The sequence below is a fragment of the Pseudomonadota bacterium genome, assembly GCA_039024915.1.
In the GTDB taxonomy this organism is placed as follows: Bacteria; Pseudomonadota; Alphaproteobacteria; order Rhizobiales; family MH13; genus MH13.
In genome coordinates this window covers 1-450,075 of record JBCCPK010000004.1, presented here as the reverse complement: position 1 = coordinate 450,075, position 450,075 = coordinate 1, and the positions used below count along the sequence as shown (strand labels likewise).

Sequence of the window (450,075 nt, the reverse complement as noted above, 5' to 3'; positions counted from 1 at the left end):
GCCGTGTCTCAGTCCCAGTGTGGCTGATCATCCTCGCAAACCAGCTATGGATCGTCGCCTTGGTGAGCCGTTACCTCACCAACTAGCTAATCCAACGCGGGCCCATCTCTAGGCGATAAATCTTTCCCCTCTCGGGCACATACGGTATTAGCAGTCATTTCTAACTGTTATTCCGTACCTAAAGGTAGGTTCCCACGCGTTACTCACCCGTCTGCCACTCACTCCGAAGAGTGCGTTCGACTTGCATGTGTTAAGCCTGCCGCCAGCGTTCGTTCTGAGCCAGGATCAAACTCTCAAGTTAAATGAGACTTTGAACCGACTTTAATCACGCTTGACGAGGACACACACTTGTTTGTGCAGGCACCGAAGTGCCGCTCAATACGATGATGTTTTGTGAAAAACATCATCCAAGGTGTGTCTTCTAAAAAACGTGTCAGTCGAAACTCACGACCAGCCTTTTGGGCCAGTCCGCAAGATCATCGCCGACCACGTTTCTCTTTCTTTATTCAATTTTCAAACAGCGCTCATCACTGCCAGGTGATGAGACAGAGGCGAGTGCACCCGCCGCCTACAGCAAGCAAATGGTGACTAGCTTCTGAGAAACAAGAGAGCGCAAACAGCTGTCGCCAGCGGCACCCCGCTCTCGGTGTGGCGGGTTATAGGGCGCTGACTTCTCTTCTGTCAACGCACCAAAGACAAAAAAATGAAGCTTTCTGACAGATGGCTGCAGGGTCCCCGAGAGTACGGTCCAAAAGCCCCGGAAAAGCTGCGCTTTGAGCGCACGGTCAAACAGGCAGGAACCAAAACTTTTTTCCACAGCGCCAAGGCGATGCGTGGCGCGTTAAGGTCGGGCAACACCATGGAGGGGGAATCGTGATGCGTGTTGGATTTATCGGCTTGGGCAAGATGGGTGCGCCGATGGCGCAAAACCTTGCCGCGGCTGGCTACGACGTCCGCGGATTTGATGCCGCAACAGCCGCCCCGGCCTCCGTCAAGGACAGTCAATCCATCAAACAGGCTCTACAAGACTGCTCCTTTGTCCTGACCATGTTGCCCGACGGCCAAACGCTAAGCGCAGTGATCAGCGAAGCGCTTGCTCATTTGGCAAACGACACGATCGTCATTGATTGCTCCACAGTCGATGTGGCCACCACTCGACGTACCGCCCAGTTGCTGACTGCCGCGGGTCATCACCCGCTTGATGCGCCGGTATCGGGCGGCACCGCAGGGGCTGTTGCCGGCACACTGACGTTCATGGTGGGAGGCGAGGACAGCACTGTATGCAAGGCCACGCCGCTGCTCGAGGCGATGGGCTCGCGCGTGTTTCACTGTGGCGGAAGCGGCTCGGGACAGGCGGCCAAGATCTGCAACAATATGATCCTTGGGATTTCGATGATCGCGACCTGCGAGGCCTTTACTCTCGCCGACGCCCTCGGCCTCGACCGAAAAGCCCTGTTTGATGTTGTCTCCGCTTCATCTGGCCAAAGCTGGTCCATGACCACCTATTGTCCGGTGCCAGGCATCGGGCCAAACACCCCCGCAGATAATGACTACCGGCCTGGCTTTGCCACAAATCTGATGCTCAAGGACCTTGGTCTCAGCCAGCAAGCGGCTCGCAGCGCGGGCGCCACAACCCCCTTGGGTGCGCACGCGCAGGAGCTTTACGCCCAGTTCTCAGAGACGACCGAGACGGATATGGATTTCTCGGCAATCCTGATGATGCTGGCGAAAGGCGCAAAGCCCACCGGTGGACGCTAAATTCCGTCGTAAAAATCAGGCGCGACAGGCCCTAAAAGGGTTTGACCACCATGAGCCAGGTCGCGATCACCAAAGGCACCGTGCTGATCAGGCCCCAGACCATCCAGTGGCGCGAGAGCGTGCGGTAGGCCTCGCCCACATCATCACCGTGGAAGGCCTTGGCGAGCCGCGCCTGCCTGATTTGGATGGGAACGATGATCAACAGCCAGATGAGGCCCGCGGCGACGAACAGGATCTGGCTCCACAGCATCCAGCCTTCAAACAACGGAAACCCCGCCGCAACCGCCATGTAGTAGCCACCGCCCATGATCAGGATGACACCCCAGAACGTCATGGACCAGTCGGTGTAGGTCACCAGCTTCTGCGCGAAAGCCAAAACCGCCGGGCTTCCGTCCCGATCGGCATAGAATTTCCAGATCGCCGTCACGGTGATGTTGCCCATCAACATGGCGACGCCTGTCACGTGCAGAAACTTCGCGATGTCATACAGCATGGTCGAGACTTACCATGCCTCTCCCATTCGGCAACGAATCGAAAGAACGATATCGAAACAACGATGCCGCGTCGGGACTGTGGTCGCCCTACTTCAGATCATCCGGAAGCAGCGCGTTGGGCATATTTTGAAAGCACACGGGTCGCAGCCAGCGTCGGATCGCCAGCGTACCCACCGATGTTGCGCCAAAGTTGGTCGATGCCGGGTACGGCCCGCCGTGCACCATCGCATCGGCAACTTCCACACCGGTCGGAAAGCCGTTCGCCAAAATGCGCCCCGCTTTGCGCGTCAGAACCGGCAGCAAGCCCCGCGCGATTGTCTCGTCGGCCTCCTCAACATGAAGCGAACAGGTCAGCTGCCCGTCCAGCATCTGTGCGATAGCCGCCATCTCCTGGGCGTCCGAGGCGCGCACGATCAGTCCCAGCGGACCGAAGACCTCTTCCGACAGACCGCGGTGCGTCAGGAACGAGCGTGCGGAAACATCGAATAGATCGGCGGCGGCGGCCCGCTCGGACGGCTCCTTGGAAACCAGTGTGGATACACCCTTCGCCGACGCAACCGTTTGGCGGCCCTTCGCATAAGCGCTTGCAATGCCCTGCGTCAGCATCGTCTGCTGTTCTGCCGACCCCAAGGCTGCCTTGCAGGCCTGGGCGAACGCGTCAGCCTGAGGACCATCGATCACAATCGCAATGCCGGGGTTGGTGCAAAACTGCCCGGCTCCCATGGTCAATGACGCCGCCCAGCCCTGTGCAATCGCTTCACCACGGGCTGCAAGCGCAGCGGGCAGAATAAACAGCGGATTGATCGAACCCAGCTCGCCAAAAAACGGAATGGGGATCGGCCGCGACGCGCACAGATCAAATAGTGCCCGGCCACCGGCGAGCGAACCGGTAAAGCCCACCGCCTGGATCAACGGGTGTTGGACCAGCGCCGCACCCACCTGTCTGCTTCCGCCCTGAACAAGACTGAAGACGCCAGGGTGCAGACCATTGGCAGCGATAGCGGCCTCTATCGCCCGCGCCACAAGTTCGCACGTTCCAGGGTGCGCTTCGTGCCCCTTGACCACAACAGGGCAGCCCGCCGCGAGGGCGGAGGCCGTGTCGCCACCCGCCACCGAAAAAGCGAGTGGGAAATTGGACGCGCCAAAGACCGCAACCGGCCCCGTTGGCACCTGCATCATACGCAGATCGGGACGCGGAAGTGGCGCCCTGTCCGGCAGGGCCTCATCGTGCCGCCGGTCAAGATAGTCGCCCTGCTCGATATGATCGGCAAACAGCCGCAACTGCCCCACCGTACGGCCGCGCTCCCCAATCAGCCGTGCTTCCGGCAGACCGGTTTCCTTCATGCCCATCGCGGTGATTTCATCGCCAAGCGCATCGATCTCCGCCCCGATCGTGCGCAGGAATTCGGCCCGGTCCGCCCGGCTCAGAGCGCTGTAGGACGAAAAGGCTGCGTGGGCGGCCTCAACCGCCTGCGCAACGAGTGTGGCAGTCCCCGCTGCAAAGCTGTCTGCAGGACCTTCCACCGGCATATTCTCGAAATGGGTGTCGCTGCCCGTCCAAGCGCCAGCGATCAAATGTTTGCCCTGCAGCATCTCGTCATTCCCCGTCTTTTCGATTCTTCACGATCTGGTTGACCTTGCCCTTAACCCAGGTGGAGCGATTGCCAAACCCGGCGTCGCTTGGCTGTGCTGCTGCCCAGCTGCCTAAAGAGATCGGTCCAAAATGCAACCGCGTTGAGGACGGATGGGAAGGCTTGAATACGTATTCGTCGCGGTTTAGCATCGCCCCAACGCATAAAGAAAAACAACCGGGAGGATGCAATGCGCAGACGCACTTTTCTTATGGCTACGGCGCTTTCAACCACCATGCTTGCGACCCCGCTCGCAGCCATGGACGAGCTGCCCTACGGCCTTGTCGAGGGAAAACCGTTCGAGGGAACGACCCTCAATGTCCTCAGCGTGGTTACGCCTCAGTTTGAGGGGCTGATGCTACGCGATGACGAATTCACGGAATTGACCGGCATTGAAGTCGAATGGACCTTCATTCCGTTCGGTGGGCTGCAAGAGAAAATCAACGCTGAGGGTCTGGCGGCGACCGGTACCTTCGACGTCGTCAACTACCTAGACAGCTGGGGTCCGCCCAACAATCACTGGCTGCGTCCGATCGATGATCTGATGGAGCGCGATGGTATTTCGATGGACCGCTATCCGGCGGCCTTCGCGCGCTCCGCTCAGTTTGAAGGCCAAACGATGGGCTTCCCGCTGCGCGCGCATCCGCAAGTTCTGTTTTATCGTGCAGACTTGATCGACGAGCCGCCTACCTCGTGGGAAGAGATGGCCGAAATCGCCGAAAATTGGGAGCATGAGGACGTCGCACCTCTGGCGCTGTACTACAATAATGACGGCAATCGCCAGAACCTGTTCATCTGGCTCAACTATCTGTGGGCGTCGGGATCAGAAGTATTCAACGAGGACGGAACGGCCGGTTGGACAACCGACGCAGCCATCAAGGCAACCGAGGATTACATCGCCCTTCTGACCGAGAATGGAGCGGCTAACCCGTCCTCGCTCGCCTTTGTGGAGCAGGATGCTCGGCAGTCCTTCATGCAGGGCAACTCGGCTATGATACCGGGCTGGTGGTGGTTCTACTCCGGCTTCCAGAACCCGGAGATTTCAACCTTGTCACCGGAGCAGGTCAGTTTTGTCGGTATGCCCAGCTATATGGGTGAAACCTACAGCTACGCGATCTCCATGCCGTTCTCGATCTCGCAATACTCAGAGAACCAGGATGCGGCGTGGGAGTTCCTGAAATGGTTGTCCAACCCGGATATGGACAAAGCGAACGCCATCGAGCGGGAAGTGGCCGGGCAGCCGATCGTCAACAATGTGGTGACCCACATCTCATCGCTCGCCGATCCGGACGTGAACGCTGCTAACGACAACATTCAACAGGCAGCCCTCGCCTCGCTCGAGAACTCCGACATCATGCCGCAAATTCCGGAGTGGCCGGAAGTAGGTGACATTTTGTCGGCAGCCATCGCTGAAGCCGCAGCCGGTGGCGATACCCGCCAGCTGATGATGGATGCAGCCGAACAGGCCAACCGCGTGCTGCGCCGCGCTGGTCGCATCGAATAGGCAATGAGTTGCCAGCCGGGCGGACCGTCGCCCGGCTGGCACCTTTTCAAATCAGGCGATTACCACTCGTTCGGGCGGAGCACGATGCGTGACCAGACCCTGAAATACGCCCTTGTCTTTCCGGCCGTACTGGTTGTCTTCGCGACCGCCATCTGGCCGCTGATCGAAAGCCTGCGCCTGGCTTTCTCTGTAGGCCGGCTGAACCGTCCCGGCTCGCTTGACCAGTACCTTGGCTGGGAGAACTTCACCTGGGCATTCACCCAGGAACCCGCCTTCTGGAACTCGGTCTGGGTGACGGGCCTTTACACATTCTGGACGGTTGGTCTGACAACACTGCTGGCGCTCGGCCTTGCCCTGTTGCTCGCGCCTGGGGGCCGCTTGCGGTCAGGCGTTCAAACGCTTCTGATCTTGCCGTTCGCGATGAGCCCTGCGCTCATCGGGGTGTCCTTCCGCTTCATGTTCAACCCCGAATTTGGGCTGTTCGACGCCTTCTTCGGCGTCCTCATTCCGCCGCTGGCGGACGTCAGCTGGCTGGCGGACCCAACGCTGGCGTTTGCAGTCGCAGTTATGGCGGACGTCTGGGGCTGGATTCCGTTCCTGACGCTTGTCCTGATCGGTGGGCTCGCCTCCGTCCCCAAAGACACGATCGAAGCCGCGCAGGTCGATGGCGCGTCCGGCTGGCGTGTCTTCAAGGATGTGACCTTGCCACAACTGCTTCCAGTGCTGGCAGTCGTGATCATCTTAAAGGCGATATTCTCGCTGAAAACTTTCGATCAGATCTACATGCTGACCAATGGCGGGCCGGGCACCGCGACCCAGACGCTGAGCCACTACATATACTTCAACGGCATGAAATATGGGCAAATCGGGTACGCCGCATCGGTCGCTTGGCTGATGGTCATACCGATGGTGTTCCTCACGTACCTGTACGCCAAGTTCGTCTTCAAGAAAGCCTAAGATCCATGGCTGTCACGACCCCACAAACCGTTGAAGCGCACCCCGCCCAGCAAGCCCGTGGCATGACCGGACGGCAGAAAAAGCGCCTGGTCAATGCACTGCAGATCGTTCTGATTCTGATCGCCACAGTCATCATGCTGGTGCCGATCATCTGGATCTTTATGGCGGCCTTCAAAAACCATCTCGACGTCTTTCAGTTGAAGCTGTTCTTCACGCCGACATTTGAGAACTTCCCGGCCGTTTTTGAAGCGCCTTACAGCCTCGGCGAGAAACTCTGGAACTCCACGATCGTTGCCCTTGTGACAGTGGTGTTCGCTATCCCGATTGCGACCATGGCGGCCTATTCGTTCAGCCGGTTCACGCTGCGCGGCGAAACGGTGATGCTCGTGACGATCCTCGCCACCCAATTTGTGCCCGCTGTGGTCATCATCCTGCCGTTCTTCGTGATGTTTCGCGATGTCGGCCTGCTTGACACCCAGCTTGGGCTTATCCTTGTCAATCTTGCCATCGTCATGCCGTTTGCGATCTGGATGATCAAAGGCTTCATTGACGGCATTCCGATCGACACCGAAGAGGCGGCGATGGTCGACGGGTCCTCGCGAATTCAGGTCATCAAAAACATCGTCTTGCCCATGGCCGCGCCGGGCCTTCTGACGGCTGGCATCTTCTGCTTTATCATCGCGTGGAACGAATTCTTGTTCGCGCTGATCCTGACCAACAAGGATGCGGTGACACTGCCCATCGGCCTCGCGCTGTTCCGGGCTGAAGAAGGCGACTTGTGGAACCTTCTGAGCGCAGCGGGCATCATCATCATGCTTCCGATGTTTGTGCTGGCCCTGCTGATCCGCAAATACTTCGTCCAGGGCATGACGATGGGGGCGGTGCGATGATCCGTCCGGCAACCGCGCAGGACGCGCAGCAGATCCGCGATATTTACGCCCACTACGTTCGCACCACCGCCGCCTCGTTCGAAGAGGAGGAACCCACCACCGGTGAGATGGCCTCGAGGATTGAGACGACCTCCCGCGACTATCCCTACCTGGTCGATGAAGACGGGGGCCAGCTCCGTGGCTACTGTTATGCGGGGCTGTACCGGACCCGCAGCGCCTATCGCTTCACGGCAGAGACCACGGTCTATGTGCATGAAGATGCACGGGGCGGTGGGGTTGGCCACGCGCTGTATGCCAGCCTCATTGAAGCGCTGAAGCACAAGAAGCTACACATGCTGATCGGGGCCATAACTCTGCCCAACCCTGCGAGCGAAACGCTGCACCGTTCCTTCGGTTTTGAACTGAGCGGACGGCTTCGGGAAGTCGGATTTAAATTCAATCGCTGGCACGACGTCGCGCTGTGGCAGCGGAAGCTGGTGAACTGATGGCGGAAGTTGTTCTTAAGAGTCTCACCAAGCGCTGGGGAGACTTCGTTGGCGTTAACGACCAGTCGCTCCACATCCAGGATCGGGAATTTCTCGTTCTGCTGGGCCCATCAGGCTGCGGCAAGACAACGACGATGCGGATGATTGCAGGTCTCGAAGAACCGACCAACGGAGAGATCTGGATTGGCGATCGGATGGTCAATGATGACCTGCCCAAGGACCGCGACGTCGCCATGGTTTTTCAAAACTATGGCCTCTACCCGCACATGACGATCTTCGACAACATCGCTTATCCGCTGCGGGTGCGCGGAACGCCAGGCGGGGAAATCGAGCCGCGGGTCAAACGCGCCGCAGAACAGGTCGAGCTATCCCAGTTCCTCGATCGCAGACCGAAGGCGCTCTCCGGCGGGCAGAGGCAGCGGGTTGCTTTGGCTCGGGCCATCGTACGGACGCCACAAGTCTTTCTGATGGACGAGCCGCTTTCCAATCTCGATGCGAAACTGCGGGTCTCGATGCGCGCCGAGCTGAAGCATTTGAGCCGAGAATTGAAGATTACGACCGTCTACGTCACCCATGACCAGATCGAGGCGATGACACTGGCGGATCGCGTAGCGGTGATGAAGGACGGCGTCATCCAGCAGCTCGGTACGCCCGATGATATCTACAACGATCCCGAGAACCTGTTCGTGGCCGGTTTCATCGGCTCGCCCGCGATGAACCTGATCAACGGGTCTGTGCAGGATGGCATGTTTGTGACGACAGGCGGGACCCGGCTGGTGCAAGTCGAGGGCGGCGACCGAAACTCGGTGGTCCTTGGTGTTCGGGCCGACGACATGCAGGTGCGAGAACCTGGTGAGGGCGAGATCGATGTGCCGATCTATGCATTCGAGAACACCGGCGAGAGCACCCTTCTGACCGTCCAGTGGGGCCAGCAGCGCGTCATCGCACGCGGCGACCGGCATCTTCGCAAGGAGCAGGATGACATGATCTCGGTCACGCTTAGCACCGATCACCTCTACCTGTTCGACCCTGAAACCGGCCAACGGATACGCCCGTCCTAGGCCCGTCTCCACCGCATACGACCCGGCACTCCGAAGCAGCACCAGCGATGCGCGAACCGTTGATCCTCCTGCCCGGCATGATGTGCGACGGCCGGCTGTTTGACGATCAGATCGCGCGGTTTTCGTCGGAGCGTATGGTGTCGACCGGTGCGCTTGTCGGTTCAGACAGTTTCGAGGGTCTCGCCGAAGCGATCCTTGAGACCGCGCCGCAGCGCTTCGCACTGGCCGGGCTGTCCATGGGCGGCATCTGCGCGATGGAAATCGTCCGGCAGGCCCCCGAGCGGGTCACGCGGCTTGCGCTTCTCGACACCAACGCGCTTGCCGACCCACCTCATCTCGCGCCTGTTCGGCAGGAACAAACCCGGCGCGCCCTCTCCGGTGATCTTATCCCTGTGATGCGCGATGAAATGAAGCCCAACTACCTCGCCAACGGCCCAAGAAAGTCAGCGATCCTCGATCTGTGCATGGACATGGCCACCGCATTGGGAGCGGACGTGTTCGCATCGCAATCCCGCGCGATTGCCGCCCGGCCCGATCAGCGTGAAACCCTCAAGCGCGTCAGCGTTCCCACACTGATCCTGTGCGGTCGCCATGATCGGCTCTGCCCATTGGAACGCCACACCCTGATGCATGAGCTGATTCCACACGCGACACTGACGGTCATCGAAGACGCGGGCCATCTGCCAACTCTGGAACAACCAAACGCGACAACCGAGGCCCTTGCCCAATGGCTGAACACATGATGTCCGACACGCTGCTCGCGCAGCTTCGCAGCGTTGATACGCCGACGGTTTGCAACGCCATCGAGGTGGCACAGGGACAACGCGGCTTCGATCGTTTCACGCGCGGCACCATGCACCACTGCAAGCCGGGCGACCCGCCAATGGTGGGCTATGCTCGGACAGCCACCATCGCCGGCCTGGCGCCTCCAACCGAACCCGCCGACGTGATCCGGGCGCGCCGGATGGAGTATTTCCATTCCATGGCCGCCGGACCCAGACCGTCGGTCGCTGTCGTCGCGGATGAAGACTTCCCCAACTGCATTGCCGGCTGGTGGGGGGAGGTCCATGTCGCCGTGCACAAAGGCCTTGGCCTTTCCGGTGCGGTCACAAACGGCGTCATGCGCGATCTCGACGTGATGGATGAGGGCTTTCCGGTTCTCGCCGGCTCGATCGGCGTAAGCCACGGCTTCGTCCATGTCCGCACGATTGGCGAACCGGTCACGATTTTGGGCCTCAAGGTCGCACAGGGCGACCTCGTGCACGCTGATCGGCACGGCGCGCTGGTCATCCCGCCTGACGTCCTGCCTAACCTTGAAGCCGCGATCACCACCGTCATCGCCAACGAGGCGATCGTCCTCGAACCGGCGCGGGCGCCAGGTTTTTCCATTCAATCGCTTGAAGAGGCTTGGGCCCGGTTCGAAGCCGCGCGCACCTGATGCAGCCTACCCCCAGAATGCGTCCAGCGCCGCTTCGATGTTGGCTTGCCGATTGGTGAGGATCGAGGTCCCCGCGTGAACGTACCCCGTCCCGCCAAGCATATCGGGCAGACCCGCATCGCCGCTGTAGCCATCGAGGAGCCGTTCATACGGCACGGTGTTTTGTCCCGAATAGGTGCCGCTGTAGAAGTACCCGTGAATGATGCCCGCCAGCAGCCGCGCCTGGCGGTCCGGTCTGCCTTTGATGCCGCGCTGGGTGAAAAGATCGCGGTAAATCTGACCGTAGCGGGTGTTCAGAACCGACTTGGCTTTGAGTGCCGCCATGTAGCGGGTGTAAAGCCTCATGTTCTCGTCAAGAGCCAACTGCCGGGTATGCGGCGGCGCATCGCCTCCAATCCAGAATCCCAGATTGGCAGGCAGAGGCAAGAGCCCGCGTTCGCCAAGGCTGTGCAGCGCCTTCGGGTTGATCGCACCTTGCCGCACCCCCGCCTCGCAATACAGAACCATTTGCACGTCTAGCATCGTCAAGGGGACGCCTTCGTCGCCATAGCGCGACCGCATCCGATCATTGGCATCGTGCACAAGACCGGCAATCCGGCCCTCATTGGCGCGCAGAAAAGCTTCCTTCCCTAAGCCTTTCCACTCCCAAGCGCCGCCGGGATCGAACAAATCACCGGTTCCCGATGACCGGCCATCGCCCGACCGGCCGCCGCCAACATCGTCATCACCCCCATCATCATCGCCTGAGATCTTGTCCCAGACCGAGCCAGCAGCGTCGCGCGCTGCCCCACCAAGCTTCTTGATCGAGTCGAACACGCCTTCAGCACCCATCGCATCTGCGCCGTCTTGGTTATGCGTGGCCACGGCAGCGTCAGATGCAATCGGGGTCGCGCCCAAGGTCTTGTCTGGGAATTGCACCATCGGCATCGATTCCCCGCCATAAAAGCCGCGTGACTGCAGGAAGCTCTCTGTTTCTTCAAGGTCTGCGGAAGTCGCCACATCGAACAGGCTTATCCGCATACCGTAGGGCATATCGCCGGTCAGCGCGTTGGCGAACCGTCCCTGAAACGCCTTTGGCACATGGGTGATCATGCCCCCATCATCGCCAATCGTCTGGGTTCCCTCGGGCACGAACAGTTGCGCGACCATGGAGGTCGGGACGCGCAAAAAGCTAAAACCGCCGCGCTCGCGATCGAGCGCCAGGATGGGGTTGAACCCGGCTTTCCCCATCGCGTCATGGCGCGTGCGCCGCAACGGGGTTCCAACGTCGCCGACAACGAGCCAATCGATGACGGGTGGCGTCTCTTCGGTCATTTTCTTGACGATCGCCGTCATCAGACGAGCGGCCACCGCGCGCCGGGTGATGGCGTTGCCGAGTTGGCCGACGAACAGCGGAACCAAATTGCAGCAAAAAGCTGGATCGCGTCCCTTGGAGCGCAACATGAAAAGCGCCGGAAAACTTGGGAAAATCGGCCCAAGCATCGTTTTCAGTTCAAGGTCACCCCTCGCCTGGACGCGCCACAGATCTTCGATTTCTTTGGGCCACTCCCGTCGATCGATGGAGACGGTACGGCCGTTGAAAAAGATGGCTGTCAGGGGCTGCGCAGGGTGTGTTTCATCCTCCGCAAACACGAGCTCATAATCCTGGTCGAAGGAGGCTTTCAGCTCACGTTCCAACGCGGTTGCTGTCAGGCGCGTGATCCCATTGAGCACCCAGACATCCTGTGTGATGTCGGCAAAGACGGTCGCTGCCAGCCGGAGCGTTGCCGCGTCATCGGCGTGCGCGTTAAGCCACTGCATGTGCCAGGTCGCAATATCAACGTCCTGATCGGTTGCCTTGTAGGCCTTGATGGCGAGTTCGGGATCGGTCTGCTCGACGTTGGCTTCAACAACCGAGCGACCCCGCGCACCAAACGGTCCGGTAATGGAGTCCGAATCCTCAAAGTGATCGAGAATCTCCTGGATCGCTGCCTTGTCGGAGCCCGCGCCGCTCAACCGGCTTTCCAGATGCACCGCGATTGCCGAAAACTTGATGCCCTCATTGGCCACCGTATAGGCACGGCCATCCTGCAGCGTTGCAGCGCGCGTCTTGTGGTTCTTCAAAAGCCTGTCGTCGGCGCTGAAGGCGTGGTGGAGACCGACAAGCTTGCCATTTCGCGCGATCACCGGAGCGCCGGATGATCCTGAGCGCGTATCGGCTGCATAAAGCAGCAGATCGCCATCGACGTTCAGAACTTCGGTGTCATCCACCGAGGCTTTCTTAAAGTCCCCTTCTGGATGGTGGATGATAAAGATCGGATCATAGGGCCGCGCAATGAAAGACCCGCGGGACATCGGGATCCGGCCATAGCCCGCCGCTGCCTCGTCCTCGATCCAGACAAAGGTGTAGTCGAGCCCGCCTTGCGCAAGACTGAACTGAAACAGACGCGCTGGGTTGAGACGCATCGTTCGGCGTGCATCGCGCAGCACCGATGCCATCTGAAAAAGCTCGCCGGGGCTGCGCTCAAATTCGAAATCGATTTGCGCCGTTGCGGCCACTTCCTCCGAATTGATGACGTGCTGATTGGTCACGAGCAAGTTTGGCCCTACCAGAAAGCCGGTGCCGGACCAACGGCCCTGGCGACCGCGGAAATTGGTGCCCTCGCAGGTGATTTTGCAAACCGCTCGCCGATAGGTCGACAGAAGGGCCAAGAGGCTCGCATCGATAACGTTGAACTCTTCAACATCGGCTTCAAAGCCACTCGACGCGCGCCATCCCTCCTGCATGCCCTTGAAATTGTGGATGCTTCCGGTGCCTTCGAGCTGGTTGAAGGCGCGGCTTTCCTGCCACGTCCGAATGAAAGGGACCGACCCGCCTTCCATCACTTCCTCCAATCGGCCTTATAGCCGCGGGTGTCGATGTGGACGAACCGGCTCGAATCGTACTGTCCGACACCGCCGGTGAACTTGCTGCGGATACCGCGCACTTCCTGGGCAATTCGGCACCATTCGGCAGCCGAGCCGCCATCACAGGTCCAGTCGACGGCGCGAAATTGCATGTGCAGGCTTTTTGATGCGCCGCCGATGCAGCGATTGTAGGCAGGGCTACGGTAACAACTGAGAATTCGGATTGGAGCGCCGAGGCGATGCCGGATCTCGTCGAGCATCAGGGCGGTGGGGACAATGTTGTCCCAGAGCTCCTTTGGCGGCGCTTCGTTTTTCCCAGCGCAGCGCCCCGCTTCGTTGCTACCGCCCATGAAGAGGAACTCGCGCGGCGTGAAGTAGCGCAAGTCGAGCCGTTCAATGTGCCCCGCAAACGTGTCGTAATCATAGCCGCGGCGCTTCAAGGGGCCGAAAATGCGCTTCAGGATGGACAGCCCTTCAACGGGGAAGTCGTTGAGCTGCTCGAAGGCAATCGCCTGCTCCGCATGGATGGCGTCCGCTTCCCCATCTTCGTTGGCCTCATCGTCCCCATGAGGTCCGGCAATGTTCTCGGCCAGCATGGCCGCGCACATGTCCTCGAACCCGTCCTGCCCTTGGCTATCGTGATCATGATCGCCGGGATGGTGTGCCGGTTCGCCGCCAGAACCGACACTGTCTGAGACCGGCCCCGCTTCACTGCCATTTGCAGCACCCTGCCCGGCATCCGATGCGAGGCTATCGCCGAAAAGGCTCTCGGGCCCGAAACTCTCCACACCGAGATCAAGCGGTAGTGTGGCCAGATGCTCGCGCACAGCCGCGATCATCGGTTGGGTGGCGCGTTTGAAGCCGGCGTTTTCTGGGTGCAACTCATCCTTCCAGCTGTTGGGGTGGTCGCCGACCGTCCCGGTGAGATCGATGAAACGATAGTTGGGGAACCGTTCAGCCAGCGCGCTGAGCTGATCGCGGAAAAAAGCGACAATTTCCGCCACGACTTCCCGTCCCAGAGGCAAGGGTATGCCCGCCTCCTCGAACGGAATGCCGAAATATTTCTCCCCTTGCATCGGGAAGGGCGTGTCATAACCATGCCCGAACACCGTGACGTTGGGATGGTTGGTAAGAACGTCCTGCAGGATCTGGGCGTAGTAGTTCAGAATCTCGCCGGATATCGTTTGAAGCGCGGGCTTGTTGATCAGATCGGTGGCCGTTGCCCCATCAAAATACGGGTTCAAGAGCAGCTTCAGTTTGCCATCACCCAACAGGTCATTGCCTCCGCCTGAGAGCAGCATGATCCGCGTCTTGGTCTCGCGGATCGCAGCATCATATTCCCGGCGGATCGCCATGTGTTGAACGAGATCGCCGGCGGCGCCGACCGACAGCACAGCGAAGTCCGGCTCCTCGGCGAAGTTGTCTATCACATCGGCCAGAAGCAGAGGGTATTGGAACCAACTATCCCCCTCCGAGACGATCCGCGTCCCGGTGAAACCGAAAGCCGTTTTGAGATTGTAGGCGACGCGCCGCAGCCCGCGATCGATCTGGTTGGCCCAGTTGAGCGCTGCATCGCTTTCAAATCCATCGCCACCGAGTTGTTCGCGATAGCTCGGCTTAAGCTCGATTGCAGCGTCGAAAGGACGGTTGCTTGCCTCGGCCGGTTGATACAGCTCTTCAAGCAATGCCTGCAGCGCGTCTGCATCGTTGTGAGCAATGGCGTCGTGTATTTTTTGATCCAGCTCGATGGCGGATTGCATCGGCCTTTCCCCCTTACGCTACGTGACCCGTAGGCAGCATGCAGCGAACTTGCCTGGCTAACAAGCATCGATCTCTGCTGCGCTGCGCAATAAACTCCAACGTGGTTGACGGCGCAGTTCGATTTGCCGCCGCTTTTTCGTCAAACCTGCGACCGTGGGTCGGCCATAAACCTGCCAATTCGCGACAAAAACCATCCATGGGTCGGCCATATGGCTGGGCCATAATTCGCGCATTCGGACTGTTGCGCACGGGTCTGGCCTGCTAAGGACCGCTACCGCCTCCGACCTTGGCAAGCGGCCAGAACAGGGCAAGAAAGCTCCACGATGACAGATATCAGGCTGCACAAGGGTGATCTGCCCTCCCTCGATGCCTATACCGGCGATGTCGCCATCGATACCGAAGCAATGGGCCTCAACCCTCACCGCGACCGGCTGTGCGTGGTTCAGCTGTCACCCGGCGACGGCTCGGCGGATGTTGTGCAGATCGCCAAAGGGCAGACGTCTGCGCCAAATCTGGAGGCGCTCCTGGCCGATGCTGGCAAGACAAAGATCTTCCATTATGCGCGCTTCGACGTGGCACTGTTGTTTCACACGTTCGGGGTCATGACGACGCCCGTTTTCTGCACGAAGATCGCCTCACGATTGACCCGAACCTACACCGACCAGCATGGACTGAAGAGCCTGTCCAAAGAGCTACTGGGCGTTGATATGTCCAAGCAGCAGCAATCCAGCGATTGGGGTGCCGAGACCCTTTCGGATGCCCAACAAGCCTATGCAGCGTCCGACGTCTTGCATTTGCACGCACTCAAAACCACGTTGGAACAACGACTTGAGCGGGAAGATCGGCGGGCGATTGCCGACGCATGTTTCAACTTCCTTCCCACGCGCGCAAAGCTTGATCTTATGGGTTGGCATGACAGCGATATCTTCGCCCACTCCTGACTTCGCTCTCGGCAAGCCCAGCCTCGCCCCATCCATAGAAGGCGACCGCGCGACGGCGTTTGCAGCGGCGCAACGCCATTCGAAACGGGTCCGGCTGTTGCGCTGGTTGGTCCCTGCTATCGCTGTTTTCGCAGTGGTGGCGGCCAGCGCGGGTTGGCTCGCATCGGTCATGTTTGGCAGTAACGTCGATCTTGGCGAAATCAGCCTCAATGATGGCCGGATCACCATGGCTGCGCCGGTGCTGCGAGGCGAAGACGAGGAAGGTCGCGCCTACGAACTCCGCGCCCGCCAAGCGTCGCAAAACGTTTCAGCCACGCCTGTCGTCGTGCTGCGCGACCTGGAAGGCCAGATCGCCCTCGATGCTGAGGAAACGGCAACGCTGGTTGCGCCACAAGCGCGTTTCGACAGCCGCGCAAGCACGCTCGTTTTCGAAGAAGGCGGTGTCGCCATCGACCTGACGTCGGGTTCGTCTGCCCAATTGGGCGTAACCCAGCTCGACCTTGAATTGGGCACAATGCAGACCGATCAAGCGGTCAATATCATCAGTGAATCCGTCACACTTCGCGCCGATGCGATGGAAGGATTCGATCGCGGACAGCGGCTGCTATTTACCGGCAACGTCCGTTTGGTCTTCACCCCCAATGGCGAGGAACAGCCACAATGATCGGCCAAGCTCGACCCTTTCGGTCTGTCACAAGCAGCCCGCTACGCCTCCTGTCTATCTGGCTCATGGCCATGCTTGCCCTTGGCTTGTGGGGGTACCAGCCAGCGTCTGCACAGAGGCTAGCTGATGGGTTAAGTGGCTTCACACAGCGATCCAACGAACCCATCGAAATCGAAGCGGATGCGCTTGAGGTTCTCGACAGCGAAAATGTGGCGGTTTTCACCGGTAACGTCCGGGTCACGCAAGGAACGGCGGAGCTGGAAACACGCGAGTTGCGCGTCCATTACGTCGGTGGGGCCGATCAGAACAACATTGGCCCGGCCAGTAGCCAGGGCTTGCGACTTCTCGAGGCCATCGGTGCTGTTCGCATTCGCTCGGAACAGGAATATGCTGAGGGCGATCAGGGACGGTTCGACTTCGTAACCGAGACGATCACCTTGACCGGAAATGTGCTGTTGCAACAGGGCGAAAACCTGCTGCGTGGCCAGCGCCTCGTCGTCGATCTCGCCAGCCGCGAAAGCCGACTTGAGGCCGCGCCAAGTGCCGGCGCAGGCTCACAGCGCGTTACCGGGGTTTTCGTTCCGGGCTCCGACCGCTAGATTTCCTTTCTATGGGGTTGGTTGAGCGTTCAAAACAAATAGTCACAAGAGCCTGGGAAGCCGGTCCGGGTGAGCTCTTCGCTCGCGCCGCTCTGCTGGCAACGCGTGACCCCGTCGAGCGTTTTGGCCGCAAGATCGATGCGGCGCTCCATAAGGAGTTGGGACCGCAATCGGCCAAGCCAAAGGCGGCACCAAACGGCCATCTTAATGGCACCGCGAACGGCCACCAGACCTATCCGGTGAATGGAAACCAGGAGGTGCCGGCGAACGAAGCGGTACCCTCAAACGGCAGCCAACCGGCGTATAATGACAAAAACGGCCTGGATCCGCGCCCGAACGGCTCCGCCGCCAAAGGGCGCATATTGGGCGCGATGAACGGTAACCAGGCCATTGCTACTTCACCAACCGCCGTGACCGGAGAAGCAGGTAGCCTCGTCGTTGCAGGTTTACGAAAAAGCTACCGCGGTCGCACCGTGGTCAGTGATGCAGGGCTGACGCTCAGGCGGGGCGAAGCGGTCGGACTGCTGGGGCCAAACGGGGCCGGCAAAACCACAATTTTCTATATGATCACCGGCCTTGTCTTGCCCGATGCCGGGCTCATCCATCTGGACGGGCAGGACATCACGCACCTTCCGATGTATCAGCGGGCGCGGCTCGGAATCGGATACCTGCCGCAGGAAGCGTCAATTTTCCGCGGCATGACCGTCGCGGAGAATATCATGGCGGTACTGGAACTGGTCGAGCCGGACGCAAACAAGCGCAAGGATGAATTGGATGCACTGCTGGGGGAGTTCTCAATCGCCAAGTTGCGCGACACGCCTTCGATCGCCTTGTCAGGCGGCGAGCGACGCCGCTGTGAAATCGCCCGGGCGCTCGCAAGCCGCCCAGCCTACATGCTGCTGGACGAGCCATTTGCGGGAGTCGACCCAATAGCTGTGGGCGATATTCGAACGCTGGTGCGCCATCTCACGACACGGGGCATCGGGGTCCTGATCACCGACCACAATGTTCGCGAAACGCTCAACCTGATTGATCGTGCCACGATCATCCATTCGGGTCGTGTTCTCACCGAGGGCACGCCCAAGGCGATCGTTGCGGATCCAGAGGCCCGCCGGCTTTATCTTGGTGAAAGCTTCACCCTTTAAGTTCCAGTTACGACAATCACGCAAAAAGACCATCTGCGTCGAATTCGCTTGGCATGAGGCTTGCTAAGGGCGCGTTGCTTGTCGCATATCCCTGCCATGGGTCTGTCGCCAAAGCTCGTTCTGCGCCAAAGTCAAACGCTTACGATCACGCCGCAGCTGATGCAGGCGATCAAGCTGTTGCAGTTTTCATCGCTCGAACTTTCCCAATTCATCGACAAAGAACTGGTTCAGAACCCGCTTTTGGAGCGTGATGAGCGTGCCGAGGGTCCGATCAATGGTGACAGCGAATTTGAGCTATCCGAACCCGTGAACGGGTCCGGAACGGAAGAGACCGCAAACCTGTCCTTGGGCACCCTTGATTCTGGTCCGCAAGCCATCGCGGACACTTTGGACACATCGGCTGAAAACGTTTTCCCCGAAGACCCCGCGCAAGGAGCGGCCCCTGCGACTGATGGTGAGCGAGCTTTTGGTATGGGGATGGGCAGTGGTCAATCGGTCGCCGAGCGACCCGACTTCGATCATTACATCAGCCGTCCAGAGACGCTCCATGACCATTTGGGAGCGCAACTGGCAATAGCGATCAAGGATCCCAGCGCCCGTATCATCGGAACGATGCTCATCGATGCCATTGACGACAACGGCTATTTACAAACATCGCCCGAGGATGTCGCCGAACGCCTGCAAGCGCCGCTCGCCAAAGTGGAAGACGTCCTGTCTCGCATCCAGCGTTTCGATCCGGTCGGCATCGGTGCGCGAAACCTGGCCGAGTGTCTCGCGTTGCAGCTACGTGAAGCGAACCGTTTTGATCCCGCGATGCAAGCGATGATCAACAACCTACCCCTTGCGGCGAAGCGCGACTTCGCAAAGCTCAAGCGACTATGCGGTGTTGATCAGGACGACTTGATGGACATGCTTGCAGAGTTACGGGCGCTTGATCCCAAGCCCGGTCGCGGTTTTTCCTCCAGCCCTGTCGATGTTGTTGTTCCGGACATAATCGTGCGGGAAGAGCCGGGAGGCTCATGGGGCGTCGAGCTGAACGCGGAAACCGTGCCTCGCCTGCTTGTTAATCGAACCTACTACGCCACAATCGACCGCAAGACCCTCTCTGTTGAGGATCGGAGCTATTTATCCGATCAACTGCAATCAGCGAGCTGGCTTATCAAGAGCCTCGATCAACGTGCCCGCACCATGATCAAGGTCGGCCAGGAAATCGTCAGACAACAGGACGGCTTCTTTGCCCGTGGCGTCGAGCATCTCAAGCCTCTGACGCTGCGGCAGATCGCTGAGGCCATCGACATGCATGAATCGACCGTCAGTCGTGTTACGTCGAACAAATACATCGCCACCCCGCGTGGCACATTTGAAATGAAGTACTTCTTCACCGCTGCCATAGCCTCCGCCGACGGCGGCGACGCCCATGCGGCTGAAGCGGTTCGACAGCGCATAAAGAAGCTGATCGACGCCGAGACCGCGGACGAAATTCTGTCAGACGATCAACTGGTCAAAGCACTCAAAGCCGATGGCGTCGACATCGCGCGACGCACCGTAGCAAAGTACCGCGAGGCCATGCGGATCGCCTCGTCGGTCCAGCGCCGCCGCGAGAAAAAAGCGCGCGCCCACGCCTGACGTCTCCTGCGCGCGACACCAAAACGGCCACAATGCCCGTAAAGCTACGGATGCGACATCGCCGAATGCAGGCTTGGCGAGCACCCGCTCCTCGTGTCAGCCTTCATCGTGGCATTGCGCAGATCAAATGCTCAATTTAAGGGCGCCGCGCATCGCAAAAGACAGGGGGAAAGCAAGATGAGCCTGCGGATCACCGGCAAGAACATGGACATCGGCCAAGCATTGCGCGGCCATGTTGACGAAAAGCTGGAAGAGGCCCTCGAGAAGTATTTCGCCGGCGGCTATTCGGGCCACGTCACAATGGAGCGCGAAGGCGCGGGTTTTCGAACCGACTGCACGATTCACCTTGATTCGGGGGTGATTCTGCACGCGACCGGTTTTCATATCGACCCGCACCAAAGCGCCGATCAGGCCTCGGCACGCATTGAGAAACGCTTGCGCCGCTATAAACGGCGCCTCAAGGACCATCAGAACGATAAATCCGAGCGACAGATGATGGCAGAAGCGAGCTACGTGACGTTTGCCATGCCCGACGAAAACGAAGAGCCTGGCGAAGATTTTGCGCCCACTGTCGTTGCGGAAACACAGACCAAAATGAAAACCCTCACGGTCGCCAGCGCCGTGCTTGATCTCGACTTTACCGGCGCCCCACTCGTGCTGTTCAAAAATGCCGGAAGCGGGCGGGTGAATGTGGTTTACCGACGCAATGATGGAAATATAGGCTGGATTGATCCTTCAAGCTGAGGTAACCGGGCGGTCCAAACCTGATCAACAGGCTTTGCACGCTGGCTTCATACAGGCCTGCCGCAACCGCCAGGAGCCATCATGGGAATGGATTTAAGCGATCTGATTGCGCCCAAAGGTGTCATCTCGTCGTTGAAAGCCACCTCGAAAAAACAAGCGCTGCAGATGCTTGCCGAACGGGCAGCGGACGTGACCGGTTTGCCTGAGCGGGAGATCTTCACGACTTTGCTTGAGCGAGAACGACTTGGCTCGACTGGCGTCGGTCACGGTGTGGCAATTCCGCATGGCAAGATTGCTGGCCTCGATCGGATCGTGGGGTTGTTTGCACGGACGCAAAAGCCGCTCGATTTTGAGGCGCTCGACGACCAGCCAGTCGACCTTCTGTTCCTCCTGCTTGCTCCGGAGGGCTCCGGCGCGGATCACCTGAAGGCACTGGCCCGCATAGCCAGGGTTTTGCGTGACGAAAGCAGGGCCGAAAGGATCAGGACGACAGATCATTCAAGCGGAATATACGCCGTCCTAACGAGCAGCGCACAGTCCGATGCTGCTTAACGGACATGCGTTTACGGCTTGACCAACCCTCGGTCTTCACCGCTCGTTAACCTTAAATTAGCCAGCGCACCCTAGTTCGGTATACTCTTCGCGGTAGTCTTTCATGGGTAGGATCGATGGCCAAAGCATCACGCAAATCAGCAGCCGCACGCCGCAAATCTCGTAGCCGCAATGCAGCTGCGCGCGCACCATCAGCGCAGGCGAAGCCGGACCTACAGGAGGTACCGAAAGACGCGGCCGCAGCAGCCTCCGGACAGGCGGTTGATTCTCAGGCCGAGAACAACGCGCCGAGCTCATCGGCGACCATTGAGCAGGAACCTGCACCCGCGGAGCGCAGTGCGCCGTCTACCCAGACAGATGCCCCGCAGCCAGAACATGCGCCGACACCCCAGCCGGCCGCGCAGGTAACGAACCTGCGGCGTACACTCGGATATGGTGAAGCGGTCCCTCTGTGCATAACCGCAACGCGCTCGAACCCGCGCTTTGCATTCGGATCGCTGGGCGGCCGCTATACGCTCCTTGGCTTCCTACCTCCGCGTGATGATGCCGCTTACGCGTCAATGATGGAACCGATGGGTCGTGCCCGAGGGATGTTTCATGCGGCACAACGGGTCATAGCGCTTGCAACCTCAGAAGCCGGCTCACTCAACGACCCCAACCTTATGCCGCTGGATGGCGCTTTGCTGGTGTTTCACGACGCCGAACGTGGCTTGCATGATACCTTTGGCGTAACAGGAGCCGATCGCGACGCTTCACCCCAGCACCTTCCCTATGGCTGGTTTCTCATTGACCCGGTCATGCGCATCATGGGCGTGTTTGCGCCGGACGCGACCGAGCAGGCCCTTAACATGCTCGAGGCGTTGCCGGATCCGATGAACCATGCGGGGTCGCCAACCCCCGCCCCGGTCATGATCGTACCGCGCGTTTTCGAACCTGGCTTCTGTCAGGCACTGCTGCAGTACTATGAGCAGCATGGCGGAAATCCCTCGGGCGTGACGCGTGAACGCAATGGCAAGACGCTGGTCGAGCTCGATAACTCAACGAAGAAACGCTTCGACTGCATGATCGAAGATGAAGAGCTGCGCAAAGCGGCGATGCATCGCATTTATTGGCGTCTGGCACCGCAGATTCAGAAAGCCTACCAGTTCAAAGTCACGCGCATGGAGCGCTACATCGTGTGTTGCTATGATGCCAATTCAGGCGGCTACTTCAAAGCTCACCGCGATAACACCACCAAAGGAACGGCGCATAGACGTTTTGCCGTTTCCATCAACCTGAACGCAGAGGACTTTGGCGGTGGTGGCGTGAGCTTCCCCGAATACTCGCGCGCTGTGTACAATCCACCCACCGGCGGCGCACTCGTCTTTTCATGTTCGTTGCTTCATGAGGCGTTACCGATCACGAATGGGCGTAGATTTGCGTTTCTACCCTTCCTTTATGACGACGAGGCGGCCGAAATTCGGCGGGCGAACAATGCCTTCCTCGACCAGAGCGTTGGAAACTACGCCGGCTGACGTTACGGTTGGGTCAAGTGCTTGCATTCGCAGCGTTGTAGGGTCGGTCTAGCCAAGGGCTGGCAAGTAACCGCCCAAGTTAATTTGCTCGATATTTCACCTTTGTTTACAGACCCTTCGTTACGGTGGGGCGGTTTGCAGTGTGAGTTGTTTGAGCCGTGCAGCCATCGAGCCGCCTTTCTGAGACCCGGATTCGCAATCGCTACACCACACGTTATCTGATAGCGTTGGGACTGATAGCGCTTACGATCGCACTCGGCGCCTTCCAACTTCACCGGATTTTGGAAATCAATCACCAGCAGTCGGAAATCCTCGAGGTTGCCGCTGCCCAGCGCACGCTATCTCAGCGGCTGGCACTTCTGACGCCACGTGTCATCGAAGCGCCAAACGCTTTCAGACAACAAAGAGCCGTGAACGACATGCGCGTCGCCGTCGAGCGGATGCGTGCTGGACATGCCTTCCTGACCACACCCAGACCGGACGGGACGATACCGGCTGAAGCGTCTCCAGAGTTGATCCACCATTACGCGCCGGCGGGCCGTGGCCTTGAGCCTATGGCGACAAGCTTCATCAACGCCTTCGACGCTTTTCTTGACGACCCTGAAGGGCAAGTTGACACGATCGAGTTCCATCGCGTGAACGCCGAATCCGGCTTCCTCATTTTGTTGGATCAAGCCGTTTCGCTGTATGGGGAAGTCGCCCGCAACAGAACATCCCATGCTTTGCGCGTGCATGGGTTTTGGGTCGTTCTCGCCCTTGTTCTGATGATGATCGAGATCATCGTGATCTTCAAACCTATGGCGCGCGATGCCGCCCGCTCTATGGTCAGCATGCAAGCGGCGCTCGATGACAGAACCTCGCTGCTCTCCCGCTCGATGAAAATTGCCAAGATGGGCCATTGGCGCGCAACCAACGCTCAGGCGGACCCGCTTTGGATGTCGCACGAGTTGCTTGAGATGTATGGGATGGACCGCGAGGAAGGTTACGTCCCGCTCTCCGTCATCCAGGCAGGTGACGTAGTTCCTGAACATACGCCGATCGAAACAAACACGCAGCACGTAGCGTTTTTGAAGACATGGGAAACCGGCGAGCCGACGGTCGCACGGTCGCAGTTCAAGAAGCCAAACGGCGAGATCATCGATATGATGGTCCACATGGCAGCCGAGCATGATGATGACGGTAACGTCGTCGCCGTGACCGGCGTGATTATCGATGCGACCGAAGAAGCCAATGCTGAGCGGGCACTGCGGGAAAGCTATGCGCTGATCGAACAGAAGACCGAAAGCCTTCGAGAAGCCCAGAGGCTTGGACGCTCGGGGACGTGGCGTCGGCCGCTGGACGAAGACCACCTCTATCTCGACAGTCGCGCCTACGACCTTCTCAAATTCGACCCAGAAACACTGACAACACGCCGCGCTGAGATGCGCAAACACTATATCGCCGACGGTTTCGACAAGCTTGTCCAGTTGCAGGACCACGTTCGGCAGACCGGCGAGAAGTCGGAGATTGACGTTCAGATGCGGCGTGGCGATGGCGTCATCATTGACGTACGTATTCGGATGACGCTGGAACGCGATAGTGATGGTCAACCGCGGGCGCTTTTCGGCACCATGCAGGACGTGACGACAGAAAAGGCAGCCGCGCGCGAGCTTGAACAGCTTGCCTACTATGACAACCTGACCGGACTTGCGAACCGGACGCTTTTCACCCGCGAGTTGAAACGTCTTTGCGAGACGGCCAGCGCAGGGGATGCGAAGGCCGCGCTCCTGCTGCTCGATCTCGACTATTTCACGGAGGTCAACGACTCCCTGGGGCATCTGGCTGGCGACCAACTTTTGGAAATCGTTGCGCACAGGCTGTCTGGCCTTGTCGAGAAAACGGATTTCGTTTCACGGCTTGGAGGGGATGAGTTCGCGATCATTCTCAGATCGCGGACCACGCGCGAGACGGTCGACGAGCTTTGTGAGAGCATCATTGATCACATCGCACGGTCGGCAACGCTTGGCAGCAGCGATGTGCAAACCCGCTGCAGTATCGGCATCGCGCTCGTCCCCGACCACTCAACCGAGCCCGATGAGCTGATGCGGTACGCCGATCTGGCACTGTACGCGGCGAAAGAAAACGGCCGCGGACGCTACAGCTATTTTGAAGCGGGCATGAGCGAAGCAATGGGTGTCCGTCTGTCGATGGCGAACGAAATCCGGCACGCTCTGGAAGATCAACGTTTTGAAGTTCACTACCAGCCGATCATCGACATCAGGAGCGGAGAAGTCACCGAGTACGAGACTCTGTTGCGTCTTCGCCGCGGGGACGGCAGCTACGTGCCGCCAGGCATGTTCATTCCCATTGCTGAGAGTTCGCACCTCATAGCCGATCTTGGCGCCTACGTTCTCAAGCAGGCGTGCCTTGATGCTCAAAGCTGGGTCAACGAGGGTTTGCGGCCACGCCGCGTGGCGGTCAATGTATCGGCAGCTCAAGTTTGGCACGGTGATCTTGAGCGCGTTATCGACAACGCCCTGGGTCAGAGTGGTCTCGATCCCAAACTGCTGTGCATCGAGTTGACCGAAAGCGTCTTCGCCGCTGATTGCATGGCGCGCCTTGAGGGCATTTTACGCCGGCTCGCGGAGCGCGGGATTTGCCTGGCTCTCGATGATTTCGGAACTGGCTATTCTTCGCTTAGCTACCTCAATCAGCTACCATTCCATAAGCTCAAGATCGACCGTACCTTCGTGCAGGATCTTCATCTGAGCGCAGATAAGCGCAAGTTGATGCGCGGCATCGTCAGCCTCGGTCGCGGACTTGATCTGCGCGTCGTTGCGGAGGGCGTCGAGATCGAAGACGAACTGAAGGTTGTTCGGTCGCTGGGCTGCGACTACGTCCAGGGTTGGTACTTTGCTAAGGCTCAGCCGGCGGAGCTGGCCCTCGCGGATGCCGCCCGGATCGAAGCATCGGCATTGGCGGCACGCCTGCCCCACGGCAAGCGCCAATCGTCCAGCGACGATGCGAGTGATCTCGTGTTGCAGGCCCTGATCAGCGCCGGCCGCTAGCCGAACGGCGCTGTGAGTTGAGCGCCACCGGCGGCCTTGCAGCCAGACCCGCAATGCCCTTAAGCCTCAGCCAAGCAACTCCCCGTGTGTGCCCTTCCGCACGTCGTTCAAGTGCTAAAGACGGCCCGATCCCGCATGCGCCAGACTTTCAAACTTGCAATCGTTGGCTTTGGGTTGGTTGGCCGACGCCACGCGGAGGCTATAGCGGTGGCCAGCAAGGCGACTCTTGCAGCGATCGTAGATCCTGATCCTGAAGCAGCAGGCGCCGCAATCGAGGCACAATGCCCGTACTACAGCGAGTTGGGCGCCCTGCTCGAAGCAAAGGCCGTCGATGGCGTTATACTCGCGACGCCAAACAAGCTTCATGTGTCGCAAGCGCTTGTGTGCGTTGACGCTGGTCTCCCGACGCTTGTTGAGAAACCCATCGCCACGTCTTCGGAAGATGCGAAGCGCCTCGTCGAGGCAAGTGCCGCAGCGGGCGTTCCAGTCATGGTTGGTCATCACCGGCGTCACAACCCCATAATTGCGACCGCGAAAGCAGCCATCTCGTCCGGACAAATCGGCGCGCTGCGAGCGGTTCACGCCCAATGCTGGCTGTGCAAACCTGACCACTACTTCGATGAGGCACCGTGGCGTACCAAGCCGGGCGCCGGCCCGATTGCGGTCAATCTCGTCCATGACATTGATCTACTGAGGTATCTTTGTGGGGAGATCGCAAGCGTGCGGGCCATCAGCCGGCCAGCAAGCCGCGGTTACGATAATGAGGACGTTGCAGGCGCACTGTTGGACTTTGCCAATGGCGCGGTTGGCACGGTGACCGTCTCCGATGCCATCGTCAGCCCATGGAGCTGGGAGCTCACCGCCGGCGAAAACCCCGCTTATCCTGCAACGTCACAGAGCTGCTACTTGCTTGGTGGCTCCCATGGTTCGCTATCGTTACCGGACCTCAGGATTTGGTCCAACGGCACCGCTCCGCGCGACTGGTGGTCCCCGATGAACAGCGCCTTCCTGCGAGCCGAAAACGCCGACCCGCTTGTCCGGCAGATCGATCATTTCGCGGAGGTTATCTCCGGCGCCTGCCAACCGATTGTCTCCGCAGAAGAAGGAAAGAAGAGCCTTGAGGTGATCGAAGCCCTACAACACGCGGCAAAGACCGGCGGCATGGTCAAGCTTTAAATAAGCCGGGCCAAACGAAGAAACTTGCACAACGTGCAATACAAACGGTTGCGTCGGCAGCAGCTTCGCGCGAACTTTACCCGTCCAAAAACAACAAGAACCCTTCCGGGAGGATACAATGAGTTTCACGATCACGCGCCGTGCTGCGCTAACCGCCGCGCTGGCCGTTTCTGTGTTTGCTGGCGGATCGCTGACCGCAGCTGCCCAGGACCGCATGACATTCACGCTCGCGACGGCGGGGTCGGAGACCGATCAGCGCTCGGTCGCAATGGCGGAAGTCTTCGCACCGATGGTGGCGGAATTCGCCGACTACCAGCCCGGCTACAACGCGACCCTCTTCGCGCAAGGAACCGAGCTGGAAGCGATCAGCCGCGGCAACCTGACAATGTCGATTGCTTCAGCTCAGGAACTCGCACAGTTCTTCCCCGAGTTTTCGATCTTCGCCACCGGTTACGTCCACCAGGATGCGGCGCATCAGGTGCGCGTGTTCAACGACCCGTTGATGGATCCGTTCAAGCAAACGGTGGAGGAGCAATTGGGTGTGAAGCTCCTTTCGGTGATGTACCTGGGCCGCCGCCATGTGAACCTGCGCCAGACGCGCGATGAACTGGATGTTCAAACGCCGGATGATTTGGCTGGCGTGAACCTGCGTATGCCCGGTACAGACGCCTGGCAGTTCCTGGGCTCGGCACTTGGCGCTTCGCCGACACCCATGGCCTTCACCGAGGTCTACACGGCGTTGTCCACCGGTGCCGTTGACGGCCAGGACAACCCGTTGCCCACAGTCGTTGATGCCAAGTTCTACGAGGTGACCAATCAGATCGCGCTCACATCGCACCTGGTTGACCTCAACTACATCGCATTCTCGCTTGAGACTTGGAACAGCCTGACCCCCGAGCAGCAAATCACCGTGCAACGCGCCTCTGATGCTGCAGCTGCGGTCGGACGCCTGCGGCAGCTTGATCTCGAGAACAGCCTTGCGGACCGCATACGCAGCGAAGGCGTGGAAATCTATACGCCTGATCTGGAGGCGTTCCGGACGCATGTGCAAGCCCAATATGTCGGCAGTGAATTCGCCGAAAGCTGGCCGGATGGTGTGCTCGAGCGTATCAACGCACTGGGCAACTAATCAGTACAGCGCAGTACGGATAAACGGTCCGCACCAGGCGTGATCCGGCACCTTTCCCTCTGGGTGACCCGCAGCACCGAATTCATCGCCGCCAGCCTTCTGGCGGCGATGTTTATCACGTTTCTTCTGCAAATTTTTTCCCGGTATGTCTTGCAAACGCCGTTCGGCTGGACCCTCGAACTGTGTCTGATCCTTTGGGTCTGGATTGTCTTTTTTGGCTGCGCCTTTCTCGTCCGCGAGAAGGACCATGTCACGTTCGACATCCTGTACCTCGCAACCCCGCGACGGGCCCAGCGGGTGCTAGCGCTGGTTTCGGCGGGGGCCATCGCGGTCGGCATGTTATGGGCGTTTTTGCCGACCTGGGATTACATCGATTTTCTCAAGATTCGCAGGACGTCGACCGTCCGTAATCCGCTGTCTGGCGACAAGATTCCGTTACGCACCATCTTCTCGGTCTATGCAGTGTTTATGCTCGTGATCGCTGCGCGATACGGTTGGCGGTTTGTCACTTTGCTACGCGACCCAAATCCAGCCAACCAAACCGATGATCCGCGTCCATGATAACGAGCGCTGCCAAGATGAGGAACCAGCCGGTTGAGCGTTGAGCTCGCCCTATGCCTGTTGGTGCTGTTTGGTCTGGCGGCCATCGGGACCCCCATAGGCTACTCGATCATGCTCGCCTCGCTGGTCTATCTCGCCTCCGGTGGGATGGATCTGGCGCTGACCGGCGAGAAAATCTTGCAGGGGCTCTACGGAAGCTTCGTCCTGCTCGCTGTTCCGCTGTTCATCGTTGCCGCCAACATCATGAATGCCGGAACAATATCCGAGCGGCTCCTCACCTTCTGCATCGCCGTCGTAGGCCGCTTCAGGGGCGGGCTCGGCCACGTTAACGTTGTGGCGTCCTTGATCTTTTCTGGCATGTCCGGCTCGGCGGTTGCAGACGCAGCAGGCATCGGCAAAATCATCATCCAGATGATGACAAAAGACGGTCGGTATTCCGGAGGCTATGCAGCCGCCATCACCGCCGCATCGGCCACCATCGGCCCGATCATCCCACCGTCGATCCCCATGGTGCTTTATGCACTTGTCTCCAACGCCTCCATCGGATCGCTGTTCCTCGCGGGCATTGTTCCCGGCCTCCTAATGGGGGGCTTGTTGATGGCGATGAACGCCATCATCGCGCGTCGCCGCGATTTCGCAATCGAAGAGCCGGTCCCATTGAGCGAGTTGCCGGCGATCACCGGTAGAGCGTTCCCTGCTCTGCTGATGCCCGTCATTCTGCTGTACGGAATCTACGGTGGCGTCACCACGCCGACCGAAGCTGCGGCAGTTGCCGCGCTTTATGCACTGGTCCTCGCCGGGCTGTTCTACCGAACCCTAAGTGTCAAGGCACTGTACAGCATCTTTGTCGAAAGCGCCCGCTCGTCGGCGGCCGTCGGGGTCGTCATCGGCGGCGCGCTCATCCTCAACTTTATCGTCGTCTCAGAGAACATACCCGGGGTGATGTCAGACTTCCTGACAGACATCGACATGCACCCGCTGGTGTTCCTGTTCCTCGTCAACATCCTGGTGTTGTTGCTTGGCTGCGTCCTTGATGCGACGACCATCATCCTTGTGATTGTGCCGCTGTTCATACCCGCCTGTAACGCGCTGGGGATTGATCTCGTCCACTTCGGCGTTCTGGTGGTGGTCAACTCAATGATCGGATTGATCACGCCACCCTATGGCATCCTTTTGTTTGTCATAAACGCGGTAACGGGCATCCCCTTACGCGCAATCATATCAGAGGTCTGGCTTTTCCTCGGCGTGCTGATGATCGCTTTGCTCGTACTGATCGTGTTCCCGGACCTCGTCCTGTTTTTGCCACGCTTATTCGGGTACGCCGGTTAGCGGAGACGCGTGTTTGACGCGGTTACTGGTCAGCCCCTGCCGAATGCTTCTCGAAGAGACGCCAATGCGTCTGCGAGTAGGACAAGGTCGACGCCGACTGCTGTGAAGAGCGAGCCAGCGTTCATGTAGGCCTTTGCCGAAGCGGGCTCCAACGCCATCACCCCGCCAGGAACGCCGATGGCTTTAAGGCGCTCAAAGCCCTTATTGATAGCATCGACCACATCGGGATGGCACATTTGACCCCGAATGCCCATGCTCGCGCTGAGATCGGCTGGGCCGAAAAAGACAGCATGGACTCCGTCGACAGAGGCGATCTCTTCAAGCGCATCCATCCCACTGACAGTCTCGACCTGAGCGATCAAGCACAACTCGTCTTGAGCAGTTTGAAAATAGTCTTCCACCTGGCCATACCGTGTGGCCCGGGTCATGCCAGCCATACCCCGGACGCCCGACGGCCCGTAGCGCATCGCTTGAACGATGGATCGGGCTTCACTGGCCGACTGGACGTACGGCACCATCAGAGTCTGTCCGCCCATATCGAGCAACCGCTTGATGAGCACTTCATCATGGCCAGCAGCGCGCACAACAGGAGCAACGCCCATGCTGCCTGCGATCGCCTGTAAGGCTGCCTGAACCTCCACGGTCTCAATGGCCGCATGTTCACAATCGACGAGCACCCAGTCAAAACCGGCACCGCCCAGCATCTCGGCGACCGTGTTACCGCCGATCGTGTTCCACAAGCCAAGCTGATGGTCGCCCGACGCGAGGGCGGACTTGAATAGATTTTTGGGAACTTGCATGCGTCAGGGGCTTTCGACGTTTTCGGATTACATGTTGGAGTGACTATGCGTGTCTCGACGGCGCTTGGCCACCATCGTTTCTGGTCGTCAGCCCGTTCAATGACACTGCGGAGCAGCTTTGAAGGACGCGCCTCATGAAGCAGCCAGATATCGTTGCGTTGGGCGAGCCGCTGGTCGAGATGGTGCGCACGTCCGGGGAACCGGGTGGACCGGCAACTTACTCAAGCGACGTTGGCGGTGATGCGCTCAATGCACTTGTCGCTGCTGCGCGCCAAGGCGCCAGTACCGGGCTAATCTCTTCCGTAGGCAACGATCCTTTTGGCAGCCAGATTCTAGCCTTCTGCCGGAATGAAGCGATCAGCACCGAAGCGGTCATGATCGCTGATCGCCATCCAACCGGCCTGTGTTTCATTCATCCTGACCCGAAGGACCGGCACTTCTTCTACGCGCGCCAAGGTTCCGCTGCGAGCCACTTCGGCCCCGAAAACCTGCCGGAACAAACGATCGCAAAGGCGAAGGTTTTACATGTAACTGGCGTCAGCCAAGCGATCAGCCAGTGCATGCGCGAGGCCGTGCGCCGTGCGGCAGAGGTTGCAAAGTCTCACCACACGCTTGTCTCCTACGATTTGAACATCCGCCCCAAACTGTGGTCGCTGGAAGACGCCAAAGCATGCGTTGATGGCTTTCTACCTCTCGCAGATATCGTCCTACCGTCGGACGATGAAGCGCAGCGGCTGTTGGGCACCTGTGATCCTGAGGCCATTCTCACTTTCTTTGGACGCTTCAATCCATTGGCCGTCATCCTCAAACGCGGAGCCGAGGGGGTCATTGTCCGAACGTCAGACGAAGACATCACCGTGCGCGCACCCAGCGTGGATGCGATTGATAGTTCGGGCGCGGGGGACAGCTTTGCCGGTGCTTGCCTCGCCTATTTCCTGGAGACAGGCAGCATAACAGAGGCTGCACGCTTGGCCGTTCACGTCGCCGCCGCAACGGTCACCGGCCACGGGGCGACGGGTGCCATTCCAACGCGCGAGATGATCGAGCCGCTCCAGCGATAACCGTTTTGCATGGAGGTTCCGTCCGCGCGCAATGCGAACACAATCATGTCTGTTCCCGGGTGCTCAGCGCTTGACGCCAACGCAGAGGCTTGCGGGATTCTTTTTGCAACGCTGGCAAATAAAACTGTCGTAAACGGCGGCCTAATCAAAGTCTTACCGCCAGATATTCGATAGTTTGGCTAATTTACGCTGGGTCATATTTGGGCCTATCTTGCCCGCCCGCCAAATCTGCTTCGGGAGTGAAAGATGATCCGCATTGATGTCGAACCTTCCAGTGGTGGCAGCTTTGTCAATTTTGCGACGTTTCTAGGTGACGCCATCCTGAACGTCGGCCTGCTGAACACAAATAACCCGACCTCGTTCTCGTTTACTTGGTTCGATGGCACAACAACCTTCGCTGCAAACGTAACCGGCACCGGTTTCACATACCAGCCCGTAACACCGACGCAATTCGAACTGACCGGTGGCGTCATTCAATCGGTTGAGGTGTTCGTCAATGGCGGCTTTCAAGGCACCATCAGTTCTATCAACCTGCTGGTCACAGACGCCGCAGCCCTTCAGGCTGCTGAGCGGAACGGCACCAACCTTCTTGCGATAGAGGAGTATCTGTCTCAACAGGACTGGGACTTCCGAGGTAACAACGTAGCCAACATCGCTGAAGAGGGCGATGCCTTCGGTGGCGATGGATACCCTTTCAACCCTGAAGGCAATGACATCTTCAATTTCGGCGATGGGGATGACCGTTTCTTTGGGGGAGATGGAAACGATCAAATCTTCGCTGGAAACGGCAACAACCAGTTGTGGGGCGGCAACGGCGAGGATGAGTTAACCGGCGGCAACGGGGTCGATAACTTCCGCGGCAATGATGACGACGACATCCTCAGGGGGCTGGGCGGTGATGATGAATTGCGCGGGAACGACGGAAACGATCAGCTTTTCGGCGGCGACGGTGAAGACTTCCTGCTCGGCGGCCTTGGAAACGATTTCCTCGATGGCGGTAACGGCAACGACAACCTGACAGGTGAGGAAGGCAACGACACTCTGATAGCTGACGACGCTGGCCCGAACCGTTTCGGCGACTTTCTGATGCCGGGAAGTGGAAACAATACCATCATCGCTTCGGCAGTTTTTCGGTTCGATGGCGGACGCGAAGGTCATGATCTCTCCTTCCAAGACATACAATCGGGCGTAACCGCGAGCACCGTGAGCGGCGTCGCGACTGCGGTCGGAATGAACACCACCTTCTCGGAAGTTCATTTCTTTCGCGGTGGAGGCTTCAACGACACGCTCACCGGCGGGAACCCGACCTTTGACAACTTCGAGGGTTTCACCGGCAATGCCGGCAACGACATAATCAACGGTGGTTCTGGTTTCGATGTCGTGCGCTACGACGGCGAAGATCGGTTCGGGTATTTCGATGCAAACGGCAACACCATCCGGGGCTTCCAAGGTGTAGTGGTCGATCTGCAGGCAGGAACCGCCACTGACAGCTACGGCGACACCGACACGCTGATCGACATCGAAGGCGTCGAAGGAACCGGCTTTGGGGATAACATTGCGGGAGACGCGGGCCCCAATCAACTTCGCGGTTCCGGCGGTAATGACACGCTGAGCGGTCGAGGTGGGGATGATGAACTAAGGGGAGAACAAGGTAACGACAGTCTCTTCGGCGGCAGCGGTCAAGACATACTCAGCGGTAACGACGGAAATGACTTTCTCAACGGTGGCGAGGGGAACGATGACTTAAGCGGTGGAAGTGGGAACGACACAATCATCGCCGACGATTCAGGCCCTAACCGCTTCGGCGATTTCATCATGCCGGGAAGCGGGAACAACACCATCATTGCGACACCCGTTTTTCGCCTTGATGGCGGACGCGATGGGCATGATCTGTCGTTTCAGGACATTCAGTCAGGTGTCACCGCAAGCACCGTGACTGGAGTCGCCACCGCCGTCGGTATGAACACAACCTTTTCGGAAGTGCACATTCTTCGCGGCAGTGGGTTCAACGACACGCTCACGGGCGGAAACACGGCTTTTGACAACTTTGAAGGCTTCAGTGGTGGCGCTGGCGACGACACACTGGACGGTGGATCAGGCTTTGATGTCGCGCGCTACGATTCCGAGGTGCTTTGGGGCTTCTTCGATCCCAACGGTGACCGCGTTTCAGGCTTTCAGGGCGTGGTGGTTGATCTGTTGGCCGGGACCGCAACCGACAGCTATGGCAACAGCGATACGCTGATCAGCATCGAAGGCGTTGATGGCACGCTGTTTGGGGACACGATCGACGGGGACGGCGGCTTCAACAGGCTTCGTGGACGTGAAGGCAACGACGTTTTAAGTGGACGAGGAGGCGACGACGAGCTTCGCGGCGAGGATGGCGACGACCAGCTTTTCGGCGGCGACGGTCGCGACAACCTCTTCGGAGGCGATGGGAACGACACGCTGGATGGCGGAAACGGAAGCGATGAGATCAACGGGGAGGCAGGCAACGACACCATCTTCGCCGACGATACGGGACCGGAGCGTTTCGGCGATTTTATCCTGCCCGGCCCTGGCAATAACACGATTATCGCAACCCCGGTTTTTGCGCTCGATGGCTTTCGCCTAGGCCATGACCTTTCGTTCCAGGACATCCAGTCAGGCGTTACCGCCAGCACGGTAACGGGCGTTGCGACGGCAACAGGAATGAATACGACTTTCTCGGAGGTTCACACGTTTCGGGGAAGCGGGTTCGACGATACCTTCACCGGGGGCAACACATTATTTGACGGCTTTGAGGGCTTCACCGGGGGTGCCGGCGACGACACGATAGATGGCGGCTCTGGTTTCGATGTCGTCCGCTATGATCCCGAGGTGTTGTTTGGCTTTTTCCCCACCAACAGCGCTCCCGTCCGTGGGACACAAGGCGTCATTGTCGATCTTTTGGCGGGAACTGCCACCGACAGCTATGGCGATACGGACACGCTGATCGACATTGAAGGCGTGGACGGCACGTCTTTCGGCGACACGGTTCAAGGCGACAATGGCCCCAACAGGCTGCGCGGACGTGAGGGTGACGACACGCTAACCGGCCTCGACGCGAACGACCGCTTGGAGGGAGAAGACGGCAACGACACGCTAAGCGGCGGTAATGGGAACGATACGGTTTCCGGTGGTGCGGGCGATGACGTCGCAGACGGCGGCAACGGCAACGACACGGTGAACGGCGGCGACGGTGCCGACACGCTGAACGGTGATGCTGGCAACGACACGCTCAATGGCAATGTCGGCAATGACACCCTTGATGGTGGCGAAGGCGATGACACGTTGCGCGGTCAGTCCGGTACCGATGGGTTGAGCGGCGGCAACGGCAATGACACCCTCGATGGCGGTGGCGGGACGGATATGCTTGACGGCGATGCGGGTGAGGACACGCTCAATGGCGGCGGTGGCCGCGATACGCTGAACGGTGGCGACGACAATGACCTGCTCATCGGCGGTGCGGGCAATGATACCCTCAATGGGGGTGATGGCGATGACCGGCTGTTTGGCGGCGCGGACTTCGACAATCTCAACGGCGAACTGGGCAACGACACCCTTGATGGCGGAGCCTCCAACGACATCCTCACCGGCGGTGGCGGCAATGACGCGCTCATCGGTGGCGACGGCAATGACAATCTCAATGGCGGCGGCGGCATCGATGTGCTGTCGGGCAATGCCGGCAATGATGTCATGGCGGGTGGGGCGGACAATGACACGCTGAACGGCGGTGGCGACAATGATCGCCTCTTTGGTGGGGCGGGCGACGACACCTCCCGCGGTCAGGCGGGCAATGACTTCATCTCGTCAGGGTCGGGCGATGACATGCTCGAAGGCGGGATCGGCGACGACTTCCTGTTCGGCGGCTTCGGCGAGGACACCCTGTTGGGAGAGGACGGCAACGACTTCATCCAGGCCGGTGCGAGCAATGATCAGCTATCGGGCGGTGCCGGTGACGACACGCTGCAGGGCCGCGAGGATGATGACACCCTTGATGGCGGGACGGGCACCGACACGCTGACGGGCGGCACGGGCGCCGACACGTTCATCTTCGCGCCAGCCTATGGCAATGACACCGTCACGGACTTCGAAGACGACATCGACCAGTTGGACCTGTCGGCCTTCAACTTCGCGAGCGTCAATGGTGCGCTATCCTTCGCCGCCGATGTTGCGGGCGACGTCGTCTTCACCTTCGGACCCAACAGTTTCACCATCGAGAACACCACACGCACGCAGCTGGCCGATGATATCTTGATTTGATGCTTAGGCGTACCCGGACCTGGGGTCGGCTTCAGGTCGCGTGCGCCTTAGCGCAAAACAAGGACGGAGCATCCGGACCGACGCACCACGCGGCTCGTTGTCGAACCCAGAGCGTAGTCGATGGCATCCGGAGACTGTGACCCAATCAAAATCAGATCGTGCCCATTGGCTTTGGCAAAAGACACGATCTCCATACCCGGCTTGCCGACGGCAACCTGGCAATCGATCGCCGGATCATCGGCTGCCACGGTCTTCAGACGTTCGAGGATTGACGCTGTCAGGTGGTTCTCCGGTTTGACCGTTACGAACTCAGCAACAAAGCCCGGCACCCGCTCCAGCACCGTAAAAAGCGTAATTGTTCCTTCGGGTTCAAGCAGTTCGCGAGCCTTTGCGAGCTTCGGCGCAATCAGCTTCTCATGATCGAGAGCAACCGGAATCAGGATTTTCTTGAACACCACAGCGTCCTTTCAACTGATGCGGCTTAACCTTGCAGCGAAGCCAGAGTGAGCATTCCCAAGGCGACAAACACAGCGATGAAAACCGTCTGGGCGGTTATCGCGGCAACAGCCCCACCGCCAACCTGCGTAACATCGGATAGGCTGGTCTTCACGCCGACCGCGGCGATAGCAATCAGAAGCAGCCAACCGGAAACGGAGGCAACAAAGCTTGTTATCGGCGCAGGGATCGCGAAGAACGTGTTGATCGCAGCCAGTACAATGAATACCACCACAAACGTTGGAAGAAGCGGCGGCCGCTTGCCGGAACTGTCGACCTCCTCACGCGCGTAGCGGCGAGCGAGAAGTGCGATGACGAGCACCGTGGGCGCGAGCATAGAGACCCGAAGCAGCTTCACCAGCGTCGCGATCTCACCCGCCTCATCGGAGATCGAAAAGCCGGCGCCAACCACCTGGGCGACGTCATGGATCGCCGCGCCCATAAAAATGCCGGCGGTTCTGTCATCGAGGCCCAGCGTGTTCGTGATCACCGGATACAGGACCATTGCCACCGTGGATAGAACGGTCACGCCGACGATCGTAAACACCAACCGGTCTTCGCTTGTCCTCTCCTTGGGAAGAACCGAAGCAATGGCGATAGCCGCCGACGCACCGCAAATGGCGACCGCGCCAGCCGAAAGCACGGCGAAGCGGGTCTTCGCGTTGGTCAGCTTTGCAAGCAGAACGCCGAACACAATGGTAGCAGCGATGCTCAGCGCCAAGAGCAAGACCATCGGCAGACCTAATTCAACCACCATATCGAAGCTGATGCGCGCGCCGAGCAGAGCGACCCCGATCCGCAGTACGGGTTTGGCCCCGAAAGCGATGCCCGGTTTGAGCGTCGCGTTGGAGTTCAATCGGTTGAGCGCAAGCCCGAAGACAAGCGCCAAAAGCATCGCCGGAAAGATCGAGTTATCCGCAATGAGTTGGCTTGCGGCCGCAATCGCAACAGCCAACACGAGGCCAGGAACGAGTGATCCAAACCTTTTGGTCTGATCGAGAGCGACCTGCATGGAGTGCCGGCGCCTCGTGCCGGGTTCAGCATCGCGCGTCGTGTCAGTCACTGGGACACTACCCCCTCGACCGCCAATTGTTCGATGCCGTCTATGTATGCCTTTGGCACTGCAACGCCGTTTGCGGCGGCCTGCCGGGCAAGTGCCGCGCGGCGCGCTCCGGGCACGCGTGCCCCATCCTGCTGTTCGATAAGGCTCAGCAACGCATCGAGGCGCGCACCGAAATCTGCGCCTTCTGGCGGCCGGAAAATCAACAGAAACTGCCCCACGTCAGGGGGCGGACCGTCGGCAGTGAAGAAACTGGAAACATCTTTGCTCATCGACGAGCCGGTCATCAATGACGCGAAAACTTCCACTATCAGAGCAAGTGCGGTCCCCTTAGCTTCGCCAATCGGGACCATGGTTCCGGCCAAGCCCTGCTCAGGATCGGTGGTGGGGTTACCATCGGGATCAAGCGCCCAACCCTCGGGGATAGTCTGCCCCGTCTTGTGCGCGTGCATCACCTTGCCGCGGGCAACGCGGCTAAGCGACAGATCAACGATGAGCGGATCGCCTACCGGGCGCGGCGCCGCGAACGCAATCGGATTGGTGCCGTAGAGCGGAACGTGGCCACCCCATGGCGCGATTGCCGCCGGTGCATTCGCCATCATCAGGCCGACCATCCCCTTTTCAGCGATCTGCCTGACCGGCAGCGATAGAGCGCCGCAATGATGCGAGTGGGCCACCGCAACCGAGGCGACGCCCATCTCGGCAGCAAGCGCGCACCCACATTCGATAGCTTGGTCGAGTGCGGGGTAGGCGAAACCGTGCCCCGCGTCCGTCCGCAAAGTGCTCGGGGCAGTCTTTCGTGTTGAGGGGACGGCGTCTGCGATGATCTTGCCCGTCCGGACCTGCCCGATGTAATCGGCCACGCGTGAAAAGCCGTGGCCGGTCTGGCCTTCCGCTTCGGCCGCAACCAATCCCCTTGCTACGCTGGACGCTGCCACATCCGGCACACGGTTGGCGATCAACGCGCGAACGATGAACGCCTCGGCCTCAACAATGGACAGCGTGACGGTTTCAGACATGGACAAGACAGTGGCGACCGGCAAATTGGGCCGCCACCTTCGCTCGTTTAAGCGCTTCGATAAAGCTTGGTCATCGAGAATTCTCGGTGCCCCAACGCTTCTGCGGCAGTGTTGCGGCCATTGGCAGTCCGGCGGATCATATCGATTAATTCGTCGCCGGCCTCGTCGATTGTCATCTCGCGCCTAAGGATACCTGAGACATCGACATCGACATGCTCCCCCATCGTGCGAACAGTACGCGGGTTTGCGGTGATCTTGATGACGGGCACGATCGGGTTGCCGACGACGTTGCCCTGCCCTGTCGGGAAGGTGTGCACCACCGCGCCGCCCGCAGCCATCAGCGTCACACATTCAGCAGCTGCGGACGACGAATCCATGAAATACAATCCATCGCCTGACTTCGGCTGCTCTGCCGGCTCCAGAATCTCGATGAACTGCGAGGTGCGACCGATCTTCTCAAGGTTGCCCAGCGCCTTCTCTTCAATGGTAGTCAGACCGCCCTCGATGTTGCCTTTGGTTGGCTGGCTATCAGATAGATCATCGGTCTGGTGCGCGAAGATGACGTCGTCCTGATAGGCCTTCCACATCTTGTACCAGCGCTCACCCACCTCTTCGTTGATGGCGCGCTTCTGGCAGATGTGTTCAGCGCCGGTGATCTCGGACGTTTCACCGAAGAAACCGGTGATGCCTTCGGGCAGCAGCTTGTCGTACATGTTGCCAACCGTCGGGCAGGAACCCAGACCGGTCGTCGTATCCGATTCACCGCATTTGGTGGAGACCCAAAGCTCCTTGATCGAGCATTCTTCGCGCTGAGTTTCGGAGGCCTGATGGACGAACTCTTTCGCAGCCCAGGAAGCGGCGCGGATCGTTTCGAGATCGCCTTTTTGCTCGATCGAGAACTCCGCTACCTGCTTGCCGGTTTCCCGAATGCCGTCTGCGATGCGCTTGGTCCAACCCGGCTCGATCCCGATGACGACAACCGAATGCACGTTGGGGTTTGAGCCCGTCCCGATCATGGTGCGGAAATGCAGCTCAAGGTCTTCGCCAAACTGCAAGCGCCCATAGGCGTGCGGGATGGCGAGCGTGCCCTTGATGTTGTTGGCAACAGCCTCACACGCGGCGTTAGAGATATCGTCCACCGGCAAAATGAGCACATGGTTGCGAACGCCCACGCGGCCGTTTTCGCGCCGGTAGCCGTGGAAGGTAATGTTGGAATATTTCGACATTGTGTGCCCCTACCAGCGCTTGGTTTTGCAGTTGTGGGTGTGCAAATGCTCACCCTGACCGATGTTGGCGATGATCTTGCCGATGTCTTCGCCATACTTCATCGCGGTATCGCCTTCCTTGAGGTCGGTCAGCGCAACCTTATGACCGATCGGAACATCGTGTTTCGCGGTGAGGCGGAAGGTCGAGTTGTCGTGGGTGATGCAGCACAGCATGTCGGTACCGGCCGTGAGCCCCTCAACCACGACCACACCGACATTGTCGGCTTTCTCATGGACAAGCAGATGGGGGATTTCGGACATGATTGGTGTCTCCTAATGGGCAGGTTTGAGAATGATTTTAGGCGCAGCAATGCGCCCTTGACGAATGTCCTGGAAGGCGCGAGCGCCATCGGATAGCGGACGCGCCTCGGTCCAGTTGAGCGGGCCGAGACGGCCGTCGAAAATCGCGGCGCAGGTGTGTCGGAAGTCCTGCATTGTGTAGGTGTAGGTGCCGACAAAACTGATTTCCTGCAGCGTGATGCGGCGAATATCGAGCCCCCCATCTGCGCTCCCCAGACCGATGTGCACGATGGCACCCCCGGGGCTCACCAACGCAGATGCAGCGGCCCGTGTCGCGGCAAAACCAACGGCATCAAACACAAGCGGCACGGTTCCATCGGCGGGCGCGTTATCGATGGCCACCCCGCAGGTCTCGGACAAAAATGCTGCCCGCTCCGCGTTCGGTTCGGATAGCGTCACAACTTCCAGACCCATCGCGTCGAGGGCAAGAACGGCGGCAAGCCCGATGGCGCCTCCCCCGATGACATGGGCCCTGCGGTCATCAGAAGGATGGAGCTTTTCAAGGCCAAGGCGAGCGGCATGCCAACTGACGGCCAACGGTTCCGCAAGAGCGGCTGTATCGAGACTTACATCGTCCGGCACCGTAACGAGGTTTGTCAGCGGCATCGCAACGTAGCCCGCGAACGCGCCCTCGCGCGGCGGCAAGGAGATTATCTGCCGAGCGGGACACAGATTGTCGCGCCCGGATCGACTTGCAGCGCTTGATGGATCAGTCACCAAGGGATTGATCGTCACACGGCGCCCGACATCAGAGCCTGCGACGATCGTCCCAGCCGCTTCGTGCCCCAAAATCAAGGGCGCTGGGCGGCGCTCATCATGGCCCAAAAAGGCATGCATATCGGAGCCGCAAATGCCGGCGCTTTCGATCCGAACAAGCGCTTCCCCATCGCGCAGGACCGGATCATCAGCATCGCGATATTCCAGGCGCTCGGGAGCGGTGTAGACAAGCGCCTTCATTTGGCCGTGAACCCCCCGTCGAGCATGATGTTCTGTCCGGTGACATAGTTGGACGCATGCGAACACAGAAACAGAAGCGGGCCGTCGAGATCGCTGAGCTCGCCGTTCCGGCCTATGCAAGTCTGATTAGCATTGCGCTGGGCGCGAGCAGGATCGGCAAACACCGGCGCGGTTAGCTCGGTCTCAAAGAAACCCGGTCCTATCGAGTTGGTGGTTATTCCGTGCTTCGACCATGCCTCGGCCATCGCCCTCGTTAGCTGCCCGACGCCCCCTTTCGAAGCTCCGTAAGCGATGCCCCCTGAAAAGGCTCGGAACGTTTGTAGGGAGGTGAACAGAACGATTCGTCCCCACCCGGAGGAACGCATGGCAGGCACGAAGGCCTGGCTCAGAAAAAACGGGGCGGACAGATTGACGGCAAGCGTCTGATCCCAGCCTTCGGGCGTTACATCATCGGCTACCTCGCGGGCGTTCAGCCCCGCCGCATGGATCACAATGTCCGGCGCGCCGAACGCAGCCGATATATCGTCCGCAAGCTTACGCAGGCGCACTCGATCAGCAATATCGCCGGAGACCGCGCTGGTCTCCCCATCGGTTTCACCTTGCCAACTCTCCAGCGCTTCGGCACGCCGCGCCACGCCAACGACCCGCGCCCCCGCTTCCGCAAGCACGGTTGCAGCACGTCGGCCAAGGCCAGAGCTTGCACCTGTGACGCAGGCGACGCGGCCAGCAACGCTGAAAAGAGCGCTCAAATCAGGCATCAGGCGACAGATCGAACTCCTGCTCAGGAAAATACTTTTTGAGGCGAATGTCGGCCGTGCGAGCGTGGCCTTCCATGCCCTCAAGGCGTGAAATACGGGCCGTCGCTTCGGCAATTGGCTTGGCTCCATCGCGCGTGGCACGCTGCCAGGTGACGATCTTCATGAATTTATGGACCGACAAGCCGCCAGTGTAGGACGCCGCACCGGAGGTGGGCAGAACGTGGTTCGTTCCCGAGGCTTTATCGCCAAATGCGACAGTGGTCTCCTCGCCGAGGAACAACGAGCCGTAGCAGGACAGGCGCTCAAGCCACCAATCGAGGTCTTCGGCCTGCACAGTCAGGTGTTCTGGGGCATAGGCGTCGGACGTTGCGGCCATCTCTTCGCGGTCAGCGCACAGAATGACTTCTGCATAGTCCCGCCACGCGGCCTTGGCATTGTCGCGGTTAACCTCCGGCAGAGCATCTATGAGCGCTGGGACCAGCTTCATGACCTCTTCGGCAAGCGTACGGTCGTCGGTCACGAGCCAGACAGGCGAGTTGTAACCGTGTTCCGCTTGGCCCACGAGATCGGCAGCAACGATCATCGGGTCGGCCTTGCCATCGGCAAGAACGAGACTATCAGTTGGACCGGCGAACATATCGATCCCAACTCGACCAAAAAGGATGCGCTTGGCTTCCGCAACGAACTGATTGCCAGGGCCAACCAGGATGTTGGCTGTTGGCAGCCCAAATAGGCCAAAGGTCATGGCCGCGACGCCCTGCACCCCACCCAAGGCAAGGATCGTATCGGCTCCGCAGATATGCGCGGTGTAAACGATCGCGGGGTTGATACCGATATCGGGCCGTGGCGGCGAACAGGCCACGATGTGCTCACATCCGGCCACCTTCGCGGTGGTGACGGTCATGATCGCGCTGGCGATGTGGCTGTAGCGACCGCCGGGCACATAACAGCCTGCCGCTGAAACCGGAATGCTCTTCTGACCAGCAATCAGACCGGGGACGACCTCGACCTCTATGTCTTTGATGGTCTGTTTCTGCGCCTCAGCAAAACGTCGGACATTGGCGGCGGCGAAGGCGATATCCCGCTTGAGCTTCTCTGGCACCTTCGCGGCGGCAGCTTCGATATCCGAAGCGGTGAGCAAAACAGGCCCATCATACCGGTCGAACTTCGCCGCATACTCCATCGCTTTGGCGTCACCACCAGCCTCGATATCATCAAGGATCGACTGCACAATCTTGTGCGTGTCGCCCGCGTCGCTATCCGAGGTCAGCGTAGCTTTCTTGAGGTATTCAACGGTCATTACGCACGCGTCCTATCGGTTAATCTCTGGAAGCAGCGACGTGGAGAACGCCGGGATGTAGGCGATCATCAGCGTCACGATCAGCATGAAGAAGACGAAGGGGATGGCGCGGAATGCGATCTTCAGTATCGACTCGCCGGTTATTCCCGACACCACGAAGAGATTGAGCCCAAGGGGCGGTGTAATGAACCCAACCCCCAGCGCCGTAATCATCATGATGCAGAACTGAACCTGGTTCATCTCGATCTCTTGCGCGAGCGGCCAGAGGATCGGCGCCAGGATCACGATGTTTGGCGTGGTTTCCATCACGCAGCCAGCCGCGATCAAGATCACCACCATCATGAGGATCAGGATGAACTCATTTTCGCTGACCGATGTGAGCGCGCCGACAAAGCCCTGCGGCACACCGATGATGGCGAGCGCTTCGGCAAGCGGGATAGAGAAGGCGATGATCGGCAGGATCACGCCATTCACCTTTGCAGACGACACCAGCATTGCCGGGAAATCGGAGAACTTGAGCGTCCGGATAATGAAGCCAATCGCGATGGTCACGACGACGGCGACAGCGCCTGCTTCGGTCGGTGTCAGCCGGCCAGAGAAGATTCCGTAGAAGATGATGCCCGGCACAAGAAACGCGTACCAACCGGACCTGATCGTCTTCCAGAGGTTTGCGCCCCATTCGGCGGTCGTCATGATACCGCCGCCCTCCCATAGGTTCAGCCGGTTCATGACAATGTTGGTGACCAGGATGGAAAACAGGATCAGCAGACCGGGGATTACCGCTGCGAGGAACAGCGTTGAAACCGCGACCCCCCAAAACAAGGCCGATGATGATGTAGGCAATAGAGGGCGGGATCAGGATGCCCGTACAGGCGCCGGCAGCGACAAGCGCACAGGCATAGGGTCTCGGATAGCCGCTCTCGACGAGACGATCGATGGTCATCCGGCCCACGGCCGCGGCACCCGCAGCGTCTGAGCCGGAGATGGCCGCGAACATGCCGCACACGAGCACCGTGGCGGAACCGAAGCCACCTTTCGCCCAACATGTTAGCGCCTCAGCGACGTCGAGAAATTTTCGACTGAGGCCTGTCCGCACCAGAACGTCACCGGTCAGAATGAAGAGCGGAACTGCGGTGAGCGCAAAGGCGTCTATACCCGAGAAGAGCTTCTCGCCAACAAGGCTGAGCGGCAGCGCCTGCGACCACACAAGCATGAGAACTGTCGCCGCGCCGATGGCCGCCCAAACCGGGATGGCCAGCGCCACAAGAACCACAAACAAGATAACGGGGGCGTAGAAATCCCAGCCGAGGATCAGTTCGGCTTGCCCAAGCTGTTGCCACATCATGGTCTGCGCCCTCCTTAGTCGAACAGTTTGTCGCCTTCGTAGACGGGTCGCCCGTCACGAAGGTCTTTGAGGTCGCGCAGGAAGGACTGCACCAGGCGGAAGATCACCAGCGCAAAGCCGAAGGGAACTGCGAACAGGAAGAAATACATGCCGACGCGCAGGCCATGGCTGACCGACTGGAATTTCCAGGAGACGTGCACCGACTCCCAGGACCAGTAGAGCGCGATGACCGCGATCACGAGCATCACAATGTCGCCGAACATGTACAGGAGCGCTTTCATACGCGGCCCGACGTAATTCATGATCACGTCGATACGGATGTGCCCGCGTTCCTTGACGGCTGCGGCGGCACCGATCCAGGCGAGATAGATGAAGCAGTAGCGAACGATCTCCTCGCCCCAGATCGACGAGTAGGAGAACACCTCGCGCCGCACCACTTCGATGAACATGGTACCGACGAGCATCACGTAGAACATGAGCAGGAGCCAACGCTCGCCGTTCTTGTCTATCGCCTTGTACAGGGCAGTCATGGAGTCCTCCCGTGCGGCCCAGACGCTGGCTCTATGCCGCTGGCCCCCGGTGGGGCCGCATTCGGTTCTTCGTTAGGTGGAAGGGGCCGGCGCCTGGGTTACGCCGACCCGATCGGGATTAGGCGTCAGAGACTAGGCATCATGGACGTAGTAGCGTGCCTGCGTGCCTGCTGCCTCTTCGAGGCGTGCGAACGTATCCATGTCGCCCGCCAGATCCGTCTTGAACGTATCCCAATCGCTGTTCTGGTACCCACCGGCATCTTGCCACTCGGCAAGCTGATCGTCCGACAGACTGTGAAACTCCACGCCGTTCGCAACGAGCTGCGACATGGCATAGGAGCGGGCCGATGGAACCTTTGAGAGGTTCTGGTGTTGGGTGACCTCACCAGCGAACTCGATGCCTTCCTGCACGTCCGACGGAAGGCTGTTAAACCACTCAAGATTGATCGAGTAGACCTGGCTGTCTGGCACGGCCTGCGTGAAGGTGACATGGCTTAGGATCTCGCCAAAACCGAACACGTGCAGGGCGCCAACAGATGGGTCGAGCGCATCGGCAACGCCCTGGCGAATGGCGGAGGGCGTTTCGCCCCAGGCAACGGGCGTCGGGTTGGCGCCGACCATGCGGTAATACTGCTGCAGCATCGCCGAGCCGGGAACGCGGAACTTCACGCCAGACAGGTCGCCAGGTGTGATGACAGCATTGCCACCCTGTCGGACAGCAACGACCCGCGGATCGATGACGATATAGAATAGCGCCTTGAAGCCGGAAGCCGCAATTTTCGGATCGACTTCTTCCTTCCAAGCCGCGGACGATGTGAGGTTGGTGAAGCGCTGATTTGAGCCGCAGAAGTAAGGCAGGTTGATGAGGTCGACGACCGAGGCAAACGGCGCAAAGTTGGACAGCGAGTGCTGCGCACACTGTATGGTGCCACCCTGTACGGCCTGAGCAAGCGCACCACCGGCACCAAGCTGACCACCGGGGGCAAGGCGGACATAAACCTTGCCGTTGGTCATGTTCTGGATGTTCTCTTTGAGGTCCAGCTGCATGATCGGATAGCTACGCGACGCGCCCAGCACGTAGGCTGTGGCCAACGTCATGATGTGATCAGCAGCGGCCTCGCGCTCGCGCTCTTCAGCTGCAGTCTGCGCCATCGCTTCATCTGACAGCAGCGCTCCACCAGCGCCCGCAACCACCGCAGCGGTGAAACCGCCCTTGGCCGCCAGACGCATAAAGTTGCGGCGCTCGACCGACTTAATTTGGTTTTTGTCGTCCATCATGTCCTCCCTAAGGATCATTCAGATTGTTCTGGTTGTTCGTTTTTGGATTTCGCCTTGGACTCAGCGACAAGAATTGCAGCCGAAAAGCTGATGGCGGCCGCAAAAAGCAGCAGCATTTCCTGCACATTGCTTAAAACGGCGGTGCCGTTGATCGATCCGGAAACGACGTTTCCGACGAAGGCCACGAACAGCAGTCCGGCGAGTGCAAAAAACATTTTTGTTATCCTTGGCTGCACTAACATGGATATGTAAGCGCTTACATTTCGGCGTGTAAACCCCCCATCGCACGACTTTTTTTGTAAGCTTTGCTATGGCTTAGCGTTCTGCTTGAGATGGTGCAGCGCACACTCACAGGATGATTGGGAGAATTTGGCCATGGATTCAAAAGCTTCCACCACCGGTGAAAGCCGAAGGCGGACGCAGCCTACAATCGATGACGTTGCCAGCGAGGCCGGCGTGTCGACGGCTACGATATCGAGGACGTTGAACGAACCCGAGCGGGTGAGCCAGAAAACCCGCGAGCGCGTCCTCGCCGCAGTCGACCGGCTCGGCTATCAGCCAAACTTCAGCGCCAAAGCTCTGGCTGCGAGTAGGACTGGTACCGTTGGCGCGATCATTCCAACCATGGACAACGCTATTTTCGCGCGTGGTTTGCAGGCGTTCCAGGAAGAGCTTGGCGCGCATGGCTACACCCTTCTGGTTGCGAGTTCGAGCTATCATCCCGAGCTAGAAGCACAGCAGGTTAGAAAGCTCGTCGCACGCGGCGTGGACGCCCTCATGCTCATAGGCACGGACCGGGAAAGTTCCGTCTATCGCTATCTCGAAGATCGCGCGGTGCCCTTGGTCACTGCCTGGGCATTCCGCGACGACGCGCCTGTTCCTTGCGTTGGGTTCGATAACAGAAACGCCATGGCTACCTTGACGCGCAAAGTCCTGGCACTCGGGCACAGAAGGCTCGCGATCATATCTGCACCGACAGCCTACAACGACAGAGCACGCGAGCGCGTGAAAGGCGCCCTCTCGGCAATTGAACAATCCGGTTTGCCAGCGGCTAGTGTTCCGATTGTCGAAGTTACGTACGCGATCGCCAACGGGGCTGAGGCCTTCGCCGAACTGATGGGCCGAGATGCTCCTCCAACTGCGGTTCTGTGCGGCAACGACGTTCTGGCCGTGGGTGCCCTCGGACGCGCGCGTCAAATGGGCCTGTCGGTTCCCGGCGACGTTTCAATCACCGGGTTCGACGACATTGAATTGGCCGAGATCTCTTTTCCGCCGCTCACTACGGTGCACGTTCCGCATCGCCAGATGGGACAGGCGGCCGCAAGGTTGCTCGTCAACCTTATCCGTGGTGATCACATCGGCAAGCAAACCGCCCTGGAGACGAAGATTGTCGAGCGGGGCACACTCGAAAGACCAAAGGGCGCAGCTTAGCTCAGCTCTTGAAAGCGGCCTTCATTCTCTGTCCTCAAAGAAGCTTCGTCACCTTGGTTTTCGGAGCCCGGTAGCTCGCACAAGCTCAGGACACCTCCCAACGAAAGCGCGGAAGCCCAACAGCCTTTCTGACAAGAGGGCTACAAGAAGCATATGGGCTCTTCATTGCACATCTCGAGAACAAATAAGCATTCGTGCAGATATGACATAGACTTCGCCGGTGTGCTTAATGACTGGATTGGAGGCATCATGCGTGCTCTTCTGGTTCCCCTCGCTCTTGTCATTGCAAGTTTGGTCGCCGCTTCTGGGTTTCTGAGCAAGAACAGCGTTTCGCCCGCCAACGCCAATATTGAAACGACGCAGCTTGCGTTGGAAGAGCTTGGCGAGATGCTGTTCTTTGATGTGAACCTGTCGGCAAACCGCAGCCAGTCATGCTCATCATGCCACGACCCCAACTTCGGCTTTGCGGACCCTCGCGATGTGGCCTCATTGGGCGATGATGGCGTTTCTCTGGGCGACCGCAACGCGCCGACCGCTTCGTATGCGGCCTTCATTCCGACCTTTCACAGGAATGAGGATGGGGAATGGGTCGGTGGGCAATTTTGGGATGGACGCGCAGCAACGCTTGAAGATCAAGCCGCTGGCCCGCCTCTCAATCCCGGCGAGATGGGTATGCCGAGCACGGCGGCTATCCTTGAGAGGTTGGTCGAGAACGACACCTATCGTCGTGCGTTCCCAGCTCTGTTTGGAGAACGGGTTCTGGAAGATCCGGACGCAGCCTATACAGCTATGACTGAAGCAATCGCGGCGTTCGAGCGCACCGATTTCTTCGCGCCCTTTGACTCGAAATATGACCGCTTCTTACGCGGCGAAGTGGCGCTTACAGATCAGGAAGAGCTTGGACGGATCCTGTTTTTCTCCGAGCAGTTCACCAACTGCAATCAGTGCCACCAGACCTCGCGCAGCGCTATCGACCCACAGGAAACGTTCAGCGATTACCTGTTCCACAACATCGGTACCCCGCAAAACTGGACACTTCGAGACCGTAACGGCGTCCAACAAGGGACGATCGATGGTGGTCTTGCATTAAACCCCGATGTCGATGCGGCAGAAGAAACAGTTGGCCGTTTCAGAACTCCAACTCTGCGCAACGTCGCCGTGACAGGTCCTTACATGCACAATGGGGTGTTTGCCGATCTTCGGACAGTTGTTCTGTTCTACAACACGTACAACACCCGGTCCGACGAGCGGCTGATCAATCCCGAAACAGGCTTGGCCTTCGATCCGCCACCGGTACCTCAAACGCTATCGCTCGATAAACTTGAGCACGGACCCGCCCTGGACGACAAGCGCATAGATGCCCTTGTTGCTTTCTTGAGAACGCTCACGGACGCCCGTTACGAGCACCTTCTCGACACACACGAGTGAGCACGTCTGTTCTCAAGAGATCCTTGTTCCGGACGCGTGATCGAAAACATGGAGATGCTCAGGGTCGGGCATCAGATTGACCACCTCCCGAGCCGAGCCGGTTCGATACACGCCAGCCACGGCAGCAGTGAAGGGCAGATCGCTCTCCTGCAATTTCCCATGCAGCAGGGTGTTCGCCCCCAGAGGCTCGGCAAGATGGACGCTTAGGGCCAACGGACCATCTGCATTGATCGATACATGCTCGGGGCGGATCCCCAGCTTGATCGTCCCATCGGACAATGAGCTCGGCGCGATCGTTGAACCGGCAAGCTTGATGGCATTGTCAGCGACGGAGGCTTGCATGACATTCATCGAAGGACTTCCAATGAACTGTGCAGCGAACAGGGTGTTCGGACGCTCATAGACATCAAGCGGCGATCCAATCTGCTCCACCACGCCTGCATTCATAACGATCATCCGATCCGCCATGGTCATGGCTTCCACTTGATCATGGGTAACGTACAGCGAGGTTATCCCAAGCTTGGCCTGCAATTCCTTGATCTCAACACGCATCTGAACGCGGAGTTTGGCATCCAGGTTGGAAAGCGGTTCATCAAACAGAAAAACTGAAGGTTCCCGAACAATTGCGCGGCCCATCGCAACCCGCTGACGTTGCCCACCGGAGAGCTGCTTGGGTCGTCGGTCGAGATAGTCTCCCAGCTGCAAGAGCTTGGCCGCTTGCTGGACCTTGGCCTCGATAGCCTGCTTCGAAAAGCCGGCAATCTTAAGCCCGTAACCCATGTTTTGACGCACGCTCATGTGCGGGTACAACGCGTAATTCTGGAACACCATGGCAATATCACGATCCATGGGCTCAAGCTCGTTCACGCGCTTGCCCGCGATACGGATCTCGCCTTCGGACACGCTCTCAAGACCAGCAACCATCCGCAAAAGGGTCGATTTTCCGCACCCGGATGGCCCGACGATGACGATGAACTCGCCCTGCTCGATCTCGGTCGAAATCCCATGCAGAACCTGTGTGGTTCCGAAACGCTTCTTTACATTGTCCAGATCAACCGTTGCCAAGATCCTGTCCTATTTCTCGCTGTCCACAAGGCCGCGGATAAACAGTTTCTGCATCGAGATCACCACGATGATGGGCGGGATCATCGCCAGCATCGATGTCGCCATGATCACCGGCCAATCAGCGAGGTCATCGCCGGACGGGAACATCTGCTTGAGACCCATCACGATCGTGTTCATTTCTGGGTCGGTGGTGATCAAGAGCGGCCACAAATATTGATTCCATCCATAGATGAACAAAATAACGAAAAGCGCCGCCACATTCGTCCGGCTCATCGGTAAAAGGATGTCAATGAAGAAGCGCATGGGCCGAGCGCCGTCAACGCGAGCGGCCTCCGCGAGTTCATCGGGAATGGTCAAGAAGAATTGCCGAAACAAAAAGGTTGCCGTCGCGCTTGCGATAAGCGGGAAAATAAGACCCGAATAGCTGTTAAGCATGCCAAAGCCAGCAACAACTTCAAAAGTTGGTACGATGCGAACCTCTACGGGAAGCATCAGTGTGATGAAGATCATCCAGAAAAAGATGTTCCTGCCTGGAAAGCGGAAGTAGACGATCGCAAAGGCCGAAAGCAGGGAAATGATGATTTTCCCAATCGCAATGCCCAGTGCCATGATCAGGGAATTGGTGAGCATCGTCGCAACAGGCACGTTGACGCCGGAGAAAAGCGCACGGGTGTAGTTTTCGAGGAATTTGTCACCAGGCAAGAGCGGCATCGGTGCTTGGGCGATGTCTTGTTGGGTGACCGTGGAGGCGACAAAGGCGAGCCAGATCGGGAAGAAGACGATCAGCACCCCGATGATCATAAGAAGGTGGGTCAGCCATAGGCTACTCCCCCGCTTTTCGACCATACCAGGAAGGGGCTCTTTCTCGCTCTTAAGACCAGCGTCGGCTCTCACAGCGGTGGAGTGAGGATCAGCCGCGACAGCCATCAGTAGTGAACCCGTTTCTCGATGTACTTAAATTGAAGCACAGTCAGCAGCCCGACCACGAATAGCAGTACAACGGACTGTGCGGCCGACGACCCAAGATCCTGACCGACAAATCCATCAGCATAGACCTTGTAGACCAAAATGGTTGTGGCTTGTTGGGGTCCACCGGACGTTATGGTGTGGATGACGCCGAACGTTTCGAAGAAGGCGTAGACCACATTGACCACCAGAAGAAAGAAGGTGGTTGGGGACAGGAGCGGGAGAACAATCGTGAAGAACCTACGCCAGAAACGGGCACCATCGATGGCCGCAGCTTCAATAACGGATTTGGGCACCGCCTGAAGGGCAGCAAAGAAGAACAGGAAATTATAGCTGATACGCCCCCACGCTGAAGCAACCACGACGAGGCCCATGGCCTCACCCTCGTTCAGCACATGATTCCAGTCATAGCCAAGCTGGCCAAGGTAGAAGGAGACGACGCCAATGCGCGGGTTGAACATGAACAACCACAGAACGCCTGCGACCGCCGGAGCAATGGCGTAGGGCCAGATGAGGAGTGTTCGATAGGCACCTGCACCCTTGATCAGCCGATCTGCAAGGACGGCCAAAAGCAGCGCGGGGATCATTGAGACGACGGTAACCAGCGTTGAGAAAATCGCCGTTGTTACGAAAGACGCACGGTAGAAACGGTCGGAGAACAGGAACTCGAAATTCCCAAGCCCGACATATTCCATCGATAGGCCAAAGGGGTCGGGGATGAACAGCGACTGCCAGACGGCCTGAGCGGCCGGATAAAAGAAAAAGACAGCCGAAATGAAAACCTGCGGCGCAATCAGCGCCACAGGCAATAGCCAGCCCTGAAAGGTAACACGCTTTTCCATGAGCCGTGTCGTAACTGGCTGCGGACGGCGATACGACGCCCGTAGCCAGGAGGGTTGCGTTTTTTAGTCGTTGGCCTGCTCGAACCGGCGCAGAAGAACATTGCCACGTTCCACAGCGGATGTGAGAGCTTCCTCTGCCGATTTATCACCAGCCCAGACGGCCTCCAGTTCCTCGTCGATAATTCCGCGAATCTGGTCGAACGATCCCAAACGCAGGCCCGACGAGTTTGCGGTCGGTTCATTGGCCGTCATTTGAATCACGGAGATGTCAGTGCCCGGGTTCTCATCGTAAAAGCCCATTTCACGGGTTGCATCGCCGGCCGCCAGCGTGATCGGCAGATAGCCAGTATCCTGATGCCATTTGGCCTGAATATCGGTTGACGACAGGAAGTCCATGAAGGCCGCAACGCCGGCATACTCCTCATCGGCGTGACCCTCCATGATCCACAGAGACGCCCCACCAATGATGGTGTTTTGCGGACCATCGACTGCGCCGGACCAGTAAGGCAGTGGATGCACTTCGAAGTTAAACTCCGCCTCCGCAGAGATGCCCGCATAGCCAGCGGAGCTTTCCGTGAACAACGCGCACTCGCCAGCGCGGAAATTTGCGCCACCCTCATTGCGGCGACCGGCGTAAATGAACTTGCCCTCTTGCGCCCAATCACCAAGCGTCTGCACATGTTGAACCTGAACCGGGCCATTGAACGCCAACTCGGTATCAAGCCCCGCAAAGCCGTTATCCTGAGTTGCAAATGGCGTGTTGTGATAGGCGGACAGGTTCTCGAGGTGGATCCAGCTCTGCCAAGCGGTGGTCATGGGGCATTCAATGCCTGCATCCTTGACCTGCTGCAGCACTTCACCAACGGCTTCCCACGTTGACAGATCGGCATCCTCTGCGACACCGGCCTGGGTCAGCAGATCGCGGTTGGCCCAAAGCACCGGCGTTGACGAGTTGTATGGAAGTGAGAGCATGTTGCCGTCTGGCGTCGTGTAATAGCCGGTCACGGCGCCGATGTAGGCGGACTGGTCAAAGTTCTCGCCCATCACCTGATAGACCGGGCGTATGGCACCTTCCGCCGCCATCATCGTCGCGGTGCCAACTTCGAACACCATCAGAACGTGCGGCTGTTCCTGAGCCCGGAAGGCGGCGATGCCTGCGTTCAGGGTCTCGGAGTAATTTCCCTTATGCGTCTGAACGACCACATAATCACTTTGGCTCGCATTGAACTGTTCAACCTGCTCAGCCACCAGTTCGCCAAGCCGTCCAGTGAACGCGTGCCAGAATTGCACTTCAGTTTGTGCTGATGCAGCGACGGGGGTTAAAAAGGTAGCTGCCGCTGCAGCCGATACGATCATCGACTTGATCATGAGTTTCACTCTCCCTGTTTCTTCGCGCCTCTCGTCGACCTGGGAAAACCCGGCGGTGGACGCGTGGCAGGACTATGCCGTAGCCGGCTCAACGTGACAACAGCTTGAAAGGCGTGTGAATGTTTTGTGACGTTTTTTCTTTCTGTATTTCACAGACTTAAAGCCGCGTGGCCAACTCGATACGGTTGGCTTTCAAAGGCCTTGGCCGCGTCATACCAACGAGTGTCACACCACCTCGTTCACGGGCAATGGTCGGAATAATTCAACTCACCCGTCTCATGACCTTCGGGGACGTTCTCCGCTGGCTGCGAGGCGCTCGATAAGCCGTTTCGTTTCATCATGAAGGCTGGAGGTTTCGCTCAGAATTTGCCGGGCCTTCAGAAAGTCGAGTGGTCGGAACTGTGCTACCGGAGCGCGTAACAGGGTCGCATTATCAAGCGCCTCTGCCATCTGCCGCGCCATCGTTCTTTGCATAAGGCCGTTCGCAGCGTAGGCAACGTCCACCATATGGGGCCGCTTACCCGGCTCACCAAGTGACCCTCCAGCAACGTCAACACCGATTGTGAAATCAGCCATAGGACTGATCACGTTCATTGGGACTGGGTTCGTGGCGCTGCCATCTGTATGAAACTCACCACCGACCTGGACCGGAAGGAACACCGCCGGCATTGACGCCGAGGCCGCGAGCGCCGGGCGGATACTTCCGGTTTTAAAAACCGCATCTGTCTCCGCATGGTACTTGGTTGCTACAACTGCAAGAGGTGTGCGCAACTGCGCAAATGTCATGGGAATCTGTTCCGGCAGGAAGACCTCGAGGATCCGTTCGAGATTGAGTTCTCCGATGCGCAGACCGCCATCCCTCAGAAAGGTCTCGAAGTCGGATGGGACCGTCCGGAAGATCTGCTGCAGAAGTTTGAGGCGGTTGTTGATGCGCCCCTCGACGAACGCCTCGATCTCCCGTGCGTCCATGCCAGCGCAGTAGCCGGCAGCCATAATCGCGCCAATGGATGTGCCAGCCATCGCCTGCGGGCGGATACCGAGATCATCGAACGCACGCAAAACGTGAAGGTGGGCCAGTCCACGTGCACCGCCGGCGCCGAGGGCGAGTGAGAATGTCGTCATGGGGTTTCCCCTTGATTGTTCGGAGGTATCCACGAGCGGATGTCTTCCGCCCATGGCTCTTACCTAGGCTATGCAGCCAGCGGTCGTTGAAGCTGGGATGCCAGGCGGTCGACGCCGCCGAAGTCCACCTTGCCGGAGCCCAGAACCGGAATTGACGGAACGCTATGCACCTCGGCTGGGACCATGAGATCCTGAACGCCGTTTTGCTTCGCAAACGCGAGGAAGTCTGAGCGATCGGCACCAGCCGCCTCGGTGAACAGCACAACGCGCTCGCCTTTGCGGGGGTCTTTCAAAACAGACGCAGCACAGAGGGTTCCCGGCCAAACCTCAGTGGCGACTTTCTCAATCGCCGCCAGCGACACCATTTCACCGCCGATCTTGGCGAAGCGTTTGGCGCGTCCCTTGATGGTGACAAACCCCTCGGCGTCGATGCTGACGATATCGCCGGTGTCGTGCCAACCATCCGAGGGCCGCTGCAGGACGCCAGGCTCATCGGCCTTGAGGTAGCCAGCCATCACGTTTGGACCTGAGACAAGCAGGCGACCGCCATCTTGAACGCCGGGCACTGTTTCCAGGTTTGCACGGATCCCCGGAAGCAAGCGACCAACGGTGCCGGGCTTGTTGTGCATGGGCGTATTGATCGCGATGACCGGCGCCGTCTCCGTGACACCATAGCCCTCAAGCACACGGACACCGAACTTCTCCATGAACAGCTGGCGCGTTGCTGCTCGCACGGGTTCCGCGCCGGCAAAGCAGTAACGAACCGAGCGGAAGTCGTAGCCGTGCGCCATGCGCGCATAGCCATTGAGGAATGTATCGGTTCCAAACAGGATCGTCGCGTTCGAGCTGTAGATGAGCTCGGGGATGATCCGGTAGTGGAGCGGCGATGGATACAGATAGGCTGGCACGCCCGAGATCAGCGGAAGGATTGTCCCAGCCGTCAGTCCAAAAGAATGGAAAACCGGCAAAACATTGAAGACTTTATCTGTCGGATTGAAGTCAATGCTTGCCATCGCCTGCGCGGCGTTTGCCAGAATGTTGCGATGGCTCAGCACAACGCCCTTGGGTGTTCCCTCCGAACCGGACGTAAATAGGATGACGCCAGCATCGCCGCCGCGCAAAGCGCTAAGGGGACGTCTCCGTCCAAGCAGACCTCTAAGTTTTTCAAGAACCGAGATTTGCGAACGGACGTCATCAAGCCATACGAACCGAACGGTTTTCTCCAGTTCCGCGACAACGTCTTCGAGGTTGGCTTGCTCCACGAAAGCGCGCGAGGACAGAATCGTTCGGACCTGGGCCGCGGTGCATGCAGAACGCATGTTAGCCGCGCCAGCCGTGAAGTTCATCATCGCTGGAACCTTGCCAGCCGACATGACAGCGAGGGTGGTCACGACCGAACCATTTGCCGTGGGCAGCATGACGCCGATGTTTGGCTCGCCCGGAGTCAGACCCGTTATCTTACGCGCCAACACCGCGACGCCCGTCAGAAGCTTACCATAGGACATTGGGCCGCTCACCGGGTCCTCAACGGCAATTGTTCGCATGCCGTGCTCCTTGGCCGCACCAATGACGCGGTCGAGCACGGTGGCGCGCTCATCGAGGCTCGTGGCGAAGATCAGATCGGACATGATACCGTGCAGTCTGCGGCTCGCTTCTGCGCGCCGTTCACTTCCTCGCAGGTCCGGGTCAATGACCAAATCTTGCGGTTCCATGATTGTGACCTTCACACGGGGAAACCAGCTCTTGCGAACCTGGCCATCTGACAGGCGTGTGAAATGCGTCTTCTGCAATCCGTCGATACGGATCGGCACAATCTTCGAGCCAGTCTTATCGGCGACCATGGCCGCGCCATCATAGACCTTCATCAGGCCGCCGGTCACTGTCAGCCGACCCTCAGGGAAGATGACCATCGGTTCACCCTTTCGGACAACGTTGATCAAGGAACGCAGCGCAATTGGTTGCGTGGGATCAAGGGGCAGCGCGCTTGCCAGCTTCAGGAATGGGCGTACCCACCACGCCTTTGCGATCCGAGTATCCACGGCGAACGTCGGAGCTTTCTCGGTGATTGTCAGCGCCAATGCTGCGTCGAGAAAGCTCGTATGGTTCAGAACAAGGATGGGTGCTTCACCCGCCTTTTCGAGGTTGTCCGAACCTTCAATCTCAAGCCGAAAGAAAGCGCGATAGATGATCGACACCAGGTCACGCAGCGGGTTGGTTGGCAACAACTTCGTAAAGATGACAGCGGCCAGTCCGTTGAGCCCAGCCAGGGCACCAAGTGCTTCAATGGCTGAGAAACCTGCTGCGAACGCACCCGCGAGCGCGATGCCAGACAGAACCATACAGCCGGCCGAAAGCGCGTTGGCTCCGGCAACGGTACGCGCCCGCCGCTCCGGCCTTGCCCACGTTTGAAGTGCACTGAAGGCAGGTACAACCAGCATGGCGCCAGCGAAGGCGAGACCGGCCATGGAAAAGCTTACGCGGATGACGTCTTGCTGGCCAACGAACGTTAGCAAATTCGGAGCGTTCGATACGTTCACCGAGCTGAGGACCGTAAATAGATCGAAGCAGAAGACACCCATCAAGGCTGTTCCAATGACAGCAGGAAGCAAGACAACACGACCTGCGTTCAGCCACGCTGCGGCTGCGGAGCCAAGGCCAACCCCAATAGCAAAGACTGTGAGGAAGTAGGTGACAGCGGCTTCGTCGCCCATCAAGACGTCTTTCACGATGATGGGCAGCAGGGCGAGTACAGCCGCTCCGACCGTCCAGAACCATGCATTGAACAGCGCGGTCCGCGCGATGCGACGATCCAAGCGGAGGTCTGTGAGAATGCGCCATGTTGAGGCGAAGATATTGGGATTGATGGAGAGATTTTGATCACCCACTGCCGTCGCAGGGATGGCCCGCGATGCCAGATAGCAGACAATCGCCAAGCCGATCATCACCGGAGCAAACAGCACAAGGGGCGCTCCAGTGGCGAACAGAACGCCCGCGCCGATTGTTCCGCCAAGAATCGCCAGGAACGTGCCGGCTTCAAACCATGCGGTAGCCTTCGGCAGCTCTGCGGGTTTCAGATGATCCGGCAGAATGCCGAACTTGATTGGGCTGAAGAGCGCCGAAACAACACCGAAGGCGAACAAGGCTGCAAACAGAATTGGAAGCGACTGGGTCGCCATCCCGGCAACCGCGACGAGGGCCGCTCCGATCTCCGCCAGCTTCAGTCGTTGGGCGACCTTTGCCTTATCGTGGCGATCGGCGAGCTGTCCGCCCAATGCGGACAAAAACAGGAACGGCGCGATGAAAACCGCCCCTGCCAGTGTGACGAGAACGCCTGAACCGGCGGTCGGTGAGTTGGCGCCGCCAACTTGAAACAGGATGAGCAGGATCAGCGCATTCTTGAGAAAGTTGTCATTGAAGGCGGAAAGAAACTGCGTCCAGAACATCGGCGCAAAGCGCCTTGAAGTCATCAGGTTGGAGGACATTGTCTTGGTTCCCATTTTTCGAGATCGGCATGCAGCAACGGCTCGCCGCCGCGTGGGCGGCGAGCCGCTCGATCAGATCGTTTCCGTGCCAGAGGTATCGAGAAGCAGCTTCTCGGTCTTGGCGTCTTCGAGGCGATTGTGCAGCTTCTTGGCTTCGTCGGCGTCACGGAGCGTTTTGCTAAGCGTGAGGGCCGAATGGACCAGCATGATCGCGGACATGGCGTAGAAGCCTTTCGCCGAGAAGCTGGCTTGAAGGTTGTAGATCCCCAGAGCCATCATCAGCGCGGCAATGCCGAAACTGGCGGCGGTGAAAAGCATCCAGTATTTGGAATGGGACGTGGTCGGTTCTGTCATGATCGTGTTTCCTTGCTTGAGAGTGTCTTAGGCGGCGGCATCGGGTTCCGGCGTCTTCTTGAGCCGGGCCAGTACGTCGTCCGCTCTGGTGGTTTTTGAGGTTCCGCAACCTGCGTCCGCGAGACGGTCAACAATGTCGGAAGGATCCTCAGACACCGACAGTTCCGCATAAGCGCTATCGGCGAGGTCGAGCGCCTGTTGGCGTTCTTCAATTTTGGTGAGGGTTTCTTCAGCGTCGCTTAGAGCGCCTTCGTCAGCGACGGAGAGACGATTGCCAACCTTGCGAACTTGGTCGCGCGCGGTAACGACCCGTTGGCCGCGCTGCAACTCTCGCAGGCGTGCCTGCGCATTATGAACCTTCGCGGTCAGGCGCTTAAGTTCGTGCGCAAATGCATCCTGCGCCCGCTGTGACGAGGCACGCTCGTCTTCAAGCACCGCTATGGCCTCTGCGGCCTCTTGCGCCAGCTTTTCTTCGTTCTTCTCAAGCGCGGCGCGCGCGCGAGTTTCGAGGTCAGCGATTGTAGCATGCACCTTGGCGGCACGTTGGCGTTCCTGCTCGCTTTGCGCTTTGACGAGGGCAACCGCCTTCTTGGCGTTTTGCACCGACGCGGCCGCTTCGCGAACCTGCTGGCCGAGAATGGTAACGGCATGACGCTCTCCCGCCCGGTCCGTTGCAGTGGACAAGAGGGCCTTAGAGAGCGTGTTGATCATCTTGAGCATGTGGCTTCTCCAAAAAATGAACATTGTTCACTTTTTGACAAAAGCACGCGTGTCAGGCATCGTCAACAAAAAAAGTGAACTACGTTCATTTTTCTGCGATTTGCGGGGAACGAGGGTTAATGGCCGGTATTCAGAAAGCGAAGCGCGAAGAGGCTGCGCGAAAGCTCTTGGAAGCTGCTCTAACGTGCGTACAGGAAAACGGAATGGCGGCACTTCATGCGCGAGAGATAGCGCGACGATCCGGCTACTCGGTGGGGTCCGTCTACAAATACTACGAAGATCTCGATGACATACTGATCAACGTGAACTCGATCACGCTTGGGCGGATACGAGCCACAATCGAGGACGCCGTTGCTGGCCTCGAAGACCCTTTGGAACGGCTGAAAAGGCTTGCGCATGCCTACCATGCGTTTGCGCGCGGCAACACAAAGCTCTGGGAGGCGCTATTTGGCCATCAACTCCCAGAGGGTCGAACGATACCGGACGAGCATCGTGAGCAGAATATTGCTCTTCTCTCCATCATCGGGCGTGCCTTGTCCGAGCTCAATCCTTCACTTTCTCAAAAGGATCTGGAGGCAAGAACACGGAGTTGCTTTGCAGCCGTGCATGGCGTCGTCCTGATCAACATTGAGAACAGGTTTGTCGGTCTCGAAGGCGATACCTTCGACAGGGAAATGGACTTTGTGGTCGAGCAGTTAGCCCGGGACACAAGGCCGGCTGGGCAATGAACGATCCGGGTTACCGTGGCCGCTGATGATCTGCCTAGCAGCAGATGAAAGGGATGCGGATTTTCAAATCCAAGCCGTTCCGGGTACCGAGCTTGAACGAATGGAGCGCGTTGTCTCAACCTTGGGAGAGAGCCACCGTCAACGACACAATGGCCAGGACGAACAGCCCGGCCAGAGCGATGGAACGGTAGTGCCTATGCGGCAGTACACGGAACGCGAAAACGCCAGCCAGCACGCCGATCACCACGCCGGGGATCATTACGAGCACCACAAACAATCCATCGCGCGATTGCATACCGCCAATAAGGGACAGCCCAACGCCTATCGCCGCACTGAAAGCAATAAAGTAAATGGACAGCCCCCGCACATGCGCGGGAGAAAGGGCGCTGCCCAGGAGTGTAAGGATAACCGGCGGACCACTCATCGCCGTTGCCCCGTTCAGGAGCCCCGAAGCAAATCCAGCGCTCGATAGGAGTGGCGGCCTTAACGCCACAGAGCGACCGCGAAAGGTCCACAGGGCAAGCACGGATGCGAGCAAGACCACGGCTATGGCAATCCGCATCGGCTGATCGGCGACTTGCGACAAGGCAAAAAGGCCCAAGGGTGTGCCAATCAGCGAACCCAAGCATAACCACCGCAGAAGCGACACGTCGGCACTTTGCCGTTCCGATCGCAACGAAAACAGCCCGATTAGAAACTCATGGACCAAAACACTCGGCACAACGATGGTGGGGCTTATACCCATCGACATAATCGGTACGGCGGACATTGCGAAACCGAAGCCCGAATAGCCGCGCACGAGTCCACCAATTGCTCCGCCAGCAAGCGCATACCCGATCAACGCGGGGTCAAGGTGCATCGTCACCAGCGCCCGAGCGGTTGAACCACCAAGGCAGCATACCGCAACGACAAAACGAGGCGCCTTCGAACCGGGAAGGCATTTCTTCTTGTGACATGGAGCTGTTCACTGGCCTGCGAAGCGTGATCATTTGATCGATTCTCGCCGCATAAGCAGCATCCAGAGGGAAAAATCACGGCAGTTTGCTCGGCTTGAGGTCGAACGAGAACAGGGTGGCATCGGTACACCATTTCGTGTGATGCAAAACAGTGCTAATTTCGCCATAGAGAGGCGCAAAAAAAGCACCATCTATGCGTAATTTATTGATTTACCGCTATATTTCAGAGGTAGCGAGCGCGGGTTCAATCCGTAAAGCGGCTGAGAAACTTGCAATTACGCCGTCATCTCTGAACCGTCGCATCCAATCCTTCGAGCACGAATTGGGCGGTCCGATATTCGAGAGAAACGCCCGAGGAGTGCGTCTCAACCCGGCGGGCGAGTTGGCCGTGTATGCCTTCAAGAAGCATCTGGCAGACATCGAAGAGCTCAAGACACGTATTGAAGACCTTAAGGGCGCACGACGCGGCACCGTTTCCATTTCGTGCTCGCAAGCGCTGCTGCCGCATTTCCTTCCCAAGCAGGTCCTGCACTACCAAAAGCAGTTTCCAGGTGTGGACTTCAGCGTCGGCGTTGGTGACCCGGAGGAGTCCGAGCAGGCCCTGATGAACTATGAGGCTGACCTTGCGATCCTCTTTTCACCCCTCCCCACCGAAAGCTTCGAGACCATCGCACGTGTTGAGCAGTCGGTGTTTGCGATCATGTCTCCAGGACATCCGCTGGCACAGCGCGAGCGGCTGCGCTTGAGCGATTGCGTCAATTACCCGCTCGCCTTGCACGACAGCAGCTACTCCGTTGGGCAGCTCTTGGACATACAGGCCAACAAGTCACGTGTGTCGCTGCGCCCCGCAATGAAGTCCAACAGTTTTATCTTGCTGCAGAACTACATCCTCAGCAGCAAGGCAATCGGCTTTGAAATCGAGATCGGTTTAGCTGAAGACGACATGCAAGGCCTTCTGAAGAAACCCCTGATCTTGAACAGTGCCAGCAGCATTTCCGTCCAGCTTATACAGCTGCGCGGCCGGACACTGCCTGTAGCAGCAGCCAAGTTCGCCGAGCAGGTCAGTGCAGCATTTGATCAGATGGGAGCAGGGTGAGCGGCCAGGACGTTTTAGATCGTCTCCCAGTGCACGACGCGCTTGCCGAGATAAACGAAGAATGCGTCAAGCATGGCGCCCAGGAGCCCTAGCTGGATCAAACCGACAAACATACGATCGACCTGAAAATACTGCCGCGCCTCTTCTAGGCGATAGCCAATACCGGCTGATGACCCCGTAAGCTCCGCTGCAACAAGGCTCAGGAACGCAAGAGCAGCCCCGAACCGAAGCCCAGCAAAGATGTGCGGGGCTGCTGCCGGAACAACGACCTCGAAGAACTCCCGCCAAATCGGTGCGCCAAGCGAACGAGATGCCCGGATGTAGGTTTCCGGCACATGCTCCATGCCGTGATGCGTCGCCAGCCAGACAGCCAGAAATACGGTGTAGGCGATGACGAAATACTTCGATTCCTCCCCGATCCCGAACCAAACGATCGCGATGGGCACCAACGCGATGGCTGGAATGGGCCGAAGAATATTGAAGAACGGATAGATTGCCAGTCGTACGATATTGACGCGCGACGTGAGAATGCCTGCCAGGATACCAAGCGAAGCCCCCAGCGAGAAACCGACAGCCGCTCGAGAAACAGACGTCCGAAGATCTTTCATCATGACGCCGTCGTTGAAAAGCTTCACCGACGCCTGGGCAACCTCCCACGGACCCGGGAAGAGATTGCGGTTGGTCAGACCAACGGCGTGAGCGAACTGCCAAACCGCAACGACAAAAGCGATCGATAGTAAGGGTTTAGCGAAGTCCAAACGGGTTCTCTGCATCGGCCACTCCTATTGCAGTCAGTCCGACTGGCGCTGGTAGCCTGAGATACAAGCCACGTAGCTGTCAATTGAGTGGTAGCCGGCCCGTTTCTGCGCGCATGCTCAAAATCAATGCGGGACATGTCAGCGCTGCGCATTTCCGGCGTTTCTGGCCAGAAAAACCGGTTTTCGTTGCTGGAAACGCACCGGTCCGCAGCAAAGATAGCACCACATCGAAGCACAAAGCTGTTGTTAGTCTGCGCACCCGAAGCGCACTTTTGCCGCTCAGGGGACCATGAACGTTTCTGTCGATCCTGCCAGCGTGAACCACAGCACGACATCACTTGAGAAGGGCCGCGTTAGCGTTGGCGCTGTCTCAGTGGTTTTCGGGAAGGGTGACAACCAGACGGTTGCGCTCACGACCACCGACTTGGTTCTCGAGCCCGGAACCTTCACCGCCCTTATCGGTCCCTCCGGTTGCGGGAAATCGACCCTTTTGAACGCTGTCGCTGGTTTTACCGAGCCAACAGATGGCGCGATCCATGTCGATTCACGACGTGTCCACGGACCACATCCCAGCGTTGGGGTAATCTTCCAGAGTTTTGCGCTGTTTCCTTGGTTCACAGCCCGCGGGAACGTCGAGTTTGCCCTCAAGCGGTTCGGGCTGTCCAAAGACGAACGGCAAAAACGGGCCATCGCTGCGCTTGATGAGGTCGGCCTCGCAGATCACGCCGGCAAATTCCCAGGCCAATTATCAGGCGGCATGAAGCAGCGCGTTGCCATCGCACGCACGCTCTCGGCAGATCCTGATGTCTTGCTGATGGACGAGCCTTTTGGCGCACTGGACGCTCAAACGCGGCTGCGGATGCATGAGATGCTGACCGATATCTGGATGAGGCGCCGCAAGACGGTGCTGTTTGTCACCCACGATGTCGATGAGGCCCTGCGCTTGGCGGACGTCATCTACGTGATGTCAGCTGGTCCCGGCCGGATCATCGAAAGAGTTCCCGTGGAACTTGAGCGTCCTCGCCCAATCGACCGCATGGGAGACGATTTTCTTCAACTTCGCAGCAGGCTGCTTGGGCTCCTGCGCCACGATGATGACTGACCAAACTGATGAGCCAGAAGGAGAGACTACATGTTTAGGAATACCGCTTTGAGCGCGGCTGGCGCGCTCCTGCTGAGCACCGGACTAGCGACAGCTGGTGAAATCACCATAGGAACCGCCCCTAATCTCCAGACCTTGCCGATCGTTGTGGCGATGTCGGAAGGCTACTTCGCTGAGGAAGGCATCGAACTTGAGACGGTGCGCTTTACGTCTGGCCGTCGCGCGCTGGAGGCTCTGATCGGCGGCCAGCTTGATGTCGCTTTCATGGCCGAATATCCGGTGTCGATTGCATCCCTGCGCGAACAACCCTTCGGCACCTTCACAACGCTGTCCCGCTACACTGCAAACCGAATGATCTCAAAGGCCTCGATCGGTTTCGAAGACCCAAGCAGTCTCGACGGGATGAAAATCGGCACGACAATGGGCTCCAACACCGAGTTCTTCACCGAAGCGCTCATCGAGCAATTTGACGTCGATGCAGAGGTTGTAAACGTTTCACCCCCCGATATCGTGCCGGCTTTGGCGCGAGGAGATATCGACGCGGGTATTATGTTCCCGGACTTTTATCCCGCAGCTGAAGAAGCACTTGGGGACGATTATCGGGAGTTTCGCAGCGATGCCTACATCGCATGGTTCGTTCTTTCCGCAACGCCCGAAATGCTCAACGAACGGCCCGAGGAGCTTGAAGGCTTCGTACGCGCGCTGATCAAGGCAGAAGAATTTATCGAGAGTAACCCCGAGGGAGCGATGGAAGCGCTGGCAGAAGCAAGCGAAGGGCTTCTATCGATGGATGTCATCCGGACAAAATTTGAAGAAGCAGAGTATGAGATCGGCCTCGACAATGGGCTGCTCGACATCCTTGAGACCCAGGCAAATTGGGTGGTCGGCAAGGGCTTGGTGGACGCCGAGCCGTCTCGCGAGCTGATCATGGACTACCTCACCACGGGGCCGCTTGAGGCGGTCGATCCCTCGCGCATCACGCTCGAATAACAACCCTCGCACGAAGGACAGGCGGCCCGACGTCTGGGCCGCCTGCGGCGCCGCTATCATGGACTTTGAACAGCTTCTAACGAAAGGGGCTTGCTTAGCGCCCGAGGTGCTTCTCACACCCGATGGAGTGAAGCGCGATTGGGCTATCCAGTTCGACGGGATGCGGATTACCGGAATCGGTCCTGCCAAAGACTTTCCGGAGGCGACGGCCCTGCCGGGCCGAGCCATCATTCCGGGATTTGTTGATGCCCACACGCATGTCGGTCAGATATTCGGGAAGGCCCTTATCGGAGGCGAGCCTGCGCAGATCTGGCGGCGTATTTGGCATCCGATGGAACGCGATATGGACGAGGAACAGTCCTACCTATCTGCGAAATGGGCTTTCTGGGAAGCACTGCGTGGTGGCTTCACCAAAGTCGTCAATTATGGCCTTAACGGCCTGGACAAGAATGCTGGTGTTCACCGGGCCGCGGCCGAAACAGGCATTCGGCTGGTTTCGGCATCCGGCCTCGACGAGTTTTCCGGTGAAATCGGCACTGGTCATGGCGATAATACATGGGCGCAGGTTGAAGATGTCATCGCGGCCCACCTTGAGGATTGCGCTGGTCACGAGATGATCGCGCCCTCGGTGTGCTGCAGTTCCTTCATGGGCAATACACCACAGACGCTGGCGAAACTTTCCGCTTTTTGCGCTGCAAAGGGCGTCCTTCTCCAGATCCACTCGAATGAGCACTTTCCCGAGGTGCATGAGTGCATCTTGCGCCATGGCATGCGACCGACCGAATTACTGTACAAGCATGGTGTCCTGGGCCCCCACGTTCTGTTGCATCACACCACGCTGGTCTCAGAACCTGAGATCGAGTTGATCGTCGAAACGGATACGGCCGCGTCCTACAACCCTCTGGCGAGCATCTGGAAAGGTAATGCCGTTGCCCCCGCCCTGCGTTTTGCCCAGCGCGGTGTGCGCTTTGGCATGGGGTCGGATACGACATCGGCGGATGGCTTCAAGAACCTGATGGCAGCTGAAGCCTGTCAGCGTCTGGAACACGCACTCCCGGTCGCTGATTTTTCATGCGGTGCCGCTTGGACGTGGGTGGATGCGGCGACATCACAAGGCGCTGCCGCAACGGGCGGTTCGGGCGATCATGGGATGCTTGAGAAAGGCTATGCCGCCGACTTCTTGATCCTCGATATGCTGGCGCCAGAATGCCTACCGAGCCATGATTTCGAATGGGAACTCGTGCGCTATTACAATCGTGACCAGGTCGACGCAGTCGTTATCAATGGCAGGCTCTGCATGGCAAAAGGCAAGCCGGTTGGCTGGGAAACCGAAGACCTGCGCGAGGCAGCGATGCCAGTTGCGGAAAAGATTACAAGCGTACCGGAAATCGTGCGCTGCCATGGGCCATCATCACAGTACCGACCGATCCGACCGTGATCGTTGGCGACAGTGTTTGGTCCCGATGCGCTGGGTAGCAAACTGAAGGGCGCAGGGACCGTGCCAAAACAAACGGCTATCGTGGCATCGCACCCGAGATACCTCTCCTTCCTTCTGCTGGGCGCTTGCCAATACCACCCTCAGATGAGGATATCGTCGGTTAGCTGGGCCTTTGTGATGTTCTCGATGGTGAAGGTGTTGGGCCCTGAGGTGAAGATGACATCGCCGGCCACGTCGGTCATGAATGACAGCGCGCCGTTGACGGTTCCGAAACCGAAAGCGGTCAGGTCGAGCTGATCGATATCGTCCTCGAAGTCGGTGACGGTGTCATTGCCGAAGGCTGGGCCGAAGACGAAGGTGTCGGCACCGGTGCCGCCTGTCAGCGTGTCGGTGCCCGTGCCGCCGTTGAGCAGGTCATCATCCTCGCGCCCTTCAAGCGTGTCGTCGCCAGCGCCGCCAAACAGCGCGTCATTGCTTGCGCCCGCCTGGATGACGTCGTTGCCTGCTTCACCCGATAGCGTGTCTTCACCAAAGCCGCCGAACAGGCTGTCATTGTCGTCGCCGCCATTAAGGATGTCATTACCGGAACCGGACGAGATGAAATCATCACCGGAATCGCCATTGGAGGTATCATCGCCTGATCCACCGAACAGCCGGTCATTGTTGTCGCCGCCATGGAGCGTGTCATTGTCGGCTCCGCCAGCCATGACATCATTGCCAGCTCCGCCGGTCAGATCGTCGATCCCACCTCCGCCGCTGAGGTTATCATTGCCATCGCCGCCGATCAGCGTGTCATCGCCACCGCCGCCGTCCAGAATATCGTTCGATGCGCCACCGTTGAGGAAGTCATTGCCAAGCTCGCCATTGAGGGTGTCGAAGTCTGCACCGCCGAACAGATCGTCGTCACCTTCACCGCCATTGAGGGTGTCGTTGCCGGCATTGCCGAACAACTCATCATTGCCGCCATCACCGTTCAGCGTATCCGGGCCGCCGCCGCCATTGAGCACATCATCATCATCGCCACCATTGAGCGTGTCTGTTCCAGCCCCGCCCTCAAGGGTGTCCTGCCCGGCATCACCGTTCAGCTCATCGGTCCCGTTCTGACCGCGCAGAGTATCGTTGCCCGCGCCACCATGGACGTTGTCGTTGCCGATGTTGCCGTTCAGCGTATCATCGCCTGCACCACCATCGAGCGTATCGGCGCCATCATCGCCATTGGCGACATCGGCCCCGTCATCGCCACGGAGCTCATCGACACCCCCTCCGCCAAGCAGGACATCGTTCCCCTCAAGGCCAGACAGGACGTTATTCTCATCATCACCGGTGAGTGCATCCGAATGGTTCGAACCCGTCAGGTTTTCGAAGTCAGAGAAGGTATCGCCCGTTGCATCACCACCGCTTGCCGTGCCAGCATTCAGATCGACGGTGACCCCAGCCGAAGAGCTTTCATAGGTGAGCGTGTCTCCCGCTGAGCCGCCTCCACCGCCATCGAGAATATCGCCGCCACCCCCACCTTCAATCGTATCATTGCCACTTCCTCCCGACAGCCTGTTGACTGCTGTATCCCCGATCAAGGTATCGCTTGAACTTGAACCGGTCACATTTTCGAAGCCTGCGATGAAGTCGCCCGTTGCGTCGCCTCCCGATGCGATGCCGATCGCAAGGTTGATTGCAACGCCCGAAACTGAACTCGCATAGCTGAGCGTATCGCCGAAGGAGCCGTTCGACCCACCATCCAAAACGTCTGCACCCGGGCCACCTTCGATCACATCTGACCCACCGCGACCCAGAATGGTATTGGCGCTGATGTCTCCGCTCAGATTATCCTCGTGTGCGGAGCCGGTCAGGTTTTCAAACCCTGAAAAGGTGTCGCCTGCGGCATCGCCGCCAGACGATATACCCGTATCCAGGTTGACGGTGACTGCGGATAGAGAGCTCTCATAGCTGAGCGTGTCACCAGCTGAACCGTTTGCACCGCCCTCGAGCACATCCGCATTTCCGCGGCCTTCGATGGTATCATCGCCACTGTTGCCCTTGAGATGGTTGATCTCATTGTTTCCGGCCAACACATCGGCGCCATTGCCGCCGCTGACGTTCTCGAAGTTGAAAATATCGGCAATCAGGGAGCCGTTCGACAGCTGAACAAACTCCTCGGCCTCAAGGTCTGCTCGATAGGCTGAACTGTAGGTCTCGAAAACGAACGTATCGGTGTGGTCGCCACCATCCATGAAGTGGCCAGAGCCAAGATTTCCCTGTCCAACCCCAACCAGTGCGAACCCGATGGTGTCGTCGCCATCCTCGCCGAAAAACGCATCTTTCCCTGGCATCGGAAAACCCGATAAGCTGCTGGAAAGCAGAATGATGTCGTCGCCATCGCCGCCATGGATGATGTTGTTCGAGGTGTTTCCAAACAACGTATCGTTGTGCGCGGAACCGACGAGGTTCTGAATATTCCTGAGGGTGTCGGTACCCGAGCCACCGGTGTTCTGAGCGCTCGTCACAGCCAGGTCGACCGTGACCCCAGCCGTTGCATTGGCGTAGGAAGCGGTATCATCACCGGTCCCGCCATCGAGGTTATCGTTGCCCAAGCCACCTTCGAGGGTGTTGTCGCCCGTGTCACCGGTCAGCGTATCGTTGTGGGCCGAGCCTATCAGGTTCTCAATATCGATGAGGCGGTCGATGCCCGCCCCGATCGTGTTTTGGTTGGTCGTGATCGCCAGGCTGACCGTCACCGCCGAGGGCGCACTCGCATAGCTTGCTGTGTCGCCTACCGCGCCTTCTGCCCCACCATTAAGGATATCGTTGCCAGGGCCACCATCCAGCACGTCATCATCGGCACCGCCGTCGAGGTCATCGTTGCCCTCTTGGCCGAACAGAAGGTCGTTCCCGTCCTCACCGGTCAGCACATCGTCGCCGCCTGAAGCGATCACGACGCCTCCACCAAGGTTCTGTTCGTAATCACCGTAGATGATGTCGTTGCCGGTGAAGCCACGAAGCGTGTCGGCGCCACCAAAAAACGCGACGCCACCGATAAGCGTCTGCACGTCGCCGATCAGCGTATCGTTGCCACCTCCACCATCGATATTATCCGCGCCGCCACGCAACTCGATATTGGAGGCATTGCTCGAAAGGTCTGCTGACAGCTGCATATCGCCAATCAGCGTATTGTCGGTACCCCCGCCCATCAGCGTGTCGTTGCCGAAGATGAGAATGTAATCGGTGAAGAAATTGATAGCGTCGTCGACGTCACCGATCAGTGTGACGCTCGCGTTCGCATTGGACGAAATGTCGGTGATGATGTCGCCGGCAAACGTTATGGTCCGCGTCGTGCTGCCAGTGTTCCCAGCCATCTGCGAGTCGCCTATGACCGTGACGGACCCGTCAGTGTTGATCGTTATGGTATCAGAAGCTGTGACCGTCCCATCAGTGGAAACCGCGCTCAAGTCGCCGTAAAATACCCCGGTTGTGTTTATGTTCAGCGTATCGGCAAAGGCGTCGAAGCCATCCGAAAAGAAGAACCCACCTGTAAGTGTGCCATTCAGCGTTATTGAATCGGCCTGATCGAAGTACCCACGCAGGAATCCGAACGAGCTGGTGGAGAACATGTTGGAATTGATGGCTGCTGGCGCGCTCGCATAGTCGATGAGCATATCGATAGAGCTATTGCTGTCTCCATCCATACGCGCTTCTGTGACCGTACCACTCGTCGGTGCAGAGCTTGTGCCGTTACCGTAAGTAAACGATCCGAGGAGCGTAACGGTGTGACCATCGGTGCTCTGCCAAGCAAAGACCGAGGACGTTGCGACTTGGATTGTTCCGGTTACATTACTTGGGCTGCTTTGAAGGCCCCAGATTTGGCCGCCTGAGGCTCCTGGGATGATGCCGCCCACAAGCGTTGTTACAGTTGCCACGGGAAACTCCTCGTCTCTGACCAGCGCCGGTCGCTCTTAAGCAGCTTATTCAGCCCTTTCCGCATGGTTAGTAGATGGATCGGGATACCATTGGCCAGTCAAACTTGCGCGCCGGGCTCGATAGCAAGGACAATGTGGCGAACAAGAAGGCCACGTTGCCGGCCGCATTAGCCTGGAACCACGGATCAAGATTTACGGTGGGCTTCAGTGACGGGGCGCTATCTGCGAATAGCTCAAGGCCTGAATGTTCCGGCGATGTTGCTCGACAGTCCCCTTCAATCAGTATCTCTTGGTCCAATTCAGAACGGTAGGAGAACTGATGCGATAGAATGATCGCCTTTCTCAACACGCGCTACGCCGAAGGCTGCGCGCAGCGTGTATGGGTACCGACGGATGCGCTGTGCATCTCAAGATCAACGAGACAGCCGACGGACAAGCCAGCTACTTGAGCGGCGATACAAAGCCAGCCGGCTTCACGGCCACCAACGATCGCGCGACGCTGTTCTGCGTATCTTCGGCGGTATTACCGATAATGACGCCCTCAAGCCCGGTCCGGGCGACCGTTCCCATAACCAAATAGGCGATCGCTAGATCATCGACCGCGTGCGCGATCACCTTTCGCGGATCACCCTGAAGCACGTGGTAGCTGATCGGTGGAGCAACTTCGTCTGTACCTGCCGCCACCTGCGCCCCGAGCGCTTCGAGAGCTTGGAGCCTTTCGGCGGTTAGTTCGGCGAAGCGATCGCCACGCCCGAGTTTCTTCTCCGGAAAAAGTGCTTCGAGCAGTGCAAGGCTCGGCGGCTCAAAGGCATGAAGCACATGCACCTTTGCATCGGTACCCTGGGCAAAGGCGAGTGCTGTGCGCAGGATACTGGCGTTCAGTTCGCGCAAGGTTTCGGGCTCTTCTGCATCGTCAAAGTCGACATCAAGGGCCGCCAACACATGCCTGTGCTCAATTTCCCCGCGCGGCTGGCGCAGCCACACTTTGCATGGGCATTTCCGCAAGAGATGTTGATCCGTGCTGGCGAAAACATGGTCCGAGCTTTCCTCAAGTTCCTCGGCGATCTTCACCACTAGATCGATGCCGTGCGCCTTCACTGCATGCACGATTTCCATGTAAGGCTTGCCCACCGCAACCAACACCGGAATCTCGCGACCAGGGAAGAGCTCGGTTAGCTTGGTGTTCATATCGTTCGCCTTGGACTGCTTCAGGCGGGACCATACTTCATCACCAGACAGACCAAGCTGCGGCAGCAGCGGTCGCAAGTTTGTTGGGATAGGTGTGGCGACCATCACCATGACCTCGGCGCCAACGCGATCGGCGAAGGCGAGCCCAGCGCGCAAAGTGCCGGAATCTTCTCCAGGCGCATCAATGATCAACACGCGTTTGATGGAGTGTGGGCTCATGAAACAAGGGCTTTCTGCTGCAAGGGGTCTTCGGCGGGCGTGACCGGTTCTGGTTCTCCCGCAAGGATCATACTCGCGGCGGCGGACGCAGCATCCCGGTAGGGCATGAGGACCAGGTCGGCATGCAGCGCGCTGAGGTTTTCATTGTCCTGATCGAGGTGAGCAGCCACCGCAACCCGACCGGTATAGCCCAGATCGCGAGCGGCGCGCAGGAGGGCGCGGCGCGGGTCATAATGGGTCACGCCGGTGGCATGTTCCGGTACTGCCAGGACGAGCCAGTCTGCGTTGTTCAGCGACAGGTGCGATAGGAACTCGGGGTCCGTTGCGTCGCCGAAAAGCGCCTTAAGACCGCGCTCTTGAGCAAACCGCACCGCCTCCGGACTGAAATCGACGCCAAGGACGGTCTTGCCTCTTTTCTCCAGTGCGCTGGCAATGGCAAGGCCATAGCGGCCAAGGCCGAACAGGATAACGTCGTGAGCGTTGGCATGGCCGGCCGCGCCTTCGCGGGCATCGTTCAGCCGCTTGCGTTCAAAGATACCGAGGAAAGGCTCCAGCCGATCGTAGATCTGATGCGAGTAGGTGATCATGTAGGTGGACGCAGCGATGGTGATCAGCCCCACCAAAGTCACAAGACCAAGCGCTTCGTCGGCGACGTGCCCGATCGAGACGCCCATCGCCATGAAGATGAGTGAGAACTCGCTGATCTGCGCAACTGTCAAGCCAGCCAGAAATCCCGTTCGCTTCCGGTACCCCATCACACTCATAATGATCAGCACGATGAGCGGGTTGCCTATGAGGACAAAAAGCGAAAGGACCAGTGCCGGTCCGACACTCGCGCCCAGGACGCTCAGATCAAGAGAGGCTCCCAGCGCAATGAAAAAGAACAGCAACAGGAAGTCGCGCAGGGAGGCCAGGCGGGCGGCGATCGCTTCGCGAAACGGCGTTGAGGCCAGGGACACCCCAGCGAGCAAGCCGCCAAGCTCCTTGCCGAACCCAAGATAGTGTCCCACCGCCGCAAGCAATGCAGCCCATCCGATTGCGAATGACACCAACAGCTCGGGCGCGCGTGACAATCGCTCGACAAGCGGGTTCGCGACAAAGCGAATGAAGACGATGACCGCAAACAGCATCGCGACGCCGTAGCCAAGAACCTGCAAAACATCGCCCAGCGAGCCATCACCACCAGCACCCCCGCCAACCCCGATAGCCGAAAGCGCTATCATGGCGATGACCACAACGATGTCCTGCACGATCAGAAACCCCAGTGCGATCCGACCGTGCAGGGCATCGATCTCGCGCTTGTCGGACAAGAGCTTCACGATGATGATGGTGGAAGAAAAGGTCAGCGCGATGGCGACGTAGAGCGCAGTGCGCGCATCGAGCCCCAGAGCGAGAGCAAGTAGAAAACCAAACACGGTGGTGAAAACCACCTGCCCAAGACCAGTGAGCAGCGCCACGGGCCCAAGCGTTCGCACCAGTTTGAAGTCGAGCTTCAGGCCAACGAGGAACAGAAGAACCGCAATACCAAGTTCGGCCAGCAGGTCGATCTGCGCGTCCGAGCGGGCGATATTCAGGACTGATGGCCCTGCGATGATGCCCACCGCGATGAAGCTGACGATCAAAGGCTGCCGGAGTATCAAACCGACAAAGCCAAGCCCCGCTGCCAGCACCAGCAGTGCGGCAATCTCATAGAATAAGTAGCCTTCGATTGCCGCGGTCATGCGGAAACTTGGTGCTTGCTGCCGGTGACAAGCTGCGCGCGGACTGCTTTTTCGATCTCAAGTATGATGAGCAGAAGGGGCCCTGCGGCAATGACCGTCAAACCCTGCGTAAGGCTCAACGGTCGTGTGTCGAATAACGCTTCCATGAACGGAGCATAGGTGAACGCGAACTGAAGGACGGTGACAGCGGCGATCGCGATGAGCACCGGCTTGGTGCCGAGAACAGCCTTCAGCGACAGCGAGCTGGTATTCAGGAACCGTACCGAGAAGAGGTAAAAGATCTCCATCACGACGAGCGTGTTGACCGCGATGGTGCGGGCTTCCTCCAAGGTGGCTCCGCTCGCCCGAGCCCAGGTGAACATGCCGAAGATACCCGCCGAAAACAGGACCGAGACGAACATGACCCGCCACAGCACGAACCGGGAGAGAATTGGCTCGGCCGCATCGCGTGGGGGGCGGCTCATGATTCCCGGTTCGGGTGCCTCAAACGCGAGCGCCATCGCCAGAACAACCGAGCTAACCATGTTGACCCAAAGGATCTGCACGGGCGTGATGGGCAAGGTGAGACCAAGCAGAAGCGCTGTGATGAGCGCGAGCGCCTCGCCACCATTGACGGGCAGCAGGAAGGTGATTGCCTTCTTGAGATTATCGTACACAGCGCGCCCAGATCGTACGGCCTCAGCAATAGTCGCAAAATTATCATCTGCGAGCACGATCTCGGCAGCCTCCTTGGCGGCTTCGGTGCCCGTCTTACCCATTGCAATGCCGATATCGGCGCGCTTCAACGCGGGCGTATCGTTGACACCATCGCCCGTCATGGCCACGGCATGACCTTGGGCCTGCAGGGCTTCGACGAGGCGCAGCTTGTGTTCGGGGCTGGTGCGAGCAAACACATCGGTATCTGCAACCCGCGCCCGCAGCATTTCGGGCGAGAAGGTATCGAGGTCGGCGCCGGTGACAACTGCGCGCGTGTTCGCAAGGCCCAGATCTCGCGCAATGGCGCCAGCGGTCCCGGCATGGTCACCAGTGATCATTTTGACGGAAATACCAGCAGCCCGACATGCCGCAACGGCCTTTATGGCTTCAGGCCTAGGCGGATCGATAAGACCGACCAACCCCAACAGCGTCAGACCGCTTTGCACATCATCAAAGGTAAGGCTCCGCGCCCCGGGATTGGCGCGCCTGGTTGCGATGGCCAAAACGCGCTGGCCTTTTGAGGCGATTTCTTCGGACCGGGCCTGCCAGTAGGCGGGGTCGATGGCTTGGTCGGCAACACCATCGCCATCGCCGTGCTGGCGGGTGCACATTGATATGATACGTTCCGGCGCGCCCTTAACGTGGATGGTGGCCTCGCCCTCATGATCGTGATGCAAACTCGCCATGAACCGGTGTTGCGCATCGAAGGGAATCGCGTCGGTTTGTGGATTCTGAGCGCGCAGGACGGACGTTTCTAGCCCGACCTTGTTGGCGAAGGTAACCAGCGCGCCTTCCATTGGATCACCGACGATCGACCAACTGCCATCGGACTGGATCAAATCCGCATCGTTGCAGAGCGCCGCCCCAACCGCCAAGTCCTGGAGCAAGGGATGATCCATCGGATCAACAGGCTTGCCGTCCTGCTCAACCCGCCCATCGGGATCGTATCCTGCACCGGTTAGCGTGAAGACACGACGTGCAGTCGCCACAGACGCAACCGTCATCTCGTTGCAGGTGAGCGTGCCCGTCTTATCTGAGCATATCACCGAAACGGAGCCGAGCGCTTCAATGGCGGGCAGCCTGCGCACGATCGCCCGCCGCCGCGCCATTCCCTGCACCCCGATCGCAAGTGTAACGGTCAGAATAGCCGGCAGGCCCTCTGGGATCGCCGCGACGGCAAGCCCGACCACTGCAAGGAATATCTCGCCAAACGCCATCTGAGCGACAAAGAAGCCGAAGCCAAGGATACCGGCTGCAATTGCCAGGATGACCATCGTGATGGTGCGGGCGAATTGCTCCATCTGTTTGAGCAGCGGCGTGGTGACGACTTCCACTTGGCCCAGTAAGCCGGTGATCCGCCCAACCTCTGTATCGCCGCCGGTCGCTACAATGATGCCTCGGCCGGTGCCGGCAGTCACCATCGAACCGCTATAGGCCATAGAAAGCCGATCGCCCAACGGCACAGTGGGATCGACAGGCACCGTGCCTTTTTCGACGGGCATAGACTCGCCGGTTAACACGGCTTCCTGAACACGCAGCGCATTGGTCTGCGTGAGCCGCAGATCAGCGGGAACCTTATCGCCTGGTTCGAGCAAAACGAGGTCGCCGGGCACAAGGTCCTCAGCTTCAACGGTCAGTCGGCCTCCGTTGCGGATCACGCGAGCGGCAGGGGCGAGCATCTCGCGAATGGCCGCAAGCGCCTGTTCAGCGCGACCCTCCTGCACGAACCCGATGACGGCGTTGACCACCACGACCGCCAGGATGACCGCCGTGTCGACGAAGTGACCCAACAGTGCCGTCACCGTAGCGGCGGCCAGCAGGACGTAGATCAGCAGGTTTTGAAATTGACGGGCAAACCTCCGAAGCGGACCGTCGCGCGCGGGTTCAGGAAGCCTGTTAGGGCCGGCCTCACGGAGGCGGCTTACAGCGGCATCGGCGGTCAGTCCGTTGGGCGAGGTTCCCAGACTTTCGATGGTTTCCGCCACCGAGCGGCCGTGCCAATCGGCAGAGGAGTAAGGGTTCGAACCCTTACTGAAACCGGTTTCCAAACGGCTCGCACGTTGTTCTTGGAGGGGGACGTTCTGGTTCATCGCTAGGACGTTGCTCCAGCCTTGTCCCAATCGGCATCACGCGTGGCATGGGCGTTCACGAAAGCTTCGAGATCCTTGACCGCAACACGGTATTCGCGCCCGAGCTTCACCGCGCGCAGTTCCTTGTGATGGATCCACGTGCGGACCGTTTGCTCACCAACCTTTAGGAGGTCAGCGATCTCATGGGTCGTCAGAAAAGGCTTGCTAAGCATGAGACCCTCCGCAGTGCTGCTTTGTCTTGAGCAGCACAAAAGCTATGCACACTCAGTCTATAATGACGCAGTTTGAGCCTTATTCAATTTCGTAGAAACCCGTTGAACACTGTTGGGTTTGCTTGATCTGCGCTGAAAGCGGAAAACTCGAGTCCATTGAAGAGCAATGGCGCTCTTAGGCGAAAAGCTCGCCCTTCAGGCTGCTCCAAAGGGTAAGTGGGATGAAAAACTTGCCGGTCCTGACGTTCCTCGCAAACCCCACGAAACTCTGGGAAAGCGGCAACATCACCTTGCGGAGAACGGTCCTGAAACTGGCCTTCGCGGGCCAAATCCCATGCTGCCGAAATGAGGGTACTAGAGCCAAGAAAAGTGCGTTGCCATTCAGGGATTTAGGGGCACTTGAGACCATGCAAATGGCAAATGGTGGAGCCGAGGGGAATCGAACCCCTGACCTCGTCATTGCGAACGACGCGCTCTCCCAACTGAGCTACGGCCCCCATCAGGCGCAAGGATCACGTACGAACCTTGATCCAGGAGCGCCGATCTAGGGCTGCGGCCAGCGCGCTGTCAAGCAGGTCCTGTGCAGTCAGAGCCCGCTTCAATCATTATCGAGATCAACGGACACCACAGCCCCGCCAGCGGGCCCGACGACTTGCGAACATCGAGTTGTGCTCTGCAATATCCAGCGCCTTGCTCTGACCGCAGCGAACGCCTACATGGACCAACGCAGCAGGGCTTGGTTTCCCGCTGATTCCGGCCGCTTTATGCGGCCAGACAACAGGAGTTATCCAATGCGGGCCGTGCTGGACGTCATCATGCTCATCCTCAACCTTTATTGGTGGGTGATTATCATCTCGGCTGTGATGAGCTGGCTGCTGGCCTTCAACGTCATCAATCCACGCAATCAGGTGGTCGGGACGATTGGACGTTTTGTGCACGGGCTCACAGAGCCGCTCTTGGCACCCATACGACGCTTCCTGCCAAACCTAGGTGGCATCGATGTTTCGCCAATCGTGCTGCTGCTTGGCATCTATTTCCTGCAGCAACTGATCGTCCGCTACGCCTATCCAAACGTGTTCTAAGGAAGCAGACACACATCAACATTGCGCGCACGTAGACAAACGCTAACACTCATCAAGTGCAGCTTGTCAGCCATGTGGGGCTGAGCTTCCGAGCATAAACGACCACCGTCTTTGGAGTGAGCCCAAGGGCGGCGTTTAATCCGCGATCAGACAGCGCGGTCTGCCATCTGAAGGGGTGCGCCAACCGCTTCCGCTAGCTGCTGCCGTGACGCTTGCCACCAGCGTTGGCGATCGCGGTGCTGACCATATCCTTTGCCTCGTCCACACCGGCCCAACGGCCAATTTTGACCCATTTATTGGGTTCGAGATCCTTGTAGTGCAAGAAGAAATGCTCGACCTGCTGGATCTGAATGGGCGGTAGATCGGTGTAGTTCTGCACCCGTTCATAGCGGTTGGTCAGCTTGCTGCTGGGCACGGCGACGAGCTTCTCATCGCCCCCGCCATCATCTTCCATGATCAGTGCACCCACGACCCGGCAGTTCATCACCGCGCCCGGAATAATCGGTCGTGCGTTGCAAACCACAACGTCGATCGGATCGCCATCGTCAGACAAGGTGTGGGGAACAAACCCATAGTTCCCCGGGTAGCGCATCGGCGTGTACAAGAAACGATCGACAAACAAGGTGCCAGAATCCTTCTCGATCTCATACTTGATCGGTTCGCCGCCGGTGGGAACCTCAATCAGCACGTTAACGTCGTGAGGTGGATTGTCCCCGATGGGGATGGCTTCGATGCGCATAAAAAGCTCGCCGTAGTTGAAAGTTTGATCCCGATATGGGCTGGGAAGCTAGCAGCCCGACGAGCACAAGACTTTAAGCAAGAGTGCTGATCACCGAACGTCGATAGCCATCGGTGTGCGTCCCATTTGAAGACACGGTCTGATAGGCCCAGCCTGACGCCGTGCGGATCACGTGCGTTGGTGCTGCGATACGTCGAAGCGGGGTAGAAAGAGCAGCTGGTCCGACCACAACAAAAGTGTGCACGCCATCGAGGGCCTGCGCATCGGATCGAACGCGAGCGACATTAAGGCTCGTTCTTACGGCGAATGCGCGGCCCGGTGGAACGGAGATCTCTCCCGGTCGATGTCTTACCTGTCAAACGTCGACCGCTCGATGCACGGCCTCCCCAGGTGAAGGCAAGCTTGCGCACATCGGTTCGGTCGAAACGCTCGACGCCATGGGCGACCGGTTCTCCGCCCATCGACGTGTAGAACCGCACCGCCATGTCGTTGTCTTCCAGCACCCATGCCACGAAGTGAGCCATGCGTGCCTCTCGGAGCCGCGCCATTGCCGCGTTAAACAGCCGCGCGCCAAAACCAAGCCCCTGATAAGCAGGCGCAACGTAGAGCTCGTAAATCTCACCGCGCACGCGCAGCGAACGGGACCGGTTGGCGCCGAAGGTGACGTATCCAATGACGGCCCCATGATATTGCAAGACAAGAAGGCCGCGGCGATGCGCGATCAGACGTGACCACCATTTCGGGCCGCGCCGTGCCACCATGCGAGCCAGCGCCGCACCGGGGATAATACCGCGGTAGGCACCCATCCAAGCCGCGTCATGCACATCGGTGATGGCCTGCGCATCGTCAGGTTCAGCGGGGCGGATCGTGATAGCTTCCACGCTCATACCCGGAGCCTAGGAGCAAAATTTACGTTCGCCAAGCAACTTTTGGAGGAATTCCGCCCCGCTACCAATTCTCGCCAACTTCTGTCCGCGATAGAAGCCGCTTATGCACAGAGTAGGTTGGCTCAGACTTCGCCCGGCGCCTTCGCCGATCGCTTACGCAGCACTCTTGCCTAGGCTGCGGCTTGCGCCTTCGCCGCTCGCTTACGCTCGTGCGGATCAAGATGCCGCTTACGCAGGCGAATGGCCGCCGGGGTCACTTCGACCAACTCGTCATCGGCAATGTAAGCAAGGGCCTTTTCCAGCGTCATCTTGATCGGTGTGGTCAACCGGACGGCATCATCCTTGCCGGCGGCTCGGATATTGGTCAGCTGTTTGCCCTTCAGCACATTCACTTCAAGATCATTGCCGCGGGTGTGCTCACCGATGATCATGCCCTGGTATACCGGCGTTCCGGGATCGACCATCATTGGACCACGATCCTCAAGGTTCCACAGGGCATACGCCACAGCATCACCCTGGCTCATAGAGATCAGCACGCCGGTATGGCGATCCTTGATCGCGCCTTTGTGCGGCGCATAGCTGTGGAACGAACGGTTCATGATCCCTGTCCCGCGTGTGTCGGTCATGAACTCCCCGTGATAGCCGATCAATCCACGTGTTGGCACATGCAGGATCAGACGCTGCTTGCCGCCGCCCGAAGGGGCCATTTCAACCAGGTCGCCCCGCCTTTCGGAGAGTTTCTGAACAACGGCGCCGGAGAATTCTTCGTCAACATCGACGGTGACCTCCTCAATAGGCTCCAGCAGCGCTCCGCCGTCATCCTTGCGGAAAACCACTTGCGGTCGTGAAACACCAAGCTCGAACCCCTCCCGCCGCATGGTCTCGATCAGCACCGCGAGCTGCAATTCACCGCGGCCTGACACAATGAACGCGTCCTTGTTGTCACCCTCATCAACCTTGAGCGCCACGTTGCCTTCGGCTTCCGCAAGCAAACGAGCGCGAATGACCCGGCTTTGCAGCTTGTCACCATCGCGGCCAGCCAACGGGCTGTCATTGACCATGAACGTCATCGAAAGGGTCGGCGGATCGATCGGCTGAGCGGCGATCGGTTCGCTCACGGAAGGATCACAAATCGTATCCGCGACGGTTGCCTTTTCGAGGCCGGCAAGCGCAACGATATCACCCGCATGCGCTTCATCGACGGGCACCATCTCAAGGCCCTTGAATGTCATGACCTTTGAGGCCCGGCCGCTTTCGATCACCGCGCCGTCGCGGCCCAGAGCTTTGATCGGCATATTGGCGCGAACGGTTCCAGACGCGATGCGACCGGTCAGGATCCGGCCAAGATAGGGGTTGGCAGACAAGGTCGTTGCCAGTAAACGGAATGCGCCATCCTCGGTTCTCGGAGCTGGAACGTGGTCGAGCACCAATTCGAAAAGGGCCGTCATATCGTCTTTGGGTCCAGCCGGATCAGCCGCCATCCAGCCCTGCTTGGCTGACCCGTAAAGAACGGGAAAATCAAGCTGATCTTCGTTTGCGTCAAGTGCGGCAAAGAGGTCGAAAACCTCGTCGAGCACCGCGTCCGGTCGGCTCTCAGGCTTGTCGATCTTGTTGATGGCCACAATCGGCCGCAGCCCGAGCTTCAGAGCCTTGGCGAGCACAAACTTCGTTTGCGGCATCGGCCCTTCGGCCGCATCGACCAACAGGATGACGCCATCGACCATATGCAGGATACGCTCGACTTCACCGCCGAAGTCGGCGTGGCCGGGTGTGTCGACGATATTGATCCGGTTTCCGACACCGGCCTTATCTTGCCACGTCAGTGAAGTGACCTTGGCAAGGATGGTAATGCCACGTTCCCGTTCCAGGTCGTTGGAATCCATCGCCCGCTCGGCGACCTGTTCATTGTCGCGAAACAGCCCGGATTCTTTGAGCAGAACATCAATCAAGGTGGTTTTGCCGTGATCGACATGCGCGATGATCGCAATATTGCGCAGACCGGCAGGCGCGGCAGACGAAGAGTTAGCCATTGGGGGGCACCAGAAAAATCTCGGAGGTTGGCGCTCCATATAGCTCAATGCGGTCAAAAACCAGCCCCGAGCGCACATATGGTCGAACCGGTATGCGCGCCCGGAGCCGGACTTCGGCGTGGTCCGCGTTACATATCGGTGGCCATGGCCTCATACTCGTCTTCGGTGATGACCGTGTCGCCATTCGTATCGGCCATGGCGAAATCGTCGGTGGTCATATCCGGGAAAGCAGCCAGAAGCTCATCTTGGCTGACGACGCCATCGACGTTGAAATCAACATCGGAGAATCCTGGTTCGTCCTGAGCCAGCGCTAAAGGCGCAGCAAGGGCCAAACCGGTGGCAAACGCACCGCCCAGCACAAGAGCTGGGAGCGATTTTGCGCGGGTTGCTTTGGCGTGTGTCATATCAGTCTCCACTGTTTTGGCGCGGATGGGCGCGGATGGAGATGCACCAGGCGAGGCGCTGGAACATGGTGGGTGCGAACGCCCCGCCCGGTGCTGTGCGGGCCCGGGCTATCCGCTGCCACCCCGGCTGCACGAAGGGGAAGCTGGCGTGCGAATGTGGCCCACGCGGACCCATTTTCTGGCGGAAAGACGGCGGGGCGATCACACAATGTTACAGCCACTGGCCAACCAACGGGTGGCTTCATTTCCGCTTGCCAGATCATTGAAGGAGCAGCGCCCGCAGCCCAGATGCAGCGTGTTCGTTCATCTCACGCTCGCTCCTTCAACCGCTTTCCAATGACCCAAGCTCCCGATACCGCTGCCAAGCCCGGGCTAAAGAACTCAGGGAATGAAATCCCCGAGGAAGCGGGGCTTACGGCGAAACTTGCCAACAGTCGTTGGGGGCTAAGCGCGCTATCTGCCGTCGAATCGACGGTGCTTCCCATACCGATGGAGGCGGTGGCGATTCCGCTGATGATCGGCCACCCGGTCCGAGCCTTGCGCATCGCACTTTTCATGTGGCTCGGCTGCCTCGTCGGAGCTGTAGCATTTTACGTCCTGGGCTATACGGTTGCCGACACATTGGTTCGGCCAGCTCTGGATGAGCTTGGACTTCTGGCCGATTTTGAAGCCGTGACATCCGATCTGAGCGACGCCGGTCTGTTTTGGAAGGTGTTCATCGTTTCGGTGACGCCGGTGCCTCTCCAATTGGCAACCTTGGGTGCGGGCGCCGTACAAGGATCGTTTGTGACCTTTCTTGCGGCAGTCGCCGCTTCGCGTGCCCTTCGCTATTTCGGTCTTGCGGTCGCCACGCAGTTCATCGGGCGCAGGCTTGACCGGTTAGCCATCCCCAAGCGCTATCTGATGGCCGCAACATTAGGGGTCCTTCTCGCGGGCTGGCTCCTTACACAGCTTCTCGGCGGATAAGCTGCAGACCGAAATATGGCTGTCACAAAACTACGGCATGCGAGGCGGTATCAAACGCCCAAGCTCGTATGCCGTAAGGAGACTGCCCATGTTAAACCGCCTACTCATAGGCTCCGCTGCCCTCGTCGTCAGCCTGTCACCCGGGTTTGCGCAGGACCGTAACTTCAACCGTATCGCGTCTTTTCCCGTGCATCTGAACGCCCCAGACGCCGAAGAATCATCGGCTGAAATCATCTCGGCAACTTCCGACGGGATGACACTGGTCTATACCGATGGCCCGGCAAGCGTGGTCGGGTTGATCGACATCACCGACCCCGGGAACCCTGCCCCAGCCGGCGCATTCGAACTGGAGGGTGAGCCCACTTCGGTCTCGGTGGTCGGGACCACGGCGTTTATCGGCGAGAACACCTCTGCGAGCTTCACCGACCCATCCGGCGTTCTGCACGCGCTGGACGTGGAAAGCCGCACCGTGTTGGCCAGCTGCGATCTTGGCGGCCAGCCCGACAGCGTTGCGGCGTCGCCCGACGGGAGCTTCGTGGCGGTCGCAATTGAAAACGAACGCGACGAAGACCTTGGCGATGGCCGGGTCGGCCAGATGCCGGCGGGTTTCCTGACCATAACGCAGATCGTTGATGGCAGCCTCGATTGCGGGTCGACCATGCAGGTCGATCTCGCGGGCCTCGCAGACGTTGCGCCGGACGACCCCGAACCGGAATATGTCTCGATCAACGGCGAAGGCGAGATCGTCGTCAGCCTTCAGGAAAACAATCATATGGTGATTGTTTCGTCTGTCGGCGACGTGCTCAGCCACTTCTCGGCGGGCGACGTTACCCTCGACGGCGTCGATACAGAGGAAGAGGGCGCCCTGCTCTTCTCCGACACGATCACCGTCCCACGCGAGCCCGACACCGTTACGTGGATCGACGACACCCATTTCGCGACCGCCAATGAAGGAGACATGGATGGCGGATCGCGCGGCTGGACCATTTTCTCGCAGGATGGCGACGTCATCTATGAGAGCGGGACCGACTTCGAGTACGCGATCATCGAAATCGGCCACTATCCCGAACAGCGCTCCGGCAACAAGGGCGTTGAGCCCGAGAGCGTGACCTTCGATACCTTCGGCGACACGCCTTACGTCTTTGTCGGATCTGAACGCGGCTCGGTTGTCGGCGTCTACAACGTCACTGACCCGGCCAATCCCGTGCTGAAGCAGCTCCTGCCATCGGGCATCGGGCCGGAAGGCTACGTCACCATCCCCGCGCGCAATCTGCTGGTTTCGGCCAATGAAGTGGACGATGAGGGTCCGCGGGCACACGTCATGTTGTTCGAATATCAGGACGCGGCGGCCACCTACCCTCACCTGACCAGCGCAGGTATTGAGGACCTCATAGGATGGGGCGCAATCTCCGGCCAGGTGATGGCGGATGATGGCACCATCTTTGCCGTCTCTGACAGCTTCTATGGTCTGCAGCCGCGTATCTTCCACATCGACCCGAGCGAGACCCCCGCACGGATCGTGCGCGCCATCGATGTCACACGGGAAGGCCGCCCGGCGCAGCTTCTCGACATGGAAGGCATCGCGCTCGACGGCGAAGGAGGCTTCTGGATCGCCTCCGAAGGTCGAACGGATCGGCTGATACCCCACGCGATCTATCATGTCGGCGCGGACGGCGAGATCGAGGACTTCATCAGCTTGCCGCCGGAGCTTTTGGCCGTCGAGCGCCGCTTCGGCTTCGAAGGCATCACCCGCGTGGAAAACGTCCTGTACATCGCCGTGCAGCGCGAATGGCGCGACGACCCCGATGGCCATGCCAAGGTGCTCAGCTACGATCTTGAAGCCGAGGAATGGGGCGTCATCCATTACCCGCTGACGGCCCCGGAGCAAGGATGGGTCGGCCTGTCGGAAATCGTCGCCCATGACGGCTTCGTCTACTTCATCGAACGCGATAATCAGCTCGATGATCGCGCGGTCACCAAGCAGATCACACGTGTGCCGCTCGACGCTATGGCCGACATGGTCGCTCTGGGCGACACGCCGGCGGTTCTTGAGCCGGAGCTCATCGTCGATCTCCTTCCCTATCTGACGTCCACTGGAGGCTACGTTCTCGACAAGGTCGAAGGCCTCGCCATCGCCGAAGACGGCACGATGTGGGTCTCCACCGATAATGACGGCGTCGACGACCATTCCGGCGAGACCATGTTCTTCGCGATTACGCCACAGATGTAGCGCCAATCCATCCGCTGCAATCCAGCCCCCGCCGGACCAACCGTTCGGCGGGGGCTTTACGTTCTGCGCAGCTTGCGAAACCATACCCTCAAAAACAATGGGGGAGGGTTTCATGCGGCGGAAGGTTGTTTCGGCGGATGATGCGGCAGCGCTTATCAACGATGGCGACACGCTGACCACGTCTGGCTTTGTCGGCATCGGCGTGCCCGACGAATTGCTCGCAGCCATAGCCCGCCGCTTTGATGAGACCAGCCACCCGCGGGACCTTTCGCTTGTCTTTGCCGCCGGTCAGGGCGACGGCCAGGATCGCGGTCTCAACCGACTCGGTGCGCCGGGCCTTCTCAAGCGCGTGGTCGGCGGTCACTGGGGCCTAATCCCAAGGGTCGCCAAGTTGGCCATGAGCGGCGACATCGAAGGCTGGAACCTCCCTCAGGGTTGCATCAGTCAACTCTACCGCGACGCCGCAGCAGGCAAGCCCGGTATGCTAACAAAGGTTGGTCTCGACACCTTCGTCGACCCCAAAAATGGCGGTGGCGCAATCAATGACCGCTCCACCGAGCCGCAGGTTGAGCGGATGACAATCGGCGGTGAAGACTATCTGTTTTATCCTGCGCCCAAGATGACGGTGGCATTGCTGCGCGGGACCACCGCTGACGAGGCAGGCAACATCACCATGGAGCGTGAGGCGCTGATCATCGACAACCTCGCGCAGGCCATGGCCGTTCGAAATGCCGGCGGCGTCGTGATCGTTCAGGTCGAACGTCTGGCGCGCAGCCGCACCCTCCCTGCCCGCGAGGTCCAAATCCCCGGCGTCCTGGTCGACGCGGTCGTGGTGGCCCCGCCAGAAACGCACATGCAAACCTACAAAACGCAGTTCAGCCAGGCCTTCACCAATCGGATCCGGCCGCCACAGGGCGCAATCCCGCCCATGGCGCTCGACGCGCGCAAGATCATCGCGCGGCGCTGCGCCTTTGAATTGCCGATGAACGGCGTCATCAATCTCGGCATCGGCATGCCCGAGGGCGTCGCAGCAGTTGCCGCCGAAGAGGGCCTGCTTGATCATGTGACCCTGACAGCGGAACCGGGCGTCGTCGGCGGACAGCCCGCATCGGGTCTCGACTTCGGCGCGGCAGTCGATACGGACGCTGTGATCCCGCAGAACAATCTGTTCGACTTCTACGACGGTGGCGGTCTCGACATGGCGTGCCTCGGCCTCGCTCAAGCCGACCGCGTCGGCAACGTCAATGTTTCGCGCTTCGGACCGAAGCTTGCGGGCGCGGGCGGCTTCATCAACATCTCGCAGAACGCGCAGGCGCTCGTCTTCGCTGGCACATTTACAACGCGTGGGCTTTCGGTGGATGTGACCGATGGCCAGCTGGCCATTCGGTCTGAAGGGCAGTCGCGGAAATTCCTTGCCGATGTCGAGCAGATCACCTTTTCCGGCATACGCGCCGCGCGGCTTGGCCAGCCGGTCCTGTACGTCACCGAGCGCTGCGTACTCGAGTTGACGCCTGACGGTCTCAAGCTCGTGGAAGTCGCACCAGGCATAAGCATCGAGCGCGAGATCCTGCCATTAATGGGCTTTGAGCCCATCCTCGGTGAGGTCACAGAAATGGATCCCCGGCTGTTTGTGGAAGGTCCGATGGATATCCGCCGCGAGCTCCTCCATCTCGATCTGCCCGAACGCATCGCCCTTGATCCGGAACGCAAGCGCCTGTTCATCAACTTTGAAAAGATGCGCCTGCGCACGCATGACGAGATAAGCCTTATCCGAGATCAGGTCGAAGCCGTTTGCGCCCCGCTCGACACCCGGGTTGATGTGATCGTCAATTATGACGGCTTCTTTCTCGACGATGATATCGCTGGCGATTACGCCGCGATGGTCGCCGATCTCGAAGCGCGATACTACGGAACGGTCACCCGCTATTCAGGCTCCGCTTTCATGCGCCTGAAACTCGGCGAGACGCTTGTCGGTGCCGCGCCGCATATCTACGAGAGCAAGCAGGCTGCACAGGCCTTTCTCGATGCTCGGGAGAGCTCCTCGGGGTGAGACGCGCGGTCCGTGCTTAGCCGCCTTGCATGACCAGCCGGGTTTCCGGAAAGGCGGCATGCCAGCCGAACCAGAAAGCGCGATGGGCCGGAAGGCGCGGCAGCTGTCGTCCATCCTGGGAGGTCAGCGCGTCTTCGGTCATGGTCCACGCGACGCCTTCAGCATCGGTCAAGCCAGAGTCCTGGTCGTAGTCCGCAAACGTCACGCCCATTGGGTCGTAGACCCGGTTGGCACCGCTTGCATCGGTGAGGACGAGCACATCCTGAAAACCGACCGTGTCGGTGTAGATCGGCATGGCGTCGAGAAAGGCGGTATCGATCGCGACTTGATCTTCAGGTGCACCGGCGAAGCGCAGCCCGAGCACCTCTTGCTTGTTGGCCAAGGTTTCGTCGACATCGAACGGGGTGTTGAACATAAGCTCGTCGGTCGCGAAGTAGCGACGATAGGCAACGCCCTCGCCATAATCGCGTCTATGGCCGGTGTTGAGCGACAGCACCGTTGTATCGGGGTGACGCCGCTTCCACTCGCCCCATGTCGTTGTGATGACAGGCTCAAACTCCATGGCGATCCCCTGATCGACGAGCGGCCCCACGACGGGCTCGCCACGCATGGTGCTCCAAAGCGATTGGGTGGCCAGATCGTACATCAGCTTGTTCGATCGATAGAGAAACCCTGACGTGCCCATCTGGTGGTTCACGCCATCGACCTCAGTGCGGAACGGGATCACCGTGCCACACAGCGTGCAATAGACGCCGGCGATCTCGACGCCACCAATGGTGTCCACGAACATCTCGTGCCAGGCAAGGATGCGTTTGGGATAGGCGCGCGCATCGCCGTTTATCTCAAGACCGAAGATGATGTTGCTGTCATCAAGATACTCCGCTTCATCGGCGGCAATCATATCGGGCTGACGCAAGGGGGGGATACCGTCCTGCACCACGCCGCCCCAGCGAATCTCATCCAGCCGAATGCGCGCCGATTGAGTCCGCCCGGCAAAGTAGGTTTCAAAGTTCGGATGGATGAACTGGTAGATGACAGCTTTGAAGTCGGCATAGTCCGAGGTGATCGCCTCGGGCTGGTTCCATAACCATTGGAACCAGGCCTGAAAATCGTTGCCGTGGGTTTCCCCGGTCTTCTCCTCTAGAAAAGCAAAAATGGCCGCGCTCGCGTTAGCATTGCTCGTGAATCCGGTGATCTCGATCAATGGCGCATAATACCCGTCGCTCCACTGGTCATCGAGCGCGTCCAGCACGGTCTGCAACTGGGCAGGGTTACGAGCGCGAAACAGCGTGAAAAGCGACGAAAGCGGCAGTTCCGCTTCAACCACATTCGGTCCGGCAGCGGAGGCTTGTTGCGTGGTCTGCGCAAGGGCCGGCGTGCTGTCCAACGGCAGGAGGGCCAACGGCAAGGCAAGCATCAATGCCAATCGGCGCGCAGTGAAGGACGATCGGGTAGACGCACTTTTGCGGCGCATGGCAAGGCTCCAAAATCCGTTTAGCTGCCTCGAGGCTAGAGCGCGCGTATACGCCTCACAAATCGCGTTTGCTCACGATCGTGTGTTCAATGCTTCAGCTACAAGCGGGTTCGATCCCGACTAAAATAGCCATCCGGGGTCAAACAAGCGGTGCATATCATGCTTGGGCAGAACGCAGTCTATGCTGGCCGGCAACGCGTCCTCGTCGATCTCTTCAACATAGTCCGAGACGATGGCCACGCGCGCGTCACCTAGCCGGTCTGCAATCTTAGCCACCGTCTCGCGTGCCCGGCCATCACCAATCCGATTGTCAACGATGACAAGATCAAAGCTGTGCTCCCCGAGCAGCCGGTAGGCCGCCGAGACATCGCCAATACCATGCACCGTGGTGGACCTACCTAATGCGCGCTGCGCGATCAGCTTCACCAGCAGGCGATCGTCCGCGTCATCATCAATGTACAGAATTGAACGGCTGACCGATGGTTTCTCATCAGTGGTTTCCGGGAATGAAAACATGCCGTGTTCCTCGTTCGCGCGCGCAGCGCAATGCCGGTCGACCGGCTGGGCATTGTTATGCTGCGGGGCACCATGAAGCCGGAGCGATGTCGCCTCGGCAACCGTGCGACTACCTAGCTTTGTGTCCCATGGGAGCAAAAATCGCAGTGGCTTGATGCTGGTTTCGCCGACGATCTTCCCGGAGATCTGAGATCGACGACCAGGCTGCGCAGCTACGCCCGCGGCGCCTTGTCGCTGTCCGAAGCCCTTAAGTCTCAACCTGAGCATAACTATATGACCGATAAGCCTGACGTGTTCAGATTTTCTGTTTTCAATCGTCCAAGAAAGGGTTCGAACTCCGATGTTTTCGCGCAAGGCCAACATTCCCGACCGCGTTGTCGAGCACCACACACCGCAAAGCTTGAGCGACCGGTTCGCCTACCGGCTGGTCAAGTTCATGCGCGTCTTCGCCGACGCTTTTTTCCGTAAGCGCTACGGCCACCGCGCTGTTGTTCTGGAAACCGTTGCAGCCGTGCCAGGCATGGTTGGCGGGATGCTGCAACATCTACGATCCATCCGCCACATTCGCGATGACGAGGGTTGGATCGCCGAGCTTCTCGACGAAGCGGAAAATGAGCGCATGCATCTGATGACCTTCATCAACATCGCGCAGCCATCGGTTTTCGAGCGGTTCCTGATCCTGATCGCCCAGGGCGTATTCTTTAATCTCTACTTTTTGCTCTACCTGTTCGCACCAAAGACGGCGCACAGAGTGGTTGCCTATCTCGAGGAAGAGGCCGTGGTGAGTTACACCCAGTATCTGGCGGCAATCGATGCAGGGCTTCTCGAAAACGTGCCTGCGCCGCAGATCGCCATCGATTACTGGAAGCTTGAGCCGGACGCGCGGCTGCGCGATGTGGTGGTTGTGGTGCGCGAGGATGAAGCGGGGCACCGCGATCGCAACCATGGTTTCGCCGACGCGCTTGACCACGGCACAGGCACCCCTGCCAAGCCCAAGGACGAAGCACCGGCTGGACTGCCAAAAGGAGCCTGAGGCGGAAATCCAACAGCTTGAGTGCTTTGGGAAGCCTACTCCGGCGCGCCATCCAACATGGCGGGCCGGGGTTATCGTTCACATAACAGCTTGGGCCGTTTGCATGTGGTCGTAAACAACACCAGCAATGATGGTGATGATGAAAAGCTCAACGGTCAGCAGCAGATATTCGAAATCCATGGCGCAATCCTTTCGCGTGGCTTCGGTCGGTTTGGCCTCCAAAACGATTGCCGTCTTATTGCGACTTTCGTCTAAAATTAGGGCATGCAATCGGTGGGCCAAGCCCTCTCCACTTTGACGCGGTCAGGCGATCGGAAGACGGCGGGCTTAAGGACGTCGTGCGCCACGGTGTCGACCGGTCCGAAGCAAGCGCGCAGCACGAAAACAGCGAAACGGCTCGCTCCGTTCCACTTGATAGCATTGAGAGACTGACGGGGTGCCGTGGGGCATCGCGTTTGAAGTCTAATGTAGCTGTGCGGTGCCGATCCACGATCGAGCTGGTGGCGCGGGGATCGAAATCCCCGGTCCGGTCAGCTCATGCACCCCGTGCGAAGCGTTCTTTGGCTTATACGAAGGGGCTTGGGCAGCCGACCCACCCGGGCCATGAGCGTCACCTCTCGCGGAGGGCGCGACGCAAAAGGGCGGTCTTTCATCCGACCCTCGAGCGCTAGCCTGATTGATGGTCCAATCGGACCCTTCGATTTCACCCCCACCCCCTTGCGATTGCGCCGGGCTGGTCAGCATCGGCACAACGGAACTGGCGTTCGGCGGCGTGACCCGCTCAAGAGGATAGGCGCTTCGCCCCTCCGCCAGCCCGGATCACGACCCCGAGCGCCTCGTCAGATAATCGGCGAAAGGCGTTGCGGATGATGGATGCGATATCTGAGACGGGGATTAGTGCCGACTTGTCCCCGCAGGCGAACGCCATCGGGGAGGCGATCTACCCGCAGCAGCTGCAGGTCTTGGATGCCTTGGGCGCCAGAGGCTCAAGATCAAAGTCGACCGGGTCCGCCTCACCGGTCAGCACGGGAACGGGAACCTGCAGCACATTTGAGAAGTTACTGAGGAGCGCCTGGCTGAGCAGCGGGCTGCAGGACCCTTCGATCTTCGCAATCTGCCGCTCGGATATGCCCGACAGTTTCGCAAGTTTCGGACGGCCGATCTTGCGGGCACGACGGATCGACTTGAGCTGAGCCCCGTCGATCGCGATGCCTTCGACCGGCTGGCCGTCGTGCGCAAGCGCGTCCATTATTGCGGGCAGCGGCAGCTTGGGCCGCATGCACAGTCGTCCCCGCAGGTGCACGCCTCGCCGCAGCAGCACTGGCCGTCTTTGGGCTCGCTCTTGGCGCATGTGCACGTCGGCGTGCAGGCATCACAGCCGCACTGATCACGATCGGTCATGATAAGATCCTCAATGGTTTCATTCACTTGATACTACCCGTCCGGGCTGAAGACAAGGTGAAGCCTCGGGCGAGAAACCGCTTGGTTCCGGACAGAACTGCACGGGAAAAAGCGCCGATTTTATCCTCGCCGGGGCTACTGCGGGCCAGGATCAGCGGTGCGCGAACCCCAAAAGGAACAGCTTGACGCTGCGGCTTCATCGAACGTCTAACCCAAAACCCGGCGGATACGATCCATTAACCAACGCTGTGACACGATTCCATCAATCCGAGCCAAGGACTGGCACGGTTGATGCAGTGCAACATGCAATAAGCCTCGCCGTTGCGAAGCGGCTGGCAAGCAAAGGGTCTGGCGACGCCGGAAAACAGGACATTGCAACTGTGAAACCCAAAAGGGCGGATCAGCGAAATACGAACGCCGGGCATTGCCTACTTCGTAAGCATGCCTAAGTTTTGGGCATATAGTTCGCGTTATCCAAAGCAGGCTCAGCCCTGAGGCTGGTCTGTTGATCCGGTCGGCAGGGCAACCCCTCCTCTCCCCTGGCGACACCTTGATGGAGAAGCAACCCATGCAGTTCCCCCTTGCTAACAATGCTCGTTTCGTCAAAGCGTCCGTTTTCGGTGCAGCTTGCGCCGCGCTTGTCTGTGGCGCGGCCCTCACGTTGGCGCCCAAGCCCGCGCACGCGCTGTCCGCGCTCACCTGCGGTCCGCAATTCAGCACCGTTGCCGACGTCCGCGCGGGAATTCCCGACACCGCGCCAGCCATGATCGACCTCAATCCGCTTGAGACCGATCGCTACCTCGACCAGCTGGGCCATGGCCGACCGGACAATTCACTGGGCAAAAGCTCGGTCATCGTGGTTGTGCCCAACCGTGGCGCCCTTTTGGGCATGCGCGAAGGGCCAAACATGTGTTCGCCATTCCTGCGCGTCACCCAAGGCGACCACCGCGACGCGATCGACGCGATCAGAGGGACGGCGATTTAGGCGGCTGTAGCCTGATCGCAGACCAACAAATAGCAGTCGCAAGCCCCGAGACAGTGCGCCGACACGCATAACTCGGGGCTGCGCGCGAACGCTGCCCTTGATAGACGCACAGTTTGCGCGTACATGGTCCCTATCGACACTTGATGATTGTTACGGTCTTGGTCGCCCCTTCATCGGTGGACGCACACTTCCCTCACAAAAATTGACGACTCGACGACGCGAACCTAGCGGGCATTCGGCACGCGGGTCGCCAATTTGCATGCCAGATTCTCTGAGGGATCAGCAGCATGTCTACTGATAAGGACTATCACCATGACCACGGGTACCGTGAAATTCTACAACGATCAAAAAGGCTTCGGGTTCATCGAGCCAACGGATGGCGGCAAAGACGTGTTCGTTCACGCCACCGCGCTTGAGCGCGCCGGGATGGGGCCGCTGCACGATGGCCAGAAGGTTGAATTTGAAACCGAAACCGATCAGCGCTCCGGCAAGACGGCCGTGAGCGTGATTAAAGCTGCCTAACAATCAAAGTCGCACGTTGAGCGAGCCTCGCGAGCGAAGCGCAAGACTTTGATCGAAAGAGTGCAAGTCGCACGTTGAGCGAGCCTCGCGAGCGAAGCGCAAGACTTTGATCGAAAGAGTGCAAGTCGCACGTTGAGCGAGCTAGCACCGGTTGCACGTTGAAGGCGACAGCCTGAAGCGCAAGACTTTGATCAAGCGAATGCGGCGCGGCCCAGGGAAACCCAGCCGCGCGGTTCTTGTTTGGGTAACCCCAAGCCCCGGAGCGCAAAGCGTATCCGGGGCCTCGATGATCATCTGGCGCGAGGCCCCGGCTCAAGGCCGGGGCTTGATTGGTAGTTGATGAAGCGCACCATGGCCCCCGATCGTCACCCTCGGGGATGTCCCGAGGGACCATACTATCTTGGCCACCATCACCACAGCGGCAAACACCGCAGTGATCCCCGCCACAAGGGCGAGGATGACGGCATGTGGTTTGGCTGGCACTGTGGCTAAACCTGCAAGCCGACCATGATCTGCGCGCCGCGCAACGGGATTAGCATTGGAAGGCGACGGAGAAGCGGATCAAGGCGATGAAGCTGGTGGCTTAATGCCCTCTTAACGCCGCCTTAACCCCCTGTTAAGCAGCATGGACTCGAGACGAGCGTTTTGAAGCAGGGGCTATTCATGAGCATCGTATACACGATTGGCTACGAAGGTACTGATATTGAACGATTTATCCGATCGCTTAAACTGGTTGGAATAAAACGTTTGGCGGATGTGCGAGCTGTGCCTATCTCCCGGAAGAAGGGCTTCTCCAAAAACAAGTTGCGCGAGCGACTTGAAATGGAGGGAATTGAATATGTTCACTTGTCTAGCCTTGGCGACCCAAAGCCCGGCCGAGAAGCCGCTAAGCGTGGCGACTACGCTCTGTTTGAAGAAATATACGGCGCCCACATTCAAACCATAGAGGCACAAGAGGAACTCGATGAGCTCCGGGGACAGGTGGCTACGGACCCCACTTGCCTGTTGTGCTTTGAGCGGGAAGCTCGATACTGTCATAGATCAATAGTTGCAGATCATTTAGTTGCAACCGGCGATCTGCAGATACTAAACCTCTACGGTGACGATCCGGATTGCTATGTCCGTAACGCTTCAAGAATGCCAAGTTTTCATCCTCGTGAAAGCGCTGCCGCAGCGTAGCAAAGCACACGGTGAGACAGTCTGCTGTGCTGGAATAACAGCGTACGGCGAGTTCAAGCGGCTCTTCCCAGTTCGCTATCGGCAACTATCAGGAGACCAAGCTTTCCAGAGGTGGGACTCGGTAAATTTCAAATATCGCCTTCCAACTCGAGATAAACGCCCTGAAAGCTGTCATGTCATGGAGGAAACGATTGAAGTTGTCGGTCGTATGCCCGACCGAGACAAATCCGCATTTTTGGATCAATACATATCAACATCGATTGCTGAGGCCGCGAAAGCCGGGCGCTCTCTCGCGCTGATTAAGCCTTCAGAAACACATTTTAGCTGGAGGGCGAAGTCTGCAGAGCGCGTCGCAAAGGAAAGGGCGCGGTTTACGGAAGCGGCCAAACACAAGGGCTTCTTTGACGCAGACCTGGCAGCAATTGAGCCAACTCCTTATGAGTTCCGATTCAGATTCACAGACGATAGCGGACCACACGACTTTGCCAACGCCGATTGGGAAGCGCATGCCATGTTTTACAATCATCTGAGGCGAACAGGATCGCACGAGGCGACCCTTCAGTGGATGGAAGAAAAATTCAACGGTGAGTACGCACAGAAAGGGATGCTTTTCTGTGTTGGAAACGTGGCCAGTCGCCCAAATACCTGGCAGCTACTTGGCGTTCTTAGAGTAGATCAACCGGCACAGCCGGGGCTAGTCTTCAATTGACGTCCTAAGCCCGGCTTGCCGTGCAGAAGGCGCGTGAGTCCACGGCCGGGTCAAGCCCGGCCATGACGTTGGGGTTTGTGGCAGCCTAAGCCGCCAGCTCTCCATTATCGTTGCCGGAGCCTTCACTCCCGCTGTCCGGCGCCCGGACCACGGCGAAGATCAGCCGGTCGGCGCCGTTCTCGAACTTGCCCCCAGTCACGCGCACCAGGTCGCCATCCTTGACGTCGCCGGCGAGGATCTTCTCGGCGAGCGGGTCCTGGACTTCCTTCTGGATCACGCGCTTAAGGGGCCGCGCGCCATAAGCCGGGTCATACCCCTTGTCGGCGAGCCATTCGCGGGCTGACGGGTCGAGATCGACCGTGATCTTGCGATCCTCCAGAAGCGCGTGCAGCCGGGCCAGCTGGATGTCGACAATCGCGCCCATCTCGGTGCGCTTGAGACGCTCGAACAGAACAACCTCGTCGATCCGGTTGAGGAACTCGGGCCGGAAATGCCCACGCACCATCTCCATCACGTTCGAGCGCACGCTCTCAAAGTCTTCCTCATCCTTGGCGGCGACGAGATACTCCGCGCCGAGGTTCGAGGTCATGATGATGAGCGTGTTCTTGAAATCAACCGTGCGGCCCTGACCATCGGTCAGCCGGCCATCGTCGAGCACCTGCAGGAGCACGTTGAACACGTCCGGGTGGGCCTTTTCGACCTCATCGAACAAGAGCACCTGATAGGGCCTGCGGCGAACGGATTCGGTCAGCACGCCGCCCTCATCGTAACCGACGTAGCCCGGAGGCGCGCCGATCAGCCGGGCGACCGCGTGCTTCTCCATGAACTCCGACATGTCGAGCCGCACCATCGCGTGCTCATCGTCGAACAGGAAGGTCGCCAGCGCCTTGGTCAGCTCCGTCTTGCCGACACCGGTCGGCCCGAGGAACAGGAACGAGCCAAGCGGCCGGTTCGGGTCCTGCAGGCCAGCGCGGGCGCGGCGCACGGCGGTCGACACCGCATGCACGGCCTCCGCCTGCCCCACCACGCGGCGGGCGATCTCGTCCTCCATGCGCAAGAGCTTGTCGCGCTCACCTTCGAGCATCTTATCGACGGGCACGCCGGTCCAGCGACTGACCACATGGGCGATCATGTCGGGCGTCACGGCCTCTTCGACCATATCGTCTTGCTCGCCAGCGAGTTCCGCAGCTTCGAGCTTCTTCTCAAGGTCCGGAATGCGGCCATAAGCCAGCTCGCCGGCCTTCGCCAGATCACCCTCGCGCTGGGCACGCTCAAGCTCGGTGCGGGCCGCGTCGAGCTGCTCCTTGAAGGCCTGCGCCCCGGCCAGCTTGTCCTTTTCGGCCTGCCAGCGGGCGGTCATCTCGGCGGACTTCTGCTCAAGCTCCGAAAGTTCGCCTTCGAGCTTGTCGAGGCGGTCCTTGGAGGCCTGATCGGTTTCTTTCTTGAGAGCTTCGCGCTCAATCTTCAACTGAATGACCCGCCGGTCAAGCTCGTCCAGTTCTTCGGGCTTGGAATCCACCTGCATCCTCAAACGCGACGACGCCTCGTCCACAAGGTCAATCGCCTTGTCGGGCAGGAACCGGTCGGTGATGTAGCGGTTCGACAGGGTCGCCGCCGACACGAGCGCCGAGTCGAGCACGCGCACGCCGTGGTGCAGCTCGTACTTCTCCTTCAGCCCGCGCAGGATCGACACGGTGTCGCTGACCGTGGGCTCCGATACCATCACCGGTTGGAACCGGCGGGCGAGCGCGGCGTCTTTTTCGACATGCTTGCGGTACTCATCGAGCGTTGTCGCGCCGACACAGTGGAGCTCGCCGCGCGCAAGGGCGGGCTTGAGGAGGTTCGAGGCGTCCATCGCGCCATCGGCCTTGCCCGCGCCCACGAGCGTGTGCATTTCGTCGATGAACAGGATGATGCCGCCCGCCGCCGTTTCGATCTCGGAGAGGACGGCCTTAAGTCGCTCCTCGAACTCACCACGAAACTTCGCGCCCGCGATCAACGAGCCCATGTCGAGCGCCATCAGCTGTTTGTCGCGAAGGCTTTCAGGCACATCGCCATTGACGATCCGCAGGGCAAGCCCCTCGGCGATGGCAGTCTTGCCGACGCCTGGCTCACCGATGAGCACGGGGTTGTTTTTGGTGCGCCGCGAAAGAACCTGGATCGTCCGACGGATTTCCTCGTCGCGCCCGATAACCGGGTCAAGTTTACCTTCGCGCGCCACTTCTGTGAGGTCGCGGGCGTACTTCTTGAGCGCGTCATAGCCTTCTTCGGCGGTGGCCGAGTTAGCTGCCCTGCCCTGACGAATGTCTTCGATGGCACTGTTGAGGGCCTGCGGGGTCACCCCACCGGCTTTCAGCGCTTTGCCAGCATCGCTCTTGGCATCCAGCGCCAGCGCGAGCAGCAGCCGCTCGACCGTCACATAGCTGTCGCCCGCCTTCTGCGCGGCCTGATCGGCGGCTTCAAACACCCGCGCCATGGCCGGGTCCATGTACAGTTGGCCGTTGCCCCCCTCGACGGAGGGTTGGCCAGCGAGCGTCTGCGCGTTCTGCTGGCGCACAACATCGGGCTTGCCACCCGCGGCCTCGATCAGCCGCGACGCGAAGCCTTCCTTGTCATCGAGAAGCGCTTTCAAAAGGTGGTCCGGCACAAAGCGCTGATGACCCTTGGCCAGAGCGCCCGTCTGCGCGGCCTGCAGGAAGCCTTTGGCGCGCTCGGTATAATTGTCCAAATTCATATCCATCCTCCATGGAAGCCGCCCTGCGCCCCAGAAAATGGATCTCACGCCCGAACGGTTCAATCAACAAAGGGCCAGACCCAATGTGGCGTCTGGTGTCACGGGCCGGACCCGCAGTGCAGCATCCGGCGTCGCGGAGGATATGGGGATGGAAGAAAGCGGTTTGAAGGGGCGCGGGGACCTGCAGCAGGACCCGATGCGTGCTCAGTTCCGCGCCCCGATGCTCAGGCTGCCTGGTCTGTCCGACGCCACACAGCAAACGGGTCGGGCAAGTCCGGGTAGGCATCCGGACCCGGCGCAAGCTCCTGCGGGACAAGGCAGGCGTTTAGGCGCGCCTTAAGGTGAGGCCAATCAATTCCCGAACCGATGAAGACAAGCTCTTGTCGGCGATCGCCCCAAGGCTCCTGCCAGCGCTCTGCCAGATAGGTACGAGCACTTTCGTGATCGGGCCAGCGCTCTTTCGGAACGGCAGCCCACCATGTGCCAAGCTTCTGCACCGAAGCCAGCGATCCCGCTAGCGAATACTCCGCGACGGTCTCCGGCTGCGTGGCTATCCAAAAATGGCCCTTGGCGCGGATAACGCCCGGCATCGGGCTGTTCAGCAGGGCATGGATCGCTGAGGGGTCAAACGGTCGGCGAGCCCGATACACGTAAGAGACGACACCGTACTCCTCGGTCTCCGGCGTATGGTCAGCGAAGCCATAGAGTTCTTTAGTCCACATCGGATGTTCATGGGCCGCTTCGAAGTCAAACAGACCGGTATCGAGTACGTCGCTCGCATCAACAACCGAGTGGTTCGTTTCAATGATCTTTGCGTCAGCGTTCAAGCTGCGAATGATCTTCCGCGCGGCGTCGGTCCGGTCCGGCCCCGCGTCGGCCGTTTTGTTCAGGACAACCACATCAGCGAACTCGATTTGGTCGGTCAGGAGATGAACCAGCGTTCTATCGTCCTCGTCGCCAAGCGTTTCGCCACGATCGTGCAAGAAATCCTTGCTCGAATAGTCGGCCAGCAAGTTCACCGCGTCCACGACTGTTACCATGGTATCGAGCCGGGCAACGTCCGATAGGCTGTCACCGGCCTCATCGCGAAAATCAAAGGTAGCAGCCACAGGCAGAGGTTCTGAAATCCCGGTGGATTCGATCAACAGATAGTCGAACCGGCCCTCACCGGCCAAGCGGCGAACTTCGGCCAGAAGATCGTCACGTAGCGTGCAGCAGATGCAACCATTGGACATTTCCACCAGCGTTTCGTCTGTGCGCGACAATTCCGTGTCGGCACGGACGAGGTCGGCGTCGATGTTGACCTCGGACATATCGTTGACGATCACCGCGACGCGCCGACCGTCGCGATTGTTGAGAATACGATTGAGCAACGTGGTTTTCCCGGCGCCCAAAAAGCCGGACAAAACGGTTACTGGCAGGCGTGCGTCTGACATTGTGTGAAATCCCGATTACGATGTCCCGAATGTTATATTATAACATTGTCTATCGATCGAGCGAAGAGCATGCAAGTGTCGAGACGCGCTGATTAACGGGTTGCGCGCACGATTTTGTAGTTGAAGTCGGCGTGCCCGACGGCGCCATACATACGCAGCCAGAAGTTCATCATGCCCTCCGTGCCCCGCGCCGCCTCGATGGGGCCCAGATCAACCGGATCGGTCCAGCCGAAGCTCTTGAGCAGTTCAACCACTGTCTGCTTGGCACCCGCATCGTTGCCGCACAGGAAAACGTCGTGCTCACCGGGAATGCGGCTCGGGTCGACCATGACATCGCAATTCATTGTGTTGAGCGCCTTCACGACATGTGCGCGCGGCAGCGCGGCTTGCAGTTGCTCACCTAGCGAACTCGTGTTCGACAGCTTGTCCATCAGAGTGGGTGGAAACCCATCAGACATGTCCAGCGGGTTGGTGACGTCCAAGACGACCTTTCCCGCGAGATTGTTCTCGCCAGCCATCCTCGCAGCGTCCAGCGTCGCCGATCCAAGGGTGGCAATGATGACAAGATCGCCAAACCGACCCGCATCTTCGAAACTGCCTGCCGAGGCGTTGTTCTTCTCCGCCCAGGTCTGCGCCTTTTCATTGTCGCGATTGCGGGCAGCCATCATCACCTGATGGCCCAATGCGGAAAGTTTGGTTGCCAGGGCATGTCCCACCATGCCCATCCCCAAGACCGAAATTTTCATTGCGTTTCTCCGTAAGGTTCACGTCAGCGCCGAAATCATATCTGGCGAACCCAATGTCCGCCGGTAACGTCCTGGAACGCCCACGGCGGAAGACATCAAAGAGGACTATGACCGGCAAGCGCACCATCTTGAGGGTATTGGATGCTTGACCCAACTGCCGTCTCAGCCAATCGGCCCCGCGAAGACCTCCGCCTGGTGGCGGGTGAAGCCCAGTGAGCGGTAAAAGCCTTGTGCCTCGGGGCTGTCGATATCGGTGGCAAGCCAGATGCTGTCACAACCGCAGTCACGACCCCAATCCGCCGCCGCACGGAACAGCGCTTGCGCAATCCCCTGGCGCTTGAAGGCCGGGGATACGCCAAGATTATGGATGTAGAGTTGTGGCGGCATGTCGGCCTGAAACTGGGCCATGCACAAAAGCTGACCGATCACATTGTCCCCTCCGAGCGCAACAAACAGGGCGTGGCCGGGCATCAATGCCAGCTTTTCAAGGTGCTCTTTCGTTGGCTCAGCGTCGAAGACGTCATCGGCCACCGGGGGAAAGTCGGCAGCAAGCTCAGGGGTCAGTCGTTCGATGCGGGCGCTGGTCATTCCCGCATGGGTAGCGAGCTTTGCGCATGAAGGCTAGCCATGGAACCGAACGCGCCGAACCAAGGCCGGCATCGACCAGCCTTGGCCGGGAGGAATGATGGGGCCGTCTCCGGCTAGATCAGGAACCCGTCTTCCCAGGACGAGGTATCAAAGCCGTGGTCGTCCAGCGGCGATTGGACATCCATCTGCATCGAATACCCGTCGCTTGGTCCCCCGGAGGACCCGGCGTCACTATCCATTTCATCGATGGGCGTTTCGCCTCCGATGAACTCGAAAATGTCGTTCTCCATGGGAGGGGGCTCGGGTTGCGGATTAAAACCCCGCTTTTGAAGATCGGTTTCTTCACCGATTGGATCTTTCGCGGGTGGCTCCGGCTGGGGGTTGAAACCGCGCTTCTCAAGCTCTGAACCCACGTCCGAGTTGGGGCCTTTGGCTTCGGGATTGGAGTGCGGGTTGTACCCGTTGTTGATGTGAAAGGGCCTGAAATGGGGCATCTGTCAGCTCCTCATCGAGGTGGAGCGGCGGGACCGCCGTTCCCATGCGTCCAGATTGCGCCCGTTCCCTCAATGGAACTGTGACAATGGTCACGTCATGGCTGGTGATTGACCGTGAGCAACAGCGAGCGCCCTACGCCGGCTTCCATTTGAAGCTGGCTTTCACCACCCCATGATCGGTGGTGCCGCTCTGCTTGTGGTCGTCATAGTTGAGGTGATCATTGTCGATGATCATCTCGTCAAACGCCCACAGGCGCCGCCGCGAGTTGTCGTAGAACTGCTCGGAGAAAAGGATGTGGTCGAGGCTCTCCCGCTCCTTCTTGTAAACGTGGGTGTAGTAGACGTCGCGCGTCGACCGGTACTCTTGCAGGATCTGCGCGGTGTAAAGCGCGTTGTCGCCACCCCCCTGTGACAGCGGGGCGAGATAGCTGGGCTGCTCGGACAGGATGTTCAGCGTGTTGGACAGCTTGCCGTCATTGATGTCACCCATCACCACCACCGGCTCATCGGTTTTCTTGGTGATCTTCGTAACCGCAACGCGCAGCGCCGTCGCCTCCGCCGTCCGGCGGATGGTGGAGATGGCATACCCCAACGCTGCCGTATGCGGGCCGTGGATCTCCTTGTCGTACCAGTCGCGCTCACGCCACACGTCGGCGGGGCGCCGGGACTTCAGATGGCACACGAAGACGTGGATCACGGGCGTCCGCGGGTCGGGCTGAACCTTCAGGTACAAAACGGGCCGCGAGAAGGACGTCAGCGTGACCGTGATGGTCTCGGTCTGGGGGTCCTCCCCCGTTGATTGCAGGACGGTTTCCTTGGGGAATTCGACCAGCCACTGCGGATCATCGACCAGCATCTCGCTACGTACCGCGCCAGCGCAAACGATACGCTTTCCCGTGTGGTCCGGCGGCACAAGCGGTGTGTAGGCGCCCGTCATATCCGCCGCTTCGAGCACATCGTCCAGAGCCTTCGCCGCCCATAGTTCCTGAAACCCGAAGACGTCGGCCTGCATCCTATTCAGGGTGGACCCCGCCCATGCGACCTTCCGGGCGTAGATATCAGCGTCCCAGCCATCGCGGTCGCGATAGACCGGTTCGCCCGGCAGCTGCAGGTTATACAGGTTGAAACTGGTGAACGAGATATCCCGCTTGCCCATGGCTGCGCCCCCGGCGTCGCTTGTGGCCCCAAAATCTACCTAGCCGGTTTACCGACGCGCCACGCCGGTGTCGAGCAAGTGCGCCCCAACAAGCTGATATTCGACCCGGTATCGGGTTGGCTGCTAATCGACGCCCAAACCCCCGATAAGCCGATTCCGCGCGCCGATTGGGGCGATCTCAACATTTCGCGTCGGCGCTACGACTGAGCCGCCTGCCGCCGGCGACCCCAGAGGTGCGCAAGAAAAACAAGCGCTCCAAGAGCGATCAAAATAATGCCAAAGACCTGGTAGCCGGGCCCGTAACCGATCCGCCCCATTATGGGCTGGCTGACAACCGGCGACAGAAAATGGCCCGAAAAAAGCGCAGAAGATGCCAGCCCAACTGCTTGACCGCGCAGTCCATCGGGAACGACGGAGGTCATCCAGTTTGCACCGTGCGGGAACATCAGCCCGATCGAAGCGCCGCCGAGAACAAGGATCGGGAGGACCATCAGATAGCTTGTCGCGTGGGCGAGCAGAATGTTGGTCAGGCCCAACAGGGCGTAAACCAGCGCGACCAAGCCGAAATCGCCGAGCCTCTCCCGGAACTGCCGGTAAAGGATGCCGGTAACGGCCGTTGTCCCCGACGCGCAGCCAATGGCAAGTCCTACAGCTGGGCCACTGACATCGAATCGCTCGCCGAGAAAGAATGGAAGCTGCACCGGCCAAAGATAGAACGCGATCTGTGCGATCAGGACGAACCCCATGATCATCAGGACAGTGCCCACCGGCCAGCGATCCTTCGGAGCATCGGGCTGTCGGCTCGCCCGGTCTCGCGTCTCGTCCACGAACAATAAAATGAGGACGAACACGGCGAGCGACGCGACATAGATACCAAACGGTGCCCGCCAGCCCAGCTCTGCGAGCCAGCCTCCCAACAGGAGGAACACCACCCCGCCGGCGCCCATAAAAGCCGATTGACGTCCCAACATCTTCGCGCGCTCGGGCCCGGCGTAGAGATCCGCGAAAAGGGTGGTGGCAGCCGTCAGATTGCAGGCTACGGATAGTCCCAGTGCTGCGCGGCCGATGAGAAGGCCGGTCAGACTATCCAAATAAAGCCCGCTCGTCCCCGCGATGGCGTAAAGGATCATGCCGAACAGCAGAAGCGGTTTTCGGCCGATCTTATCGACCAGCAGCCCCGCAATCGGCGAGCCGATGACGGTGAAGATGGCTGTCACCGTGAGCACGAGCCGAGTCAGCAGTTCGACGCCAGCAGTGTCCGCAAACGCCGCCTCGATCTGCGGCAGCGCCGGCGCAATCGTCGCTCCAGCCATCACGGTCAGGGCGGATGCAAGCAACAACGCAAGAACGGTTGCAAAACGGGGGGCCGGGCGCACCGGCGTCAGGCTGGCGGGGTCACCAGCTGGTACAGCATCGGACAAAGCAAAGCTCTGGTGAAGCAGGCGGCACGCTCAAGTCGAGCGCCGCGACACAACAAAGCTTAGCGCCGAAGATGCTCTTGTCCAGATCAGACCGGACGGGCGGCCATCACCATGTAATTGACATCAAGATCGTTGGGCGCGGCCTTCCAGCGGTCTTCAAGCGGATTGTAGGCGACGCCGCAGCGGTCTGTTACCGCCATACCCGTTGGGGCAAAGGCCGATGTGAGCTCATCCGGGGTCACCAACTTATCGTAGTGATGCGTGCCGATAGGCAGCCACCGCAACAACCGCTCCGCGCCTATTATGGCCATGAAAAACGCTTTAGCCGTCCGGTTGATGGTGGCAACGAACATCAGACCGCCCGGTTTCACCATCGCTGCGCAATCGGCGATGAAGTTGGGAACATTTGCGACGTGCTCGACGACCTCCATGGCAAGCACCACATCGAACGTCTCTCCGTCGTTGCGAATGGCCTCGGCCGTCGTCGCGCGATAATCGATTTCAAGGCCCTGCTCATCTGCGTGGACCCGGGCCGTTGCAATGTTTTCTGCGGAAGCATCGACGCCCATCGTCTGCGCTCCAAGCCTCGCCATGGGTTCGGTCAACAGCCCACCCCCACAACCGATATCGAGGAAGCGCAAACCCTCGAACGGTCGAGTGACCTTGTCATCACGATCGAAATGTTCGGCCACCCTCGCCCGGACATAGGCAAGTCGGACAGGATTGAAGGCATGCAGGACGCCAAACTTGCCTTTCGGGTCCCACCATTCGGCAGCGAGCGCCGAAAAACGCGCCACCTCATCAGGATCGATCGACGTCGTCCCATCCCTGTGTTCTGCAGTGCGTACCACTTCGCGCCTTTCTACATCCGACCAGCGAGCGCGCCGAGCAAGTGTCGTCTTGATCGCGCCTAACCAAAAACGCCGAGCACGATGACCATAACAATTGTGTAGGCCATCAACGCCCCAACAATCAGGGCGAACTGACTGTTCCTGCTGAGCGTTTCTTTTGCGGCTTCCTGTGTGCGGTACAACAGGTCGGGCCAGGAATAGGACACGAAGTCGCCCTGGGTCATGACGGCGAGAACCTTGTTGTCTTCGCTGACAATCGGCAGGCGCCGAAACCGCTCGTTGGACATGACGCGCAGCCAGTCCCGATAATCATCGTCAACTTTGGCGGTGCGCAGCTCCGACGTCATGATATCCGAGAGCTTTGTCGACGTGGCGTCACGGTTCTGATTCACAAGCTTCTTCATCACGTCGCGCTCGGTCACCACGCCAACGAGACGACTTTCATCGTCAACCACCATCACCGACCCGAAGTTCTTTTCTGACATCGCGGCGACAGCCTCCGCGACGGTCGTTTCGCCGGTAAAACTCAACGGCTTCGGTTTGGAGGTGAACTCCGGACGATCTTGAATGCGCATCCCTTATCTCCCGATTCTTGATACAGCGCTTGGGTAGCCTAGGCCCGATTACTCCTAACTGTGGCGCACCACGGTGAAGGCAACAAGGTCAGATACTATGGTTTAACGAAGCGGGACCGGCCATGGACACGTGGACACTTTGCCGGTACCACGCGCCGTCATTTCCTCCGCATCATCCGGAATTCTGTCCAACTATGGCCCGTTTGGTCCTCAAATTTGGCGGCACATCGGTGGCCGATCTCGACCGCATCCAAACGGTTGCGCGCCACGTGAAACGGGAAGTCGAGGCTGGCCATGAAGTAGCGGTCGTCGTCTCGGCCATGGCCGGCAAGACCAATGAGTTGGTCGGTTGGGTTCGCGACATGCCCAAGGTCGCCGGTTCGAACCTGCCGGTCTATGACGCAAGGGAATATGATGCGGTCGTCGCATCCGGTGAGCAGGTGACCTCAGGGCTTCTTGCCATCGCCTTGCAATCGATGGGCATCGACGCCCGCTCATGGCATGGCTGGCAAATTCCGTTGCGGACCGATGGAACGCACGGCGCCGCGCGAATTGAGACGATTGATTCTACGAAGCTCATTGAGCGCGTTGCCGGTGGTCAGGTCGCCGTGATCGCGGGCTTCCAGGGTATTTCGCCAGAAGGGCGCATTGCGACGCTGGGGCGCGGCGGTTCTGACACCTCTGCCGTGGCCATCGCAGCCGCCGTCAATGCAGACCGCTGCGATATCTACACCGATGTGGACGGCGTTTACACCACCGACCCGCGCGTCGCGTCCAAAGCGCAACGACTTGGACGGATCGCGTTTGAAGAGATGCTCGAAATGGCGTCGCTTGGCGCAAAGGTTTTACAGGTTCGCTCGGTGGAACTGGCCATGGTGCACGACGTGCCGGTCTTTGTTCGGTCGTCATTTGACGATCCTGATGACCCTGCCTTGCGCACCGATACGCCAATCGGCACCTTGATCTGTCACGAGGAGGATATTGTGGAACAGCAGACCGTCACGGGCATTGCGTTCTCGCGCGATGAAGCTCAGATATCCTTGCGCCGCGTCAAGGACCGGCCCGGCGTGGCTGCAAGTGTTTTTGGTCCCCTCGCCGCTGCAGGCATCAATGTTGATATGATCGTCCAGATCATCTCAGCAGATGGCGCAACGACGGACATCACCTTCACCTTGCCCGAAGCCGACTATGACAAGGCAATCGATATCTTGCACGACCCCAGTGTCGGGATTGAGTACGATAAAGTCGAGGGATCGAAGGACGTCGTCAAAGTGTCGGTAATCGGTATCGGTATGCGCAGCCATGCCGGTGTCGCAGCCGATGCGTTCCGGGCGCTTTCGGAACGTAACATCAACATTCGCGCCATCACGACGTCAGAAATAAAAATTTCCGTCCTTATTGATGCTGCTTACACCGAACTTGCTGTTCGGACGCTGCATTCGCTATATGGTCTTGATGCAGCTTAGCTTTCCGGCGACCATACGTATCGGTCAAAGCTGACCAACTTACGACGAGGTTCGAGGTCACCATGCCCACCCGCAGCGCATTGGCGGGGCCACGTGTCCTGCTCAGGCGCTTGCGCGAGGTCATGGCGGAGCGCATCAGTGGACAGGAACGGCTCGACAGAATAACGGTGCTGATCGCCTCCAACATGGTGGCCGAGGTTTGCTCGTTTTACCTGTTGCGAGCTGACGGCGTTCTGGAGCTGTCGGCGACCGAAGGTCTCAACAAACAGGCGGTTCATAAAGCGTCCCTGCGACTGGGCGAAGGGCTTGTGGGCGTCATCGCCGCCAGCGCTGAGCCGCTCAATCTCGCCGACGCGCAAAAGCACCCAAGCTTCACCCTCCTGCCGGAGACCGACGAGGAAGCCTATCGATCCTTTTTGGGGGTGCCGATCCTTCGCGCGGGGCGCGTTGTGGGTGTGTTGACCGTGCAGAACATGGCGCGGCGCAGCTACACCGACGAGGAAGTTGAAGCGCTGCAAACAGTCGCCATGGTCATCGCCGAAATGATAGGCGCGGGCGAGCTGCAGGGGCTTTCGCGCAACGGGCCAGACGCCGAGAGCGCGCGCCAGTTTTCGCTCGACGGAGAGGGCTTCAGCGAAGGCATCGGACTTGGGCACGTGGTGATGCACGAGCCGCGACTGGTCGTCACCAACATGATTGCTGAGAGCATCGATGGGGAGATCGAACGGCTCGACAGCGCGCTCGCCCGGCTGCGGCTGTCGATCGATTCGATGGTGGAGAGCGGATCGGTCGCTCACCACGGGGAGCACCGCGATATACTCGAAGCCTACCGAATGTTCGCCCATGATCGCGGCTGGACGCGGCGGCTTCGCGAAGCGATCGAGTCCGGATTGACAGCCGAGGCCGCGGTGGAGCGCGTCCAGTCGGACACGCGCGCCAAGCTGTCCCGCCAGAAAGATCCGCTCATCCGCGAGCGGCTCAACGATTTTGATGATCTGGCCTACAGGCTGTTTCGCGAATTGTCCGGCGAAGACGCCCGATCGCCGGAAGCCGTTCCGGATGATGCCATCATTGTCGCGCGGATGATGGGGGCGGCGGAGCTGCTCGATTACGATCGAAGCCGACTACGCGGTCTGGTGATCGAGGAAGGGGGACCAACTAGCCATATCACAGTGATCGCACGCGCTATGGGCGTTCCGGTGGTTGGTCGGGTCACAGGTATTGTTGCTTTGGTCGAGCAAGGTGATCCGATCATCGTTGATGGTGAGGGTGGCTCGGTCCACATCAACCCGCCCAACAACATTCGGCAAGCCTTCGGCGAGAAGGTGCGCTTTCGGGCCCGGCGTCAGGCACAGTACAAGGCGCTGCGCGGCAAGCCGTGCCAAACCAACTGCGGCCAGCGCGTCACGCTCATGCACAATGCCGGTCTGTTGATGGACCTGCCCAGTCTTGAGGAAACGGGAGCCGAGGGCATAGGCCTGTTTCGGACCGAATTACAGTTCATGGTTGCGCGATCGCTGCCGCGCACCAAGGAGCAAGAGGCGCTCTATACGCGTGTGCTCGATGCTGCCGGGGAACGTCCCGTCACATTTCGCACCCTCGATATAGGAGGGGACAAGGTCTTGCCCTACATGCGCAGCCACAGCGAAGAGAACCCTGCGCTTGGGTGGCGCGCGGTCCGGCTGGGTCTCGACCGTCCCGGATTGATGCGCCTGCAGGTGCGAGCGCTGTTGATGGCAGCGGCCGGCCGATCGCTGCGCATTATGTTTCCCATGATCACCGACGTTGCGGAGCTCGACGCGGCCAAAGGGCTGGTCCGGCGCGAAATCGCCCACCTGTCCAAACATGGTTACGGCACACCGCGTGATCTCAAGATCGGATCGATGATTGAGGTCCCATCCTTGCTCTATCAACTCGACGCGCTGATGGCCCGCTGCGATTTTGTATCGGTCGGCTCAAACGATCTGCATCAGTTCATGACCGCGACGGATCGTGGAAACACACAGCTTTCAGGTCGCTTCGACCCTCTTTCGGCGAGTTTCTTACGACCCCTCAAGCAGATTGCGGAGGCGTCCCAAGCGAACGATTGCGAAGTGACAATCTGCGGAGAGATGGCCGGCAGGCCGGTGGAAGCGCTTGCGTTGCTTGGCCTGGGCTTCGAGCGCCTATCGATGGCCCCCGCCTCCGTTGGCCCGGTCAAAGCCATGGTACTTGATGTCGATCTTGAACCTTTGCAGGCGCTCGTAGGTGATTTCCTATCGGACCCGCTGGCCAGCGCATCATTGCGTGACCGTCTTGTTGCCTTCGCCCATGAGCATGCCATAAGCCTCTGACGCTCCACTTGCTTATTTGAACCCCATGATCTCCGACCAGAAAATCGACGCCTTGATCGCTCGCTTTGAGGGGATTTCTGCCCGGCTTGCGTCCGGCGCGGAAGCGGACGAGTTCGTCCAGCTCTCGCGCGACTACGCAGAACTGGAGCCGGTTGCCGAGCAGGCCAAGCAGCTGCAGAAAACGCGCGATGAGCTGGACGCCGCACGACAGATGCTGGACGATCCAGACCTTGATGACGAAATGCGCGCGCTGACCGTGGAAGAGGTCGCCAGCCTGGAAAGCCAGCTTGATGCGCTTCAAAGCGATCTTCAGCTGGCCCTGCTGCCGAAAGACAAAGCCGATCAGGGCGGCGTGATCCTCGAAGTGCGCGCGGGTACAGGCGGCGATGAAGCAGCACTTTTCGCGGGCGATCTGTTCCGCATGTATCAGCGCTATACGCAACTTCGCGGCTTTAAGCTTGACGTGCTGTCCACCTCCGAAGGCGAGGTTGGCGGCTTCAAGGAAATCATAGCGGAGGTTAAGGGCACCGGTGTCTACGGACTGTTGAAGTTCGAGTCCGGCGTGCACCGCGTTCAGCGCGTGCCGGAGACCGAGTCTGGCGGCCGCATTCATACGTCGGCAGCCACGGTGGCGGTCCTGCCCGAAGCCAAGGACATCGATATCGAGGTACGAAACGAAGATATTCGGATCGATACCATGCGGGCATCAGGCGCCGGCGGCCAGCACGTGAACACGACCGATTCGGCGGTGCGGATCACCCATCTGCCAACCGGTATCGTCGTGACCCAAAGCGAAAAATCACAACACCAGAACCGGGCACGCGCGATGGAGATTCTCAAGGCGCGTCTGTACGACGCCGAACGGCAAAAGGCGGCGGACGAGCGCGCGGACGCGCGCAAAGGTCAGGTCGGGTCCGGCGACCGGTCCGAACGCATCAGAACCTACAATTTCCCTCAAGGTCGCGTGACCGATCACCGGATCGGTCTGACCTTGTATGCACTCGATAATGTTCTTGCCGGCGATGGCCTTGATCAGGTCATCGAGCCGCTCATCGCCGCCCATCAGATGGAACTGTTGGCAGCAAGCGAGGCGGCGTGACGCCGACGATCGCACAAGCGGTCGCGCTCGCACGAGAAACAATTGCGAAACGCCCGTTCAGCGACGCCATGGCAGAGGCGAGGCTGCTGGTCGAGGCCATCACCGGGCTGAGCAAAACCGAACAAATCGCCTTCGACATAACCGCTTTGACGCGGGAGCAGGCGGATCGATTGGTGGCGGCTCTCGCCCGCAGAGCGGCTGGCGAGCCACTGGCGCGCATCCTTGGCAAAGCACCCTTTTGGGACTTCGAAGTGTCCCTGAATGACGCCACACTGATCCCACGTGACGATACAGGTCGGCTCGTCGAGGCAGCCCTTGAACGCATTTCAATCACAAGCTCTCCGCATGTCGCCGATCTGGGCACCGGGAGCGGCATAGTCCTCATCGCCCTTGCCCGCGAGCGCCCACATTTGACCGGTCTTGGCATCGATAGCGACGCAAGGGCTGTCGAACAGGCGCGCAGCAACGCGCGCGCCTTGGGGGTCTCCGACCGCCTGGCCTTTCGCATGTCACAATGGTTGCAAGGCGTGGACGAGCGCTTCGATATGATTGTCTCCAATCCGCCGTACATTCGCAATGGCGAGCACCGCTATCTGCAGGAAGAGGTCCGCAAACACGACCCCGAACAGGCGCTGATCGGAGGGACTGATGGTCTTGACGCCTATCGCGCCCTGCTGCCGCAAGCCATGCGCGGCACCGTGCCTGGCGGGTGGGTCATCGTCGAGATCGGCCATACGCAGGCCGACGCTGTGGTGAAGCTGGGAGCACAGGCAGGCCTGAGCCCGGTTAGTACGGATAAGGACTTATCTGGCAACGACCGGGTCTGCATTTTCCGACGACCCTAGTGTTAGAGACCCGCAGCGACGGTGAAGGCGCGCCTGCATCACCGCTATGTCCTGATACGCGGAAAAAAGGGTTGGAAATACGTCGCGAAGCAGGTAGGAGTTACAGGACTGCCGAATAGCAAAGCACAACTCGCGAAGCGGTGAGCCTGCAATTCGCACCATGTGCCAAGCTTTTGGGGGCAGTGGTAGACGAACCTGACAATTGAGCCCGCATAGTGCGCAACTGAGGAGCATCTCACAGGATGCCTCCATTTGTTTGCCATGGTGCTCAGTGAGCGGCAGGGATCTGGCGTGGACCGCGGGACAGCGAGGTTCACCCAAGCGTAGAGCCAACCTGACCTTTTCATCACTTAAGAGACCAAACCCTTGGCAATGAGACCCGGTCAATCCAACAAACGTTCGCGTGGTCGTGGGCGCAAAGGGCCCAGCCCGCTTTCCCGAGGCTATGAATCGAACGGCCCGGACGTCAAAATTCGTGGCACCGCACAGCACATTGCGGACAAGTACATCAATCTGGCGCGCGATGCACAATCTTCCGGCGATACGGTGCTGCACCAGGCGTACATGCAGCATGCCGAGCACTTTTATCGGATCGTCGCCTTAGCTCAGCAGCAGATGAACCAGCCGATCAATGTCCGACGCGCCGATGATCCGATTGATACCGCCGACAGCAACGATGATGATGAGCGCGAAGGCTTCGACCCAGCCGACCCCGATGCGCCGCAGCCCGATGTTCGGGGTCAGAACCAGGCCAACGGGCGTGATCGGGATCGGAACGATGATGACGGGGAGCGGCGTGGACGTCGCAATCGAGGCCGGGGGCGACGCGGCCGCGACGATGGACGCGACGAAGCCCGGGCGGCCGATAGCGATCAGGAACGTGGATCGCGTGATGGGCGTACCGAAAAAGCCAATGGCTCAGCCGAGCACGAGAAAAACGGCGCCGCTGACAACAATCAACCATCTCAAAACGGCAACGAAGCCAGCGACCCTGCCGCGACCGTTGAACAAGACGGCAGAAGCGAAGCAGCTGCAAGCCACGCGGAGCCCAATGGGGAGCAGGCGGAGCGCCCGCGTCGCGCACCGCGCAGCCGGAAAGCGAGCGTCGATGTCAGCGATCGCTTTGACGAACCGGGCAGCAGCGAGACCAGCACGGAACAGCCTGCCGCGGAAGTTGCGGCAACGTCGGACGTGCCTGTTCAGGCATCATCAGACGAAAAATAAAAGCACGCGTCTCCGACAACCACGAACATTCAAGTCATTGCGCATATGGGCCGTAGAGCTCGGCAGAGACGGCTGGGCCGACCGCTTACCCTACGAACGCCGAGTTCCCGATTTCATGCAAGGTGAACAGCGTCCCCCGGTCGTATCGTACCAGTATCCATAATCCTGGCGTACAGACCGATCGATCGTGCCCCGCGAAGCCCCATAATGGTGCGCAAACTCTCTCGGTCCATTTCCGCCGTCTCGGGGTTCACGTCGATGGCGCGGCAACGGTTTATGACCTCGGCAACCTCAACTTGAACGTCCCCAAGTTTGAGTATTTTGCCGACAAGCTCTTCTTCGGACCACGCGTCCCATCCCGCGATGAGAACGTTCGCCCGCAATCGGCGCGGATCGAAGGTCGATCCAGATGCCTCGGATACTGCGTCAAGCGTCGCTTGGTTCTGGATGGAAATCCAACGGTCGGGGACATCCGTGAACCCGTGCCCACCTGTCCGGTCTTCGGCACTACACAGCCGCAGAGGCCCGCGCACGCCATGGTTCACAAGTTCAGCGGTCAACGCTTCAAGATCATGGGGGATATCGGGGTCAACAATCAGAGCACGACCGTCAAGCGTGTCGACAAGCAGCCTGGCCGTTGTTTCGTCGTAGCGCGCTGACAATCGACCTGTTTGAGGCTGGTGAACCATACACACGAAGTGTCGTTTGGCGATGTGCACAGGAGCATCGGGCGCAAAGCCGGATGGTCCATTCTCTATTGCGAATGCCCGATCAAACGGAAAAAGCTCACCGGGCGCGACGGACACTGTTGCGAGTTCTTCCCCGCCAAAGCCTTTAACAGGCCATCGCCAGAGGTTCGCGACATGGGCCGTCAATGGCCATCTTCCGGTAGCGTAGGGAGCGCAAAAACCTCGATACCCTCTTCATCAAGCGATGCCGCCTCCTCTATCGAAGCCCGTCCACGGATCGGGCGCTCATCGGTCTCTCCGTGATGCATTTTGCGCGCCTCTTCGGCGAAGCGGTCGCCGACATCATCGCTGGTCTGCTCGATGTGGGTGCGTAGCTTCCGGACGGCCTCGACATAGGCTTTGACGGGTTCGGGCGCGTCTTGCAGGCCCGCAGCAAACCGCGCTGGCGTGCCTGGGCTCGGCAAAACCTCACCATCCACCGGACCTGCAGCCTTCTGACCAGAAGCGGGAACCGCAGGCCCAGGCTTTGCGCCAGCCGATTGAGCAGAAGCCACAGCGGACTGAAACGCCTGCTCGATTTGCTGCGCGGCTCGCTCTCGTCGGCGCGCGGTCGACACGTTCGGTGCCATCAAACCCCGTCTGACATTTGTTTCACCGCAGGTTGGGCATACAACGAGCCCAGCCTCACATTGCGAGTCGAAATCCGCATTGCCACGAAACCAGCCATCGAAGCTGTGTCCGTTCACGCAGACCAGAGTTAATGAAATCATGCGACAGCCTGCGCTGGCCGAGCATCCACGGCGTCGATCGAGAAGGCGCGGTCATGTTGGAGCGCTGGAATTTTGCTCCGAGCTGCCGCAACCGCTTCAAGGCCAACCTCAGCGATCAGCAACCCTGGTTGATCGTCAGTTTTTTCGGCAAGAACGGTACCCCATGGATCGATCACCAGGGAATGGCCATAGGTTTCGCGGCCATCCGCGTGCGTGCCAGCCTGAGCGGCAGCGAGCATAAAACTGCCGGTTTCAATTGCACGGCTTCGCAGCAGCACATGCCAATGAGCTTGCCCAGTTTGCCGCGTGAACGCCGCCGGCGCGGTTATCAGGTCAGCACCCGTCTGCGCTTGCGCTCGGAAAAGCGACGCGAAACGAAGATCGTAGCAAATCCCAAGACCGATCTGCGGGCCACCTTCAGTCGCGCGCGCAACAACACATCTGTCGCCAGGTGCATAAATCGCGCTCTCTCGCCAGCTTTCGCCGTTGTCGAGGTCGACATCAAACATGTGGATCTTGTCGTAGTGGGCGACCATGGCGCCGTTCGGGCCAAAAAGGTGCGCCCTATTGCCGAAGCGGCCATCGGAGAGCGGCACTGCCATGGACCCGATATGGACGGTCATCGCATGCTTCGCGGCAATGGCTGAAAAACGTGATTGAGCGTCCGCAACCCGCTCAGCGGTAACCTGCGCAGACAGACGCTTACGGTCCCGTTCGATCAGGGTCGTCATCTCCGGCGTCTGCGCATACCGCGCCCCGGCCTTCCCCGCCTGCTCAAGGTAATCGCAAACCGTCTCAACATTCTCATCGTGATCACGGCTCGCGCAAAGCTGAATCAATGCAACTTTCATACTCTCATCCCTCACGCGGACAGCATCGAGTCTAGTTTGCCCGCCCTCTCGAGAGCAAAAAGGTCGTCACAGCCACCAATATGGGTTCCAGCGATGAAAATCTGCGGAAAGGTTGCGCGACCGCCGGACCTGTCGACCATTTCGGCTTTGACCTGCGGCTTAAGCGTTGCGTCATGCTCGACGAAGCTCACACCCTTTTGGTTGAGCAAACCCTTTGCACGACTGCAAAAACCGCACATCGCCCTGGTGTAGATTGTAACTTCGGCCATGACTGTCCACTCATCGATGGTGGGGCCGAACCGCCGACCCCTACGTCTTTTGATTATAGTGAGAGCGAACGATCTGGCAAAACTGTTGTTGCGAAAACCAATGCATCGACACTTTGAGGCCGCGACAGCGGAGGCAATCGTTTAAGGGTTTGGGCCAACGCGTTCAACGTCGCGCCGGTTGTATGAACATCATCAATCAGCACGACCCGCTTATTCGCAAGGCTCGCCTCACCCTCTTTTCCGACGGCGAACGCACCATCAACGTTTCGCAGTCGATCGCCACGCGACAAAGCAGCTTGTTGCTTCGTACGCTTGACCCGGCGCACGGCACGATGATTGGCAATGCCGCCTGTAGCGGATGCAATCGCCTCTGCGAGCAACCCTGACTGGTTGTATCGTCGGCCAATCTGTCGAAACGGGTGAAGTGGAACGGGAACAAGAATGGTATCCGGCTCGCTCAGCAGTTTGCGACCGGCACGGGCCATCATGGCACCAAGGGAGCGGGCAAGGTGCCGTTGCTGATTGAACTTCAGCGCATGAACGAGTTGCGGAGCAACACCCTCATAGGCACACACAGCGCGCAGCCGATCAAACGCGGGCGGGCAGGCGAGGGCTTCCGCTGACACGGCGCCCGGGCCTAAGTCGTAGGACAGCGGCAGACCAAGGCGATCACAGACCGGTTCTTCGATCCACGGCACCATGCGCCAGCAAGCGCCGCACAATCCACCGTCGCTTTGCATCATCGTTTCGCAAGTGGGGCAGATGGGCGGTATTGCGAAATCGACCAGCCGGTTCAAGGCGGCTCGAGCAGCTTTGAGCGGAGACGCCATCAACGGTGCTGAGGAGCCCCCCGAGCTGTGATGACGAGAATGCGGCGAAGATGCCATTTGACCCCACTCACTGCCTGCGCTGACGGCACACGACCTAGCCACCAAATTCTGCGGCACCATTGCTGCACACTTTTTGAGCATGCCCCGCCACACGACGTAGGCCAGAAGTTGTAAGCGACCGCAAAAGAAGAGTCATGAGCAATTTTCCTATCCGGGCCCAACCCATCGGGAAGGGTGTTGGCGCACGGCAGAGATGGCTGTCTGCAGACGGACATAGCGGCTGGCGCTCGCGTGGGAGCGGCAAGCCGGCCTATATCTTCAGGCGTTGCTTCGCCTTAAGGAAAGTGGACGAGAGCCCCGCAGGATGAGGATCTCGTCACCAAAACCCGTGCAATCGCGATCCTTGCCAATCGAGTCTGACCATTTGAAACCCGAACCAGCAGCGCCTCACGTCTTCGATCGCGTCCTGTTGCAAAAGCGGCGGCAACGCGCCCTCATGGCGTCTCTCCGACCCCGCGCGCGCGATGGCGGTTTTCTCTTGGATCAAGTTGGAACTGAAGTTCGCGAGCGTCTTGACGCCGTCGAACGTCACTTTGACTTGGCCGTAGACCTCACGGGGGACGATGGGCGTACAGCGGATCTTATGGCTTCAAGCCATCGGGTGGGGAGCCTGATCGACCTAACGGCCGGAAGCGCGCAGGGCACGGCTACCTCTTCTCATCAGCTTCCCCGTGCGGTTGCCGATGATGAGTGGCTGCCGCTTGCTCCGCAAAGCCTTGATCTGGTGACGTCGGTGCTCTCACTGCAATGGGTGAACGACCTGCCTGGTACGTTAATACAAATTCGCCGTGCGCTCCGGCCAGATGGGCTTTTGCTCGGCGCGATGATAGGCGGCAACAGTCTGCATGAACTCCGCGCAGTCCTTGCTGCGGAAGAAGAGGAAAGCACCGGAGGTGTAACACCAAGAGTTGCGCCATTTGTCGACGTCCGCGACCTTGGTAGCCTGTTACAAAGAGCCGGCTTCGCCTTACCGGTGACCGATGTCGACACCATCACAGTCCGTTATGGCAACCTGTTCGTCCTGATGGCAGATCTTCGCGCAATGGGCGCAACGAATATTCTGAACGGCCGCACACGTGTTCCCTGGACTAAGGGCCGCGCTGTACGAGCGGCCCAGATTTACGCTCAACGCTATGCCGACGAGGACGGGCGCATTCGTGCGACCTTTCAGGTTCTTTCCTTTTCCGGTTGGGCACCCTCCGACGGACAGCAGAAACCGCTCCGCCCCGGGTCAGCCAAGGCACGATTAGCTGATGCTCTGGATACCTCGGAACTGCCTGCAGGCGACCAGACGCCCCGCAAACAAAGGTGACGTCCGATCAGCGGGATGTGACGACATCGGGGATGTCTGCGTAACTCTCGGCCAGTCGCTCGCCTGCTAGGTAGACGGTGATGATAATTGCAAGCGCAATCCCAGCGATCATGATGGTGTATTCGACCGCCGTAGCACCCCGATCATCATGGGCGAAAAGTTTGATGGTGTTTTTGAACCGCCGCATGCCGATACCTTTCAACCGTAGACCATCTGCATACCGCTGTACGGTTAAAGGGTGTTTGCATGGGGCGCGCCGGTTCCGACCACACTTAACAAGGCCTTGTCTAGACCGTTAAAGCGCAATCCGTGCGGGCCCTTGCCCTTCACTGTCCCGCCAGAGCAACGGCTTCAGACCCGACGTCGTTTCAATGCGCGCTGCATCTAGGCAGGCCTCATGGAATGGCTTCGGCCGTGCAAAATAATATCCCTGCACCATGTTGCAGCCCATATCGCGGACAACATCCAGTTCGGCTTCCGTTTCCACACCTTCAACAACGGTTTGTAACCCCAAACCGCTACTGAGACCCACGATCCCCTGCAACAAGCGACGCTTCTCGGCGTCTTGATCGCACTTGTGGACAAAGGACCGATCGATTTTCAGCCGGTCAAACGACAGCTTGTCCAGATACTTTAAGGATGAGTATCCAGTCCCGAAGTCGTCCAGCGCCATCTTGACGCCAAGCTGCTTAAGCTCGGCAAACAGACTTTGGATACGCGGTAAAGACGTGTCCTCGAAAACACTCTCAGTTAGCTCGACTGTCAGCAAATGAGCAGGAAAGCCGGTCGCGTTCAACGCATCGCGAACGTCTGCCGCCACGTCCCTGTGCCATAGCTGCGCAACTGAAACATTGACGGCCATGTTAAGTGGGGCGCCACCCGCATCAAGCCAGGCTTTGCCTTGCGAACACGCTCGCTTGAGCATCATGGCGCCGATCGCGCCGATCATGGGTGATGCTTCAGCGATGGGAATGAACATATTGGGTGGAACGACACCTCGTTCGGGATGTGTCCACCGCACAAGCGCCTCGAAGCCCGCGATCGAACCATCCTTGATGTCGACCTGTACTTGGTAGTGAGCGTCAAGCGCGTCCGCATTGACGGCATCGCGTAGGTCGCTCTCAAGCGCAACACGCTCACGCACTGTTGCATCGAGCTTGTCATGAAACAGAACATGCCGGTTCCGCCCAAGCTCTTTGGCCCGATACAGCGCAAGATCGGCAAACCTCATTGCCTCATGGGGGTCGTTCGTTTGCTCAGGCACCATCACCATGCCGATGCTGGTCGTTACGTGCACTGCGCCATCTTGGAGATTAAAGGCACCAGCGAAAGCGCTCTTAATGCTCGAGCCCAAGCCGGAGACGTCTCTCGAATGAGCTAAATCGCGCGCGATCACCGCGAATTCATCGCCCCCAAGCCGGTAGACCGCTGCCGACGATGTAACCGCGCCCACCAACCGAGACGCGGCCGTTCTGAGCAACTCATCACCTGCAGAGTGCCCCAGCGTATCGTTCACCTCTTTAAAGTTATCCAGATCGAGCAGGAGCAGCCCGGCCTTGTGATCTGAACGGTCACGATTGGCGAAAAGCGCGTCCAAAGCGGTGTTGAAGGCAGCCCGGTTGCCCAATCCCGTGAGCGGATCGCAATAGGCAAGCCGCTCCAACTCACGCTCGGCTTCCTTGCGAGCGGTGATATCCTGGACGGTGCCGTACAAGCGGACGACTTTACCCGCCGAATCCCGCTCCGCTTGTCCAACCACCGTCAGATCGATGAAGTTGCCATTGGCATGACGCCAGCGGATATCAGCCTGCGCATTGCCGTCGTGTTTGAAGACCGTGCGATGGGCGGCAAATATGGATGGCCGACACTCGCGCGCGATAAACGTCATCAAACGACGGACCGAAAGCTCAGCGAACCGATCGCTCAACCCAACAAGGTTGCGGTACGCCTCGGTAAGGTGGACGGTATCGGTTGTCCGATCGTACCACCACGCACCAAGCTTGCCCACCTTGTATGCCCGACCAAGCTCCTGCGCGCGCTCGGCGGCAAGCTTTCGCGTCTGCACATCATCGGTGACGTCGCTTGCCGTGCCTCGATAGCCGAGAAAGGTACCGTCTTCGTCAAAGCGTGGATTGCCATTGCTGCGCAACCACAGCGCGACACCGTCATCAGTGAACGCTTTGTACACAACGTTCCGGAAGGGCTGGCGATCAACCATCTGCTCACGAAGGTGCCCAAAGGTTTCGCGATTCTCTGGGACGTCTTCAAGTGCGAACCAGTCCACTCCGACATAGCGGTCACTGGGAGAACCGGTCACCTTCTCGATGGCCTGGCTCATCATGGTGAACTTGAAACTATCGTCGATCTCCCACATCCAATCCGATGCAGTGTCGGCGAACTCCTTCATCACGGCTTTCTGATCTTCAAGCGCCTGTTTTGCCAGCATCTCCTCAGTGATGTTGCTGCCCGTGCCGCGATAACCGACGAACTCACCGTCCTCATCATACTGAGGATTACCGCTGATGCGCCAGTAGCGAAGCTCTCCAGCGGCGGAGTAGGCGCTGTAGACAAAATCCCGAAAGGGGCGTTGGGCTTCAAGATCCGCGATATGGGCCGCAAACACCTCGGCATTGATTTGCGCATCGCCAAGCTCGGTGCGAACACGCCCAATATAGTACTCAATCGGAAAGCCCGAGTGCTTCGTCACCGCATCGCTGATCATTGTGATGCGATGATCGCCATCGCTTTCCCAAAGCCAGTCTGAGCCGGTCGCGGCAAACTCTTCCATCTGCCGCCGGCGGCGTTCAGCAAGGTCACGAGCCTCAATTTCCGCGGTCACGTCCGAACCGGTACCACGGTAACCGATGAACGCCCCATCGTTCGAGAAACGAGGGACTCCATTGACCCGTATCCATCGCAGGGAACCGTCTGCATCGGGAAGTTGGTAGATTAGATCGCGAAAGGCGCGCTTCGCGTCGAGGTCTTTCTGATGCGCCTTCAAGACTTCTGAATTCTTCGGATAATTTGCAAAATCCAAGCGGCTCTTGCCGAGGTAGGTGCGTGCAGGGCGCTTATTCTGCAACTCGAACGAAGGCGAAAGATAGGTGACGCGATGTTCTGTATCCGCTTCCCACATCCAGTCCGACGCGGTCTCCGCGAAGTCCTGCATAGCCTGTTTGCGCTCTTCAGCAGAGTTCCGAGCTTCGATGAGTTGTGTCTCATCGGTCAGCGAGAATACCGGTTGAAGTCGCCCACCTGATATCCGTAGCAGGAACGCCCGGCCGTATCGCGCCTGGCTATCGGGCAACTCCCGTTGCACCACCACAGTTCCGTCACTCGCGCGCATGATCCGTTCTGCCTCATCAAGCGAGAGCGGCCGACCATAAAGATCACCGAGTAAACACGGCGGCGTATCACCAAAAACATCCCGCAGATCGCTCAAGGTTTGCAGGAGGAAATCTTGCACCGAACCGTCTTTGCGTATGGGCTCAAGCGTGCCACCCACGATGCCGGTGTCCCGTCCGAAATCGGCAAGCAGCTCGCGGACACCCATGAGCGGACGTATGAGCGCAATCACCAATTCGTCACCGGTCCCCGACGAGGCCGTGACCGGCAGCAAAAGCCGCTGCCAACTGTGGGTATGGTGCGTGATGACCGCCCGGTTTATCGAATAGAGCGGCTCGCCAGCTTCGAGCGCGTTACAGTAGCTTTGACGGAAGAAGCCGGCAGCCTCCCCTGAAAAGTCGGCCGTCGATAGGCCCGTCATGTCCCGGCCCGAATTGCGCGCCACTTGGGCACCGTAATGGAGGTAACGGAAATGCTCGGCGTCTAAACGCTCCACGATTGCAAGCTGGTCGCTAAACCCGGCAAGCGGTCCGGAATGAAGGTCCAGTAGGTCGTCAAAATGAGCACGCGATCGAACCGCCTTGCGCCAGGCGTCAACCAGAGGCTGCATATCGGCAAACCTCTGAAGATCAGGCTGCGTCAATGGCCGCAACACCGCCTGCATTTCCGGAAACAGTTTGCTCACCGACCCACCCAATGACCGCACAGCCTTAACGGGTAGCTCAGCAGCGTTCACGCGGGGTTAATTTCGCCAGCTCGCATTCGTAGTTTTACAGAAGGTCAATCAACGGCGCGATCAGTGGCCCGTCTGCGTCAGGCATGGGGTAATCGCGCAAGCGGTTAGGTCGCACCCAGGCCAGCTCCTGGCCCTCACGCGAAACCGGAACGCCGCGCCATTTGCGGATCACGTATAGAGGCATCAGGAGGTGGAAGTCATCGTATCCGTGACTGGCGAATGTGAGGGGCGCGAGACACGCTGTTTCAGTCTCGATGCCCAACTCCTCCCGCAGCTCTCGTATCAGGCTGTCTTCGGGCCGCTCGCCCTTTTCGATCTTACCGCCCGGGAACTCCCAGAGCCCCGCCATGGCCTTACCTTCAGGCCGTCTTGCGATGAGCACCCGGTTGTCTGCATCGACAAGTGCTGCTGCGGTCACAAGCACAAGCCGAAGGGTCATGTGCGGTAATCGCCGTTGATGGCCACATAGTCTTTGGTCAAGTCGCAGGTCCAAACGGTCGCCGATCCAGAGCCGATCCCCATGTCCACCCGCAAAGTGATGTCTGGCTGGCGCATGACATTTGCCGCATCTTCCTCCCGGTAGTCGGGGTCCCGCGCCCCACCAACCGCCACCCGAACGCAGCCAAACCAGATTGTCAATTTGTCGCGGTCTGCAGGTTCTCCCGCTTTACCAACCGCCATGACCACGCGCCCCCAATTGGCGTCCTCGCCCGCGAAAGCGGTCTTGACCAGCGGCGAATTGGCGATCGACCGAGCTACCCGGTCAGCACTGGCATCAGACGATGCTCCGGTTACTTGGACAGTAATGAACTTGGACAGACCCTCACCGTCGCGCACGATCAGATGCGCCAGGTCGAGACAAAGCTGATCCAAGGCGTCGCTGAACTGCTCAATCCTTGGATCGTCAGCCGCTTGAAGGGGGACACTTGATAGACGCTTGCCTGTGGCGAACAGCAGAACAGTGTCCGACGTTGATGTATCACTGTCGATCGTGATGGCGTTGAAGCTTTTGGCCACCGAGCGCTTGATCATGGTGTCCAGCAACGATTGGGAAATCGCTGCATCGGTCACGATAAAGGCGAGCATCGTTGCCATATCGGGCGCGATCATTCCCGCGCCTTTTGCGATGCCCGTCAGGGTGATCGACTCACTGCCAATGGCGACTTCACGGGACAACGCCTTCGGAAAAGTGTCAGTCGTCATGATCGCTTCAGCTGCGGCGACCCAAGCGTCTCCGGCATCAGAAAGCGAAGCAACAAGGCTGTCGGCGACGCCCGCGAATTTCTCGGCTGGTAGCGGTTCACCGATGACCCCTGTCGACGCAAGCAGAATTTCACCGCTGCGCACGCCTAAGGCGCGCTGGACATACTCGGCAGACCTTGCAGTCGCTTCCCGGCCCTTCATGCCGGTGAAGGCGTTTGCATTTCCGGAGTTCACCAGCAGCGCTCGCGCCTCACCCCCTTGCGCACCATCTGAAAGACGCTCTTTGCACCAGTCAACGGCGGCGGACGGACACGCTGACCGCGTTAAGGTGCCGGCGACGACCGTACCCTTGCCGAACGCCATCAACAGGACATCGCGACGACCGGCGTGCTTGATCCCTGCTTCCGCTGTCGCAAGGCGCACCCCATCGACCGGCAATGGCGAAGGGGGCTGCTTAGGCGTGAAGGGCGAAGGGAAGCCAGGCGCCGTCATCAATTCACGCCGCGTTGGCGGTTAAGGCCCCGTCTGCCACCGTCACTGAGGTGAAGGCGGCTCAAGGCCCTCGACATTGTAGGTTATGTCCGCTTCCTCACGCAGATTGCCTAGGACCGCGGTGAAGCGCTCATCCAACAACTCCTGACGAAGGGTCTCCGCTTGCTCTTCGAAGGCCGGCGGGGCTGTGTTCCGTGTTTCCTCGACTTGAATGACATGGAAACCGAACCGGGTCTCGACCGGCTCCTGTCCGTAGCTTCCAGGCTCGATCCCGAAGGCTGCCTCTTCAAATGCTGGCACCATACGGCCGCGCGTAAACCAACCAAGATCGCCGCCGTTTGGTCCGCTGGGCCCGGTGGAATGCTCCTGAGCAAGCTCAGCGAAGTCAGCGCCACCGTTGAGCTGACCAATCAGTTCGCGCGCCGTTTCTTCGCTTTCGACGAGAATGTGCCGTGCGCGGCGCTCTTCGGTCGGCTCAAAACCGGCCACAAAAGCATCGTATGCGGCTTGCACATCGTCATCGCTGACACTCGCGGCAATCACTTCAAAAAGGTAGGCGGTCCGCAAGGTTCGGGCCTGCTGATAGGCCATACGCTGCTGGAACTCTTCGCTGTCGTCGAGTCCCTCCTCCTCAGCCTGCATGGCAAGCAGGTGCAAATCGATCAAGACGCTGACGATCGCCGGCAGCCTTTGCGGAGCTGGCACTTGCTGAAGTTGCCGAGAAAAGTCCTGGCCCGCAAGACGTGCTTCGAACTCGGTGATCTCATGGCCATTGACTGTAGCAAGCACCGTATCGGGCGTGAGGGTCTCCTGGGCCCATACCGGGGCTGACCCCATGGCCACGACGAGACCACCGCCCAGCACAGCGCAGGCTGATGCTCCCGCCAGAAAACGACGGCAGTTTCGAAGCACAGAACGTATCATGGGCAATTCCTTATCGGCTCAATCATGGTGTGGGTCGTTGCCCGCGAATAGTGGACGTTCATCAGTCCGACATGCGCAACTGGACAGAGGGGGTGCAGCACATTCGATGCGCGTGCGAGCCTTACGCGCTTGAAAATGTGGTGGGACCATGGCGGTGTTTGCGCACGTTGACAAGCAAAAGGGCCATTCTTATCTGTGAAGCGCCTTTTTGCAGGGCGCGCGCCCAGACGTGCCTGCCCATTCACCATCGACAGTCCGCCCCAGCTCGGCTCCACCTCTCGGGCGATTGTGGGTCGTCGATACGCTTTCATGCAACCGCATCACGCGGCCGCTTCCGGTCCGGCGACGATGTGGGGAGATCATACCCGCCATGCTCGGCCTCGGTTCTATCGCCTCCAAACTGTTCGGAACCTCGAACGATCGCATCGTCAAGGGCTACCAGGCCCGCGTCGAGGCAATCAATGCGCTTGAGGCGCAGATGCAGGCGCTTTCAGACGCGGAACTCAAGGGCAAGACGGAAGAGTTTCGTGAACGTCTGGCTGGCGGCGAAACCCTCGACAAACTTCTCATCGAGGCCTTCGCTGTGGTCCGGGAAGGTGCAAAGCGTGCATTGGGCCAGCGCCATTATGACGTGCAGCTGATTGGCGGCATGGTTCTGCATGAGGGCAAGATCGCGGAAATGAAGACCGGTGAGGGCAAGACGCTGGTTGCCACACTTGCGGTCTACCTCAACGCGCTTGAGGGTGAAGGCGTCCATGTTGTGACGGTCAACGATTATCTGGCCCGTCGCGACGCCGCCTGGATGGGTCAGGTGTATGGCTTTCTGGGCCTGACGACCGGCGTCATCGTTCACGGCCTGACCGATGAAGAGCGCCGCGCGGCTTATGCATGCGATGTGACGTACGCAACCAACAACGAGCTTGGGTTCGATTATCTTCGCGATAATATGAAGTATCGCCGGACGGAGATGGCGCAGCGCGCGCATCGCTTTGCGATCGTCGATGAAGTGGACTCAATCCTCATCGATGAAGCCCGCACGCCGCTGATTATTTCAGGCCCGCTTGCAGACAAATCCGAGCTTTACAACGCTATTGACGGGCTCGTTGCACAACTGGGCGACGACGATTACGAGATCGACGAGAAGCAGCGGACAGCCAACTTTACCGAAGATGGCTCCGAGCACCTCGAAGAAATCCTGGCTACGGCAGGGCAGATCGAAGAGGGCACCAGCCTGTATGATGTCGAGAACATCCAGGTGGTCCATCATATGAACCAGGCGCTGCGCGCTCACAAACTGTTCCAGCGCGACAAGGACTACATCGTCCGCAATGGTGAGGTAGTCATCATCGATGAGTTTACCGGTCGCATGATGCCCGGTCGCCGGTTCTCCGATGGCCTACACCAGGCGCTTGAGGCCAAGGAAAAGGTTGCTATCAACCCCGAGAACCAGACACTCGCGTCGGTCACCTTCCAGAACTATTTCCGCCTGTACGACAAGCTGGGCGGCATGACCGGCACCGCCTCCACCGAAGCGGAGGAGTTCGGCGACATTTATGGTCTCGAGGTGGTGGACATCCCCACCAACGTTCCGGTGGCCCGCATCGATGATGATGATGAGGTCTATCGCACCTTTGAGGAGAAATACCGCGCGATCGTCGCGCTCATCGCCGACTGTGCGCACCGCGGTCAGCCTATTCTTGTCGGAACCACCTCAATCGAAAAGTCAGAGCTGCTCTCACAGATGCTGTCGGACAAGAAGGCGGTGGCAGCGATTGCAGATAAGCTTGAAGAGCAAGCCGAGAACACCGGCAAGGGCGAAGCGGACTTTGCAGGCTATCTGCGTGAAACGGCTGAGTATCTGCGCGAGAAAGTCAAAGCCGCAAAGGGCAAAAAACCCTGCATTGAGCACCAGGTTTTGAACGCACGCTTCCATGAACAGGAGGCTTTGATCGTTACCCAAGCGGGCGTACCTGGCGCGGTGACGATTGCCACCAACATGGCCGGTCGCGGGACCGATATTCAGCTAGGCGGCAACGCCGACATGAGGATAGCCACCGAGCTGGCGCAAATGGAAGACTGCGCGGAGAAGACGGAAAAGACAGCTGCAATCCGTGAAGAAGTCGCCAAGCTCAAGCAGCAAGCGCTCGATGCCGGTGGGCTGTATGTGGTCGGTACGGAACGCCACGAGAGCCGCCGGATCGATAATCAGTTGCGCGGTCGATCTGGCCGTCAGGGCGACCCAGGCCATTCGAAGTTCTTCCTATCGTTGCAAGACGATCTGATGCGCATCTTCGGATCCGACCGAATGGATTCGATGCTACAAAAGCTTGGGCTCAAGGAAGGCGAAGCAATCGTCCATAACTGGATAAACAAGGCGCTTGAGAAGGCGCAGCAAAAAGTTGAGGCGCGCAACCTCGATATCCGCAAGAATCTGCTCAAGTACGACAATGTCATGAACGATCAGCGCAAGGTGGTCTTCGATCAGCGCCTTGAGCTGATGGAAGAGGATGACCTGACCGAGCCGGTCAAGGACATGCGCCATGACGTGATCGAAGATTTGGTCCGCGCGCACATTCCTGAGAAAGCCTATCCTGAGCAGTGGGAAACAGCGGGGCTCGAAGCCCGCGTGAAAGAGGTCTTCAACCTCGACCTCCCCGTCGTCGCGTGGGCTGACGAAGAGGGTATCGCTGAAGATGATGTCATGGAGCGGCTCACCCGCGCCGCCGACGAAGCCTACGCCGCCCGCGTGGCTCGGTTCGGGCCGGACATCATGCGTCAGGTCGAGCGTGCCATCCTGTTGCAGACGTTGGACGGTCTCTGGCGCGAGCACCTTGCGACCCTGGACAATTTACGCTCGGTGGTCGGCTTCCGCGGCTACGGCCAGCGCGACCCACTTCAGGAGTACCGGACGGAGGCCTTCGAACTGTTCGAAGCGATGTTGGCCAATCTCCGCGAGAGTGTAACCCAAAGACTGATGGTGGTTGAGGTTCAAACCGAAGCGCCGCCGCAGCTTCCAACGGCTGACGACGTCCCCGGGCTAGCACCTCAAGGTCTTGGTGGGCCCCAATTGTCGCCCGCAATGGCAGCCGCTGCGGCGGGTATGGCCGCTCTGCGAGGCGAGCCAATGCCCGTAGCGGCGCCGGAGCGCGATCCCGATAACCCTGAGACATGGGGGAAAATTGGGCGCAATGAACCTTGCCCCTGCGGCTCGGGCAAGAAATACAAGCACTGCCACGGCGGCTATTAAGCCCCTGCTTTCCCCGTTCGCTTTAAGCCGATAAGCGCGCGCATCGCGGCAATGCCGCATGCCGGACCGAGTGCCATCAACAAAAGCACCGGCGGCCAACCCCACAGCGCTGCGAGCATGGGCGTTACCTGCACGGTGATCATGGTCAGCGCAAAACCGAGCGCGGTCTGCAGCGTCATTAAACTACCGGCTTGATCAGCGGGAGCGTAGTCTGCGACCAATGCCGAGAACTGGGGTGAGTCAGGGATGACGCTTGCGCCCCAGATGAGCAGGACCGCGAGCACCAGCCAAACCGGCCCGCCATAGGTTACAGAGGCGGCGACGGCCGCGAGGCCAGAAATGACCATTGCACCCGTGGCCGCTTGTGCTTTGCCGACGCGGTCCGCGAGATAACCGACAGGAATGCACATCACGGCGCCGATGGCGATGACACCGAAAGCTGTCAAAGGTGCCATTCGTGCCGCTTCAACGTCACCGATGACAAGCGCAAACGAGCTCGTCGCAATCAACCCGACCCAGGCCCACATCGCGTAAAGCTCCCACATGTGTCCAAGGTAACCGGCAATCGCATAGCGCACGCCCTTGTTCGTCCAAGCAGTAAGCGTTGCCTGTGGGTCGAACCGTGAGGACCGCGCGTGCTGTGGCCCAAGCCCAGAACCCAGAGCGAGGAAACCGCCAAGGATGCTCAAAACGGAGGTAATCAGCACCGTCTGACGCCAATCAGCACCGCCGAACACCGCAATCAAATGCGGCGACGCTGACCCCATGGCCACCGATCCCACCAAAGCTCCAACAAGCAAACCGCGATCCTTGGTTCCCCAACCGACGGCGATCTTCATCCCAACGGGATAGACGCCTGCGAGGAGCGCGCCCGTCGCCACGCGCAACGCCACCGCAGCAACGCTGTCGGCGGGAACAATCAAAAGCAGAGCATTCAGCCCGCCCGCTAAAGCCGCGCAAACCGCGAACAGACGGCGCGGATCCAGCCGGTCTGGCAAACCGGAAATTGCCAGTACCAAGGCCCCGATTACGAAACCACCCTGCACCCCGCTCGATAGAGCCGCTTGCTGCCCGCCGGACAGTCCAAACTCAGCCGTCATCCCAGGCAGCACAGCTGCAGAGACGAACCATAAGCTCATGCCGAAGATTTCGGCGACCATGAGAAGCGTGATTGAGCGGGCTTTCATGCGGCAGCCCTACGCCCGCCATCGGCAGGCAGCAAGGCGAAAATCAACGCGTGGCTACCCTTCGATCGTCACCTGCTGCGCGGTGGCTGTGCGTCCTGCGCCTTGCCACGTTTGCCCTTCGAAGAACGCACGCATCGCGGCGTCGAACGCGTCAGGCTGTTGAACGGGCGCAAGATGCCCTGCCCCCGGAATCATGACGAGCTTCGCACCTGAAATTCCGTCGGCAAGAGCTTTGGCATGCTCAGGTGCAAAGGACTGATCCAGGTCGCCACCGATCACAAGTGTCGGCGCAAGGATATCGCCCAGGCGGCTCCGTGTATCGTGCTGCTTCACTGCCTCTCCACATGTCAGCGCGCCCGCAAGGCTTGTCGAGGCGATCATACGCCCGATTGGATCGAGATCGGCGGGACCGAAGCTCTCCAACAGGCCTGCGCCGTACCAGCGTTCCACCGTTTCACCAACCTCAGCCCAAAGACCTTTCGTGCGGAGCACTTCAAGGCGTTCCTCCCAAACGATCTGGGCCGCCGATGGAATTGCGGCACTGGTGCAGGCGAGTACAAGCGATCGCATCCGAGTTGCATAATCAAAGCCAAGGTGCTGACCGATCATGCCACCTATAGACAGGCCACAAACATGTGCACGCTCAATTTGCATATGGTCGAGCAAACGCACGATATCCTCAGCCAGCGAGCCTATTCCCTTGGGAAGATCGGAGGGTTCGGACCGGCCGTGACCTGGCAGGTCCGGCGCAATACACCGAAACATGGGCGCAAAGCGCGCGATCATACCGTCCCACAACGAGCCATTGGTCGTGTAAGCGTGCAGAAAAATCAAAGCGGGTTGGTCGCCGCCAGTATCTGTGTAGTGCAGTTGGCGGCCTTCAAGCGAAGCAAATGGCATGGCATGACGCGTCGTTTGTCCTGCGCCCCAGTATGACCCGTGGGCTTCACGGTGCAAGTTCGCCAGTGGCTGCGCCGCCCGGAGTTGCGCGCGGGCAACGCTCTAAACCGCATTGAGAGCGCTTAATTCCCGCGGAACAGCCCATCAAACATGGAGCCGGCGCGGTCCATAAAACTACGTCCTCGAGTAGGTTCGCTGAAGGCGTTGACTGCTTCAACACCATTTGCGGGCGGCGATACAGCATCCGGAACGGAGGCCGTTGTGAGCCCGGCGTCATCGGCAAGTGTGGGGATCGGCGGTGCACCAGCCGGATCAGGAACCGTCGCAGGCCCGGTCTCAGCAACCATCACTGTCGGCTCTCCACCAATCGCGGGTGCATCGTTTGGTAACAGTGCCGGCACCGTTTCGCTTCCGCGAATCTCGGCCAACGCGACCTCAAAGGCTTGTTGATGTTCTGCCTGGGCCAATTCAACCGCTCGAGCAATCTCCGGTGGCGTCGTATAGCTCGGACATTGCTCTGCGGCCGCGAATTGCCCAGCGGCTTCCGCGTTGAAAATGTACCGTCGGTCGCAAACATCGACCCGCGGCGGGAACCCTGTGACTTCGAAGTGCTGATAGCCTTCCTGAAGCATCTGCCAGAAACCAAAGTGCCGATGGTCTGCGTGCTTCGCCATGTTCTCCGGGGTCATCTTAAAGGGAAACGCATGAACCTGAAACGCGCGTTGTCCGCCTTCGAACGCTTCACGCGCGAGAGCGTAAATCTCGGCGATCTGTTCATCGGTCATCGCGTAGCAGCCCGCAGATGAGCAAGCGCCGTGCACCATGAGATGCGAGCCCGTGCGGCCATGCGACCGGTCAAACGTATTGGGGAAGCCGAGATTAAACGACAGATAAAAACTTGAATTCGGGTTCATCTGCGCGGGTCGAACGGTATAGAAGCCTTCCGGCGCCTGCCGGTCACCTTCCCTGAACTTCGGTCCCAGTTCTCCCGACCAAGTGCAGATCTCATAATCCTCCAGCTTCACATACTTGCCGGAGCGGGTCTCCTTCCAGACTTCAAGGATGCTCTCATCCTTAAAAATTCGCATGAAGATGGGGCTAGCCTCGCTGACACCTAGCGACTCCATCTTGGCTTGCATCCGGAAAGGCAGCGGTTCGAGATGCTTCGGCAAATACTCCGACTGGCAAGCAGCGATGAGGGGCGCTGTGCCCGCGAGTAAAGCAATCTTCAAAAGCGTCCGGCGCTCAACCCCGCCAGCACCGGGTTGACCTTCGGGAACAAGGGCATCCGAGCCTTCGTGCTGATGGACTATTGCGGGGGGTATCGAAGACGGCATGTCAACTAAACCTTCATGACGCAGAACAGACAGAGGTGATCAAGAAGACCATGGTGGAGTGTCCTGCTTACGAAAGCTTTACCAGATGGTTAGTGCGGCGCGAAAAATGACGACAATCATCTTAAGAACGTTACAGGAATGAGCCTCGCAACAAAACCGCTCACACCAGCCGATCGAGCTTTCCGGGCAGTGTGGTGACTTGCGGCCACACAATCATGGCCGGACCGTGGCGGCAGACACCAGCGGTGGTGAACGACGTGACCGTTTGGTTAACTCAGTGCTCGTCCGATATCGAGGAACTTCTGCCGCCGTTCAGCTCGCCAATCTGCGTCGGGACGCTCATCGATCTCAGAAAACGTTGACGTGAGCTGATCCCGCACGTTGGCAATCGTCTGCGCTGGATCCCGATGCGCCCCGCCGAGTGGCTCATCAATCACGCCATCGACAACCTTGAAGGCGGTCAGGTCCTCGGCGGTCAGCTTGAGCGCGGAAGCAGCGTCACTTGCCCGCGAAGAATCCCGCCACAATATGGACGCTGCGCCCTCCGGTGAAATCACCGAATAGATTGCGTGCTCAAGCATATAGACGTGGTTTGCAGTGGCCAGCGCGATTGCGCCGCCTGAGCCGCCCTCCCCGATGATCACGCTGACGGTGGGAACGGTGAGGCCAAGGCATGCTTCGGTGGAGCGGGCAATCGCTTCGGACTGTCCACGCTCCTCTGCTCCGATACCAGGATACGCGCCGGCAGTGTCCACAAAGGAGATCACAGGCAGGCGGAAACGCTCGGCAAGTTCCATTGCGCGCACCGCTTTACGATAGCCCTCCGGCCGCGCCATGCCAAAATTATGCTTCAAACGCGACGCCGTATCGTCGCCCTTTTCGTGACCAATAATCATGACCGAACGACCAGAAAAACGAGCCATACCCACCTGGATGGCATGATCGTCCGCAAAGCCGCGATCACCCGCCAAGGTCGTGAAGTCAGTGAACAGCGCCTCAGCGTAGGCCTGCAGATGCGGCCGGTCTGGATGCCGTGCAATCTGGGTCTTCTGCCACGGGGTCAGCTTGGCGTACAGATCGGTCAGCGCCCGCTGAGCCTTGGCTTCAAGCCGGGCAATTTCCTCGCCGACGTCCACCGCTGCATCTTCTTCTTGCAGCGCCTTCAGTTCGGCGACCTTGCCCTCCAGGTCGGCTACCGGTTTTTCGAAATCAAGATAGGTGTGCATCATGCCCCTGGCGCGTCTTTTTGCGCGCGCTTGCTGAGAGTGCCGTCCTGTCGGACGGCTTGGCCCGAGTCAAGGCACACGCTCACCACCAAGCGTGCGCCAGATGCCCTGCTAGCCTTGCTCAGAGAGCGGGTGGCAGGTCGCGACAAGCCCGTGCAAGCGCTCATCAAGAACATGGGTGTAGATCTGCGTGGTCGCAATGTCCTTATGGCCCAGAAGCGATTGAACGGTTCGCAGGTCCGCACCATGGGCAAGCAAATGGCTTGCAAAGGCATGACGCAGAACGTGGGGGGATAGTGTCTTTGCGTCTAACCCGGCCGCCGCACCCAAAGCCTTGAGATCGCGAGCAAAGGCCTGGCGCGTCAGATGCCCCTCTGCGCTATCGGCCGGGAAGAGGTAAACCGAAGGCAAACGCCGGCGATCAGCGTCGAGCGCTTTGAGGTAAAGGCCCAGTGCCGCCTTGGCGAGCGGCGTCAGCGGCAGCAGGCGCTCACGATCGCCTTTTCCACGCACGATAAAGACATCGGCACCCGAGCTAACCGAAGATCGCGGCAAGCTGACCAACTCGCTGACGCGAAGACCAGTTGCGTACAGAAGCTCAATAAGTGCACGCATGCGCAGCGCCCTGACAGAGGCTTTCGGCGACAGATCCTGGCGCTCACATGCCGTTTGCGCAGCCTGCATCAAAGCCTCCACCGATTGCTCGTCTAGAGTCTTGGGAAGAGGCTTGGGTCGCTTGGGGCCGCGCAGCGCTTCACATGGATCATCCTGGCGAATTCCCTCAGAATAAAGGAACTGAAAAAACTGCTTGAGCGCGGACAGCCGTCGCGCGGCGGTGGATGCCTTTGCACCATGGGCCTCAAGTCGAGCGAGGTAACGTTTGATGTCCTCGCTGTGCGCCTCATCGATCGCCCGCGGACAGTCATCAGCGAAATCCAAAAGGTCCCGGCGATAGGCGGCTACGGTGTTTGCTGCCGCCCCTCGTTCAACCGCAACCATATCGAGAAACAGGTCGACGTTCGCGCTGCCCATGGGCCTACTCGAACCGATCTGTGGGTACGCGAACCGAAAGCGGCTGCGGCGTCGGCTCAACATAGTTGGCAAGCGCGTAGATCGCACCCGCAGCGATGGCCAGCAGCAGACATAGGCGCAACAACATGCGAATAGTCGTGGGCATGGGCGCTCCGATAGCAGCGATTGTCGCACGGATCAAAGTTCAACCTGACAACGATGGTCATGGTCGGTTGCAAATCAAAAGCCCTTGCGAGGCTTAAGCGCTTTCAAGTGTGCCGCAAATTGCTTAAGCAACGTTGCCATGAACGCCCCCTCCTCATCCCAGCAGACGGCCAACCCGGCTGAAAGTGGTCCATACGCAGCATCTGCAGCGGATGTTCGGCAAACCCTTGCCGGACGTTCCGTGGTGATGATCGGAATGATGGGTGCTGGCAAATCCTCAATAGGGCGCCGCCTTGCGCAAGCTCTTGGATTGGATTTCGTCGATTCCGACGATGAAATCGAGAAGGCGGCAAACCTTACGATTCCTGAGATCTTTGAGCGGCACGGAGAAGCACATTTTCGCGATGGCGAGCGCAAAGTCATCGCGCGGCTGGTCTCCGAGAAACAGCGCATCATAGCCCTTGGTGGCGGCGCGTTTGAAAACCCAAAAACGCGGGAAGAGGTGGCGCGCAAAGCAATCTCGATCTGGATCAAGGCAGATTTCGAAACATTGATGGAGCGGGTCAAGCGCCGATCCCATCGCCCCTTGCTTCAAACACCGGACCCAGAAGGAACCCTTCGCCGTCTGATAGCGGAGCGCGAACCGAATTACGCGCGCGCCGCGATCACCGTGACCTCCAACCACGCGGCGCATACCGATATGGTACGCGCGTGCATGAAAGCCTTAGCTGCTTACCTATCCAAGTCGTCGGTGTCACAGTGAGCGCGCAACAGACTGTTCGCGTCGACTTGGGTGAACGCGGCTATGACATCCTGATAGGGAACGGTCTGCTCAACGATGCAGGGACCGCGATTTCGCAGCGCGCACCGGGTACGCGGTGTCTGGTTATCACCGACGAACAGGTGGCCGAGGATCACCTCAGTCCGCTGCTGCAGAGCTTGGGATCGAGCGGGATCAACCACAGCGCTTTGATCCTAAGGCCTGGAGAGACCACAAAAAGCTGGGATAGCCTTCGCGAGGCGACGGAAGCCATCCTCTCGGCGCGGCTTGAACGTGGCGATCTTGTCGTCGCGCTCGGCGGCGGAGTGATCGGTGATCTGGCTGGTTTTGCTGCGGCCATTGCCCGGCGCGGGATGCGGTTTGTCCAAATACCGACCAGCCTGCTTGCGCAAGTTGATTCATCGGTCGGCGGCAAGACCGGCATCAACAGCCCACTGGGCAAGAACCTGATTGGCGCGTTCCATCAACCTCTTCTGGTGCTCGCCGATGTCGCCACGCTGCGAACCCTTCCAGCGCGAGAGTTACGCGCGGGCTACGCCGAAATCGTCAAGTACGGTTTGATCGACGACCATGATTTTTTCGAATGGCTCGAACGACATGGCCCAGATTTGTTGGCCGGCGACGATGCGTTGCGTGTCGAAGCGATCGCGCGTTCATGCGCGGCCAAAGCGCGTGTGGTCGCCGCCGATGAGCGAGAAAGCGGTCGACGGGCGCTCCTCAATCTGGGACACACTTTTGGCCACGCCTTGGAAAAGCTCAATGGTTATAAGGCCGATACACTTGTGCACGGAGAAGGCGTAGCGATCGGCATGGTGCTGGCGCACCAGTTCTCCCAGTTTCTTGGCCACTGTTCCGGTCAGGATGTGAACCGCGTGATGGCGCACCTTGAAGCTGTCGGCCTACCCACCCAAATCGGCTCCATGCGGGGACTTTCGCCGGGGATAGATGACCTTGTCGATGCTATGAAACAGGACAAAAAAGTGGCTCGCGGGGCACTGACGTTCATTTTGACGCACGCAATAGGCAAGAGCTTTGTTGCAAGGGATGTGTCAGAAGACGGTCTTCGAGCCTTTCTCGCAACGATCCTCGCTCCCGCTTAGGTCACATACGCATGGTCACATCCGATGTCTGGCTGACTGCGCTTGCCGTTCTGGGCTTGCTGGTTCTGTCTGCTTTCTTTTCAGGTTCCGAAACTGCGCTGACTGCCGTGTCGCGTGCGCGCATGCACCAACGTGAAAAGGGCGGAGATAAACGGGCTGGTCTGGTTGGAAAGCTGACAGAAGCGCGGGAGCGGCTGATCGGCGCCCTTCTGCTTGGCAACAATCTGGTCAACATCTTCGCTTCAGCGCTGGCGACAGCGCTTTTCACCTCGCTTTTCGGCGAGTCTGGAATCGCGCTTGCAACGCTGGTCATGACCGCGCTTGTGCTGGTGTTCGCCGAGGTTCTTCCAAAAACCCTGGCCATCTCCAACACTGATCGCTTCGCGGTTATCGTCGCGCCGGTCGTACGCGTCGTCGTCTTCCTGTTTGCGCCTGTGACTGCCGCAGTCCAGTGGTTCATCCGCAACCTCCTCAAGCTGTTTGGCGTTGACGTCGAAAACATGGACGTCCTGTCGGCGCATGAGGAGATCCGTGGCCAACTCGACTACCTGCATCAGGAAGGCTCGGTGGTGAAAGACGACCGCGACAGGCTCGGCGGCGTGCTCGACCTGCACGAGTTGGAAGTATCCGACGTCATGATCCACCGCACAAAGATGCAGGCCATCGATCTCGATCGACCGCGCGAAGAGATCGTCGACGAAATCCTGAAGAGCCCCTACACGCGCATTCCGCTTTGGAAGGGTCGTTCGGACAATATTGTCGGCGTCATCCACGCCAAGGACGTGTTGCGCGCGCTCCATGCGGCTGGCAGCCCATCAAACGTCCAGATCAGCGAGATCGCCCAGGCACCCTGGTTTGTACCCGATACAACGGGCCTACAGGCACAGCTCAATGCCTTCCTCAAGCGCAAGGCCCATATTGCACTTGCGGTTGACGAATATGGTGAAGTGCAAGGGCTGATCACGCTCGAAGACATTCTCGAGGAAATCGTTGGCGATATTGCAGATGAGCACGATATTTCAGCTGAAGGCGTGCGCCCTATGCCCGATGGATCTGTCGTGGCCGAGGGGTCAGTACCCATCCGCGATCTCAACAGGGTCATGGATTGGAATCTGCCCGACGAGCACGCCACCACGATCGCGGGGCTTGTCATCCATGAGGCAAGGCTGATCCCTGATCGCGGACAGGCCTTCACCTTCCATGGGTTCAGGTTCAACGTCCTGCGTCGCCAAGGCAATAAGCTGACCAGCCTCAAGGTCGCGCCACTCAAGGTCAGCCCGCAACCGGGCCTTTAGCGCCTGCGCGCCCGTATCTCATTGCCGGGTCATTTGAGCGGTCAATGTATCGGACGGTCGGTCCGTTTGATTGTATTGATTATCGACGAAAACGCTGAGACGCCCATCATCAAGGTTGAGGCGCATGGTCCGCGTGGCGCTAAAGGTGAAGAACACCGCGACCAGCGCATCGCCAACCTGTTCGGCTTGTTCAGACCAGTTCCAAGAACATAAAACGCGGCCACAGCGCGTATCCGCCTTCACGCGTAAAGCCTCAACCTGGTCTCCGACACAAGACAGTTCGATCGTGATACGCCCCAGCGCGTTTTGCGCCGGTCGGTCAACAGTCCAGACAGACACGGGCGCAAGAGCGCACCAATCAGCCCCGCCGTTGGGGAGCTCGTGAACAATCGACGTTTGCGCCCCGGCTCCCAAAGGACTGAGCAAACACGACGCAACGCCGATGCTGGCGAGCAGGCGCCTCAACTGACTCCGGCTGGCGATCACGCTGCAGGCTCGCCCGGCACCACGCCCGCGCGCGGGTGCGCTTCGCGATAGCGCTGCATCAGGGCGTCCGCATCGATGCGTGTATAGATTTGTGTGGTCGACAGGCTGGCGTGGCCCAACAGATCCTGAATGGTTCGCAAGTCTCCACCGCCTGCAAGCAGATGCGTCGCGAAGGCGTGGCGAAGCGCGTGGGGCGTGGCCGTTGAGGGCAAGCCAAGCCGACCGCGTGCGGTTTCTGTGACCTTGCGAACAATCCGCTGATCGAGTGGACCGCCCCGCGCACCACGGAAAAACGGCTCATCCGGTGCCAGGATCATCGGAACGAGCTCGCGATACCGTTCGCAGGCGTCAGCAATCATCGGCAGAACCGGGACAAGCCGGGTTTTGCCGCCTTTGCCCGTGATCCGAAGCGTTTGTTGCGATGGTGATGGTCGCGGAGCGGTGCCGCCAGTCAGCGAAAGCGCCTCGGAGACGCGCAGGCCAGCGCCATACATCAACGCAAAGACCGCTGCGTTTCGGGCCACGAGCCAAGGCTTGGCTTCGAAATCGTCCGCTTCGCCCCTTGCCATTTTCACCGCAGCTTGGGCGTCGATCGGACGCGGTAGCCTGTCGGGGGTTTTGGGGGTCTTCACAGCACGCGCCGGCGCTGCCTGCGCCAGACCCTGCGATTCCAGAAAGGTCAGGTAAGACCGGATTGCAGCAAGGTTGCGCGCTCGGGTGCGGGCCGACGCGCCCTCTTGCAACCGGCCAGCCAGAAACCGGCGGATATCGGCAGGCCTCAGATTCGCGAGCGCCTCCGGAAGGTCCTTTCGACCGCTACCCAGAAAGCCGATGAACGCGCGAACATCCGCGCCATACGCATCGCACGTTGCCTGCGCCAACCGCCGCTCGCTGCGCATATGGCGTTGCCAGTCAGCAAAGCGGCTGGAGGGATGAGAGTCCGGTTCGAACGCTTCGCCCGGCGCTGCTCGCTTGCCATCTCGCTTCAAGCTTCGCTCCCGTGTCGGTGCATCATCACTGGCGCTGCTGCGCCGGCGCGCGTGAAATCGGCTAACGCAACTAGGTTACCATCAAGTCAAAGCCTGAGCCAAAATGATAACGCCGAAAGACGCGTTCCAGCTCGGTCGACCGGCCCACGGGTCCGTAGCGGTATCGGAGTATATCGCTTGCGGACTGCGACATTATCGGCAAGCCCGGTTGACTCACAGGCTTCAATCGCTAGTTTCCGCCTCGCATCTTTCAGATCAATTATGTCCGCTGCATGTTTTCAATAGCAAACATGCTCGCGATTGATCGCGCGTCTGCCGACGAGCGGGACATGTATTACTTTGTGTATGAAAGTGGAAACGAGGAAAAACCTCAGATGAAAAAATCAATTATTGCAGCCAGTGCATTTGTACTGGCAACAGCGGGCAGCGCACTGCTCGCGCCCGCGAAGGCGCAAGCGTGCGATCTCGATCGGGATATCGTTTTTGGCGACCTCGACTGGGCATCGGCACAGTTTCACAACCGGGTTGCGCAGTTCATCGTTGAAGAAGGCTACGGCTGCTCGACAGATGTCATTCCCGGTTCAACACTCCCCATTTACAACGGCATGGCGCGCGGCGACATCGACATCGCTATGGAAATCTGGGTGCCAAACGTCCAGGACTGGTGGGATGAAGAAACCGCTAAAGGCACGGTCCGCGCCGTGGGTGTGTCCTATCCAGATGCTGTGCAGGGATGGTTCGTACCGCGCTACCTTGTGGAGGGCGACGACGCACCCGCTGCGGGTCTGACCTCCGTTGCGGACCTCGCCCAGTTAGCCAGTGTCTTCGAAGACCCCGAAGACCCCGACATGGGCCGCTTCTACAACTGCATTGCCGGTTGGGGCTGCGAGGACGCCAATACGCGCAAGCTGGCCGCCTACGGTTTGGACGAGACGTTCACGAACTTCCGCCCCGGAACGGGTGGGGCGTTGGCGGCGGCCATCGAGTCCGCCATCCTGCGCGAACAGCCGATCGTCTTCTATTATTGGGGCCCGACTTGGGTCCTTGGTAAAGTCGGCGATCAGGTGTTGCAGCTCGAAGAACCCGCCTATGACGAGGAAATCTGGAACGCGATGATGTCGGCGGATCCCGCCGATTCAGCGGCGCAGGCTACCGCCTACCCCGTCATCAAGGTGGAGATCGGCGTTAACGCCGAATTCGGCGATCAAGCGCCGACCATCGTCGAGTTTCTTGGAAACTACGGTATGAACGGAGCCGATGTATCGGCCGCGCTTCTGTACATGCAAGAGAACGATGTTGAAGCCGACGAAGCGGCGCTGGAGTTCCTGCGCACCCGTGAGGACCTTTGGACCCCTTGGGTTTCCGCTGAGGTTGCTGACAGGGTCCGCGCCGCGCTGTAAGCGATCGGATGGCGATACATTAAGGGCCGGGGTAGCAATACCCCGGCCTTTTTTATGTCGCGACTCGATGAATGACCAGGGACTGTCGGCCTTGCTAACCTCAGCAGACGGAGCTCAACTTCACCCCTCGCGAATATCCACAAAGTGCCCGTGAATAGCGGCGGCGGCGGCCATCGCCGGCGAGACCAGATGCGTGCGGCCCTTGAAGCCCTGGCGGCCCTCGAAGTTGCGGTTCGATGTCGAGGCGCAACGCTCCTCGGGGGTCAGCTTGTCGGCGTTCATCGCAAGACACATCGAGCAACCCGGCTCACGCCAATCGAAGCCAGCCTCCTTGAAGATCACATCGAGGCCTTCCTGCTCGGCCTGCTGCTTCACGAGCCCCGAACCGGGAACGATCATCGCGCTGAGGGTGGTCGCAACCTTACGATCCTTCACGACCTTTGCGACCTCGCGCAAATCTTCGATCCGTCCATTCGTGCAGGACCCTATAAACACGCGATCGAGCTTGATGTCGGTCATGCGCATGCCTGGCTCCAGCCCCATATAGGCCAGAGCCCGCTCCTTGGATGCCCGCGTATTGGGGTCTTCAATAGCCGCAGGATCGGGGACGGCACCGGTCACCGAGATCACATCTTCCGGGCTCGTCCCCCAGGTGACGATCGGCGGCAAATTGGCAGCGTCGAGCACAACCTCGCGATCGAAATAGGCTCCATCATCGGTAGGCAGGCTCTGCCAATAGGTCTTGGCCATCTCCCAAGCCGCACCTTTCGGCGCTCGCGGGCGATCCATGATGTAGTCATAGGTTTTCTCATCCGGTGCGATGAGGCCTGCGCGCGCGCCGCCTTCAATCGACATGTTGCAGACCGTCATGCGGCCTTCCATCGACAAGGACCGTATAGCCTCGCCGGCGTACTCGATCACCGAGCCAGTCCCGCCGGCAGTGCCAATCTCGCCGATGATGGCGAGGATGATGTCCTTGGCGGTGACCCCGTCGGGCAGCGCGCCATTGACGGTGACGCGCATGTTCTTCGCCTTTTTCTGAATCAGCGTCTGCGTCGCCAGAACATGCTCGACTTCCGACGTGCCGATCCCGTGGGCCAGCGCACCAAACGCACCGTGCGTCGAGGTATGGCTGTCGCCGCACACAATGGTCATGCCTGGCAGCGTGAAGCCCTGCTCGGGCCCAACGATGTGGACGATGCCCTGCCGAATATCGACCGGATCGTAATATTCGATCCCGAACTCGGCAGCGTTCCGACCGAGCGTATCGACCTGAAGGGCGCTTTCGGGATCATCAATGCCTTTCGACCGATCAGTGGTCGGAACGTTGTGATCGACAACGGCCAATGTGCGTTCGGGGGCGCGCACTTTCCGCCCGCTCATGCGCAGACCCTCAAACGCCTGCGGACTGGTAACCTCGTGGACAAGATGCCGATCGATATAAAGCAGCCCTGTGCCGTCATCTTGCATGTGAACAAGATGATCATCCCAGATTTTGTCGTACATCGTGCGCGGAGCGGCTGAACCGGTCATCGGGCAGTCCTATAATGATGGTATGCGGGAGGCTTCAAATAGCTTCATTAGCTTTTACTTGCAACGCCTTGATAGGCTTCGCGGTGGCATCAACCCACCAATAGCCAAGGGGAGATGATCGGATTGACGAGGCCGGTGGACATTTGAGCGCGGGCGGGCGTACGGTGCCGCGCAAACGCGTCAGCCCGGGGGAATCGCATGCCGTCGTTACAGTCCATCCGCACCATCAAGAGGTTACGCACGGGGGTAGCCGCAGGGGCGGTACTTGCAGCAGCAATCGCACCAACACAGGCTCAAGACGCCGAGCTAGCGCCAACTTTTGGAGATTCGCAACTCGAGCAAGGCTTTGGTGAACATGTTCTGACCATTCAGGCGGGCGGCGAATTCGATGCCGCGTCTGCAGGCCCCGGCTGCAACGGCTTCATCGCTGAAGCACCTGATTACCTGATCGAGTATCTTGGCACTGGAGAGCTGGAGATCGCAGCAAACTCACAAGAAGATACGACCATTCTCGTCCAGGATCCCTCCGGCGAGTTCCTGTGCAATGACGATTTTGACGAGGTCAATCCCCAGGTCACCATTAGCGGCAACGCCTTCGGCTTCACCGCGATCTGGGTGGGTACCTTTGCACCCATCGTAAACAACACATATCCCGACGCCGACATTATTGTGCGAGAGGTGGCAGGCTCGGACACAATCGCTCCAGCCGTGCCTGCGCCAGATGTGGCAACTGACCTCCCGTTCAACGCTGGCGCGGAGCCGACATTCGGGCGTCTCGATCTCATCGGCGCCGAACCCGCGTCGCTCGACCTGCAAGCGGGCGGACCAGTCGAGGCGGTGATCCAAAACGTCGATTGTGCCGGTTTTGTCGCCGACGTTCCCGATACGGTTATTGGCCATGTTGGAGGCGTCCTCCAGATCGATGTTGTCTCCGAAACGGACACAACGCTGGTTGTGGTCGGCCCCGATGGCCTGACCTACTGCAACGACGACAATGTCGATCTCAATCCAGGGCTGCGCATCGCCGGTGCACAAGCAGGTGACTACGCGGTATTTGTCGGGACCTTTGAGCCAATCGTCGACGATTTTTATCCAAACGCGACCGTGACCGCATTCTCTGGCGATGGAGGGGCAGACATACCCGGTACGTTCGGCAACGCCAGGGCGAGCATCGAACCCGCCTTCGGTTCAATCACCCTGAACGCCGGTTTCGGTGAGCATAGTATCAGCCTACAAGCAGGCGGTGATTTCGAAGCGTTTGAGCTGGGCAGCGATTGCGCCGGGTTCATTGCGGAGGCACCCGACTACGTCGCGCGGCTCGACGCGCCAGCGGGCGTGCGCATTTCCGCCCGGTCTGAAAGCGATACAACGATGGCGATCGTCGCACCTGATGGCACGGTCTTTTGCAACGACGACACCGAAGGCCTCAACCCCGCCATCACGCTTGCTGATGGGGTGCCGGGCGCCTATGCGATCTGGGTTGGCACATTTGAAGCTGGCGACTTTCCTGACGCGACGTTGAACATCACGGAAGCCGGCAGCAAAGGCTCGAACCCCAGCCAAGCCGCGGTACGCACCACACTCACTGCAGGCTTTGAAGACGATCCGTTTACAACGGATCTTCAAGTTGGCGGGTCCATGGATGCTTCGGCGCTCGATGAAACCTGCGTCGGTTTTATCGCAAGGGATCCCAATTTCGTTCTCAGCTATAATGCCGGCGACTGGCCCCTCCGCATCTACGTCGTCTCGGACGCTGACACCACAATGGCGGTCCGATTGCCTGATGGCTCGATCCGCTGCAACGACGATTTTGATGGCTTGAACCCGTCTGTGGCTATGAGCGTCCCATCGTCAGGAGACTATGAGGTTTTCGTTGGCACTTTCAGTCAAGACGGTGGGCGCCCGAACGCCACCATTGCTGTCACTGAACTGGTCGACCAAAAAGACCTGCCGCCCGATGCGGTGACACAGATGACGGTGGCAGCAGGCGCCACACGTCAGGATTTCGACTTGCTTGCCGGAGGCACCTTTCTCGCCTCGGACTTTGCACCCACTGGCTGCCCCGGCTACGTATCCCGTGCGGCAGACTTCACCGTTGATGTCAGCGAAGGCGGGCTGGATGTCGAAGTGACTGTGCGCTCATCCGAAGACACCACGCTTGTGGTGCGTGCGCCGTCAGGCAGTTACTCCTGCGACGATGATTCAGGTGGTGAGTTTCATCCGCTTGTTACCCTGTCAGCAGCAGAAAGAGGGTCCTATCAGGTCTGGTTGGGCACTTTTTCAAGCGTCGGTCACGCTCCGGCCATGTTGTCAGTTCGCGATATAAATGCTGCATCCCCAACCCCTCCAAATGTTCCCGGTGGTGGTAAGAAATAGCCGGGCGTCAGTTCAAACGGAGCTTGCGCTCAGCGCCCATCAAAACGTCATCCCCTCCTAGAAAAGGAAACAACATGGCCCTCACCCTTCGCCAACGGAACCGTAAGCCTGTGATCGCCACACTGGTTGTTGCCGGCGCGCTCGCCACGGCAGGCTGCCAATCGATGAGCCGACTTGACCAAAACACTCTGGCTGGCGGCGTTGTCGGGGGCGGACTGGGTGCACTGACCGCCGCTGCATTCGGTGCAAGCACTGGCTGGGTTATTGTCGCTGGCGCCGCTGGCGCAACCGCAGGCGCGCTTTACGCCCGTCATGCGACGCGCGACGAATGCGCCATTTCGAACGGCGATGGGACGTTCCGCATCGTCTCCTGCTGATTGAAGGCGTAGGTGCCAAGCCATCCCCGCTATCAGCCATCCCCGCTATCAGCCGGTCGCGCAAACGTTGCTTGCCGACAATTGGGGCCGGCTGACGCGGTATGAGTTCAACTACTTGCGGCATGACGGTAACTGGCAGCTGCAGGTTCGCGAAGCTTACGATCGCGGCAATGGCGTCGCTGCACTCCTGCACGACCCGGCCGGCGATACGGTGCTCCTCATCAAACAGTTTCGGCTGCCAGCTTTGCTGAATGGCCATACTGGCGACCTGATCGAGGTACCGGCAGGCAAGATGGAAGGCGACGATCCGGCCGCGCACATGCGCACCGAGCTGTTCGAAGAGACCGGCTACCGCATCGGCGCACTCGAATGCGTGTTCGACAGCTTCATGAGCCCCGGCTCGGTCACCGAGCGGCTCGCCCTATTCGTTGGAAACTATGACCGCGCTAAGCGTGCCGGTGAGGGTGGAGGGGCCTTGGATGAAGGTGAAGACATCGAGGTGCTTCACCTGCGATTCGATGACGCGATGAACATGGTTATGAGCGGCGAGATCGTCGACGCGAAAACGATCATCCTGTTGCAGCACATGGCGCTGTCGAGACGCTGATAGTGAAGCCGAAAACAAAAAAGGGCGACCGCCTGGCCGCCCTTGATCGTACTGTGGCTTGCTCAGCCTAGTTTTCGGTTGCTTCAGCTTCGCTCACTTCAGCAGCCGCTTCGGCTTCCTTGGCAGCTGCCTCGGCGGCCTTCGCCTCTTCTTTCGCGGCAGCCGCAGCAGCTTTCTCGGCAGCAATGCCTGCGCGCACCTCATCATTGAGCGCCCGCGCCCGCGTGTTGGTCGCTTCGGCGATACGGGCTGACTTCCCGCGGCGATCGCGCAGATAATACAGCTTCGCGCGGCGAACCTTACCGCGACGGACGACTTCGATGCTGTCGAGGAGCGGTGAGTAGAGCGGGAAGACACGCTCCACGCCCTCGCCATAAGAAATCTTGCGAACCGTGAAGCTCTCGTTCAGGCCGCCGCCCGAGCGCGCAATGCAAACACCTTCATAGGCCTGCACACGGGTACGCGTGCCTTCGGTCACGCGGACGTTCACCTTGAGTGTATCGCCCGGCGAAAATTTCGGAATGGGCCGCTTGGCTTCAAGCTCCGCGGCATGTTCTTTTTCAAGTTCAGCGATGATGTTCATCGGCTGATCTCCATGGTCTGATCCAGAGGCATCACAAGGGCCGTGCGCGGATGTATCCGGGAGCCACGGGATGCATGCGTGTTCTCAAAAAAGCCCGTCGGTGAGCGGCCAAGATGACCTACCCGCATCGAGCGACCCGGGTGCACAGGCTTGCTGTAAACTGGTGGGTGACCGCTTCGCAGTCAGGGCGGTCGTGTACACGAGGTGCCCGAGCTTGTCGAGTGGTCTAGGGCAGCAAATCCGGGCGGCGTGCTCGGGTCAGCGCCTCGGCCTGTTCACGGCGCCAATCGGCGATTTTCTTGTGGTCGCCGGAGCGCAGCACGTCGGGGATCTTGCGCCCCTCCCATTCGACTGGCCGGGTGTAGTGCGGATGCTCAAGCAGCCCGTCTTCAAAGCTCTCATGCGCGCCGGATTGGGTGTTTCCCATGACACCCGGCAGCAGCCGCACAACCGCATCGATCAACACCTGTGCGGCCACCTCGCCACCGGATAAAACGTAGTCGCCGATCGAGACCTCTTGAAGGCTCCGCGCTTCGATGACCCGCTCGTCGACGCCTTCGAACCGGCCACAGACGATGACGGCGCCGGGTCCTTGCGCGAAATCTCGGATCATTGTCTGGGTAAGGGGTACCCCACGAGGAGACATCAAGAGACGCGGGCGCGCATCATCTTTGAGGAGCTGGGCATCAAGCGCGCGGGCCAAAACGTCGGGCCGCAGCACCATACCCGCGCCGCCACCGGCCGGTGTATCGTCCACCGACCGGTGCTTGTCGGTCGCAGCATCGCGGATGCTGTGAACGTCCAGCGACCACACACCATCCGCCAGCGCTTTGCCGGCCAACGCCATACCAAGCGTGCCCGGGAACATCTCGGGGTACAAGGTGAAGACGGAGGCCCTAAACACCATCCGCCTCGTCAGGCTTTGCACCCGGCGGATCGAGCAGGCCGTCCGGCGGGTCGAGCACGACATAACCTTGAGCGACGTTCACCTCTGGAACCACAGCCTTGGTAAAGGGCGCAAGAACCGACGGTCCGCCGCGATCCGGCTTGATGTCGAGCAGATCATCGGCCCCATAATTGGCGACCTGAACGATCACACCGAAACGCGCACCATCAAGCAGGCGCACCTCCATTCCGATCAAATCGGCATGGTAGAAATCGTCAGCGTCGTCGGGATCAGGCAGGGCGGAGCGCGGCAATCCGAGCTCCACACCGTTGAGGGCTGCGACGGCATCGCGGTCGTTTATGCCCTTGAAACGCGCGATCACCATGTCCGGCGATTTCCCCGCCCGGGTGCTTTCCGCCTCCAAAGACCCTTTTCCGTCCGCCCGCGAGAGCGGCCCATAGACGGTCAGACAATCGGGGTTGTCACCAAACAGTTTCACCCGCGCCGCACCGCGCACCCCGTTGGGCGCGCCAATGCGGGCGAGGATCACAAAAGGGTCTGACCCCGCCATCGCTGCCGAACTATTCGGCCTTCTCGGCGTCTTCCGAGGGTGCCTCTTCTGCGGCGCCTTCCGCGGGAGCGTCTTCAACTGGCGCTTCCTCCGCCGGCGTTTCTTCCGCCGACGCCTCTGGCTCAGCGGCGGCTTCAGCTGCCGCCTCAGCCTTCATCCGTTCTTTCTCGGTCTTCTCTTCCGCGCGCTCTTTAGCCTTTGCACCCGGCTCGGCCTTTTGCGGGTTGTTGCGCGGCTCGCGCTTGGCCAGCCCGGCTTCATCGAGAAAACGAAGCACGCGATCGGTTGGCTGCGCACCAACGGAGAGCCAATGCTGGATACGGTCGGTATTGAGCTGGACGCGATTGTCATTGTCCTTGGCGAGCATCGGATTGTAGCTGCCAACTTTCTCGATGTAGCGACCATCGCGCGGCGCGCGCGCATCGGCAGCGACAATGGAGTAGTAAGGGCGTTTTTTCGACCCGCCGCGGGCGAGACGCAGTTTGATAGCCATGGATGAATTCCTTTGGTTTGAGCTATTGAAGAAACTGTGATGGGGGGAGGTGCCGATAGAGATCGGCGGTGAAACTTGTGACCTCTTGGGTTGACTCGTACGTCGCACCAAGCCGTTGGGCGACACCGCGTGACGCCAAGTTGTCCTTGTCGATGAGGCTCATGGCGGTTTCCCAACCCAGAACCTCATAAGCAAACTTAAGAGATGCACGTGCAGCTTCGGTAGCGTAGCCTTTTCCTTGATGGGCAGGATGCAGCGTCCATCCGATTTCCGGCTCGGGCCAACCGAAAGGAAAATGCGGTCCGCAATATCCAGCGAACGCGCCGGTTTCCTTCTCTTCCAGCGCAAACATCGCGTAGCCGCGGATCGCCCATTGGCCGATGCGCTGACAAATCATACGCCAGACATCGTAGCGGGGCATTGCCCCACCAATGTAGCGGGTGTGGTTCTCGTCAGCACAAATCTCAGTGAGACCATCAAGGTCATCCTCACGCCAATCGCGCAACAGCAGCCGCGATGTCTCAAGCGTGGGCACAGTGAAGCGATACTCGGTCACGATTTCCGCTCCCAGTGCGCTTCATCGGGTACCTTATGCCGATAGAGCAGCGAAGGCCGACCGCGGAACAGGCAATCCTCTTCACGGTGTGCGCCAAGCTTTTCCGCAACCCTCTGTGACGCTTTGTTGTCGGGATGCATAAAGGAAAACGGTGCGTCCTGACCTTCCATCTGCGTCCACCAGACCAGTGCAGCACCTGCAGCTTCAGGCGCGTAGCCCTTACCCGCAAATTCAGGAAAGACCGACCAACACAGCTCTGGCTCATCCAGATTATGCGGATGCCAGAGCCCGGCCCAACCGGCCAGCTCGTCGGTCTCGATGTCTTCAACGGCAAAAATGCCGTAGCCGCGCAGCATCCACCCGCCGGCGAAGCCTTCGAACAACTCCCACGCGCGCGAACGGTCGACTTCGCCGCCGCGATAGCGGTTGGCATCGTCGTCGGCGAGAAAGTCCGCAAGCGGCTCGAAATCATCCAGCTGCCAACCGCGCAAGCGAAGGCGCGTCGTCTCAAGTATTGGAACGGCTTCGGTCATTTGCGCCGCTTTGATTTGCCGCCACGAACAGGGCCGGTGAGCCCCGGAAGGCCCGGCATTCCGCCCCCACCCAGACCAGGCAAAGCGCCCGGAGCGCCAAGACCCGGTAGGCCCGGCATACCGCCGCCTTGCGCCATCTTGGAAAGCGCATCGGGATCAAGATTGGGCATTTGACCAGCGCCACCGGCCGCTTGTTGCGCAGCTGCGATCTCTTCTGGGCTCGGCGCTCCGCCGCCGAACAGGCCCGAAAGCATCCCACCCTTTTTCTTGCCCATAGCCTTCATCATGTCGGCCATCTGGCGATGCATCTTCAGCAGTTTGTTCACGTCGGCCACTGCCATACCGGAACCCGCAGCTATGCGTTTCTTTCGGCTCGCTTTCAGAAGATCTGGCTTGGCGCGTTCCTTCGGCGTCATGGATTGGATGATCGCGATCTGGCGCGTGATCGTCTTGTCGTCGATGCCAGACTCGTCAATCTGCTTTTTCATCTTGCCGATGCCGGGCATCAGGCCCATCAGCCCACCCATGCCACCGAGCTTCTGCATCTGCTGCATCTGTTCGGCGAGATCATTCAGATCGAATGCACCCTTCTGCATCCGCTTGGCCATCTTGGCCGCTTTGTCCTGATCGATCTGCTGGGCCGCTTTCTCGACCAGCGAGACGATGTCGCCCTGTCCCAGAATGCGCCCTGCAATCCGCTCGGGATGAAACTCTTCCAGCGCGTCGGTCTTCTCACCGGTCCCGATAAGTTTGATCGGTTTGCCCGTCACAGCCCGCATGGCCAGCGCCGCACCACCGCGACCATCACCATCGACGCGGGTCAGAACAATACCCGTCACATTGAGGCGTTGATCGAAGGCACGCGCCGTGTTGACCGCGTCCTGACCGGTGAGCGCATCGACAACCAGCAGCACCTCGTGCGGCTGCGCCACGGACTGGATGTCAGCCGTTTCCGCCATCAAGGCTTCGTCGACGGTCGTCCGACCTGCGGTATCCAACAGCACCACGTCGTGGCCACCCAGGCGCGCCGCATCCATCGCACGCTTGGCGATCTGGACGGCGCTCTGACCCTCGACGATGGGAAGCGTCGGTACCTCAAGTTGCTCACCGAGCACGCGCAGCTGCTCCATCGCAGCGGGACGGCGCGTGTCGAGCGAGGCCATAAGGACCTTCTTCTTCTCACGCTCGACCAAGCGCTTGGCAAGTTTCGCGGTGGTGGTCGTCTTTCCCGAACCCTGCAAGCCGACCATCAGGATCGGCACCGGCGGAACCGCTTGCAGGTCGATGACTTCGGCATCCGATCCCAGCACGGCAACAAGCTCGTCATGGACGATCTTGATGACCTGCTGCCCTGGAGAGACCGACTTCAGGACTTCCGACCCGACAGCCCTTGCGCGAACCTGATCTACAAAGCCGCGCACCACCTCAAGCGCGACATCGGCTTCCAGAAGCGCCCGGCGCACCTCGCGCAATGCCTCGTTGACATCTTTCTCGGACAGGCTCCCTCGTTTGGTGAGGCTGTCGAAGATACCGGAAAGGCGGTCTGAAAGACTATCGAACATGATCGGTTCCCGTTGGCTTGCAGATAATCGCCAAAGCATAAAGCTCCCGCGGGCGCATCGCGCTGGCGGGAGTTCACCTCCGGCATCGCTTGAGATGTAAGCGCACCGGTCGGCTCATGCAAAAACGTGCATCAGCAAGAATTCGCGGTCTATGCGGGCATGCTGTTGCGAAGTCAAGGTGAAACCACTAGCTGCATGCCATGCAACGCCGTGCGCTTCTCGCCTCCGGGGCAAGCGCCCTGCTCGCCCGTTTTCTACCTGCTTCCCGCTCCGCTGCTGCAGGTGCCGCCCATCGGCCCAGCGGCTACCTGCGCACAAATTGGAGCCGCGATCCCTACTCTCTCGGTTCATACTCCTACATCGCCAACGGTTCGCCACCAGCCGACCGCACAATCCTCAACGCACCGGTCGGCAACCGCATTTACTTCGCGGGCGAGGCTGCCCATCCGCCTTACGAGGGGACGGTCCACGCCGCGTATGAGTCGGGCCTTAATGCAGCGGCTGCGATCACGCGTGACAGCCACCGATCGGTGGGCGTTATTGGTGCAGGCATAAGCGGTCTGTCTGCGGCCCATGCGCTTTCCAAAGCGGGGCTCGACGTCCGCGTCTTCGAAGCGCGCGATCGGACCGGGGGCCGCATATGGACCGATAATACGCTCGGCGTCCCACTTGATCTCGGCGGTAGCTGGATACACGGCGATGAAGGCAATCCGCTGGTTGGGCTGGCTGCAAAGGCGGACGCCGACACCTTGGTCACAGACGAAGACTACATCGTCCGGGGCGATGGCGGGCGACGCCTGGGCTGGCTATCGACACCGGGTTGGCTGGAAACGGTCGCGTCGTGGGAAGCATCAACGGGCGCGGACTATGCGCTGGTCGATTGGCAGGCCTATGAACAGCAGGATGATTATGAGGGAGATGACCTCATGTTTCCGTCCGGCTACGAGACGATCCTTCAGACGCTAGCGGGCGACTATGAAGTCACACTCGGCACGGAGATCGACGGGGTCGTCCTCGACCAGGGCGGGGCAGTCCTGCGCTATGGCTCGACTACAGTCTTGTTGGACGCTGTCCTCGTCACCGTACCCCTGGGTGTGCTCAAGGCCGGCAAACTGGCGTTCGATCCACCGCTGCCGGCGAACAAACAGCAGGCCATCCAGCGCATGGGAATGGGCACGCTCGACAAGCTCTATCTGCGGTTCGATGAGGCCTTTTGGGATGCGGACACCACCTGGATTTTGACACCGGATACGGGCCTGCCGCGGGGCCAGTTCAACCAGTGGCTCAACCTCATGCCCTACTTGGGAGAGCCGATCCTCATGGCATTCAATGCCGCATCGGCGGCTCTGGCGCTCGCAGAGCTCGATGACGAGACGCTGGTCGGGCGGGCGGCGGATGTGCTCAGCAGGACTTATCCAGACTAACCGCACATGAAGGAGGTTCTCATTGCGACGCTGGCGCTCTATAGGCGTCGGCTGAGCGGACGCGGAATGGCGCAATCCGCCATCAGGGGAAAACAGGGGAACAAAGGAAACCCGACATGGGACTCATTTCATTCGTAAAAGACGCTGGCAAGCGGCTGTTCGGCGGCGGCGACAACCCCGCAGAGGCGATCGAGAAAGAGGTCGCGGAACTTGGGCTGGAGGGTGACGTGACCGTCGAAGTCGACGGCGACACGGTCAAGATCGGCGGATCGGCGCCCACACAGGAACTGCGCGAGAAAATTGTGCTTGCCGCAGGAAACGTTGAGGGTATCGCAGCTGTTGATGACAGCATCGAGGCTGGTGACGGCGGCGACGAGGCCGAATATCACACGGTCGAGAAGGGCGACACTCTTTGGGCGGTGGCGACCAAGGCTTATGGGGATGGCTCCAAATACACCGCCATTTTTGAAGCCAACAAGCCGATGCTCTCCGACCCGGACAAGATCTATCCTGGCCAGGTTCTGCGCCTTCCGAAGCTTGCCTAGGCCCCAACGCCAATCTTCCAAGTCAAGCTCTTAGACCCGGTCAGCCTGCTGGCCGGGTTTTTCGCACGTACGCTTGAACAACAGATAAGGGCCAGCGTGCTGGGTTTGCTTGGTCATCAACACGCCCCAAGAAACACGCCCCAAGAAACACGCCCCAAGACGGTCTTCGGAAAAAAATCTCCGACACAACAAAAAAAGTTCAGGGACCTGTCGATTGGCAGCTGCCTCATTCGTCATGGCTGTGAAAGCGCGGGGGAACCAACACACGCTTTCACGATCGAAAAGGCCCCTCAGGCCAAACACAGCTAGGAGTAAAAGCCATGACCTTCACGACCATCGCAGCCATCGCGGCCAGCCTTATCGCCCTTGCAGCCATCGCACCTTTTGCACTGCCAAGCAGCAAAACCGTCGAGCGCACGGCAATCGTCGACGCAGACCCCTCGGACATCTATGCGCTGCTGGCAAGCACGCAAGGCTTCCAGACCTTCAACCCTTACCGAGACACCGATCCCAATCTCGCAATCACGCCGATGGGTCCAGAGGCCGGAATTGGTGCGGCCTTCGCGTTCAAGGGTAAAGAAGGGGAAGGCACGCAGACGATCACGCGCCTTGAGGAGAACACCGAAGTTGAAATGCTGATCGACCTTGGTGCCATGGGCCAGCCCGTGCAGACCTTCACACTAAACGCCCACGCAGACGGGACACAGATTGTCTGGTCCGTTGAAAGTGAGTTCGGCCTCAATCCGATCGGACGGGTGTTTGGGCTGTTCATGGATGGCATGTTGGGCCCGATCTACGAGCGTGGCTTATCCAACCTCGCAAACGTGGTCGCCGAGCCGGCCTGATCACCACGCCAGACAACGGCCGGGCACTCTCGCCCGCGCTGCTCAACACTTCTACGATTAAGGATCAGACCCATGCGGTACACGTTTTTTCTCTACAACAACGAAGCCGACTTCGCCGACGCAAGCGAAGACGATATGCAGCAGTCCATGCAAGCGTTCGGCGCCTACATCGGCGCTCTCAAACAGGCCGGTGTTCTCGTCGAGACCGATTGGCTGCAGCCCTCCCCCACGGCCACGACCATCACCTTGAAAGGCGGCGAAAAGCGAGTGCAAGATGGGCCGTATGCTGAGACCAAAGAGCAGCTAGGGGGCTTCTTTGTCATTGATGTTGCCGATCTCGATGCGGCCCTTGAATGGGCTGAGAAATGCCCATCGGTGCATTACGGCATCATCGAAGTACGGCCGTCTGCCATGCCAGAGGGACGAAACGGCGCCTAAACCCCGAGCAGCTGTGGCCGGCGGATGACGGCCTTGAACCTTCCGCCGACCGCCGCCCCGTTCAACACCGTCGACCAGGTGGCACGCACCGCTTATGGCCGCCTGGTCGCCGTCCTTGCCAAGAGAACCGGCGACATTGCAGCCGCCGAGGACGCAATCGCCGATGCGTTCTCAAGGGCCTTGGTTCGCTGGCCCGAAGACGGCATCCCGTCCAACCCAGAAGGCTGGCTTCTGACGGTGGCACATAACCGCGAAAACGACCGGCTTCGTTCAAGTGCACACAAAACGTCATTGGCCGGTGATACGCTTGAAGACATGGAGCGCCGCTCCGATGCGGCCATCGCAAAGACAATGCAAACGCTGACCACGGACAGCCTTCCCGATGAACGTCTCAAACTGATGTTTGTGTGTGCACACCCGGCAATCGATGAAACGGTACGGACCCCGCTGATGCTCCAAACGGTCCTGGGAGTTGAGGCCGCGGACATTGCAGCTGCCTTCGCTGTACCGACCTCGACCATGGCGCAGCGTCTGGTGCGGGCCAAGAGAAAGATCAAGCAAGCCGGCATCCCTTTTGAGGTTCCGGGTCGGGATGCACTCGACGAGCGGCTCGAATACGTTCTGGAGGCAATCTACGGTGCTTACGCAAGCCAATGGCTCCTGTCGGACAACCCCGACACCGAAAACGCACGTGATCTTTGTGATGAGGCACTTTTCCTTTCCGACCTTCTGGTGGAATGCATGCCCGACCATGCCGAAGCGCTAGGGCTTGCATCGCTGCTTTGGTTCATCCGCTCGCGCAGCGCCGTCAGGGTTAGTGTCGACGGCGAGCTGGTGCCCATAAGCGTACAGGACTGCGCAGGCTGGGATCGCTTGGCCTTAGCCCGCGGGCACGCGTTACTGAACAGAGCCAGCGCTTTTGGGCAGATTGGCCGGTTTCAACTTGAGGCGGCCATTCAATGTGTGCATGCGGATCGCAAACGCACCGGCGAGACAGACTGGCCCGCCATCGTACAACTGTACCAGGGTTTGCTTTCGCAGGTTCCGACCTTGGGAGCTGCCGTCGCCCATGCAGCAGCGGTTGGGGAAGCCTTCGGTCCACAAGCAGGCCTGAACGCTCTCGATCGACTTGATCAAGATGCCTTGCTGACGTTTCAGCCAGCATGGGCGACCCGGGCTCACCTGTTGTCACAAGGGGCAAGTGATTCGGCTACCTTGGCCGCTTTTGAAGGGGCAATCGCCCTGACGCGGGACCCAGCGACGCGCGCGTACCTCACTCGAAAAGCAAAAAAATGTAAGCCGACGTAACGACAAGCGGGCGGTTTCACTCCCGGGCATCGAAAAACCGGTTGATTGGCTGGGCAAAGTAAGGGTTATTGTCTATATCAATTAGGAGTAACTCACCCTCCAGTTTCGCGTTATCTGCAAAGGTTCCGTGTGGAAGTTTGGACAGATGACAGAACAGGATGGCGACGGCGCGTTAGGACCCTGCATTGTTGTCATCGATGACGATCCGATGGACCGGCATGTTCTCATACGAAGCCTCAAGGAGATCGACGAAACGGTTGAAGTCATCGAGGTAAGCGACCCTCGGCAGGCGGTTCAGACGATTGATGAACGCACACCTGTTCTCGCTTTGCTCGATATACAGATGCCGATGATGAGCGGATTTGATGTGCTTATCGCGCTAGGTGGCCGTTCGGCTCCACCCGTAATGATGTTGTCCAGTTCCGCGTATGTTGTTGATCGTGATCGCGCCATGAAGCTGGGCGCGAGCGCTTACCACGTGAAGCCCTCATCTCTCGATGGTTATCGGGCTTTGGCGAATGATATCAGGTCGGCGTATTCTAGCCGGTCAGACAAGATCCAGAATTGAATTAAGGTTGAATTTCTCCCCCCGATTTCCCCAGTTCCCCCCACATCAATCACCCTGCGACGACGGAGCATCGGTCATGTCGAAACCGATCCGTATTGTGTATCTCGATGACTGTGAAATTGATCACCGGTTGCTCGATAGCTATCTTCAGCTCGATGATGAGAACAGCTACACGCTGACACCTTGCCTGACACTTGAAGAAGCGCTGCGCGCCTTGAACAGCGGCACATACGATGCGCTGATCATTGACAACAAGATGCCGCCGTTTCGCAGCTTCCTGGAACCCTACGAAGTCATAAAGCGTGGAACGGACTTCCAGGGCACGACCATTGTCGTCTCGGCGGACACCTCGGTTCCAGAACTTGAACCAGGCAACCTGCCAGGCGATGAATGGGTTATCGATAAATCCGAGCTTGCATCGCAAATACGCAACGGTGTTCTCAACACCGCTTGTCGCGCAGACAGTGTACTACCGACTAATCGCTAAGTAGCTTACCGGGAACAGTAAAGACCAACTCTGTTCCGCTCAAACGGCTGGATTGCTCGATCCACAATCGGCCACCGCGAAGTTCGACTGTCTTGCGAACTCCCGCCAATCCAAAGCCAGATGTTGGTGTAATTGCCCGCGACTTTTCCGGTTCATAGAGTACGGACGGGTCTAGAAAGCCCTCCCCAGAGTCGCTCACCCGAAATTCCAGATGTCCCGGCGTCCCCTCGGAGGGCCGAATGTTCACCGCGCATGGCGGGCGCCCATGGTGGATGGCGTTGGCGATCAGGTTCCGCAACGCAAGTTGCAGAACCAGCTTCTCAGCAATCAGTTGCCCTGATGGAAAGCTGATATCCAGCGTCCCATCCGCATCAAGCAGCGTGACGATGTCGGTAATCAAAAGGCCGATCTCAATGCGCTCTTCGGCAATGTTTTCGACATTGTTTAACGAATGGGCATAGCTCAGCATCGTATCGACATGTTCCAGCGCTTTCTCGGAGATGTCATTTAGCAAGCCCAGCAACTGGACTTGGGACGCGTTCAACACCAGGCCGCCCTGCCCGTCACTTCGCGCCGTGTTTGGGTCAAGCGCCATCTCGGCGATCATTTTGATCTTCCGCAAGGGTCCACGAACATCATGCGCAACCATCGATGCGTAGGTGGTGGTCTTTTCGTTGACATCCCGTAGATCGGCGATCAGCGCAGCGTTTGCAATTTCCATGGTCTTGCGATCGGTAATATCAATCGCAACACCCAGAATACCGATCACTCGGCCATCTTCGAACAGGATTGGCGACAGGCTCGTCTGCCACCAGATCTCACCTTTTGGTAGCTCCAGCACTTCCTCATATTGGAACATCTGCTTTGAGCGAACGCATGTGAGATACTTTGCGGTGACATTCTCCGCCATCCGCTTGGGCAGGATCTCCGACGGGGTTTTACCCGCGATGTCCTCACTGCGCATGCCGGTAGTCTGCTCGTGGCACCTGTTCAGTTTGAGGAACGTAAGCTCCTCCCCTTCGCCAACTTTCAGGACAAAGATCGCGACATCCGCCAGATCGGAAAGTCTGCAAAGGTCAGCAAGACGCCGGTCGGGCATGCAAGGCTCCCAGCGAATGGATCGGTGTACGAATCGCTGGGTCAACGTGCGCGTCACAAGCCGGCAAAGCAACAAAAAAGCCGGGCGTTGGCCCGGCTTGTCTCGCTAAACGCGGATGAGAAAGCTTACTCGTCGCGTAATTCCAGCTGAGCGGCCGCCATGCGACCGTTACGGCCTTCTTCAAGCTCGTAGGAGATTTTCTGGTTGTCCTTGAGCGTCTGCAGACCCGCGCGCTCGACGGCAGAAATGTGCACGAACACATCCTTACCGCCTTCATCGGGTACGATGAACCCGAAACCTTTCGTGGCATCAAACCACTTAACTGTACCTGTTGCCATGAAACGTCTCCTGCCGTGGCATATCGCGGTCCGACGTGCACGGAGCCGCGTGTCTAACACCGGCGATCTTTTGGCGTTCCGACTGCACCTGGCAGGGGTAGGCTCATTAAAAAATGCCGCCGCACGTACTCAAAAGATAGCAGAAAGTAGAAAACTGGCAAGGTGTGCGCTGCACAAGGTACATGATTTGCTTGCCTCTTGTTTTTGCTGCGTAAGCCTCAACATCTTTGCAATCGATACCGCTTGCGGCATAAGGCGAGCATTGCGAGGCCCTCGAAGGGCGGCGAACCTGACACACAAATCTGATGATGAAGACAGCCTCCCCTTTGGCCGGGCACACCGTCCGGGTCATGAACGGAGCGGGAAACCGCATCAGCGTTCTCGATCTGTTGTCCACGGACCTTCGGGTGAGCGAAGCGGACGCGCGGGCGTTGGCGCACAATGCGGCGACAACCTTTGACCAGCTGATGGTCATCGAGCCGCCACGCACGCCAGACACCGACGCCTATGTGGCCATCTTCAATACCGACGGTTCGCCAGCTCAGGCCTGCGGTAACGGAACCCGCTGCGTGGGCTGGCACCTTGACCAGGTCAAAGGCGCAAAACAGCACCGGCTTGTCGAGACCGCCGGTGGGCTGTTGTCGATCGTGCCAGGTGTCGAACCCCTTTCCTATACAGTGGACATGGGTCCGCCAAAGTTCGGCTGGCAGGAGATCCCGTTGTCTGAGCCGTTCCAGGATACGCGCTTCATCGAGCTGCACGTCGGGCCAGTGGGCGAGCCGGTGCTGTCGTCTCCGGCGGTGGTGAGTATGGGCAATCCCCATGCAGTGTTCTGGGTCGATGACGTCAACACGATTGCGCTTGATAAGATCGGACCCATCCTCGAGTACCACCCGCTTTTTCCCGAGCGCTGCAACATCTCCATCGTTCAGGTCATGGATGAGCAAACGGTCATCATGCGCACCTGGGAACGCGGTGCCGGGCTGACCCTTGCCTGCGGGTCCGCCGCCTGCGCCGCGGCGGTTTGCGCGGCGCGTCTTCGGCGGACGGGGCGAAGCGTGAGCGTCCACCAGCCCGGCGGCACACTCCACATCACGTGGGACGGCAATGATCATGTGCTTATGACGGGACCGGTCGAGCACGAGCGCGATGTGGTTTTGACCGAGCAGATGCTCGGCGGAGTGGCTGCATGAGCGTTGACGTCATCACGCTGGGCTGCCGCCTCAACACGGTCGAATCCGAACAGATGCGCCAGGCCGCGCAGGCGGCAGGTCACCGCGATACGATCATCGTCAACACCTGCGCGGTGACCAGCGAAGCGGTCCGGCAGGCGCGACAGACCATCCGCAAGGCGCGCAGGTCGAACCCCAACGCCAAGCTCGTCGTGACGGGTTGCGCCGCACAGGTCGAGCCGGGGACGTTCGGCGCGATGGATGAAGTTGACCTGGTGCTCGGAAACGAAGCAAAATCAAGCCCGTCCATATGGGCGGGTTTTGTCGCGACAAAGGCCGGTTCTGTCGCGACAAACGGCGAAGTTGTCGCGACAAAAGTTCATGTGACCGACATCATGCGCGTAAAACAGAACGCGCCTCAAATGATCGGTGCCTATGCCGAACGCACCCGCGCGTTCGTCGAAGTGCAAAACGGCTGCGACCATCGCTGCACCTTCTGCATCATTCCTTACGGACGCGGCAACGCCCGCTCGGTGCCGATGGGCTTCGCCGTCAAACAGATCAAGCGTCTGGTCGGCGATGGGCATAGCGAAGTGGTTCTGACGGGCGTCGATCTGACGAGCTACGGCCCGGACCTGCCCGGCGCGCCGAAGCTCGGCGACCTTGTGCAGCAGATCCTCAGGCACGTGCCGGACCTTGAAAGGCTGCGGCTGTCGTCGATCGATTCCATCGAGGCCGACCCCGCGCTCATCGAGGCCATCACATCCGAGCAGCGTCTCATGCCCCACCTGCATCTGAGTTTGCAGAACGGCGACAACATGATCCTCAAGCGGATGAAGCGCCGCCATTTGCGCGAGGATGCGATCCGCTTCTGCACCGATCTGCGCGCCGCGAGGCCGGACCTCGTCTTCGGGGCCGACATCATCGCCGGCTTCCCCACCGAAACCGAGGCAATGTTCGACAACACGCTCGCCCTTGTCGACGCCTGCGGGCTGACCTTCCTGCACGTCTTCCCGTTTTCACCGCGCGAGGGAACGCCCGCCGCGCGCATGCCGCAGCTTGATCGCACGACCGTCAAACAACGCGCCGAACGCCTGCGCGCCAAGGGCCGCTTAGCTTTGCGAACGCACCTCGAGGCGCAGCATGGTACGACCCAACCGGTCCTCGTCGAGCGCGTGGCCGACGGCATCGCCCGCGGGCGCATTCCGGCCTACACCGAGGTCGCCTTCCCCGTCTCCGGCAATGGCCCGGCGAGCGGCGCGATCGTCGATGTGACGATCACCGGACACGAGGGCCAGCGCCTGACCGGCGAACGTGCGAACGAGGACGCGCGCGCAGCATGAGCGATCAGCCAGGCGCACCCCAAACCAACCTCTCTGTGACCGACGATCTGCACTTCGTCTCGATTATCCCCGAGAAGCAGCCCGAAGCGGCGCCCGAACCGGAAAAGAAAGGCTGGTTTTCGCGCCTGACCTCCGGCCTCAAGAAGTCGGCGTCCTCCCTGACCGACAGCGTCGTATCCGTCGTCACCAAGCGCAAGCTGGACGCCGAGGCGCTCGAAGACCTTGAAGACGTGCTGATCCAGGCGGATCTGGGCGTCGACACGGCGGTCGCCATCACCACACGGCTCGAGGATGAGCGCTTCGGGAAGGAAGTCTCTGAAGACGAGATCAAGACCGTGCTCGCATCCGAGGTCGCCAAGGTGCTGGAGCCGGTCGCCGTCCCCCTCAAGGTCGCGCCCGCCCGCAAGCCGCACGTCATCCTGATGGTCGGCGTCAACGGCGCGGGTAAAACCACAACGATCGGCAAGCTTGCCTCCAAGATCACCGCGCTGGGTATGAAGCCGATGCTCGCCGCCGGCGACACGTTCCGCGCGGCCGCAATCGAGCAACTGGCAATCTGGGGGGAGCGCACCGGCGCGCCGGTCGTCACCAAGCCGCAAGGCTCGGACGCCGCCAGTCTTGCCTATGAGGCGCTAGAGCGAGCGCGGCACGAGGATGTCGACGTTCTTTTGATCGATACGGCGGGCAGGCTGCAGAACCGCGCGGAACTGATGGCGGAGTTGGAAAAAGTCGTGCGCGTCATCAAGAAGCTGGCCCCCGACGCCCCCCACGACGTCATCCTGACGCTCGACGCAACGACGGGCCAGAACGCGCTGCAGCAGGTTGAAGTCTTCAGCAAGACCGCTGGCGTCACCGGTCTCGTCATGACCAAGCTCGACGGGACGGCAAAAGGCGGCATCCTTGTCTCCATCGCCAAGAAGCACCAAATCCCCGTGCACCTGATCGGAGTCGGGGAGGCGGTTGACGATCTCGAAGCCTTCGACCCGGACAGCTTTGCCCGCGCCATCGCCGGGCTTGATGATACGACCGAGCAAGCGGAGCCCGCGTGACAGACGAAACGACCGGAAAAGCCGAGCCAACCGAACAGGTTGAGGAGGCAGTGGAAACCGCCGACAAAACGCAGGTCAATCCGCTGGCGAAACTGGCGCTTGAGCTGGGTCCGCTGGTGATCTTCTTCTTCGTCAACGCGCGCGGGCAATCGCTGATGGACAGCTACCCCGCGCTCGCTGGCTTTGGCGAACCGATCTTCCTCGCCACCGCGGTTTTCATGGTGGCGATTACCATCTCGCTTATCCTCTCGCGCATTCTTTTGGGCAAACTGCCCATGATGCCGCTGGTTTCAGGCGTGATGGTCCTGTTCTTCGGCGCACTGACCCTTTGGCTCAACAATGATCTGTTCATCAAGATGAAGCCGACCATCGTCAACATGCTGTTCGCGGTGACGCTTCTGGGTGGGCTGTGGATCTTCAAGCTGTCGCTGCTCAGTTACGTGTTCGACGACGCCTTCAAACTGAACCCCGAAGGATGGCGTATTCTGACGCTGCGCTGGGGCGTCTTCTTCGTCTTCCTCGCCGTCCTCAACGAGGTCGTCTGGCGCACGCAGACCACCGATTTCTGGGTCGCCTTCAAGGTCTGGGGCGTCATGCCGATCACGTTCGTCTTCGCCATGGCCCAGATCGGCGTGATGCAGAAATATGGGGAGGAGGAGACAGCTAGCTAGAAGAGGAGCTAGGCGATCTGCACATACACGAGAGAAAAATGGATGATCCGTATAGCCACCTAAGCGATGAGCAGAAACGCTCGATTGGCAAGGCCTTCCGAGAAGATAACTTGGAGATGCGTCGTCAAGCACACCAAGCCGCAATCGATTATGGAAAGTGGACCATCGCAACCTTGTTTGCCGTGAACGCCGCCATCACTTTCGCAATTCGGGATGATCTTAACAGTTCGGCAGATGGCTGGTTAGTGGTCGGAATGTTTGCAGGGGTGTTGTTAAGCGGCCTTTCTGCGTGGGCAAACTGGGGTTTGATAGCTAGCATGTATGACAAATGCTCTAGTCCAAACCTAGCGATTGGGATTCAATACTACGTCCGACCCGAGTCAAATCGTTGGATTTCCGTAACTCACTGGTTGTCCCTGCTTTTTGGTATCGGTTCTGGGGTGTGTGCGGCCATTGCCGTCCTCACGATATTTGTACCAGAGGTGACTGCTTAATCCCAGCGCCGCCACGATGAGATGGGACACTGCCGGCGCTAGCCCGACGATCCATGCGCTGTCTGCAAACACCGGGAATGCGCCGCGCTCCCATAGACCCCAGGCACAAGGCCTAGGGTGACGCTCGGTGTCGCGGCCGAAGCCCGGAACAATGATCAACCCTCAGTCCGTCACCCTCGCCCTTGTGGCGAGGGTCCATTCACTGGTTCAGCGTCTCATATAGATCGGTCCAATCGGGGTTCATCTCGCCGATCAAATTCAGCTTCCACTGGCGTGGATAACGCTTCAGCGACTTCTCCCGCTGGATGGCAGCTTCAATCGTGGCGTGTTGCTCGTACCAAACCAGCAGCGTGCAGTCGTATATCCGCGTGAACCCCTCGACCAAGCCTTCCCGGTGCTCGAAGGCGCGGCGACGGATGTCGTTGGTCACGCCGATATACAGCGTGCCGAAGGGCTTCGAGGCCATGATGTAGACCGTTCCCGACATGCGAACACTGTAGCAGTGACACAATAGGGATAGGCCCTACCCATAAAGCCTGTGCAACAGCGCGAGGGCGCGCGCGCTTCGCCGCGAAAGGTCGTCTTCGGTCACGCCAGCCAAGGCGCCGGTCACCAATCGGATCTGCAGGTCGCCGATTAAAAGCGCGACATACACATCGGCGGCCTCCTCGGGATCGTCGACCCGCATCACCCCCTTGTCAGCGAGCCGCGCGATCAGCTTGGCGATGCGCGGCACGATGGCGGCGCGACCACCCTTTCCAAGCGCTTCGCCCATCTTTCCGCTATCATAGACGTCGCCTGCCGCCGCCCGGTTGAGCGCGACCGCACGCTCGCTCGTGACGACCTTGAGAAGCACCGGCCCGAGGGCTGTGAGGGTCTCCGCCGGATCGTCTCCCTCGTCAAAGGCGCGGTCCAGCAATGCACGAGCGTCTTCGGCGTTTCCCTCCACCAGAGACGCAAAAAGGGCCTGCTTGCTGCCGTACCACCGATAGAGCGTTTCGTTGGACGCCTGACCTTCCTTGGCAATGGCCAGAAGGGACGCGGCTTTGTAGCCGTCGCGAACAAGAACCTTGTAGGCCGCCTGTTCAATAGCCTCGCGTCTTGCCTCCTTGCGGCTGCGCGCTGACCGAACGGCGTCGTCCGCCTCTGACATGGTGCACCTCTAAAAGGCGTGTTCGAAAAAATCTTGCAGAGAACCGTAAAGTTCTGTACATGTTCGTCAAGCGTATAGTTTTGTACGTTTATGAGAAGGACCTAAAATGCAAACCTCAAACAACGCCGCCAATGCCGCGCTTGGCGTCCTCATCATCCTGCAACTGACCATGCTGATGTTTCTCCTAGCTGGTCTTCAGCCCCACCCTCCCCGCGCGATACCACTGTTTGCGATGGGACCGTTTCTCGGCACCTCGCTGGCGATCGCAGTCGCGGCGCTCATTTGCGGACCGGACACGACCCGCACCGGCCGGTCGCTGAGCGTGGTGGCAGCTTTTTGCGCGCTGCTGTCCTATGGGCCGCAAAAATACTTCGACCCGGCCATCGGCGAGATCTGGCCGGCGGTGGTTGCTGGGCAGATTGCGGCGGTCACCCTGCTCGTTCTTGTCGGCCTGTCGTTGCGAGCGAACGCCAGGGCACAGCAAACGCAACAGGCGGTCTGATACTCAGACAAACGCTTGCATGCGCGTGAAAGGGTTGGGCGCTGGGGGTTCCGACGAGCCTTCACCGCAATCTGAGGGCTCATCATTCTGACCGGAAGGCCTGACCTTCTTGGCAGGTCCGCTGGGGCCCGACCGTAAAGACGGCACCGCCGCAGTCTGCACGCCGCAGACACTGTTTAGGGAGGCGGCCATCCGAACAGCCCCAAGAAACAGCCCGGCCCGAGCAGTGTTACGCAGCGGCGACCTTCTTCAGGAACGAGGAGATAAGCACTTCGAGCTGCTCGGTTTCGTCCCGGACGCTCGAGGCTGCCTCGCCAACCCTGGTGGCCGACTGCAAAGTCTCGTTCGTTGCACCGTGCAGCACGTCAATGCTCTCAACCGCGGTACCCGTTCCATCAGCTGCCTGGGCAACGCTATGGCTGATCTCTGAGGTGGCCTGGCCCTGCTGCGCCATGGTCTCGGCGATGCTTTCCATCTTCCCGCGAACCTCTGACATGGAACTGGTGATCACCTCAATTGAGCTGACCGCATCACCGGTCGATGATTGGATCGCGTTGATCTGGGCGGAGATTTCTTCGGTGGCCTTCGCGGTTTGGCTCGCCAGTCCTTTGACCTCGGACGCAACAACCGCGAAGCCTTTGCCCGCTTCGCCGGCCCTTGCGGCCTCGATGGTCGCGTTGAGGGCAAGCAGGTTGGTCTGCTCCGCAATATCCTGGATGAGCTGAACAACGGTGCCGATTTTCTCTGCCGCGCTTGCCAAAATGGCAACCTTCTCGTTGGTCGATCGTGCCCGCTCGGATGCTTCGGTAATGTCGGCAGATGTCTCCTCGATCCGGCCAGCAATTTCGCCAACCGATGCGGACATCTCCTCGGAGGCGGACGCGACCGTGGTGACCGCATCGGAGGTGCGTTTGGCCGCGTCGGCGGTCATGTTCGCTTGAACGTTGGCGTTCTCGGCGCTCTGTGCAAGGGCCGTTGAGACGTCCTGCATATCGGTTGTGTTGCTTGCGACACGGCGCAGCTTCTCGTTCACATCCGACTGGAACGCCTTGATGATCTGCGCCACCTGCTCCGCCTGCTCAGTCTGCTTTGCGTTCGCGGCATGCCGTTCATCATTAGCCCGGCGCGCGTCTTCGCTGGCAGACAGAGCTTCGGCCTTCTGCGCTTCCACCGACTTGATTGCCTCAGCAACAATGACAGTCAGCCCAATGAGGGCCGCGCATTGAAGAACCAAAATCACCGCATGGATGACAACACGCAGGATACTCGCTCCATCGGGGAAGACTGCGCCGGGCAGCAGGACGGTCAGGCCAACATGATGCACGGCGACAATCAGCGTGAAGGCCAGAAGCGGTCGCCAGTCTATGAGGACAGCGACAATGGCCAGACCGGCAAAGAAATACATGTGCATGTCGATCTGCAGCGCTTTGCCCTCGCCAGACCAGGACATGCCGTAGACGAGAAGCGCGATGAGACCGGCAAAGCTAATCCCGACGGAGATCGCGATGGTCTTGTAATCACTTTTCATCACCTGCGCGCCCAGTGGCACCGCAGCCAAGCTAACGGCCAAGACCGCCACCAGCAGGACGTTCACGGTGCCCTGCAGCGCGCTCGCACCGATAACCATCGCCGCGTTTACCCAAAGAAAGATCAGAAGACCACGCAACGATTTCTGGCGCAGCGTACTGAGATGCAAAGAGTTGTGTGCCGTTGAGGCCATCACACGAGAAATCATAACGAGTAGGCTCCTCCAAAGCACCAGGCCGCCACCCTGGGGTCGATCGTAAGCAGAGCGCCGTGCTGCCGAAGGCGCTCGGCAAAGGCCGGGTCATCGGCCTGGGTCAGAACGGCCCAGGATACGTTTGTGGTTGAGATCAGGTGCCCGCCGGACGCAGCCATACTGCTGAGCACCTGCGACTGTGCAGTCGCCGGCGGGAAAAGCGCCATGACCGGTTGGCCCGGTTTGGGCGCTGCTGCAACGGCGCCAACACCTGCAAGCGCCAACGCCGCCGAAAGAGCCACTGGGACAGACATGGTACCCCTCAATTAAGGCGGCTCAATATTGAATAGTATGATTGCGTTTTGGTTAAATATTGTAATGGTTATCTCCTTTCGAACAGATGCTCGCACATAACGTTACGGTTACTTTGAAAGCGCAAATCACGACCGCGGTCCGACGGCGCGTAATACCAATTGGAAACAAACTGGCCATTGCGATTGGGGCTGCCGGGATGGGGCAAACAAGCCCCCGCACGCGCATGGTAGACGGCTCACACGGCGCACCCGCCAGCCCCAACTTCGATCCTTCACATCGCAATCCGCGCTGCTCTATGATCGAGCAAAGCCAGGGGACGAGGAATGGAGCTGAGGCGATACCCGGAGCTGGACGGCAAAACGTTCCTCGTCTGCATCGGCGCGATGAAAACGGGGACGTCGTGGCTGTACAAGCATCTGTCGAAGACCTCAGGCGTTGTGGTTTCACCTTTGAAGGAGGTGCAGTTCTTCAACGCGAGATACACTCGGAACGCCCTCTTCGACGCCGACCTGCTGGCGATGAGACGCCTCGCCTTTCATCTGGCACAGAAAGGTGACCGGGCCGACAACCTTCGCGACCGCCCGGCGTTCCAGGCCAGCATCGATCGCGCGCAGATGGTCTACGACGACAACGCCTACTTTGGCCATTTCGCACGCCTTGTGGAGCCGGAGACATCGGTGTTCGCCGACCTGACCCCCGCCTACGCGGCGATCGAGGGAGACGGCTTCCGGTTCATGCGGCGGCTCTGCGACAGCCAAGCGATCACAACCAAGGTTCTCTTCGTCCTTCGAGACCCGGTGGAGCGCCTGTGGTCGCACCTGCATCTGCTGCGGCAATTCAAACCGGACCGGGATCCTGTTGAGAATTGGCACGAGGTCATTCGTGATCCGACGACGCTGGCGCGCTGCGATTACAAGGGGACATTGGAGGCGGTGGAGGGGGCGTTCGACAGGGATCACGTGATCACCCTGTTTTATGAAGACCTGTTTGAAAGCGGGTTCGCCCGGCTGTGCGCGGACCTGAACCTGACGCCGCCCGCGATTGAAGCAGGGACACGCGAGAATGCGACGGATGGCAAGGCCGATCTGCCCGATGAGGTCGCCTCGTCAATGAGATCACTGCTGGACGAACAATATGCCTATTGCAGAAACCGGTTCGGCAGCGACCTTCCAGAAAGCTGGCGGCAGGAGTAGCGCGCAGAAGAAGGCGGTGTCAGGTGGTTCAGCGTCCTTGCCAGGGCTACTGAGCAGGGGGGGGAGAGTTGCGGCAGGCTCCGACACCGCCTGTTGATGTTGGGCTGACCATCAGAACAGCAAGCCATCGTCTCCTATGTCGCCGAAATCATACATTCCACCGTCGTACGCCATCGGCCCACCGCTGTCGTAGCTGGAGGTCTTGTCGTGGCGGGAGAAATCAGAGGTTCTCGGCATGATGTAGTCAGTGAAGTCAAAGCCATCGACCTGGCTGCGGCCCGTCAGGTCCTGCTTGTCTTTCGATTTGAGGTCGAAGCCGAATTTCATATCGTCACTCATTGTCCTGGTTCCCTTTGCCATGTGCCCAGTCTGGTGAACGCTTGGTTCGACTGGATGGACAAGTGCGTTAGCGGCGATGTTGCCGTCCCAATGCCTAGCGAAAACCGGGTGCATCCGATGTGATGGCAATCACGAAAATGCCAGGCTGACAGGGTCTCGCTTGCTTCAGCTGCGCGCCGGGCGCTAGCCTGGCCAGGTGTCGCCGACCCGGTAGCCTTCCGGCCAAGGGTCCGACGGGTCCAGCATCAGCTGCTTGGTTTCGGTGATCCAGGCGCGCCCGCTGATGGACGGGATGATGCACGGCGTCCCTTCGAGCGTGGTCTCGCCCTCGATCCGGCAGTCGAACTGGCTGCCGATAATCGACCGCCCCACAAAGCGCTCTGCGACCTCAAGCTGCCCACGAGCATGCAGAACAGCCATACGCGCCGAACAACCGGTACCCGTCGGCGAGCGATCGATTTTCCCCGGCTCGATGGCCACCGCATTGCGGCCGGTCTTGACGCCGTCTTTGACGGTGACGGGCATCGTGAACTGGCAGAACGAGATGTGCGACCAGTCGGGATTGTTGGGGTGTGAGAAGCCGATCTGCTCGTTGGCCGCCTTCGTGATCGCCATCCCCGTTTCGGACAGGTCGCGCGCTTCATCGGGCCGCACGGAAAACCCCAGCTTGGAGGCATCGACCAGCACGAAACTGTCGCCGCCATAGGCGGTGTCGACCATCAGCGTGCCAAGCCCTTCGACCTCAAGCCGATGATCAAGGTGCTGCGCGAAGCTGGGGTGGTTGGTGACGCGGACCGACTGGGCTTTGCCATCGGCGCAGCTGGCCACCACCTCCACCAAACCGCCTGGCGCTTCAAGCGTGAACCGCGTCTCCGGCTCGTCCATCGCGATGATGCCAGTATCAAGCAGGACTGTCGCAACGCACAGCGAGTTGGACCCGGACATGGGCGGGGTGTGCACCGGTTCCATGATGATGAAACCCATGGCCGCCTTGGGGTTCTTGGGCGGGACCAGTAGATTGACATGGCGGAAGACGCCGCCTCTGGGCTCGTTGAGAACAAAATTGCGCAAGTGATCGTCCTGCGCGATCCAGCGCGACTGCTCCCACAGCGTATCACCCGGCGGCGGCGCAACACCGCCGACGATGACATCGCCAACCTCACCTTCAGCGTGACAACCAACGAGGTGGATTGAGGCCTTGCTCCTCACGCGTGCACATCCAAGACAGGATCGCCGAGCGCATCTTTGATCGGTGCGATGCCAAGGCCCGGCGCATCGGATGCCTTCATCTTGCCATTGACGCGCTTTGGGGCACCGTCGGCGATATCGACAGTCCCGTAGGAATTGAAATCGGTGGCGGAGAAGGTGAACTCTTCGGGTGTCGACTGTGCCAGATGCGCGATCGTCGCGGTAACGATGTCGCCGCCCCATGTGTCTTCAATCGTCATGGGTATGCCCGCATTGATACAGATGTCGCGGATCAGCCGCGCTTTGGTCAGCCCACCCACCTTGGATATCTTGAGGTTGATGACGTCCATCGCCCCATCGGCAAGAGCACGGGTCAGGCTGTCCACGCCGGTGATGACCTCATCGAGGACAAACGGCAAAGACGTGCGCCGCCGTGTGACGAGGCATTCCTCGTAGGTTGGACAGGGCTGCTCGATATAGACGTCCACGTCACGTACCGCGTTCACGACCCGAGCGGCTTCATGCATCGTCCAGCCGGTGTTGGCATCGGCCACAAGGACGTCGCCGGGACGCATTTCCTTTGCGCACAGATGGATACGCTCGATATCGCTGTCCGCATCCGCGCCGACCTTCAGCTGGAACTTGGTGTAGCCCTCGTCGCGATAACCCGCGACGTTGGTCGCCATGGCGGACGGTTCGATTTGCGAGATCGCCCGGTAGAGCGTGACGTCGTCCTGCGCCTTGCCCCCAAGAAGCTGATAGGCTGGAAGGCCGGTGGCCTTGCCCAGAATGTCCCAACAGGCGACATCGATTGCCGCCTTCACGTAAGGATGCCCGCGCAGAACCGCGTCCATGTGCCGGTTGAGCACCGCATGATTGCGGGGGTCGAAGCCGATCACCTGAGGCGCGATCTCCGCGAGGCCCGAGCGCACGCCTAGCGCATAAGCTGGCAGATAGGCCGACCCAAGCGGGCAGCATTCGCCATAACCGGTGATGCCGGCATCGGTTTCCACCTCGACAACCGTGGCGTCGAAAACCTCCACATAGTTGCCGTTGGACCAGCTGTAGCGACCCTCTTTGAGCGGCAGATCGACCTGGTAAGCCCGGATGGCAGTAATCTTCATGGCGTGTCTTTCATGGGTGGTTTCATCATGTGACGTCGAACCCGTGGGCGTAGGGATCGCGATCATTGATGAACAGCGTGTTGTAGCCGGTCATGCGGGCCCAGCCCGAAATCGAGGGGATGATCGCGTCGAACTGGCCGACTTTGGCGTTCCCTTCGATCCGCCCGGTGAAGGTCGAGCCGATGATGCTCTCATGGACAAAGGCTTCGCCCACAGCCAGTTTTCCGTGTGCCGCCCATTGCGCCATCCGGGCCGATGTGCCCGTGCCACATGGCGAGCGGTCGATGGCCTTGTCGCCATAGAAGACCGCGTTGCGCGCCGTTGCACCATCCACCGTCGGTTTTCCGGTCCACAGAATGTGGCTCAGGCCATTAATTGAAGGCTGTTCCGGGTGCTCAAACCTGTATGCCTCGTTGAGAGCGGCACGCAGTTTTGGGCTGAGGCGGATCAGGTCGAGCGCACTAAAGTCAGCCATGTCCCGGAAGGCGGGTTGAGGGTCGACGATGGCGTAGAAATTCCCGCCATACGCGACGTCCACCCGGACCTCACCCAGCCCCTCAACCTCAGCAGTCAGCCCCTCCGAGTGGAGAAACGCTGGAACGTTGGTGAGCTTCACCTCCTCGACGTGCTCCCCTTCTTGGCGATACTCTGCAAGAACAAGGCCTGCGGGCGTATCGAGCCGCACAACGCCGGAGGTCTTGGGCGTCACCAGCCCCTGCTCGATCATCATCGTCACCGTGCCAATCGTGCCGTGGCCACACATGGGCAGGCAGCCGGACGTCTCGATGAAAAGGATCGCGACATCGCAGTCGTCTCGCGTCGGCGGATAGAGGATCGAGCCCGACATGATGTCGTGACCGCGTGGCTCGAACATCAGCCCGCGGCGTATCCAGTCGTACTCGGCAAGGAAGTGTGCACGCCTTTCCAGCATCGTCGCGCCTTCAAGCGGCGGCGCGCCGCCCGTGACCATGCGCACGGGGTTGCCGCAGGTGTGTCCGTCAACGCAGAAGAAGGTGTGCGAGGCCATCAGTGGAACCTCTGCGCTCGGTAGGGCTGCGGATCGATTGGGGGCGGCCGTCCTAGAACCAGATCGCGGATGATACGCGCCGTGGCGGCGCTTTGAGTGAGACCAAGATGTCCGTGCCCGAATGCGTAGAAAATGCGTGGATGCGATGGCGCACGGCCAATCACAGGCAGCGTGTCGGGCATGCTGGGACGCACGCCCATCCACTGCTTGCCGCCTTCGGTCTTCAGGCCCTTCATCACGCGCGTGGACTTCTTCAGGAGGATATCTGACCGGCGATAATCCGGCGGCGTGTGAAGGCCGGCAAACTCCGCCGCGCCCCCCACCCTGATCCCGGCTTCGATCGGCGTGATCACATAGCCATCAGCAGGCAACACCAGTTGACGCTTCAAGTCGAAAGAGCCGGGAGGCAGGGTGGTGTTGTAGCCGCGCTCCGCTTCCAGCGGCACCCAGTCGCCCACCATCTCCGTCAGCGTCTTCGACCAGGCTCCGGCAGCGATCACCGCCTGCTTCGCGACCACGCTCTCACCGTCTGCGAATGCGAGCGTTACTCCCCGCTCGTCCGGCCTGATGGACCTGATCCGCCTGCGCTGAAACGTGGCACCACGCTCGACAGCATTCTGTCCCAGAGCAACCGTGACATCGAAGGGATCGGAGACCGTCATCCAACGGGGCACATGTATGGCGTGTGTGTAGGCCGCACCGAGGTTTGGTTGCAGGTCCGCAAGCCGGTCACCGCTCACGGGCTCGAATTCCACCCCGTGGCGCGCCTTCAGCTCCCAAACCGGCGCCGCTGCATCAAAGGCGGTTCGTCCTTCGTAGAGATAAAGCGAACCCTCATGCCGAAGGTGGTGGGAAAGGCCAGCAGCCTCGAACATGGGCTCGGTCTCCTGCTTGGCGAGCTCCATCAGCGCGGCTTGCGCCTTGACGCTAGCGGCATGCGCTGCGGGAAGACAGGCACGGGCGAACTGCATCATCCAGGGTGCCATTTTGAGCGCGTAGGATGGCGGTACCGATAGCGGTCCGAGCGGATCCAAAAGCCAGCGCGGCGACTTGAGCAAAGTCGAAGGCGACGCCAGAGGTTCCACGTCAGCAAATGCGAAGGCGGCCGCGTTGCCCCGACTTGTTTCCTCACCCATGCCCTTGGCGTCGACAAGCAGCACAGACTGACCGGCTTCGCTAAGCTTCAAGGCAATCGTCACCCCGATGATCCCTGCACCAACGACACATTGGTCAAAGGCTATCTCACTGGCCACTGAGGCGCGCCCGTGTCGCGCCTACGCGGACTTTGCAAGGACGGCAGGCTCACTGTTCCACTGCGCGTACCATTGCCGGAAGAGCTGGTACTGCGCCTCCAGATAGCCGCGCTGGCTGTCCGACAGCTTGTCGGTCTCGTTCAGGTGTAGCGCGTACTCTTCGCCACCATTCAAGACCATCAGATGCTTGTAGAAGAGCACTAGATCGGGACCCTCGTCGAAGGTGGACAGAACGTGCAGAGCCTCATCAAGCTCCTTGGCGCGCACCCGCGCGTGCGCATCGCCCGCCGCCGCCTTCTCGCAAAGCGAGATGAGGTGCAGAACCTCATCGGGCAGGGCGTTGCCGATGCCGGTAACCGCGCCCTGCGCCCCGCAGTGGACATAGCCGCTATAGACTTCGGTATCGACACCAACCATCAACAGGACGTCCTCGTCCTGCGAGGTGATGTTCTCGCCGGCATAGCGCAGGTCGGCAGCACCGCCGAACTCCTTGAAACCGATCAGATTAGGGTACTGCCTGCGCAAATCGAAGAACAGCTCCGCGCGCGTCGCAAAGCCATAATAGGGGCTATTGTAGATGATCGATGGTAGCCCGTTTGCAGCTTCGAGGACGGCGGAGAAATGCGCCTTCTGAGCCGCAGCCGATGTGCCGCGCGACAGCACGCGCGGAATAACCATCAGCCCGACTGCGCCAACCTCTGCGGCATGCGCGGCAAGGCCCACAGCGGAATTCGTGTTGATCGCGCCGGTGCCCACCAGCGTTGGCACACCGGCTTCAACAAGACGCCTGACACCCTCCTTGCGCTGCTCATCGCTCAGCAGCGGCCAGTCGCCCATCGACCCACAATAGACCACCCCGGACATGCCCTTGGCGACGAGCTCTTTCCCCTTGCGCACGAGCGTATCGTAATCGGGCGTCCGGTCCGCAAGACACGGTGTCATCAGGGCCGGAACACAGCCGTAAAACAGTGATGGATGCATAACCCTTTCCTCCTTTTCGTCGGCGCCAGCCCGCTTGTTGGGCGGCGCTCTTGGCCGTCAATCGGCGTGCGTGAGCAGCAACGCTGCTCTAGCGGACCTTCGACAGAAACCTTCGTGTGTTCTCCGATTGGGCCTCACCAAAGATCTGCGATGGCGGGCCGATCTCCTCCATCAGGCCATCATGAAAGTAGGCCACACGGTCAGACACATCGCGCGCAAAGCCCATCTCATGGGTCACGCAAATCATGGTCATTCCGTCCTCGGCCAGCAGCCTCATGGTATCGAGCACCTCGCCCACCAGTTCAGGGTCGAGCGCCGAGGTTGCTTCATCAAACAACATGTATTGAGGCTCCATCGCCAAAGCACGAGCGATCGCCAATCGCTGCTGCTGCCCGCCGGAGAGTGCGCCTGGGAACACCTTGAGCTTGTCGCCGAGCCCGACATGGTTGAGCCGCTCCGCCGCGATCTCCTCGGCCTCCTTCTTGGACAGGCCACGCACGATTTTTGGTGCAAGGGCCACATTCTCAAGCGCGGTGAGATGCGGGAAACTGTTCCACTGCTGGAACACCATGCCAAGCTTCTGACGCAACTTGTTGATGTCGGTACTCTTGGCATGCACGTCGACACCATCGACCTTCACCGAGCCATCATTGATCGGCTCAAGTGCGTTGATGCAGTACAACAAGGTTGACTTGCCGGAGCCCGACGCACCTATCACGGAGACGACTTCGCCGTTGGCAACATCGAGGTCGATACCCCTGAGCACCTGAAGATCACCGAAGCTCTTATGCAGGTTCCGAACCTCGATCATTGTGTCGCCCACCGTTGCTCAAGCTTCTCTGCATACCGCGCCACCGGGTAGGACAGAGCGAAATAGAACGCCCCCGCGATCGCGAGGATCAGGAAGGGTTCCTGCGTGCGCGTGATCAAGATCTGGCTGGCCCGTAGAAGCTCGACATAGCCGAGCACCGAAACCAGCGCGCTGTCCTTCATGACGCCGAGCGCAACACCGATCCAGGACGGAAACACCGCGCGCCCACCGATGGGAAAGACGACATGGCGTAGGGTCTGCCAATAGCTCATGCCGAGACTTCGCGCCGCGCGCCGCATGGGCGCGCCGACCGCTTCGAGACCACCTCTTGCGACGTTGGCGACCAGCGCGGCGGTGTAGATCGTCAGCACGACGACACCGGACGCAAACGCGTCGAGATTGAGCCCGACGATGGGCGCGAAGTTGAAGAACAGAACAAGCTGTATCAGAAGCGGCACAGAGCGGAAGACGTCCAGAAACGCCGCCAGACCTGCCGTCGCCCAGAACTTGCCCTCGTACAAAAGCCAGCCAAAAACGACCCCCAGCAAGGTTCCCAGCGAAATCGACACAACCGATATCAGCAGCGTCCTCCAGGCCGCTTCGGCCATGAACCACATGTCGCTGGCTGCAAATCCGCTGAAGAACTGGACGGTTGGTTCCATGCCGACGCCCTCAGTACCGGAAAAGCCGCGTCGCGAGCACGCGCGAACCGAGCAGGATGATTTTGACGATGGCGTAATAAAGGACCGCCGTCACGGCGAAGTACTCAAAGATACGGAACGTTCTCGAGGCGAAGAACTGGGTTTCGCCAGACAGTTCCCGGAAGCCGACCAGCATACCGAGCGACGACATCAACACCGCCCAGACCATCTGGTTGGTGATCGGGTGATAGACGATGCGCAGAACCTGCGGGACGATGATCCGCGTGTAAGCCTGCCAGACCGTCATACCCAGCGATCGTGCCGCGCGCAGCTGTGTATCCGGGATAGCTTGAAATCCGCCCCGGAAGTTCTCCGCCAGATAGCCAGCGCAGTTGAAGGTCAGGCCCATCAAGACGATCAGAAAGGGCGACAGGTGAATGCCGAAAGCGCCGAGGCCAAACCCGAAAAAGAACAGCTGGATGAGGGCTGGCGTGTTGCGGGCAAGCTCCACCCAGACCGTGGCGAACCAGCGTAGTGGGCCTTTGCCATGCAAACGGATCAGCGCAAGCACCAGACCCATGACGATGCCCAAGAGCATCGCAAGCGCCGCCACTTGGAGCGTGACCAGGCTCGCCGCGATCAGATCGGGCAGGTCCCGAAAGACCGGTCGCCAATGGAAGTTGTAATCAAACACAGCCGTGACAGTCTCTGCCTCCCCCGCGCAAGTCAGACGGGAGAGGCATGATCATGACGCTAGACGGGCTTAGTAGAGCACGCCGGGGATGCGCAGCTCAGGTGCCTCGCCGCCGACATACTGGCCCCAAAGCTCCTGATAGCGGCCCGAGCGAACCTGATGGGTCACGAAAAGGTTCAGGTAGTTGAGCCAGCTGACATCTTTGCGGTCGGCAACAACCGAGGTGTAATCGGTCGTCCAGGGCATGCGCGGACCGGCGATGACGGTGTCATACTGCTGAGTAATCGGCAGAACGGCGGTGTTGGTCGTGATCCCGATGTCTGCGCGCCCTTGTGCGACTGCGAGGAACACTTCGTTCTCCGACTGATAGCCCTGGTACAGGTCCTCCTCGCCCCATTCGGCGGCGATCTCCAGCCACTCCTGCTCGGGGACGGTGCCAACGGCGGCTGCAACGCGCTTGCCGCGAATGTCTTCGAAGGTTTCGATACCGCTGTCCACGCCGACAACGCCTTGAGCGAAATAGATCGCGTAAGGGATGGTGAAGCCGACCGTGCGGGCACGCTCAAGCGTATCCGAGGTTGCGCCAAAGACCACGTCCGCACGGCCCGTGACGATCACCGGAAGGCGCTCGGCCCATGTCAGCGGCAGAATCTCATGATCAACGTCAAGGGCAGCCGCGAGATCGGCGCAATAGTCGACATCGAAACCCGCTGGTTCATTGTTTGAATCGCGGAACCCGATGGGCGGAAAGTCCAGCACAACCCCGCAGCGCAAGGTCCCCCGATCGATAACCTCATCGAGCGTGTCTGCAGAGGCTGGCGCAGCAACTGCCAGCAGCACGGCCCCAGCCGCAACAAGTTTCCGTAGCATGTCGTTCTCCCTGGTTGATAACGTGACAGCGCATTGCTATTTTCATTTCGGATATTGTATCCAATCGCACTCAAGCACCATGCTAGGGTCTTGTCCAGTGGATTGCTTCATCCGCATCGGATCACCGGAAATGCGGGCAACTGGGGTCAGTGAAGGTGAAGTCTGCAAAAGAAGACCTTTCGGCGATAGACATCGGCCGCGTGGACATTTCCAAGACGGCGTCCGCCTCGACGATCGTTTTCGACGCGCTGCGCAAAGCCATCGTCGGCGGCAAGCTGGAAGTGGGTCAGCCGCTTCGGCAGGATGACATTGCCAAGATGTTCAACGCTAGTCGAATCCCGGTTCGTGAAGCGATCTCGCGTCTTGAAGAACACGGGCTGGTCACCACACAGCGCTACCGCGGCGCGGTTGTCTCCGGGCTATCGGCGGAAGAGGCAGCAGAGATCTTTGATCTCAGATCGATCATCGAGCCGGCGATCATCCGGCGGTCGGTCCCGCTGATGACGGATGACGATCTCGAAAACGCCCGTTCGGCTTGCGAAGCGTTTTCAAGCTCCGCCGATCCAATGACATGGGGCGATCTCAACCGCGATTTTCATGCGATGCTGTATGCGAGCAGCGGGCTAAAGTTCCATCTCGATGTGATCGACAATGCGATGGACCGGGTCGACCGGTATCTCAGGGCGCAGCTTGTGCTCAGCGACGGTATGGAACGCGCTGGCCGGGAACATTTGGGCATTCTGGAAGCCTGCGAGAGCGGCGATGCCGAGCTCGCGGCGTCCCGCACGGCCGACCATATCAACGGCGCGAAAGACTCGCTTCTCATGCATCTGGACGGGTAGCAGGCGACGCTCAGCCTTCCCCCTTGCACTTCCCTGTACCCGCCAGTACACACCGGCGCGACAAGGTCAACCAATCATGCGAGGCCCTTATGGCTGCTGCCCGCTCCGACATTCTCGTTCTGCCAGGTGATGGTATTGGCCCCGAAGCGATGGCCGAGGTCGACAAGCTTGTCGCTTTCACCAACGGACAGGGCCTGACCGACATCGAAACCGAGGTCGATCTGGTGGGCGGCGCGGCCTATGACGCCCACGAGGAAGCTATCACCGATGCCGCCATGGACAGTGCGCTGAAGGCCGACGCGGTGCTGTTCGGCGCGGTGGGTGGTCCGAAATGGGATGACGTGCCCTACGAGGCGCGCCCCGAAGCCGGGCTTCTGCGCCTGCGCAAGGACCTGGCCCTGTTTGCCAATTTGCGGCCCGCGATCTGCTACCCCGCCCTCGCCTCAGCCTCCTCGCTGAAACCGGAATTGGTCGAGGGCCTCGACATCCTGATTGTGCGCGAGCTCACCGGCGGGGTCTATTTCGGCGAGCCCAAGGAGGTGGTGACGCTGGAGAACGGCGAGCAGCGCGCCGTCGACACACAAGTTTACACCACTCACGAGATCGACCGGATCGCTCGCGTTGCGTTCGAACTAGCCCGCACGCGGACGGGGCGTGTCTGCTCGATGGAAAAACGCAACGTGATGCGCTCGGGCGTCCTTTGGAACAAGGTGGTCACCGCCACCCATGCCGACGGATTTGGCGATGTCGACCTGTCCCACATGCTCGCCGATGCGGGCGGCATGCAGCTTGTCCGCGCGCCAAAACAGTTCGACGTGATCGTCACCGACAATCTGTTCGGCGACATGCTTTCCGACGTCGCGGCCATGTTGACCGGATCGCTCGGCATGCTGCCATCTGCGTCGCTGGGTGCGGAAGACGCCGAGACCGGCAAGCGCAAGGCGATGTATGAGCCAGTCCACGGCTCCGCGCCCGACATCGCTGGGCAGGGCAAAGCGAACCCCATTGCGATGGTGGCATCTTTTGCAATGATGCTGCGCTACTCGCTCGGCCTTGGCGATCTGGCAACCCAGGTCGAGACCGCCATTGCCAACGTTCTCGACAAGGGGGTCCGCACCGCCGACCTCGCCGGCCCCGGCTTCAACGCCGTCTCGACCGCGGAGATGGGCGATGCACTCTTGACCGAGCTGCAAGGCGTTCTTGAAGCCGCTTAGCTTGACTTCAACGAGCTTCTGTGACCCTAAGCGCGCCATGCGCATGCAAAGAATCTTGACCCAAGCCTACACCGTCGCCGTGACCTCGCTCACGACGGCCCTGATGCTGCGCGCGCCAAAAACCACCACCAAGACGAAGACGACCGAGCTTTAACCAGCCCGCTCCTTCCGCGCGTTCGGACCTTGTGCCCAACCCGGAACCGGAGGGGGCAACAAGCGATCATGCCTGCTGCGGTTGGGCTGAAAACCCAGAGCAGACAAAGATAGGCACGGAGCAAACACGTAAAAGGGCGATCTTGCGCGCGCGCCGCGCATCGAACACAAACCGGGCAGACAACGCGGTTGGGCGGAAGGCTCAGAGCCACGTTTGATGAAGGAGCAGAACCATGGGGTTCACCGTTGCAGTTGTCGGCGCGACCGGCAATGTCGGCCGCGAGGCCCTCGAAATTCTCGCCGAGCGCGGGTTCCCGGCCGATGAAGTGATCGCGGTCGCCTCGCGCCGCAGCGCTGGACAGGAGGCTTACTTCGGGGACAAGAAGCTGAAGGTTGTCGCCCTCGACAACGTTGATTTCTCGATCATCGACATCGCCATCATGTCCGCGGGCGGCGCGATCTCGAAGGAGTGGGCGCCGAAGATCGGCGCGGCAGGCTGCGTCGTCATCGACAACTCGTCGACGTGGCGGATGGACCCGCGCGTGCCGCTCATCGTGCCGGAAGTAAACGCCGATGCGGTGGACGGCTTTGGCGAGATGAACATCATCGCCAACCCCAACTGCTCGACGATCCAGCTGATGGTGGCGCTCAAGCCGCTGCACGATGCGGCGACGATACGGCGCGTGGTTGTGGCGACCTACCAGTCGACGTCGGGCGCTGGCAAAGACGCGATGGATGAATTGTTCAACCAGACCAAGGCGGTTTACCAGGCCGGTGAAATCCGGCCCGAAAAGTTCACCAAGCGCATCGCCTTCAACGCCATCCCGCACATCGACACCTTCATGGAGGATGGCTTCACGAAGGAAGAGTGGAAGATGATGGCCGAGACCAAGAAGATTCTCGACCCCAAGATCAAGCTCACCGCGACCTGCGTGCGCATCCCCTCCTTTGTGTCCCACGCCGAAGCGGTGAACGTGGAGTTCGACAAGCCCATCACGGCGGACGAAGCGCGCGCCATTCTGCGCAATGCACCCGGCATCCTCATCGTCGATAAGCGCGAAGATGGCGGCTACGTCACACCGCACGAGGCGGCGGGCGAAGACGCGACCTATGTCTCGCGTATCCGCGAAGACATCACCGTCGAGAACGGCCTGTCGTTCTGGTGCGTGTCGGACAATCTGCGCAAGGGCGCGGCGTTGAACACGGTCCAGATCGCCGAGGTGCTCGTCAATCGCGGGCTCATTACGCCGAAGCGCGAAGCGGCATAGTTAGTGCTCCTCCGGGTCGCGCAAGCGAAGGTTAGGACGCCTTTGCTTTGCGCCACCGCGAAAGCGGGAGCCGGCTTGCTGGCTGGACTGGGGCTGACCTGACCAAAGCTTGCATGGGGTTTCTCTCATGGCCCGCGCCCACCCTCTGCCGAGTTTGGACCCGCTCGTCGATGAGGCGTACGATCTTTTCGCCGCCCACAGGCTTTCGCTGCCACTGCACGCGTGCGGCTGCGAAAACTGCTTGCCCGCGACGCTACAGGAAAAGTTCATCCGCACCCCCCTGAGGTTGCTGGACCTTGGATTGCTGACCAGCTGGGAGGAATCCGCCGCAGCATCCGTCGCGGTCGCCAGGCGCAACGGCGAGATGGAGCCCGGCGCGGCGCAGATTGACGCTTGGTCTACCGAGGTTCGTGCGCTGCTTCCAAGGATCGCGCAGGCCGTTGCGGAAGGAACGCAACCGTCCAATCTCGGTGTCGAGAACACGTTCCGGACTATTGGCTCAGCGGGCTGGCAAGACTGGCCGGAAGCCGAACGCGCCTTCGTCCAAAGGTTCGCCGAAGCCTTCTTTCTGGCGTCTATCAATCGCGCCGCGTTCGCGCGGGCACCCATCGGGCCCGTGTTGGCCCTCGACACAGACGGTCAGGACGCAGCCATTGCGCTGATCATCCTTGGGATCGATGAAGAGCGGATCATTGAGCTGTGGGAGGCCGCACCCGACCCGAACGCGGCCATCCACATCGCCGAGGCACGGCGATCAATTCGGTACGACACCGAGACCAAATGCGACACGCTGGACTCGGTCTGGCTCAACGATAAATGGACGGGCGTCAGGCTCGGCACCTGGTTGACAAGCCCCGAGATCGACGAGCGTCTCGAAGCTGCATTTTTCTCTCTCACCGGAGAGGAGAGCGAAGCGCAAGCGATGCGCGAGATCCTCAGCCGCGCCCTGGGTTAGGCCTTACCTCGGTTAGACCCTGGTCGCAGGTAGGCAGATGGGAAAGCCGCACCTATGCGTTGCGGACCACGTAAGGCCGAAGCGCGAAACGAAACCGGTGCGGCCAGCAGACCGCGCCGGTCTCAACGCCCTAGAGCCAGCTTGCTGGTGCGTAGGCGTAAGCATCACCAGCCCGAATGATCCTACCGAAGCCGGGGAACGGCACGTGGGTCGCGGCGACGAGGGCGTTGTCGGCAATCGCCCGCTCGAAAACGCGCCGGCGGGACTGGGCGGCAACCTCGGGGTCGATATCAAAGCCGAAGCCCACGTCCGGAAGCGCGGTGTGCAGCACCGAGCTGTGCAACGTGTCGGCGATCATCAACAGCTCCCGATCGCCTCCATCGATGTGCACAAGGCAGTGCCCCGGCGTGTGACCTGGCGACAGTTCGAGTGTCAGACCGGACGCGACCTCAGCCCCTGCAGAGACAGGCCGGATCTGATCGCCGTAGACGCGATAGATCAGCTGCGCTGCCTCGAACAGACCCTGCGCTTCCTCCGGCGCCTGTGCCTGAATGCCCGTATCCCCCCAGAAACCGATCTCGGTTTCATTGATGACAACTTCCGCGTTGGCGAAAACCGCGGCACCATTGCTGACCATGCCGCCTATATGGTCGGGATGAGCATGGGTCAGCACGATAAGATCGACATCAGCGGGCGCAACGCCGGTAGCCGCCAGAGCATCCGCCATACGCCCAAACCCCGGTCCAAGGGCCTCAAACTCGCCAAGGCCGGCGTCTATCAGGATCGTTTGATCGTTGGATTGCAAAAGGAAGGCGTTAACCGGTGCCGGAAGCGCGTCACCCGTGATACCGCCCGCTTCCAGAGCCGCGTCGATGGCCGCTGCATCCCCAAAGAAGAAGCCTTTCTGGATCGGCGCCATGCCATCGAACAACGATGTGATGCGGTAATTGCCAAGCGGTGCATCGAAAAGGGCTGGAGCTGAATCAGCGGCATCCATTGCGAACGTCGGGCGCGCAGTCGCAGCTAAGATGGCCGGGGTCGCAAGTGCGGGAGCGGCCAATGCGGATAGGCCAAAAACACGGCGGGTGATGGAAGTCATGACAGGTTCCTCTCATTTATCTCGTATACGAATTATTCGTATACGATTTAATCGAAGTCAACCCTTTCGCTTTGGAGGCAACTTTATTACGTAGGATGGATGACAAAGGGCGCAGACAATGACGGCCAACTGAAGGCGCTTTTGTGCTTCAACGTGTACGCGTTGAACCGCAGCTTTGGTCGCTTTTACCAGTCAGCGTTCTCCGAGACCGGCCTCACGTACCCTAAGTTCGTGATCCTCATGGCGCTAAAAGAGGAAGGGCCAATGTCGGTTTCAACGCTTTCTCTGCGCGCCGGCGTCGAACCCAACACACTGTCTCCAATTGTCAAGAAAATGGCTGGTTTCGATCTCATTTCCCGGCAACGGGCAAACGATGACGAGCGCCGGGTCGAGCTCGAGATCACCGCGAAAGGCGAAGCTGTCCTGCAGCGCGCGCAAGAGGTCGTCTATGAAGGATTTGCGAGCCTGAACCTCGAAGGAAACAGCTTGGCGGACGCCATCGCTTTCCTCGAAACAACCCGTGAGGTGGTCGACGATGCCAATCCGCCCAAGCTCAATCTCGACGGAATAAGGTGAGCGCAACGCCGCATGGCTGATCGCAAACGGCCAAAGATCGCCATGACGGACGATGAGAAGCTCGTCCATAATGAGCGCGTGAAGCTCTATGCAACCTTTCTCAACGGTCTTGGCATCGCGTTGTTTGCTGTCGGCGGCCTCGCACCGCTGTTTTCAAGCGTCTATGGGCCGCAAGGCGTCCAGCCAGCGACGCTGATAATCAGCCTTCTTTGTATTTTGGTTGCATTTGCCTTACATTATGGAGCAAGGCGGCATCTACGGAGGTTGCGATTTTGACAACGTTGGACATCATCGGAATGCTTGTTGCGCCAGTTGGCGCGCTCGTCCTCGCCGGGCTTGCTTATTGGGCAGCCATGCTGGATGAGCGGCGGCTCGAGCGAAAAATTGCCGAGCGCGAGAGAAGATCGCACCGCCGCTAAGCCGGACTAAAGGCCATCGAGAGCGGGCATGCCCTGCGCTTCCATACGGCGATAGAAATCGATCAGTTGTTTGCCGCGCTCAGGCTTGAACCGCGACCCCTCGGCCACCGGATCAACGATCCGGTCAACGCGAAAAGCCCGGAAATCGTCGCGCAACTCGCACCAAGCGAGCAGCGTCCAGACCTTACCCCAAAAATACAAGCCTAGAGGACGGATCGTCCGCTGAGTGGCCACATCTTTCAGGTCGGTGTACGCCACCGTCAGGCGTTCCGACCGGTCGATCGCCCGATCCAGCACGTCCAACGTCCTGCGCTGCTCTTGCGGGAAATCATAGGTCGGCGAAAAAATCGCCGTTGTCTCGACCGCCGGCTTCGCATTATCAGGCAAAACGGCACCGATCTTGACCAGGGCTTCCTCTGCAGACCGTGCCATGGAAAGGCCACCCCACGCGCGCACCATCCGCGCGCCGGCGACCAGCGCGGCGATCTCGTCGCGCGTGAACATCAGCGGTGGCAGATCGAAGCCTTCGCGCATCAGGTAGCCAACACCCGCCTCACCTTCGACCGGCACACCTGACCCTTGCAGGTCAGCGATGTCGCGGTAGATCGTGCGCTCGGAAACTTCGAGCTGATCGGCAAGCTTCTTCGCGGTGACCAGACGGCCCCCGCGAAGCAACTGCACAATCTGAAAAAGGCGGTCTGCGCGCCGCATCTGAGCTTACGAAGCCCCCTTGAAGCGGAACCAGCCGACGGAGTTGCCGTCCGGGTCCAGCGTGTAGATGAACGAGCCGACGGGAATATCGATAGGCGGAGATAACACCTTACCGCCCGCTTCGACCACACGATCAGCCGTTTCTTCCAGCGTGCCAGCGGCAAGCAGATGAATGGTCGGCCCGATGCCATCGGGCGCCGGCTTTCCCGGATACAGATGCGCCGAGATGCCTCGCCCCATATCGGCGATCGGCAAATCGACCATCGGGTTGGGCCCGTCATTGTTGATGGGCAGGTCGGTCCCGAGGACTGAACCATAATAGACGCGCGCGGCTTCCAGATCGCTGACGGGAATTTCCGCCCAGACAAGGCGGTGCTCGGGATGCGAGGAGGCTTCAGACATGAGGTGACCCTTTCATAGGTTGGCTGGCAATGGTTGTGATCGGCTGATCGCAGCCTTGGTTGACGCCGCAGGGCCCGTGCGGCGATCACCTGTATGACACACCCCTCCTGACAGCTTAGTGTCAGGAGCCTTTCAGGAGGATGGCAGGATCAAGCCCAGATAGCGATTGGCAAACCATGGGCGTCGCGGCCTGGTGGGTCAGGGTACGGACGCGCCAAACCCCCAGCGATCCGCTGCGCGATCAGCCAGCAGACGCTCGCATCCATGACATCATCAAGCCCCGCTCCGCGCGGCGCAGGACCATGCAGAAAGGGTGCGTTCGACGCGGCATCAAGACCGTGGCGCGTAAGAAGCTCGCGCCGCTCAGCCATACCTGCTTGATTGACTTTCCCTTTGATTTTCTTGGGCAAAGCCATCGGCCGATCATCGTTCAGCGCACGAAATGCCACTTCTGGGTGGCTTTCAAAGACGCGGGAAACGGCTTCCGGGTTGTCCCTCAGATAGGTGTCGACCTCGAGGATCTTCGGAAACAGATAGAAGGCCTGGATCGAAACGCCTTTCGGCGGGTCAGACAGCGTTTTCGCCAAAGCGCTCGCCTTTTGATGAAGCGGATAATCGTCACCGGTCCGCCCTGTCATGCGCACGCCCAACTCAACGGCAGCGCGAGCGGGAATGGTGAACACGCTCGACTGCCGCGCACCAAGCAGGGACCGTACTGCCTGTTCCGCGACCCGGCCGCTTCCATCAATGCGTTCCGGCAAGCCGATAGGCATATCGATAGCGACGATGGCGCCCTCGCCCATAGCGGCCATCAGTTCTTCGAAGTCGGAATACACCGCAGCACTGAGGTCGGCACTGCGTGAGCCAGAGACCGCAACCCACCCAGCCTTGCAGCCATCGACCCCGACGAGCTGACGCATCCGTATCGCTCAGGTCAGGGGTGTGGGAACGGCACGAGCACCACGCGGCTTGCCCCGCGCCAGTTGGCGCTGCGTAACCATGGCCATCGGCCGGACAAGGGCGTTCTGCTCGGCGGCAATTGTCAGCTCCGAGCTGCCGGCTTTGACGGAGCGTGCGACGATCTCGAAGACCGAGGCCGTGGCCTGCATCATGGCTTTGTCGATCGACGCGTTCATCGAGGCATCCATGGGCGCACCGAGGGCCAAATGGGCCGCGATGAGTGCAGAGAACAGGTCCCCCGTCCCGTGGGGAGCGCCGTCGACGCGTGTGTGTTCGGCCAGGATCGCCCGATCTCGGGCCTTCTCGACCAGAAGCACACCGGTTGACTGGTGCATCAGGCCGAACGCGGATGTGACCATGATGGCGTCCGGCGGCAGTTTTTCTCCCAGCGCGATCAAACCGGCGTTATCGGTTGCCTCATCCTGCGTACCGGCGAGGATCGCGAGTTCAAAACGGTTAGGGGTGGCCAGGTCACAGCGCGGCAGAAGCTCGGCGCGGATCGCGTCAACCACCTCGGCGGGAACGTAGGTACCATGATGGTCTGCGCAGACCGGGTCACAGATAACGAGGAGTTGGTCCCGGCTTTCGCGCGCCCGATCAATGGCCCGGCATACAGCCGCCACCTGCCCGGCAGAGGCAAAATAGCCGGTCAGGATCACACCCAGCTCCTCAAGAAATGGCGCGCCAACCAGGGCGTCGAGTGCTGCAACGACATCACCGTCCGACATGGGCACGCGCGGCGCAGGACCGTAGCGGGCGTTCTGGCCAGGATGCCAAGGCAGATAGATTGTCGGTACTTTCCAGACCGGCACACCAAGGCGCTCAAGGGCAAAACCCGCCGCGCGCAAGCCCACAGAGCCACGCGCGACTTGTGAAGAAATGGCGAGCACGGCAGGCGGGGATGGCGCAAGGTTCATAGCAGCGGGCATTCCAATTCTAGCGGTGGGATCACGCCCCACAGCGTCTGGGCCGGTGTTGCACAGCTTCCAACCAATGGCCACCTCGGCAGATCGGCCCCCGGCGGGCTATTGCAGCGCAGCATTCGGTTCGTGTTCCAGCTTGCAAGTCTCCGCTTCGAAAGCCCACCCAAGAAAGGGCCGCCATGAGTCAGCCCCTCCGCTCCATCCTCTATATGCCCGGCTCCAATGCGCGCGCGATCGACAAAGCTCGCACCCTCGATTGCGACGGCGTGATCCTTGATCTTGAGGACGCAGTCGCGCCGGACGCCAAGCAGGATGCCCGACGGCTCGTCGCCGAGGCCCTTGAACAAGGCGGCTTTGGCCATCGCTTCATGATCTTGCGCGTCAACGGCGCCGACACCCCGCTTCACGACGAGGATATGGCGTTGGCCCGCTCCGTGCCGGCCGATGCCGTACTCATCCCGAAAGTCAACGAGCCCGCTGACGTCGCCGCCGCCCGCACGCGTCTTCCAGATGCGGCGCTTTGGGCCATGATGGAGACCCCTCTCGCAATGCTCAATGCCGGTGCGATCGCCGGCGAAGGCCAGTCGGATGGCACAGGGCTGTCAGCTTTCGTCATGGGTACCAACGACCTGTCAAAAGATACCGGTGCGCGGCTGATCCCCGGGCGCGCGCCCATGCTGGGCTGGCTGAGCACATGCATCGCCGCCGCCCGCGCCCACGGGCTTTCGGTTATCGATGGCGTGTATAACAGCCTTGACGACGCCGATGGCCTTGCCGGGGAATGCGCGCAAGGTCGGGACATGGGCTTTGACGGCAAGACCCTGATCCACCCACGCCAGATCGAGGTCGCGAACACGAAGTTCGCGCCCGATCCCGATGAGGTAGCGTTCGCCCGCACCATCATCGATGCCTTCAAACAGCCCGAGAACGCCGACAAGGGCGCGATCCGCGTTGACGGCAAAATGGTCGAACGGCTGCATGCAGACATGGCCCGCAAAACCGTGGAGATGGCAGAGGCTATTGCAAAGCGAGACCGTTAGGTTCCCGCGAGAGGCTTACGTCTCGCCTGTCGCCGATGCATGGATCGCCAGAGCGTGGACCGGTCCGTCCAGTTCGTCAGCGAGAACCTCATTGATCGCCCGGTGCATCTCGATCCGTGATTTGCCCTTGAACGTTGGCGCAACAATGTAGACCCTGAAGTGGGTTTCGCCGCCTGGCTTCCATCCTGAATGGCCCTCGTGCTGGTGCGACTCGTCTTGCACCTCCAGCGCATCGGGCCTGAAGGCGAGCTTAAGTTTGGCTTCCAGAACGGATTTGACCGACATTGAACTCCGCCGATATGGGATTGAACCTGAGCTGAAGGCCTAAGTGTGTGCGGTTAGGCCAACAAGCGGCTTGCGGGTAAAAGTGGTTCGGGTTTCCGGGCGAAGTGACGGTCAGCAAAAGTACGAATAAAGCAATGATTGTACCCAATCTCTTGGTTTCGAACCTGCCTCGCTCAGTCGAGTTTTACCGCAGCGCGCTCGGTTTCGACCTCATGATGGTCCTTACGGCAACCAACGAGATGATCGACGAACCGGGCCACCCTGAGGCTGTCTTCGCGACCATGGCCTGGGGTGATGACCAACTCATGCTGCAAACCCGTGCGCATCTGGAAGACGCAGGCGTGAGCCAGCCAGCGCCGCCAGCGCCCGTGATGAGTGGGTCACTTTATCTGCGCGACTTCGATTTCACCGAACGCATCGGCCAGATCCCGCAGGCGCACATTGCTCGCCAACCGACCATCGCCTGGTACGGCATGAGAGAACTGGTCATTGAAGACCCTGACGGCTACCGGATTGTGCTCGGTCACCGGAGCGGACCGCCACCGCTTTAGGCGGCGCGGATACGTCCCAGGAAAACTTCGATATGCTGGCGCATGTCCGCAGCCTGCGCAGCTACCGTCTGCGCCGAACCGTGCACTTGCGTTGAAGCACTGCCCGTTTCAAGCGCAACCTCGCTTACGCCAGTGATATTCCGCGAGACCTCGTCCGTACCGACAGAAACCTGTTGAACTGAACGCGCAATATCCTGTGTTGCGGAACCCTGTTCCTCAACCGCCGCTGCGATGGCCGCAGCAACCTCATCCATCGCAGTGATCTTGCCCGTGATCGTCTGGATCGATTCAACGGACACGGAAGTCGCTGACTGGATGGCTGACACTTGGCTACCGATCTGTTCGGTTGCCTTGGCTGTTTGCTCAGCCAGCGCTTTGACTTCGGTCGCCACGACAGCAAACCCTTTACCGGCGTCCCCGGCGCGTGCGGCCTCAATGGTCGCATTCAGTGCCAGAAGGTTGGTCTGCTCAGCAATGTCGCGAATGAGGTTGACCACTTCGCCAATTTTTTCAGCCGTTTCGGCGAGCGACCGAACCTCTTCGGAGGTTTTTTCGGAGTCGATCACCGCGTCACGTGACATTGTCGCAGATCTGCCGACCTGCTGACCAATCTCCGCGATCGACGCCGACAGCTCTTCGGCGGCACTAGCGACCGTCTGAATATTCTGGCTCGCTTCTTCCGAAGCGCTTGCGACGGTGTGCGACTGCATTTTCTGCTCATCAGCCATCAATGACAAAGCTTCAGCAGACGCCTCCATCTGGCCGGCTGCTGAGACGACTGACGTGATAGCCCCGGAAGCACTCGCCTCAAACTCAGCGATGGCGTCTGTGATGACTTTTTGGCGCTGGCGCTCGCGCTCATCATCGGCGGCCTGCTCAGCACGAAGCCGCTCAGTTTCGATCATCGACTGTTTGAACACATCAACGGACCGCGCCATCGTCCCGATCTCGTCGGCACGATCGGTGGCAGGAACATCGACGGTCAGGTCCTTCTCGCGCAAGGCCCGCATTACCCCCGTCATCTGCACGATCGGCCCTGAGATCGATTGGGCCAACAGCACGCCAATGACCATAGCCGCAACAACCCCGACTGCGCCGACAAGCACCGACGTGAGCTTCTGCGCGGTAAACCCGTCCTGCAAGATTGGGCCGATGCGGTCCTGCTCTGCGCGTGCAGTGTCGGCAACCAGCAACACTTGGTCGACGATGGCACTGCCCATCGCATCAAGTTCGGACTTGTAAACCGCGTTGCGCAGCTCGTTGAGCTCGGCAACCTGAAGGAACAGAGCGCGGTAACGCGCAGCATCCACTTGCACCTGCTCAGCAAGGGCAGCCTGCCGGGAGTTTGTGCTCAGCCGGACAAGCTGCTGCATGGACGTATCCAATTCGTCGAGCTCACGCAGCACCCGCTGCTTGTCTTCCGGGTCGCCACCCAGCAAATAGCGGCCAGCATACGACCGGGCCAGCAGCAGATCCTGGACCGCCCGGCCCGCATGCACAGCGTCGGACCAGCGACGATCAACGTGGGCGCTATCGAGCAGCTCGGTTATGACCTGGCGGATGCTTGTAGCGAGCGGATTGAATTGTTCTTCCACAAGGCGATCGGCATCGGACTGATGCTGCTGTGCTCGGTTGACTGCATCTATGTAGAAGTCGACAAACCGCAAAGCTTCGCCGAATGCCTCTGCCTGCTGCAGGCCGCGCTCGTACATTTCTGCTTCGATGTTACGTAAGGTGGCAGCCTCAGCATTGATGACAGGCAGTGGATCCTCCACCAGTCCAGCGCGAAATTGCTTGGTTTCAAGCCGCATGTTCAAGGCGGCGGAGGCTGCACGCGTGGATGTTGCTGTGCTCAGCGCCGCTTGACGGTACTCGTTGAAACTACCGGAGTTGCTCAGGCCAGACCAAACCGCATAGCCCGCAAGCACAGCGGCGATGAGGATTGTAACGCCGAACCCGGCGTAAAGCTTAGTTTTTAGGTTTAAATTGCGCATCATTTGCTTCTCGACAAAACAAAGGGGCGCCGTTCTCCCGGTAACGGCAGGACCACCAAGGGACGTTAGATTAGTCGTGAAAGTACTGATGACGTTGTGAATAAGACCTTACCAGAGGAAGAACTTCTCCAACTGCCACATAACTTTCATGTAAAAATAGGTGATACCGCCCCAGCCGCAGCGGAAAGTTTCACAAAGTGCGCTCGAATACCGCACATGAGCTTTTTCGTGTGCGCCGGTTTCGGGTCAAACCACACGCCTTTTGTGTCCTCGGAGGCGTGACTGGCCCCCAACTCACCTAAAGCCGCCAAAAGACAATCCGCATGCGTCCAATTCGGCTCTTGTGAGACGGGCACGCCTGCCCATAATAGATGTCATGGCGTCCAACTCAGATCTTTTTGATTCCATCCGCATCAAGCCACGCGGCGGCAAGCGCAAAGCAGCCGAGAAGCCTGCGAAGCCGACTACGCGCTGCTGCGACTGGGAAGGCTGCGAGAAAAAAGCGGAGCATCGCGCGCCGAAGGGGCGCAATCACGAGGGCGAGTTCTTCTGGTTCTGCCTCGAGCACGTCCAAGCCTACAACAAGAGCTACAACTATTTTTCCGGCATGTCCGATGATGACTTGTCGAAGTTCCAGAAGGCCTCAATGACGGGCCATCGCCCAACATGGCAGATGGGCCGAAACGCCAATGCCGAGACGGTCAAGAAGCGAAAGGGGCCCCGTCCCACTGCTTCGGGAAAGCCGCGACGCCCCTGGGCGGACGATGCGTCCGATCCTTTCGGCGTGTTTGGCGGAGCGTCTGCTTCGAGCCCCGAGGCGGCTCGTGCCCGCCAGAAGACCCGGACGGTTGGCAATGCGGCGCGCAAGAGCTTTTCCACCCTCGGCCTCGACACCGATTCCGATGCCGAGGCTATCAAGGCACGCTTCAAGGATCTCGCCAAACGGCTGCACCCTGACCTCAATCAGGGTGATCGTGCGACAGAAGAGCGCCTCCGCGACGTGATTCAAGCTTACAACACCTTGAAAGCCTCTGGCTTCTGCTAGAAAACAACGTCGTTTCAAAATCCGTCCAATTCATGCGGCCAATCAGCAAACGCGCTGACCGCCAGTCAGGACCATTTCACCGATGACCGTTGCCGTCCCAGCAGCACCTGCCCCCCAGCACACCGTTCCTGATACCCCGATCAACGTTCGCGAGGTCTTTGGTGTCGATACCGATATGCAAGTCATGGGCTTCGCCCAGGCCGATGAGCATGTGCCGGACTTCGATCCAGATTATATTTTCGACAAGGACACGACACTCGCGATCCTTGCAGGCTTTGTACACAACCGTCGGGTGATGATTCAGGGCTATCACGGCACCGGAAAATCTACCCACATTGAACAAGTCGCCGCGCGGCTGAATTGGCCTTGCGTGCGCGTCAATCTCGATAGCCACATCAGCCGCATCGATCTGGTAGGCAAAGACGCCATTGTCATTCGCGACGGTAATCAGATTACCGAGTTCAAGGACGGTATCCTGCCTTGGGCGCTCCAGACCAATACGGCCCTCGTATTCGACGAATACGATGCGGGACGCCCCGACGTGATGTTCGTGATCCAGCGGGTTCTCGAAGTTTCGGGGCGCCTCACGCTGCTCGACCAGAACCGCGTCATCCGCCCACACCCCTCATTCCGGCTTTTTGCGACCGCCAACACGATTGGCTTAGGGGACACATCGGGGCTCTATCACGGCACGCAGCAGATCAACCAGGGCCAGATGGACCGTTGGTCGGTCGTAACAACGTTGAACTACCTGCCTCACGACACGGAAGTGGACATCGTGATCGCCAAGGCGACCGCTTACGACACAGCTGACGGCAAGGAGAAGGTGGCGGCGATGGTGCGCCTCGCTGATCTCACGCGCAACGCCTTCATCAACGGTGACCTGTCCACCGTGATGAGCCCACGTACGGTGATCACCTGGGCGCAGAACGCTGAGATCTTTGGCGAGATCGGTTTCGCGTTCCGGGTATCGTTCCTGAACAAGTGCGACGAAACCGAGCGGCCGCTGGTCGCGGAGTTCTACCAGCGCTGCTTTGGCGAAGAGATTCCCGACAGCGCACTGAACGTCGCTCTGAGCTAGGCGATGGTTGAGCCGCGCCACAAGCCCGGCGGCAACAAGCGTGGAGGGGCCAAGTCGCCCACGCAACATGAGCCGCTTAAAGCTGCCGTTTCAGGTTGCCTGAAGGCCATCGCAGGCCGAGACGATGTGGAAGTCGCCTTCGCCGCAGATCGCCCCGTTCTTGCCGGGACATCGGCACGTTTGCCCGAACCGCCGCGCAATATAACCGCTGAGGACGGAGCGGTGTTGCGCGGGCTTTCCGACGCTATGGCACTGCGTTTGGCTTGCCATGACACGAAGCTGCACAAATCACTCGCTCCGGAGGGCAAGGACGCCCGCGCGCTCTACGACGCGGTCGAGCAGGCACGGGTGGAGGCCATCGGTGCAGGGCGCATGCGCGGCGTGCATGACAATCTGTCCGCCATGCTCGAAGACAAATATCACCGCGGCAATTTTGAAGAGATCACCGACAAGGCCGACGCCCCTCTTGAAGACGCCGTCGCACTCATGGTTCGCGAACGGCTTGCCGGCATGCCGGTGCCCAAGAGCGCCGAGAAGATCGTCGACATCTGGCGCGAGGACGTGGAAGCCAAAGCCGGCAAAGACCTGAAATCGCTCGCCGACGCGGTCGATGATCAGGAAGGTTTTGCCAAGGCAATTCGCGACCTTCTGGTTTCGCTCGATATGAGCGATGACTGGGCACCTGACGCTGGCGATAATGAGGAAGACGAGGACGATTCAGACGTCAACGATGACGGCCAGTCTGACGAGAACGAACAGGACGACACCTCCGGCGACGAGATGAGTGGCCAGGTTGAAGCTGAAGCGGCGCAGTCGGGTGAGGAGGATGAAGCGGGTGAAAGCGACGCCTCCGAAGAAACCATCTCTGAGATGGCGGAAGGCGACGCGCCGGATCAGGCAGAAGAGGCTGGAAGCCCTGAAGATCAACGTCCAAACGAAGGCCTGATCGAGCCGCTCACCGATTACAAAGCCTTCATCACCAAGTTTGATGAGCAGATCAAGGTCGAGGAGCTGTGCGACGCGCAGGAACTCGAGCGGCTGCGCGCGTTTCTCGACAAGCAGTTGCAGAACCTCTCGGGCGCTGTTGCGCGCCTCGCTAACCGATTGCAGCGACGTCTGATGGCGCAGCAAAACCGCGGCTGGGATTTCGATCTTGAAGAGGGGCTTCTGGACACCGCTCGGCTAACGCGCGTCGTCACTGATCCGATGCAGCCGCTCGCCTTCAAGATGGAGCAGGACACCGAGTTCCGCGACACGATTGTCACGCTGCTTATCGACAATTCCGGCTCCATGCGCGGCCGCCCCATCACGGTCGCCGCCACTTGCGCCGACATTCTTGCGCGGACGCTGGAGCGCTGCGGCGTCAAGGTGGAAGTGCTCGGCTTCACCACCCGCGCCTGGAAGGGCGGTCAATCGCGAGAAGCGTGGCTCGATGCAGGCAAACCCGCCCTACCCGGCCGCCTGAACGATCTGCGCCACATCATCTACAAGGGCGCGGATGAGCCCTGGCGACGGTCGAAGCGCAACCTCGGCCTCATGATGCGCGAAGGCCTGCTCAAGGAGAACATTGACGGCGAAGCGTTGGAATGGGCGCACGCGCGGCTTCTCGCGCGGCCAGAACAGCGGCGTATCCTGATGGTGATATCGGACGGCGCGCCGGTGGACGATTCAACCTTGTCGGTGAACTCCGGCAATTATCTCGAGCGCCATCTGCGGCATGTGATCGACCAGATCGAGACCCGGTCGCCGATCAACCTGATCGCCATCGGCATCGGCCACGACGTGACCCGTTACTATCGGCGCGCAGTGACGATCGTCGATGCCGAGGAGCTTGCCGGCGCGATGACCGATCAACTTGCGGCGCTGTTCGACGAAGAGGCAGCCCCTGTCTCCGGTCGCAGCTCGATGGCGCGCTCTCGGGGCTTCCGCCGTGCGTCCTAGCGTCCGCGCGATCGGCTTGATCGCGGTTTGGATCGGCGCTTCCTCTTTTTGCGGTGCCGCAAACGCGCAGGATAGTTTGATCATCCGCGCGACCCCTCTGCCGGTGTTCGATCGCGCGGTTCCCGACAATCGATTCGGGCCGCTCACCTATCTTGGCGGTCTGTCGCTCTCAAGTTCTCACAGCGATTTTGAAGCGCTGTCGGGCCTCGATATGGCGGGCGACCGGATGCTCATGGTGACCGATGAGGGCCATTGGGTCACCGCAACGCTCGAGGCGAACGAGACTGGCGTGCCACTAGGACTAGCCAACGCCATGATCGGACCACTCCTTGGCGGGGACGGTAACCCTCTCGGCGGCAAGGCGACCGGCGATGCGGAAGGCTTGGCGCTGATCGGCGATGCGGTATGGGTCACGGCGGAACGCAACCAGCCTATCCGCACCTACGCTTTGGAAAACGGGAGCCTTGAAGGGGCGGCGACACTCCCCCTCGGCGCCGAAACGCCTCTTCAGGGCCGGCGCAATGCAGGTATCGAGGCCATCGTTCACATGGAGCGTGGTCCGCTGCGTGGCGAAACGCTGATCTTTCTTGAGAAGCCGCCACGCAGCGCGTCGGCAGCGACGGCGATGCGGCTGCTACCGAATGGGCAACGCGTGCCGTTTGCGGTTCAGCGGCGGGACGATTTTGCGATTACCGGGGCCGCCGCCTTACCCGACGGGGACGTCCTCCTGCTCGAGCGCCGGTTCAGCTGGGACGATGGAATCTTCATGCGGCTGAGACTGCTGCGTGCCAGCGAAATCGCTTCAGGCGCAGTTCAGGGACGGCGTCTTTTGCACGCCGACGGCGGTTCGGTCATCGACAATATGGAAGGCGTCGCCACGACCGAACACCCAGATGGCCCGATCATCACACTTGTTTCCGACGATAACGGAAATTTCTTTCAGCGAACCGTTTTGCTGCGGTTTCAGATAAACGGTTCCTTAGATCAGCTCACCGCCTCGACGCCGCCTGCGCCCGTGGCTCGCCCAGCCAGTCTGCGCTAAAAACTACGCGCTCTGCGCCTTCAAAACGTCTTTCTTGACCTGAAGCGCGGTCGGCGACAGGTCACCATCGCTCGCCTTCATCAGGAAAGCGTCCAGCCCGCCACGGTGTTCAACGGAGCGGAGCGCAGCAGCAGAAATGCGCAACTTCACCGTCTTTCCCAGGGCATCCGACACAAGAGAGACATTGTTGAGGTTTGGCAGAAAGCGACGCCGCGTCTTGTTGTTGGCGTGGCTAACATTGTTGCCGGCTTGCACACCTTTACCGGTCAATTCGCAACGACGGGCCATGGCTCATCATCCTTAGTGTTGAAGCGGACACCTACCAGGGCGCCCCGTATCGCTGTTTCGCCACAAATCGCAAACGCGCCACAGGGGCCGGCCTCAGCGTTGGGCCGATGGTCCCAATATATCCGACTATTTAGATCAGGCGCCGCTAGTGCCACCGCGGGCCACCTTCGTCAAGAACTGTCGCCCATGCAGACGTAAAAAAGGCAGTGTACACGCGGTTTAAGACCCAAAACATCGTCCCGCCGTACAAAAATTGCCACAAAAGATGCCGACCGGTGCATTACAGGCAGCGTTGCTGACCTCCACCCTGATGGTTAACGCCGCGATAACGGCTTGACGTTAGGCTCGCGCGACATCCGCCTTTTGCGGACCATGTAGGGGTTTTTTGTGATGCAGACCAACTTCGCCGCGACGCGCCTTCGCCGAATAGGAAAATGGAGCAGGGGTGCGGCGGCAACGGCATTAGGTCTTGCGATCTACTTCAGCGCGCCAATCGATTATACGTCCCAAGTCGGGTTCGCCGGCCCAGCACCGGTGCAAGCGGACGAGGGCACCCTTCGGATCAGCTACGCTGCGCGGCTGGCGGGCGTGCGTATCGGCTCAGGGATCTTGTCGGTCAATCTTGCCGACAGCCGCTATGCGGCGAGCCTTCAGGCTCGGACCAGCGCACTCGGTCGACTGGTCAGTCGTGGCCAGGGCGAAGCTGTCGCAAGAGGTAGCTTTCGCCGCGCGTCGGTTATCCCCGCAAGCTATGATCTTTCAGCCTCCGAAGACACAATGACGAATGTGGTGCGCATGCGCCTATCGGGAGGAGACATCCAAGAGCTTTCCGCCGAGCCCCCACTTTCTGAGCGGCCCGACCGTATTGCCGTTCGGGCGCAGCACCGCCGCGATGTCGTGGATCCGGTCTCGGCTCTCCTCATGCCTGTCGCCTCCGCGGAAGCTGCGATTGGCCCGGCAGCTTGCGATCGGACCATCCCGCTGTTTGACGGGCGTCAGCGCTACGATCTCGCACTATCATTCGTGCGGATGGAAGAAACCGAGTTCGGCAACGGACAGGCCGCAGTCTGCCGGTTACGCTACCGGCCGATCGCGGGCCATCGCGAAAACCGGCGCACCAACCGCGAGCTGGCCGAAAACCCCAACATCTATGTTTGGCTGACCCAGGTTTCCGACCAAGCGCTGGTGGCGCCCGTTCGCATGGAGCTGGGCCTCGATTTCGGTAAGCTGGCGATACAAGCCGTCGAGTGGAGCGCGCGTTAAAGCGCGCCCGCCAGTCCTGGCATCATGCGTGAGACGTATTCAGCCACACACCGCCTCGCCTCATATGGTTCCCTCGCACCTGGACGGGAAAACGCGGGCCAACTTGATGCGCTCAAGGGGACGTGGACCAAGGGCATCGTCCACGGCCGGCTCGTCAAGCAGGGATGGGGCCATTGGATCGGCTATCCTGGCGCCATACTGAGCACCGACGGTGAGCCCATCGAAGTCTTAATCTTCACGAGCCATGACCTTCCGGACCACTGGGATCGCCTCGATGCCTTTGAGGGCGAGGGCTACCGGCGGGTGGTCGCGCCAGCAACACTCGAAAGCGGCGACGTCATCGACGTATCGATCTACGAGGTCCGCGCGACTGGCTGACGGTCCATGGCCGCCGCTGCCTCCTGCGATGCGTAAGCCCCGTTGACCGCCCGTTTTCGGGGTGAAGCTTTCCGCGCGGATTTCTTCGCTAGCGGCACTTGCTTGCGCGCACGCAATTGCTCCATGCCGGTGATGAGCCGTGCCCCCTTGGATCGGAAAACGTAGCTGTAGAACCAACTGATCGCCACGAACAGAGGCCGTTTGACGCCAATGAGGAAGTAGATGTGGGCGATGCCCCATATCCACCACGCCAGTCCGCCACTCATGGTGAAGCGTTCGAAGTCGATCACCGCCGCGTGTCTGCCGATGGTCGCCAGGTTCCCCAGATGTTTGTAACGGAACGGTGCCGGTGCGGGCTTGCCTTCGACCAAAGCACGCAAGCGCTCGCCCGTGTAAGTACCCTGTTGCTTGGCCGCTGGCGCGATGCCCGGCACAAACGCTCCATCGCGCCATGGAACCTGTGCAGCATCGCCGACGACCGACACGTTGGGCTGACCGGGCACGGTCAAGTCGTTTGAGACGCTGACCCGGCCAATTCGGTCCGTTTCGACGCCCAACCACGCCCCGACGCCCTGCACTTGCACTCCGGCGGCCCAAATGGTCGTCGCCGTCGGGATTTTTACGCCTCCCGCCATGACGTGGGTCGCTTTGATGTCCTCAACCATCGTGTTGGTCAGCACTTCCACGCCAAGCTTCTCAAGCGAACGCTCGGCGGTAGCCGACAGATCTTCAGGGAACGTGGGTAGAACGCGCGGGCCGCCTTCTACCAAGAGAACGCGTGCCGCTTTGACGTTAATCTGGCGAAAATCTCCGCTCAGGGACACATGAGCAAGTTCAGCGATGGAGCCGGCGAGCTCCACGCCGGTCGGCCCAGCACCAACCACGACAAATGTCATTTCACGCGCCTGTTCGGTCGGGTCGGTGCTCAATTCGGCACGTTCAAAGGCCATGAGCACCCGTCGGCGCACCTCGGTCGCATCGACAATGCGTTTGAGGCCCGGCGCGTATTCCGACCATTGGTCGTTGCCGAAATAGGAATGTGATGAACCGTTTGCGACGATGAGATGATCGTAGGGCACCCTGCAGGCTTCGCAGATGACTTCCTGCGCTTGGGTGTCGATGTCGAGAACCTTGGACAGCGTCACTTTAACGTTCTTCTGACCGGAAAAGATACCGCGGATAGGCCACGCGATGTCCGCGGGCGACAGGTCGGCGGTCGCGACTTGGTACAGGAGCGGTTGGAACAGATGATAATTGCGCTTGTCGATTATCTCGATGTCGACGGGGGCATCCTTGAGGGCCTTGGCCGCGCAGATACCGCCGAAACCGGCACCAATGATAACAATGCGCGGACGTTCACCTGTCGTCATCGACGGCTCCAATCACAAAAGGGTCGTGGCCAAACATGGATGTGCGGCATACGGAAGCAGCCGACACACTTACGTCTTACGAACCAACAAGGTGACGAGACCAAAAAAAGAGCGTGAGACCTGCGCAGGCTCTCAGGTGTACGGTTTTGGGACGAGAGGATTAACAAGCCCGAGAGCATCCCGATGCGCGCACAAAGGAAATACGCGTTGCTTGCAGAGCGACCTACAAGATGTTGCGTGAACAGACCGGGAAAATCGCGGAACTAGCTGATTCGGACACCCTCTGTTCGGGTACCGTTCTGATCGTTAACGGGTCGGCCCCGCTTTTCGCCTGGCCGTTAGAAAGTCGTTAGAGGATCAATAAGAGAGATCAGCTTAGTTACCCGGATCGGGTAGCTCGAAGTCCGGCGCAGGCTCGCTGTCCTGAATGACCTGCATGGCAGCCTCGCCCTCCCCGAACGTGTTTTCCGTGCGCCAGACGAAGGCGCTGACGGGATCGACCCAATAGACGGTACGAACCGGCTGCTGCGTCGACCTCTGCGTGTAGAGCACTTCGTACCGGTTGCCGACGCGCCCCTCGAACTGCGCGCCCTCTTCGCAGGTGAAGCTATCGGCGTTTTCCGCCTGCCAGATCATGCCGTCCACGATCGCCTCGATCTCCGCGTCATCGTAGCGGCGCGAAAGCGTCCAATTTTCTCCACCATCGGTGGTGAAAAAGAATGACCCGTCCCGAAAGAGCGACTGCGGCACACCGTCGGCGGACGCACTCAGGCCTTCATTGAAGCCAGTCGACCAAAACAAGGACAGGGTTTCGGCGCCACCAGCAATGGTCCTGCTCACATGTTTCACCGCAGGCTGGCCCTGCCGCGTTTCGGTCATGATGGCTCGAACCGCCTCAGCGCAGGCTTCATCGGCTTGGGCAGGGGCAGCCGTCACCAGCGCGCAGGCGGCAGCAAGCAGCACCGAGACGGCTTGTGAGCATTTGATCATGATCGGTTCTCCTCACGAATGCGTGCGCCGACTTGGACGTGCTGCAATCCTTACGTTAGAAGCAGACTCGAACAATTCTGCGTCCGCATAAGGACCGCACACGAACGTCCCTCCACGATGCCTTACCGACCAAGATCTCAAGCACCCGGTGCTGGCGTTACGGCCATTCTGGGGCCAACCAACACCGGCAAGACCTACCGCGCCATCGAACGCATGATGACCCACGAGACCGGGGTCATTGGGCTGCCGCTGCGGCTTTTGGCGCGCGAGGTCTATCTCAAGCTGTGCGCGCGGGCGGGCGAAGCGCATGTCGCTCTGGTGACAGGGGAAGAAAAGATCATCCCCCTTGAGCCCCGCTACTGGGTGTCGACAGTCGAGGCGATGCCGCGCGACCTCGACGTCGATTTCGTCTGCGTCGATGAGGTTCAGCTCGCCGCCAATCTCGAACGCGGGCATGTCTTCACGGACCGCATCCTGAACGTACGCGGCAAGCTCGAAACGTTGCTGCTCGGCGCAGCCACAATCCGGACACTGCTGACCCACTTGCTGCCGGGTATTACGATCGAACAGCGCCCTCGCCTGTCGCTGATCACGTATTCAGGATCAAAGAAAATCACCCGCCAGCCTCGGCGCACGGCCGTCGTCGCGTTTTCGGCGAACGACGTCTACTCGATCGCAGAGCTTATCCGCCGCCAGCGTGGCGGAGCTGCGGTGGTGCTCGGGGCGCTGTCCCCACGCACGCGGAACGCTCAGGTCGATCTCTACCAGAACGGCGATGTCGACTTTCTCGTCGCAACCGATGCCATCGGAATGGGCCTAAACCTTGATGTCGACCACATCGCGTTTGCCGGTCGCCACAAATTCGATGGCTTCGACTACCGGGAGCTGACCGCTGCCGAAATGGGGCAGCTCGCTGGTCGCGCCGGCCGCCATACGCGTGATGGAACCTTTGGCGTTACCGGGCGGACCGAGCCGCTCGACGATTTTCTCGTCGAGAAGCTGGAGACGCACGCTTTCGAGCCCGTCAAGCGCCTGCAATGGCGCAACGCCGACCTTGATTTCGCGTCCATTGAAGCGTTACGCGCGTCGCTGGACGATATTCCGGACCATCCGCTGCTGACCCGCGCATTGCCGCAGGAAGATGCCGATACGCTCGACGCGGTTCTGCGCGACAAGACCATGCGGGATCGCGCAACGTCCGAAGCACGCATGCGGATCTTGTGGGATGCCTGTCAGCTCCCCGATTATCGGAAGATCGCGCCCGCGCAGCATGTCGAGATCGTGGGCCAACTTTTCGCCCATTTATGTGACCACGATCGGGTTCCTGAAGACTGGATGGCGAGCCAGCTCAAGAACACCGACCGGGTGGATGGTGACATTGATGCTCTATCGGCACGAATCGCGCATGTCCGGACATGGACCTTTGTTGCGAACCGTAACGCGTGGCTTCAGGACCCCATGCATTGGCAGGAACGCACGCGCGCGCTAGAGGACCGATTGTCAGATGCGCTTCATGAAAAACTGACACAAAGATTTGTTGACCGCCGCACTTCAGTTTTGATGCGGCGTTTGCGGGAGAAAGACGTTTTGGACGCCATCATCGCGCCGAACGGCGATGTTCAGGTGGAGGGCCAGCATATCGGCTGGCTTGCCGGTTTTAGGTTCACCCCAGACTCCACGGCCGACGACCTTGATGGCAAGGCAGTGCGGGCTGCTGCCCAGAAGGCCCTGGCCGCTGAAATTCAGCGCCGCGCCGAAAAGGTGGCATTGGCCGATGATGGTGCGTTTGCCCTTGATGCCGATGGTGGACTTCGCTGGATTGGCGAGGTGATCGCAAAGCTATCAGCATCGGACGACGTCTTGCGCCCCAAGATCATCCTGCTCGCCGATGAACAGCTGACCGGCGGCGCACGCGAAATGGTCGACGAGCGGCTGGGCAAATGGCTTGATGGTCAAGTTACGACGCACCTAGGGAGCCTTAAGGCACTGCGCGACGGCGACGGCCTCGAAGCGCTGGCCCGCGGTATCGGTTTCCGGCTTGCCGAAGCGATGGGCAACATCGATCGCCGTGAAATTGCTGACGACGTGAAAGCACTAGATCAGGATGCCCGCGCCACGCTGCGCAAGCACGGCGTACGCTTTGGTGCCTACACGGTCTTCGTTCCGCATCTTTTGAAACCGGCCCCAGTCAACCTGCTCAGTCTGTTGTGGGCGCTCGCCAACGGCGGCACCGACAAACCTGGTCTTCGGGAACTACCCCAACTGAATGCTTCCGGGCGCACATCGATACCCGTTGATCCGGCCTTCGATGTTGGCCTTTATCCCATTTGCGGCTTTCGGGTCTGCGGTGGTCGCGCGGTGCGCTTCGATATTCTTGAGCGCCTCGCCGACATCATTCGCCCTCTAATCGCCTTTCGCCCCTCGCCGCCGCCTGAAGCATCTGGGGAGAAATCGGCGGACCTTAATTCACCAAACCAGACAATGGGCGAAGATCCATCGTCAACGGATGGTTCGGTCGAACCCAAAGCCGGTGGCGAATTGCCAAAGGGCACGGACGCTGGCGCCGCACCACAACAGCCCGAACCAGAGCTTCATGAAAGGGCACCGGAGGGTGCAGCGCCCGGCAACGGTTTTTATGTCACGGTCGAGATGACGTCCCTTCTGGGTTGCGCCGGCGAAGACTTTGCGAACGTGCTCAAGTCGCTCGGTTACCGCGTGGAGCGCAAGACTGTTCCGGCAGCGGCAGGAACTCCTGCTGTGAGCGAGGCACCGACTGAAGATCCGGAGCCACCAACCGAGCATAAGGAGACGGTGGGCAGCGCCAGCGAGGATGTGGTCGAGCAAGCCGAAAGCACGACACCTCCCGCTGCGACCGACGCGGATGGCACATCGGCAGTGGAGCCCCCGACCGAACAGATCATCGAAGTTTGGCGGCCGGCAGGTGGCGGCAATCGACGGAGACAAGGCGCAAGACCGCAAGGACGCCGCCAAGGGAAAATGGGCGCCGGCCAAGACGCCTCCTCCAAACCGAACGGCGACCGGCGGAACGAAGGGCGCGGAAACAACCGGAAGGCGTTTAAAGGTGGGAAGTCGCCCAGGCGCGACGATAAACGGGACCAGAGAAAGCCCAAGGATTATTCGGCGGGACCACCCAACAAGGGTCGGGGTCCGGATCCAGACTCCCCCTTTGCTGCGCTGGCCGGGTTGCTCGACAAAAAGGATGGCGATGGCTGACGCCGACGCCGATACTCCGCGACCGACCATTCGCCTTGATCGCTGGCTGTTCTTTTCGCGATTGGTCAAGAGCCGCTCGCTTGCTTCGAAGTTGATCGAAGCGGGCGGCGTTCGTGTCAATGGAACCAAAACCCATCGGTCCAACCGAACAATTGGCCCCGAAGACGTTTTAACAGTTGCCCTGCCGGTGGGCGTGAAGATCATCAAACTTAGAGCATGTGGATCTCGCAGGGGACCGGCCCCAGAAGCGCAACAACTCTATGAGGATTTAACCCCGCCGCCACCGCCCAAGACTGAGCAGGACCTGAATGTTGGGAACACCGCGCCAAACCCTGGGCGCCGACCCACAAAGCACGAACGAGAACGCCTTTCGAGGATGAAAAGACAGGCGGAATAGTGTGCCAAGCGCGACCCCACTGCGCCTTGACAAGACAAACCGTATGAAGAATTTGACACCAGCAGGGTGCGCTTAATGTGCAGCAAGGAGCCTAAATCCACATGACCTACGTCGTCACGGAAAACTGCATTAAGTGCAAGTATACCGACTGCGTCGAGGTGTGTCCGGTCGATTGCTTCTACGAGGGTGAAAACATGCTTGTTATTCACCCGGACGAGTGCATCGACTGCGGGGTTTGTGAGCCTGAATGTCCAGCTGACGCTATAAAGCCCGATACCGAGCCGGGACTGGAAAGTTGGCTGGAACTCAACGCAAAATACGCCGACGAGTGGCCTAACTTGACGATGAAGAAAGACCAGCTGCCCGAGGCGGAGGAATTTGATGGCAAGGCCGGAAAGCTAGAGTTGTTCTCCGCCGAAGCTGGAGAAGGGGACTGACTGCTTAGCGGCCATCAGGCGGATTGCTACCCCTTGTTCAGCTGTCATTGGCTCGCCCCGAAAATGCAGATTGCTGGGTGATTTCAGCCCGCTCGGCATTAACCATCAGCTTACAGGGAATTGATTTTTCCCGCTTTTCGCGCTATGTAGTGCATACGTTCCAAGAAATATCATTTGGCCTTTCGCCTTGGTGCACCAGTTTATCTGAACAATTCGATATCCGTTCTGGATCGACCGTATGGTTGTTGCCGGGCGGTTTTTCGTGCGCCTTTAGCCTGAAGAAATTGATTCAAGGCGATTGGAAAGGCTTCAGACCGCTGTAAGTGGGCAAAGATAATTTGCGGAGCTCGCAATCAACGGCCAAGCCTCACCCGGCTGGCCCAACAGGAGTATGTCAGCGTATGGCGACTGCAAAAAAAACCACGCAGAAACAGGGTTTCAAAGTCAATGAACAGGTCGTTTATCCAGCTCATGGCGTCGGGCGCATTGTTGCGATCGAAAGCCAGGAGATTGCGGGTCTTACTCTCGAACTGTTCGTGATCACCTTCGATAAGGACAAGATGACGCTTCGTGTTCCTGTCGCCAAGGTGGAAAGCGTGGGTATGCGCAAACTCGCCGAAGATGGCCTCGTTGAGAAATCGCTCAAGACCATCAAGGGTCGAGCGCGGATCAAGCGGGCAATGTGGAGCCGTCGCGCGCAAGAATACGAAGCGAAGATCAATTCAGGCGACCTTATTCAGATCGCCGAAGTTGTCCGGGATCTCTACCGCGCCGAAAGCCAGCCGGAGCAGTCCTATTCTGAGCGGCAGCTTTACGAAGCCGCTCTGGATCGTATGGCGCGAGAAATTGCGGCCGTTAATGGCATGACCGAGACCGAAGCGGTGCGCCTCATAGAGCAGACCCTCGCCAAGAGCCCCAGCCGCATCAAGGCGGCTGAGCCGGATGATGAAGCCGGTGAAGAAGGCCAGAGCGCCGCAGCATAAGCATCTTTCACAGCTCAGTGTGTTGACGAAGGCCGGCCATGTGAGCCGGCCTTTTTCGTTTCTTTAATCCCACACATGTACGGTCCCGCCGATCTTGAAGCCACGCAGCTCATATCAGGAGACCCTCGTGCCGCATCACGTTGCCACCCCGGAGGAACGCGCCGCCGCTCACGCCAAATTGCAGACACTAGCTGATGATGGCCGCATATCGTCCAGCGACATGCTGGAGCTCCGGCGTACGATTTTTCCTGACGGGATCATCGATCGCAAAGAGATCGAGCTCCTGTTTCAGCTGGCCGAACGTGCTCCACAAGGTGACGCAGGCTGGCCCGCACTGTTCACCGAGATCTGCGCCGACTATTTTCTCAATGAGGAAGAGCCAGAGGGTTACCTGACAGACGAGGAAATGACCTTTCTGAGGTCTCTTATCCAGCGTGATGGAAGATTAGCGCGCTCCATCGAGCTTCATGCACTTGTTGGTCTCGCCCAACGCGCCCGAGACTACCCGACCTCGATGACGGCCTTCGTTGCGGATCAAATCAAGGCCATGGTTGCGCAGCGGCCTACCCCGGTCATGAAAGCATCAGATGTCGAACTCATCAGAGACTTCATTTACGCTGGCGGCGGGGATAGCTCGATTGGCGTAAGCCGAACCGAGGCTGACTTTTTGTTCGATCTTCACGATCTAACGGTTGGCCAAAACAACGTGGCTTCGTGGGACGAACTCTTCGTAAAAGCTATCGCCGCGCACCTGATGCAGCATGTCGGGTACCGGCCAATTGCGCGGGAGGAGGCCCTTCGCCTCACCAGCTGGGCCGAGGATACATCTGTGTCTGCCGGTCGCTTCTTCGGCGCAATGCTCAGTGGCGGGCTCCGCGCCATCCGCGACAGCTACACCGAACGGGAGGCTTGGGCGCAGCGCAACGCTCTTGACGCAGCTGGCACGCAGTTAATGCATCGCGTGACTGATGACGAAGCGACTTGGCTAAGCGACCGCATTGGGCGAAACGGCCAGTTCGATGACGCTGAGCGAGCGCTGCTGGTTTACATGCGAGATCATCTTGAGGCCGAACTGCCCGACAATCTGAAGCAGATGGCAAAAGCGGTTTCCGACATCCACGCGGCTTGAGATCAGCTGCACTTTTTACGCTTTGATCAAACGGTCAAAGACCCGTGAAAATGCTCGGTAGATCAGACGATTAAGGCATAGCAGGGCTATCGCCCTGGAGCCGACAAGTGAGCGTCTGCAGATGATCTACGACTATTTTCTGATCTGGCAGCGTTAAGAGGCCGTAAATCGGGTATTGGCAATCCTGAAGCGCCTAAACCTTTGCGTACAGGTGATTTTCAGGGGCGTCGGCTCGGTCTGCGCCTGTTCAGCTGGTCAATCCAGACAGTGTGTGCAGTCCGCACAGGTGAAGGCGACTGCGATGACCGACTCGAATGCACCCCGGCGCGACTTCGTCAAGAAAGCCATGCAAGCGCCCTATCTCGAGCGTGATGAAGAGCATGAACTCGCAGTTCTTTGGAAAGAGCGACAGGACCAGGATGCGCTTCATAAGCTGACGCAAGCGCATATGCGCCTCGTGATCGCGATAGCTGCACGCTTTCGCCATTTTGGGCTGCCGATGAGCGACCTCATCCAAGAGGGCCATGTTGGTCTTCTTGAAGCCGCTGCCCGTTTTGAACCGGCGCGGGAAGTTCGTTTCTCGACCTACGCTACGTGGTGGATCCGCGCATCTATCCAAGATTTCATCCTGCGCAACTGGTCGATCGTTCGGGGCGGCACGTCATCTGCTCAGAAAGCTTTGTTTTTTAATCTGCGCCGCCTGCGCGCGCGGATAACCCAGGATGGCACTGTTTCTCCATCCGAGATGCACCAGCAAGTGGCCAGCGCGATTGGCGTATCGGTCAATGACGTGGCGACCATGGACGCGCGATTGTCGGGAGCCGATACCTCGCTGAACGCTCCCTTGGTGGATGGTGACGATGGCGGCAAAGCAGATCGCCAAGACTTTCTGCCGGATACGGCGCCTCTCCCAGATGAGTTGATTAGCAACTCCATCGACACTGAACGACGCAATCATTGGTTGAACCAAGCGCTGGAAGTTCTCAACGAACGCGAACTGCGTATCGTGCGTGAGCGGCGCCTCAGCGAAGACGGCGCAACGCTCGAGGCGCTTGGTGAGAAGCTTGGCATATCGAAGGAACGCGTGCGCCAGCTCGAAAGCCGTGCGCTTGAGAAAATCAAGGCGTCATTGCTCGACCAGCACAGCGTATCGTCTTACATCTAGATTTCTGCATTCAAGCTCGCACGAAAAGTACGAGAGCCATCCGCGCTGGCTGCGCCGAATTTTCAAACCATCAATCGACAATGAGTTTGACCCGGTCACCAGGCCTGATGCGCTCGTTGTCGCTCAGGTCGTTGATGACCCGCAGCAGCGCCTCGGCATCTCCCCCTGTCGCCATACGACGCGCGAGGGAGGCCACCGTATCGCCGGAACGAGCAGTCACGACATCGATGCGCAGGGGCTCTATGGCTGCAACCTCGGCAGCACTCAGAGGACGGAACGAGTCGACGGTCGTCCGAGCCAAAGCTTCGAAACTGCTACCGCCCGAACGGCTGGCGAAGATGAAGCGATAGACCTGATCACCAAACCGGATCGCTGCAACCTTGAAGTTCCAGCCTCCTGCCGATGCATCGGCGGTCGCGACCTCAAGTCCGTTGGTCTGTCCCGTGGAAATGGTGCGACGGTCCAACCCCTCAATCCAGCCCGAATTGAGGTAAGCCTCCAAACTTTGTCCGCTTCTTAGCCGGACTGCATCGAAACGCAGCGCACGTCCATCCCGATGTGCGCCAAGCACCGCTTGTGGCGTGTTATCCAGAACAAAGCCTGCAGGTGCTTCGAAGGCTATTTGCAGCCCGGAATGGAGGAACCGGCGACCGCGCACGACGCCCTCGTCGGCTGGTTCACCGAAGACAATACCATCAATCGCGGTTAGGTAGCGTTCCCGCTCGCGATCACCGATGCCTGGGGCTCCAAATTGCCGAGCCAGACGGGTCGCAGCCTGAATGCGCTCAGGCGTTGAGGGGTGACTAGACAGGAAACTTGGTCTGCCCCTTTCGCCGGGAAGAGCGTCCAGCGCGTTGAAGCGTTCCATCGTGGACAGGAAACGGGCCGCTGCGAACGGATCATAGCCCGCACGGCCTATGGTTCTCACACCGACTTGATCAGCTTCCAACTCTTGGTTTTGGGAGAACTGTGCAAGCGACACGCCGTTTGCGAGTTGTGCAAGCTGGGCAGCCGATGGGTCGGACAGAACATCCGTAAGGACGCGATCAATGACAGCGGCGGTTCGGACCTCCCGTTCGCGGGCGATCGCATGCCGCATCGTCACGTGTCCAATCTCATGCGCAACAACGGCTGCAACCTCCGCTTCATCGTTTGCCAAGGCGAGCAAGCCACGGGTGACGTAGAGATAGCCACCAGGCAGCGCAAAAGCATTGACCGACGCCGAATCCAACAAGGTCAAGCGATACACACGACCCGGTGCGTCCGATGATGCAATGACGCGCCGGAGCATGGCGACAAGGCGTGTCTCGAGCTGAGGATCTTCGTAGATGCCGCCGAACGCTTCGATGATACGCGGATGTTCGCGCGCACCGATAGCCTCTTCGGCCGCCAGCGTTGCTGCGGGTCCGGGTTCCGGGGTCGCTGCAACCAGCGGAATGAGCGGATCCTCTCCGTTCACCGACAAGCAGCCGGCGAGCAGGGGCACGCTCAACGCAAGCAACGCGCAACGGACTAAGGCGGACAGCTTTTCTTGCACGGTCCTTCAATCGCACTGTGTTTTGGCGGTTTTCTGCGCATCCTGGGCGCGGAAGCGATGACTTAGCAGGAACTTATGACGATCCTGTGAGCCGCTCAATTGCCTCCGGGTGGTCGACCCGGACCAGTGGCCCGCCATCTTCCTTTATCCAACCGCGGACCCGGATCGCCTGCCCTTGCAGGCTCGCCAAATCGAATCCGCTGTCTTCAAACACCGTATCATGCACGCGATCAACGGTAATCGTGAAGTCTTCGCGCCAAGTCTGTCCGAAATTGATGTACCAGACGTCGCGATGGGCGGCGACATTGCGCACGACCCCTTCGACCAATTCAAACCGGTTAAGACGCGCAAGCAGATCACGCACATCGCTCGCGTCCCGCACCGCATAATATGGCTCGGACCACATGGCCATGCCCTGCGCTCGTGCCGCCATCTCTCGCAGCAAAAGTTCGGGGATGAGTGACCGATTGTCGGCAAACGTGTAAACGCGCGCTAAGCCTTGCAAGACCATTGCCCCTTGGAGCCATGTGCCATCGGATAAGCGAACATGGGCAAGATGCCGGTTGTGACGGTCCCTCTTGCGCCCACCGAAGAACAGCGTTGCTTCTGGCCCCACGCTTCCAATGATCGCCTCAAGCGCTGCCTTGGCCTCCTTGGCTAGTGGCCATTCAGCCACATGGGCACGCCCAAGCGGGAGCTTTGGAGCTTGTGTACCCACAAGCCGAACGTCTGGCCCACGCGACAGTTCGACCGTATCGCCATCAACAACCTTTGAGATTTCAACCTGTGGCCCTTCTTCGAGGCTTGACCAGTCAGGGCTTGGCAGGCTGTCGGACATAGCGGCATCGGCGGGAAGGGTGGCTGCGGACGCTGCGGTATAGGACAATTCAGCCGCGGCGGCACCTAGACGAGCGGTCAGTGTGTAACCCAAGCCCGCGCTGCTCATCATCAGACCGGTCAACCATCGTCGAGTGACGCCATGGTCATCAGTTGCACGCGACCTAGCACTGTGCATTCGGTTGCCCCTGTTTGCAGCGCCCATGCGTGACCCACATACTGGTTTGCCCCTTCACTATCGCGGCACCAATCGGACTAGGACCGATGCCTTTCGGCACAAGATGGGTTTCCAGCGCGCCGAGATGCTATACATGCGCAGCACGCACCAACGCCGCTATCCAGCACGACACACCCCTCTGTGAATGCAGCCGATATGACCAATACAGACGATAACCACGCCGAAGAAGCCAAAAGCGGGGCGGCGATGATTATCATCGACGGTCTCTCAAAGCGTTACAGCGACGGATTCGAGGCACTGAAGTCCGTCGACCTCACCGTCCGCAGCGGTGAGATACTCGCGCTATTGGGCCCTAACGGGGCCGGAAAGACAACTTTGATCTCCACGATTTGCGGCATCACCACGCCAAGCTCTGGCACGATTACCGTCGCAGGTCACGATACGCTCAAGGCGCCAGGGAAAACGCGCCGGATCATCGGCTTGGTTCCGCAGGAGATCAATCTTGAACCGTTCCAGAAGGTCTGGGACGCGGTCCGTTTCTCGCGCGGCCTGTTCGGACTGCCTGCAAACCCCCAGCACATTGAAAGCATTCTCAAACGGCTGAGCCTTTGGGACAAAAAGGATAACACCGTCAAAGAGCTTTCTGGCGGCATGAAACGTCGTGTCCTGATTGCGAAAGCCCTGGCCCACGAACCAGACGTTCTGTTCCTCGATGAACCAACCGCAGGCGTGGACGTGGAGCTGCGCAAAGATATGTGGCGCGTCGTGGACGAACTGCGCGACGAGGGTGTGACGATGATTCTGACCACGCACTACATCGAAGAAGCGGAAGCGATGGCCGATCGCATCGCCATCATCTCCAAGGGCCGAATTCTTCTGACCGAGGATAAGCAGACCCTCATGCAGTCCATGGGAAAGCGATCAATGACGATTGAATTAGACACGCGGCTAGAAACCGTCCCCGAAGCGCTCAAGCCCTATGCGCTCGAACTGTCCGACGACGGAGATACGGTCACATATCGCTTCGATACGCGCGCCGAACGGACCGGTATTGCCAGCCTGCTGCGCGACATCTCACAAGCTGGCCTATCTGTGCGCGATGTCAGGACGGCCCAATCCTCACTCGAGGAGATTTTCGTTGAGTTGGTTGAGCGTGATGTTGGGGCGGCGAGCAACGCTACAGAACCGGAATTGGCACCGACATGATCAACTGGTACGCCGTGCGGGCAATCTTCAGCTTCGAGATGGCCCGCGCCTTTCGCACCGCGATGCAATCGCTGGTATCACCTGTGATTTCGACATCGCTGTACTTCGTTGTCTTCGGTGCCGCGATTGGAAGCAGCATCGAGCGGGTGGAGGGCGTCAGCTACGGATCGTTTATCGTTCCCGGCCTGATCATGCTCACGGTCATGACTCAAGCGATTTCAAACGCCTCATTTGCGATCCATTTCCCAAAGTTCCTCGGGTCAATTTTCGAACTGCTATCAGCCCCAGTCGGCGTCGCCGAGGTGGTCATGGGCTATGTCGGTGCTGCTGCGGTTAAGTCGTTGATCATCGGTGTCATCATCCTGGCAACATCAACGCTGTTCGTGCCGCTCGACATCGCCCATCCGCTTGCCATGTTGATGCTCTTGGTGATCATCTCGTTCGCGTTCGCGCTTTTTGGTTTCATTATCGGGATCTGGGCGGAAAACTTCGAACAGCTGCAGATCGTCCCGCTTTTGATCATCACCCCGCTCGTCTTCTTGGGCGGCAGCTTCTATTCGATTTCGATGCTGCCCCCGATCTGGCAGACAATCTCTTTGTTCAACCCAGTTGTGTATCTGATTTCGGCCTTTCGCTGGAGCTTCTTCGGGGAAGGCGATGTGCCGATCGGCTTATCGATGCTTGCAATTGCTGCCTTCACCGGTGCCTGCCTGCTTGCGATCTGGTGGATCTTCAAGACCGGCTGGCGCCTGAAAAGCTGACATTTACCCGTTTGCAGGCGGCAATGGCTTCCCATTGCCGGGGCCGGACCTTCTGTCTGTCAGCCTCTTCGGTGCCTCTGGAGATAGTCTCAGAACGCCTATTGCAGCACTCGGTCGGCTTGCGCTCGCGCGCAACTGCTGGTGTGCTGACGGGATTGGATGACGATCCAGATCAATGAGAAAGCGAGGGTGGATGGCAGTTGCGGATCAAGATCCGGCGTCGGACCGCAAGGCCTACACGGCTGGCACACACCGTACCCTGCCGCCTGAAGAAACGCTGCGCCGGGTCACACCCCACCTAAGCGCCATGGGCATTACCCGCATTGCCAACGTCACCGGGCTCGACCGCATCGGTGTGCCGGTTGTCACGGTCATGCGTCCTAATTCCCGTTCCCTGTCGGTCTCGCAAGGCAAAGGGGTCGACCTCGCTGCGGCCAAAGCGTCAGGCGTTATGGAAGCAATCGAAAGCTACCACGCCGAGCGCATCAGCCTGCCCCTGCGTTACGCAAGCTACCGCGATCTGATGTCCGCTGGGCCCCACGCCGTCGGCGTTGCGGACCCTGCCAGCCTCCCCCAGCCGAAGGATGGGCGCTACACCGATGATCTACCGCTGCTTTGGATTGAGAGCGAAGAACTGGGCAGCGGCGCGCGGGTCTATGTGCCATACGAACTGATACACACCGACTACACGCTTCCCATGCCGCCTGGCAGTGGCTGCTTCGTCGCCAGCACCAACGGTCTTGCTTCAGGCAATCATCTGCACGAGGCAACTGCGCACGCGCTTGCGGAATTGATCGAGCGCGACGCCAATACGTTATGGAACCAACTGCCAGACGCCGCGCGGATCGCCACCCGTATCGACCTTGAAACCGTCGATGATCCAGCCTGCCGTCAAGTGCTCGACGCGCTCGCAGCCGCCGACATGCAGGTCGGCGCGTGGTCCATGACCAGCGATGTCGGGGTTGCCAGCTTCTTCTGCCTCGTTGCGGATCAGCATCTCGCCGTCGCGCACTCCGGCGCAGGGGCCGGCACCCACCCGCAACGCGACATCGCTTTGCTGCGCGCGCTGACGGAGGCGGTGCAGGTACGCACCAACTACATCACAGGCGCGCGTGACGATCTGGAGGCGGAGGAGTACAGCGAAGCAGGCATACGCGCGAAGCTTGATTGGGCTCGGCCAATGCTTGATGTCTGGCCGCAAGAGCCACTGCCCGTTTCGAGTGTGCCATCGCAAATGTTTGAAACCCTCGGCGAGGACATCAGGTGGATGGCGGAGAGGCTGCATGCAGCGGGCGTGCCACAGATCTTGCGGGTGGACCTCACGCAGCCGCAACTTGGCATTGCGGTCGTAAGGGTGGTCGTGCCCGGCCTTGAGGGGCCGGACGACCATGACGAATACACCCCGGGCACGCGTAGCCGCGCGCGGCGGGCGCGGATGCCGTGACGCGTGCCACCACGATAATCGTCTTCGCAGGGCCGACGATCTCTGCCGATGCGGCGCGGGCGGTATGTGACGCGCACGTCTGGCCACCAGCCGCCCTCGGTGACGTTTATCGCGCCGCAAAATTGGGCCCCAAGGCAATCGGGCTTATCGATGGTTTCTTTGAGGGCGTGCCATCGGTTTGGCATAAGGAAATTCTATGGGCGCTTTCGCAGGGTGTCGCCGTGTTTGGTGCGGCGAGCATGGGGGCGCTGAGGGCGGCAGAGCTGCATCCATTCGGCATGCGTGGCGTCGGACGCATCTTTGAGGCCTACCGTGATGGAGCGCTCGAAGACGATGACGAGGTCGCGGTTCAGTATGGGCCTGCGGAACTGGGTTATCCTGCATTGTCCAACGCCATGGTCGGCATCCGAGAAACGCTCCAGGCCGCCGCGTCATTTCGGCTCCTGTCCACCAGCGATAGCGAGCGCCTGATCGAGCACGCAAAGCGGCTACCGTTTGGCCAGAGGCGCTGGGCGGCAGTGGTGGAAGAGGCCGAAAACTCGATCGGCGCGAGCGAGGCGCGCGCGCTCAAGGATTGGTTGCCAACGGGCGGCATTGACCCAAAGCGCGAAGACGCGCTCGCGATGCTGAATGCCATGATGGCGTTTGTCGAACGGGACGAGACAGCGGAAGCTCCCGCCTTTGCTTTTGAGCACACGGTGATGTGGGAGAAAGCGGTCCGCACCTTCGACGAAAGCGAAACAGCGCTGAGAGCGGAAGACGCAGACGTCCTAGACGAGCTGCGGCTTAGACCGGAGCTGTATCTGTCAGTGAAGCGGCGTGCATTGGCGGCGCATCTCGCCACTGTCGACGTCGGCAAACGAATGAAGCCTGTTGAGCGATCTGCTTTGGTTGAAGCAGCAGCAGCTTTTCGTACCGAGCGCGGGCTGTTCTCACGCGCTTCGCTGGATAGGTGGCTTGCGGATAACGGTCTCTCTGAAAGCGATCTCGAGGCGCTCGTTGAACGGGAAGCTCGCCTGACGCAACTCGCAAACAATGGCGGTAACGCGCTCGCGCGTTGTCTGGTCGATCAGTTGCGGCTTGATGGCGACTACGCTGCCCTTCTGGCCAGGGCCCGCGCGAAACGCGCCGCTGCACCGGCCACGCGAACAAACCAACACGACCGCAGCCCACTTGAATTGCGCCAATGGTGGTTTGCCAACATTCTTGGGCGGCCCTACCCGGATGATTACAGTTCCTTCGCCGAAGCACTGGACTGCTCGTCACCTCGCGCACTCGACGATGTCATCGCGTCGGAGTTTGCTTACCTGCGATCCACTGGCGAACAGGATCGCTAAAGCGGCTTGGCGATGCTTGCTTTCCCGCCTACGCTTCTTCCATGATCAACCCAATGCGAGCGCAGCGACCCAGACCACCAACTATGGAACGCACCGGGACGAGGTTCCGCCTTTACCCTCAGCTGCCAAGTCCGCAAGGCGAAGGGGAGTGGGAGGTCGTGTCGGTGTCATCGCCAGCTGGCAGCCTTATGCCAGGCCCGGCAGACGAACGGATGTACGTGATCGATCCGATCGGCAAGCAGGACCCCTACGGCTTCTATCCGAGCCCTGCCGGCGGCCAGTATCACTACAAACCGCCCTGGAAGGGTCCGATTTTGCCCGAGGCCATGCCCGATGCTGACGGGCATTTCGATCACTTGCCTTTCGACAGCCCGCAGTTTCAGCATGCCCATGCGTTCGGCTCGACACGGTTCACGCTCGATGTTTGGGAACGCTATTTCGGCCGCCGCATCGACTGGCATTTCAGCCATCACTATGACCGGCTGGAGATCCTTTTTCTGCGCAGCCTTGATAACGCTTATGCGGGGTTTGGTTCTATCGAGTTAGGTGAGTACACGCCGAAGGGTGGCGACCTGGTCCAATTCGGTCTCAGCTTCGATGTCATCTCCCACGAAGTCGGCCATCTGATCATCTACTCGGAGATCGGCATGCCCGCGACATGGGATTTTCACGGCGAGTATTTCGGTTTTCACGAGTCGGCAGCCGATATGGTGTCGCTGGTCACGCTGTTGCATTTCGAAACCGCGATGACCGGACTCTTGCAGGCCACCCGAGGCAACCTTTACACCTACAACAGGCTTAACCGCTTCGGTGAGGTTTCCGATCTCGGGCAACTCCGCCTCGCCTCCAACCCACTGACATTGTATGATTTTGTGGACGGCTGGGACAAGGAGCACAAGCTGGCCCAACCGCTCACAGGCGCACTGTTCGATATCTGGGTCGATGTGTTCCATGAGCACCTGCTGCGTAAGGGTCTGATCTCGGCGCAGGCCGAGGACCTGTCTGACCGCCTGGAAGACGACCCCAACTATCATGCTGTCATTCAGCCGCTGTTCGATGAAGCGTTTGCAAGAAACCCTCAAGGGTTTGCTGAAGCATTGGCGACGGCGCGGGACTATATGGGGTTTGCACTTGCCGGGACCTGGTCTCGGCTCAACTCGGATCATCTCGATTATGCCGATGTGTTTGAGGCCCTCATGGACACTGATCAGGAAATCAATGGTGGGCGTTTTCAACGGCTGATCGCGGTGAACATGCTGGCGCGCGGCATCGGAAAGGTGCGGGCCGGACCGCGGCTTGAGGAGCCCGACGCTGCAAGCCACGCTTTCTCGGCCCGCACGGCAACGCCCGATGATGAGGTCCCAAGCCATCGCTGCGGACACTTGCCCTACAGCAAACGCATGGCCATAGCGCGCGGCGCCCCACCAAGCGCGCGCGCTACCAAATGACACCCCGCTAAAGGGAAGATCATTTAGTCGGCAACTGGATTTCTGTCCAAGACCGTGATCAACTGGCTACCGATACGTCAATTGAGGCAAGACCAGCGGTCTTGAGGAGGGCTCATGGCCGAGACTTTGTTCGGCACATCAACGATCCTGCTGTTTGGGCGGGTGATGGATGACATGGAGTACAAGCTCCCGAACGACCCCCGAAAGGTCAGCGGCGCGCCTAGCGGCGTTGGAAGCGGCCCACCACCTCGCTTTGGCGCCAATAATCAGCTTATCGACCAGTCATTCGCGGACGCGGACAACGAAGCAAAGGCCATGCGCTTTGCGCGCATCTACGGCTTCGCTTACGAAGGCCAGTACTTCGATTTTCCCCGCCCGCAGATCTTCAGCGTTCACGGCCCAGGTACACCCGCAGAAGGACCGCTACCAAGCGATGAGAGTTCGGAAAAGATGCGGATCGCCCGATCGACACCAAGTGTCGATCGCTCAGGCACGGCGGTTAACTCAGCATCCTTCAGTGACGATCTCATGGTTTGGTCCTACGATCGCGGCGACTTTCTGGTACGCATGGACCCCGAAGCAGGCCCGCTCGACAAAATTGTGCTTGAGGCCGAACTTCATGCCGCAGCCGGATACAGCGGTGGCAAAGCCTACAGCGGCGGTAAAGCGTACAGCGGAGGCAAGGCGTACAGCGGTGGAAAGGCCTATAGCGGCGGCAAGGCTTTCGGCGGAAACAGCGATTAACGCGCCACGTTGGCAGGAGCACCGCGCTTGTACGCGACTCCGCACACAGCGGTGCGTCCCCTCAGGAGTGAACACAGATGGCAGACTTGCAGGTTACCCCGGGCATCGTTGATGTCGTCTTCGGCCAAAGCATGACAATCCCGGAAGGGGAGTTCCTCGTGGAGATTCAGTCCGGCCCGGACCTTGAAGTGGGCGAGCCAGTAACGATTTCCTTCGCTGCTGACGGTAGCGGCGCCGGCAAGGTCCAATGCGGCGCAGGCAAAGCGATCGCGTTGCGCGTCGCGACCTGCGAGGTGACCATCGATTCGGCAGCGTCCGGCTTCTATTCCGTGACAGCCAAACCCAAAAAAACCGGTCCAGAGCGGGTTCAAGGGAAGGCCTTTGAAGTCAAACGGACGCTTTGATCGCGTTACGCAACGGTGACGGCCAACCTAATTGGTTGCCAAAACCATATGGTACTTCGTCCGGTCTTCACTTTCCTGCTTGAACCCCAAGCGTTGGTATAATGTGGCTGCTCTATTTCCGCGGATAAGCGATAGCTTGACGCATTTTCCGACGCTGCGCGCATGGTCGGCTGTCTGTGCAATCAGATGGGTGCCAACCCCTCGACCACGAAATTTCTCACGCAGATAAATCTGGTCGAGATGAAGCGCCTGCTCACTCTCGGAAATCTGGATCCAACCTGCGTCCTCTTTTTCCATGCGGACAATCTGAACTTCCTCAGGTTTGAAATACTCCGTAAGCGCCCTGACCGCCTTGCCATGATCCCACGCGTCCAGCGCGGACAACAATGGCTGCATGGAAGCGATATACAGGCGTTCGCAAAAGGGGTAATCGCCGGCATCGGCGGCACGCAAGTCGTAGGCCGGTTTGGCCCCACCGTTCACTTCAACCCGGCCTTATGCAGCCCATCGATAAGCCGCTCGCGCGGCTCGGGGTTGCGATCAGGTGGCACGTTTGCCCAGTGATCGATCGTGAACTCCGGGTGGGTCGCCAGAACCCGCCGGGCGCAGCTCTTGGCTTCGTCCATGTCGCCCAGATGGGCATGACTGGCTGTGAGCATCCTGTACGCTTCCGTCTTGTCCTGCATGCGGCTTAAGGTTCGGATGGCCTGCTCATAGTCGCTCTGGTCAAAGTAGGCTTCGCCCAGATGCCAAAGATACCAGTCAGGGCAGTAAGGATTGAGGCTCATCGCCCGTTTGATCAGCGCGACCGCTCGATCAGTTTCACCATTGACGCAAACAGAGTGACCCATTTCTGCGAGCACATCTGCGTCGTTCGGGTTGAATTCGATAGCTGCCTCGTAAGCATCAATCGACTGTTCGTATTGGCGTTTGTACAGATGCGCGTTCCCAAGCGCTGCGTAGCCCCTTGCGTCACCGGGATCGAGGCGAATCGCCATCGCCGCTTTTTCGATCGCCTGCTCAAGGGAAGCTTGCGTGTTGTCCGCCCAGTTAAAGCGCCAGGCATTGTTAAGCGTCCGCGAGATGCCAACATAGGAGCGCGCGTAATTCGGATCGACTTCGCAGGCCTGTTCGAACAGGCGGCGCGCGTGCAGGTTGGATTCGCGGATCAACCGGTGGTGCAGATCCTGGCCACGTAAAATCAGCCCATACGCCTGAAGGCTCGACGGGGCTGTTGCCTTTTGCCGCTGCGACTCCGCAGCACTAACTTCAATCGAAAGCCGGGAGGCGATGGTTGAGGTGACCTCATCCTGAAACGCGAAAACATCAGCCAGATCACCATTGTAACGCTCCGACCAGATTGAGCGACCCGATGTCGCTTCGATCAGCTCGATCTGAATGCGCACCCGATTCCCCACCTTCTGGAAACCGCCCGCAGCCAGATAGCGCACGCCCAATCGTTTGCCGATGTCTTCGGGCGCAACGCTCTGGCCTTGAAAAACTGCGGACGATCGCTGCGCGATAACATGCAAGTCGCGAAACCGGGTCAGATTGGCGATGATGTCACCTGTCACACCGTTACACAGGTGCGTGATGTTCGGCTCTCCGCTCAAATTTTCGATCTGGAGAACCGCTATGGAGCCATGCGCAAACTGCTCTACGCCCATCACATCTTCTGGCAGCCAAAAGGCAGACGAGGCTTTCCTTTCCCGCACCACCTCTTCAACGGCAAAGACCTCGATGGGCTCATCGATGTTCTTCATCACCGGACTTCCCATCGATCGGAAGAACAGGCCATCGGTCTCCTGGGCAACCTGTCGAACGGTGTGTGAAACGCAGATACCACCTGGCTCGGCAAGCTGTTGGATGCGTGCAGCAACATTGATGCTGTGCCCGCGCAGACCGAACTCGTCCTCGCGCACACTGCCCTGATTGATACCGATGCGGAACGCGATGGGATCAGCGGCGGAGTTCCAGACTGCGTCCTTGCGGAATTCGCGCTGGACCTCCACGGCGAAACGGATCGACTGAGCAGCATCTGCAAACAGGGCGAGAACACCATCGCCAGCAACATTGCGGACCTGACCCTGATAGTCGCCGATCAAGGTTCGGATAAGCGTCAGAGCGCGCGCGACCCGGTGCGAGGTCTCAGCCTCGTTCTTGCCCATAAGTTGGCTGTAACCGTGCACGTCTGCGTAAAGCACGGCTGAGGTCGCCGGATCGCTAGCATAACTCATCGAGCGAAACCTTTTGGTCCTCGACGATCGCCGAAGGCAAACCCGGGTAAGAGTGAGCGTGACCCATCAACCATTCAGCACGGCTCTCATAGTGACTTAGGAGTGAAGGCGCATCTCGCGCCGACCCTAAGGCCCGAAGACTTCGGTCCGGCGCGCAAATCTCTGATGCACAACCACCTTTTCAATTCAGTAGGAGTTATCCGACTAAACGCTTCAAAGCGCAACGGCCCCAAACTGCCGCAGGGTCAGCGACCGCCCATGCGCAGCACGCTTTGCGCTCAAGGCCTTACCGCTGGGGCCATCAAACCTCTGGGCAACCGCATCGTTAGGCAAATGGAAAGCAAGACAGCACCAGCTGGAGAGAGCTAACCGTCAGTTTACTCAGGCCAGCTAGAAATCCGCGTTCAGCCTCGACCAGTTGCCAGTTTGGATTGCGACAGACAAACGATGACCGCGGCACTCTCAAAAGACAAGCCAGGAGATCATCGGCTTGCGCTGCACTACACGGCGTTCGTCGCGATCTACGTCATGTATGGATACCAGGTCTGCCCGTTCCTGGACGACCTTAGCCTGGGCGAGATTTCCGCCCCGGCGATAGTGGCGGTCGCCCTGCATTGGCTAGCGCAAGGCGTCGCAAAACGTTTCGAGGCCAGGACCGCCATCACCTCCCGCGTCGAACGCCTGTTTATGTGGGATTGGGGACTGTTTGTTCTTCTGGGCACCGCTGTTGCGATCTTCAATTCCATCGCTTTCGGCTATCCCATCGGCAGCGGCGGCAAAGTTCTTGTCGGGTTTGCAGTCTTGGGGCTGTACATATCGCTCGACATGGCTCTGCGGCGCGACCTTGGAATCGCATGCCAACTCAGGGCGCAGGGAATGGATTTCCCCTTGGCAGATCAATTCCTTCCCTACCAAACAAAGTTTATGCTCTTTTCGGCCCTCAATGTCGTTGTGATGGCCGTCATCGGGGTGCTGGTCGCTCTGAAGGACCTCGTCTGGGTTCGAAGCAGCGGACTCGACGTCTCCAGTATCCAGCTTTTGGTGCTCTTGGACACCGCTGTCGTCGTCGGCATTCTCGGCAGCTACATCATGATCGTCGTCAAGCAATATTCGCGTAAGATTGCATTCTCCTTATCGGAGGAAACATCAGCGCTTACGGCAGTTGAGAGCGGTGACCTGTCTTCACGGGTTGCGATCACCTCAAACGACGAATTCGGGCGACTGGCCTACCTGACCAACACAATGATTGCCCGGCTTGGTCAGTCCATCACCGAAGTTGAAAGAAACAAGTCCGCCATTATCCAAGCCCTCGTTGCACTGGCGGCAAAACGCGACAGCGAGACGGGGCATCACCTTATTCGCACTCAGATGTACGTCAGAATGCTCGCGGAGCACCTGTCGCAGACCACAAGCCGCGGGTCAGACCTGTCACCAGACGCTTTAGACCGGATCGTGAAAGCTGCTCCACTCCACGATATTGGCAAGGTCGGTGTGCCCGACGCGATACTTCAGAAACCCGGTCGCTTGGATGCTGCTGAGTTTGATGTGATGAAAACCCATACGTCGATTGGCGCGGACGCGCTTCGCCAAGCCAATCACACCCTTGGAGGCTCTGCCTTCCTTGCGACCGCGATTGAAATCGCGGAGCATCATCATGAGCGATGGGATGGCCTTGGGTATCCAGCGGGACTCGCAGGAGAGAACATTCCTTTAAGCGCACGGATTATGGCGGTGGCCGACGTCTACGATGCGGTTAGAAGCCCAAGGGTCTACAAGACTGGGCGTTCGCACGAGGAAGCCGCTGCAGTCATCGGGGACGGAGCAGGCAATCACTTCGATCCGGCAGTGGCCGCAGCATTTGTGGCTGTTCAAACCGAGATCGAGCGAATTGCGGCCGATCTTGGCGACGACGGCAAAGACCTCGAGCCTTACGCGCAGCGAGTGGCCGCCTAAGCCAACCCGAAAGGGATCCGACCCCGCGGGCTCTCGCGTGTCGTACTGCCAGCGACTGAGGACGGCTCAAGCTTTTGACCCTTGCCTGCGTTCCTATGGACGGGCCTAGAACGCCTGAACAACTGCTTGCGGTGAACGCACGACCCAAGACGCTCAAACGGGCGATTGTTTCGGATTGAGCCAAGAGCAAGGTAAGGGGCTGGGCTAAAACAAGCGAAACGTTTATTGGCTCATCGAACGGCCCCGTAGCTCAGCTGGATAGAGCGGCGGATTCCTAATCCGGAGGTCGCGCGTTCGAATCGCGCCGGGGTCACCATGCCAACTGCATGAACGGACAATGAAGCGCAATTAGGGGGCGCCAGGTTTTTCGACCCCCCGTAACACTTGATTGATGCGTAGAGAGTACAGGTGACCAACGCGTATCAAGGCGGCAGCTTGGTCGGTCGGCCCGGTTTGAATTCGTTCACAGCGAAAAGACTGAAGAGGTCAGCGCATTGTCACGTGCTCGATTCGTACGACTTAACCGGCACGTTCATTTCGCTGTTCGAACAGGACAAACAGATCGACGTCTTCGCGCTGTGTCAGCGACACATATGTAAATGTCATGGTCTCACGCTCACCAACCATCGATGCCGGATAGGGCAAGTATACCAATTCGCGAGACCCGAAGGCGGGTGAGGCCGTTCCGAGCTGCCATTTCGCTTCAACGGTTGCGTCAACGAGATGCATTTTTAACCCGTCGGCGCCCGTTCGGCTCGTCGGAATTCCCGCGAGTTCCAAGAACGCCGGCTTATCGTCTGCATTTCGGAAGCCGTCTATAAAGGAGGCAGCCAACGCGTTTAGCCGATCCTGCCGCTCCTTTTTTGAATCGACATGAACATGCGAGTGCATGTGATCGTGGCTGTGATTGTGTCCCGGTGTGTGCGCGTGATCATGATCATGCAGATGCGCATGGATATGGTCTTTGTTCACGGCTTCAGCTCCCAGCCTTGCGAGCCGACATCAGGCCCGTGCGGAATGGTGACCGGCTTGTCTATAATGGATTTGTGCGAACCCATTTTGCCATGGCTAACCAACGTTCCGAGGACATCGACAATCACGCGCGTAGCCAGAAGTGCTGTGATGTCAGAGGTATCGTAAGGCGGCGAAACCTCGACAACCTCAAGCCCGCAAATGCCTTCTTTTGCAACCAGCGAGACCAGCTCCAGGGCTTCTCGCGGTAAGAACCCGCCGGGCTCTGGCCATCCGGTGCCCGGGACGAAGCCGCAGTCCACGCTGTCTATATCGAAGGAAATATAAACCGCGTCGGCATCCTTCCAGGCAAGCTCCAGCGCACGCGCCGCGGTCTCGGCGAGACCCATCTCCTCAATGTCGCGCATCGTGAAAATATTGGTGTTGCGCTTGCGGGCTTCCTCAACGCCTTCGCGCGGCACCTGCCAGCCGCCAATGCCAACCTGCACCAGGTTCACTGCCGGTACGTTCGCAAGATCTGTGGCATGAAACCATGGAGTGGTATGCATACGCTCGTCGAGATCCTTCTCCTGGATGTCGATGTGCCGATCAAAGTGGACGATGCCTATACGCTTGGACGTGCATTGCGCGATGCCGCGCACGCAGGGAAAGCCGATGGAATGATCGCCACCGATCATGATCGGCAGGGCACCGGAGGAGGTCACATGGCTGACGGCGCGAGAAATCTGATCGAAAGTCTTTTCGATGTTGGCGGGAATGGTGAAGACGTCTCCGACATCGCAAAGGGTCATTTGCTCGCGAAGATCGATGCCCATTTCATAGTTATACGGTGTGTACAGCGCGGAAATCTTACGAACGCCTTGTGGTCCGAAGCGCGTTCCGGGGCGGTAGGTTGTGCCACCGTCGAACGGGATGCCGATAATCGCCGCATCATAGGCGCCAACCTTCGTCGCATCTTCGATGTAGGGCGCTTTCAGGAAGGTGTTGATTCCCGCATAATGAGGAAGCTCGCCGCGAGCAAACGTGGGTATCGATTTATCGTCGAGACTGTCCGATCCGGTAAGCCCCATGCGCAGTGCCCAAGCCCGCTCTTGCTGCCAAGCAGCGGAAGGCAGTTCGCCCTCTTTCTCGGCAGCCTTCCAACCGCGCATGTTGAGCTTGTCAAAATCCGGATGGTGGTAAAGTTCATGCTCCGATTGCTCGGCAAGGCCCGCTTGGCGCCGTATCCGCTCGGGTCGAAGGTCATTGGGCAGGCGCATGGTTGCCTCCATGTTCGGGACGTTTGGAAATCAAGTGCCCGTCATCAAGCAACGCATGTTTGGCATCACTTTCCAAAGGCAGGTCGTAGGTTATCGTCGCACCGTAACGCTCGGGCTGGTGCGGATCGTGTCGGGTCTTGTCGAAAACAAGCAGACGAGTGCCGAGCTTGAAGGCCTCCTGAATGTCATGAGTCACCATGAAAACCGTCATCTTGCGCTCTGTCCAAAGCTCAAGAAGCAGCTCGTGCATATCAAGACGGATGCCCGGGTCGAGCGCGCCGAATGGCTCGTCAAGGAGCAGTACATCAGGCTTCTTTAGGAGGGCCTGGGCAATCGCCAGCCGCTGTTGCATGCCGCCGGATAGCTGCGCTGGGTAGCGTTTGCGGGCGGCTTCAAGGCCAATTTTCCGGAGCGTTTCGGTGACTTTTTCGCGCGCGAGCGTGCGAGCGCTTCCAAAACGCCTTGCCGCGGGCCCGCCCCCGTCAAACTCATCAGCCAAGATCAGATTGTCTTCTACGCTGAGGTGCGGGAACACGGAGTACTTTTGGAAGACGATCCCGCGATCCGGTGTCGGCTCCCGGGGCAGCGGCGCGTCGTTTAGAAGGATCTGCCCACCCGATGGGTGTTCCTGCGAGAGCAACATGCGCAAGAAGGTTGACTTTCCGCAGCCCGAAGCGCCGACAATGGTGCAGAACGAGCCCTCAGCGATATCGAGGTTGATCCGCTCCAGAACGATCGTATCACCATAGGACTTGGTGAGATTGCGAACCTTGATCTTTGGCAGGGCGCTCACAGGCTTTCACCTTGCAAATGCGCCCAACGGAACGTCCGTTTCGAAAGGGCCAACAAAAGCTGGTCGATGACATAGGCCAAAAGCGTTATCCAGGCGACGTAGGGCAGGATCACGTCCATCGCGAGAAAGCGCCGTACCAAGAAGATTCGGTAGCCAAGACCGGATGTCGACGCGATCGCTTCAGCGGAAATCAGGAATATCCATCCGGGCACAAGACCAAGCCGAAGCGCGGTGATAAGCTTGGGAAGAACCTGCGGTAGCACCAGGCGTACCATCATCTGCCACGTCGTTGCGCCCAGCGTTTGGGCCTTGATGACCAGCTCTTTGGGTATGTCCATAACGGCTTGCGCGATGGATCGGGTCATGACGGGCGCGGTTCCAAGCGCAACCAGCAGTATCTTTGACGCCTCACCAAGCCCGACCATGAGGAAGAGAATTGGCAGGATGGTAATCGGTGGGATGAGTGATATCGCGGCGATATAGGGTGAAAGCGCTGCGCGAATGTGCGGCAGGAAGCCGATCAGCATCCCGATGACGAGCGCAAAGATGGTGGCGAGACCGATCCCAAAACCCAGGCGCACCAAGCTGTCGAACGTATCGACCCAAAGCAGCAGATCTCCGGTTCGGCGATCCGGTTCCGTGGCCATACGCCAGAACGTTGCCCCCATCTGCTCGAGTGATGGCAGAAGCTTATCGGCGGGGTTTTCCAGCCGTCGATAGTGGCTTGCCACCGCATAAGCGACGATGGTTGCCGCAAAGGGGATCGCAGCAAGGGCAAGACCGGTGGCCCGGCTGGGAAAGCGGTTGATCAGGCGCATGGTGTAGGCGTGACGGACGCCGCAGCGCCCGTCAAACCCTACAAAGTGCCGTCAATGGCGGAGCTCACAGTGCGCCATCGGCCGCCATCTGCATGAACGTCGTGTCAAACCGCAGTTTCACATTGTTTTCGTCCCCGTAAATCGAGCCATCAGGAAAGCTGACGCCTACAAATTCAGGTGATGGTGCACCCTCGCCCAAAATCCCTTTATCAAAAAGAAACTCTGCCACGAACTGCATGGTCGTCGGCAGCTCAGGTGCACTGGTGAACGCCACTGCATCGGCTGGATCGTAAAACATCGTCGTCGTATCGAGCTGGGCTTGATAACCGGCGAGATCGGTCCCCGACGCAGAGGCAAGCGCCTCCAGCACTTCAGTATCGCCAGCTTCCATCAGCCCCATAACTTCGTACCACGCACCCACGAGCGCTTTGCCGAAGTCGGGGTTGGCGGCCAGTGTCTCGGTGTTGACCATCATGATGTCGATGATCTCGCCTGGAATGTCGGAGCTATCGAAAACCTTGGTGGAGCCCGGTGTCGCCTCGATCTGTGAAAGGAGAGGGTTCCAGGTAACAACCGATGTGACGTCGTCAGTCGCGTAGGCGGCGATCATGTCCGCGTCGGAGGTGTTGACGACCGTCAGATCACGTTCGGAGAGGCCAACCCCGTCGAGCGCGCGTGCCAAAAGGTAGTGGGAAACCGACAGCTCGACCAGATTGACATCCTGGCCGGCAAGAGCCTCAACGCTGTCGCCATCCTTGAGGACAATACCGTCATTTCCGTTGGAGAAGTCTCCGACGATCAGCGCTGTGGTGTCGACGCCGCCACCGGCGGGAATGGACAAAGCGTCCATATTGGTCATCGAGCAACCATCATATTGCCCGGCAGTATACTGGTTGATTGACTCGACATAGTCGTTGATTTGAACGATCTCGACATCGATACCGTACTTCTCCGCCCACTTGTCCATGATACCGGAGTCTTCGAGGTACCCCCAGGGCATCCAGCCAACATAGATTGACCAGCATACGCTGAAGCTGGTCCGCTCCTGCGCACTGGCCGGAGCGCCAGCCCCGCTCGTCATAAGAGCCGCGGAACCAACCAAGGCGGCGGCCGCTAGTGTTTTTGATGTCCTGATCATTGAAGTCTCGCTTCTCTGCTCGCTCGTTTCGGCTTGTGTGTTGCCGCACATGAATGAGTTTTGAGCACGCTGACCGGGAGGAGGCTTGCGCGCGCAAACCTGTGCAGATGTCTCCCGGGATTTTGCCCCGCCGTGTACCTGACTATCTTGGTCAGGTGACATCTCTCGGACCAGCGCTTTCTCTTCACTGAGAAAACCGGAACCCTAGATGTCCGCTGCACGACTGTGAGTTAGCAAGCCGTGTGCCAGCGCTATCGGCCTGAAGGAAACAGGCCAGGGTGGCGCCATCTCCGACCGGCGACCGGGACTGCAGGACCCCAAGAATTAGGCGATATGCCGAAAAATTCAGCAACTTTCGTCGACAGGTGCGACGATCGATCGGTATTCCGTCCCTAAGCGCCCTCATCGCTGACTTGGTTTGACGCCTTTCAACACGGCGCGGTTTGCATTGGCACCGCCTTTTGACAGACCGCTCACAAAGCAACCACCAAGCACTTACAAACCGCGCGCGGAAGACGCCCATAAGGAAGGTCCATCCGATTGCTGCAATGAAACAGCGTCTTGCGACCGGTGACCAGTCAGAGACCTGCCGCTTGCCGCGGCAGAATCGCCCATTCTTTCCTCACGCTTATTGCTTGCGCAGAAGCCTGCATTGAAGCTTATATAAAACACTCGGGAAAAACCTTACATGAGAGTGGGATGGCGACGCGGCCTGCAATTCGGTTCTTGCTGAACGATGAGGTTGTCGAGCGCGATGATGTTCGCCCCGGCGAGACCCTTTTGGACTTGGTGCGCCTGCAACGTTCAATGACCGGCACCAAAGAAGGGTGCAATGAGGGTGACTGCGGCGCCTGCACGGTACTCGTCGGCAGGCTGATAGCGGGCACGCTCACCTACCAGAGCCTCAATGCCTGCATCCGGTTTGTCGGCTCGCTCGATAGCTGTCACGTCGTGACGATTGAACACTTGGCACGCGGTGGGCGGTTGCATCCCGTCCAACAAGCCATGGTCGACCATCATGGATCCCAATGCGGTTTTTGCACGCCAGGAATCGTGATGAGCCTCTACGCACTTTGGATGGAAGAGCCGCGTCCCACGACAGCGCAGATCGAAACGGCGCTGCAAGGCAACCTGTGTCGCTGCACGGGCTATGAGCCGATCATCAAGGCAGCAAAAGCGATTTCTGATTATGACACGCCGGCAAACGACATTCTCATGAAGGAGCGTGATCGCGTCACGCAACTCCTGTCGGATTGGCAAGACGACACTCTGGTTGAGGTTGTATCGGATGCGCCAAATGGTGAGGAGCGATTGTTTGTTCCAAAAACACCGGCACAGCTATCGACGCTGCTAGCGTCGTTCCCGGGAACGACGATTGTTGCAGGAGCAACCGACGTCGGCCTTTGGGTCAACAAGGACTACCGCTCGATCAGCCCAGCTGCGTTCATCGGGAACATTGATGCGCTGCAAACCATCAAAGTGTCAGACACCGAAATCACACTTGGAGCGGGGGTTAGTTATTCGGCCTTCATACCTGTGTTGCAAGAGCACCTGCCCCACCTTGATGAGTTATGGTGGAGGATCGGTGGTCCGCAGGTCCGCAATATGGGGACGATCGGCGGCAACATTGCAAACGGCTCACCGATAGGAGACAGCCCGCCTGCATTCATAGCACTCGGGGCCACGGTGGTGTTGCGCTCGACCGAGGGTGTTCGGCATCTTCCACTCGAGGACTTTTTCATCAGCTACGGCAAGCAAGACCGTCGCCCGGGAGAATATGTCGAGGCGGTACGCATACCCAGGCCAGAAAGCAGCTCGCTGAACGCTGCCTATAAAATCTCCAAGCGCCGCGACGAAGATATTTCGGCACTGTGCGGTGCGTTTCATGTGCGACTTGATGGTCAAACCATTTCCGCATGCCGGATCGCTTTTGGCGGAATGGCAGGTACGCCCAAACGTGCAAAGGCAGTCGAAGCTGCCCTGACCGGCAAGCAATGGTCTTGTCAGACCATCGACGCTGCAAGGCCCCTCTTCGCGGAAGACTACCAACCGCTGAGCGATTGGCGCGGGACGTCGGACTATAGGCTTTTGAGCGCGCAGAACCTCTTGACCCGCTTTTATCTGGAACACGCTGATACGGATCAGCCGGTTCGCCTCAAACGACGCCTTTCGGACGCGACGGAGGTAGCGGCTTGAACAAGCAATTCACCCAACCACCGACGGTTTCCAAAGCTGTCAAGCACATTGATGCTGGGATTGAGCCCGGACCCTCAATCAAGGGTGGGGTGCATCAAAGCACCAAACATGACTCCGGTCCGAAGCACGTCACAGGCGAGGCTGTCTATTGTGACGACATCTCGCTGCCCGTCGGCGCACTCCATGCTTATCTGGGGCTCTCCACAATCGCTTGCGGTTCGATTGAAACCATGGACCTGTCGTCGGTGAGGAGCGCTCCAGGCGTCGTCGGTGTCCTGACCGCGCAGGATATGCCCGCGTCGAACGACATTTCCCCAACGCACCTACACGATGAGCCTGTGCTCGCAGAGCGCGAAGTCGCTTTCTTCGGCCAGCCGATTTTCGCGGTTATCGCGGCCAGCCGGGACGCCGCGCGCGCAGCTGCACAGAAGGCCAAGATCACCTACAGCGAAAAGCCCTTCGCAAGGACCATTGAGGAGGCGCGCGCGCTAGACCTGGGCCTTGTAACCAAACCGCTGACACTCAAACGCGGTGATGCCTTCGGCGCGCTCAAGGATGCGAAAAACCGCCTGCAAGGTCGCTACGAGATCGGTGGCCAGGACCATATGTATCTCGAAGGCCACATCGCGCTCGCCGTCCCCGGTGAAGACGATGATATGACGGTCACGTCCTCAACCCAGCATCCCAGTGAAGTTCAACATATGGTCGCCCATGTACTGGGCGTCCCATCGGCGGCGGTTACCGTCAATGTGCGCCGGATGGGTGGCGGGTTTGGCGGCAAAGAGACCCAGTCGAACCAATACGCGGCCCTTGCTGCAGTTGCCGCCCGCAAGCATCGGCGCGCCGTCAAGATACGCCCCGATCGCGACGACGACATGATCACAACGGGAAAGCGGCACGACTTCGTCGTTGATTACGATGTTGGTTATGATGATACCGGTCAGATCACAGCCGTGGAGGCCACTTTCGCAGCGCGATGCGGCTTCTCAGCCGATCTTTCGGGCCCGGTTACCGATCGCGCGCTGTTTCACGCCGATAACTGCTACCACTACCCAAACGTCCTGTTGCAGTCTCAGCCGCTGAAGACCAACACGGTCTCCAACACCGCGTTCAGGGGGTTTGGCGGTCCGCAGGGCTTGATCGTCGCCGAGCGCATTGTAGAGGAAATCGCCTATAAGCTGGGACTTGATCCGCTCGAAGTCCGGCGGCGCAATTTCTATGACGCCGAGGGCACCGATACCGGTCGCCGCGTCACGCCGTACCACCAGACGGTCACAGATAATATCATCCATCGGATCGTCGATGAGCTTGAAGAGCGCTCGGATTATCAGGCGCGCCGCAAGTCCATCCATGCGTTCAACGCGGAAAGCCCGATCATCAAGAAGGGCATCGCGTTGACGCCAGTCAAGTTCGGTATCTCGTTCACCGCAACCTGGTACAATCAGGCTGGTGCCCTTGTTCACGTCTATCGGGATGGGTCGGTCCATCTCAACCATGGCGGCACCGAAATGGGCCAAGGACTGAACACCAAGGTCGCGCAAGTTGTCGCTGATGTTTTCCAGATCGATCTCGACCATGTGAAAATCACAGCGACGACTACCGACAAGGTACCCAACACATCGGCGACGGCCGCATCGTCTGGCTCCGATCTCAACGGGATGGCTGCCGACAACGCTGCCAATCAGATTAAAGATCGCCTGATCGAATTTGCCTGCGAGGAGTTTCAGGTCGACCGGAATCAGGTCGCGTTTGAACCGAATGCAGTCCGCGTCGGCAATCAGCAAATACCGTTTCCAGAGCTCATCGACAGGGCCTATCTCAAGCGCATCCATCTGTCGGCTGCAGGTTTCTACAAAACGCCAGAAATTCACTGGGACAGGGAGAAGGGTAAGGGCCGCCCGTTTTACTACTTCGCTTACGGCGCCGCGGTATCGGAAGTCTCAATCGATACCCTCACAGGTGAATATCATGTCGATCGAACGGACCTCCTGCATGATGTGGGTAAGTCTCTCAATCCGGCCATCGATGTCGGCCAGGTTGAGGGTGCATTTGTCCAGGGGATGGGCTGGCTTACCACTGAGGAGCTTTGGTGGGACAACAAGGGCCAACTGCGCACCCACGCGCCATCCACCTACAAAATTCCGCTCGCGTCCGATCGCCCCGCAGTCTTCAGGACGCACCTTGTGGATTGGTCGGTCAATCGCGAGAAAACCATCCGGCGCTCAAAGGCCGTCGGCGAGCCACCCTTCATGCTCGCGGCGAGCGTCGTGGAAGCGCTATCGATGGCCGTCGCTTCTGTTGGTAACTATGCGGTTTGCCCAAGGCTTGACACACCCTGCACCCCTGAGCGCATCCTGATGGCTGTCGAAAGGATGAAGGCACTCGCCTAGCGGGCTCAACCGCGATCCAACCTACAGCCAGTTCGAGGCACGATGCTCGATCTAACTCACTCCGGCGACTTGCGCTCATTGGCCGGACGTCAGCCCTCCATCCTGATCACGGTCAGCGAGGCGAAGGGCTCGGCGCCCCGCATCAAGGGTACGCAGATGGTCGTTACCGCCAACCAGGCGATTGGTACGATTGGTGGTGGCCAACTTGAGTTTATGGCGATTGAGGCCGCGCGGGAGATGCTAGCAGCTGGGCAGAGCCAACGGGCCATGTCTGTCCCTCTAGGCCCTGCCATTGGGCAGTGCTGCGGCGGGCATGTCGGCATTGAGTTGGCTCAGATGACACCCTCTATGCTCACGGCTTTGATTGCTCAATTGGATGCCGAGCGACAGGCACAGCCACACCTGATGATTTTCGGAGCGGGCCACGTCGGACGCGCCCTCGCACGGGCCGCGCTACCGCTGCCGTTCGAGACCAAATTGATCGACACGCGTGAAGACGAGATTGCACTGGCAGATCCGGATGTAGAAAGCCATCTGACCGCAATACCCGAGACTTTTGTGGCGACGGCAAAGCCCGGCAGCGCGATCGTTATCATGACGCATGACCACGCACTCGACTTCCTGATCGCTCAGGTCGCCCTGGCCCGTCAGGATTTGAGCTATGTGGGAATGATCGGTTCCAAGACCAAGCGCGCAACGTTCGCGTCTTGGCTTGAGAACGAGACGGGTACGCGCGAGCGACTTTCCGCACTGACCATGCCAATCGGGGCGTCCAAGCTCCGTGACAAACGTCCCGCCATCATCGCAGCGATGGTTGCAGCAGAAATAACAGAGCGTGCTGGGCGCTGGCAGATGAGCGCCTCGCCTGCACATGCAGGACAACCATCACGATGAGCCTGCTGCTGCGGGCGCGAACGCTTACGTTCGACACAGTTCCGCAAACGGGAGATGATACGGGCGCGTTAACCTACGAAAGCGACGGCGCCATCTTTATTGCAGATGGGCGCATTGCAGCCAGCGGCTCGTTCGAGAGTGTTCGCGCAGAAGCTCCCAAAGCTCGCATTGTGGACCATCGCCCGCACTTGCTGCTGCCCGGCTTCATTGACCCGCACATCCACTACCCGCAGATGCAGGTTATCGGCTCGTATGCGGGTAGCCTGCTCGAATGGCTGAACCGCTACACCTTTGTCGAAGAGCAACGCTTTGCCGACCCCGATCACGCTCGGCGCATTGCCGACCTGTTTCTCGACGAACTGATACGAAACGGTACGACAACTGCGCTGAGTTTCTGCACGGTTCACCCGGGATCGGCCGACGCGCTTTTTGAAGCCGCGGACAAGCGGGGCATGGCGATGGCAGGTGGGAAAGTGATGATGGATCGCGAGGCTCCGACGGGGCTGACCGATAACGCTCAGCAAAGCCATGATGAAACAGACGCGCTGATCAACCGCTGGCACAAGCGTGGGCGCGCGACCTATGCGATCACCCCGCGGTTTGCGCTTACGTCGACCGAGGCGCAGTTGGAGGCCGCTGGCGCCCTCGCCAGTGCACACCCTGATTGCTTGATCCAGTCTCACCTTTCGGAGAGCGTGGGAGAAATCGAACGCGTCCGCCAGCTGTTTCCGAGTGATCGCGACTACACATCGGTGTACCACCGGTTTGGCTTGCTGACACCCCGATCGCTGTATGGCCATTGTCTCCATCTCGACGATAGGGAAATGGGGTTGATGGCAGAAACCGGCGCCATCGCCGTCCCTTGCCCGACCTCAAACCTCTTCATTGGCTCCGGCCTGTTCCGGCACAAAGAAGCTTTAGCTGCTGGGGTACGCGTTGCGTACGCCACCGATGTGGGCGGAGGTACCAGCTATTCGATGCTTACAACCATGGACGAAGCCTACAAGGTCGCGCAGCTTCGTGGAAATCGCATGCACCCGTTCACAAGCTTCGCAACCATCACACTTGGCAACGCACAAGCGCTAAGCATGGACCATGAAATTGGAACGCTGAAACCCGGCAGCGCCGCAGATTTGGTTATCCTCGATAGTGCAGCAACGCCTGCATCTGCAATCAAGAAAGAGCGGATCGAAAGCCTTGCCGAGGAACTCTTTCTTTTGCAGACGATCGGTGATGACCGATCCGTGGTCGAGACCTATGTTGCAGGACATCCACTAAAGAGCGACCTCCCGATGTCCGCATGAAGCGCGCGGCGGAAAAACTTGAACAGGTTGAGATCAAGAGCCGCGCCCAGTTGCGGCAATGGTTCGAGACGAACCACAGTCAGCCGGAAAGCATCTGGCTCGTCACCTACAAAAAAGCGGTTGCCAAGTGGTATGTTGACTATGACTCGGTTGTCGAAGAATGCCTGTGTTATGGGTGGGTGGACTCGCTGACGCGGAAAAAAGACGATCGGCGCTCCATGCTGCTACTGGCACCGCGTAAGGTAACGTCAGCTTGGTCGGGCACCAACAAACGGCGCGTCGAGAGACTTCTGTCTGCGGGGCTTATGCAGCCCGCAGGACTTGCGAAGATCGATGCTGCCAAAGCGAACGGGAAGTGGACGTTCCTGGACGACGTCGAAGCGCTAATTTTACCACCCGATCTCGTCGAGGCGCTAGCCCGCTATCCAAATGCTGCAAGGCATTGGGGGGCCTTCCCGCGATCACCAAAGCGGGGCATTCTTGAATGGATCAAGCAGGCCAAGAAACCTGAAACACGTGCAAAGCGCATCGAGGAAACGGCAAGGCTGGCGCAAGACAACACCCGCGCCAACCAGTTCCGTTAAATATCAACCCTTCGCCGCAGCAACACCGCGGTCGAGGAAGAACTCTCCAGGCAATGCCCCCACACGTTCAATCATTGAGGCCTTAAGCTCGTCAGCCGAACCCGTTTCAGCCAACGCTGCCTCCCAATGATCGAGATAGGTTCGCATAAAGGCGAACCCGCTCGCATCGTTCACTGTGGTCTCGGTCCTGTGGCCGGGAATGACGGTTCCTGCGCCAAGGCCCTCAAGGGCTGTCAGGCTCTCGCGCCATTTGGCGATACGATCCGGGGTGGTATTCTCAGCGGTCCACACGTGTGTGTCATGGTAAACCAAGTCAGCCGCCACCAGGGTGTCCAATTGCGGTAAGTGGACTGGTGTTAGAACATCCGTATCGCCGTGCATCGGACCCACGATATCGAACCGTTCCCCTTCGAGCATCAAATGATCACCCTCCAGTGCCTCTGGAATGATCACACTATCGGCGATCATGCCCTCCGGAAAAGCACCTGCGGAGCCCGCACGCATCGCTTCGGCCGCTCCCGCGAGAGATGGTTGGATGGACGCATGCGCTACAACGCGGGCATCGGGGAAGCGCTGTTTTATGACCGGCAGACCAAGATGATGATCCGGATGGTAGTGCGTGATGAAGACCGTTTCGAGTTCCTTACCCGTCGCCGCCAGAACGTCCGCAAGCCGCTCCGCGTTGGGTACCGTGAACTGAGCGTCAATCAGAAGCAGCTTCTCCTCACCCGCCACAACCGTTGAGTCGACCAGACCGCCGAAAGGATCAGCGGTGAAAACGTCGGCGGAAGCATGGCCGGCGGCAAAACTCGATACTGGCCCTGCCAACGCAGTGACCGCAGTGCCCACCGTCAACTCCATGAAAGTCCGTCTATTGAGAATAAACATCGATCACATCTCCAAAAAGCTCAAACTGAGACTTGGTTTTTCCAAGGCACCAAGTTACTAATAGGAACTTTTTGCCTCTGAGAAGGAGGCACATTTTTGTAACCGCCAAAAAGTTGTCCGATGAACGAGCGCATCGATGAGAAGCACCCCTTCTACAATCCCGACATCTGCCCGGTTCGGGATGTCATGGACCATCTCGGTGGCAAATGGCCGATCCTGATTGTAACCGGGCTGGAGGCGCGCACGCTCCGGTTCTCTGAACTGAAGCGCAACATCCCGGATGTATCTCAGCGCATGCTCACCAAAACGCTGCGCGAGCTGGAGCGCGATGGGCTGGTTGACCGCAAAGTCACACCCTCAGTTCCGCCTCGCGTAGACTACAGCCTAACCAAGCGTGGTCGCTCCCTGCTTGAAACGCTGAGGCCAATCGCGGAGTGGGCGCTTGATAACCGACTGGATATAGCCCGCTCGCGTGCCCTGTTCGATGAGGCTGCAGCTAACCGGTCCGCATGATCTGTATGGGTTTTGTTGGAAGCCGCCTGATCAAGCCCTTGGCCTCGAGATCCAGCTGAACCGTTTTTTGCCACCAGCCCACGGTTGCACCGCTGGGAAACAGGGTCTCTGGCAATTTTGGCTTCAGCGCAACGATTGCGTCTTTCACAACCATGCCGGGCTCATGATAGGGCAAGACATCAAGGAGCGCGGTCAGGATGGCATGATATTTGGCGGCATCGACCCGAGCAGTTCGCCCCGGGACGTTGATGTTTTCTACGGTGAGCTTGTCAGGCATGCTGTTTAGCCACCCATTTCGTGGACGATCACCTCGAAAGGTTCGTCAAACCAATGCTCCTCAAGGTTTGGTGTTTGTCCGATGCGATCCACCACAGCGAAAAGTCCCGATCCACCAAGTGGTGTCAAAACACCGTGCCACGTGCCCCGATGATAGTTCACCGCGTCACCAGGGGCTGTTATAAAGGCCTGCGGTTCGCCTGGTATGCCTCCTGAATCGGCAGCGACGATCACTAGAAACGGTTCGTGATCCATCGGCAGGAAGGCTTGCGAGCCATCGGGGTGACGCTCAACCATTTCGAGCCTGTAGGGTAGCGATCGAAGCTGCGCCTTGAAAAGGCTGATACCAGCCCGGCCATCATCCCCGAAATCCAGGCGCGCTCGATCGTGGTAGCGCCCGCAGAGGCCCTGATTGATGATCCTGTCCGGCTCGCCATCGGTTCGCAGAACATCACCAAAAGGCGCGAAAGCTTCCGACGTCAATCGTGTCGCAACAACCTGCTTCAACGCAGAAAGCTTCCGGGTCGACCAAGCCTTGGGAGGCGGTTCATGTCCTTGTACAACAGGTAACGGAACCTTCCCGGTCCGCCCGCGTAGCAAGCCTGCGGGCAAAAGGCGCGCAGCCACATGAAGTCGCCAGCTTCAACTTCGACCCAATCCTGATTGAGCTTGTAGACCCCCTTGCCCTCAAGAACGAAAAGTCCGTGTTCCATGACGTGGGTCTCTTCAAATGGAATACTGGCCCCCGGCTCAAGTGTCACGATGTTGACGTGCATATCGTGCGCGAGGTCGTCCGCATCAACAAACCGTGTTGTCCCCCAGCGATCATCGGTATCGGGCATCCAGTCGATCGGCGTCTGCTGGTCGGATGTGACAAAGGGCATGGGCGGAACAAGGCCGTCGACGGTCTCATAAGCCTTTCGGATCCAGTGGACGGTGGCGGGCATATCGCCGAGACCTTCGATGGTCCACGTGCACCCCGGGGACAAATAGGCATAACCGCCAGCGACCAATGCGCGATCGATTGGCTGAAACTCTGCACCGTGGTTTGCGGTGAAGCCCGGCTTGCTACGGCCTGCCACCTCGGTAACCGAAAGCCGGACCGATCCGTCAGTAACAAACAGCACCGCTTCGGCCAGCGGGTCCGGCTCAGGTCGAGACGAACCGCCGCCAGGGGCGACTTCGACAATCAGGTGCGCGAACGTTTCTGCAAAACCTGAGAGCGGCCGGGCAAGGGTCCAGGAGCGCGTATTGCGCCAGCCCGGTATCGGGGCTGCTACGATGTCGCTCATCACGCCTTTGGGGATCACCGCGTAAGCTTCGGTGAAGATGGCGCGCTGTGTCATCAAGGCGCTCTGGGGCGGAAGTCCGCCAAGCTGCGCGCCGTAGCTGGGCGTGTCGGTCACGCTGTATCTCCTAGTAGGGCTTCGAGACGCAGGAGAGCTATCCGCTCAACTTGCCGACAGGCCTCGGCGAATTCCGTTTCAAGATCGTGCTCAAGGCGCCGATGGAAAGCCTGGAGAATGGAAGCTTTGGTGTTGTCCTTGACTGCAATAATAAAAGGGAACTCGAACTTGGCCGTGTACCGACTGTTTAGCGTCTCAAAGGCTTCCCGCTCTCCATCCGTCAACGCGTCTAGGCCAGCGGACGCCTGTTCCTCTTTTGACGACGCAGTCAGCCGCTGAGCCTGTGCAAGCTTGCCAGCAAGGTCAGGGTGAGCAGTGAGAACCCCAAGCCTTTCTTCGGCGCTGGCCGAGCGGAAAATGCGGGCGAGCGCGTTGTGCAGTCCCAGAGCGGTATCGTGCGCCGCGCCTAACTCCAGCTTATACGCACGCTTGGCGATCCACGGCGAATGCTCAAAGATGCTGCCAAACGCCTCCACAAACGCTTCCTTTTTCATACTTGACGGTCTGGGCCCTTCAAATCCATTCGCTCCACGAACGTGCGGTGGGAACTTCTGCGCCCAGTGGCGCGCAATATCGATCCGGCGGGCGAACCAAACGCCGGTGTGGCCCTGCGCATACTCCAGAAACCGGCGAAGGGCTGCAATTCGGCCAGGCCTACCAATGAGGCGGCAGTGCAGTCCGATGCTCATCATCTTGGCCTGCCCGTGCGTACCTTCTTCGTACAGAACGTCGAAGCTGTCCTTGAGATAGCTGAAAAACTGATCACCCGCATTAAACCCTTGGGGCGTTGCAAAGCGCATGTCATTCGCATCAAGCGTGTAAGGGACAATCAGTTGTCTTTTCCCATCGTCTTCATGATGCCAATAAGGGAGTTCATCCGCATAGCTGTCGGCAACATAAGCGAAACCGCCTTCTTGCGCTGCCAGGGAGACCGTCTGCATGGAGCACCGTCCCGTGTACCAGCCTAGCGGCCGCTCGCCAGTCACTTCGGTATGCAGCGCTATAGCCTCGGCCATGTGAGCCGCCTCGTCTTCGACGCTGTAGTCCTTGTATTCGATCCATTTCAGGCCGTGGCTGGCGATCTCCCAATCCGCTGCCTTCATCGCAGCAACCTGTTCGGGCGAGCGCGCAAGCGCTGTTGCAACCCCATAAACCGTCAAGGGGATATCCATCTGACTGAACAGGCGGTGGAGACGCCAAAAGCCTGCACGCGCACCGTACTCGTAGATCGACTCCATATTCCAATGGCGCTCGCCCGGCCAACTGGCTGCACCGACAATCTCCGACAGGAACGCCTCCGAACCCGCGTCACCGTGGATGGTCGCGTTCTCCCCACCTTCTTCGTAGTTCAGGACGATCTGCACCGCGATCCGAGCTGGACCCGAACCATCGGGGTTCGGCCATTGAGGGTCAGGGGGGTGAGCGCCATAGCCGATCATGTTCCGGGGATAACGGGGCGGGCTCATTGCAGGCATCTCCCAAGCACGGCTAAAGTGGATCGTGCGCACGGGGAGAGTTCAACCATGGCCGGCACTGATGGGGCAAGCGGAAGACAGACCAGTTCTGGGTTTCTAACGACCCATGTTCTCGATACGGCGCGCGGTTGTCCGGCTGAAGGGCTAAAAATCGAACTGTTTGACCTCTCCGGAGCCGCCCGAGCAAAGATCGCGGAAGCTGTGACGAACGCTGACGGTCGCACCAATGCTCCGATCTTACCTGTCGATCGATTCAAAACTGGGCAGTATGAGCTGGTTTTCCACGCGGGCGATTATTTGCGAGACAATGGTCTCGCTCACGGTGACCCACTGTTTCTGGATGAGGTACCCCTTCGCTTCGGAATGAGCGAGAACGACCACTATCATGTCCCGCTGTTACTTTCGCCGTATGGCTTTTCGACCTATAGGGGCAGTTGACGCTTAGGTCTTTGCAAGCGGCTCATATCACCGCGTAGCGCATTTTGGCCGAAACCCATTCGCTGAGGACGACCGTCCCGAGGATCAGGATGAGGATCATCGTGACCTGCGGCCAGGCGAGCACGTTGAGCGATGCTTGAAGCTTGAGGCCAATACCCCCGGCGCCGACAAGCCCCAAAATGGTGCTTTCGCGAATATTGATATCCCAACGAAACACCGAAATGCCCCAGAAAGCGGGCATGATTTGCGGAACGATACCGTAGTTCAGCGTCTGCAGCGACGTAGCGCCGGTGGCTTGGACCGCTTCGATCTGCTTGGCGTCGGTTTCTTCGATTGCCTCATAAAGTAGCTTCCCGACAAAACCGATGGACCGCAGGGCGATCGCCACAATGCCGGCCAGGATCCCCGGTCCAATGATGGCGACCAACAACAGCGCCCAGATCAGAGAATTAATCGAGCGCGAGGCTACAATAATGAACAATGCAATGGGCCGCAGAAAGAGCGTTGAGGGCGATGTGTTGCGTGCGGCCAGAAAGGCGACCGGCACGGCCATGATCACGCCGCCGATCGTACCGAGCGTTGCGATCGTCAGCGTATCCCACAGCGGAACGAGAAGCTCGGGCAAGTAAGACAATCGCGGCGGCATCATACGACTGCCAATGTCAGCTGCCTGACGCGGCGCGTCCTGCACAAACGCCCAAATCGTGTTCTGGGTCATCAGGTCCCAGCACCAGACGAACAGAGCAACCAGGCCCAGCCATCCAAACCAAAGCGCCAGTCGCGCCTTGGGCGTCCGGTGATGCCACACTTCGCTGTAATGGCTGATTTCGCTCATTGCAGGAACTTTCGCAGATAGCTCGAGCTGTATTCAGCGACCATCACGATCCCAATAATGATCAAAAGGATCGCGCCAGCGCTGTCGTACTCATATCGATCGATCGCGGTGTTGAGCGTTGATCCGATACCGCCCGCGCCGACGATACCGATGACGGCGCTTTCCCTGAAATTGATATCGAGCCTGTAGAGCGAGAGCCCGATAAGCCGCGGCATGACCTGCGGTTGCACCGCATAGTTGATCAGTTGCAACCATGATGCGCCCGTCGAACGGACCGCTTCCGCCTGTCCCTCATCAATCTCTTCGATATCGTCAGCGAGAAGCTTGGCGATGAAGCCGATCGTGGCAAAAGACAACGTTAAAAAACCGGCAAACGGCCCGAAACCAAACATCGCGACAAGAAAGATGGCGATGATGATTTCCTGCAGCGCGCGACTGACGGCGATGATGCCTCTGCAGATGTAATAGACCCATGCGGGCGCGAGGTTGCGCGCCGCTCCTATGCCGATCGGTACGGAGATGATGACGCCAACAACCGTCGACGTCAGCGTCATTGTCAGGCTCTCGACCAGCCCCCGGTAGATATCATTCCAGCGGCTGGCGAAATCCGGCTGCAAGAAGCCCATGATGAAACGCTGTCCGCGTTCAAGGCCAATGGAGACCCTCGCCCAATCGACCTCAACGGAGCCAACTGCAAGGACAAGATAGACTAGGATTGCGAGCTGAAGACCTATGCGCCAACGCCGATCCTTGACGATTTGCGGTGGCCGCTTCCAACGCGTGGGATAGGTCGTTGTCGACGGAACGCTCATCTGGCGAGAGCTGCCATGCGGTCGCGTGCGTCGGCTTCGGCATGCTGTTGCTCCTCCTCGCCTTTGCGCATCGCGTTCCAATCTTCTGCCCCGTAGATGCGCGTCAGCACCTCCTCTGTGAGCGCTTCCGGAGCGCCATCGAAGACGATTGTCCCCGCGTTAAGGCCAACGATGCGTTGCATGAACTGCTGGGCCAGCGGCACGTCATGAATGTTGACGATGGCAGGCAAGTCTCGCTCACCGCAAATCTCTGTTAGAAGCCGCATGATCTGGCGCGATGTTTTCGGATCAAGGCTGGCAGTTGGCTCATCGACCAGCAACAGTTCAGGTTCCTGCGCCAACGCCCGCGCGATGCCGACCCGCTGGCGTTGGCCGCCCGAAAGCGCGTCAGCGCGCTTATCGGCCTGATGCATCAGCCCGACACGATCCAACAGCCGATAAGCGTTCTGTACGTCCGCCGGCGGGTACTTTCTCATAAAGCTCCGCCAGAACGGTACGTAACCAAGCCGCCCGGACAGGACGTTTTCCATTACTGTCAGCCGCTCGACCAGCGCATACTCCTGGAAGATCATGCCAATCCGGCGCCGTTGTTCGCGAAGCTGGGCCTTATTCAGACCAACCAGGTCGACATCCCCAAGCAGGACCTTGCCGGATGTTGGCTCAACGAGCCTGTTGATGCATCGAATCAGGGTCGATTTACCCGCACCCGAGGGACCGATCAGCCCGACAATCTGCCCCTTGGGCACATCCAATGTTGCGCCGGAAAGCGCGGCATCTCCCGTCTTGTAAGTCTTGGAAAGGCCTTCGAGGTGCAGCATTGGCGGACGTCTCGTCAAGAAAGTGCGGGCGGCAGTGGACCGCCCGCCTGAGTTCTCAAATGCTCGAAGCCAGTTCGATCAATTGCAGTCGTAGGAGACGCCGTTTGCCTCATCGATGGCTCGGATCACGGACCACTCATTCTGGAAGGTGATTGGAATGAACTGGTCTTCGCCGTTCCGGTTGAACTCTTCGGCGAGAGCCGTTCCTTCCCATTCGAAGCTGAAGAAAGCGTCTTGGATCGCCTGCTGCAGCTCAGGTGTCAGGTTATGGGCGACGCCGTAGCTTGTGGTCGGGAACGTCTGGGATTTGTAGATGGAAACGAGCTGATCCATGCTAACCACCTCGCGGTCCACCATCCGAGCGAGAACCGAGTTTGCGACCGCAGCGGCCGAATAGTCTTGATTGGCGACCCCTAAGATCGAGCTATCGTGGGCGCCTGAGAAAACCGGGGTGAAATCCTCACCCGCTTCCATTTCAAACTCGGACATCAAGATGGCCGAAGGCGCTTTGAAGCCGGAGTTGGACGTCTCGGACGTAAAAGCAAGTTCCCCGCCGCGAATGTCTTCGATCTCACCGATACCGGAGTCCGGGAATGTGAGGATTTCCATCTCATAACCGAAAGACCCATCAGACCCAGCCATCATCGCAAAGGGTCGATAACCCGCGCAGGCAACCGCGAGAGGATTAGAGCCTGTATTGAAGCCTGCAACGTGAAGGCGTCCGGCACGCATCGCTTCAATCTGCGCAGCATTGGACTGCACAGGAAAAAACTGAACGTTCTTGCCAGTGGCTTCGGCTAGGTGATCGAGAAAGCCCTGCCATACTTCAGCATAAACCGCCGGATCCTCGACGGGCGTGTAGGCGAAAATCAAGGTCGATGGGTCGATCCATTCGCTTTCATCTGTTGGGATGTCGGCAATCAGGTCGCCATCATTATCGACGTAGCGATCACCCAGCTCAAATGCGTTGGCCGGTGCCACCAGCAAAAGCGCCGTAAGCGCCGTCATCGTTGAAAACAGCTTCATGGATCATCTCCCTTGTTTGCATCTCTGTTTGCATGTTCGGATGCGTTAGGGCTGGAATGTAACAGTCCTGTGACACGCGTCCAGCGCGCATAGTTTGGTGTCAGCAAACCGAAACGGTTTCACCACCCATTTTCTGGCTACAAAAGGGCAAATCACTCACCGTATGTGGTGGCTTGCTCAGACGGGCAACATGTCTCACCGGACTTTTCTTGCTCAGCCCTTTCCTGCTGGCGCGTAACTTGCAAAGCTATGCCCGACCGTCATGTCGGGTGAAGGTATCTGGATGTTCGATCTTTTTGTGTTGGCGGACTGGCTCGAGTTTGTGGTTCGCTGGCTGCACGTCATCACGGCAATCGCTTGGATCGGATCGAGCTTTTATTTCATTGCGCTCGATCTGGGTCTGCGCAAGGGCCCTCACCTTCCATCAGGCGTTGGTGGTGAAGAATGGCAAGTCCACGGCGGCGGCTTCTATCACATCAACAAATATATGGTGGCCCCAGATAACCTGCCCGAGCATCTGGTGTGGTTCAAATGGGAGGCCTACTGGACCTGGATTTCGGGCTTTCTTCTGCTGGTACTGGTCTACTATTTTGGTGCCGATCTTTACCTCATCGATCCCCATGTTAGAGACCTTGCGACCTGGCAAGGTATTGGTATTTCGGTCGCCTCACTGGTGCTTGGTTGGATCCTCTATTCGCGACTGTGCGATTCGAAACTTGGCGACAATCCAAACATCATGATGGGGGTGCTGTTCCTCATCATAGTTGGGATGAGCTGGTTCTACGCACAGGTTTTTTCGGGCCGCGCTGCGCTTTTACATCTCGGCGCCTTCACCGCCACGATCATGGCGGCGAACGTTGCGATGGTGATCATTCCCAACCAGAAGATCGTCGTTGCCGACCTGAAAGCAGGCAAGGTACCCGACGCAAAGTACGGCAAAATCGCAAAACTGCGCTCCACACATAACAACTACCTTACCCTGCCGGTGCTGTTCCTGATGCTGTCGATCCATTACCCGCTGGCTTTTGCAAGCGACTATAATTGGATCATTGCTGCGTTGGTGTTCCTGGTCGGTGTCTTTGTGCGCCACTTCTTCAACACCATGCACGCCACCAAGCAGAAACTCATATGGCCTTGGTTCGCTTCCGCTGCCACCATGCTGGTGATTGCAGTTCTGTCCATGGCGCCGATGTGGAACGGTCACGATCCTTGGGAGGACGAGACGGCCATGAGCCCGGCGCAGCAGCGCTTTGCAGAAGCTCCGGGTTTTGAAGACGTGCATACAATTGTTTTGGGGCGCTGCTCGATGTGCCACGCGCAGGAGCCGACATGGTTCGATACCTTTTGGGCACCGAAGGGTGTTCGGCTTGAGACCGAATGGCAAGTCGCGCAGCATGCACACGACATTGCTTTGCAGGCGGGCTATTCGAACGCGATGCCGCCGGGCAATATGTCAGCCATAACCGACGAAGAGCGGGCGAAAATCGTAGCTTGGTATCGCGCGGGCCGGCAGGGTATTCGCGCTGACGAGACGGCGGCACGTTGAACGAACACCTGACGACGCCTTCCGTGCCAGCTCTGTCCGGTGGCCACGAAGGCGACAACCGCCCGGTCACGCTTAAGAGCGGCAGCAGGCTCATGCTCCAGCGCACACAAGGCATAGGCGGCCTTACTGTCAAGCAGGGGCATGACGGCCGAAGTCGTCTTGATCGGCTCTATCAACAGGCAGCTGCTCGGATTCGCGTCCCCGATCATCACGGCCGCACTGACCTCGAAGCAGTTTTGATCAACACCGCAGGCGGCGTGACGGGCGGTGACGAGCTGTCATGGGACCTCGTTGCAGGGCCAGATACGCGGGTGACGGTCACGACGCAGGCGTGCGAAAAAGTCTACAAATCCGATGACGGAGCAGCCACCGTCGATATCAAGTTGACTGTGGCTCAAGGCGCCCGATTGCAGTGGCTTCCGCAGGAAACGATCCTGTTTGATCGCGCGCATCTTCATCGGACCATTACAGCTGATCTACACGATCGTTCATCGCTTCTGCTGGTCGAGCCGATCATTTTCGGTCGGACGGCGATGGGCGAGGCGCTCAAACAGGGTACATGGGTAGACCGCTGGCGAATCCTCCATAATGGCGAGCTAATCCACGCAGAAAACGTGCGACTTATGGGGGATATTGCTGAACATTTGGACAGGGTTGCGAGCCTACCGGCGATGACGGCCCTTGCAACGGTAGCCTTGTTCGGCAACCATGCCGAGGCGAAACTGGAAGGAGCCCGAGACCTTATGGGCGCTGCGAAAAATACGGTCGCCAGTGTCTCATGTTGGCAAGTTGGCGGACAGTCAAAACTTATCGCACGCGTAGCCGCAACCGGTGGGTATGATTTGCGCGCGGCCCTGATCCCGCTGATCAATCACCTGGCGCATGGCGCAACCAATCAAGCGGCACCCGCCGTTCCAAAAATCTGGTCGCTCTGAAAAGCCTCCGAACCTGCACCGTTCAAGGACCCTGTAATGCAACTCACGCCGCGCGAGAAAGATAAACTGCTGGTTGCCATGGCCGCCAACGTTGCACGTCGCAGGTTGGAACGAGGGGTCAAGCTCAACCACCCCGAGGCGATCGCTTTGATCACGGACTTCGTCGTCGAGGGCGCGCGCGATGGGCAAGCAGTTGCAGACCTTATGGAAGCGGGGGCACACGTCATCAGCCGAGCCGATGTCATGGAAGGCGTTGCCGAGATGATCCATGATGTGCAGGTCGAAGCGACGTTTCCAGACGGCACGAAGCTTGTCACTGTGCACGAGCCTATCCGATAGGAGATAAGACATGCTGATCCTCAAGCCCAATTGCGAGTGCTGCGACAAGGACCTACCGCCACAAGCCACGGATGCTATGATCTGCACCTACGAGTGCACATTTTGCAGTGACTGCGTGGAAGAGGTGCTTGGCGGAATCTGCCCCAACTGCGGCGGTAATTTTGTGCCGCGGCCAATTCGCCCCGCTGCACAACTTGCCAAGCACCCGCCATCAACGACGCGGGTGATCGGCAAGCGTGAGGATTGCGTCGCAAGGCGCGCAGCTTAAGCACGACATGAACCTCAACACCTACCACCCGTTGGCCAGCTTTGACCTTCTCGCGATTGGCATCGCGCTTGTGGTGGTCATGGGGTTCATCGGATTCCGGGTGTTGACCGGCAGGCCTTGGCGCAGAACGCTTCCACCTGACGAAATCGACGCGCCAGGGTTTCCGACGTCCCGATTCTCTGACCGGGACAGCCGCCCACGCGGCGCAACACCTCTGTTGGGAAAGGATAGCATCGATGATCCCCGGTGAAGTGATCACGGATGGCCCGGACATTACGCTTAACCATGGTCAGGCTGCGGTAACGCTTAAAGTCGCGAACACGGGCGATCGGCCAGTCCAAGTCGGCTCGCATTATCATTTCTTCGAGACCAATCCGGCTCTCGCGTTCGACCGGGATGTAGCCCGCGGCATGAGGCTCGACATTGCTGCGGGCACGGCGGTTCGGTTTGAACCGGGCCAGGAACGCGACGTCACGCTTGTGCCCCTTGGCGGCAAACGCGAGGTCTACGGGTTTCGCCAAGATGTGATGGGCAAACTCTGAAACACACCGACGGACAGGATTGTTATTCCATGAGTACTGCAAGACGCGCCGCCACACGGGCGAGCAAGACGGCCGGGTCGCTGGTCGATCTCAACTTCGCCATGTGGCGGATGGGGATGGAGGCGTCGTCCGTCATCGCCATGCGCACGATGGGCGCCGCGGGTTGGTGGCATAGGTCTGACAATGAAAACGAGATGATGGTGCGCGAGAAGCAATTGGCCTTCGCAAAGGGCGCTGCGCAGGCCTCTTTGGCCATGTGGCAGGGGGCAAACCCGGCCGCGGTGATGCTCGAAGCCGTGAAACCAGCCAAGGCGAAAACACGGCGCAACGCCCAGCGCCTGTCACGAAAAGGTCCGCGGATCCCGGGACTGAGCGGATAGCGACACGCGTGGCGCTCCACTCCTGCGAATAAAGGAAACCTTCATGCCCGCCACCATCTCCCGCGCCGCCTATGCCGGCATGTACGGCCCCACAACCGGGGACAAGGTCCGCCTCGCCGATACCGAGCTGTTCATTGAGGTTGAGCGCGACCTGACGGTGTATGGGGAAGAGGTGAAGTTCGGCGGTGGCAAGGTGATCCGCGACGGGATGGGCCAGAGCCAGGTGACCCGCGCGGAGGGCGCGGTCGATACCGTCATCACCAATGCGCTGATCGTTGATCATAGCGGCATCACAAAGGCCGATGTCGGCCTCAAGGACGGGCGGATTGTTGCCATCGGGAAGGCTGGCAATCCTGACACGCAGGACGGCGTCGACATCATTATCGGCCCCGGCACCGAAGCGATTGCGGGCGAGGGCAAGATCCTCACCGCAGGCGGGTTCGACGCGCATATTCACTTCATCTGCCCGCAGCAGATCGACGAAGCGCTGATGTCGGGCCTCACCACCATGCTTGGCGGCGGCACGGGTCCAGCCCACGGCACGCTGGCGACCACTTGCACGCCGGGGGCCTGGCATATCGGCCGGATGATCCAATCGTTCGATGCGTTCCCCATGAACATTGGCTTGTCCTGCAAAGGCAACGCGTCCCAGCCCGCCGCACTCGAAGAGATGATCTTGGGCGGTGCCTGCGCCATGAAGCTGCACGAGGATTGGGGCACCACACCCGGCGCGATCGATTGCTGCCTGTCGGTCGCCGACCAGTACGATGTGCAGGTGATGATCCACACCGACACGCTCAACGAGAGCGGCTTCGTGGAATCGACCATCGACGCAATAGGCGGGCGCACCATCCACGCCTTCCACACAGAAGGCGCTGGCGGCGGCCACGCGCCCGACATCATCAAGGTCTGCGGGCTCCCCAACATTTTACCCTCATCCACCAACCCAACGCGGCCCTACACCGTGAACACGGTCGCCGAGCATCTCGACATGCTCATGGTCTGCCACCACCTCGACAGCCGAATTCCTGAAGACATCGCGTTCGCTGAAAGCCGCATTCGCAAGGAAACCATCGCCGCGGAAGATATCCTCCACGATATGGGCGCGTTCTCGATCATCGCGTCTGATAGCCAGGCCATGGGCCGCGTCGGCGAGGTGATCATCCGCACGTGGCAGACCGCCGACAAGATGAAGCGTCAGAGGGGTAGCCTGCCCGATGAGACCGGCGACAACGACAATGTGCGGGTCAAACGCTACATCGCGAAATACACCATAAACCCCGCCATTGCCCACGGCCTGTCAAACGAGATTGGCTCTATTGAGGTCGGCAAGCGCGCTGACCTGTGCCTGTGGAACCCGGCCTTCTTCGGCGTGAAGCCCGAGATGGTGTTGGTAGGCGGGACCATCGCCGCAGCGCCGATGGGCGATCCGAACGCCTCAATCCCGACGCCCCAACCGGTCCACATGCGGCCGATGTTCGGCGCGTTCGGCAAGGCAATCACCAATGGGTCGGTGACCTTTGTCAGCCAAGCCGCGCTGGAAGCGGGTCTTGAGGAAAGCCTCGGCGTCGAGAAGAGCATGGTAGCGTGCGCCAACACCCGCGGCGGCATCTCCAAAGCCTCAATGGTGCACAATTCCGGGACGCCGAATGTGGAGGTCGACCCCGAAACTTATGAGGTCCGCGCGGACGGCGAGCTGCTGACCTGCGAACCAGCAGAGGTCCTGCCGATGGCGCAGCGATATTTTCTGTTTTAAGGCTGCCCGAACGGGTACGCTCGATACGAAAAGTGATGGCGCTGCGGCAAGGCGTTTGGGACCCCATTATAAGCCCCACCGCATACGGTATGGGCCATACTTGTGGGCACCGGTAGGTTTGCCTAAGCATTATATCTTAGTGTGCATCATGGATCGTGCGTATGTGGCATCGGCTGATCATAGTCTTCGCGGCGATTGCATTAGCGAGCTGCGCAGGGCGTCCAGAAATCGTAAGCCTCCCAGCGAGCCAATCAGCCACAGATATCGAGCCCGTTTTCCTGGCCACGTCTCGAAAACGAACCGATCAAGGCTTTTCAAGCGAGCGCTCCTCCGAGCTGAGTTTTGCCCGCTTCGATGTCTCAGTGCCACAAGACCGTCAGCCGGGATCTGTGCCGTTCGCTGAAAACGCGCCGGACAGCCGCAGGCACTTTCTGGTAGCGGGTACGGAGAACTTTTCAGGCGGTTCTGACTTCCAAGCCGCACTCCGGCAGGCGCAGGCTAACCGCCCACCAGGACAGCGCGAATTGGTCGTTTACGTTCACGGCTACAACAATACTTTTGCCCAGAGCCTCTACCGCGCTGCGCAGATTCGCTACGACTTCGACGTCCCGGGGCTTGCCGTTCACTACGCATGGCCTTCACTCGAGTCGGTCACCGGATACGTCTACGATCGAGACAGCGTTCTCGCGGCGCGGGAATCGTTCGAGCGTTTTCTGCAGCTTCTGGTGCAAACTACCGATGAGAGAATTATCGTTCTCGCTCACTCCATGGGCTCGTACCTCACAATGGAGACGCTCCGATCGCTATCAATTGACCAAGACCGCGTGACGCTCAGAGGCATAGGCGGCGTCGTCTTGATGTCACCAGACATTGACGTGCAGGTTTTTCAAGCGCAAGCGAGGCGCATCGATCCACTGCCCAATCCGTTCATCATTTTCACGTCACAAAATGATCGAGCTCTGAGACTTTCAGCAACCGTTTCACGGCAATCACAGCGCTTGGGTAACATCGGAACGGTCGATGATGTATCGGACTTCAATGTCACAATCATCGACCTGACGCAGATCTCGGACGCTGGCGACCAGCTCAATCACTCCGTCGGTTTGAGTTCCCCGTCTCTTATTCAGTTTGTGCGCAATGCACCCCAGCTTGGTGAACAGCTGGAAGATGACCAGGTAGCGGGCGCGGATGAAGTACCGGGAACCGTAAACGTTGTTCGAGGCGCACGACAGATTGTGTTGGCACCCCTCGATGCCGTTCTTGGTCGATGACCAGCGCCCAACCGCCCCTCGATCCTGACGCAACGGTCAATGTGCACTCAGGGGAAGTAAAAGTGAGCGAGACAAACCGACTTCCAACCTGTCGCCAAGTCCTGGGGCATACACACAGCGCGGCCGACCACATCACGCTTGATCAGATTGACCGACATCGCCGCCGGTTTCGCATGCAGTCCGACGGCGGCATAACCTTCCTGCTAGACCTACCGGACGCACGTCTTCTTCAGCATGGCGAGGGGCTCCTGCTTTCCGATGGCCGGGTCATCGAAGTGCGCGCATCACCGGAGCCACTCTACGAGATCACGGGACATGACGAGCGCCATCTGCTGAGCCTAGCCTGGCAAATTGGGAACCGGCACCTGGCTGCTGATATCTCCGCCAAACGCATCCGTATACGCCGCGATGCCGTGATCAAGGCGATGCTCGAAGGCTTGGGGGCGGGTGTTGCTGAGATCGAAGCCCCTTTCAATCCCGAAGGTGGCGCTTATGGTGATGCACATGCAAACCACCACCACCATGACGACCATGATCACAACCACGATTAGGGTCGCGGTCACGGCCGCTTTGACAGCCTTCCTTACTACACCAGCTCAGGCTGTGACGGTCGCGGAATGCGACTGGCGAGCTTCGGCGCAAGCCATTGTAGAGCCTTGGGACGTTTTCAGCCGAACCTTCGCTAACGGCGATGTGCGCATTACGCTCACCGATACGATCGAACCAGCAGCCGGGGCGCTGCATCTGGTCATACTGTCGCCGCCGCTCGACGAGCTTGGTGGCCGGCAATGCAAAGTTGTATCGGCCGACGGGTCCTCGGGTTTTGCTGGCGTTTTGTTCGAGGACATGACGTCGGACTACAACCCCACAACCGGCTTGCGCCTGACCATGGATGTTCAGGTCTTTAATGCGACAACCGATACCTTCCAGCCGCGGTCTTTGGCGGTCACCATCAATCAGGCGAGCGGCGCGGTCGATGCCCGACTGCTGGGTGGAAAATGAGCACCCTGTCTCTGGCTCGATTGATGGCATGGCTTTCGCCGGTGTTTCCAACCGGCGGCTTCGCCTACTCTGTCGGCCTCGAACAGGCGGTCGCCGATGGTCGCGTTCATGACCAACAGACACTGCAAGAGTGGCTTAGGACCATCCTGACTTCGGGAAGCATGTGGAATGATGCCGTACTCCTGGCCGCGGCTTATCGTACCAATGGGTCCAAACTCCCTTCACTGTCCGCTCTCGCGCGCGCGCTGGCACCCACAGCTGAGCGGCACCGCGAAACGGTGGACCAGGGCGCTGCGTTCCTGCACGCTGCGGAGCCGTGGGCGATATGCGACGCCCCGCGTGAGGCGCCACTTCCGGTAGCGATTGGAGCCATCAGCGCACGGGCCAAAATCCCCCTATTGGAGGCCCTGACCGCGTCCCTGCAAACCCAGATTTCCAATCAGCTGCAGGCAGCGATCAGGCTTTCCGTGACCGGCCAAACAGGCGCGGCGCAGCTGCTCGCCCGACTGGAAACAACGGTTCTGGTGGTCGCTGAAAGGGCAGAACAGTCGACCCTTGACGATCTGGGGGGATCGGCTTTCATAGCGGACATCACAAGCGGACAACATGAAACGCTGGAACCGAGGATTTTTCTGTCATGATTGCCTTGGCGAACGTCATTGCACTGCTGCTCATGGCCATTGCTCTGTTACACTTGCATTGGGCGCTGGGCGGAAAATGGCCGGGCACGGACGAGACTTCCCTGAGCCACACGGTGTTCGGTCAGAATGGTGTTGACGCGATGCCGGACCAGTCACTAACGGCGGTGGTCTCAGGCCTGATCGCGCTAGCCGCTCTATGGCCCCTCGTCTGGGTTGGTCCTCTGGCTCTGCCCTTACCCGATTGGTTTGTCGGCCTTGGGATGGTGGTGCTTACCTTGGTCTTCCTTGGCCGTGGGGTGGCAGGTTACCTGCCGGCGGTCACCAATAGACACGCGCAACAACCTTTCGCCCGGCTCAATGCACGGCTTTATTCGCCGCTGATAACCGCCATTGGCGTTGGGCTGTTTACGCTGTTGGTGGCTGGCCCAGGTGAGGCGTGGCACAGCTGATGAACGGTCCCCTTCGTGTCGGAATAGGCGGCCCTGTCGGCTCGGGTAAGACGACCCTCACAGCAGCTCTTTGCGGCGCACTGCGCGATCGCTACTCCGTCGGCGTTGTTACCAACGACATTTACACCAAGGAAGACGCTGAAGCGCTGGTGCGGATGCAAGCTCTCACCTCAGATCGCATTATGGGTGTGGAGACCGGCGGCTGCCCGCACACGGCGATCCGCGAAGACGCATCGATAAACTTGCGCGCAATTGATCGCTTGTGCACGCGCCATCCCGATCTCGACATTGTCTTCATCGAGTCAGGTGGCGACAACCTCGCCGCGACTTTCTCGCCGGACCTCGCAGATCTCAGCCTGTACGTCATTTCCGTCTGCCAGGGCGAAGACATCCCTAGGAAAGGTGGCCCCGCCATCACACGCTCGGATATACTGATCATCAATAAGGCCGATCTGGCGCCTCATGTTGGAGCTGACCTTGACCGTATGCGTGCGGATGCCACTGCTGCGCGGGCGGGACGTGCCCACGTTTTCACCGACCTGCGCGCGGGCAAGGGCGTCGAGCCAATCATATCGTTTCTGTTGGACGTTGGCGGACTGCGTGCTGCCTGAAGCGGCAAAAAGTGGATGAATTACCTGACCGACCTAACCAAGAAAGCGCAAATTTTGCGTTTTTTGATCACGCGCACGCGACTTCAGGCCCCGCTATGAGCGCCTTCAGCGGCTCGCGCTGCGGCTTTTGCAATTTCTTTTAGCCGCAAAAAGCGAACCTAAGCGATCGCCTCGTGAGGAACCGTGTGGGCGAAAGGCGTCTGCGATTCCGGGTGTCTGTTCGTATCCAGCAGCATGATCAGCGGTGACGTTCACCGGCCTCTCGCAAATCCCTCACAACCGCGTGACGCGACGTTACGGTTCCGTGGATTGCGTATTTTCCAGCAAACGATAATTTCAAATTCATCGAACGAGCAACAAACGCTCGATCAACCAAACAGAAGAAAGTTACTTTCTTCATCAAAACCATAAAGGACTAAAACAATGAAAACTCTCGCTTTGACCGCAACTGCAGTTGCTCTCGCTTTTGGTGCCGCTTCTCCGGCTTTTGCTTCGGCAACCAACAATTTCTCTTTTGACGCATCGGTCGTCTCTGTCGATGGCAGCGGCGTGACGCTCTCAACGGGCCACATGCTTGATGACAGCCAAGGCCTGTTCTCGCTGCCCAACGCCCAGATTGGCGACACGGTTCGCGTGAACATCAATGACGATGACAAGCTCATTCGTTCGGTCCGTGTGATCGGCTAACACCAACTGGCTCGGCGAGTGTTTTCCTCCTTGCGCTCGCCGAGCCTGTTCCCTGAAAGGCAGGAGATCGGCCATGAAGACTTCTCTGATCACTGTAGCGGTTTTGGCCTCACTTTCCCCAGCGCTCTCAGTCCCCGCAAACGCGTCGGTCAATCCAACGCAAACAGCGTTCACGAGCGGGGCAACCGCATCCACGTTCATCTCCGGCGCACTGTTTTCGCCCAACAATGCCGCCTTACGAGATGCACCACTGCCCAATAACAGTTACCGTGGGCAGCCAAAAAAGGTGCAGCCGACGGAGCCGTTATCCAACTAAACCAATTAACGAACCGCACATGCACACAACGTGTCGGGGTCGCCGCAAGGCGGTCCCCGCACGTAATTGCGCTTAACGCAACCAGTTCCAGCCAGCTGAAGCAATCAACTGTATCGCAAGCGCTGTCAGCACCCACTTGAACACAGTCCGGAAGAGAGTTTCAGGCAAGGCGTGTAGGAGCCGTGTTCCAGCCAGCGTGCCGAGAAAACCAGCTGCAATCATCGCAACCATAAGCGGTACCCATGCGCCGAACGCGAACCCGAGGTAACCAAATACAACCACTTTCAGCCCGTGCTGCATGACCATCGCGGCGGCGTGCGTCCCGGTGTATAGACGCCGATCGTCGAGGCGTGGCGCAAGGACGGCCGCCACAAATGGACCTGTCGCCCCGACAAACATTGTCAGGAACGTAGCAAAGCCGCCAGCAATCGTGAGAGCAAACGGCCCCCCAGAAGCCGCCTTGGGCTTTGGCCCCCAAATTGAGAGCAGGACAAATAGCCCAACGCAAACCCTCAAAAGATTATCGGGCAACGCGACCACCAGTTGGCCGCCAATAAGTGCGCCAACAAGGGCACCGATCGCGAAATAAGCGAGCAGCGGCCACACAATGTGCTGACGCAACACCAGCGCTCGCCCAGCGTTGGAACCAAGCTGAATGACGCCATGGACCGGAATGAGGACCGCCACTGGCACGATATTGGCCATCAGTGCCAAAAGGGCCACCCCACCACCGATCCCGAACGCCGCCGTCATCGCAGAGGTGAAAAAGGCCGCGACGACAAGGATGCCAGCGGAAACGATAGGAAGGCCTTCAGGCAGATAAGGGATCAGCAGGTCCATCGCCGCTGTCTAGCGATGATACACCAGCACGTCATCATCGCCCTTTCGCCAACGGTACTTCTTGGACGAAACACCGCCTGCAAGGCTCCTGCGAGCCAAACCGCTTTTCAGCCTGCAAGGCGACTTTCAACAAGTTCAACCCAGTAGCTCGCACCGACGGGTATGACGTTGTCATTGAAATCATAAAACGCCGAATGCAGGTTCGCACTGTCTTCGCCATTACCGGTGAAAATGAATGCACCCGGCAGCTCTTCCAACATAAAGGCGAAGTCTTCGCCCCCCATCATGGGCGGCGTATCACGATTGACCTTGTGTTTGCCCACCACGCGCTCCGCGACAGACGCAACAAAATCGGTCTCGGCCTCATGGTTCACGACAACCGGGTAATTACGCTCGTAGGACAGCTCGGCGCGCGCGCCCATGGCTTCGGCGATCCCACTAGCAATCTCACCAATGCGGCGCTCGGCCAGATCGCGCATTTCAGGAATAAGTGTGCGCACTGTACCGGTCATCGTTGCGCGCTCGGCAATGACATTATCAGCCTTCCCGGCGTGGATCGTTGTTACGGAGACCACGATGCTTTCCAGCGGGTCGGCGTTACGCGAAGCGATGGTTTGCAAACCTGTCACGATTTGCGCGCATGCAACGATCGGATCGATCCCCGTATGCGGGCGCGCGGCATGTCCACCCTTGCCCGTGACGGTCAGGGAAAAGATATCCGTAGCCGCCATGAGCGGGCCGGCGCGAACAGCAAAGTTGCCCACCGGGATGCCAGGCATGTTGTGCATGCCATACACCTCTTCGATCCCAAAGCGCTCAAACAGACCATCATCCATCATCGCCTTAGCCCCTGCCCCGCCTTCCTCAGCGGGCTGAAAGATAACGACAACCGTGCCGGCAAAGCCCCGTGTCTCACACAGATGTTCGGCAGCGCCCAGCAACATGGCCATGTGTCCGTCATGCCCACAAGCGTGCATCTTCCCATCGGTCTGGGAAGCATGAGGGAGACCGGTTTCCTCCAGGATGGGCAGCGCATCCATATCCGAACGCAAACCAAGCGTCGGTCCGTTTCCCTTTTGCCCGCCGATAACGCCGACCACGCCCGTCTGCCCCAACCCCTCAACGACTTCATCACATCCAAACTGGCGCAACTTGTCTGCGACGTAGGCCATGGTCTGCGGCAAGTCGTACATGATTTCGGGGTTTTGGTGCAGCTCCCGTCGCCAACCTGCAATGGACCCCAAGCGGTCGGCAATACGGTTGTTGACAGGCATAGGGATCTCCAATGGCAAACTCCACGCCACCATACCCCGCCTCGTGGTAACATCAATGCGGCACGCACGGCCTGCCAGATTGGTAGTCATGACGCTCCGCCATGCGCCCGACAGACGGCGACCGCTCGGTCAACAGTCGCCACATTTGCATCAGGAATTTAGGCACGCGCGGCACGGTCTGACCAAGTTCGTAGAACGCCTCTTCATCGAGTGTCTCAGGTTTCAGCGGGGGAATGATCGGCATCATGATCTCACCTCTTTCGTTTGAAAACGAAAAGGTAAAAGGCTATTTGACGCAAATCTACGGACGGAACCTAACCAAGTTTTTCAAATATGAAAAATGTGAACTGGGATGATCTGCGACTGTTTTTCCAAGTCGCCGAGACTGGCGGGCTATCAGGGGCAGCAAGGCGTCTCGGCCTCAGCCCGGCGACCGTTGGCCGGCGAATGGTGGCACTTGAACAGGCGTGCGGGCGAACGTTATTTGAACGCACGCAAACCGGCTACTCACTCACCCGCGAGGGCGAAACGGTGTTTGCCAAGGTTCGTGCGATGCATACAGCCGCTCAACCGCTGCTGCAGCATCTTTTGGCGGGCGCGGACAAGCCGGCGGTGCGGTTGTCGGCTGGAACGGGAACAGCACTGTTCCTCGCCGACCGCTTTGCGCGGTTGAACCAGCCGGAGGACCCCTTCAAGCTCAGTTTTGTGACGACCGAACAAGTTCTCGATATCGGCCATAGGGAGGTTGAACTGGGTATTCGTAGTCGATCTGCACAGGCGGGAAATCTGGCAAGCCGAAAACTGTCCGATATCCGCTTTGCTCCCTACCGGAGCTGGAGTGCCGGGCAACCCGAGCTCCTTGAATGGGTCGCCATGGACCCAGCGATGGCGCGCTATGCCGCGGCAAGGTGGGTCCACGAACAAGGACACCCGATCCGTGTGGTCGCCAACTCGGTGGCAACAATCTACCAATTGGTGCGGGCAGGAGCAGGCATCGGTGTCATGCCCTGCTTCATTGGCGACAGCGATCCTGGGCTTTCGCGCGCGGGTCCGATCATTGACGAGTTACGCGAAGAGCAGCACCTGGTGATGCATGCCGATGATCGACACCTCGCCCATATACGCCAGGTGATCGAGCGCGTTGTCACCTTGTATCAGGACAATCGTGCGCTGCTGACCGGTCAGAAGCCGCTGAGAAGTGATTAGCAACTTTTGGAAGAAATTCAGAACGCTTGCCGAATTTAGCTCTGGTCCGATAGGTGCCTGCGGCCTATCTCCGGAGACCGATGATGCCGGAGTGCCATGTCATGCTCGAGACACCCGATTACCCAGATGCGGTCGCCCAGCCTCAACCTGAGTCGAGCTGGCGCCTGAGCGACGATCCAAACTGGATTTACCTCCTGCGGGAGTTCTACGAGATATACCGTTACCTTTCGTCGGGCGGCAGCAACCAGATCCGCGCCCACCAACGCGCGGTCCGCGAGGCGATCAGTCGTGTCATGGGGGCGAACGCCACGCTCAAACCAGGCCGCGGCATCACCAAGCCGGTCGTGGGACACTTGCGGCGTGCGATTGATGAAGGAATGGGTGAGCGACATGTCAACTTGCTGCGATCGGTTGAGGCGATCGTCGGCGGAATCGACTGGCAGTACGGCTATGAGAAGGTCCCGCGCGGCCTCAAGGACCGATACGCTTACGCTGAACTGTGCGGCCCAGCGGGGCCAGTCCTCTCGGAAGAGGTGATCCTCGGGCTTGTTTTGTTTGCACCCAACTGCACCTATCCCGCCCATGCCCATGACGGCATAACGGAAAGCTACATTTGCCTTTCAGGCGCTGTATCGGAAAACCATCAAGGCGTTTACGCCCCTGGCTCACTGATCTTTAACCCGCCCGGGCAGCGCCACCGCATAACGGTTTCCCACAAGGAGCCGGCCTTGATGGCCTATGCCTGGGTCGGACCAAAAGACAAGCTGGCCCAACAAAAGATGATTTTCTCGCGGAAATGAGCCTGATGTCCGTTCGCCGCCCTCGTCCAACCGACCTCGCAACGTTTCGTGATGCGCTGTCGGACGGCTGGAGCATCAATACAAGCTCACGCTGGAGCGCTGACAATCCGGCGCTAGGGCAGTGCGGAGTGACTGCGCTTGTCGCAAACGACCATTTTGGTGGCACTATTCTCAAAACGCGCATTCCCGACGGCTGGCATTTTTACAACCGGATCGATGGCGAGCGCTATGATTTCACGGAAAGCCAGTTCCCGGCCGCAATCCACTATGACGATGAGCTGAGCAATAGGGACGAGGCGTTCGCAGATACCAATGCCTCGCAATACAGCGTTCTGTCTGAGGCGGTGAGAAGATACATCCGATCCTAACGCTAAAGCTGCGCTGGTTGGGACGACCTAGGGCGTACCAAGCGATCCGCTGACCGTGAACGTAAGCGGACAGGCGGCCCATACTTCTTCGGCTAAACAATGAACAGACTGTGACATCGGCCACATCGGTTGTGGCCTTTCTTGGTGTTTGTCCCGCTCCCACCAAATGAAGTGAGGAGCCAGCCGTGATCGTCCGTTTCGACAAAGACCACTTTTACTTCGACCGCCCAGAAGCCGATATTGATCAGGGACTTCTGACGCCTGTGCCGCAAGGCTCCACGACCCCTGACCAGCCAGACAAAAATGCGGGGCTTGCCGGTGATGAGCTTATGCAGGAGCTGTTTGGCAGCTTTGGTGACGGTGGTCAGATGCCCGATCTCGGGACCGGGCTTAAAGGTCTGGGTACGCCTCAAGGCTCGACGCCCGATGACGTCATCAACGGCCGCCTGCCCGGTGCTGCAGACCCCGATGCGGCGCCCGATCTTTCCGGCGTTGATGGATCCATGGTGTCGACCGGCGGCGGCAACAGCACTTCAAACAGCAACAAGAACCCGCCGAAGCCTGTGACCACAGTCAACGACGATGGATCGAAAACAACCGTCTACCCCGACGGGCGCACCGTCACCGTCAGCAAGGACGGCAAGGAGACCAGCACCACCTATCCCGATGGCACGTTCGTGAAAACAAACAGCGATACCAAAACGACCTTCATCGAGACCCAGAAGGCAAGAGATGCCAAGGCAAGCGGCAAACCGTATGATTATGAGCAGATCGACATCACCGACCCACAGGACAGCACCAAAGTCACGAAGACGTTCTACATCTACTCAGTCGGCAAGGAGGACCGCGACCAGGGGCTTCTGAAGGACATTGTCCTCATCGGGCCGCTCGACGTGAAGAAGGCCAAGGTCGACAACCCCTATGAGGACGACCAGCCGGAGATGACCAGCCAACAGGTTGAGGACGCGCTATGGGAGTTGATGAATGGTTCAAACCCGTTGATGCGGACCTTTGGCGAGAGCGAAGACGACCAAAGCGGCGACCCACTCGACACCGCCAATGGCCTGTCGGACCCGTTCAAGCTTCACGATCCCGACAAGACGAAGAATGAAACCGAGCTGCCCAGCGACTACGATCCCTACACGCTGGCCGATCCGCTCATCCAGCCGACCAACCCCGGCGATGACCTGTTTAGCTGACCCCGACCCACAAACCCAGGCACGCAAGCCCTGTCACGTTCCTTAGACGGGCGATGCTAGCTCGCCGTTTGGTGGTGGAACCGCAGTGAAAGAACAAAGCAGCCAGCGGTGCACGCCACGAGGCATCAGGGTGCAATTGCAAAAGTATCGCAACGGGCACATCGGATATGATGTGAACGTAAAATACAGTATTGTATTTCTTTATGTATTATATAGTTGGATAAATAAAAAGTATAGCGTGATTTTAATCACATATTACTGAAACTCAAACCCTCAGCATTTGCCCGTCTGTAGAACTATCCAAACCAACACTTTCGAGGGCAAAACCATGAAACTTGATAGAGCACAATCCGCCTACCGCGTTAGGGTCGAGGCCGCCGAAATGGCGCGCCATAGGCCCCATCCCGTTCACAAAGCGAACGCCGACGAGGAACGATACGGCTACGCCAATTACCTCATGAGCTTCACCAAAGGGCTGAAGCATGATGAAGGCCTCGGCGTCGTCAAGGACCCAAGTCACTTCAAAGCGTTCAGGACCTGCATTGATGAGGGCTTCGCCGAGCCGTTTACATCGCGTGTCTTCGTTCCAACTGAGCACATGCGCCGGAAGTGGGAAGCACCCACCGCTGGTGTCGTTTTCGATCTCGAAGGTCCGGATGCGCAGGCCGTTACGATGGACCCGGCGCCTGAACTATGCAGCGATGAGCTGACGTTCGAAATGGCCGAAGTCTACGAACTGGCCCTGCTGCGCGATGTACCGCTGACAAGCTTCGACACTGGCGGCGGCCTGAAAGACGCAGAACTGGACGCCTCCATCGACCGAATGAACGCCATGGCGTACATGCACAATGTCAGCACCGAGGGCTTTAAAGGGCGCCCGAGGACCGTCAACGATGCGGGGCAACTCGACCGCCAAACGGCATTCCGCGGCTCTTCGCCGGGCGTCGAGAAGGGCCCTTACGTCTCGCAGTTCCTCTGGATCGGCAACGGCAATGACTGCCACGACGTTGAGGACGGCTACATTTCATACGGTCCGCAGGTCATCGACCAACGCGTGCGCGTTGCCGCTGAGGGCGATGACTACATGACGACCTGGAACAGCTGGCTTGACGTGCAGGACGGCTACGAGGTCCGCAATGGCGGCATTGGCCAGAACCTGAGCTGCGACACCCGGTTCATCTGCACGCCGCGCGACCTTGCGACTTACGTGCATGTCGATGCGCTTTACCAGGCCTATCTGAATGCAACGCTCATTCTCTTGGGTATGGGAACGCCGTTCGATCAGAGTTTTGCCAAACTCTCTGGCGGGCGGCCCATGTACACTCCCGGCAACTCCGATGGCGTGACGCAGAACGCAGGTGGTTTTGCGCTTTGGGGCGGACCACACATTCTGACGCTGGTGACCGAAGTCGCCACCCGAGCCTTGAAAGCGGTGCGCTACCAGAAGTTCAACAACCACCTTCGCTTGAGGCCGGAGAGCTTGGCGGGCCGGATCGCGCGGGCCCAAGAGCTCGAAGAGGCATTCCCCGGTCTATGCGGTTGCCTGAACGGTATGTGCAGGGACCTCGCTCCCACGCTTGAACATATCAGCAAGCTCAACGGGCCGGACAAGAACCTGCCAAATGGCAACTTCCTGTTACCTATGGCCTTCGAGGAAGGCTCGCCCATGCACCCGACTTATGGTGCGGGACATGCGACCGTCGCTGGCGCTTGCACGACGATCGTAAAGGCCTTCTTCGATACTGGTACTGTGCTTGGCATCAATTCAGACGGCAAGGTCGGATTCTTCCCCAAGGTCTCGCATGCCGTCTATTACGAGCCGGACAAATATGGGAACAAGCTTTCCATGAAGAAGATCGGCGAAGGGTGCCCGCTGACGCTTGAAGGCGAGTTGAACAAGCTTGCCGCGAACATATCCATCGGGCGCAACATGGCCGGTGTGCACTATTACAGTGACTATTACGACAGCCTGCGCATGGGCGAGGAAATCGCCATTGGCATGCTTGAAGAACAGGCTCTGTGCTATCCTACGGATGACTTTGTGCTGAGCCTGACAACGTTCGACGGCGAGCAAGTCCGGATCGGCGCACGCTGAATATGCATTTGGCTTGCGGGATACGTCCCGCAGGCCATCCCAACGCTACCAAAATTCACCCGCTTATCCGGATTACCAACACCGTCCTCACGAAGACGACTTAAGCAGGCATCACGCGCCCTGCCGCTCCCGATCCTTCTTGATACTCCACGCCAAGATGCCCAGCACGACCAACGCCCCTGCTGTCTCTAAGAGAGGCGTGTTCGGCCACATCAGCGCGACGCCTTAGGTGGCGGCGAGATTCTCAAGACCCGGATTCCTGAGGATTGGCACTTCTACAACCGCATCAATGGCGAGCGCATCGACTTCACCGAAAGCCAGTTCGCCGCGCCGATTGCTTATGACGACGTCGCAAGCGACCGGGACGAAGCGTTCGGGGATACGAATGCCGAGCAGTATGGGGGTTTGTCAGATGCTGTGCAGATGGAGTTGCGCAGATACGAGGAAAATTGAGTAAGTCCAAAGTTTCCTGCTAATTCTCGACAACAACAGGCGAATCGGCAACTTGAACCCATGAAGAAAAACGAACTTCCAGTATGGGCCGAGGTGTTGATTATTGGAGGCCTTTTTGGTGGCTCCACTGGCCTTTGGGCCTTGCTAGTTCGGTATGGTTGGTCAGACTTCTGGAAGAATGTCCACGAGTGGCAAACACTTATTGCTGCCATGATTGCGCTAGCTGCAGCGCTTTCGACAATTAGGGTCATGAACGGCCAGCGCGCCGATGAACGAGAGCGCCATAAAAGCTTGTTGCTAAGGAAGAAGCTTGCCGCGAGAGCGCAAATGCCGGACGCGCTCAGCGCCATTTGTCGGTATGCAACGGATAGTGTGGATTATTTATTGCATGATCAGGTCGATCTACCTGATAGTCCGCAAGATGAAATGACTACCCTCAAGTTAGCACTTGAGTACATTGACAACTCCGAGGCAGAAATAACTTATCAGATTATATCACATTATCAGATACAAAATTCTCGTCTAGAGTCATTTGATAGAGAATTAAACGAGTACCTTATAAATCAATACTGTTATGATGCTATCTTACTCTATGCACTTGCGACCAGTCTTTTTGATTACGCTCGAAACAAAAATCAAGATGGAGGTGCAGCGCTTCTCACGCGTGAAGAATTAGACCGAGCAGCGAACAACGTGTTCTTCTCTTTAGGATCTGAGCGCTCTCTCTATCCAGAAGAAGCTGAGCGCTCTGACTATCCAGAGCCAACCCTCGAAGAGATAATTCAGCGAAGACATGGCAGAAATTAAGGCGCGAACTCACGCCCCCTGCCGCTCCCGATCCTTCTTGATACTCCACGCCAAGATGCCCAGCACGACCAACGCCCCTGCTGTCTCTAAGAGAGGCGTGTTCGGCCACATCAGCGCGACGCCTGAAACGGCGGTGAGTATACGCAGAGGCCAGTTGAGCGGATACTCCATATGCCCTTCGATAGCCGCGCCGAGCGCATAGACGCCGAGCGTGGCAGCCATGAAGATGAAGATGCTCTCAAGGAAATCGCCGCCCAGAAAATTCGTGTACGCGAACAGGACCGGCATCAAGTAAAGCCCCTTGGCGAGCTTCCAGCTCATAACGCCGGTCGCCATTGGCTTGGTTTTGGCAATGGCCGCCGCCGCAAAAGCGGTCAGACAGACGGGCGGCGTGACATTCGAATCCTGCGACAGCCAGAAGATGATCATATGCGCCGACAGAAGCGCGGTGGTGATCAACGCCGGGTCGTGCACCTGCGGGTACACCACGTTCAACAGTTCCTGCGGCATATCCTGCACAACCGCCCGCGCCGCTTCGGGCGCCATCGGTTCCGCCAGCAGCGCGGGTAGGTTCGGATCGGCCAGCATGAAGCTCATGCGCGCGATTTCGGGGATCGTCCCATCGATCAGCGCTTGGGTGAGATGCGCATTCTGGATCAACGCGTGTAACGCGGGCGCGGACAGCGTCGCGAGCACGATATAGGCTGCCGTCACCGGCAAACCCATCCCCAATACGAGTGACGCCAACGCGATCAGCGCGATGGCGATCAAGAGGTTTCCGCCCGCCCAGTCGGCGATCATCAGGGAAAAGGTGTTGCCGATCCCCGTCATGGCGATGACGTTGACCATTGCTCCCACGGCCACCAGCAGGACGCCGGTCATGATCATGTTTTTGGCGCCAAGAATGAGCGCTTCGAGGATCGCCTTCGGCCCCATTTTGTTGGGCGTCAGCCAGCTTGAGACGATGACCGACGCAATCGCCCAGATGGCGGCATAAACCGGCGTAAAGCCGTAGATGAGTAGACCGATCAGCGTCGCGACCGGGATCAGAAAGGCGGGACCGCCACGCTTAAGGACGTCCCACGCCGAAGGGGCATCCTCGTCGGCGATCTGCATGTTCAGCTTCTTGGCTTCAATGCGCACGAAGAAGCCGACCGACAGGAAGTAAACGATCGCCGGTAGGAAACTGACGGCTACGATGTCGAGGTAGGGAATCTGGGTGTAACTCGCCATCACGAAAGCACCCGCGCCCATGATCGGCGGCATCAACTGGCCACCGGTGGACGACGCCGCTTCGACACCGGCAGCAAACTTTGGCGGGAAACCCGACCGCCTCATCAAGGGTATCGTGATCACGCCGGTCGATACGGTGTTGGCGACTGCCGAGCCGGAAATCGTTCCGGTCAGGCCCGACGAAAAAACGGCGACATAGCCCGGTCCGCCGATCAGCTTGCCGGCAACCGCGCGCGCCAGATCGATGATGAACTCGCCGGCGCCTGAACGGACCAGAAATGCACCGAACAGGATGAATAGGAACACGAACGTCGCCGAAATGTTGGCGATCGTCCCAAACATGCCCTCATCGGTGAAGATGGTACGGAACACGATGGTCTCGACCGAGAGCCCACCGAAGCGGAACACATTGTCGAGATACTGGCCCCAAAAGGCCGGGTAGCTGAGGGCCAGCAAGATCAGGATGGGGATGATGAGGCCGGTGGCGCGGCGGGTCAGTTCAACCGCACCGATGATCACGATGATGGCCCAAACCCATTCCTGCGGGGCAAGCGTTACGCCACGCGCGTATATCGCGTTTTCGGATGCGATGAGCAAAAGCGTTGAGACCGATACGATCACGCCAAACGCGATATCGATCGCAAGCACGAGTTGCTTTGCCTTAGGGGACCGCGTCCGGATCATCGGATAACGCAGGCTGGCCAACATGGCGAAGCCGGCGAAATGGATACCCGTCAACCAGAAGGTCGACAGAGTGCCTTGGAAGTTCGCATACAGGTGAAAGATCGAAACCGCGAGCGCGAGCCCCGAGAAAATCCATGCCAACAGACCGCTGTCGAGCGGCCGCATCGTATCCTCGACGTAATCCTCGTCTTCAGGAGCTGCTTTGCTCGATTGCACGTCCGCCATTGGCTCCGCCTTCAACGCGCCATCATCATGGCATGCTTGTCAAAAAAACCCCGCGCCGGTGTGGCCGGCGCGGGGCGGATTGTCTGCCTGATCGAAGCGATCACATCCCCGGTTTCAGGCGGTCCGGAATGGTGAGGCCCGCCTCTTCATAGTAGCGGATGGCTCCGGGATGCAGCGGCAAAGGCAAACCGGCAATCGCCGCATCGAGGCTCATGGCGTTCGTCGCAGGGTGGATGCCCTGAAGGAAACCGAGATTCTCATAGATCGTCTTGGTGATCTGGTAGATCGTCTCCTCGGGCACATCCTCGCGCACCATCAGGAAGTTAGGCTGCGCGATCGTGTTCACGTCTTCATCGACACCTGGATACGTCCCGGCAGGAATGACGTAGCGGGTCCACAGCTCATCGAAATCACCGTTAGCCGCCGCCATCTGTTCATCGGTGAACTCGAGCAGGGTGATGTCGTCGCCCATCGCAGCAAACGCACGGGAAACGGCACCAACGGGCGCACCGGCCGGGGTCGACATGCCGACAACCTGACCGTTCTGCAACGCATCGGCTGACGGGCCGTAGCCCATAAAGACCAGCTCGAACATGTCTTCCATGTCCATGCCAAGCCCCGACAGAACCGTCCGGTTCGAGCCGATGGTGCCGGAGTTTTGCCGGCCCATCGACATTGGCTCGCCTGCGAGCGCCTCAACGTCACTAACGGTGCCAGTGTCGACATTCTCCGAGCGAATGATGAAGTGCTCAACGTTCGGCCACAGCATTGTGATCGAGCGCAGGTTCTCCTGCACACCCGCTTCGGCCAGCGGACCGGTACCGGTTGCAGCATAGGCGCCGAATAGGCCCTGAACGATTGCGAACTGCGCTTCATCATCGCGCAGCAACGCAACGTTTTCCCCAGAACCCGCCGAGTTGATCGCCGACACATTGATGCCCATGGACGGCTGCAGCTTGACCTTGATCAGCGTCGAGAGCGCCACGCCGACCGGGTAATAGGTGCCGCCGGTCGACGCGGTCGCCAAAAGATAGTCCTGCGCGTCCTGGCTACTGGCCGTCGAAACAGCAAAGCCGCTCACGGTCAGTGCAGCTGCCAAGGCCCCGGCGCCCAGAACGGAACGGCGGCTTGGTTTGGATGTGATCATCATGCTCTCCCTTAAATTCTCCCGTGCGCTTGCTGCGCACCTTGTCCGACAATTCTTGCTTGATCGCGGTCGGTTCGCTTGCCCCAGTGTTAATACGTCGATCAACCTAAGGACAACCCCGTAAGCATGCCTCGCGAACAGAGCCCGCTCGCATGGTTGACCATTAAAATAATCCAGCCTTTGCCATCGTCTGGCCAAACGGGTTATGAATACTGGCGCGTCAATCAAATCGACCGCGCACTTCAATCGCCATACAACGAGATACAGTCCGCCGTGCCATCCGCTCGCCTCGCCTGTCTTTTGCCCCTTCGCCCCATAGCCTCACTGCGCGCGCTAGCGTTGTTCGTGCTCGCAGCCTGCACAGTTATTGCTGGAGCAAGCAGCTCGCTCGCCCAAGTTTCGGGCCTGGGCCCATACACGGGGCCTTCCATCACAGTTGACGTGAATTCGGGCAACGTCCTGTCTTCCAACCGCCCCTTTGATGCGTGGTACCCTGCCTCCACGACGAAGATGATGACCGCTTATGTGGTTTTCCGCGCCGTGCAAGAAGGGCGGGTGACAATGCAGTCACCGGTTCGCATCTCGCAGAATGCTGCGAACCAACCGCCCTCAAAGGCTGGCCTAGCGGTTGGTCAAACGCTGACCGTCGAAACCGCACTACGGGTGCTGATGGTCAAGAGCGCGAACGATATCGCGGTCGCGCTCGCCGAAAGCGTCGCGGGGTCCGAGCCAGCGTTCATCGCGGAAATGAACCGCTATGCCCAAACGTTGGGAATGCGGCGCACAACCTTCACCAACCCTCACGGGCTTCCGAGCCGCGGACAGGTTACAACGGCCTACGATCTGGCTGTATTGACGCTCGCCTTGTTGCGCGACTTCCCCAACCGCAAAGACTTCTATTCGATGCCGGCGGTGACCTTGGGCCGCGCAAACTGGGTGAACTCCAACATTCTGCTGCAGCGCTATCGCGGAGCGTTTGGCTTCAAGACCGGCTACATCTGCGACTCCGGTTTCAACCTGGTTGCAGGCGCGCGGCGTGGTGGCCGCACCCTGATTACCGTCACGCTTGGCGCGCGCTCGGGGCTCGAGCGTGCCGTCGTGACGGCCAACAATCTCGATGAAGGCTTCCGCCGAGCTGGGGGGCTTTTCGGCTCGTCGGGCCGCGCGTTGGCTGATCTGCGGCCAAGCGGACAGGTCCGAACCGATGCAACGCGGATGCGCCCGATCGTATGTCAGCGGCCCCGCGTACGGCCAACGTTTGAAGAACTGGCTTCGGCCTATGGAACGGCTTCACCGGCCTACGCACCGCAAAGCGCATCTGGGAATGCGTTCGCATCGAGCGATGCCAGCGCGGTCGTCCTGCCTGGACAAGTAACTGATGCAGCCGAGGGTCAACCGGAAGAAGAAATCAATGTCCTCGACGTCCTGCTCGGCCCGGTGATCCGGGAGCCTCGCCCCATTGCGCTTGCTCTTGGCGGCGCAACTGGTCCTGGGGTCGCAAGACGTGGCCGCTGGGTTGTACCGAGCCCCGTTGCTCGTCCGGCTGTCGGCCTCGCTGCAGCACAACCGCCCGCAGCTGTGCAGGCCGCGCCGGGACAGGTCGCGCCAAGCGCCCAAGGACCCGTGGTCATTCTCCAGCCACCGGTCGCGGCTTCGGCAACGCCGCAGACCACAGGGACAAATATCGGGCGCGCCATTCCGCGAGCCGTGCCCGCGCCGATACCGCGCCCCTACTAGCATCGAGTTCGATCAATAACCTGCCCGCATCGACAACCGCTCCCATCAGCACCGAGTTGAAACGCCCCGATCGCATGCCGGTCGTGGTGCTTTCCGGCTTTCTCGGTGCCGGAAAGACCACGTTCCTCAATACCTTGATGCATGCCGAGGCCCTGGCGGGCTCTATGGTGATCGTCAACGAGTTTGGTGACGTCGGCCTCGATGGTTTGTTTCTGGAAGCTCAAAGCGCAGGTCACGGCGAAGGTCTTCTCATCAAAGAGCTCAACTCGGGCTGCTTATGCTGCACCCTTCAGGGGCCGCTGGTGCAAACCCTTGAGGACCTTTTGCGCGCACGCGACAATGGGCGTATCGAGCCGTTCCGCCAACTCATCATCGAGACAACCGGGCTGGCCGACCCAACCCCCATCCTTGGTGCGTTTGCGACACATCCCTATCTATCGCTGCGTTATCTGGTGGGCGGTATCGTAACAGTTGTTGACGCAGCGCAGGATCCCGAAAGTCTGGACGGCACCCCTGAAGCGACGGCGCAGATCGCGGTTGCCGATGTTCTGGCGATATCCAAGAGGGATCTTGTCGACGAGGTGCAGTACGCGAAACTGGCCGCCGCCGTGCACGCGCGCAACCCAGCAGCGCGGCAGAGGCTCACATCAGAACTGGCGAACGATACCGCGTGGCTCAGCGACTTGCTGGCCCAAGCGGAGGGCATCCAGCCAAGGCGGCACGCGGCGCACCAGACCGCGCATCACCATGATGTAACCGCCCATGCGCCTAGCGGCCACAGCGACGACCATCATCATAATCATGATCACGGTCACGGTCACCACCACCACCATCACGCCTTCAGTACTGTCGTGACATCCGAAGCGCCGCTTCAAAGCAGAACCGTACAGATGTTCATGGAGCTTTTGGGCATGAACCTGCCCGGGCAGTTGCTCAGGGTCAAAGGCATCGCCTACTTTGCAAGCGAGAGCCATCCCGACGACCCCGCCGAGCCTTGGGCGGTTCACGCTGCCGGGCCGCTTCAGCACCCCGCCCGACCGGTGAGCGAGGCCGTTGCCGCCAAACTCCCGGACACAACGAGCCGCATCGTCGTCATCACGCGCTCCGATCAGACCGATAAAGTTCAAAACCTTTTTGCGGCCTGCTTGCGCGGCGCGTGAGCCTCAACCGCGTCGGATCACAAAGCGCGCCACTTCGCCGTCGACCGATTGATCGACCAGCTCATGGCCGCATTCGCGCGCCATATGCGGGATATCCAATAGGGCAACCGGATCGTTGCTGAGGACTTCAACAAGCGCACCTTTTGGCTGGAGACCCAGAGCCTTTCGCGCGCGCAGAACCGGCAGCGGGCACTTCTGCCCCACACAATCGACCGTCTTGCTGATCATCCCGATTTGTAGGTCACCACGGTCCATGTAAGCATCTCGCATAAGCCGGCTGTTGGGCACCAGCCAAAACATAACCGGCCCCCAAAACAACGCACCAAAAGGAGTGGCCAATGGGCATTGAGCGTGAAGACGAAGCATTGGACTTGCTCGCAACCTGGTGGGACATCGGTGAAGCGGGTTGGTTCAGCCAGTCTGACGAGACCGATGCCATGCTGAAAGACCGTTTTGGTCACCTGGTGACCCAAGCCCGCGCCGGCGAACTCAAAGCGTGGGAGGACGCTCCTCACACAGCGCTGGCACTAATTCTCTGCCTTGATCAGCTGCCGCGTAACCTGTTCCGGGGAACCGCCGACGCGTTTTCAAGCGATGACGCCGCCTGCATCCTCGCCGATGCAAGCCGGGCGAAGAATTATGACAAAGCCTACCGCGGGATGGACAGGGCCTTTTTCTATCTGCCCTATATGCATTCAGAGGATATGAGCCAGCAGGATCTGTGCTGCGATATCTACCGCCAACTGGGTAATCAGGACGCCTACTACTATGCCTTGCTGCACATGGATGCGATCCGTCGATTTGGCCGTTTCCCCCACCGCAACGCGATCCTCGGGCGCCAATCGACGCCCGAAGAGATCGCGTACATGGAAACCGGTGGCTTCTCGGCTTGATTTATAGCCAAGCCCTTTACGCGGCGGCGACCTCATCGAGGAACTGATCGACGATCTGGCGCAACCGCGCCGATCGCTCGGCAACCTCACCTGATGCCATATCGACCTGACCGGCCGACTGCGATGTTTCATCGACAGCTTGGCTCATGGTGACCATGGCTTCGGCGACTTGACCAGTCCCCGACGCGGCTTCTGCGATGTTGCGAGATATCTCCGCTGTCGCAGAGCCCTGCTCTTCCACCGCGGCGGCGATTGCATTGGTGTAGGTCTGAACGTCCCGCATGGTCTCGGCGATGCCTTTGATGGCGTCAGCCGACTGGCTGGTCGATCCCTGAATGCCTGCAATCTGCGTGGCGATCTCCTCGGTGGCCTTTGCAGTCTGGTTGGCCAGCGACTTCACTTCTGATGCGACCACCGCGAAGCCCTTGCCCATCTCACCGGCACGTGCCGCTTCGATGGTCGCATTAAGGGCAAGCAAATTCGTCTGTTCGGCAATGTCCTGAATGAGCGACACCACATCACCGATCTGCTGGGCGGCTTGCGCAAGCTGCACAACCTGATCGCTCGACGTGTTTGCCGAGACGGTAGCCTGGTTCACAATCTCGTTCGCCTGCACGACTTGCCGCGAGATTTCTTCAATCGATGATGACAGCTCTTCCGTAGCTGCCGCCACGGTCTGAACGTTTGCAGACGCTTCCTCCGATGCCGTGGAGGTACCGGTAACCTGCTCGCGGGAGGCAGCCGAGACACCATTGAGGGCATCGACAGCCGCCGCCAGCTGATCGGAATTCTGGCCGACCGCATCAAGCAAAGCTGCGGCCTCGGTCCTGAACGAGGCAATGAGAGTGTCGACCTTCGCTTGCCGCTCGAGGCGCGTGGTTTGTTGCTGCTCAACCTCCTCACGCATGCGGGTACGCTCCAGAGCTCCTTGGCGGAACTCCTCGACCGAACGCGACATGATGCCGATTTCGTCGCCGCGATCACTGTCGGGTAGATCGAAATCATAGTCCTGGTTCGACAGTTTGGACATCGCATTCGAGACCCGGCCTATTCCAGAGGTGATTTGCCCGGCCACCTTCAAGACAAAAGCTAAGGTACCCACCAATACCAGCACAACAATCACAGCTTCGATTACGAAGACCCGCATGGCGACCGCTCGCATATCAGCAGCCAAGCTCTTGATATCGGCTATCAAACCGTCTTCGACTTGCTTGATCGCATTGATACGCGCTGTGGAGATATCCCACCAGCGGGCTGCCGTCACGCTGGAAACATCCCCGCCAAATGGCGCGCTGCGCGCAACGGCGCGCGCGGCATCCAAAGGCTGTACGATACGCTCACCGACAATCGATTGGAAATTTGCAACGGAGCTATCCGGCGCAAGACGCTGGAAGATGGCGATGTCAGTTTCTTGAGTCCCCTGCAGCGTCAGCATTCGGGCGTAGACCGGCTCTGTAAACGTACCCGAACCGAAGCCGGCAGCGCCCATCGCTCTCTCAAGGCCAGCGGCTTCCTTGGCATGAATAAGAGCGACATAAGCCTCAATTCGCTCGGCCATGAGCCCACTGTTGGCAAAGTCTTCAATGCCTTCTATGGCGATGATCAGATGATGAATAACCTCGGTGTAGACGCCGGCCATTTGGCCAACCTGCGCCGCTTGACTATCGACCTGGGTGCGCATCTCGACGATACGCTCACGGTCGCGCTGTATTTCATCTCTGAAGCTTGCGAAAACCTGCTGCAGCGACCCGCTCAGGTCGGCAAGCATAGCATCGACAGCAGCATAGGCCCGGTCTGCGGCAGCGCGCTGCTGTGGCAAGGACGAGGCAAATGACTGTCCGTCCGATGAAAGAAAGCCGGCAGACTGTCCGCGTTCGGCCTGCAGCCCGTGAACCACATCAGACAATAGGCTCGCTTTGACCAGCACTTCGGAGACAAACGCCGAGCTGCGCGAATCGTTCCATGCTGTCTTCAGCATGAAGCCGGCAAACGCGACCATTGCGACGAGAGGGATAGCGCAGCACAGCAGAATACGCTGGCGGATGGTCATCGATTTCATGTCAGCACCTGAACGGAAAATTGGACAATTATTTAGCTAGCGACATAATCCTCTCAGCGTTGAAATACGGTTAAGAACAACCTTTACGCTTGGGCAACCATTCACGCGAACGCGCCTTTAAGACGCCAATGGTAGCGCTGCTCCCGACGGAAGGGACAAACTCGCGTGGGACATTTCCAAAACCTGGCAGGCAAGCTGCCTGGGATCGGCGCCAAAGTGGCCCCGTTTGCAGAGAAAATTGATCTGGCTCTCGCCGACGACGGCCCCCGGTCTGTGGCGGCTCGGTCAGCGCTGTTCGCATTCGCCGTGCGCGTTCTCGCAGCGGTGGTTGCCTATGGGGGGCAGGTCGTTCTCGCCCGCATGCTCGGCGCTTACGAGTACGGCGTCTACGCCATCATCTGGGTATGGGTCGTCGTCATTTCCGTTTTCGCAGGCGTCGGCTTTCCGACCGGCCTGCTGCGTTTCATACCTCAACTGCGTGACGAGGGCCGCATCGCCGAATTGCGCGGCGTCATCGTCAAGGGGGCCTGGTTCAACGTTGGTCTCTCAACACTTATCGCCGCAGCAGGTGTGGCGGTTATTTTTGCGTTCCCTGATCTCGTCAGTCAGGCGTTTGTAATGCCGCTTGTCCTGGCTGCATTCTGTCTGCCCATGCTGACATGGGTCGATAACACCGACGGTGTCGCCCAGGCGTACGACTGGACGGATCTGGTCACCGTTCCCCCTTTCCTGATCCGTCCCCTACTGATCTTGATACTCTTCGTTGCGATAACCGCTGTTGGGGTACCTGCCTCCGCGACAACCGCAATGATTGCGACGGTTATCGGTGTATGGGCGATCACCATTGGCCAATTTCTCGCAATGCGACGGCGCTTGATTGCGAAGATCGGCAAGGGCCCAATGGAGGGGTCCATCAGCCCGTGGATTGCCGCCGCCGCACCAATGATTCTCGTCGAAGGCTTCATCCTTCTGATGATCAACACCGATGTCCTGGTCGCCGGCTGGTTTATCCCCCCCGATCAGGTCGCGGTCTACTACGCCGCGGCCAAAACGCTTGCCCTTGTGCACTTCGTATCCTTCGCCATCCGCGTCGCAACGATGCACAAAATCGCGCAATACCATGCTGCAAACGACGGCCCCGCGCTGCGGCGAACCGTTGCTGACGCGATCAACTGGATGTTCTGGCCAACCGTTTGCCTGACTGTGATGCTCCTGTTTGCAGGACGGTTTATCCTCGGCATTTTCGGCGATGGCTTCGAAGATGGCATGATTTTTCTCGCCATTCTCATGGCAGGTGTCACAGTCCGATCCGCCTTTGGGCCGGCGGAGGCCATGCTCACGATGGCCAACGCACAAAAGACGGCGGCATGGGTCTACGGCGTGGTGTTCAGTATCAACCTTTGTCTGAATTTGGTCCTTATTCCGACAACCGGCCTGGTCGGCGCAGCCATCGCCACGGCGACTGCCATGCTGTGCGAAGGTGTCTTGCTGATGATCATGGTGAGGCGCCATCTTGGCATAGTCAGTTTTATCGGCGTTGTCGGCCGGCTTAACCGTCCCGACGATGTCAAACCGCAGCCCTCATCACCCGCCGATCCGAAAGCAGCTCCCGGACCCGCTGAATGAGCACGGCCGCAACCAGCGTTCAGTCTACGCGGCAACCGCGTGCCCCAACCGATCAAACCCGGGGTCCACACGGCTATCGCGTGCTCAGTGGCCAGTCGGTCGAGCCAAACGTCTTCTTTCAACCGGCCGTGCTTGAACCCGCTTTTGCGTATCTCGCCCCGCGCGATACCGGCAATTGTTCGGCCATCGACCCTCAGTCACAGCTCAGTATCGGCGTGATGCCGGTGCATCGCGCCGAGGGACGATATGGCCCCCTGCCGACGCCAAAACCCTTGAGCGTTTGGCAACATCCTTACAGCGTTATTGGAACACCGCTGGTTGATGCAGACGATCCTCGAGCCGCAATAAACGGACTGCTCGACGCTGCCATGCAGCACGATAACGGGCCGCCAGTCCTGCGGCTTCCTATGCTGCGCACCGACGGCGCATTCTGGCAGCATCTGATCGCTGTTCTGGACGCGCGCGGCCTCAACCACGCAGTGACCGAGCGGTTTGAGCGAGCAGGCCTCGACATCGCATCGCCTCAATCAACCACCCTTCGCGATGTACAAACCAAAAAGAGCAACGCCAGCATCCGCAAAGCAAAGCGCCGCCTTGATGCGCATGGCAGCACAGAACTGCTTTGCGCCACAACCTTGCCGACCCTCGCCCGCGCACTTGATACCTTCTTCGAACTGGAAGCCTCCGGCTGGAAGGGCGAGCGTGGAACAGCCCTCAAGACCATCGGCCATGACGGCTTTTTCCGTACCGCCATCCTGAACCTAGGCGTCGACCGCGCTGCCCGCGTCTACACAACTTTGAGCAATGGTAAGGCCATCGCATCGACGGTCTGGATCCGTTCAAGCGCTCAAAAAGACCCCGTCTGGATGCCCTGGAAAACCGCCTACGACGAGGCCATGCGGCCCTTTGCTCCGGGAACAATTAACCTGCACGAAGCGACCGCAGACCTTTTGGGCCTCGCCGCTGAGAACGGCCAACCGTTCAAGATCGACAGCCTGGCAGGTTCCGATAGCGTAATTGCGGGTCGTCTTTGGCCGCACCGATGGCAGCTTGCAGACCTTCTCATCGACCTCGCCCCCGGCGGAAGCGTCTCCTATCGAACGATCTTGTTGGCGGAAACCGCTCGCGTCCGCGCGCGCACCGCAACGAAGGGAGCGCTTAGGTCTCTGAACGCTCTGTCCACACGCAGCTCGGGCGGAAGCTAAAAGGCAGGGAACAAGGAATTCGGCTATGGCAACGAGCGAAAATGAGGTCCTATATCCGCCACGATCGCGTGTCCGCGATGCATCCACAGGCAACTGGCCCATACCACGCGAAACCCTCGGGCAGACCGTCAAGCGTACCGTACTCGCCGGCGCGTACACGCTTCGGCCAAAACGTCTACCGGCCATACCAAGCATGCTCATCATGTGGCTGCGCTATGCTTTTGGCTCACCTGAAAGCCGAGCGCAGTTGCCCAACCCCGAAGATCGCCTATCGCGCATGGACGACCTTGCGGGCATGCTCGGGCGACGCGAAACGGACCACATCGTCGAAGGCTTTCGGCGGGGCATGCACCTATCCGGTCACGTCATGCCGCCTAAATGGCTGGCGCCAAACGCAATTTGCCTTCTGATGCCAGGCCGTCTTCACATCCAAAAAAACATGGCCCGAATTCTGCGATCTGATCGCTACCGCTTCACCTTTGACCGCGATCCGATTGGGGTGTTGAGCGGGTGCGCCGCTCCGCGCGATGGGCGCGTGCCGCTCACCTGGCTGCACCCGGGGATGATGGCGGTCATGCTGGATTTGTACGACGACCATGTCATGCACACACTTGAGGTGTGGAACAAAGATTGCGAACTCGTGGGCGGGTTATTCGGCTACGCCGTTGATGAGACTTTCCTGCTGGAAAGCATGTTCCACACCGAACGTGACACCTCAAAGCTGGCGACGATCGCGCTTGCTGCGCAGCTTGAAAGCTGGGGCTTCGCGGCGATCGATGGAGACGTTCAAAAGAGCCATCTGGCATCGTTGGGATTTGAAAGCTATCCGCGGGGGATGAAGGCAACTTTAAGCAAGTCCAAACCCAACGCGCCCTGGGGCCGCTGGCGTTTTGACGACCGGCTCGATCTGGGTAATTGGAAACCCGCCGATGGCCCGTGCCCTCTAAAGCCAGCGGTAACCGCCTAAACCAGAACCGCGCCAACGGTCACTGGGTTAATCCATGCCCTTGAGCATGCGGCGGATGATCTTGCCAGTGGTCGTCATGGGCAAACGGTCTACAAACCGGATCTCTCGCGGGTATTCGTGAGCGGCGAGGTTTGCGCGCACATGGGCTCGCAGATCGCGAGCCATCGCGTCATCGTCCCTGTGCCCGTTGCGCAAAACCACAAATGCCCGGACAATCTGTGTTCGCACAGGATCGGGGACGCCAATCACCGCCGCCATCGAAACCGCTGGGTGGCTCGTCAGACAGTCTTCAATCTCCCCGGGACCGATACGATGACCGGACGATGTAATGACATCGTCATCGCGGCCCACAAACCAGATAAAGCCGTCCATGTCGCGCATCGCCATATCGCCGGTCATCAGCAACGCGCCGAGCGTTTCTGATTGCCGCTTCTTCCGGCGCGTCGCGTCCTCCACTTGCCAATAGCCGAGAAACGCGACCGGGTCGGGCAGGCCCACCGCGATCTCCCCCACCTCACCGGGCTCGGTTTCCGTCCCATCTTCACGCACCACATAAACCCGGTGTCCGGGAACCGGTCGTCCGGTGGCACCTTCGCGCATAGCGCCATGGGCTACAGATGATCCAATCACAAGGTTGGCTTCGGTTTGCCCGTAAGCTTCAGCGATAGCAAAACCAAAAGCCTCACGAGCCCAATGGAATGTCTCGCGGCCAAGCGCCTCCCCTGCGCTCATGACCGACTGCAAACCGCTTTCACCGAGTGCCTCGGCTGGGGCGTGAGCCCGCATAAGCTTGAGCGCCGTCGGCGGCAGGAAAGCGTGCGTCACCCCCCGAAGCCGCATCGTCTCAAGCGTTTGAGTGGCATCAAACCCATCCGGATCGGCGTAGGCAACGACGGGGAACCCCAGTGAAAGCGCCGGAAACAGCAAGTTGAGCAGCCCCCCGGCCCACGCCCAGTCCGCTGGGGTGTAAAACACCGCATCAGGCGCGATCCTGTCTCCATGTGCGAAGGAGAAACCCGGCATATGGCCGGCCAGGACCCGGTGACCGTGCAGTGCGCCTTTGGCCGGACCAGTCGTGCCCGATGTGTAGATCATGAGCGCCGGGTCGTCAGGCGTTGTGGCGACAGCCGCAGCGCTTGCAGTATCGCCAATAAATGTTTCCAGGGACGTGGTGGAGGCAGGTTCGCTGTCGACATCAATCACGGTCTTCAAGCTCGTGAGGCCACCAGCAATACTGTTCAGCTTGTCGCGGCCAGATGGCGAAACAAACGCAAAGGACGCGCCGCTGTCATTCAAGCGATGCTCGAGCGCATCGCGCCCGTAACGTTCAGAAAGCGGAACGCCCACAAGGCCGGCGCGCAGGATTGCAGCATGAACAATGGCCGTCGAGAAGCCTTGCGGTGCAATCACGGCAACACGATCGCCACGTTTTGCCCCTTCGCGCATGAGGGCACCTGTGAGCCTTGCCGCCATGGCGGAAAGCTGGCCGAAGGTCAGCACTTCCCCGCTCGAGCCATCGATTATGGCAGGGGCATCGTAGGAGCGGTCGACGGGTTCATCGGCGATCTGCGCGCCCATATTAAGTTGCGCTGGCAGTGACCAGCTATGGCCGCGATAAGCGGCATCGTAATTCGCCTTGTCAGACACGATCCGGTTCATGAGCCGTTCCATCGTTTAAGCGCACGCCATCTCCCATCACACTGCGCCAACGTCCGCTGCAAAACCCGCAGCACTAACCACCGGATGGCCACTGGCCAACCTGCGGCAGCACGGGACCGGACGTCTCGCTTGTCGGACGTCGCGCGATCATATCGATTTCGACCAAAGCGCCAACTGCCAGTGCCGTTACCCCGACCGTCGTGCGAGCGGGCCGACGGTTCTGGGGAAAATAGGTCTGGTAGGTATCGTTGAAGACGGGGTAGTCGCGCTCAAACTCGGTCAGATAGCACCGGCATTGCAAGACATGGCTCAGATCGAGACCAAGGCCAGCGAGCACAATTTCAAGGTTCCGCATCACCGCGTGTGTCTGCGCTTGTATGCCCGGCGGTAAGGGTGCGTCCGCATCATCTGGATCCGTCGGCATCTGGCCGGTCAGTATCACCCAGCCCTCGGCTTCAACGGCATGCGAAAAAGGCGCAACGGGCTGGGCAGCACCGTGGATCATATGGAACTGTGGCGTGGATACTGATGCCGGCACGGTGCTTTCTCGTTCTGGGGCGACGACTGATTCAGCCAGCGTTGATGGACCGGCCCAGTCGGTGCGGTCGCGTCAGGCTGGTTCTGGGGTACGATGGGCCGCGTCGGACGCGTTACTGGCCGTAGCTTTGGAGTTGGCAGCGGGTTGAGCTGCAAGGATCGAGCCCAGTTCCTCTGGGTAGACCACGCCTTCGAAAGCCCCATCCTCAGAAACGACAGGGACCGGATATTCGGTATCCAGCACCTTTGGAAGCACATCCTCCAGCGAGCTGTGTGCGGCGACGGTGTTCCCAGCTATGGCGACCTCAGCGAGGCTGCGGTCGCCGGGTACCGCCATTGCGCCCTCCAGCGTATCTTCGCTGACATACCCGGTATACGTCCCTGACGCGGCATGCACATACGCAAACTCTTCGCCTGTACGCCGAAGCGCGGCGAGCGCTTTTTCGATGCTCTCGTCCGTCAGTCGCAGCTTTGGCGGCTTGGTCACCACATCAACGGTTAGCACGCGCGCACGGTTCACATCCCGCACGAACTCGGCGACGTAGTCATCGGCGGGCGACATGAGAATGTCGGCAGGCGTCCCAACCTGGCTGAGAACGCCATCTTTCAGAATTGCGATCTTGTCACCGATCTTCAGCGCCTCGTCGAGGTCGTGCGTGATGAACACGATGGTCTTCTGAAACTCGTCCTGCAACGCGACCAGTTGATCCTGCATCTGCGAGCGGATCAGCGGATCGAGAGCGGAGAACGCTTCATCCATCAATAAGATGTCCGCATCTGTAGCTAAAGCGCGGGCGAGGCCAACCCGCTGCTGCATGCCGCCAGACAGCTGGCTTGGATATTGATCCTCATACCCCTCAAGGCCCACAGTATCGATCCACTGACGGGCTTTCTCGTAGCGTTCATCTGTACCGACGCCCTGAACTTCCAAACCATAGGCGACATTGTCGAGCACACAGCGGTGCGGAAACAAGCCAAAGCGCTGGAACACCATCGACATGCGCTTTCGGCGGAACTGTTCCAGTTCGGCAATGCCTAACGACAGCACATCTTCGCCCTCTATCAAGATCTGTCCGTCGGTTGGATCGATCAAGCGATTGAAGTGGCGGATCAAGGTCGATTTGCCTGAACCCGACAGGCCCATGATGACAAAGATCTCGCCTTGGCCAATCGACAGGGAGACGTCATGGATGCCCAGCGTATGGCCCGTTTCAGCCAAGAGTTCCGTCTTGCCCATACCCTGCTTGACCTTACCAAGGGCCGACGCCGGGTCGGGGCCGAAGATCTTTGTGACACCTTTCACTTCAATCAACGACACAACGTCTTCCTTTCGGTGATGAACGCGGAACTCTGCACGGCACCGTCATCAATGTCCGGCCGCACGGTAAGCCTGCATACGGGAACCATAAGCCTGCGTGATCCGGTCAAAGACGATCGCCAGAATGACAATCGCCAGCCCACCCAGCAGCCCGCGCCCGGGGTCGTTGCGCTGAAGGCCCAAAAGCACCGTCTCGCCAACACCACGTGCGCCAATCATCGAGGCAATCACAACCATCGCCAGCGCCATCATGGTGGTCTGGTTGATCCCTTGCATGATCGAGGGCATCGCAAGCGGCAACTGGACATCGCGCAGAACCTGGAACCGCGTAGCGCCGAATGCGCGCCCGGCTTCCACCACTTCGCCGTCCACCTGCCGGATGCCCAAATCGGTCAGACGAATAAGCGGCGGCACCGCATAAATGACCGTGGCAATGATCGCGGGGACCTTGCCCAGACCGAACAGCATAACCGCCGGGATAAGGTAAACGAAGCTGGGGATGGTCTGCATCAAGTCGAGCAGCGGATTGATCGCGGCGCGGGATCGATCTGAACGGGCGATAAGAACGCCAACGGGCACACCGATGACGACGGAAATGAGGATAGAAACCAGCATAATTGCGATGGTTTGCATCGCCTGGTCCCACAGATCGAAAGCGCCGATCATATACATCGCCGCGCCCATGAGGAGGGCAAGCCCGGCTTTCCGGCTGGCCGCGTAGGCGATCAACATGATCAGCGCAATGATTTGCACTTCCTGCATCCACAGCCATTCGAAGGGCTGAACGGTATCCTCTCCGACGGTCTGTGTGATCCGAGCTCCGAAAAACAGCCCGGCCTCGATCACAAAAACAGCGCCCGCAAAAACGCTGCTCTTGCTGATAAGCCAAACGAACAAGCTGATGAGACCACCGAAAACGATCAACAGCAGAATTTCCGGTTCGGTGCGCCCTAGAAGAAGCCGCTCCAGCCAGACCAGCACGCCGAGAATGGCGTTCGAAAACGCTTCGAACTGATCACCGAACGTGATGACCAGATACTCGACGAAGTCGTTGGTCGAGCGGCGTACCGCGCGACCAAAATCGGGAAAAATACCATTCCACTCCATGACGAAGCTCCTCAAGAACCTCGTTTTAAAGTGCGGACTTCACGCGCTCGGCAACTTCGCTTGGCACCCAGCTTTCCCACGCCGTCGTCGTACGCAGGAACTCCTCCGCCGCTTCATCGGCGTCCGCGTCATTGTCTTGCATATACGCAACCCCCTGCGAGGTTTCGACAACACTGGTCTCATAGTTGGTCAGCAACTCAACAAGCTCAGGCGCGGCTGCAGCGAATTCAGCATTCGCTCCCACGTGAACGGGGGAAGACGGATAGGCGGTGGTTTCCGTCGGTTCGTCACTGGCTTTCATGGCTTCCCAGACTTCTGCGTCGAAGGGCGCTTCCTCCAGCTGAACGAGTTGACCGCCGACCTGACCGAAGAGGCCGGTTGGTGCCCAATAATAGAAGACGACCGGACGCTCGCGCCGAACCCGCGAGATGATGTCGGCTGCCATTGCACCGCCGGACCCCGGCCGAAAATTCGTATACAAGTCGGAAAGCCCGTAGACTTCGAGCTTCTTGGTGTTGATCTCTTCGCAAACCCAGCCAGCAACACAGTTGTAAAAGCGGCCCTTGTCGGGGTCTTCGGGGTCGGAGAACAAGTCTGCGTAGCGCGCCAGATCGGCTGGCGTACGAAGGTCTGGGGCGGGGGCGTCCGGTCCTTCAACGAGGTAGCGGGGGACAAACCAACCCTCAAGCGCCGCGGGGAAGTTTGGCCCGAGATCAACGAGAGTTCCAGCGTCCAAACCCTCCTGCCAGGCCGGCGGCGGGTTGGCCGTCCAGATTTCCATGTTCGCATCAAGGTCGCCGCGTGCAAGCCCGGTAAAACCGGCCAAGGTTTCGACCGGGATGATTTCAACCTCGCAGCCATAGCCCTCCCGCATAATGGTCGCGACAACTTCTGTGTGGAAGGCGTGCGACTCATATCCGAGCCCGGCCATGTTCACAGCACGGTCCAGCGGACATTCCTGCGCAATCGCTGGTGTGCTGAGGGTGGATACAGCGATAGCGGTGGCGAGGCCGAAGCCTGCAGCGACGAAAACTTTCATGATTGTGTCTCCCCGGTGCGACTTTGCGCACGTCTGGCAGTGCGCGTGGGTGGGAAGCATCCAGCCCTCATTGGCCCGACGCCTCCACGCGCTTCCATCCCTCCAGCATAGGCAATGGCACGGTGCTGTCCACCCGCCTGCCCGATCTAACTGTCACATTCGTAGATATGCGGATGCTGCCGGCACTATTCTGAAGCGCGCATAGTGTTCGATTTTGGGACGATCAAGCACATGGCACCTTCAAGTCAGGTTCACCGCACTTCCCAACCGAGGCTTTAGCTTTCCCGCTTAGGGTTGGAGCCTCGAGTAAAGAAAAGATCGACGAGTGGCAGCACCATGGCGAACACCGTTTCATCGCACTCTGGTTTAGCCGCGGCGTTGAACCTGAGCATGCAGACAATGGGTATCTGGCCTTTGCCCCAAAGCCACATGACGCCTTTCACAGGTATGCTTTCCGCTGCCAGCATGGCGCCGACGCGCGCGCGACGCTGCGGCGGGACCGATTGTGCAGGTTCATGGTGTGCCGAAGGACAACCGTTCTCACTTTTTGAGACGGGCTCTGTTTGATGGCGCGCCTCTCATCATGGAAACAATCGGCTTCCTACGGCTTGAAACGTCGGTTGTGGCTTATCTTCTTTACAATGACCACGACCTTTGTCGGCCTGATCATCTTGCTCAACGTCGAGACCCAGTTTCGCCTAATCGATCAACGGACGGATCTGCGAGCGCAGCACCTTGCGGACATCGTGGCCGAGGTGTCGATACCCAAGTTTGCCGGCAGGGCGGAGAACGACCTATCGGCCTTTTTTGAAGAACTCTACGAGCAAGACGATATCAACAACATCTATATCGTCGGGCCGCGCGGGCGCCTCATAATCGCCGGCAATGAGGAAGCCGCTCGGGCATCCATGGCCAATAATGCCTTTATCGCCGAAGCATTCGCGACCCGGCAAACGGTCCGCTCAACCGGTGACGGTGAAATCAGCGTTGCGACGCCGCTGATGCATTTTGGTGAGCCCATTGGCGCCATATTTCTCGAGCTGTGCCAGAAATCCCTTAATGGCGAAGTTCGAACCGTATGGCAGACAAACCTCTGGGCCGGACTCATCTTCATCATCGTGGGAAGCTGGCTCGCCAATCTTCTGGCGCGTCACCTCACCGGCCCCTTGACCGATCTGACGGTGGCAACCAAGCGCGCTGCGAACGGGGACCTCGACCAGGTGCTCGATATCCGCAGCAACGATGAGCTGGAGGAACTTTCCTCGTCGTTCAACACGATGCTCCAGACGATCCGCACGTCCATGTCGGAAATCCATCGCGTCGCCTATGAGGATAAGCTGACCGGTATCCCCAACCGCGGCTGGTTGAACATGCATCTCGAAAAGCTGGCGCGTCAAGCGGACCATCCCGAGTTTGCGGTCATGTTCCTCGACCTCGACCGGTTCAAGCTGGTCAACGACACGCATGGCCATCACATCGGGGACCTGCTGCTACGAGAGTTTGCTGATCGTCTGCGCTCCTGCATGGCCGATCTGGGATTGAAGCAGCGTGTCGTGGGCTCCAATGACATGGCGCAGATCGATCTGGCCGCCGACGAAGCGATCCTCGCGCGCCTCGGTGGCGATGAATTCACACTTGTCGTTCCTGCGGACAGGGCCGAGCGTTTGGCCGAACGGATCATTGCAGCGCTCGATAAGCCGGTTGTGTTGGATGGTCGGCGTTTGACGGCATCGACGAGTATCGGCATCGCCCTGTGTCCGGCCCATGCAAACTGCCGCGAGGACCTTCTCAAGGCTGCGGACATCGCGATGTACCAGGCCAAAAGCGCAGGGCGTCGCACCTACGCCTTCTATGATCACTCGAATTTCGCGCAATTGCAGGCCAATCTCGACCTTGAGCAGGATCTCACGAGAGCGATCCATGAGGACGAATTCGACCTCTACCTGCAACCGCAGTTCGATCTGAGTTCGGACCGGGTTATCGGCGCCGAAGCGCTTATCCGCTGGCAGCATCCGGTCCGCGGTCTGATTGCGCCGGGCGAGTTCCTGCTGGTCGCCGCTGCTGCCGGCCTGATGCCGATCATCGGGCAGATCATGCTTCGCAAGACGATCCAGGCCACCGCGCGGATTAACGCACGTCGAAAGGACCCGCTGACACTTGCGGTGAACATCGCCATCGAAGAGCTTGATCAGGAAGGTTTCGCCGACGCAGTCGCCCGCATGCTCAAATTTTACGGCGCCTCTGCCGATGCGCTTGAGATCGAGATTACCGAAGGCACCGCCATGGAAGAAAATGCGCGCGTCGTTCAGCAGGTGGCCATGCTCCGCGCTCTCGGCATCCGGCTTGCGATCGATGATTTCGGAATGGGGTATTCCAATCTTTCCCGCCTCAAGGAACTGGCCTTTGAAACCCTGAAAATCGATCGCAGCCTTGTTGAAGGCGTTGGTGACGATGATGCAGCAGACTCGCTGTTTCTCACCATCATTGAATTGGCCGAAGCCATCGATGCGCGTGTAGTTGCGGAGGGTGTGGAGACAGCGGAACAACGCGAATTTCTGCGCGGCACCAACTGCCACTCTTATCAAGGCTATCTCGGGGGACGTCCGATCCCGGCAGATCGCTTTGAGGATTGGATCAGCGAGAACGGCGTCATCGACTACGCCGCGCAGTCCGACGCAGCTTAATCAGGGCCGCGGCGCAGGATAGGCTTTCTGCGCATGGCGAGCGCGTGCATGTCTCGGTAAACTGCCCGCCATGGCTTTAGCACTCGATACATCACCGCCCCAAATTGTCGCCGACGATCTGGTCGCTGACTTTAAGTCGATTGTCGGCGCACAGCACGTCATCACGAACCCCAAATCCATGGAGCGGTTCTGCAAAGGCTTCCGCTCTGGCGAGGGGACCGCCATCGCTGTGGTGCGGCCCGGAACGCTGCTTGAGCAGTGGAAGGTCCTCAAGGCGTGCGTCAACGCTGACATCATCGTCATCATGCAGGCCGCCAACACGGGCCTGACAGAGGGCTCGACGCCAAACGGGACCTATGACCGCGATGTCGTCATCATCAGCACAAATCGGATGGACGACATCCAGCTACTCGATGATGGCAAACAGATTATCAGCTTTCCAGGTTCGACGCTTTTCGCCCTGGAGAAGAAGCTTGCGCCGCTCGACCGACAACCTCACTCGGTCATCGGATCATCGTGCATTGGCGCTTCGATCATTGGGGGTGTGTGCAACAACTCAGGCGGGGCGCTCATCGAGCGTGGCCCATCTTACACTGAGTTGTCGATCCACGCCCGGATCGGTGAGGATGGACAGCTGCAACTGGTCAACAATCTCGGCATCGCGCTGGGCGACGATCCGGAAACCATCCTGACGCGGTTAGAGGCGGGCGACTACGACCCCCAGGACATTGATGCGACCAACCGCAAGGCATCCGACACCGAGTACGATGAGCGTGTCCGGCAGATCGATGAGCCGACGCCGGCACGGTTCAATGCAGATAAGAGGCGACTTTATGAAGCCGCAGGATGCGCTGGCAAACTTGCCGTGTTCGCCGTCCGGCTCGACACCTATCCAAAGGCTGGTCGCGAGCAGACCTTTTACATCGCCACCAATGATACCGCCCAGCTGACGGCGCTGCGTCGCCACGTCCTGGCAAACTTCAAGACGCTGCCAGTCTCAGGCGAATACATGCACGCCGACGTCTACGACATCTCCAAGCGCTACGGCAAAGATACGCTGGTGATGATCGATAAGCTTGGCACCGACAAGCTCCCCACCATCTTCGCCATCAAAGGCTGGGTAGATGCGAGGCTTAACCGTCTACCGTTGGTGCCAAAAAACCTGATCGACCGCACCATGCAGGCAATGATGAGCCTGTGGCCCAACGTGCTTCCCAAACGCATGGAGGCATTCCGCAATCGCTTCGAGCACCACCTGATCCTCAAGATGCGCGATGACGGCATCGACGAGGCAGAAGCTTATCTGAAGCAGCATTTCCAGGGCGACGCTGGCGACTGGTTCGCCTGCACGCCCCGCGAGGGCAAAATCGCAGGCCTTCACCGTTTCGCGGCGGCGGGCGCGGCGGTGCGCTATCAGGCGGTCCACGCCAGTGAGGTCGAAGATATTCTGGCGCTCGATATCGCCCTGCGGCGCGATGACCGCGATTGGTACGAGGTGCTGCCCGCCGATATCAGCGACAAGCTGGTTCACAAACTCTATTACGGGCACTTCTTCTGCCACGTACTCCACCAGGACTACATTGTGCGCAAGGGAGAAGATCCCAAAGCCATCAAGGCAGCGATGCTTGCGATTTTGGAAGAACGCGGAGCGGAATACCCCGCCGAGCACAATGTCGGGCATCTGTATGAGGCGAAGCCCGATCTCGCGAACTTCTACAAGCAATGCGATCCAACCAACAGCCTCAATCCAGGTCTGGGCAAGATGTCCAAGTGTAAGCACTACGCCTGACCGGCTGAGCTTGAGACCAGCGCCCCCTCCAATGGATCGGAAGAGCCGAAAACCGCGCAAACCCGGCCTTGTCTAAAGGCACGAGGCGGTCGATGGTACGGGGTTCGCAAACGGTGGAGCTTTTTTTGGCACGTTTGATGCGCTGCCGCTCCATACCGCCCATCTGCCCAAGCATCGCTAGGTTGCCATGATCCGATCTGAAACTGCGCGCGCCTTCGCCGACTGGCGGGCGATGTCCCCGGTCGAGGCCGTCACTGCTGCTTATGATAGGCTTGATGCCTATGGTGATCGGGCCATGTTCATCACCGTGCGAGACAGGACACAGGCTCTGGACCTCGCGGCTCAACTCGAAGCAGACGGAGCAGAGGGAAAACCCCTTTTTGGCCTGCCGTTTGCTGTCAAAGACAATATCGACGTCGCAGGGATGCCCACCACAGCGGCCTGCCCCGCCGCCAAGTTCACCCCATCAATTTCGGCCTATGCGGTCGCAAAGCTTGAAGCCGCTGGCGCGATCTGCATTGGCAAGACCAACCTCGATCAGTTTGCCACAGGGCTCGTCGGTGTTCGGTCGCCTTACGGCGTGCCTCGTAATTCCCAAAGGGCCGACCTTGTTCCCGGAGGCTCGAGTTCAGGTTCGGCCGTCGCGGTTGGCGCGGGCATTGTCGCCTTTGCGCTGGGAACCGATACCGCGGGCTCGGGTCGTGTTCCCGCTGCGATGAACGCCATCGTCGGGCTGAAACCATCGCTGGGACTTCTCTCCGCCAGCGGCATGATACCTGCCTGCCGGACGCTCGACACAATCTCGATCTTCGCCGCCAACACAGTGGATGCCGCTGAAGCGACATCGGTCGCACAGGGTTATGATGCCGCCGATTTCCTGTCCCGCGCGCTCCCTGCGGCGTCACCGGTCACACCGGTCTGGGGCACGATCACCGTTGGTGTACCGCGTGACGAAGATCGCCATTTCTTTGGCGACGATTTGGCCAAGGCCGCCTTTGAGGCCGACCTCAAAAGTCTCGAAGCCCTCGGAGCGACCATCAAACCGATTGATTTCGAGCCGTTTTATGCCGTGGCGCGGCTGCTTTACGAGGGACCGTGGGTCGCAGAGCGCTACCACGCCGTCCGCAGGCTCATCGAGAGCACTCCCGATGCTCTCCACCCGGTAACCCGAGGGATCATCTCGGGCGCGTCCTCGATTTCAGCTGTCGATACGTTTGACGCGATCTACAAATTGGCCGATCTGCGGCGCTCGATTGAGCCGATACTCGGCGAGCTTGACTGCCTGGCCGTTCCGTCGATTCCGACCGTCTACTCCGTCGAGGAGCTGGTGGCTGAGCCCGTCCAGCTCAACTCCAACCTGGGCACCTACACCAACTTTGTGAACCTGCTTGATCTGGCAGCGATTTCAGTACCAGTGGGCGACCGCGCGGACGGCCTGTCCTCTTCTCTGACGCTGATCGCACAAGCTGGACAGGACGCATTCATTGCCGGCATCGCCAGCGCGCTGGAGGGCAACACCGCAGACGGTGAAGCCCTCGGGGCCCGCCCCGGCGATGTACTGCTTGCAGTCGTGGGTGCGCACCTCACTGGCATGCCGTTGAACGAACAGCTGACCAGCCGCAACGCACGCCTCGTGGCGGAAACCACAACTGCGCCTGACTATACCCTGTACGCGCTTGACGGCACGGTCCCGCCTAAGCCCGGCCTCTGCCGGGTCGCGGAAGGACACGGCGCGAGCATCATTGTGGAAGTCTGGTCCTTGTCGGAGGCTGCTTTCGGCTCGTTCGTCAATGACGTACCGCCACCACTTGGCATCGGGACCGTTCGCCTGGCTTCGGGTCAGCATGTCAACGGATTCATTGCCGAGGGTATCGCGCTTGAAGGCGCGGTGGACATCACGGCCCATGGCGGTTGGCGTGCCTACAGGGCAGCAGTTGCGTCCAGTTCGGCTGCCTGACGTTTGATCCGCTCGAATAGGCGGTTCCAAGTCTCTTCCACGTGTCCCAAATGGGCGCGCATACCGTCCTCGGCGGCGCTCCTGTTTCCGCGCAAAATGGCATCGACCACCAGGTCGTGCTCTGCGTGGGACGCGGCCAGTCGTCCAAGGGCAGAAAACTGCGCGCGTCTGAACGCCTGGACCCGCAGGCGCGTCGATGTGGTCATCTCGGCAAGATAGGCGTTGCCGGTCCCTTCATAGATCATGGAATGGAAGGCCTCATTCTGGCCAGCGTAACGCTCCAGGTCGCCGCGCCGCACCGTTGTCTCCATGTCGCGATGAAGCTCTTCTAGATCGCGACGCTGCGCTGGGGTCATCCGAAGCGCGCTTTCGCCGGCGCACAGGATTTCCAGCCGCGACATGACAAAGAACATGCCTGCCAACGTCGCTTCATCGGGCTGCGCCACCGTTGCCTGACGGTGGGCCTTCTGCAGCACCAGACCCGACGCACTCAGACGCCTCAAGGCTTCGCGGATGGGTGTGCGCGAGACACCGAACTCAAGCGCAAGGGCGCTTTCATCGAGGGCGGTCCCGGGCAGCAGCTCACGATTGACGATCTGTTGGGCCAGGGCATTGTGAATGTTCTCGGCGTTTGTGCTCATCCCGGCAGTCCGCCTTGGCGATCAGTGCGTCGCGATCGGCGCGTGGGCGACGCCGGCGCGCTCAAGATGCTGGGCGACCGAAAGCGCAATATCCTCACGCCACGGGGGAGCGATGATCTGAACCCCAATGGGGAGCGCATGGCCGTCAAGCCAGATGGGCACACTGACGACTGGCAAACCGATAAATGAAATCGGTTGGGTGAAGATGCCGAGATTGGGCCTGACGGGCAGCTCAACGCCATCAAGCGTGAAAGTCTTTTGGCCGATCTTTGGCGCAACGCACGGAGTAGCGGGGGCGATGAGCGCGTCGACTTCCTCGAAAAGGGCGTACATCTGCGCCTGAAAGACCCGGCGAAACTTTTGCGCCTTGGTGACCCAGGCGCCGGGGATCATCGCGCCCGCCAGCAGCCGGTCCCGAACGTCGGGGTCGTAGTCAGCCGCGTGTTTCTTCAGCCGGTCGAGGTGCAGCGCGGCGCCCTCAGCCATCGTGATGGTATAGGCGGCGGCCCGGGCCTCCTGAGCCAGTGGAACATCGATGGTTGCCGACGTTTCGAGGGCATCGCAGACCTTCGCAACCGCCGCGAAGGCTTCATCATGGCCCTGGCGCGCAAAATAGCCGACGGCCTTGGCGATGCGCAGTCCGGAAATGCCGCTGGGGCGAGCCTCCAGCACCGTCTCCGGTCGATCGACACAAACCGGGTCAGAAGGATCGGCACCCATCATGGCGGACGCGCTCAACGCCAGATCCTCAACTGATCTTGCGAGCGGGCCGACATGGTCGAGACTAGCGACAAATGGGAAGGTCCCCGCTCGCGACAGGCGCCCATAGGTCGGCTTGAGACCGAACAGTCCGCACAGGCTTGCGGGCACGCGGATCGACCCGTTGGTGTCCGACCCCAGTGCCAGCGGGACCATGCCAGAGGCAACGGCGGTGCCCGATCCACCTGATGAGCCGCCGGACATGTGGGCCGGATCATGTGGGTTGCGGGAGGGTCCGTCATGGGCATTTTCACCTGTGAAATCATAGGCATACTCACCCATATTAAGCGTGCCGACGAGGATCGCACCTGCCGCTTCGAGCCTCTGGACAAGCGTCGCATCCGCGTGAGCGGGCGCGCGATCCCAATTGATCTTCGACCCCGCCAGAGTTGGCAGTCCCTTGATATCGAACAGGTTCTTGACCGCGAACGGGACGCCAACCAATGGGCCAACGGGTTGTCCCGCCGCAAGCGCGGCATCAACGACAGACGCCTGCGCCTTTGCACGCTCCGCAGTCACAGCCGTGAAGGCGTTCAACGTGCCATTCAGAGCGTCGATTCGATGAAGGCAGTCATCGACCACTTTGGCAGCTGTCGTCTTCCCGGACGTGACAGCGCCAGCGATTGCAGCGGCGTTCTGTAAAGGTAGATCGTCGCCACTCACGCGCGAAACACCGGCGCTGGCTCCGCCTCATCATCGAGTTCAACCGCAAGCATGGGCGCAGCAATGCGCTGGGCGGCCTGCAAATTCAGCTTGATGCCCGCTCGGTACGCCTCATCTAGGGGCAGGTCGAGATAGATCAGCATCTCTTCAATCAGGCGATCGAGGTCGGCTTCTGTCTCGTTCACGCTGGAACTTCCGTTTCTTCAAACGCCTTTTCAAGCGCCGACAGCGGCGCGGCCCAACCAACAATGCCGCCTTGCGCTGTGATCATCTCGATGGTGGCCCGCTTGAAGTGTTCGAAATAGCTTTCGGTCGCGTCGGTGATCAACAGGCACTCAAACCCGCGATCATTGGCTTCGCGCATAGAGGTCTGAACACAGACTTCGGTGGTGACACCGGCGAAGATGAGATGGGTTATCCCAGCCTTTTCCAGCCGTTCCATGAGCCCCGTCTTCCAGAACATCCCCTTTCCCGGCTTGTCGATCACCCACTCACCATCGATTGGCGCGAGCTCAGGAACAATCTGATTACCCGGCTCGCCGCGCACCAGAAGGCGCCCCATGGGACCTTCTTCGCCAATTCGCGTCGGCGCGTCGCCACGGGCAATCTTCGAAGGTGGGCAGTCCGAAAGGTCCGGCAGGTGCGCTTCGCGGGTATGGATGACGGTCAACCCCACTCGGCGGGCAAGGGCAATAAGTTGTCCAACCGTTGGAATGATCGCCGACAAGCGGCTGACATCGTTTCCCAGAGCATCGCCGAAGCCCCCCGGCTCGATAAAGTCGCGCTGCATGTCGATCACAACGAGGGCGGTTTTGTCGGCTGGGAAGGCCCAGCCATATGGCTCGGCCATAACGCGAAGTTGTCGCGACAAACCGGACATCGTCTCAGTGCCCTGCCATATGGGCACCGATGGTCTGGCGATCGGTCTCGCCGATAGGCGCTTCGTAGGTGATGCGTCCCTCGGACATCACGGCCACCCGGTCGGACAGTTCCAGAATCTCATCGAGGTCCTCCGAGATCAGGAGGATGGCAGCGCCCTTGTTGCGCTGATCTATGAGCTGCGCGCGGATTTCAGCGACCGAGGCGAAGTCGAGCCCGAAACAAGGGTTGGCCACAATGAGCACATTGACGTCACCAGACAGTTCCCGCGCGAGGACAGCGCGCTGCACATTGCCACCCGACAGGTTCTCGATCGGGGTCTCGGTCGATGGCGTCTTCACACGGTAGCGCCCGATCAGTTCCTGCGCCGCCTTGCGCATCACTGGCGGCCTGAGCCACCAGCCGATCCCCGCCATGGGCGGCTTGTCGAAATTGCGGAACGCGATGTTCTCGGCGACTGACATGCGCTTGACCGCCGCGTTCTTCAGCGGCTCCTCCGGCAAGCCAAACACCTTCAAATCGGCATAGTCTTTGCGGCTCGCATCGAAATTCCGCTGGCCGATGATGATCTGGCCGGTCGTCGTCTCGCGTTGGCCGGCAAGCGCTTCAAGAAGCTCGCTCTGGCCATTGCCCGAAACTCCGGCGATCCCGAGGATTTCGCCACCCCTGATTTTGAGATTGACCGTTGTGACCGCCGGCATGCCGTCATTGTCGTTCGCCGAAAGCCCTGCAATCTCCAGTACATTGTCCGAAGCAACATCCTTCGCGCGGTCGGCCATTTTGCGCATGGTGGCATCGCCGATCATCATCCGCGACATGGCCTCGACGGTTAGATCTTTCACGGCACCACCACCCGCGTAGCGCCCGCGCCGCAGCACCGACACCGAGTCGGCAAAGGCGTTCACCTCGCGAAATTTGTGCGTGATCATCAGAACGGTGATCTCACGCGCCTCCGCCATCCCGCGCAGAAGACCCAAAATCTCGTCCGCTTCGCCCGGCGTTAGGACCGACGTCGGCTCGTCGAGGATGAGAAAATGCTGGTCAAGATAGAGCTGCTTGAGGATTTCGAGCTTCTGCTTTTCGCCCGCTGACAGGTCCGCGACCATCGTGTCGAGCGGCACCCGGAAGGGCATGCGCTCCATGAAGGCTTCCAGCCCCTGCTTCTCGCTCGCCCAGTTGATGATGCCGGGTGTATCGGCCCGCGAAATGACCATGTTCTCTGCAGCCGTCAGGCAGGGCACCAGTGTAAAGTGCTGGTAGACCATGCCAATCCCGTGGGCCTGCGCGTCGGCAGGCGCGCGAATGGTCGCTTCGTGATTGTCGACGATAAGCTGGCCGGACGTGGGCTGGTAAAAACCCATGATGCACTTAACGAGGGTTGATTTTCCGGCACCGTTCTCACCCAGAAGCGCATGAAACTCGCCGGGCTGCACTTTGATGGAAACGTCATCAAGCGCCACCAGGCTGCCGAACTGCTTGCGCATGGCAACGGTTTCGATCCCGAAAGCAGCACCCTTCGCACGCGGGCCCAGCCGATCCTCCGCAAGGCTCATGCAGCGCGCTCCAGGGGCTGAATGACCGCGGACGACGGGGCCACGGCGCCGAACACGCCGCCTTGCATCTTCACCATATCGATGGCCGCCAGATGGTTGGCGTATTTTGTGGCGCCGCAAGCGTCTTCGACCAACAAACATTCGAACCCACGATCGTTGGCTTCGCGCATCGTGGTGTGCACGCACACATCTGTGGTTATGCCCGTCAGGATCAAATTCCGAATGCCCTGTTGCCGCAGCAGCATTTCCAAGTCCGTGGCATAGAATGACCCTTTGCCGGGTTTATCGATGATGATCTCGCCCTCTAACGGCGCCAGTTCATCAATGATTTCCCAGCCTGCTTCGCCGCGCACCAAGATCTTCCCGCAAGGACCGGGGTCGCCGATCCCCGCTCCGATGCGCTGCGAGCGCCAGCGCTTGTTGGCCGGAAGATCAGAAAGATCCGGCCGATGTCCTTCACGGGTATGGATCACCGGGATGCGCTTCTTGCGGGCCACCGCGAGCAGGGTCTTGATCGGCTCAATCGGCGCACGGGTCAACTCGAGATCGTAGCCCATCGAGTCCACATAACCGCCCTTGCCGCAGAAATCGGTCTGCATATCGATCACGACGAGAGCCGTATTCTTGGTCGTCAGCTCGCCATCATAGGGCCAGGGATAGGGGTCGGCGTTCACCGCGCGGGTCACATCGGTGAGGATGGGCGAACTCATTCGGCTGCCTCCAGGGAACCGTCCGGCATAGCCTTTTCACCATACTTGCGCGTGGGTTTCTCGAACCCGCACGAGGTGCCATCTTTGTGTACCACCTCGTCTTCCCATGGCAGCCTGTACTGACCGGCAACCATGTCGTGCATGAAGGTGTAGGGACAGTCCTGCGCGCCGCCGTCGACCGCCGTGTAGCCGCGATGGCCAAGCTGGTAGACATTGTTCTCGACCGACCAGTGGATCCGCGCTTCGCGCACCAGATCGGGGCGCACCTCGGCGGTGATGATCTCATCGGCCCTGCCATTGGTGCCATGCGCGAGAACGGTACCGTCGAAATTGACGATCATCCCCTCGCCCATCGAATCGAAGGTGCCGTCTGAACCGCACATGCAGACGTTCGCCGTCACCATGAGATTGTGGAAGGCGTTCGCCTGATTGGTGAAGCGCCAACTGTCGCGGATCGGCGCGGTGTAGCCGGCTGTGCGCAGCATGATCTCCGCGCCCTTGTAGGCGCACTCGCGCGCCATCTCGGGGAACATGCCGTCATGGCAGATGATGAGCGAAAGCTTACAGCCCTTCGGACCCTCGATCACCGGGATACCCATGTCGCCGGGCTCCCACGGTTCGACCGGAACCCACGGGTGGAGCTTGCGGTAATAGAGCTTCACCTCGCCCTGATCGTCGATGATGATGCCGGTGTTGAAAGGGTTGCCGTGCGGGTTGTACTCCATGATGGAGAAGCAGCCCCAAATGGCATTGTCGATGCAGGCTTGCTTGAAAGCAGCGACCTCTGGCCCATCCATCGAAACCATGATCTCGGGGTTGGTGTCCATCGACAGGCCGTGCAGCGCGTATTCGGGAAAGACGACAAGATCCATCGTTGCCATGTTGCGGCGGGCTTTGCCGACCATCTCGACGATCTTTTGCGTCTGTTCTGCGACGTCGGCGGGGGTTTCAACCACCGGCAATTGCAATTGCACCATGCCGATGACGACGCCGTTGGGCGTTTTGTTCAGGCCACCAAGAGCACTCATGGGACGGGTCTCCTGCTTGTTGGGGGTTACTTGGCAATAGACAGCTCGCCGGGCGCTTCGCGCGCCGACTTGCCGCCTGTTGTGGCGATCATGATGAAAAGTGTCAGGATGTAAGGGGCGGCATTGAAGAAATAGTAGCCCTGCGAGATGCCGACCGACTGCAACGCCGGTCCAATGGCGCCGGCAGCGCCAAACAGAAGCGCGGCGAGAATGCAGCGCAGCGGGTTCCAGCGGGCGAAAATGACGAGGGCGACGGCCATCAGCCCCTGCCCCGAGGACAGACCTTCGTTCCATGAACCGGGATAAGATAGCGACAGGAACGCGCCGCCGACCCCGGCGAGGAAGCCGCCTGCCGCCGTCGCCAGAATACGCACGCGGATCGGATTGATGCCCATGGCCCGCGCAGACGGTTCGCTGTCGCCGGTCATGCGCAACACGAGCCCGACACGCGTGTTGGCGAAGGCCCACCACAGGAAGACCGCGAGCGCGATGCCGATCAGGAAAAGCGGGTTGATCTGCAAGGCTTGTTCCAACGCGGAGTTCGACGCCCATCCGCCCATCGGGATGTTCTCAAGGCGTGGCGCGGACGGCTGGATGTAGGGTTTGCCGAAGAAAAACGCCAAGCCGATCCCGAAGCTCATCATGGCGATGCCAACAGCGATGTCATTGACCCGTTTGAGCGAACAGATCGTGCCGTGCATCAGGCCAAGAAAGACGCCGGAGAAGCCTGCCGCGAGGACGCCCAGCCATGGCGAACCGGTGTGGAAGGAAATGGCGTAGGCGACCATCGCGCCAAGCACTAGGTTGCCCTCAAGGCCCAGATTGATGCGGCCCGACTTCTCGGTGATCGTCTCGCCAAGCGCCACAAACATAAAGGGCGTCGACACACGGATCGCGCCACCCAGCATGGCGATCAGAATGGTGGTCAGCTCGTCGCCGCTCATGTCCGATCTCCTGTCGCTTTGGCACGGAAGATCGCGAATCGGTCGTAAAGCGTGTCGCTGGCGAGCAGCACCACAAAGATGATACCCTGCAGGACAAGGGCCGTTGCGTCGGGCATGTCCATGCGCCGCTGGATCAGCCCACCGGAAGCTTCAATCGCGCCGAAAAGAATGGCGACGGGGATCACCATGATCGGATTCTGGCGCGCAAGGAACGCCACCAGAATGCCGGTGAAGCCATAGCCCGCGACGAGCGAGGCGTTCGCCTGCCCATGGATGGCGGCGACTTCATAATAGCCCGCAAGCCCGGCGCATGCGCCCGCGATCAGCGAACACATCACGATCAGCTTGCCCACCGGCAGGCCTTGAGCGAGCGCAGCACGCGGGTTGCCGCCGGTGATGCGTGCCGCGAAACCGAACGTCGTGCGCGACATCAGAATTTGCAGACCGATCGCCAGGACGATCCCCGCGATCAGGCCCCAATGGACCGAGGTGCCGGGAATATCGCCGACCATGTAATCCTGCCCGATTGGCAAGGTGGACGGTTTGTTCTGCGAACCGGGGTCGCGCAAGGCGCCCTCGACGAAGAAGTTCATGATCGCGATTGCGATGTAGGTCAGAAGCAGCGTCGAGATGGTCTCGTTGACCCCGCGCGCGTGGCGCAGATACCCGGCGATCGCGTTCCAGGCGCCGCCCGCCGCCATCGCAACCAACACCATCGCGAGCATGGTGAGAACAGGCGGCGCTTCAGCCGTCACCAGCGGAATGGCGAGCGCCGCCGCCGCGAAAGCACCGATCACAAGCGCGCCCTCCGCGCCGATCATCACCAGTCCGATACGGGCGGGGATGGCGAAAGCGAGGCCGGTCAGGATGAGCGGCGCCGCGCGCTGCAAGGTATTCTGGATGGAAAAGGCCGTCCCGAAGCCGCCCTTCCAGACGAGCGAGAAATACTCAGCCGGGCTTTTGCCGAGCACCAAGAGAAACAGGGAGAAGATCAGACCCGATGCAACCAGAGCGCCTGCGGGGATGAGCCAGGCCTGTGCGACCGAGCGCACGCGCTCACCCACAAAGGGTGCGGAGGCGGGCGCGGAAACGGTGTCGGCATCAGCCATGGGCAGGGGCGCTCACTGGGAACGAATGAAGAGGTGGATACCGCCGACCCGAAACGCGGGTCGGCGGACAATGACGTGTCAGCGCATCGCGCAGCTGTACCTAAGTCGTTGAACCAATGACGCCTTCGAGGAGGAAGCCCATACCGTCGAGCTCAGGATCGTAATTGTCCTTGGTTCCATCGATGACAAGATTGCCCTCATTATCGTTGAGCGGCCCAACATAGATCGGCTCTTCGGCTATCAGCGCCGCGATAGCGGCATCTGCCGCCGCGATCGCCTCCGGCGTTGCGCCAGCGCCATAGGCGGTGTTGCGCAGCATGTCGTTGTGGTAGCCGCCAACGACGACATTCGGCAGCGTTTCGCCATTGCCGAGCATGTTGGCGAACATGGAGTAGATGGTCTCCCACTTGTACTCCGCACCGGTGATGAAGCCGTTCGGCGCAAGCGCCGCTTGCGAGGCGTTGTGGCCGCAGCTTTTGACGCCGCGCGCTTCGGCGGTCTCGATGACAACCTTCGGGCCGTCCACATGACAGGTCAGCACGTCGCAGCCCGCATCGATCAGGGCGTTGGAGGCTTCCGCTTCGCGCACCGGCAGTGACCATTCACCGGTGAAGATCACCTGCACCTGCGCCTCCGGGTTGACCGACCGCGCACCCAACAGCACGGAATTGATGTTGGACAAGACGGTGGGGATGGGCTTGGCGGCGACAAAGCCGATGCGGTTCGAGGTGGTCGACAGGCCCGCAGCGACGCCATTCACATAGTGAGCCTGGTTGAGGTAGCAGAAATAGCTGCCCAGATTCTCGGGGTGCTCATCGGCGTTCCAAAGCGGTGCGGCATGACGGAACTGAACATCGGGGTACTTGGTCGCGAGGTCGACCATGAAAGGATTGAAGTAGCCGAACGAGGTCCCCAGGATAAGGTTGGCGCCATCGAGGTTGATCATCGACTCCATCGACTGCGCGACGGCGTCTGTCTCCGGAACATTCTCTTCCTCGATCACTGTAACGCTATCGACGCCCTTGAGAATTTCCATCGCGACCGCGTGGGCCTGGTTCCAGCCGAAATCATCGCGCGGGCCAACATAGACGGCACCGAGCGTGATGTCGGCGGCCTGAGCCGACCCAATAAAAGGTGTAGGCAGCGCGGCCGCAGCAAGGCCGGCTGCACCCGATTTGAGCAGCGTACGGCGGGAAAGGGACTTAAGGGACATCTTCGAACTCCTTGTGCCGAAGCACGTTTCAGGGGGGCAGGACCAGAGGTTGCGTGAGCGAGGCCGCACAATCAGCCAATTGGCCAAGGCCGATTGGCTGCCAAAGAGATTCGCAAGATGTGTGCCAGAGGCTTAACGGCTGTTAAGACTTGCCGGGCTTGCGTTTTTGCGTCTTAGCGCCGGTCAAAGGAACGCTTTGCGCTCCGCAAACCACCATAATGCCTATTATTTAAGCAATTTGAGCCGCGTTGTATACAATTAAGCTGGCGTCCTTTTGCAATCGCGTGACGCAGCGTTCCTGCCAGCCATCGGCCGTTGAGATCGTCCGCTCAGCTTGGCGAAAAAGCCTGGGCCGCCGCTGAATGCTCGCGGATCAACGCCGCCTCATCAAAGCCTGGGATGGCACCATCGATCACCCGCCATTGCCCTGCCACCATCACCCGGTCCGCCCGGTTGGCGCCGCAATGGACCAGCGCGGCGATGGGATCATGGCTACCGGAAAAACGCAGCTCGTCGAGCATAAACATGGCGAGATCGGCCTGCTTTCCTTCAGCGATTTCGCCGATATCGTCGCGGCACAAGCACCGCGCGGAACCTTTGGTCGCCCAGCGCAGAACGTCGCGGTGGGTCACGGTGTCAGCCCGGTCATAGCCAAGCCGGTTGACCATCAAGGCGTGGCGGACCTCTTCCATGAGATTGGACGAATCGTTGGACGCGGAGCCATCGACACCAAGGCCTACAGGGCTGCCCGCTGCTTCCAGTTCTAGCGTCTTGCAGAAGCCCGATGCGAGCACCGCATTCGAAGTTGGGCAGTGGCAGACGCCAACGCCGTGATGGCCAAGCTTCTTGCAGTCATCATCGGTGAAATGGATGCCGTGCGCCAGCCAAACACGCGGCTGCAGCCAGTTGCATTCCTCCAGCCAATCGATGGGGCGATAGCCGAAAACCTCTTTGCAGTACTCTTCCTCGTCCGTCGTCTCGGCGAGGTGGGTGTGCAGCGCGCAATCATGTTTTTCGCCCAGAACCACGCTTTCCTGCATGATCTCACGGGAGACATTGAACGGTGCGCAAGGGGCCAATGCGATCTGGATCATCGCGCCGTCCGAGGCGTCATGATACTGGTTGAGCACACGCTCGCTGTCGGCAAGGATCGTATCAGCATCCTGAACGATGTGATCGGGCGAAACGCCCCCATCCTTCACACTGATCGACAACGATCCACGCGTCACAGTCGCACGAATGCCAAGCTCCTGCGCTTCCTGCACTTCGATATCAACTGCATCCTCCATTCCGGGGAAGACCATGTAATTGTGGTCCATCGCCGTCGTGCAGCCCGAAAGCAGAAGCTCCCGGTAGGCAAGCTTCGCCGCGAGGCGGAACATGTCGCGGTTCAAGTTTCCCCAGATGGGGTAGAGCGCCTGAAGCCAGGGGAACAGCTCCTTGTCACGCGCCGCAGGATGCGCGCGGCTTAGGGTCTGAAAGAAATGGTGGTGGGTATTGATCAGTCCGGGAATGATCGCGTGGCGCGAGGCATCGAACACCTCATCGACAGGTTCCGCCGGCTCCTTGCCTGTGGGCACAAGTTCCACGATCCGGCTATCCTCGATCACGAGGCCCCCGCCAGCATCATCGGCAAGGACGGCCAGGGGGTTTTTGATCCACAGTCGCATTGATGGTCACTTTCTTCGCTGGTGCATTCGAACCGTCATTGGCGGGCCAAAGGCTGAGGCTCTTCGTACAACGGCATTGCAAGTCGCGGACCAGATTGATCACGCCTGAGATGAGGGCTGTTAGTCCGCGAAGCAGCTCTCCAGCAGCGCGCGCGTGTTTTGTCGGTCCATGGCGACCGGGTTGCCGCCGCAGCTGGGGTCACGCAGGGCCGCATCGGTCAAGGCGTCAATATCCGGATCGCTGATCCCGAGCGCGGCGAGGTTTGTCGGGATCCCGAGCTCCGAAAGAAGCGATGCTATGTACGCGTCGAAGCCATCAAACCCGCCCTTGATACCGAGGTAAGCCGCCGCGCGCACGATCCGCTCCTCGATTGCCGGACGGTTGAACGCGAGAACCGCGCGCATGACCACCGCGTTGGTTGTGCCATGGTGGGTGTGGTGCACCGCGCCGATGGGATGCGACAGGGCATGGATCGCGCCAAGGCCCTTCTGGAAGGCCGTCGCGCCCATCGCTGCCGCGCTCATCATGTGCGCCCGCGCCTCGAGATCGTACGGCTGCGCATAGGCGGTTCGCAGATTGCCTAACACAAGCCGCATCCCCTCGAGCGCAATCCCCTGGGACATCGGATGGTAATGCGGGGAACAGTAGGCTTCGAGGCAGTGGGCAAACGCGTCCATACCCGTTCCCGCCGTGATGGCAGGCGGCATGCCAATAGTCAGCTCCGGATCGCAGATCACGACGCTCGGCAGCATCCTGGGGTGGAAAATGATCTTCTTTTCCTGGTTTTCGGTGTTGGTGATCACAGATGCCCGGCCGACCTCAGACCCGGTGCCCGCCGTGGTTGGCACCGCAAGGATGGGCGCAATCATCTCGGCGTTGGCGCGCGTCCACCAGTCACCAATGTCTTCGAAATCCCAGATCGGTCGGGTCTGGCCGGCCATGAACGCGACCGCTTTGCCAAGATCAAGCGCCGAGCCGCCGCCGAACGCAACAACCCCATCATGCTCTCCCGCGCGATACGCATCGACGCCTGCGACAGCATTCTCACCGGTCGGGTTGGGATCGACATCGGCAAAAAGCACAGTATTGAGCCCGGCGTCACCCAGCAGTGCTTGCGCACGCATCGTGATCGGCAGGTCGGCAAGACCGCGGTCGGTGACAAGCAAGGGCCGCTGGATGCCAAGCTCGCGGCAAGCTTGCCCCAGCTCCTCGATCCGCCCTGCCCCAAAACGAATGGCGGTTGGATAGGACCAATTTGCAATGAGGTTCATGGTATCTGCCGCATCACGCACGCTCAAAGCCGCGCGCGATTTCCCAATCGGTGACAACGGCGTCGAAGGCCTCCTGCTCCCATTGGGCGCATCGGGTGTAATGGTTCACCACCGCCTCGCCCATCGCGTCCCGCAGCATCGAAGAACCGGTCAGGGCGTCCGTGGCGGCGCGCAGGGTTTTCGGGATCTCCGGCGCTTCGGTCGCCTCGTAGGTATCCCCCGTCGCGGCCGGCGGCAAAGGCAGTTCATCCTCAACGCCCTTGAGACCCGCAGCGAGCATGGCCGCTTGCGCAAGGTAAGGGTTGAGGTCTGCACCACCGATCCGGCATTCGATGCGGATCGCGTCCGTCCCATCGGCACAAAGCCGGAAGCCGGCCGTCCTGTTGTCCACCGACCAGACCGCCTTCGTCGGCGCGAAGGTGCCCTTGGCGAAGCGCTTGTAGCTGTTCACGTAGGGCGCGAGAAAGAAGGTGATATCGGCGGCATAGGCAATCAGTCCGGCAAGGTAATGCTCCATGACCTTGGACATCCCCAGCGCGTTCGCCGGGTCATGAAAGGCTGGCTTCCCGCCGGCTTCAAGCGACTGGTGCACGTGGGAAGCAGAGCCAACCCGCGCCTGGTGCCATTTGGCCAGAAAGCTCGCCGCACGACCGTTCTGCCAGGCGATCTCCTTGATGGCGTGCTTCGCGATAGTGTGGTGATCGGCGCAGGCGAGCGCATCAGCATGACGGATGTTGAGTTCTTCCTGACCCGCCTCGGCCTCGCCTTTGCTGCCCTCAACCGGCACGCCTGCCGCGCGCAGATGGTTGCGCACCCCTCGCATCACACCTTCCTCCTTGGTGGTCTGGAAGATGTGGTAATCCTCGTTGTAGCCGCTGATCGGCTGTAGGTCGCGATAACCATCCTTACGCAGAGCGTCGTAGCTTTGCTCGAACAGGAAGAACTCAAGCTCGGTCGCCATGATCGGCGTAAAACCCAGCGCCTCGGCGCGCGCGATCTGTTTTTGCAGCAGTGCGCGCGGTGCGTGAGGAACCGGATCGTGCGTGTGATGGTCGATCACATCGCACAGCAGCATCACCGTCCCCTCGAGCCAGGGTATTGGCCTGATGGTCGTCAGATCTGGGCGCATGATGTAATCGCCATAGCCGGTCTGCCAGCTCGTCGCGGCATACCCGTCGGGTGTTGCCATCTCCAGATCGGTCGCCAGCAGGTAGTCGCAGCAATGGGTCTCGCGGTAGGCGCTCTCGACAAAATGGACCGCATGGAAGCGCTTGCCCATCAGCCGGCCTTGCATGTCCACCATGCACGCCAGAACGGTATCGACGCTTCCCTCGGCGACCTGCGATCGAAGGGAGTCAAAGCTGAGCGGTGCGGTCATGTCCGAGGGAGCCAGTCCGTGATGATCAATAACAGCGCACCCGACCATGGCGGCTCTCGATCGCTGGGACAAGGGGAAGAGGTTTGCCGACGCACATTTGCGCACGCCTGCAGGAAGCAAGCCTTCAGGCCGCTACCGGCTGCCGTTTACGATGGCAGGTTGAGACGTTGGCGTGCCACGGCCCCGTGGGCGCTGCGCAGCACCTGATCCTGAGGGTCTTTTTCGCCCCACAGCAGGACTTGGAGGGTCATGACGGCGATCCGCACATCGAGCGCGAACGACATGTTTTCGACATACCAGGCATCGAGAGCCGCCTTGTCCTCAGGGGTTAAAATCCGGCCACCATTAACCTGTGCCCAACCGGTTAGCCCGGGGCGTACACTCAGCCGAATTGACGCATCTTTAGGCTGATCAACGGGCAGCAGAGGGCGCGGGCCGATGAAAGACATATCACCCTTGAGGATGTTGATGAGCTGCGGCAGCTCGTCAAGGCGATACCGCCGAAGCGCCTCACCAATCGCAGACGACCGGTTCTGATCAGGAATACGCGCTCCACGTTCATCATGCGCACCACGCATGGTACGCACCTTGAGGACGCGCAGCGGCTTGCCGTGCAAGCCCGGGCGCAGCTGCCAGAAGAACGCAGGCGCGCCGACATCGATAAGCGCAGCGAGCCAGGTGATAGCGATAAGCGGGGCAAACAGGACCAAAAGCGCAAATGCGGCAACCGCATCGAGCGCACGCTTGACCAAATGGTACGAGCCCGATGTCTGGTATTGCCGTGGCGCCACCGCCGCGGTCTGGGCGGCCATCTGATCACCCACCTTCGGAAACCCGAGCCGGTCCTCGAAGAAATCGAGCGCGCGACCGCTGTGCTTTTCGTAGTCGCGCAGGGCCGTTCGAGCCGAGCGGCTGAGGCTTTCAAAGGGCTGAGCGACGACAATCGAGTCGATGAACACACCATGGATCGCCTGGGTGTTGACGAGATTGGCAATGTCTGTCGGAGAACCCAGAACAGGCACGCCGGAGACCGATCGACCGGCAACTGCTCCGTCTTCCGCCAAAAGCCCCACCACGGCCACACGACCTTGGGAGAGGCGTTTTGCGCAGCGGATGTACAGTTCGGCAAGCTCGTCCGATCCGACGACCAAGACGTGCTGCAAAGCGCTGACGGGGATGACGTCCCGACGCCCAAAACTCGGGCGCAAGGAAAGCCGCACCGTCGCACGCGCAGCACACATCAGGAATGCTGCACAAATCCAATGGAGAACAGGAACAGAGCGCGGGATCAGTTCCGAACGGTCAATCAAAAACGTCGTCGACCATGCCAGCAGGATCGCAATGCCTGCAGCGCCAACGACCCGAAAAATGTCGACGAATGAGAAGAAGCGCCACACACCCCGGCTAACCCGCGTGGCAGAAAAAATAACCAGGCCAAAGCCGATCGAGGCAACCGCATACAGACCAAGCCCTGGCCGCTCAAGCGCAGCAAAAACGGATTGATCACGTAAAGAGAATGCGATGACGGCAGCGATACCGACCAGAACGCAATCGATGAGCAGGTGCAGCCGTCCCACAGAACTTGCCTTCAACTTTCCTGCGCGCACACATTTATCCGCTTGCAAGCCTCACGCACTGCATAGGGATGAGATAAATTTTCTCAGGAAAGCATTTCTGCGACCACCATCCCTAGGTTGTTTTGGTGCGGCGCAATAAAACGTGAACTATGTTACAAGAAAGCATGATCGGGCCGCATGGGCGCTCGTCTGTTTTCAGCTTCTCTCTCGAGAGAATGGCCAATTCATTCTGTTGTTATAGAGTCTTACGGCCTCGGCCTTTTCGACCACATGCGCGGCAGATCGGTCGGTACGATATGACGTTACGGTTTACGTTAGGACCTTACGCTACTCGCAATAGTTGCATGGCGCTGCTAGGAGGCAGGATCGACCACGGCACGATCGCGCGCGATCAGGCCTTCAAGCCGCCCGGAGAGTTCGCTTGGCAGTCCCGCCGGTACCGAGATCGTCTGCACGCGCCGCCTCACCAGATCGTCTTCGAAGGGCGCATAGGTTTGCGACTGTGCGAGCAGATCAATCGCGTCTGCGCTCCAACCTTCTGCAAAAACCGTCAACATGGTCAACCTGAACCAAGCTTCGCCGGAGGTCGGGTTGCAAGCAAGCAAAGACCGCGCGATCTGCTCCCCAGTCGTAACCGCATGATCCACCGACTCGACGCTTGTGTCGCCCAACGGTAACGCCGCGACATAGAGCTCCGCTGTGGAGAGGCTAAGCGCCATGTAGCGCGCAAGGGGATCAACCTGACATGCGATATCCGCCGCGAAGTCAGCCGTTATCGGGGCGGTTTCCCGCAAGCCAAATGTCGGTCCCGACGATAAACGCTGAAACAGTTCAACTGTTTCGATGCGATCGGAAGCGCGATGCGCGCTTGCCCAGTAGGCCAATCCGAATACGGTAATCAAACCGGCCAAACCACACAGAACAATCCCACGAAGGATCATCTGCCTCGCCTCAACTGGTGTAGTACTTTTTGTACCGGTTGTAGTAGTAGCCGCCCGATTGGTAATTCTCGTACAGCTTGAGCTTTTCCTTGTCGGCCTTGTTCAGAATGACACCGATAATCTTGTCGTAGAGCTGGGCATCAGACGACAGCGCATTCTCCACGAGGTTGCGATCAGTCTTGCCCCATTCGACGACGAACACGACACCATCAAGCAGCGGCGCCATGGCCCGCACGTCGACAACCGGTCCGATCGGCGGCAGATCCAAAAACACGTAGTCATACTCGGCTTGAACGTCCGCCAGAAGCCGCCGCATCCCCGGCGAGGTCAGCAGATCACTGGTGTGGGGCACGCGGCGATTGGGATTGGTCGGCAAAATGGCCAGGCCGGTTTCCTCCTCCGACCGAATAACGCGCCGCCAGTTTGCTCCATCAAGAATAACCTCAGCCAGTCCATTTTCTACGGTCCGACCCACGGCAGAACGCGTCAGGCCCGGGTTACGAAGGTCAGCGTCGATCAACAGAACCTTAGCCCCTTGTGCCGCTGTCAGGCTCGCGAGGTTCTTCGAGACCGTCGTCTTGCCTTCATTGGGCAAAACAGATGCAATCCCAATGGTTTTTACCGACGCGCCCGAAATCGTCAGGTCTGCAGCAACCTTGGCCGATCGCAGCGTTTCGGAGAAGCCTGAGAGCGGATTGGCGGCGGCGTAGTTCATCACCATATCGCGCACTTCAAGCGGCGTCGGATCGTGCTCGAGCTCATCAACCTCACCGGCTGCCGTCAGCGGATCACGGTCGTCAAGCGGCTCAACAGTTGCGCCCGGTAGCGGTAATTTACGCGCCCAGCCCGCAGGCTTGCCTTTTCCGGCACGCGCGCGCTTAACGCTCGATCGCGTGGCTCGATTTGCCGACACGACCGGAAGTATCCCAATGAATTCAAGGCCAAGGCCCGTTCGAATTTGCTCCCCACTACGGAACACGCGATCACGCAACTCCAGGAGCATGCTCAGCGCTCCCCCAGCGGCTGCGCCGAGAAAAAGCGCCATCGTCAGCGTGATGATGCGGTTTGGTGAACTGGGGAAGCTGGGCGCTTCAGCCGGGGTTATGATACGTGCATCGGAGATCGGAAATGATTGCGTTTGCAGCGACTCCTGGTAGCGCTCCAAAAAGGACGTGTACAGCGCACGCAACGATGTTGCGTTGCGCTCCAACTCTCCCAACTGGATCTGTGTTTCGTTGGCCTGGTTGGACGTACCGACCAATGTCTCAAGTTCGTCCTCAAGAACCGAAACCTGGTTCAGCGCAACCTGGAGCTCATTGCCCGCCACTTCGGTGACACGCTTGAGCTCCTCAAACATCAGCCGCTGCAACTGGAACATCTCGTTGCGTTGGCGAACTGCTTGGGCGTGGTTAGCTCCCAGAAGCGCACTGATTTCCGCAAAACGCTTACTTGCTTCGAGATAACGCGCCCGCAAATCCGATGTGATCGTTTGACTAAGCGTTTCCGCAACGGCCGCTCCAGCGTCATTGCTGTCGACAATCTCTGATAAGCGTTCAAAGCGTGCACGCTGCAAAGCAACGTCGGCACGCGCTGCAATCAGCCGGCCGTTGATCTCGGCCAATTGCTGTTCCGAAATCAACGAACCGCTGGCGGCCACCAAACCGTTTGCCTGACGGAACGCTTCTACCGCCTGCTCCGCGCTAGCGGCTTGCGTTCGAAGCTCCTCGGTTCGTGTTAGAAGCCATTCGCTTGCACGGCGGGTAGCGTTGTACTTCGATTCAAGCTGATCATCGATGTAGGCGTTCGCAAATCCATTGGCGATCTCGGCTGCCAGGTTTGGATAAGGCGATCGATAAGCAATAGCGACCACGTAGGTCCGGTCGACCCGTGCAACACTCAAACCGTCGGCTAGCGTCTTGATAGCCTCTTCACGGCGACGCTCATTGTCCGATGCAGTGGCAAGCAGCGACGACAGTTGGTCGGTACCTCCCTCATCGGCGGAGCCACCAAAAAGCGAAAACGTCGCATCCAATCCATTTTCAACCTGAGTCGCAACAAAGCCCGATCCGGAGCGCAACCAACCGACAACCACCTCGCCGGGTGACCGCTGGCGTGACCAGAAGAACCGGTTGTTGAGAAGATCAAGGCTGTCCACCACTTGGGCGGAAATAGCTTCCGAACGGATCAGCTCGACCTGACTGTCAATCTCTCCGCTTTCAAAGAAACCTTCAGATACCCCCGACACCTCCTGGGAGGTTTGCGTTTCCGGCGTATCGATAAGCAAACGGGTGCTGGCCGAATAAATCGGTACGGCGGTCACCAGATACGCGTATCCAAACAGCAGACTGATGAGCGAGGCGAAGGCAACCAACTTCCAACGGCGCCGGATGATGCCAATATAGCGCTCAAGATCAAGCGCGGGAGGCCCGTCCTGCCAGTATGCATCGCCAGCGGGATTACGGCGCACATCCGAGCGTTGAAGCATAATACGCTACTACCAATAACCCCGTCCGACGTCAGGTCGGGCTGTTTTGGACGACTGTGTCGTTATCATCGCCGGCGTTTCCGCCACCAAATGCGCCGGGACCGGCTCCTGCGTTTGTAGCTGATGCAGGCGTAACCGGCGCCGCACCGCCACCGGGGTTCGATGTGATACCCGCAGCCGCTGGGCCACCACCACCTGTGGTGTCGCCAAGACCACCCGGCACCGCAGCCGTGTCCTCATCGCCAGCGCCAGTGAGAAACGCTGTTACCAGTGCCTCATTGTCGCTTGCGGCAACGGCAAGTTGGATTTCGGCAGCCAAGTCTGGATTGGTCGCCACGCACAAGGTCGCTGCGCGAGCCAGGCCGGCACCAATAGCGCGAGCCTGGCGCAAGGTGGCGGTCGCTTCCAGCGCCAGGATAACCGGCACCGTGTCGACATTTGTTGTCGCGAGCGACCGGACATCATTTGACAACGAAAGTCCGCCCAGTGGATTTTCCTGAAGCAGGCTGGCCGGATTTCCAAAGAATGCATCGATTGCCGCCTGCGACGCTCCAGCGCCGTCGGCGAGACAGCTGCGCGACGGCGCGTCGTCAGAGCCGGCATCCTGCGCCAATACGGGCGCGGCATATCCGGTGAGACACACTGCGGCAGCCGCAAAAGCAACAACTGGAAGGCGCAACTTAGGGGTCAGCGCACCGGACATGATCAAGCTCCAAGCATTTTTCGTCTCACACACCTCACAACATTAAGCTCATTACCGCTTACGTGCAAGGCAACAAATGATGACACTTCATAAGGTTAGGGATCTAAATTACCGGTTTCCGACGCTCTGTCTTGATCGGAGGCCCAGTTAATTCTTTGGGAACACCGCTGGGCCAGATCCGGATTTTGGACCGCACGATTGGCTGCGCACAGACGGATATCGAAGGTCCCGGATGTAGCGTAGACCCAGAAGGCGTTTGACCACACGAAATTACCACGCCGCCGCACCCGCGTGTTCTCTTCAATGAAAGCATCGTCGAGGGACGATATGGCGTAAGGGCCCTCTCCATTAATGACGCGCGGCGTCGTCCAACACGTTACCTCCTCGGGAACGTTTTCCTCGACTGAGGGTGCGAGAAACTGATTGCCCTCGACGGACGCGGTGCACCGGGTGATCTGCGACGTTGCGGTATTCATGATGATGGCCGAAGCGGTGCATCGGGTCGTCCGTTCGTCGGTGATGCGCTCATAGACATAGGAGCACTCACCCGGCGAACTGATCAGTTGCCAGTCATTGGCGTAGGCGACGCCAGGCTGACCGATCACGGACCATACAAGTCCGCACGCGAAGACGGCTGGCGATATTCTCGCCAGCCGTCCTGTTGAGCCAATCCGGAACTGCATCACGGGCACAACCCGCTTGCGCAATATCTAGTCGAAGATAGCGTCCACATTGTTGATCGTTCCATCGATATCGCTGGTGATCTCAGCGGCGGCGCCTGTGATGCCGGTGATGAGATCAAGGAACTTGAACAGTTCCACCGAGTCGGCGTTGGAAACATAGATGACGTCACCATCACGCATTTCGAAATGCCCAGCGATGAAGTACGCATCCGGTTTGCGGAAATTGACCCGGAATATCGTGTGGATCTGGCTCACTGAGGGGTCAAATTCACTTACATCGACACCCATACGCTCAAGATTGTGGCGCGTTTCGTGGCGATAGATCAGCACCTGAGCGGGGTCGGCGCGCGTGTCCAGCAATCCACCCGCTTTCGCAAGAGCTTCTGTCAACTCAAGATTTGCCCGGTCGAACAAATACTCGCCAGTTAATCCAGTTGCGCCAAAGGACATGAAGCGGCGCTGCTCCTCCGTCACGGTGATCACATCACCTGGCGCAACGAAGATGTTCTCGTTCGGACTGGCGAGCAGGGTTGGATAATAAATCGTCGCCGCTCGACCCTGACGAGCCAACGTTACAAACGAATCATGGTCTTCGGAGGACAGACCGCCCGCTCTTGCCAGAGCGTCCAATATGCGCTCACCGGATTCCAGCAACTCAAACCGAAGCGGTGCGTTCACATCGCCCGAAACGGTGACGTTGCTTGAATTTCGCTGCACCAGGGAAATCGTGACCTGCGGCTCGATGGCCAGATCGATAATGCGCGAAACAATGTCGGCTTCGATATCGGGTAACGCGCGTCCTAAAGCCCGCACCTGGCCCGCATAAGGGACTGTAACGAACCCGCGCCGATCAACGCGCTGCTCTGGAAGCGTAACGAAGTTACCGGTACGGGCACTACCCTCGTCGTCCGGCACGAACAGTCCGCCGCCCTGGGACTCAAAAATCGTAATTTGGATTACGTCGCCAACACCGATCAAAATCTCCGGAGATGGTCCGCGCCCACCACCAAAGGTACTGAAACCAGCGCCGGGTTGTTCAACGGAAAGAAACGGCGTCATTGCGCTCGTGAGATCGACAAAGGCGTAGTCAATCGTCGGCGCCTCGCCGGTTTCGTCAACGACCGAAGCGGTGGCGGCGGAAAGAATGAGCCCATCGTCGGGACCGGAACGCGGCAGCGTTTCGCAACCCGCCAGCGCGGCACCACACAGTATAACCGCGCTTAAGCGCCCAAAACGCGTCCAAAGGTCTCGCAGCATGGTAACCCTCTAGTTAGGGGCCGACTCGCTCCAACGCGCCCGACCGGCAGATAGTTCGCCGCTTTTCTTTATAGCCGGGTGCACTGCGGAAATAGCAAGGAAGCAATGAGCAATTCCGAACGCGTAAGGGCAACTGTGCCCTTCGCGCAACAAAATTAAGGCAACGTTATGGTTAATTTGTGATTAACTGTACGGCATCTTGGTTAACGCGCAAGCGATATTGCAAACCCTGCGGCAACCATCGCCGAGAAGTAGACGGCGATTCCGGTAATCTGGATTGGGAAATCAACCATAGAATGCAGCGCGATATAGGTCATGCACCCGACGGTCAGGACAGGAATTGAGCGCAGCCGACGTCGAACGCGAAACCCGTAAACAACGGTCCGCACAAACGCCCATGAGCCCAGGGCAATGAACACGGCGAACGGAAGGCCAAAGCCAAGGTAACCTTCAAGCCATGAATTGTGCGCCTGCGACCAGACCCCGACCGGGCTACAGTCCGCCGGTCTGTAAATTGGGAAAACATCTTTGAACGTTGCAAAACCGGTGCCGAAAACCGGGAAATCCCTGATCGCTGCCCAGGTGCCCCGCGCAGCGCACAGCCGCTGAATATCGAAGCCCGCCTGATCCATGCGCACAATTGTACGGCCGCCAAAGGTGAAAAAGACAACAACACAGGCGGCCGTGATCGCGGCCACAAGCAGCCAGCGTTTTGAGGGACCGGCGACCCTTAACGACGTACCCTGCTTCGATTGTGACCTTGGGTGACTGATGGCAATGACCAGTATGCAAAGGGCAAGGATGCCCATCGTGAGGAGGGTTCCCGCGCGCGACTGGGTTAAAAACAAAGCGATCAGGCTCGCCAAGAAAAAGACACCACCGGCGGCTGCGTAGATGTATTTGCGCTCACCGAAGAACTGAAGCCCTGCAAGGCGCTGAACGATCGATGACCAGCGCATCTGCGCGACGTGCATGAGCACCATGCCCAGGGTCGCAAAACTGGCGAGCGCAAAGAAGGCTGCGGTGAGGTTTCGGTTAAAAAAGTGCCCTGACAGCGCGCCGTCCCACCGGGGGCGGGTCCCAAACAGATGCGCATCGGCGAAGAACTCGTGCCGCACCAACGCGATCAAAGCGAGAATGCCGCCCATGATCGCCAGGCGGTTCCAAAGCGCTCGGGCGGCGTGATCGTCCTGGTGAAGGATAAGCCCCAGCATCAACGCCAAAAGCGGCACGACCAGCGATGGCAAAGCGGCGATCGTCTCGCCTGGTGCAACCGAAATTGCCCCGCGATCCGTGAGACCGAGTGCGGCAACGTCCGACCACGCAGGATTGGCGAAAGGATGATCGGTTAGCGACATCGACTGGATGCCAGCGTAGACGCAGATCATCAAAATCAGCGAAAAACCCAGCCCGACCAATCCTTTCAGCCGTCGGTTATCAACCCGGATAAAGGCGCACAGGGCAAGCAGAAGACCAAACGTCACGCAGTTTGCGTAAAAGAAAGTCGGATCAACCGATCCGTTCGGGATGACCGCTAGCGCCACTGCAGCCACGAAAAGCCAGCGCAGCGTTGCAAGGTACGCGAGGGACAGGGATGCGTATGACACCGCTTATGGTCAAAGCCCGACAATGACAGATGCAGTGAACACGCCCGTGCCAACCCGCTTGAAAAACGCACCAAACGTCCACCGTGAGTAGCCGCGATACATTCCGTCTGGTCGCGGCGTACTCGGTAGTAGCTAACAAGAAAAACGCCGTGCGTTGCAAGCGCACGGCGAATGTTTCGTTTAGGCGACTAGTTGTAGCAAAAGCCGACATACCGGCCAGAGTGCGGGCTCTCTGCAAGCCTGTTTTACACCTGTAGCCAGTGGCGTGGGTTGGTCGGCGACTGCATCTTATCCCAACGATAACCCGTCGAGCGCCACGGTTTGATTTGGCCGGTGAGATTATCAAGCACGTAATCGCCAGAGCTGGTCCGCACGACCAAAACGGCGTGATGCCCGAAACCCCGCACATCGGCGGTCGCGATCAAAAGAGCGTAGGACGGCCAGCCCATGCGCAAAAGATGGGCGCGCTTGGTTAGAGCGTAGTCCTCACAATCACCATAGGCGGGCGATATCGCCCAATGGTCACCAATGGCACCGGCCCGGCGGTCATGCCGAGGCCTGATGGAGCGGTTGACGGACGCGTTGACCCGCCGAAGCTGCTGCCAGCGATCGGCCGTCAACTCCACACGCTCTGCAGCGCCGCGCACGGCGCATTGAGACCGATTGACCTGGCAAAACCGCACATGGGCGAAAGGTGCCAAGGTATTGCGGCCGAGCCGCATTTCCGAACTTGCTGGCGGCATTGGCACCGCCTGCGGCAGAACAACTCGCGCTTGCGATACCGTCGTCGCCGCTCCCATCATCATCAAACCTGCCGCGCAGGTCATCAGTACACGCGTCAACATCACTCCAACTCCCCATATCCACTCGGGTTGACGAACTCGATGGGTGGGGTTGTACGCGGCGGCGGTTTGGGTTCATTTGCAGCAATCAGCGCAATTTTAAACGAACTTGTCGAAAGCTGCGCCTATCCGCCCATAGCACTGAAAAATATGATAAATTTCTGGCCGTTCGGCCAAAAAAAAACTCAAGTGTCGCTATCGGAAGGTCATGTCATCTACGCAGTGGGCGACGTGCATGGCCGTTTGGATTGCCTCGATACAATCCTTGCGCGGATCGATAGCGATCGCACAAAACACACCGGATATACGGTTCAGGAAGTCTTTTTAGGCGACTACGTCGATCGCGGTATGCAAAGCAGTCAGGTGATCGACCGGCTTATTTCTCGGCGCGAGCTTCACGGGGCGATCTTGCTGCGCGGCAATCATGAGCAATTCATGCACGGTGCACTTCACGACGAAAGCGCAGCTGGTCTTTGGTGCCAGTTTGGCGGTCTGGAAACGATGCGATCCTATGGGGTCGAGATTAAGCTGCCGCTCTCACCGCAAAGCTTTGGGCCCCTGCATCGACGTTGGCTTGAAGCTGTTCCCCAGCGGCATCGAAGCTTTCTTGATAGCCTGCCCCTTCACCATCGCCAGGATGACTACTTTTTCTGTCACGCCGGGGTCCGGCCCGGCGTGCCGTTCGATAAGCAGGAACCGGACGATCTGATGGGGATCCGGGATGAGTTCCTGTCATCGCCGAAATGGCACGGCGCCTGTGTGGTGCACGGGCATACGCCAGTGGAAGAGCCTGAAATCCTGCCCAATCGCATCAACGTGGACACCGGCGCTTACATCACGGGGAGGCTCAGCTGCGTGAGGCTGAAGGGGCAGACACAGACAATTCTGAGTGCGTGAACGCAGCGGGCACCGCGGCCACAACATCCAATTCAATCAGGACGCAACGAAAAAGGGCGATGAGAACACGTCTCACCGCCCAAAAGGTGCCTGCAAAAAGTGTGATGGCGTTACACGAATATGAAATCGGTATCGTCAACGTCGGTTAGCAGCGTATTCGTAAGCACGATTACGGTGCCGCCTTCCTCAAGAAAGACACTGCCATTGGCCGCCTGAAACGCCTGATCGAAATCGGCAAGCGTTGTGACGCCCAGCGCGCTCACGTCCAGCTGATCGCTTCCATCTTCAAAATCGCGAACAACATCCAGACTGCCATCGGCGCCAAATACAAAGATGTCAGCATCCGCTCCACCGCTGAGCCGATCATCATCCGCGCCCCCGATCAGAGTATCAGTGCCCAGCCCGCCAATGAGGATGTCTTCACCAAGACCGCCATCAAGGGTGTCGTCACCCAGTTCGCCTAAGAGGGTGTCCGCGCCATCATCGCCAACAAGACTGTCGTTGCCGTCGTTCCCTCGTAGCGTGTTTGCAAAGCGGTCACCAATCAACGTGTCATCAAATGGAGACCCATCGAGATTCTCGATGCTGATGTAGGTGTCCTGCTCTGCAAAGCCGGTGTTTGTCGACGGGTCGGCAAGGTCGGCACGCACGCCAACGGGCGCGTCGCGATAGACAGCTGTATCGCTACCGTCTCCGCCATCCAGAACGTCGCCATCCGAACCGCCGAACAGGCGATCATCACCGTCTTCACCGCGCACCGCATCGAACCCGCCACGACCGGCCATAATGTCGTTGCCATCGCCGCCAAACAGTTCGTTGTCATCGTTCGATCCGCGGATCGAATCGGCGAAGTCAGTTCCAATGACATTTTCTATGCTGGTGTAGGTGTCGTCGGTTGAATCACCACGTCCCGCTGCGGAAAAGACCGGATCATTCGCCAGCGAGGGATCAAGATCCACCAGCACACCAACTGTGTCAGGGCTCGAGCTGTAATCCACGGTGTCTTCGGTACCCGAAGACCCGACAAAATTCTCGACGACGCCAAGCCCCGCGTTTACCGTATTGCTTGGCCGCAAAATGAAGTTTGCATCGGAAAGGTCAGCCACGACCGTGTTTTGAAGCACAATCGTGGTCGCGCCTTCGATGAGGACGGCGCTGCCATTGGCAGCATCAAACACGCGGTCAAAGTCAGAGAAGGCGGTAATACCCAGCTCGCGCACATCAAGCAGGTCGACACCATTCTCGAAGTCTTTGACAATGTCGGAACTACCATCGGCGTCAAACACGAATGTATCCGCGTCAGTACCGCCGGTGAGAGTATCGTCGTCCGCACCGCCAGTGAGGATATCGATGCCGGCACCGCCATTGAGGGTGTCGCTTCCCTCGCCGCCGTCCAAGGTGTCATTGCCAGCTTCGCCAACAAGCGTGTCGTTGCCCTTCGCGCCGATGAGGGTGTCGTCACCATTGTTACCGGTTATCTCGTTTGCGAAACGGTCACCGATCAAAGTGTCGTCAAATACCGATCCATCGAGATTCTCAATGCTTATATAGGTATCCTGTGCCGCAAAACCGGTGTTCGCGGACGGGTCAGCTAGGTCAGCAACGACACCAGCCGTAGCGTCGCGATACACCGCAGTATCGCTGCCATCGCCGCCATCAAGCACGTCACCATCTGCGCCACCAAACAGGCGATCGTTACCATCCTGCCCAAACAACGCATCGAACCCGCCACGGCCAGCGATGAGGTCGTCGCCTCCACCGCCAAATAACTCGTTTTCATCATTGGTACCCCGGATCGAGTCGGCAAAATCGGTACCAATGACGTTGTCAATGCTTGTAAAGGTGTCGTTAGCCGATTCACCCCTGCCCGCCGCGGCGAAAACCGGGTTATTTGCGAGGGAAGGATCCAGATCAACCAGAATGCCAAGAGGATCCACGCTGGCGCTGTAGTCAACGGTGTCTTCAACTCCGGGCGAGCCTGGAAAGTTCTCAACGACGCCACCAAGCGTTGCGATGAAGGTGGCGCTGGGCCGCAGGATGAAATCGGCGTCGGATAGATCTGCGACAGCCGTATTCTGCAGCACAATTGTCGTCGCACCTTCGATCAGGACGGCGCTGCCGTTGGCGGCGTCGAAAACACGATCGAAGTCTGAGAACGCGGTGATGCCCAAATCCTGAACATCCAGAAGATCGATGGTGTCCTCGAAATCGCGCACCCGGTCGAAACTACCGTCGGCATCGAAGTCGAAGGTGTCGGCATCAGCGCCACCATGGAGGATGTCATCTCCCGCGCCGCCGGAAAGAAGGTCCATACCCAGGCCGCCGGATAGCACGTCGTTGCCAAGGTCGCCCGATAAATTGTCCCCGCCATTGCCACCGAGCAGAACGTCGTCGCCGCCACCGCCCGCCATGACATCCGATCCCGCGAGCCCGGAAAGCGTGTTGTCGCCTCCATCGCCGACCAAGATGTCGCCAAACAGGGAACCCTCGAGGTTCTCTATGCTGATGTATGTGTCGCCAGCCGCAAATCCGGAGTTCCCTCCTGGAGCTGACAGACTTGCGCTGACCCCAACAGTCGCATCGCGGTAAACGGCGGTATCGCTGTCGTCGCCCCCGTCCAGGACATCAGCACCATCACCGCCGAACAAGCGATCATCGCCATCACCACCGAGCAGCGTATCATCGCCGCCACGGCCCGCCATGGCGTCATCGCCATCGCGACCTTCCAAGGTGTTGGCGACATTGTCGCCGCGCAGGGAGTCCTCGAAGTTGGTGCCGATCACATTCTCAATGCTTGAGAAGCTGTCGCCCGTCGAATCGCCACGACCCGCCGCTGAGAAAGGCGGGTTGTTGGACAGGCTGGGGTCGAGATCAACGAGGACCCCCAGCGGATTTGCACTGCCGCTGTAGTCAACGGTATCGTCACTGCTCGGCGCGCCGACGAAGTTTTCATTTGGCGTAGGCGTTCCGAGGAAGGTCTGCTGCGTGACAACCGTGAATGGCCCCGACGTGAAGGTGACTGGGCCGTCGGTCTTGTCCCAGTTTGCAGGGTCGCCGATCGATGCAAGCAGGTCTTCGCGTGTCCCCGACAGCGTACCGGTGTAGGCAGCATTGTCGAAGTCATTGCCATCGATCGGGCCGGAACCCAAGGCAACGGCAGTTTCACCTTCGACCAGTCCAGGGGGAACTGACGAATTACGGTTGCTTGTTGCGTCCGCCTGAAATTGGGAGCTGTTCGTCTGCGACGCAAACAGGAACGTCACGGAACCATCGTCCTGATAGGCGATGAGCTGATCGCCATTATCGCCTAGCCCGAAGTTGCCGCTTTCCGCTGAAAAATCTCCACCAACGCTCGTGAAGGTAATAACCGTCCCTGCGGTAATGCCACCCGCAGGCACGGTGTACTTTATGACACCTTCATTGGCGTTTGTTCGGAACGTACCATCCGCCTTTACGCCTTGGTCAGTGAAAAGTATCTCTTCGCCAGCAGGGATATCGACTAAAGCGACGAATGCCCAAGGATCAGGGTTGCCAGTTTGTATACCGACGATTGCGATATCACCCGCACTAAGAGCCATCGTAGGTCTCCAGATTTATGGTCAACAGTTTACCGCGACGTCAGTGGTAGGCGGTTTTAAAAAAATGAACAAGGTGGGTAATCTTTCCCGGCTGACTTGTTTTTGAGCGTTGCCCAAATGCAATTATAGCATTCAGCCTAGCGTTAACTGTTTCGCGGAATAGATGTTGCTTTACTACTACGTAAACTAACAGGGGTGAGCTGCCAGCCAGCATTGGTCCCTTGAAGCGTGGGACGGGCCGCTTGTGCTATCCGAAATCATTTGGAATTTGACCAGGAACGTGAAGAACGTTCGCCATTGGCCGCCTGCGTAACGATCTGATCGACCTGTGAAACCCAGCTGTCTTCGGTTGGGAAATAGGATTGGACCCATGGCGCGCCCCGATCGTTGAGCGCGCGCAAGTGGTCGGGACCCCAATCGAGCACCCGGTCAATCACAGCATGCAACCCGCTTGCATCATCGAACCAACTGACCGGCGCAGCTCCGAAGATGTCGACAAGACGATTGTGACGACGGACGATCGGGTGCGTACAGGTTGCCAGGGCCTCAATAACGACCAATGAGGATGTTTCCGACGCAAAATTGGTCGGGAAAATCATGAAGTCGCAGGCGTCGTAAAAGGGCGTCGGATCAGAGAGGTAGCCAAGGTACCGTATGGACGGCATCGTATTGATCCGCTCAAGTAGGCGCAGACCATACGCCCGATCGATGTGACTTGGCCCACCGGCGATCACAAAGTCAGCGCGGTCAGCATAGCGATCCGCTGCATCAAGAAACAGGTCGATCCCTTTCTGAGGATCAAAGCTCGAAATGAAACCAAAACAGCGACGCGCCACCTTCGCTTTGTCTGTGTCGTCCGCACGTTCCTCCTGGTGGCTGGGCAAAGCGTCACGTTCGTCCTCCCGCGTCCGACGGGCAATGGCTTTCACAGCGAACGTTGGGATGGGATTGCGAACGAAGGTCGAGCGGGCGGCCAGCTCGGGATCAACCGGCACGAATACCTCGTTAACGAAGACAAAAGCGGTCACGTGCCGAAGGTAGAACGCTTTAACCCGGGCGAACTGCGCGTTGTGGCGATAAAAATCCTCAAACTCGGCCCCGTGCACATGCGCAACGATTGGTCTTCGCAACATGATCACGGGCAACAACAGCAAAAGGTCCCGCATCATGCCGAAAGTTGTGCGGGACATCGCAATGTAGGCAACATCAATGCGGGCCAGCAGCGTAAGAAACAAAACCTGCAGCGACTGCCAAACCATCTGCAGTGGTGCGAGCGCCGACTTGTGGCCGTGGAAGTCAAAAACTACAGGGTTTCCCGTTGTACCGTCGCGAAATGCCATGGTCAGGCGACTCTGACCGCCGATTGGGCCGTCGATCTGGCCGAAAATCGCAATCTGCAGTGGTTTGGACTTCGACACCTGGTCGCTCAGGCTGGACTTAGGCGCGCAAGGAAACGCGGCATGGTCAACAAAGCTGCAAGCGCGCAAACGCCAAGAATACAAAGCGCAACGGCGGCATTCGTCATCGTCCATCCGCCATTGTGGAGGAATAGCGCCGGGGCCGCGGCGCACGCCGCGATCAAAGCTGGACCGGCGATCACAGCGTAAAACGCACTCAACCGCACATTGGCACGGCGAGCTGTTTGGACCGCGACAAACCCCAAATTGACGACGAGAAAGCTCCCGGAGAAGACCAGAGCAATCGCCATCAGAGCCGATTGGCCTTCAAGAAGCGTACTGGCGATGATGACACCCACAATGTTGATAATACCGGCGATCAGAAGCGGCGGCGCGAATGCGCGGACCTCGCCGCGCCCGGAGAGGAACTTCATCCAGCCTTCCGATAGAATGCTTGCGGCAATCCCAAACGACATGATCCGGAAGAGATCGGCCGACATCGCCGGGACCCACCCCGACTCACTCAAGGAATCGCCAAACCACAGCGCCAAAATCGCCTCAACGAAAAGGCCAATGAGCGCGCACGAGAACGTCGCAAAAACGGTCAGAATATAGGTCCAACGCAGGATCAAGCTGCTGGCTTCGCCATCGTTTTCGGTACCCATCAGCCGCGCAACCATCGCATCCAACCCCACGACCAAACCCATCGAAAGCTGCCGTTGATACCCAATCAACAACAACACGATGCTCAAGGTCAGTGTCATCAACTCGCCGAGCGACCAGTTGACGACAAGGGGCGGCCAGCGCGTGAACAACGCAAACGCGATGACGACGACAGCGTTCCAACCGATAAAAGCGCTGATCCAAGCAGTCGTCTGACGCACCAAGGGCGCCCTGCGCAACCTCAGGTGGGGTTCGCCACGCACTGCGAGCACATAGATGCCGAGTTGAAGGACAATCGTCAGCCCGCCAACAAGAGCATAAAAGAGTTGAAGCTTATCATCGACCGAGGTCGCTGGTGGAAGCACAATGATGACAGTAGCTGCGACCAGAATAAGTGCGCGGTCCAGGACCAGCATGATGTTGTAAGCAACCAACCGCCGTTCGACCAGCAGCAGGTTCAGGAACACGATGCCGACCGACGACGCGAAGGTCTGAACCGCCGTACCCAAAAGAGCGATCGCAATCGTGGTTTGCGACAAAGCGCCGAAGTTCAGTTGATCGGATACCAGCCAGAAGCCGGCAAACAGCACAACAGACAGCAGTCCCGCACCGACACCAAGTACGAACGATGTCCAATATACTTTTTGAAAATCGTGCTCGCCGCTTCCGTCGATCGACAGACCAAGGGCCGGGACCAGTGCGTTTTGCAGCGCGAACTTGAACATCGCCGCAATGCCGGTCGATGAAATCAGCAGCAAATAAATCAGCGCTGCATCAGGACCGATCTCGGCCATGATGCGCACAATGACGATGCCGATCACAAAGGTCGCGATCAGCCGCCCATAATTCGAGAGAACGCGTATCATTGTGCTTTCGGGCGAACGAGGCCTAAGCGGCCGCGCGGGCTTTCTCTAGTTGTTCGCGCGTCCACAACGCCATGTACTTCTCGCGACGCGGTGGTGTGAAGTCGGCAAACTTGTCGACGGGCGGCTCAAAGTTAAACGGAGCCGCCTCAAGATTGAGCGGACGATGTTTGCCGGTCACGATATCTCTGTTTTCTTCGATCTGGGGCATGTGCGTCGTCAGCAGATGCGGAATGGAGGAGCCGAGAAAATTGTCAACGAAGCGCCAGATATCCGCGTGACTGAGATGGAAAAGGGCGTCCCGGCACATCATCATATCAGCCTGCGGCAGTGGATCGGCGGTAATGTCGATCTGAGTAAATTCAACGCGCTCCGAGCTGTATCTTGCGCGCATATCCTCAATCAGGTCAGGCACGATGTCCGCGCCCAGGTAATGCACATCCGCGGGCAAAGGCACATGCTGCATCCAATTCCAATCGCCGCATGGTGCATCAAGAAGCCTCTCTACGTCCCACTTTTGCATAAAGGGCACCAACTCTTCGCGTATGCGCTGAGTTGCGTCCAAAGTAGAGCCGGAACCACTTAGGCTTTCACCATTGTCGAACCACCAACCGGATCGATAGTGACCTGTGAACCGTTCTTCCATGGACTGATTGGCGAGATCGCGATCCATCAACCGTCCCTTAATGAAGCGCCTTATACGGCCTAGCATTGCGTTTCTCCTAGAGCGGCTCGGGAGCCATGCATGTTGCGTTTGCCCTTACGACAGGGGCGGTATTATCGATACTACCCGAGATGGTAGGATCGAGCAGATGGGAAGCGAGTCAATGCGACGAAACCAAGACGTGCGCGGTGCACCAAAAACAATGAAGGCACTCCGGCACGCTCTCCCATTGGGGGTCATCGAACTGGCCGCCCGCTTGGGCGGGTACGCCATCGGATTTGCTTTTCCCGATAAAGCGTTGCGAGCGGAAGAACGCCTTCGCGGAAGGCTGGTCGGTCTGCGCAACGGGTACGGCCTGACCGCTCTTGGCCGTGGGGTCCTGCTCGATTCGCCCTTTGCGATTGAGATGGGATCGGGAACTGCCCTGCGCTCAGGCGTGAAAGTCAATACCAGCTCGGACGGCTGGTGCAGGATTGGGCGCGGCACCCATATCTCTCACAACTCCATTCTTGCTGCTGCGGGCGGCATATCGATCGGGGAGCACTGCGGCATCTCCGCTGGCGTGATCATCTATTCGCGCACCTATGACCGATCCGGCGGCGTACACCTGAAAGATGCGCCAACCCATTACGCGCCGGTGTTCATCGGCGATGGTGTCCACATCGGTATGGGCGTCCGCATCCTGCCTGGCGTTACCATCGGCGATCACGCAATCATTGGAGCTGGTGCGGTCGTCACCAAAGACGTGCCACATCGGGCGACGGTTGTTGGCGTTCCGGCGAAGCCAATCACGGTCGCAGATACAATCGACGATTAACGAAACGAACCCGCACCGCCCACCAAGCCAGCTCTGGGACGCCGCACGGGCGAGACGGGCATGTGTCTGGGAATATGATCAATACCCAAGCGGCCTTCACGCGCCAGCTGGAAGCGCCAATATTGCTCGGCGATCAGGATCGCGATGTAGTACTTTATGAAGATGACGATCGCTGCGGAGAACTCGACGTTCACGAAATAAATAGCAGCCACCATCAAAAAAGCGTAGCGAACAATCGTGAAACGGGGATCGACCGCGTTGCGATGTCGCCACCACAAGTACGCCAACCCGGCACCGAACAACATCATCCCCAGCACCACGCCCATCAGGCCAAAGTTGAGGTAGAACTCGCCCACCGCTCCAGGTGGAACACCGGCTTGGCTATTGAAGCCGAAAAGCTGTTGGGCAACGAACGGGCCGACCCGAACACTTGGTTTATCGTTCCACAGAACGCGTGGAATGGGCGCGATGATAAAGCCTACAAAGCTGAGGCCCATAAACCGATTGGTGGCATCCACTTTATCAACAATGGCGGCCGTTTTCGCTGGGTCGATAAAGTAGGCGCCCTCGAACGCATGAACGGTGGTTGCGCGGATAGCGTGCAGGACGTTCAATTGGCTCAGTGCCAATCCCTCCCGTGAGGCATCGCGAACCTGGCTCGCCAACGACAGGGATGCAAAAATCACCCCAATGAACGCCAATCGCATCAATCGTTTGAGAAGATTTCGGTCCACCGATCGAATGGCCAAGACGATTAAGGCCAACACCACCAGCGCAATGACAACGTTCCGTCGACTTGCAAGGAACAAAGTAAGCAAAAGAAACGCCATCGTGACGGTGTAGACGTTCACCCAGGTCAGCCTCTTTGCCATCGCGAGGTAGTAGATGAACAACACCAATAGGAAGTCGCCGCCAACCGATAGGAACCCTAAAGAGTGGCGGACACCTTGTTCATCGACGAAGAACTTGGATGCAAAGAACCGACCAGTGGCGATCTGCTGCACGAAGCCCATGCGGTAAAAGAAGATGGCAAGCAGCACCATGCTGATGGCCATGAAGGGGAAGTACACCAGGCGAGGATCAACGGGCCACGGTCTAGGCGGCAGCGTTCTGGTCCGGTGCGGTGCGATGTGGCTGGCAAATACCAGGTAGCCCACTATCATCGAGATGACGCCCACGGTGATCATCATCTGCCCGACATCAACGATGTCGGCAGCAATCCAGTCAGGCCGGAACGGCAAGTCGTACACCACCGCAAACGATAAATAGATGCTTTTGAGTGTGTAGCCGAACAACCATGTCCAACCCATAATCGTGAGCGGCGAAGGGCCTATGCCCCACGCGTCCAGCCGTGCTGCTCCAAATAGCAGAAGCGTCGGGAAAAGACCCAGGATCAGGATGGTGAGGCTGTACATTCTCGGTTTGCTATTACCCTACGCGCTGCGAAACCACGCGACCGTCCGCTTAACACCATCCGGAAAAGAGACCGGCACCGGACCGCACACCTCTTCGGTTTTCGACACATCAACGGTGTACTCGGTGCGGATATTGTTCAAGCGGAAACTGTTATAGGGAAACGGGACGCCAACACGATTGAGCACATCGCCTGCAAAGGCCAGCATGTGCGCTGCAGGCAACGGAACCGTAACGGGCCGCCGCCGCCCCAGCTCATCTGCCAGCGCGTTCAAATAGTCGCGCAAAGAGAAAGGCTCGTAGTCTGCCAGAACGAAAGTTCGGCCGTTGATCGTCTCGCGCGGCACGTGAAGCAGCTGGACATACTGATGTACGATATTGTCGATGAATGCATATGACTTGTAGAGCGCGCCCCAACCCGAGTGAAAAAAGAGCCCCTTATCGATCATCCGTAGCACTGTTTGGTAGTGCTGGCTCATACCCGGGCCCCATACCGTTGTAGGACGGACCAAGGACCAGCAGACGTCGCCGCCATTGGTCTCGCGGACAACCATTTCCGTGGCAACCTTGCTCTCTCCGTAAACAGTGTTCGGAGAGTAGTCGGTATCCGATTTCGGGGTTGATCCGATTGCGCAAACCAATTGAGAGGATGTGTAAATTGAGCGCCGGACCGATGGCGTCGCGGCGACCACGTCGCAGATATTACGAACACCCTGCCTGTTGACCTCATAGTCCTCGACCGTCTTGCCTTCGAGATCAGTACGCGCAGCAAGGTGAATGATTGCGTCGGGTTGGTACTGTTCAAAGGCGGCGCTCAGTGCTTCGCTATCCATCACGTCGATCGTGCGGTGCTCCCATGCGGCTGCCTGGCCGGGCTCTCGCGTATCGAGCCCCAGCACGCTTAAGCCATCAGCGAGCAAGCGGCGACAAAGCGCTTGACCGATGAACCCGCTGCTCCCCGTTACAAGAACCTTTTGCAAGGTTGCAGAGCCATCCTCTTCGGTCATTTCAGTCATAAAGATCAAACCCCCAATGACGACGCCGGCTTTGGAAGAAGGCTTCCTGATCCGCGCCGAATATCTGCCGGCCTTCGCCGACGGAGCCCTTTCGGGCGAAAACAAACCCCTCGGCGAACTTCGACTGGAAGGCTTTGGAACTCTGCGCCTGTGCCTTGCGCGTTTTCTCAAGGCTTGAAGCCTCCAGCGCGGCTTCAAGTTCGTCTTCGCTTGCTTCAATACCAATGTAATCGAGAAGGCACCGGAACGTCTCAACCGGTGAACGGCGCAGATCCTCGTAGCTGACGATCAGACCAGCCTTGTCGACCCATGAACAGTAGAAGCGAAAGTAGCTGTCGAGCCCCATATCGGGGTGACGCAACAAATCGTCGAGCCCGCCCGAAAAACCGAACTCTTTCTTCGCGTTAGCGTAGTGAAGAAACGAGACCATCGTATCGCGCGGCTCACGCGTGAACACGATACTCTTATGCCCGCGCCAGAACGGCACGTATGGCCGGTGGGTCTTGATCGTCCGCGCCACATCGGGAAAGGGCGACGCGCGGAAGAAACTGGGGTGCGCGAACTCTGGCATGGATGCATCCACGGAATCGAAATCAAAGTCCGACGCCACGAGGCCACGCTGCGCCGCCAAAAGGTTGTACAGCACGATCCGCACCCACGTGCTCCCCGTCTTGGGGTAGAATGCCATCACCACGTCTGAGCGTTGCAGCCCTGCGATGCTGCGGCCCCAAAGGTAGGCTTTGCGCGCGGCCCACCCGGGTTTGCTCACGGCCCGCATCAGAAGGTAGCTCATGGCGCAGTGACCAACGAATTGCTCTTTTGGCCTTCTGAAAGCCAGGTAGCTGTCGGCTCCACGACGCGGCGTAAGCCGTGCTTCTGTTCAGCGGACAATTCGTCGAGCATATCGCGTCTCTTGAGATTTTTAGCGGGTTCGAATTCCTCGCGGAAGAAAGCGCGCGCCTGTGGTGCATAATCGAGATCGAGAAACTCGAAGATCGATTCCAGGCGACCTTCATTCAGATCATCGAGGTAGAATTCCAGGTAGCGATCAGGTCCCAGCGGCCGGCCGTCCATGCAGGCGCGCTCGACACACATGCGCCACTGCCAAGCCGCTACTTCAAACAAGTCCATCTCATTGGTCATGCGCCTCAAACCCGGCAGACGTGGCCCCCAAAGCGTTCGGGGCTTGCCCTTCCCGTTCGGCAGAAGCCGCATAAAGAACTCACCAAGATAATGCGGCAGCTGACTGGGGTGCGCTTCTTCAAGCCGCTGCCGCAAGATGCTTTTCTGAGAGCCCCGCCGACCCTGACCCACACCGACCGTTAAGTTGTGCCAATGCCAATGGATCGATAGCGCCGCCTCGTATCCGTCCCGCATCACATGGACGTACTGCGCGTTGGGAAAGACTTTCTCGATAAAGGGCACACGAAGGGAGTTGCTCGGCGTCTTTTCGATGATGCGCGCGCCAGGCGTATCCCCCAACAGGCCCTCGAAATACTTGCGGATATAAGCAACCACTTCGGGACGTGCTGCCTCTGGCGGAAGCAGGTCCGAAAGGCCATCATTGCCGTATCGCCAAACAAGACGCGGCTCTTTGACATGAACGAGTTTTGGGTGAGCTTCCAGAAGCCGACCCAGGACGCTCGTCCCCGCGCGCGGTGCCCCTAGAACGATCACGGGTCTGGTCATCATGTCAGTGTCGGCCCTGCATCCAGTGGGCGCTCAGTGCGTCATCAGAGGGTCGTTGGTCCGCAGGCAGTTGCCTAAGCACATCCAATGTCTCTGCGACGGCGGGTTCGAAAAGCGCGTTAAGCTGTGATCGCATCACCGCAGGGACGATATCTTTGCGTGACGACACCGTGGTGAGCGCCTGATGAGCATAATTGCAGAGCTTGGCCACAGCCTTGCTCTTAGTCGAGCTTTCGATCGCCAGCAGCCAGTTATTGTAGGAGTTGCGCTTGGGTGCCGAGCCAAGGCTGGGTGGCCGAAAGTCAGAACGGACCCCTAAATAGCTGTACAGATCCTGCACCTGTTGTAACCCAGCTGCGGCGATCTGTTCATACAAAACAACTTTGATCCGTTCGGCACCGTAAAGGTCAATAAACCGTTGGATCTGCGGTCCGTACAGACTGCGTCCGACTGCTTGTCCAAGTGGGCCTTCGATAGGCTCTGAAAAGCCCGGTTGAGCGTCAAGGATTGGTCCCAGACCGTCTTCAAGTGGACGATTTTCTATATCGCCCTTACGCAGCAACCAGAAGTAGCCGGAGACCGTTCGATCCACCGGGTGCCGAAGACTGATGATAAACTTCGCGTCCGACGCAAAGGGTTTCATCGCGGCAGCGGCATTCTCGTCCCATAGATACTCCACCGAGATATCGCCAACCCGCTGGTTGTCTGATGGGTGAAAGCGGTCGAAGAACCAGTCTTCCCCCATCTCCTCGAACATGTTGCCGCCAATGTAGCCCTTCTCAAGCTTCTTGGTGGGAACACAGATTTCCGGGTGGTCGCGGAAACAATAATAGAGCCACGATGTTGCACATTTCTGCGCACCAATCAGCATGTAATCAAAGCTGCGGCGATCCATTAGCTACCGTATTTATCCGTCGATCGAAACGCCCACATGGTGGCCCATCCTAGTTGAGCGCTTCGGCAAAGAAGGGCCGAAAACGATGCAATTCGCCCATGGCGATGTGGTTTGAATCCGAGAAGATCGACCGCCCATCGATTATCCAGTTGCATTCAGTGTCGTCACACAATGCGGAATGCGGTTCCACGAATCTTACGCCCAGCCGTTCTTTGAGCGACGCAACAGCATCTGCATGGCGCTGTTCAAAGTCTGCGTACGGAACTGCCAGCGGACGCGAGAAGGTATGACCGAAAGCGAGAGCCCGACTGTACTGCGATGCCAAATCGTAGCCAGGCACGGGTATGGGGCCGACCAGCTGCGCTTCGATATCAGCGGCTTCTAACCGATCGACGAGCATGTTCAGGCCAGCAATCAATTCGGCGTGGAAATCGGTCACCGGCGTGCCATCGGCGTAGACATGCTCCCGTTGGTCGACCTCCCAGTTGAAGGCAACAAGTGTTCGTTCAGCTTCCGGCAGGGACTCGATTGCGGCGATGTTGCGCTCGGCTTGGCCGATGCAGCCTCGCGATATGTTGATGTTGGTGATCGGCAAGCAGCCGTTCATCGGAACCAGAATGGCGGATGCATTCGTCTGGCGCGCCGCCTCCTCAATCAGTGGCGCGTACATTTGCGCGTGCGAGTTGCCAAAAAGAACAATCTGCGCCTCTGCAAGGCTACCCGATGGCACGTGCAATCGACAGGCACGAGACGAGCCAAAGGGAACAAAATCTGTGACCGCGCAGCGGTAGTTCGTCCCGGCAGCCTCGTTGATGACAGCCGCTTGCACTGGCAGTCTTCCCTGAAGGCCGGACATCATGATCGTGGCCACGCCTCCCGCGACCAGAACAACCGCACCGACACTCAGCGCCGCGGCAACGGCCCGGAACGAACGCCGCCTGTCTCGGGCAGGCGTTTCAACCATGTACAGCGACGCCACCGAGAGCGCGAACACAAGCGCAATCGCCGCCAGCGTTTCAATCTGGCTCAATTCGCGGACAAGGTAATAGGTCGAAAAAACCAGCACCGGCCAATGCCACAGGTATAGCGCGTAGGAAATGCGGCCGACAAAGCGCACCGGCGTAACCGATAAAGCCGTCGCAATACGTGTCTTGGCGGTGCCTCCGGACCAGATCATAAGCACTGTTCCCACCACAACCGGTACCGCTGCCGGAACAGGTCCGGGAATGTGGTCGGCAAACGCAATCCCCGCGATCACCAGGGCTAAGCCCACGATGGCAGCTATCTCGGCACCAAGCGAAGAGGGGCTTGTCCGGTTAGGCAGGACAGCCAGCAACGACCCAAGGCCAAGCTCCCAGATTCGCGTCGGCAAGAGATAGAAGGCCGGACTTCGACCACCGATTACATTCAACGCTGTGTTGGCTACCAAAGACGTCAACACTGTAAGGAGGATGACAGCCGCGACCCATTTGGGTGCAAATCGCGCGACGACGATCAGGAGGACTGGCAAGAGAATATAGAACTGCTCTTCGACCCCCAGCGACCACATGTGCAGCAGCGGTTTTTCATCAGCTGCCGGAGCGAAGTAGTTCGTGTCGCGCCAGAAGTAGATATTTGCCACAAATGCTAAGGTCGCGATCAAGCTGACCGCGAAGCGTACAAGATCGCTCGGCAACAAGATGAATAGCGCCGCGACCGTGGAGCACAACAGCACGACCACCAGCAATGGCATGATGCGCCGGATGCGCCGCTCGTAAAAGGTGGCGAGCGTAAACGTACCTGCCTGTATCTCCGCCCAGATGATCCTGGTGATCAAATAGCCGGAGACGACGAAGAAGACATCGACGCCAAGGTAGCCGCCGGGCAAATCAAAAACCGAGAAGTGGAACGCAATCACAGCCAACACAGCGATGGCACGCAATCCGTCGATATCGGCGCGATAGGTCAACGAGGTATCCACAACAGGGCGGGGGCGATGCCATAGGCGGCGCATTCCCGGTTGGCGATCAGCGCGTGGTCAGGCAACCGCATGTTGTCCCGTTCCGGAGCCGCCCGACGCCGCTGCTCTCAAGAACCACTCGTAAGTCGCCGAAAGCCCATCGGTCAGTGCAATTTTCGGTCTCCAGCCAGTTGCACGAAGCCGATCGACGTTCAGCAGTTTTCGCGGCGGACCGTCCGGCTTTGAAGGGTCCGTCACGATCTCACCGGAAAAGCCCACGCAGGCTGCGACCCGCTCAGCGAGGTCTCCAATCGTCAAATCTTCGCCCGTACCAATATTGAGGTGGCCTTCGCCGCTATAGGCCTTGAGCAAGTGCACGATCGCATCGGCGCAATCATCAACGTGCAGGAACTCGCGTCGCGGCGACCCACTTCCCCAAATCGTAAGAGACGCAGAGCCGGACAGCTTGGCTTCGTGCGCCCTGCGAAGCATCCCCGCGACGACGTGACTGCTTTGCGGGTCAAAATTGTCCTTAGGTCCATACAAATTGGTCGGCGTTACGGCAAAGTAATCAGCACCATGTTGGGTCCGCAACGCCGAGCACAGCTTCATCCCTGCGATCTTAGCAATGGCATAACCCTCATGGGTTGGCTCGAGAGGCCCGGTCAGAAGTGCATCTTCGGCCATCGGCTGAGGAGCGTTTCTGGGATAGACAGCGCTTGAGGACACAAACACGAGGCGTCTGACACCAGCTTCGAACGCGGCGTTGATAACGGCCTGCTGAATGGCCAGATTTTGCGCAAGAAATGTCGCCGGAGCCGACGCATTTGCGAGTATCCCGCCAACCTTGGCGGCAGCTAAGACGACCGCGTCAGGGCGGTGGGTTGTCATAAACGCGCGTACGCGTGGACCGTCGGTCAAATCGAGCTCTGCCCGTTCACGGGTCAAAAGCTCGCACCCCTCACCTGCCAAACGGCGCACCAGCGCAGAGCCGACCATCCCTTTATGGCCGGCAACGTAAATCGTCTTCCCGTCCAGAGAGAAGGGATCGCTAGCCATCAACGCACTCTAAATCTAGTAACCGGGCGGGCCATAGCGCGAGCAACGAGAGGCTCAAAGCCGACCGAAGGTATCCTCAAGCCGCTCGATATCGTCCTCTCCCAGATACGAGCCGGTCTGAACTTCGATCAGTTCCAAGGGTATACGGCCCGGGTTCTTCAGGCGGTGGACGGCACCCTGCGGGATGAAGGTCGATTGGTTTTCTGCAAGGCGCGTTACGGTCTCGCCAATTGTCACCTCGGCGACACCGCGCACCACGACCCAATGCTCAGCGCGGTGAACGTGCTTTTGCAGCGACAAGGCAGCGCCCGGTTTAACGGTGATGCGTTTGACCTTAAAACGCGCACCCTCGTCGATAGCGTCATAGCTACCCCAAGGACGGTGCACCAATCGGTGTTCGGTGGCCTGCGCAGAGTTGCGGGCCTTTAGCTCGGCAACCAATTCCCTGACGTCTTTCGAGCGTGATCGATCAGCCACCAGCACCGCATCCCGCGTGACACTGACCGCAAGGTTGTGCGTTCCCAGCAGGCCAACCACAGAGCCGTCCGCGTGAACGATGCAGTCTTTCGTGTCGAGCGCCACGGTATCGCCGGTCGTCACGTTTCCAGCGTCATCCTTGTCGCCGATCTGCCAAAGCGCGTCCCAGCTGCCAATATCCGACCAGCGGAAGTGGGCCGGCACAACCGATGCCTTGTCGGTTTTCTCCATCAATGCATAGTCGAACGAGATCTTAGGTGCAGCTTTGAACGCTTCAGCATCGAGCCGGAAAAAGTTGAGGTCGGGCTCCGCCTTCGCTGCCGCCGACGAGGCGGCCTGTGCGAGGTCGGGTGCATGGTGCCCCAGTTCGTCCGCCAGGACAGAGGCACGCATCATGAAGTAGCCCGCGTTCCAGTAAGCGCCTGCCGCGATGAGTTCAGCCGCGCGTGCCGGTTCCGGCTTTTCGATGAACGCCTCCACATCAGACACCTCTCCGGCCCTAATCGGTTTGATGTAACCGAAATCAGGCTTGGGCGCATTGGGTTGGATACCAAAAACCACGATGCGGCCCGCGTCACATGAAGGCTTAGCGTGTTCGACCGCCTCGGCGAAGAGATCATCGTCAAGCACAACATGGTCAGCCGCAAGCACGAGTATGCTTGCATCACCCCCATCACGGTTTGCCGCAAAGGCCGAAGCGGCGGCGATGGCTGGGCCCGAGTCCCGCATCACAGGTTCCAGAATTACATCAACGTCAATACCCATGGCGCGAGCCTGAGCCTCGGCATGAAAGCGGTAGGCATCGTTGGTCATAACGACGGGTCGGGCAAAGCCGCTCACATCCGCGACCCTGGCCAAAGTCGATTGATAGGTTGACCGGTCGCCATGCAGCGGCAAAAACTGCTTGGGTAACGTTTCGCGCGAGACCGGCCAAAGCCGCGTACCGGTTCCACCGGCAAGGATGATGGGCGTGATCGGCGTCAAAGGCTCTTACCTCCGCTTATCGGCAAACGGTTTTTCCACGCTGCCGCACTTTGGGTGAAGAGGCTCCACCCATCGTCTCAACTGTATTTGACGGCAAGCAGGGTACGCTTGGCGCTAACCGTCAGTCTGCCGGTACCAGATCCTGGCGCCGGGTCACGATTGGCACAGTGCTATCGAGCATCGACAGAAGCACGCGGGCGCGATCATTTGCCCGCAACTGCTGCAGTTCCCCAAGCTGATAGGCAAAGGGGCCGTTGATCAACCGGACCTTATCGCCCGGCTTTAGGGGTTGAGAAAACAACAGGTGCCCCGCTTCGTCTACCGACTGCAGCATCGTCTCGATCACACCTCGACGTATCGGGGCGGGGCGGTCACCGCGCATGACCAATCGCTTAATCCCAACCGTTCCGTTGATGGCGCGCCAAGCAGTCGCTTCGGGGTCGAATTGAACGAACAGGTAACCGGGAAAGAACGGTCGCTGCGCCTGGCTTATCTTGCGGGCATGCCGGATGGTCCGGTCGATTTTCGGCACAAAAGTGGTGAACCCCTGCGCCTGCAGGCGCTGTTCTGCCGGAAGCTCGCGGTGCGGCTGCGTATGCACCGCAAACCATCGGCCGACTTGGCTAGACGCTCGCGGCTCAACGGAGGCAGATTGGGTCGAGGGCGACATATTCACGAGACGCACTATCCACTCATTTCGCACTTATGCCGCAACGCAACATCACGCGCTTTCAGTTGTCCATAGCGTAAACAGCACCCGCATCCAAAAACAAACTCTTGATTAACGCTGACGAAAAATTAGTTGGCTTAAGGTAAACGGCATGAGGCGTCTCGCTGGGCCATCACAGATCGCCCAGAACCGTGCCGACAGTCGCGCGATTCACGCGGCTTTTCAGGTTGTTAGCGTATCCACGTCCGTGACGAGCTAAGCAACCTTTTTAAGGCGAGATCCAAAAACTCGACAAAACAACTTGAGGGACGCCGCTGGGGCGCGGCCCGCCTGACACAAAAATTAAGCCGGCTTTAACCGGTGAAAACCAACCTCAGTGCAATGGAGGGTGCTATGGATATCATCGGAATCGCGATCGGGTTTGGACTGGTTATGCTGCCGCTGAAAGCACCGGTCGCTATGGCTGCTCTCATTGGCCTCAGTACACTGGTCTTGTCCCTTTCTTGGGCCTCGGGGGGCGGGCCTCTCCCCGCTATAGCTCACGCCGCAACAATCTGTATCGTCGGACAACTAGCCTATGCGATGGCGGTTGTGGTTGCGGCGATCGCGGGCCGAGCGAGCAGCAAAGCGGAAACTCCAGCTGCGCTGGCGAAACAATGATAGGAAGCTGCGTGCAGTGATACCAAACAAGAGCAAGCCTGCCTTCTCGGTTCAAAACAAACGAGACCAAGCTCGATCTGCGGATGGATACCGCAAGGCGTACGCATGCGTAATGCTCTAACCACTAGAGTGCTTGTTGGCGCCCGATCACCGATGAACTGGTAGTACTGTAGAGCTCAATTGCGCTCCTCGTTCCTTCGGACCAGACCATTTGCAGCCAGCGACCAAAACAGTCCGCAAACCGCCTGTTCCGGGACAAGTCGCCGTAAACCGCCTGTTGCTCTAACCATGCAATCGGATTGTTCCGGGCTTCCCCAGCTGCGCTCTGCAGGGACGACCAATGCGGATCGTTCGGCTCGATCGTTGATCCATCCTCACGCGTTCCCTCGCACATGCGTGCCCACAACGCTTCGACAAGCGCCAATCCTTCCACGGGTGCATCGGCTGCCAAACCATCGCGGATTGTCGGCAAGAGGAAACCGGTGTGCCTTGATGAACCATCAAAAGCCACGCGACGTGTCGTATCGCGGATGGCGGGGTTGGCAAAACGCGTCGAGATCAGCTCGAGATAGGCTGAGGGCGTCATACCGGGCACCGGGTCAACATGTGGAAGAACCTCGGCCCCCATCACATCATGAAAGAACGGGCCGATAGCCGGATGTGCCATGCATCCATAAATCGTCTCAACGCTGAGAAGCTCGCCAGCGTTTGCGAGCACCTGATGACCAGCGTTCAAGACGCGCAGCTTCATAGCTTCATAGGCGTGAACATCGTCCGTGAAAGTCGCGCCAACCTTGTCCCAATCCGGGCGCCCGGCGCAGAAGGCATCCTCAATCACCCATTGGCGGAAGTTTTCGTGGGTCACGGGCGCCGCGTCATCCAAACCGAAACGGTTGACCATGGCACGTTCGGCGGGCCCGGTGGCGGGCACGATGCAATCAACCATGCAATTGGGGAACGCCGCGCTGGCGTCGATCCAATCTGCAAGCGCGGGATCGCTCAAACGGGCGAGCGACACAATGGTCTGTCGGACGATTGCACCATTGCCCTGGAGGTTGTCGCAGCTCAGAACGGAAAAGGGGCCTACTCCCGCATCCTTGCGCAATCGCAGCGCTGCAATGATCGCACCGAAAGCTGTGCGTGGTGCGGCAGGGTTCGCTGCATCGTGTTGAATGTCGGGGTCTTGCCAATCGAATGCCCCAGTCGCCGGATCGATGTAATAGCCGCCCTCGGTCACCGTGAGTGACACGATGCGGATGAAAGGATCGGACAGTTGAGCGATAAGGGCGCCATTGCCGTCTTCGACCGGCGCATAATCGCTCATTGAACCAACGATTTCCGCTGATGTCGCCGACGGGTCGAGCTCGATGAGGGTGGTTAGACAATCCTGCTCCAGCAGCGCTGAACGCATCTTGGTATCATAAGGGCGGACGCCTGCGCCTATGATCGCCCAGTCATACGCCTCGCCCATCTGCATGAGCCGGTGAAGGTACCAGGCCTGATGCGCGCGATGGAAGTTCCCGACGCCGATATGAACAATACCGGCGGTCAGCTGTGCCCGATCGTAGCGCGGCCGTTCGATGCTCGCGGGCAGCTGGTCCAACATATCGTTGCACAGCTGAAGATGCTGACCGTCAGGCTTGGACGCTAGCTCATCCATTGGCCACCATCCACGTTGTAAGTCTGCGCAACGATGTAGTCGGCTTCGCTCGAAGCGAGGAACACAGCCATCCCTGTCAGATCTTCGGCACGACCCATGCGCCCATACGGAACGCTCGCCCCCACTTCCCTTTTCTTCTGGCCGACAGGCTTGTTCTCCAGCTTCGCAAACAGCGCGTCCACCCCTTCCCAATGCTCTCCATCGACAACACCAGGCGCGATCGCGTTGACGTTGATGCCGTGCTTAATGAGATTGAGGCCTGCGGACTGCGTGAGGCTGATCACCGCTGCCTTTGAGGCACAGTAGACTGCCACAAGCGGCTCGCCTCTGCGGCCCGCCTGGCTAGCCATGTTGATGATCTTACCCTTGATTCCGCGATCAATCATATGGCGGGCAACGGCCTGCATGGTGAACAGTGTACCGGCAACATTGATCATGAAGGTGCGGTCGTAGTCTTCCCGTTTGATCTCGGTAATCGGAGCAGCGGTGAAGATCGCGGCATTGTTGATCAGGATATCGATATACCCGAGTTGTGACACAGCCTCGCCGACCCCTGCATCAATGCTCTCGGGGTTGCTGACATCCATCCGCACCGCCGAAGCTCCAATTTCTTCAGCGGACTTCTGCGCTCGATCAAAATCGATATCCGCGATGCAGACCTTCGCTCCCTGCGCAACGTAGCTCGTCGCAAAGGCAAGTCCGATACCCCGAGCGGCTCCTGTTATGAGCGCGTTCTTCCCTGCAAGCCGCATCACTCGATCCGAAGGCCCTCGGCACTGAACTTGTGGACCCGCTCGGCGTCCGGTGTCAGGAATATTGTATCACCATGATGCATGTCCACTTCGCCGCCCGCACGCACCGTGATCGGCTCCGCCCGGCCCTCCATATGGACATGGAAGAAGGTGTCGGAACCCAGATGCTCAGAGACCCCGATTGTGCCTTTCCACGGCCCCTCCGTTGCCGAAGGCGTGAGGTGCTCGGGGCGGATGCCGATAGTGTGCGCGCTGTGCTTTGCGGCTTCCTCACCTTCCAGAAAATTCATCTTCGGCGAACCGATAAATCCCGCAACAAACCTGTTGCGCGGCGCACGGTACAACTCCAATGGGCTACCGACCTGTTCAATGACGCCACCCTGCAACACAACGATTTTGTCGGCCATCGTCATGGCCTCCACCTGATCGTGGGTCACGTATATCATGGTGGTTTTGAGCCGATCATGCATCTCGGAGATTTCTAAGCGCATGCCCACACGCAAAGCTGCGTCAAGGTTCGACAAGGGTTCGTCAAACAGGAACGCGGAAGGTTCGCGAACAATCGCGCGACCAATGGCGACGCGCTGGCGCTGACCACCGGAAAGGGCCGCCGGTCGGCGGTCGAGATAGTCGGTCAGATTGAGCACGGCGGCAGCCTGTTCAACACGCCTGGTCTGCTCTGCTTGATCCATCTTGGCCATACGCAACGGAAAGGCGATATTCTTGCGGACCGACATGTGCGGATAAAGTGCGTAGGACTGAAACACCATCGCGAGGCCGCGCTTTGCCGGCGGTACGTTTGTGGCGTCTTTGCCGTCGATGCGGATATGTCCACCGGTCATGTCTTCAAGGCCGGCGATAAGCCGCAAAAGGGTGGATTTTCCGCAACCGGACGGACCAACAAAGACAACAAACTCGCCATCATTGATTTCCAGGTCAAGCGGATGGATCACCTTCACATTGCCGAAGGACTTTTCCACTTGGTCGAGCACGATGTTTCCCATGATCGTAGGTCCTTATTTGACGGCGCCGAACGTGAGGCCACGCACGAGCTGCTTCTGGCTGAACCAGCCAAGGATGAGGATTGGCGCGATGGCCATGGTGGAGGCCGCCGACAGCTTGGCAAAGAAAAGGCCCTCGGGGCTTGAGTAGCTCGCAATGAAGGCCGTCAGGGGGGCGGCTGAGGCAGCAGTCAGGTTGAGCGTCCAAAACGCCTCGTTCCAAGCGAGGATGAAGTTCAGCAGGATGGTGGACGCAATCCCCGGCACGGCCATGGGCGTGAGGACGTACAGGATTTCCTCTTTCAAACCTGCGCCGTCCATGCGTGCAGCTTCGAGGATCTCACCCGGGATCTCCTTGAAGTAGGTGTAAAGCATCCACACGATGATCGGCAGGTTGATCAGCATCAGCACCAGAACGAGGCCTATGCGGGTATCAAGAAGCCCCAACTGAATGAACAGCAGCGAAATCGGGTACAACACACCCACGGCGGGCAGCATTTTGGTGGACAGCATCCAAAGCAAAATGTCCTTGGTACGCTTGGAGGGGACGAAGGCCATTGACCAAGCCGCCGGGACAGCCACGATGATGCCGAGCAAAGTGGAACCACCGGCGACGATGACCGAGTTCCAAAGGAAGCTCATATAGTCCGAGCGCTCCTGCACGACGGCATAGTTTTCCAGGGTCCAATCAAAGAAGAAGAACAGCGGTGGATCGTTGATCGCCTGGGCTTCGGTTTTGAAGCTGGTGAGGATCGTCCAGTAGATCGGAAAAAAGATGATCAGGCCGACGGTCCAAGCCAGGGCGGTCCACGCGATCTTGCGTTGCGTCGTGATTGCACGTGCCATTGGCGTATCCCCCTATCGGTCCAGATTCTTGCCGACGATCCGCATGAGGAAGATCGCGACGATGTTGGCAAGGATGATGGCGTAGACACCGCCAGCGGACCCAAGGCCGATGTTCTGGCTGTCAATGACGCGCTGGAAGATCAGGTAGGTCAGCGTCCGGGTACCAAAGGCACCGCCGGTTGTGACGAAGATTTCCGCGAAAATCGACAGAAGGAAAATCGTCTGGATCAAGATCACGATCGTGATTGCGCGCGACAGGTGTGGCAGGATGAGAAACCAGAAACGCGAAAGCGGCGGCGCGCCATCCATTTCGGCGGCTTCAAGCTGCTCGCTGTCCAATGATTGGATCGCGGTCAAAAGGATGAGCGTGGCGAATGGCAGCCACTGCCAAGACACGATCAGGATGATCGACTGCAACGACGCATCTGACAGCCAAGAGACCGGCTCGGCCCCAAAGAAGCGCCACAAGTGCGACAGGATCCCGTTTACGGGGTCCATGAACATGTTCTTCCACACCAGTGCCGAAACGGTCGGCATGACAAAGAAAGGCGCGATCACGAGTATGCGCACAACGCCCTGGCCCCAAATTGGCTGGTTGAGCAACAACGCCAATAGGATGCCGAGTACCACGGTGATGACCAACACCCCGCCAACCATAACCAGCGTGGTTTGAACCGACGGCCAGAACGAACTCGATGAGATGAACCGGGCGTAGTTTTCAAAACCCACCCAGTCGAGCCCGCGTTCGAGGCTGTCTCCTCGCAGCGGCAAGTACCGCTTGAACGAGAAGTATAGCGTCATGATCAGCGGCACGAGCATCCATCCCAATAGGAGGACAACGGCTGGCGCCATCATGATGCGAGCGGCGGAGCGAGATGCTTTGGTGGCCATAGCAGAACCTCTCGGCGATACCTCTGAATACACTTCGTGCGTTGACTGGCACGGGTCCCTAAAAAAGGATCGCGCCCGTCCAAAAGGGTGACGGTGGGTATTCTGGGGGGAGGTCAATCTGTGCGGAGGGCGGCTTAAGGGCGCCGCCCTCCGGCTTGAATGCGCGTAGGCTTTACGAGAAAGCCTCTGGCAAGGACGACTAGCGGTAGCCTGCTGCTTCCATTGCGTCGTTGGTCAGCGCCTGTGCTTTGGCAAGAGCCTCTTCAACCGTTTGCTGGCCCGCGTAGGCAGCCGAGAATTCCTGACTGACTTCGGTTGCGATGCCCGCAAACTCGGGAATGGCTGCAAACTGAATGCCGACATAAGGTGAAGGGTCAACCGTGGAATCGTTGGGGTCCGCCGACAGGATCGAATCGAGCGTCATCTGCGCGAACGGGACCGCCTGATATTCGGGGTTTTCGTACAGCGACTGCCGTGCTCCCGGAGGAACATTGGCCCAACCTTCATTCTCAGCGACGAGCTCGATGTATTCCTTCGAGGTTGCCCACTCGATGAAGGTGGTGGCTTCTTCGACCTGCTGGGTGCCAGCGGGGATCGCAAGAGCCCATGCCCACAACCAGTTGGAACGCTTGCCAAGGCCGTTGTCCGGCGCAAGGGCAAACCCAACAGAGTCTGCAACGGTGGAGTCGTCGCCGGTCACAAAGGATGCGGCCACAGTGGCGTCAATCCACATGCCGCATTTGCCCTGGTTGAAGAGCGACAGGTTTTCGTTGAAGCCGTTGGTTGCATACCCGGTCGGACCGGACGCATCCATCATGTCTTTGAAGAAGTTGAGCGTGTTGGACCAGGCTTCGGTGTCGAACTGAGCATTCCAGTCCTCGTCGAACCAGCGAGCGCCGAACGAGTTCGACATAGCGGTGATGAACGCGCCGCCTTCGCCCCAACCGGCCTTTCCACGCAGGCAGATTCCATTGATGTCGTTATCGCGATCGGTCATTGCCGCAGCCGCTTCGCGGATGAAATCCCAGGTGGGAGCAGTTGGCATTTCGAGGCCAGCAGCCTCCATCAGGTCCGTGCGGTACATGACCATCGAGCTTTCGCCGTAAAACGGCGCTGCGAAGAGGGTACCGTCGTAGGACAGGCCGCCAGCCATCGCCGGCAGGATGTCGCCGACATCGTACTCTTCGGAAAGGTTATCCAGTGGCACCAACCATTCGTTGGAGCCCCAGATTGGCGCCTCGTACATGCCGATGGTCATGATGTCGAATTGACCACCATTGGTGGTGATGTCCGTCGTGACGCGCTGCCGAAGAACATTCTCTTCGAGCGTGACCCACTCAACATTGATACCGGTTTCCGCCGTAAACTGGTCTGTGTATCCTTGCATGCGGATCATATCGCCATTGTTCACTGTGGCGATGGTGATCGTTGCGTCCTGCGCGATGGCATAGCCGCCGGACATGGCAAGCGTTAGGGCTGTGGCCGCGCACAGCTTCTTGGTGATGCTCATTGGTCCCTCCCGGACATTCTTTTTTTGCACGCTTACCGTACGTAGGAGACCAAAGCTCTGTCAACATATTTTACGCGCGTCAATTTTTTGTCCGGCCTACGAGGTGCTTCAACGCGCGGCGCTTGCGGAGAAAACCTTGCCTACGGAACGCGTTAGGCCGACGCGCGATTGACGATCTGGCCTTCAAAAAGGATCGTTGTGCGCGCGTCCGCCGGACGACGTACATGCCGTTCTGCGAGTTGATCGCGCAGAAGCCGCAAGGAGTGCTCGGCGATCCGAGTAGTATCCTGAGAGACCGTGGTGAGCGGGGGACAGGTGAACCGCGAGAAGGGATGATCGTCGTGCCCAGCAACCCGGAGGGCGCAGCCGTCTCCCTTACCAACCCGCATTCCCTGCTCGTAGGCAGCAGCAAGGAAACCGACAGCGAGACGATCGTTACCGCACAGGACCGTATTGGATTTAAACGCCCTTTCGATCAGCGCTCTGCGGCCGCCTTCGAACCCGGTGCGTTCGAAATCCCAGCCATCAGCATCGGCGTAGACAATTTGTGGCGCGTGGCCGCAGTCCTCCATCGCAGCAACATATGCATCCATCTTCGAACGAACATTCGGATTGGGTGCTCGCCGATTTTCAAACAGGCATGGCGGCTCACCGCTGTCGCAAAGGTAACGCACGATCACGCCGACGCTTTGGCGATTGTCCGTACCGATGAACGCATTGGCAACGCCTTCAAGATTGCTGTCAAACAGAACCGTCGGTACTTCGCCGCAGAACGCATCGATCATCTCGCGGTCGGAGTGCCGGCCAAGTGGTGCAAGCAGCGCACCGGCAGGTTTCAGGGCCAACAAGCTCTTCAGGTTTTCCACTTCAAGCGAACGCTCTCCATGCGAACTGAACAGCAGGGGCCGAAACCCGGCTTCCACGCATAGCAGTTCGATTTTGCGCGAAATCTCAGAAAAAAATGGATCAGCAAGGAACGGGACCACGATGCCGACAGTCCGGGTCAAATCCCGGTTTTGGTTCATCGCATAAACGTTCGGACGGTAATCGTACCGGTCCAGAGCTTCTTCGATCCGGGCCCGGGTCTTCGGCCGAACGCTGTTGGGGTCGTAAAAATATTTCGAGACCGTTGGACGGGAGAGCCCGCTGAGTGCAGCGAACTCTTCCATCGTTTTTACTTTTACTTGCGCCATGGCCTCAGCTTGCCCGTTCGGACCACGTCTTTCAGAGGCCCTGTCGCTTGCATTCGACCGTGAGGCTTACGTGTTGTAACCATTGAAGTAAATGGCATCTCACCTCGGTTCACCACGCGGCAAAGAGCTGATCAGCCGGTAGCGCGCTGGCCGCCGTGCATAACGCCTTCGCCCTCAGCCGGTTCATTCCATCGGCGAGCCCGTGCGTGCAGCGCGCTTACTGTCTCTGACAACAAACGACCAATGTTTGCCGTATGCTCGAAGGCCGCAGGGTCGGCATCCTTCGCGAGCATCTCAATGGTCTGGCACGTTTCTGCCAGCTTCCTTGCCGCGATGTTGTAGCTCATCGACTTCAGCGCGTGCGCCGCGTTGGCAAGTTGCGGATAGTCCTGTGCGCTGGCGGTCTCTTCGATGCGCTGAGCGATGCCCGGCGCATTGTCTTCGTAAATGGCAATCAGACGCTGAAACAAATCAACGGTCAGCCCACCTGTCAGTTCCTCAAGGCTGCGGAGCGCCTCCTCGCAAACCAGCTCGCTGCGACCCTCTGCCTCTTCCGCGGCTTGTCCGCCAACGGTCACCGAAGGGCTCGGGTCAACAGGCGGCTCCCAACTATCGTTTGCATGGTCCGCGGAATTCGGCAGCCACGTCAGCAAAGCCTGCTGCAACTGGGCAATGGTGAAAGGCTTCGCAAGATAGCCATCCATGCCAGCTTCTTGCCACTTGGTTTCTGTCGCGATCGACGCATTCGCCGTCAGCGCGATGATCGGCAGCTTCGGCTCGCGATCGTTGCCACCGATCGCCGTGCGAATGCGGCGGGTCGCCTCATAACCGTCCATAACCGGCATGCTGCAATCCATCAGCACAAGGTCATAGCGCTGGGTTTCGGTTGCGGCGAGGGCGGACGCGCCGTCCGCCACGCAATATGGGTCAATGCCAAACTGCGACAGCGCCTCGCGCGCGACCTCGAGATTGACCATGCTATCGTCGGCCACCAGAACCCGCACATTTCTCCATTGTGGCAAGGTCTGCCCAGAGCGAAGGCTTGTCGTGCTCTCGACCTTGGCCAATCCGAACGCCACCTTCAAGCTGTCGGCCAGGCGCTGATGCCCAAACGGGGCGATCAGCAAAGCATCACACGTTCCGCGTTTGATAAGCGTATCCGCCTGCTCGTCCCCTGCGTCCGCCAGCACGATGGTCTTGTCGCTCACCACAGCTCGCGGCACCTCGATCCGATCGGGGGTTGTTATCAGAAGGGAAGGAGCGTTTGGGTTGTGCGCATCTTCGTTGGCAGTCAACAGGTCCCCTAGATGGGCACGCATGCAGTCTTCCGTTGCACCGCCGCCCAGCTCAAGAACGATTTCTGTCCCCGCAAGATCGGCCAGCAAATCCCATTGCGGTGCCGGCGCAGCGTTTTTGATCGGCAGTTCAACGAAGAAATCGGAGCCTTCCCCAACCACACTGCGCACGGCAATCCGGCCGTCCATGGCCTCAACCAAACGCTTCGCGATGGCGAGCCCGAGCCCAGTACCCCCAAACTGGCGCGTGGTTGATTGGTCAGCCTGCAAGAAGGCTTCAAAAATGGTGGCACATTTATCCTCAGGAATGCCGATACCGGTATCGCGCACGATCAGCCAAAGGTGCGTTTCTTGAGGGGAGAGCCGGACCTCTAGTTCGACCGCGCCATCGCCGGTGAATTTTATGGCATTGTTGACCAGGTTCGATAGCACCTGTCGCAGACGGGTCGGATCGCCAGCCAAAGATTGCGGCACTGCATGGTCGACATGAGCAACCAAATCGATGCCTTTTGACCGCGCACGATCGTAGAAAACATCAAGGACATCGACCGTCAGATCGCGAGGCTCCCAATGACCCTCTTCAAGGGACATTTGACCCGCTTCGATCTTCGAGAAATCCAAAATGTCGTTTATGATCGTCAGCAGCCCCTGACCTGACTTGTTGATGACATCGGCATAGCGGCTGAGTTTGGCAGGCAACTCCGCCTTGGCAAGCAGTTCCGCCATCACAAGCATGCCGTTCATAGGTGTCCTGATCTCGTGGCTCATTGTGGCGAGAAAGTCCGACTTGGCGGCGTTGGCGTGTTCCGCTTCCTCTTTAGCCTGCCGCAGTTCAACGGTTCGTTCTTGCACCTCAGTCTCAAGGGTATCCCGATGCCGGCGCAACCGCTCGTCACGATCTCTGATGTCGGCAAGCATCGCGTTAAACGCGTCAGTCAGTTCGCCAGTCTCATCGTCACTTTGCCTCTCGATCCGCGCTGAGAAGTCTTTTTCACGCCGAACGTGCGCCATCGTTGCACTTAACGCGTTGATCGGCGCGGTCACACGGCGGGTCATGGTGCTTGCAGCAGCGATCCCGAGTATGGCAGCCAACGCACTGGCCATTGCAAGATCGACAAGGAACTCAGTGATGCGCGACCAAAGTGCGTCGGTCTGTGACACCACCGTCAGGGCGCCAACGGTCTCACCTGCGTGGCGGACCGGAACGCTAACGACAATCGGCCGACCCGCAAGCACCAACAACGCGTCCCTTTCATTGGATGCCTCGATGTCCGAGGCGAGAACAATACCCGTACCTGTCTGCGCGATCGTCGCACCATCGCGGTGCTGAACCCTGGCAAAGGTGATATCGTCAAATGCAGCTATGGCACGAAGAGCTTGGAAAGCTGCCCGTTCATCTAAGCGGGACGTCGCCTCTGAGGTTGTGGAGGCCAGGACCCGTGCCACCGAGATCGTATAGTCGGTCTGGGCTTGAGCGAACCGCGCTGCCTCTCGCACGACCGAAAAACCCGCGACGATCACAACCGAGGTGAGCATCGTGACGGACACAACAAGGACAAGCCTCGTCCAGATTGTTCGGATGCGAACCATGGTCCTGCCAGAGCTACGAACGGGACTTCGAAAAGTAGATCGATCCCTTCAACCTGCGGTTAACGCCGCTCCCAAAATGGATTGCTCGGATGGGCCTCGTTTTACAGTTCGATCATTTCGCCCTGCTAACGCTGCCTGTTGGATGGAAAGGCTTAGTGGGGCAATGGGCAGCGAGATGGGTACGAAGGATCGCGGTGCGCGGACACGGCGGGTTTCCTGTGATCAACTGAAGCGTCATTCACCGATGCGTTTGGTTGCATCGTTCTTGGAGATCGCAGAGCGTTTTCGCCATGCGTCAAGCGGCGCTGTCGTTGTGGTTGCAGCGGTTGCGATGCCTTTGGCTGTCGCGCTCGGTGCAACGGCCGTCGAATACTCGTCCCTGTCCGCAGAGAAATCGCGCCTGCAAGGCGCAGTCGATGCGGCCGTTCTGGCAGCAACACGCGAAATGAGCCTATCCAACGCCGATGACCGTGCAGTTGAGGCGGTACTGCGCTCGGTTGTCCAGGCTCATCTCGGAGATGACGGTAACTCTCCATCGCTTGCGCCCTCGATTGACCGGGATGGCATGCGTGTTTCCCTCGATGCCACGAAGGAGGTTGATCTCGCCTTCGGTCAGATCCTTGGCATGCAAAGCGTCGAAATTGGAGCATCGGGGGCAGCTCAGGCGATCGGGCAACCCAATCTTTGTATTCTTGGTCTGCATCCCAGCTCAGCCGAGACGATCTACCTCGACTCACGATCAAGGGTGACCGGAAACAACTGCGCCGTCTTCTCAAACTCAACGAGTTCAGCGGGCATTGAAAGCTCAGGTAGAGCCCTCTTGGCGGCGTCGACAACCTGTTCAGCAGGCGGATTTCAAGGCGGTCATTCGAACTTCAGCCCAGTGCCTTATGTCGATTGTCCGACCTTTGATGATCCCCTGTTACACCGAGCTGCACCCACCTTCTCGGGATGCGACTACACCGATCGTGTCGTACGCCGCGGGCGGCACACCCTCAGCCCTGGCGTTTACTGTGGCGGACTGCGGATCACAGATTTTGCTCAGGTACGGTTCTCGCCCGGGGTCTATGTGATCAAGGATGGCGAGTTCCGCATTGATTCGCTGACATCGGTTATCGGCGATCATGCCGGGTTCTATTTGGCCGGTCCGGAAACACGGTTCTTTATAGGCGCGGCTGCGTGGGTTTCTTTTGAAGCTCCGCTCGACGGCGACATGGCCGGCCTTCTTTTCTTTTCCGACCGCAATCAGTCAGGCACCGTGCGAAATGAGATCACCAGTAACGTCGTTCACAAGATGGTGGGCACAATCTACCTGCCTAAGGCGGAGCTCCATGTGAGATCGTATATTACCGTTGGCGACCGATCCGCCTACACGGCAATCGTGACCAATCGCTTGGAGCTTACAGGCCGCGCGCACTTGGTTTTGAACACCAACTACGATGAAACCGATGTGCCAGTGCCTGAGGGTATCCGTGGTGCCGGGCAACCCGCTCGTCTCGTCGAGTGAGCAATTGGTTGGGACGATGATGGTACAAATAGCGACCTACTGGGCGACGACCGCCGGGCCTGCATCCACCAGTGCAACCTTCGGCGACCGCCCGATGTTGAGGATCGGCTCGCGGGCCTTGTGCGCCGCTTGCGATGCATGTCTCAAACTGACGACCAAGGTCGGCTGCGCCCTCTTCCCGACGGCACCCGACGTGCCGGCTCACCAATAAGGCTGGCGGAATAATGTTGAACACTGTTGACCACACTTGCCTCGGGCCCAACCTGAAAGCTGCGACGACCGAAGCCCCGCTGCATCCCCAAGCAAGGCCGGTACGCGCAGAGGCTGGTGCACAATGCTACAAGACCGTCCTGGTCGTTGACGACGACCCGTTACTGTTGGCGGTGTGCAAGGCCTTCTTTAAACGCAGGCAAGCTGAAAACGTCCTGACGGCGACGAGTGCTCTTGAAGCGCTGGGGCTGATCCAGGACCACCCTGAGATCGACCTTGTCCTGTGCGATCTTAACATGCCAGATGTCGATGGACTTCAATTCCTGCGCATACTCGCAGAACAGGCCTTCAGCACGCCTATCATCATCATCAGTGGCGAAGACGGGACCATCCTTCGCTCTGCACACGCTTTGGCCAAGGCGCAGGGTTTGGCGATGCTGGGCAAAATTGCCAAGCCTATCAATCATTCCGAACTTGAAGACGTGCTCGAACAGTCGGCGGAGCCCACTATCGGCCAACAGCCAAGCCGGCAGACCCCCATAACCGAGCAGGAGTTTCGGGAAGCGCTCACAAAAGGTGAGATCCGCGCGCACCTCCAGCCGGTCGTTGAATGTGAGAGCGGGCAGGTCGTGTCAGCGGAAGCCTTGGCGCGTTGGAACCATCCGGTTCATGGTCCGATACTGCCTGACGCATTTGTACCGCCGTTGGAACAGGCCGGACTGATTCCAGAGCTGACGGAGCATATCCTCACCGATGCTCTTGCAACAAAAGTGGCCTGCAAGTCCGCGGGCTACGATCTCCAGATCGCAGTCAATACCGACGCATACACAATCAGTCAGCTGGACTTCCCCGACAGGATATCGGCAATCGCCGCCAGCGCCGGGGTTCGCAACAGCGATATCAAGCTCGAACTGACGGAGCGCAACCTCATCGATGACGGCCCAGGCTCCATGGAGGTCTTGACCAGACTGCGGCTACGTCGCTTCGCCATCTCAATCGATGACTTCGGCACGGGGAACTCGAACCTTCAGCAGTTGTGCACCTTCCCGCTGACCGAACTGAAGATCGACAAGGCCTTCCTCGACGGTGTTGCAACCGACCGGGCCAAGGCCGTCTGCCTCAATGCCATCGTTTCTCTGGCACGCTCACTCAACCTGCAGACCGTTGCAGAGGGTATTGAGACTGAGCATGACATGATGCTGGTCAGTGAGGCGGGTGTGAAATACGCTCAAGGGCATCATATCGCAAAGCCCTTGGATCCCGATGCGTTCCTTCGGTGGTTACAGGCCCGCGACCCGCGCGGACTGAGACTGAGGCGGGCATAGCGGCTTCGCGAACGTCCCGACTTGGGGTGCTTCGGCTTGGGCGACACCGGGAAGGCCGAGTTTGAGGATTCTTGGGAACCAGGCCCCTGCTGACGACGACACCTTTTGGTCGCGTGTAGGCAAGCAAAACACAGAACGAGACTGCCCAGTTTCAAAGAGGTTTGCTTCGGTAGTTTACATAAAATTAGCCAAAACTGATCGATCGTAAGTCCATGCCGCTTACGTAATAACCCCTAAAATCGACGATCAGGTTGCTTTCAATGAACATTCGCCAGACCAGCCTTGCGACCTCCCTCACCCTCGCTTTGATGTTCATTGGGGTCGTCGCGTATGAGCTGATGATTTTGCGCTCAGAAAAGCTTCAGCAGCTCAACACAGGCAAGATCATTGAAACCGGAAGCGTCCTGAACCGAGGAACCATCGAGCTTTCGCTTGAACGCTCGGTGATGCAGGTCACATTGAACCTGCCGACAGCGATTGCAGCTCCCTTTCGGGAATTGATCGACCAGCAGCGCGCCACCTTTGCCGAAAGCCTTGAAGACACACGGGCCAAACTATCGCTGATCGATATCGACCCGGCTGTTGCTCAGCGTGTCTTCGACGAGTTGGATGCAGCCGAACAAGCGATTTCGGAAATTCGGCAGCGTGCCGATGCGTTGCTGGCGCTACCTCGAGACCAACGCGACCCTGCCGTTGTCGACGCCCTACCGTCGGAATTGAAAGCGGCAATCATCCGTTTCACAACGGTCCCGTCCTACCTCCGAAGTGACGGAATGCGCGTTTCCAGCCGACTGCAAACCTTGCTTGAGATACAGGGGCAGGCTTGGGCAGTTCGCGAATATGGGGGACAGGAGCGGACCTATCTGGCCATTGCAACCGCCACCGGCGAACCAATATCGCCGCCACGCCGAGCGGAAATGGCGCAGCTGCATAACCGGGCACAAACCGCAATGGAGCGCCTCAGTGCACTTGGCGCGTTCGAGGGACTTGGGTCTTCCATGGTCCAACAGATCCAGCAGTTGGACACAGCCTACTTCGAAACTTACCGCGCAACCCGCGAGCGCTTGCTTGCGCACGATGTAAGTTCTGGCCCCTATCCCATCACATTCGAGGAATTCTTTGGGGAATCGACCGCGGCTCTGGATGTGGCCGTCAACCTGTCCATTTTGGCCGGAGAACAGACAACGGCTTTCCTCGACCAATATGGTGCGTCCGTATGGGACCGGTTCTTGGCATTTGCTGCCATTCTGGCGCTCGTGATTCTGATTTGTGGTGGGCAGCTCTACTACAGCCAAGTTCAAGTATCCGGACGACTATCATCTCTCGCTGGGCAGATGCGCCAACTGGCTTCCGGTAACACGCATTTGACGATCGCTGGTCAACAGCGTCGCGACGAGATCGGCGACATGGCGCGCGCGGTTCAGGTCTTCAAGTCGAACGCCCTTGAGCGGGCTGAACTGGAAGTTAATTCGCTGGAAGAACGCGACCGTGAAAAGCATCGCCAAGCCTATATGGAGCAGCTGATCAAAGAGTTTTCCGTTGCGTTGGACGGTTCTACCCAGGAAGTCAGTGCGCAAGCCGGGTGCTTGCTGAGCACAGCCGAAAAGCTCAACAGCCTCGCAGATGAGGCTGCTCAAAACTCCGTTGTGGCCAATACAGCCACAGGCGATGCGAACGGCAATGTTCAGACGGTGGCCGCGGCGGCAGAAGAGCTGTCAGCGTCAATCTCCGAAATCGCCCGCCAAACGGACCAAGCGCAAAGCCGCATGATCGACGCGTCGAAACGGTCGGAGACGTCGAACCAGCAAGTAAACGAACTTAACACCGCAGCCGACCGGATTGGCGCAGTCGTCAGTTTAATCAGCGACATCGCCGAGCAGACCAACCTGCTTGCGCTTAACGCGACCATAGAAGCGGCTCGGGCAGGAGAAGCCGGAAAGGGCTTCGCAGTCGTGGCGAGCGAAGTAAAGGCGCTTGCCAACCAGACCGCCAAGGCAACCCAGGAAATTGGCACCCACATCTCCGATATTCAGGGATCAACGCAGCAAACTGTCGCTTCAATCAGCGAAGTAACCGCAGCGGTCGCCGACATTCAGGAGCTTACCACAGCGATTGCACGCTCGGTTGAACAGCAGCAGGCCGCGACGCATGAAATTGCCCAGTCGGTCGCAGCCGCCTCTGGGGGAACGGCTACCGTCCTCAGCAGTGTTCAGGCTGTCTCAGGGTCTATCGACGCCACCAGCACTGAAGCAAACTCTGTACGCACGGCGGCTGACGTCTTGTCTTCGGCGACGTCGCGCATGTCGAAGGAAGTCGAACACTTCATCGAGCGGGTCGCTGCCGACGTACAATCTCGCCGCAAAGCGCTCCGTATGGCATTGAGCGAGGTGGTTGCCATCGATGATGGCGGCCGGCGTGACCATGTTCGCTTCGTCGACATAAGCGCAACCGGTGCACGGCTCACAGACATAGCCACTCTGCCGATCGGCCATCACCTCAAGCTTGAACTCTCAGATCATAGGAAGGTGGACGCTCACGTTGTACGTCACACTGACGACGGCCTTGCGGTGGAGTTCGTTGAACCCATCGACAACATAGAACGACTGCTGGTTGGAACAGCTTAGCAATCCACACACGATCGCATGACGTGGGTGGTCAAGGTTCTCGGCCTGCGGACAACCTAAGCTACACGTAAGCCCTCGCAGTTACGGAGCCTCCGTCTTCACTTCGTAGACTTTCAACTGGCTCTCATGATCACTTGGAAGCGGCATGAGCCAGTCAGGCACGTTGCCCGCGTTAAGTGATGCCTGCAGCCCATTTGGTGCATCGGCGGCAAACACATCGCCTTCCCATGCGCCTGCGCAATCGACGATGTGGGTGACCTCGTTTCGGCGCGCTATGACCGCAGCCTCCTCGGGAGCAGCCATCATCATGGATATCCATGCCAAATTGCCCGGCGCGTTGCGATGGTAGTTGCCGGTCAACACACGATGGCCAGTGCCGAGCAAAAGCGGCACCGCTGCATCGAAGCGCGCGGCCAGCATGACGGGGGTTCCGGAAAACGACGGTATCGTGGCGAGATACGCTATATCGTCTGCCTGGAAACATTGCGACAAGCCGATATCACCTGCCAAGTCGCTGCCTGCGGTCGATTGTGTTGCAGCGCTTGGTACCCACCAAAGCGCAGAAAACGAGACCATCCAAGCCGCAACTAGACCACCCAAGGCGCCAAAGGAGCGCGATCGCTCATAACGTTTGCGGGCACCGACTACCAGCAACGCCATTGGCACCAAGGCAAACGCGAGCGCGAAGACGGACGCGCGGACCTGCCAGAGGGAAACAGCCACAGTCGTGATCAGGAGGAGTGCGTAAAGGCTTGCGGCCACGCGCGCATCATCTGAGGGCTCGCGCAGCAACCACGCTGGAACTGCGACAAGCAAAGCGAAAACCGGCAGGCCAAGATAGCCCAAGACAAGCGCCGCTTGCTGTTTCCAAACCTCAACGATGGATTGCGCTTCGATGATTGTATCGAGCCAGTAGCGCTCCATCATCGGATGAAGACTGGCAAGCGGGGTGGCAATGCAAGGTTGAAAGACTGTGAACGCAAGGGCGAGCAGAACCGCCGCGGTTGAGCCTAGCGCCACTAACCGGTTTATCGAGGCTGCACCGATGAGTGTTGCGACTGCCAAGCCGACCCCACCAACGCTCGCCATGGTTAGATGGAACAGTGAGTAAGCGTCGCAGCTTCCTGCCGCATAGCGATCCGGTGAAACGGTCAAAACGAAGATCAGCAGGCCAGCAACCGGCAATGCCAGACCAAAGGCGCGCGCCGGCTTCGGCTTGATGAAACCCAACCAAAATGCAACCGCAACCCAAACGCCAATTGCGGCGACATAGGGCAGCGTTTCCATACCAATCGCGAGCATTAAGACCGTGAGAACACCGGCTAACGCGTATGTTTGGTACAGATCCTCGCGATCCAACAGGCACGCAACCGTCCAAAGCCCCAAGACGATTTGCGCCCCATGATGGTCAAAGCCTCCGGGCTGAAACTCGGGCAGTAAGACAAAGGTCAGCGCACCAATTGCAACAGCCGTGCCGGTCGCAGCATCCGATCCTGCTACATGCGCAGCCCTTGCGATCGCCCAGAGGCCCAAGAACATCAGGCTGGCGGGCCAAATGTAAGCCGCGACCCGCTCGGCGAGAGCAAGGTCGCCCGTCAATGCGTTGATACCGATCACAAGCAGAGCAATCGGAGCATCGATCAGGCGCGACCAGTGCATCAGCGTTCCGCCGTCTGGCCCCAAGCGGTACTGCATGGTGTCGAACCAGCTTTGGCCAGCGATCAAGTCCCGCACCTGGACAAGACGCATGCCATCGTCTGCCAGCCATTGGACCTGCGCGACGCCGCCGGCAAACTGGACAATCACCGCGATCGCAGTGGCGACAAGCGCAAACAGCGCTGCCGATGTCCGCTTGGCGTGGCGTTGGTCAGGGTTGTTAGCGCCCGCAGTTGGCAGGCCAGCCGAGATATCGCTCATGGATCGCTCTGAAGTGAACCTGTCCGCAACCTAACCTTAACCCGATCAAGAAATAGTAAAGCGGCCGGTTGGAGCAGACCTTTCGGAGCCAGCCACGCCGGTCGATGACCCATTCACCGCATGGCGTTAAGTGTATGTCCGCGTCCCAGTCAAAGCCCGCCACGGCCCTTAAGCCGCCGAGCCCACCTCATCAAAACCGTCAGGACGGTGATGGCGACCTGAGGATTGCTGTCTTGCTCCCATGCCACAATGAAGGCCAGACGATTGGCGAGGTGGTTGCTGACTTCCGCGCGGCATTGCCGACGGCCGACATCTACGTTTACGACAATAACTCCAATGACGACACAGCCATCCGCGCCCGTCTCGCCGGCGCGACAGTTATGCGTGAGCCAAGGCAAGGCAAAGGCCATGTCGTGCGACGGATGTTTGCTGATATTGATGCCGACATCTACGTAATGGCTGATGGCGACGGAACCTATGATCCGGCCGCTGCGCCAGACCTCATAACCACGTTGTTGACCGAAAAGTCCGATATGGTGGTCGGCGCCCGATCAGGAATTCACCAGGATGCTGGTCGAAGCGGCCACGCCTTAGGAAATCGGGTTTTCAACCTGTTTTACCGGGCTTTGTTCGGCGAGGACTTCTCCGACATTTTTTCCGGATATCGTGCCTTCACCCATCGGTTTGTGAAGAGCTTTCCAGCGGTATCTGGCGGGTTTGAGATAGAGACCGAAATCTCCGTTCACGCCAGTCAACTTCAATTGCCAATCAGCGAGTTGCAGCTTTCCTATGGCCGCAGGCCTGAAGGTTCTCAGTCCAAACTATCGACCTTCAAGGACGGCTTTCGTATCGCATGGATGTTTCTGCGCCTCATGAAAGCAACCCAACCCCTACGGCTGTTCAGTTGGGCGGCAGCGGTCCTGTTTCTGGCAAGCGTGACATTCATGACCCCGCCCGTCGTCGAGTATCTGACCACAGGCCTTGTGAACCGGGTTCCGATGTGGATCGGCGCGGTTGGAATCCTGTTGTTGGCGGTGCTTACCTTCATGGCCGGGCTGATACTTCAATCGGTCGCACTGGGTCGGTCGGAAGCCAAGCGCCTCGTCTATCTCGCGCAGAAACCGCGCCAAGTTGAAATAAGCACGGGCCAGTTCGCGCTGGAACAGTGGCACCCGACCACTCCTGGCGAAGAGCGATCCGCGAAACGCGGATTGGCCAAACAGGGGCTGGCCTCATGAACCGGGAAACAACAAACAGAGTTCGCTATGTCATGGAGGAACTCGTGCCACCGGCGTTGCGCGATTCAGCCATGTTTCGGGCGATGATGAAACTGGCTTGGGGCACACACATCGACGACTTGGCACGCTTCCGAGAGCGCGCCCCTTTTCTAACCGACGACGAATATGAAGCGCTCTATCGCGAGCATCCACGCGTGCATGAGGGGACCGATAACTCGGAAGCCTGCATAACGCGCATCTGCAGCGATGTGGTGGGGGATAGCGTTGCAGATGTCGGTTGCGGAACTGGCGCACTGCTGACCCGGATCAACGCTGCCAATCCAGAACTCCAGCGGGTCGTCGGCGTCGATTTCGTCATTGATGACGCGAGCAAACTCCCGGGCGTCGAGTACCACGCTGCGCGCATTGAAGCGCTGCCGTTTGACGATAACGCCTTCGATACCGTTGTCTGCACGCACGTTCTTGAACACGTCTTGGAGCTACGAGCCTCACTGGCTGAGTTGCGGCGGGTCGCCCGGCACAAGTTGATCATCGTTGTGCCCCGCGAGCGGGAGTACCGCTACACGTTCAATCCACACTTCAACTTCTTCCCCTATCGCCACTCGCTTCTGCGGATGATCCATCCGATCCCGCAACACTTCGTCTGCGATGATATCGGGCGCGACATCTACTATTGCGAGGCACCTGAGCCAGTTCAGTCGAAAGCAGCGGCGTGACGAACGAAGCGTTTGCGCTCGTTCGAGACCGGATTGCGCGCTCCCGTTGGGGCCGGGTCTCGAGTTTCGCAATCGCCGGCGGCAGTGGCTTCATCATCGATGTGGTTGTTCTGTACCTTTTGCTGACCTTTACAGGCCTTGGCCCGTTCACCGCGCGCATTGTGTCGATCGCATGCGCGATGATCACCAATTTCCTGATCAACCGCACCTTCACATTCGGCGCGAGTGGACGCTCGATTGTTGACGAGGGAACGCGCTACTCATCTGTAGGGATGGTCGGTGCGGGTCTGAACTACGTGCTTTACGCGGGCATTCTGATTGCGGTGCCCGGTTTTTCTCCCTTCATCGCAACCATGCTTGCCGTTGTGTCAGTCGCCGCGTTCTCCTACGCCGCCTATTCCCGTTTCGTGTTCAAGAAGCTCGACGCATGAACACAAAACGGACGTGTCCTTGAGCACCCAAACGGCTCATGGACGATAAAGTCGGACGGTGATTGCCTTCCACTCAAAAGAGGGAGCGCAGGCACTTCAAGTGTTGGCTAAACCGTCCCACCGAGTGAGCCCTCCAGCTGCACCATTTCCTGACCGCCTGCCATCATGTCCTGAAGCTCTTCAGGTGTGATCTGACCGCGCTGCGCTGTCCCGAGGGTCCGTCCACGGTTCAGCACAGTGAACCTGTCCCCAACGGCCATGGCATGACGGACGTTGTGGGTGATAAACACAACCGCAACATCCTGCTTGCGGACCTTATCGATGGTCGCGAGCACGTTTGCAGTCTGGCGGACGCCAAGAGCCGATGTGGGCTCATCAAGGATCAGAACCTTCGCGCCGAAAAATACCGCCCGAGATATGGCGACAGTCTGGCGCTCGCCGCCTGATAGTGTGCCCACCGCCTGGTCCGGGCCGCGCAGATTGATGCCCATCTTGCGCATCTCTGCCATGGTGATCTCATTGGCCTTGTCGTGGTCGAAGAAGGGCACGCCAAACAGTGACTTCACAGGCTCATTTCCCATGAAGAAGTTGCGGCTGACGCTCATCAGCGGGATCATCGCCAAATGCTGGTGCACCGTGGCAATGCCAGCATCCATTGCGTCTCGCGGATTATCGAAATGCATCGACTTTCCTTCAAACTCAATGGTCCCCTTGGTGGGTTTGTGCACGCCGGACATGGTCTTGATGAATGTCGACTTGCCAGCACCATTGTCGCCAAGAAGGCAGTGGCATTCGCCGGGATAGACATCAACGGAAACGCCAGCTAGCGCGATCACCGAGCCGAAATGCTTCTCGATGTTCTTCATCTGGATGATGGGCGCGTGGATTGTTGGAGAGTTCATCGTTCCGCTCCCTATCGTTCGCCGGTGATCATGCGGCGGATGTAGGTGTTGAGGATCACCGCACCGAGCAAGATTACGCCAAGGAAGACGCGGAAGAGCGAGCTCTCCACACCAGCGAAAAACAGCCCCTGTTGCACCACGCCGAAGATCAGCGCGCCAAGCGCTGCACCCAAAACGGATCCGTAGCCGCCCGTCAGGAGCGCACCCCCGATAACGACCGCGATGATCGCCTCGAACTCCTTGAGAAGCCCGCGATCGGCGCCGGCTGAGCCGAACTCGAAGATCTGGCACATAGCAAAAACGGTCGCGCAGAACGCGGTGAACATGAACATCAGGATCTTCACCCGGTTCACCGGCACACCTGAGTTACGAGCCGATTCCGCGTCGCCCCCAGCGGCGAAGATCCAGTTGCCGAAACGTGTCCTGGTCAGCAGGATATGACCAAAGATCACAAGAATAATGGCCCAGACGATAAGCGCCGGAATCCCATCGACGACCGGCTGGCCGGCTCGACTGCCACGCTCGAAGGTCTGAATCAGGCCGTTGTTACCGAGCCATACGAAGAACCATTCACCCACGTTGCCGCCAAACAGCCCGGCGAGCCAGTCGCCCTCGGCCGCCTCGCGAATGCCGCCGATGATCGTCTTGTTCTCGATCGTTTGCGGCAGGTAGATTGTGAAGCCACGCAGAATGAACAGGAACGCCAGTGTAACGATGAAGCTTGGCAGTCCCGTGCGAATGACGATGAAGCCGTTGAGAGCCCCGATCGCAAGGCAGATGGCGAAGGTGAGGAGGATTGCCACCCACATTGGCATACCCATCGTCACCGACATAATTGCGGTGATCATGCCAGCGAAGCCGATCATCGATCCAACCGACAGGTCGAACTCACCCGCGATCATCAGCAAGCATGCGCCAACGGCGATTATCATAAACTGAGCCGAAACGATCGACCAGTTCATCACGCCTTGAGCGGCGAACATGCCGCTGTCAAAAGCAAACAAGATGAAGAACGTGAACACCGCAACGGTACCAACGATCCCGCCCAATTCGGGGCGGATCAAGGCTTTGCGAAAACCTGAAATCTCTTTGACGCGCTCATCGGCTGCGTCGGGCGTAGGCGCTGAACCTTGGGTGGCCTCGGTCATGATTCTCCCCTCGATGCAAAGAACCTGCCTGACCCGGCAATGGACCCAGTGATGTGGTTAAAGCAGGTTGTCAGGCGCTTGGTGGGACAGGGACCGTAAACGCGCACGGCTTGCCCTGTCCGCGAAACGAAAAGGGGGCACCGTTTGGCGCCCCCGGATCGTTTTACGCGTTTGGCTTAGCGATACTCGCCAGCGAACTCTTCGATCTTCTCAAGACCATCGGCTGTCACGAAACCGGGACCTGAGTTGATGTTGTTGCCCGGTAGCACGCCGTACCGATCATAGTTGGCCAGAACGACCACCGGCAGATATGCCTGCAGGAAGGGCTGCTGGTCGATGCCCCAGGAGATTGTACCGTCCTTGATGGCCTGCACGATTTCATCGCCAAGGTCGAACGTACCGAAGTGGATGTCACCGGCCATGCCGTTCTCTTCAAGCGCCTGAATGGTCGGGTTGGCCGAAACCGGGCCAAGCGTCAGAATGCCATCGACATCGGGGTTTGCCGAAAGGTAGGCAAGGACGCGGTTTTTGATCTCTGCGGGATCCGTGCCCGAATCCATCATTGAGTCGCCGAGTTCCACGCCGAGGCCATCAGCGTAGCCGCGGCAACGCTCACCAACTGTCGGCTGCTGGATGGCATGGTTGACGCAAAGAAAATTCGTCACGCCTTCACTCTTCGCCCGGAGACCGGCCGCAAAACCCGCATCGTACTCTGGCTGGCCAACATACATAAGGGCACCAACTTCGCGCGCTTGCTCTGGCGTGCCGGTGTTCATGATGATGACGTTGATGCCCTGGTCAACGGCATCTGAAATCGGACCTTGCAGAACGTCGAAGTCTGCGAGTGTCGTGATGATGCCGTTGGGGCCCGACGCCACAGCCTGCTCGATGATACGGGCCATATCAGCGATGTCGCCCGTCGGAGGGTTACGATATTCGACCTCGACTCCGACCTGCTCACCGGCAAGCGCGATGCCATTCTTAATCGTATTCCACCAGCTATCAGAATCGGGAGCGTGGCTGACAAGCACGTAACGCTCACCTTCAGCGTAGGCGACCGTCGCACTCATCATGGGCGCTGCGATGACGGCAGCCGCAAGTGTAAGTTTCGCGAGAAGCGATTTCATGGATTGTCCTCCCAGACGATCAGGTTGTTTTTCTTTTTGGCGAGGGGTTGGCCCTTCGCTGCAAAGCAAAGCACAGCGCCCTTGAATTTGCAACCGGTTGCAATTCGCATAGATCGCCTGCATTTTTCGGTCCGTTGTCCACGTGGGTTCGAAACCGTTTTGGATCGAGGCGTTGGCACTTTCTGCTGGCAATTCGGATGCCACATTCGGTTGGTTCAATAGGCGCGACGAAGCATGAGCGTTACCCTGAAAGATGTAGCTGAGCGCGCGGGCGTCTCCCGTTCAGCGGTGTCGCGCACATTTACCGATGGGGCATCAGTCTCCGCGACAATGCGCAGCAAAGTCGAAAGCGCTGCGCGCGAACTGGGCTACCATCCCAATGCATTGGCCTCGAGTCTGACCACGGGCCGGACAAAATTGATCGGGCTCATTTCCAACAACTTCCATAATCCGATTTTTCTTCAGGTCTTCGATCTTTTCACACGCGGATTGCAGGAACGGGGATTGCGACCGCTGTTGGTCAATCTAACCGACGAAACGGACCCCGAAAAATCAGTCCGGATGGTGCGCCAGTACTCAGTCGATGGCGTCATCGTTGCGTCATCAACTCTTAACCCGGACTTTGCGCGGGCTTTCAAGGAAGCAGGCATACCGGTCGTTCACTCGTTCGGTCGCCATACGACTAGTCCGCGGGTGCATGTTGTTGGGATCGACAATGTCGAGTGTGGGCGGATGGCAGCGCGGGAACTGGTAGCGTGCGGCTATGCCGACGTCGCCTTCCTCGGCGGTCCAGAGAATGCGACATCAACCCAGGATCGCTATACCGGATTTGTCAGCGAACTGGCCAAACATAGGCAGGTCAAACTGCGCTACAGCTTCGCGCGCGCCTATTCGTTTGATGCGGGCCGCGATGAAATGGCTCGGCTTCTCAAAGGCAATCTGGCACAGGCCTATTTCTGCGGCGATGATGTGCTGACGATTGGTGTGCTGTCTGCTCTTGAAGCCGCCGGCAAGCGCGTCCCTGAGGACGTCGGGCTTATCGGTCTGAACGATATGGAGATGGCACGGTGGCAGAACATCGCCCTCACCACGATCCACCAGCCGATCCAGGAGATTGTGCGCTCCTCAATCGAGTTGGTGGCATCGATGCTCGAAGAAGGCGAGCGCTACCCCGAAGCACGGCTTTTCCCGTGCCGCATCGTGAGGCGCAGGACACTTCCCAAACCGATCGGCTAGGTTGCCTAAGGCTTCACCGCAGCATGGGAGGCCGCGCGTCGACCCACACACCGTTCTGCTTCGCCGATTCTACCGCCGCATAGACAGCTGCCATCGAGCGCAGCCCGTCTTCGGCTTGCGGAAAGTGAGTGGCCAAGGGGTCGAGGGGGCCGCCCGCTTTCGTAGCGTTGATGGCAGCGGCCAGATCCACATAGATGTTCGCGACGGCCAGCGGAAAACCCTCGGGATGTGCTATGGGAACCCGTGATAGGCGCGCTGCCATCTGCGAAATGCCAGCCTCGCCCTTCTCTATGATTTCTGTGCGTCCCTCAAGCGGACTCCAGTAGGCCTGGTTCGGTTGCTCGGACGCCCAGCGCAAACCACCTTTCTCCCCGAAAACCTGTATATCGAGGCCGTGCTGGCGGCCCAGAGCAATGGTCGACGTCCACAATCGACCGATTGTCCCCTTCTCCGTTCGAAAGTTGACCATGGCGTCGTCTTCGAGAACGCGCCCGGGCACCGTGGATGCAAAATCAGCGGACAACGTCGCAACATCGTCACCCATGATGAAGCTTGCCAAATGCAGGGCATGGATGCCGCAATCGGCCATCTGCCCCGAAACGCCGGCCTGCGCTGGGTCGTATCGCCAGCGCACCCGAGGGTTGTCGGCATCATCGCCCGCCGCATGGTGACCATGACTGAAATTGGCGACCACCGTCCGGATCGCGCCAAGCTCACCGCTGTCGACCATGTGGCGCATGTGGCGCACGATAGGATAAGCAGAATACGCGTAGTTGACCGCGCAAACCTTCCCGGAAGCTCGCGCGGTTCGCACGATGTCTTCGCCCTCTTCCACCGTCATCGTCATCGGCTTCTCGCAAAGCACGTGAAAACCAGCCTCGAGGAAAGCTTTGGTAATCTCGTAGTGCGTTGAATTTGGCGTGGCGACTGTCACCAGGTCGATGCGGTCACGCCGGTTTCGTTCACCTTCCAGCATCTCCCGCCAGTCGCCATAGGCGCGATCCGTTTCAACCCCAAGCGATTGGGCGTAGCGCCGACCGGCCTCCGGGTTGTGATCGAGCGCACCGGCGACAAGGGAGAAGTACCCGTCAGCCATCGCACCCATGCGGTGAGCCGGGCCGATCTGGCTACCTTCACCGCCACCCACCATGCCCCAGGAAAGTCTTTTCATCGTCCAGGCCCTCAGAAACCGATGGAGGCAAGGTAGCGACGATTGAAGGTCGCGTCGGCCAGAGGATCGGTATTGCCAAGCGTTGGATCGCAATCCTGTTCCACGGTGCACCAACCCCGAAAGCCCGAACTCAGGAGGACTTCGCGGACCGCTTCGAAATCGACGTCGCCCTCACCCAACTTGCAGAAGATCCCCTGGCCGCAGGCGTCATAAAATCCGGTACGATTGGCAATCACGTCCGCCTTCACCTGCGGATCGATATCCTTGAAATGCATGTAGCTGATGCGAGCCATGTGCCGCTTCATGAAGGCGACAGGATCAAAGCCTGCATAGGAATGATGCCCGGTATCGAAGCAGATCTTGAGGATACTCTCATCGACCTCGTCGAGGAGGCGTTCCAGCTCAGGTTCAAAATCCATGAAGCCGGCCGCGTGCGCATGGATGCCAACCGTCAGGCCGTATTCCTCAGTGCCCATTTTCGCGACGTGCGCAATGCGGTCACGGTAAGCGGCCCACTCCGCTTGATCCATTTGCTCGGCAGCATCGGCACGACCAGCGGTCGGTGCGCGCCGAGGCGAGATACTATCAATGATAACCAGATGCTGCGCGCCGTGGGCGGACAAGGCCTTGCAAGTACGCGTTGACGCGTCGAGAACTTCGTCCCACGCGCCGGGGTCATGGAAGGGGCGAAAGATAACCCCACCGATTAAGGTCTGCTCATGTTCAGCAAGCGCCTCGGCCACCAATGGCGGGTCTTCTGGCATGAAGCCGACGGGACCCAGTTCTATGCCCGAGTAGCCGGCCTCCCTGTTTTCCTGAAGGACGGTGCGCCAATCCGGATTGCGTGGATCATCTGCAAATTCGACGCCCCAGGAGCAGGGGGCGTTTCCGATCGTGATGGTCATGGTTGGATATCCTGATACGTGGCAGCGCGGCCGTTTACCGGGGCCCATGTCTTGCTTTTGTGCGATTGGCGGATCGCTTCGATGACTTCACTCACCGCAAGACCATCCGCAAAGGTCGGCCAAACGGCCTCGCCAGTTTCGATAGCTAACAGGAAGTCGCGCGCTTCGATGATGATCTGATCCTGGTATCCGGTGCCATGACCGGGTCCCTGACAAAAAGCTGCATAATTGGGATGTTCGGGACCTGTCAGGATCTTCGTGAAGCCACGTTGCGCCTCGGCCCCATCGGTCTGATACAGCCACAGCGCGTTCTGATCTTCCTGATCGAAGCGGATCGCGCCTTTCGTACCGTGCACTTCGTAGGCGTAGCCCATCTTACGGCCGGTCGCGATGCGGCTGAAGTACAGATGGCCCATGGTGCCGCGTTCGAAGCGGCACATCATCTGAGCATGGTCGTCATTGTTCACCGCAACGCCGCCACGCTCGCGATGCACCGTTTCATAGTCGCCCATCACCGATGAAATCGGTCCAAGCAGCGCCATCGCGCAGTTGACCATGTGCGGTGCCAGATCGCCCAGCGTCCCCGACGCGTCATCCTCGGTGCGCCAGTTCGCGGGCAAATCGGGGTCGGCCAGAAAGTCTTCGGTGTGTTCGCCGCGGAACCACGTCACATCACCAATCGCGCCTTGTTCAATAAGCTGCCGTGCGTAAGACGAGGCTGGCGTGCGGATATAATTGAAGCCGATCATGTTCGGCAGACCTGACGCCTTGGCTGCTGCCACCATCGCGCGGGCATCATCAAGTGACGCGCCAAGTGGCTTTTCGCAGAAAACAGGTTTTCCAAGGGCGAATGCGGCCTCGGCTATTCGGCGATGGAATTCCTGCGGAGACGCGATGATGACGGCTTCCACGGCGTCGTCTTCGACAAGGTCTCTCCAGTCAGCCGCCGCACGTTTGAAGCCAAAAGCTCGCGCGTAATGCTCGGCAGAACTCTGTGACGAAGCGGCAACAACCTCCAAGGTTGGCCGGAGGGTCGTCTCAAATGCGGCGCCAACAGCGCTCATCGCTACGGCATGGGCTTTGCCCATATAGCCGCCGCCAACGATGCCGATCCCAAGTGGGCGGGATACCTTTTCCGGCACCATGGCGTTTCTCCGATCATCCCGCCTGAACGGCGTGTTCTTGTTGTTTGCGAGACCGGCGGGCAAGAAAAACAATTTGCAACCGGTTGCAAAATCGGTATCGTTCGCAGGTCTCCTGGTCAATGGGCAATCGCGTCCGCACTGATCGTGGGACCAATAAGAAACTGTGCAGTTCCGGGAGAGGCGCATGGCCACGCAAACGATCGAGCTCACGCTCGCGCAGGCGATCGTGCGTTATCTCGATGCCCAATTCATCGAAATCGAGACGCCGCAAGGCCTGAAGCGCGTGCGTTTGTGCGGCGGTGGTTTTGGTATCTTCGGCCATGGCAACGTGCCTTGCCTCGGCGAGGCACTTTACGACGTTCAGAACACGCTACCGCTATACCGTGGGCAAAATGAGCAATCGATGGGCTTCGCGGCGGCGGCGTATGCGAAGTATCACCTTCGTCAGCGGTTCATGTTTTGCACAGCCTCTGCTGGTCCCGGCACGGCAAACCTGCTGACGGCATCTGCCTTGGCCCACGCCAATCGTCTGCCGCTATTGATGCTGTGCGGGGATACCTTCCTGACCCGGCTGCCCGACCCGGTGCTCCAGCAACTGGAGCATTTCGGCAATCCGGCCCTCGGCTTGAACGATGCCTTCAAGGCCGTTAGCCGCTATTGGGATCGCATCACCCATCCGGCGCAGATCATTAAGTCGCTGCCAGCGGCGGTATCCACCATGCTCGACCCGGCGGACTGCGGTCCGGCTTTCATCGGACTACCGCAGGATGTGCAGGGCTGGACCTATGACTACCCGCTCGAGTTCTTCGCCGAGACGACGCACCGCATCCGGCGGACCTCGCCGGATGTTCGCGAGATTCAGGACGCAGTGCGCTCATTGAAGGCGGCGAAACGCCCGGTCATCATTGCCGGTGGTGGCGTGCAGTACTCGCGGGCCGTTGATGAGCTGACGGGGTTTGCCGAAACGCATCAAATTCCCGTTACAGAGAGCATCGCCGGACGGGCGAACCTGCTTGCCAACCATCCCCTGAACATCGGCCCCGTAGGCGTGACGGGATCGGACAGCGCAAACACGATTGCGGAGAAAGCAGACGTCATCCTATCGGTTGGATGCCGGCTTCAGGACTTCACGACCGGATCATGGACGGCCTTTGCTCTGGACGCTCAGATCATCGGGCTCAACGCGGCCCGGCACGATGCCGGCAAACACCGTTCGCTCCCTGTTGTCGGGGACGCAAGGCTCGGTCTGCAGGCTCTCGGCGCTGAGTTGACCGGTTACACCGCCCCAGGTGAATGGGTCGAAACCGCCCAAGCCGAACGCCGCAAGTGGGACGGCTACGTCGCCGACAATGTGAATACCAAGGCGCCAGACGGCTCAAACCGTCCAAACTCCTACGCACAGGCAATCGGTGTTGTAAACGATCTGTGCGGGCCGCGCGACAGGGTCGTAACTGCCGCCGGTGGCCTTCCTGCGGAGGTGACCGCAAATTGGCGCACGCTCGATATCGGAACGGTCGACGTCGAGTTCGGCTTCTCCTGCATGGGCTATGAGATCGCCGGCGGCTGGGGCGCGAAGATCGCACAGAGCGAAAATGAACCTGACGCCGACACCATCGTTTTTGTCGGCGATGGCTCATACCTCCTGATGAATTCCGACATCTACTCCTCAGTGCTCACCGGCAAAAAGCTGATTATCCTCGTTCTCGACAATGGGGGCTTCGCCGTCATCAACAAGCTTCAAAACAATATGGGCCAGGAGAGCTTCAACAATCTGATCGCCGACTGCCCGACGATCCCCGAACCGTTCGCCGTTGATTTCGCTGCACACGCGGCATCAATGGGCGCGCTGGCCGAGCGGGTAAACAATCCCAGCGAGCTTGCCAAAGCCTTTGAGCGCGCCAAGGCGGTGTCGGTGACGAGCGTCATCGTGATGAACGTCGACGCCTATGAAGGCTGGACAACGCAGGGTCACACCTGGTGGGAGGTCGGCACACCGTTCGTTTCGGATAAGGCCAAGGTCCGTGCCGCAAATGCCGATGTCGAAAGCGCACGGCCAAGACAGCGCAAGGGCATTTAGATGAAGCGATTCAAGGCTGAGGACATAAACCCCGACGTCATCGTTGATGAGCTGATGAACGGCGATGGTGCCGTTCTCCTCGCTGGCCTGTTTTCACCTGCCGAGGTCGCCGAAGCGCGAGCGATCATCATGGCTCACTCAGAGAGCGCAGCCGCGAAAGTCACCCACTTTCAAGGGGCGGCAGAAGCCGAGGGAAAGATCAGTCTCCAACGGCGGGTATGGAACCTATTGGCCAAGGGCGACGTCTTCTCACGCATGGCTGCCCATCCGGTGCTCATGACAATCCTGCGACGTTTTCTTGGCAGCGAGTTCATTATGGGTTCCATTGCCGCCAACCGCATCTTGCCAGGCGGGCCGGGCCAGGAGCCGCACGTCGACTACCCCTACTGGGATTTCCATACGCCGCAGACCCACCCGGTTGGGCTCAACGCCAGCTTCCCGATGAACGCACAGGCGTCGATCCTTCTTGATCCGTTCACTGAAGAAACCGGGGCGACCGCTTTTGTTCCTGGTAGCCAGAAAGAGCTTCGTTACCCTGTAGAGTCCGACCGGTTCTTCGAGCGTTGCGAGCGCATGCTGGGTGAGCCTGGGGATGTTGCACTGTTCTTCGGCGCAGCATGGCATTGCGCAATGCCCAACACATCAAAGCAAGATCGCAGTGCGATTTTGATCCAGTACCTTCCCAAGTGGGTCAAGCCGATGGAAGACATGCCAGCTGCTCTTCCGGCTGCTTTCGTCGACAACGCAAGCGCCGATCTGCGGCAGCTCTTGGGCCTTAACTACCCCTACCCCGAGGTGCTCGACGCGGCGCAAGCGGGCAATACCGAAGGGCGGACCTGAAGGTGCTCGAGGCTTTGCTGACCTCATTGGCCGCCAAGCGCTTCATTGTCGTCGGACGTGTTGGGATGGACGTGGTTGCCGACCCGCCCGGTACGCGGACCGAAGACATGCAACGCGCAGTGGTTGCGATGGGCGGGTCCTCCGCCAACATCGCAGCAGGTATCGTCAAACTCGGAGGCGCTGCCGATCTCGTCACACGCGTATCCGACGATTCTATCGGGCGATACTGCGTTGGCCAACTCAAGCGTTATGGCGTCGGCACCCAATACGTCACGCCAGTCGGTGGGGAAGCGCGCTCATCCTTGGCGGTGTACGAGAGCACGATCGAGAACCACCAGACCGTGATCTACCGCAACGGGGCGGCGGATTTCGCCCTGTCAACCGAAGACGTCGAAGCCGTCGATTACGCTGGGTACGCAGCCTTGATCACGGCGGGAACAGTCTTTGCGGCGGAACCGTCGCGCACCGCCACGTTCAAGGCTTTCGAGTTGGCCAGGACGGCAGGCTTGCCGATCATTTTCGATATCGATTACCGCCCCTATTCGTGGCCATCTCCCGATGTGGCGGCCGACGTTCTTTCCCGCGCCGGAGCGATGTCGAACGTCATCGTGGGCAATGATGTTGAGTTCGGCTTCATGGCCGGCGGCTATGACAAGGGCCTCGACAAGGCCCGGGAGCTTGCCGCGAGCAGCGCGAGCCTTGTTGTCTATAAGATGGGCGAAAAGGGCGCGGTCACCCTCGCTGCCGGTGAAGAAATCCGAACCGGCATCTATCCGGTCGACGCGCTGAAGCCCGAGGGCGCTGGCGACAGCTTCATGGCTGGCCTGATGGCATCTCTGGCCGATGGCCAAGCACTTAGGGGTGCTCTGCTGCGTGGCTCCGCCTGTGCATCGATCACCGTGTCAAAGCCCGCCTGCGCTCCCGCAATGCCCACCAGCGGTGAACTTGAGAGTTTCCTCAACTCGCATTCGGGCCCCACACAACAATAACAAGCGGCCCAAACGCCGAAAGGACGCGCCATGCATATTCCGCCCCATGATAACCAAAACAAGCCGATCGTGGACGCAGACAACGAAGTGGTGCCGCTCAACTACTTCAACATCATAAAGCTCAAAAAAGGCGAGAGTTTCGGCTACGCTGTTCCCGGTTACGAAACCTGCGTCGTGCCGGCGACTGGTACGATCGACGTTACAGTTGGCGGCTTTGAAGCCAAGGCAATCGGAAACCGGGTGATCGATGTTTGGGATGGCGAACCGGAGGGCGTTTATGTGCCATCGGGCAGCGAAGCGCGCCTATCCTGCGTTTCAGATTCCGCAGAGGTCTTTATTGCCGGTGCCAAATTTAGCGAGGTACTCGAGCCGTTCGAAGTCCGCAGCCACCAGCTCGATCTGGTTCAATACGGCTCTGACGACACAAAGACCCATCGAAAAATTAAACACATTCTTGGGTCGGAGTATCATGACCGCGTCGGCCGCCTGCTCGTCAGCGAACTCTATACCGTTGGCCAGGGCGGATGGTCAGGCTTTCCCAGCCACAAGCACGATACCGATCGCGCTGGCGACGATGGTGACATCATCGAGACGCGGCACGACGAAACCTACAATTTCCGCTTCCGTCCAAACTATGGCTCGGGGGTCCAGATGCTGCAGCGTGCCGACAACGAGCCGGGAGACGCCTACCACATCATGGATGGGTCAACGATCTGCCTCGACCGCGGATATCATCCATGCGCGGTGCTCCCTGGCTACGAGATGTACTACTTCACGATACTAGGGGGCCTTTCGCAGCGATCCCTCAAGCAGTTCTTTCAACCGACACATGCCGAGCAGCTGCACACGATCCCTGGCATCATGGACATGGTCGCCAAGTTCAAATGACCGTTGCGACCCTCTCTGAGGTTCTGCAGCCTGCCCTAAAGGGCGGCTATGCCGTAGCTGGACTTGTATGCCTCGGTTGGGAGGACATGCAGGCTTATGTTGAGGCTGCCGAGGCCGAGCAAGCGCCAATTATCCTGCAGGCAGGTCCGAGTTGCCGCGAGCATACGCCCTTGCCGGTCTTGGGAAAAATGATGCGTCATCTGGCGGAGCGAGCATCCGTCCCGGTGGTCGTGCATCTCGACCATGGCTATACCATGCAAGAGTGTGTTGAAGCGCGAGACAGCGGCTTCACAAGTCTCATGTTTGATGGCTCGCGCTGCCCCTTGTCACAAAACATCGAGCAAACCGCCCAAATTGCCGAACTGGCACATCAGGCTGGCATATCCTGCGAAGGCGAGATCGGTTTTGTGGGCTATGATGGAGGCGAAGAGTCTGCGGGTACGAAGGCCGAGGAAGCCGCTGAGTTTGCACGCGAAACCCACGTCGACGCGGTCGCCATATCGGTAGGCAACGTGCATTTGCAGCAGGACAAAAAGGGCGGACTGGATGAACCCCGCATCCGCGCAATCGAGGCGCTCACCAACACTCCGCTCGTTATACATGGGGGGTCCGGCGTTCCCGTCGACCAGAGGACGATGCTCGCGCGTACCTCCAACATCTGCAAATTCAACATCGGCACCGAATTGCGAATGGCGTTCGGCCAAGCCTTACGAACAGCTGTCAACGGACAACCTGACAGGTTTGATCGCGTCCAAATTTTGAAGGAGACGCACGATCCCGTTGAACGAGCTGCGCGAACGGTGATTCACGCCTTGAAACCGGCTGCCTCAAGAGGTCTGCATGCTTAGGATTGGATTGTTGGGGTGCGGCCGAATTGGTCGGGTACACGCCATGACGATCGCTGCCGCGCAAGGTACACGTCTCGTGGCTGTGAGTGACGCCCTTCCGGAGGCAGCTCATGCGGTCGCCGAGACCTACGACGCGCGCGTTATGCCCTCGGAGGAACTCATCACAAGCGACGACGTCGATGCCGTCGCCATCTGTGCACCAACGACAACCCATTTCGATCTGATCCATCAGGCAGCCGCCGCTGGCAAAGCGATCTTTTGCGAGAAGCCGATTGATCTTTCAACGGAGCGGACGCTGGCCTGCATCGAAGCTGTCGAAAGCGCTGGCGTTCCTTTCATGACAGCGTTCAATCGCCGCTTCGATCCAAGCTTTGCAAGCTTGCAAAAGCAGGTTCGCGATGACGTCATCGGCGATGTTGAGCTGGTCACTATTCTATCGCGAGACCCCTCACCGCCTCCAATTAGCTACATCGAGCAGTCAGGTGGCCTGTTCCGGGACATGATGGTGCACGATTTCGATATGGCGCGCTTCCTCCTCGGTGAAGAGCCAACACGCGTGTTTGCCTTTGGCTCCAGCGTCGTTGATCCCGCTATCGGTGGCGCTCATGATGTCGACACAGCCGTTGTCAGTCTTGAGACAGCTTCGGGGAAACTTTGCCAAATTTCAAACTCACGGCGCGCGACGTACGGTTATGATCAGCGCATTGAGGTTCACGGCTCAAAAGGCCTTATCAAGGGTGAAAACCAGCTCTCTCACGCGGTCGTACTGGCCAATTCGGAGGGTTTCCAGTCCGCACCCACGGAGTATTTCTTCCTAGAACGCTACGCTCGAGCTTATGCACTGGAGATGGAACACTTCATTCAGGCCGTCGCTTCTGGCGCAACTCCATCCCCTTCAATCCATGATGGTCTGCGCGCGCAGATGCTTGCCGATGCAGCCCAGCTCTCGAAAGACAAGCAAATACCCGTTTCGATCAGCCATTCCAGCTGATGAAACGTTTTACCCTGTATTCGGATCTGCCGACAGTCTGAAGGTCCGGGCTTGGATGCCCGACCATGCGCGCCGGTAGCTTGGGAGAGATTGTTTAAGGCCGATCGCACACCGACCACGACCCCCTCGGTAAACGCTGGGAAGTAACGGCTTCTAAGCGACCCGAGCTGTCGTCAAATCTGTAACCATCAAGCGATGTCCGGCGCACCGGATGGAGAACGCTTTGGGGCAAGGTCAGTGACCAGTCTCGCCAATAAACTGCATCCGGATCTTTTTGGATATCCAATCGATCACAGCGACCAGAACGAGGACATTGATTACAACGAAGACCACCTGATCGTAGAGCGTCGCACGGAAGCGCTCGATGATAATCATCCCGATCCCACCTGCACCCACGATACCGAGAATGGTCGCCGATCGGGTATTTGATTCCAGAAAATATAAAGACTGTGACAGGAACACCGGCAAAACTTGCGGAAGGATGCCAAAACGGATCGTGCGCACTGGACCGGCGCCCGTGGCTTTGACCCCCTCGACCTGTTTACGGTCGATATTTTCAATGGCTTCCGAATAGAGCTTAGACAGCGTGCCAATGTCGGAGATAAAAATCGCGAGCACTCCCGCGAGCGGGCCGAGGCCGACCGCCCGCACGAACACCAATGCCCAAACCAGCTGATCGACGCCGCGGAACACGTCAAGAATGCGCCTGACGGTATGTCGGAACAACGGAAAACGCACCACGTTTCGCGCGGCTAGAAAACCCACAATCAGAGCGACAAGCGAGGCGAGGAAGGTCCCCAGAAAGGCCATCGCGAGGGTCTCAGCTATGCCGCGATAAATGTTGGCGTATTGCCAGTTTGCCATGTCTTCCCACCGGAACATGACCGCAAGCAACCGCTGCGCGTTGTCCGATGGCGCGAACATCCGAGCGAAATCGAAGTACCAAAAGGCAAACCCAAGATAGATAAAGACGGATGCCCAGGTGGCAAAGACAATGATGGTGCGTTTGGCGTTGCCAAAAGCCTCGGGGTTCTCCACCCGAGCTGCCTTTATATGGGTAGCGGAGACATCCGATAGAGAACGGATGGTTGCGGCGTTACGGACGGCAGCATGCTGGGAAGCGACGGCCATTAGAGCTGCTCCTTACCGATAAAGTACATCCGTAGCCGCTCAGATATGAGATCGATCACCGTGACGGTGACGACGACGAGTATGAGCACAGCAAGGACGCGGTCATCGGAGTAAAACGAGATCACGCGGTTGAGTTCCTGTCCGATACCACCGGCACCCACGAAGCCGATGATCGAAGATGCCCGCACATTGATCTCAAAGCGCAACAGGCCGTAGCTGACAAAGTTGGGAAGGACTTGCGGCAACACGCCGTAACGCATCTGTTCGAACCAGTTGCCACCGACGCCGCGAATGCCGTCGATTGGACGTTGCGAGACGTTCTCATTCACTTCGGCAAACAGTTTGCCCAACGCTCCGGCAGAGTGAATAGCCACAGCCAGAATGCCGGCAAGCGGGCCAATGCCGAAGGCGAACACAAAGACCAGGGCAATCAGAATCTCTGGCACGCCACGGCATATCTCCATAAATCTTCGGGCAAAAAAGTAGATCCACGAGTTCTGCATCAGGTTCCGCGACCCCGCGAAGCATAACGCCAGTGCGCCAGCCGTGCCGAGGATCGTGGCCGTAATCGCCATCAGGATCGTTTCCCAGATCAGCGCAAGATACGTGTTGAGGTCGGTGTACCAGAAGGTCAAAGAGCCTTCGACGGCGCGACCTTGGTCGTCGCGGCCCATGAAGAGCTTATCCCACTCAAGGCTTGGCATGATCGTGCCGAAATACTCGAACACGCGCGATGCCGCCTGGGCCAACCGATCGGGGAAAAACTGGGACGTGACGACTGAGAAAATCAACAGGCCGAAAAACAGGAGCCCGAACAAAATGGTCTGGCCCATTTTCGCACGGGCAAGCTCTTTGCGGTGTTGTTCATAGATGGACACCGGGTCTTCACGGTGCCCCATCTTGTTCAACGTGTTTTCGGGCGTAATGGCCATAATGAACGGATCGCTGGAGGGGAGCGAATGACTTCGGGCTTACCGAGGACTACGACGCCAAACGCTGGCCATCGACCGCGGTGCCCACGGGCGGTCTTGAGAGGGCGGCAAGGTCGGTGGACGTCATCTCTTCGGTGAAGTCGCCAAGCTCGGCACCATAAATGTCGCGCGCAACCTCCATTGTCAGATCGTCCGCGTCTCCATCGAAGACAACCCTTCCATCGGCCATGCCGATCACGCGGTCGCAATAGCGGCGGGCTGTATCAAGCGTATGGAGGTTACAAATAACGGTGATCTGATCCTCTCGATTAATTGTTCGCAACGCGTCCATGACAACCTTGGCATTCATCGGATCAAGGGATGCAATCGGTTCATCGGCAAGCAGAACTCGTGGCTCTTGGAGCAATGCGCGGGCGATCGCCACGCGCTGCTGCTGGCCGCCAGACAACGTATCGGCACGCTGCATCGCGGTATGTGCCATTGTCAGGCGATCCAGCGCGTGGATTGCAAACGCCCGTTCCGCTGGCGAGTAGAGCTTGAGCATGGAAGACGCGAACCCGTGATGGTACATCCGGCCTGTGAGCACATTGGTCAGCACATCAAGCCGTCCAACGAGGTTGAATTGCTGGAAGATCATCGCGCATTCGGAACGCCACTTGAGCAGAGCCTGCCCTTTGATCTTGGCGACGTCCGTGCCTTTGTACCTGATCTCACCATGAGTAGGGTCTGCCAGCCTGTTGAGCATACGAAGAAGCGTTGATTTGCCCGCACCTGAGCGGCCAATGATGCCGACCATCTGTCCGTCGGGGATGGTCAGCGAGACGTCGTCGACAGCCTTGGTGGCGGTGAAGTGCTTGGACAGACCCGAGATCTTGAGCATGGCATGGCTCCGATTGGCTTTGGCTACGAGTGGTGGGGGTTCAGGCGAGGGCCAGATGAGAAAAGGGCCGAACCATCGCGGGGTTCAGCCCTTCGTCAGCAAGTTTGCTACCGCGTGGCTGAAAGCTGGCGGCGCATATTGATGATCGGCATGTAAAACTCGGTGTCGATCGGATAGTACGCCAACGCATCACCCTGGTTGACTGCTTCAAAGCAATCGGGGTCCTCGAACTGCAAGCGCATCATAGAGCCCATAACGAGATCTTTCAGTTCGGTCGGAACCGCCGAACGGATGACCCGTGGGCCGTTTGTGATCAAATTCGACTGCCAGATGATCCGGATGTCGTCCATGTCGAGCAGGTCCTTGTCGACCATCGATCGCAGATTCCCCCGCGAGTAACCTTCGGACAACTCACCAACGCCGGACGTCCAGGTCACGCCGCCATCGTACTGGCCCTGCAACACGGAGATCACAGCCTGCTCATGACCGCCGCCAAAGCCGGTTTGCGAGAAATAGGCTTCGGGATTGATGCCCATCTCGTTAAGCTCGGCATTTGGGACCAAGTAGCCGGAGGTCGAGTTGGGATCAGCAAATGCGAGGGAGCGGCCCTGCATGTCCTCAAGTGACATGATATCCGAGTCCGACCGCACATACATGACCGAGTAGTATCCAAGGGAGCCATCGATCTGTTGAGCGGTGTAAAGCGGCTCTACGGCATTCTCGTCTTGCAGATAAATACCGGCATAGCCAGACGAGCCGAGCTCTGCAAACTCAAGCTGACCTGCCAGAAGACCTTGCATGACGCCCGCATAATCCGACGCCGGGAACAGCTCGACAGGCACTCCGAGACGCTCTTCAAGGAAGTCAGCCTGGCACTGGCGTTCGCGCAGTCGATCAGCCTCGTTCTCGCCACCAAGAATTCCGATCCGGAAAACCGGGACATCATCGCGCCAATCGGCGAACGCTGCCGTTCCAGTCAGTGCAGTTGCGCCAAGCACTAGGGCGCCAAGGGTCATCTTCAGCATTCAAGCCATCCTGTTTTCGACAAAGGGCGGGAAAAGTTGGTCCCGATGAAGACAGGCGAGCGGCCTTTCCTGAAACAGACCCACCCGCACTAACTGCGGTTCATAGGGGTGGTTCATGTCGCTTCAGCAAAGGAACGATGAAGGTTCGGCGACGCTTTTGTGAAGGAAAAATGGAGAAAAAAGACGATATATCTCAGCTATTTAAGCTATAATGTCTTGAGCTATCCGGATCTGACGCTGTGGATATCGATGAAGGTATCGACATCCATGGTCCGGATATCACGCAAGGCATTGCGCAGCTTTTGATGTGACCAGTCCCACCAGGCAATTCTCATCAAGCGTTCGCCTTGCTCAGGTGAGAAACGTCGCTTCAAAACACGTGCCGGAACACCGCCGACAACCGCATAGGGTTCGACATCTCGGGTAACGACAGCGCCGGCGCCAATTACAGCACCTGTTCCCACTGTTATACCTGCGGTAACGGTTACGCCGTGCCCGATCCAGACATCGTGGCCAATCGTCACCGGATTGGCCCGACGCCACTTAAAAAAGTCCTCGTCATCCTCACCCAGATCGTAGGCGTGGGAGCGGTAGAAGGCGTGGTGCTGTGATGCGCGCCACGTCGGATGATTACCAGGATTGAGACGAACGCCATTGGCGATTGAGCAGAACTTGCCAATCTTGGTCGCCATGACGTGGCCGTCTTCTGTGATGTAAGAGTAGTCCCCAAGCGTGGAGGCTTCTATCTGGGTGCGGCGCCCGACCTCGGTCCACCGTCCCAAGATACAATCAGGTCCCACTTCGGCTTCAGGATGAACCGTCGGTGACTCACTAAGTTTGGCCTGGCCCATCAGCTGACCTCCATCTTTTCAGGCGCCCGTCGGCAGATGGCAAAGCATAATGGTGGGATCGAAGAAAAGGCTTGCAAGCGGCTTGCATGCGAATGTCACAAAACGATCACCCAACCTCAATGCAAGCGTCACAAATGAGGCGTCTGCAGTCAGCCGACCCGAACACAGGTTGCCACCATGCTTGATCGCCCGAACAACCAAACGTCTCCATCCATTGCCGGTCTGTCAGCAAAACAGGATGTGCGCTTCGACAATGCGCGGCTTGTGCTCGCCGATGGAATCGAGAGGGGAAGCTTGCGCGTCGAAGCCGGTTTGATCGCAGGGCTTGGTGGCGACCGCCATCTAGATACTGTTATGGATCTGGAGGGCGATTATCTCGTACCCGGCATCGTTGACGTGCACACCGACCATGTCGAAACCCACGTCCATCCGCGGGCGGCTGTCCTCTGGCCCTTCCTGCCCGCACTACTAACGCACGACGCGGTGGTCATTTCGGGTGGAACAACGACCGTGTTCGACAGCCTGTGCGTCGGCGCCACCATGAAACGACCTGAGCGGGGCGAGATTCTCAAGCCCCTGATTGATGCTCTTGATCGAGGGCAGGCAGCAGGGCTTTTCCGGGCAGAGCACTTCGTACACTTGCGGTGCGAAATCTCCGACCCAGATACGCCCGGCTTGGCACGGGATGCGCTTATGCATCCCCTGGCGAAGCTTGTTTCGGTTATGGACCATACGCCGGGCGACCGCCAAAGTCCCGATGTCGAGCGCTGGTTCCATCACATGATCCACGAGATGGAAATCACCCCAGAGGACGGTCGTGCGAGGCTCGACGAACTGTTTGATCGGTCAGCCCGCACTGGAGCCGAGAACCGAGCCGCAATCATTGCCCACGCCACGGCTGCAGCAGTGCCAATCATGAGTCATGATGATCGGTCCGTCGTCCACGTCGATCAAGCTGACCGGGAAGGCGTCACTGTTTCCGAGTTTCCAACGACGCTTGTCGCCGCCAAGCGTGCGAAGGCGCTCGGTCTGAAAACGATCGCCGGTGCACCGAACTTCCTTCGTGGTGGGTCTCAGTCAGGCAACGTGGCAGTTCGAACGCTGCTGGAAGCGGGGGTGGTGGATGCGTTGGCCTCCGACTATGTGCCGCGCAGCCCACTCGACTGCGCCTTCGCTATCGCCGCTGATCAGGATTTGCCCATCGATCTACCGCAAGCCATTGCGATGGTCACATCGGCGCCGGCGGGCATAGCGGGTCTTCACGACCGGGGACGGCTGGCAGAGGGCTTGCGAGCTGACTTGGTACAGGTACGCCTGCATGATAGACAACCTATTGTCTGCGGCGTTTGGCGCGCTGGCGTGAAGGTCTTTTAGGAGAAACCGGATGCTTCCACTTTCGATCGGTGCAGCACTAACCTTGAAGGACCTTCCGACCTTTAAGGACTGGCTGATCGATGGTGATCGCGATTTGGAGGTTCAAGACTTCTACAACACCGAACTGATCCTGGGTGACTGGCACAGCCATGTCCTGAGGATCAAACAAGCGCTCGATGGATACACCGGTCGTTTGGGTATCCATGGACCTTTCTGGTACCTGCCACTTGATTGCGATGATCCCGAGTTTCGCCCGCTGATCACGAAGCGGTTGCTGACCGGCGTCGACATTTGCGCGGCCCTTGGTGCGGCGCAGATGGTCCTTCACTCACCTTTCACGACCTGGGACCACTTCAACAAGTGGAACTATCCGCCGCGAGGCGATGCACCAACCACCCGGCACGAGACCATCGAAAAGGTTCATGCCGTTCTGGGTGATGTGGTCAAACGCGCGCACTCAGAGGGCGTGACATTGGTCATTGAGAACATTGAAGATGTTGACCCACGCGATCGACGCGAGTTGGTTGAGAGCTTCAACAGCCCCAACGTTCGCCTATCGATCGATACCGGGCATGCCCATTATGCCCATGGCGTTACTGGCGCGCCTCCAGTGGACTACTTCGTGGCCGATGCCGGTGATCAGCTCGCCCATGTACACCTCCAAGACGCCGACGGCGTAGCCGATCGCCACTGGGCGCCCGGTCAAGGAACAATCCAATGGCACGCGGTCTTCCGTGCTTTGGCAAAACTGCCTCAGATTGGCACCGAACAAGCGCCACATCTGGTGCTGGAGCTGCGCCACTCGGCCGACATACCCGCCGCGATTGGGTACCTGGAACGCGAAGGTCTCGCTCGGTAAGCCGATCTCTTCGCGATCGATGGGCTCCGCCCCAGTCAGGCGACCTGACGGCCATTGCTCCAGACGCCGCGTAGGATGGGCACGTCATCGGCCAACGCAAAGCGGATAACATCCGCACGCTTGCCAACTTTCAGTGCCCCCCGATCAGTCAACCGGGTGGCAGCCGCAGGTGCAGCCGTTACCGTTGCAATCGCGCGAGGCAAATCATCCCAGATCTGCGAAAGCTTGATGGCCGAATAGAGCAGCGCAGACGGCACATAGTCGGAGGATACGATATCGAGCAGGTCGTGTTCTGCTAGAGTATGAGCGGCGACGTTACCCGAATGCGAGCCCCCACGCACCAGATTGGGCGCACCCATCATGATGGCGATCCCATGCTTGTGGCAGGCGTGGGCGGCGCCAATCGTCGTCGGGAACTCCGCGAGTTTGATCCCAAACCCAGCTGAGGTTTCGACGTGCTCATGGGTCGTATCATCATGGCTTGCGAGCACCGCGCCAAAAGCTTCTGCGGCGGTTACAGCGGCAGCCTCATGCTTTGCGTGCACGCGCTCTCGCAGCTCCTTCCGCTCCACCACATGGGCATCAAACTCGGCCTGACTGAGCCCGTGCTTGCCACGCATGTATTTCTCGTACTGGGTGATATCGGCAAACTGCCTTTGGCCGGGTGTGTGATCCATCAACGAGATGATACCGATGCGGTCATCTTCCCTGAATTGCTCAAGTTCATCAGCAAGCGAGTGGGAACAAATTTCGGCGCGCAGATGAATATGGTGGGAGATCTTCAGGAGCCCATGGGATCGCGCCATTAGGATCTCACTGACCATAGGGCGTGCATAGGGTTCCATCACACTGTTGGTACCTGAATGCTCAATGAAACCCAGCCGCACCGCGTCGAACACCGTGGTGATGCCAGTTGAGGCCAACTCCGCGTCGTGTGCGACAATGGCCGCGTTGTGGGGCCACGCCACGCCAGGGCGCGGTGAGAGGTGTCGCTCCAAGTTATCGGTATGCAATTCAACGAGACCCGGCGCCACAAAGTCACCTTCACAATCGATCGCGCCAGCAGGGACAGCGGTACCGGCATCCGTCGCTGTCAGGACGCCATCGGTAAAGCTCAAGGAACCGCGCACAACCTCATTTTCCAATACCAGTCGCGCATTGGCCAGAACGGTAGTTGATCCGTCAGAAAGCTGTGTCATGGACCTGTCTTTGAGGTGTGAGAGACCGATGGCCTTACGCCAGTCGGATTGGGGAGAGGCAAATGACCGTATTCCGTCGCTATGCCCTGTACGCGATGGCAGAAGAGCCGCTGCACACAATTGCGTCGCAATGGTTGGGATGGGATTCCCGGTTGGGACACAAGGTCGATCATCCGGTTCTTGAGGGTTTGCGCTATGACATAGCGCAGGCCACCGCAACACCTCGAAAATACGGCTTCCATGGTACGTTGAAACCTCCGTTCAGACTTATCGAAGGACAAAGCAGGCAGCAGCTTCTGAGGGCGTGCCAAGAACGTCTGCCAACGATGCAGAGCGTCGCCATCAGTCGGATGGTCGTCCGCCCGATGAACGGCTTCGTCGCGCTCGTCCCGGAGGGGTCTTGCCCCGCGCTCGATCAGCTTTGCGAACGAGTGGTGCGCGACTTTGATGCGTTCCGCGCGCCCTTGAATGGAGCAGAGCTTGCCAAGCGACGCGCAAGCAAGTTGACCGATCGGCAGGAAGAACAACTTTTGCGCTGGGGCTATCCATACGTGATGGACGAGTTTCGCTTTCACATGACGTTGTCGGGTCAACTCGACGAGGAGACGTCGCACGATCTCGCTGAACGGCTGCAGAGATATCTGTGCTCCGATATGCCGGAACCCTTCATTCTGCGAACGATCAGCTTGATGGGAGAAGACGTCGACGGGCATTTCCACGAGATTGAGGCCTATACACTTGCCGCGTGAGACAAGCGGCGCGCCAAAGCCATTCTTGCCTCCCGAACGCTTCCGTCGAGATCGCCCGAATTATCGATACTGATCAAAGGTACGCCTTGCGGCAACGCCCGTATCGGACGGGCCAACCGCGCTGCAATATCGTCTTCGTCCTCGCGGCCGCGGCGTTCCAACCGCTTTTCAAGCACCTCAACCGGTGCGGTAATCGATAGAACCGTCAGGGTGGGAAATACAGACCAGGCCTCGTGCACGATAGCGCGAGACAGGTTCGCAAGCACGTCCATCCCGGCTTCGAGTGCATCGTTTGTACTGGCAGCGGGAATTCCATAGGCGAGGCCGTGCGCGCGCCACCAAAGCGCGAAATAGCCGCGGTCGACCCGCGCCTTGAACTCCGCTTCGCTGACACCTTCAAAATCCTCGCCACCAGCGTCTTCCGGTCGGGTTATAACCCGCCGACATCTGACATAGCGGGGCTCGGCAGCGAGCAACCCATTCATGACGCTGTCCTTGCCCACGCCCGAAGGTCCAACCACCGCGATGAAGCGGCCAGTGTGCGCAGATGGATAGATCAACGGTTCAAACCACTATGCAGCAAGGTGTTCGGCCTTTGGTGTAAAGTCGGATATATCAACCTCCCGGTCTGCGACGCGCGCGCGGGCCTCCAAATCATGAAAGATCCCAACAATGGCCGCACCATCGGCCTTGGCTTCCTCGATCAACGAGAGCACCGTATCCCTGTTTTTGGCATCGAGACTGGCGGTCGGCTCGTCCAGCAGCAAGGCAGGATATTTGTGGGCGAAACCACGGGCGATGTTTACGCGCTGCTGCTCGCCGCCGGAGAAGGTGGTTGGCGACAGCTCCCACAAGCGTTCGGGGATGGCGAGACGGGACAACAGCAAGCGCGCTCGCGACCGTGCATGCTCGTCCTCCTCGCCGACCGCTAGGAGCGGCTCGGCCACGACCTCAAGCGCTGGAACCCTAGGGACAACACGCAAGAATTGGCTGACATAGCCCAGTGTCGTTCTGCGCAAAGCCAAAACCTCACGCGGCTCGGCACGCGTGATATCAAGCCCGCCAATGACCACACGTCCAGCCTCGGCCAGATAATTTCCATACAGAATGCGCATAACGGTTGACTTGCCGGCGCCCGACACACCAGTCAGGGCGACACATTCACCGGGGTTCACCTCGAAGGAGCAACCGGCCAGAACGGGAATGGTCGTACCGCGCTGATGGTGAAGGGTGAAGCTCTTGCTGAGATTGCGGACCGTAATCATGGCTTTCCCTAAACCTGAAGGACGGAGGAAACGAGCAACTGCGTGTAGGCGTGCTGCGGGTCATCGAGCACCTGATCAGTGAGCCCGGTTTCGACGACGTTACCGTCCTTCATCACCATCAGCCGATCGGCGAGCAGGCGCACTACTGCAAGATCATGGGTAACGATGATGGCCGACAAACCCATGGTCCTCACAAGGCCCCGCAGAAGATCAAGCAACCGCGCCTGAACGGAAACGTCGAGGCCGCCCGTCGGCTCATCCATGAAAATCAGGCGAGGCTGCGAAACCAGGTTGCGCGCGATTTGAAGGCGCTGCTGCATCCCGCCAGAGAACTGCGCCGGACGATCGTCCATGCGGTCAGTATCGATCTCGACTCGGGCCAGCCAATCAGAAGCCGTCTGACGAATAGCGCCATAGTGTCGTGCGCCCACTGCCATCAGCCGCTCACCGACGTTACCGCCAGCGGAGACCCGCATGCGCAAACCATCCCGAGGATTCTGATGTACGAATGCCCAATCCGTGCGGCCCAGCATGCGTCTCTCAGGCTCAGCCATGGCAAGTGTATCGCGCGGGCCGTCCACCCGCGTATCGAAAACGATCCGCCCCACGTCCGGCGCCAGATGCCCGGCCATGCAGTTAAGCAAGGTGGACTTCCCCGAGCCCGACTCGCCGACAATCCCCATCACCTCGCCGGGATAGAGCTTGAACGACACATCGCGGCAACCAACCCGGGCACCATAGGATTTGGAGAGGTTGTCGACCTCAAGCAGAGGGGTCATATGGCGATCCAATCTGTCAGATTCCCGCCGCTTCGGCGATCAAAGGTGAAGTAGCAGCCGCCTTTGGGATGCGTTTGGTCCTGGTCGCGGGTGATTGGAATCCCGGCGAGCTTGCAGCGCAGCAGCGTGCCCACGCCGCCATGGGCCACGACAAGAACATCACCATAGGGCGCTTCTTTCGATGCCGCGCCGACAGCCTCAACAATCCGGGCTTGCGCGTCGCACGCCCTTTCCCAGCCGCGAACAGAGGTCTCTGGATTGGCGAAGAATTCTTCCACCACGGGCCAGAAAGCATCGGGCGGCAGAAAACCTGTCGCGCTGCGATCATTTTCGCCCATGGCCGGTCGAATATGGACCGGTAGGTCGCGCGCAACGCCAACCGGTTGAGCAGCATCCTTGGCTTTCTGCTCATCGCTGGCGAAAATGGACGTTACATCTTCAAGAACCGAATCCGTCGCAAAGGCTTCATGGCGCGCGCGACCTTGCGCGTTTAGGCCCCATTGGGGGACCGGAACGGTGGGGTCAATCTCCACGTCGCCATGGGTCAGGAAGATGACCGTCTCACTCAAGCTGCTTGCTCCTGGGCTTCGGTTGCCGAACCGGTATGCCCAGCGGCGCGGCGCTCGGCGCAGAAGTCGGTATCCGAGCACACGAACATGCGACCACCGGCATCGTCCGTTATGACCTCATCCAGATAGGTGTGATCGGCCCCACAAAGCGCACAGCTCTGGTCGGCGCGTAGAAGCTCGAAAGGGTAATCATCGAAGTCGAGGCTCACGACTTTGGTGTGCGGCGGCACGGCGTAGATGCGCTGCTCACGCCCAGCACCGAACAGCTGGATCGCTTCGCTTTCGAGCTTGGGGTTGTCGAACTTCGGTATGGGCGAGGGATCCATTACATATCGGTCCTCGACCCTCACCGGATAGGCGTAGGCTGTGGCTATCTCGCCATGCTTTGCGATGTCCTCGTAAAGCTTCACATGCATCAGCCCATACTCTTCAAGCGCGTGCATCTTCCGCGTTTCGGTTTCGCGCGGCTCCAAGAAGCGCAGCGGTTCGGGGATCGGCACCTGGTAGACAAGAATCTGGTTTTCATTCAGATGCTTCTCGGGGATCCGGTGGCGCGTCTGGATGATGGTCGCATCGGCGGTGCTTTCGGTTGTTTCGACGTCGGCCGTCTTCTCTAAGAACTTGCGGATCGACACGGCGTTGGTCGTATCGTCGGCGCCCTGATCGATCACCTTGAAGGTGTCCTCGGGCGTCATCACCGCTGCTGAGACCTGCACCCCACCGGTACCCCAACCATAGGGCATGGGCATTTCGCGGCTGGCAAACGGCACCTGGTAGCCCGGAATTGCGAGGGCCTTCAGGATGGCCCGCCGAATCATCCGCTTGGTTTGTTCATCCAAATAGGCAAAATTGTAAGCGGCGTCGCTCATAGGAAACCTCGATGCGTAAGAGCCGCGCGCAGCGCATGCGGCCCTGTGAATTGAATGGCTTGCATGCCCACGGCACGCGCACCAGCAACGTTCTTGGGTGAGTCATCAATGAAAAGGCAGTCCGCAGCATCGAGACCGTTTCGGGTAAGCAGCAGTTCGTAAATCGCCGGATCCGGCTTAAGCATTTTGACCGCGCCAGAGACGATCACATCGCGAAAGCTGGTCGCAAGAAATGGGAACTTCGCACACGCCTTTGGCCAATTCTCCGCAGAGAAATTGGTGATGGCGTACAGCGGCGTCCCCTTCGTCTTCAGATCCTCAAGAATCGCTGCTGTCCCATCTATGGGCCCGGGCGTACATTCGGTCCACGCGTCCCGAAAATGCTCGAACGAGCTCTTGTGATGGGGAAAGCGGTCGATAAGAGGCGGGAGGCTGTCCGCGAAAGTCTTGCCTGCATCCAGCCCGAGGTTGAACGCGTGAAAGTCCGTCTCCTCGAGAAACGCATCCACATTGTGCTCGCTCCCGAGAAGTGGCTCGAAAAGTGTGTGGAGGTCCCATTCAAGCAGGACCTTGCCGACATCAAAAACAAGAGCGGTCATTCTGCCGCCTCCTGGAGCGGCGCAGCGCCCTCCTCCGCGCATGCTAGCCGGGCCTCGGCGCGGAGTTTGCGGATCAATTCCAGCTCCGATTGGAAGTCCACATAGTGGGGCAACTTGATGTGCTCGAGAAATCCGGTCGCTTGCACATTATCAGCGTGGCTAAGCATGAACTCGACGTCCTGCGCGGGGGCGCCGACATTGTCTTCCCCCAACTCCTCCCAGCGCATCGCCCGATCAACCAGCGCCATGGATATGGCCTTGCGCTCGCAGTGCCCAAGGACAAGACCGTAGCCGCGCGTGAACTGCGGTGGCTCTGCCTTGGAACCGGTAAACTGATTGACCGTCTCGCACTCGGTGATCTCTATTTCGCCGACCTCAATCGCAAAACCAAGCTCGGGAATGTCTATTTCAACGGGCACCGTCCCAACGCGCAGCTCCCCGACAAAGGGGTGATTGCGCCCGTATCCACGTTGGGTTGAGTAGGCCATGGATAACACGAACCCCTCATCACCCCGCGTGATTGCTTGAAGACGAAGAGACCGGTCGGCGGGAAAGTCCAACGGCTCGCGCGTCAGGTCGCTAGGTGTCTCATCGCTCGCCACCTCCGGTTGGAGTAACCCTTCCTGATCGAGAAAGTCAGCCACATGAGGCACAGGAGTGCGCTCCACATCGACACTCGGCGGCGGGTCGAAAGGCGTTGGCTGGTCGGCTGTTTCACCGGTAGCATCACCGGTGGCCTCAAGGGCGAAATCGATCAGCCTGTGGGTGTAATCGAACGTCGGCCCCAACACCTGTCCACCCGGAAGATCTTTAAACGTTGCTGAAATCCGCCGGTCACATTGCATGACGCCGGTATCAATCGGCAACGACGCTCCAAAGCGGGGTAGCGTTGTGCGAAACGCGCGGATCAAAAACACCGCTTCGATCAGATCGCCACGAGCCTGCTTGATCGCCAAGGCAGCGAGATCAGGATCGAACAGTGAGCCCTCCGCCATGACCCGCGCGACGGCCAGAGCAAGCTGCTCACGGATTTGCGCCACAGAAAGGTCAGCAACGGAGGTATCGCCGCGTCGCTCCTCTGCCAACCAATTGTGGGCGGCCTCAATCGCACGCTCCCCCCCTTTGACGGCGACATACATCAGGCAGCCTCCTCGCATCGCGTCGAACGCGGTAAGGCTGCCACCTTGTCGGCAGCGCAGAAGAAGCAGTCCAAACCAAGTGGGAATTGCGCATGGTTTGCTTCCAAGGCGACCGCATCGGGCAGATTCAAAGACGCTTGGGTCTTGATGCCTGGTCCGCGCAGAACAGCACCCGCCGCCGCAAGCTCCGCTTGCTCTACTATGAGAGTGGCCGAACGGTCAGGATACTCCGCGGTGCCGACCTTGTAAGGCGCCAGAGGTACGATCGCCTCCCAAGTTCCGAGAACAAAGTCAGCCTCTCCCTCCGCCGCAAATGGCGCACTGGTGTGAAACGTGATCCAGTTTCGAACCGACACGGTGTCATGCTCGCCCTTTAAGGCAATCGACGTATCGGGATCGCAGAGGGTCAGGATCAATGTACCCGCTGCAACCGACACGGGCGTGGGAGGCTGGCCACCCAAAAGTGGTTCAATAGAGCCCGGTCTCGCCATCGCGTTCATGATGGATCGGAAGGCGCGCGCACTGTCATGGGCCGGACTCGCGAAGCCACCGGCAAAGGATTGTTGATCGGACGTCATGCGTCACCCCGCACCATTGTGAAAAACTCAACCTTGGTGCCCGCAGCTTTAGACGCGCGGCGCTGTTGCCGCCGCTGCATATCTTGCGACAGAGGTATGGTGATCGTGCGATCCAGCTCCGCTCGTGATGCCCCTTGCGCAAGCGCGTCAATACATGCGGCGGCAAGCGAGGCTGCCTTGTCGCGGCCTTGAACGTAGCCATGCCCAACGGCCCCAGTTGATGTCTTTACGGCGCAACGCGTGACGGTGATTTCGCCCAAATTAAAGGCTGCACCAATCGCTCCTGCACGCCCGCGCACCATGACGGTACCAATCTCGGGGGGCCGCAGAACCTCATGTGCTAGCTGGCCGTTGCGCTCAGTATAGACCTGCCACAGAGCTTTCAGGTCAGCAGACGGCGCCTGAGCAAGGACGGACAGCCGAGCTTTGCGATCAAGTGGTCCGTTTTTCGACATCTTGCGAATCTGTCCAAATATTTATACAACTAGACAAATTCTACAGGATACGATGCGTGACGCAACCGGCCTTTGATGAAATTTCTATGGCGTATGCCGCGATCAGTGGAGTACGTCTTGGCCCGTAAAGCCCTATGGACTGGCATAAGCGACGCCCTTGAATCGGACATCGCCGCGGGGCGCTACCGCCCGGGTGTAAAGCTGCCGACAGAGGCGCAACTTGCTGCCCGTTTCAGCGTGAACAGGCACACGGTGAGGCGCGCCCTCGCATCGCTCGCAGACCGTGGCTTTGTATCCAGCCGACGGGGCGCCGGCGTTTTCGTCACCCACGCGCAAACCGATTATCCAATCGGCAGTCGCGTACGATTTCACCAGAACATTCTCGCCGCCGGGCGAACCCCACAGCGAAAAGTGCTGCTCCTTCAGACACGCGCCAGCGATTCAAAAGAGGCAAGCGCGCTCGACCTGGAGTTAGGCGCTTCAGTTCATGTTTGTGAGGGCTTGTCGCTTGTCGATGGAGAACCACTAGCCGTCTTTCAAAGCATCTTTCCAGCGCAGCGTTTTCCCAAACTGCTGGGCAATTTGCGCGAGAACAGTTCGGTGACCGCTGCGCTGAAGTCTGAAGGAATTCAGGATTTCATCCGCCGCGAAACTCGAATTGATGGCAAGCTCGCGTCCGTAACGCTGGCAACACAACTGCGAATCCAGGTCAGTTCGCCGGTCCTCCGTACGATCGGCATCAACGTAGATGAGAAGGGGCGGCCAATTGAGTATGGCCGCACCTGGTTTGCTGCAGAGCGCACGACCCTGGTGCTCTCCAGCGGATCAAATCACTGACGTGCGAGAACCCAAACCGCAGCTTTACAGAGCGGCTTATTCGCTCAGCACCCGCTACGATCCAAATGTGGTCGGCATGAGAAAAGCAACGATAGGTGCAAGGCACGGTCACGGAGGGTGGGCAGCGAGAAGCACCGCCTGTTTAGTTTTGCCTTGAGTTCACGAACAAGTGAAGCAGGCCGCGGCCTGACTGATCAGCGGCAAGACAAAGTGTTCAAAGGAGTGGATGGTGCCCCTGGTCAGACTCGAACTGACACTCCTTTTGGGAACTCGATTTTGAATCGAGCGCGTCTACCAATTCCGCCACAGAGGCACTGCAAGCAACTTCCGAAACATCGGCTGGTAGCTGCCGCGGACCATAGCCGGATTGCCCTGTCGGTCAATGCATCTGGGGGACTTTCCTGCGTGAGTGCTTCACACCGCGCCGTAACGAAGCGTCAGCCTTTCCATGCTATGGAACCTGCCATCACCAAACCGGTGCACTCTGTTGAGGAGACGCGGCCTACAAGCCCTTAGCATGACCCATTTAACCATGGACACGACTGAGCACCGGACAGCTTTCGATCAAATCGAGGCCGTCTTAAGCGACGCGCAGATCAGCGGCAGCTCTTCAGTAACCTTGGGCACGTTTACCGGAGCGTTAGAAGAACGAGCTTTCGGTCTCCTGATGCTTGCTCTTGCGCTGCCGTGCTGCCTGCCATTTGTGTATCTGATCCCGCAGATCGTGGCGCTGCCGATGTTGGTTTTGACGGGTCAGATGGCAGCGGGCCGCCAAGCGCCTTGGCTGCCGACGACCCTGCGCACACGCCAGATCGATATCGCGGCGATGCAATCGGTTGTGGGACGTGGCAGGAAATGGTTTGGCTGGGCGGAACGCTTTGCGCGGCCTCGCCTTCTGGCGCTCTCAAGCCCGTTAGCAAGCCGAGTGATAGGCGCTCTTCTTCTGGTGCCATCGGCATCGATACTGCTGCCGATACCCTCAACCAATACAGTCCCAGGCATAGGCGTCGCGATAGCGTCCATTGGGCTGATCGAACGCGATGGGCTTCTTATCATTGCTGGCCTTTTGGTCGGCCTTGCCTGGGTCGTGTTTCTTTTGGTGTCGGCTCCCCTCCTGGCGCTATGGCTGATAGGCTTGTTCGGCAGCTGACCGAACTTGACTTCCCCAACATGCTAGCGTGCTGTGGTGTTGAGGGTGAGAACAGCATGACAAGCGAAATTTATCCAAGCGGAAACCTTCAAGCGCGGGCGTGTGTGCTGATAATTGCTGTGTCAGCGTTTGTGCTTGCTACGGCCTGGGCCTTCGAGCTGTTTGGCGGCTTTAGGCCGTGCGCCTTATGTTTGCAGCAGCGCGAGGGATATTACGCTGCCATACCCATGCTGGCGATTGCGTTCACCGCGACCGCGCTTCGCTGGCCCTCCTGTGTCAGCCGGGGTCTGATGCTGGTCGCTGGCCTCATGCTCGCCACGTCCTTCACGACTGGTGTCTATCAGGCAGGGGCCGAATGGGGATTCTGGTTGGGCCCAAGCGACTGTGGCGGCAGCACCTTGCCGCAAGTCTCTACGGGTAATTTGCTCGATGAGATAGCGGAGACCGACGTGATCTTTTGCGACGAAGCGGCACTTCGCGTTCTCGGCTTGTCCTTCGCAGGATGGAACGTGCTTTCGGCCGGCGCGCTCATGACCGCCAGCATCGTCGCTGCGCTTTGGCCACCCAAGCGCGCATAAACCAAGCTTTAGGGGTCGAGTTCGGTGTCCCAATACAGAAAGTCCAACCAGCTTTCGTGCAGATAGTTGGGCGGGAACTGCCGACCGTTCGCTTGCAGGTCATGGACCGTCGGCTGGTAGGGGCTCTGCCGCGGATGCATATCGGCTGCTTTGGGCAACTTGCCTCCCTTGCGCAGATTACAAGGCGAACAGGCCGTGACGATGTTGTTCCAAGTCGTCTGACCACCGCGCGAGCGCGGAATAACATGATCAAAGGTCAGATCGTCAGTCGCGCCGCAATATTGGCACTCAAACTTGTCACGCAAAAACACGTTGAACCGTGTGAATGCTGGGTTGCGCTGGGGTCTAACGTAGGTCTTCAGGGCTACCACACTCGGTAGCCGTAACTCAGTGGTCGGGCTGCGCACGGCCGTATCGTACTCGGACAAAATATTGACCCGGTCGAGAAACACCGCCTTCACCGCATCCTGCCAAGGCCATAAAGACAGCGGGTAATAGGATAACGGGCGAAAATCGGCGTTCAACACCAACGCCGGGCAGGCGTCTGGGTTCATTGTCTTGGCAGCAGCCCCGAAGCTCTCGGGGGAAACGGCAACGGTCAAGCTAAGCTCCCGATCCGATTCTCGCGATGGAGACGTCGTCATCTCTATCTATAGACACTATGACGTCTGTGTGAAGACGCTTTTGAATGGGATCGCTGCACAACAATGTCGCTACAGCGCGATCCCGCCTCGCCCATCCATCACCACCGCATGGTAAGACCACAAAAGCCTTGCGGCGACACCCCTCCAGGGAGCCCAGATCTCCGCTCGCTCTGCCAGGGTCTCTGCGGAAAGCTTATCAGGCTCTCGCAGCGCCCATGCGGCCGCCTTCTGCAGCGCCAGGTCGCCGGCCGGCAAAACATCTCGGTCGCCAATGCAAAAAAGACGGTATATCTGGGCCGTCCATGGGCCGATTCCGGTGATGGCAACAAGCCGCTGCTCTTGTGCATCATGTGGGAGCGCATTCAGAGCTTCGAACGCGCCGTTATCCGGAAGGGCTGCCGCGAGAGCGCGGAGGGTGCGTTGCTTCGGGCGCGACAGGCCGCAGGCTTTCAAGGTTTCGTCAGTTGCAGACCGAAACTGAACGGCATCGAGTGCGCCTAAGGTGTCAACTGTTCGAGCTGTTATCGCCCGCGCGCTGGCGACGGAGACCTGTTGAGCGATCACGATACGGGCCAGGCCAGCAAAATCGGGCGTCGAGCGACGCAGCGGGACGCTGTCGACGGCATCCAGCGCGGAACGCAGCATAGGGTCGACCGACCGCAAATGGGCGAGCCCCTCGACCACATCAGCCTCGCATTCTATGCACCGCAGCATGACCGCCCCAGCATTCGACTATCTTTCAGCGCGCCTGCGCTTTGCGCCTTCCCCGAACGGCTATCTGCATTTGGGCCATGCGTATAGCGCGCTTGAGAATGAGCGATGGGCTCGCGGCCTCCATGGCACGTTGCTGCTGCGTATAGAAGATACCGATCTGGGGCGGGCACGTCAGCACTATGTCGAGGCAATCCTAAGCGATTTGCTCTGGCTGGGCGTGAGCTTTGAGGGTCACGTACGCAAGCAATCAGATCACCTAACCGAGTATGAGGCTGCGCTCCGCCACCTGTGGGATGCAGGTCTGATCTATCCGGCGCCGGCTTCACGATCCGAGATCGGGAAAGCGGTTCAACGATTGCAAGCAGAAGGTATTGATTGGCCCCACGATCCAGACGGAGCGCCGCACTACCCGTTCGGCGAGCGCGATCGCCAGAACAAACCAAACAAATTCCCGGCGCATGCCGACCCGCGCACCGATGTTCCGCTGCGGCTCGATATGCAGGCCGCACTCAGGCATCTGTATGATCAGACACTCCTAGCCCAGTCGCTTGCTGAGCCCCAGGGACCGATCACCCAACAACCCCTTGATCCAGGCGCTTGGGGCGACGTGTTATTAAGGGGCCGCGACAGGCCGGCGACTTACCATCTCGCGGTGGTCGTCGACGACGCCGCACAACAGATCACGCACGTGGTGCGCGGCGAAGACATGGCACCCGCCACCGCCATTCATCGATTGCTGCAAATGCTCCTTGGCCTCCGGGCACCGGTCTATCACCACCACCGGCTGATCAAGGGGACTGACGACCGAAAGCTATCGAAATCCGAAGGTGCCAAGAGCTTGCGCACGCTGCGAAAACAGGGCGTGGACCCCGCTTCGCTGCGCGCGCGGCTACTGTCTACTCAACCGTAACGGTGATCACCTCGGAGAATTTAGGCGGCGAATGCGGGATGTGATCGTGATCGCCAAACAGCAGTTGGAAGGTGTGCGTCCCAGCCGGCAATTCCAGTGTGACCTGGGTCTGGCCACCGCCAAAATGCCGATGCTGGTCATCAGCGGGTATGGCATCTTCCAAATTCACTTCAGCAAGCGGCTTATTGATCAGCAAATGATGGTGGCCTGTGTTCGGGTGCTGCACACCGGCCGGTGCGACGCCCATACCATCAACCCCGAATAGAAACGTCACCGGGTTGGTCACCGTCGCTCCATCCTCAGGTGCAATGAGGTAAACCGAGGCGTCTTCCGGTGCTTCGGTCAGCTCAGCGTGGGCCGTACCGGCGAATGCAAACGCCGCAAGTGCGCCGATAACGATTGCAGTGCGTGAGATTATGTTCATGATTTTCCTCCCTTTCCCTGCGTAAAGTAGCGCATGCGGTTAAGCCAGCAAGCCGGTTCCGCTCAACTCCAGCACCCATAACCAAAATGTGACCGACACAATTGCCAGGGCCGTCGACAGTGCAATGGACGAGGACGCTATTCGCACACCGGTGCCGTAGCGATTTGCAAGCAGGTACGCGTTGATGCCGGACGGGCAGGCTGCAAACAGGACCGCGGCCCCAAGCCAAACCGGTGGGAGCGATGTGAACACGGATCCCAGAGCGAAGACCAAGGCTGGCTGAACAATCAGCTTGAAGAAGCTGATTACCGCCGTAACCCGGACATCGCCGGCCAGACCGTAACGCTTCAAAGCCATGCCAGCGGAAAACAGGGCGCAGGGAACGGCCGTTGCTCCAAGAAGTTCAAGTATTTGGAACGGGATCGCAGGAATGGTCCAGCCAGTGTAGCGCCACGCGACGCCAGCAACGATGGACAAAATGATCGGATGTGTTGCTATCGAACGCACCAAAGTCCGAACAAGTGAGCGCCAGTCCGATCGCGCCCCGCCACCAATCTCAATCGCCAACGTTGCGGCCGTCATCATGATCGGCAGATGGACGGCGATCAGCAAGAAGATCGGTACGCGCCCTGGATCCCCATAGCTGGTCAAAATGAGGGGAATACCGATTAAAACAGTATTGGCCTGTGCAGCGGAGAAGCCGCTGACGGTGCCAGTCGGCCTGTCACGACCGAAGACGCGGGTCACCACAAGGTGGGCCAGGGTCCACACCATGATCACAGCGATAAAATAGACCAGCCAGAAGGCCCACGGACTGGCTTCCGGTATATCGGCGGTCGCCATCGTCTTGAATAAAAGAGTGGGCACGGCAACCGTGAAAACGAACGCCGAGAGACCGTCGCCGACTTCGTCATCCAATAGGCTCAGTCTTGCCGCGGCATACCCGATAGCGATCAGGCCGAAAACAGGCAGGACGATAGCAAGCAGTGACATATGCGCGGTGTTGCATCGGCTGCCTCCTGACACAAGATGTCAGCAGGCATGCCCAAAGTCTCGAAACAGAGCGGTGACAGGATCGTAAACGCGATGCAAACTCCTGTTGCAAGCGACGCATGTGCGCGTGGCACAGTGACAATCGAAGGGGAAAATCATGACCGTGATGGAGATCGCGAACGCTCTAGCAGCCCATTGTCGAGCAGGAACGGAAAGCGAAGGGCTAAAAACGCTTTTTGCCGACAATGCTGTGTCGGTCGAAGCCATGCCGATGCCGGGGACCGACAGTCAGGTGACTGAAGGGCTGGAAGGCATTCGCGGAAAGCACGCCTGGTGGGATAATGCGATGGAGATGATCGAAAGTGAGGTTTTGGGACCTTATCCGCACCAGCCCAACAAGTTCGCACTCGTGTTCAAAGGCATGGCGAAGGTCAAGGAAACTGGGGAAGACTTCCCGATGGATGAGATTGCCATCTACACCGTCGATGGCGGGAAGATCGTACGCGAGGAGTTCTTTTATTCCATGGAGTGAGGCATCACAGAGCAAACGAGCCACCCATGTGGATAAGGCGGAGGACTTACAACTTTTGACGCAGAGCAGAATTGGGCTAAAGGGGGCGTATGCAACCTTCGTCAGTCGACACCTCTGATAAGCCTGCTTCGCAATCGAGAGCAAAACCGTTCGACCTTGTGGTTCGCGGTTTCTCGTTGCTCTACAACCGGCTGCCGTTCAGCTACAACACGCTGGTGACCGCCTTGGGATATCGGGCACCCGATCTTGTGGCGGCAGCGATCGCGCCGCATCTTCATGCGGATGCCACCTTGCTAGACGCTGGATGCGGGACGGGCCTGACGGCCAGAGCGATGCGCAAGCGCATGCCAATGGTCGTTCTTGATGGCTTTGACCTGTCTGAAGACATGCTTCGTCTTGCCGCGAAAACCGGTCTTTACCGAACCACCAAGACGGCCGATGCCACGGCGGAACTACCCTTCCCGTCCGATAGCTACGACGCAGCTGTGTCGTCAGGACTGTACACGCTTGGACACGTGGGTCCCGAAGCACTCGAACCGGTACTTGCCTGCTTGCGACCTGGCGGCCTGTTTGGGCTCAACATTTACGACGCTGCATGGGATCAACTGGACTTCGAGCTTGCCTTTGACCGGCTGGTACAGAACGGAACGATCGAAATCGTCAGCCATGAGCATGCGATCCATTTCGGACGCATCGGCCAAACCTGCAGGGTTATCGTGGTGCGAAAAACGCTGCTGGCTGCCTAAGCTGCTTCGCGAGCAGTCTGTGAGACGATGCGCACGATATCAGCCATAATCGTGTTAACCTTGAAATCCTTGGGCGTGTAGACCGCAGCGACGCCCATCTGTTTGAGCGCCAACTCATCTTCAGGGGGGATGATACCGCCTACGACAACCGGTATGTCGTCGGCATTCTCCGAGCGCAGGCGGTTCATGACATCACGCAGCAAGGCGACGTGGCTTCCCGAAAGAATGGACAACCCGATCACGTGGACGTCCTCCTCGATCGCGGCGTTGACGATTTCGGCTGGCGTGAGGCGGATCCCTTCATACACAACCTCCATACCGCAATCTCGGGCGCGCACCGCAATCTGTTCCGCCCCGTTTGAATGACCATCAAGACCAGGTTTGCCCACCAGCATCTTTAAACGGCGACCCATCAGTTTCGACACGACATCGACTTCGGACCGGACGACAGCCAGATCCTCTTCCGCGTCCATACGCGCGGCCTTTCCAACCCCAGTCGGTGCCCGGTATTCGCCGTATACGGAACGCAGAGCTTCGCCCCATTCGCCCGTCGTCACACCAGCTTTCGCGGCTTGCACCGACGCGTCCATGATATTCCCATTACCCTGCGCAGCGTCTCGCAGGCTGACAAGAGCAGCTTGAACCGCGTCATCATCTCGCTGAGCCCGCCAAGCGTTCAGAGTGCTGATCGTATCGTCCTCGACGCCGTCGGGGACGACCATGATCGCCCCTTCGCCGGTGCCAAGCGGGGAAGGTTCAGATTCCTTATAGGCGTTGACACCAACAACCGTCTGATCGCCTTTTTCAATCCCTTCAAGGCGCTGCGTGTTGGCCGCGACAAGCTGCTGCTTCATGTAGCTTGTTTCAATCGCCGCCACGGCCCCGCCCATGGCGTCAATACGAGCGAGCTCCTCACGCGCCGCCGCCTTAAGCTCCTCCACCTTGGCCTCGACCTCTGCCGAGCCGTCGAATAGGTCTCCAAACTCGAGAAGGTCCGTTTCGAAGGCCATTACCTGCTGCATACGCAGCGACCATTGCTGATCCCATGGGCGGGGCAGCCCTAGCGCCTCGTTCCAGGCCGGCAGCTGAACGGCACGGGCCCGCGCTTTCTTGGACAGCACAACCGCCAGCATCTGGATGAGAATCCGGTAGACGTTGTTTTCTGCTTGCGGCTCCGTCAGGCCGAGCGAGTTGACCTGAACGCCGTACCGGAAGCGCCGGTATTTTGGGTCTTCCACGCCATAGCGTTCAAGGCAGATCTCGTCCCAAAGATCGACGAACGCCCGCATTTTGCACATCTCGGTCACAAAACGCATGCCGGCGTTCACGAAGAACGAGATGCGGCCCACAGCTTTAGGAAAGTCTTCCGGCGAGATCAGCTTGCGCGCCTTGACCGTATCGAGAACCGCAATCGCTGTCGCAAGCGCGAAGCTCAGCTCTTGAACCGGCGTCGCACCCGCCTCTTGCAAATGGTAGGAACACACATTCATCGGGTTCCACTTGGGGGTGTTGGCGTAGGTCCAGCCAATCATATCGGTGGTGAGGCGCAAGCTCGGCTCGGGAGGAAACACATACGTACCGCGCGACAGATATTCCTTGATGATATCGTTCTGCGTTGTGCCGGATAGCTTGGATCGATCAGCGCCCTGCTCGTCAGCCACCGCGATGTAGAGGGCAAGCAGCCAGGGTGCGGTGGCATTGATCGTCATTGACGTGTTCATCGTCTCGAGCGGGATACCGTCAAAGAGCGTCCGCATGTCACCCAGATGGGCCACCGGCACGCCAACCTTCCCAACCTCGCCCCGCGCCAGCACGTGATCGGGATCGTAGCCGGTCTGGGTTGGCAGATCGAAGGCGACCGACAGACCGGTCTGGCCCTTGGCGAGATTGGTCTTGTACAGGGCGTTCGAGTCTTTAGCCGTTGAATGACCCGCATAGGTGCGGAACATCCAGGGCCGATCCTGCTTGGGTTGCTCCGGTGTGAATGTCTCGGAGGTCCGGGTCTCGCTCATCGCATGCGCCTCGCCGTTAAGCTGTCTTAGCTCGCAGCACAGCACCCCGCATGTGTGCACTGCACAATGACGGCACCATAGGCGGTCAGCGCTTTGTCGTCACCTGCCCATTTGGCGGAAAAAGCAAGCGTCGCAATGCAGCATCAGCGGCGCGTTATCGCTAGCTACCGAAAAACCGTTTCACGACGCCGGCCGTGACGATGATCATTGATGCACCTGCAGCCGCAGAGAAAAACGCAAGTTCAGGCTCGGAAATCGAGCGCGATGCACCCCCTGAGTAATACATGAACAGCGCGATACCCGACAGCGAACCAATCATCAGGAGGATGTAGTTGCCAATAACGCCGAAAGCTCGATGCTTGAAAACCGCGTCTGCTACCCAGGCAAGTGGGAACGTCACGAACGAGGCGACCAGTGAAATATACCACAAATTATCGACGAAATAGTTGGGTAGTTGGACCGGCATGGCGTGGTTTTCCTTCGCAACTTGCTGCGGAAAAAGCGCTTTCGAAAGCTGCAGCGACGCAGATTGTAGCTCCAACCTCTAAAAAGGGTGTTTATGCCCACTACGGCAAAGCGTTAACGAGCGCTTACTGTGAACGCTCAAGTCCGCTTGGTCCGGATCAAGCGGTCAAGCTATCAGCAGCTTGATGGCGATCGCCAGCATTGTGAAGCCCACCAAGGCGTCCAGAACTTGCCAGCTGCGGGGACGCGCGAACAACCCAGCGAGCAGCCGCGCACCATAACCAAGCGCAAAGAAAAACAGGAAACTGGCAAGCGTTGCACCCGCCGCAAATGCAAATGGGCTTTGGAATTGGGCACTCACGCTGCCGACAAGCACAACCGTGTCAATGTAGACATGCGGGTTCAGCCAGGTCAGCGCCAAGCAGGTCAGGACCGCGTCGCGCAGAGGTGTCAGCTTATCCTGCGAGGGCTCCAGCGTCGATCCACCTTTCCATGCATCACGCAGACTGCGGAAGCCGTACCAGACAAGGAACGCAGCACCGCCATAGGTAAATGCAGGTTCAAGCCAGGGCGCGGACCTGACAATTGCCGAGAACCCGCCGACCCCAATGGCAATCAGAATGGCGTCGGAGAACGCGCAGATCAGCACCACCGCCAGGACATGTTCCCGCCGGATGCCCTGGCGCAAGACAAAGGCATTCTGTGCTCCGATTGCGAGTATGAGCGATGCGCTGAGCGCGAAGGCAGTCAGAAAAGCGCCCCAAGGGCCAGTGGAGGTCATGCCGAAGACAGTCATGCAGGCGCCCTACAGCGAACTGTGGCCATGCAAAAGAGTGGCCCGCGCGGCATAGACGGTGAAAGCTGCATCAAATGTGGAGCTTTCGGCGTTGGTCGTATGGCTTTTCGCACTGCACCATTGCACAATGCAGGCTCACGCGGGACCTCACAGACACTGATCACAAGGAGCGCACCCATGGCGCTTGCCGAAGCCACGCCGGAGACAAAAGACCTCTACGAGATTGGCGAAATTCCGCCGCTCGGTCACGTTCCGGAGAAAATGTATGCCTGGGCCGTTCGCCGCGAACGTCATGGTGAGCCGGAAGTCGCCATGCAGCAGGAGGTTGTGCCCGTCTGGCAGATTGGCGACGATGAAGTGCTTGTTTTCGTGATGGCTGCGGGCGTCAACTACAACGCCATATGGGCCGGTCTGGGCGAACCAATATCGCCGTTCGACTTCATCAAAAATGATTATGTGATCAACGGCTCCGACGCCGCCGGCATCGTTTGGGCGGTTGGCGCAAAGGTGAAGCGCTGGAAGGTCGGGGATGAAGTCGTCATCCACTGCAATCAGGACGATGGCGATGACGAGGAGTGCAATGGGGGCGACCCAATGTTCTCGCCGACCCAGCGCATCTGGGGCTACGAGACAATGGACGGCTCGTTCGCCCAATTCACGCGAGTTCAGGCACGGCAACTCATGCCACGCCCCAAGCATCTGACCTGGGAAGAAAGCTCCTGTTACACCCTCACGCTCGCCACGGCCTACCGGATGCTTTACGGCCACCGCCCGCACGTGTTGCGCCCGGGCGACAATGTGCTGGTGTGGGGCGCTTCTGGGGGTTTGGGGGTTTTCGCAACCCAGATTTGCGCGGCCGCTGGGGCCAACGCGATCGGGGTGATTTCCGACGAGGACAAACGCGACTACGTGATGTCGATGGGCGCCAAAGGCGTCATCAATCGTAAAGACTTCAAGTGCTGGGGCCAACTGCCCACGGTCAACTCGCCTGAATATCAAGAGTGGTTCAACGAGGTTCGCAAATTCGGCAAGGCAATCTGGGAGTTCACCGGCAAGGGCGTGAACGTTGACTGCGTGTTCGAACACCCAGGCGAAGCAACGTTCCCCGTTTCGACATTCGTGTGCAAGCGCGGAGGAATGGTCGTGATCTGCGCTGGCACCACAGGCTTCAACCTCACCATGGACGCCCGCTATGTCTGGATGCATCAGAAGCGCGTTCAAGGGTCCCACTTCGCCCATCTCAAGCAGGCCGCGGCCGCCAACAAGCTGGTCATTGAGCGTCGCATCGATCCGGCCATGTCGGAAGTCTTCGCATGGCGAGACATCCCAAAAGCGCACACCAAGATGTACAAAAACCAGCACGCGCCAGGCAATATGGCCTGTTTGGTCGGTGCCCCTCGACCCGGCCTGCGAACCTGGGACGACACGCTGGAAGCGGCCGGGTAATGCTCCGCTGCCTGCTCACCGCCGCGCTTTTCTTGGCCATTGTTTCAACAGCCGCGGCTGAGGACCAAGGAACACGGGTCTCCGGCGGGATAGAGTACAGCATGTCTGCCAACGACAATGGGTGGGTGCTGCGCTCCCTGTCCCCGGTCGTTCGCACGACCGGCTTTGGCGCTGGTACCGAGTATGTCCGAGGCATCGAAACCATCTACCTGGGCAAAAGCTGCGATGCCTTTCACAAGGTTTTTGGAAGCGGAACCTGGGGTTGGGCCAATGGAGGGTTCGTTGTGCAGTTCGGAAACAACCGTTTTCCTTTCGGCAGACAGGAAGTCTTCGGCGCTCCGCAAGCCTGCCTGTTGTAAATGAGAAGTGACACGGCAACGCTCAACGTCTAAGGCGCAGGTCCTTTCCTCGCTTCGATAACTCGCCCATGCTTTTGCGCCTTGCGCCCGTTCTGTTTGTCCTGATTTGGTCCACCGGTTGGATTACAGCGCGCGCCGCCGCGCCGGTCGCCGACCCGCTCGCATTTCTATTTCTGCGGTTTGCGTTTGCCGGTGCCCTGCTCGCCATCATCATCGTGATCAGTGGCGTTTCGATGCCCCGGACAGGTTCGGCATGGTTACACGGGCTCGCGTCAGGCGTTTTGTTGCACGCAATCTATCTTGGCGGAGTCTGGGTCTCGATTGATGAAGGCCTCGCCACACCGGTTTCCGGCCTTGTCGCGGCGCTGCAACCGCTCTTGACCGCCATTCTGGCGGTATCGCTTCTGTCCGAGCAGCTTACCCGTCTGCAATGGTTTGGACTTATGCTGGGCTTTGTCGGGCTCAGCCTCGCCCTTCTGCCAGACCTCGCCACGCTGCAGGGAGAGGCTTTACTCGGCAATGCGGGCTTGGTTGGCCTGAACGTCATGGCCATCGTCTCGGTGACGCTTGGCTCGCTTTACCAAAAACGCTTCCTGCCGAACGGAGACCTGCGCGCCATTTCGCTGCTGCAATACATCGGCGCTGCGCTGGTAATCGGGCCGCTGGCGCTCGCGACGGGCGGCACAGACGTCACACTTTCCTGGTACTCAGTCGGCGTCATGGCTTGGGCGGTCTTTGGGCTTTCGTTCGCGGCAATTGGCCTGTTTCTCTTATTAATCAGACATGGAGCGGTCTCCCGCGCGGCAACGCTGATCTATCTCATCCCGCCCCTGGTCGCGATCGAATCCTTCTTTCTTTTCGGTGAGGCCTTAAGCTCTATCGCGATCTTCGGCATGCTTGTGACCGTTTTCGGCGTATATCTTGTCAATCGCAAATCGACAGCACGCGTTTAAGTTTCGGCGTCTAGTACATCGGGAAAAGATGACCACCCTCCCTTTGATGGGGTTGCGCGCATGCGTCCGCTGGCCATTTTGCGCCGCACAATGCTAGGGTGCACCTGCAACACGGATGGGAGATCGGACCATGAGCCTTGCTGAAGACCTGAGACTGGATACCGAAGACAGCCTGAAACTCGCACGGCAAGCCGTCGAGGCGGTGGGGTCTGTTTACGCATCGGCCAAGCAAGCGGTGAGCGCTCAGACCATGGCAGATGGCCGGGTAAAGGGCGCTTTGCTTGAAACACATCAGCACGCGGCTCACGGTCTTGCATGGCTAGCCACCTACCACGAAGCGCTACGCGAACTGGTGGCTTACGCTGAACGCCTTCAGGCTGACGGACAGTATGGCACCTGCGAGGCGCTGATCGTTGAAATCGGGTTCGCTGAATATCTCGCTCAGATCGAAGGCGGCATCCCAATGAACCAGGGCGAAATGGTTCGTTTGGCGGCCTTGGGGGTGGATCGTGATCAGGTCGTCACATTCTCCGAGACACCAGCCGTACGCGCGCTGATCGCTTCTGGAAGCGAATCCTCAAAGCGCGCCGCTTTGGTTGAAATTATGGCCGAAGATTCGGGCGCCGCGACAGTGGGTGCGGACGGCCTTGACGAGACCCTTCAAGCCTTCCGCGACGAGATGCGGCGCTTCAGCGCGGACAATGTGGAGCCTTATGCCCATGAGTGGCACCTCCAAAACGATTACATCCCGCTCGAGATCATCAGCCAACTATCCGAACTGGGCGTTTTTGGTCTCACCATTCCTGAAGAGTATGGCGGACTAGGCCTCGGCAAAGAGGCCATGTGCGTCGTCTCTGAGGAGCTCAGCCGGGGCTACATTGGCGTGGGTTCCCTTGGTACACGATCTGAGATTGCAGCTGAATTGATCCTGTGCGGCGGCACTGATGCGCAAAAAGAGCGCTGGCTTCCGGGGATCGCAGCAGGAGAGATCCTTCCAACCGCGGTTTTCACCGAGCCCAATACAGGTTCGGACCTCGGCGCGCTGAAAACGCGCGCCACCAAGGATGGCGACAGCTACACCATCAACGGCAACAAGACGTGGATCACGCACCCCGTTCGCGCCGACATCATGACCGTGCTCGCCCGCACGGATCCCGACCAGCCGGGCTACAAAGGCCTGTCCATGTTCATCGCGGAAAAGCCTCGCGGAAGCGATGATGATCCCTTCCCACATCCCAACATGTCCGGAGGTGAAATCGAAGTCCTGGGCTATCGCGGCATGAAGGAGTACGAGATCGCTTTCGATGGGTTTGAAGTCGCTGCCGATTGCCTTCTGGGCGAAGCCGAAGGCAATGGCTTTAAGCAACTGATGGAGACCTTCGAGAGCGCAAGAATTCAAACTGCAGCGCGCGCGGTGGGCGTCGCTCAATCTGCGCTCGATCTGGGGTTGCGCTACGCTAAGGAACGCGCCCAGTTCGGCAAGTCACTTATCGCCTTCCCGCGGGTGTCAGATAAGCTCGCGATCATGGCGGTTGAGACCATGATCGGGCGGCAGCTCACCTACTTCTCCGCCCGCGAGAAAGACGGCGGCAGGCGCTGCGATGTGGAGGCGGGCATGGCCAAACTTCTGTGCGCGCGCATCGCTTGGGCAAACGCTGACAATGCTCTGCAGATTCATGGTGGCAACGGTTTTGCGCTTGAATACGCGATCTCGCGCGTGCTGTGTGACGCTCGCATCCTCAACATTTTTGAGGGCGCGGCGGAAATCCAGGCACAAGTAATCGCTAAACGGCTCTTGGAAGCCTGATCAGAAGGACCGGGTACCCGAACAGGGCTGGCGGCGGCTCTCCGGTGGTGCCGCTACCATTCTCTCTGATACGCATTTGTAAAGATTAAGCCACAGGGCTCGTCAGGTGATTACACGCTTAAATTGAACTTAACCAGGCAGCAACTTATACGCGGTAATCCTCATGCCTTACCATGAGGATACCCAATTATGCCGCTTTACGCGCTGACTTATATTTCGCGAGCGCCTGAAGTCAGGGGTGAAAATCGCCGCCTCTTCCTCCATGAACTGGTGAAGCAAGCTAATCGTAACAACACGAAAACAGGTGTTGCGGGCTGCCTGATTCACGTCGACGACTTCTTTATTCAACTCCTCGAAGGCCCTCGGGGTCCGCTCAGCGAAACCTACAACAGGATAGTCAGCGATCCGAGGCACCATGATATCAATCTGGTGCAGGTGGGTCCCGTCATGACACGACAATTCGTGTCACCGCTTTTGGCAACCTTCGATATCGACAGCCGAACCAACCCTGTCTTTCTCAAATACAAGGTTAGGCCAGAGTTTTGCCCCTATCAGATTGCGCCACACGCACTTGCTGATCTCATTGAACAAATCGCTATGGTTTGCGCGAAGCTAGACAGCAGCAGTCGGTCCAAAGATCGAGACAAGGCGGCATAAAGGGGTTAGAGCGAGACATGCTCGCGCGTCCCCGTTCCATCCTTATCACCGGCGCATCCACTGGCATCGGATATCACGCCGCGGTCTCGCTTGCGCAGCGGGGCTGGACCGTCATCGGTACGGCGCGCAAGCGCCCCGATCTCGACCGACTGAAGCAAGAGGGCATTCGTCCGATCGAGCTGGACTACACCGATGAAGCGAGCATAAACGCAGGTTTTGCGGAAGCTCTGGACCACTGTGATGGCAGGATCGACGCACTGTTCAACAACGGCGCCTACGGGCAAACAGGTGCGCTCGAGGACATCTCGACCGATGATCTGCGGGCCCAGTTCGAAGCAAATTTCTTTGGATGGCACACGCTAACGCGCAAACTGATCCCTGTGATGCGCACGCAAGGCATCGGACGTATCGTCCAATGCTCAAGTGTTTTGGGGTTCGTTGCGGCACCGTTCAGAGGCCCCTATCAAGCCAGCAAATTCGCGCTAGAGGCGTACACCGACACGCTCAGGGGGGAACTGGCCCCTTTCGGAATCAAAGTCATATCGATCCAGCCAGGCCCGATTACATCGAAGTTCCGCGAGACGGCGCTGGCGACCTTTGAACGCACCGTCGACCACCAGTCGTCTGCCTATGCCGACATTTATCGCAGGCACCTGAAGCGGCTTCGATCGCCTGAAAAGGCAAAATTTGAGCTGGGTCCCGAGGCCGTAACCGCCGCGCTTGTCCGCGCCCTTGAAGAGCCGAACCCAAAGCCCGCTTACCGCGTGACGTTTCCGACCAAAGCTGTGTGGTTCCTCAAGCGGGTCCTGCCGACGCGCCAATTGCACAAACTGCTCAACAAACAGGACTGAACCGCCAAGTCGAACCGAGCAAACCGCAAGCCGGCGTCGGGCGTAGTCTGACCATGGACACAGCGAGTAAGATGGCAGAGCCAGCGTCACCCCCATCGACACCAAAAGCCCGAATCCCGCAAACCAGAAACACGGGTCATGGCTGGTGGTTGCTTGGTGCTTATGGTCTTGCAACAGCCGTGGCATCGCTATCGGGGAGCGTCTTTGCCAATCCCGACACCAGCGCTTGGTACCAAGCGCTGGCTCGACCCTCTTTCCAGCCCCCTTCATGGGCGTTCGGCGTGGTTTGGCCCATACTATACGTTCTGATGGCTTATACGGGGTGGCGGGCCGATAAAGCCACAAGTAACCCGCATACCTTACGCGTAGCCTATGCTCTGCAACTTGCTTTCAACGCCGCCTGGACAATTGTGTTCTTTGGGCTGCAATCACCCATAGGTGGAATCACTGTCATAGCGGCGCTGCTAACGGCCATCGTAGCATGGATGGCACTCGCGTCGCGACACGACAGGATCGCTCCATTGCTGTTTGCACCCTACCTTGCCTGGGTCGGCTTCGCCGGCGCGCTCAATGGATCGATTATTGCCCTGAATTGATGGGAGCGCTTTGCTGCGGCCTTTTGCTAGTGGTCCATCAGCAAATGGCGACCTAATTTGCGGCGCCCATACCTGTTTCAGGCAGAGCGACCCCACAGAAGCGGCCTTTCACTATGTCCACAATCCTTCAGATCTTATCGGCGATCGCGCTGCTTGCAGTTGCAGTCGTGCTTTTTTTAGGCCTTGCCAACATGGTCAAAGGCGGTACCTCCAACCGGTCGCAGCAACTGATGCGCATGCGCGTGCTCTTCCAAGGCATCGCCATCGTGGTTGTTATGATCACCGTTTGGATCATCGGCGGACAATGAGCCGAGCGACGTCAATCGCGGGTGAAGAAGGTATCCAATGGTTGTTCTGACGAAAATCTACACAAAAACAGGTGATGACGGTACGACGGCTCTCAGCTCAGGAGAGCGCAGGAAGAAATTCGATCTGCGCGTTGAAGCCTATGGGACGGTTGATGAGACAAACGCTGCAATCGGAATCGCGCGCCAGTCCATCACATCAGACCCAGCAATGGCTGATCTCGATGCGAAGCTGGTTCGCATTCAAAACGATCTGTTTGACCTCGGAGCAGACCTCGCAACACCGCCAACAGACCAGGATCTGGGTTATGAGCCCTTGCGCATCGTGCCAGAGCAAGTAGAGCGGCTAGAACAAGAAATTGATGGGCTAAATGCGGAGCTCTCACCTTTGAATTCGTTTGTGCTGCCGGGAGGCAGCGCGGTTTCCGCAGGTCTGCATTTGGCACGCACCATATGCAGGCGCGCCGAACGTCTGAGCGTCGAATTGGCCGACCAGGAGCCTGGAAAAGTGTCCAAGCAGGTGCGCCAATATCTCAATCGTTTGTCCGACTTTCTCTTCGTTGCCTCGCGATGGGCGAACGATAAAGGGGCAGGCGATGTTCTTTGGGTTCCGGGGAAGAACCGTTAACCGGATCATGGTGGGGTCAGAGGGGTCACGGTCGTCATGTTTCTTCCGTTCTACGATACCAACCCAAAGCGCAACATCACTGTGCAGGCAGTCACCGTTGGGCTTATTGCAGCAAATCTCGCAGCCTTCGCTCTTTGGCAGGGAACGGTGCTCGACTATCCCGACTTCCGGCTCGCCTTGATCCCGGTAACGTTTCAGGAAATCCAGGTTCGGCCGGAAGATCTGATGTATGTTCCTGAGGAGATCACCCTCCTCAGCCATACCTTTTTGCACGCGGGCTGGCTCCACCTAGCCGGTAACATGCTGTTTTTATGGGTATTCGGCGACAATGTTGAAGATGCCATGGGGCATGCCAAGTTCCTGCTCTTCTATCTGATCTGCGGCATCGCCGGCGGTTTGGCGTATGTCTTTATGACGGGTGACCCGAGCGCGCCTCTGGTCGGTGCGTCAGGAGCAACTTCAGGCGTTGTCGCGGCCTACCTCATGCTGCATCCAAAGGTGAAGGTCTGGGTTCTGGTCACCCTAGTGATCAAGTTTCCGTTCCAGTTTCCAGCTTGGGTCGTCCTTGGCGCCTACGTGCTTTTCAATGTGGCGATGGTCCTGGGGGGCGAAAGCGGATCACAGACGGCATGGTGGGCCCATCTGGGTGGCCTTGCGGCTGGAGCAGCCCTAACACCGATCCTCAAACATCGACATGTACCGCTGTTTGACCGTGGGCTACAGCCACCGCCTCTGCCCGCTGGAACAGGGCAGTCCTGAACACGCGACGCTTGCGTACACGACGGACGTCGCCGTTGACACGTCGAGGCGCAGGAACCTAGTGTGCGCCCGCTTGCTGCAATGCACAAAAAGCTATGAGAAGTGAGGTCCGACGGTGAAGATACTCGTGCCGGTCAAACGCGTTGTCGACTACAACGTAACCATCACCGTCAAGGAGGATGGCTCTGGCGTCAACACGGCGAATGTTAAGATGTCGATGAACCCTTTCGATGAGATCGCCGTCGAAGAAGCGATCCGCATCAAAGAAGCGGGCAGCGCAGATGAAATCGTAGCGGTGTCCATCGGTCCGGACAAAGCTCAGGAAACCATCCGGACCGCCCTCGCGATGGGCGCGGATCGGGGCATCCTGATCAAGACCGATGAGGTAGCCGAACCCCTTGCGGTGGCCAAAGCCCTCAAGGCGATCGTTACGCTGGAGAGCCCTGAGCTGGTCATCATGGGCAAGCAGGCGATCGACGATGACTGCAACCAAACCGGACAGATGCTTGCTGCCCTTCTCGGCTGGGGCCAAGGAACTTTTGCGTCAAAGGTCGATCTGTCTGCTGGAAAAGTCGGCGTAACGCGTGAAATCGATGGCGGGCTGGAGACCGTGGCTTTGTCTCTGCCGGCTATTGTGACGACGGACCTGCGGCACAACGAGCCGCGCTACGCCAGTCTGCCGAACATCATGAAAGCGAAAAAGAAGCCGCTCGAGGTTAAGACGCCGGACGAAATCGGTGTCGATTTCGCGCCGCGCCTTGAGGTGCTGAACACCGCAGCGCCCGACAAACGCGAGGCGGGAGTGAAGGTCGATAACGTCAGCGAGCTGATCAATAAGCTAAAAGCCGAAGCGGGCGTTCTTTAGGAGACAGTGGCGATGACAACCCTTTTGATCGCAGAACATACCGGCGACAGCCTATCACCCGAAACTGCCAAAGCGCTCACAGCTGCGTCTGCGTTGGGCGCTTCCGTGGACGTTCTTGTCGCCGGGAATGCTCCGGATGCAGTTGCCGCTCAAGCTGCCGAGCTGGACGGCGTGGCAAAAGTGATCACGGCGAGCGATCCCGCTCTGAGCCATCCATTGGCTGAGCCGATGGCCGCGCTGATCGTCGGGCTTGGCGAAAGCTATGACGCATTCGTCATGGCAGCGACAACAACAGGTAAGAACATTATGCCAAGGGTGGCGGCCCTGCTCGACGTCATGCAGGTTTCCGATATCATCGCGGTGGACGCTCCGGACACGTTTAAACGACCAATTTATGCGGGCAACGCGATCCAAACCGTTCGCGCGACTGATCCCAAGCGGGTGATAACCGTACGCGGTACAGCTTTTTCAGCATCGCAAGGGGGCAACAGCGCGCCAATCGAGGCCACCTTGGTCCCAGCGCTCCCAAGCGTGTCAGAGTTTGTGTCTGCCGATATAGCTGAAACCGAACGTCCCGAATTGACCAGCGCGAAGATCATCCTATCAGGCGGACGGGCGCTGGGCTCCAAGGAAGAGTTCGAGCGGCTCGTCCTTCCCCTGGCCGATGAAATCGGGGCAGCCGTTGGCGCATCGCGCGCGGCCGTCGATGCGGGCTATGCACCAAACGATTGGCAAGTGGGCCAGACCGGTAAGGTCGTGGCGCCAGACCTATACATTGCGGCCGGCATCTCCGGTGCTATTCAACATCTGGCGGGCATGAAAGATTCGCGCGTCATAGTCGCCATTAACAAGGACGAAGACGCGCCGATTTTCGATGTCGCCGATTATGGCCTTGTCGGGGATCTTTTCGAAGTCTTGCCTGAATTGAAGTCCGCGCTTGAGAGTTAAAGCTCGAATGCCAAGCCGTGCACGTTCGTAGGCATGATGGCTGGCGAGCCTATCGCACCGCGCCGAGTTGGACCCCCCAAAGAATTAGTTGCGGTGTGGTTCAACCGACGGCGAAAAAGCTTTAGAACGTAGCAGGCAGACACCGCTTCCCGCGGGCTGGAAACGGATAAATAGCGGATCGCAATGAGTTCGATTGAAAAAGTAGGCATCATCGGCGCAGGCCAGATGGGGTCGGGCATCGCCCATGTCTGTGCATTAGCTGGCCTCAATGTTGTTTTGCAGGATGTCGCAATCGAGCGCGTCGAGAAGGGCCTTGCGACAATTTCCGGAAATATGAGCCGGCAGGCCACCAAAGGCATCATAGCCGAGGATGCGATCAAGCCAGCGCTGGAGCGGATCAGCCCATCGGACGACTATGCCAACATGGCGCCTTGCGATCTCATCATCGAGTCGGCCACAGAGGACGAAACGGTCAAGCGCAAGATCCTCAGTCAGCTGGCCCCCGTCATCAAGCAGGACGCGATTCTCGCGACCAATACCTCATCCATTTCCATCACCCGGTTGGCGGCTTCCACCGATCGGCCGGAACGGTTCATCGGCATTCACTTTATGAACCCGGTGCCACTGATGGATCTGGTGGAGCTGGTGCGCGGCATTGCCACCGATGATACGACTTATGAGGCGTCGCGCGAGTTCGTCTCGACTATCGGCAAGCAGATTACGGTCGCCGAAGACTTTCCGGCCTTTATCGTCAACCGGATTCTTTTGCCAATGATCAACGAAGCCATTTACACCCTTTATGAGGGGGTCGGCTCGGTTGAAAGCATCGATACGGCCATGCGACTTGGCGCCAACCACCCTATGGGGCCTTTGCAATTGGCGGATTTCATTGGCTTGGATACATGTCTGTCGGTGATGCAGGTTCTGTATGACGGTCTCGCGGACACAAAATACCGACCATGCCCCTTGCTTGTAAAATACGTTGAAGCTGGCTGGCTTGGTCGCAAGACCGGCCGCGGTTTCTATGATTATCGCGGTGAAACCCCCGTCCCAACGCGCTAACAGCCCGGGATAGGCCGACAAAAAGGCCGGACTTTGGGAACGACCCAGCTGCACATCACGGACGGCTGACCCAAAACAGATCAAATGCAATCTTCTGGCTGAACAAACGACCAAGCTTTTTGGCGTATCTGGTCTCGAACATGTTTTGCTATGGAGCCAGCCGATGGATGCCTCACCAACCGCCTCTACCGCTATGATACAGGGACGCCAGAACGTTGCGACCGCTGTGGTCCAACAGGCAGTCAAGGCAGATCAACAGCAGGCACAAGCGATCAACGCCATGATTGCAAACAGCGCTGAGACGGTTCAGCCAACCTCCGGCACCGCTGATGGCGTTGGAACGCGCGTTGATCGCTCGGTCTGAGAGCAATCTGTCGTCATCTTGATGTCGCTTCCCGTCCTTCTTGGCCTACTATCTGGCCTTTTGACCGGCGCAATCGCCGCCGCTCTTCGACGTTTCGTCCTGTGGATCGTTGTTTTGCCGGTAATGATTGCGCCCATTGCTTACCTCTACTGGTGGCGTGATGGGCTGAGCCGCGAGTGCATGTTCGCCTCAAGCTATCCAACCGAAGCATGCGCGCAAACGCGAGCGTTTGTCGAAACCACCTTGTTCGGACTTCCACAAGCTGGGCTGGGCGCTATTACGCATTTGGCAGTCGCTGCGGGCCTTGCCCTCACCCTGATGCTTGTGCGCCACATGATCGATTGGGCCATGCGTGAGCCGGAGGCAGAACGGGCTGCCGAAGATGAAGAGGCGTCAAACGAAGACAACGGCGCAGACCAAATCGTGTCACCCGACAAACAGGGTCTGTCGCCGCAGCCGGCTTAACTACCTCTGACAATATCAATGAGCGCAACCGCATCGGGATGGTCCCAATGGGCGGGGCCCGCCAGCCAACCTTGCAAACAGCCATCATGATTGATCAGAAGGGTTGTCGGCATCCCGAAGGCCAAGCCCTCCTTGCGAAGGACGTTGAACGCCTCCGCGCTGGGATCATGGTAGAAGTCCAAAGTCTCAACCGCGATCTCTTCAAGGAAGCCGCGCGGGTCGGCGCTTTCGCGTGTATCGATCGAAACGGCGACGACCTCGAAATCATCACCTCCATGAACAGCCTGCAAATTGTCCAGCATGGGCATCTCTTCGCGGCACGGTGCGCACCACGTTGCCCACAGATTGAATAGAACAGTCTGGCCCTGCCAATCGGCCATACTGCGCATTTCGCCGTCGGGCCCCAAAAAAGTCATTTCCGGCACAGGCCGGGCCTCATCGAGGGCGGCAAATGCAGCCACCTCGCCGCGAGAAGCAGATACCAACGCCTGATGGTGATCCTCCGACATGGGACACGCAGCGGTTTCGTCATGGACACCGGCCCCATTGTTCACATATACCGCCACCCCACCGGCACCGACGCCCAGAAGGGCGGCAACGCCCAGCAAGACCCCAAGCGAGACCCTTCCCCAGTCACGCTTGCCTCGCGCGACCTGAGGTCCATCGGGGGCGTCGGTCGGATCTGGGCTGGCGCTGTCGGTCATGAATTATCCTTCACTTTAAGGCAGCTAGGGTAGCGATGTCTGATACCGGCAAAACCGGCAAAAATACGATGTGGGGCGGGCGCTTTACCGCAGGCCCAGCCGCTATTATGGACGACATCAACGCGTCCATCGACTTTGACCGTAAGCTCTACGCCCAGGATATCGCGGGCTCAAAAGCGCACGCGACCATGCTCGCGGCAGTGGGCATCATCAGCAAAGATGACCTTGATGCGATCACCACCGGTCTTGATCAGATAGCGCAAGAAATCGAACACGGGCACTTCACATTTTCGCGCGAACTCGAAGATGTTCATATGAACATTGAGGCTCGGCTTAAAGAAATCGTCGGTGAACCGGCAGGCCGGCTGCACACCGCCCGCTCCCGCAACGACCAGGTTGCGACAGACACCAGGCTGTTTGTCCGCCAGGCGATCGACGGTATCGATCGGGCGCTTACGGATCTGCAGCGGGCTTTGGCTGACAAAGCTTTGCAGCACGCAGCGCTGCCGATGCCCGGTTTCACGCATCTTCAGAGCGCTCAACCGGTGACCTTTGGCCACCATCTTCTGGCTTATGTCGAGATGCTCGGACGCGATCGCGGCCGATTTGCCGACGCGCGCAAGCGACTGAATGAATGTCCGCTTGGCGCGGCAGCTCTTGCGGGCACCAGCTTTCCAATCGACCGTCAGATGACCGCAAAAGTGTTAGGCTTTGACCGGCCAACGGCCAACTCGCTGGACAGCGTCTCCGACCGTGATTTCGCGCTCGAGACATTATCAGCGGCATCAATTTTGTCGATGCATCTGTCGCGCTTCGCCGAGGAGATCGTCATCTGGTGCTCGGCTCAATTTGCGTTCATCACGCTGTCTGACGCGCTAACCACCGGCTCGTCGATTATGCCGCAGAAACGCAATCCCGATGCGGCGGAACTGGTTCGCGCCAAGATCGGTCGGGTTATGGGTGCTTTCACCGCTCTTTTGACCGTCATGAAGGGCCTGCCGATGGCCTATGCCAAGGATATGCAGGAGGACAAAGAACCTGTTTTCGATGCACTTGAGACCCTTGAGCTGACCATCAGCGCGACCGCGGCCATGGTGCGGGATATGACACCGAACCCCAAATCGCTGAAGAAGGCTGCAGGGTCGGGCTATGCGACGGCGACCGATCTGGCTGACTGGCTTGTACGGGTACTCGGCCTGCCCTTCCGGCAAGCCCATCACATCACAGGAAGCCTTGTGGGGCTCGCTGCGACGCGAAACATCCAGCTGCATCAGCTTTCGCTGGATGAAATGCGCTCGGTTGAACCTGGCATCAATGATGATGTCTATTCCGTCCTGTCGGTCGATAAATCGATACGGTCGCGGACCTCGTTCGGCGGAACCGCCCCGCAAAATGTTCGCAAGCAGGCCCGAAGGTGGTTGAGATTGCTCGGCGATGCATCATAGGTAGAACGAGTATCACAGGGACAATCGATCCATGCTCATCCGAACCGCCTTGGCGCCTCTTTTGATCAGCTTGCTTCTGGCAGGGTGTGGTGTGCGTGGTTCACTCGAACCGCCGTCAGCCCGCGATGCGTCGCCGGCGGAAGCAGACGTCCCCGTAGCGCCAGAGGATGATCGACCTTTCATCCTTGATGGTCTTCTGCTGTAGCTCACAATGCACCATTTTCAGTACACCAACGGTCGGCTCTTTGCCGAAGAGGTCGCTGTCGAGCAGATCGCCGAAGAGGTAGGGACCCCTTTTTACGCGTACTCCAGCGCAACCCTTGAACGCCATTTCGACATCTTCACGTCGGCGTTTGGCGACCTGCCAGTGCTGGTTTGTTACGCGCTTAAAGCCAATTCCAACCAGGCGGTCATTGAAACGCTCGCCAAGCTTGGATCTGGGGCTGATGTTGTTTCGGGGGGCGAACTGCAGCGCGCGCTTCGCGCTGGGATTCCGCCGCACAAAATCATGTTCTCCGGCGTCGGCAAGACCCGTCAGGAAATGCAAGACGCGCTGCAGGCAGATATCTTGTGTTTTAACGTCGAGTCGCTCCCCGAGCTGGAGCGCCTGTCCGACGTCGCCAGCGCGATGGGCCGAAAAGCGCCCGTCTCGCTTCGGATCAATCCCGACGTCGATGCGAAGACGCATGCGAAAATCACAACGGGGCTGTCCGAAAACAAGTTCGGCATCCCCTGGAAGGACGCGAAACAGGCTTACCGCCGAGCTGCTGACCTTCCCGGCCTCAAGGTCATCGGGATCGATATGCACATCGGCTCACAGATTACCGAGTTGACGCCGTTCGACACGGCCTTCGGCAAGCTGGGTGGACTTATAGAGACCCTAAGGGCGGACGGCCACACGATCGAGCACGTCGATCTCGGCGGCGGTCTGGGGATCCCTTACGCTGACGACAACGATCCACCGCCGCACCCCGACGAGTATGCCAGGATCGTGCGTAAGCATGTCGAACGCCTCGATTGCGAGATCATCTTCGAGCCTGGTCGTCTGATTGCCGGGAACGCTGGTATCCTTGTTTGCCAGGTGGAGTATGTAAAGCATGGCGAAGGGCGAAGCTTCGTCATCGTCGACGGCGCAATGAACGACCTCATAAGGCCGACACTTTATGACGCCTATCATACGATCCGACCGGTCATCGAACCGGCAAGCGAAAAGACGTGGTCGTCCGTGGACATCGTCGGACCGGTTTGCGAGACCGGGGATTATTTTGCTCGGGAACGCAGTTTCCCAGCGGTTGCTGAAGGTGACTTGATCGCGGTGTTCTCGGCGGGCGCCTACGGCGCGGTCCAAGCGGGCACATACAACACCCGCGCGCTTGTTCCAGAGGTCCTTGTTAAAGGCAAACAGTACCATGTCGTTCGGCCGCGCCAGGGTGTGGAAGCGCTTATCGGGCTCGACTCTCGCCCCCCTTGGTTCACGGCCAGCTGACCGCTCGGCCACATCGCGTAGGTCAGCGCCTTGCCATGGCCATGCTTGCGCGCCAAAATCATCGAATGGAAAGCGGCAAAGCAGCGCAAGCGTATATGTCCAGGCGCCTGTCTTGGGCGATCAGCAGAGCGTCGGCTGCGCTGTTGATCGAACAGATATGGCCACGCGTTTCGCTGGTCGCGTTGATCGGCGCCCTTTTCCTGATTGTTTCCTGGTTTGGCCTCTGGCAGCCAACGCCCGATTATCTCCGGTTAGCGCTCGTTGGACTGTTTGGCCTGTCGTTCATTGGGGGTCTGGTTTGGGCTTTTCGCCCACCCCCGCCAACACGAAACCAAGCGATGCGCCGCGTCGAAGAAGCGTCCGGCCTAACCGGTCGGCCATTGGAAGCGCTTCAGGACATTCCGTTTGACACGTCCACACGCGACGGAAGGGCTCTTTGGAGTGCGCACACTGCGCAGGTAGCCGCCAAAGTTAAAAAACTCTCGGTGGGGACGCCGAACCCCCGCACAGACAGGCTTGACCCCATGGCGCTTCGCGCGCCCGTCCTTCTGCTGTTATTCGTTGCTTTTTTCGTCGCCGGGCCGGAACGCGGCGAGCGCGTTCTTGCGGCCTTTGATCCACCTTACAGCATTGCATCAACGCCAGTGCGGCTTGATATCTGGGCAACTCCGCCAGCCTATACCGGTTTGCCGCCACGCACCCTCATATCGCGCGCGGAGATGGGAGACGATGCAAGCAGCTCTCCGGCTGTGCACAATCTGAGCGCATCGCTGCCGGTGGGGAGCCGCATCACCATACTAAGCAGTTCGGATGCAGAGACGGCGCCGGTCTTAACCGCACACCTGCTACCTGCCGATGGGGGCGAAGCTATCGATCTCGAGCCGGACGACACATCTGGCGCAACGGCCAACCTGAACGGCACACTCATGGGCGATGGCACACTCGTGGTACGCGCCGGCCGAAACGAACTTTCGCTTCCGCTGGCTAGCCTCGCCGACGCGCCGCCCGCCATAAGCTTCGCAGACGACGTTGACAGCACGGCCGCTGGTGCAATGGTTCTTAGCTACACCGGGAACGACGATTACGGAATCGTAGCGGCCGACACGATCGTCACGCCCGCTGAGGCGGACTTTGCCGGGGCAAACCATCTTATCGAGCCACCCAGTATCGCACTGACGATCCCCTCCCCCTCAGGTGATGTGACGTCCATGACCCGTGACTTAAGTGCGCATCCATGGGCGGGGTTGCCAATATCGCTTCAACTTCGGGCGCGCGATGGGGCCGATCAGATCGGCGTTTCTGAGGCGCGAACGGTCATGCTTCCGCAACGCGCATTCCGAGAACCTCTTGCGCGCGCCATTGTCGAACAAAGGCGGATCTTGGCTGTAGATCCCAGTCGCCGCGCACAGATACTCACCGCTCTTGAGAGCTTCAGTTATGCTGCCGAACTGTTCATGGAGGACGAGTACGGCGCGTTCCTTGCGCTGACCGTCACCACGCAAAGGCTACGGCAGGCGCGCGAGGCGGAGGCGCAACGCGATGTCATCGAACTGATGTGGCAGCTCGCCCTCGAGATCGAAGATGGCGATCTTGCCGGGGCGTCTGAACGCCTCAGGCAGGCCGAGCAGAACCTGTCCGATGCCCTTGAGCAGGGTGCCAGTGACCAAGAAATCGCTGAGCTGATGGCAGAGCTACGCGACGCGTTCGATCAGTACATGCAGGCGCTAGCGCAGCAAATGCAGGCCTTCGATCCTGAAAACGCCATGCCGCAAAACATGCCTTTATCGCAGCTCGATCCCCAGGCAATGCAATCGATGATGGACCAGATCGAGCAGCTCGCTGAGATGGGCGCTGCCGACGCTGCGCGGCAAATGCTCGATCAATTACGCGAGCAGCTCGACGCCCTGCGCGGTGCACAAGCGATGCAACCGCAACAGATGAGCCCTGAAGAACAAGCGGCGCGCGAAGCCATGCAGGCACTGCAGTCGATCACCCGCGAACAGCAACGGCTGATGGAAGAAACCTTCCCCTTCTCCCAAGACGCGCAGCGCCAGGAAATTCGGCCACCATCTCCGTTTCGCGCACCGTTCGGCGAGCCCCGCACACCCGATAATCGCGGAGACAGCGAGCAAAGCGAGCGAGGCGATGGAGACAATGGCGACCGACAGGCCGACAGATCTGACCCGCTTGAGGGGCTGGAAGCGGAGCAGCGTGGCCTTCAGGAACAGCTGCAAGAGTTGATGGACCAACTGCGTGAGTTGGGTCTTGATCCTGGAGCGCTTGGGGAGGCAGATGACGCCATGGGCGGCGCCGAGCAGATGCTGGGTCGAGGCAGCGCGCAGGGAGCATTGCCCGAGCAAGGCCGAGCTCTGGAAGCTCTTCAGAGTGGAGCACAGCAGCTCGCCCAGCAAATGGCCGGTGATGGCGAAGGCCAGGGCCAGGCGCAAGGACAAGGGCAAGGCCAACAGCAAGGACAAGGTGCGCCCAGGTTGCAGTTTGGACCAGGGCAAGGTCAACGGGGTTTCGATCCCCTTGGCCGGCCGCAGCGGGCACAACAGGGCGACAATCAGGAACGGGTCGGTATTCCCGAGGAGCGGGACATCCAGAGAGCGCGCGATATCCTGCAGGAAATCCAGCGCCGTCTGGGTGAGCGCGAAAGACCACGCGTCGAACTGGATTATCTCGATCGGCTAATCGATCGTTTTTAGATCAAATCAAGACGTTTAAGACGCCCAAGAGCCAGCTAATCCGCTCAGGCCGCTTGTTTCTTTTCCAAGACATCATCGACCGTGGCGCGGATGTCTGCCAGTGAAAACGGCTTCATGATAACATCCTCGACCAACTCATCGAGCCCATGTGCTCGCTCTCTTTGGTTGGCGTAGCCCGTCATCAGCACCACCGGCAGGTTGGGGTAGTCACGCACAGCCGACAGCGCCAGCGCAATCCCGTCCATAACCGGCATCTGAATATCGGTCAGAAGCAGATCGAACGCTCCTTGCTCATCCGCCAGGATGTCCAGGGCCTCAGCACCATCGCACGCTACGTGCACGTCATGCCCATCAAGCTCGAAAGCCTTTTCCAGAAACGCGCGAACCGCACTATCGTCTTCGGTGACAAGCAGTCGTGCCATTGCAACCACCCTTCAATTGACGGGAGCTGAGCTTCTCGTGCCGCCGGTTGGCGCGGGGCGCCCACAGCATATCAACGGCAAGCTCATCTTTGCACTGTTACTCGATCAACAGGCCTTAACATGGTGTGAAAGCCACGTCTGTCGTAGTTAGCTGGATCATGACTCATCCTCCCGGTACGCGCTCGCCATCGCGCAGGAAGCGCAAAGCGATTCCGGACGCATTGGGCGGCGGGGCGGTGAGTTCGCTCGATACCGGTAACGTCTCGCCGGGACCAAGTTGGGGAATGTCCGGGCGAACAACCCATGAAAAAAGCTCTTCACCATCGTTCCCGGTCAGCGCAATGCGGAGCGGTTGCAGGGGCTGTTCACGTTCCGTGATATTCGTCAGCGTTCCTTCGATCTCCATCACCGGCAAGCCAGCGACCACCTCGCGAGTAGCGGTGAAGGACGAAAAGGCAATGCCGCGAACGTTCACCGACAAACCGGCAATCTCATAGAGGCCCGCAAGGTCGGGGAAGATGCGCACCACATGATCGCGCATGGGAATGGTCAGCGTCAGCAGCGCAAGTCCTGTCACGACGCCGAACGGAACCCCAAATCCCGCCAAACGAAGCATCAGCTTGCGCACGATACCATTGCCCGTCTTCTGCCCTTTCAATTGCACTTTCCGCTTTTTGGGGTCTGAAGCGCGATTGACTGGCTTACGCACGGGTCCTGATGCAATGATCTGCGAAAAGTTGTCCGCTTCGGCAGGCTGCGGGTCAGAAGTCTCATTGCCCACATCATGTTTCGTGTTTGCTGCCAGTATGGCTTCAGTAAAGCCCGGAAGCGCCGATGGTCGTTGCGAAACCGGATCGTCCGATGCGGTTTTGGGGTCACCTTGCGCGGGAAGGGCCTCCGCCACAGGCTTCTCGGCCTGAGCAGGCGCCGCCTCCGTTAATTCTTCCATGTTCAACGGGTCAGCATCGGACTGAGGGGTGTCCGCGGGTAACGCTTTCCAGACATGAGCGCAGGCAGGACAACGCACCTTACGGCCAGTCGCACCGATCATATCATCGGGGATGATGTAATCTGACGCGCAGGACGGGCAAACGAGTTTCACGGAACACAGGACCTGTTCAACCCAGCGATCGTCGCTAGGTTTGTCTTTATGCACCAAAGCGATACAACCCGAGCGTTAATGGGCTGTTAACCATGACACGTGCGAGTAGACAGCGGCCCATCGACCAGTTCAAATCGAGGCGAACGACAAAAGCGGTGCGAATCGAATGCGGTCGGTCGGTGATCAACCGACCGGTATAAAGAGGCAGGTACGGTGCTGGTTCTGGACAATGTCGGACTGAGATATGATGGGGGTCCGGAAATCTTGTCCGACCTGTCCTTCGAAATCGAGCCGCGCAGTTTCCAATACCTCACGGGGCCATCCGGCGCAGGGAAAACCTCGATGCTCAAGCTGATGTCACTGGCCATGAGACCGAGCCGTGGGGTGGTGACGGCGTTCGGCAAGAATACCGCTCGTTCAGGGTCTCGGGATATCCCGGCCTTGCGCCAGAGAATTGGTGTCGTTTTCCAGGACTTCCGCCTGCTCGACCATCTGACGACCTTTGAAAATGTTGCCTTGCCCTTGCGCGTTCAGGGCAAGGCCGAATCAAGCTATGGTGCCGACGTTAAAGAACTTTTGCGCTGGGTCGGCCTTGGCGAGCGCATGTATGCGATGCCGCCCGTTCTGTCGGGCGGAGAAAAGCAACGGGCAGCCATTGCTCGCGCTGTGATCGGCCAGCCTGATCTGCTTTTGGCCGACGAGCCCACCGGCAATGTCGATCCGCAACTTGGCCGACGGCTCCTCCGGTTGTTCGTCGAGCTGAACAAGCTTGGGACGTCCATCGTCATCGCTACGCACGATGTCTTGTTGATGCAGCAATTTCATGCACGGCGCCTGGTTCTGCATGATCGCCGGGTTCAAATCTATGAATAGGATCGACAAGATCGACCCGAGAACGCAAATAGCTGCCGCCTCACCGCAGCAACAAACGGCGCGCGCGACGGCTCCGGCAAAAGCTGGCGCGAAGAAGCTCAGCGCTCTGTCCGCTATTCGCCGCGAACGCAGTGAAAACGCGCCTGCACCCATTGTCCCAGAGCGATCAATCGCCGGCTCGGCGCTTATGCTGGTTATAGCGATCATGGGATGCCTGGCGTGTCTGGCCGTTGGGGCCGTCACCATTGTTGACCGCGCCGCGCAGGACTGGAGTGCCGATATTGGGCGCGAGCTGACAATCGAAGTGACTTCCGTGGACCCAGCAACGGTCGACACTCGCATACAAAGTGCGGTGCGCATCGCACGCGGCACCGCAGGGATTGGGCAAGTCACGGTAATAGACGATCGCGAAACCCGCGCCCTTTTGGAGCCTTGGCTTGGCACGCTTGCGAGCGAGACTGCTCTGGACGACCTTCCCATCCCAAGGCTCATCGCCTTGACCGTTACAGACCGCAGCATTCTTGACATCGACGCCTTACAGGCCGCGCTATCTGTTGATGTCCCTGGCGCAAGCGTTGATGACCATCGCCTATGGACAGATCAGATGGCCCAGATGGCTCGTGCTATGGTGCTTGGCGGTCTTGGTATTCTCATACTTGTCCTGACCGCGACCATCCTGTGCGTCATCTTCGCCACCCGGGCAGCGATGGCCGGTAACCGGGATGTCGTAGACGTGCTACACTTTGTTGGGGCCAGCCATGCCTTCATCGCCCGTCAATTCCAGCGCCATTTTCTTAGCCTTGGCTTGCGCGGTGGGCTTATTGGCGGGGTGGGGGCGATAGCGATCTTCTTGGGGTTTCAGATCTGGGTTGGTGCGCGGCGAGGTGCTGCTGATGCTGCTCAGGTTGAGGCCCTCATCGGATCACCAGCCCTAGGCCTTTATGGCTACGCCGGATGCGCACTTGTCGTTTTCCTGATCGCGTTTCTGACCGCAGCCACGTCACGCATAACCGTTCGCCGTTTTTTGAGAGGTCTCTAGCAGCGCTACGCATTTTTGCCGCAACCGAAACCTAGTACATATGTCGGCATACGCGATGACCCGTCCAAAGTTAGCGACGGGACGCTCGCAACCTACTGGCAAGCCTTTTGCGCAACTCTTAATCCCATGAGCATCACGACCCCAGACAGTTCAGGCCAAGACAGGTCAGGCCAAAGCAGCGCGAACACCGGTCCCAGCCGTCCGTCCCGCACGAGCAGGCTAAGGCGGTTTGCGTTGCGCGGTATGCCAGTTGTCATGGCGCTCGCAATGGTATGGTTCGGCTTCGGCTTTAATCACTTTGTGGCGTCGATCAATGCTCAGGTAACGCCGCTTGAGCCGCGCGCAGACGGAATGGTCGTCATGACCGGTGGCGCGGCTCGCATTGAGGTTGCTTTGGAATTGCTCGAGCGTAATTCGGCAGACCGGCTGCTGATCTCCGGCGTCTATGCCGGCACGGATGCATCCTCCCTCGTTGATCGCACGCAATCGGACCCACACCTATTCACATGCTGCGTCGACATCGACAAAGCCGCGTTGGATACTGTGGGGAACGCGCGTGAAACAGCGTTATGGGCGAAAGACCACGCGTTCGCGTCCCTGCTCGTTGTGACAAGCGCGTACCACATGCCGCGCACGGTGCGAGAGCTTGAGGCACAACTTCCCGGTGTCGAACTGATCGCCTATCCGATCCACGCCGCCGTCGCCACGGCTCAGGAAGAAACCAGGCACGCGCAGACCTGGCCAGTATCGGTGCTCGCACGAGAATTTCTGAAGTTGCAGCTAAGCGGGCTTCGGCATTTTCTGGCAGGATAACGTCGTGCGGGGCTCCACCTGTGGTGAAGCACGTGCGAAGAAGCGCGGACCGCATTTCCTCATTGGTTGACCACCCATGTTGCACGTCCTGCGCGCCACCCTTGTGAACCTCCTGTTTTATGGGAACATGGTTGTCTGGATTATCGTCTGGCTGCCCACGCTATTCGGTCCACCGAGCTGGGCCCTGGCAGGCCTGAAAGCCTGGTCACGCCACTCCCTGTGGCTGCTGCGGGTGACGGCAGGCATAGACTTTGAAATCCGGGGCCGCGAAAATCTCCCTCTGGGCGGATGCATCATCGCCGCGAAACACCAATCGATGTGGGAGACCTTCGCTCTCATGCCTTATCTGGACAAGCCGGTTTACATTCTCAAACGCGAGTTGCTCGCGATCCCCGGCTTTGGTTGGTACGCGCGCCGCGGCGGGATGATCTCCGTGGAGCGAGCGCGACATGCGCAGGCGCTACGCCGCATGACCCATGATGCGCGGGAGGCGGTCCAAAACGGCGCCCAGTTGATTATTTTCCCGGAGGGCACGCGCAAGCCGGTAGGCGCCGAGCCTGACTACAAATCGGGAATCATCCACCTGTACAAGCAGCTTGGTGTACCCGTGGTACCCGCGGGCCTGAATTCCGGCTTGTTCTGGGGACGCAAACCCGGCCAGCGCCATCAAGGCAAGGTCATCATTTCGCTGCTTCCCGCCATACCGCCAGGTGAAGACGGTCGGGCTGTGCTGGCTTCGCTGGAGACGCAGATTGAATCCGAGACGGCGGCTCTGGTGGATGAAGCTCTTGATGGCCGCCAACCCCCTCCTTGGTACAAAAAATCAGCGGCCTGAGCTGGCATCTTCCAAACGTTGAGCCAACCAGTGCAATCCGGCATCGTGGCAACCAATGTTTTCAAGCGCTCGCGAAGTCTCGATGACGTAGTCGGGATTGGCGCCAGACTTACCGTGCGCACCAGCGACAATCTCCAACTGTTTTTCACGGGGAAGGACACCGGCATATTGCCGGTGAAGCCGGTCAACGCAGTACGTTACGGCATGAACCCGGTTGGGCAATCCCTCGTCCCGTCCGACCAAATGCACCGGCAGAACGCGCTCGTTGTAAACCATTGTGGATTGCTCGCGTTCGCGCAGATAACGCATGACCTCATCGCGATGCGCGGCTTCCACATGGAAAGCGAGGCCAAGGCACGATCCGCCCCTATCAAGCCCCATGACGAGACCAGGCCGTTCCGGCGTTCCGCGATGGACATAGCTGTAAACACACAATGTGCGATGAAAACCGAACAAGCGCGCGGGATAGTGCGCCCGGTACCGGAAGCCCGGTCGCCATATTAGTGATCCATAACCGAAGACCCACAAATCCATGATCGGTTGCAAACTCCCTGGCACGCGCAACGGCGCGCTTGTATCTGATTGAGGGTCGTGGTGGAAGAACGCGCCAATGCTTTGAGCGTCGAACCACACCGCTATGCGAGTCCATCCAAGATGACTGCTTCTCGTGAACCATCAGGCGACACCAACGGCGCAGCCACAGGCGCAATCAGCCGCAAACTCAGAATCCTTGTTATGGTTCTCATTGGCTTGTGTGTCCTTGTAACAGCGGCGTGGTTTGCTGGAGCCCGCTTATACACCGCGGCGCTTGACCAAGGTAGGAGCGCACTTGAGCGCGACGCCATTACCGTTGCGTGCACAGATGAGCGATTGGTTGGTTTCCCTGCACGATTTGAGGTGCGGTGCGCCGAGCTGAGCGTCAGTCAGGCAAATAGCAGCAGCCTATCGGGAGGGGCACTGACAACAGTCGCCCCAGCCTGGAACCCCCTCTTGACGATCGTGGAATGGGCTGGGCCATTCGCTGTCCGAACCGATGGGGGCGTGGTCAGCGACATCGAAACCGATCTTTTGCGCGCGAGCGTGCGCGTGGATACAGCGGGCGCCCTGCAACGCCTATCAGCCGTCTTACAAAGCTTCGCCGTTCGAATGGACGGCGCACCCCTCGCAATTGCTGGCGGTGACGGATTGGAAGTTCACATGCGGCCCGCTGATGGTGAGGCGTCAGACGCCGCTGATATCGAAGCTAGCGCGCTGGTTTTCGGCCTATCGAGCCCGTTCCTCATAGCTGCGGAGACTGTGGATTTTTCGATAGGCGCCGTGCTGGATGACCTCGCGCTCGCTCGGGGCGTTGACGCACTTTCGATCCTCACAGATTGGGTGTCTCGGTCCGGCCGTTTTGAAAGCGCTGCCTTGCGTCTTCGGCTCGATGATCACGCGATCAACCTTGATGGTATGGGCCAAATCGATCCCAGCGGCGTTCTCGACTTCACCGGCACCATTGCCACCAACGATGTCGGCGCGCTTGTTGAACTGTTCGGGGTCACGGATGCAGGAACCGTCGCCGCTATCAGCGCGGGAGCAGGCCTGTTTGGACGTCAGACAACAATTGGAGAGGATGCCGCAACAGAGTTGCCACTGACAATCGAGAGCGGCTCAATCAGCGTCGGCCCTGCGCGCGTCGGCACGCTTCCCCCTCTGCTGCCGCCCGGCTAGTCCGCCGAATAGGGCTTCGAAACGGGGCCGCCCTGATCGGTCCTTGCCCCTGCCGCCTGCCGGCCAAAATCGGCCTGCGCTGTATCCTGGCCAAGGTCGATAATCCCCTTTCGGATCGTCCGCGTCCGCGTAAACCAGTCTTCCAATTGGTCACCTCGGCCCCAACGGATCGCTTTCTGCAACTCCGCAAGGTCCTCAGAGAAGCGTCCCAGCGCTTCGAGAACCGCGTCTTTGTTGTTGAGGAATATATCGCGCCACATGACAGGGTCTGATGCCGCAATGCGTGTGAAATCACGGAAGCCACCGGCAGAAAACTTCATGACATCACCTTCTGCGACGTTCTCGAAATCCGAGGCCGTTCCAACAATGGTGTACGCAATCAAGTGCGGCAGATGCGAGGTCAGAGCGAGCACCAGATCGTGATGATCGGCATCCATCACCTCCACCATCGCGCCCAGTTCCCCCCAGAATTTGTGCAAGGCTTCAACCGCATGCGCATCAGCACCCGATTCCGGCGTCAGGATCACATAGCGATCCACGAACAGGTCGGCGAAACCCGCGCGCGGGCCCGATCGCTCGGAGCCAGCGACCGGATGACCGGCGATAAGATTGACATCCGGTGGCAACACCGTCGCCATATCGGCAATCACCGAACGCTTCACCGAGCCCACATCGGTCACGGTCGCCCCAGGCTTAAGGTGATCAGAAATCTGGCTACTGACCGCGCGCATCGCGCCAACCGGGACGCACAAAAGGACACAGTCCGCATCACGAACGGCCACCGCCGCGTCGATACTCGATAAGCTGTCGGGAAAAAGCTCATCCAACACGGCAAGCGTTTGCGGGTCGCTATCGGCAAACTGGATCAGCGTATCGGGGGAACGGACGCGCAAAGCATGTGCAATCGATGTTCCGATCAGTCCAGCACCGATGATCGCGACGCGCTGGTAAGGCATGCCAGCCATGAACTTAAGCCCGCATGAAGCGCGTCAGCGTATCGATCAGCAACGCATTGGCTTCGTCTGTTCCAATCGAAATGCGCAGTGCACCTGGAAGCTTGTAGGCGCCGACCTTGCGCGTGACGATGCCTTCGTCGAGCAAGTCCCGGTCAGCATCGTCAGCTGTTTTCCCAGCGGTTTGCGGAAAATGCACCAAGATGAAATTGCCCACGCTGGGCGTTACCGTAAGATCGAGCGCCCTCAACGCATCGGTCAGCTTCGGTAGCCAACGTTGGTTATGGGCAACGGCAGCGTCGATGAACGTACCATCTTCCATCGCTGCAGCCCCCGCCGCGATCGCGGGTCCAGTCATGTTGAAGGGGCCACGCACGCGGTTGACAGCGTCAATCACGTGGGCCGGCCCAAACATCCAACCAATCCGCAGCTTCGCCAGCCCATAGATCTTCGAAAAGGTTCGCGTCATCACCACGTTCGGCGCGCTCGCAGCGAGTTCCAGCCCGCTTTCATAATCATTTCGCCGCACATACTCAGCATATGCCGCGTCCAGAACCAGCAGAACGTTGCTGGGCAGGCCCGCATGCAATCGGCGCACCTCACTAAAGGGCACATAAGTGCCAGTGGGATTGTTTGGATTGGCGAGAAAGACGATTTTTGTGCGCTCGGTGACCGCATTGAGAAAACCATCCACGTCTGCGGTCAGCTCTGTGTCGCTCACCTCGACGGGCGTCGCGCCCGCGGCACGCGTTGCGATTGGGTAGACCAGGAATCCATGCTCGGAAAAGACTGCCTCGTCACCCGCGGACAAATAGGTTTGGGCCAGCAGCGCAAGCAGCTCGTCGGAGCCATTGCCGCAGATGATCCGATCCTTGTCGATCCCATGCCGCCGCCCAATTGCCTCGCGCAAGGCCAGCGCAGACCCATCGGGGTAGGAGGCCAGATCATCGGCAACGCTTTGATAGGCCTCCAGCGCCTTGGGGCTCGTGCCCAGTGGGGTCTCGTTGGACGATAGCTTGAAGAGCCGCTTTCCCGACGGCGCCTTGTCACGACCAGGAACGTAGGCGGCTATATCAAGGACACCGGCACGGGGTTGCGGATGGGTCTCGGACGCGGACATGGCTTTCATTCGAACAGACGAGAACGGTGTTGGGCTGGGAGGTCAACAGACGACTGCCTTCCGACAGACGCCAGAGCGCGTTTGTGCCCAAACGTGCTCCACAATGCAAATGCCAAGACGATCTGAAAGCGTTTTGCCCTTAACCCCTGGCGGATCCAGTGCGCTCCGGCCTGAACATCGGCGCATGCGCCCCGACGACGATGGCATCGTCGATCGCGGTCTGATCGAAAAGCCTCCCCCAGGCATCACCCCCCGCAGCGCTAACCAATGCCCGGTTGCCCCGTTGCGCCAGAATTTCCACCCCTTCTGGCCAGTCGGGCTCAGATAGGAGCGTCAGAGATAGGATGCTCGCGTCCATAACTTCCGGATCGGTCGGCGCGTTAGCAAGCACCAAACAAGGCTTACCGGCAGGGTGGTCCTCACGCTGCACAAATGGCAAGCGGGCGATGATCTTTGGCGCATCGGGCGGCTCTAGGTCGCTCCACCAAGCTCCTTGAACTGACATCGGCACCAAACCCAACGCGTCCCCGCGATCACCGACAGCACTGACAACCGCATCCGGAGCGGCCTCCTCCCTGACGGGAACGGTGTATCCAAAATGGAAACGGACCACGTCGCGCAGCGCAACGGGTTCGCCACCGTGGGCATAAATAACCTCGTAGGGCGCTTGGACGTAGGTGAAGGTGGATATAATCACCCGCCAGATACTCTCGACAGTATCAAGCGGAAGAAGCCCCGAATGGCGCTCGATCATGGCGCGCATCATCGATGCTTCGCGCGCCGGGCGGAAAGCGGATCGGCGCCGTGCAGGATCGTCATCTTGCACAGGCGTCACCTTCTTGACGGCAATCAGGTCGGAGACGACGGCGCTTCGCTCGATGAGGAGCGCATGCATGGCCGCGTCGATCCGATCGATCTCTGCCCGGATATCGGCAAGGCTTGGCAGCGGTTCAGATAAAGGCTCAGACTGCGTCATGGCGCCCGCTTTACGCGGCATTGGCGCAAAGACCAACCATGTTTGCTCGCCGAGCAGGTTTCACAACAGGACAAATGGGTCTAAACAGCACCGCTCAGCAGAGCGAGAGCCTGTCTGTCATCACCCAAAGACATGAAAAGACGTTGTGACCGTGACCCCGCTCACATCCTTATCGCCGCATAGTGCCATCCTTGACGTGACCGAGCCACTCACGATGGCATCGGGTGACGTACTGGATCGGTTTCAGGTCGCCTACACGACCCATGGTTCACTCGACGAAGATGCCAGCAACGCAATCTTGATCTGCCACGCCCTGACCGGTGATCAGCACGTCATCGGCAAGCATCCAGTGACGGGTAAGCCAGGATGGTGGGAAACCCTTGTGGGCCCCGGCAAACCGATCGATACGCAGCGCTATTTCGTGATCTGCGCCAATGTCTTGGGCGGCTGCATGGGCTCGACCGGACCGGGCTCAACTGACGCACGTACCGGCGACGTTTACGGCTTGTCGTTCCCCCTGGTGACGATCGCCGATATGGTCGATGCGCAAAAGCGCCTCATCGATCATCTCGGTATCACCCGCCTGCATGCGGTCATCGGGGGCTCCATGGGCGGAATGCAAGTTTTGCAATGGGCGGCGCGGTACCCGCAGGCGGTTGCCGGCGCCGTTCCAATCGCGACCGCTGCCCGCCACTCGTCGCAGAACATCGCCTTTCACGAAGTCGGTCGGCAAGCTGTGATGGCTGACCCCGATTGGCATGGCGGGCTGTATGAACAGCACAACACCCGGCCGACCAAGGGCCTCGCGGTGGCGCGTATGGGCGCGCATATCACCTACATGTCCGACGATGCGCTGCAAGGAAAGTTCGGCCGCGCGCTGCAGGGTAGGCAAGGCCTTTCATTCGGCTTTGATGCCGACTTCCAGATTGAGAGCTATCTACGTCACCAAGGCATGACCTTTGTCGACCGGTTTGACGCAAATGCTTACCTCTACCTGACCCGCGCGATGGACTATTTTGATCTCGCAGCCGATCATGGCGGCGTTCTCGCCCGTGCGTTCGAAGGGTCACAAACCCGCTTCTGCGTTATCTCCTTCACCTCAGACTGGCTGTTCCCAACCGCTGAGAGCCGCGAAATCGTCCACGCGCTCAACGCGACAACGGCCAAAGTGTCGTTCGTCGAAGTGAAAAGCGAACGGGGCCATGATGCTTTCCTGCTTGATGAACCAGAACTATCGACAACCGTGCGCGCCTTTCTGACCAGCGTGGCCACGGCAGAAGGGCTGCGGTCATGAATGTGGCGAGCTCGCGCGTCGATTACGCGATCATCGAGAAGTATGTCCCCCAAGGCGCACGTGTTCTGGACATTGGCTGCGAAGACGGCGCGCTTCTGGCGTTCCTGGAACAGCGCAAAGGCATTGATGGACGTGGCATGGAGCTCGACCAAACCAAAGTGAACGCGGCCGTTTCGCGCGGGCTCTCGGTCATTCAGGGCAACGCCGACACCGACCTCGCAACGTATCCTGACGGCGCGTTTGACTGCGTGATCTTATCACAAACGCTGCAAGCAACGCAGGCGCCCCGCCAAGTGCTCGAACAGCTGTTACGGATCGGCCAGAGGGTCATCGTCACGATCCCAAACTTTGGCCACTGGCGGGCACGGCTGCATTTGCTTCTGCGTGGTGAAATGCCTGTGACACGTTCACTGCCCTACTCCTGGTACGACACACCCAACATCCACTTTTGCACCTTGCGCGACTTCGTTGCTCTGAGCCGCGAGGTGAATGCGAGCATTGAGGATACCGCCGCGCTCAACTCGAAGGGACACCGCCTCATGCTGCACGCACCGTGGGCCCTTTGGAACCTGTTTGGGGCGCAGGGCATCTTTGTGCTCAAGCCCGGCAATAGGCCGTCAGTATCGGACAGGGTGTGAGCGCCGCACCAAACGCCAACATCAAGGCCATTGGACTGATGGTCTTTTCGATGATCGCGTTCGGCATTGATGACGCGGCGATCAAATATGCGGGCACCATCGCCGATGAAGGCGCTGCCACACCGGGCGAGATCATCATCATCAAGGGCGCGCTTGGGGTAATGGTCTATGGGGCACTGATGGTGCGCGAGGGTACCCAACCGACGCTGCAGCTTGCGGCCGCCATGCTTATCGATCGCAGCATCGCTTGGCGCACCTTTGGCGACCTCATCTCCGCGATGTCCATCATCACAGCGCTGACGGTCATGCCCCTTTCGAACCTGTCCGCGATTCTGCAGGTCCAGCCGCTTTTGATCACCGTCGGCGCCGCACTGTTCCTCGGTGAACGCGTTGGTTGGCGGCGTTGGACTGCGATATCTGTCGGCTTCGTTGGCGTCATGATCATCATTCGGCCGGGTATGGATGGCTTTGTGGAGGGTACCCACTGGGCCGTGATGGCAATGCTTGGTCTGGCGATCCGAGATCTGGCAACGCGAGCAGTCAAGCCGCAAGTCTCGACTTACGCGATGGTGGCAATCGTCGCCTTCCTCTTGCTGCCCATGGGCGTTGGTATGCACCAGCTCATGGAGAGCGAACCGATCATGGTCGGCATTGCACCGGAAGCGTGGGTATTGATCCTCGGTGGCGGAGTTTTCGGCATGGCGGGTTATCTGGCAATCACGGTTTCCTTGCGGATCGGCGAAATTGCAGCGGTCGCGCCCTACCGGTACACGCGCCTGCTAGCAGCTCTCATTCTCGCTTACTTCGTGTTCGGGGAAGTCCCTGACATTCCCATGGCAATCGGAGCAAGCCTCGTGATAGGCGCGGGATTGTTCACGTTGTACCGGGAACGCAAGCTGCAAACCACGTCGTGATGAAACTTCGCCACGACGCGAGGCGGCTGCAATCAGTTGGGAACCACGCCAGCGGGGACCAGAACCGGCTTGGCCTTCACCCGCGCGCCCTCCGTCACCGGCAAACCACGGAACATGTGTTTGGTCGCTTCAACAATGATCACCCCACCCAGAGGCGAGACAACGGTCTTTCCGAAACGCTCGAAAAACCCAGCCGTTCGCAGGGCGATGCGACGATTGGATGGAAAGAAGTGCAGCGCCTCGGACCAGGCCGTAGGAGAGAACTGCGTATCGCGGCAAAGCCTTATCATTTGGCCCTTGGAATAAGGTCGACCGAAACCGAACGGCGTTGCGTCAATCCGCGCCAGAAGGCCGCGCCGATTGGGAACCACTGCGATCATCCGCCCGCCAGGCGCAAGGACGCGCCACACCTCCTCAAGCAATTGGGCCGGATGAGGCGAGAACTCCAAGGCGTGGATCAGAAAGACGCGATCGAGCGCCGCATTGGGCAGCGGCAGATGCTCATCATTGACGAGGACGGATGCGTTGGGGCCGCGCGAGGGCCAGTTTACGCAACCTTGCGCCGCTGGCATGAAACTCATGAGCCGCTCGGCGCTGTTGTGATACAGCCCAAGAAACGGGTTGACGAAACCGATCCCCGCAATGTCCATACCCTTCGCATCGGACATATGTCGCGCCAGAGCTGCCCGCAAATAGCCGCGGGTCCGCATGCCCAGAGGGCTTGTATAAAAATCCCGAAGGTCGATGATATCAACGCGCATATTCGCTATGTACCGTGCAGACGCGGCGTCCGCTATCTCCCCGGCGCCATATTCGCTGAGGACGGTTGAGGAAGTTTTTCATGAGTGTCAGCTGCCATCTGTATCCATGCAGCAGCGATAATTACGGCGTTCTTGTGCACGACGACGCATCAGAACGCGTGGCTATCGTCGATGTCCCGGATGAAATGGCAACACGGGCAGCGCTTGATGCCACCGGCTGGACGCCAACGGATATCTGGATCACGCACCATCACGACGATCATATCGACGGTGTGGGCGGCATCCGCATGAGCTTTGATGTCGTTGTGACAGGTAACCATGCTGATGCCCACCGGCTACCAAGGCTCGACCATGCCGCGATCCCGGGCGCTACTATTATGCTGGGTGAGACACCGTTCGAGATGATCGACACACCCGGCCACACGGTTGGCCACGTTGCCTATGTCAGCCGCACAGAGAAACTGGCGTTCGTTGGCGATACACTGTTTGCACTTGGGTGCGGGCGAATGTTTGAGGGAAATGCAGAACAGTTTCACAACAGCCTGCAGATACTCGCCGCACTCGACCCTCAAACCTCGATCTATTGTGGGCATGAGTACACGCAGGCCAATGCCGCCTTCGCCCTCAGCCTCAGCGCGAACGATGACGGACTTGCCGCCCATGTGGGCCAGATCGCGGAGAAGCGGGGTCACGGGTTGCCGACCATTCCTACCGATCTGGCGACCGAACTGGCGTTCAATCCCTTTTTGAAAGCAGCGAATGCGCAAGAGTTCGCGTCTCTGCGCAAGGCCAAAGATCGGTTCTGATGGGACAGATAAATACCGACGAGACCGCGACCGACCCAACCACCCGCAAAAGACGTCTGATCTCGCTGTTCGAGATCACCGGTTCGGCGTCGGCGATGGTTTACGCCGTCCTGATCGCATCGAACACGGGCAATGAGGTCTTAGGCTTCGCGCTGCTTCTGCTGTCGGCAATCCTTTTTGCGCTGTGGGCGATCATCGACAGACGGTGGGCTTTTCTGGCGCTCCAACTGTTTTACGCTGGGTCGGCCATCATCGGCCTGATACGCTGGAGCTGAGACCCGCTGGCTAACTGGGAGTATTGCTGTGTCCGCCTTTCTATCGTGGGATTATCTGATCACATCGCTTGTGGTCGTTTTGCTACCTGGCACAGGTGTTCTGTACACGATCGCAATCGGGCTTGGCCGCGGCTTCAAGGCAAGCATTGCAGCGGCCGCTGGCTGTACGATGGGCATCGTTCCCCACATGCTCGCCAGCATCGTCGGGTTGGCAGCGGTCCTGCACGCATCCGCGCTCGCGTTCCAACTCATCAAATATGCTGGCGTCGCGTACCTTTTCTACATGGCATGGCAGATCCTTCGAGAGGGTGGTGCATTGGACGTATCAGGTGATCAGCGCAAGCGGTCAGCCTGGCAGACGGCCCGGACGGGGACGCTCATCAATGTCCTCAACCCTAAGCTATCGCTCTTTTTCCTGGCCTTTCTTCCGCAATTCGTCCCTGCCGATGCGGCCCATCCCACGGCGACGCTTGTTGGCCTCGCCGCAACGTTCATGGCGATGACCTTCATCGTGTTTATCGGTTACGGCGCGAGCGCCGCTATGGCCCGCGATTACGTGATCTCAAAGCCCACGGTCATGGCCTGGCTCAGGCGCTCGTTTGCAGCTGCTTTCGGCTTGCTAGGGTTGCGGTTGGCGTTCGCCGAACGCTGAGGACACTCAATGAACGAGCTGAGCTTTCAGGAGATCGTCCGCATCCTTGATCTCGCGCCACACCCTGAAGGTGGCTTCTACCGTGAGACCTTTCGCGACCACGCCCAAACGGACGGTCGCTCCGTCGGCACGGCGATCTATTTCGCGCTCGGCGTTGGTGACTGCTCAGCCTGGCATCGGGTGGACGCAGCGGAGATCTGGCACTGGTATGCCGGCTCTCCGCTTGCCTTGACCATGTCAGCCAACGGTCATGATGCCGAGGCCCACCGGCTTGGACCGAACCTTGCTCGTTCCGAACGGCCGCAACTGGTCGTCCCCGCAGGCTGGTGGCAGACCGCAGAAAGCCTCGGTGAATGGACACTTGTCGGCTGTACCGTCGCGCCGGGATTTGAGTTCGAAGGCTTCGAGATGGCGCCGCCCGACTGGCGTCCGGTTCCGCGCACGCCGTAAAGGGCGGAAGCCGTTCAGATTGACCCGCCGGACCGTTAACGGCACAGTAACCATCTTAATTTCGCCCCGTTGAGGGGACTCCATGGTTGTGCCCGACCTAAACCGGGCCGGAAGGATTACCAAACACCATCCCAAACCGTCGGCGCATGTGCGGGCGCCGCATCCGACATCCCAGGATTTGTTATGATTACCACTGTAGTGTTCGTTGATGTGCAATCGCTGCAAGCCCGCGTTGGGGGATCTCCAGCGCCTTCCACGCTTGTCGCAGAACTGGCCAATACGATGCATGGGCTTTCGCGTGACCTGAGACAGTTGCACGCGTACTGCGCGCCAAGCGTCGATCTGACCACCCGCAACGCATACCGTGATGTTGGTTTTGCCATTCACGATACGTCGGGTACCGACGACACGCTGATCGAGATGACGCTCGATTTGGCGGCGTGCCTCGCTGGACCAACAGATTTTGAAGAGACGATCCTGATCGGTCGGTCCAATTACTCCGCTCTTGCGCGGCTTCTCAAGAGCCATAACAAACTGATCTCCATTTCAGACCGGACCGATTTGCCGCCGTCGCTTGAAGCTCTGACTGACGGTGTTGTCGATATTGACGAGATCGTTGCCAGCCGCATCAAAAGCGTTTCGAGGCCAATACCGTTAAAGACGGCGGATCGCGCACCATCCGCAAAAGCGACCCTTGCAGCCAAGGCAGACGAGCCTGCGGCGAGCGCGCAGCACAAGCAACAACCGGCGAACGACATCAAAATTCCAAGTTCACCGGCTGATAAAGGCGTCGATGTGGGGACCAAAAGCGTTGACACCGCGAGCAGCGAGAAGGCGGCTGAGCAGTCCACTGAACCGAAGGCCGACACCAGCGCACCCAAGATTGCAACGGCGGCTGGTGTGGCTACTGGGGCTGCGGTCGTCGCAGCATCGGCGGACATTGCCAAAGTGGCCAATGGCAGCGCCCCCATCGAGGATGCACCTCTTCCACGTTCTGAAGCGAGCAACGATCCTGTCTCCGAGGCTGGCGCAAGCGATGGAGCAACGGCAGACGATACCGACTCAAAACCATCGGAGGGTGCCGACATCGATTTGAAATCCGACAGTGCAGCGGTCGAGACGGCTCCCATCGCCAAGATGGAAAAGGACCTGGCAGAGCCCATGCCTGAGCCCAGTGTCGCGACCGCCCCTGCGTCCTTGCCAGACGCCGCAAGTGCAGCCAGTTCTGAAGCGGCAATTGAGGCAAACTCGGTCGATGGTGCGCTCGAAGCAGCGATCGAGGCTGAGTTGGACCTTGATGATCTCACGGCTGGGCCAGCCGACGCGCCGACCGTAAAAATCGACTCAGCTGCTGACAAACCGTCAGGGCCGGACGAAGAACCGGAAGTCGCCGCAGAGAAGTCCGTTGACCCTGAAGATGGTGGCGATACCGAGGTCGATGACCTGCTCAGCAAGCTGATAGCGGACGGCCTCCACTCAACACCGGCCGCGGATGCGCCAACCCTGGACGTCGTTCCAGAGCGCTAACAGCGCTTTTCGCTGTTATATCCCATCGAGATCGAAACGGGTCAGCAAACCGCGATGGTTTGAACCGATAGGGTCAAACAATCGTTCGCTCGCGACGGGCGTTGCTTCGCCGCGGACCAGCACATGATCGATGGCGAACCCAAGATTGCTGAGCGCGATTGAGGGTAAAGCCGGCCAGGTTGTTTGCATGCGGCTCGCAAGCTTCATACCGCTCTGTTCGTGCAGGCTGTCACGAAACGCGGAAACAAAGGGCATCGAGTTAAAATCACCGGCGAGAATGATGGGACCATCAAGCTCGCCGAGGACGCGCGCCAATTCTGCCAGCTGGTCGTAATGAATGTCGCCCCAATAGGGCTTACCCAAATGCGCCGCCACCAAAGTGATGCGGCCCGCCTCAGTCACGACTTCCGCCGTTATCAGCCTACCGAAGATCCAATAGAAGGGACGCGCTTGGATGTTCTCAAGCGGCAAGCGTGAGAAAACCGCCAGATCACAATGCAGGCGCCCATTTGGACGGGTCAGGCAGCCTGCCGAATACGGAAAAGCGTCTTCCAGCTCTTGTCTCTGGTCGTGGATAGCGGGTGCCTCAAGCAGCACCGCTATGTCCGGCGCACTGTCGATGACAAACTGTGCGAGATCGTCCCCGCGTGGGTTATCACCCAAGAGGTTGAAGCTGATCAGGGAAAGGTCTGCCGCGCGATCCGGTGTTTGGGGCGCAAAATGCTGAAGCGCGTACAGGCCAACGCTTGCGCACATGATGAACCCGGCTACAGCGCACGCAATAGCCCGCCTGAACGCACGCAACATGCCAAGGGCGAACGCACACAGCAACAACCCGACACCGAGATGCACCCGCGCCTGATCGAGGTGCAACACAGGTGTGCGGGGAAAAAGATGCGGCGTGATAGCACCCAGGAGCGCAATCAGGGCTCCAAAACTGACGATACCAACAAGCTCTCGCCGAAAATCATCCAGCCCAAAGCGCTCATCAACCGAGCGGCGGGTGGCCCGAGCACGGGTTCTGCCGTTTGAGGACTGAGAGCTGGCGGGCAAGCGGGGGGACTGGTCAGACACACGCATCACCGAGTGCACTAGGGCCTTTGGCTTAAGCTATCATGACCGAGCGAAAAGAAAACGGGCCCCGAAGGGCCCGCTCTCATGCACAACCGGGGGGCCTCAAACGAAGAACTGCGCACCATTGGCCGAGATGGTGGACCCGGAGATGAAGCCCGCATCATCAGATGCGAGGAAAGAAACACAACGCGCGATCTCTTCCGGCTCGCCCAACCGACCGACCGGGATTTGCGGAATGATCTTCGAGTTGAGGACGTCTTCTGGGATTGCCCGCACCATTTCCGTCCCGATGTAGCCAGGACAGACGGCGTTGGCGGTGATGCCGGCGCGCGCGCCTTCTTGCGCCAGCGACTTGATGATGCCCAGATCGCCGGCCTTGGTCGCCGCATAGTTGACCTGTCCAGCCTGACCTTTCTGACCATTGATCGACGAGATCACAATCACGCGGCCGAACTTGCGCTCGCGCATGCCCGGCCAGACCGGGTGGATGGTGTTGAAGACACCGGTGAGGTTGGTTGCGATCACCTCGTTCCACTGTTCTGGCGTCATCCGGTGAAACATGGCGTCGCGGGTTATGCCTGCGTTGGCCACTACGATCTCGACCGGACCAAGGTCGGCTTCGACCTGGGCAATACCGGCTTTGGAGGAGTCGTAGTCGCCCACGTTCCACTTGTAGGTCTTGATGCCGGTCGCGGCGGTGAACGCCGCGGCCTTCTCATCATTGCCAGCATAGGTGGCGGCGACGGTACAGCCGTCCGCTTGCAATGCTTTGGAGATGGCTTCGCCAATGCCCCGGCTGCCGCCGGTGACCAGTGCTACTCTGCCCATGGATGTTTCCTCGATTGGTTTGTTGTTTTTGGTTTTGATGATTGGCCAGTTCCAGGGCGTCCATTCACGATCCTGAAAGTCCGAAATCGTCACCCGTCCGGTCAGCAGTCGAAAGAAGAAGCGCAACAAGGGGATCAGAAGGATCGCTGCCCCGATGATCCAGGCCCATTGCTCCCCCATCCTGCGCTGCTTTGAGCACCTATCGTTCGACGCAGAGCGCCACGCCCATGCCGCCGCCGATGCACAAGGTGGCAAGGCCCTTCTTGGCGTCGCGCTTCTGCATCTCGAACAGCAAGGTGTTCAGGACCCGCGCACCGGACGCGCCGACCGGGTGGCCGATGGCAATGGCCCCGCCATTCACGTTCACGATTTCGGGGTTCCAGCCCATGTCCTTGTTCACGGCGCAGGCCTGCGCGGCAAAAGCTTCGTTGGCTTCGACGAGATCGAGATCATCGACCTTCCAGCCAGCCTTCTCCAGTGCCTTGCGCGATGCCGGGATGGGTCCAGTGCCCATGATCGCCGGGTCGACCCCTGCGGTGGCCCATGAGACGATCCGCGCCATCGGCGTGATGCCGCGCTTCTCGGCTTCCGCTTCACTCATCAGGACGGTGGCTGCACCGCCATCGTTAATACCAGACGCATTGGCCGCCGTGACCGTACCTTCCTTGTCGAAGGCCGGACGAAGCTTTGAGATGCCCTCAACCGTCACACCGTGTTTGATGTACTCGTCTTCCTCAACAACAGTCTCGCCCTTCCGGGTCTTGATGGTGTGGGCGACGATCTCGTCTTTGAACTTGCCGGCCTTCTGGGCGGCTTCGGCCTTGTTCTGTGACGCAACAGCGAACTCGTCCTGTTCGTCGCGGGTCAGTTGCCATTGTTTGGCAACGTTCTCGGCGGTGGTGCCCATCAGGTACTTGTGAAAAGCATCGGTCAGAGCATCGTACATCATGGTGTCGACCATGGTGCCATTACCCATCTTGACGCCACCACGCAGGTGCATGGTGTGCGGCGCCATGGTCATCGATTCTTGCCCGCCAGCCACGATGATGTCGGCATCGCCATTGGCGATCTGCTGCATACCAATGGCCACCGCACGCAAACCTGAACCGCAAAGCTGGTTGAGCCCCCACGCGGTCGCCTCCTGAGGTACGCCTGCCGCCATCGCTGCCTGACGGGCAGGATTCTGCCCCTCGCCTGCCGCGAGAATCTGACCCATGATGACCTCGTCGACATCGGCAGCGTCCACTTTAGCCCTGTCTAGAGCTCCTTTGATGGCGGTTGCGCCGAGCTGGTGCGCCAGAACGCCATTGAAGGACCCATTGAAAGATCCAACGGCAGTCCGAGCCGCCGATGCGATAACAACTGAAGTCATTAATGATGTCTCCCGGGTGAGCCTCGATATCCGAGGTTTGGTGGCGGGCGATTGGAACGCCCTGTTGACTTGATGCGATGTGAATAAAGTCAAACACACCCGCCGTCGGACCTGTCAATTGACCAAACGGCGCTGATGGACCTTGATCCGGATCAACTCGACCCGCCTGCTAAGGATGTCCCCTTACGCCGGTTGTGCTTTGCAACAGAACCGGTCATACCTTGTAAAACATTGTCCAAAATACCCTGGCTTTTTCGCTGATTTGTGGGGCAGTGATTCAGGGTCGAACCGGCAAGCCTTTCGCTCCACAGCCTACAAAGCCGGGGACCGAAATGGTTCAACAAGAAGAAGGGACGCTTCATCAAGAAGCGTTCGATACCTAAGAGCCCAAGCGGCCAAAAACGGGGGATGGTCAGATGGCCTTGCAATCGGACAACGACGCCGGGGCGCCAGTCACCGTCATCAAGAAGTACGCCAACCGTCGCCTGTACAACACTGGAACGTCGACTTACGTCACCCTCGATGACCTGGCAGACATGGTCAAAGGCGGCGAGGACTTCACGGTTCAGGACGCAAAGACCGGCGAAGACCTGACCCGTTCGGTCCTGACCCAGATCATCTTTGAGCAGGAAAGCAAGGGCACGAACCTGCTGCCCATCACCGTTCTGCGCCAGCTCATCAGGTTCTACGACGATTCAATGAATGCGGTCGTGCCGACCTACCTGGAACACTCGATCAACGCCTTTGTCGCCGATCAGGAGGCGATCAAGGAAAAGATGACCAAAGGTCTCGGTGGGATGCCGCTGGGCGCGATGAGTGGTGTCATGCAAGAGCAGACCCGCCGCAACATGGAACTTTTCCAGACCGCCATGTCGAACGCCATGAACATGTTCTCCCCGTTTGCAACGACCTCCACGGCTGCGGCCGAAGAGGCCGCAGACGCGGCGCAAGACAATGTTGACAGCATTGAAGAGTTGCGCGCGCAGCTGACGGCGATGCAGTCGAAGCTCGATTCAATCTCTGGCTCCGACTAGTTATTGGTCTCGCTTAACGGCGAGCCGTTTCCGACATCGCTGGCAACTCCGCGTGGCGTTTACCGCGTTACGGAATTGCGTTGGCGCGCGCACACCCCATCTGGTAGCTTAATTAGGCCTTAAGCGGACTTTAACGACGCTGTCCCGTTTTGAAACATCGGGCACCGGCGGAAGGTTCAAACCGGAAAGACGCCTACGCGTGCAGATCGAACCAACACGCTCGTTTCCCTCGACAAAGCCTCATACCGGCTCAAGGGCGAGTGCGCGGGGGGCGCGGCAATCGACGCACAGCTTGGACCGGATTGAACCGATCACTGGCATCTCGAAAAATCATCAAGACCAAGAGCATCGCGAGCGCCGCTCGAACGAGACGGTCGCAAACGCCGCTGCGTTGCGCTTGGGTCTGGCTGCGCAACTGTTCGCATCCCATGAACCGATGCAGAGTGTCCCGGTCCTGCCGCTCGCACCCGCCGCTCGGGCCGCCGCCCGCTATGCGCAGACGCAGCACGGTCTAGGGCTGCCCGTCTCCATGGGCTTTGTCCGGACGACCTGACAGAACACCATCGCTCGCTAGAGCCCGGCGGCGCATCCATCCTTGCGCGGATCAGACCCACCGGTGAACACGCCGGTCTCACGGTCACGCCAGATGGCTTGACCACCACCGATCGCCCGCTTTGCAAACGATGGAGCGTGTCCCAGGGCTCGCAGGCCGTCCATCGTCTCGTCGCTCAGGGGCTCCTCGACAATCGGCTGCTGGTCGCTCGCCTGCCAGAACACCCGCGGTTCATCGAGCGCTTGCTGAACATCCATGTGAAAATCGACCATGTTCGAAATCACATGCGCATGGCCAACGGGCTGGTACGCTCCGCCCATGACGCCAAACGCCATAACGGGCACACCCTCCTTGAGGGCCATCGCCGGAATGATCGTGTGCATCGGTCTCTTGCCGCCCATAAGTTCGTTCGGGTGGCCCGCCTCAAGAGAAAAACAGGCGCCGCGATTCTGCAGGACGATACCCGTCACATCGGTCGCCGTGAGCGCGCCGAAATCGTCGTAAATTGAGTAGATAAGCGACACCATCTGCCCCGAACTATCTGCCGTCGCGACGTAGACTGTATCGGAGTTGGGAATGTCAGGCAGGTCAAAACCATCGGATCGATTGGTCAGATCAACCTGACCCACCAGCGCATCAATGACAGCATCGTCGAGCAGCGCATGCGGATCAACGGTTGTGTCCGCGTCGCCGACAAGCGCATCGCGCACGCTGTACGCGGCCCGACCAGCCTCAAGTTCGAGGTGAAAGCGCTCGGCGCTCTGCGGTTTCATGGCGGCGACATCAAAACGCTCAAGAACCTTCATCATCATCAGCGCGGTGATGCCCTGGCCGTTCGGCGGCAGCTCGGCAATCGTCAGCCCACGATAGTCCGCCATGATCGGGGTCACCGCATCGGCCTTGCAGGTAGCGAAGTCGGACAAGCTCATCACGCCACCGAGATCGCGAATGTGGGCGACGATGTCCCGCGCGATCTCGCCAGTATAAAAGGCCTGCACACCATCGCGCTGAATGGTTCGCAGGGTTTGGGCAAGTTGGGGCCAAACCAGCCGGTCGCCTGGTTGGGGCACGTGGCCCGATGGCCGAAATACGCGCTTCAGAACGTTGTCGCTACCGACATCGCGCGGATCTTTCGGGTTGGCCATGTCATGCCCGACCCGGTCCGCGACGATCCACCCGTCATGAGCAAGCTTGATCGCGGGCTCGAGCAAGTCCTCAAGGCGTCGGGTGCCGAAGCGGCTCGCGATGTGTTCAAACCCGCGAAGCGCACCAGGCACCGTGATCGCATGGGGGTGCGTTGGTGGAACCTTGGCGAAGCCCTCATCGCGCAGCATTTGAGCATTCAGGCGCGCAGGCGCCCGGCCCGATCCGTTGACGCCATGCAGTTTTCCATCCGGCTGCGCGATGATTGCGAAACAGTCGCCTCCGATCGACGTCATTTGTGGTTCGACGACGCTCAAGACGCCTGCGGCAGCAAGCGCAGCATCGGCAGCATTGCCCCCGCTCGAGAGCACTGCCAGCGCAGCAGTCGTCGCGGCGGGGTGCGACGTGGCCGCCATGTAAGACAGGCCGCGCGCGGGTGACCGACCGGGATAATGAAAGTTCCGCATGGTGTTTCCGATCAACCGGTCACATCGCTTGCAATGTGCCGAAGTAATGAAGCCTTGCGCGGGCCAGCCTGCGCGGGTTACCCGCCTAGGGAAAAACCACACATGATGCAACTTGATGGGAAAGATTGATGCCGCTGTCGCTCGATGACGCCAACACACTGATCACCGCCGCAATCGCCGAAGGCCGCGCAAAGGGCTTCGCACCGCTCGCTGTCTGCGTTCTGGATGCCGGAGGCCACGTTCAGGCGTTTCAGCGTGACGATGGCGCATCCATGCTGCGCTTTGAGATTGCCAAAGGCAAAGCCTATGGCGCCCTGGCGGTTGGTAAAGGCTCTCGCTGGCTCAACGCCCAAGCCGAAGGCCGCCCCCATTTCCTTGAGGGCCTGTCGAACGTGTCAGGCGGCCGAATCGTGCCCGTCCCCGGCGGGGTGCTTATCAAGGACGCCGATGGCACCCTGCTCGGTGCCGTCGGCATCACCGGCGATACCTCCGATAACGACGAGATCGCGGCACTGGCTGGCATTGCGGCAATCGGCAAGGTCGCCGTGACGGACTAGCAACGAACCGGCCTGCGCCTCCAGCTTGGCACCGGTTCAGAAACTGCCTCCAGGGGCGATTGCAACATCGCGGCGCGCCACATTCAGGCTTATCCAAAGCCCTGCTAGCACGTCTACAAGTGCGGCCAGCGTCAGAAGCGCGAACAGGCCGGTGGCAGCGGGCTGCCAGACGATGAACAGCACCACAAAAATGATCACGGTCAGAACCGACAGGACATGGTCGGCGATGGGCGCAAAACCAATCCGGGTCGCTTTGACCACCTCGAGAAACAGCATCACAATCCCAAGTGCTAGTACCCCATCACCTTGAGTGAGGCTGACGGTTCCCCCTGATATCATGCCGAGCGAAAACCAGGCCCTTTCGAAACCTGCAACACCAGCAGGCCCAAGGGCGACAACGCCGTAGATCGCAAGCGGTATCAGCATGAGCGGAAACGCGGTCAGCATGCGCATCGAAGCACTCCATGATGGGTACGAATCAAAAAGGCCGGGCTTACGACCGGCCTTTAGACAGAAATAGCGGGCGAGAAAACGACCGTGTCAGTCGTCTTTCGGCTCTAAGATCTGCTTGCCGCGATACATACCGGACTTCAGATCGACATGGTGGGGACGACGCAATTCGCCCGAATCCTTGTCTTCGACATAGGTGGGCGCGGTAAGGCCATCAGCCGAGCGGCGAAAACCGCGCTTCATCCGGCTAACTTTCCTCTTGGGTACGGCCATGAGATAATCTCCAATGGGTGGGCAGTCACGCCCAAGGCTATCAAACGGCGATGACCAAGCGCACGCTTGCGCGCATGAGCAGGACGCCGAAATTCGGGATGCCGCTATATAGAGCACCAGCCTTGGCCTGCAAAGCCCTTTCTTCAAGGTTTTGCGGTGCCGATTCCCGTCCCGCCCAGCGCGTCAAAGTGCGTCTGGCCGTGCGGACGGCACGGGTGGAGTGGCCGATGGCGATGGCGGCGGCGGCTCCAAACAGTCCATCAGGTGATTCACGCCTCTGGCGCGTTGCGCAATCGTGCGGGCGATTGCGCGTTGACGCGAGGTCGGAGAGGCCGGGTCACGGGCCGAAGGCAGCGGCAAGGTCGCCACCAAGAGCCCCGCCTGATTGGCGCTGACATCGCCAGCTGACACCCCGTACGCGCGCTGGGCTGCCGCTTCGAAACCGTAGAGTTGGGGGCCGAGCTCGGCAATGTTCAGATAGACTTCCAGCATGCGCCGCTTACCAAGAACAAAGTCCAACCAAAGGGCTACCGGCACTTCAAGCGCCTTTCGGACAACTGATTGTCCCTGCCAAAGAAAGAGATTGCGTGCGACCTGCATGGACAGCGTTGACGCGCCCCGTGCATCTTCCCCCGCCCGCCAGCGTTCCCATTGCGTCCGCAAGGCATCCCACTGCACGCCGTTATGAGCACAGAAAGCCTGATCTTCCGACGCGATGATTGACCGTCGCAGCACCGGCGCGGTTGCATCGAGCGCGATCCACTGTCGGTCGTAGCCGCGCAGCATGACAAGATCGCGGATCATAAGCGTCGAGATGGGCGGCACCACCTTGGCAAGAACGCTCATCGTGACGAAGACAAAAATCAATACCAGCGCCGTTCGCAGCAGGCCCTGCGCAACGGTTCGCCCTAATCCACGAAGTTGCCGCACTGTTGGCGAGCCATGGGATGCTCCCGACGACCCACTTGTGCCTGTGGGACCCATTGGCTAGGCCACCCTGATCCGGTTGAACCGCTGCATTGTAAAGGCTGATCGTGTGACAGACGTCGCCGCCATAGCTGACCACATCCGTTCTGTCGCTGATAGCACTACGGCGGATATGGACCAGCTCTTGTCTGATCTCAAGGCACCAGCACGGCTCATCGAGGCCATGCGCCACGCTGTGTTGGCGGGCGGCAAGCGCCTACGCCCCGTTCTTGTGCTTGAAGCGACCCATATGCTCGGGGCCGGACGAAAGCTACCGCCAGGCGCACCCCAAGTCGCGATGGCGCTTGAGTGCATTCACACCTACTCGTTGATCCATGATGATCTGCCGTCGATGGACGATGACGATCTGCGCCGGGGCAAGCCGACCACCCATAAGGCCTTCGACGAGGCGACGGCCATCCTCGCGGGCGATGCCCTACAGACCTTGGCGTTCGAGCTCGTGGCAACCTGCGGGCATCCATCAACAGCCGCGATGAGCCGCGATCTGGCGCGGGCCGCGGGCGCAACGGGCATGGTGGGCGGCCAGCTTCTTGACCTCGCAGCCGAAGGCCGGTTCGGCACCGCCGAAGAGATCAAGGACACCTTCGCGCTCGCCGCGATGCAATCGATGAAGACCGGCGCGCTGATCGAGGTCGCCTGCACCCTTGGCGCTCAACTGGCCCTCGCGCTGGAAACCGATCGCCAGGCGATGGCGCAATATGGAGCGGCGCTTGGGCTTGCCTTTCAGATCTCTGACGATTTGCTGGATGCCCAAGGCTCAGCGGAAGAGGCGGGCAAGCGGACCGGCAAGGATATCGACGCGGGAAAGACCACATGGCCCGGGCTGCTGGGCATTGATGGCGCACAGAACGCCTTGCAGGCCGCTATCGGTGACGCGCTCAAAACCCTCGAAGCCTACGGCCCGCACGCCGAAAAGCTGGCCTATCTAGCGGCATCGCTCGCCGGACGCACGAGGTAGGATTTCGCCGGCAAACTGGCCCGCCCATATGGGTCGGCCATACAGCAAAGTTGTCGCGACAAACCTGAACCTATTATCGGGGTCGGGGATACGTCAGCGTACCGCGAAAGCGCTACGCCCACGCCAAGGCAGAATTGTTGCGCAACGCCTCGATCAGCTGCTGATAAAGACCAACCTTGAACGCGACGGCTCGTTTGGGCGCGTCCTCGATCATAATCCATTCCCAAGCATCGAACTCGGCGGTGTGCCCATCGGGAGGCTGCGCGACATTGATCTCGCTTTCCTCCCCTTCAAACGCGTAGACGAACCAGCGCTGTTTCTGTCCGCGAAACTTCCCCTTGAGCGCGATGCCAACCAACTCTTCGGGCAGGTCATAGGTCAGCCACCCCGGCACTTCGGCCAGCAGCGAGAGCGAGCGGATCGAGGTCTCCTCAAACAGCTCCCGACGCGCGGCGCTCTCAGGGTCCTCATCAGCGTCGATCCCACCTTGCGGAAACTGCCAGAGACGCTTGGCATCAACATATTCCTCGTTGGGAAGGCGGCGACCCACCCAGGCCAGCCCTTCGCGGTTGACGACAATTGCGCCGACGCATGGCCGGTAAGGCAACGCCAACTTTTCTTCGTGACACAATTCACGCGGCTTCTTGCTCATCGCGGCCTGCCCACTCTACTCAAAACGGGCAAGCGATGAGACCGGCACCAGCGCAATGCCCTTCGCCGATAGGGTCTGCGACCACTCTTCGAGCGTCGAGATCGTAATGGGCAATGCGGAGGCGACGCCGATCGCCGAACCACGCTGCCGCGCAAACGCTTCCAGTTGGGACAGCCTTGCGGCAATCGATTCCGTATCGCCTTGCGCATCAATCACCACATCCGCCCGCACGGCAGGCTGACCCTCGCCCGCTGCAGCCGTCAATCGGCTACGCGCCGAGCGACCATCATCGACAATCATCAATCCACGCCCCAGTGTGTCTGTCACAATAGGCTCGAGCAACGCTTCTTCCGAGGCAAACCGGCTGCCCATGTAGTTCATGAAGCCGACCGGCGTCGAAACCCGCGAAAGAGCCCAGTGCAGGCGCTCGATATTCGCTTGCGCATCAAGTGACGCGAGCAACGTGTGCGGGCCAGGATCATTATTGGGGTAATCGAACGGCTCCATCGGCACTTCGATCAAGTACTCATGACCCGCCGCCCGCGCGCGCTGTGTCCAACGACCGAGCGAATTGCCATAGGGCGCGAACGACAAGGTCATCGCGCCGGGTAGCCGGTTGATCACCTCCTGCGTTGCCGTCTGGCTCATCGCGAGGCCTGAAACGATAATCGCAATCCGATGCTGCCCCGGTGCCACCGTACCCGCTTCGAGCGGACGGGCGTACGCGTCCAGCGGCCTTTCGCCACCTGCCCCGATGGTTGGAATGAAGCTATCGGCATCAAACCGTTCAACCAGCGCGGGATCGGCCAGTGCGCGCAACCCCCCCTGGGGATCAAACCGCGGTGCAGCGGACGCGTTTTGCAACGCGCGCCCCAGTTCGGCGGGAGATGCGGGCTCCATGGCCTGTTGCGGCACGCGGATAATCCGCGGACCATCCGTTTGCTCGGTGCTGTCGCCCGATCCACGCAACATCTGTGGTCTATCAGATGGCTCTCCAACATCACCGCTGCGTTCACCAGGAACCGTGATGGGGGCCACGGCGATCGGCTCGCCACCAAACTCGTCATCGGTGACTATAATCCACAAGGCGAGCGCAGCCACCACGATCAGAAGGAAAACAGCGCCAGCGCGCACCAGCAAAGCGCCAAGCGCCTTAATGCGCTTCATCAGCGCACCCGGCTCCCGCTTTTTTGGCATAATGGGCGTATGCAGATCCGACGCGAGTTCCGCAGACATGGGTTACCTTTGCTTGCACATTCAGCAGATAGGCGCGGCGAGCGCCGGACGCCACCAAGCTTTCAAGCAGGCGCAAAAAAGCCGGCACTCTGGTTCTAGAGCGCCGGCTTTAAGCGGAGGTTAACCATGTCCCGCGCCAGAAGGCGCGATGACCTGATCAGTTTGGCAAAGGTGCATTCGGATCTGGCGGGAATGCCGCATGAACTTCTTGACCGCGCAGCAGGCTCAAGCCGTACTGCAACTGCGTATCAAGTTCCGTATCCGCCGGGACGTACACCGAGGAACCGGAGCGTTCGTCATCATCCTCATTGGACAAGTGGCCATCTAGAGCTGCTTCCCCGCCGGGCTCATCAAGACCGACAAGTTCCTCAGGCAAATTCTCCTGCAGAACCTCGATATCCGGGTCGATGCCCCGCGCCTGGATGGACCGGCCAGATGGCGTGTAATAGCGCGCGGTCGTCAACCGAACAGCCGAGTTGGCCGACATGGGGATCACCGTTTGAACCGACCCTTTGCCGAAGCTCAACGAACCCACAAGGGTCGCCCGACGATGATCTTGCAGAGCACCCGCAACGATCTCCGATGCTGACGCCGAACCGCCATTGATCAACACAACAACCGGCAAACCGCCAACCATATCGCCCGAGCGCGCGTTGTAGCGACGTGTCTCGGACTCATCACGACCACGGATAGAAACGATCTCACCGCGATCGAGGAAGGCGTCCGACACTTCGAGCGCCTGGTTCACCAGCCCACCGGGGTTGTTGCGCAAATCAAGCAGGTAGCCGGAGAGCTCGACGCCCTCCTCCTCGGCTTCCTCGTTCAGCTCAAGTATCGCTTGTTCGAGGCCTTCGCCCGTCTGTCCGGAAAAGTTGGTGATGCGCAGATAACCAACGTCACCCTCAAGGCGGCTGCGGACCGAGGCGATACGAATGGTATCGCGCTCCAGCGTCACTTCAAAATCTTCAGCGCCTTCACGACGGACACGCAACACGATTTCGGTGCCAACAATGCCGCGCATCCGTTCGACCGCATCGGCCAGCGTCATGCCCTGAACGTCCTCGCCATCAAGTTCAACGATCAGATCATTGGCGAGGATGCCAGCGCGTGCAGCCGGGGTTTCATCGATGGGTGAGACGACCTTCACGAAGCCTTCTTCCATCGTCACCTGGATACCAAGACCGCCAAACTCGCCGCGCGTCTGTTCCTGAATATCTTCGAACGCTTCAGGACCAAGATAGGCAGAATGCGGATCAAGTGCACTGAGCATGCCATCAAGCGCATTTTCTATAAGCTCAGCTTCGGCCTGGGGTTCCACATAGTCGTTGAGCACACGCTCGAAGACATCCCCGAACAACTTAAGCTGATTGAACGTTTCCGCCCCGGTTTGCGCTTGCGCACCAATCGGCCCGAGCCGGTAGTGGGTGACCCCGAAGGTCACTGCCACGCCGAGCACAAGGCCGAGCGCGAAGACTGGCAATTTTTTGATCATCCCTCAGTCCTTTGACTGTCTGTTTCCGCCCACCATGCCGAAGAATCGATAGAACGTCCATCCTCTCGTAATTCGACAAACAAGACCGGCTGCGGCGCACCTTGTGTGCCGTCTGCCAGAACCGTCGATCCCCGATTGCCCATCGTGGCAACCGGTTCACCCATCAGCACAAACTGGCCCAATGCGACATTTATACGGCTCATCCCAGCAAGCACCATCCGGTAGCCATCTCCCACGTCCAGGATGACAACCTGGCCGTAGGTGCGAAAAGGTCCAGCATACAGCACCCAGCCATCGGCGGGTGCGACAACGCGCGCACCAGCGCGCGCGGCGATATGCACGCCTTCACTGGCTATGCCAAATCGGTCCGGCTCGCCAAATTTCAACAGGTCAACTCCGCGCACCGGTCGCTGGATCATTCCCTTGCCACTCCCGAATGCGAAGGCGGGGGTGATCCGGCTGGAATCGCGCAGCAATGCCAGCGCGTCATCATCGCTTGCGTCGGGTACAGCCTCCTGCGCCGCTTCCGCTTCGGCAATGGCTTCGCGAACCGACGACAGTTCGCTTTCAAGTTCCGTCAAAAGCGCTTCGAGCGACGTCGCGTCATTGGCCAGCAAGGCCGCCCGTTCGCGTTCGCGTTCAAGCACAGCCTGATTTTCTTCGCGCACGCGCGACCGCTCGGCGAGCAGCAGCTCGATGCGTTCCTCTTCCTGCTGCAGTTCCTCGGCATCGGCGAGCAACACCTCGAGCGCTTCATCGAGCGCCAGACGGGCATCGGCAAGGGCAGACAGATCGTTGGCGAGGGCGCGTGATTCGGCCTCAAGCTCGGGGAAAGCAACGCCCAGCAAAAGCGCCGACCGCACGGAGCGCAGCGCGTCGCCTGGCGAAACCGCAAGAGCCGGGGGCGGCTCGCGACCCACGCGCACCATTGCCGACAAGAGCGAAGCAATCCGCGTCCGCTGCGCATCAAGGGACGTCTCGATCGCCTCCTTGTTCTGTTCGAGCGCGGCGATCCGCTCGCGCTGAACCTCTATGCGCCCCGTGAGCCGTTCGGCCTGGCTGGTCGTGCGGATAAGAACATCGGTGAGTTCGCCCACATCCGCGTCGATCGCCTCGATCTCGGCCCGCAGCATCTCTTGACGTGCCTGAGCCGCCTGGAGGTTTGCCCGCAGGCGCTCGAGCGCATCGGTTGCCACGTCGCGCTCATCCTCAAGTTCCGCAGAGCGCACTTGAGGGTCCGGCACGGACTCATCCTGCGCAAGCGCGGGGCCTGCGAGGGCGGCGTAAACGACAAGAAGCAAGACACGAAGGCGCATAAGGAAGCGACCGGTTGGTGGCGCGGGAACTCCAGAACGCAACAATGACGCGGGCCGCGTTAAGCGATCGTTTAGCTTGGCGGAACCCAGAGCCATCAATCGCGATGATAGGGGTGGCCGTCAAGCATCGTCAGGGCACGGTACACTTGTTCGGCGACGAGAACCCGCACAAGCTGGTGCGGTATGGTCAGTGCGCCAAACCCGATGACGTTTGTTGCTTTCTTGCGGACCGACGCGTCCAGACCGTCAGGGCCTCCGATAACCGCCGCGATGGGCCTTCGGTCTTCCCGATGATCTGCGAGCATGGTGGCAAAAGCCGGCGAGGATAAACTCTTGCCGCGCTCGTCAAACGCGATCAGGGCGCCGGTATCGGGCAGCTTGTCGAACAGCGCTTGCGCTTCGGCTGCCTTGCGCTGATCCGCACCTGCGCCCGATGCTTCGCGCAACTCCGCCAAGGCAAGGTCACCGAAGCCCAGTTTCCTCGCCAGCGGCTGCGAACGCTGCCAGTAACGGTCGAAGAGCTGCCGTTCGGGGCCGGCCTTCATTCGGCCAACCGCCGCCAGCATGATCATGCCATCCGAGCCTCAGGCGCGAACAGACGCGGGGTCAGACCCCTAAGCGTCTGCGGAAAAACTGTCGTCCCAGAGTTTTTCCATGTTGTAGAACTCGCGCACCTCCGGTCGGAACAGGTGCAGGATCACATCACCCGCATCGATCAGGACCCAGTCCGCGTGAGGCAAGCCCTCAACACGTGGGCTGCCATGGCCGGCATCTTTGAGGGCGCGCTGCACATGGTCGGCGACCGCCGAGACGTGGCGATGCGAGCGACCCGACGCGATAAGCATCGTATCGGCGAGCGCGGATTTGCCTTCAAGATCGATGGTAATGACGTCCTCTGCCTTGGAGTCCTCCAAGGTGGCCTGGACGGTGGCAAGGAGCGACAGCCCTTGCAACGGTGTACCCGTAGCGCTGGCATTGGGCACGGATTGTGCCACTGATGGAAACTCAGTGGCGGAGTTTTGCGCAGTCAAACCGGCAAGCATCCCTTCGCTTGGTTCGCGTTGATCGAAGGCGACGCATATCCGGCCGAAGAAACAGTGGCAAGATTTGCGCACGCTTGCGGTGCGAACCGAACACCGCACCTAGAGTGTGGCGATAAATTCTTAACGTTTCAAGACAAGACCGGTGCAGGAGTGCCGCACATTCATTCTGCTTCGGAGATGCCCGCCGCGTTTTGCGCGCGCAACGCCGTGGATGAGGTGGTCGACAGAGGGCCGCGGACGAACGTCCAGACCGGTGGCTCGATCTGCGCGATGCGGGCAGCATCATCGCTGTCGAGGCGACAATCCTTGAAAGTCTGTGCGAAGCGCGATGACAGGCTGGCATGGCGCGCGCCGGGTCTGTCGATCACGGCTATTGGCAAGGTTTCCGCAATGGTGCGCCAGGCGTTCCAGCGATGGAAGCTGGCCAGATTGTCGGCACCCATCAGCCAGACGAAGCGCACATCGGGGCGCATGGCCGACAGCATCGCGACCGTATCGGCCGTGTAGCGAACGCCAAGCTCCGCTTCCACGCCAAGCACCTTGCGGCGCGGGTGAGGCGCCTGCTGCCGAATGGCGACGATACGGGCGTCGAGGTCGCTCGCGGGATCATGGGTCTTGAGCGGATTGCCCGGCGTCACCAGCCACCAGACCCAATCAAGCCGCAGCGCCTTGAGCGCGCGGTCGGCGACCAGCAGGTGCCCGTCATGCATCGGATCGAACGAGCCGCCATAGAGCCCGACCGACTGGCCCGCCCCAACGGCTGGTAGCCGAACCTTACGCGGAGGGTGCGACCGGACCACCTAGGATGGCCGGGTCTGACCGCTGCCCCGCACCACATAGTGAAAGCTTGTCAGCTGCTCAAGGCCAACCGGCCCGCGCGCATGCATCCGGCCTGTGGCGATGCCGATCTCGGCGCCCATCCCGAACTCGCCACCATCGGCGAACTGCGTTGAGGCGTTGTGCATCACGATGGCGCTGTCGCAGCGGTTCAGAAACCGCGCCGCCGCATCCGCATCCTCGGTGATGATGCTCTCGGTGTGGGACGAGCCGTAACGGGCGATGTGGGTAAGCGCGCCATCGACACCGTCTACCAGCGCGACCGAAATGATCGCGTCAAGATATTCCGTCGCCCAATCCTCTTCGGTCGCGCGCGTTACACCCTGCGCCATCGCCACGATGTCTGCATCGCCGCGAACGGCACATCCCGCCTCCTGCAAAGCCTGCACCAGCGGCAGCGCGAACCGATCCGCCGATGAGCGATCGATTAGCAAGGTCTCCGCTGCACCGCAGATCGATGTGCGCCGCATCTTGGCGTTCACCACAATCTGTTTGGCCATGGCGAGGTCGGCAGCAACATCCACATAGACATGACAGATGCCTTCAAGATGCGAGAAGACGGGGACGCGCGCTTCGTCCTGAACCCGCGCGACCAGAGACTTGCCGCCGCGTGGCACGATCACATCAATGGTCCCGTTCAAACCGGTGAGCATCGCACCAACCGCCTGACGATCGGTCACGGGCACCAGCTGAACGACATCGGCTGGCAGGCCAACCGCTTCAAGCCCCTCGGCGATCGCGCCGTGCAGAGCCTGATTGGTCTCGATCGTATCCGAGCCGCCACGCAGGATCGCTGCATTGCCCGCCTTCATGCACAGGGCGGCGGCGTCGACGGTCACATTCGGCCGCGATTCGAAGATGATCCCGATAACCCCAAGCGGTGTGCGAACCCGCGCAACATCGAGCCCGTTGGGCCGCTCCCAACGGGCCATTTGGTCGCCGACCGGATCGGGCAGGTCCGCGATTTGCTCCGCAGCCTGCGCGATGGCTTCGAGGCGCGCGTCGTTCAGCGTTGCCCGCTCCTGATAGGACCTGGCAACGTTCCGCCCCTGCATCGCCGCCAGATCGCGCGCGTTGGCGGCAAGGATCGCATCGCCCTGCGCGCGAATATTTGTCGCTATAGCCCGCAGAGCATCGTTCTTCACCTCGGTCGGTGCCTGAGCGATCGCTGTCGCCGCCGCCCGCGCACGGTCGCCCATCTCCTGCATCAACGCGAGCACATCCACGTCCGCGCCAGTATCGAGTAATGCCATTGTCTTTATCCCCCCACCACTCTCTTGCCATCCCTATCCGCACCCGGACCGGCAGGCGCCAGATCGGCGTTCGAAACCGCCGCCGTCAAGGCCATATCATCGCGATGGACCATCGCGCTGCGACCCGCATAGCCCAAAATGCTTTCGATTTCTCCGGTGCGCCGACCCGCAAGCTTGGCAGCGTCCGCGCTATCGTAGGCCACGAGGCCACGTGCTATCTCCGCCCCGTCGGTACCAACAATCCGCACCGCATCGCCCCGCTCGAACGATCCTGTGACCTGTCGTACGCCGGCCGGCAGCAGCGACTTGCCCGCCAGCAGCGCGTCCCGCGCCCCCGGATCGACAATCAGGTCGCCGTGCGGATCGAGCGACCCGGCAAGCCATCGCTTGTAGGCCGTCGCGGGTGTTCCGTGCGGCGAGAACCACGTGCAAGGCGCGCCCTGATCAATGGCTGCAAGCGGATTGAGCGTTTTGCCCGACGCGATCACCATGGCCGTCCCGGCAGCCGTCGCCATCTTCGCAGCGTCGATCTTCGTCTTCATGCCGCCGCGCGACAGGTTCGACCCTTCGCTGCCGGCCATCGCCTCGATCTGGGCGGTAATGCGTGGCACATGGCTTATGTGGCGAGCGCTGGCATCGCGGTCCGGAGGGGCGGTGTACAGCCCGTCAATGTCGGACAGCAAGATCAGCGCATCCGCCCCGATCATCGTCGCGACCCGCGCGGCAAGACGGTCATTGTCGCCGTAGCGGATCTCGTTTGTTGCCACCGTATCATTCTCGTTGACCACCGGTATCGAGCCGCGCGTCAGCATGGTCGAAATGGTGGCTCGTGCGTTGAGGTACCGCCGCCGCGCCTCGGTGTCCGATAAGGTCAAAAGGACCTGCCCCGCCACCAACCCATGCGCGCCCAGCACATCGAAGTAAGCCCGCGCCAGTGCGATCTGCCCCACTGCTGCCGCTGCTTGCGCATCTTCAAGCTTTTCCGGTCGGGTCTTCATACCCAGCATCACACGGCCAAGCGCGATAGCGCCCGATGACACGATGACGATCTGACACTTGTGGCTGGCGAGCTCGACAAGGTCATCGGCCAGGCTGTCGAGCCAAGCGGCCTTCAAGGAACCGGTTTCAGCATCCACCAGGAGCGACGAACCGATTTTGATGACGATCCGCTTGTGTCTGGAAAGTGGCAGGAAATTCAGGGCCGCCATCCACCTGCCTCCTCACGTGGATAATCATCGTCGGCCTGCCCCGCATCATCATCAAGCAGGCGAACGCAGGCACGCAACAGTTCGGGAACGCCTTCTCCCGATGCGGCGGAGATCGCAAATGGCCGCTTACCCGACGCTTTGCCGAGTGCAGCCAGCGCCTGTGCGCGTGCGTCATCGTCAAGCGCATCGCACTTTGACAGCGCCACCAGTTCGGGCTTCTCGCTCAGCCCATGACCATAAGCGTTGAGCTCGCCGCGGATCACGTCGTAAGCTTCGCCCACATCGTCTTGCGTGCCATCCACCAGATGAATGAGCACCTTGCAGCGTTCCACATGGCTGAGAAAACGGTCGCCAAGTCCGACGCCCTCCGAAGCGCCCTCAATCAGCCCCGGGATGTCCGCCAGCACGAATTCACGATCGTCCTGCCGGACCACACCAAGATTGGGGTGCAGCGTGGTGAAAGGGTAATCGGCGATCTTGGGCTTGGCGGCGCTATTCGCCGCGAGAAAAGTTGATTTTCCAGCATTGGGCAGACCCACCAGACCGGCATCCGCGATCAGCTTGAGCTTCAAGATCAGCCAAGCCTCTTCGCCCTCAAGGCCTGGGTTCGCGTTACGCGGCGCCTGGTTTGTCGATGACTTGAAGTGCGCATTGCCGAAGCCGCCATTGCCGCCTTCGAACAGGAGCACCCTTTGTCCGACTTCGGTCATGTCGGCCAACACCTCTTCGCTCTCCACATCGATGATCTGCGTACCGACGGGCAGCTTCAGGACGACATCGTCGCCCTTCGAACCCGTCCGGTTGCGGCCCATGCCGTGGATGCCTTTTTTGGCTTTGAAGTGCTGCTGGTAGCGGTAGTCAATCAGCGTGTTGAGACCGGCAACGCATTCTGCCCAGACATCGCCGCCCCGTCCGCCATCACCGCCGTCCGGCCCGCCGAACTCGATATACTTCTCGCGGCGGAAGGAGACACAGCCGGCACCGCCGTCGCCTGCCTTCACATAGATTTTCGCCTGGTCGAGAAACTTCATGGCGCATCTCCGGCGGGCTCGACACGATCGAGAACATACACCTTGGAAGGCTTGCTGTCGGTTTCGCGCGCGGGCGTGAAACAGCTTGAGGAGCCGACAAAGCGAAACCCGTTCTTCTCCAGAACGCGCTGTGAAGCGACGTTGCTCGCAACAGTTTGCGCGTCGTAAGGCCCCGCAACGCCCTCAGAGTCAAGCAGGGTAAGAAACAGGCCCACGGCTTTGCTTGCGATGCCTTTGCCCCAGTACTCGCGACCAATCCAATAGCCCAGTTCGCTGTCGCCAAGTTGGCGCGGAGCGAGGCTGATGCCGCCAACCAGCGCGCCATCTGCCTCGATCGCCCGACTAACCTTGCGGCCGGACTCATTGCGCACGTCCGACAGATAGGCCTCCGCGTCGGACCGCGCATAGGGGTACGGGATCATCGAGGTCATCTCGGTGACCTCAGGATCGTTGAGAAGCCGTGCCAACCGATCGGCATCGTCAAGCCGAAAGCGGCGCAAACTGACCTTTGGGCGATGGGTGGAGGACATGATCGGCTCTTGTGAAACAAAAAAGGGAGGCCGTGGCCTCCCTTGATCTGCTTTCGGCATCTTCACAAGGGAAGGCCGCAGCACCGTGGCGAGCAGCCTATTCGGCGGCTTCGGCAAACGGGTCGATGGAAACATAGGTGTTGCCGTCACGCTTCTTGGCGAACGACACGGTACCGTCTGTCAGAGCGAACAGGGTATGGTCCTTGCCCATGCCCATGTTCGTGCCTGGGTGCCATTTCGTGCCGCGCTGGCGCACGATGATGTTGCCGGCGGTGACGACCTCGCCACCGAATTTCTTCACGCCAAGGCGGCGGCCCGCTGTATCGCGTCCGTTGCGCGATGAACCGCCTGCTTTTTTGTGTGCCATGGTTCAGTTCTCCTCACGGTGATTTTCGGCGTCGGTGGCGTAACGAGCCACCCGCGAAATCACATTATCCGTTTATCCCTACTCGCCCTTTGCGAGTTCTGCAGCTTGATCAAGCCAATTATCACGTTCGATGCGCCCCTTGAAGGACAGAGCATCATCCACCTTTGCAATGTCTTCCGGCGTGAAGGCTGCGACCTGCGCGAAGGTGGTGATACCCAACGCGTTCAGCTTCTTCTCAAGAACCGGGCCAACGCCGGAGATCTTCTTGAGATCGTCGGGCGCACCGGCAGGTGCTGCAAACAATGCACCTTCGGGCAATTCAGCAGCTGGTACCGGCTTTGCTGCTTCAGCTTTGGGCGCCTCGGCCTTGGGAGTTTCGGCCTTTGGTGTTTCAGCCTTTGGTGTTTCAGCCTTGGGCTCGGCTTTGGTTTCGGCTTTTTTGGGCGCGGCCTTCTTAGCTACCTTCGGCTTCGCACCACCGGTCAGAATGTCCGTAATCTTGACAACAGAGAAATCCTGACGATGGCCATTCTTGCGCCGCGAGTTCTGGCGGCGGCGCTTCTTCAGAATGATGATCTTGCGGCCGCGCTTGTTCTCAAGCACTTCGCCAACGACCGAAGCGCCATCAACGAAGGGCGAACCCACGCTGACGTCGCCTTCGCCGCCAACCATCAGGACGTTCTCAAAAACGACCTGGCTCGAAGGGTCCTGGCCAAGCTTATCGATTTGAATGACATCATCGGCGGCGACGCGGTATTGCTTCCCGCCGGTTTTGATGACTGCGAACATCTTCTTATCCTTGTGTTCGACCTCCGATGTCACGCGCTGCCAGGACCAACAGGAATGATGGCCGGGGGGTTGCAGCGCCTGCTCAGAGCTTCTTGCGAGTCGGTTAACAGGTCGGCCCAATGAGGGGCCAGTTACCGTCGGCGAAACACTTCGCCAGACGAAAAAAGGCGCAGGCTTGCGGCCCGCGCTTTCGTGCGCCGTATAAGCCTAAAGCGGACGCGAATGTCAAGCTGAGCTTGCATTGCGCGCAGCCTTTCGTCTATCGGTGGCGCCGTCCTGCAGGCGGTCGCGCTCGCGGGGCATGCGGAGAGATGCCGGAGTGGTCGAACGGGGCGGTCTCGAAAACCGTTGTGCGCGTGAGCGTACCGAGGGTTCGAATCCCTCTCTCTCCGCCACTAGGTTTTGCTCTGTGCCTTCAAGCGGTCGGTCCGAAGGACCGGAGCCAGCTAAGACGGCACACCCGCGGTTGACTGGCTCCGAGTTCGAACTTTGTTCGATCCTCTCCGCCATTGGGTTTTGCTCTGTGCCTCCGGCACAGTTGCGATCTGCTGGCGTCGCGTTCGATCAAAGTCCTCAACGCTCCGCCATTCCCCTGCGCGCTTATGTTTGCTGATGTCACCGATTGATCGGTGACATCAGGGTTTTCTGTCCATTTCTGATTGTGCCCGCCTCCCCACAACCGCTGGCATCCGGTGTTCTGGTCGGAGAGGGAAGCGGGACAGGTATTCGCAGGATTGGCGTGGCCTCTGTTGCGGCGGCAGAAACCCACAACGGATCAAACAACGCCGATAAATCTGCCGTAATTGTAGGCAAGTTAGACTCCGGCGCGTTTACCAAAGGCCATACTTAAGTAAGATTACGTGGAAAATCACTGAGTATTGGTGGTCGCTTCTTACTTGCTACCAGTGTTAGCCTGACCGAGCGAACAGACGGGATAGGAGCACCTCATGGCCAATTTCGTCGTCACCACACTTCAAGACGAGAACGATAGCGGCGCGACGGTTGGTTCGCCCATTGGGACGGGACTGTCGTTGCGAGAAGCGATTGCGCTCGCCAATGCCAACCCTGATGCCGATACCATCACCTTCGATGCCGGCTTGGCCGGACAGACGATCACGCTCACGCTAGGTCAACTCGCACTGACCTCCGACATGACCATTGACGGCGATATCGATGGCGATGAGCGCGCCGACATAACCGTCAGCGGCGATGATGCGAGCCGTGTTTTCACAATCACCGGGGCGGACACGGATGCGACGCTGAACAGTCTGGCAATCGCAGACGGGTTCTCGACGATCAACGGCGGCGCGATCTACACCGTCGGCAGCTCAAGCCTGACGATCAACGACAGCACCATACGCGACAGCGAAGCCGGCAATGGTGGTGGAATCTATAACCGGGGTTCAGACCTGGCCGTCAATGCCAGCCTGATTGCGGGCAACAGGGCTACTGGTAATGGCGGCGGGATTTACTCGAACACGGACCTTTCAGGCACCACCACAACAGTCTCCAATTCGACGATCACCGATAACCAGGCAGGCAACGGGTCCGCCGATTCGGGCGGAGGGCTGTTCAACTTCAGCGGCCTGACCATCATCCAGAACTCGACCATTACAGACAACACAGCCGGCATTGCCGGTGGTGTCGGTTCCTATGACACGAGCGACACGCGGACCGACGTCTCGTCTTCAATCATTGCCGGGAACACGACCACCTTTGGGGGCAACGGCACGTACGGCCAGGACGTCGGAACGCAAAGCGCGACCGACACCGACAATTCCTTCGCCTCTCTAGGCAACAATCTGATCGGCAACGGCCAGTTTGCCGGGCCGAGCTTTACCGCGGTTGACTTCTTCACCAATGGAACAAACGGCGACATCGTCGGCACAGAGGCTGCACCGATTGATCCGCTTCTGGCCGCCCTGGCCAACAATGGCGGGCCGACCCAGACCATGGCACCCCTGCCGAGCAGCCCGGCAATCAACGCCGGCAACAACGATCAGATGCTGATGACGGACGCGCGCGGCGTTGCCCGCGACGATGGCTCAGGCACCGATATTGGCGCGTTCGAGCTTCAGGTCTCCGTAGCACCACCAAGCAATTTAATCGTCACAACCTTGGACGATGAACTCGATTCGAGCGGCCCGGACACCAATCTTGAGCTCATGGGTGGCGCAGGCGACCTGTCCTTGCGGGAAGCCATTTTCCTTGCCAACAGCTCGCAGCCCTCAACGATCACCTTCTCCTCCGCGCTTGCTGGCCAGACACTGACCCTCACCTTGGGCCAGATTTTCGTGACCGGCACCATGACGATCACTGGTGATGTTGACGGCGACGACAAAGCCGACATCACGATCAGTGGCAACGACGCGAGCCGTATTTTCAACGTCTTCGGCAGCGGAGCAAACCTCACCCTCAACAGTCTCGACCTGACAAACGGCTTTACGAACGTAAGCGGTGGCGCCATCAACGTTTCAGCGGTAGCCGCTGTGACCATCAACAACAGTATCATTCGTGATAGCCAGGCGCTCGGCGACGGCGGTGCGATTGCCAGTGTCGACACCCCGCTGACCATCAACTCCAGCCTGATACTCAACAACGTCGCTGCAGACGACGCTGGGGGCATCTCTGTCAGCAGCGGCAATGGCGCACTATCGACCATCACCAACACCACGGTCACCGGCAATATGGCTGGCGACGGAGCCTCCAACATCGGTGGAGGCGTTTTCAACATCAGCGGTGACCTGCTGATTCAGAATTCGACGATCAGCGGTAACAGCTCCGGGATCAGTGGAGGCGTCGCATCCAACGGCAACAGTTCCACCCGAACGGACATTTCATCGACGATCATAGCGGAGAACACCGCGGTCCAATCGGGATTTGGCAACGATATCGGCGCGCAATCGACATCGACGACAACCAATTCGTTCAACTCCCTCGGCAACAATCTTGTTGGTGACGGCACGTTCAATGGAACGGCGTTCTTCATCGATGGTGCAGGCGGCGATATCGTCGGCGACCAGACCTTCAAAGCCTTCGCCGATCTTCGACCCCTTGCCGACAATGGCGGGCCAACTCAGACCCTAGCACTGCGGCAAACCAGTCAAGCCATCGATGCGGGTAACAATGATGCAAGCCTGACGACCGACGCGCGCGGCGTTGCCCGCGACAATGGCTCAGGCACCGATATCGGCGCGTTCGAGCTTCAGAGCACACCAATTACTGGGCAGGTCTTCGTCGTCACCACGCTTGATGATGAGCTGGATAGCACTGCACCCGGCTCCAACCTCACGCTCATGGGCGGTACTGGCGATCTCAGTCTGCGCGAAGCCCTTTTTCTTGCCAACCAGCATAGTGCGACGGCCGATAGCATCACCTTCGATGCAGCGCTAGCTGATCAGACAATCATCCTCACGCAGGGCCAGTTGGATATCCGTGGCAATGTCACCATTGACGGCGATATCAATGGCGATGAAAAGGCGGACATCACCATCAGCGGCAACGATGCGAGCCGGGTTTTCAACATCACCGGGACGGGCACGGATGCAACGCTTAAAAGCCTGGACATCGCCAACGGATACGCATCCGATTCCGGCGGTGCGTTGCGCGCCGAAGGCTTCGCAAGTCTCACCATCATCAACAGTACAGTTCGTGACAGTGAGGCGGGGATAGCGGGTGGAGGTGTTTCCAGCCGCAATGTCAAACTAACGATCACGTCAAGCCTGATCGTCCAAAACACGGCGAATCTCGGTGGCGGCGTGGTGACGACGTCAAATCAGTCCGGTTTCGACACAATCATTACCAATTCCACGATCGCGGGAAACACGGCCATCACGGACCCCTTGTCAGGTTTGGGCGTTGGTGGTGGGTTTTACAACGCCGGCGGCCTCTCAAGGATCGAGAACTCGACAATTACCGACAATAGCGCGGACATCAGTGGTGGTGTTGCGAGTTACGGTGATAGCACAACACGCACAGAGGTCTCATCATCCATTATCGCAGCTAACACCGCGCGCGTAACGAGCTGTGGCAACGATGTCGGCGCCGATCCTTCACAACTCTCCAACTTCTCCATACCTTATAACTCTTTCAGTTCGCTGGGAAATAACCTCATTGGCGATGGGGCGTTTAGCGGGGAATTTTTCTTCACTTCCGGAATTAATGGCGACATCGTCGGCTTCGGTGGAGAGTACGTCGGGGGCATCGCGGGAGAGCGCGTGGATCCGCAGCTCGACGTTCTGCGCGACAATGGCGGTCCGGTTCAGACGCTTGCCTTGCTTTCCGGTTCGCTGGCCATCGATGCGGGCAACAAAGATCAGAACCTGACCGAGGACGCCCGCGGTGCGCCGCGTGCGTTCGGCACGGGTGCGGACATCGGTGCGTTCGAGAAGGCCGATGTGGCGACCAATGGGCCGGATATCTTGTTCGGGACGGGTTCGGGTGAGGTGATCAGCGCGCTCGACGGGCTGGACCTCGTCAATGGGTTTGGCGGCGACGACACCCTCAATGGCAACATCGGCAATGACACCCTCAATGGTGGGGACGGCAATGACACGCTGCGCGGTCAGAACGGCACCGATGAGCTGAACGGCGAAGATGGAGACGACACGCTTGAGGGTGGTGCGGGGATCGACACCCTCAATGGCGGGGATGGCGCCGACAACCTCAACGGAGGTGGCGGTCCCGATACGCTCAACGGAGACGATGGGAACGACGTCCTTGCGGGCAGCGCTGGCAATGACACGCTGAACGGCGGCGATGGCAACGATCAGCTGTTCGGTGGGGCTGACTTCGACAATCTCAACGGTGAGCTCGGCAACGACTTCCTCAATGGCGGCGCGTCGAACGACATCATCACTGGCGGCGGGGGCAATGACACGCTGATCGGCGAT

The 450,075-nt window shown here is 59.2% G+C and carries 424 protein-coding genes, 4 tRNA genes, 1 rRNA gene, 1 pseudogene and 1 riboswitch; of the genes and pseudogenes, 198 read left to right on the top strand and 232 right to left on the bottom strand.

Going from position 1 to position 450,075, the window contains the following annotated elements; all coding sequences use genetic code 11:
- Nucleotides 1–301 (bottom strand): 16S ribosomal RNA (locus AAF739_10585); the annotation flags it as partial.
- A gap of 575 nt (nt 302–876) precedes the next feature.
- Here AAF739_10585 and mmsB point away from each other — a divergent pair.
- A complete protein-coding gene (gene mmsB / locus AAF739_10580; protein MEM6383110.1) occupies nt 877–1,758 on the top strand; it encodes a 3-hydroxyisobutyrate dehydrogenase in 882 nt (293 codons plus the stop codon).
- Between the two features lie 31 nt (nt 1,759–1,789).
- Here the strand turns inward: mmsB and AAF739_10575 are convergent, their stop codons facing one another.
- Both AAF739_10575 and AAF739_10570 read right to left on the bottom strand, forming a co-directional pair.
- On the bottom strand, nt 1,790–2,251 hold the full coding sequence (locus AAF739_10575; protein MEM6383109.1) for a DUF2269 domain-containing protein: 462 nt from the start codon (nt 2,249–2,251) through the stop codon (nt 1,790–1,792).
- Nucleotides 2,252–2,339: 88 nt separating this feature from the next.
- Nucleotides 2,340–3,845, bottom strand: a complete 1,506-nt coding sequence (locus AAF739_10570) for an aldehyde dehydrogenase (NADP(+)) (protein MEM6383108.1) — start codon at nt 3,843–3,845, stop codon at nt 2,340–2,342.
- A 228-nt stretch (nt 3,846–4,073) separates the two neighbouring features.
- Between AAF739_10570 and AAF739_10565 the strand changes: the two genes are divergently transcribed.
- The 7 genes from AAF739_10565 (at nt 4,074) to AAF739_10535 (ending at nt 10,218) form a co-directional block, all read left to right on the top strand.
- Complete coding sequence (locus AAF739_10565; protein MEM6383107.1) at nt 4,074–5,387, top strand: sugar ABC transporter substrate-binding protein; 1,314 nt, start codon at nt 4,074–4,076, stop codon at nt 5,385–5,387.
- 84 nt (nt 5,388–5,471) lie between these two features.
- A complete protein-coding gene (locus AAF739_10560; protein MEM6383106.1) occupies nt 5,472–6,344 on the top strand; it encodes a sugar ABC transporter permease in 873 nt (290 codons plus the stop codon).
- Between the two features lie 5 nt (nt 6,345–6,349).
- Nucleotides 6,350–7,234 carry a carbohydrate ABC transporter permease gene (locus AAF739_10555; protein ID MEM6383105.1) on the top strand — a complete coding sequence of 295 codons (885 nt, stop codon included), beginning with the start codon at nt 6,350–6,352 and terminating at the stop codon, nt 7,232–7,234.
- Complete coding sequence (locus AAF739_10550; protein ID MEM6383104.1) at nt 7,231–7,719, top strand: N-acetyltransferase family protein; 489 nt, start codon at nt 7,231–7,233, stop codon at nt 7,717–7,719. The genes AAF739_10555 and AAF739_10550 overlap by 4 nt, the downstream gene beginning before the upstream one ends.
- Nucleotides 7,719–8,780, top strand: a complete 1,062-nt coding sequence (gene ugpC / locus AAF739_10545) for a sn-glycerol-3-phosphate ABC transporter ATP-binding protein UgpC (GenBank protein MEM6383103.1) — start codon at nt 7,719–7,721, stop codon at nt 8,778–8,780. Before AAF739_10550 ends, ugpC (AAF739_10545) begins: the two co-directional genes overlap by 1 nt.
- A 47-nt stretch (nt 8,781–8,827) precedes the next feature.
- Nucleotides 8,828–9,523 (top strand): alpha/beta fold hydrolase, encoded by a 696-nt coding sequence (locus tag AAF739_10540; GenBank protein MEM6383102.1) that lies wholly within the window; start codon nt 8,828–8,830, stop codon nt 9,521–9,523.
- Nucleotides 9,523–10,218 (top strand): RraA family protein, encoded by a 696-nt coding sequence (locus tag AAF739_10535; GenBank protein MEM6383101.1) that lies wholly within the window; start codon nt 9,523–9,525, stop codon nt 10,216–10,218. The genes AAF739_10540 and AAF739_10535 overlap by 1 nt, the downstream gene beginning before the upstream one ends.
- Nucleotides 10,219–10,224: 6 nt before the next feature.
- On the opposite strand, the gene AAF739_10530 is transcribed toward AAF739_10535, so the two are convergent.
- Complete coding sequence (locus tag AAF739_10530) at nt 10,225–13,080, bottom strand: serine protease (GenBank protein MEM6383100.1); 2,856 nt, start codon at nt 13,078–13,080, stop codon at nt 10,225–10,227.
- Nucleotides 13,080–14,864 carry a D-Ala-D-Ala carboxypeptidase family metallohydrolase gene (locus AAF739_10525; GenBank protein ID MEM6383099.1) on the bottom strand — a complete coding sequence of 595 codons (1,785 nt, stop codon included), beginning with the start codon at nt 14,862–14,864 and terminating at the stop codon, nt 13,080–13,082. The genes AAF739_10530 and AAF739_10525 overlap by 1 nt, the downstream gene beginning before the upstream one ends.
- A 324-nt stretch (nt 14,865–15,188) precedes the next feature.
- Between AAF739_10525 and AAF739_10520 the strand changes: the two genes are divergently transcribed.
- From AAF739_10520 to AAF739_10460, 13 genes are all read left to right on the top strand, one after another.
- Complete coding sequence (locus tag AAF739_10520) at nt 15,189–15,806, top strand: ribonuclease H-like domain-containing protein (protein MEM6383098.1); 618 nt, start codon at nt 15,189–15,191, stop codon at nt 15,804–15,806.
- Nucleotides 15,778–16,470, top strand: coding sequence for a hypothetical protein (locus tag AAF739_10515; GenBank protein MEM6383097.1), 693 nt, complete (start codon nt 15,778–15,780; stop codon nt 16,468–16,470). Before AAF739_10520 ends, AAF739_10515 begins: the two co-directional genes overlap by 29 nt.
- A complete protein-coding gene (locus AAF739_10510; protein ID MEM6383096.1) occupies nt 16,467–17,069 on the top strand; it encodes an LptA/OstA family protein in 603 nt (200 codons plus the stop codon). Before AAF739_10515 ends, AAF739_10510 begins: the two co-directional genes overlap by 4 nt.
- A gap of 371 nt (nt 17,070–17,440) precedes the next feature.
- Nucleotides 17,441–18,214: an LPS export ABC transporter ATP-binding protein gene (gene lptB / locus AAF739_10505; GenBank protein MEM6383095.1), complete on the top strand. Its 774-nt coding sequence runs from the start codon at nt 17,441–17,443 to the stop codon at nt 18,212–18,214.
- A 78-nt stretch (nt 18,215–18,292) separates the two neighbouring features.
- The gene (gene rpoN / locus AAF739_10500) at nt 18,293–19,840 is read left to right on the top strand and encodes an RNA polymerase factor sigma-54 (protein ID MEM6383094.1); all 1,548 of its coding nucleotides are present in this window, start codon (nt 18,293–18,295) and stop codon (nt 19,838–19,840) included.
- A 177-nt stretch (nt 19,841–20,017) separates the two neighbouring features.
- Nucleotides 20,018–20,584, top strand: coding sequence for a ribosome-associated translation inhibitor RaiA (gene raiA, locus AAF739_10495; GenBank protein ID MEM6383093.1), 567 nt, complete (start codon nt 20,018–20,020; stop codon nt 20,582–20,584).
- 87 nt (nt 20,585–20,671) lie between these two features.
- Nucleotides 20,672–21,136 (top strand): PTS IIA-like nitrogen regulatory protein PtsN, encoded by a 465-nt coding sequence (ptsN, locus tag AAF739_10490; GenBank protein MEM6383092.1) that lies wholly within the window; start codon nt 20,672–20,674, stop codon nt 21,134–21,136.
- A gap of 116 nt (nt 21,137–21,252) precedes the next feature.
- Nucleotides 21,253–22,650 (top strand): 2OG-Fe(II) oxygenase, encoded by a 1,398-nt coding sequence (locus AAF739_10485; GenBank protein MEM6383091.1) that lies wholly within the window; start codon nt 21,253–21,255, stop codon nt 22,648–22,650.
- Nucleotides 22,651–22,808: 158 nt separating this feature from the next.
- Nucleotides 22,809–25,697 (top strand): EAL domain-containing protein, encoded by a 2,889-nt coding sequence (locus AAF739_10480; GenBank protein ID MEM6383090.1) that lies wholly within the window; start codon nt 22,809–22,811, stop codon nt 25,695–25,697.
- A 135-nt stretch (nt 25,698–25,832) separates the two neighbouring features.
- On the top strand, nt 25,833–26,873 hold the full coding sequence (locus AAF739_10475; protein MEM6383089.1) for a Gfo/Idh/MocA family oxidoreductase: 1,041 nt from the start codon (nt 25,833–25,835) through the stop codon (nt 26,871–26,873).
- Between the two features lie 118 nt (nt 26,874–26,991).
- Nucleotides 26,992–28,002, top strand: a complete 1,011-nt coding sequence (gene dctP, locus AAF739_10470; protein MEM6383088.1) for a TRAP transporter substrate-binding protein DctP — start codon at nt 26,992–26,994, stop codon at nt 28,000–28,002.
- Between the two features lie 39 nt (nt 28,003–28,041).
- Entirely contained in the window at nt 28,042–28,563 is a 522-nt protein-coding gene (locus AAF739_10465; protein MEM6383087.1) for a TRAP transporter small permease, read from the top strand.
- 33 nt (nt 28,564–28,596) lie between these two features.
- A complete protein-coding gene (locus AAF739_10460) occupies nt 28,597–29,892 on the top strand; it encodes a TRAP transporter large permease (GenBank protein MEM6383086.1) in 1,296 nt (431 codons plus the stop codon).
- A 29-nt stretch (nt 29,893–29,921) separates the two neighbouring features.
- Here the strand turns inward: AAF739_10460 and AAF739_10455 are convergent, their stop codons facing one another.
- Complete coding sequence (locus AAF739_10455) at nt 29,922–30,692, bottom strand: aldolase/citrate lyase family protein (GenBank protein ID MEM6383085.1); 771 nt, start codon at nt 30,690–30,692, stop codon at nt 29,922–29,924.
- Between the two features lie 134 nt (nt 30,693–30,826).
- On the opposite strand from AAF739_10455, the gene AAF739_10450 reads away from it, so the two are divergent.
- Nucleotides 30,827–31,753: a sugar kinase gene (locus AAF739_10450; GenBank protein ID MEM6383084.1), complete on the top strand. Its 927-nt coding sequence runs from the start codon at nt 30,827–30,829 to the stop codon at nt 31,751–31,753.
- A 246-nt stretch (nt 31,754–31,999) separates the two neighbouring features.
- Nucleotides 32,000–36,034, top strand: coding sequence for a hypothetical protein (locus AAF739_10445; protein ID MEM6383083.1), 4,035 nt, complete (start codon nt 32,000–32,002; stop codon nt 36,032–36,034).
- Nucleotides 36,035–36,081: 47 nt separating this feature from the next.
- On the opposite strand, the gene AAF739_10440 is transcribed toward AAF739_10445, so the two are convergent.
- The 12 genes and pseudogenes from AAF739_10440 to AAF739_10385 all read right to left on the bottom strand — a co-directional run bounded on the left by AAF739_10440 (nt 36,082) and on the right by AAF739_10385 (nt 46,556).
- The gene (locus AAF739_10440; GenBank protein MEM6383082.1) at nt 36,082–36,489 is read right to left on the bottom strand and encodes a universal stress protein; all 408 of its coding nucleotides are present in this window, start codon (nt 36,487–36,489) and stop codon (nt 36,082–36,084) included.
- Between the two features lie 26 nt (nt 36,490–36,515).
- Entirely contained in the window at nt 36,516–37,592 is a 1,077-nt protein-coding gene (locus AAF739_10435) for a putative sulfate exporter family transporter (GenBank protein MEM6383081.1), read from the bottom strand.
- Nucleotides 37,589–38,608, bottom strand: a complete 1,020-nt coding sequence (locus AAF739_10430) for an Ldh family oxidoreductase (GenBank protein ID MEM6383080.1) — start codon at nt 38,606–38,608, stop codon at nt 37,589–37,591. Before AAF739_10430 ends, AAF739_10435 begins: the two co-directional genes overlap by 4 nt.
- Before the next feature lie 47 nt (nt 38,609–38,655).
- Nucleotides 38,656–39,834 (bottom strand): UxaA family hydrolase, encoded by a 1,179-nt coding sequence (locus AAF739_10425; protein MEM6383079.1) that lies wholly within the window; start codon nt 39,832–39,834, stop codon nt 38,656–38,658.
- A 9-nt stretch (nt 39,835–39,843) separates the two neighbouring features.
- Complete coding sequence (locus AAF739_10420; GenBank protein MEM6383078.1) at nt 39,844–40,134, bottom strand: UxaA family hydrolase; 291 nt, start codon at nt 40,132–40,134, stop codon at nt 39,844–39,846.
- A gap of 12 nt (nt 40,135–40,146) precedes the next feature.
- Nucleotides 40,147–41,130, bottom strand: coding sequence for an alcohol dehydrogenase catalytic domain-containing protein (locus AAF739_10415; protein ID MEM6383077.1), 984 nt, complete (start codon nt 41,128–41,130; stop codon nt 40,147–40,149).
- Entirely contained in the window at nt 41,127–41,888 is a 762-nt protein-coding gene (locus AAF739_10410) for an SDR family oxidoreductase (protein ID MEM6383076.1), read from the bottom strand. Before AAF739_10410 ends, AAF739_10415 begins: the two co-directional genes overlap by 4 nt.
- Nucleotides 41,881–43,188: a histidinol dehydrogenase gene (gene hisD / locus AAF739_10405; GenBank protein MEM6383075.1), complete on the bottom strand. Its 1,308-nt coding sequence runs from the start codon at nt 43,186–43,188 to the stop codon at nt 41,881–41,883. The genes AAF739_10410 and hisD overlap by 8 nt, the downstream gene beginning before the upstream one ends.
- A 12-nt stretch (nt 43,189–43,200) precedes the next feature.
- Nucleotides 43,201–44,533 (bottom strand): annotated as a pseudogene (locus AAF739_10400) (TRAP transporter large permease).
- 14 nt (nt 44,534–44,547) lie between these two features.
- On the bottom strand, nt 44,548–45,063 hold the full coding sequence (locus tag AAF739_10395) for a TRAP transporter small permease (protein MEM6383074.1): 516 nt from the start codon (nt 45,061–45,063) through the stop codon (nt 44,548–44,550).
- 132 nt (nt 45,064–45,195) lie between these two features.
- Nucleotides 45,196–46,341, bottom strand: coding sequence for a TRAP transporter substrate-binding protein (locus tag AAF739_10390; GenBank protein MEM6383073.1), 1,146 nt, complete (start codon nt 46,339–46,341; stop codon nt 45,196–45,198).
- A 14-nt stretch (nt 46,342–46,355) separates the two neighbouring features.
- The gene (locus tag AAF739_10385; GenBank protein MEM6383072.1) at nt 46,356–46,556 is read right to left on the bottom strand and encodes a hypothetical protein; all 201 of its coding nucleotides are present in this window, start codon (nt 46,554–46,556) and stop codon (nt 46,356–46,358) included.
- 160 nt (nt 46,557–46,716) lie between these two features.
- Between AAF739_10385 and AAF739_10380 the strand changes: the two genes are divergently transcribed.
- Both AAF739_10380 and AAF739_10375 read left to right on the top strand, forming a co-directional pair.
- Nucleotides 46,717–47,772 (top strand): LacI family DNA-binding transcriptional regulator, encoded by a 1,056-nt coding sequence (locus AAF739_10380; protein ID MEM6383071.1) that lies wholly within the window; start codon nt 46,717–46,719, stop codon nt 47,770–47,772.
- A gap of 249 nt (nt 47,773–48,021) precedes the next feature.
- Complete coding sequence (locus AAF739_10375; GenBank protein MEM6383070.1) at nt 48,022–49,200, top strand: cytochrome c peroxidase; 1,179 nt, start codon at nt 48,022–48,024, stop codon at nt 49,198–49,200.
- A gap of 12 nt (nt 49,201–49,212) precedes the next feature.
- On the opposite strand, the gene ugpC (AAF739_10370) is transcribed toward AAF739_10375, so the two are convergent.
- From ugpC (AAF739_10370) to AAF739_10335, 8 genes are all read right to left on the bottom strand, one after another.
- Entirely contained in the window at nt 49,213–50,265 is a 1,053-nt protein-coding gene (ugpC, locus tag AAF739_10370) for a sn-glycerol-3-phosphate ABC transporter ATP-binding protein UgpC (protein ID MEM6383069.1), read from the bottom strand.
- 9 nt (nt 50,266–50,274) lie between these two features.
- Nucleotides 50,275–51,111 (bottom strand): sn-glycerol-3-phosphate ABC transporter permease UgpE, encoded by an 837-nt coding sequence (ugpE, locus tag AAF739_10365; GenBank protein ID MEM6383068.1) that lies wholly within the window; start codon nt 51,109–51,111, stop codon nt 50,275–50,277.
- Between the two features lie 80 nt (nt 51,112–51,191).
- Nucleotides 51,192–52,073, bottom strand: coding sequence for a sn-glycerol-3-phosphate ABC transporter permease UgpA (gene ugpA, locus AAF739_10360; GenBank protein MEM6383067.1), 882 nt, complete (start codon nt 52,071–52,073; stop codon nt 51,192–51,194).
- A 63-nt stretch (nt 52,074–52,136) separates the two neighbouring features.
- Nucleotides 52,137–53,441, bottom strand: coding sequence for a sn-glycerol-3-phosphate ABC transporter substrate-binding protein UgpB (gene ugpB, locus AAF739_10355; GenBank protein ID MEM6383066.1), 1,305 nt, complete (start codon nt 53,439–53,441; stop codon nt 52,137–52,139).
- 276 nt (nt 53,442–53,717) lie between these two features.
- The gene (locus tag AAF739_10350; GenBank protein MEM6383065.1) at nt 53,718–54,563 is read right to left on the bottom strand and encodes a patatin-like phospholipase family protein; all 846 of its coding nucleotides are present in this window, start codon (nt 54,561–54,563) and stop codon (nt 53,718–53,720) included.
- Between the two features lie 68 nt (nt 54,564–54,631).
- Nucleotides 54,632–58,045 carry an acyl-[ACP]--phospholipid O-acyltransferase gene (locus tag AAF739_10345; protein MEM6383064.1) on the bottom strand — a complete coding sequence of 1,138 codons (3,414 nt, stop codon included), beginning with the start codon at nt 58,043–58,045 and terminating at the stop codon, nt 54,632–54,634.
- A gap of 72 nt (nt 58,046–58,117) precedes the next feature.
- Entirely contained in the window at nt 58,118–58,399 is a 282-nt protein-coding gene (locus tag AAF739_10340) for a YiaA/YiaB family inner membrane protein (protein ID MEM6383063.1), read from the bottom strand.
- A gap of 27 nt (nt 58,400–58,426) precedes the next feature.
- On the bottom strand, nt 58,427–59,119 hold the full coding sequence (locus AAF739_10335) for a PspA/IM30 family protein (GenBank protein ID MEM6383062.1): 693 nt from the start codon (nt 59,117–59,119) through the stop codon (nt 58,427–58,429).
- A gap of 119 nt (nt 59,120–59,238) precedes the next feature.
- On the opposite strand from AAF739_10335, the gene AAF739_10330 reads away from it, so the two are divergent.
- Nucleotides 59,239–59,847 (top strand): TetR/AcrR family transcriptional regulator, encoded by a 609-nt coding sequence (locus tag AAF739_10330; protein MEM6383061.1) that lies wholly within the window; start codon nt 59,239–59,241, stop codon nt 59,845–59,847.
- Between the two features lie 115 nt (nt 59,848–59,962).
- Here the strand turns inward: AAF739_10330 and AAF739_10325 are convergent, their stop codons facing one another.
- Nucleotides 59,963–60,706 (bottom strand): sulfite exporter TauE/SafE family protein, encoded by a 744-nt coding sequence (locus tag AAF739_10325; protein MEM6383060.1) that lies wholly within the window; start codon nt 60,704–60,706, stop codon nt 59,963–59,965.
- Nucleotides 60,707–60,996: 290 nt separating this feature from the next.
- Between AAF739_10325 and AAF739_10320 the strand changes: the two genes are divergently transcribed.
- On the top strand, nt 60,997–61,899 hold the full coding sequence (locus AAF739_10320; protein ID MEM6383059.1) for a LysR family transcriptional regulator: 903 nt from the start codon (nt 60,997–60,999) through the stop codon (nt 61,897–61,899).
- A 14-nt stretch (nt 61,900–61,913) separates the two neighbouring features.
- On the opposite strand, the gene AAF739_10315 is transcribed toward AAF739_10320, so the two are convergent.
- A complete protein-coding gene (locus AAF739_10315) occupies nt 61,914–62,672 on the bottom strand; it encodes an ABC transporter permease (GenBank protein ID MEM6383058.1) in 759 nt (252 codons plus the stop codon).
- Between the two features lie 274 nt (nt 62,673–62,946).
- Between AAF739_10315 and AAF739_10310 the strand changes: the two genes are divergently transcribed.
- Genes AAF739_10310 through AAF739_10300 form a run of 3 tightly spaced genes read left to right on the top strand, consistent with a single transcriptional unit; the run spans nt 62,947 to nt 66,187 of the window.
- Nucleotides 62,947–63,759: an ABC transporter ATP-binding protein gene (locus tag AAF739_10310; protein MEM6383057.1), complete on the top strand. Its 813-nt coding sequence runs from the start codon at nt 62,947–62,949 to the stop codon at nt 63,757–63,759.
- A 30-nt stretch (nt 63,760–63,789) separates the two neighbouring features.
- Nucleotides 63,790–64,749 (top strand): ABC transporter substrate-binding protein, encoded by a 960-nt coding sequence (locus AAF739_10305; GenBank protein ID MEM6383056.1) that lies wholly within the window; start codon nt 63,790–63,792, stop codon nt 64,747–64,749.
- A 58-nt stretch (nt 64,750–64,807) separates the two neighbouring features.
- On the top strand, nt 64,808–66,187 hold the full coding sequence (locus tag AAF739_10300) for an amidohydrolase family protein (protein MEM6383055.1): 1,380 nt from the start codon (nt 64,808–64,810) through the stop codon (nt 66,185–66,187).
- Nucleotides 66,188–66,327: 140 nt separating this feature from the next.
- Here the strand turns inward: AAF739_10300 and AAF739_10295 are convergent, their stop codons facing one another.
- From AAF739_10295 to AAF739_10270, 6 genes are all read right to left on the bottom strand, one after another.
- The gene (locus tag AAF739_10295) at nt 66,328–70,098 is read right to left on the bottom strand and encodes a calcium-binding protein (GenBank protein MEM6383054.1); all 3,771 of its coding nucleotides are present in this window, start codon (nt 70,096–70,098) and stop codon (nt 66,328–66,330) included.
- A 441-nt stretch (nt 70,099–70,539) separates the two neighbouring features.
- Nucleotides 70,540–71,505 (bottom strand): universal stress protein, encoded by a 966-nt coding sequence (locus AAF739_10290; GenBank protein ID MEM6383053.1) that lies wholly within the window; start codon nt 71,503–71,505, stop codon nt 70,540–70,542.
- Complete coding sequence (locus tag AAF739_10285; GenBank protein MEM6383052.1) at nt 71,502–73,226, bottom strand: cation:proton antiporter family protein; 1,725 nt, start codon at nt 73,224–73,226, stop codon at nt 71,502–71,504. The genes AAF739_10290 and AAF739_10285 overlap by 4 nt, the downstream gene beginning before the upstream one ends.
- Nucleotides 73,223–76,012: a cation-transporting P-type ATPase gene (locus AAF739_10280; protein ID MEM6383051.1), complete on the bottom strand. Its 2,790-nt coding sequence runs from the start codon at nt 76,010–76,012 to the stop codon at nt 73,223–73,225. Before AAF739_10280 ends, AAF739_10285 begins: the two co-directional genes overlap by 4 nt.
- Before the next feature lie 2 nt (nt 76,013–76,014).
- A complete protein-coding gene (locus tag AAF739_10275; GenBank protein ID MEM6383050.1) occupies nt 76,015–76,224 on the bottom strand; it encodes a helix-turn-helix domain-containing protein in 210 nt (69 codons plus the stop codon).
- 421 nt (nt 76,225–76,645) lie between these two features.
- A tRNA-Ala gene (locus tag AAF739_10270) sits at nt 76,646–76,721 on the bottom strand.
- A gap of 294 nt (nt 76,722–77,015) precedes the next feature.
- Between AAF739_10270 and AAF739_10265 the strand changes: the two genes are divergently transcribed.
- Nucleotides 77,016–77,306: a YggT family protein gene (locus AAF739_10265; GenBank protein ID MEM6383049.1), complete on the top strand. Its 291-nt coding sequence runs from the start codon at nt 77,016–77,018 to the stop codon at nt 77,304–77,306.
- 193 nt (nt 77,307–77,499) lie between these two features.
- Here the strand turns inward: AAF739_10265 and ppa are convergent, their stop codons facing one another.
- The 4 genes from ppa to AAF739_10245 form a co-directional block, all read right to left on the bottom strand.
- The gene (ppa, locus tag AAF739_10260) at nt 77,500–78,045 is read right to left on the bottom strand and encodes an inorganic diphosphatase (protein ID MEM6383048.1); all 546 of its coding nucleotides are present in this window, start codon (nt 78,043–78,045) and stop codon (nt 77,500–77,502) included.
- 284 nt (nt 78,046–78,329) lie between these two features.
- Nucleotides 78,330–78,932 carry a GNAT family N-acetyltransferase gene (locus tag AAF739_10255; GenBank protein ID MEM6383047.1) on the bottom strand — a complete coding sequence of 201 codons (603 nt, stop codon included), beginning with the start codon at nt 78,930–78,932 and terminating at the stop codon, nt 78,330–78,332.
- Between the two features lie 170 nt (nt 78,933–79,102).
- The gene (gene typA / locus AAF739_10250) at nt 79,103–80,962 is read right to left on the bottom strand and encodes a translational GTPase TypA (protein ID MEM6383046.1); all 1,860 of its coding nucleotides are present in this window, start codon (nt 80,960–80,962) and stop codon (nt 79,103–79,105) included.
- Nucleotides 80,963–81,090: 128 nt separating this feature from the next.
- Nucleotides 81,091–81,366: a hypothetical protein gene (locus AAF739_10245; protein ID MEM6383045.1), complete on the bottom strand. Its 276-nt coding sequence runs from the start codon at nt 81,364–81,366 to the stop codon at nt 81,091–81,093.
- A gap of 336 nt (nt 81,367–81,702) precedes the next feature.
- Here AAF739_10245 and AAF739_10240 point away from each other — a divergent pair, with 336 nt between their 5' ends.
- The 3 genes from AAF739_10240 (at nt 81,703) to AAF739_10230 (ending at nt 86,612) form a co-directional block, all read left to right on the top strand.
- Complete coding sequence (locus AAF739_10240; GenBank protein MEM6383044.1) at nt 81,703–82,332, top strand: hypothetical protein; 630 nt, start codon at nt 81,703–81,705, stop codon at nt 82,330–82,332.
- Between the two features lie 88 nt (nt 82,333–82,420).
- A complete protein-coding gene (locus AAF739_10235; GenBank protein MEM6383043.1) occupies nt 82,421–84,562 on the top strand; it encodes an esterase-like activity of phytase family protein in 2,142 nt (713 codons plus the stop codon).
- Between the two features lie 112 nt (nt 84,563–84,674).
- Nucleotides 84,675–86,612 carry a CoA-transferase gene (locus tag AAF739_10230; protein ID MEM6383042.1) on the top strand — a complete coding sequence of 646 codons (1,938 nt, stop codon included), beginning with the start codon at nt 84,675–84,677 and terminating at the stop codon, nt 86,610–86,612.
- A 16-nt stretch (nt 86,613–86,628) separates the two neighbouring features.
- Here AAF739_10230 and AAF739_10225 read toward each other — a convergent pair whose 3' ends face one another.
- Nucleotides 86,629–88,086, bottom strand: a complete 1,458-nt coding sequence (locus AAF739_10225) for a DUF3179 domain-containing protein (protein MEM6383041.1) — start codon at nt 88,084–88,086, stop codon at nt 86,629–86,631.
- A gap of 120 nt (nt 88,087–88,206) precedes the next feature.
- Nucleotides 88,207–88,602, bottom strand: a complete 396-nt coding sequence (locus tag AAF739_10220; GenBank protein ID MEM6383040.1) for a response regulator — start codon at nt 88,600–88,602, stop codon at nt 88,207–88,209.
- 340 nt (nt 88,603–88,942) lie between these two features.
- On the opposite strand from AAF739_10220, the gene AAF739_10215 reads away from it, so the two are divergent.
- Nucleotides 88,943–89,635, top strand: a complete 693-nt coding sequence (locus tag AAF739_10215; GenBank protein ID MEM6383039.1) for an alternative oxidase — start codon at nt 88,943–88,945, stop codon at nt 89,633–89,635.
- A 940-nt stretch (nt 89,636–90,575) separates the two neighbouring features.
- Here AAF739_10215 and AAF739_10210 read toward each other — a convergent pair.
- Nucleotides 90,576–90,914 (bottom strand): helix-turn-helix transcriptional regulator, encoded by a 339-nt coding sequence (locus AAF739_10210; protein MEM6383038.1) that lies wholly within the window; start codon nt 90,912–90,914, stop codon nt 90,576–90,578.
- Between the two features lie 690 nt (nt 90,915–91,604).
- Here AAF739_10210 and AAF739_10205 point away from each other — a divergent pair.
- From AAF739_10205 to AAF739_10190, 4 genes are all read left to right on the top strand, one after another.
- Complete coding sequence (locus AAF739_10205) at nt 91,605–92,021, top strand: hypothetical protein (protein MEM6383037.1); 417 nt, start codon at nt 91,605–91,607, stop codon at nt 92,019–92,021.
- 312 nt (nt 92,022–92,333) lie between these two features.
- Nucleotides 92,334–92,543, top strand: a complete 210-nt coding sequence (locus AAF739_10200) for a cold-shock protein (GenBank protein ID MEM6383036.1) — start codon at nt 92,334–92,336, stop codon at nt 92,541–92,543.
- A gap of 663 nt (nt 92,544–93,206) precedes the next feature.
- Entirely contained in the window at nt 93,207–93,722 is a 516-nt protein-coding gene (locus AAF739_10195; GenBank protein ID MEM6383035.1) for a DUF488 domain-containing protein, read from the top strand.
- A 178-nt stretch (nt 93,723–93,900) separates the two neighbouring features.
- The gene (locus tag AAF739_10190; GenBank protein ID MEM6383034.1) at nt 93,901–94,431 is read left to right on the top strand and encodes a hypothetical protein; all 531 of its coding nucleotides are present in this window, start codon (nt 93,901–93,903) and stop codon (nt 94,429–94,431) included.
- Nucleotides 94,432–94,516: 85 nt separating this feature from the next.
- On the opposite strand, the gene clpB is transcribed toward AAF739_10190, so the two are convergent.
- The 9 genes from clpB to AAF739_10145 form a co-directional block, all read right to left on the bottom strand.
- The gene (clpB, locus tag AAF739_10185) at nt 94,517–97,165 is read right to left on the bottom strand and encodes an ATP-dependent chaperone ClpB (GenBank protein ID MEM6383033.1); all 2,649 of its coding nucleotides are present in this window, start codon (nt 97,163–97,165) and stop codon (nt 94,517–94,519) included.
- A 224-nt stretch (nt 97,166–97,389) separates the two neighbouring features.
- The gene (locus AAF739_10180) at nt 97,390–98,601 is read right to left on the bottom strand and encodes a GTP-binding protein (protein ID MEM6383032.1); all 1,212 of its coding nucleotides are present in this window, start codon (nt 98,599–98,601) and stop codon (nt 97,390–97,392) included.
- Between the two features lie 92 nt (nt 98,602–98,693).
- Complete coding sequence (locus AAF739_10175; GenBank protein ID MEM6383031.1) at nt 98,694–99,347, bottom strand: NAD(P)-binding domain-containing protein; 654 nt, start codon at nt 99,345–99,347, stop codon at nt 98,694–98,696.
- A 162-nt stretch (nt 99,348–99,509) separates the two neighbouring features.
- Entirely contained in the window at nt 99,510–99,935 is a 426-nt protein-coding gene (locus tag AAF739_10170; GenBank protein ID MEM6383030.1) for a GNAT family N-acetyltransferase, read from the bottom strand.
- A gap of 113 nt (nt 99,936–100,048) precedes the next feature.
- A complete protein-coding gene (locus tag AAF739_10165; protein ID MEM6383029.1) occupies nt 100,049–100,429 on the bottom strand; it encodes a hypothetical protein in 381 nt (126 codons plus the stop codon).
- A gap of 133 nt (nt 100,430–100,562) precedes the next feature.
- The gene (locus AAF739_10160; GenBank protein ID MEM6383028.1) at nt 100,563–101,585 is read right to left on the bottom strand and encodes an endonuclease/exonuclease/phosphatase family protein; all 1,023 of its coding nucleotides are present in this window, start codon (nt 101,583–101,585) and stop codon (nt 100,563–100,565) included.
- A 197-nt stretch (nt 101,586–101,782) separates the two neighbouring features.
- Entirely contained in the window at nt 101,783–103,006 is a 1,224-nt protein-coding gene (locus AAF739_10155) for an MFS transporter (protein MEM6383027.1), read from the bottom strand.
- Nucleotides 103,007–103,092: 86 nt separating this feature from the next.
- A complete protein-coding gene (gene ubiG, locus AAF739_10150; GenBank protein MEM6383026.1) occupies nt 103,093–103,857 on the bottom strand; it encodes a bifunctional 2-polyprenyl-6-hydroxyphenol methylase/3-demethylubiquinol 3-O-methyltransferase UbiG in 765 nt (254 codons plus the stop codon).
- A 59-nt stretch (nt 103,858–103,916) separates the two neighbouring features.
- Complete coding sequence (locus tag AAF739_10145) at nt 103,917–104,432, bottom strand: CBS domain-containing protein (protein ID MEM6383025.1); 516 nt, start codon at nt 104,430–104,432, stop codon at nt 103,917–103,919.
- Nucleotides 104,433–104,626: 194 nt separating this feature from the next.
- Between AAF739_10145 and AAF739_10140 the strand changes: the two genes are divergently transcribed.
- From AAF739_10140 to AAF739_10120, 5 genes are all read left to right on the top strand, one after another.
- The gene (locus tag AAF739_10140; GenBank protein ID MEM6383024.1) at nt 104,627–105,898 is read left to right on the top strand and encodes an aspartate kinase; all 1,272 of its coding nucleotides are present in this window, start codon (nt 104,627–104,629) and stop codon (nt 105,896–105,898) included.
- Between the two features lie 62 nt (nt 105,899–105,960).
- The gene (gene ptsP, locus AAF739_10135) at nt 105,961–108,231 is read left to right on the top strand and encodes a phosphoenolpyruvate--protein phosphotransferase (protein ID MEM6383023.1); all 2,271 of its coding nucleotides are present in this window, start codon (nt 105,961–105,963) and stop codon (nt 108,229–108,231) included.
- Nucleotides 108,232–108,256: 25 nt separating this feature from the next.
- Entirely contained in the window at nt 108,257–109,330 is a 1,074-nt protein-coding gene (gene prfA / locus AAF739_10130) for a peptide chain release factor 1 (GenBank protein MEM6383022.1), read from the top strand.
- Complete coding sequence (gene prmC / locus AAF739_10125; GenBank protein MEM6383021.1) at nt 109,327–110,175, top strand: peptide chain release factor N(5)-glutamine methyltransferase; 849 nt, start codon at nt 109,327–109,329, stop codon at nt 110,173–110,175. Before prfA ends, prmC begins: the two co-directional genes overlap by 4 nt.
- 372 nt (nt 110,176–110,547) lie before the next feature.
- On the top strand, nt 110,548–111,399 hold the full coding sequence (locus tag AAF739_10120) for a DUF4167 domain-containing protein (protein MEM6383020.1): 852 nt from the start codon (nt 110,548–110,550) through the stop codon (nt 111,397–111,399).
- A gap of 113 nt (nt 111,400–111,512) precedes the next feature.
- On the opposite strand, the gene AAF739_10115 is transcribed toward AAF739_10120, so the two are convergent.
- From AAF739_10115 to AAF739_10095, 5 genes are read right to left on the bottom strand one after another with little or no spacing between them, the layout of a single operon-like run.
- Nucleotides 111,513–112,274 carry an MOSC domain-containing protein gene (locus AAF739_10115; GenBank protein ID MEM6383019.1) on the bottom strand — a complete coding sequence of 254 codons (762 nt, stop codon included), beginning with the start codon at nt 112,272–112,274 and terminating at the stop codon, nt 111,513–111,515.
- Nucleotides 112,271–112,858: a DUF1178 family protein gene (locus AAF739_10110; GenBank protein MEM6383018.1), complete on the bottom strand. Its 588-nt coding sequence runs from the start codon at nt 112,856–112,858 to the stop codon at nt 112,271–112,273. Before AAF739_10110 ends, AAF739_10115 begins: the two co-directional genes overlap by 4 nt.
- Nucleotides 112,855–113,709: a carbon-nitrogen hydrolase family protein gene (locus AAF739_10105; protein MEM6383017.1), complete on the bottom strand. Its 855-nt coding sequence runs from the start codon at nt 113,707–113,709 to the stop codon at nt 112,855–112,857. Before AAF739_10105 ends, AAF739_10110 begins: the two co-directional genes overlap by 4 nt.
- An 11-nt stretch (nt 113,710–113,720) precedes the next feature.
- Nucleotides 113,721–113,978: a glutaredoxin 3 gene (gene grxC / locus AAF739_10100; GenBank protein MEM6383016.1), complete on the bottom strand. Its 258-nt coding sequence runs from the start codon at nt 113,976–113,978 to the stop codon at nt 113,721–113,723.
- A gap of 53 nt (nt 113,979–114,031) precedes the next feature.
- Nucleotides 114,032–114,808, bottom strand: coding sequence for a ComF family protein (locus AAF739_10095; protein ID MEM6383015.1), 777 nt, complete (start codon nt 114,806–114,808; stop codon nt 114,032–114,034).
- 496 nt (nt 114,809–115,304) lie between these two features.
- Here AAF739_10095 and AAF739_10090 point away from each other — a divergent pair, with 496 nt between their 5' ends.
- Nucleotides 115,305–116,180 (top strand): methyltransferase domain-containing protein, encoded by an 876-nt coding sequence (locus tag AAF739_10090; GenBank protein ID MEM6383014.1) that lies wholly within the window; start codon nt 115,305–115,307, stop codon nt 116,178–116,180.
- Nucleotides 116,181–116,187: 7 nt separating this feature from the next.
- Here the strand turns inward: AAF739_10090 and AAF739_10085 are convergent, their stop codons facing one another.
- From AAF739_10085 to AAF739_10065, 5 genes are all read right to left on the bottom strand, one after another.
- Nucleotides 116,188–116,367 carry a Flp family type IVb pilin gene (locus AAF739_10085; protein MEM6383013.1) on the bottom strand — a complete coding sequence of 60 codons (180 nt, stop codon included), beginning with the start codon at nt 116,365–116,367 and terminating at the stop codon, nt 116,188–116,190.
- Between the two features lie 108 nt (nt 116,368–116,475).
- Nucleotides 116,476–120,210 (bottom strand): EAL domain-containing protein, encoded by a 3,735-nt coding sequence (locus AAF739_10080; GenBank protein ID MEM6383012.1) that lies wholly within the window; start codon nt 120,208–120,210, stop codon nt 116,476–116,478.
- 85 nt (nt 120,211–120,295) lie between these two features.
- Nucleotides 120,296–120,700, bottom strand: coding sequence for a (deoxy)nucleoside triphosphate pyrophosphohydrolase (locus tag AAF739_10075; GenBank protein MEM6383011.1), 405 nt, complete (start codon nt 120,698–120,700; stop codon nt 120,296–120,298).
- Nucleotides 120,697–121,956 carry a bifunctional glutamate N-acetyltransferase/amino-acid acetyltransferase ArgJ gene (argJ, locus tag AAF739_10070; GenBank protein MEM6383010.1) on the bottom strand — a complete coding sequence of 420 codons (1,260 nt, stop codon included), beginning with the start codon at nt 121,954–121,956 and terminating at the stop codon, nt 120,697–120,699. The genes AAF739_10075 and argJ overlap by 4 nt, the downstream gene beginning before the upstream one ends.
- Nucleotides 121,957–121,998: 42 nt before the next feature.
- Nucleotides 121,999–122,880: a peptidylprolyl isomerase gene (locus AAF739_10065; protein ID MEM6383009.1), complete on the bottom strand. Its 882-nt coding sequence runs from the start codon at nt 122,878–122,880 to the stop codon at nt 121,999–122,001.
- A 370-nt stretch (nt 122,881–123,250) separates the two neighbouring features.
- On the opposite strand from AAF739_10065, the gene secA reads away from it, so the two are divergent.
- Nucleotides 123,251–126,127 (top strand): preprotein translocase subunit SecA, encoded by a 2,877-nt coding sequence (secA, locus tag AAF739_10060; protein ID MEM6383008.1) that lies wholly within the window; start codon nt 123,251–123,253, stop codon nt 126,125–126,127.
- On the opposite strand, the gene AAF739_10055 is transcribed toward secA, so the two are convergent.
- The 6 genes from AAF739_10055 to AAF739_10030 form a co-directional block, all read right to left on the bottom strand.
- Complete coding sequence (locus tag AAF739_10055) at nt 126,124–127,314, bottom strand: MFS transporter (GenBank protein ID MEM6383007.1); 1,191 nt, start codon at nt 127,312–127,314, stop codon at nt 126,124–126,126. The genes secA and AAF739_10055 overlap by 4 nt on opposite strands.
- Before the next feature lie 54 nt (nt 127,315–127,368).
- On the bottom strand, nt 127,369–128,214 hold the full coding sequence (locus tag AAF739_10050) for an alpha/beta fold hydrolase (GenBank protein MEM6383006.1): 846 nt from the start codon (nt 128,212–128,214) through the stop codon (nt 127,369–127,371).
- A gap of 122 nt (nt 128,215–128,336) precedes the next feature.
- On the bottom strand, nt 128,337–129,551 hold the full coding sequence (locus AAF739_10045; protein MEM6383005.1) for a murein L,D-transpeptidase family protein: 1,215 nt from the start codon (nt 129,549–129,551) through the stop codon (nt 128,337–128,339).
- Nucleotides 129,552–129,820: 269 nt separating this feature from the next.
- Entirely contained in the window at nt 129,821–130,777 is a 957-nt protein-coding gene (locus tag AAF739_10040; GenBank protein ID MEM6383004.1) for an acetyl-CoA carboxylase carboxyltransferase subunit alpha, read from the bottom strand.
- Nucleotides 130,778–130,888: 111 nt separating this feature from the next.
- A complete protein-coding gene (locus tag AAF739_10035; protein ID MEM6383003.1) occupies nt 130,889–131,809 on the bottom strand; it encodes a site-specific tyrosine recombinase XerD in 921 nt (306 codons plus the stop codon).
- A 4-nt stretch (nt 131,810–131,813) separates the two neighbouring features.
- Nucleotides 131,814–131,954 (bottom strand): hypothetical protein, encoded by a 141-nt coding sequence (locus AAF739_10030; protein MEM6383002.1) that lies wholly within the window; start codon nt 131,952–131,954, stop codon nt 131,814–131,816.
- 138 nt (nt 131,955–132,092) lie between these two features.
- Between AAF739_10030 and AAF739_10025 the strand changes: the two genes are divergently transcribed.
- The 3 genes from AAF739_10025 to AAF739_10015 are packed head-to-tail and all read left to right on the top strand — an operon-like array spanning nt 132,093 to nt 135,129.
- The gene (locus AAF739_10025; protein ID MEM6383001.1) at nt 132,093–132,716 is read left to right on the top strand and encodes a shikimate kinase; all 624 of its coding nucleotides are present in this window, start codon (nt 132,093–132,095) and stop codon (nt 132,714–132,716) included.
- Nucleotides 132,713–133,834: a 3-dehydroquinate synthase gene (aroB, locus tag AAF739_10020; protein ID MEM6383000.1), complete on the top strand. Its 1,122-nt coding sequence runs from the start codon at nt 132,713–132,715 to the stop codon at nt 133,832–133,834. The genes AAF739_10025 and aroB overlap by 4 nt, the downstream gene beginning before the upstream one ends.
- Before the next feature lie 11 nt (nt 133,835–133,845).
- Nucleotides 133,846–135,129, top strand: a complete 1,284-nt coding sequence (locus tag AAF739_10015; protein MEM6382999.1) for an HlyC/CorC family transporter — start codon at nt 133,846–133,848, stop codon at nt 135,127–135,129.
- 18 nt (nt 135,130–135,147) lie between these two features.
- Here the strand turns inward: AAF739_10015 and AAF739_10010 are convergent, their stop codons facing one another.
- Together AAF739_10010 and AAF739_10005 are read right to left on the bottom strand one after the other, a co-directional pair.
- Nucleotides 135,148–135,468 carry a hypothetical protein gene (locus AAF739_10010; GenBank protein MEM6382998.1) on the bottom strand — a complete coding sequence of 107 codons (321 nt, stop codon included), beginning with the start codon at nt 135,466–135,468 and terminating at the stop codon, nt 135,148–135,150.
- A 143-nt stretch (nt 135,469–135,611) separates the two neighbouring features.
- On the bottom strand, nt 135,612–136,604 hold the full coding sequence (locus AAF739_10005) for a tyrosine recombinase XerC (protein ID MEM6382997.1): 993 nt from the start codon (nt 136,602–136,604) through the stop codon (nt 135,612–135,614).
- A 272-nt stretch (nt 136,605–136,876) separates the two neighbouring features.
- Here AAF739_10005 and AAF739_10000 point away from each other — a divergent pair, with 272 nt between their 5' ends.
- On the top strand, nt 136,877–138,004 hold the full coding sequence (locus AAF739_10000; protein MEM6382996.1) for an ABC transporter substrate-binding protein: 1,128 nt from the start codon (nt 136,877–136,879) through the stop codon (nt 138,002–138,004).
- 120 nt (nt 138,005–138,124) lie between these two features.
- Here the strand turns inward: AAF739_10000 and leuC are convergent, their stop codons facing one another.
- On the bottom strand, nt 138,125–139,537 hold the full coding sequence (gene leuC / locus AAF739_09995) for a 3-isopropylmalate dehydratase large subunit (protein MEM6382995.1): 1,413 nt from the start codon (nt 139,535–139,537) through the stop codon (nt 138,125–138,127).
- A gap of 198 nt (nt 139,538–139,735) precedes the next feature.
- On the opposite strand from leuC, the gene AAF739_09990 reads away from it, so the two are divergent.
- The 3 genes from AAF739_09990 to AAF739_09980 all read left to right on the top strand — a co-directional run bounded on the left by AAF739_09990 (nt 139,736) and on the right by AAF739_09980 (nt 142,897).
- On the top strand, nt 139,736–141,913 hold the full coding sequence (locus AAF739_09990) for a hypothetical protein (protein MEM6382994.1): 2,178 nt from the start codon (nt 139,736–139,738) through the stop codon (nt 141,911–141,913).
- 74 nt (nt 141,914–141,987) lie between these two features.
- Nucleotides 141,988–142,290 carry a glucose-6-phosphate isomerase gene (locus tag AAF739_09985; protein ID MEM6382993.1) on the top strand — a complete coding sequence of 101 codons (303 nt, stop codon included), beginning with the start codon at nt 141,988–141,990 and terminating at the stop codon, nt 142,288–142,290.
- 67 nt (nt 142,291–142,357) lie between these two features.
- A complete protein-coding gene (locus AAF739_09980) occupies nt 142,358–142,897 on the top strand; it encodes an NUDIX domain-containing protein (GenBank protein ID MEM6382992.1) in 540 nt (179 codons plus the stop codon).
- A gap of 67 nt (nt 142,898–142,964) precedes the next feature.
- On the opposite strand, the gene rplS is transcribed toward AAF739_09980, so the two are convergent.
- The 7 genes from rplS to ffh all read right to left on the bottom strand — a co-directional run bounded on the left by rplS (nt 142,965) and on the right by ffh (nt 148,081).
- On the bottom strand, nt 142,965–143,480 hold the full coding sequence (gene rplS / locus AAF739_09975) for a 50S ribosomal protein L19 (GenBank protein ID MEM6382991.1): 516 nt from the start codon (nt 143,478–143,480) through the stop codon (nt 142,965–142,967).
- Nucleotides 143,481–143,706: 226 nt separating this feature from the next.
- Nucleotides 143,707–144,387 carry a tRNA (guanosine(37)-N1)-methyltransferase TrmD gene (trmD, locus tag AAF739_09970; GenBank protein MEM6382990.1) on the bottom strand — a complete coding sequence of 227 codons (681 nt, stop codon included), beginning with the start codon at nt 144,385–144,387 and terminating at the stop codon, nt 143,707–143,709.
- Nucleotides 144,377–144,937, bottom strand: a complete 561-nt coding sequence (gene rimM / locus AAF739_09965; protein ID MEM6382989.1) for a ribosome maturation factor RimM — start codon at nt 144,935–144,937, stop codon at nt 144,377–144,379. The genes trmD and rimM overlap by 11 nt, the downstream gene beginning before the upstream one ends.
- A gap of 10 nt (nt 144,938–144,947) precedes the next feature.
- Nucleotides 144,948–145,430 (bottom strand): 30S ribosomal protein S16, encoded by a 483-nt coding sequence (gene rpsP, locus AAF739_09960; protein MEM6382988.1) that lies wholly within the window; start codon nt 145,428–145,430, stop codon nt 144,948–144,950.
- A gap of 22 nt (nt 145,431–145,452) precedes the next feature.
- Nucleotides 145,453–145,986, bottom strand: coding sequence for a GNAT family N-acetyltransferase (locus tag AAF739_09955; GenBank protein MEM6382987.1), 534 nt, complete (start codon nt 145,984–145,986; stop codon nt 145,453–145,455).
- On the bottom strand, nt 145,983–146,519 hold the full coding sequence (locus tag AAF739_09950; protein MEM6382986.1) for a GNAT family N-acetyltransferase: 537 nt from the start codon (nt 146,517–146,519) through the stop codon (nt 145,983–145,985). The genes AAF739_09955 and AAF739_09950 overlap by 4 nt, the downstream gene beginning before the upstream one ends.
- On the bottom strand, nt 146,516–148,081 hold the full coding sequence (gene ffh, locus AAF739_09945) for a signal recognition particle protein (GenBank protein ID MEM6382985.1): 1,566 nt from the start codon (nt 148,079–148,081) through the stop codon (nt 146,516–146,518). The genes AAF739_09950 and ffh overlap by 4 nt, the downstream gene beginning before the upstream one ends.
- Nucleotides 148,082–148,281: 200 nt before the next feature.
- Here ffh and AAF739_09940 point away from each other — a divergent pair, with 200 nt between their 5' ends.
- The 7 genes from AAF739_09940 to AAF739_09910 all read left to right on the top strand — a co-directional run bounded on the left by AAF739_09940 (nt 148,282) and on the right by AAF739_09910 (nt 153,696).
- On the top strand, nt 148,282–149,505 hold the full coding sequence (locus AAF739_09940; GenBank protein MEM6382984.1) for an FAD-dependent oxidoreductase: 1,224 nt from the start codon (nt 148,282–148,284) through the stop codon (nt 149,503–149,505).
- Between the two features lie 116 nt (nt 149,506–149,621).
- A complete protein-coding gene (gene lysM / locus AAF739_09935; protein MEM6382983.1) occupies nt 149,622–150,050 on the top strand; it encodes a peptidoglycan-binding protein LysM in 429 nt (142 codons plus the stop codon).
- A 320-nt stretch (nt 150,051–150,370) separates the two neighbouring features.
- Nucleotides 150,371–150,895, top strand: a complete 525-nt coding sequence (locus tag AAF739_09930) for an SRPBCC family protein (protein ID MEM6382982.1) — start codon at nt 150,371–150,373, stop codon at nt 150,893–150,895.
- A gap of 72 nt (nt 150,896–150,967) precedes the next feature.
- Nucleotides 150,968–151,333, top strand: a complete 366-nt coding sequence (locus AAF739_09925; protein ID MEM6382981.1) for a YciI family protein — start codon at nt 150,968–150,970, stop codon at nt 151,331–151,333.
- Nucleotides 151,334–151,366: 33 nt separating this feature from the next.
- A complete protein-coding gene (locus tag AAF739_09920; GenBank protein ID MEM6382980.1) occupies nt 151,367–152,641 on the top strand; it encodes a DUF6596 domain-containing protein in 1,275 nt (424 codons plus the stop codon).
- 145 nt (nt 152,642–152,786) lie between these two features.
- Complete coding sequence (locus AAF739_09915) at nt 152,787–153,209, top strand: response regulator (GenBank protein MEM6382979.1); 423 nt, start codon at nt 152,787–152,789, stop codon at nt 153,207–153,209.
- 76 nt (nt 153,210–153,285) lie between these two features.
- A complete protein-coding gene (locus AAF739_09910) occupies nt 153,286–153,696 on the top strand; it encodes a hypothetical protein (GenBank protein ID MEM6382978.1) in 411 nt (136 codons plus the stop codon).
- Here the strand turns inward: AAF739_09910 and AAF739_09905 are convergent.
- Nucleotides 153,686–154,795, bottom strand: coding sequence for a PAS domain-containing sensor histidine kinase (locus AAF739_09905; GenBank protein ID MEM6382977.1), 1,110 nt, complete (start codon nt 154,793–154,795; stop codon nt 153,686–153,688). The genes AAF739_09910 and AAF739_09905 overlap by 11 nt on opposite strands.
- Nucleotides 154,796–154,920: 125 nt before the next feature.
- Nucleotides 154,921–155,133 (bottom strand): cold-shock protein, encoded by a 213-nt coding sequence (locus AAF739_09900; GenBank protein ID MEM6382976.1) that lies wholly within the window; start codon nt 155,131–155,133, stop codon nt 154,921–154,923.
- Nucleotides 155,134–155,441: 308 nt separating this feature from the next.
- On the opposite strand from AAF739_09900, the gene dapF reads away from it, so the two are divergent.
- Genes dapF through AAF739_09875 form a run of 5 tightly spaced genes read left to right on the top strand, consistent with a single transcriptional unit; the run spans nt 155,442 to nt 159,862 of the window.
- Nucleotides 155,442–156,326 carry a diaminopimelate epimerase gene (gene dapF / locus AAF739_09895; protein MEM6382975.1) on the top strand — a complete coding sequence of 295 codons (885 nt, stop codon included), beginning with the start codon at nt 155,442–155,444 and terminating at the stop codon, nt 156,324–156,326.
- A complete protein-coding gene (gene mtaB, locus AAF739_09890) occupies nt 156,323–157,648 on the top strand; it encodes a tRNA (N(6)-L-threonylcarbamoyladenosine(37)-C(2))-methylthiotransferase MtaB (protein MEM6382974.1) in 1,326 nt (441 codons plus the stop codon). Before dapF ends, mtaB begins: the two co-directional genes overlap by 4 nt.
- On the top strand, nt 157,645–158,697 hold the full coding sequence (ftsY, locus tag AAF739_09885) for a signal recognition particle-docking protein FtsY (GenBank protein MEM6382973.1): 1,053 nt from the start codon (nt 157,645–157,647) through the stop codon (nt 158,695–158,697). The genes mtaB and ftsY overlap by 4 nt, the downstream gene beginning before the upstream one ends.
- A gap of 50 nt (nt 158,698–158,747) precedes the next feature.
- Nucleotides 158,748–159,368, top strand: coding sequence for a septation protein A (locus AAF739_09880; GenBank protein ID MEM6382972.1), 621 nt, complete (start codon nt 158,748–158,750; stop codon nt 159,366–159,368).
- 38 nt (nt 159,369–159,406) lie between these two features.
- Nucleotides 159,407–159,862 (top strand): hypothetical protein, encoded by a 456-nt coding sequence (locus AAF739_09875; protein MEM6382971.1) that lies wholly within the window; start codon nt 159,407–159,409, stop codon nt 159,860–159,862.
- A gap of 199 nt (nt 159,863–160,061) precedes the next feature.
- On the opposite strand, the gene AAF739_09870 is transcribed toward AAF739_09875, so the two are convergent.
- The gene (locus tag AAF739_09870; GenBank protein MEM6382970.1) at nt 160,062–160,349 is read right to left on the bottom strand and encodes a GIY-YIG nuclease family protein; all 288 of its coding nucleotides are present in this window, start codon (nt 160,347–160,349) and stop codon (nt 160,062–160,064) included.
- A gap of 36 nt (nt 160,350–160,385) precedes the next feature.
- Nucleotides 160,386–161,015 carry a TetR/AcrR family transcriptional regulator C-terminal domain-containing protein gene (locus AAF739_09865; GenBank protein MEM6382969.1) on the bottom strand — a complete coding sequence of 210 codons (630 nt, stop codon included), beginning with the start codon at nt 161,013–161,015 and terminating at the stop codon, nt 160,386–160,388.
- Between the two features lie 106 nt (nt 161,016–161,121).
- Between AAF739_09865 and AAF739_09860 the strand changes: the two genes are divergently transcribed.
- Nucleotides 161,122–161,517 carry a hypothetical protein gene (locus tag AAF739_09860; protein ID MEM6382968.1) on the top strand — a complete coding sequence of 132 codons (396 nt, stop codon included), beginning with the start codon at nt 161,122–161,124 and terminating at the stop codon, nt 161,515–161,517.
- Nucleotides 161,518–161,746: 229 nt separating this feature from the next.
- Here the strand turns inward: AAF739_09860 and AAF739_09855 are convergent, their stop codons facing one another.
- Nucleotides 161,747–163,252, bottom strand: coding sequence for a methyl-accepting chemotaxis protein (locus AAF739_09855; GenBank protein MEM6382967.1), 1,506 nt, complete (start codon nt 163,250–163,252; stop codon nt 161,747–161,749).
- Nucleotides 163,249–163,551, bottom strand: coding sequence for a hypothetical protein (locus tag AAF739_09850; GenBank protein ID MEM6382966.1), 303 nt, complete (start codon nt 163,549–163,551; stop codon nt 163,249–163,251). The genes AAF739_09855 and AAF739_09850 overlap by 4 nt, the downstream gene beginning before the upstream one ends.
- A 324-nt stretch (nt 163,552–163,875) precedes the next feature.
- Between AAF739_09850 and AAF739_09845 the strand changes: the two genes are divergently transcribed.
- A complete protein-coding gene (locus AAF739_09845; GenBank protein ID MEM6382965.1) occupies nt 163,876–164,745 on the top strand; it encodes a sulfotransferase in 870 nt (289 codons plus the stop codon).
- Between the two features lie 111 nt (nt 164,746–164,856).
- Here AAF739_09845 and AAF739_09840 read toward each other — a convergent pair whose 3' ends face one another.
- The 10 genes from AAF739_09840 to AAF739_09795 form a co-directional block, all read right to left on the bottom strand.
- A complete protein-coding gene (locus tag AAF739_09840; GenBank protein MEM6382964.1) occupies nt 164,857–165,084 on the bottom strand; it encodes a hypothetical protein in 228 nt (75 codons plus the stop codon).
- A gap of 183 nt (nt 165,085–165,267) precedes the next feature.
- Nucleotides 165,268–166,293 (bottom strand): proline racemase family protein, encoded by a 1,026-nt coding sequence (locus AAF739_09835; GenBank protein MEM6382963.1) that lies wholly within the window; start codon nt 166,291–166,293, stop codon nt 165,268–165,270.
- Nucleotides 166,290–167,396, bottom strand: a complete 1,107-nt coding sequence (locus AAF739_09830; protein MEM6382962.1) for a cis-3-hydroxy-L-proline dehydratase — start codon at nt 167,394–167,396, stop codon at nt 166,290–166,292. Before AAF739_09830 ends, AAF739_09835 begins: the two co-directional genes overlap by 4 nt.
- Before the next feature lie 25 nt (nt 167,397–167,421).
- Nucleotides 167,422–168,423 (bottom strand): 4-hydroxyproline epimerase, encoded by a 1,002-nt coding sequence (locus AAF739_09825; protein MEM6382961.1) that lies wholly within the window; start codon nt 168,421–168,423, stop codon nt 167,422–167,424.
- On the bottom strand, nt 168,423–169,676 hold the full coding sequence (locus AAF739_09820; protein MEM6382960.1) for an FAD-binding oxidoreductase: 1,254 nt from the start codon (nt 169,674–169,676) through the stop codon (nt 168,423–168,425). Before AAF739_09820 ends, AAF739_09825 begins: the two co-directional genes overlap by 1 nt.
- Nucleotides 169,677–169,697: 21 nt before the next feature.
- Nucleotides 169,698–170,657: a dihydrodipicolinate synthase family protein gene (locus tag AAF739_09815; protein MEM6382959.1), complete on the bottom strand. Its 960-nt coding sequence runs from the start codon at nt 170,655–170,657 to the stop codon at nt 169,698–169,700.
- 88 nt (nt 170,658–170,745) lie between these two features.
- A complete protein-coding gene (locus AAF739_09810; GenBank protein ID MEM6382958.1) occupies nt 170,746–171,468 on the bottom strand; it encodes an amino acid ABC transporter ATP-binding protein in 723 nt (240 codons plus the stop codon).
- Nucleotides 171,465–172,130 carry an amino acid ABC transporter permease gene (locus AAF739_09805; protein ID MEM6382957.1) on the bottom strand — a complete coding sequence of 222 codons (666 nt, stop codon included), beginning with the start codon at nt 172,128–172,130 and terminating at the stop codon, nt 171,465–171,467. Before AAF739_09805 ends, AAF739_09810 begins: the two co-directional genes overlap by 4 nt.
- Before the next feature lie 10 nt (nt 172,131–172,140).
- Nucleotides 172,141–172,803 carry an amino acid ABC transporter permease gene (locus AAF739_09800; GenBank protein ID MEM6382956.1) on the bottom strand — a complete coding sequence of 221 codons (663 nt, stop codon included), beginning with the start codon at nt 172,801–172,803 and terminating at the stop codon, nt 172,141–172,143.
- Nucleotides 172,804–172,872: 69 nt separating this feature from the next.
- Entirely contained in the window at nt 172,873–173,673 is an 801-nt protein-coding gene (locus tag AAF739_09795) for a transporter substrate-binding domain-containing protein (protein MEM6382955.1), read from the bottom strand.
- Nucleotides 173,674–173,858: 185 nt separating this feature from the next.
- Between AAF739_09795 and AAF739_09790 the strand changes: the two genes are divergently transcribed.
- From AAF739_09790 to AAF739_09775, 4 genes are all read left to right on the top strand, one after another.
- Entirely contained in the window at nt 173,859–174,515 is a 657-nt protein-coding gene (locus AAF739_09790) for a GntR family transcriptional regulator (GenBank protein MEM6382954.1), read from the top strand.
- Between the two features lie 89 nt (nt 174,516–174,604).
- Nucleotides 174,605–175,729, top strand: coding sequence for a 3-isopropylmalate dehydrogenase (gene leuB, locus AAF739_09785; GenBank protein MEM6382953.1), 1,125 nt, complete (start codon nt 174,605–174,607; stop codon nt 175,727–175,729).
- Nucleotides 175,730–176,115: 386 nt separating this feature from the next.
- Entirely contained in the window at nt 176,116–177,150 is a 1,035-nt protein-coding gene (locus AAF739_09780; protein MEM6382952.1) for an aspartate-semialdehyde dehydrogenase, read from the top strand.
- A gap of 127 nt (nt 177,151–177,277) precedes the next feature.
- Nucleotides 177,278–178,105: a hypothetical protein gene (locus AAF739_09775; protein ID MEM6382951.1), complete on the top strand. Its 828-nt coding sequence runs from the start codon at nt 177,278–177,280 to the stop codon at nt 178,103–178,105.
- Nucleotides 178,106–178,235: 130 nt separating this feature from the next.
- Here AAF739_09775 and AAF739_09770 read toward each other — a convergent pair whose 3' ends face one another.
- Complete coding sequence (locus tag AAF739_09770) at nt 178,236–179,204, bottom strand: MBL fold metallo-hydrolase (protein MEM6382950.1); 969 nt, start codon at nt 179,202–179,204, stop codon at nt 178,236–178,238.
- A gap of 99 nt (nt 179,205–179,303) precedes the next feature.
- Between AAF739_09770 and AAF739_09765 the strand changes: the two genes are divergently transcribed.
- The 3 genes from AAF739_09765 to AAF739_09755 are packed head-to-tail and all read left to right on the top strand — an operon-like array spanning nt 179,304 to nt 180,199.
- The gene (locus tag AAF739_09765; protein MEM6382949.1) at nt 179,304–179,780 is read left to right on the top strand and encodes a MarR family transcriptional regulator; all 477 of its coding nucleotides are present in this window, start codon (nt 179,304–179,306) and stop codon (nt 179,778–179,780) included.
- Between the two features lie 12 nt (nt 179,781–179,792).
- Entirely contained in the window at nt 179,793–180,056 is a 264-nt protein-coding gene (locus tag AAF739_09760; protein MEM6382948.1) for an amino acid transporter, read from the top strand.
- Nucleotides 180,053–180,199 carry a hypothetical protein gene (locus tag AAF739_09755; GenBank protein MEM6382947.1) on the top strand — a complete coding sequence of 49 codons (147 nt, stop codon included), beginning with the start codon at nt 180,053–180,055 and terminating at the stop codon, nt 180,197–180,199. Before AAF739_09760 ends, AAF739_09755 begins: the two co-directional genes overlap by 4 nt.
- A gap of 6 nt (nt 180,200–180,205) precedes the next feature.
- Here the strand turns inward: AAF739_09755 and AAF739_09750 are convergent, their stop codons facing one another.
- The 4 genes from AAF739_09750 to AAF739_09735 all read right to left on the bottom strand — a co-directional run bounded on the left by AAF739_09750 (nt 180,206) and on the right by AAF739_09735 (nt 183,189).
- The gene (locus tag AAF739_09750; GenBank protein MEM6382946.1) at nt 180,206–180,910 is read right to left on the bottom strand and encodes a YafY family protein; all 705 of its coding nucleotides are present in this window, start codon (nt 180,908–180,910) and stop codon (nt 180,206–180,208) included.
- 6 nt (nt 180,911–180,916) lie between these two features.
- Complete coding sequence (locus AAF739_09745) at nt 180,917–181,312, bottom strand: VOC family protein (GenBank protein ID MEM6382945.1); 396 nt, start codon at nt 181,310–181,312, stop codon at nt 180,917–180,919.
- Between the two features lie 149 nt (nt 181,313–181,461).
- Nucleotides 181,462–182,232 (bottom strand): DUF429 domain-containing protein, encoded by a 771-nt coding sequence (locus AAF739_09740; GenBank protein MEM6382944.1) that lies wholly within the window; start codon nt 182,230–182,232, stop codon nt 181,462–181,464.
- Between the two features lie 9 nt (nt 182,233–182,241).
- Nucleotides 182,242–183,189: a PfkB family carbohydrate kinase gene (locus AAF739_09735; GenBank protein ID MEM6382943.1), complete on the bottom strand. Its 948-nt coding sequence runs from the start codon at nt 183,187–183,189 to the stop codon at nt 182,242–182,244.
- 185 nt (nt 183,190–183,374) lie between these two features.
- Here AAF739_09735 and AAF739_09730 point away from each other — a divergent pair, with 185 nt between their 5' ends.
- Nucleotides 183,375–184,235, top strand: a complete 861-nt coding sequence (locus AAF739_09730) for a CoA ester lyase (GenBank protein MEM6382942.1) — start codon at nt 183,375–183,377, stop codon at nt 184,233–184,235.
- A 15-nt stretch (nt 184,236–184,250) separates the two neighbouring features.
- Here AAF739_09730 and AAF739_09725 read toward each other — a convergent pair whose 3' ends face one another.
- The gene (locus AAF739_09725) at nt 184,251–184,520 is read right to left on the bottom strand and encodes a BolA family protein (protein MEM6382941.1); all 270 of its coding nucleotides are present in this window, start codon (nt 184,518–184,520) and stop codon (nt 184,251–184,253) included.
- A 134-nt stretch (nt 184,521–184,654) separates the two neighbouring features.
- Here AAF739_09725 and AAF739_09720 point away from each other — a divergent pair, with 134 nt between their 5' ends.
- The gene (locus AAF739_09720; GenBank protein MEM6382940.1) at nt 184,655–185,071 is read left to right on the top strand and encodes a VOC family protein; all 417 of its coding nucleotides are present in this window, start codon (nt 184,655–184,657) and stop codon (nt 185,069–185,071) included.
- Here the strand turns inward: AAF739_09720 and AAF739_09715 are convergent.
- Complete coding sequence (locus tag AAF739_09715; GenBank protein ID MEM6382939.1) at nt 185,068–187,068, bottom strand: methyl-accepting chemotaxis protein; 2,001 nt, start codon at nt 187,066–187,068, stop codon at nt 185,068–185,070. The genes AAF739_09720 and AAF739_09715 overlap by 4 nt on opposite strands.
- 373 nt (nt 187,069–187,441) lie before the next feature.
- Between AAF739_09715 and AAF739_09710 the strand changes: the two genes are divergently transcribed.
- The 4 genes from AAF739_09710 to AAF739_09695 all read left to right on the top strand — a co-directional run bounded on the left by AAF739_09710 (nt 187,442) and on the right by AAF739_09695 (nt 192,174).
- Complete coding sequence (locus tag AAF739_09710; GenBank protein ID MEM6382938.1) at nt 187,442–188,110, top strand: J domain-containing protein; 669 nt, start codon at nt 187,442–187,444, stop codon at nt 188,108–188,110.
- An 82-nt stretch (nt 188,111–188,192) separates the two neighbouring features.
- Nucleotides 188,193–189,191 (top strand): cobaltochelatase subunit CobS, encoded by a 999-nt coding sequence (gene cobS / locus AAF739_09705; protein MEM6382937.1) that lies wholly within the window; start codon nt 188,193–188,195, stop codon nt 189,189–189,191.
- Nucleotides 189,192–189,194: 3 nt separating this feature from the next.
- The gene (gene cobT, locus AAF739_09700; GenBank protein ID MEM6382936.1) at nt 189,195–191,132 is read left to right on the top strand and encodes a cobaltochelatase subunit CobT; all 1,938 of its coding nucleotides are present in this window, start codon (nt 189,195–189,197) and stop codon (nt 191,130–191,132) included.
- Nucleotides 191,122–192,174 (top strand): esterase-like activity of phytase family protein, encoded by a 1,053-nt coding sequence (locus AAF739_09695; protein ID MEM6382935.1) that lies wholly within the window; start codon nt 191,122–191,124, stop codon nt 192,172–192,174. The genes cobT and AAF739_09695 overlap by 11 nt, the downstream gene beginning before the upstream one ends.
- A 3-nt stretch (nt 192,175–192,177) precedes the next feature.
- Here the strand turns inward: AAF739_09695 and rpmB are convergent, their stop codons facing one another.
- Nucleotides 192,178–192,462, bottom strand: coding sequence for a 50S ribosomal protein L28 (rpmB, locus tag AAF739_09690; GenBank protein MEM6382934.1), 285 nt, complete (start codon nt 192,460–192,462; stop codon nt 192,178–192,180).
- A 390-nt stretch (nt 192,463–192,852) separates the two neighbouring features.
- Between rpmB and AAF739_09685 the strand changes: the two genes are divergently transcribed.
- A complete protein-coding gene (locus AAF739_09685) occupies nt 192,853–193,725 on the top strand; it encodes a DUF3108 domain-containing protein (protein ID MEM6382933.1) in 873 nt (290 codons plus the stop codon).
- A gap of 24 nt (nt 193,726–193,749) precedes the next feature.
- Nucleotides 193,750–194,103, top strand: coding sequence for a gamma-glutamylcyclotransferase family protein (locus AAF739_09680; protein MEM6382932.1), 354 nt, complete (start codon nt 193,750–193,752; stop codon nt 194,101–194,103).
- On the opposite strand, the gene AAF739_09675 is transcribed toward AAF739_09680, so the two are convergent.
- Complete coding sequence (locus AAF739_09675) at nt 194,079–195,473, bottom strand: NAD(P)/FAD-dependent oxidoreductase (protein MEM6382931.1); 1,395 nt, start codon at nt 195,471–195,473, stop codon at nt 194,079–194,081. The two genes, AAF739_09680 and AAF739_09675, sit on opposite strands and share 25 nt — an antisense overlap.
- A 375-nt stretch (nt 195,474–195,848) precedes the next feature.
- On the bottom strand, nt 195,849–196,463 hold the full coding sequence (locus tag AAF739_09670; GenBank protein MEM6382930.1) for a hypothetical protein: 615 nt from the start codon (nt 196,461–196,463) through the stop codon (nt 195,849–195,851).
- A 117-nt stretch (nt 196,464–196,580) separates the two neighbouring features.
- Between AAF739_09670 and AAF739_09665 the strand changes: the two genes are divergently transcribed.
- From AAF739_09665 to AAF739_09640, 6 genes are all read left to right on the top strand, one after another.
- The gene (locus AAF739_09665) at nt 196,581–199,697 is read left to right on the top strand and encodes a helicase-related protein (GenBank protein ID MEM6382929.1); all 3,117 of its coding nucleotides are present in this window, start codon (nt 196,581–196,583) and stop codon (nt 199,695–199,697) included.
- On the top strand, nt 199,690–200,094 hold the full coding sequence (locus AAF739_09660; protein ID MEM6382928.1) for an RNA-binding S4 domain-containing protein: 405 nt from the start codon (nt 199,690–199,692) through the stop codon (nt 200,092–200,094). Before AAF739_09665 ends, AAF739_09660 begins: the two co-directional genes overlap by 8 nt.
- Nucleotides 200,095–200,195: 101 nt before the next feature.
- The gene (fdxA, locus tag AAF739_09655; GenBank protein MEM6382927.1) at nt 200,196–200,531 is read left to right on the top strand and encodes a ferredoxin FdxA; all 336 of its coding nucleotides are present in this window, start codon (nt 200,196–200,198) and stop codon (nt 200,529–200,531) included.
- A 401-nt stretch (nt 200,532–200,932) separates the two neighbouring features.
- A complete protein-coding gene (locus AAF739_09650; protein ID MEM6382926.1) occupies nt 200,933–201,514 on the top strand; it encodes a CarD family transcriptional regulator in 582 nt (193 codons plus the stop codon).
- Between the two features lie 127 nt (nt 201,515–201,641).
- Nucleotides 201,642–202,643, top strand: a complete 1,002-nt coding sequence (locus AAF739_09645) for a hypothetical protein (GenBank protein MEM6382925.1) — start codon at nt 201,642–201,644, stop codon at nt 202,641–202,643.
- 301 nt (nt 202,644–202,944) lie between these two features.
- Nucleotides 202,945–203,808, top strand: a complete 864-nt coding sequence (locus AAF739_09640; GenBank protein ID MEM6382924.1) for an RNA polymerase factor sigma-32 — start codon at nt 202,945–202,947, stop codon at nt 203,806–203,808.
- A gap of 70 nt (nt 203,809–203,878) precedes the next feature.
- Here the strand turns inward: AAF739_09640 and AAF739_09635 are convergent, their stop codons facing one another.
- On the bottom strand, nt 203,879–205,294 hold the full coding sequence (locus AAF739_09635; GenBank protein ID MEM6382923.1) for a M48 family metalloprotease: 1,416 nt from the start codon (nt 205,292–205,294) through the stop codon (nt 203,879–203,881).
- A gap of 124 nt (nt 205,295–205,418) precedes the next feature.
- On the bottom strand, nt 205,419–206,294 hold the full coding sequence (locus AAF739_09630; protein ID MEM6382922.1) for a thermonuclease family protein: 876 nt from the start codon (nt 206,292–206,294) through the stop codon (nt 205,419–205,421).
- A 261-nt stretch (nt 206,295–206,555) separates the two neighbouring features.
- Here AAF739_09630 and AAF739_09625 point away from each other — a divergent pair, with 261 nt between their 5' ends.
- The 7 genes from AAF739_09625 to AAF739_09595 all read left to right on the top strand — a co-directional run bounded on the left by AAF739_09625 (nt 206,556) and on the right by AAF739_09595 (nt 213,704).
- Complete coding sequence (locus AAF739_09625; protein MEM6382921.1) at nt 206,556–207,566, top strand: ABC transporter ATP-binding protein; 1,011 nt, start codon at nt 206,556–206,558, stop codon at nt 207,564–207,566.
- Complete coding sequence (locus AAF739_09620) at nt 207,566–208,327, top strand: ABC transporter permease (protein ID MEM6382920.1); 762 nt, start codon at nt 207,566–207,568, stop codon at nt 208,325–208,327. Before AAF739_09625 ends, AAF739_09620 begins: the two co-directional genes overlap by 1 nt.
- A gap of 193 nt (nt 208,328–208,520) precedes the next feature.
- Complete coding sequence (locus AAF739_09615) at nt 208,521–209,771, top strand: YcaO-like family protein (GenBank protein ID MEM6382919.1); 1,251 nt, start codon at nt 208,521–208,523, stop codon at nt 209,769–209,771.
- Nucleotides 209,768–211,108, top strand: coding sequence for a TfuA-like protein (locus AAF739_09610; protein ID MEM6382918.1), 1,341 nt, complete (start codon nt 209,768–209,770; stop codon nt 211,106–211,108). Before AAF739_09615 ends, AAF739_09610 begins: the two co-directional genes overlap by 4 nt.
- 83 nt (nt 211,109–211,191) lie before the next feature.
- Complete coding sequence (locus AAF739_09605) at nt 211,192–212,556, top strand: hypothetical protein (protein ID MEM6382917.1); 1,365 nt, start codon at nt 211,192–211,194, stop codon at nt 212,554–212,556.
- Nucleotides 212,557–212,670: 114 nt separating this feature from the next.
- The gene (locus tag AAF739_09600) at nt 212,671–213,300 is read left to right on the top strand and encodes a hypothetical protein (GenBank protein ID MEM6382916.1); all 630 of its coding nucleotides are present in this window, start codon (nt 212,671–212,673) and stop codon (nt 213,298–213,300) included.
- Nucleotides 213,301–213,377: 77 nt separating this feature from the next.
- Entirely contained in the window at nt 213,378–213,704 is a 327-nt protein-coding gene (locus AAF739_09595; GenBank protein MEM6382915.1) for a hypothetical protein, read from the top strand.
- Nucleotides 213,705–213,731: 27 nt separating this feature from the next.
- Here the strand turns inward: AAF739_09595 and AAF739_09590 are convergent, their stop codons facing one another.
- Entirely contained in the window at nt 213,732–214,187 is a 456-nt protein-coding gene (locus tag AAF739_09590; protein MEM6382914.1) for a GNAT family N-acetyltransferase, read from the bottom strand.
- Nucleotides 214,184–215,941, bottom strand: a complete 1,758-nt coding sequence (locus AAF739_09585; GenBank protein ID MEM6382913.1) for a tetratricopeptide repeat protein — start codon at nt 215,939–215,941, stop codon at nt 214,184–214,186. The genes AAF739_09590 and AAF739_09585 overlap by 4 nt, the downstream gene beginning before the upstream one ends.
- A gap of 447 nt (nt 215,942–216,388) precedes the next feature.
- Here AAF739_09585 and AAF739_09580 point away from each other — a divergent pair, with 447 nt between their 5' ends.
- Together AAF739_09580 and AAF739_09575 are read left to right on the top strand one after the other, a co-directional pair.
- Nucleotides 216,389–217,894, top strand: coding sequence for an HD domain-containing phosphohydrolase (locus tag AAF739_09580; GenBank protein MEM6382912.1), 1,506 nt, complete (start codon nt 216,389–216,391; stop codon nt 217,892–217,894).
- Between the two features lie 239 nt (nt 217,895–218,133).
- A tRNA-Arg gene (locus AAF739_09575) sits at nt 218,134–218,210 on the top strand.
- Between the two features lie 203 nt (nt 218,211–218,413).
- Here AAF739_09575 and AAF739_09570 read toward each other — a convergent pair.
- The 5 genes from AAF739_09570 to AAF739_09550 all read right to left on the bottom strand — a co-directional run bounded on the left by AAF739_09570 (nt 218,414) and on the right by AAF739_09550 (nt 222,874).
- Complete coding sequence (locus AAF739_09570) at nt 218,414–218,866, bottom strand: hypothetical protein (GenBank protein MEM6382911.1); 453 nt, start codon at nt 218,864–218,866, stop codon at nt 218,414–218,416.
- On the bottom strand, nt 218,863–220,125 hold the full coding sequence (locus AAF739_09565; protein ID MEM6382910.1) for an agmatinase family protein: 1,263 nt from the start codon (nt 220,123–220,125) through the stop codon (nt 218,863–218,865). Before AAF739_09565 ends, AAF739_09570 begins: the two co-directional genes overlap by 4 nt.
- Nucleotides 220,109–220,909, bottom strand: a complete 801-nt coding sequence (locus AAF739_09560) for an ABC transporter ATP-binding protein (protein ID MEM6382909.1) — start codon at nt 220,907–220,909, stop codon at nt 220,109–220,111. The genes AAF739_09565 and AAF739_09560 overlap by 17 nt, the downstream gene beginning before the upstream one ends.
- A 5-nt stretch (nt 220,910–220,914) precedes the next feature.
- A complete protein-coding gene (locus AAF739_09555) occupies nt 220,915–221,736 on the bottom strand; it encodes an ABC transporter permease (protein ID MEM6382908.1) in 822 nt (273 codons plus the stop codon).
- 64 nt (nt 221,737–221,800) lie between these two features.
- Entirely contained in the window at nt 221,801–222,874 is a 1,074-nt protein-coding gene (locus tag AAF739_09550; GenBank protein MEM6382907.1) for a putative urea ABC transporter substrate-binding protein, read from the bottom strand.
- Between the two features lie 109 nt (nt 222,875–222,983).
- Nucleotides 222,984–223,093: riboswitch (guanidine-I (ykkC/yxkD leader) on the bottom strand.
- Between the two features lie 480 nt (nt 223,094–223,573).
- Here AAF739_09550 and xdhA point away from each other — a divergent pair.
- The 5 genes from xdhA to AAF739_09525 are packed head-to-tail and all read left to right on the top strand — an operon-like array spanning nt 223,574 to nt 230,242.
- On the top strand, nt 223,574–225,070 hold the full coding sequence (xdhA, locus tag AAF739_09545) for a xanthine dehydrogenase small subunit (GenBank protein ID MEM6382906.1): 1,497 nt from the start codon (nt 223,574–223,576) through the stop codon (nt 225,068–225,070).
- A gap of 59 nt (nt 225,071–225,129) precedes the next feature.
- On the top strand, nt 225,130–227,460 hold the full coding sequence (gene xdhB, locus AAF739_09540; protein ID MEM6382905.1) for a xanthine dehydrogenase molybdopterin binding subunit: 2,331 nt from the start codon (nt 225,130–225,132) through the stop codon (nt 227,458–227,460).
- A gap of 42 nt (nt 227,461–227,502) precedes the next feature.
- A complete protein-coding gene (xdhC, locus tag AAF739_09535) occupies nt 227,503–228,354 on the top strand; it encodes a xanthine dehydrogenase accessory protein XdhC (GenBank protein MEM6382904.1) in 852 nt (283 codons plus the stop codon).
- Nucleotides 228,351–229,658: a guanine deaminase gene (guaD, locus tag AAF739_09530; protein MEM6382903.1), complete on the top strand. Its 1,308-nt coding sequence runs from the start codon at nt 228,351–228,353 to the stop codon at nt 229,656–229,658. Before xdhC ends, guaD begins: the two co-directional genes overlap by 4 nt.
- Nucleotides 229,655–230,242: a YdeI/OmpD-associated family protein gene (locus tag AAF739_09525; protein MEM6382902.1), complete on the top strand. Its 588-nt coding sequence runs from the start codon at nt 229,655–229,657 to the stop codon at nt 230,240–230,242. Before guaD ends, AAF739_09525 begins: the two co-directional genes overlap by 4 nt.
- 3 nt (nt 230,243–230,245) lie before the next feature.
- Here AAF739_09525 and AAF739_09520 read toward each other — a convergent pair whose 3' ends face one another.
- On the bottom strand, nt 230,246–231,130 hold the full coding sequence (locus tag AAF739_09520; protein MEM6382901.1) for an MBL fold metallo-hydrolase: 885 nt from the start codon (nt 231,128–231,130) through the stop codon (nt 230,246–230,248).
- A 120-nt stretch (nt 231,131–231,250) separates the two neighbouring features.
- Between AAF739_09520 and AAF739_09515 the strand changes: the two genes are divergently transcribed.
- Nucleotides 231,251–231,643: a helix-turn-helix domain-containing protein gene (locus AAF739_09515; protein ID MEM6382900.1), complete on the top strand. Its 393-nt coding sequence runs from the start codon at nt 231,251–231,253 to the stop codon at nt 231,641–231,643.
- Here the strand turns inward: AAF739_09515 and AAF739_09510 are convergent.
- Genes AAF739_09510 through puuE form a run of 4 tightly spaced genes read right to left on the bottom strand, consistent with a single transcriptional unit; the run spans nt 231,627 to nt 234,791 of the window.
- On the bottom strand, nt 231,627–231,920 hold the full coding sequence (locus AAF739_09510) for a hypothetical protein (GenBank protein ID MEM6382899.1): 294 nt from the start codon (nt 231,918–231,920) through the stop codon (nt 231,627–231,629). The two genes, AAF739_09515 and AAF739_09510, sit on opposite strands and share 17 nt — an antisense overlap.
- Before the next feature lie 5 nt (nt 231,921–231,925).
- Nucleotides 231,926–232,426, bottom strand: coding sequence for an ureidoglycolate lyase (locus tag AAF739_09505; protein MEM6382898.1), 501 nt, complete (start codon nt 232,424–232,426; stop codon nt 231,926–231,928).
- Nucleotides 232,423–233,325, bottom strand: a complete 903-nt coding sequence (locus AAF739_09500; protein ID MEM6382897.1) for a bifunctional allantoicase/(S)-ureidoglycine aminohydrolase — start codon at nt 233,323–233,325, stop codon at nt 232,423–232,425. Before AAF739_09500 ends, AAF739_09505 begins: the two co-directional genes overlap by 4 nt.
- A complete protein-coding gene (gene puuE, locus AAF739_09495) occupies nt 233,322–234,791 on the bottom strand; it encodes an allantoinase PuuE (GenBank protein ID MEM6382896.1) in 1,470 nt (489 codons plus the stop codon). Before puuE ends, AAF739_09500 begins: the two co-directional genes overlap by 4 nt.
- A 57-nt stretch (nt 234,792–234,848) precedes the next feature.
- Between puuE and uraH the strand changes: the two genes are divergently transcribed.
- Nucleotides 234,849–235,238, top strand: coding sequence for a hydroxyisourate hydrolase (gene uraH / locus AAF739_09490; GenBank protein MEM6382895.1), 390 nt, complete (start codon nt 234,849–234,851; stop codon nt 235,236–235,238).
- A 22-nt stretch (nt 235,239–235,260) separates the two neighbouring features.
- Here uraH and phnE (AAF739_09485) read toward each other — a convergent pair whose 3' ends face one another.
- The 4 genes from phnE (AAF739_09485) to phnD (AAF739_09470) form a co-directional block, all read right to left on the bottom strand.
- On the bottom strand, nt 235,261–236,073 hold the full coding sequence (gene phnE, locus AAF739_09485; protein MEM6382894.1) for a phosphonate ABC transporter, permease protein PhnE: 813 nt from the start codon (nt 236,071–236,073) through the stop codon (nt 235,261–235,263).
- Nucleotides 236,070–236,885: a phosphonate ABC transporter, permease protein PhnE gene (phnE, locus tag AAF739_09480; GenBank protein ID MEM6382893.1), complete on the bottom strand. Its 816-nt coding sequence runs from the start codon at nt 236,883–236,885 to the stop codon at nt 236,070–236,072. Before phnE (AAF739_09480) ends, phnE (AAF739_09485) begins: the two co-directional genes overlap by 4 nt.
- Entirely contained in the window at nt 236,882–237,703 is an 822-nt protein-coding gene (gene phnC / locus AAF739_09475) for a phosphonate ABC transporter ATP-binding protein (protein ID MEM6382892.1), read from the bottom strand. Before phnC (AAF739_09475) ends, phnE (AAF739_09480) begins: the two co-directional genes overlap by 4 nt.
- 78 nt (nt 237,704–237,781) lie before the next feature.
- The gene (gene phnD, locus AAF739_09470; protein ID MEM6382891.1) at nt 237,782–238,729 is read right to left on the bottom strand and encodes a phosphate/phosphite/phosphonate ABC transporter substrate-binding protein; all 948 of its coding nucleotides are present in this window, start codon (nt 238,727–238,729) and stop codon (nt 237,782–237,784) included.
- Nucleotides 238,730–239,012: 283 nt separating this feature from the next.
- Here phnD (AAF739_09470) and AAF739_09465 point away from each other — a divergent pair, with 283 nt between their 5' ends.
- The 16 genes from AAF739_09465 to AAF739_09390 all read left to right on the top strand — a co-directional run bounded on the left by AAF739_09465 (nt 239,013) and on the right by AAF739_09390 (nt 249,472).
- Nucleotides 239,013–240,275 (top strand): urate hydroxylase PuuD, encoded by a 1,263-nt coding sequence (locus tag AAF739_09465; protein MEM6382890.1) that lies wholly within the window; start codon nt 239,013–239,015, stop codon nt 240,273–240,275.
- Nucleotides 240,272–241,210: an urease accessory protein UreD gene (locus AAF739_09460; protein ID MEM6382889.1), complete on the top strand. Its 939-nt coding sequence runs from the start codon at nt 240,272–240,274 to the stop codon at nt 241,208–241,210. The genes AAF739_09465 and AAF739_09460 overlap by 4 nt, the downstream gene beginning before the upstream one ends.
- A 36-nt stretch (nt 241,211–241,246) precedes the next feature.
- Complete coding sequence (locus AAF739_09455; protein MEM6382888.1) at nt 241,247–241,549, top strand: urease subunit gamma; 303 nt, start codon at nt 241,247–241,249, stop codon at nt 241,547–241,549.
- A gap of 10 nt (nt 241,550–241,559) precedes the next feature.
- Nucleotides 241,560–241,817 (top strand): DUF1272 domain-containing protein, encoded by a 258-nt coding sequence (locus tag AAF739_09450; GenBank protein MEM6382887.1) that lies wholly within the window; start codon nt 241,560–241,562, stop codon nt 241,815–241,817.
- Nucleotides 241,786–242,067: a hypothetical protein gene (locus AAF739_09445; protein ID MEM6382886.1), complete on the top strand. Its 282-nt coding sequence runs from the start codon at nt 241,786–241,788 to the stop codon at nt 242,065–242,067. The genes AAF739_09450 and AAF739_09445 overlap by 32 nt, the downstream gene beginning before the upstream one ends.
- Entirely contained in the window at nt 242,054–242,359 is a 306-nt protein-coding gene (locus AAF739_09440) for an urease subunit beta (GenBank protein MEM6382885.1), read from the top strand. Before AAF739_09445 ends, AAF739_09440 begins: the two co-directional genes overlap by 14 nt.
- A 29-nt stretch (nt 242,360–242,388) precedes the next feature.
- Nucleotides 242,389–242,739, top strand: coding sequence for a hypothetical protein (locus AAF739_09435; GenBank protein ID MEM6382884.1), 351 nt, complete (start codon nt 242,389–242,391; stop codon nt 242,737–242,739).
- 43 nt (nt 242,740–242,782) lie between these two features.
- Nucleotides 242,783–244,495 carry an urease subunit alpha gene (ureC, locus tag AAF739_09430; protein MEM6382883.1) on the top strand — a complete coding sequence of 571 codons (1,713 nt, stop codon included), beginning with the start codon at nt 242,783–242,785 and terminating at the stop codon, nt 244,493–244,495.
- A 161-nt stretch (nt 244,496–244,656) separates the two neighbouring features.
- Nucleotides 244,657–245,766, top strand: a complete 1,110-nt coding sequence (locus AAF739_09425) for an alpha/beta hydrolase (protein MEM6382882.1) — start codon at nt 244,657–244,659, stop codon at nt 245,764–245,766.
- 62 nt (nt 245,767–245,828) lie between these two features.
- The gene (locus AAF739_09420) at nt 245,829–246,317 is read left to right on the top strand and encodes an urease accessory protein UreE (protein MEM6382881.1); all 489 of its coding nucleotides are present in this window, start codon (nt 245,829–245,831) and stop codon (nt 246,315–246,317) included.
- The gene (locus tag AAF739_09415) at nt 246,271–246,768 is read left to right on the top strand and encodes a hypothetical protein (protein ID MEM6382880.1); all 498 of its coding nucleotides are present in this window, start codon (nt 246,271–246,273) and stop codon (nt 246,766–246,768) included. Before AAF739_09420 ends, AAF739_09415 begins: the two co-directional genes overlap by 47 nt.
- A complete protein-coding gene (locus tag AAF739_09410; protein MEM6382879.1) occupies nt 246,765–247,409 on the top strand; it encodes an urease accessory protein UreF in 645 nt (214 codons plus the stop codon). Before AAF739_09415 ends, AAF739_09410 begins: the two co-directional genes overlap by 4 nt.
- Nucleotides 247,406–247,858: a DUF3995 domain-containing protein gene (locus AAF739_09405; GenBank protein MEM6382878.1), complete on the top strand. Its 453-nt coding sequence runs from the start codon at nt 247,406–247,408 to the stop codon at nt 247,856–247,858. Before AAF739_09410 ends, AAF739_09405 begins: the two co-directional genes overlap by 4 nt.
- On the top strand, nt 247,858–248,469 hold the full coding sequence (gene ureG, locus AAF739_09400) for an urease accessory protein UreG (GenBank protein MEM6382877.1): 612 nt from the start codon (nt 247,858–247,860) through the stop codon (nt 248,467–248,469). The genes AAF739_09405 and ureG overlap by 1 nt, the downstream gene beginning before the upstream one ends.
- A gap of 423 nt (nt 248,470–248,892) precedes the next feature.
- The gene (locus AAF739_09395; protein MEM6382876.1) at nt 248,893–249,156 is read left to right on the top strand and encodes a hypothetical protein; all 264 of its coding nucleotides are present in this window, start codon (nt 248,893–248,895) and stop codon (nt 249,154–249,156) included.
- Between the two features lie 73 nt (nt 249,157–249,229).
- Nucleotides 249,230–249,472, top strand: coding sequence for a hypothetical protein (locus tag AAF739_09390; protein ID MEM6382875.1), 243 nt, complete (start codon nt 249,230–249,232; stop codon nt 249,470–249,472).
- A 72-nt stretch (nt 249,473–249,544) separates the two neighbouring features.
- Here the strand turns inward: AAF739_09390 and AAF739_09385 are convergent, their stop codons facing one another.
- The 3 genes from AAF739_09385 to AAF739_09375 all read right to left on the bottom strand — a co-directional run bounded on the left by AAF739_09385 (nt 249,545) and on the right by AAF739_09375 (nt 251,833).
- Nucleotides 249,545–250,312, bottom strand: coding sequence for a sulfite exporter TauE/SafE family protein (locus AAF739_09385; protein ID MEM6382874.1), 768 nt, complete (start codon nt 250,310–250,312; stop codon nt 249,545–249,547).
- Between the two features lie 107 nt (nt 250,313–250,419).
- Nucleotides 250,420–251,586: a M20 aminoacylase family protein gene (locus AAF739_09380; GenBank protein MEM6382873.1), complete on the bottom strand. Its 1,167-nt coding sequence runs from the start codon at nt 251,584–251,586 to the stop codon at nt 250,420–250,422.
- Nucleotides 251,587–251,638: 52 nt separating this feature from the next.
- The gene (locus tag AAF739_09375; GenBank protein ID MEM6382872.1) at nt 251,639–251,833 is read right to left on the bottom strand and encodes a hypothetical protein; all 195 of its coding nucleotides are present in this window, start codon (nt 251,831–251,833) and stop codon (nt 251,639–251,641) included.
- 86 nt (nt 251,834–251,919) lie between these two features.
- Here AAF739_09375 and AAF739_09370 point away from each other — a divergent pair, with 86 nt between their 5' ends.
- From AAF739_09370 to AAF739_09345, 6 genes are all read left to right on the top strand, one after another.
- Entirely contained in the window at nt 251,920–252,792 is an 873-nt protein-coding gene (locus AAF739_09370; GenBank protein ID MEM6382871.1) for a LysR family transcriptional regulator, read from the top strand.
- Nucleotides 252,793–252,893: 101 nt separating this feature from the next.
- Nucleotides 252,894–253,592, top strand: a complete 699-nt coding sequence (locus tag AAF739_09365) for a dimethylsulfonioproprionate lyase family protein (GenBank protein MEM6382870.1) — start codon at nt 252,894–252,896, stop codon at nt 253,590–253,592.
- A 5-nt stretch (nt 253,593–253,597) separates the two neighbouring features.
- Nucleotides 253,598–253,960, top strand: a complete 363-nt coding sequence (locus AAF739_09360; protein ID MEM6382869.1) for a hypothetical protein — start codon at nt 253,598–253,600, stop codon at nt 253,958–253,960.
- Nucleotides 253,961–254,145: 185 nt separating this feature from the next.
- Nucleotides 254,146–255,159, top strand: coding sequence for a T-complex 10 C-terminal domain-containing protein (locus AAF739_09355; protein ID MEM6382868.1), 1,014 nt, complete (start codon nt 254,146–254,148; stop codon nt 255,157–255,159).
- A 328-nt stretch (nt 255,160–255,487) separates the two neighbouring features.
- Complete coding sequence (locus AAF739_09350) at nt 255,488–257,254, top strand: vanadium-dependent haloperoxidase (protein ID MEM6382867.1); 1,767 nt, start codon at nt 255,488–255,490, stop codon at nt 257,252–257,254.
- A gap of 513 nt (nt 257,255–257,767) precedes the next feature.
- Entirely contained in the window at nt 257,768–258,514 is a 747-nt protein-coding gene (locus AAF739_09345) for a hypothetical protein (GenBank protein ID MEM6382866.1), read from the top strand.
- Nucleotides 258,515–258,523: 9 nt separating this feature from the next.
- Here the strand turns inward: AAF739_09345 and AAF739_09340 are convergent, their stop codons facing one another.
- Both AAF739_09340 and AAF739_09335 read right to left on the bottom strand, forming a co-directional pair.
- A complete protein-coding gene (locus AAF739_09340; GenBank protein ID MEM6382865.1) occupies nt 258,524–260,656 on the bottom strand; it encodes a TRAP transporter fused permease subunit in 2,133 nt (710 codons plus the stop codon).
- A 100-nt stretch (nt 260,657–260,756) separates the two neighbouring features.
- The gene (locus tag AAF739_09335; protein ID MEM6382864.1) at nt 260,757–261,806 is read right to left on the bottom strand and encodes a TAXI family TRAP transporter solute-binding subunit; all 1,050 of its coding nucleotides are present in this window, start codon (nt 261,804–261,806) and stop codon (nt 260,757–260,759) included.
- Nucleotides 261,807–261,929: 123 nt separating this feature from the next.
- Here AAF739_09335 and AAF739_09330 point away from each other — a divergent pair, with 123 nt between their 5' ends.
- Entirely contained in the window at nt 261,930–263,540 is a 1,611-nt protein-coding gene (locus AAF739_09330) for a D-alanyl-D-alanine carboxypeptidase family protein (protein MEM6382863.1), read from the top strand.
- 56 nt (nt 263,541–263,596) lie between these two features.
- A complete protein-coding gene (locus AAF739_09325; protein ID MEM6382862.1) occupies nt 263,597–264,700 on the top strand; it encodes a GTP-binding protein in 1,104 nt (367 codons plus the stop codon).
- Between the two features lie 3 nt (nt 264,701–264,703).
- Here AAF739_09325 and AAF739_09320 read toward each other — a convergent pair whose 3' ends face one another.
- The gene (locus tag AAF739_09320) at nt 264,704–264,955 is read right to left on the bottom strand and encodes a sulfurtransferase TusA family protein (protein ID MEM6382861.1); all 252 of its coding nucleotides are present in this window, start codon (nt 264,953–264,955) and stop codon (nt 264,704–264,706) included.
- 83 nt (nt 264,956–265,038) lie between these two features.
- Between AAF739_09320 and AAF739_09315 the strand changes: the two genes are divergently transcribed.
- Nucleotides 265,039–265,593 carry a DUF924 family protein gene (locus AAF739_09315; GenBank protein MEM6382860.1) on the top strand — a complete coding sequence of 185 codons (555 nt, stop codon included), beginning with the start codon at nt 265,039–265,041 and terminating at the stop codon, nt 265,591–265,593.
- A 16-nt stretch (nt 265,594–265,609) separates the two neighbouring features.
- On the opposite strand, the gene AAF739_09310 is transcribed toward AAF739_09315, so the two are convergent.
- Nucleotides 265,610–267,652 (bottom strand): nitrate- and nitrite sensing domain-containing protein, encoded by a 2,043-nt coding sequence (locus AAF739_09310; protein MEM6382859.1) that lies wholly within the window; start codon nt 267,650–267,652, stop codon nt 265,610–265,612.
- A gap of 165 nt (nt 267,653–267,817) precedes the next feature.
- On the opposite strand from AAF739_09310, the gene AAF739_09305 reads away from it, so the two are divergent.
- Genes AAF739_09305 through AAF739_09295 form a run of 3 tightly spaced genes read left to right on the top strand, consistent with a single transcriptional unit; the run spans nt 267,818 to nt 271,450 of the window.
- Complete coding sequence (locus AAF739_09305) at nt 267,818–269,278, top strand: lipopolysaccharide biosynthesis protein (GenBank protein MEM6382858.1); 1,461 nt, start codon at nt 267,818–267,820, stop codon at nt 269,276–269,278.
- Nucleotides 269,275–270,483 carry a GNAT family N-acetyltransferase gene (locus AAF739_09300; GenBank protein ID MEM6382857.1) on the top strand — a complete coding sequence of 403 codons (1,209 nt, stop codon included), beginning with the start codon at nt 269,275–269,277 and terminating at the stop codon, nt 270,481–270,483. The genes AAF739_09305 and AAF739_09300 overlap by 4 nt, the downstream gene beginning before the upstream one ends.
- 25 nt (nt 270,484–270,508) lie before the next feature.
- Nucleotides 270,509–271,450, top strand: a complete 942-nt coding sequence (locus AAF739_09295) for a leucyl/phenylalanyl-tRNA--protein transferase (GenBank protein MEM6382856.1) — start codon at nt 270,509–270,511, stop codon at nt 271,448–271,450.
- 27 nt (nt 271,451–271,477) lie between these two features.
- Here the strand turns inward: AAF739_09295 and AAF739_09290 are convergent, their stop codons facing one another.
- From AAF739_09290 to AAF739_09270, 5 genes are all read right to left on the bottom strand, one after another.
- On the bottom strand, nt 271,478–273,109 hold the full coding sequence (locus AAF739_09290; GenBank protein ID MEM6382855.1) for an AMP-binding protein: 1,632 nt from the start codon (nt 273,107–273,109) through the stop codon (nt 271,478–271,480).
- A gap of 73 nt (nt 273,110–273,182) precedes the next feature.
- Complete coding sequence (locus AAF739_09285; GenBank protein ID MEM6382854.1) at nt 273,183–273,614, bottom strand: RidA family protein; 432 nt, start codon at nt 273,612–273,614, stop codon at nt 273,183–273,185.
- Between the two features lie 105 nt (nt 273,615–273,719).
- Nucleotides 273,720–274,964, bottom strand: coding sequence for a glycine betaine/L-proline ABC transporter ATP-binding protein (locus AAF739_09280; protein ID MEM6382853.1), 1,245 nt, complete (start codon nt 274,962–274,964; stop codon nt 273,720–273,722).
- Nucleotides 274,965–275,012: 48 nt separating this feature from the next.
- Nucleotides 275,013–276,071: an ABC transporter permease subunit gene (locus tag AAF739_09275; protein ID MEM6382852.1), complete on the bottom strand. Its 1,059-nt coding sequence runs from the start codon at nt 276,069–276,071 to the stop codon at nt 275,013–275,015.
- Between the two features lie 25 nt (nt 276,072–276,096).
- Nucleotides 276,097–277,110 carry an ABC transporter substrate-binding protein gene (locus AAF739_09270; GenBank protein MEM6382851.1) on the bottom strand — a complete coding sequence of 338 codons (1,014 nt, stop codon included), beginning with the start codon at nt 277,108–277,110 and terminating at the stop codon, nt 276,097–276,099.
- Between the two features lie 641 nt (nt 277,111–277,751).
- Here AAF739_09270 and AAF739_09265 point away from each other — a divergent pair.
- The 3 genes from AAF739_09265 to atzF all read left to right on the top strand — a co-directional run bounded on the left by AAF739_09265 (nt 277,752) and on the right by atzF (nt 283,540).
- Nucleotides 277,752–279,794: an EAL domain-containing protein gene (locus tag AAF739_09265; protein ID MEM6382850.1), complete on the top strand. Its 2,043-nt coding sequence runs from the start codon at nt 277,752–277,754 to the stop codon at nt 279,792–279,794.
- Between the two features lie 70 nt (nt 279,795–279,864).
- Nucleotides 279,865–281,583 (top strand): D-lactate dehydrogenase, encoded by a 1,719-nt coding sequence (gene dld / locus AAF739_09260; GenBank protein ID MEM6382849.1) that lies wholly within the window; start codon nt 279,865–279,867, stop codon nt 281,581–281,583.
- A 187-nt stretch (nt 281,584–281,770) separates the two neighbouring features.
- Nucleotides 281,771–283,540 (top strand): allophanate hydrolase, encoded by a 1,770-nt coding sequence (atzF, locus tag AAF739_09255; protein ID MEM6382848.1) that lies wholly within the window; start codon nt 281,771–281,773, stop codon nt 283,538–283,540.
- Here atzF and AAF739_09250 read toward each other — a convergent pair.
- From AAF739_09250 to AAF739_09150, 21 genes are all read right to left on the bottom strand, one after another.
- Nucleotides 283,504–284,181, bottom strand: coding sequence for a GntR family transcriptional regulator (locus tag AAF739_09250; protein ID MEM6382847.1), 678 nt, complete (start codon nt 284,179–284,181; stop codon nt 283,504–283,506). The genes atzF and AAF739_09250 overlap by 37 nt on opposite strands.
- 21 nt (nt 284,182–284,202) lie before the next feature.
- Nucleotides 284,203–285,603 (bottom strand): AtzE family amidohydrolase, encoded by a 1,401-nt coding sequence (locus AAF739_09245; GenBank protein MEM6382846.1) that lies wholly within the window; start codon nt 285,601–285,603, stop codon nt 284,203–284,205.
- A complete protein-coding gene (locus tag AAF739_09240; GenBank protein ID MEM6382845.1) occupies nt 285,600–285,788 on the bottom strand; it encodes a DUF4089 domain-containing protein in 189 nt (62 codons plus the stop codon). The genes AAF739_09245 and AAF739_09240 overlap by 4 nt, the downstream gene beginning before the upstream one ends.
- Entirely contained in the window at nt 285,785–286,483 is a 699-nt protein-coding gene (locus tag AAF739_09235; protein ID MEM6382844.1) for an isochorismatase family cysteine hydrolase, read from the bottom strand. The genes AAF739_09240 and AAF739_09235 overlap by 4 nt, the downstream gene beginning before the upstream one ends.
- Before the next feature lie 4 nt (nt 286,484–286,487).
- Nucleotides 286,488–288,035, bottom strand: coding sequence for an ABC transporter ATP-binding protein (locus AAF739_09230; GenBank protein ID MEM6382843.1), 1,548 nt, complete (start codon nt 288,033–288,035; stop codon nt 286,488–286,490).
- The gene (locus AAF739_09225) at nt 288,032–288,745 is read right to left on the bottom strand and encodes an isochorismatase family cysteine hydrolase (GenBank protein ID MEM6382842.1); all 714 of its coding nucleotides are present in this window, start codon (nt 288,743–288,745) and stop codon (nt 288,032–288,034) included. The genes AAF739_09230 and AAF739_09225 overlap by 4 nt, the downstream gene beginning before the upstream one ends.
- Nucleotides 288,742–289,773, bottom strand: coding sequence for a formamidase (locus AAF739_09220; GenBank protein ID MEM6382841.1), 1,032 nt, complete (start codon nt 289,771–289,773; stop codon nt 288,742–288,744). Before AAF739_09220 ends, AAF739_09225 begins: the two co-directional genes overlap by 4 nt.
- A 26-nt stretch (nt 289,774–289,799) precedes the next feature.
- Nucleotides 289,800–290,717: an ABC transporter permease gene (locus AAF739_09215; GenBank protein ID MEM6382840.1), complete on the bottom strand. Its 918-nt coding sequence runs from the start codon at nt 290,715–290,717 to the stop codon at nt 289,800–289,802.
- Nucleotides 290,714–291,826, bottom strand: a complete 1,113-nt coding sequence (locus AAF739_09210; protein MEM6382839.1) for an ABC transporter permease — start codon at nt 291,824–291,826, stop codon at nt 290,714–290,716. Before AAF739_09210 ends, AAF739_09215 begins: the two co-directional genes overlap by 4 nt.
- A 100-nt stretch (nt 291,827–291,926) precedes the next feature.
- Nucleotides 291,927–293,039, bottom strand: a complete 1,113-nt coding sequence (locus tag AAF739_09205; protein MEM6382838.1) for a BMP family ABC transporter substrate-binding protein — start codon at nt 293,037–293,039, stop codon at nt 291,927–291,929.
- 329 nt (nt 293,040–293,368) lie between these two features.
- A complete protein-coding gene (locus AAF739_09200; GenBank protein MEM6382837.1) occupies nt 293,369–294,709 on the bottom strand; it encodes an 8-oxoguanine deaminase in 1,341 nt (446 codons plus the stop codon).
- Nucleotides 294,710–294,829: 120 nt separating this feature from the next.
- Nucleotides 294,830–295,981 (bottom strand): iron-containing alcohol dehydrogenase, encoded by a 1,152-nt coding sequence (locus AAF739_09195; protein ID MEM6382836.1) that lies wholly within the window; start codon nt 295,979–295,981, stop codon nt 294,830–294,832.
- A gap of 13 nt (nt 295,982–295,994) precedes the next feature.
- Nucleotides 295,995–297,359 carry a glutamine synthetase family protein gene (locus AAF739_09190; GenBank protein ID MEM6382835.1) on the bottom strand — a complete coding sequence of 455 codons (1,365 nt, stop codon included), beginning with the start codon at nt 297,357–297,359 and terminating at the stop codon, nt 295,995–295,997.
- Between the two features lie 146 nt (nt 297,360–297,505).
- On the bottom strand, nt 297,506–298,936 hold the full coding sequence (locus AAF739_09185; GenBank protein MEM6382834.1) for a sugar transferase: 1,431 nt from the start codon (nt 298,934–298,936) through the stop codon (nt 297,506–297,508).
- 353 nt (nt 298,937–299,289) lie between these two features.
- Nucleotides 299,290–299,877, bottom strand: a complete 588-nt coding sequence (locus AAF739_09180; GenBank protein MEM6382833.1) for a hypothetical protein — start codon at nt 299,875–299,877, stop codon at nt 299,290–299,292.
- Nucleotides 299,878–299,887: 10 nt separating this feature from the next.
- A complete protein-coding gene (locus AAF739_09175) occupies nt 299,888–302,362 on the bottom strand; it encodes a polysaccharide biosynthesis tyrosine autokinase (GenBank protein ID MEM6382832.1) in 2,475 nt (824 codons plus the stop codon).
- A 31-nt stretch (nt 302,363–302,393) separates the two neighbouring features.
- Entirely contained in the window at nt 302,394–303,065 is a 672-nt protein-coding gene (locus AAF739_09170; protein ID MEM6382831.1) for a hypothetical protein, read from the bottom strand.
- Nucleotides 303,066–303,160: 95 nt separating this feature from the next.
- Nucleotides 303,161–303,670, bottom strand: a complete 510-nt coding sequence (locus AAF739_09165; protein MEM6382830.1) for a hypothetical protein — start codon at nt 303,668–303,670, stop codon at nt 303,161–303,163.
- A 105-nt stretch (nt 303,671–303,775) separates the two neighbouring features.
- Nucleotides 303,776–305,005 (bottom strand): polysaccharide biosynthesis/export family protein, encoded by a 1,230-nt coding sequence (locus AAF739_09160; protein MEM6382829.1) that lies wholly within the window; start codon nt 305,003–305,005, stop codon nt 303,776–303,778.
- A gap of 203 nt (nt 305,006–305,208) precedes the next feature.
- Nucleotides 305,209–306,612: an O-antigen ligase family protein gene (locus AAF739_09155; protein MEM6382828.1), complete on the bottom strand. Its 1,404-nt coding sequence runs from the start codon at nt 306,610–306,612 to the stop codon at nt 305,209–305,211.
- Nucleotides 306,613–306,857: 245 nt separating this feature from the next.
- Nucleotides 306,858–307,457, bottom strand: coding sequence for a transglutaminase-like cysteine peptidase (locus tag AAF739_09150; GenBank protein ID MEM6382827.1), 600 nt, complete (start codon nt 307,455–307,457; stop codon nt 306,858–306,860).
- Between the two features lie 186 nt (nt 307,458–307,643).
- On the opposite strand from AAF739_09150, the gene AAF739_09145 reads away from it, so the two are divergent.
- A complete protein-coding gene (locus tag AAF739_09145; protein MEM6382826.1) occupies nt 307,644–308,351 on the top strand; it encodes a metallophosphoesterase family protein in 708 nt (235 codons plus the stop codon).
- 110 nt (nt 308,352–308,461) lie between these two features.
- On the opposite strand, the gene AAF739_09140 is transcribed toward AAF739_09145, so the two are convergent.
- The 4 genes from AAF739_09140 to AAF739_09125 all read right to left on the bottom strand — a co-directional run bounded on the left by AAF739_09140 (nt 308,462) and on the right by AAF739_09125 (nt 315,525).
- On the bottom strand, nt 308,462–311,929 hold the full coding sequence (locus AAF739_09140; protein MEM6382825.1) for a calcium-binding protein: 3,468 nt from the start codon (nt 311,927–311,929) through the stop codon (nt 308,462–308,464).
- Nucleotides 311,930–312,186: 257 nt separating this feature from the next.
- Nucleotides 312,187–313,347: a glycosyltransferase gene (locus AAF739_09135; protein ID MEM6382824.1), complete on the bottom strand. Its 1,161-nt coding sequence runs from the start codon at nt 313,345–313,347 to the stop codon at nt 312,187–312,189.
- A gap of 8 nt (nt 313,348–313,355) precedes the next feature.
- On the bottom strand, nt 313,356–314,855 hold the full coding sequence (locus AAF739_09130) for a hypothetical protein (GenBank protein MEM6382823.1): 1,500 nt from the start codon (nt 314,853–314,855) through the stop codon (nt 313,356–313,358).
- 22 nt (nt 314,856–314,877) lie between these two features.
- Nucleotides 314,878–315,525, bottom strand: a complete 648-nt coding sequence (locus AAF739_09125) for a class I SAM-dependent methyltransferase (GenBank protein MEM6382822.1) — start codon at nt 315,523–315,525, stop codon at nt 314,878–314,880.
- Nucleotides 315,526–315,679: 154 nt separating this feature from the next.
- Between AAF739_09125 and AAF739_09120 the strand changes: the two genes are divergently transcribed.
- The gene (locus AAF739_09120) at nt 315,680–316,333 is read left to right on the top strand and encodes an acyltransferase (GenBank protein MEM6382821.1); all 654 of its coding nucleotides are present in this window, start codon (nt 315,680–315,682) and stop codon (nt 316,331–316,333) included.
- Here AAF739_09120 and AAF739_09115 read toward each other — a convergent pair.
- From AAF739_09115 to AAF739_09075, 9 genes are all read right to left on the bottom strand, one after another.
- Complete coding sequence (locus tag AAF739_09115) at nt 316,330–317,748, bottom strand: O-antigen polymerase (protein MEM6382820.1); 1,419 nt, start codon at nt 317,746–317,748, stop codon at nt 316,330–316,332. The two genes, AAF739_09120 and AAF739_09115, sit on opposite strands and share 4 nt — an antisense overlap.
- Nucleotides 317,749–317,766: 18 nt before the next feature.
- Nucleotides 317,767–318,762 carry an NAD(P)-dependent oxidoreductase gene (locus tag AAF739_09110; GenBank protein ID MEM6382819.1) on the bottom strand — a complete coding sequence of 332 codons (996 nt, stop codon included), beginning with the start codon at nt 318,760–318,762 and terminating at the stop codon, nt 317,767–317,769.
- The gene (locus AAF739_09105) at nt 318,755–319,555 is read right to left on the bottom strand and encodes a sulfotransferase domain-containing protein (GenBank protein ID MEM6382818.1); all 801 of its coding nucleotides are present in this window, start codon (nt 319,553–319,555) and stop codon (nt 318,755–318,757) included. The genes AAF739_09110 and AAF739_09105 overlap by 8 nt, the downstream gene beginning before the upstream one ends.
- The gene (locus tag AAF739_09100; protein MEM6382817.1) at nt 319,552–320,454 is read right to left on the bottom strand and encodes a sulfotransferase; all 903 of its coding nucleotides are present in this window, start codon (nt 320,452–320,454) and stop codon (nt 319,552–319,554) included. Before AAF739_09100 ends, AAF739_09105 begins: the two co-directional genes overlap by 4 nt.
- Before the next feature lies 1 nt (nt 320,455).
- On the bottom strand, nt 320,456–321,346 hold the full coding sequence (locus AAF739_09095) for a hypothetical protein (protein ID MEM6382816.1): 891 nt from the start codon (nt 321,344–321,346) through the stop codon (nt 320,456–320,458).
- 49 nt (nt 321,347–321,395) lie between these two features.
- Nucleotides 321,396–323,294: an acyltransferase family protein gene (locus AAF739_09090; protein ID MEM6382815.1), complete on the bottom strand. Its 1,899-nt coding sequence runs from the start codon at nt 323,292–323,294 to the stop codon at nt 321,396–321,398.
- A gap of 69 nt (nt 323,295–323,363) precedes the next feature.
- A complete protein-coding gene (locus AAF739_09085) occupies nt 323,364–324,344 on the bottom strand; it encodes a GDP-L-fucose synthase (GenBank protein ID MEM6382814.1) in 981 nt (326 codons plus the stop codon).
- 54 nt (nt 324,345–324,398) lie between these two features.
- Nucleotides 324,399–325,805, bottom strand: coding sequence for a mannose-1-phosphate guanylyltransferase/mannose-6-phosphate isomerase (locus AAF739_09080; GenBank protein ID MEM6382813.1), 1,407 nt, complete (start codon nt 325,803–325,805; stop codon nt 324,399–324,401).
- A 121-nt stretch (nt 325,806–325,926) separates the two neighbouring features.
- Nucleotides 325,927–326,475 carry a transcription termination/antitermination NusG family protein gene (locus tag AAF739_09075; protein MEM6382812.1) on the bottom strand — a complete coding sequence of 183 codons (549 nt, stop codon included), beginning with the start codon at nt 326,473–326,475 and terminating at the stop codon, nt 325,927–325,929.
- Nucleotides 326,476–326,868: 393 nt separating this feature from the next.
- Here AAF739_09075 and AAF739_09070 point away from each other — a divergent pair, with 393 nt between their 5' ends.
- Entirely contained in the window at nt 326,869–327,135 is a 267-nt protein-coding gene (locus AAF739_09070) for a hypothetical protein (GenBank protein MEM6382811.1), read from the top strand.
- Between the two features lie 124 nt (nt 327,136–327,259).
- On the opposite strand, the gene AAF739_09065 is transcribed toward AAF739_09070, so the two are convergent.
- The 8 genes from AAF739_09065 to AAF739_09030 all read right to left on the bottom strand — a co-directional run bounded on the left by AAF739_09065 (nt 327,260) and on the right by AAF739_09030 (nt 337,873).
- Nucleotides 327,260–328,795 carry a mannitol dehydrogenase family protein gene (locus AAF739_09065; GenBank protein ID MEM6382810.1) on the bottom strand — a complete coding sequence of 512 codons (1,536 nt, stop codon included), beginning with the start codon at nt 328,793–328,795 and terminating at the stop codon, nt 327,260–327,262.
- Nucleotides 328,783–329,550, bottom strand: a complete 768-nt coding sequence (locus AAF739_09060; GenBank protein ID MEM6382809.1) for an L-iditol 2-dehydrogenase — start codon at nt 329,548–329,550, stop codon at nt 328,783–328,785. The genes AAF739_09065 and AAF739_09060 overlap by 13 nt, the downstream gene beginning before the upstream one ends.
- Nucleotides 329,547–330,551: an ABC transporter ATP-binding protein gene (locus tag AAF739_09055; protein ID MEM6382808.1), complete on the bottom strand. Its 1,005-nt coding sequence runs from the start codon at nt 330,549–330,551 to the stop codon at nt 329,547–329,549. The genes AAF739_09060 and AAF739_09055 overlap by 4 nt, the downstream gene beginning before the upstream one ends.
- Nucleotides 330,552–330,563: 12 nt before the next feature.
- Nucleotides 330,564–331,394 carry a carbohydrate ABC transporter permease gene (locus AAF739_09050; protein ID MEM6382807.1) on the bottom strand — a complete coding sequence of 277 codons (831 nt, stop codon included), beginning with the start codon at nt 331,392–331,394 and terminating at the stop codon, nt 330,564–330,566.
- 12 nt (nt 331,395–331,406) lie between these two features.
- A complete protein-coding gene (locus tag AAF739_09045) occupies nt 331,407–332,285 on the bottom strand; it encodes a sugar ABC transporter permease (protein ID MEM6382806.1) in 879 nt (292 codons plus the stop codon).
- Between the two features lie 199 nt (nt 332,286–332,484).
- Nucleotides 332,485–333,795, bottom strand: a complete 1,311-nt coding sequence (locus tag AAF739_09040; GenBank protein MEM6382805.1) for a sugar ABC transporter substrate-binding protein — start codon at nt 333,793–333,795, stop codon at nt 332,485–332,487.
- Between the two features lie 152 nt (nt 333,796–333,947).
- Nucleotides 333,948–334,988: a LacI family DNA-binding transcriptional regulator gene (locus tag AAF739_09035; protein ID MEM6382804.1), complete on the bottom strand. Its 1,041-nt coding sequence runs from the start codon at nt 334,986–334,988 to the stop codon at nt 333,948–333,950.
- A gap of 131 nt (nt 334,989–335,119) precedes the next feature.
- A complete protein-coding gene (locus AAF739_09030; protein ID MEM6382803.1) occupies nt 335,120–337,873 on the bottom strand; it encodes an ATP-binding protein in 2,754 nt (917 codons plus the stop codon).
- 244 nt (nt 337,874–338,117) lie between these two features.
- Between AAF739_09030 and AAF739_09025 the strand changes: the two genes are divergently transcribed.
- The 3 genes from AAF739_09025 (at nt 338,118) to AAF739_09015 (ending at nt 343,539) form a co-directional block, all read left to right on the top strand.
- Complete coding sequence (locus AAF739_09025; protein MEM6382802.1) at nt 338,118–339,380, top strand: pilus assembly protein TadG-related protein; 1,263 nt, start codon at nt 338,118–338,120, stop codon at nt 339,378–339,380.
- A gap of 224 nt (nt 339,381–339,604) precedes the next feature.
- Nucleotides 339,605–340,915: an EAL domain-containing response regulator gene (locus tag AAF739_09020; GenBank protein MEM6382801.1), complete on the top strand. Its 1,311-nt coding sequence runs from the start codon at nt 339,605–339,607 to the stop codon at nt 340,913–340,915.
- A gap of 260 nt (nt 340,916–341,175) precedes the next feature.
- Nucleotides 341,176–343,539 carry a methyl-accepting chemotaxis protein gene (locus AAF739_09015; protein MEM6382800.1) on the top strand — a complete coding sequence of 788 codons (2,364 nt, stop codon included), beginning with the start codon at nt 341,176–341,178 and terminating at the stop codon, nt 343,537–343,539.
- A gap of 81 nt (nt 343,540–343,620) precedes the next feature.
- Here the strand turns inward: AAF739_09015 and AAF739_09010 are convergent, their stop codons facing one another.
- Entirely contained in the window at nt 343,621–345,456 is a 1,836-nt protein-coding gene (locus AAF739_09010) for a hypothetical protein (protein ID MEM6382799.1), read from the bottom strand.
- A gap of 134 nt (nt 345,457–345,590) precedes the next feature.
- On the opposite strand from AAF739_09010, the gene AAF739_09005 reads away from it, so the two are divergent.
- From AAF739_09005 to AAF739_08995, 3 genes are read left to right on the top strand one after another with little or no spacing between them, the layout of a single operon-like run.
- Nucleotides 345,591–346,694: a glycosyltransferase gene (locus AAF739_09005; GenBank protein ID MEM6382798.1), complete on the top strand. Its 1,104-nt coding sequence runs from the start codon at nt 345,591–345,593 to the stop codon at nt 346,692–346,694.
- Nucleotides 346,691–347,410 (top strand): class I SAM-dependent methyltransferase, encoded by a 720-nt coding sequence (locus AAF739_09000; protein ID MEM6382797.1) that lies wholly within the window; start codon nt 346,691–346,693, stop codon nt 347,408–347,410. The genes AAF739_09005 and AAF739_09000 overlap by 4 nt, the downstream gene beginning before the upstream one ends.
- Complete coding sequence (locus AAF739_08995) at nt 347,407–347,841, top strand: GtrA family protein (GenBank protein MEM6382796.1); 435 nt, start codon at nt 347,407–347,409, stop codon at nt 347,839–347,841. Before AAF739_09000 ends, AAF739_08995 begins: the two co-directional genes overlap by 4 nt.
- Nucleotides 347,842–347,948: 107 nt before the next feature.
- Here the strand turns inward: AAF739_08995 and AAF739_08990 are convergent, their stop codons facing one another.
- The 3 genes from AAF739_08990 to AAF739_08980 all read right to left on the bottom strand — a co-directional run bounded on the left by AAF739_08990 (nt 347,949) and on the right by AAF739_08980 (nt 351,018).
- Nucleotides 347,949–348,743, bottom strand: coding sequence for an ATP-binding cassette domain-containing protein (locus tag AAF739_08990; GenBank protein ID MEM6382795.1), 795 nt, complete (start codon nt 348,741–348,743; stop codon nt 347,949–347,951).
- 11 nt (nt 348,744–348,754) lie between these two features.
- Nucleotides 348,755–349,891, bottom strand: a complete 1,137-nt coding sequence (locus AAF739_08985; GenBank protein MEM6382794.1) for an ABC transporter permease — start codon at nt 349,889–349,891, stop codon at nt 348,755–348,757.
- Between the two features lie 176 nt (nt 349,892–350,067).
- Nucleotides 350,068–351,018 (bottom strand): sugar ABC transporter substrate-binding protein, encoded by a 951-nt coding sequence (locus AAF739_08980; protein MEM6382793.1) that lies wholly within the window; start codon nt 351,016–351,018, stop codon nt 350,068–350,070.
- Nucleotides 351,019–351,252: 234 nt separating this feature from the next.
- Here AAF739_08980 and AAF739_08975 point away from each other — a divergent pair, with 234 nt between their 5' ends.
- Nucleotides 351,253–352,254: a LacI family DNA-binding transcriptional regulator gene (locus AAF739_08975; protein ID MEM6382792.1), complete on the top strand. Its 1,002-nt coding sequence runs from the start codon at nt 351,253–351,255 to the stop codon at nt 352,252–352,254.
- 13 nt (nt 352,255–352,267) lie between these two features.
- Here the strand turns inward: AAF739_08975 and AAF739_08970 are convergent, their stop codons facing one another.
- From AAF739_08970 to AAF739_08960, 3 genes are read right to left on the bottom strand one after another with little or no spacing between them, the layout of a single operon-like run.
- Nucleotides 352,268–353,425, bottom strand: coding sequence for a Gfo/Idh/MocA family oxidoreductase (locus tag AAF739_08970; GenBank protein ID MEM6382791.1), 1,158 nt, complete (start codon nt 353,423–353,425; stop codon nt 352,268–352,270).
- 11 nt (nt 353,426–353,436) lie between these two features.
- Nucleotides 353,437–354,330: a TIM barrel protein gene (locus AAF739_08965; protein MEM6382790.1), complete on the bottom strand. Its 894-nt coding sequence runs from the start codon at nt 354,328–354,330 to the stop codon at nt 353,437–353,439.
- A complete protein-coding gene (locus AAF739_08960) occupies nt 354,327–355,475 on the bottom strand; it encodes a Gfo/Idh/MocA family oxidoreductase (protein ID MEM6382789.1) in 1,149 nt (382 codons plus the stop codon). Before AAF739_08960 ends, AAF739_08965 begins: the two co-directional genes overlap by 4 nt.
- 184 nt (nt 355,476–355,659) lie before the next feature.
- On the opposite strand from AAF739_08960, the gene iolD reads away from it, so the two are divergent.
- Genes iolD through iolG form a run of 6 tightly spaced genes read left to right on the top strand, consistent with a single transcriptional unit; the run spans nt 355,660 to nt 362,108 of the window.
- Nucleotides 355,660–357,552: a 3D-(3,5/4)-trihydroxycyclohexane-1,2-dione acylhydrolase (decyclizing) gene (iolD, locus tag AAF739_08955; GenBank protein ID MEM6382788.1), complete on the top strand. Its 1,893-nt coding sequence runs from the start codon at nt 355,660–355,662 to the stop codon at nt 357,550–357,552.
- Complete coding sequence (locus AAF739_08950; GenBank protein MEM6382787.1) at nt 357,553–358,392, top strand: phytanoyl-CoA dioxygenase family protein; 840 nt, start codon at nt 357,553–357,555, stop codon at nt 358,390–358,392.
- 2 nt (nt 358,393–358,394) lie between these two features.
- Complete coding sequence (locus AAF739_08945; GenBank protein ID MEM6382786.1) at nt 358,395–359,381, top strand: PfkB family carbohydrate kinase; 987 nt, start codon at nt 358,395–358,397, stop codon at nt 359,379–359,381.
- Between the two features lie 30 nt (nt 359,382–359,411).
- The gene (locus tag AAF739_08940; GenBank protein ID MEM6382785.1) at nt 359,412–360,269 is read left to right on the top strand and encodes a 5-deoxy-glucuronate isomerase; all 858 of its coding nucleotides are present in this window, start codon (nt 359,412–359,414) and stop codon (nt 360,267–360,269) included.
- A complete protein-coding gene (locus AAF739_08935; protein ID MEM6382784.1) occupies nt 360,266–361,117 on the top strand; it encodes a class II fructose-bisphosphate aldolase in 852 nt (283 codons plus the stop codon). Before AAF739_08940 ends, AAF739_08935 begins: the two co-directional genes overlap by 4 nt.
- Nucleotides 361,110–362,108 carry an inositol 2-dehydrogenase gene (iolG, locus tag AAF739_08930; protein MEM6382783.1) on the top strand — a complete coding sequence of 333 codons (999 nt, stop codon included), beginning with the start codon at nt 361,110–361,112 and terminating at the stop codon, nt 362,106–362,108. The genes AAF739_08935 and iolG overlap by 8 nt, the downstream gene beginning before the upstream one ends.
- Before the next feature lie 234 nt (nt 362,109–362,342).
- Here iolG and phnE (AAF739_08925) read toward each other — a convergent pair whose 3' ends face one another.
- The 5 genes from phnE (AAF739_08925) to AAF739_08905 all read right to left on the bottom strand — a co-directional run bounded on the left by phnE (AAF739_08925) (nt 362,343) and on the right by AAF739_08905 (nt 366,927).
- Nucleotides 362,343–363,239: a phosphonate ABC transporter, permease protein PhnE gene (phnE, locus tag AAF739_08925; GenBank protein ID MEM6382782.1), complete on the bottom strand. Its 897-nt coding sequence runs from the start codon at nt 363,237–363,239 to the stop codon at nt 362,343–362,345.
- On the bottom strand, nt 363,239–364,171 hold the full coding sequence (gene phnE, locus AAF739_08920) for a phosphonate ABC transporter, permease protein PhnE (GenBank protein ID MEM6382781.1): 933 nt from the start codon (nt 364,169–364,171) through the stop codon (nt 363,239–363,241). Before phnE (AAF739_08920) ends, phnE (AAF739_08925) begins: the two co-directional genes overlap by 1 nt.
- Nucleotides 364,172–364,220: 49 nt before the next feature.
- Entirely contained in the window at nt 364,221–365,051 is an 831-nt protein-coding gene (gene phnC, locus AAF739_08915) for a phosphonate ABC transporter ATP-binding protein (protein ID MEM6382780.1), read from the bottom strand.
- A gap of 107 nt (nt 365,052–365,158) precedes the next feature.
- Nucleotides 365,159–366,076 carry a phosphonate ABC transporter substrate-binding protein gene (gene phnD / locus AAF739_08910; protein MEM6382779.1) on the bottom strand — a complete coding sequence of 306 codons (918 nt, stop codon included), beginning with the start codon at nt 366,074–366,076 and terminating at the stop codon, nt 365,159–365,161.
- Nucleotides 366,077–366,297: 221 nt separating this feature from the next.
- Nucleotides 366,298–366,927: a DapH/DapD/GlmU-related protein gene (locus AAF739_08905; GenBank protein ID MEM6382778.1), complete on the bottom strand. Its 630-nt coding sequence runs from the start codon at nt 366,925–366,927 to the stop codon at nt 366,298–366,300.
- Between the two features lie 177 nt (nt 366,928–367,104).
- Between AAF739_08905 and AAF739_08900 the strand changes: the two genes are divergently transcribed.
- Nucleotides 367,105–368,301, top strand: a complete 1,197-nt coding sequence (locus AAF739_08900; GenBank protein MEM6382777.1) for an alpha-D-ribose 1-methylphosphonate 5-triphosphate diphosphatase — start codon at nt 367,105–367,107, stop codon at nt 368,299–368,301.
- Nucleotides 368,302–368,311: 10 nt separating this feature from the next.
- Nucleotides 368,312–369,160: a sugar phosphate isomerase/epimerase family protein gene (locus AAF739_08895; protein ID MEM6382776.1), complete on the top strand. Its 849-nt coding sequence runs from the start codon at nt 368,312–368,314 to the stop codon at nt 369,158–369,160.
- 35 nt (nt 369,161–369,195) lie between these two features.
- On the opposite strand, the gene AAF739_08890 is transcribed toward AAF739_08895, so the two are convergent.
- Nucleotides 369,196–370,359 (bottom strand): alpha-D-ribose 1-methylphosphonate 5-triphosphate diphosphatase, encoded by a 1,164-nt coding sequence (locus AAF739_08890; GenBank protein ID MEM6382775.1) that lies wholly within the window; start codon nt 370,357–370,359, stop codon nt 369,196–369,198.
- 62 nt (nt 370,360–370,421) lie between these two features.
- Here AAF739_08890 and AAF739_08885 point away from each other — a divergent pair, with 62 nt between their 5' ends.
- Nucleotides 370,422–371,108, top strand: coding sequence for a DUF1045 domain-containing protein (locus tag AAF739_08885; GenBank protein ID MEM6382774.1), 687 nt, complete (start codon nt 370,422–370,424; stop codon nt 371,106–371,108).
- Here AAF739_08885 and phnN read toward each other — a convergent pair.
- From phnN to phnG, 9 genes are read right to left on the bottom strand one after another with little or no spacing between them, the layout of a single operon-like run.
- A complete protein-coding gene (phnN, locus tag AAF739_08880; GenBank protein MEM6382773.1) occupies nt 371,090–371,668 on the bottom strand; it encodes a phosphonate metabolism protein/1,5-bisphosphokinase (PRPP-forming) PhnN in 579 nt (192 codons plus the stop codon). The genes AAF739_08885 and phnN overlap by 19 nt on opposite strands.
- Before the next feature lie 12 nt (nt 371,669–371,680).
- The gene (gene phnL, locus AAF739_08875; GenBank protein ID MEM6382772.1) at nt 371,681–372,373 is read right to left on the bottom strand and encodes a phosphonate C-P lyase system protein PhnL; all 693 of its coding nucleotides are present in this window, start codon (nt 372,371–372,373) and stop codon (nt 371,681–371,683) included.
- Between the two features lie 8 nt (nt 372,374–372,381).
- Entirely contained in the window at nt 372,382–373,152 is a 771-nt protein-coding gene (gene phnK / locus AAF739_08870; GenBank protein MEM6382771.1) for a phosphonate C-P lyase system protein PhnK, read from the bottom strand.
- Nucleotides 373,149–373,721, bottom strand: a complete 573-nt coding sequence (locus AAF739_08865) for a histidine phosphatase family protein (GenBank protein MEM6382770.1) — start codon at nt 373,719–373,721, stop codon at nt 373,149–373,151. Before AAF739_08865 ends, phnK begins: the two co-directional genes overlap by 4 nt.
- Nucleotides 373,718–374,590 carry an alpha-D-ribose 1-methylphosphonate 5-phosphate C-P-lyase PhnJ gene (locus tag AAF739_08860; protein MEM6382769.1) on the bottom strand — a complete coding sequence of 291 codons (873 nt, stop codon included), beginning with the start codon at nt 374,588–374,590 and terminating at the stop codon, nt 373,718–373,720. The genes AAF739_08865 and AAF739_08860 overlap by 4 nt, the downstream gene beginning before the upstream one ends.
- Nucleotides 374,587–375,189, bottom strand: a complete 603-nt coding sequence (locus AAF739_08855) for an HAD family phosphatase (GenBank protein MEM6382768.1) — start codon at nt 375,187–375,189, stop codon at nt 374,587–374,589. Before AAF739_08855 ends, AAF739_08860 begins: the two co-directional genes overlap by 4 nt.
- Nucleotides 375,186–376,328, bottom strand: coding sequence for a carbon-phosphorus lyase complex subunit PhnI (locus AAF739_08850; GenBank protein MEM6382767.1), 1,143 nt, complete (start codon nt 376,326–376,328; stop codon nt 375,186–375,188). Before AAF739_08850 ends, AAF739_08855 begins: the two co-directional genes overlap by 4 nt.
- Nucleotides 376,328–376,906, bottom strand: a complete 579-nt coding sequence (gene phnH, locus AAF739_08845; GenBank protein MEM6382766.1) for a phosphonate C-P lyase system protein PhnH — start codon at nt 376,904–376,906, stop codon at nt 376,328–376,330. Before phnH ends, AAF739_08850 begins: the two co-directional genes overlap by 1 nt.
- A complete protein-coding gene (phnG, locus tag AAF739_08840; GenBank protein ID MEM6382765.1) occupies nt 376,903–377,361 on the bottom strand; it encodes a phosphonate C-P lyase system protein PhnG in 459 nt (152 codons plus the stop codon). Before phnG ends, phnH begins: the two co-directional genes overlap by 4 nt.
- 75 nt (nt 377,362–377,436) lie before the next feature.
- Here phnG and phnF point away from each other — a divergent pair, with 75 nt between their 5' ends.
- Nucleotides 377,437–378,198, top strand: a complete 762-nt coding sequence (phnF, locus tag AAF739_08835; protein ID MEM6382764.1) for a phosphonate metabolism transcriptional regulator PhnF — start codon at nt 377,437–377,439, stop codon at nt 378,196–378,198.
- Nucleotides 378,199–378,425: 227 nt separating this feature from the next.
- Here the strand turns inward: phnF and AAF739_08830 are convergent.
- Nucleotides 378,426–378,511, bottom strand: a tRNA-Leu gene (locus AAF739_08830).
- A 204-nt stretch (nt 378,512–378,715) separates the two neighbouring features.
- On the opposite strand from AAF739_08830, the gene AAF739_08825 reads away from it, so the two are divergent.
- Complete coding sequence (locus AAF739_08825; GenBank protein MEM6382763.1) at nt 378,716–379,348, top strand: exopolysaccharide biosynthesis protein; 633 nt, start codon at nt 378,716–378,718, stop codon at nt 379,346–379,348.
- A 56-nt stretch (nt 379,349–379,404) separates the two neighbouring features.
- Complete coding sequence (locus AAF739_08820; GenBank protein MEM6382762.1) at nt 379,405–379,926, top strand: disulfide bond formation protein B; 522 nt, start codon at nt 379,405–379,407, stop codon at nt 379,924–379,926.
- Nucleotides 379,927–379,934: 8 nt separating this feature from the next.
- Here AAF739_08820 and AAF739_08815 read toward each other — a convergent pair whose 3' ends face one another.
- The gene (locus tag AAF739_08815; protein ID MEM6382761.1) at nt 379,935–380,480 is read right to left on the bottom strand and encodes an HNH endonuclease; all 546 of its coding nucleotides are present in this window, start codon (nt 380,478–380,480) and stop codon (nt 379,935–379,937) included.
- 159 nt (nt 380,481–380,639) lie between these two features.
- Nucleotides 380,640–381,284, bottom strand: a complete 645-nt coding sequence (locus tag AAF739_08810; protein ID MEM6382760.1) for a DNA-3-methyladenine glycosylase 2 family protein — start codon at nt 381,282–381,284, stop codon at nt 380,640–380,642.
- Here AAF739_08810 and gluQRS point away from each other — a divergent pair.
- Entirely contained in the window at nt 381,283–382,194 is a 912-nt protein-coding gene (gene gluQRS, locus AAF739_08805) for a tRNA glutamyl-Q(34) synthetase GluQRS (protein MEM6382759.1), read from the top strand. The genes AAF739_08810 and gluQRS overlap by 2 nt on opposite strands.
- On the opposite strand, the gene AAF739_08800 is transcribed toward gluQRS, so the two are convergent.
- On the bottom strand, nt 382,181–382,618 hold the full coding sequence (locus AAF739_08800; protein ID MEM6382758.1) for a DUF4399 domain-containing protein: 438 nt from the start codon (nt 382,616–382,618) through the stop codon (nt 382,181–382,183). The two genes, gluQRS and AAF739_08800, sit on opposite strands and share 14 nt — an antisense overlap.
- 39 nt (nt 382,619–382,657) lie before the next feature.
- Complete coding sequence (locus tag AAF739_08795; protein ID MEM6382757.1) at nt 382,658–383,611, bottom strand: AEC family transporter; 954 nt, start codon at nt 383,609–383,611, stop codon at nt 382,658–382,660.
- Nucleotides 383,612–383,768: 157 nt separating this feature from the next.
- Here AAF739_08795 and AAF739_08790 point away from each other — a divergent pair, with 157 nt between their 5' ends.
- Nucleotides 383,769–384,143 (top strand): SnoaL-like domain-containing protein, encoded by a 375-nt coding sequence (locus AAF739_08790; GenBank protein ID MEM6382756.1) that lies wholly within the window; start codon nt 383,769–383,771, stop codon nt 384,141–384,143.
- Nucleotides 384,144–384,232: 89 nt separating this feature from the next.
- Nucleotides 384,233–384,889, top strand: a complete 657-nt coding sequence (locus AAF739_08785) for a class I SAM-dependent methyltransferase (GenBank protein MEM6382755.1) — start codon at nt 384,233–384,235, stop codon at nt 384,887–384,889.
- Here AAF739_08785 and AAF739_08780 read toward each other — a convergent pair.
- The 3 genes from AAF739_08780 to AAF739_08770 all read right to left on the bottom strand — a co-directional run bounded on the left by AAF739_08780 (nt 384,886) and on the right by AAF739_08770 (nt 388,162).
- Entirely contained in the window at nt 384,886–386,901 is a 2,016-nt protein-coding gene (locus AAF739_08780; protein ID MEM6382754.1) for a protein meaA, read from the bottom strand. The two genes, AAF739_08785 and AAF739_08780, sit on opposite strands and share 4 nt — an antisense overlap.
- Before the next feature lie 160 nt (nt 386,902–387,061).
- Entirely contained in the window at nt 387,062–387,367 is a 306-nt protein-coding gene (locus AAF739_08775) for a hypothetical protein (GenBank protein ID MEM6382753.1), read from the bottom strand.
- A 165-nt stretch (nt 387,368–387,532) separates the two neighbouring features.
- Nucleotides 387,533–388,162: a LysE/ArgO family amino acid transporter gene (locus tag AAF739_08770; GenBank protein ID MEM6382752.1), complete on the bottom strand. Its 630-nt coding sequence runs from the start codon at nt 388,160–388,162 to the stop codon at nt 387,533–387,535.
- 177 nt (nt 388,163–388,339) lie between these two features.
- Here AAF739_08770 and ccrA point away from each other — a divergent pair, with 177 nt between their 5' ends.
- From ccrA to AAF739_08695, 15 genes are all read left to right on the top strand, one after another.
- Nucleotides 388,340–389,608: a crotonyl-CoA carboxylase/reductase gene (gene ccrA / locus AAF739_08765; protein MEM6382751.1), complete on the top strand. Its 1,269-nt coding sequence runs from the start codon at nt 388,340–388,342 to the stop codon at nt 389,606–389,608.
- A 101-nt stretch (nt 389,609–389,709) separates the two neighbouring features.
- Nucleotides 389,710–389,967 carry a hypothetical protein gene (locus tag AAF739_08760; protein ID MEM6382750.1) on the top strand — a complete coding sequence of 86 codons (258 nt, stop codon included), beginning with the start codon at nt 389,710–389,712 and terminating at the stop codon, nt 389,965–389,967.
- A gap of 68 nt (nt 389,968–390,035) precedes the next feature.
- Nucleotides 390,036–390,920, top strand: coding sequence for a DMT family transporter (locus tag AAF739_08755; GenBank protein MEM6382749.1), 885 nt, complete (start codon nt 390,036–390,038; stop codon nt 390,918–390,920).
- A 130-nt stretch (nt 390,921–391,050) separates the two neighbouring features.
- On the top strand, nt 391,051–392,727 hold the full coding sequence (locus tag AAF739_08750; protein ID MEM6382748.1) for an acyl-CoA dehydrogenase family protein: 1,677 nt from the start codon (nt 391,051–391,053) through the stop codon (nt 392,725–392,727).
- A gap of 189 nt (nt 392,728–392,916) precedes the next feature.
- Nucleotides 392,917–393,384 carry a BLUF domain-containing protein gene (locus AAF739_08745; protein MEM6382747.1) on the top strand — a complete coding sequence of 156 codons (468 nt, stop codon included), beginning with the start codon at nt 392,917–392,919 and terminating at the stop codon, nt 393,382–393,384.
- A gap of 17 nt (nt 393,385–393,401) precedes the next feature.
- Nucleotides 393,402–394,235, top strand: a complete 834-nt coding sequence (locus AAF739_08740; protein MEM6382746.1) for an SDR family NAD(P)-dependent oxidoreductase — start codon at nt 393,402–393,404, stop codon at nt 394,233–394,235.
- A gap of 71 nt (nt 394,236–394,306) precedes the next feature.
- Nucleotides 394,307–394,831 (top strand): TspO/MBR family protein, encoded by a 525-nt coding sequence (locus AAF739_08735; GenBank protein MEM6382745.1) that lies wholly within the window; start codon nt 394,307–394,309, stop codon nt 394,829–394,831.
- 113 nt (nt 394,832–394,944) lie between these two features.
- On the top strand, nt 394,945–395,139 hold the full coding sequence (locus AAF739_08730; GenBank protein ID MEM6382744.1) for a twin transmembrane helix small protein: 195 nt from the start codon (nt 394,945–394,947) through the stop codon (nt 395,137–395,139).
- Nucleotides 395,140–395,176: 37 nt separating this feature from the next.
- Nucleotides 395,177–395,764: a cob(I)yrinic acid a,c-diamide adenosyltransferase gene (locus AAF739_08725; protein MEM6382743.1), complete on the top strand. Its 588-nt coding sequence runs from the start codon at nt 395,177–395,179 to the stop codon at nt 395,762–395,764.
- A gap of 36 nt (nt 395,765–395,800) precedes the next feature.
- On the top strand, nt 395,801–396,523 hold the full coding sequence (locus AAF739_08720) for a rhomboid family intramembrane serine protease (GenBank protein ID MEM6382742.1): 723 nt from the start codon (nt 395,801–395,803) through the stop codon (nt 396,521–396,523).
- 115 nt (nt 396,524–396,638) lie between these two features.
- On the top strand, nt 396,639–397,388 hold the full coding sequence (locus AAF739_08715) for an electron transfer flavoprotein subunit beta/FixA family protein (protein MEM6382741.1): 750 nt from the start codon (nt 396,639–396,641) through the stop codon (nt 397,386–397,388).
- Between the two features lie 12 nt (nt 397,389–397,400).
- Nucleotides 397,401–398,336 carry an FAD-binding protein gene (locus tag AAF739_08710; protein MEM6382740.1) on the top strand — a complete coding sequence of 312 codons (936 nt, stop codon included), beginning with the start codon at nt 397,401–397,403 and terminating at the stop codon, nt 398,334–398,336.
- Nucleotides 398,337–398,519: 183 nt separating this feature from the next.
- Nucleotides 398,520–399,398 (top strand): 3-hydroxybutyryl-CoA dehydrogenase, encoded by an 879-nt coding sequence (locus AAF739_08705; protein ID MEM6382739.1) that lies wholly within the window; start codon nt 398,520–398,522, stop codon nt 399,396–399,398.
- Nucleotides 399,399–399,561: 163 nt separating this feature from the next.
- Nucleotides 399,562–399,762 (top strand): hypothetical protein, encoded by a 201-nt coding sequence (locus AAF739_08700; GenBank protein ID MEM6382738.1) that lies wholly within the window; start codon nt 399,562–399,564, stop codon nt 399,760–399,762.
- A gap of 21 nt (nt 399,763–399,783) precedes the next feature.
- Entirely contained in the window at nt 399,784–400,227 is a 444-nt protein-coding gene (locus AAF739_08695) for a hypothetical protein (protein ID MEM6382737.1), read from the top strand.
- Here the strand turns inward: AAF739_08695 and AAF739_08690 are convergent.
- Nucleotides 400,224–400,931, bottom strand: coding sequence for a TlpA disulfide reductase family protein (locus AAF739_08690; GenBank protein MEM6382736.1), 708 nt, complete (start codon nt 400,929–400,931; stop codon nt 400,224–400,226). The genes AAF739_08695 and AAF739_08690 overlap by 4 nt on opposite strands.
- Nucleotides 400,932–400,966: 35 nt before the next feature.
- On the opposite strand from AAF739_08690, the gene argH reads away from it, so the two are divergent.
- From argH to AAF739_08670, 4 genes are all read left to right on the top strand, one after another.
- Nucleotides 400,967–402,376, top strand: a complete 1,410-nt coding sequence (argH, locus tag AAF739_08685; protein MEM6382735.1) for an argininosuccinate lyase — start codon at nt 400,967–400,969, stop codon at nt 402,374–402,376.
- A gap of 31 nt (nt 402,377–402,407) precedes the next feature.
- Complete coding sequence (locus AAF739_08680) at nt 402,408–402,581, top strand: lipoprotein (protein MEM6382734.1); 174 nt, start codon at nt 402,408–402,410, stop codon at nt 402,579–402,581.
- A gap of 6 nt (nt 402,582–402,587) precedes the next feature.
- The gene (lysA, locus tag AAF739_08675; protein ID MEM6382733.1) at nt 402,588–403,862 is read left to right on the top strand and encodes a diaminopimelate decarboxylase; all 1,275 of its coding nucleotides are present in this window, start codon (nt 402,588–402,590) and stop codon (nt 403,860–403,862) included.
- A gap of 95 nt (nt 403,863–403,957) precedes the next feature.
- On the top strand, nt 403,958–406,570 hold the full coding sequence (locus AAF739_08670) for a TIGR02302 family protein (GenBank protein MEM6382732.1): 2,613 nt from the start codon (nt 403,958–403,960) through the stop codon (nt 406,568–406,570).
- A 44-nt stretch (nt 406,571–406,614) separates the two neighbouring features.
- On the opposite strand, the gene AAF739_08665 is transcribed toward AAF739_08670, so the two are convergent.
- Both AAF739_08665 and AAF739_08660 read right to left on the bottom strand, forming a co-directional pair.
- Nucleotides 406,615–406,992 carry a response regulator gene (locus AAF739_08665; protein ID MEM6382731.1) on the bottom strand — a complete coding sequence of 126 codons (378 nt, stop codon included), beginning with the start codon at nt 406,990–406,992 and terminating at the stop codon, nt 406,615–406,617.
- 163 nt (nt 406,993–407,155) lie between these two features.
- Nucleotides 407,156–407,941 (bottom strand): hypothetical protein, encoded by a 786-nt coding sequence (locus AAF739_08660; protein ID MEM6382730.1) that lies wholly within the window; start codon nt 407,939–407,941, stop codon nt 407,156–407,158.
- 366 nt (nt 407,942–408,307) lie between these two features.
- Between AAF739_08660 and ftsE the strand changes: the two genes are divergently transcribed.
- The 4 genes from ftsE to AAF739_08640 all read left to right on the top strand — a co-directional run bounded on the left by ftsE (nt 408,308) and on the right by AAF739_08640 (nt 411,654).
- Nucleotides 408,308–408,967 carry a cell division ATP-binding protein FtsE gene (gene ftsE, locus AAF739_08655; protein ID MEM6382729.1) on the top strand — a complete coding sequence of 220 codons (660 nt, stop codon included), beginning with the start codon at nt 408,308–408,310 and terminating at the stop codon, nt 408,965–408,967.
- Nucleotides 408,960–410,006 carry an ABC transporter permease gene (locus AAF739_08650; GenBank protein ID MEM6382728.1) on the top strand — a complete coding sequence of 349 codons (1,047 nt, stop codon included), beginning with the start codon at nt 408,960–408,962 and terminating at the stop codon, nt 410,004–410,006. The genes ftsE and AAF739_08650 overlap by 8 nt, the downstream gene beginning before the upstream one ends.
- Nucleotides 410,007–410,249: 243 nt before the next feature.
- Nucleotides 410,250–410,819 (top strand): YdcF family protein, encoded by a 570-nt coding sequence (locus AAF739_08645; protein MEM6382727.1) that lies wholly within the window; start codon nt 410,250–410,252, stop codon nt 410,817–410,819.
- A gap of 76 nt (nt 410,820–410,895) precedes the next feature.
- Nucleotides 410,896–411,654, top strand: a complete 759-nt coding sequence (locus AAF739_08640; protein ID MEM6382726.1) for a lysophospholipid acyltransferase family protein — start codon at nt 410,896–410,898, stop codon at nt 411,652–411,654.
- On the opposite strand, the gene AAF739_08635 is transcribed toward AAF739_08640, so the two are convergent.
- On the bottom strand, nt 411,643–412,188 hold the full coding sequence (locus AAF739_08635) for a gamma-glutamylcyclotransferase (GenBank protein ID MEM6382725.1): 546 nt from the start codon (nt 412,186–412,188) through the stop codon (nt 411,643–411,645). The genes AAF739_08640 and AAF739_08635 overlap by 12 nt on opposite strands.
- A 120-nt stretch (nt 412,189–412,308) precedes the next feature.
- Between AAF739_08635 and AAF739_08630 the strand changes: the two genes are divergently transcribed.
- The gene (locus AAF739_08630; protein ID MEM6382724.1) at nt 412,309–413,367 is read left to right on the top strand and encodes a DUF2125 domain-containing protein; all 1,059 of its coding nucleotides are present in this window, start codon (nt 412,309–412,311) and stop codon (nt 413,365–413,367) included.
- Here AAF739_08630 and AAF739_08625 read toward each other — a convergent pair.
- From AAF739_08625 to AAF739_08615, 3 genes are all read right to left on the bottom strand, one after another.
- A complete protein-coding gene (locus tag AAF739_08625; GenBank protein MEM6382723.1) occupies nt 413,364–414,332 on the bottom strand; it encodes a prephenate/arogenate dehydrogenase family protein in 969 nt (322 codons plus the stop codon). The two genes, AAF739_08630 and AAF739_08625, sit on opposite strands and share 4 nt — an antisense overlap.
- A 4-nt stretch (nt 414,333–414,336) precedes the next feature.
- Nucleotides 414,337–415,440, bottom strand: a complete 1,104-nt coding sequence (hisC, locus tag AAF739_08620; GenBank protein MEM6382722.1) for a histidinol-phosphate transaminase — start codon at nt 415,438–415,440, stop codon at nt 414,337–414,339.
- Between the two features lie 139 nt (nt 415,441–415,579).
- Complete coding sequence (locus AAF739_08615; GenBank protein MEM6382721.1) at nt 415,580–416,416, bottom strand: chorismate mutase; 837 nt, start codon at nt 416,414–416,416, stop codon at nt 415,580–415,582.
- Between the two features lie 151 nt (nt 416,417–416,567).
- Here AAF739_08615 and AAF739_08610 point away from each other — a divergent pair, with 151 nt between their 5' ends.
- The 3 genes from AAF739_08610 to AAF739_08600 are packed head-to-tail and all read left to right on the top strand — an operon-like array spanning nt 416,568 to nt 419,262.
- Complete coding sequence (locus AAF739_08610) at nt 416,568–417,710, top strand: homoserine O-acetyltransferase (protein MEM6382720.1); 1,143 nt, start codon at nt 416,568–416,570, stop codon at nt 417,708–417,710.
- A complete protein-coding gene (gene metW, locus AAF739_08605; GenBank protein MEM6382719.1) occupies nt 417,707–418,348 on the top strand; it encodes a methionine biosynthesis protein MetW in 642 nt (213 codons plus the stop codon). Before AAF739_08610 ends, metW begins: the two co-directional genes overlap by 4 nt.
- Entirely contained in the window at nt 418,345–419,262 is a 918-nt protein-coding gene (locus AAF739_08600; protein MEM6382718.1) for a DMT family transporter, read from the top strand. Before metW ends, AAF739_08600 begins: the two co-directional genes overlap by 4 nt.
- Nucleotides 419,263–419,294: 32 nt before the next feature.
- Here the strand turns inward: AAF739_08600 and AAF739_08595 are convergent, their stop codons facing one another.
- On the bottom strand, nt 419,295–420,023 hold the full coding sequence (locus AAF739_08595; GenBank protein MEM6382717.1) for a methyltransferase domain-containing protein: 729 nt from the start codon (nt 420,021–420,023) through the stop codon (nt 419,295–419,297).
- Nucleotides 420,024–420,103: 80 nt separating this feature from the next.
- Here AAF739_08595 and gloB point away from each other — a divergent pair, with 80 nt between their 5' ends.
- From gloB to AAF739_08570, 5 genes are all read left to right on the top strand, one after another.
- Nucleotides 420,104–420,829, top strand: coding sequence for a hydroxyacylglutathione hydrolase (gene gloB / locus AAF739_08590; GenBank protein ID MEM6382716.1), 726 nt, complete (start codon nt 420,104–420,106; stop codon nt 420,827–420,829).
- Complete coding sequence (locus tag AAF739_08585; protein ID MEM6382715.1) at nt 420,829–421,104, top strand: hypothetical protein; 276 nt, start codon at nt 420,829–420,831, stop codon at nt 421,102–421,104. Before gloB ends, AAF739_08585 begins: the two co-directional genes overlap by 1 nt.
- A 28-nt stretch (nt 421,105–421,132) precedes the next feature.
- Nucleotides 421,133–421,756 carry a LysE family translocator gene (locus tag AAF739_08580; GenBank protein MEM6382714.1) on the top strand — a complete coding sequence of 208 codons (624 nt, stop codon included), beginning with the start codon at nt 421,133–421,135 and terminating at the stop codon, nt 421,754–421,756.
- A 9-nt stretch (nt 421,757–421,765) separates the two neighbouring features.
- Nucleotides 421,766–422,206 carry a cupin domain-containing protein gene (locus tag AAF739_08575; protein ID MEM6382713.1) on the top strand — a complete coding sequence of 147 codons (441 nt, stop codon included), beginning with the start codon at nt 421,766–421,768 and terminating at the stop codon, nt 422,204–422,206.
- A gap of 183 nt (nt 422,207–422,389) precedes the next feature.
- Nucleotides 422,390–423,733 carry a hypothetical protein gene (locus tag AAF739_08570; protein MEM6382712.1) on the top strand — a complete coding sequence of 448 codons (1,344 nt, stop codon included), beginning with the start codon at nt 422,390–422,392 and terminating at the stop codon, nt 423,731–423,733.
- Nucleotides 423,734–423,748: 15 nt separating this feature from the next.
- Here AAF739_08570 and AAF739_08565 read toward each other — a convergent pair whose 3' ends face one another.
- From AAF739_08565 to AAF739_08555, 3 genes are all read right to left on the bottom strand, one after another.
- Nucleotides 423,749–424,807 carry an endonuclease/exonuclease/phosphatase family protein gene (locus AAF739_08565; GenBank protein ID MEM6382711.1) on the bottom strand — a complete coding sequence of 353 codons (1,059 nt, stop codon included), beginning with the start codon at nt 424,805–424,807 and terminating at the stop codon, nt 423,749–423,751.
- A 102-nt stretch (nt 424,808–424,909) separates the two neighbouring features.
- Nucleotides 424,910–425,635, bottom strand: a complete 726-nt coding sequence (gene phbB, locus AAF739_08560) for an acetoacetyl-CoA reductase (GenBank protein MEM6382710.1) — start codon at nt 425,633–425,635, stop codon at nt 424,910–424,912.
- Nucleotides 425,636–425,834: 199 nt separating this feature from the next.
- Nucleotides 425,835–427,007: an acetyl-CoA C-acetyltransferase gene (locus AAF739_08555; protein MEM6382709.1), complete on the bottom strand. Its 1,173-nt coding sequence runs from the start codon at nt 427,005–427,007 to the stop codon at nt 425,835–425,837.
- A 416-nt stretch (nt 427,008–427,423) separates the two neighbouring features.
- On the opposite strand from AAF739_08555, the gene phaR reads away from it, so the two are divergent.
- Together phaR and AAF739_08545 are read left to right on the top strand one after the other, a co-directional pair.
- A complete protein-coding gene (gene phaR / locus AAF739_08550) occupies nt 427,424–428,041 on the top strand; it encodes a polyhydroxyalkanoate synthesis repressor PhaR (protein ID MEM6382708.1) in 618 nt (205 codons plus the stop codon).
- A 292-nt stretch (nt 428,042–428,333) separates the two neighbouring features.
- Complete coding sequence (locus tag AAF739_08545; GenBank protein MEM6382707.1) at nt 428,334–428,594, top strand: hypothetical protein; 261 nt, start codon at nt 428,334–428,336, stop codon at nt 428,592–428,594.
- Between the two features lie 17 nt (nt 428,595–428,611).
- Here AAF739_08545 and ggt read toward each other — a convergent pair whose 3' ends face one another.
- Nucleotides 428,612–430,204, bottom strand: a complete 1,593-nt coding sequence (ggt, locus tag AAF739_08540) for a gamma-glutamyltransferase (GenBank protein ID MEM6382706.1) — start codon at nt 430,202–430,204, stop codon at nt 428,612–428,614.
- Between the two features lie 128 nt (nt 430,205–430,332).
- Between ggt and AAF739_08535 the strand changes: the two genes are divergently transcribed.
- A complete protein-coding gene (locus AAF739_08535) occupies nt 430,333–430,761 on the top strand; it encodes a heme-binding protein (protein MEM6382705.1) in 429 nt (142 codons plus the stop codon).
- Nucleotides 430,762–430,797: 36 nt separating this feature from the next.
- Here AAF739_08535 and AAF739_08530 read toward each other — a convergent pair whose 3' ends face one another.
- The 3 genes from AAF739_08530 to AAF739_08520 form a co-directional block, all read right to left on the bottom strand.
- The gene (locus AAF739_08530; protein ID MEM6382704.1) at nt 430,798–431,214 is read right to left on the bottom strand and encodes a hypothetical protein; all 417 of its coding nucleotides are present in this window, start codon (nt 431,212–431,214) and stop codon (nt 430,798–430,800) included.
- An 87-nt stretch (nt 431,215–431,301) separates the two neighbouring features.
- Nucleotides 431,302–431,484 carry a 50S ribosomal protein L32 gene (rpmF, locus tag AAF739_08525; GenBank protein ID MEM6382703.1) on the bottom strand — a complete coding sequence of 61 codons (183 nt, stop codon included), beginning with the start codon at nt 431,482–431,484 and terminating at the stop codon, nt 431,302–431,304.
- Between the two features lie 183 nt (nt 431,485–431,667).
- Nucleotides 431,668–432,414 carry a transglycosylase domain-containing protein gene (locus AAF739_08520; protein ID MEM6382702.1) on the bottom strand — a complete coding sequence of 249 codons (747 nt, stop codon included), beginning with the start codon at nt 432,412–432,414 and terminating at the stop codon, nt 431,668–431,670.
- 106 nt (nt 432,415–432,520) lie between these two features.
- On the opposite strand from AAF739_08520, the gene AAF739_08515 reads away from it, so the two are divergent.
- Nucleotides 432,521–433,429: a polyprenyl synthetase family protein gene (locus AAF739_08515; protein MEM6382701.1), complete on the top strand. Its 909-nt coding sequence runs from the start codon at nt 432,521–432,523 to the stop codon at nt 433,427–433,429.
- A 112-nt stretch (nt 433,430–433,541) separates the two neighbouring features.
- Here the strand turns inward: AAF739_08515 and AAF739_08510 are convergent, their stop codons facing one another.
- The 13 genes from AAF739_08510 to AAF739_08450 form a co-directional block, all read right to left on the bottom strand.
- On the bottom strand, nt 433,542–434,081 hold the full coding sequence (locus tag AAF739_08510) for an RNA pyrophosphohydrolase (GenBank protein MEM6382700.1): 540 nt from the start codon (nt 434,079–434,081) through the stop codon (nt 433,542–433,544).
- A gap of 15 nt (nt 434,082–434,096) precedes the next feature.
- Nucleotides 434,097–435,317, bottom strand: coding sequence for a divergent polysaccharide deacetylase family protein (locus AAF739_08505; GenBank protein ID MEM6382699.1), 1,221 nt, complete (start codon nt 435,315–435,317; stop codon nt 434,097–434,099).
- 157 nt (nt 435,318–435,474) lie between these two features.
- Complete coding sequence (locus AAF739_08500; GenBank protein ID MEM6382698.1) at nt 435,475–436,809, bottom strand: S41 family peptidase; 1,335 nt, start codon at nt 436,807–436,809, stop codon at nt 435,475–435,477.
- Complete coding sequence (locus AAF739_08495) at nt 436,806–438,125, bottom strand: peptidoglycan DD-metalloendopeptidase family protein (GenBank protein ID MEM6382697.1); 1,320 nt, start codon at nt 438,123–438,125, stop codon at nt 436,806–436,808. The genes AAF739_08500 and AAF739_08495 overlap by 4 nt, the downstream gene beginning before the upstream one ends.
- Before the next feature lie 95 nt (nt 438,126–438,220).
- The gene (gene rlmH / locus AAF739_08490; protein MEM6382696.1) at nt 438,221–438,697 is read right to left on the bottom strand and encodes a 23S rRNA (pseudouridine(1915)-N(3))-methyltransferase RlmH; all 477 of its coding nucleotides are present in this window, start codon (nt 438,695–438,697) and stop codon (nt 438,221–438,223) included.
- A 42-nt stretch (nt 438,698–438,739) separates the two neighbouring features.
- Nucleotides 438,740–439,078 (bottom strand): ribosome silencing factor, encoded by a 339-nt coding sequence (gene rsfS / locus AAF739_08485; GenBank protein ID MEM6382695.1) that lies wholly within the window; start codon nt 439,076–439,078, stop codon nt 438,740–438,742.
- Between the two features lie 251 nt (nt 439,079–439,329).
- A complete protein-coding gene (locus AAF739_08480; protein MEM6382694.1) occupies nt 439,330–439,968 on the bottom strand; it encodes a nicotinate-nucleotide adenylyltransferase in 639 nt (212 codons plus the stop codon).
- A complete protein-coding gene (locus AAF739_08475; protein MEM6382693.1) occupies nt 439,969–441,258 on the bottom strand; it encodes a glutamate-5-semialdehyde dehydrogenase in 1,290 nt (429 codons plus the stop codon).
- Nucleotides 441,259–441,263: 5 nt separating this feature from the next.
- On the bottom strand, nt 441,264–442,466 hold the full coding sequence (proB, locus tag AAF739_08470) for a glutamate 5-kinase (protein ID MEM6382692.1): 1,203 nt from the start codon (nt 442,464–442,466) through the stop codon (nt 441,264–441,266).
- Entirely contained in the window at nt 442,454–443,497 is a 1,044-nt protein-coding gene (obgE, locus tag AAF739_08465; GenBank protein ID MEM6382691.1) for a GTPase ObgE, read from the bottom strand. Before obgE ends, proB begins: the two co-directional genes overlap by 13 nt.
- A complete protein-coding gene (locus AAF739_08460) occupies nt 443,494–444,027 on the bottom strand; it encodes a GNAT family N-acetyltransferase (protein MEM6382690.1) in 534 nt (177 codons plus the stop codon). The genes obgE and AAF739_08460 overlap by 4 nt, the downstream gene beginning before the upstream one ends.
- A gap of 97 nt (nt 444,028–444,124) precedes the next feature.
- Nucleotides 444,125–444,394 carry a 50S ribosomal protein L27 gene (gene rpmA, locus AAF739_08455; protein MEM6382689.1) on the bottom strand — a complete coding sequence of 90 codons (270 nt, stop codon included), beginning with the start codon at nt 444,392–444,394 and terminating at the stop codon, nt 444,125–444,127.
- Between the two features lie 78 nt (nt 444,395–444,472).
- Complete coding sequence (locus tag AAF739_08450) at nt 444,473–445,183, bottom strand: 50S ribosomal protein L21 (protein ID MEM6382688.1); 711 nt, start codon at nt 445,181–445,183, stop codon at nt 444,473–444,475.
- A 305-nt stretch (nt 445,184–445,488) separates the two neighbouring features.
- Between AAF739_08450 and AAF739_08445 the strand changes: the two genes are divergently transcribed.
- Together AAF739_08445 and AAF739_08440 are read left to right on the top strand one after the other, a co-directional pair.
- A tRNA-Ser gene (locus AAF739_08445) sits at nt 445,489–445,578 on the top strand.
- A gap of 552 nt (nt 445,579–446,130) precedes the next feature.
- Nucleotides 446,131–450,075 (top strand): choice-of-anchor Q domain-containing protein (locus AAF739_08440; protein MEM6382687.1); only part of this gene is annotated, 3,945 nt, incomplete at its 3' end.

What these genes read in the sequence shown, in the direction of transcription:
- mmsB (MEM6383110.1), top strand. Translation starts at nt 877, where the DNA reads ATGCGTGTTGGATTTATCGGCTTGGGCAAGATGGGTGCGCCGATGGCG.
- AAF739_10575 (MEM6383109.1), bottom strand. Translation starts at nt 2,251, where the DNA reads ATGCTGTATGACATCGCGAAGTTTCTGCACGTGACAGGCGTCGCCATG.
- AAF739_10570 (MEM6383108.1), bottom strand. Translation starts at nt 3,845, where the DNA reads ATGCTGCAGGGCAAACATTTGATCGCTGGCGCTTGGACGGGCAGCGAC.
- AAF739_10565 (MEM6383107.1), top strand. Translation starts at nt 4,074, where the DNA reads ATGCGCAGACGCACTTTTCTTATGGCTACGGCGCTTTCAACCACCATG.
- AAF739_10560 (MEM6383106.1), top strand. Translation starts at nt 5,472, where the DNA reads ATGCGTGACCAGACCCTGAAATACGCCCTTGTCTTTCCGGCCGTACTG.
- AAF739_10555 (MEM6383105.1), top strand. Translation starts at nt 6,350, where the DNA reads ATGGCTGTCACGACCCCACAAACCGTTGAAGCGCACCCCGCCCAGCAA.
- AAF739_10550 (MEM6383104.1), top strand. Translation starts at nt 7,231, where the DNA reads ATGATCCGTCCGGCAACCGCGCAGGACGCGCAGCAGATCCGCGATATT.
- ugpC (MEM6383103.1), top strand. Translation starts at nt 7,719, where the DNA reads ATGGCGGAAGTTGTTCTTAAGAGTCTCACCAAGCGCTGGGGAGACTTC.
- AAF739_10540 (MEM6383102.1), top strand. Translation starts at nt 8,828, where the DNA reads ATGCGCGAACCGTTGATCCTCCTGCCCGGCATGATGTGCGACGGCCGG.
- AAF739_10535 (MEM6383101.1), top strand. Translation starts at nt 9,523, where the DNA reads ATGTCCGACACGCTGCTCGCGCAGCTTCGCAGCGTTGATACGCCGACG.
- AAF739_10530 (MEM6383100.1), bottom strand. Translation starts at nt 13,080, where the DNA reads ATGGAAGGCGGGTCGGTCCCTTTCATTCGGACGTGGCAGGAAAGCCGC.
- AAF739_10525 (MEM6383099.1), bottom strand. Translation starts at nt 14,864, where the DNA reads ATGCAATCCGCCATCGAGCTGGATCAAAAAATACACGACGCCATTGCT.
- AAF739_10520 (MEM6383098.1), top strand. Translation starts at nt 15,189, where the DNA reads ATGACAGATATCAGGCTGCACAAGGGTGATCTGCCCTCCCTCGATGCC.
- AAF739_10515 (MEM6383097.1), top strand. Translation starts at nt 15,778, where the DNA reads ATGACAGCGATATCTTCGCCCACTCCTGACTTCGCTCTCGGCAAGCCC.
- AAF739_10510 (MEM6383096.1), top strand. Translation starts at nt 16,467, where the DNA reads ATGATCGGCCAAGCTCGACCCTTTCGGTCTGTCACAAGCAGCCCGCTA.
- lptB (MEM6383095.1), top strand. Translation starts at nt 17,441, where the DNA reads ATGAACGGTAACCAGGCCATTGCTACTTCACCAACCGCCGTGACCGGA.
- raiA (MEM6383093.1), top strand. Translation starts at nt 20,018, where the DNA reads ATGAGCCTGCGGATCACCGGCAAGAACATGGACATCGGCCAAGCATTG.
- ptsN (MEM6383092.1), top strand. Translation starts at nt 20,672, where the DNA reads ATGGATTTAAGCGATCTGATTGCGCCCAAAGGTGTCATCTCGTCGTTG.
- AAF739_10485 (MEM6383091.1), top strand. Translation starts at nt 21,253, where the DNA reads ATGGCCAAAGCATCACGCAAATCAGCAGCCGCACGCCGCAAATCTCGT.
- AAF739_10475 (MEM6383089.1), top strand. Translation starts at nt 25,833, where the DNA reads ATGCGCCAGACTTTCAAACTTGCAATCGTTGGCTTTGGGTTGGTTGGC.
- dctP (MEM6383088.1), top strand. Translation starts at nt 26,992, where the DNA reads ATGAGTTTCACGATCACGCGCCGTGCTGCGCTAACCGCCGCGCTGGCC.
- AAF739_10455 (MEM6383085.1), bottom strand. Translation starts at nt 30,692, where the DNA reads ATGCAAGTTCCCAAAAATCTATTCAAGTCCGCCCTCGCGTCGGGCGAC.
- AAF739_10450 (MEM6383084.1), top strand. Translation starts at nt 30,827, where the DNA reads ATGAAGCAGCCAGATATCGTTGCGTTGGGCGAGCCGCTGGTCGAGATG.
- AAF739_10445 (MEM6383083.1), top strand. Translation starts at nt 32,000, where the DNA reads ATGATCCGCATTGATGTCGAACCTTCCAGTGGTGGCAGCTTTGTCAAT.
- AAF739_10430 (MEM6383080.1), bottom strand. Translation starts at nt 38,608, where the DNA reads ATGTCTGAAACCGTCACGCTGTCCATTGTTGAGGCCGAGGCGTTCATC.
- AAF739_10425 (MEM6383079.1), bottom strand. Translation starts at nt 39,834, where the DNA reads ATGTCGAAATATTCCAACATTACCTTCCACGGCTACCGGCGCGAAAAC.
- AAF739_10420 (MEM6383078.1), bottom strand. Translation starts at nt 40,134, where the DNA reads ATGTCCGAAATCCCCCATCTGCTTGTCCATGAGAAAGCCGACAATGTC.
- AAF739_10415 (MEM6383077.1), bottom strand. Translation starts at nt 41,130, where the DNA reads ATGAAGGCGCTTGTCTACACCGCTCCCGAGCGCCTGGAATATCGCGAT.
- AAF739_10410 (MEM6383076.1), bottom strand. Translation starts at nt 41,888, where the DNA reads ATGCCTGATTTGAGCGCTCTTTTCAGCGTTGCTGGCCGCGTCGCCTGC.
- hisD (MEM6383075.1), bottom strand. Translation starts at nt 43,188, where the DNA reads ATGACCGTTGAATACCTCAAGAAAGCTACGCTGACCTCGGATAGCGAC.
- AAF739_10395 (MEM6383074.1), bottom strand. Translation starts at nt 45,063, where the DNA reads ATGACTGCCCTGTACAAGGCGATAGACAAGAACGGCGAGCGTTGGCTC.
- AAF739_10390 (MEM6383073.1), bottom strand. Translation starts at nt 46,341, where the DNA reads ATGATGGACGACAAAAACCAAATTAAGTCGGTCGAGCGCCGCAACTTT.
- AAF739_10385 (MEM6383072.1), bottom strand. Translation starts at nt 46,556, where the DNA reads ATGTTTTTTGCACTCGCCGGACTGCTGTTCGTGGCCTTCGTCGGAAAC.
- AAF739_10380 (MEM6383071.1), top strand. Translation starts at nt 46,717, where the DNA reads ATGGATTCAAAAGCTTCCACCACCGGTGAAAGCCGAAGGCGGACGCAG.
- AAF739_10375 (MEM6383070.1), top strand. Translation starts at nt 48,022, where the DNA reads ATGCGTGCTCTTCTGGTTCCCCTCGCTCTTGTCATTGCAAGTTTGGTC.
- ugpE (MEM6383068.1), bottom strand. Translation starts at nt 51,111, where the DNA reads ATGGTCGAAAAGCGGGGGAGTAGCCTATGGCTGACCCACCTTCTTATG.
- ugpA (MEM6383067.1), bottom strand. Translation starts at nt 52,073, where the DNA reads ATGGAAAAGCGTGTTACCTTTCAGGGCTGGCTATTGCCTGTGGCGCTG.
- ugpB (MEM6383066.1), bottom strand. Translation starts at nt 53,441, where the DNA reads ATGATCAAGTCGATGATCGTATCGGCTGCAGCGGCAGCTACCTTTTTA.
- AAF739_10350 (MEM6383065.1), bottom strand. Translation starts at nt 54,563, where the DNA reads ATGACGACATTCTCACTCGCCCTCGGCGCCGGCGGTGCACGTGGACTG.
- AAF739_10345 (MEM6383064.1), bottom strand. Translation starts at nt 58,045, where the DNA reads ATGTCCTCCAACCTGATGACTTCAAGGCGCTTTGCGCCGATGTTCTGG.
- AAF739_10340 (MEM6383063.1), bottom strand. Translation starts at nt 58,399, where the DNA reads ATGACAGAACCGACCACGTCCCATTCCAAATACTGGATGCTTTTCACC.
- AAF739_10335 (MEM6383062.1), bottom strand. Translation starts at nt 59,119, where the DNA reads ATGCTCAAGATGATCAACACGCTCTCTAAGGCCCTCTTGTCCACTGCA.
- AAF739_10330 (MEM6383061.1), top strand. Translation starts at nt 59,239, where the DNA reads ATGGCCGGTATTCAGAAAGCGAAGCGCGAAGAGGCTGCGCGAAAGCTC.
- AAF739_10325 (MEM6383060.1), bottom strand. Translation starts at nt 60,706, where the DNA reads ATGCACCTTGACCCCGCGTTGATCGGGTATGCGCTTGCTGGCGGAGCA.
- AAF739_10320 (MEM6383059.1), top strand. Translation starts at nt 60,997, where the DNA reads ATGCGTAATTTATTGATTTACCGCTATATTTCAGAGGTAGCGAGCGCG.
- AAF739_10315 (MEM6383058.1), bottom strand. Translation starts at nt 62,672, where the DNA reads ATGCAGAGAACCCGTTTGGACTTCGCTAAACCCTTACTATCGATCGCT.
- AAF739_10310 (MEM6383057.1), top strand. Translation starts at nt 62,947, where the DNA reads ATGAACGTTTCTGTCGATCCTGCCAGCGTGAACCACAGCACGACATCA.
- AAF739_10305 (MEM6383056.1), top strand. Translation starts at nt 63,790, where the DNA reads ATGTTTAGGAATACCGCTTTGAGCGCGGCTGGCGCGCTCCTGCTGAGC.
- AAF739_10300 (MEM6383055.1), top strand. Translation starts at nt 64,808, where the DNA reads ATGGACTTTGAACAGCTTCTAACGAAAGGGGCTTGCTTAGCGCCCGAG.
- AAF739_10290 (MEM6383053.1), bottom strand. Translation starts at nt 71,505, where the DNA reads ATGAGCCCACACTCCATCAAACGCGTGTTGATCATTGATGCGCCTGGA.
- AAF739_10285 (MEM6383052.1), bottom strand. Translation starts at nt 73,226, where the DNA reads ATGACCGCGGCAATCGAAGGCTACTTATTCTATGAGATTGCCGCACTG.
- AAF739_10280 (MEM6383051.1), bottom strand. Translation starts at nt 76,012, where the DNA reads ATGAACCAGAACGTCCCCCTCCAAGAACAACGTGCGAGCCGTTTGGAA.
- AAF739_10275 (MEM6383050.1), bottom strand. Translation starts at nt 76,224, where the DNA reads ATGCTTAGCAAGCCTTTTCTGACGACCCATGAGATCGCTGACCTCCTA.
- AAF739_10265 (MEM6383049.1), top strand. Translation starts at nt 77,016, where the DNA reads ATGCGGGCCGTGCTGGACGTCATCATGCTCATCCTCAACCTTTATTGG.
- ppa (MEM6383048.1), bottom strand. Translation starts at nt 78,045, where the DNA reads ATGCGCATCGAAGCCATCCCCATCGGGGACAATCCACCTCACGACGTT.
- AAF739_10255 (MEM6383047.1), bottom strand. Translation starts at nt 78,932, where the DNA reads ATGAGCGTGGAAGCTATCACGATCCGCCCCGCTGAACCTGACGATGCG.
- typA (MEM6383046.1), bottom strand. Translation starts at nt 80,962, where the DNA reads ATGGCTAACTCTTCGTCTGCCGCGCCTGCCGGTCTGCGCAATATTGCG.
- AAF739_10245 (MEM6383045.1), bottom strand. Translation starts at nt 81,366, where the DNA reads ATGACACACGCCAAAGCAACCCGCGCAAAATCGCTCCCAGCTCTTGTG.
- AAF739_10240 (MEM6383044.1), top strand. Translation starts at nt 81,703, where the DNA reads ATGACCCAAGCTCCCGATACCGCTGCCAAGCCCGGGCTAAAGAACTCA.
- AAF739_10235 (MEM6383043.1), top strand. Translation starts at nt 82,421, where the DNA reads ATGTTAAACCGCCTACTCATAGGCTCCGCTGCCCTCGTCGTCAGCCTG.
- AAF739_10230 (MEM6383042.1), top strand. Translation starts at nt 84,675, where the DNA reads ATGCGGCGGAAGGTTGTTTCGGCGGATGATGCGGCAGCGCTTATCAAC.
- AAF739_10225 (MEM6383041.1), bottom strand. Translation starts at nt 88,086, where the DNA reads ATGCGCCGCAAAAGTGCGTCTACCCGATCGTCCTTCACTGCGCGCCGA.
- AAF739_10220 (MEM6383040.1), bottom strand. Translation starts at nt 88,602, where the DNA reads ATGTTTTCATTCCCGGAAACCACTGATGAGAAACCATCGGTCAGCCGT.
- AAF739_10215 (MEM6383039.1), top strand. Translation starts at nt 88,943, where the DNA reads ATGTTTTCGCGCAAGGCCAACATTCCCGACCGCGTTGTCGAGCACCAC.
- AAF739_10210 (MEM6383038.1), bottom strand. Translation starts at nt 90,914, where the DNA reads ATGCGGCCCAAGCTGCCGCTGCCCGCAATAATGGACGCGCTTGCGCAC.
- AAF739_10205 (MEM6383037.1), top strand. Translation starts at nt 91,605, where the DNA reads ATGCAGTTCCCCCTTGCTAACAATGCTCGTTTCGTCAAAGCGTCCGTT.
- AAF739_10200 (MEM6383036.1), top strand. Translation starts at nt 92,334, where the DNA reads ATGACCACGGGTACCGTGAAATTCTACAACGATCAAAAAGGCTTCGGG.
- AAF739_10195 (MEM6383035.1), top strand. Translation starts at nt 93,207, where the DNA reads ATGAGCATCGTATACACGATTGGCTACGAAGGTACTGATATTGAACGA.
- AAF739_10190 (MEM6383034.1), top strand. Translation starts at nt 93,901, where the DNA reads ATGGAGGAAACGATTGAAGTTGTCGGTCGTATGCCCGACCGAGACAAA.
- clpB (MEM6383033.1), bottom strand. Translation starts at nt 97,165, where the DNA reads ATGAATTTGGACAATTATACCGAGCGCGCCAAAGGCTTCCTGCAGGCC.
- AAF739_10180 (MEM6383032.1), bottom strand. Translation starts at nt 98,601, where the DNA reads ATGTCAGACGCACGCCTGCCAGTAACCGTTTTGTCCGGCTTTTTGGGC.
- AAF739_10175 (MEM6383031.1), bottom strand. Translation starts at nt 99,347, where the DNA reads ATGAAAATTTCGGTCTTGGGGATGGGCATGGTGGGACATGCCCTGGCA.
- AAF739_10170 (MEM6383030.1), bottom strand. Translation starts at nt 99,935, where the DNA reads ATGACCAGCGCCCGCATCGAACGACTGACCCCTGAGCTTGCTGCCGAC.
- AAF739_10165 (MEM6383029.1), bottom strand. Translation starts at nt 100,429, where the DNA reads ATGCCCCATTTCAGGCCCTTTCACATCAACAACGGGTACAACCCGCAC.
- AAF739_10160 (MEM6383028.1), bottom strand. Translation starts at nt 101,585, where the DNA reads ATGGGCAAGCGGGATATCTCGTTCACCAGTTTCAACCTGTATAACCTG.
- AAF739_10145 (MEM6383025.1), bottom strand. Translation starts at nt 104,432, where the DNA reads ATGCGCATTCAAGATCGTCCGGAGTTCACCTCCAAACCGAAGCCGTTG.
- AAF739_10140 (MEM6383024.1), top strand. Translation starts at nt 104,627, where the DNA reads ATGGCCCGTTTGGTCCTCAAATTTGGCGGCACATCGGTGGCCGATCTC.
- ptsP (MEM6383023.1), top strand. Translation starts at nt 105,961, where the DNA reads ATGCCCACCCGCAGCGCATTGGCGGGGCCACGTGTCCTGCTCAGGCGC.
- prfA (MEM6383022.1), top strand. Translation starts at nt 108,257, where the DNA reads ATGATCTCCGACCAGAAAATCGACGCCTTGATCGCTCGCTTTGAGGGG.
- AAF739_10120 (MEM6383020.1), top strand. Translation starts at nt 110,548, where the DNA reads ATGAGACCCGGTCAATCCAACAAACGTTCGCGTGGTCGTGGGCGCAAA.
- AAF739_10110 (MEM6383018.1), bottom strand. Translation starts at nt 112,858, where the DNA reads ATGATTTCATTAACTCTGGTCTGCGTGAACGGACACAGCTTCGATGGC.
- AAF739_10105 (MEM6383017.1), bottom strand. Translation starts at nt 113,709, where the DNA reads ATGAAAGTTGCATTGATTCAGCTTTGCGCGAGCCGTGATCACGATGAG.
- grxC (MEM6383016.1), bottom strand. Translation starts at nt 113,978, where the DNA reads ATGGCCGAAGTTACAATCTACACCAGGGCGATGTGCGGTTTTTGCAGT.
- AAF739_10095 (MEM6383015.1), bottom strand. Translation starts at nt 114,808, where the DNA reads ATGGCGTCTCCGCTCAAAGCTGCTCGAGCCGCCTTGAACCGGCTGGTC.
- AAF739_10090 (MEM6383014.1), top strand. Translation starts at nt 115,305, where the DNA reads ATGGCGTCTCTCCGACCCCGCGCGCGCGATGGCGGTTTTCTCTTGGAT.
- AAF739_10085 (MEM6383013.1), bottom strand. Translation starts at nt 116,367, where the DNA reads ATGCGGCGGTTCAAAAACACCATCAAACTTTTCGCCCATGATGATCGG.
- AAF739_10075 (MEM6383011.1), bottom strand. Translation starts at nt 120,700, where the DNA reads ATGACCCTTCGGCTTGTGCTTGTGACCGCAGCAGCACTTGTCGATGCA.
- argJ (MEM6383010.1), bottom strand. Translation starts at nt 121,956, where the DNA reads ATGACGGCGCCTGGCTTCCCTTCGCCCTTCACGCCTAAGCAGCCCCCT.
- AAF739_10065 (MEM6383009.1), bottom strand. Translation starts at nt 122,880, where the DNA reads ATGATACGTTCTGTGCTTCGAAACTGCCGTCGTTTTCTGGCGGGAGCA.
- secA (MEM6383008.1), top strand. Translation starts at nt 123,251, where the DNA reads ATGCTCGGCCTCGGTTCTATCGCCTCCAAACTGTTCGGAACCTCGAAC.
- AAF739_10055 (MEM6383007.1), bottom strand. Translation starts at nt 127,314, where the DNA reads ATGAAAGCCCGCTCAATCACGCTTCTCATGGTCGCCGAAATCTTCGGC.
- AAF739_10050 (MEM6383006.1), bottom strand. Translation starts at nt 128,214, where the DNA reads ATGCCATTTGCTTCGCTTGAAGGCCGCCAACTGCACTACACAGATACT.
- AAF739_10045 (MEM6383005.1), bottom strand. Translation starts at nt 129,551, where the DNA reads ATGCCGTCTTCGATACCCCCCGCAATAGTCCATCAGCACGAAGGCTCG.
- AAF739_10040 (MEM6383004.1), bottom strand. Translation starts at nt 130,777, where the DNA reads ATGCACACCTATCTTGATTTCGAAAAACCGGTAGCCGACCTGGAGGGC.
- AAF739_10035 (MEM6383003.1), bottom strand. Translation starts at nt 131,809, where the DNA reads ATGGGCAGCGCGAACGTCGACCTGTTTCTCGATATGGTTGCGGTTGAA.
- AAF739_10030 (MEM6383002.1), bottom strand. Translation starts at nt 131,954, where the DNA reads ATGCCCACGACTATTCGCATGTTGTTGCGCCTATGTCTGCTGCTGGCC.
- AAF739_10025 (MEM6383001.1), top strand. Translation starts at nt 132,093, where the DNA reads ATGAACGCCCCCTCCTCATCCCAGCAGACGGCCAACCCGGCTGAAAGT.
- AAF739_10015 (MEM6382999.1), top strand. Translation starts at nt 133,846, where the DNA reads ATGGTCACATCCGATGTCTGGCTGACTGCGCTTGCCGTTCTGGGCTTG.
- AAF739_10000 (MEM6382996.1), top strand. Translation starts at nt 136,877, where the DNA reads ATGTTTTCAATAGCAAACATGCTCGCGATTGATCGCGCGTCTGCCGAC.
- leuC (MEM6382995.1), bottom strand. Translation starts at nt 139,537, where the DNA reads ATGACCGGTTCAGCCGCTCCGCGCACGATGTACGACAAAATCTGGGAT.
- AAF739_09990 (MEM6382994.1), top strand. Translation starts at nt 139,736, where the DNA reads ATGCCGTCGTTACAGTCCATCCGCACCATCAAGAGGTTACGCACGGGG.
- AAF739_09985 (MEM6382993.1), top strand. Translation starts at nt 141,988, where the DNA reads ATGGCCCTCACCCTTCGCCAACGGAACCGTAAGCCTGTGATCGCCACA.
- rplS (MEM6382991.1), bottom strand. Translation starts at nt 143,480, where the DNA reads ATGAACATCATCGCTGAACTTGAAAAAGAACATGCCGCGGAGCTTGAA.
- trmD (MEM6382990.1), bottom strand. Translation starts at nt 144,387, where the DNA reads ATGGTGTTTAGGGCCTCCGTCTTCACCTTGTACCCCGAGATGTTCCCG.
- rimM (MEM6382989.1), bottom strand. Translation starts at nt 144,937, where the DNA reads ATGGCGGGGTCAGACCCTTTTGTGATCCTCGCCCGCATTGGCGCGCCC.
- rpsP (MEM6382988.1), bottom strand. Translation starts at nt 145,430, where the DNA reads ATGGCTATCAAACTGCGTCTCGCCCGCGGCGGGTCGAAAAAACGCCCT.
- AAF739_09950 (MEM6382986.1), bottom strand. Translation starts at nt 146,519, where the DNA reads ATGACCGAAGCCGTTCCAATACTTGAGACGACGCGCCTTCGCTTGCGC.
- ffh (MEM6382985.1), bottom strand. Translation starts at nt 148,081, where the DNA reads ATGTTCGATAGTCTTTCAGACCGCCTTTCCGGTATCTTCGACAGCCTC.
- AAF739_09940 (MEM6382984.1), top strand. Translation starts at nt 148,282, where the DNA reads ATGCAACGCCGTGCGCTTCTCGCCTCCGGGGCAAGCGCCCTGCTCGCC.
- lysM (MEM6382983.1), top strand. Translation starts at nt 149,622, where the DNA reads ATGGGACTCATTTCATTCGTAAAAGACGCTGGCAAGCGGCTGTTCGGC.
- AAF739_09930 (MEM6382982.1), top strand. Translation starts at nt 150,371, where the DNA reads ATGACCTTCACGACCATCGCAGCCATCGCGGCCAGCCTTATCGCCCTT.
- AAF739_09925 (MEM6382981.1), top strand. Translation starts at nt 150,968, where the DNA reads ATGCGGTACACGTTTTTTCTCTACAACAACGAAGCCGACTTCGCCGAC.
- AAF739_09915 (MEM6382979.1), top strand. Translation starts at nt 152,787, where the DNA reads ATGACAGAACAGGATGGCGACGGCGCGTTAGGACCCTGCATTGTTGTC.
- AAF739_09910 (MEM6382978.1), top strand. Translation starts at nt 153,286, where the DNA reads ATGTCGAAACCGATCCGTATTGTGTATCTCGATGACTGTGAAATTGAT.
- AAF739_09905 (MEM6382977.1), bottom strand. Translation starts at nt 154,795, where the DNA reads ATGCCCGACCGGCGTCTTGCTGACCTTTGCAGACTTTCCGATCTGGCG.
- AAF739_09900 (MEM6382976.1), bottom strand. Translation starts at nt 155,133, where the DNA reads ATGGCAACAGGTACAGTTAAGTGGTTTGATGCCACGAAAGGTTTCGGG.
- dapF (MEM6382975.1), top strand. Translation starts at nt 155,442, where the DNA reads ATGAAGACAGCCTCCCCTTTGGCCGGGCACACCGTCCGGGTCATGAAC.
- mtaB (MEM6382974.1), top strand. Translation starts at nt 156,323, where the DNA reads ATGAGCGTTGACGTCATCACGCTGGGCTGCCGCCTCAACACGGTCGAA.
- ftsY (MEM6382973.1), top strand. Translation starts at nt 157,645, where the DNA reads ATGAGCGATCAGCCAGGCGCACCCCAAACCAACCTCTCTGTGACCGAC.
- AAF739_09875 (MEM6382971.1), top strand. Translation starts at nt 159,407, where the DNA reads ATGGATGATCCGTATAGCCACCTAAGCGATGAGCAGAAACGCTCGATT.
- AAF739_09870 (MEM6382970.1), bottom strand. Translation starts at nt 160,349, where the DNA reads ATGTCGGGAACGGTCTACATCATGGCCTCGAAGCCCTTCGGCACGCTG.
- AAF739_09865 (MEM6382969.1), bottom strand. Translation starts at nt 161,015, where the DNA reads ATGTCAGAGGCGGACGACGCCGTTCGGTCAGCGCGCAGCCGCAAGGAG.
- AAF739_09860 (MEM6382968.1), top strand. Translation starts at nt 161,122, where the DNA reads ATGCAAACCTCAAACAACGCCGCCAATGCCGCGCTTGGCGTCCTCATC.
- AAF739_09855 (MEM6382967.1), bottom strand. Translation starts at nt 163,252, where the DNA reads ATGATTTCTCGTGTGATGGCCTCAACGGCACACAACTCTTTGCATCTC.
- AAF739_09850 (MEM6382966.1), bottom strand. Translation starts at nt 163,551, where the DNA reads ATGTCTGTCCCAGTGGCTCTTTCGGCGGCGTTGGCGCTTGCAGGTGTT.
- AAF739_09845 (MEM6382965.1), top strand. Translation starts at nt 163,876, where the DNA reads ATGGAGCTGAGGCGATACCCGGAGCTGGACGGCAAAACGTTCCTCGTC.
- AAF739_09840 (MEM6382964.1), bottom strand. Translation starts at nt 165,084, where the DNA reads ATGAGTGACGATATGAAATTCGGCTTCGACCTCAAATCGAAAGACAAG.
- AAF739_09830 (MEM6382962.1), bottom strand. Translation starts at nt 167,396, where the DNA reads ATGAAGATTACTGCCATCCGGGCTTACCAGGTCGATCTGCCGCTCAAA.
- AAF739_09825 (MEM6382961.1), bottom strand. Translation starts at nt 168,423, where the DNA reads ATGGCCTCGCACACCTTCTTCTGCGTTGACGGACACACCTGCGGCAAC.
- AAF739_09815 (MEM6382959.1), bottom strand. Translation starts at nt 170,657, where the DNA reads ATGCATCCATCACTGTTTTACGGCTGTGTTCCGGCCCTGATGACACCG.
- AAF739_09810 (MEM6382958.1), bottom strand. Translation starts at nt 171,468, where the DNA reads ATGATCGAGGTTCGGAACCTGCATAAGAGCTTCGGTGATCTTCAGGTG.
- AAF739_09805 (MEM6382957.1), bottom strand. Translation starts at nt 172,130, where the DNA reads ATGGAACCAACCGTCCAGTTCTTCAGCGGATTTGCAGCCAGCGACATG.
- AAF739_09795 (MEM6382955.1), bottom strand. Translation starts at nt 173,673, where the DNA reads ATGCTACGGAAACTTGTTGCGGCTGGGGCCGTGCTGCTGGCAGTTGCT.
- leuB (MEM6382953.1), top strand. Translation starts at nt 174,605, where the DNA reads ATGGCTGCTGCCCGCTCCGACATTCTCGTTCTGCCAGGTGATGGTATT.
- AAF739_09780 (MEM6382952.1), top strand. Translation starts at nt 176,116, where the DNA reads ATGGGGTTCACCGTTGCAGTTGTCGGCGCGACCGGCAATGTCGGCCGC.
- AAF739_09775 (MEM6382951.1), top strand. Translation starts at nt 177,278, where the DNA reads ATGGCCCGCGCCCACCCTCTGCCGAGTTTGGACCCGCTCGTCGATGAG.
- AAF739_09770 (MEM6382950.1), bottom strand. Translation starts at nt 179,204, where the DNA reads ATGACTTCCATCACCCGCCGTGTTTTTGGCCTATCCGCATTGGCCGCT.
- AAF739_09765 (MEM6382949.1), top strand. Translation starts at nt 179,304, where the DNA reads ATGACAAAGGGCGCAGACAATGACGGCCAACTGAAGGCGCTTTTGTGC.
- AAF739_09760 (MEM6382948.1), top strand. Translation starts at nt 179,793, where the DNA reads ATGGCTGATCGCAAACGGCCAAAGATCGCCATGACGGACGATGAGAAG.
- AAF739_09750 (MEM6382946.1), bottom strand. Translation starts at nt 180,910, where the DNA reads ATGCGGCGCGCAGACCGCCTTTTTCAGATTGTGCAGTTGCTTCGCGGG.
- AAF739_09745 (MEM6382945.1), bottom strand. Translation starts at nt 181,312, where the DNA reads ATGTCTGAAGCCTCCTCGCATCCCGAGCACCGCCTTGTCTGGGCGGAA.
- AAF739_09740 (MEM6382944.1), bottom strand. Translation starts at nt 182,232, where the DNA reads ATGCGTCAGCTCGTCGGGGTCGATGGCTGCAAGGCTGGGTGGGTTGCG.
- AAF739_09735 (MEM6382943.1), bottom strand. Translation starts at nt 183,189, where the DNA reads ATGAACCTTGCGCCATCCCCGCCTGCCGTGCTCGCCATTTCTTCACAA.
- AAF739_09730 (MEM6382942.1), top strand. Translation starts at nt 183,375, where the DNA reads ATGAGTCAGCCCCTCCGCTCCATCCTCTATATGCCCGGCTCCAATGCG.
- AAF739_09725 (MEM6382941.1), bottom strand. Translation starts at nt 184,520, where the DNA reads ATGTCGGTCAAATCCGTTCTGGAAGCCAAACTTAAGCTCGCCTTCAGG.
- AAF739_09720 (MEM6382940.1), top strand. Translation starts at nt 184,655, where the DNA reads ATGATTGTACCCAATCTCTTGGTTTCGAACCTGCCTCGCTCAGTCGAG.
- AAF739_09715 (MEM6382939.1), bottom strand. Translation starts at nt 187,068, where the DNA reads ATGATGCGCAATTTAAACCTAAAAACTAAGCTTTACGCCGGGTTCGGC.
- AAF739_09710 (MEM6382938.1), top strand. Translation starts at nt 187,442, where the DNA reads ATGGCGTCCAACTCAGATCTTTTTGATTCCATCCGCATCAAGCCACGC.
- cobS (MEM6382937.1), top strand. Translation starts at nt 188,193, where the DNA reads ATGACCGTTGCCGTCCCAGCAGCACCTGCCCCCCAGCACACCGTTCCT.
- cobT (MEM6382936.1), top strand. Translation starts at nt 189,195, where the DNA reads ATGGTTGAGCCGCGCCACAAGCCCGGCGGCAACAAGCGTGGAGGGGCC.
- rpmB (MEM6382934.1), bottom strand. Translation starts at nt 192,462, where the DNA reads ATGGCCCGTCGTTGCGAATTGACCGGTAAAGGTGTGCAAGCCGGCAAC.
- AAF739_09685 (MEM6382933.1), top strand. Translation starts at nt 192,853, where the DNA reads ATGCAGACCAACTTCGCCGCGACGCGCCTTCGCCGAATAGGAAAATGG.
- AAF739_09680 (MEM6382932.1), top strand. Translation starts at nt 193,750, where the DNA reads ATGCGTGAGACGTATTCAGCCACACACCGCCTCGCCTCATATGGTTCC.
- AAF739_09675 (MEM6382931.1), bottom strand. Translation starts at nt 195,473, where the DNA reads ATGACGACAGGTGAACGTCCGCGCATTGTTATCATTGGTGCCGGTTTC.
- AAF739_09670 (MEM6382930.1), bottom strand. Translation starts at nt 196,463, where the DNA reads ATGATCAAATGCTCACAAGCCGTCTCGGTGCTGCTTGCTGCCGCCTGC.
- AAF739_09665 (MEM6382929.1), top strand. Translation starts at nt 196,581, where the DNA reads ATGCCTTACCGACCAAGATCTCAAGCACCCGGTGCTGGCGTTACGGCC.
- AAF739_09660 (MEM6382928.1), top strand. Translation starts at nt 199,690, where the DNA reads ATGGCTGACGCCGACGCCGATACTCCGCGACCGACCATTCGCCTTGAT.
- fdxA (MEM6382927.1), top strand. Translation starts at nt 200,196, where the DNA reads ATGACCTACGTCGTCACGGAAAACTGCATTAAGTGCAAGTATACCGAC.
- AAF739_09650 (MEM6382926.1), top strand. Translation starts at nt 200,933, where the DNA reads ATGGCGACTGCAAAAAAAACCACGCAGAAACAGGGTTTCAAAGTCAAT.
- AAF739_09640 (MEM6382924.1), top strand. Translation starts at nt 202,945, where the DNA reads ATGACCGACTCGAATGCACCCCGGCGCGACTTCGTCAAGAAAGCCATG.
- AAF739_09630 (MEM6382922.1), bottom strand. Translation starts at nt 206,294, where the DNA reads ATGATGAGCAGCGCGGGCTTGGGTTACACACTGACCGCTCGTCTAGGT.
- AAF739_09625 (MEM6382921.1), top strand. Translation starts at nt 206,556, where the DNA reads ATGACCAATACAGACGATAACCACGCCGAAGAAGCCAAAAGCGGGGCG.
- AAF739_09615 (MEM6382919.1), top strand. Translation starts at nt 208,521, where the DNA reads ATGGCAGTTGCGGATCAAGATCCGGCGTCGGACCGCAAGGCCTACACG.
- AAF739_09605 (MEM6382917.1), top strand. Translation starts at nt 211,192, where the DNA reads ATGGAACGCACCGGGACGAGGTTCCGCCTTTACCCTCAGCTGCCAAGT.
- AAF739_09600 (MEM6382916.1), top strand. Translation starts at nt 212,671, where the DNA reads ATGGCCGAGACTTTGTTCGGCACATCAACGATCCTGCTGTTTGGGCGG.
- AAF739_09595 (MEM6382915.1), top strand. Translation starts at nt 213,378, where the DNA reads ATGGCAGACTTGCAGGTTACCCCGGGCATCGTTGATGTCGTCTTCGGC.
- AAF739_09585 (MEM6382913.1), bottom strand. Translation starts at nt 215,941, where the DNA reads ATGAGTTATGCTAGCGATCCGGCGACCTCAGCCGTGCTTTACGCAGAC.
- AAF739_09580 (MEM6382912.1), top strand. Translation starts at nt 216,389, where the DNA reads ATGACCGCGGCACTCTCAAAAGACAAGCCAGGAGATCATCGGCTTGCG.
- AAF739_09565 (MEM6382910.1), bottom strand. Translation starts at nt 220,125, where the DNA reads ATGCGCCTGCCCAATGACCTTCGACCCGAGCGGATACGGCGCCAAGCG.
- AAF739_09555 (MEM6382908.1), bottom strand. Translation starts at nt 221,736, where the DNA reads ATGCGCCTGATCAACCGCTTTCCCAGCCGGGCCACCGGTCTTGCCCTT.
- AAF739_09550 (MEM6382907.1), bottom strand. Translation starts at nt 222,874, where the DNA reads ATGATCAGGACATCAAAAACACTAGCGGCCGCCGCCTTGGTTGGTTCC.
- xdhA (MEM6382906.1), top strand. Translation starts at nt 223,574, where the DNA reads ATGGCGACGCGGCCTGCAATTCGGTTCTTGCTGAACGATGAGGTTGTC.
- xdhC (MEM6382904.1), top strand. Translation starts at nt 227,503, where the DNA reads ATGCTCGATCTAACTCACTCCGGCGACTTGCGCTCATTGGCCGGACGT.
- guaD (MEM6382903.1), top strand. Translation starts at nt 228,351, where the DNA reads ATGAGCCTGCTGCTGCGGGCGCGAACGCTTACGTTCGACACAGTTCCG.
- AAF739_09525 (MEM6382902.1), top strand. Translation starts at nt 229,655, where the DNA reads ATGAAGCGCGCGGCGGAAAAACTTGAACAGGTTGAGATCAAGAGCCGC.
- AAF739_09520 (MEM6382901.1), bottom strand. Translation starts at nt 231,130, where the DNA reads ATGTTTATTCTCAATAGACGGACTTTCATGGAGTTGACGGTGGGCACT.
- AAF739_09515 (MEM6382900.1), top strand. Translation starts at nt 231,251, where the DNA reads ATGAACGAGCGCATCGATGAGAAGCACCCCTTCTACAATCCCGACATC.
- AAF739_09510 (MEM6382899.1), bottom strand. Translation starts at nt 231,920, where the DNA reads ATGCCTGACAAGCTCACCGTAGAAAACATCAACGTCCCGGGGCGAACT.
- puuE (MEM6382896.1), bottom strand. Translation starts at nt 234,791, where the DNA reads ATGAGCCCGCCCCGTTATCCCCGGAACATGATCGGCTATGGCGCTCAC.
- uraH (MEM6382895.1), top strand. Translation starts at nt 234,849, where the DNA reads ATGGCCGGCACTGATGGGGCAAGCGGAAGACAGACCAGTTCTGGGTTT.
- phnE (MEM6382894.1), bottom strand. Translation starts at nt 236,073, where the DNA reads ATGAGCGAAATCAGCCATTACAGCGAAGTGTGGCATCACCGGACGCCC.
- phnE (MEM6382893.1), bottom strand. Translation starts at nt 236,885, where the DNA reads ATGAGCGTTCCGTCGACAACGACCTATCCCACGCGTTGGAAGCGGCCA.
- phnC (MEM6382892.1), bottom strand. Translation starts at nt 237,703, where the DNA reads ATGCTGCACCTCGAAGGCCTTTCCAAGACTTACAAGACGGGAGATGCC.
- phnD (MEM6382891.1), bottom strand. Translation starts at nt 238,729, where the DNA reads ATGAAGCTGTTTTCAACGATGACGGCGCTTACGGCGCTTTTGCTGGTG.
- AAF739_09465 (MEM6382890.1), top strand. Translation starts at nt 239,013, where the DNA reads ATGTTCGATCTTTTTGTGTTGGCGGACTGGCTCGAGTTTGTGGTTCGC.
- AAF739_09455 (MEM6382888.1), top strand. Translation starts at nt 241,247, where the DNA reads ATGCAACTCACGCCGCGCGAGAAAGATAAACTGCTGGTTGCCATGGCC.
- AAF739_09450 (MEM6382887.1), top strand. Translation starts at nt 241,560, where the DNA reads ATGCTGATCCTCAAGCCCAATTGCGAGTGCTGCGACAAGGACCTACCG.
- AAF739_09440 (MEM6382885.1), top strand. Translation starts at nt 242,054, where the DNA reads ATGATCCCCGGTGAAGTGATCACGGATGGCCCGGACATTACGCTTAAC.
- AAF739_09435 (MEM6382884.1), top strand. Translation starts at nt 242,389, where the DNA reads ATGAGTACTGCAAGACGCGCCGCCACACGGGCGAGCAAGACGGCCGGG.
- ureC (MEM6382883.1), top strand. Translation starts at nt 242,783, where the DNA reads ATGCCCGCCACCATCTCCCGCGCCGCCTATGCCGGCATGTACGGCCCC.
- AAF739_09425 (MEM6382882.1), top strand. Translation starts at nt 244,657, where the DNA reads ATGTGGCATCGGCTGATCATAGTCTTCGCGGCGATTGCATTAGCGAGC.
- AAF739_09415 (MEM6382880.1), top strand. Translation starts at nt 246,271, where the DNA reads ATGCAAACCACCACCACCATGACGACCATGATCACAACCACGATTAGG.
- AAF739_09410 (MEM6382879.1), top strand. Translation starts at nt 246,765, where the DNA reads ATGAGCACCCTGTCTCTGGCTCGATTGATGGCATGGCTTTCGCCGGTG.
- AAF739_09405 (MEM6382878.1), top strand. Translation starts at nt 247,406, where the DNA reads ATGATTGCCTTGGCGAACGTCATTGCACTGCTGCTCATGGCCATTGCT.
- ureG (MEM6382877.1), top strand. Translation starts at nt 247,858, where the DNA reads ATGAACGGTCCCCTTCGTGTCGGAATAGGCGGCCCTGTCGGCTCGGGT.
- AAF739_09395 (MEM6382876.1), top strand. Translation starts at nt 248,893, where the DNA reads ATGAAAACTCTCGCTTTGACCGCAACTGCAGTTGCTCTCGCTTTTGGT.
- AAF739_09390 (MEM6382875.1), top strand. Translation starts at nt 249,230, where the DNA reads ATGAAGACTTCTCTGATCACTGTAGCGGTTTTGGCCTCACTTTCCCCA.
- AAF739_09385 (MEM6382874.1), bottom strand. Translation starts at nt 250,312, where the DNA reads ATGGACCTGCTGATCCCTTATCTGCCTGAAGGCCTTCCTATCGTTTCC.
- AAF739_09380 (MEM6382873.1), bottom strand. Translation starts at nt 251,586, where the DNA reads ATGCCTGTCAACAACCGTATTGCCGACCGCTTGGGGTCCATTGCAGGT.
- AAF739_09375 (MEM6382872.1), bottom strand. Translation starts at nt 251,833, where the DNA reads ATGATGCCGATCATTCCCCCGCTGAAACCTGAGACACTCGATGAAGAG.
- AAF739_09370 (MEM6382871.1), top strand. Translation starts at nt 251,920, where the DNA reads ATGAAAAATGTGAACTGGGATGATCTGCGACTGTTTTTCCAAGTCGCC.
- AAF739_09365 (MEM6382870.1), top strand. Translation starts at nt 252,894, where the DNA reads ATGCTCGAGACACCCGATTACCCAGATGCGGTCGCCCAGCCTCAACCT.
- AAF739_09360 (MEM6382869.1), top strand. Translation starts at nt 253,598, where the DNA reads ATGTCCGTTCGCCGCCCTCGTCCAACCGACCTCGCAACGTTTCGTGAT.
- AAF739_09350 (MEM6382867.1), top strand. Translation starts at nt 255,488, where the DNA reads ATGAAACTTGATAGAGCACAATCCGCCTACCGCGTTAGGGTCGAGGCC.
- AAF739_09345 (MEM6382866.1), top strand. Translation starts at nt 257,768, where the DNA reads ATGAAGAAAAACGAACTTCCAGTATGGGCCGAGGTGTTGATTATTGGA.
- AAF739_09340 (MEM6382865.1), bottom strand. Translation starts at nt 260,656, where the DNA reads ATGGCGGACGTGCAATCGAGCAAAGCAGCTCCTGAAGACGAGGATTAC.
- AAF739_09335 (MEM6382864.1), bottom strand. Translation starts at nt 261,806, where the DNA reads ATGATGATCACATCCAAACCAAGCCGCCGTTCCGTTCTGGGCGCCGGG.
- AAF739_09330 (MEM6382863.1), top strand. Translation starts at nt 261,930, where the DNA reads ATGCCTCGCGAACAGAGCCCGCTCGCATGGTTGACCATTAAAATAATC.
- AAF739_09320 (MEM6382861.1), bottom strand. Translation starts at nt 264,955, where the DNA reads ATGGACCGTGGTGACCTACAAATCGGGATGATCAGCAAGACGGTCGAT.
- AAF739_09315 (MEM6382860.1), top strand. Translation starts at nt 265,039, where the DNA reads ATGGGCATTGAGCGTGAAGACGAAGCATTGGACTTGCTCGCAACCTGG.
- AAF739_09310 (MEM6382859.1), bottom strand. Translation starts at nt 267,652, where the DNA reads ATGAAATCGATGACCATCCGCCAGCGTATTCTGCTGTGCTGCGCTATC.
- AAF739_09300 (MEM6382857.1), top strand. Translation starts at nt 269,275, where the DNA reads ATGAGCACGGCCGCAACCAGCGTTCAGTCTACGCGGCAACCGCGTGCC.
- AAF739_09295 (MEM6382856.1), top strand. Translation starts at nt 270,509, where the DNA reads ATGGCAACGAGCGAAAATGAGGTCCTATATCCGCCACGATCGCGTGTC.
- AAF739_09290 (MEM6382855.1), bottom strand. Translation starts at nt 273,109, where the DNA reads ATGAACCGGATCGTGTCTGACAAGGCGAATTACGATGCCGCTTATCGC.
- AAF739_09285 (MEM6382854.1), bottom strand. Translation starts at nt 273,614, where the DNA reads ATGATCCACGGTGCTGCCCAGCCCGTTGCGCCTTTTTCGCATGCCGTT.
- AAF739_09275 (MEM6382852.1), bottom strand. Translation starts at nt 276,071, where the DNA reads ATGGAGTGGAATGGTATTTTTCCCGATTTTGGTCGCGCGGTACGCCGC.
- AAF739_09270 (MEM6382851.1), bottom strand. Translation starts at nt 277,110, where the DNA reads ATGAAAGTTTTCGTCGCTGCAGGCTTCGGCCTCGCCACCGCTATCGCT.
- AAF739_09265 (MEM6382850.1), top strand. Translation starts at nt 277,752, where the DNA reads ATGACCACGACCTTTGTCGGCCTGATCATCTTGCTCAACGTCGAGACC.
- dld (MEM6382849.1), top strand. Translation starts at nt 279,865, where the DNA reads ATGGCTTTAGCACTCGATACATCACCGCCCCAAATTGTCGCCGACGAT.
- atzF (MEM6382848.1), top strand. Translation starts at nt 281,771, where the DNA reads ATGATCCGATCTGAAACTGCGCGCGCCTTCGCCGACTGGCGGGCGATG.
- AAF739_09250 (MEM6382847.1), bottom strand. Translation starts at nt 284,181, where the DNA reads ATGAGCACAAACGCCGAGAACATTCACAATGCCCTGGCCCAACAGATC.
- AAF739_09235 (MEM6382844.1), bottom strand. Translation starts at nt 286,483, where the DNA reads ATGTCCGGTTTGTCGCGACAACTTCGCGTTATGGCCGAGCCATATGGC.
- AAF739_09230 (MEM6382843.1), bottom strand. Translation starts at nt 288,035, where the DNA reads ATGAGCCTTGCGGAGGATCGGCTGGGCCCGCGTGCGAAGGGTGCTGCT.
- AAF739_09225 (MEM6382842.1), bottom strand. Translation starts at nt 288,745, where the DNA reads ATGAGTTCGCCCATCCTCACCGATGTGACCCGCGCGGTGAACGCCGAC.
- AAF739_09220 (MEM6382841.1), bottom strand. Translation starts at nt 289,773, where the DNA reads ATGAGTGCTCTTGGTGGCCTGAACAAAACGCCCAACGGCGTCGTCATC.
- AAF739_09215 (MEM6382840.1), bottom strand. Translation starts at nt 290,717, where the DNA reads ATGAGCGGCGACGAGCTGACCACCATTCTGATCGCCATGCTGGGTGGC.
- AAF739_09210 (MEM6382839.1), bottom strand. Translation starts at nt 291,826, where the DNA reads ATGGCTGATGCCGACACCGTTTCCGCGCCCGCCTCCGCACCCTTTGTG.
- AAF739_09205 (MEM6382838.1), bottom strand. Translation starts at nt 293,039, where the DNA reads ATGTCCCTTAAGTCCCTTTCCCGCCGTACGCTGCTCAAATCGGGTGCA.
- AAF739_09200 (MEM6382837.1), bottom strand. Translation starts at nt 294,709, where the DNA reads ATGCGACTGTGGATCAAAAACCCCCTGGCCGTCCTTGCCGATGATGCT.
- AAF739_09195 (MEM6382836.1), bottom strand. Translation starts at nt 295,981, where the DNA reads ATGAACCTCATTGCAAATTGGTCCTATCCAACCGCCATTCGTTTTGGG.
- AAF739_09190 (MEM6382835.1), bottom strand. Translation starts at nt 297,359, where the DNA reads ATGACCGCACCGCTCAGCTTTGACTCCCTTCGATCGCAGGTCGCCGAG.
- AAF739_09180 (MEM6382833.1), bottom strand. Translation starts at nt 299,877, where the DNA reads ATGATCCTTCGTGGGATTGTTCTGTGTGGTTTGGCCGGTTTGATTACC.
- AAF739_09175 (MEM6382832.1), bottom strand. Translation starts at nt 302,362, where the DNA reads ATGCTTCAACGCTCGGATGTGCGCCGTAATCCCGCTGGCGATGCATAC.
- AAF739_09170 (MEM6382831.1), bottom strand. Translation starts at nt 303,065, where the DNA reads ATGTCCGGTGCGCTGACCCCTAAGTTGCGCCTTCCAGTTGTTGCTTTT.
- AAF739_09160 (MEM6382829.1), bottom strand. Translation starts at nt 305,005, where the DNA reads ATGCTGCGAGACCTTTGGACGCGTTTTGGGCGCTTAAGCGCGGTTATA.
- AAF739_09150 (MEM6382827.1), bottom strand. Translation starts at nt 307,457, where the DNA reads ATGTTGACGCGTGTACTGATGACCTGCGCGGCAGGTTTGATGATGATG.
- AAF739_09140 (MEM6382825.1), bottom strand. Translation starts at nt 311,929, where the DNA reads ATGGCTCTTAGTGCGGGTGATATCGCAATCGTCGGTATACAAACTGGC.
- AAF739_09130 (MEM6382823.1), bottom strand. Translation starts at nt 314,855, where the DNA reads ATGATACGCGTTCTCTCGAATTATGGGCGGCTGATCGCGACCTTTGTG.
- AAF739_09125 (MEM6382822.1), bottom strand. Translation starts at nt 315,525, where the DNA reads ATGGATCGCGATCTCGCCAATCAGTCCATGGAAGAACGGTTCACAGGT.
- AAF739_09120 (MEM6382821.1), top strand. Translation starts at nt 315,680, where the DNA reads ATGCGACGAAACCAAGACGTGCGCGGTGCACCAAAAACAATGAAGGCA.
- AAF739_09115 (MEM6382820.1), bottom strand. Translation starts at nt 317,748, where the DNA reads ATGTACAGCCTCACCATCCTGATCCTGGGTCTTTTCCCGACGCTTCTG.
- AAF739_09110 (MEM6382819.1), bottom strand. Translation starts at nt 318,762, where the DNA reads ATGACTGAAATGACCGAAGAGGATGGCTCTGCAACCTTGCAAAAGGTT.
- AAF739_09105 (MEM6382818.1), bottom strand. Translation starts at nt 319,555, where the DNA reads ATGAGCTACCTTCTGATGCGGGCCGTGAGCAAACCCGGGTGGGCCGCG.
- AAF739_09100 (MEM6382817.1), bottom strand. Translation starts at nt 320,454, where the DNA reads ATGATGACCAGACCCGTGATCGTTCTAGGGGCACCGCGCGCGGGGACG.
- AAF739_09095 (MEM6382816.1), bottom strand. Translation starts at nt 321,346, where the DNA reads ATGGATCGCCGCAGCTTTGATTACATGCTGATTGGTGCGCAGAAATGT.
- AAF739_09085 (MEM6382814.1), bottom strand. Translation starts at nt 324,344, where the DNA reads ATGGCTAGCGATCCCTTCTCTCTGGACGGGAAGACGATTTACGTTGCC.
- AAF739_09075 (MEM6382812.1), bottom strand. Translation starts at nt 326,475, where the DNA reads ATGTCGCCCTCGACCCAATCTGCCTCCGTTGAGCCGCGAGCGTCTAGC.
- AAF739_09070 (MEM6382811.1), top strand. Translation starts at nt 326,869, where the DNA reads ATGGATATCATCGGAATCGCGATCGGGTTTGGACTGGTTATGCTGCCG.
- AAF739_09065 (MEM6382810.1), bottom strand. Translation starts at nt 328,795, where the DNA reads ATGGATGAGCTAGCGTCCAAGCCTGACGGTCAGCATCTTCAGCTGTGC.
- AAF739_09055 (MEM6382808.1), bottom strand. Translation starts at nt 330,551, where the DNA reads ATGGGAAACATCGTGCTCGACCAAGTGGAAAAGTCCTTCGGCAATGTG.
- AAF739_09050 (MEM6382807.1), bottom strand. Translation starts at nt 331,394, where the DNA reads ATGGCACGTGCAATCACGACGCAACGCAAGATCGCGTGGACCGCCCTG.
- AAF739_09045 (MEM6382806.1), bottom strand. Translation starts at nt 332,285, where the DNA reads ATGGCCACCAAAGCATCTCGCTCCGCCGCTCGCATCATGATGGCGCCA.
- AAF739_09040 (MEM6382805.1), bottom strand. Translation starts at nt 333,795, where the DNA reads ATGAGCATCACCAAGAAGCTGTGCGCGGCCACAGCCCTAACGCTTGCC.
- AAF739_09035 (MEM6382804.1), bottom strand. Translation starts at nt 334,988, where the DNA reads ATGGCGCAAGTAAAAGTAAAAACGATGGAAGAGTTCGCTGCACTCAGC.
- AAF739_09030 (MEM6382803.1), bottom strand. Translation starts at nt 337,873, where the DNA reads ATGGTTCGCATCCGAACAATCTGGACGAGGCTTGTCCTTGTTGTGTCC.
- AAF739_09025 (MEM6382802.1), top strand. Translation starts at nt 338,118, where the DNA reads ATGCGTTTGGTTGCATCGTTCTTGGAGATCGCAGAGCGTTTTCGCCAT.
- AAF739_09020 (MEM6382801.1), top strand. Translation starts at nt 339,605, where the DNA reads ATGTTGAACACTGTTGACCACACTTGCCTCGGGCCCAACCTGAAAGCT.
- AAF739_09015 (MEM6382800.1), top strand. Translation starts at nt 341,176, where the DNA reads ATGAACATTCGCCAGACCAGCCTTGCGACCTCCCTCACCCTCGCTTTG.
- AAF739_09010 (MEM6382799.1), bottom strand. Translation starts at nt 345,456, where the DNA reads ATGAGCGATATCTCGGCTGGCCTGCCAACTGCGGGCGCTAACAACCCT.
- AAF739_09005 (MEM6382798.1), top strand. Translation starts at nt 345,591, where the DNA reads ATGTCCGCGTCCCAGTCAAAGCCCGCCACGGCCCTTAAGCCGCCGAGC.
- AAF739_09000 (MEM6382797.1), top strand. Translation starts at nt 346,691, where the DNA reads ATGAACCGGGAAACAACAAACAGAGTTCGCTATGTCATGGAGGAACTC.
- AAF739_08990 (MEM6382795.1), bottom strand. Translation starts at nt 348,743, where the DNA reads ATGAACTCTCCAACAATCCACGCGCCCATCATCCAGATGAAGAACATC.
- AAF739_08985 (MEM6382794.1), bottom strand. Translation starts at nt 349,891, where the DNA reads ATGACCGAGGCCACCCAAGGTTCAGCGCCTACGCCCGACGCAGCCGAT.
- AAF739_08980 (MEM6382793.1), bottom strand. Translation starts at nt 351,018, where the DNA reads ATGAAATCGCTTCTCGCGAAACTTACACTTGCGGCTGCCGTCATCGCA.
- AAF739_08975 (MEM6382792.1), top strand. Translation starts at nt 351,253, where the DNA reads ATGAGCGTTACCCTGAAAGATGTAGCTGAGCGCGCGGGCGTCTCCCGT.
- AAF739_08970 (MEM6382791.1), bottom strand. Translation starts at nt 353,425, where the DNA reads ATGAAAAGACTTTCCTGGGGCATGGTGGGTGGCGGTGAAGGTAGCCAG.
- AAF739_08965 (MEM6382790.1), bottom strand. Translation starts at nt 354,330, where the DNA reads ATGACCATCACGATCGGAAACGCCCCCTGCTCCTGGGGCGTCGAATTT.
- AAF739_08960 (MEM6382789.1), bottom strand. Translation starts at nt 355,475, where the DNA reads ATGGTGCCGGAAAAGGTATCCCGCCCACTTGGGATCGGCATCGTTGGC.
- iolD (MEM6382788.1), top strand. Translation starts at nt 355,660, where the DNA reads ATGGCCACGCAAACGATCGAGCTCACGCTCGCGCAGGCGATCGTGCGT.
- AAF739_08950 (MEM6382787.1), top strand. Translation starts at nt 357,553, where the DNA reads ATGAAGCGATTCAAGGCTGAGGACATAAACCCCGACGTCATCGTTGAT.
- AAF739_08940 (MEM6382785.1), top strand. Translation starts at nt 359,412, where the DNA reads ATGCATATTCCGCCCCATGATAACCAAAACAAGCCGATCGTGGACGCA.
- AAF739_08935 (MEM6382784.1), top strand. Translation starts at nt 360,266, where the DNA reads ATGACCGTTGCGACCCTCTCTGAGGTTCTGCAGCCTGCCCTAAAGGGC.
- iolG (MEM6382783.1), top strand. Translation starts at nt 361,110, where the DNA reads ATGCTTAGGATTGGATTGTTGGGGTGCGGCCGAATTGGTCGGGTACAC.
- phnE (MEM6382782.1), bottom strand. Translation starts at nt 363,239, where the DNA reads ATGGCCGTCGCTTCCCAGCATGCTGCCGTCCGTAACGCCGCAACCATC.
- phnE (MEM6382781.1), bottom strand. Translation starts at nt 364,171, where the DNA reads ATGGCCATTACGCCCGAAAACACGTTGAACAAGATGGGGCACCGTGAA.
- phnC (MEM6382780.1), bottom strand. Translation starts at nt 365,051, where the DNA reads ATGCTCAAGATCTCGGGTCTGTCCAAGCACTTCACCGCCACCAAGGCT.
- phnD (MEM6382779.1), bottom strand. Translation starts at nt 366,076, where the DNA reads ATGCTGAAGATGACCCTTGGCGCCCTAGTGCTTGGCGCAACTGCACTG.
- AAF739_08905 (MEM6382778.1), bottom strand. Translation starts at nt 366,927, where the DNA reads ATGGGCCAGGCCAAACTTAGTGAGTCACCGACGGTTCATCCTGAAGCC.
- AAF739_08900 (MEM6382777.1), top strand. Translation starts at nt 367,105, where the DNA reads ATGCTTGATCGCCCGAACAACCAAACGTCTCCATCCATTGCCGGTCTG.
- AAF739_08895 (MEM6382776.1), top strand. Translation starts at nt 368,312, where the DNA reads ATGCTTCCACTTTCGATCGGTGCAGCACTAACCTTGAAGGACCTTCCG.
- AAF739_08890 (MEM6382775.1), bottom strand. Translation starts at nt 370,359, where the DNA reads ATGACACAGCTTTCTGACGGATCAACTACCGTTCTGGCCAATGCGCGA.
- AAF739_08885 (MEM6382774.1), top strand. Translation starts at nt 370,422, where the DNA reads ATGACCGTATTCCGTCGCTATGCCCTGTACGCGATGGCAGAAGAGCCG.
- phnL (MEM6382772.1), bottom strand. Translation starts at nt 372,373, where the DNA reads ATGATTACGGTCCGCAATCTCAGCAAGAGCTTCACCCTTCACCATCAG.
- phnK (MEM6382771.1), bottom strand. Translation starts at nt 373,152, where the DNA reads ATGACCCCTCTGCTTGAGGTCGACAACCTCTCCAAATCCTATGGTGCC.
- AAF739_08860 (MEM6382769.1), bottom strand. Translation starts at nt 374,590, where the DNA reads ATGAGCGACGCCGCTTACAATTTTGCCTATTTGGATGAACAAACCAAG.
- AAF739_08855 (MEM6382768.1), bottom strand. Translation starts at nt 375,189, where the DNA reads ATGACCGCTCTTGTTTTTGATGTCGGCAAGGTCCTGCTTGAATGGGAC.
- AAF739_08850 (MEM6382767.1), bottom strand. Translation starts at nt 376,328, where the DNA reads ATGTATGTCGCCGTCAAAGGGGGGGAGCGTGCGATTGAGGCCGCCCAC.
- phnH (MEM6382766.1), bottom strand. Translation starts at nt 376,906, where the DNA reads ATGACGTCCGATCAACAATCCTTTGCCGGTGGCTTCGCGAGTCCGGCC.
- phnG (MEM6382765.1), bottom strand. Translation starts at nt 377,361, where the DNA reads ATGTCGAAAAACGGACCACTTGATCGCAAAGCTCGGCTGTCCGTCCTT.
- phnF (MEM6382764.1), top strand. Translation starts at nt 377,437, where the DNA reads ATGAAATTTCTATGGCGTATGCCGCGATCAGTGGAGTACGTCTTGGCC.
- AAF739_08825 (MEM6382763.1), top strand. Translation starts at nt 378,716, where the DNA reads ATGACCCATTTAACCATGGACACGACTGAGCACCGGACAGCTTTCGAT.
- AAF739_08820 (MEM6382762.1), top strand. Translation starts at nt 379,405, where the DNA reads ATGACAAGCGAAATTTATCCAAGCGGAAACCTTCAAGCGCGGGCGTGT.
- AAF739_08815 (MEM6382761.1), bottom strand. Translation starts at nt 380,480, where the DNA reads ATGAACCCAGACGCCTGCCCGGCGTTGGTGTTGAACGCCGATTTTCGC.
- gluQRS (MEM6382759.1), top strand. Translation starts at nt 381,283, where the DNA reads ATGACCGCCCCAGCATTCGACTATCTTTCAGCGCGCCTGCGCTTTGCG.
- AAF739_08810 (MEM6382760.1), bottom strand. Translation starts at nt 381,284, where the DNA reads ATGCTGCGGTGCATAGAATGCGAGGCTGATGTGGTCGAGGGGCTCGCC.
- AAF739_08800 (MEM6382758.1), bottom strand. Translation starts at nt 382,618, where the DNA reads ATGAACATAATCTCACGCACTGCAATCGTTATCGGCGCACTTGCGGCG.
- AAF739_08795 (MEM6382757.1), bottom strand. Translation starts at nt 383,611, where the DNA reads ATGTCACTGCTTGCTATCGTCCTGCCTGTTTTCGGCCTGATCGCTATC.
- AAF739_08790 (MEM6382756.1), top strand. Translation starts at nt 383,769, where the DNA reads ATGACCGTGATGGAGATCGCGAACGCTCTAGCAGCCCATTGTCGAGCA.
- AAF739_08785 (MEM6382755.1), top strand. Translation starts at nt 384,233, where the DNA reads ATGCAACCTTCGTCAGTCGACACCTCTGATAAGCCTGCTTCGCAATCG.
- AAF739_08780 (MEM6382754.1), bottom strand. Translation starts at nt 386,901, where the DNA reads ATGAGCGAGACCCGGACCTCCGAGACATTCACACCGGAGCAACCCAAG.
- AAF739_08775 (MEM6382753.1), bottom strand. Translation starts at nt 387,367, where the DNA reads ATGCCGGTCCAACTACCCAACTATTTCGTCGATAATTTGTGGTATATT.
- AAF739_08770 (MEM6382752.1), bottom strand. Translation starts at nt 388,162, where the DNA reads ATGACTGTCTTCGGCATGACCTCCACTGGCCCTTGGGGCGCTTTTCTG.
- ccrA (MEM6382751.1), top strand. Translation starts at nt 388,340, where the DNA reads ATGGCGCTTGCCGAAGCCACGCCGGAGACAAAAGACCTCTACGAGATT.
- AAF739_08760 (MEM6382750.1), top strand. Translation starts at nt 389,710, where the DNA reads ATGTCTGCCAACGACAATGGGTGGGTGCTGCGCTCCCTGTCCCCGGTC.
- AAF739_08755 (MEM6382749.1), top strand. Translation starts at nt 390,036, where the DNA reads ATGCTTTTGCGCCTTGCGCCCGTTCTGTTTGTCCTGATTTGGTCCACC.
- AAF739_08750 (MEM6382748.1), top strand. Translation starts at nt 391,051, where the DNA reads ATGAGCCTTGCTGAAGACCTGAGACTGGATACCGAAGACAGCCTGAAA.
- AAF739_08745 (MEM6382747.1), top strand. Translation starts at nt 392,917, where the DNA reads ATGCCGCTTTACGCGCTGACTTATATTTCGCGAGCGCCTGAAGTCAGG.
- AAF739_08740 (MEM6382746.1), top strand. Translation starts at nt 393,402, where the DNA reads ATGCTCGCGCGTCCCCGTTCCATCCTTATCACCGGCGCATCCACTGGC.
- AAF739_08735 (MEM6382745.1), top strand. Translation starts at nt 394,307, where the DNA reads ATGGCAGAGCCAGCGTCACCCCCATCGACACCAAAAGCCCGAATCCCG.
- AAF739_08730 (MEM6382744.1), top strand. Translation starts at nt 394,945, where the DNA reads ATGTCCACAATCCTTCAGATCTTATCGGCGATCGCGCTGCTTGCAGTT.
- AAF739_08725 (MEM6382743.1), top strand. Translation starts at nt 395,177, where the DNA reads ATGGTTGTTCTGACGAAAATCTACACAAAAACAGGTGATGACGGTACG.
- AAF739_08720 (MEM6382742.1), top strand. Translation starts at nt 395,801, where the DNA reads ATGTTTCTTCCGTTCTACGATACCAACCCAAAGCGCAACATCACTGTG.
- AAF739_08710 (MEM6382740.1), top strand. Translation starts at nt 397,401, where the DNA reads ATGACAACCCTTTTGATCGCAGAACATACCGGCGACAGCCTATCACCC.
- AAF739_08705 (MEM6382739.1), top strand. Translation starts at nt 398,520, where the DNA reads ATGAGTTCGATTGAAAAAGTAGGCATCATCGGCGCAGGCCAGATGGGG.
- AAF739_08700 (MEM6382738.1), top strand. Translation starts at nt 399,562, where the DNA reads ATGGATGCCTCACCAACCGCCTCTACCGCTATGATACAGGGACGCCAG.
- AAF739_08695 (MEM6382737.1), top strand. Translation starts at nt 399,784, where the DNA reads ATGTCGCTTCCCGTCCTTCTTGGCCTACTATCTGGCCTTTTGACCGGC.
- AAF739_08690 (MEM6382736.1), bottom strand. Translation starts at nt 400,931, where the DNA reads ATGACCGACAGCGCCAGCCCAGATCCGACCGACGCCCCCGATGGACCT.
- argH (MEM6382735.1), top strand. Translation starts at nt 400,967, where the DNA reads ATGTCTGATACCGGCAAAACCGGCAAAAATACGATGTGGGGCGGGCGC.
- AAF739_08680 (MEM6382734.1), top strand. Translation starts at nt 402,408, where the DNA reads ATGCTCATCCGAACCGCCTTGGCGCCTCTTTTGATCAGCTTGCTTCTG.
- lysA (MEM6382733.1), top strand. Translation starts at nt 402,588, where the DNA reads ATGCACCATTTTCAGTACACCAACGGTCGGCTCTTTGCCGAAGAGGTC.
- AAF739_08670 (MEM6382732.1), top strand. Translation starts at nt 403,958, where the DNA reads ATGTCCAGGCGCCTGTCTTGGGCGATCAGCAGAGCGTCGGCTGCGCTG.
- AAF739_08665 (MEM6382731.1), bottom strand. Translation starts at nt 406,992, where the DNA reads ATGGCACGACTGCTTGTCACCGAAGACGATAGTGCGGTTCGCGCGTTT.
- AAF739_08660 (MEM6382730.1), bottom strand. Translation starts at nt 407,941, where the DNA reads ATGGAAGAATTAACGGAGGCGGCGCCTGCTCAGGCCGAGAAGCCTGTG.
- AAF739_08650 (MEM6382728.1), top strand. Translation starts at nt 408,960, where the DNA reads ATGAATAGGATCGACAAGATCGACCCGAGAACGCAAATAGCTGCCGCC.
- AAF739_08645 (MEM6382727.1), top strand. Translation starts at nt 410,250, where the DNA reads ATGCCAGTTGTCATGGCGCTCGCAATGGTATGGTTCGGCTTCGGCTTT.
- AAF739_08640 (MEM6382726.1), top strand. Translation starts at nt 410,896, where the DNA reads ATGTTGCACGTCCTGCGCGCCACCCTTGTGAACCTCCTGTTTTATGGG.
- AAF739_08635 (MEM6382725.1), bottom strand. Translation starts at nt 412,188, where the DNA reads ATGGATTTGTGGGTCTTCGGTTATGGATCACTAATATGGCGACCGGGC.
- AAF739_08630 (MEM6382724.1), top strand. Translation starts at nt 412,309, where the DNA reads ATGACTGCTTCTCGTGAACCATCAGGCGACACCAACGGCGCAGCCACA.
- AAF739_08625 (MEM6382723.1), bottom strand. Translation starts at nt 414,332, where the DNA reads ATGGCTGGCATGCCTTACCAGCGCGTCGCGATCATCGGTGCTGGACTG.
- hisC (MEM6382722.1), bottom strand. Translation starts at nt 415,440, where the DNA reads ATGTCCGCGTCCGAGACCCATCCGCAACCCCGTGCCGGTGTCCTTGAT.
- AAF739_08615 (MEM6382721.1), bottom strand. Translation starts at nt 416,416, where the DNA reads ATGACGCAGTCTGAGCCTTTATCTGAACCGCTGCCAAGCCTTGCCGAT.
- metW (MEM6382719.1), top strand. Translation starts at nt 417,707, where the DNA reads ATGAATGTGGCGAGCTCGCGCGTCGATTACGCGATCATCGAGAAGTAT.
- AAF739_08595 (MEM6382717.1), bottom strand. Translation starts at nt 420,023, where the DNA reads ATGCGCGTTGATATCATCGACCTTCGGGATTTTTATACAAGCCCTCTG.
- gloB (MEM6382716.1), top strand. Translation starts at nt 420,104, where the DNA reads ATGAGTGTCAGCTGCCATCTGTATCCATGCAGCAGCGATAATTACGGC.
- AAF739_08585 (MEM6382715.1), top strand. Translation starts at nt 420,829, where the DNA reads ATGGGACAGATAAATACCGACGAGACCGCGACCGACCCAACCACCCGC.
- AAF739_08575 (MEM6382713.1), top strand. Translation starts at nt 421,766, where the DNA reads ATGAACGAGCTGAGCTTTCAGGAGATCGTCCGCATCCTTGATCTCGCG.
- AAF739_08570 (MEM6382712.1), top strand. Translation starts at nt 422,390, where the DNA reads ATGATTACCACTGTAGTGTTCGTTGATGTGCAATCGCTGCAAGCCCGC.
- phbB (MEM6382710.1), bottom strand. Translation starts at nt 425,635, where the DNA reads ATGGGCAGAGTAGCACTGGTCACCGGCGGCAGCCGGGGCATTGGCGAA.
- AAF739_08555 (MEM6382709.1), bottom strand. Translation starts at nt 427,007, where the DNA reads ATGACTTCAGTTGTTATCGCATCGGCGGCTCGGACTGCCGTTGGATCT.
- phaR (MEM6382708.1), top strand. Translation starts at nt 427,424, where the DNA reads ATGGCCTTGCAATCGGACAACGACGCCGGGGCGCCAGTCACCGTCATC.
- ggt (MEM6382706.1), bottom strand. Translation starts at nt 430,204, where the DNA reads ATGCGGAACTTTCATTATCCCGGTCGGTCACCCGCGCGCGGCCTGTCT.
- AAF739_08535 (MEM6382705.1), top strand. Translation starts at nt 430,333, where the DNA reads ATGCCGCTGTCGCTCGATGACGCCAACACACTGATCACCGCCGCAATC.
- AAF739_08530 (MEM6382704.1), bottom strand. Translation starts at nt 431,214, where the DNA reads ATGCGCATGCTGACCGCGTTTCCGCTCATGCTGATACCGCTTGCGATC.
- rpmF (MEM6382703.1), bottom strand. Translation starts at nt 431,484, where the DNA reads ATGGCCGTACCCAAGAGGAAAGTTAGCCGGATGAAGCGCGGTTTTCGC.
- AAF739_08510 (MEM6382700.1), bottom strand. Translation starts at nt 434,081, where the DNA reads ATGAGCAAGAAGCCGCGTGAATTGTGTCACGAAGAAAAGTTGGCGTTG.
- AAF739_08505 (MEM6382699.1), bottom strand. Translation starts at nt 435,317, where the DNA reads ATGTCTGCGGAACTCGCGTCGGATCTGCATACGCCCATTATGCCAAAA.
- AAF739_08500 (MEM6382698.1), bottom strand. Translation starts at nt 436,809, where the DNA reads ATGATCAAAAAATTGCCAGTCTTCGCGCTCGGCCTTGTGCTCGGCGTG.
- AAF739_08495 (MEM6382697.1), bottom strand. Translation starts at nt 438,125, where the DNA reads ATGCGCCTTCGTGTCTTGCTTCTTGTCGTTTACGCCGCCCTCGCAGGC.
- rlmH (MEM6382696.1), bottom strand. Translation starts at nt 438,697, where the DNA reads ATGATCATGCTGGCGGCGGTTGGCCGAATGAAGGCCGGCCCCGAACGG.
- AAF739_08475 (MEM6382693.1), bottom strand. Translation starts at nt 441,258, where the DNA reads ATGGCATTACTCGATACTGGCGCGGACGTGGATGTGCTCGCGTTGATG.
- proB (MEM6382692.1), bottom strand. Translation starts at nt 442,466, where the DNA reads ATGGCGGCCCTGAATTTCCTGCCACTTTCCAGACACAAGCGGATCGTC.
- obgE (MEM6382691.1), bottom strand. Translation starts at nt 443,497, where the DNA reads ATGAAGTTTCTCGACCAGGCGAAAATCTATGTGAAGGCAGGCGACGGC.
- AAF739_08460 (MEM6382690.1), bottom strand. Translation starts at nt 444,027, where the DNA reads ATGTCCTCCACCCATCGCCCAAAGGTCAGTTTGCGCCGCTTTCGGCTT.
- rpmA (MEM6382689.1), bottom strand. Translation starts at nt 444,394, where the DNA reads ATGGCACACAAAAAAGCAGGCGGTTCATCGCGCAACGGACGCGATACA.
- AAF739_08450 (MEM6382688.1), bottom strand. Translation starts at nt 445,183, where the DNA reads ATGTTCGCAGTCATCAAAACCGGCGGGAAGCAATACCGCGTCGCCGCC.